General features: G+C 54.9%; 408 protein-coding genes, 8 tRNA genes, 15 pseudogenes and 2 riboswitches (2 of these 433 running past the window's edge). Of the genes and pseudogenes, 205 read left to right on the top strand and 226 right to left on the bottom strand.

Going from position 1 to position 461,373, the window contains the following annotated elements; genetic code table 11:
- The 5 genes from manX to mntP form a co-directional block, all read left to right on the top strand.
- A protein-coding gene (gene manX, locus ACUTQ5_RS06805) for a PTS mannose transporter subunit IIAB (protein ID WP_445650619.1) crosses the window boundary here: on the top strand, positions 1–472 show its end. Its footprint begins 500 nt before the window's first position; 472 of the gene's 972 nt are visible here — the last part of the coding sequence; its start codon lies off the left edge, out of view; its stop codon occupies positions 470–472.
- Between the two features lie 55 nt (positions 473–527).
- Positions 528–1,328: a PTS mannose/fructose/sorbose transporter subunit IIC gene (locus ACUTQ5_RS06800; RefSeq protein WP_445650618.1), complete on the top strand. Its 801-nt coding sequence runs from the start codon at positions 528–530 to the stop codon at positions 1,326–1,328.
- Between the two features lie 15 nt (positions 1,329–1,343).
- The gene (locus ACUTQ5_RS06795) at positions 1,344–2,186 is read left to right on the top strand and encodes a PTS mannose transporter subunit IID (protein ID WP_445650617.1); all 843 of its coding nucleotides are present in this window, start codon (positions 1,344–1,346) and stop codon (positions 2,184–2,186) included.
- Between the two features lie 136 nt (positions 2,187–2,322).
- A complete protein-coding gene (locus ACUTQ5_RS06790) occupies positions 2,323–2,781 on the top strand; it encodes a DUF986 family protein (RefSeq protein ID WP_445650616.1) in 459 nt (152 codons plus the stop codon).
- A gap of 220 nt (positions 2,782–3,001) precedes the next feature.
- Positions 3,002–3,186: riboswitch (yybP-ykoY riboswitch) on the top strand.
- Positions 3,187–3,197: 11 nt separating this feature from the next.
- Entirely contained in the window at positions 3,198–3,767 is a 570-nt protein-coding gene (gene mntP, locus ACUTQ5_RS06785; RefSeq protein ID WP_445650615.1) for a manganese efflux pump MntP, read from the top strand.
- A gap of 227 nt (positions 3,768–3,994) precedes the next feature.
- On the opposite strand, the gene rlmA is transcribed toward mntP, so the two are convergent.
- Positions 3,995–4,816 carry a 23S rRNA (guanine(745)-N(1))-methyltransferase gene (rlmA, locus tag ACUTQ5_RS06780; RefSeq protein WP_445650614.1) on the bottom strand — a complete coding sequence of 274 codons (822 nt, stop codon included), beginning with the start codon at positions 4,814–4,816 and terminating at the stop codon, positions 3,995–3,997.
- A gap of 144 nt (positions 4,817–4,960) precedes the next feature.
- Between rlmA and pgeF the strand changes: the two genes are divergently transcribed.
- The gene (pgeF, locus tag ACUTQ5_RS06775) at positions 4,961–5,677 is read left to right on the top strand and encodes a peptidoglycan editing factor PgeF (protein WP_445650613.1); all 717 of its coding nucleotides are present in this window, start codon (positions 4,961–4,963) and stop codon (positions 5,675–5,677) included.
- Positions 5,678–5,729: 52 nt separating this feature from the next.
- Here the strand turns inward: pgeF and cspE (ACUTQ5_RS06770) are convergent, their stop codons facing one another.
- From cspE (ACUTQ5_RS06770) to ACUTQ5_RS06760, 3 genes are all read right to left on the bottom strand, one after another.
- Positions 5,730–5,939 carry a transcription antiterminator/RNA stability regulator CspE gene (gene cspE / locus ACUTQ5_RS06770; protein ID WP_002221949.1) on the bottom strand — a complete coding sequence of 70 codons (210 nt, stop codon included), beginning with the start codon at positions 5,937–5,939 and terminating at the stop codon, positions 5,730–5,732.
- A gap of 41 nt (positions 5,940–5,980) precedes the next feature.
- Complete coding sequence (locus ACUTQ5_RS06765) at positions 5,981–6,097, bottom strand: DUF2627 domain-containing protein (RefSeq protein WP_071593021.1); 117 nt, start codon at positions 6,095–6,097, stop codon at positions 5,981–5,983.
- Between the two features lie 877 nt (positions 6,098–6,974).
- Positions 6,975–7,973 (bottom strand): MBL fold metallo-hydrolase, encoded by a 999-nt coding sequence (locus ACUTQ5_RS06760; RefSeq protein ID WP_445650612.1) that lies wholly within the window; start codon positions 7,971–7,973, stop codon positions 6,975–6,977.
- Positions 7,974–8,351: 378 nt separating this feature from the next.
- On the opposite strand from ACUTQ5_RS06760, the gene ACUTQ5_RS06755 reads away from it, so the two are divergent.
- A complete protein-coding gene (locus tag ACUTQ5_RS06755) occupies positions 8,352–8,642 on the top strand; it encodes a hypothetical protein (RefSeq protein ID WP_445650611.1) in 291 nt (96 codons plus the stop codon).
- A gap of 40 nt (positions 8,643–8,682) precedes the next feature.
- On the opposite strand, the gene ACUTQ5_RS06750 is transcribed toward ACUTQ5_RS06755, so the two are convergent.
- The 5 genes from ACUTQ5_RS06750 to mgrB form a co-directional block, all read right to left on the bottom strand.
- Positions 8,683–10,050, bottom strand: coding sequence for an amino acid permease (locus tag ACUTQ5_RS06750; RefSeq protein WP_426505003.1), 1,368 nt, complete (start codon positions 10,048–10,050; stop codon positions 8,683–8,685).
- A gap of 176 nt (positions 10,051–10,226) precedes the next feature.
- On the bottom strand, positions 10,227–10,463 hold the full coding sequence (locus ACUTQ5_RS06745; RefSeq protein WP_012145549.1) for a DUF4060 family protein: 237 nt from the start codon (positions 10,461–10,463) through the stop codon (positions 10,227–10,229).
- A gap of 67 nt (positions 10,464–10,530) precedes the next feature.
- Positions 10,531–10,845, bottom strand: a complete 315-nt coding sequence (locus ACUTQ5_RS06740; protein ID WP_445650610.1) for a phage protein NinX family protein — start codon at positions 10,843–10,845, stop codon at positions 10,531–10,533.
- A gap of 144 nt (positions 10,846–10,989) precedes the next feature.
- Entirely contained in the window at positions 10,990–11,262 is a 273-nt protein-coding gene (locus tag ACUTQ5_RS06735) for a YebO family protein (protein ID WP_445650609.1), read from the bottom strand.
- Positions 11,263–11,361: 99 nt separating this feature from the next.
- On the bottom strand, positions 11,362–11,505 hold the full coding sequence (mgrB, locus tag ACUTQ5_RS06730) for a PhoP/PhoQ regulator MgrB (protein ID WP_112362318.1): 144 nt from the start codon (positions 11,503–11,505) through the stop codon (positions 11,362–11,364).
- Positions 11,506–11,682: 177 nt separating this feature from the next.
- On the opposite strand from mgrB, the gene ACUTQ5_RS06725 reads away from it, so the two are divergent.
- Positions 11,683–11,916 (top strand): YobH family protein, encoded by a 234-nt coding sequence (locus ACUTQ5_RS06725; RefSeq protein WP_445650608.1) that lies wholly within the window; start codon positions 11,683–11,685, stop codon positions 11,914–11,916.
- Positions 11,917–11,955: 39 nt separating this feature from the next.
- On the opposite strand, the gene ACUTQ5_RS06720 is transcribed toward ACUTQ5_RS06725, so the two are convergent.
- Positions 11,956–12,195 (bottom strand): DUF2766 family protein, encoded by a 240-nt coding sequence (locus ACUTQ5_RS06720; protein ID WP_153860058.1) that lies wholly within the window; start codon positions 12,193–12,195, stop codon positions 11,956–11,958.
- Positions 12,196–12,396: 201 nt separating this feature from the next.
- On the opposite strand from ACUTQ5_RS06720, the gene ACUTQ5_RS06715 reads away from it, so the two are divergent.
- On the top strand, positions 12,397–12,609 hold the full coding sequence (locus tag ACUTQ5_RS06715) for a YccJ family protein (RefSeq protein WP_012145555.1): 213 nt from the start codon (positions 12,397–12,399) through the stop codon (positions 12,607–12,609).
- 457 nt (positions 12,610–13,066) lie between these two features.
- Positions 13,067–13,453: a helix-turn-helix domain-containing protein gene (locus ACUTQ5_RS06710; RefSeq protein ID WP_445650607.1), complete on the top strand. Its 387-nt coding sequence runs from the start codon at positions 13,067–13,069 to the stop codon at positions 13,451–13,453.
- 29 nt (positions 13,454–13,482) lie between these two features.
- On the opposite strand, the gene ACUTQ5_RS06705 is transcribed toward ACUTQ5_RS06710, so the two are convergent.
- The 5 genes from ACUTQ5_RS06705 to lysM all read right to left on the bottom strand — a co-directional run bounded on the left by ACUTQ5_RS06705 (position 13,483) and on the right by lysM (position 16,362).
- On the bottom strand, positions 13,483–13,836 hold the full coding sequence (locus ACUTQ5_RS06705; RefSeq protein ID WP_445650606.1) for a DUF1304 domain-containing protein: 354 nt from the start codon (positions 13,834–13,836) through the stop codon (positions 13,483–13,485).
- A 427-nt stretch (positions 13,837–14,263) separates the two neighbouring features.
- Positions 14,264–15,205, bottom strand: coding sequence for a pirin family protein (locus ACUTQ5_RS06700; protein ID WP_445650605.1), 942 nt, complete (start codon positions 15,203–15,205; stop codon positions 14,264–14,266).
- 96 nt (positions 15,206–15,301) lie between these two features.
- Positions 15,302–15,466 (bottom strand): hypothetical protein, encoded by a 165-nt coding sequence (locus tag ACUTQ5_RS06695; RefSeq protein ID WP_017893125.1) that lies wholly within the window; start codon positions 15,464–15,466, stop codon positions 15,302–15,304.
- A 23-nt stretch (positions 15,467–15,489) separates the two neighbouring features.
- Positions 15,490–15,630: a hypothetical protein gene (locus ACUTQ5_RS06690; protein WP_445650604.1), complete on the bottom strand. Its 141-nt coding sequence runs from the start codon at positions 15,628–15,630 to the stop codon at positions 15,490–15,492.
- Between the two features lie 285 nt (positions 15,631–15,915).
- On the bottom strand, positions 15,916–16,362 hold the full coding sequence (gene lysM, locus ACUTQ5_RS06685; RefSeq protein WP_135316927.1) for a peptidoglycan-binding protein LysM: 447 nt from the start codon (positions 16,360–16,362) through the stop codon (positions 15,916–15,918).
- Positions 16,363–16,588: 226 nt separating this feature from the next.
- On the opposite strand from lysM, the gene ACUTQ5_RS06680 reads away from it, so the two are divergent.
- Both ACUTQ5_RS06680 and ACUTQ5_RS06675 read left to right on the top strand, forming a co-directional pair.
- Positions 16,589–16,780, top strand: a complete 192-nt coding sequence (locus ACUTQ5_RS06680) for a YdfD/YebW family protein (RefSeq protein ID WP_012145560.1) — start codon at positions 16,589–16,591, stop codon at positions 16,778–16,780.
- 130 nt (positions 16,781–16,910) lie between these two features.
- Positions 16,911–17,135: a biofilm development regulator YmgB/AriR family protein gene (locus tag ACUTQ5_RS06675; protein WP_426505012.1), complete on the top strand. Its 225-nt coding sequence runs from the start codon at positions 16,911–16,913 to the stop codon at positions 17,133–17,135.
- A gap of 250 nt (positions 17,136–17,385) precedes the next feature.
- Here ACUTQ5_RS06675 and ompC (ACUTQ5_RS06670) read toward each other — a convergent pair whose 3' ends face one another.
- The 6 genes from ompC (ACUTQ5_RS06670) to ACUTQ5_RS06645 form a co-directional block, all read right to left on the bottom strand.
- On the bottom strand, positions 17,386–18,468 hold the full coding sequence (gene ompC, locus ACUTQ5_RS06670) for a porin OmpC (protein WP_445650603.1): 1,083 nt from the start codon (positions 18,466–18,468) through the stop codon (positions 17,386–17,388).
- Positions 18,469–19,117: 649 nt separating this feature from the next.
- On the bottom strand, positions 19,118–20,101 hold the full coding sequence (gene astE, locus ACUTQ5_RS06665) for a succinylglutamate desuccinylase (RefSeq protein WP_445650602.1): 984 nt from the start codon (positions 20,099–20,101) through the stop codon (positions 19,118–19,120).
- 11 nt (positions 20,102–20,112) lie between these two features.
- On the bottom strand, positions 20,113–21,453 hold the full coding sequence (gene astB, locus ACUTQ5_RS06660; RefSeq protein WP_261122212.1) for an N-succinylarginine dihydrolase: 1,341 nt from the start codon (positions 21,451–21,453) through the stop codon (positions 20,113–20,115).
- A gap of 83 nt (positions 21,454–21,536) precedes the next feature.
- Complete coding sequence (gene astD / locus ACUTQ5_RS06655) at positions 21,537–23,009, bottom strand: succinylglutamate-semialdehyde dehydrogenase (RefSeq protein WP_445650601.1); 1,473 nt, start codon at positions 23,007–23,009, stop codon at positions 21,537–21,539.
- Positions 23,009–24,043, bottom strand: a complete 1,035-nt coding sequence (astA, locus tag ACUTQ5_RS06650; RefSeq protein WP_445650600.1) for an arginine N-succinyltransferase — start codon at positions 24,041–24,043, stop codon at positions 23,009–23,011. The genes astD and astA overlap by 1 nt, the downstream gene beginning before the upstream one ends.
- A gap of 52 nt (positions 24,044–24,095) precedes the next feature.
- On the bottom strand, positions 24,096–25,310 hold the full coding sequence (locus tag ACUTQ5_RS06645; protein ID WP_261094571.1) for an aspartate aminotransferase family protein: 1,215 nt from the start codon (positions 25,308–25,310) through the stop codon (positions 24,096–24,098).
- A 290-nt stretch (positions 25,311–25,600) separates the two neighbouring features.
- Between ACUTQ5_RS06645 and ACUTQ5_RS06640 the strand changes: the two genes are divergently transcribed.
- The 7 genes from ACUTQ5_RS06640 (at position 25,601) to ACUTQ5_RS06610 (ending at position 32,751) form a co-directional block, all read left to right on the top strand.
- The gene (locus tag ACUTQ5_RS06640; protein ID WP_445650599.1) at positions 25,601–25,879 is read left to right on the top strand and encodes a hypothetical protein; all 279 of its coding nucleotides are present in this window, start codon (positions 25,601–25,603) and stop codon (positions 25,877–25,879) included.
- Between the two features lie 171 nt (positions 25,880–26,050).
- Positions 26,051–27,325 carry an ABC transporter substrate-binding protein gene (locus tag ACUTQ5_RS06635; protein ID WP_445650598.1) on the top strand — a complete coding sequence of 425 codons (1,275 nt, stop codon included), beginning with the start codon at positions 26,051–26,053 and terminating at the stop codon, positions 27,323–27,325.
- Positions 27,326–27,386: 61 nt separating this feature from the next.
- A complete protein-coding gene (locus tag ACUTQ5_RS06630; RefSeq protein WP_445650597.1) occupies positions 27,387–28,328 on the top strand; it encodes a carbohydrate ABC transporter permease in 942 nt (313 codons plus the stop codon).
- Positions 28,318–29,151: a carbohydrate ABC transporter permease gene (locus tag ACUTQ5_RS06625; protein ID WP_445650596.1), complete on the top strand. Its 834-nt coding sequence runs from the start codon at positions 28,318–28,320 to the stop codon at positions 29,149–29,151. Before ACUTQ5_RS06630 ends, ACUTQ5_RS06625 begins: the two co-directional genes overlap by 11 nt.
- Before the next feature lie 3 nt (positions 29,152–29,154).
- Positions 29,155–30,564 carry a leucyl aminopeptidase family protein gene (locus tag ACUTQ5_RS06620; protein ID WP_445650595.1) on the top strand — a complete coding sequence of 470 codons (1,410 nt, stop codon included), beginning with the start codon at positions 29,155–29,157 and terminating at the stop codon, positions 30,562–30,564.
- Positions 30,564–31,697 (top strand): ABC transporter ATP-binding protein, encoded by a 1,134-nt coding sequence (locus tag ACUTQ5_RS06615; protein WP_445650594.1) that lies wholly within the window; start codon positions 30,564–30,566, stop codon positions 31,695–31,697. Before ACUTQ5_RS06620 ends, ACUTQ5_RS06615 begins: the two co-directional genes overlap by 1 nt.
- Before the next feature lie 61 nt (positions 31,698–31,758).
- Positions 31,759–32,751, top strand: coding sequence for a LacI family DNA-binding transcriptional regulator (locus ACUTQ5_RS06610; protein ID WP_445650593.1), 993 nt, complete (start codon positions 31,759–31,761; stop codon positions 32,749–32,751).
- 9 nt (positions 32,752–32,760) lie between these two features.
- On the opposite strand, the gene ACUTQ5_RS06605 is transcribed toward ACUTQ5_RS06610, so the two are convergent.
- Entirely contained in the window at positions 32,761–33,687 is a 927-nt protein-coding gene (locus ACUTQ5_RS06605) for a N(4)-(beta-N-acetylglucosaminyl)-L-asparaginase (RefSeq protein ID WP_445650592.1), read from the bottom strand.
- Positions 33,688–33,929: 242 nt separating this feature from the next.
- Between ACUTQ5_RS06605 and ACUTQ5_RS06600 the strand changes: the two genes are divergently transcribed.
- Positions 33,930–34,904, top strand: coding sequence for an alpha/beta hydrolase (locus ACUTQ5_RS06600; protein WP_445650591.1), 975 nt, complete (start codon positions 33,930–33,932; stop codon positions 34,902–34,904).
- A 1-nt stretch (position 34,905) separates the two neighbouring features.
- Here the strand turns inward: ACUTQ5_RS06600 and ACUTQ5_RS06595 are convergent, their stop codons facing one another.
- The 6 genes from ACUTQ5_RS06595 to ACUTQ5_RS06570 all read right to left on the bottom strand — a co-directional run bounded on the left by ACUTQ5_RS06595 (position 34,906) and on the right by ACUTQ5_RS06570 (position 42,061).
- Positions 34,906–35,874 (bottom strand): ABC transporter ATP-binding protein, encoded by a 969-nt coding sequence (locus ACUTQ5_RS06595; RefSeq protein ID WP_445650590.1) that lies wholly within the window; start codon positions 35,872–35,874, stop codon positions 34,906–34,908.
- Entirely contained in the window at positions 35,864–36,850 is a 987-nt protein-coding gene (locus ACUTQ5_RS06590) for an ABC transporter ATP-binding protein (protein WP_445650589.1), read from the bottom strand. The genes ACUTQ5_RS06595 and ACUTQ5_RS06590 overlap by 11 nt, the downstream gene beginning before the upstream one ends.
- Complete coding sequence (gene opp4C / locus ACUTQ5_RS06585) at positions 36,847–37,797, bottom strand: oligopeptide ABC transporter permease (RefSeq protein WP_445650588.1); 951 nt, start codon at positions 37,795–37,797, stop codon at positions 36,847–36,849. The genes ACUTQ5_RS06590 and opp4C overlap by 4 nt, the downstream gene beginning before the upstream one ends.
- A 2-nt stretch (positions 37,798–37,799) precedes the next feature.
- Positions 37,800–38,756 (bottom strand): ABC transporter permease, encoded by a 957-nt coding sequence (locus ACUTQ5_RS06580; RefSeq protein ID WP_445650587.1) that lies wholly within the window; start codon positions 38,754–38,756, stop codon positions 37,800–37,802.
- A gap of 48 nt (positions 38,757–38,804) precedes the next feature.
- The gene (locus ACUTQ5_RS06575) at positions 38,805–40,460 is read right to left on the bottom strand and encodes an ABC transporter substrate-binding protein (protein WP_445650744.1); all 1,656 of its coding nucleotides are present in this window, start codon (positions 40,458–40,460) and stop codon (positions 38,805–38,807) included.
- Positions 40,461–40,642: 182 nt separating this feature from the next.
- Complete coding sequence (locus ACUTQ5_RS06570) at positions 40,643–42,061, bottom strand: aminotransferase-like domain-containing protein (protein WP_445650586.1); 1,419 nt, start codon at positions 42,059–42,061, stop codon at positions 40,643–40,645.
- A gap of 144 nt (positions 42,062–42,205) precedes the next feature.
- On the opposite strand from ACUTQ5_RS06570, the gene ACUTQ5_RS06565 reads away from it, so the two are divergent.
- From ACUTQ5_RS06565 to ACUTQ5_RS06555, 3 genes are read left to right on the top strand one after another with little or no spacing between them, the layout of a single operon-like run.
- Positions 42,206–43,606: a cytochrome ubiquinol oxidase subunit I gene (locus ACUTQ5_RS06565; RefSeq protein WP_445650585.1), complete on the top strand. Its 1,401-nt coding sequence runs from the start codon at positions 42,206–42,208 to the stop codon at positions 43,604–43,606.
- A 2-nt stretch (positions 43,607–43,608) separates the two neighbouring features.
- A complete protein-coding gene (gene cydB / locus ACUTQ5_RS06560) occupies positions 43,609–44,616 on the top strand; it encodes a cytochrome d ubiquinol oxidase subunit II (RefSeq protein WP_445650584.1) in 1,008 nt (335 codons plus the stop codon).
- A 14-nt stretch (positions 44,617–44,630) separates the two neighbouring features.
- Positions 44,631–44,780, top strand: coding sequence for a DUF2474 domain-containing protein (locus ACUTQ5_RS06555; protein ID WP_445650583.1), 150 nt, complete (start codon positions 44,631–44,633; stop codon positions 44,778–44,780).
- Positions 44,781–44,898: 118 nt separating this feature from the next.
- Here the strand turns inward: ACUTQ5_RS06555 and ACUTQ5_RS06550 are convergent, their stop codons facing one another.
- The 20 genes from ACUTQ5_RS06550 to ACUTQ5_RS06455 all read right to left on the bottom strand — a co-directional run bounded on the left by ACUTQ5_RS06550 (position 44,899) and on the right by ACUTQ5_RS06455 (position 72,207).
- Positions 44,899–45,747 carry a hypothetical protein gene (locus ACUTQ5_RS06550; RefSeq protein WP_445650582.1) on the bottom strand — a complete coding sequence of 283 codons (849 nt, stop codon included), beginning with the start codon at positions 45,745–45,747 and terminating at the stop codon, positions 44,899–44,901.
- Between the two features lie 201 nt (positions 45,748–45,948).
- Positions 45,949–46,626, bottom strand: coding sequence for a respiratory nitrate reductase subunit gamma (gene narI, locus ACUTQ5_RS06545; protein ID WP_445650581.1), 678 nt, complete (start codon positions 46,624–46,626; stop codon positions 45,949–45,951).
- A gap of 2 nt (positions 46,627–46,628) precedes the next feature.
- Complete coding sequence (narJ, locus tag ACUTQ5_RS06540; RefSeq protein WP_445650580.1) at positions 46,629–47,366, bottom strand: nitrate reductase molybdenum cofactor assembly chaperone; 738 nt, start codon at positions 47,364–47,366, stop codon at positions 46,629–46,631.
- Positions 47,363–48,907, bottom strand: a complete 1,545-nt coding sequence (gene narH, locus ACUTQ5_RS06535; protein ID WP_445650579.1) for a nitrate reductase subunit beta — start codon at positions 48,905–48,907, stop codon at positions 47,363–47,365. Before narH ends, narJ begins: the two co-directional genes overlap by 4 nt.
- Positions 48,904–52,665, bottom strand: coding sequence for a nitrate reductase subunit alpha (locus ACUTQ5_RS06530; protein WP_445650578.1), 3,762 nt, complete (start codon positions 52,663–52,665; stop codon positions 48,904–48,906). The genes narH and ACUTQ5_RS06530 overlap by 4 nt, the downstream gene beginning before the upstream one ends.
- A 314-nt stretch (positions 52,666–52,979) precedes the next feature.
- On the bottom strand, positions 52,980–54,233 hold the full coding sequence (locus tag ACUTQ5_RS06525) for a hypothetical protein (protein WP_445650577.1): 1,254 nt from the start codon (positions 54,231–54,233) through the stop codon (positions 52,980–52,982).
- 82 nt (positions 54,234–54,315) lie between these two features.
- The gene (locus tag ACUTQ5_RS06520) at positions 54,316–55,218 is read right to left on the bottom strand and encodes a glycosyltransferase family 2 protein (RefSeq protein WP_445650576.1); all 903 of its coding nucleotides are present in this window, start codon (positions 55,216–55,218) and stop codon (positions 54,316–54,318) included.
- 184 nt (positions 55,219–55,402) lie between these two features.
- Positions 55,403–56,392, bottom strand: coding sequence for a glycosyltransferase family 2 protein (locus tag ACUTQ5_RS06515; RefSeq protein WP_445650575.1), 990 nt, complete (start codon positions 56,390–56,392; stop codon positions 55,403–55,405).
- Positions 56,393–56,395: 3 nt separating this feature from the next.
- Entirely contained in the window at positions 56,396–58,273 is a 1,878-nt protein-coding gene (locus tag ACUTQ5_RS06510; protein ID WP_445650574.1) for a carbohydrate-binding protein CenC, read from the bottom strand.
- Positions 58,270–59,013 carry a glycosyltransferase family 2 protein gene (locus ACUTQ5_RS06505; RefSeq protein ID WP_135344187.1) on the bottom strand — a complete coding sequence of 248 codons (744 nt, stop codon included), beginning with the start codon at positions 59,011–59,013 and terminating at the stop codon, positions 58,270–58,272. Before ACUTQ5_RS06505 ends, ACUTQ5_RS06510 begins: the two co-directional genes overlap by 4 nt.
- A 1-nt stretch (position 59,014) precedes the next feature.
- Positions 59,015–60,076 carry a glycosyltransferase family 4 protein gene (locus ACUTQ5_RS06500; RefSeq protein WP_445650573.1) on the bottom strand — a complete coding sequence of 354 codons (1,062 nt, stop codon included), beginning with the start codon at positions 60,074–60,076 and terminating at the stop codon, positions 59,015–59,017.
- Between the two features lies 1 nt (position 60,077).
- Entirely contained in the window at positions 60,078–60,983 is a 906-nt protein-coding gene (locus ACUTQ5_RS06495; RefSeq protein ID WP_445650572.1) for a glycosyltransferase family 2 protein, read from the bottom strand.
- Positions 60,984–61,124: 141 nt separating this feature from the next.
- Positions 61,125–61,973 (bottom strand): ATP-grasp fold amidoligase family protein, encoded by an 849-nt coding sequence (locus ACUTQ5_RS06490; RefSeq protein WP_445650571.1) that lies wholly within the window; start codon positions 61,971–61,973, stop codon positions 61,125–61,127.
- Positions 61,963–63,252, bottom strand: coding sequence for a flippase (locus ACUTQ5_RS06485; protein WP_445650570.1), 1,290 nt, complete (start codon positions 63,250–63,252; stop codon positions 61,963–61,965). The genes ACUTQ5_RS06490 and ACUTQ5_RS06485 overlap by 11 nt, the downstream gene beginning before the upstream one ends.
- A 4-nt stretch (positions 63,253–63,256) precedes the next feature.
- Positions 63,257–65,440: a polysaccharide biosynthesis tyrosine autokinase gene (locus ACUTQ5_RS06480; RefSeq protein WP_445650569.1), complete on the bottom strand. Its 2,184-nt coding sequence runs from the start codon at positions 65,438–65,440 to the stop codon at positions 63,257–63,259.
- A gap of 28 nt (positions 65,441–65,468) precedes the next feature.
- Complete coding sequence (locus tag ACUTQ5_RS06475; protein WP_218216627.1) at positions 65,469–66,602, bottom strand: polysaccharide export protein; 1,134 nt, start codon at positions 66,600–66,602, stop codon at positions 65,469–65,471.
- A 45-nt stretch (positions 66,603–66,647) separates the two neighbouring features.
- On the bottom strand, positions 66,648–67,697 hold the full coding sequence (gene wecA, locus ACUTQ5_RS06470; protein ID WP_445650568.1) for a UDP-N-acetylglucosamine--undecaprenyl-phosphate N-acetylglucosaminephosphotransferase: 1,050 nt from the start codon (positions 67,695–67,697) through the stop codon (positions 66,648–66,650).
- A gap of 178 nt (positions 67,698–67,875) precedes the next feature.
- Positions 67,876–68,832 carry an NAD-dependent epimerase/dehydratase family protein gene (locus ACUTQ5_RS06465; protein WP_445650567.1) on the bottom strand — a complete coding sequence of 319 codons (957 nt, stop codon included), beginning with the start codon at positions 68,830–68,832 and terminating at the stop codon, positions 67,876–67,878.
- A gap of 181 nt (positions 68,833–69,013) precedes the next feature.
- Positions 69,014–69,913, bottom strand: coding sequence for a winged helix-turn-helix domain-containing protein (locus ACUTQ5_RS06460; protein ID WP_445650566.1), 900 nt, complete (start codon positions 69,911–69,913; stop codon positions 69,014–69,016).
- A 905-nt stretch (positions 69,914–70,818) separates the two neighbouring features.
- Positions 70,819–72,207, bottom strand: coding sequence for a NarK family nitrate/nitrite MFS transporter (locus ACUTQ5_RS06455; RefSeq protein ID WP_445650565.1), 1,389 nt, complete (start codon positions 72,205–72,207; stop codon positions 70,819–70,821).
- Between the two features lie 363 nt (positions 72,208–72,570).
- Here ACUTQ5_RS06455 and narX point away from each other — a divergent pair, with 363 nt between their 5' ends.
- The gene (gene narX / locus ACUTQ5_RS06450; protein ID WP_445650564.1) at positions 72,571–74,355 is read left to right on the top strand and encodes a nitrate/nitrite two-component system sensor histidine kinase NarX; all 1,785 of its coding nucleotides are present in this window, start codon (positions 72,571–72,573) and stop codon (positions 74,353–74,355) included.
- An 11-nt stretch (positions 74,356–74,366) separates the two neighbouring features.
- On the top strand, positions 74,367–75,017 hold the full coding sequence (narL, locus tag ACUTQ5_RS06445; RefSeq protein ID WP_445650563.1) for a two-component system response regulator NarL: 651 nt from the start codon (positions 74,367–74,369) through the stop codon (positions 75,015–75,017).
- Here the strand turns inward: narL and ACUTQ5_RS06440 are convergent.
- Positions 75,014–76,516 carry a YchO/YchP family invasin gene (locus ACUTQ5_RS06440; RefSeq protein ID WP_445650562.1) on the bottom strand — a complete coding sequence of 501 codons (1,503 nt, stop codon included), beginning with the start codon at positions 76,514–76,516 and terminating at the stop codon, positions 75,014–75,016. The two genes, narL and ACUTQ5_RS06440, sit on opposite strands and share 4 nt — an antisense overlap.
- Before the next feature lie 528 nt (positions 76,517–77,044).
- Between ACUTQ5_RS06440 and ACUTQ5_RS06435 the strand changes: the two genes are divergently transcribed.
- The gene (locus ACUTQ5_RS06435) at positions 77,045–77,707 is read left to right on the top strand and encodes a prepilin peptidase (RefSeq protein ID WP_445650561.1); all 663 of its coding nucleotides are present in this window, start codon (positions 77,045–77,047) and stop codon (positions 77,705–77,707) included.
- Here the strand turns inward: ACUTQ5_RS06435 and cobA are convergent.
- From cobA to ACUTQ5_RS06390, 9 genes are all read right to left on the bottom strand, one after another.
- Complete coding sequence (cobA, locus tag ACUTQ5_RS06430) at positions 77,699–78,535, bottom strand: uroporphyrinogen-III C-methyltransferase (RefSeq protein ID WP_445650560.1); 837 nt, start codon at positions 78,533–78,535, stop codon at positions 77,699–77,701. The two genes, ACUTQ5_RS06435 and cobA, sit on opposite strands and share 9 nt — an antisense overlap.
- Positions 78,536–78,548: 13 nt before the next feature.
- Positions 78,549–81,200 carry a nitrate reductase gene (locus ACUTQ5_RS06425; protein ID WP_445650559.1) on the bottom strand — a complete coding sequence of 884 codons (2,652 nt, stop codon included), beginning with the start codon at positions 81,198–81,200 and terminating at the stop codon, positions 78,549–78,551.
- The gene (gene nirB / locus ACUTQ5_RS06420) at positions 81,197–85,342 is read right to left on the bottom strand and encodes a nitrite reductase large subunit NirB (protein WP_445650558.1); all 4,146 of its coding nucleotides are present in this window, start codon (positions 85,340–85,342) and stop codon (positions 81,197–81,199) included. Before nirB ends, ACUTQ5_RS06425 begins: the two co-directional genes overlap by 4 nt.
- 10 nt (positions 85,343–85,352) lie before the next feature.
- A complete protein-coding gene (locus tag ACUTQ5_RS06415; protein ID WP_445650557.1) occupies positions 85,353–86,141 on the bottom strand; it encodes an ABC transporter ATP-binding protein in 789 nt (262 codons plus the stop codon).
- Positions 86,142–86,150: 9 nt separating this feature from the next.
- On the bottom strand, positions 86,151–87,047 hold the full coding sequence (ntrB, locus tag ACUTQ5_RS06410) for a nitrate ABC transporter permease (RefSeq protein WP_445650556.1): 897 nt from the start codon (positions 87,045–87,047) through the stop codon (positions 86,151–86,153).
- 8 nt (positions 87,048–87,055) lie between these two features.
- Complete coding sequence (locus ACUTQ5_RS06405; RefSeq protein ID WP_445650555.1) at positions 87,056–88,315, bottom strand: CmpA/NrtA family ABC transporter substrate-binding protein; 1,260 nt, start codon at positions 88,313–88,315, stop codon at positions 87,056–87,058.
- Between the two features lie 396 nt (positions 88,316–88,711).
- Complete coding sequence (locus tag ACUTQ5_RS06400; protein WP_445650554.1) at positions 88,712–89,992, bottom strand: nitrate- and nitrite sensing domain-containing protein; 1,281 nt, start codon at positions 89,990–89,992, stop codon at positions 88,712–88,714.
- 244 nt (positions 89,993–90,236) lie between these two features.
- On the bottom strand, positions 90,237–91,190 hold the full coding sequence (gene cbl / locus ACUTQ5_RS06395) for an HTH-type transcriptional regulator Cbl (RefSeq protein ID WP_135316988.1): 954 nt from the start codon (positions 91,188–91,190) through the stop codon (positions 90,237–90,239).
- Positions 91,191–91,649: 459 nt separating this feature from the next.
- On the bottom strand, positions 91,650–92,345 hold the full coding sequence (locus tag ACUTQ5_RS06390; RefSeq protein WP_445650553.1) for a gamma-glutamylcyclotransferase: 696 nt from the start codon (positions 92,343–92,345) through the stop codon (positions 91,650–91,652).
- 369 nt (positions 92,346–92,714) lie between these two features.
- Between ACUTQ5_RS06390 and ACUTQ5_RS06385 the strand changes: the two genes are divergently transcribed.
- Entirely contained in the window at positions 92,715–93,533 is an 819-nt protein-coding gene (locus ACUTQ5_RS06385; protein ID WP_445650552.1) for a siderophore-interacting protein, read from the top strand.
- A gap of 314 nt (positions 93,534–93,847) precedes the next feature.
- Positions 93,848–94,948, top strand: coding sequence for a sodium-potassium/proton antiporter ChaA (gene chaA / locus ACUTQ5_RS06380; RefSeq protein ID WP_445650551.1), 1,101 nt, complete (start codon positions 93,848–93,850; stop codon positions 94,946–94,948).
- Between the two features lie 57 nt (positions 94,949–95,005).
- Here chaA and lpxO read toward each other — a convergent pair whose 3' ends face one another.
- Positions 95,006–95,908: a lipid A hydroxylase LpxO gene (gene lpxO / locus ACUTQ5_RS06375; protein ID WP_445650550.1), complete on the bottom strand. Its 903-nt coding sequence runs from the start codon at positions 95,906–95,908 to the stop codon at positions 95,006–95,008.
- Positions 95,909–95,974: 66 nt separating this feature from the next.
- On the opposite strand from lpxO, the gene ACUTQ5_RS06370 reads away from it, so the two are divergent.
- Positions 95,975–96,340, top strand: coding sequence for a hypothetical protein (locus ACUTQ5_RS06370; RefSeq protein WP_445650549.1), 366 nt, complete (start codon positions 95,975–95,977; stop codon positions 96,338–96,340).
- Positions 96,341–96,363: 23 nt separating this feature from the next.
- Here ACUTQ5_RS06370 and ACUTQ5_RS06365 read toward each other — a convergent pair whose 3' ends face one another.
- From ACUTQ5_RS06365 to efeU, 8 genes are all read right to left on the bottom strand, one after another.
- On the bottom strand, positions 96,364–96,582 hold the full coding sequence (locus tag ACUTQ5_RS06365; protein WP_445650548.1) for a hypothetical protein: 219 nt from the start codon (positions 96,580–96,582) through the stop codon (positions 96,364–96,366).
- The gene (locus tag ACUTQ5_RS06360) at positions 96,560–96,910 is read right to left on the bottom strand and encodes a hypothetical protein (protein ID WP_445650547.1); all 351 of its coding nucleotides are present in this window, start codon (positions 96,908–96,910) and stop codon (positions 96,560–96,562) included. Before ACUTQ5_RS06360 ends, ACUTQ5_RS06365 begins: the two co-directional genes overlap by 23 nt.
- Before the next feature lie 33 nt (positions 96,911–96,943).
- Positions 96,944–97,204, bottom strand: coding sequence for a hypothetical protein (locus tag ACUTQ5_RS06355; protein WP_445650546.1), 261 nt, complete (start codon positions 97,202–97,204; stop codon positions 96,944–96,946).
- 856 nt (positions 97,205–98,060) lie between these two features.
- Complete coding sequence (gene phoH / locus ACUTQ5_RS06350; RefSeq protein WP_004945903.1) at positions 98,061–98,846, bottom strand: phosphate starvation-inducible protein PhoH; 786 nt, start codon at positions 98,844–98,846, stop codon at positions 98,061–98,063.
- A 683-nt stretch (positions 98,847–99,529) separates the two neighbouring features.
- Positions 99,530–101,677, bottom strand: a complete 2,148-nt coding sequence (pqqU, locus tag ACUTQ5_RS06345; protein WP_445650545.1) for a TonB-dependent receptor PqqU — start codon at positions 101,675–101,677, stop codon at positions 99,530–99,532.
- A 370-nt stretch (positions 101,678–102,047) separates the two neighbouring features.
- Entirely contained in the window at positions 102,048–103,340 is a 1,293-nt protein-coding gene (gene efeB / locus ACUTQ5_RS06340; RefSeq protein ID WP_445650743.1) for an iron uptake transporter deferrochelatase/peroxidase subunit, read from the bottom strand.
- Positions 103,341–103,351: 11 nt separating this feature from the next.
- Positions 103,352–104,488, bottom strand: coding sequence for an iron uptake system protein EfeO (efeO, locus tag ACUTQ5_RS06335; RefSeq protein WP_445650544.1), 1,137 nt, complete (start codon positions 104,486–104,488; stop codon positions 103,352–103,354).
- A gap of 18 nt (positions 104,489–104,506) precedes the next feature.
- Complete coding sequence (efeU, locus tag ACUTQ5_RS06330; RefSeq protein WP_445650543.1) at positions 104,507–105,352, bottom strand: iron uptake transporter permease EfeU; 846 nt, start codon at positions 105,350–105,352, stop codon at positions 104,507–104,509.
- Between the two features lie 202 nt (positions 105,353–105,554).
- On the opposite strand from efeU, the gene ACUTQ5_RS06325 reads away from it, so the two are divergent.
- Positions 105,555–105,701, top strand: coding sequence for a hypothetical protein (locus tag ACUTQ5_RS06325; protein ID WP_445650542.1), 147 nt, complete (start codon positions 105,555–105,557; stop codon positions 105,699–105,701).
- A gap of 30 nt (positions 105,702–105,731) precedes the next feature.
- On the opposite strand, the gene putP is transcribed toward ACUTQ5_RS06325, so the two are convergent.
- The gene (gene putP / locus ACUTQ5_RS06320; RefSeq protein ID WP_445650541.1) at positions 105,732–107,216 is read right to left on the bottom strand and encodes a sodium/proline symporter PutP; all 1,485 of its coding nucleotides are present in this window, start codon (positions 107,214–107,216) and stop codon (positions 105,732–105,734) included.
- 545 nt (positions 107,217–107,761) lie between these two features.
- On the opposite strand from putP, the gene putA reads away from it, so the two are divergent.
- Both putA and ACUTQ5_RS06310 read left to right on the top strand, forming a co-directional pair.
- Positions 107,762–111,733: a trifunctional transcriptional regulator/proline dehydrogenase/L-glutamate gamma-semialdehyde dehydrogenase gene (putA, locus tag ACUTQ5_RS06315; RefSeq protein ID WP_445650540.1), complete on the top strand. Its 3,972-nt coding sequence runs from the start codon at positions 107,762–107,764 to the stop codon at positions 111,731–111,733.
- A gap of 275 nt (positions 111,734–112,008) precedes the next feature.
- Positions 112,009–112,285, top strand: a pseudogene (locus ACUTQ5_RS06310) (type II toxin-antitoxin system HicB family antitoxin).
- A 32-nt stretch (positions 112,286–112,317) separates the two neighbouring features.
- Here ACUTQ5_RS06310 and tcyN read toward each other — a convergent pair.
- From tcyN to ACUTQ5_RS06275, 7 genes are all read right to left on the bottom strand, one after another.
- Entirely contained in the window at positions 112,318–113,073 is a 756-nt protein-coding gene (gene tcyN / locus ACUTQ5_RS06305; RefSeq protein ID WP_445650539.1) for an L-cystine ABC transporter ATP-binding protein TcyN, read from the bottom strand.
- 3 nt (positions 113,074–113,076) lie between these two features.
- Complete coding sequence (gene tcyL, locus ACUTQ5_RS06300; protein ID WP_445650538.1) at positions 113,077–113,739, bottom strand: cystine ABC transporter permease; 663 nt, start codon at positions 113,737–113,739, stop codon at positions 113,077–113,079.
- Entirely contained in the window at positions 113,739–114,539 is an 801-nt protein-coding gene (gene tcyJ, locus ACUTQ5_RS06295; RefSeq protein ID WP_153859971.1) for a cystine ABC transporter substrate-binding protein, read from the bottom strand. Before tcyJ ends, tcyL begins: the two co-directional genes overlap by 1 nt.
- 114 nt (positions 114,540–114,653) lie before the next feature.
- Entirely contained in the window at positions 114,654–115,646 is a 993-nt protein-coding gene (locus ACUTQ5_RS06290; protein ID WP_445650537.1) for a D-cysteine desulfhydrase, read from the bottom strand.
- Positions 115,647–115,773: 127 nt separating this feature from the next.
- Complete coding sequence (fliZ, locus tag ACUTQ5_RS06285; protein ID WP_445650536.1) at positions 115,774–116,283, bottom strand: flagella biosynthesis regulatory protein FliZ; 510 nt, start codon at positions 116,281–116,283, stop codon at positions 115,774–115,776.
- Positions 116,284–116,340: 57 nt separating this feature from the next.
- Complete coding sequence (locus ACUTQ5_RS06280) at positions 116,341–117,063, bottom strand: RNA polymerase sigma factor FliA (protein WP_445650535.1); 723 nt, start codon at positions 117,061–117,063, stop codon at positions 116,341–116,343.
- Positions 117,064–117,246: 183 nt separating this feature from the next.
- On the bottom strand, positions 117,247–118,329 hold the full coding sequence (locus ACUTQ5_RS06275; RefSeq protein ID WP_445650534.1) for a FliC/FljB family flagellin: 1,083 nt from the start codon (positions 118,327–118,329) through the stop codon (positions 117,247–117,249).
- A 281-nt stretch (positions 118,330–118,610) separates the two neighbouring features.
- On the opposite strand from ACUTQ5_RS06275, the gene fliD reads away from it, so the two are divergent.
- The 4 genes from fliD to ACUTQ5_RS06255 all read left to right on the top strand — a co-directional run bounded on the left by fliD (position 118,611) and on the right by ACUTQ5_RS06255 (position 122,028).
- Positions 118,611–120,008, top strand: coding sequence for a flagellar filament capping protein FliD (gene fliD / locus ACUTQ5_RS06270; RefSeq protein WP_445650533.1), 1,398 nt, complete (start codon positions 118,611–118,613; stop codon positions 120,006–120,008).
- Between the two features lie 27 nt (positions 120,009–120,035).
- A complete protein-coding gene (gene fliS, locus ACUTQ5_RS06265) occupies positions 120,036–120,446 on the top strand; it encodes a flagellar export chaperone FliS (protein WP_445650532.1) in 411 nt (136 codons plus the stop codon).
- Positions 120,446–120,814, top strand: a complete 369-nt coding sequence (fliT, locus tag ACUTQ5_RS06260) for a flagella biosynthesis regulatory protein FliT (protein ID WP_445650531.1) — start codon at positions 120,446–120,448, stop codon at positions 120,812–120,814. The genes fliS and fliT overlap by 1 nt, the downstream gene beginning before the upstream one ends.
- A 347-nt stretch (positions 120,815–121,161) precedes the next feature.
- Complete coding sequence (locus ACUTQ5_RS06255; RefSeq protein ID WP_445650530.1) at positions 121,162–122,028, top strand: helix-turn-helix transcriptional regulator; 867 nt, start codon at positions 121,162–121,164, stop codon at positions 122,026–122,028.
- A gap of 380 nt (positions 122,029–122,408) precedes the next feature.
- Here the strand turns inward: ACUTQ5_RS06255 and ACUTQ5_RS06250 are convergent, their stop codons facing one another.
- Complete coding sequence (locus tag ACUTQ5_RS06250) at positions 122,409–123,323, bottom strand: LysR family transcriptional regulator (protein ID WP_445650529.1); 915 nt, start codon at positions 123,321–123,323, stop codon at positions 122,409–122,411.
- Between the two features lie 145 nt (positions 123,324–123,468).
- On the opposite strand from ACUTQ5_RS06250, the gene ACUTQ5_RS06245 reads away from it, so the two are divergent.
- Entirely contained in the window at positions 123,469–124,068 is a 600-nt protein-coding gene (locus ACUTQ5_RS06245) for an NAD(P)H-dependent oxidoreductase (RefSeq protein WP_445650528.1), read from the top strand.
- Positions 124,069–124,113: 45 nt separating this feature from the next.
- On the opposite strand, the gene fliE is transcribed toward ACUTQ5_RS06245, so the two are convergent.
- Positions 124,114–124,428, bottom strand: coding sequence for a flagellar hook-basal body complex protein FliE (gene fliE / locus ACUTQ5_RS06240; RefSeq protein WP_445650527.1), 315 nt, complete (start codon positions 124,426–124,428; stop codon positions 124,114–124,116).
- Between the two features lie 509 nt (positions 124,429–124,937).
- Here fliE and fliF point away from each other — a divergent pair.
- The 14 genes from fliF to sra all read left to right on the top strand — a co-directional run bounded on the left by fliF (position 124,938) and on the right by sra (position 136,377).
- Positions 124,938–126,626 carry a flagellar basal-body MS-ring/collar protein FliF gene (fliF, locus tag ACUTQ5_RS06235; protein WP_445650526.1) on the top strand — a complete coding sequence of 563 codons (1,689 nt, stop codon included), beginning with the start codon at positions 124,938–124,940 and terminating at the stop codon, positions 126,624–126,626.
- Complete coding sequence (gene fliG, locus ACUTQ5_RS06230) at positions 126,623–127,615, top strand: flagellar motor switch protein FliG (protein WP_445650525.1); 993 nt, start codon at positions 126,623–126,625, stop codon at positions 127,613–127,615. Before fliF ends, fliG begins: the two co-directional genes overlap by 4 nt.
- Positions 127,608–128,312 carry a flagellar assembly protein FliH gene (fliH, locus tag ACUTQ5_RS06225; protein WP_445650524.1) on the top strand — a complete coding sequence of 235 codons (705 nt, stop codon included), beginning with the start codon at positions 127,608–127,610 and terminating at the stop codon, positions 128,310–128,312. The genes fliG and fliH overlap by 8 nt, the downstream gene beginning before the upstream one ends.
- The gene (fliI, locus tag ACUTQ5_RS06220; RefSeq protein ID WP_445650523.1) at positions 128,312–129,673 is read left to right on the top strand and encodes a flagellar protein export ATPase FliI; all 1,362 of its coding nucleotides are present in this window, start codon (positions 128,312–128,314) and stop codon (positions 129,671–129,673) included. Before fliH ends, fliI begins: the two co-directional genes overlap by 1 nt.
- A gap of 22 nt (positions 129,674–129,695) precedes the next feature.
- Positions 129,696–130,142 carry a flagellar export protein FliJ gene (gene fliJ / locus ACUTQ5_RS06215; protein WP_445650522.1) on the top strand — a complete coding sequence of 149 codons (447 nt, stop codon included), beginning with the start codon at positions 129,696–129,698 and terminating at the stop codon, positions 130,140–130,142.
- Complete coding sequence (locus ACUTQ5_RS06210; RefSeq protein ID WP_445650521.1) at positions 130,139–131,362, top strand: flagellar hook-length control protein FliK; 1,224 nt, start codon at positions 130,139–130,141, stop codon at positions 131,360–131,362. The genes fliJ and ACUTQ5_RS06210 overlap by 4 nt, the downstream gene beginning before the upstream one ends.
- Before the next feature lie 306 nt (positions 131,363–131,668).
- Positions 131,669–132,157 carry a flagellar basal body-associated protein FliL gene (fliL, locus tag ACUTQ5_RS06205; protein WP_445650520.1) on the top strand — a complete coding sequence of 163 codons (489 nt, stop codon included), beginning with the start codon at positions 131,669–131,671 and terminating at the stop codon, positions 132,155–132,157.
- Between the two features lie 5 nt (positions 132,158–132,162).
- Complete coding sequence (gene fliM / locus ACUTQ5_RS06200) at positions 132,163–133,164, top strand: flagellar motor switch protein FliM (protein ID WP_445650519.1); 1,002 nt, start codon at positions 132,163–132,165, stop codon at positions 133,162–133,164.
- Positions 133,161–133,574: a flagellar motor switch protein FliN gene (gene fliN / locus ACUTQ5_RS06195; RefSeq protein WP_135317022.1), complete on the top strand. Its 414-nt coding sequence runs from the start codon at positions 133,161–133,163 to the stop codon at positions 133,572–133,574. The genes fliM and fliN overlap by 4 nt, the downstream gene beginning before the upstream one ends.
- On the top strand, positions 133,574–133,978 hold the full coding sequence (gene fliO, locus ACUTQ5_RS06190) for a flagellar biosynthetic protein FliO (protein WP_261123102.1): 405 nt from the start codon (positions 133,574–133,576) through the stop codon (positions 133,976–133,978). Before fliN ends, fliO begins: the two co-directional genes overlap by 1 nt.
- 98 nt (positions 133,979–134,076) lie before the next feature.
- Positions 134,077–134,811, top strand: coding sequence for a flagellar type III secretion system pore protein FliP (fliP, locus tag ACUTQ5_RS06185; RefSeq protein ID WP_445650518.1), 735 nt, complete (start codon positions 134,077–134,079; stop codon positions 134,809–134,811).
- Between the two features lie 12 nt (positions 134,812–134,823).
- Positions 134,824–135,093, top strand: a complete 270-nt coding sequence (gene fliQ / locus ACUTQ5_RS06180) for a flagellar biosynthesis protein FliQ (RefSeq protein ID WP_445650517.1) — start codon at positions 134,824–134,826, stop codon at positions 135,091–135,093.
- Positions 135,094–135,095: 2 nt separating this feature from the next.
- The gene (fliR, locus tag ACUTQ5_RS06175) at positions 135,096–135,878 is read left to right on the top strand and encodes a flagellar biosynthetic protein FliR (protein WP_445650516.1); all 783 of its coding nucleotides are present in this window, start codon (positions 135,096–135,098) and stop codon (positions 135,876–135,878) included.
- Positions 135,879–136,245: 367 nt separating this feature from the next.
- Positions 136,246–136,377, top strand: coding sequence for a stationary-phase-induced ribosome-associated protein (gene sra / locus ACUTQ5_RS06170; RefSeq protein WP_445650515.1), 132 nt, complete (start codon positions 136,246–136,248; stop codon positions 136,375–136,377).
- Between the two features lie 281 nt (positions 136,378–136,658).
- On the opposite strand, the gene flgL is transcribed toward sra, so the two are convergent.
- From flgL to flgB, 11 genes are all read right to left on the bottom strand, one after another.
- Positions 136,659–137,618 (bottom strand): flagellar hook-associated protein FlgL, encoded by a 960-nt coding sequence (gene flgL, locus ACUTQ5_RS06165; RefSeq protein ID WP_445650514.1) that lies wholly within the window; start codon positions 137,616–137,618, stop codon positions 136,659–136,661.
- A 58-nt stretch (positions 137,619–137,676) separates the two neighbouring features.
- Positions 137,677–139,323 (bottom strand): flagellar hook-associated protein FlgK, encoded by a 1,647-nt coding sequence (gene flgK / locus ACUTQ5_RS06160; RefSeq protein ID WP_261094497.1) that lies wholly within the window; start codon positions 139,321–139,323, stop codon positions 137,677–137,679.
- Between the two features lie 349 nt (positions 139,324–139,672).
- Entirely contained in the window at positions 139,673–140,614 is a 942-nt protein-coding gene (gene flgJ, locus ACUTQ5_RS06155; protein ID WP_445650513.1) for a flagellar assembly peptidoglycan hydrolase FlgJ, read from the bottom strand.
- The gene (locus ACUTQ5_RS06150) at positions 140,614–141,714 is read right to left on the bottom strand and encodes a flagellar basal body P-ring protein FlgI (protein ID WP_445650512.1); all 1,101 of its coding nucleotides are present in this window, start codon (positions 141,712–141,714) and stop codon (positions 140,614–140,616) included. Before ACUTQ5_RS06150 ends, flgJ begins: the two co-directional genes overlap by 1 nt.
- 145 nt (positions 141,715–141,859) lie before the next feature.
- Positions 141,860–142,561: a flagellar basal body L-ring protein FlgH gene (gene flgH / locus ACUTQ5_RS06145; protein WP_445650742.1), complete on the bottom strand. Its 702-nt coding sequence runs from the start codon at positions 142,559–142,561 to the stop codon at positions 141,860–141,862.
- A gap of 88 nt (positions 142,562–142,649) precedes the next feature.
- Complete coding sequence (flgG, locus tag ACUTQ5_RS06140) at positions 142,650–143,432, bottom strand: flagellar basal-body rod protein FlgG (protein WP_012145687.1); 783 nt, start codon at positions 143,430–143,432, stop codon at positions 142,650–142,652.
- Between the two features lie 18 nt (positions 143,433–143,450).
- Positions 143,451–144,206, bottom strand: coding sequence for a flagellar basal body rod protein FlgF (locus ACUTQ5_RS06135; RefSeq protein ID WP_445650511.1), 756 nt, complete (start codon positions 144,204–144,206; stop codon positions 143,451–143,453).
- 12 nt (positions 144,207–144,218) lie between these two features.
- Complete coding sequence (flgE, locus tag ACUTQ5_RS06130; RefSeq protein ID WP_445650510.1) at positions 144,219–145,442, bottom strand: flagellar hook protein FlgE; 1,224 nt, start codon at positions 145,440–145,442, stop codon at positions 144,219–144,221.
- 70 nt (positions 145,443–145,512) lie between these two features.
- Complete coding sequence (flgD, locus tag ACUTQ5_RS06125) at positions 145,513–146,190, bottom strand: flagellar hook assembly protein FlgD (protein ID WP_012145690.1); 678 nt, start codon at positions 146,188–146,190, stop codon at positions 145,513–145,515.
- A gap of 12 nt (positions 146,191–146,202) precedes the next feature.
- A complete protein-coding gene (gene flgC, locus ACUTQ5_RS06120) occupies positions 146,203–146,607 on the bottom strand; it encodes a flagellar basal body rod protein FlgC (protein WP_261108965.1) in 405 nt (134 codons plus the stop codon).
- Positions 146,608–146,612: 5 nt separating this feature from the next.
- The gene (flgB, locus tag ACUTQ5_RS06115) at positions 146,613–147,026 is read right to left on the bottom strand and encodes a flagellar basal body rod protein FlgB (protein WP_445650509.1); all 414 of its coding nucleotides are present in this window, start codon (positions 147,024–147,026) and stop codon (positions 146,613–146,615) included.
- A 160-nt stretch (positions 147,027–147,186) separates the two neighbouring features.
- On the opposite strand from flgB, the gene flgA reads away from it, so the two are divergent.
- The 4 genes from flgA to ACUTQ5_RS06095 all read left to right on the top strand — a co-directional run bounded on the left by flgA (position 147,187) and on the right by ACUTQ5_RS06095 (position 149,277).
- Positions 147,187–147,840: a flagellar basal body P-ring formation chaperone FlgA gene (flgA, locus tag ACUTQ5_RS06110; RefSeq protein WP_445650508.1), complete on the top strand. Its 654-nt coding sequence runs from the start codon at positions 147,187–147,189 to the stop codon at positions 147,838–147,840.
- Between the two features lie 130 nt (positions 147,841–147,970).
- On the top strand, positions 147,971–148,297 hold the full coding sequence (gene flgM, locus ACUTQ5_RS06105; RefSeq protein ID WP_445650507.1) for a flagellar biosynthesis anti-sigma factor FlgM: 327 nt from the start codon (positions 147,971–147,973) through the stop codon (positions 148,295–148,297).
- Positions 148,298–148,343: 46 nt separating this feature from the next.
- A complete protein-coding gene (locus ACUTQ5_RS06100) occupies positions 148,344–148,778 on the top strand; it encodes a flagella synthesis protein FlgN (protein WP_445650506.1) in 435 nt (144 codons plus the stop codon).
- A 196-nt stretch (positions 148,779–148,974) separates the two neighbouring features.
- Complete coding sequence (locus tag ACUTQ5_RS06095; RefSeq protein WP_445650505.1) at positions 148,975–149,277, top strand: helix-turn-helix domain-containing protein; 303 nt, start codon at positions 148,975–148,977, stop codon at positions 149,275–149,277.
- 4 nt (positions 149,278–149,281) lie between these two features.
- Here ACUTQ5_RS06095 and ACUTQ5_RS06090 read toward each other — a convergent pair whose 3' ends face one another.
- The 15 genes and pseudogenes from ACUTQ5_RS06090 to flhD all read right to left on the bottom strand — a co-directional run bounded on the left by ACUTQ5_RS06090 (position 149,282) and on the right by flhD (position 165,173).
- On the bottom strand, positions 149,282–149,686 hold the full coding sequence (locus tag ACUTQ5_RS06090) for a flagellar protein FlhE (RefSeq protein WP_445650504.1): 405 nt from the start codon (positions 149,684–149,686) through the stop codon (positions 149,282–149,284).
- A complete protein-coding gene (gene flhA, locus ACUTQ5_RS06085) occupies positions 149,686–151,764 on the bottom strand; it encodes a flagellar biosynthesis protein FlhA (protein WP_445650503.1) in 2,079 nt (692 codons plus the stop codon). Before flhA ends, ACUTQ5_RS06090 begins: the two co-directional genes overlap by 1 nt.
- Entirely contained in the window at positions 151,757–152,908 is a 1,152-nt protein-coding gene (gene flhB / locus ACUTQ5_RS06080; RefSeq protein WP_445650502.1) for a flagellar biosynthesis protein FlhB, read from the bottom strand. The genes flhA and flhB overlap by 8 nt, the downstream gene beginning before the upstream one ends.
- 176 nt (positions 152,909–153,084) lie before the next feature.
- Positions 153,085–153,729 (bottom strand): protein phosphatase CheZ, encoded by a 645-nt coding sequence (gene cheZ, locus ACUTQ5_RS06075; RefSeq protein WP_445650501.1) that lies wholly within the window; start codon positions 153,727–153,729, stop codon positions 153,085–153,087.
- An 11-nt stretch (positions 153,730–153,740) separates the two neighbouring features.
- Positions 153,741–154,130 (bottom strand): chemotaxis response regulator CheY, encoded by a 390-nt coding sequence (cheY, locus tag ACUTQ5_RS06070; RefSeq protein WP_012145701.1) that lies wholly within the window; start codon positions 154,128–154,130, stop codon positions 153,741–153,743.
- A gap of 85 nt (positions 154,131–154,215) precedes the next feature.
- The gene (locus ACUTQ5_RS06065) at positions 154,216–155,265 is read right to left on the bottom strand and encodes a protein-glutamate methylesterase/protein-glutamine glutaminase (protein ID WP_445650500.1); all 1,050 of its coding nucleotides are present in this window, start codon (positions 155,263–155,265) and stop codon (positions 154,216–154,218) included.
- Positions 155,265–156,137: a protein-glutamate O-methyltransferase CheR gene (gene cheR / locus ACUTQ5_RS06060; protein ID WP_445650499.1), complete on the bottom strand. Its 873-nt coding sequence runs from the start codon at positions 156,135–156,137 to the stop codon at positions 155,265–155,267. Before cheR ends, ACUTQ5_RS06065 begins: the two co-directional genes overlap by 1 nt.
- Positions 156,138–156,174: 37 nt before the next feature.
- Positions 156,175–157,791, bottom strand: coding sequence for a methyl-accepting chemotaxis protein (locus ACUTQ5_RS06055; RefSeq protein WP_445650498.1), 1,617 nt, complete (start codon positions 157,789–157,791; stop codon positions 156,175–156,177).
- Positions 157,792–158,009: 218 nt separating this feature from the next.
- A pseudogene (locus ACUTQ5_RS06050) lies at positions 158,010–159,561 on the bottom strand (methyl-accepting chemotaxis protein); the annotation flags it as partial.
- Positions 159,562–159,716: 155 nt separating this feature from the next.
- The gene (gene cheW / locus ACUTQ5_RS06045) at positions 159,717–160,217 is read right to left on the bottom strand and encodes a chemotaxis protein CheW (protein WP_012145706.1); all 501 of its coding nucleotides are present in this window, start codon (positions 160,215–160,217) and stop codon (positions 159,717–159,719) included.
- A 32-nt stretch (positions 160,218–160,249) separates the two neighbouring features.
- Positions 160,250–162,223, bottom strand: coding sequence for a chemotaxis protein CheA (gene cheA, locus ACUTQ5_RS06040; protein ID WP_445650497.1), 1,974 nt, complete (start codon positions 162,221–162,223; stop codon positions 160,250–160,252).
- 4 nt (positions 162,224–162,227) lie between these two features.
- Positions 162,228–163,193, bottom strand: a complete 966-nt coding sequence (gene motB, locus ACUTQ5_RS06035) for a flagellar motor protein MotB (RefSeq protein ID WP_445650496.1) — start codon at positions 163,191–163,193, stop codon at positions 162,228–162,230.
- On the bottom strand, positions 163,190–164,080 hold the full coding sequence (gene motA, locus ACUTQ5_RS06030; RefSeq protein ID WP_445650495.1) for a flagellar motor stator protein MotA: 891 nt from the start codon (positions 164,078–164,080) through the stop codon (positions 163,190–163,192). The genes motB and motA overlap by 4 nt, the downstream gene beginning before the upstream one ends.
- Positions 164,081–164,238: 158 nt before the next feature.
- The gene (flhC, locus tag ACUTQ5_RS06025) at positions 164,239–164,820 is read right to left on the bottom strand and encodes a flagellar transcriptional regulator FlhC (RefSeq protein ID WP_445650494.1); all 582 of its coding nucleotides are present in this window, start codon (positions 164,818–164,820) and stop codon (positions 164,239–164,241) included.
- Positions 164,821–164,822: 2 nt separating this feature from the next.
- Complete coding sequence (gene flhD / locus ACUTQ5_RS06020) at positions 164,823–165,173, bottom strand: flagellar transcriptional regulator FlhD (RefSeq protein ID WP_044552100.1); 351 nt, start codon at positions 165,171–165,173, stop codon at positions 164,823–164,825.
- A 1,387-nt stretch (positions 165,174–166,560) separates the two neighbouring features.
- Between flhD and ydgT the strand changes: the two genes are divergently transcribed.
- The 28 genes and pseudogenes from ydgT (at position 166,561) to ACUTQ5_RS05880 (ending at position 199,692) form a co-directional block, all read left to right on the top strand.
- Complete coding sequence (gene ydgT, locus ACUTQ5_RS06015) at positions 166,561–166,776, top strand: transcription modulator YdgT (RefSeq protein ID WP_445650493.1); 216 nt, start codon at positions 166,561–166,563, stop codon at positions 166,774–166,776.
- Positions 166,777–166,928: 152 nt separating this feature from the next.
- Entirely contained in the window at positions 166,929–167,348 is a 420-nt protein-coding gene (gene uspC, locus ACUTQ5_RS06010; RefSeq protein WP_135317048.1) for a universal stress protein UspC, read from the top strand.
- Positions 167,349–167,424: 76 nt separating this feature from the next.
- Positions 167,425–168,459, top strand: coding sequence for an NADP-dependent oxidoreductase (locus tag ACUTQ5_RS06005; RefSeq protein ID WP_445650492.1), 1,035 nt, complete (start codon positions 167,425–167,427; stop codon positions 168,457–168,459).
- Between the two features lie 1,290 nt (positions 168,460–169,749).
- Entirely contained in the window at positions 169,750–170,250 is a 501-nt protein-coding gene (gene tagV, locus ACUTQ5_RS06000) for a type VI secretion system accessory protein TagV (protein ID WP_445650491.1), read from the top strand.
- 26 nt (positions 170,251–170,276) lie between these two features.
- Complete coding sequence (gene tssJ / locus ACUTQ5_RS05995) at positions 170,277–170,807, top strand: type VI secretion system lipoprotein TssJ (RefSeq protein WP_445650490.1); 531 nt, start codon at positions 170,277–170,279, stop codon at positions 170,805–170,807.
- A 40-nt stretch (positions 170,808–170,847) separates the two neighbouring features.
- Positions 170,848–172,194 carry a type VI secretion system baseplate subunit TssK gene (gene tssK, locus ACUTQ5_RS05990; protein WP_445650489.1) on the top strand — a complete coding sequence of 449 codons (1,347 nt, stop codon included), beginning with the start codon at positions 170,848–170,850 and terminating at the stop codon, positions 172,192–172,194.
- Positions 172,195–172,215: 21 nt separating this feature from the next.
- Entirely contained in the window at positions 172,216–173,418 is a 1,203-nt protein-coding gene (locus ACUTQ5_RS05985) for a DotU family type VI secretion system protein (protein ID WP_445650741.1), read from the top strand.
- Positions 173,418–177,056, top strand: coding sequence for a type VI secretion system membrane subunit TssM (tssM, locus tag ACUTQ5_RS05980; RefSeq protein WP_445650488.1), 3,639 nt, complete (start codon positions 173,418–173,420; stop codon positions 177,054–177,056). The genes ACUTQ5_RS05985 and tssM overlap by 1 nt, the downstream gene beginning before the upstream one ends.
- A gap of 18 nt (positions 177,057–177,074) precedes the next feature.
- Complete coding sequence (tagF, locus tag ACUTQ5_RS05975; protein WP_153860951.1) at positions 177,075–177,794, top strand: type VI secretion system-associated protein TagF; 720 nt, start codon at positions 177,075–177,077, stop codon at positions 177,792–177,794.
- 23 nt (positions 177,795–177,817) lie between these two features.
- Positions 177,818–178,843, top strand: coding sequence for a type VI secretion system protein TssA (gene tssA / locus ACUTQ5_RS05970; RefSeq protein WP_445650487.1), 1,026 nt, complete (start codon positions 177,818–177,820; stop codon positions 178,841–178,843).
- 104 nt (positions 178,844–178,947) lie between these two features.
- On the top strand, positions 178,948–179,484 hold the full coding sequence (tssB, locus tag ACUTQ5_RS05965; RefSeq protein WP_012145725.1) for a type VI secretion system contractile sheath small subunit: 537 nt from the start codon (positions 178,948–178,950) through the stop codon (positions 179,482–179,484).
- A gap of 3 nt (positions 179,485–179,487) precedes the next feature.
- A complete protein-coding gene (gene tssC / locus ACUTQ5_RS05960; protein ID WP_261282731.1) occupies positions 179,488–180,993 on the top strand; it encodes a type VI secretion system contractile sheath large subunit in 1,506 nt (501 codons plus the stop codon).
- Between the two features lie 279 nt (positions 180,994–181,272).
- On the top strand, positions 181,273–181,755 hold the full coding sequence (locus tag ACUTQ5_RS05955; protein WP_445650486.1) for an Hcp family type VI secretion system effector: 483 nt from the start codon (positions 181,273–181,275) through the stop codon (positions 181,753–181,755).
- A gap of 277 nt (positions 181,756–182,032) precedes the next feature.
- A complete protein-coding gene (tagH, locus tag ACUTQ5_RS05950; RefSeq protein WP_445650485.1) occupies positions 182,033–183,784 on the top strand; it encodes a type VI secretion system-associated FHA domain protein TagH in 1,752 nt (583 codons plus the stop codon).
- Positions 183,784–184,557, top strand: a complete 774-nt coding sequence (locus ACUTQ5_RS05945) for a PP2C family protein-serine/threonine phosphatase (RefSeq protein ID WP_445650484.1) — start codon at positions 183,784–183,786, stop codon at positions 184,555–184,557. Before tagH ends, ACUTQ5_RS05945 begins: the two co-directional genes overlap by 1 nt.
- A 30-nt stretch (positions 184,558–184,587) precedes the next feature.
- A complete protein-coding gene (locus tag ACUTQ5_RS05940) occupies positions 184,588–185,574 on the top strand; it encodes a type VI secretion system-associated protein (protein WP_445650483.1) in 987 nt (328 codons plus the stop codon).
- Between the two features lie 17 nt (positions 185,575–185,591).
- Complete coding sequence (locus ACUTQ5_RS05935; RefSeq protein ID WP_445650482.1) at positions 185,592–186,410, top strand: type VI secretion system accessory protein TagJ; 819 nt, start codon at positions 185,592–185,594, stop codon at positions 186,408–186,410.
- The gene (locus ACUTQ5_RS05930; RefSeq protein WP_445650481.1) at positions 186,410–186,985 is read left to right on the top strand and encodes a type VI secretion system baseplate subunit TssE; all 576 of its coding nucleotides are present in this window, start codon (positions 186,410–186,412) and stop codon (positions 186,983–186,985) included. The genes ACUTQ5_RS05935 and ACUTQ5_RS05930 overlap by 1 nt, the downstream gene beginning before the upstream one ends.
- Before the next feature lie 4 nt (positions 186,986–186,989).
- Positions 186,990–188,876, top strand: coding sequence for a type VI secretion system baseplate subunit TssF (gene tssF / locus ACUTQ5_RS05925; protein WP_445650480.1), 1,887 nt, complete (start codon positions 186,990–186,992; stop codon positions 188,874–188,876).
- On the top strand, positions 188,873–189,946 hold the full coding sequence (tssG, locus tag ACUTQ5_RS05920; protein ID WP_445650479.1) for a type VI secretion system baseplate subunit TssG: 1,074 nt from the start codon (positions 188,873–188,875) through the stop codon (positions 189,944–189,946). Before tssF ends, tssG begins: the two co-directional genes overlap by 4 nt.
- A gap of 52 nt (positions 189,947–189,998) precedes the next feature.
- Positions 189,999–192,662, top strand: a complete 2,664-nt coding sequence (tssH, locus tag ACUTQ5_RS05915; protein ID WP_445650478.1) for a type VI secretion system ATPase TssH — start codon at positions 189,999–190,001, stop codon at positions 192,660–192,662.
- A 48-nt stretch (positions 192,663–192,710) separates the two neighbouring features.
- On the top strand, positions 192,711–194,156 hold the full coding sequence (locus tag ACUTQ5_RS05910; RefSeq protein ID WP_445650477.1) for a serine/threonine protein kinase: 1,446 nt from the start codon (positions 192,711–192,713) through the stop codon (positions 194,154–194,156).
- An 84-nt stretch (positions 194,157–194,240) separates the two neighbouring features.
- Positions 194,241–196,178, top strand: a complete 1,938-nt coding sequence (locus ACUTQ5_RS05905; protein ID WP_445650476.1) for a type VI secretion system Vgr family protein — start codon at positions 194,241–194,243, stop codon at positions 196,176–196,178.
- Between the two features lie 13 nt (positions 196,179–196,191).
- The gene (locus ACUTQ5_RS05900) at positions 196,192–196,998 is read left to right on the top strand and encodes a DcrB-related protein (RefSeq protein WP_445650475.1); all 807 of its coding nucleotides are present in this window, start codon (positions 196,192–196,194) and stop codon (positions 196,996–196,998) included.
- A gap of 3 nt (positions 196,999–197,001) precedes the next feature.
- A pseudogene (locus ACUTQ5_RS05895) lies at positions 197,002–197,268 on the top strand (hypothetical protein); the annotation flags it as partial.
- Positions 197,269–197,287: 19 nt separating this feature from the next.
- Positions 197,288–197,668, top strand: a complete 381-nt coding sequence (locus ACUTQ5_RS05890; RefSeq protein WP_445650474.1) for an immunity protein Tsi6 family protein — start codon at positions 197,288–197,290, stop codon at positions 197,666–197,668.
- Positions 197,669–198,283: 615 nt separating this feature from the next.
- Entirely contained in the window at positions 198,284–198,766 is a 483-nt protein-coding gene (locus tag ACUTQ5_RS05885; RefSeq protein WP_012145741.1) for an Hcp family type VI secretion system effector, read from the top strand.
- 14 nt (positions 198,767–198,780) lie between these two features.
- Positions 198,781–199,692 carry a hypothetical protein gene (locus ACUTQ5_RS05880; RefSeq protein ID WP_445650473.1) on the top strand — a complete coding sequence of 304 codons (912 nt, stop codon included), beginning with the start codon at positions 198,781–198,783 and terminating at the stop codon, positions 199,690–199,692.
- A gap of 140 nt (positions 199,693–199,832) precedes the next feature.
- Here ACUTQ5_RS05880 and kynA read toward each other — a convergent pair whose 3' ends face one another.
- From kynA to ACUTQ5_RS05830, 10 genes and pseudogenes are all read right to left on the bottom strand, one after another.
- Complete coding sequence (kynA, locus tag ACUTQ5_RS05875) at positions 199,833–200,675, bottom strand: tryptophan 2,3-dioxygenase (protein ID WP_445650472.1); 843 nt, start codon at positions 200,673–200,675, stop codon at positions 199,833–199,835.
- 197 nt (positions 200,676–200,872) lie between these two features.
- Complete coding sequence (locus ACUTQ5_RS05870) at positions 200,873–201,388, bottom strand: MaoC family dehydratase (RefSeq protein WP_445650471.1); 516 nt, start codon at positions 201,386–201,388, stop codon at positions 200,873–200,875.
- The gene (locus ACUTQ5_RS05865; RefSeq protein WP_445650470.1) at positions 201,382–202,338 is read right to left on the bottom strand and encodes an ornithine cyclodeaminase family protein; all 957 of its coding nucleotides are present in this window, start codon (positions 202,336–202,338) and stop codon (positions 201,382–201,384) included. Before ACUTQ5_RS05865 ends, ACUTQ5_RS05870 begins: the two co-directional genes overlap by 7 nt.
- The gene (gene dmpG / locus ACUTQ5_RS05860) at positions 202,335–203,336 is read right to left on the bottom strand and encodes a 4-hydroxy-2-oxovalerate aldolase (RefSeq protein WP_445650469.1); all 1,002 of its coding nucleotides are present in this window, start codon (positions 203,334–203,336) and stop codon (positions 202,335–202,337) included. Before dmpG ends, ACUTQ5_RS05865 begins: the two co-directional genes overlap by 4 nt.
- Positions 203,320–204,207 carry an acetaldehyde dehydrogenase (acetylating) gene (locus ACUTQ5_RS05855; protein WP_445650468.1) on the bottom strand — a complete coding sequence of 296 codons (888 nt, stop codon included), beginning with the start codon at positions 204,205–204,207 and terminating at the stop codon, positions 203,320–203,322. Before ACUTQ5_RS05855 ends, dmpG begins: the two co-directional genes overlap by 17 nt.
- Positions 204,204–205,067, bottom strand: a complete 864-nt coding sequence (locus ACUTQ5_RS05850) for an HpcH/HpaI aldolase/citrate lyase family protein (RefSeq protein WP_445650467.1) — start codon at positions 205,065–205,067, stop codon at positions 204,204–204,206. Before ACUTQ5_RS05850 ends, ACUTQ5_RS05855 begins: the two co-directional genes overlap by 4 nt.
- Entirely contained in the window at positions 205,064–206,287 is a 1,224-nt protein-coding gene (locus ACUTQ5_RS05845) for an 8-amino-7-oxononanoate synthase family protein (RefSeq protein WP_445650466.1), read from the bottom strand. The genes ACUTQ5_RS05850 and ACUTQ5_RS05845 overlap by 4 nt, the downstream gene beginning before the upstream one ends.
- The gene (locus tag ACUTQ5_RS05840; RefSeq protein WP_445650465.1) at positions 206,287–207,141 is read right to left on the bottom strand and encodes a cupin-like domain-containing protein; all 855 of its coding nucleotides are present in this window, start codon (positions 207,139–207,141) and stop codon (positions 206,287–206,289) included. The genes ACUTQ5_RS05845 and ACUTQ5_RS05840 overlap by 1 nt, the downstream gene beginning before the upstream one ends.
- A gap of 44 nt (positions 207,142–207,185) precedes the next feature.
- Positions 207,186–208,412, bottom strand: coding sequence for an MFS transporter (locus tag ACUTQ5_RS05835; protein ID WP_445650464.1), 1,227 nt, complete (start codon positions 208,410–208,412; stop codon positions 207,186–207,188).
- A 519-nt stretch (positions 208,413–208,931) separates the two neighbouring features.
- Positions 208,932–209,108: pseudogene (locus ACUTQ5_RS05830) on the bottom strand (IclR family transcriptional regulator); the annotation flags it as partial.
- A gap of 197 nt (positions 209,109–209,305) precedes the next feature.
- Here ACUTQ5_RS05830 and ACUTQ5_RS05825 point away from each other — a divergent pair.
- The 3 genes from ACUTQ5_RS05825 (at position 209,306) to ACUTQ5_RS05815 (ending at position 211,076) form a co-directional block, all read left to right on the top strand.
- A complete protein-coding gene (locus ACUTQ5_RS05825; protein WP_445650463.1) occupies positions 209,306–209,485 on the top strand; it encodes a hypothetical protein in 180 nt (59 codons plus the stop codon).
- 218 nt (positions 209,486–209,703) lie between these two features.
- Positions 209,704–210,300: a hypothetical protein gene (locus tag ACUTQ5_RS05820; protein ID WP_445650462.1), complete on the top strand. Its 597-nt coding sequence runs from the start codon at positions 209,704–209,706 to the stop codon at positions 210,298–210,300.
- A gap of 2 nt (positions 210,301–210,302) precedes the next feature.
- Positions 210,303–211,076, top strand: a complete 774-nt coding sequence (locus ACUTQ5_RS05815) for a DUF3307 domain-containing protein (protein WP_445650461.1) — start codon at positions 210,303–210,305, stop codon at positions 211,074–211,076.
- Positions 211,077–211,103: 27 nt separating this feature from the next.
- On the opposite strand, the gene mgtA is transcribed toward ACUTQ5_RS05815, so the two are convergent.
- Both mgtA and ACUTQ5_RS05805 read right to left on the bottom strand, forming a co-directional pair.
- Positions 211,104–213,803, bottom strand: coding sequence for a magnesium-translocating P-type ATPase (gene mgtA / locus ACUTQ5_RS05810; RefSeq protein ID WP_445650460.1), 2,700 nt, complete (start codon positions 213,801–213,803; stop codon positions 211,104–211,106).
- A gap of 198 nt (positions 213,804–214,001) precedes the next feature.
- Positions 214,002–214,700, bottom strand: a complete 699-nt coding sequence (locus ACUTQ5_RS05805; RefSeq protein ID WP_445650459.1) for an MgtC family protein — start codon at positions 214,698–214,700, stop codon at positions 214,002–214,004.
- Between the two features lie 581 nt (positions 214,701–215,281).
- On the opposite strand from ACUTQ5_RS05805, the gene ACUTQ5_RS05800 reads away from it, so the two are divergent.
- Positions 215,282–217,465: a glycoside hydrolase gene (locus ACUTQ5_RS05800; RefSeq protein WP_445650458.1), complete on the top strand. Its 2,184-nt coding sequence runs from the start codon at positions 215,282–215,284 to the stop codon at positions 217,463–217,465.
- Positions 217,466–217,527: 62 nt separating this feature from the next.
- Entirely contained in the window at positions 217,528–218,916 is a 1,389-nt protein-coding gene (locus tag ACUTQ5_RS05795) for a CoA transferase (protein ID WP_445650740.1), read from the top strand.
- 2 nt (positions 218,917–218,918) lie between these two features.
- Here ACUTQ5_RS05795 and ACUTQ5_RS05790 read toward each other — a convergent pair whose 3' ends face one another.
- The gene (locus tag ACUTQ5_RS05790) at positions 218,919–219,791 is read right to left on the bottom strand and encodes a LysR substrate-binding domain-containing protein (RefSeq protein WP_445650457.1); all 873 of its coding nucleotides are present in this window, start codon (positions 219,789–219,791) and stop codon (positions 218,919–218,921) included.
- A 100-nt stretch (positions 219,792–219,891) separates the two neighbouring features.
- Between ACUTQ5_RS05790 and ACUTQ5_RS05785 the strand changes: the two genes are divergently transcribed.
- Both ACUTQ5_RS05785 and rcsA read left to right on the top strand, forming a co-directional pair.
- Positions 219,892–221,325, top strand: a complete 1,434-nt coding sequence (locus tag ACUTQ5_RS05785; protein ID WP_445650456.1) for a pyridoxal phosphate-dependent decarboxylase family protein — start codon at positions 219,892–219,894, stop codon at positions 221,323–221,325.
- 726 nt (positions 221,326–222,051) lie between these two features.
- Positions 222,052–222,681, top strand: a complete 630-nt coding sequence (rcsA, locus tag ACUTQ5_RS05780; protein WP_174353649.1) for a transcriptional regulator RcsA — start codon at positions 222,052–222,054, stop codon at positions 222,679–222,681.
- Positions 222,682–222,880: 199 nt separating this feature from the next.
- Here rcsA and dsrB read toward each other — a convergent pair whose 3' ends face one another.
- Positions 222,881–223,102 (bottom strand): protein DsrB, encoded by a 222-nt coding sequence (gene dsrB, locus ACUTQ5_RS05775; protein WP_445650455.1) that lies wholly within the window; start codon positions 223,100–223,102, stop codon positions 222,881–222,883.
- 345 nt (positions 223,103–223,447) lie between these two features.
- Positions 223,448–223,660 (bottom strand): transcription antiterminator/RNA stability regulator CspE, encoded by a 213-nt coding sequence (gene cspE, locus ACUTQ5_RS05770; RefSeq protein ID WP_004946278.1) that lies wholly within the window; start codon positions 223,658–223,660, stop codon positions 223,448–223,450.
- Positions 223,661–224,220: 560 nt separating this feature from the next.
- Between cspE (ACUTQ5_RS05770) and ACUTQ5_RS05765 the strand changes: the two genes are divergently transcribed.
- The 4 genes from ACUTQ5_RS05765 to ACUTQ5_RS05750 all read left to right on the top strand — a co-directional run bounded on the left by ACUTQ5_RS05765 (position 224,221) and on the right by ACUTQ5_RS05750 (position 226,490).
- Positions 224,221–224,604, top strand: coding sequence for a hypothetical protein (locus ACUTQ5_RS05765; RefSeq protein WP_445650454.1), 384 nt, complete (start codon positions 224,221–224,223; stop codon positions 224,602–224,604).
- Positions 224,605–224,853: 249 nt separating this feature from the next.
- Positions 224,854–224,970, top strand: coding sequence for a FeoB-associated Cys-rich membrane protein (locus tag ACUTQ5_RS05760; protein WP_169534194.1), 117 nt, complete (start codon positions 224,854–224,856; stop codon positions 224,968–224,970).
- A 144-nt stretch (positions 224,971–225,114) separates the two neighbouring features.
- Positions 225,115–225,324 carry a hypothetical protein gene (locus ACUTQ5_RS05755; RefSeq protein ID WP_012145776.1) on the top strand — a complete coding sequence of 70 codons (210 nt, stop codon included), beginning with the start codon at positions 225,115–225,117 and terminating at the stop codon, positions 225,322–225,324.
- A 158-nt stretch (positions 225,325–225,482) separates the two neighbouring features.
- A complete protein-coding gene (locus tag ACUTQ5_RS05750; RefSeq protein ID WP_445650453.1) occupies positions 225,483–226,490 on the top strand; it encodes an NAD(P)H-quinone oxidoreductase in 1,008 nt (335 codons plus the stop codon).
- 40 nt (positions 226,491–226,530) lie between these two features.
- Here ACUTQ5_RS05750 and ACUTQ5_RS05745 read toward each other — a convergent pair whose 3' ends face one another.
- Complete coding sequence (locus ACUTQ5_RS05745; protein WP_445650452.1) at positions 226,531–227,610, bottom strand: endonuclease/exonuclease/phosphatase family protein; 1,080 nt, start codon at positions 227,608–227,610, stop codon at positions 226,531–226,533.
- A gap of 109 nt (positions 227,611–227,719) precedes the next feature.
- Entirely contained in the window at positions 227,720–228,772 is a 1,053-nt protein-coding gene (locus ACUTQ5_RS05740; protein WP_445650451.1) for an SDR family oxidoreductase, read from the bottom strand.
- 115 nt (positions 228,773–228,887) lie between these two features.
- Here ACUTQ5_RS05740 and ACUTQ5_RS05735 point away from each other — a divergent pair, with 115 nt between their 5' ends.
- Positions 228,888–229,820 carry a LysR family transcriptional regulator gene (locus ACUTQ5_RS05735; RefSeq protein WP_445650450.1) on the top strand — a complete coding sequence of 311 codons (933 nt, stop codon included), beginning with the start codon at positions 228,888–228,890 and terminating at the stop codon, positions 229,818–229,820.
- 3 nt (positions 229,821–229,823) lie between these two features.
- On the opposite strand, the gene ACUTQ5_RS05730 is transcribed toward ACUTQ5_RS05735, so the two are convergent.
- The 4 genes from ACUTQ5_RS05730 to ACUTQ5_RS05715 form a co-directional block, all read right to left on the bottom strand.
- A complete protein-coding gene (locus tag ACUTQ5_RS05730; protein ID WP_445650449.1) occupies positions 229,824–230,213 on the bottom strand; it encodes a YidB family protein in 390 nt (129 codons plus the stop codon).
- Positions 230,214–230,307: 94 nt separating this feature from the next.
- Positions 230,308–230,556 (bottom strand): GlsB/YeaQ/YmgE family stress response membrane protein, encoded by a 249-nt coding sequence (locus tag ACUTQ5_RS05725; RefSeq protein WP_017893301.1) that lies wholly within the window; start codon positions 230,554–230,556, stop codon positions 230,308–230,310.
- Positions 230,557–231,052: 496 nt separating this feature from the next.
- On the bottom strand, positions 231,053–231,955 hold the full coding sequence (locus ACUTQ5_RS05720) for a LysR family transcriptional regulator (protein ID WP_445650448.1): 903 nt from the start codon (positions 231,953–231,955) through the stop codon (positions 231,053–231,055).
- Between the two features lie 53 nt (positions 231,956–232,008).
- Positions 232,009–232,782 (bottom strand): SDR family oxidoreductase, encoded by a 774-nt coding sequence (locus ACUTQ5_RS05715; protein WP_445650447.1) that lies wholly within the window; start codon positions 232,780–232,782, stop codon positions 232,009–232,011.
- Positions 232,783–233,053: 271 nt separating this feature from the next.
- Between ACUTQ5_RS05715 and ACUTQ5_RS05710 the strand changes: the two genes are divergently transcribed.
- Positions 233,054–233,470, top strand: coding sequence for a VOC family protein (locus tag ACUTQ5_RS05710; protein ID WP_445650446.1), 417 nt, complete (start codon positions 233,054–233,056; stop codon positions 233,468–233,470).
- 54 nt (positions 233,471–233,524) lie between these two features.
- Here ACUTQ5_RS05710 and ACUTQ5_RS05705 read toward each other — a convergent pair whose 3' ends face one another.
- A complete protein-coding gene (locus ACUTQ5_RS05705; protein WP_445650445.1) occupies positions 233,525–233,719 on the bottom strand; it encodes a hypothetical protein in 195 nt (64 codons plus the stop codon).
- Between the two features lie 185 nt (positions 233,720–233,904).
- Here ACUTQ5_RS05705 and ACUTQ5_RS05700 point away from each other — a divergent pair, with 185 nt between their 5' ends.
- Together ACUTQ5_RS05700 and ACUTQ5_RS05695 are read left to right on the top strand one after the other, a co-directional pair.
- Positions 233,905–235,455 (top strand): sensor domain-containing diguanylate cyclase, encoded by a 1,551-nt coding sequence (locus ACUTQ5_RS05700; RefSeq protein WP_445650444.1) that lies wholly within the window; start codon positions 233,905–233,907, stop codon positions 235,453–235,455.
- 321 nt (positions 235,456–235,776) lie between these two features.
- Positions 235,777–236,673 (top strand): Kdo hydroxylase family protein, encoded by an 897-nt coding sequence (locus ACUTQ5_RS05695; protein ID WP_445650443.1) that lies wholly within the window; start codon positions 235,777–235,779, stop codon positions 236,671–236,673.
- On the opposite strand, the gene ACUTQ5_RS05690 is transcribed toward ACUTQ5_RS05695, so the two are convergent.
- Both ACUTQ5_RS05690 and paaZ read right to left on the bottom strand, forming a co-directional pair.
- The gene (locus ACUTQ5_RS05690; protein WP_445650442.1) at positions 236,670–237,767 is read right to left on the bottom strand and encodes an AAA family ATPase; all 1,098 of its coding nucleotides are present in this window, start codon (positions 237,765–237,767) and stop codon (positions 236,670–236,672) included. The two genes, ACUTQ5_RS05695 and ACUTQ5_RS05690, sit on opposite strands and share 4 nt — an antisense overlap.
- Positions 237,768–237,827: 60 nt before the next feature.
- The gene (paaZ, locus tag ACUTQ5_RS05685; protein WP_445650441.1) at positions 237,828–239,900 is read right to left on the bottom strand and encodes a phenylacetic acid degradation bifunctional protein PaaZ; all 2,073 of its coding nucleotides are present in this window, start codon (positions 239,898–239,900) and stop codon (positions 237,828–237,830) included.
- A gap of 317 nt (positions 239,901–240,217) precedes the next feature.
- Here paaZ and paaA point away from each other — a divergent pair, with 317 nt between their 5' ends.
- The 14 genes from paaA to pdxR all read left to right on the top strand — a co-directional run bounded on the left by paaA (position 240,218) and on the right by pdxR (position 253,254).
- Positions 240,218–241,156: a 1,2-phenylacetyl-CoA epoxidase subunit PaaA gene (gene paaA, locus ACUTQ5_RS05680; protein ID WP_445650440.1), complete on the top strand. Its 939-nt coding sequence runs from the start codon at positions 240,218–240,220 to the stop codon at positions 241,154–241,156.
- Between the two features lie 12 nt (positions 241,157–241,168).
- Positions 241,169–241,456 (top strand): 1,2-phenylacetyl-CoA epoxidase subunit PaaB, encoded by a 288-nt coding sequence (paaB, locus tag ACUTQ5_RS05675; protein WP_017893307.1) that lies wholly within the window; start codon positions 241,169–241,171, stop codon positions 241,454–241,456.
- A gap of 8 nt (positions 241,457–241,464) precedes the next feature.
- Positions 241,465–242,223 (top strand): 1,2-phenylacetyl-CoA epoxidase subunit PaaC, encoded by a 759-nt coding sequence (paaC, locus tag ACUTQ5_RS05670; protein ID WP_445650439.1) that lies wholly within the window; start codon positions 241,465–241,467, stop codon positions 242,221–242,223.
- Positions 242,224–242,232: 9 nt separating this feature from the next.
- On the top strand, positions 242,233–242,730 hold the full coding sequence (gene paaD, locus ACUTQ5_RS05665; protein WP_445650438.1) for a 1,2-phenylacetyl-CoA epoxidase subunit PaaD: 498 nt from the start codon (positions 242,233–242,235) through the stop codon (positions 242,728–242,730).
- Positions 242,731–242,738: 8 nt separating this feature from the next.
- A complete protein-coding gene (gene paaE, locus ACUTQ5_RS05660; protein WP_174353668.1) occupies positions 242,739–243,797 on the top strand; it encodes a 1,2-phenylacetyl-CoA epoxidase subunit PaaE in 1,059 nt (352 codons plus the stop codon).
- Between the two features lie 9 nt (positions 243,798–243,806).
- Positions 243,807–244,580: a 2,3-dehydroadipyl-CoA hydratase PaaF gene (paaF, locus tag ACUTQ5_RS05655; protein WP_445650437.1), complete on the top strand. Its 774-nt coding sequence runs from the start codon at positions 243,807–243,809 to the stop codon at positions 244,578–244,580.
- Between the two features lie 3 nt (positions 244,581–244,583).
- Positions 244,584–245,375 (top strand): 2-(1,2-epoxy-1,2-dihydrophenyl)acetyl-CoA isomerase PaaG, encoded by a 792-nt coding sequence (gene paaG, locus ACUTQ5_RS05650; protein WP_445650436.1) that lies wholly within the window; start codon positions 244,584–244,586, stop codon positions 245,373–245,375.
- Positions 245,376–245,377: 2 nt separating this feature from the next.
- Positions 245,378–246,898, top strand: a complete 1,521-nt coding sequence (locus ACUTQ5_RS05645; protein ID WP_445650435.1) for a 3-hydroxyacyl-CoA dehydrogenase — start codon at positions 245,378–245,380, stop codon at positions 246,896–246,898.
- The gene (gene paaI / locus ACUTQ5_RS05640) at positions 246,895–247,335 is read left to right on the top strand and encodes a hydroxyphenylacetyl-CoA thioesterase PaaI (protein ID WP_099064748.1); all 441 of its coding nucleotides are present in this window, start codon (positions 246,895–246,897) and stop codon (positions 247,333–247,335) included. Before ACUTQ5_RS05645 ends, paaI begins: the two co-directional genes overlap by 4 nt.
- Positions 247,332–248,537 (top strand): 3-oxoadipyl-CoA thiolase, encoded by a 1,206-nt coding sequence (gene pcaF / locus ACUTQ5_RS05635; RefSeq protein ID WP_445650434.1) that lies wholly within the window; start codon positions 247,332–247,334, stop codon positions 248,535–248,537. Before paaI ends, pcaF begins: the two co-directional genes overlap by 4 nt.
- A gap of 17 nt (positions 248,538–248,554) precedes the next feature.
- A complete protein-coding gene (gene paaK / locus ACUTQ5_RS05630) occupies positions 248,555–249,862 on the top strand; it encodes a phenylacetate--CoA ligase PaaK (RefSeq protein WP_445650739.1) in 1,308 nt (435 codons plus the stop codon).
- A gap of 78 nt (positions 249,863–249,940) precedes the next feature.
- The gene (gene paaX, locus ACUTQ5_RS05625) at positions 249,941–250,879 is read left to right on the top strand and encodes a phenylacetic acid degradation operon negative regulatory protein PaaX (RefSeq protein ID WP_445650433.1); all 939 of its coding nucleotides are present in this window, start codon (positions 249,941–249,943) and stop codon (positions 250,877–250,879) included.
- A gap of 188 nt (positions 250,880–251,067) precedes the next feature.
- Positions 251,068–251,664 carry a phenylacetic acid degradation protein PaaY gene (gene paaY, locus ACUTQ5_RS05620; protein ID WP_445650432.1) on the top strand — a complete coding sequence of 199 codons (597 nt, stop codon included), beginning with the start codon at positions 251,068–251,070 and terminating at the stop codon, positions 251,662–251,664.
- An 81-nt stretch (positions 251,665–251,745) separates the two neighbouring features.
- Entirely contained in the window at positions 251,746–253,254 is a 1,509-nt protein-coding gene (gene pdxR, locus ACUTQ5_RS05615) for a MocR-like pyridoxine biosynthesis transcription factor PdxR (protein ID WP_445650431.1), read from the top strand.
- Positions 253,255–253,355: 101 nt separating this feature from the next.
- On the opposite strand, the gene ACUTQ5_RS05610 is transcribed toward pdxR, so the two are convergent.
- From ACUTQ5_RS05610 to ACUTQ5_RS05580, 7 genes and pseudogenes are all read right to left on the bottom strand, one after another.
- Positions 253,356–254,258 (bottom strand): DMT family transporter, encoded by a 903-nt coding sequence (locus ACUTQ5_RS05610; RefSeq protein WP_445650430.1) that lies wholly within the window; start codon positions 254,256–254,258, stop codon positions 253,356–253,358.
- A gap of 94 nt (positions 254,259–254,352) precedes the next feature.
- On the bottom strand, positions 254,353–255,753 hold the full coding sequence (locus tag ACUTQ5_RS05605) for an amino acid permease (RefSeq protein WP_445650429.1): 1,401 nt from the start codon (positions 255,751–255,753) through the stop codon (positions 254,353–254,355).
- A gap of 16 nt (positions 255,754–255,769) precedes the next feature.
- Positions 255,770–255,916, bottom strand: coding sequence for a hypothetical protein (locus ACUTQ5_RS05600; protein ID WP_445650428.1), 147 nt, complete (start codon positions 255,914–255,916; stop codon positions 255,770–255,772).
- Positions 255,894–256,064 (bottom strand): annotated as a pseudogene (locus tag ACUTQ5_RS05595) (aromatic amino acid aminotransferase); the annotation flags it as partial. The pseudogene ACUTQ5_RS05595 and the gene ACUTQ5_RS05600, both read right to left, overlap by 23 nt.
- A 55-nt stretch (positions 256,065–256,119) precedes the next feature.
- On the bottom strand, positions 256,120–256,491 hold the full coding sequence (locus ACUTQ5_RS05590; protein WP_409326509.1) for a RidA family protein: 372 nt from the start codon (positions 256,489–256,491) through the stop codon (positions 256,120–256,122).
- A 3-nt stretch (positions 256,492–256,494) separates the two neighbouring features.
- The gene (locus ACUTQ5_RS05585) at positions 256,495–257,289 is read right to left on the bottom strand and encodes an alpha/beta hydrolase (protein WP_445650427.1); all 795 of its coding nucleotides are present in this window, start codon (positions 257,287–257,289) and stop codon (positions 256,495–256,497) included.
- Positions 257,290–257,444: 155 nt separating this feature from the next.
- Positions 257,445–258,350 (bottom strand): LysR family transcriptional regulator, encoded by a 906-nt coding sequence (locus tag ACUTQ5_RS05580; protein WP_445650426.1) that lies wholly within the window; start codon positions 258,348–258,350, stop codon positions 257,445–257,447.
- A 98-nt stretch (positions 258,351–258,448) separates the two neighbouring features.
- Here ACUTQ5_RS05580 and ACUTQ5_RS05575 point away from each other — a divergent pair, with 98 nt between their 5' ends.
- Positions 258,449–259,066: a glutathione S-transferase gene (locus ACUTQ5_RS05575; protein WP_445650425.1), complete on the top strand. Its 618-nt coding sequence runs from the start codon at positions 258,449–258,451 to the stop codon at positions 259,064–259,066.
- Positions 259,067–259,071: 5 nt separating this feature from the next.
- Positions 259,072–259,986: a pyridoxamine 5'-phosphate oxidase family protein gene (locus tag ACUTQ5_RS05570; RefSeq protein WP_445650424.1), complete on the top strand. Its 915-nt coding sequence runs from the start codon at positions 259,072–259,074 to the stop codon at positions 259,984–259,986.
- Between the two features lie 86 nt (positions 259,987–260,072).
- On the opposite strand, the gene ACUTQ5_RS05565 is transcribed toward ACUTQ5_RS05570, so the two are convergent.
- On the bottom strand, positions 260,073–260,285 hold the full coding sequence (locus tag ACUTQ5_RS05565) for a glycogen synthesis protein (protein ID WP_445650423.1): 213 nt from the start codon (positions 260,283–260,285) through the stop codon (positions 260,073–260,075).
- A 216-nt stretch (positions 260,286–260,501) separates the two neighbouring features.
- On the opposite strand from ACUTQ5_RS05565, the gene gabD reads away from it, so the two are divergent.
- Positions 260,502–261,977 carry an NADP-dependent succinate-semialdehyde dehydrogenase gene (gene gabD, locus ACUTQ5_RS05560; protein WP_445650422.1) on the top strand — a complete coding sequence of 492 codons (1,476 nt, stop codon included), beginning with the start codon at positions 260,502–260,504 and terminating at the stop codon, positions 261,975–261,977.
- A gap of 186 nt (positions 261,978–262,163) precedes the next feature.
- Here the strand turns inward: gabD and ACUTQ5_RS05555 are convergent, their stop codons facing one another.
- The gene (locus ACUTQ5_RS05555; protein WP_445650421.1) at positions 262,164–264,080 is read right to left on the bottom strand and encodes a hypothetical protein; all 1,917 of its coding nucleotides are present in this window, start codon (positions 264,078–264,080) and stop codon (positions 262,164–262,166) included.
- Positions 264,081–264,717: 637 nt separating this feature from the next.
- On the opposite strand from ACUTQ5_RS05555, the gene ACUTQ5_RS05550 reads away from it, so the two are divergent.
- Complete coding sequence (locus ACUTQ5_RS05550; RefSeq protein ID WP_445650420.1) at positions 264,718–267,093, top strand: glucose/quinate/shikimate family membrane-bound PQQ-dependent dehydrogenase; 2,376 nt, start codon at positions 264,718–264,720, stop codon at positions 267,091–267,093.
- A gap of 292 nt (positions 267,094–267,385) precedes the next feature.
- Complete coding sequence (locus ACUTQ5_RS05545) at positions 267,386–267,580, top strand: hypothetical protein (protein ID WP_445650419.1); 195 nt, start codon at positions 267,386–267,388, stop codon at positions 267,578–267,580.
- Here the strand turns inward: ACUTQ5_RS05545 and ACUTQ5_RS05540 are convergent.
- Positions 267,581–268,225 (bottom strand): annotated as a pseudogene (locus ACUTQ5_RS05540) (MATE family efflux transporter); the annotation flags it as partial.
- A 104-nt stretch (positions 268,226–268,329) separates the two neighbouring features.
- Positions 268,330–268,419 (bottom strand) — tRNA-Ser (locus ACUTQ5_RS05535).
- 92 nt (positions 268,420–268,511) lie between these two features.
- Between ACUTQ5_RS05535 and mtfA the strand changes: the two genes are divergently transcribed.
- Together mtfA and ACUTQ5_RS05525 are read left to right on the top strand one after the other, a co-directional pair.
- Positions 268,512–269,300 carry a DgsA anti-repressor MtfA gene (gene mtfA, locus ACUTQ5_RS05530; protein WP_445650418.1) on the top strand — a complete coding sequence of 263 codons (789 nt, stop codon included), beginning with the start codon at positions 268,512–268,514 and terminating at the stop codon, positions 269,298–269,300.
- 102 nt (positions 269,301–269,402) lie between these two features.
- Positions 269,403–269,478: transfer RNA gene (locus ACUTQ5_RS05525), tRNA-Asn, on the top strand.
- A 49-nt stretch (positions 269,479–269,527) separates the two neighbouring features.
- On the opposite strand, the gene ACUTQ5_RS05520 is transcribed toward ACUTQ5_RS05525, so the two are convergent.
- Positions 269,528–270,568 carry a LacI family DNA-binding transcriptional regulator gene (locus ACUTQ5_RS05520; protein WP_445650738.1) on the bottom strand — a complete coding sequence of 347 codons (1,041 nt, stop codon included), beginning with the start codon at positions 270,566–270,568 and terminating at the stop codon, positions 269,528–269,530.
- Between the two features lie 219 nt (positions 270,569–270,787).
- On the opposite strand from ACUTQ5_RS05520, the gene ACUTQ5_RS05515 reads away from it, so the two are divergent.
- The 4 genes from ACUTQ5_RS05515 to ACUTQ5_RS05500 all read left to right on the top strand — a co-directional run bounded on the left by ACUTQ5_RS05515 (position 270,788) and on the right by ACUTQ5_RS05500 (position 276,020).
- Positions 270,788–271,816: an ABC transporter substrate-binding protein gene (locus tag ACUTQ5_RS05515; RefSeq protein WP_445650417.1), complete on the top strand. Its 1,029-nt coding sequence runs from the start codon at positions 270,788–270,790 to the stop codon at positions 271,814–271,816.
- A 107-nt stretch (positions 271,817–271,923) separates the two neighbouring features.
- Entirely contained in the window at positions 271,924–274,149 is a 2,226-nt protein-coding gene (locus ACUTQ5_RS05510; RefSeq protein ID WP_445650416.1) for an ABC transporter permease, read from the top strand.
- Positions 274,146–275,207 carry an ABC transporter ATP-binding protein gene (locus tag ACUTQ5_RS05505; protein WP_261094407.1) on the top strand — a complete coding sequence of 354 codons (1,062 nt, stop codon included), beginning with the start codon at positions 274,146–274,148 and terminating at the stop codon, positions 275,205–275,207. Before ACUTQ5_RS05510 ends, ACUTQ5_RS05505 begins: the two co-directional genes overlap by 4 nt.
- Positions 275,208–275,231: 24 nt before the next feature.
- Positions 275,232–276,020, top strand: coding sequence for an inositol monophosphatase family protein (locus ACUTQ5_RS05500; protein ID WP_445650415.1), 789 nt, complete (start codon positions 275,232–275,234; stop codon positions 276,018–276,020).
- A 201-nt stretch (positions 276,021–276,221) separates the two neighbouring features.
- Here the strand turns inward: ACUTQ5_RS05500 and gap are convergent, their stop codons facing one another.
- The 3 genes from gap to ACUTQ5_RS05485 all read right to left on the bottom strand — a co-directional run bounded on the left by gap (position 276,222) and on the right by ACUTQ5_RS05485 (position 279,385).
- Positions 276,222–277,232, bottom strand: a complete 1,011-nt coding sequence (gap, locus tag ACUTQ5_RS05495) for a type I glyceraldehyde-3-phosphate dehydrogenase (RefSeq protein ID WP_012145839.1) — start codon at positions 277,230–277,232, stop codon at positions 276,222–276,224.
- Between the two features lie 78 nt (positions 277,233–277,310).
- Complete coding sequence (locus tag ACUTQ5_RS05490; RefSeq protein ID WP_445650414.1) at positions 277,311–278,285, bottom strand: GlxA family transcriptional regulator; 975 nt, start codon at positions 278,283–278,285, stop codon at positions 277,311–277,313.
- Between the two features lie 77 nt (positions 278,286–278,362).
- Entirely contained in the window at positions 278,363–279,385 is a 1,023-nt protein-coding gene (locus ACUTQ5_RS05485) for an LLM class flavin-dependent oxidoreductase (protein ID WP_445650413.1), read from the bottom strand.
- 170 nt (positions 279,386–279,555) lie between these two features.
- Positions 279,556–279,658: riboswitch (TPP riboswitch) on the top strand.
- A gap of 62 nt (positions 279,659–279,720) precedes the next feature.
- Here ACUTQ5_RS05485 and ACUTQ5_RS05480 point away from each other — a divergent pair.
- The 6 genes from ACUTQ5_RS05480 to ACUTQ5_RS05455 all read left to right on the top strand — a co-directional run bounded on the left by ACUTQ5_RS05480 (position 279,721) and on the right by ACUTQ5_RS05455 (position 287,056).
- A complete protein-coding gene (locus ACUTQ5_RS05480) occupies positions 279,721–280,401 on the top strand; it encodes a TenA family protein (protein WP_445650412.1) in 681 nt (226 codons plus the stop codon).
- Complete coding sequence (locus tag ACUTQ5_RS05475) at positions 280,398–281,153, top strand: ABC transporter ATP-binding protein (protein WP_445650411.1); 756 nt, start codon at positions 280,398–280,400, stop codon at positions 281,151–281,153. The genes ACUTQ5_RS05480 and ACUTQ5_RS05475 overlap by 4 nt, the downstream gene beginning before the upstream one ends.
- On the top strand, positions 281,150–281,920 hold the full coding sequence (locus ACUTQ5_RS05470) for an ABC transporter permease (RefSeq protein ID WP_445650410.1): 771 nt from the start codon (positions 281,150–281,152) through the stop codon (positions 281,918–281,920). The genes ACUTQ5_RS05475 and ACUTQ5_RS05470 overlap by 4 nt, the downstream gene beginning before the upstream one ends.
- 13 nt (positions 281,921–281,933) lie before the next feature.
- Positions 281,934–282,869, top strand: coding sequence for an ABC transporter substrate-binding protein (locus ACUTQ5_RS05465; protein ID WP_445650409.1), 936 nt, complete (start codon positions 281,934–281,936; stop codon positions 282,867–282,869).
- 271 nt (positions 282,870–283,140) lie between these two features.
- Positions 283,141–285,444 carry a phosphatidylglycerol--membrane-oligosaccharide glycerophosphotransferase gene (gene opgB / locus ACUTQ5_RS05460; RefSeq protein WP_445650408.1) on the top strand — a complete coding sequence of 768 codons (2,304 nt, stop codon included), beginning with the start codon at positions 283,141–283,143 and terminating at the stop codon, positions 285,442–285,444.
- 151 nt (positions 285,445–285,595) lie between these two features.
- Complete coding sequence (locus ACUTQ5_RS05455) at positions 285,596–287,056, top strand: AMP nucleosidase (protein ID WP_445650407.1); 1,461 nt, start codon at positions 285,596–285,598, stop codon at positions 287,054–287,056.
- A 57-nt stretch (positions 287,057–287,113) separates the two neighbouring features.
- Here the strand turns inward: ACUTQ5_RS05455 and ACUTQ5_RS05450 are convergent.
- The 3 genes and pseudogenes from ACUTQ5_RS05450 to ACUTQ5_RS05440 form a co-directional block, all read right to left on the bottom strand.
- Positions 287,114–287,251 (bottom strand): annotated as a pseudogene (locus ACUTQ5_RS05450) (tyrosine-type recombinase/integrase); the annotation flags it as partial.
- 109 nt (positions 287,252–287,360) lie between these two features.
- Positions 287,361–288,284: a nitrogen assimilation transcriptional regulator NAC gene (nac, locus tag ACUTQ5_RS05445; RefSeq protein ID WP_445650406.1), complete on the bottom strand. Its 924-nt coding sequence runs from the start codon at positions 288,282–288,284 to the stop codon at positions 287,361–287,363.
- A gap of 140 nt (positions 288,285–288,424) precedes the next feature.
- Positions 288,425–288,613: a hypothetical protein gene (locus ACUTQ5_RS05440; RefSeq protein ID WP_445650405.1), complete on the bottom strand. Its 189-nt coding sequence runs from the start codon at positions 288,611–288,613 to the stop codon at positions 288,425–288,427.
- A 5-nt stretch (positions 288,614–288,618) separates the two neighbouring features.
- Between ACUTQ5_RS05440 and ACUTQ5_RS05435 the strand changes: the two genes are divergently transcribed.
- A tRNA-Asn gene (locus ACUTQ5_RS05435) sits at positions 288,619–288,694 on the top strand.
- Between the two features lie 66 nt (positions 288,695–288,760).
- Here ACUTQ5_RS05435 and ACUTQ5_RS05430 read toward each other — a convergent pair.
- From ACUTQ5_RS05430 to ACUTQ5_RS05415, 4 genes and pseudogenes are all read right to left on the bottom strand, one after another.
- Positions 288,761–289,093, bottom strand: coding sequence for a type II toxin-antitoxin system PemK/MazF family toxin (locus ACUTQ5_RS05430; protein WP_445650404.1), 333 nt, complete (start codon positions 289,091–289,093; stop codon positions 288,761–288,763).
- Positions 289,094–289,351, bottom strand: a complete 258-nt coding sequence (locus tag ACUTQ5_RS05425; protein ID WP_445650403.1) for an AbrB/MazE/SpoVT family DNA-binding domain-containing protein — start codon at positions 289,349–289,351, stop codon at positions 289,094–289,096.
- A gap of 109 nt (positions 289,352–289,460) precedes the next feature.
- Positions 289,461–289,664: a hypothetical protein gene (locus ACUTQ5_RS05420; protein WP_445650402.1), complete on the bottom strand. Its 204-nt coding sequence runs from the start codon at positions 289,662–289,664 to the stop codon at positions 289,461–289,463.
- Positions 289,665–289,929: 265 nt separating this feature from the next.
- Positions 289,930–290,157: pseudogene (locus tag ACUTQ5_RS05415) on the bottom strand (efflux RND transporter periplasmic adaptor subunit); the annotation flags it as partial.
- Between the two features lie 321 nt (positions 290,158–290,478).
- Here ACUTQ5_RS05415 and ACUTQ5_RS05410 point away from each other — a divergent pair.
- Positions 290,479–292,917, top strand: coding sequence for a penicillin acylase family protein (locus ACUTQ5_RS05410; RefSeq protein ID WP_445650401.1), 2,439 nt, complete (start codon positions 290,479–290,481; stop codon positions 292,915–292,917).
- 272 nt (positions 292,918–293,189) lie between these two features.
- On the opposite strand, the gene ACUTQ5_RS05405 is transcribed toward ACUTQ5_RS05410, so the two are convergent.
- From ACUTQ5_RS05405 to ACUTQ5_RS05390, 4 genes are all read right to left on the bottom strand, one after another.
- Positions 293,190–293,300 (bottom strand): hypothetical protein, encoded by a 111-nt coding sequence (locus ACUTQ5_RS05405; RefSeq protein WP_445650737.1) that lies wholly within the window; start codon positions 293,298–293,300, stop codon positions 293,190–293,192.
- Entirely contained in the window at positions 293,267–293,392 is a 126-nt protein-coding gene (locus ACUTQ5_RS05400; protein ID WP_445650400.1) for a hypothetical protein, read from the bottom strand. The genes ACUTQ5_RS05405 and ACUTQ5_RS05400 overlap by 34 nt, the downstream gene beginning before the upstream one ends.
- A gap of 153 nt (positions 293,393–293,545) precedes the next feature.
- The gene (locus tag ACUTQ5_RS05395) at positions 293,546–294,133 is read right to left on the bottom strand and encodes a nitroreductase family protein (RefSeq protein WP_445650399.1); all 588 of its coding nucleotides are present in this window, start codon (positions 294,131–294,133) and stop codon (positions 293,546–293,548) included.
- A gap of 87 nt (positions 294,134–294,220) precedes the next feature.
- A complete protein-coding gene (locus ACUTQ5_RS05390) occupies positions 294,221–295,102 on the bottom strand; it encodes a LysR substrate-binding domain-containing protein (protein ID WP_445650398.1) in 882 nt (293 codons plus the stop codon).
- Positions 295,103–295,223: 121 nt separating this feature from the next.
- On the opposite strand from ACUTQ5_RS05390, the gene ACUTQ5_RS05385 reads away from it, so the two are divergent.
- Complete coding sequence (locus tag ACUTQ5_RS05385) at positions 295,224–295,859, top strand: flavodoxin family protein (RefSeq protein ID WP_445650397.1); 636 nt, start codon at positions 295,224–295,226, stop codon at positions 295,857–295,859.
- A gap of 100 nt (positions 295,860–295,959) precedes the next feature.
- Entirely contained in the window at positions 295,960–296,163 is a 204-nt protein-coding gene (locus ACUTQ5_RS05380; RefSeq protein WP_445650736.1) for a hypothetical protein, read from the top strand.
- Positions 296,164–296,180: 17 nt separating this feature from the next.
- Here ACUTQ5_RS05380 and ACUTQ5_RS05375 read toward each other — a convergent pair whose 3' ends face one another.
- Complete coding sequence (locus ACUTQ5_RS05375) at positions 296,181–296,810, bottom strand: alanyl-tRNA editing protein (RefSeq protein ID WP_445650396.1); 630 nt, start codon at positions 296,808–296,810, stop codon at positions 296,181–296,183.
- 84 nt (positions 296,811–296,894) lie between these two features.
- Between ACUTQ5_RS05375 and ACUTQ5_RS05370 the strand changes: the two genes are divergently transcribed.
- Positions 296,895–297,830, top strand: coding sequence for a LysR family transcriptional regulator (locus ACUTQ5_RS05370; protein WP_445650395.1), 936 nt, complete (start codon positions 296,895–296,897; stop codon positions 297,828–297,830).
- Here ACUTQ5_RS05370 and alkB read toward each other — a convergent pair.
- Positions 297,813–298,460, bottom strand: a complete 648-nt coding sequence (gene alkB / locus ACUTQ5_RS05365; protein WP_445650394.1) for a DNA oxidative demethylase AlkB — start codon at positions 298,458–298,460, stop codon at positions 297,813–297,815. The genes ACUTQ5_RS05370 and alkB overlap by 18 nt on opposite strands.
- A 140-nt stretch (positions 298,461–298,600) precedes the next feature.
- On the opposite strand from alkB, the gene rarD reads away from it, so the two are divergent.
- Positions 298,601–299,494 carry an EamA family transporter RarD gene (gene rarD / locus ACUTQ5_RS05360; RefSeq protein ID WP_445650393.1) on the top strand — a complete coding sequence of 298 codons (894 nt, stop codon included), beginning with the start codon at positions 298,601–298,603 and terminating at the stop codon, positions 299,492–299,494.
- Positions 299,495–299,520: 26 nt separating this feature from the next.
- Here the strand turns inward: rarD and ACUTQ5_RS05355 are convergent, their stop codons facing one another.
- The 9 genes from ACUTQ5_RS05355 to citC all read right to left on the bottom strand — a co-directional run bounded on the left by ACUTQ5_RS05355 (position 299,521) and on the right by citC (position 308,409).
- Complete coding sequence (locus tag ACUTQ5_RS05355; RefSeq protein WP_445650392.1) at positions 299,521–300,216, bottom strand: 4'-phosphopantetheinyl transferase family protein; 696 nt, start codon at positions 300,214–300,216, stop codon at positions 299,521–299,523.
- Between the two features lie 103 nt (positions 300,217–300,319).
- A complete protein-coding gene (agp, locus tag ACUTQ5_RS05350; RefSeq protein WP_445650391.1) occupies positions 300,320–301,549 on the bottom strand; it encodes a bifunctional glucose-1-phosphatase/inositol phosphatase in 1,230 nt (409 codons plus the stop codon).
- 164 nt (positions 301,550–301,713) lie between these two features.
- Positions 301,714–303,177 carry an anion permease gene (locus ACUTQ5_RS05345; protein WP_445650390.1) on the bottom strand — a complete coding sequence of 488 codons (1,464 nt, stop codon included), beginning with the start codon at positions 303,175–303,177 and terminating at the stop codon, positions 301,714–301,716.
- A 29-nt stretch (positions 303,178–303,206) separates the two neighbouring features.
- Entirely contained in the window at positions 303,207–304,091 is an 885-nt protein-coding gene (gene citG, locus ACUTQ5_RS05340) for a triphosphoribosyl-dephospho-CoA synthase CitG (RefSeq protein WP_445650389.1), read from the bottom strand.
- Positions 304,069–304,617 carry a citrate lyase holo-[acyl-carrier protein] synthase gene (gene citX, locus ACUTQ5_RS05335; RefSeq protein ID WP_445650388.1) on the bottom strand — a complete coding sequence of 183 codons (549 nt, stop codon included), beginning with the start codon at positions 304,615–304,617 and terminating at the stop codon, positions 304,069–304,071. The genes citG and citX overlap by 23 nt, the downstream gene beginning before the upstream one ends.
- 4 nt (positions 304,618–304,621) lie before the next feature.
- Positions 304,622–306,127, bottom strand: a complete 1,506-nt coding sequence (gene citF / locus ACUTQ5_RS05330; RefSeq protein ID WP_445650387.1) for a citrate lyase subunit alpha — start codon at positions 306,125–306,127, stop codon at positions 304,622–304,624.
- On the bottom strand, positions 306,127–307,047 hold the full coding sequence (locus ACUTQ5_RS05325) for an aldolase/citrate lyase family protein (RefSeq protein ID WP_445650386.1): 921 nt from the start codon (positions 307,045–307,047) through the stop codon (positions 306,127–306,129). The genes citF and ACUTQ5_RS05325 overlap by 1 nt, the downstream gene beginning before the upstream one ends.
- Positions 307,031–307,339 (bottom strand): citrate lyase acyl carrier protein, encoded by a 309-nt coding sequence (citD, locus tag ACUTQ5_RS05320; RefSeq protein WP_445650385.1) that lies wholly within the window; start codon positions 307,337–307,339, stop codon positions 307,031–307,033. Before citD ends, ACUTQ5_RS05325 begins: the two co-directional genes overlap by 17 nt.
- A complete protein-coding gene (gene citC, locus ACUTQ5_RS05315) occupies positions 307,336–308,409 on the bottom strand; it encodes a [citrate (pro-3S)-lyase] ligase (RefSeq protein ID WP_445650384.1) in 1,074 nt (357 codons plus the stop codon). Before citC ends, citD begins: the two co-directional genes overlap by 4 nt.
- 320 nt (positions 308,410–308,729) lie before the next feature.
- Here citC and dpiA point away from each other — a divergent pair, with 320 nt between their 5' ends.
- From dpiA to ACUTQ5_RS05270, 9 genes and pseudogenes are all read left to right on the top strand, one after another.
- Entirely contained in the window at positions 308,730–309,416 is a 687-nt protein-coding gene (dpiA, locus tag ACUTQ5_RS05310; RefSeq protein WP_445650383.1) for a two-component response regulator DpiA, read from the top strand.
- A gap of 237 nt (positions 309,417–309,653) precedes the next feature.
- Positions 309,654–312,737: a beta-galactosidase gene (locus ACUTQ5_RS05305; RefSeq protein ID WP_445650382.1), complete on the top strand. Its 3,084-nt coding sequence runs from the start codon at positions 309,654–309,656 to the stop codon at positions 312,735–312,737.
- A gap of 119 nt (positions 312,738–312,856) precedes the next feature.
- Positions 312,857–312,932 (top strand) — tRNA-Asn (locus ACUTQ5_RS05300).
- 332 nt (positions 312,933–313,264) lie between these two features.
- Complete coding sequence (locus ACUTQ5_RS05295) at positions 313,265–314,155, top strand: oxidoreductase (protein WP_445650381.1); 891 nt, start codon at positions 313,265–313,267, stop codon at positions 314,153–314,155.
- A 282-nt stretch (positions 314,156–314,437) separates the two neighbouring features.
- Positions 314,438–315,415, top strand: a complete 978-nt coding sequence (locus tag ACUTQ5_RS05290; RefSeq protein WP_445650380.1) for a DUF1852 domain-containing protein — start codon at positions 314,438–314,440, stop codon at positions 315,413–315,415.
- A gap of 27 nt (positions 315,416–315,442) precedes the next feature.
- Positions 315,443–316,474 carry a methionine synthase gene (locus ACUTQ5_RS05285; protein WP_445650379.1) on the top strand — a complete coding sequence of 344 codons (1,032 nt, stop codon included), beginning with the start codon at positions 315,443–315,445 and terminating at the stop codon, positions 316,472–316,474.
- 197 nt (positions 316,475–316,671) lie between these two features.
- A pseudogene (locus ACUTQ5_RS05280) lies at positions 316,672–317,518 on the top strand (LysR substrate-binding domain-containing protein).
- Positions 317,519–317,823: 305 nt separating this feature from the next.
- A complete protein-coding gene (locus ACUTQ5_RS05275; protein ID WP_445650378.1) occupies positions 317,824–319,119 on the top strand; it encodes an MFS transporter in 1,296 nt (431 codons plus the stop codon).
- A 15-nt stretch (positions 319,120–319,134) separates the two neighbouring features.
- On the top strand, positions 319,135–319,941 hold the full coding sequence (locus tag ACUTQ5_RS05270; RefSeq protein ID WP_445650377.1) for a substrate-binding domain-containing protein: 807 nt from the start codon (positions 319,135–319,137) through the stop codon (positions 319,939–319,941).
- Here the strand turns inward: ACUTQ5_RS05270 and ACUTQ5_RS05265 are convergent.
- From ACUTQ5_RS05265 to ACUTQ5_RS05255, 3 genes are all read right to left on the bottom strand, one after another.
- Positions 319,916–320,815 (bottom strand): LysR family transcriptional regulator, encoded by a 900-nt coding sequence (locus ACUTQ5_RS05265; protein ID WP_445650376.1) that lies wholly within the window; start codon positions 320,813–320,815, stop codon positions 319,916–319,918. The genes ACUTQ5_RS05270 and ACUTQ5_RS05265 overlap by 26 nt on opposite strands.
- Positions 320,816–320,910: 95 nt before the next feature.
- Complete coding sequence (locus tag ACUTQ5_RS05260; RefSeq protein ID WP_445650375.1) at positions 320,911–321,930, bottom strand: NADP-dependent oxidoreductase; 1,020 nt, start codon at positions 321,928–321,930, stop codon at positions 320,911–320,913.
- Between the two features lie 60 nt (positions 321,931–321,990).
- The gene (locus ACUTQ5_RS05255; RefSeq protein ID WP_445650374.1) at positions 321,991–322,773 is read right to left on the bottom strand and encodes an SDR family NAD(P)-dependent oxidoreductase; all 783 of its coding nucleotides are present in this window, start codon (positions 322,771–322,773) and stop codon (positions 321,991–321,993) included.
- A gap of 185 nt (positions 322,774–322,958) precedes the next feature.
- On the opposite strand from ACUTQ5_RS05255, the gene ACUTQ5_RS05250 reads away from it, so the two are divergent.
- Entirely contained in the window at positions 322,959–323,519 is a 561-nt protein-coding gene (locus tag ACUTQ5_RS05250; RefSeq protein ID WP_445650373.1) for a TetR/AcrR family transcriptional regulator, read from the top strand.
- 433 nt (positions 323,520–323,952) lie between these two features.
- On the top strand, positions 323,953–326,151 hold the full coding sequence (gene katG, locus ACUTQ5_RS05245; RefSeq protein ID WP_445650372.1) for a catalase/peroxidase HPI: 2,199 nt from the start codon (positions 323,953–323,955) through the stop codon (positions 326,149–326,151).
- Between the two features lie 56 nt (positions 326,152–326,207).
- Here the strand turns inward: katG and ACUTQ5_RS05240 are convergent, their stop codons facing one another.
- The 4 genes from ACUTQ5_RS05240 to ACUTQ5_RS05225 all read right to left on the bottom strand — a co-directional run bounded on the left by ACUTQ5_RS05240 (position 326,208) and on the right by ACUTQ5_RS05225 (position 330,536).
- Positions 326,208–327,833 carry an MFS transporter gene (locus tag ACUTQ5_RS05240; RefSeq protein WP_445650371.1) on the bottom strand — a complete coding sequence of 542 codons (1,626 nt, stop codon included), beginning with the start codon at positions 327,831–327,833 and terminating at the stop codon, positions 326,208–326,210.
- The gene (locus tag ACUTQ5_RS05235) at positions 327,826–328,251 is read right to left on the bottom strand and encodes a DoxX family protein (protein WP_445650370.1); all 426 of its coding nucleotides are present in this window, start codon (positions 328,249–328,251) and stop codon (positions 327,826–327,828) included. The genes ACUTQ5_RS05240 and ACUTQ5_RS05235 overlap by 8 nt, the downstream gene beginning before the upstream one ends.
- 45 nt (positions 328,252–328,296) lie before the next feature.
- A complete protein-coding gene (locus tag ACUTQ5_RS05230) occupies positions 328,297–329,118 on the bottom strand; it encodes an alpha/beta fold hydrolase (protein WP_445650369.1) in 822 nt (273 codons plus the stop codon).
- 227 nt (positions 329,119–329,345) lie between these two features.
- Entirely contained in the window at positions 329,346–330,536 is a 1,191-nt protein-coding gene (locus tag ACUTQ5_RS05225) for a sugar transporter (protein WP_445650368.1), read from the bottom strand.
- A 138-nt stretch (positions 330,537–330,674) separates the two neighbouring features.
- Between ACUTQ5_RS05225 and ACUTQ5_RS05220 the strand changes: the two genes are divergently transcribed.
- The gene (locus ACUTQ5_RS05220) at positions 330,675–330,857 is read left to right on the top strand and encodes a hypothetical protein (protein ID WP_445650367.1); all 183 of its coding nucleotides are present in this window, start codon (positions 330,675–330,677) and stop codon (positions 330,855–330,857) included.
- Between the two features lie 47 nt (positions 330,858–330,904).
- Positions 330,905–331,591: an aspartyl/asparaginyl beta-hydroxylase domain-containing protein gene (locus ACUTQ5_RS05215; RefSeq protein ID WP_445650366.1), complete on the top strand. Its 687-nt coding sequence runs from the start codon at positions 330,905–330,907 to the stop codon at positions 331,589–331,591.
- Here the strand turns inward: ACUTQ5_RS05215 and ACUTQ5_RS05210 are convergent.
- The 6 genes from ACUTQ5_RS05210 to ACUTQ5_RS05185 all read right to left on the bottom strand — a co-directional run bounded on the left by ACUTQ5_RS05210 (position 331,588) and on the right by ACUTQ5_RS05185 (position 337,249).
- Entirely contained in the window at positions 331,588–332,304 is a 717-nt protein-coding gene (locus ACUTQ5_RS05210) for an ABC transporter ATP-binding protein (RefSeq protein WP_445650365.1), read from the bottom strand. The two genes, ACUTQ5_RS05215 and ACUTQ5_RS05210, sit on opposite strands and share 4 nt — an antisense overlap.
- On the bottom strand, positions 332,301–333,176 hold the full coding sequence (locus ACUTQ5_RS05205; protein WP_445650364.1) for an ABC transporter ATP-binding protein: 876 nt from the start codon (positions 333,174–333,176) through the stop codon (positions 332,301–332,303). Before ACUTQ5_RS05205 ends, ACUTQ5_RS05210 begins: the two co-directional genes overlap by 4 nt.
- Positions 333,173–334,459: a high-affinity branched-chain amino acid ABC transporter permease LivM gene (livM, locus tag ACUTQ5_RS05200; protein ID WP_445650363.1), complete on the bottom strand. Its 1,287-nt coding sequence runs from the start codon at positions 334,457–334,459 to the stop codon at positions 333,173–333,175. The genes ACUTQ5_RS05205 and livM overlap by 4 nt, the downstream gene beginning before the upstream one ends.
- 10 nt (positions 334,460–334,469) lie before the next feature.
- Positions 334,470–335,384, bottom strand: a complete 915-nt coding sequence (locus ACUTQ5_RS05195; protein ID WP_017893418.1) for an ABC transporter permease subunit — start codon at positions 335,382–335,384, stop codon at positions 334,470–334,472.
- Positions 335,385–335,614: 230 nt separating this feature from the next.
- Complete coding sequence (locus ACUTQ5_RS05190; RefSeq protein WP_445650362.1) at positions 335,615–336,733, bottom strand: branched-chain amino acid ABC transporter substrate-binding protein; 1,119 nt, start codon at positions 336,731–336,733, stop codon at positions 335,615–335,617.
- Positions 336,734–337,120: 387 nt separating this feature from the next.
- On the bottom strand, positions 337,121–337,249 hold the full coding sequence (locus ACUTQ5_RS05185; RefSeq protein ID WP_445650361.1) for a hypothetical protein: 129 nt from the start codon (positions 337,247–337,249) through the stop codon (positions 337,121–337,123).
- A gap of 90 nt (positions 337,250–337,339) precedes the next feature.
- Here ACUTQ5_RS05185 and ACUTQ5_RS05180 point away from each other — a divergent pair.
- The 3 genes from ACUTQ5_RS05180 (at position 337,340) to ACUTQ5_RS05170 (ending at position 338,866) form a co-directional block, all read left to right on the top strand.
- Positions 337,340–337,415, top strand: a tRNA-Asn gene (locus tag ACUTQ5_RS05180).
- Between the two features lie 221 nt (positions 337,416–337,636).
- Positions 337,637–338,179 (top strand): DUF3916 domain-containing protein, encoded by a 543-nt coding sequence (locus tag ACUTQ5_RS05175; RefSeq protein ID WP_445650360.1) that lies wholly within the window; start codon positions 337,637–337,639, stop codon positions 338,177–338,179.
- A gap of 198 nt (positions 338,180–338,377) precedes the next feature.
- The gene (locus ACUTQ5_RS05170) at positions 338,378–338,866 is read left to right on the top strand and encodes a GNAT family N-acetyltransferase (RefSeq protein ID WP_445650359.1); all 489 of its coding nucleotides are present in this window, start codon (positions 338,378–338,380) and stop codon (positions 338,864–338,866) included.
- Between the two features lie 139 nt (positions 338,867–339,005).
- Here the strand turns inward: ACUTQ5_RS05170 and ACUTQ5_RS05165 are convergent, their stop codons facing one another.
- From ACUTQ5_RS05165 to ACUTQ5_RS05155, 3 genes and pseudogenes are all read right to left on the bottom strand, one after another.
- Positions 339,006–339,617, bottom strand: coding sequence for a dTMP kinase (locus ACUTQ5_RS05165; RefSeq protein ID WP_445650358.1), 612 nt, complete (start codon positions 339,615–339,617; stop codon positions 339,006–339,008).
- A gap of 78 nt (positions 339,618–339,695) precedes the next feature.
- Positions 339,696–339,854: pseudogene (locus tag ACUTQ5_RS05160) on the bottom strand (glutathione transferase); the annotation flags it as partial.
- Between the two features lie 115 nt (positions 339,855–339,969).
- Positions 339,970–340,416 carry a LysR substrate-binding domain-containing protein gene (locus tag ACUTQ5_RS05155; protein WP_445650735.1) on the bottom strand — a complete coding sequence of 149 codons (447 nt, stop codon included), beginning with the start codon at positions 340,414–340,416 and terminating at the stop codon, positions 339,970–339,972.
- A gap of 11 nt (positions 340,417–340,427) precedes the next feature.
- On the opposite strand from ACUTQ5_RS05155, the pseudogene ACUTQ5_RS05150 reads away from it, so the two are divergent.
- Positions 340,428–340,637, top strand: a pseudogene (locus ACUTQ5_RS05150) (transporter substrate-binding domain-containing protein); the annotation flags it as partial.
- 51 nt (positions 340,638–340,688) lie between these two features.
- On the opposite strand, the gene tmaR reads toward ACUTQ5_RS05150, so the two are convergent.
- The 3 genes and pseudogenes from tmaR to ACUTQ5_RS05135 form a co-directional block, all read right to left on the bottom strand.
- Positions 340,689–341,006, bottom strand: coding sequence for a PTS system regulator TmaR (tmaR, locus tag ACUTQ5_RS05145; RefSeq protein WP_153859736.1), 318 nt, complete (start codon positions 341,004–341,006; stop codon positions 340,689–340,691).
- A gap of 161 nt (positions 341,007–341,167) precedes the next feature.
- Positions 341,168–341,545, bottom strand: a pseudogene (locus ACUTQ5_RS05140) (FUSC family protein); the annotation flags it as partial.
- A gap of 75 nt (positions 341,546–341,620) precedes the next feature.
- On the bottom strand, positions 341,621–342,388 hold the full coding sequence (locus ACUTQ5_RS05135; protein ID WP_445650357.1) for an N-acetylmuramoyl-L-alanine amidase: 768 nt from the start codon (positions 342,386–342,388) through the stop codon (positions 341,621–341,623).
- Positions 342,389–342,592: 204 nt separating this feature from the next.
- On the opposite strand from ACUTQ5_RS05135, the gene ACUTQ5_RS05130 reads away from it, so the two are divergent.
- Positions 342,593–343,339, top strand: coding sequence for a S24 family peptidase (locus ACUTQ5_RS05130; RefSeq protein WP_445650356.1), 747 nt, complete (start codon positions 342,593–342,595; stop codon positions 343,337–343,339).
- Positions 343,340–343,371: 32 nt separating this feature from the next.
- Here ACUTQ5_RS05130 and ACUTQ5_RS05125 read toward each other — a convergent pair whose 3' ends face one another.
- The gene (locus tag ACUTQ5_RS05125) at positions 343,372–344,481 is read right to left on the bottom strand and encodes an SDR family oxidoreductase (RefSeq protein ID WP_445650355.1); all 1,110 of its coding nucleotides are present in this window, start codon (positions 344,479–344,481) and stop codon (positions 343,372–343,374) included.
- Positions 344,482–344,739: 258 nt separating this feature from the next.
- On the opposite strand from ACUTQ5_RS05125, the gene ACUTQ5_RS05120 reads away from it, so the two are divergent.
- The 3 genes from ACUTQ5_RS05120 (at position 344,740) to sbcB (ending at position 346,744) form a co-directional block, all read left to right on the top strand.
- Positions 344,740–344,949 (top strand): hypothetical protein, encoded by a 210-nt coding sequence (locus ACUTQ5_RS05120; protein ID WP_445650354.1) that lies wholly within the window; start codon positions 344,740–344,742, stop codon positions 344,947–344,949.
- Between the two features lie 76 nt (positions 344,950–345,025).
- Positions 345,026–345,217 (top strand): DNA polymerase III subunit theta, encoded by a 192-nt coding sequence (locus ACUTQ5_RS05115; protein ID WP_012145929.1) that lies wholly within the window; start codon positions 345,026–345,028, stop codon positions 345,215–345,217.
- Positions 345,218–345,316: 99 nt separating this feature from the next.
- On the top strand, positions 345,317–346,744 hold the full coding sequence (gene sbcB, locus ACUTQ5_RS05110; protein ID WP_445650353.1) for an exodeoxyribonuclease I: 1,428 nt from the start codon (positions 345,317–345,319) through the stop codon (positions 346,742–346,744).
- 200 nt (positions 346,745–346,944) lie between these two features.
- Here sbcB and ACUTQ5_RS05105 read toward each other — a convergent pair whose 3' ends face one another.
- Positions 346,945–348,312: an APC family permease gene (locus tag ACUTQ5_RS05105; RefSeq protein WP_445650352.1), complete on the bottom strand. Its 1,368-nt coding sequence runs from the start codon at positions 348,310–348,312 to the stop codon at positions 346,945–346,947.
- A gap of 533 nt (positions 348,313–348,845) precedes the next feature.
- Complete coding sequence (locus ACUTQ5_RS05100) at positions 348,846–350,264, bottom strand: glutamine synthetase family protein (RefSeq protein WP_445650351.1); 1,419 nt, start codon at positions 350,262–350,264, stop codon at positions 348,846–348,848.
- Between the two features lie 393 nt (positions 350,265–350,657).
- On the opposite strand from ACUTQ5_RS05100, the gene puuR reads away from it, so the two are divergent.
- From puuR to ACUTQ5_RS05080, 4 genes are all read left to right on the top strand, one after another.
- On the top strand, positions 350,658–351,215 hold the full coding sequence (puuR, locus tag ACUTQ5_RS05095; RefSeq protein ID WP_445650350.1) for an HTH-type transcriptional regulator PuuR: 558 nt from the start codon (positions 350,658–350,660) through the stop codon (positions 351,213–351,215).
- A gap of 206 nt (positions 351,216–351,421) precedes the next feature.
- Positions 351,422–352,933, top strand: coding sequence for a sugar ABC transporter ATP-binding protein (locus ACUTQ5_RS05090; protein WP_445650349.1), 1,512 nt, complete (start codon positions 351,422–351,424; stop codon positions 352,931–352,933).
- Positions 352,930–353,925: an ABC transporter permease gene (locus ACUTQ5_RS05085; protein WP_445650348.1), complete on the top strand. Its 996-nt coding sequence runs from the start codon at positions 352,930–352,932 to the stop codon at positions 353,923–353,925. The genes ACUTQ5_RS05090 and ACUTQ5_RS05085 overlap by 4 nt, the downstream gene beginning before the upstream one ends.
- Before the next feature lie 254 nt (positions 353,926–354,179).
- Positions 354,180–356,168 carry a ligand-gated channel protein gene (locus ACUTQ5_RS05080; protein WP_445650347.1) on the top strand — a complete coding sequence of 663 codons (1,989 nt, stop codon included), beginning with the start codon at positions 354,180–354,182 and terminating at the stop codon, positions 356,166–356,168.
- Positions 356,169–356,217: 49 nt separating this feature from the next.
- Here the strand turns inward: ACUTQ5_RS05080 and ACUTQ5_RS05075 are convergent, their stop codons facing one another.
- Positions 356,218–357,006, bottom strand: a complete 789-nt coding sequence (locus ACUTQ5_RS05075) for an ABC transporter ATP-binding protein (RefSeq protein ID WP_445650346.1) — start codon at positions 357,004–357,006, stop codon at positions 356,218–356,220.
- Positions 357,003–358,085 (bottom strand): FecCD family ABC transporter permease, encoded by a 1,083-nt coding sequence (locus ACUTQ5_RS05070; protein ID WP_261091697.1) that lies wholly within the window; start codon positions 358,083–358,085, stop codon positions 357,003–357,005. Before ACUTQ5_RS05070 ends, ACUTQ5_RS05075 begins: the two co-directional genes overlap by 4 nt.
- A 357-nt stretch (positions 358,086–358,442) precedes the next feature.
- Between ACUTQ5_RS05070 and ACUTQ5_RS05065 the strand changes: the two genes are divergently transcribed.
- Positions 358,443–359,540: a GGDEF domain-containing protein gene (locus ACUTQ5_RS05065; protein WP_445650345.1), complete on the top strand. Its 1,098-nt coding sequence runs from the start codon at positions 358,443–358,445 to the stop codon at positions 359,538–359,540.
- A 67-nt stretch (positions 359,541–359,607) separates the two neighbouring features.
- Here the strand turns inward: ACUTQ5_RS05065 and ACUTQ5_RS05060 are convergent, their stop codons facing one another.
- The 3 genes from ACUTQ5_RS05060 to ACUTQ5_RS05050 all read right to left on the bottom strand — a co-directional run bounded on the left by ACUTQ5_RS05060 (position 359,608) and on the right by ACUTQ5_RS05050 (position 362,902).
- Complete coding sequence (locus ACUTQ5_RS05060) at positions 359,608–361,089, bottom strand: amino acid permease (protein ID WP_445650344.1); 1,482 nt, start codon at positions 361,087–361,089, stop codon at positions 359,608–359,610.
- Positions 361,090–361,286: 197 nt separating this feature from the next.
- The gene (gene yieE / locus ACUTQ5_RS05055; RefSeq protein ID WP_445650343.1) at positions 361,287–362,162 is read right to left on the bottom strand and encodes a DNA-binding transcriptional regulator YeiE; all 876 of its coding nucleotides are present in this window, start codon (positions 362,160–362,162) and stop codon (positions 361,287–361,289) included.
- A gap of 455 nt (positions 362,163–362,617) precedes the next feature.
- Positions 362,618–362,902, bottom strand: coding sequence for a hypothetical protein (locus ACUTQ5_RS05050; protein WP_445650734.1), 285 nt, complete (start codon positions 362,900–362,902; stop codon positions 362,618–362,620).
- A gap of 874 nt (positions 362,903–363,776) precedes the next feature.
- Between ACUTQ5_RS05050 and ACUTQ5_RS05045 the strand changes: the two genes are divergently transcribed.
- From ACUTQ5_RS05045 to nfo, 3 genes are all read left to right on the top strand, one after another.
- On the top strand, positions 363,777–364,616 hold the full coding sequence (locus ACUTQ5_RS05045) for a hypothetical protein (RefSeq protein ID WP_445650342.1): 840 nt from the start codon (positions 363,777–363,779) through the stop codon (positions 364,614–364,616).
- Positions 364,617–365,466: 850 nt separating this feature from the next.
- Positions 365,467–366,555 carry a YeiH family putative sulfate export transporter gene (locus tag ACUTQ5_RS05040; protein ID WP_445650341.1) on the top strand — a complete coding sequence of 363 codons (1,089 nt, stop codon included), beginning with the start codon at positions 365,467–365,469 and terminating at the stop codon, positions 366,553–366,555.
- A 117-nt stretch (positions 366,556–366,672) separates the two neighbouring features.
- Complete coding sequence (gene nfo, locus ACUTQ5_RS05035; RefSeq protein WP_445650340.1) at positions 366,673–367,512, top strand: deoxyribonuclease IV; 840 nt, start codon at positions 366,673–366,675, stop codon at positions 367,510–367,512.
- Between the two features lie 221 nt (positions 367,513–367,733).
- Here the strand turns inward: nfo and fruA are convergent, their stop codons facing one another.
- The 3 genes from fruA to fruB are packed head-to-tail and all read right to left on the bottom strand — an operon-like array spanning position 367,734 to position 371,508.
- Complete coding sequence (fruA, locus tag ACUTQ5_RS05030; RefSeq protein ID WP_445650339.1) at positions 367,734–369,425, bottom strand: PTS fructose transporter subunit IIBC; 1,692 nt, start codon at positions 369,423–369,425, stop codon at positions 367,734–367,736.
- 11 nt (positions 369,426–369,436) lie between these two features.
- Positions 369,437–370,378 carry a 1-phosphofructokinase gene (fruK, locus tag ACUTQ5_RS05025; RefSeq protein WP_135317278.1) on the bottom strand — a complete coding sequence of 314 codons (942 nt, stop codon included), beginning with the start codon at positions 370,376–370,378 and terminating at the stop codon, positions 369,437–369,439.
- A complete protein-coding gene (gene fruB / locus ACUTQ5_RS05020; protein WP_445650338.1) occupies positions 370,375–371,508 on the bottom strand; it encodes a fused PTS fructose transporter subunit IIA/HPr protein in 1,134 nt (377 codons plus the stop codon). The genes fruK and fruB overlap by 4 nt, the downstream gene beginning before the upstream one ends.
- A 247-nt stretch (positions 371,509–371,755) precedes the next feature.
- Between fruB and ACUTQ5_RS05015 the strand changes: the two genes are divergently transcribed.
- The 4 genes and pseudogenes from ACUTQ5_RS05015 to ACUTQ5_RS05000 form a co-directional block, all read left to right on the top strand.
- The gene (locus ACUTQ5_RS05015; protein WP_445650337.1) at positions 371,756–372,178 is read left to right on the top strand and encodes a nucleotide triphosphate diphosphatase NUDT15; all 423 of its coding nucleotides are present in this window, start codon (positions 371,756–371,758) and stop codon (positions 372,176–372,178) included.
- Positions 372,179–372,435: 257 nt separating this feature from the next.
- On the top strand, positions 372,436–373,611 hold the full coding sequence (locus ACUTQ5_RS05010; RefSeq protein ID WP_445650336.1) for a NapC/NirT family cytochrome c: 1,176 nt from the start codon (positions 372,436–372,438) through the stop codon (positions 373,609–373,611).
- Positions 373,608–376,088: a trimethylamine-N-oxide reductase TorA gene (gene torA, locus ACUTQ5_RS05005; RefSeq protein WP_445650335.1), complete on the top strand. Its 2,481-nt coding sequence runs from the start codon at positions 373,608–373,610 to the stop codon at positions 376,086–376,088. Before ACUTQ5_RS05010 ends, torA begins: the two co-directional genes overlap by 4 nt.
- 81 nt (positions 376,089–376,169) lie before the next feature.
- Positions 376,170–376,736: pseudogene (locus ACUTQ5_RS05000) on the top strand (MFS transporter); the annotation flags it as partial.
- Positions 376,737–376,743: 7 nt separating this feature from the next.
- Here the strand turns inward: ACUTQ5_RS05000 and ACUTQ5_RS04995 are convergent.
- Positions 376,744–376,998, bottom strand: a complete 255-nt coding sequence (locus tag ACUTQ5_RS04995; protein ID WP_261094312.1) for a YkgJ family cysteine cluster protein — start codon at positions 376,996–376,998, stop codon at positions 376,744–376,746.
- A gap of 283 nt (positions 376,999–377,281) precedes the next feature.
- On the opposite strand from ACUTQ5_RS04995, the gene mtr reads away from it, so the two are divergent.
- Together mtr and yeiP are read left to right on the top strand one after the other, a co-directional pair.
- Complete coding sequence (gene mtr / locus ACUTQ5_RS04990; protein ID WP_445650334.1) at positions 377,282–378,526, top strand: tryptophan permease; 1,245 nt, start codon at positions 377,282–377,284, stop codon at positions 378,524–378,526.
- A 128-nt stretch (positions 378,527–378,654) separates the two neighbouring features.
- Positions 378,655–379,227, top strand: coding sequence for an elongation factor P-like protein YeiP (gene yeiP / locus ACUTQ5_RS04985; RefSeq protein WP_012145953.1), 573 nt, complete (start codon positions 378,655–378,657; stop codon positions 379,225–379,227).
- 200 nt (positions 379,228–379,427) lie between these two features.
- Here the strand turns inward: yeiP and uxuA are convergent, their stop codons facing one another.
- A complete protein-coding gene (gene uxuA / locus ACUTQ5_RS04980; protein ID WP_445650333.1) occupies positions 379,428–380,618 on the bottom strand; it encodes a mannonate dehydratase in 1,191 nt (396 codons plus the stop codon).
- 337 nt (positions 380,619–380,955) lie between these two features.
- On the opposite strand from uxuA, the gene ACUTQ5_RS04975 reads away from it, so the two are divergent.
- The gene (locus tag ACUTQ5_RS04975) at positions 380,956–382,437 is read left to right on the top strand and encodes a mannitol dehydrogenase family protein (RefSeq protein WP_445650332.1); all 1,482 of its coding nucleotides are present in this window, start codon (positions 380,956–380,958) and stop codon (positions 382,435–382,437) included.
- Between the two features lie 78 nt (positions 382,438–382,515).
- Here the strand turns inward: ACUTQ5_RS04975 and ACUTQ5_RS04970 are convergent, their stop codons facing one another.
- Positions 382,516–382,824, bottom strand: a complete 309-nt coding sequence (locus tag ACUTQ5_RS04970) for a type 1 fimbrial protein (protein WP_445650331.1) — start codon at positions 382,822–382,824, stop codon at positions 382,516–382,518.
- A 295-nt stretch (positions 382,825–383,119) separates the two neighbouring features.
- Here ACUTQ5_RS04970 and ACUTQ5_RS04965 point away from each other — a divergent pair, with 295 nt between their 5' ends.
- The 8 genes from ACUTQ5_RS04965 to yejF all read left to right on the top strand — a co-directional run bounded on the left by ACUTQ5_RS04965 (position 383,120) and on the right by yejF (position 393,384).
- Positions 383,120–384,094 (top strand): CobW family GTP-binding protein, encoded by a 975-nt coding sequence (locus ACUTQ5_RS04965; protein WP_445650330.1) that lies wholly within the window; start codon positions 383,120–383,122, stop codon positions 384,092–384,094.
- A 51-nt stretch (positions 384,095–384,145) separates the two neighbouring features.
- Positions 384,146–384,850 (top strand): phosphatase PAP2 family protein, encoded by a 705-nt coding sequence (locus tag ACUTQ5_RS04960; protein ID WP_261094306.1) that lies wholly within the window; start codon positions 384,146–384,148, stop codon positions 384,848–384,850.
- Between the two features lie 414 nt (positions 384,851–385,264).
- The gene (mepS, locus tag ACUTQ5_RS04955; protein WP_445650329.1) at positions 385,265–385,840 is read left to right on the top strand and encodes a bifunctional murein DD-endopeptidase/murein LD-carboxypeptidase; all 576 of its coding nucleotides are present in this window, start codon (positions 385,265–385,267) and stop codon (positions 385,838–385,840) included.
- Positions 385,841–386,178: 338 nt separating this feature from the next.
- Positions 386,179–387,765, top strand: coding sequence for a cyclic di-GMP phosphodiesterase (locus ACUTQ5_RS04950; RefSeq protein ID WP_445650328.1), 1,587 nt, complete (start codon positions 386,179–386,181; stop codon positions 387,763–387,765).
- 89 nt (positions 387,766–387,854) lie between these two features.
- Positions 387,855–389,663, top strand: coding sequence for an extracellular solute-binding protein (locus ACUTQ5_RS04945; protein ID WP_445650327.1), 1,809 nt, complete (start codon positions 387,855–387,857; stop codon positions 389,661–389,663).
- A 10-nt stretch (positions 389,664–389,673) separates the two neighbouring features.
- The gene (locus tag ACUTQ5_RS04940) at positions 389,674–390,768 is read left to right on the top strand and encodes a microcin C ABC transporter permease YejB (RefSeq protein ID WP_445650326.1); all 1,095 of its coding nucleotides are present in this window, start codon (positions 389,674–389,676) and stop codon (positions 390,766–390,768) included.
- Positions 390,765–391,790: an ABC transporter permease gene (locus ACUTQ5_RS04935; protein ID WP_445650325.1), complete on the top strand. Its 1,026-nt coding sequence runs from the start codon at positions 390,765–390,767 to the stop codon at positions 391,788–391,790. Before ACUTQ5_RS04940 ends, ACUTQ5_RS04935 begins: the two co-directional genes overlap by 4 nt.
- Before the next feature lies 1 nt (position 391,791).
- A complete protein-coding gene (gene yejF / locus ACUTQ5_RS04930; protein WP_445650324.1) occupies positions 391,792–393,384 on the top strand; it encodes a microcin C ABC transporter ATP-binding protein YejF in 1,593 nt (530 codons plus the stop codon).
- Positions 393,385–393,393: 9 nt separating this feature from the next.
- Here the strand turns inward: yejF and ACUTQ5_RS04925 are convergent, their stop codons facing one another.
- The 3 genes from ACUTQ5_RS04925 to rsuA form a co-directional block, all read right to left on the bottom strand.
- Positions 393,394–393,738: a YejG family protein gene (locus ACUTQ5_RS04925; protein WP_135317298.1), complete on the bottom strand. Its 345-nt coding sequence runs from the start codon at positions 393,736–393,738 to the stop codon at positions 393,394–393,396.
- 606 nt (positions 393,739–394,344) lie between these two features.
- Positions 394,345–395,553, bottom strand: a complete 1,209-nt coding sequence (locus ACUTQ5_RS04920) for a Bcr/CflA family multidrug efflux MFS transporter (protein ID WP_445650323.1) — start codon at positions 395,551–395,553, stop codon at positions 394,345–394,347.
- 39 nt (positions 395,554–395,592) lie between these two features.
- Entirely contained in the window at positions 395,593–396,306 is a 714-nt protein-coding gene (rsuA, locus tag ACUTQ5_RS04915) for a 16S rRNA pseudouridine(516) synthase RsuA (RefSeq protein ID WP_445650322.1), read from the bottom strand.
- A 309-nt stretch (positions 396,307–396,615) separates the two neighbouring features.
- Between rsuA and ACUTQ5_RS04910 the strand changes: the two genes are divergently transcribed.
- Both ACUTQ5_RS04910 and rplY read left to right on the top strand, forming a co-directional pair.
- A complete protein-coding gene (locus ACUTQ5_RS04910; RefSeq protein WP_445650321.1) occupies positions 396,616–398,373 on the top strand; it encodes a DEAD/DEAH box helicase in 1,758 nt (585 codons plus the stop codon).
- Positions 398,374–398,579: 206 nt separating this feature from the next.
- The gene (gene rplY, locus ACUTQ5_RS04905) at positions 398,580–398,864 is read left to right on the top strand and encodes a 50S ribosomal protein L25 (RefSeq protein ID WP_445650320.1); all 285 of its coding nucleotides are present in this window, start codon (positions 398,580–398,582) and stop codon (positions 398,862–398,864) included.
- Positions 398,865–398,948: 84 nt separating this feature from the next.
- Here the strand turns inward: rplY and yejK are convergent, their stop codons facing one another.
- Positions 398,949–399,959 carry a nucleoid-associated protein YejK gene (gene yejK, locus ACUTQ5_RS04900; protein WP_445650319.1) on the bottom strand — a complete coding sequence of 337 codons (1,011 nt, stop codon included), beginning with the start codon at positions 399,957–399,959 and terminating at the stop codon, positions 398,949–398,951.
- Between the two features lie 280 nt (positions 399,960–400,239).
- Between yejK and ACUTQ5_RS04895 the strand changes: the two genes are divergently transcribed.
- The 7 genes from ACUTQ5_RS04895 to ACUTQ5_RS04865 all read left to right on the top strand — a co-directional run bounded on the left by ACUTQ5_RS04895 (position 400,240) and on the right by ACUTQ5_RS04865 (position 408,226).
- Positions 400,240–400,467: a YejL family protein gene (locus ACUTQ5_RS04895; protein WP_445650733.1), complete on the top strand. Its 228-nt coding sequence runs from the start codon at positions 400,240–400,242 to the stop codon at positions 400,465–400,467.
- A gap of 9 nt (positions 400,468–400,476) precedes the next feature.
- Complete coding sequence (gene yejM / locus ACUTQ5_RS04890) at positions 400,477–402,258, top strand: LPS biosynthesis-modulating metalloenzyme YejM (RefSeq protein ID WP_445650318.1); 1,782 nt, start codon at positions 400,477–400,479, stop codon at positions 402,256–402,258.
- A gap of 78 nt (positions 402,259–402,336) precedes the next feature.
- Positions 402,337–402,413: transfer RNA gene (locus ACUTQ5_RS04885), tRNA-Pro, on the top strand.
- A 206-nt stretch (positions 402,414–402,619) separates the two neighbouring features.
- The gene (locus ACUTQ5_RS04880; protein ID WP_063659504.1) at positions 402,620–403,876 is read left to right on the top strand and encodes an integrase domain-containing protein; all 1,257 of its coding nucleotides are present in this window, start codon (positions 402,620–402,622) and stop codon (positions 403,874–403,876) included.
- A 151-nt stretch (positions 403,877–404,027) separates the two neighbouring features.
- Positions 404,028–405,266 carry an ABC-three component system protein gene (locus tag ACUTQ5_RS04875; RefSeq protein ID WP_197826436.1) on the top strand — a complete coding sequence of 413 codons (1,239 nt, stop codon included), beginning with the start codon at positions 404,028–404,030 and terminating at the stop codon, positions 405,264–405,266.
- On the top strand, positions 405,256–405,942 hold the full coding sequence (locus ACUTQ5_RS04870) for an ABC-three component system middle component 1 (protein ID WP_445650317.1): 687 nt from the start codon (positions 405,256–405,258) through the stop codon (positions 405,940–405,942). The genes ACUTQ5_RS04875 and ACUTQ5_RS04870 overlap by 11 nt, the downstream gene beginning before the upstream one ends.
- Positions 405,905–408,226: a chromosome segregation protein SMC gene (locus ACUTQ5_RS04865; RefSeq protein ID WP_445650316.1), complete on the top strand. Its 2,322-nt coding sequence runs from the start codon at positions 405,905–405,907 to the stop codon at positions 408,224–408,226. The genes ACUTQ5_RS04870 and ACUTQ5_RS04865 overlap by 38 nt, the downstream gene beginning before the upstream one ends.
- A gap of 118 nt (positions 408,227–408,344) precedes the next feature.
- Here ACUTQ5_RS04865 and ACUTQ5_RS04860 read toward each other — a convergent pair whose 3' ends face one another.
- Positions 408,345–409,940, bottom strand: coding sequence for a prepilin-type N-terminal cleavage/methylation domain-containing protein (locus tag ACUTQ5_RS04860; RefSeq protein ID WP_445650732.1), 1,596 nt, complete (start codon positions 409,938–409,940; stop codon positions 408,345–408,347).
- 387 nt (positions 409,941–410,327) lie between these two features.
- Here ACUTQ5_RS04860 and ACUTQ5_RS04855 point away from each other — a divergent pair, with 387 nt between their 5' ends.
- The 3 genes from ACUTQ5_RS04855 to ACUTQ5_RS04845 all read left to right on the top strand — a co-directional run bounded on the left by ACUTQ5_RS04855 (position 410,328) and on the right by ACUTQ5_RS04845 (position 412,709).
- The gene (locus tag ACUTQ5_RS04855) at positions 410,328–411,005 is read left to right on the top strand and encodes a hypothetical protein (RefSeq protein WP_445650315.1); all 678 of its coding nucleotides are present in this window, start codon (positions 410,328–410,330) and stop codon (positions 411,003–411,005) included.
- An 86-nt stretch (positions 411,006–411,091) separates the two neighbouring features.
- Positions 411,092–411,496, top strand: coding sequence for a hypothetical protein (locus ACUTQ5_RS04850; protein ID WP_445650314.1), 405 nt, complete (start codon positions 411,092–411,094; stop codon positions 411,494–411,496).
- Between the two features lie 77 nt (positions 411,497–411,573).
- A protein-coding gene (locus ACUTQ5_RS04845; protein WP_445650313.1) for an IS3 family transposase occupies positions 411,574–412,709 on the top strand; the annotation gives its coding sequence in 2 pieces (ribosomal slippage) (positions 411,574–411,820 and positions 411,820–412,709; 1,137 coding nt in all).
- Here the strand turns inward: ACUTQ5_RS04845 and ACUTQ5_RS04840 are convergent.
- Positions 412,661–413,041, bottom strand: coding sequence for a terminase small subunit (locus ACUTQ5_RS04840; protein ID WP_445650312.1), 381 nt, complete (start codon positions 413,039–413,041; stop codon positions 412,661–412,663). The two genes, ACUTQ5_RS04845 and ACUTQ5_RS04840, sit on opposite strands and share 49 nt — an antisense overlap.
- A 409-nt stretch (positions 413,042–413,450) precedes the next feature.
- On the opposite strand from ACUTQ5_RS04840, the gene ACUTQ5_RS04835 reads away from it, so the two are divergent.
- Positions 413,451–413,738, top strand: coding sequence for a Bor family protein (locus ACUTQ5_RS04835; RefSeq protein ID WP_445650311.1), 288 nt, complete (start codon positions 413,451–413,453; stop codon positions 413,736–413,738).
- Positions 413,739–414,229: 491 nt separating this feature from the next.
- Here the strand turns inward: ACUTQ5_RS04835 and ACUTQ5_RS04830 are convergent, their stop codons facing one another.
- From ACUTQ5_RS04830 to blaSPR, 5 genes are all read right to left on the bottom strand, one after another.
- Entirely contained in the window at positions 414,230–414,436 is a 207-nt protein-coding gene (locus ACUTQ5_RS04830) for a DUF2767 family protein (protein ID WP_017893457.1), read from the bottom strand.
- Positions 414,437–414,588: 152 nt separating this feature from the next.
- Positions 414,589–414,664: transfer RNA gene (locus ACUTQ5_RS04825), tRNA-Thr, on the bottom strand.
- A 6-nt stretch (positions 414,665–414,670) separates the two neighbouring features.
- Positions 414,671–414,758, bottom strand: a tRNA-Ser gene (locus tag ACUTQ5_RS04820).
- A 156-nt stretch (positions 414,759–414,914) separates the two neighbouring features.
- Positions 414,915–415,244, bottom strand: coding sequence for an osmotically-inducible lipoprotein OsmE (gene osmE, locus ACUTQ5_RS04815; RefSeq protein WP_012145974.1), 330 nt, complete (start codon positions 415,242–415,244; stop codon positions 414,915–414,917).
- Positions 415,245–415,379: 135 nt separating this feature from the next.
- Positions 415,380–416,276: an SPR family subclass B3 metallo-beta-lactamase gene (blaSPR, locus tag ACUTQ5_RS04810; RefSeq protein ID WP_445650310.1), complete on the bottom strand. Its 897-nt coding sequence runs from the start codon at positions 416,274–416,276 to the stop codon at positions 415,380–415,382.
- A gap of 79 nt (positions 416,277–416,355) precedes the next feature.
- Here blaSPR and ACUTQ5_RS04805 point away from each other — a divergent pair, with 79 nt between their 5' ends.
- Complete coding sequence (locus ACUTQ5_RS04805) at positions 416,356–417,258, top strand: LysR family transcriptional regulator (protein WP_445650309.1); 903 nt, start codon at positions 416,356–416,358, stop codon at positions 417,256–417,258.
- A gap of 6 nt (positions 417,259–417,264) precedes the next feature.
- Here ACUTQ5_RS04805 and ACUTQ5_RS04800 read toward each other — a convergent pair whose 3' ends face one another.
- Positions 417,265–417,732, bottom strand: coding sequence for a nuclear transport factor 2 family protein (locus ACUTQ5_RS04800; RefSeq protein ID WP_261091633.1), 468 nt, complete (start codon positions 417,730–417,732; stop codon positions 417,265–417,267).
- Positions 417,733–417,847: 115 nt separating this feature from the next.
- Between ACUTQ5_RS04800 and ACUTQ5_RS04795 the strand changes: the two genes are divergently transcribed.
- Positions 417,848–418,426, top strand: coding sequence for a TetR/AcrR family transcriptional regulator (locus ACUTQ5_RS04795; protein ID WP_445650308.1), 579 nt, complete (start codon positions 417,848–417,850; stop codon positions 418,424–418,426).
- Here the strand turns inward: ACUTQ5_RS04795 and ACUTQ5_RS04790 are convergent.
- Positions 418,420–418,836, bottom strand: coding sequence for a VOC family protein (locus tag ACUTQ5_RS04790; RefSeq protein ID WP_445650307.1), 417 nt, complete (start codon positions 418,834–418,836; stop codon positions 418,420–418,422). The two genes, ACUTQ5_RS04795 and ACUTQ5_RS04790, sit on opposite strands and share 7 nt — an antisense overlap.
- Before the next feature lie 158 nt (positions 418,837–418,994).
- A complete protein-coding gene (ompC, locus tag ACUTQ5_RS04785) occupies positions 418,995–420,125 on the bottom strand; it encodes a porin OmpC (RefSeq protein WP_445650306.1) in 1,131 nt (376 codons plus the stop codon).
- 828 nt (positions 420,126–420,953) lie between these two features.
- Here ompC (ACUTQ5_RS04785) and ACUTQ5_RS04780 point away from each other — a divergent pair.
- The 3 genes from ACUTQ5_RS04780 to rcsB are packed head-to-tail and all read left to right on the top strand — an operon-like array spanning position 420,954 to position 425,475.
- On the top strand, positions 420,954–422,108 hold the full coding sequence (locus ACUTQ5_RS04780) for an MFS transporter (RefSeq protein WP_445650305.1): 1,155 nt from the start codon (positions 420,954–420,956) through the stop codon (positions 422,106–422,108).
- A gap of 21 nt (positions 422,109–422,129) precedes the next feature.
- Positions 422,130–424,832: a phosphotransferase RcsD gene (gene rcsD / locus ACUTQ5_RS04775; RefSeq protein ID WP_445650304.1), complete on the top strand. Its 2,703-nt coding sequence runs from the start codon at positions 422,130–422,132 to the stop codon at positions 424,830–424,832.
- Positions 424,825–425,475 carry a response regulator transcription factor RcsB gene (rcsB, locus tag ACUTQ5_RS04770; protein WP_004947156.1) on the top strand — a complete coding sequence of 217 codons (651 nt, stop codon included), beginning with the start codon at positions 424,825–424,827 and terminating at the stop codon, positions 425,473–425,475. The genes rcsD and rcsB overlap by 8 nt, the downstream gene beginning before the upstream one ends.
- Positions 425,476–425,525: 50 nt before the next feature.
- On the opposite strand, the gene rcsC is transcribed toward rcsB, so the two are convergent.
- On the bottom strand, positions 425,526–428,399 hold the full coding sequence (gene rcsC / locus ACUTQ5_RS04765) for a two-component system sensor histidine kinase RcsC (protein WP_445650303.1): 2,874 nt from the start codon (positions 428,397–428,399) through the stop codon (positions 425,526–425,528).
- A 160-nt stretch (positions 428,400–428,559) separates the two neighbouring features.
- Complete coding sequence (gyrA, locus tag ACUTQ5_RS04760) at positions 428,560–431,208, bottom strand: DNA topoisomerase (ATP-hydrolyzing) subunit A (RefSeq protein WP_445650302.1); 2,649 nt, start codon at positions 431,206–431,208, stop codon at positions 428,560–428,562.
- 212 nt (positions 431,209–431,420) lie between these two features.
- Here gyrA and ubiG point away from each other — a divergent pair, with 212 nt between their 5' ends.
- From ubiG to yfaE, 4 genes are all read left to right on the top strand, one after another.
- Positions 431,421–432,146: a bifunctional 2-polyprenyl-6-hydroxyphenol methylase/3-demethylubiquinol 3-O-methyltransferase UbiG gene (gene ubiG / locus ACUTQ5_RS04755; RefSeq protein WP_135317314.1), complete on the top strand. Its 726-nt coding sequence runs from the start codon at positions 431,421–431,423 to the stop codon at positions 432,144–432,146.
- A gap of 437 nt (positions 432,147–432,583) precedes the next feature.
- A complete protein-coding gene (gene nrdA, locus ACUTQ5_RS04750) occupies positions 432,584–434,872 on the top strand; it encodes a class 1a ribonucleoside-diphosphate reductase subunit alpha (RefSeq protein WP_174353843.1) in 2,289 nt (762 codons plus the stop codon).
- 70 nt (positions 434,873–434,942) lie between these two features.
- The gene (gene nrdB / locus ACUTQ5_RS04745) at positions 434,943–436,073 is read left to right on the top strand and encodes a class Ia ribonucleoside-diphosphate reductase subunit beta (protein ID WP_445650301.1); all 1,131 of its coding nucleotides are present in this window, start codon (positions 434,943–434,945) and stop codon (positions 436,071–436,073) included.
- Between the two features lie 3 nt (positions 436,074–436,076).
- On the top strand, positions 436,077–436,337 hold the full coding sequence (gene yfaE / locus ACUTQ5_RS04740) for a class I ribonucleotide reductase maintenance protein YfaE (RefSeq protein ID WP_445650300.1): 261 nt from the start codon (positions 436,077–436,079) through the stop codon (positions 436,335–436,337).
- 61 nt (positions 436,338–436,398) lie between these two features.
- On the opposite strand, the gene ACUTQ5_RS04735 is transcribed toward yfaE, so the two are convergent.
- Positions 436,399–436,551, bottom strand: a complete 153-nt coding sequence (locus ACUTQ5_RS04735; protein ID WP_135317318.1) for a Hok/Gef family protein — start codon at positions 436,549–436,551, stop codon at positions 436,399–436,401.
- Between the two features lie 227 nt (positions 436,552–436,778).
- The gene (locus ACUTQ5_RS04730; RefSeq protein ID WP_445650299.1) at positions 436,779–437,975 is read right to left on the bottom strand and encodes a nicotinamide mononucleotide deamidase-related protein YfaY; all 1,197 of its coding nucleotides are present in this window, start codon (positions 437,973–437,975) and stop codon (positions 436,779–436,781) included.
- A gap of 244 nt (positions 437,976–438,219) precedes the next feature.
- Between ACUTQ5_RS04730 and tyrP the strand changes: the two genes are divergently transcribed.
- Positions 438,220–439,428, top strand: coding sequence for a tyrosine transporter TyrP (tyrP, locus tag ACUTQ5_RS04725; protein ID WP_445650298.1), 1,209 nt, complete (start codon positions 438,220–438,222; stop codon positions 439,426–439,428).
- A 208-nt stretch (positions 439,429–439,636) separates the two neighbouring features.
- Here the strand turns inward: tyrP and ACUTQ5_RS04720 are convergent, their stop codons facing one another.
- Entirely contained in the window at positions 439,637–440,179 is a 543-nt protein-coding gene (locus tag ACUTQ5_RS04720; RefSeq protein ID WP_445650731.1) for a YfaZ family outer membrane protein, read from the bottom strand.
- A gap of 327 nt (positions 440,180–440,506) precedes the next feature.
- On the opposite strand from ACUTQ5_RS04720, the gene katA reads away from it, so the two are divergent.
- Positions 440,507–441,943, top strand: coding sequence for a catalase KatA (gene katA / locus ACUTQ5_RS04715; RefSeq protein WP_445650297.1), 1,437 nt, complete (start codon positions 440,507–440,509; stop codon positions 441,941–441,943).
- Between the two features lie 40 nt (positions 441,944–441,983).
- On the opposite strand, the gene menE is transcribed toward katA, so the two are convergent.
- The 6 genes from menE to menF all read right to left on the bottom strand — a co-directional run bounded on the left by menE (position 441,984) and on the right by menF (position 449,194).
- Positions 441,984–443,369: an o-succinylbenzoate--CoA ligase gene (gene menE, locus ACUTQ5_RS04710; RefSeq protein ID WP_445650296.1), complete on the bottom strand. Its 1,386-nt coding sequence runs from the start codon at positions 443,367–443,369 to the stop codon at positions 441,984–441,986.
- The gene (gene menC, locus ACUTQ5_RS04705) at positions 443,357–444,340 is read right to left on the bottom strand and encodes an o-succinylbenzoate synthase (protein ID WP_445650295.1); all 984 of its coding nucleotides are present in this window, start codon (positions 444,338–444,340) and stop codon (positions 443,357–443,359) included. Before menC ends, menE begins: the two co-directional genes overlap by 13 nt.
- Complete coding sequence (gene menB / locus ACUTQ5_RS04700) at positions 444,340–445,197, bottom strand: 1,4-dihydroxy-2-naphthoyl-CoA synthase (RefSeq protein ID WP_445650294.1); 858 nt, start codon at positions 445,195–445,197, stop codon at positions 444,340–444,342. The genes menC and menB overlap by 1 nt, the downstream gene beginning before the upstream one ends.
- A gap of 11 nt (positions 445,198–445,208) precedes the next feature.
- The gene (menH, locus tag ACUTQ5_RS04695; RefSeq protein ID WP_445650293.1) at positions 445,209–445,979 is read right to left on the bottom strand and encodes a 2-succinyl-6-hydroxy-2,4-cyclohexadiene-1-carboxylate synthase; all 771 of its coding nucleotides are present in this window, start codon (positions 445,977–445,979) and stop codon (positions 445,209–445,211) included.
- On the bottom strand, positions 445,976–447,649 hold the full coding sequence (gene menD / locus ACUTQ5_RS04690) for a 2-succinyl-5-enolpyruvyl-6-hydroxy-3-cyclohexene-1-carboxylic-acid synthase (RefSeq protein ID WP_445650292.1): 1,674 nt from the start codon (positions 447,647–447,649) through the stop codon (positions 445,976–445,978). The genes menH and menD overlap by 4 nt, the downstream gene beginning before the upstream one ends.
- A gap of 252 nt (positions 447,650–447,901) precedes the next feature.
- Positions 447,902–449,194 (bottom strand): isochorismate synthase MenF, encoded by a 1,293-nt coding sequence (menF, locus tag ACUTQ5_RS04685; RefSeq protein ID WP_445650291.1) that lies wholly within the window; start codon positions 449,192–449,194, stop codon positions 447,902–447,904.
- 285 nt (positions 449,195–449,479) lie between these two features.
- On the opposite strand from menF, the gene ACUTQ5_RS04680 reads away from it, so the two are divergent.
- Positions 449,480–458,122: a GH36-type glycosyl hydrolase domain-containing protein gene (locus tag ACUTQ5_RS04680; RefSeq protein WP_445650290.1), complete on the top strand. Its 8,643-nt coding sequence runs from the start codon at positions 449,480–449,482 to the stop codon at positions 458,120–458,122.
- 42 nt (positions 458,123–458,164) lie between these two features.
- Here the strand turns inward: ACUTQ5_RS04680 and elaB are convergent, their stop codons facing one another.
- Both elaB and ACUTQ5_RS04670 read right to left on the bottom strand, forming a co-directional pair.
- The gene (gene elaB, locus ACUTQ5_RS04675) at positions 458,165–458,476 is read right to left on the bottom strand and encodes a stress response protein ElaB (RefSeq protein ID WP_445650289.1); all 312 of its coding nucleotides are present in this window, start codon (positions 458,474–458,476) and stop codon (positions 458,165–458,167) included.
- Between the two features lie 85 nt (positions 458,477–458,561).
- Positions 458,562–458,945 (bottom strand): annotated as a pseudogene (locus ACUTQ5_RS04670) (zinc-binding dehydrogenase); the annotation flags it as partial.
- On the opposite strand from ACUTQ5_RS04670, the pseudogene ACUTQ5_RS04665 reads away from it, so the two are divergent.
- A pseudogene (locus ACUTQ5_RS04665) lies at positions 458,938–459,602 on the top strand (substrate-binding domain-containing protein); the annotation flags it as partial. The pseudogenes ACUTQ5_RS04670 and ACUTQ5_RS04665 overlap by 8 nt on opposite strands.
- Before the next feature lies 1 nt (position 459,603).
- Here ACUTQ5_RS04665 and ACUTQ5_RS04660 read toward each other — a convergent pair.
- Both ACUTQ5_RS04660 and ACUTQ5_RS04655 read right to left on the bottom strand, forming a co-directional pair.
- Positions 459,604–460,098 (bottom strand): DUF1097 domain-containing protein, encoded by a 495-nt coding sequence (locus ACUTQ5_RS04660; protein ID WP_261118155.1) that lies wholly within the window; start codon positions 460,096–460,098, stop codon positions 459,604–459,606.
- 260 nt (positions 460,099–460,358) lie between these two features.
- Positions 460,359–461,373 carry the 3' portion of an MFS transporter gene (locus ACUTQ5_RS04655; protein WP_445650288.1) on the bottom strand. 230 nt of this gene lie beyond the right edge of the window, so 1,015 of the gene's 1,245 nt are visible here — the last part of the coding sequence; the start codon falls outside the window, past its right edge — the gene reads right to left on this strand; the stop codon is at positions 460,359–460,361.

The raw sequence follows: 461,373 nt of genomic DNA, 5'->3' as shown, positions 1-461,373 counted from the left end.
GGCCCGTATCGATGACCGTCTGATCCACGGTCAGGTCGCGACCCGCTGGACCAAGGAAACCAACGTTAGCCGCATCATCGTGATCAGTGACGAAGTCGCCGCCGACCACGTTCGCAAAACCTTGCTGACTCAGGTTGCCCCTCCGGGCGTCACCGCACACGTGGTCGACGTGGCGAAAGCCATCCGGGTATGGAACAACCCGAAATATGCCAGCGATCGCGTGATGCTGCTGTTCACCAACCCGACCGATGTCTGGCGTTTGGTGGAAGCCGGCGTGGATATCAAGTCGGTGAATATCGGCGGTATGGCGTTCCGCCAGGGTAAAACCCAGGTGAACAATGCCGTCTCGGTTGACGAAAAAGATATCGAAGCGTTTAAGAAATTAAACGAGCGCGGTATTGAATTGGAAGTTCGTAAAGTCTCGTCCGACAGTCGGTTAAAAATGATGGACCTGATTAACAAACTCAATTAATGGCGACAGCCAATAATTATTTTACTCAGAGATCTTTGGTCATAGGAGAAGTGCAATGGAGATTACCACTCTTCAGATTGTACTGATATTTATCGTTGCCTGTATCGCCGGGATGGGTTCCGTTCTCGACGAGTTTCAGTTCCACCGTCCGCTGGTCGCCTGTACCCTGATCGGTTTAATTCTCGGTGACATGAAAACCGGTATCATCATCGGCGGTACGCTGGAGATGATCGCCCTGGGCTGGATGAACATCGGTGCGGCGGTAGCGCCAGATGCGGCATTAGCGTCAATCATTTCCACCATTCTGGTTATTGCCGGCGGACAAAGCGTCGGTGCCGGTATCGCCCTGGCCATTCCGCTGGCGGCGGCCGGGCAAGTGCTGACCATCATCGTACGTACCCTGACCGTGGCTTTCCAGCACGCGGCAGACAGCGCGGCGGAGCGAGGCAGTTTGCGGGCCATTACCTGGCTGCATATCTCTGCCCTGCTGCTGCAGGCGATGCGTATTGCCATCCCGGCGGTTATTGTCGCTATCTCGGTGGGCACCTCTGGCGTTCACGCGCTGCTTAACTCGATCCCGGAAGTCGTCACCAGCGGCCTGAACATCGCCGGCGGGATGATCGTGGTGGTAGGTTACGCCATGGTAATCAACATGATGCGTGCCGGCTACCTGATGCCATTCTTCTACCTCGGCTTCGTTACTGCCGCCTTCACCAACTTTAACCTGGTCGCCCTCGGCGTGATCGGCGTGGTGATGGCCGTGCTGTATATCCAGCTCAGCCCGAAATACAACAAGTCTCAGGTAGTCCAGGCTGGCCCGGCAAATGCCAACGACCTCGATAACGAACTCGACTAGGAATAGGTGAGAGAAATGGTTGATACAACAGCTCAAAAGAAACTCACGCCGGCCGATATTCGCGGTGTGTTTATGCGCTCGAATCTGTTCCAGGGTTCATGGAACTTCGAACGTATGCAGGCGCTGGGTTTTTGCTTCTCAATGGTGCCGGTGATCCGTCGCCTGTATCCGGAAAATAACGACGAGCGCAAGCAGGCGATCAAGCGCCATCTGGAGTTCTTTAACACCCACCCTTACGTGGCGGCGCCGGTGCTTGGCGTTACCATGGCGATGGAAGAACAACGCGCTAACGGCGCGCCTATCGACGATGCGGCCATCAACGGTATCAAAGTCGGTTTGATGGGGCCTTTGGCCGGTGTCGGCGACCCAATTTTCTGGGGTACCGTACGTCCGGTATTTGCCGCACTCGGGGCTGGTATTGCCATGAGTGGCAGCCTGCTGGGCCCGATTTTATTCTTCGTCCTGTTCAACCTGGTACGCCTGTTGACCCGCTATTACGGCGTGGCCTACGGTTATCGCAAAGGGGTGGATATCGTTAATGATATGGGCGGCGGATTCCTGCAAAAACTGACGGAAGGAGCGTCCATTCTTGGCCTGTTTGTTATGGGGGCTTTGGTCAACAAGTGGACGCACGTGAATATCCCGCTGGTGGTGTCGAAGATCACCGACCAGACCGGTCATACCACGGTGACTACGGTGCAAACCATCCTCGATCAGTTGATGCCGGGCCTGGTGCCGCTGCTGCTGACCTTCGGCTGTATGTGGTTGTTGCGCAGGAAAGTGAATGCGTTGTTGATCATCATCGGCTTCTTCGTCATCGGTATCTTCGGCTATTGGGTAGGTCTGCTGGGTCTGTAAGCGTTTTAACCGCCGGGGGCCCCCTTACTGCCGGTCAGTTAAGGCGATATTGTCCCTCTCCCCCCAGGAGAGGGAAACGCTCGCTTAAGACTGGCATCAGGGAAACCCCCGGTTTTTTTATTTGTGGAGTTGAAAGATGTCGCTGACCGATGGCGTATTACTGATTTTCACCGTGCTGATGCTGCTGTATGCGATTTACGACGAGTTCGGCATGAACCTGCTGAAGGGCAAAACCTTGCTCAAGGTGCAGTTGAAGCGCCGGAATCGGATTGATTGCCTGATTTTTGTCGGCCTGCTCGCCATTTTGCTCTACCGAAATGTCGCTACCCAAGGTGCGGTATTAACCACCTGGCTGCTTATTTCTTTAGCACTGTTCGCAATTTATATTTCTTATATCCGCTGGCCCAAGATGTTGTTTAAAGCGCAAGGTTTCTTTTATGCCAATGCCTTTATTGATTATAACCGGATTAAGGCCATGAATTTATCCGAGGATGGCATTCTGGTGATAGATCTTGAGCAGCGTCGATTATTGATTCAGGTCACTCAATTAGACGACCTTGAAAAAATTTACCACTTTTTTGTTGAAAATCAGTGAGTAATGAAAAAATCAGCCCCAACCTCTGATAGCCCTGCGCTGCATGCGGATAAATAATCATCAGCACACATGGCTACCTGATGGTTATTCACGCAATATTGTTGCACTCGCCTACATTATATTCCTTCTTATACAATTCATTAATGAAAGCTATTATCAATTTAAAAAAAATACCCATGGGGAATAAGAGTTGTTGGTAACGGAATTAATATGCTATGGTTGCGCCGTCATTGGGGAGTAGCCGGTTTCTGGGCAATAAAACACCAGAAACGCCCGTATCAACATACTCGTTTTATACATTAAAACGTGGTACGGGCAGCCAGGTCAGGTTGGCGAGACCATAGACACGTAACTCCGTCGTATGGTTGGGGGGTGGGTTACGTGTATATGGAGCCGCCCGGCCGAGGTTATTCAACATGAACTTGTCAGCTACACTCATTCTCGCTTTTGGCATGTCTATGGATGCATTCGCCGCATCGATTGGCAAAGGTGCCAGCCTGCATCAACCCCGTTTTCGCGAAGCGCTACGCACCGGACTTATCTTCGGCGTGGTAGAAGCCATTACGCCGATTATCGGTTGGGGCATCGGCCTGTTCGCCAGCCAATACATTATGGAATGGGATCACTGGGTCGCCTTCTCGCTGCTGTTTATTCTCGGTATGCGCATGATTGTCGAAGGCATCAGGAACCGGCCTGACGAAGTGGAAAAAGTGAAGCGTCACGGCTTCTGGCTATTAGTCGCCACCGCCATCGCTACCAGCCTCGACGCCATGGCTATCGGTGTCGGCCTGGCCTTCCTGCAGGTGAATATTGTCCATACCGCCATGGCCATTGGCTGCGCTACCATGATTATGGCCACTCTGGGGATGATGATTGGCCGCTTTATCGGGCCGTTGCTCGGCAAGCGCGCGGAGATCCTCGGCGGCGTGGTGTTAATCGGTATCGGCTTCAATATCCTGCTGGAGCATTTGGGCTATCTGGCCTGATAGCGCTGAACCCAAAGAAAAACCTGCCAATGGCAGGTTTCAGACTGATGACAAACCTCATTCCTGCCCAGAGCGAGTAGAGGCCGATAAATAAAAATAAGGAAAATCAATTTATTGATTTTCGGCTGCTCACCACAAAGCAGGAAAAACCACGCTTTTTCCTGCTTTGTCAGCAACCTAAAACCTGCCAATGGCAGGTTTTTTTGTTTGTGACCCGCCACTCAGTATTAATCAGGCTGGCGGCGATACAGCGCTATGACAAAATCGGTTTCACAGGAAAAAGTTTCGCAACCGCTCAGGTACTGCTGAACCCCAGGCGAAGCGCGCCAGGCGAAAGGTGTCATCTGCAGCAGGTTGGCCGCCTGCTCGCCCGGCAGCGTCATCGGGTACGCCAATGACTCAACCCGTTCGCAGTCAAAACCGGCAAACTGCTCATCCTGTTCGACATGCAGTTGCACCTGCTGATACACCTGCTCTTTCAATTGATACAGGTGACGTGGGCCAGGCGACACCGTTACCACCACCCCACCGGGTTTTACTACCCGAGCCAGTTCTTCAGCTTTGCAAGGAGCGTAAATACGCAGTATGGCGTCCAGAGCAGCATCCGCAAACGGCAGTCGATGGCTCGACGCCACGCAAAATGAGACGGCCGGGTAACGCTTGGCCGCATAGCGGATCGCCACCTTGGCGACGTCCAGGCCGTAAACGGTGATATTACGCTGCTGCGTCATCCGGGCGGCCACTTCCGCCGTGTAATAGCCTTCGCCACAGCCGATATCCAGTAACGCCCGTGCATCGCTCGCCAACGCCTGAGCCAACAGCTCTGCCACCCGCTGCTGCAAGGGTTGATAGAAACCCGCATCAAGGAACGCACGTCGCGCCTGCATCATTTCCACGCTGTCTCCCGGCTGCTTTGAGCGCTTATGCTGTACCGGCATCAGGTTGACATAGCCTTCTTTGGCGCAGTCAAACTGATGGTTAGCGTCGCAACGCCATTGCAGATGAGAAAAGTGAAGCGGCTGATGACACAGAGGGCACTGATAAGACATGGCTTGGATTCCAGAGAGATACGGCGCGGCTAGTCTAAAGAAGCCTTCTGTACGATGCAAGGCAGATGCCGCAAGCCCCTAGTCAGCGAGGAAAAAAACTGGCTACACTGACGTTAACTTTTCTGACGCAGGTAAAGACGTGATATGACCGATTTTTCCCCACTGCTCAACGCCATCCCAGCCATTCAGCACGGTTTCGGCAACAAAAGTGCACTGCTGCCCGGCCATCTGTTGGCCTACCAATCCACCCTACCGGAAAAAAAACAGGTGCATGGCACACGTATTGTTGACGTGACGCAGGCGACGCAACAGTGCGGTGAAGCCGATGGCTTTTATACCACTGAGCCCGGCATTCTGCTGAGTGTGTTAACGGCAGACTGCCTGCCGGTGATTTTCAGCCGCAACGACGGCTCTGCGATTGCTGCCGTCCATGCCGGTTGGCGTGGCCTGCTGGATGGCATACTGGAGCAATTGGCATTACGTATCAGCCGTGATGACTCAACGGCTAACTGGGTGGCTTCCATCGGCCCTGCCGCCGGCCCCTGCTGTTACGAGGTCAACGAAGAGCTGGTCACCCGCTTCAAGCAACAGCTGCCACTGCCCGCGGCCTTAATCAGCCCTCGCTATCGCCACCTGGACCTGGCCGCCATCGCCGAATCCAAACTGTGTGAACTGGGGTTTGCCGCCGTTGACCATGCCGGAAGCTGCACCATCTGCACCCCCAATACGAACCCGCAGCAGCCACAGCGTTTTAAATACACCAGCTATCGTCGCAACAGTCACCGACGCGAGCAAGATCCCTCGCATCCAGGCATTACCGGTCGGAATCAGTACGCAGGGATTATCATTACCGGCAGATAACAAAAACGAAAAAACCCGCACCAAGGCGGGTTTTTTGTACAGCTGACGCTGATTAGATTGCAGTAACGTTTACTGCAGATGGGCCTTTCTGGCCATCTTGGATTTCGAACTCAACGTTCTGGCCTTCAGCCAGGGTTTTGAAGCCGTTACCCTGGATTGCAGAGAAGTGTACGAACACGTCTTTGCTGCCGTCAGCTGGAGTGATGAAACCGAAACCTTTAGATTCGTTGAACCACTTAACTTGACCTTTGATCTTTGCCATCTTGAGTATTTCCTTTGGATTGTTTAAACCGCCCGGAGGCGTTACATAGACAAACTAGAGTCGTTACTGCTTGAGGCACTAAGATAAGGATCGGCAGAGAAGCGGTATTCAACGCTAACGTTTTTACTCAGAACTTCTTTACTGAAAATGCCACACATATACAGAACTGTACCTCGTTTTACCCAGATGCGTTATCACATACTCTGTATTCGATGGCAAGCCATTTTTAATCACTGGTGGAGCTGTCGCACATATTTGAAACGGTCGAGAGCAACATAAGCTTAAATAGGCTAAAAGATGTTGAAGCCTTAGCTATTTTCTGCTTAACAGTGTCACCCCGCTACACTCCGCACCCAGACTGAATTTTAACAATTCTTTCATCCAATTGAACAATGTATGTGGCAACATATAACCCCTGACGAACGCTTAGAACGTTAAAAATTTTGAATCTTTATGAAATTTCTTATAAAACTTTTGAATATCGATGAACGGGTACATTTGATATCGGATGATCCGACCATTGAGTCACCATCCGGACGGCCCAACGCTGGAACCGCCTCACATCTGTGACCTCACCCGCCTGTGACAACGAAATAATACTGAAGATCATTATTGCCCTCAGTGAGGGTGCGCACAATTTGTGCAGCGGAGATCTCGCGACAAAAATCAAATAACGTGCCACTTTAGGGTGCATAAGCATGCAAAATCAGAATTTACGCACTATTGCCGTGCAGTGGCCGAGAAATACATCACTGTTTACAGGGGTTAAATAACGGCAATAATCTTGAGCATAGCGGGAATCTATAGCTGAATTAAATCTTAAAATCGGTACAGGTATTTACGTCATCAATAACAATGCCATGCGGACGTATTTATTTTATCTTTTTCTACGCGTTGTCTCTATTCATGCCAACAGGCTGGATCAGACCCGAGATAAGCAAGGCCCTACACTAGCCAATGGCTACAACCCGCATCAGGACTGGCCTGCAGACGGTGGCGACAACCGCCCCCGCCATACAGGGCCAGAAATAACGCTTAAGAGTTAGCTTCAAGCGCAATGTGCTCACCAATTTTGATGGGTCGGAACCGGTGCTGCTCTATTCCCGCTGCACTCAGAGCCAGATTTAATTGCTGCGGCGGTTCATCCAATGACTCATCGGCCAACTCAAAAACGCCCCAATGGATCGGAATGACCCGCGGCGCATTTAATTGTTGATACAGCGTCACCGACTGCTGCGGATCCATATGCTGTTCCTGCATGAACCAACGTGGTGCGTAGGCGCCAATCGGTAATGCCGCCACGTCAAACGGCCCTAAACGAGCTCCAATATCGGCCAGGCGATCCGAATAGCCGCTGTCTCCGGAAAAATAGAAACGCAGCGCTGGGTGATGGATCACCCAGCCGCACCAGAGGGAACGATTGCGGTCCCACAGGGTGCGCATACTCCAGTGACGAGCCGGTGTGCAATGGAAAGTCAAATCGCCCAATTGCAAGCTATCCCACCAGTCCAACTCTTCTACCCGCTGCAGCCGGTAACGTCGGAACCAGTTTTTCAGCCCCAGGGGCACAATAAAGGTCGCGTGCGGAAAACGCCGAGCCAACTGCCGCACGGTGCGCCGATCGAGATGGTCATAGTGATTGTGGGAGATTAAAACCACGTCCACTGCCGGCAACTGTTGCACCGTCAACGGCGGCGGTGTTTTGCGCTTCGGGCCATAAAAACTCAGCGGCGATGCACGTTCAGACAATACCGGGTCGATCAGGATATATCGGCCATCCAGGCGCAGCAGCATTGAGGCGTGCCCCAGCCACCAAATGCTGTTTTCACCGCCGCCAAGGTCGGCACGCTGCCACCAGCGCTGGGTAAACTGCTGATAGCCCATTTGCGGAGGTTTGGGCAACCCCTGCTTTTTACGCTCGTTCTGCCAGCGTTTCAAATCCCCATCCTGACGCTGCGAAGGCTCCGGGTTACGAAACCCCTGCGGGGTATGGTGCGTTTTGCCGGCATCATAGTAACGATTGGTTATCTTCAAATTGCTCTCCCGACCACTGCGGACACCCAACACGGGCAGGTGGATAACATAACAAGATACTCGAGCAGCGTGCTTTGTGAACCGTGCTCACCTTAGGCTGTTTCCCTTAATTGTACGTGAGTACCGCTGGCGGTCATTTGAGCGCGCCCCAAAAACCCGGACTCCGCGTTGTCGGGCTTGAGCGTAGGCCCGGTCTTGATTACAGACTTTTGGGTCTGCGACGGCACCACATCCAATTAAGGGACACAGCCTTGAGTGACCTTTTCGGCTATTGTGTTGTCACAGTCCTTGTGAGAATGCCAGGGCCGACTAGAGCCTGTTAAGCATCTCTTAAGATCCTTGTGATTTACTTATAGGACATTCAGAAAAGGAGAAGTTATGAGCCGTTCTACATCACGCAAGTCAGGTGTTCGACTGGGCCGTATCCGCAGCGCGATGCTGGCACAGATGCAGTATTGGAAAATGTATGCCGCAATGAAACTGCGCCGGGTACGCGTACCGGTACCGCTGGTGCTATTGTTTGGTGCGCTGGTGAGTTTCTTCATGCTGAGCGTACTGATGCTAAGCGTGGTGGCTATCGATGTCATCACCACCCTGTTCCTGCTGTGCAGGAAGCTGTTGGGATTGGGTCGCGCCACCCCAGGCAATGCCTTTATGCCACGCAGCTAATGAATGGAACGGAGGCGCCAGATAGCGCCTCCGTTAAAAATTACCGCCGTACTTTAGCGCCTTTGCGGCGCGTCAGCAGAAAACCAACCCACAACAGCAAGATCCACACCGGCATCAGTAATACCGATATACGGATCCCCTCGCTGAAATACATAATCACCAGAATCAGGCTCAGGAACACCAGGCACAAATAGTTGCCGAAGGGATACCACAAGGCCTTGAAGACCGGGATCACGCCCTGGCGGTTCTTCGCCGCGCGGAATCGCAGGTGTGCCAGACAAATCATAACCCAGTTAATCACCAGGGTGGACACCACCAACGCCATCAGCAACTCAAACGCCTTACCGGGCATGACATAGTTGATCAGTACACCGACCGAAGTCACCAGCGCCGACAGCGCGATCGACAATACCGGAACGCCACGCTTATTCACCCGGGTCAATGCCTTGGGAGCATTCCCCTGTGTCGCCAGGCCGAACAGCATCCGGCTATTGGCATAGACCCCGCTATTGTACACCGACAGCGCTGCAGTCAGCACCACCACGTTAAGCAGGGTCGCCACCAGGTTGCTGTTCAGCGCATGGAATATCATCACGAACGGGCTGCCGCCTTCCACCACTTTGTGCCAAGGATAGAGTGAAAGCAGCACCGTCAACGAACCGATATAAAAAATCAGGATACGGTATACCACCTGGTTGGTGGCTTTAGGAATACTGCGACGCGGATCGGCCGCTTCGGCGGCGGTAATACCCACCATCTCCAGCCCACCGAAGGAAAACATGATCACCGCCATCGCCATCACCAACCCTTCGATGCCGTGCGGCATAAAACCGCCCTGCTCCCACAGGTTGCTGATACTGGCTTGCGGACCGCCGTTGCCGCTGGCCAATAGCCAGGCACCGAAAACAATCATGCCGACAATGGCTACCACTTTGATAATGGCAAACCAAAACTCGGTTTCGCCGTACAGCCGCACATTAACCAGGTTGATCAGATTTATCAGGACAAAGAATACTGCGGCGGAAACCCAGGTAGGGATGTCCGGCCACCAATATTGAATATAGATGCCAACTGCGGTCAGTTCGGCCATGCCGACCAAAATGAACATCGCCCAGTAGTTCCAGCCGGAAAGAAAACCGGCAAAATCACCCCAGTATTTATAGGCAAAGTGGCTGAACGAACCCGCAACCGGCTCTTCAACCACCATCTCACCCAATTGCCGCATGATCAGAAAAGCGATAAAGCCGCCGATGGCATAGCCCAGCAGCACCGAAGGGCCAGCCATTTTTATGGTCTGTGCAATGCCGAGAAACAGGCCGGTGCCAATGGCGCCACCCAGGGCGATAAGTTGTATATGTCTGTTTTTTAAACCGCGTTTTAGCGGGGTATCCTGCTGCTGACCGCCCATATTATCCTCATATGGCGTGGGATCCTGCCGCTTTTGCACAAGATTTCGCCAATCAATAAATGTATCTGCGGGCGGCTTTTTAACACTTAACCCCGTGAGCATCAAGGAATAGCGCCCCGGCAAAGATGGCCAGGGCGATATTTTAGACTGGAAATAACCCTATAGAGAGGAGGCCTTTAGCCGGACAGGCCGCACAACTTGGTCAGATTGCGCGCGCCAATCATCAGCGTTGCGACGTAGGATTGACGGCGCGTGACCACTTCGACCGCCACGCGATCGTTTTGATATTTTATCAGATAGGTTGACGGCCAGCCCTGTCGGCGCTGACCAAAGCTTTCGGCATGACGATCGATTGCCGCATGGGCAACCACCAGATGTGACAAGTTTTTATCACCTTTAATAATGCGCTTCATAAACAGGCTCCGCCAGAGACAAGTTCTGTTGTCATAAAAAGGGAAAGTCATCAGTAATTCTGGTGTTTCAACGTACCATTTCGTTAGTTTGCTGGCTCAACAGGAAACAGATCATTGCCGCGCGCAGTGGGCTGCTGCAGTCCGCCTGCCACTCGCCACACTGGGTGCTCATGCGTGCCTGCCACTGCGAGCTATCGCTTTGGGTATCGGCATTCAGACTGATTTTATTGGCACAGATAATCGGCCAGGCATCGGAGGGGTTCTTACAATAATCTTTACCTTTCACGCCGCCGTAAGGATACCACTTGTCCGGATTTTCTCCGGTGATCAGCGCAATGCTGCGGTTCACTTCGGCGTCGCTTTCTTCATACCATTTAATCATCGGCTTTATCCATCTTTCGTAGAGTTGGCGCTACATTACGACGTCAAGACGACAGATTTATGACAATGGGATGGCTTTTCATATTATCTATACTAATGTTTTCAGCACAACGCGGGTGGCAAGGCCACCCGGTAGGAAGTTTGCTTAACGCTCGGGGATAAAACCTTTGAAATCCAGCGCCGGGCTGAGATCGTCATCGTCCGTCACACTATCACCGCGCGCGCTTTGCGCCAGGCTTTTCAATAATGCGGTTTGTTGACGCTGCTGCTCGGCAATTTCCTGCAGCAGGCGGATCTGCTCATTGGCTCGCACACTGGCGCGATTCACCAGGAACCAGATCCATAATCCCACCAGCACTGCCAACACGGCGACAACCAGCGACACCAGGCTATTCGGACCAAAACCTAAATCGTACATGGACAACCCTATCTACTGCTAAAAACAGGCGGACATCTTAGCACTCCGGACGCCAGCTCGAACATCCCGATAGAAAATTGTCACGCACCGCTACGCAACTCACCAGGGAACGAAACGGGTGACGGAGCAAACTCCCAACGCAAATGTCCCCCCCGCATCGCAATAACTATCCAGCGCCAACAGATAAAAGAACAGGCAGGCAGCAAGGAAGGCAATTATCACGAGGATTTTTTTCCGCAACAAATTTAGCAATCTCACTGTTATCTTGATAATTTGTTCCGAATGTATCACAGCCAACCTAAACGAACTTTAACCTGTCGTTTAGAAGCCAGCGCCAGAACCACTTTTCAGATTGTTACCATTGCGGCCCGTTCTGCCGCGTGGCTATATCGCAATGAAGATAAATAACAAGGAGTCACAATGGGTAAGCTGATTAAATGGGCGGTTCTGCTGGCGGTAGTTTATGGCGCGTTTTTGTTCTCGGGATATGGCGTATTGGTCGGCAGCAATAAAAACGTCGGGGGGTTGGGATTGCAGTGTAAGTACATGACGGCACGTAACATGGTGATAGCTCAGTATCTGCATGGTGACAACGGCCTGATTGGCGTTGCCGACTGTCCGCTGTTCAAGAAAATCGAAACGGTGGTGGATTAATCACCACCGCTCAAACCGTCGCTCAGCGGCGGTTCCCCATCAGTTGCGGGTAAACTTCATTTCAATCAGCGCGATCGCTTTTTCAATCGCCCGCCGGGTCACGGGATCGGCACCGGCTGGGTGAGTGGTAAAATCGATGCTTTTCAACTGGCTGGCCATCTTGTCCCGCACCTCGGTGGGTGCAATTACATCGATAACATCCAGGATCTGTTTGATCACCAATTGGCAGGCTACCAGATCGGAAGCCAATTCCTGATCGTTGCTCAGCATGTCGGACATAATACCTTTCCTTCTTGATTCAGACGCCGCACACAATAGCATGCCGACTGGCGCTTTGCTGCCCCCTGGCCGTTTGCCGCTGAATTTTCAACGTTATTACGCATTGGCCGTCAAAACACCCGGTTGAATTGACCTATACTTGGGGCTTGAGCGGCGCGCATTTAGGCGTATCCCTCAGCCACACCCCAACAGGAGAAAGTTATGGCAAACCACAATGTGAAATCCTGGGCTACCGTGCGTGAGACCTCGGTTGAGATCGCCGAGGCTATTTTTGAACTGGCAAAAAATGACGAGGTTTTGGCACAAAAAATCTGGGAAGAAGGTAGCGACGAAGCGTTGCAAATGGCGTTTGCCAAAACCAGCGCCGACCAGTTGTACTGGGGCGAAGAAACCGTGGAGCGGAAAAACGTCTGATCGGCAAACGCTCACCAATAAAAAGCCCGGGTCATTGATTGCCCAGGCTTTTTCGGTAGTCTGTCAAACCCCTTTTGGGGCCATATTCTGCTCTGACTTCACGGCTCTTCACCTCCCATACCTTCCGCATTATTCATTCTCATCACCGGTGTCACCATAAAAGCGGCTACACCTACAATTACAACCAGAGTAATAATCACTGTCATTAACATGCGATCACCCCATCAACGCTGAATTGTCACGGCTGATTCTGCTTAGGCTGTTATTTTTTGCGACCTGACCCACTTCGGTAGCAGTGGCAGCGGGCAATCCCAGATTAGCCGTTTTTCGTTTCGAATGACAAGCCACCTGACGATGGTTTTTCCGAATAATTTCCCCCTGATGTCGGCGGCTTTTTTGTCCAGGGCGGCAAGTTGTGTATACTTCAGCGCTATGTAGATCTCACACAGACGCACTGATGATACAAGAACACCACCTCTCATTAGTCTGCGCCCTCAGTAAATGGGTCGAAACTCACCTTGGAAGAGTGATCCATCTCGAAGAGCTGGCCAAGTATTCCGGCTACTCTCTGTGGCACATGCAGAAGTTGTTCAAAGAAGCGACCGGGATTTCGCTGGGCAAGTACATCCGTGAACGCAGGCTGGCCGGCGCGGTATACCAGTTGCGAAGCAGTGACGCCTCTATTTTCGACATCGCCCTCGATTTCGGTTTCGGCTCACAGTCACACTTCACTTATATGTTCAGAAAGCGCTTCGATATTACGCCTTATGATTTTCGTCAGGATTTAAGCGTGGATCTGCATATCACCCCACCGCTGCACGTCATTCATCAAAAAACTGCCTGACCGACTTTCCCGCCGCCGCTAACGGCGGGTTAATGCGTCCACAGTACTGCCACCAGGCCAATCAAAGCGGGTAATGCCTGTACCCTTAGAATTTTACGACTGGCCGTCAGCCCGCCAAATATGCCCGCTACCAGCACGCAGCCGAGGAAAAATAGCTGTATTGCAGGTTCGTCTCGCCAGACGCCCCATGCCAGTCCTGCCGCCAGAAAGCCGTTATACAGCCCCTGATTGGCCGCCAACACCCGCGTTGCCGCGGCAAACTCGGCGGTAGTGGCGAACACTCGTCTGCCGGTGGGCTTCTGCCAAAGGAACATTTCCAGGATCAGGATATACAGATGAATCGCGGCGATTAGCAGCACTATTATATTAGAAATAATTATCATTTTATTTTACAGGGTTAATCAGGTATCAGGTTTAACAAGTATAACCACACTCTGAATATTTCGAATATACAGACATAAAAAAACCCGCCTGGGCGGGTTTATTGCATAATCATTCAGAGTTAGTTAAGAACAACAACCAGCATCGCTGCGATCGAGATCCAAAAAGCCGCCGTTGCAATAACAACATGGGATAATCTTGCACGATAGAGTACTTGGCTCATAATGACCTCACAGGCTTCTGACTAGCGGTGGACAACATCACTTCTTGAGATTTATCTTAATCCACTGCTCCGACCTTTTATTTGCGCCAGATCACTATTTACCAGATAAACTATATTTACACCCAAACATGTAATTTCGATCACATTAATTTAACGTTAATAGAGCGAAATGAATAAAGCCATTAGTTTGTTATAGCCTGACGATATCAAACATCGCTCCAGGGCAGGCGGGGCGCGGCCATACGCGGACCACAATAGCCAACAACATCGGGAAAACGCCTATTCCCCTGCTCCCAGTCATGCTGCGCACGGGCAATCTCCTGCTTGTTGTGCCCAACAAAATTCCACCAAATGAGAATCTCTTCGCTTAATGGAACTCCGCCGATTAATAATCCCCGACTTCCTTTCTTGGCATGTAACCCGATACGGTTAAGATTCTTACCTAAATAGGCAAACTCATTGGGTGAAAAATTTTCATCATTAAGCTCAAATGCACCAATAAGGGGCAAAAAGCCTATTTCAAAATCTTCCCGCAGGGGCAACTGCAAATAACTATCGGCCTGCCATTCCAGGTCAATGGCTATTAATGGTGAAAAAGCAATCACCGGGGAGTGATATTGTTCAAACTCCCCCACCAACAAAGTCTGTTTGACCCCATCACCTACCCAACATGGCAAATCAGGATAATGATCAAAACGCGGTGCCATATCGGCATGTTCGGCAGGCAAGGCGATCCATAACTGCGCGGCATGCAAACGCCGCTGTTCTCCCGTTGATTGCTCGGTATGCGTGATACCCTGCCCTGCGGTCATCAGATTGACCTGCCCGGGCCGTATAATCTGCTCGCTGCCCAAGCTGTCACGGTGCAGCACTTCCCCTTCAATCATCCAGGTAAAGGTCTGCAGACCAATATGCGGGTGCGGGCCAACATCCATCCCCTGCGAAGAGCCGCTGAAAACCGAGGGACCGGCATGGTCGAGAAAGCACCAAGCTCCCACGGTGCGCCGTTCACGGGTAGGCAAGGCACGATTAATCCCTATGCCGCCGACTTCGGCGTTGCGTACGGCAATACGCTGGATCTGACGGACGCCGTCAACCACGGGACAATCGCGGGAAGATGAAGAATGAGTTGGGCGGGAATTGCTCATGATAAAACGCTCCAGAACGTCACACAGGTGAGTGAACAGCTAGAAGCCAGCTTAGCATGAGCCGGCATCCAGAACGCAATCTGTGAGGCCCCGGCGCTAGGACGACTTGATATAGCAGCCCTTGATATCGACTTCATCGCGAGCATGCTTCAAATCGGAGAAGTAAGTCACACCAAAGAGTATTGATACTACTAACAACACGGAAACCAGCAGGCCGATAACGGCCAACAGCTTGGTTTCATCGTGGAGATTGTGCTCCATTTTATCCCCTGTATTGAAAGACGTCATGTCAGCCACAGCGTGACTGACAACGTAAAGATGATCAGGGAGCAGGACGCTATCGCCAGCACAATGACAGCAAATTGCGCATCTCCCAAAGTTTCACGGTAGTTTTTATCTTGTGAGGGATTACGTTGTTGTTTCACAGAATCTATCTTAACTCATCACGCGTTAACGTTTTTGTGAGGGGTGATTGATAAACGCCCGCTATTGCGGGTTTTTCAGATTCCGCGCCAATACCGCTCAGACCTCAAGAGTGGCAAGACGCTATCAATTTTCCTGCCGAGGGTCAACATTGGCCCAGAACTGAGATAGCGTAGAACCTATAACATTCGAAATTCTTATTACCAGAATAAAATAATTAACCTAACTTATACCAAATGAAATAAAAAAGCCCGACCAAAGATCGGGCTGGTAATCATTCTCCGGCGTTACTGCGGAATACGCAGAACCTGCCCTGGATAGATTTTGTCCGGGCTGGACAACATTGGCTTGTTCGCTTCGAAAATCTTGTTGTACAGATTGGCGTTGCCATACACTTCTTTCGAAACTGCGCTCAGGGTGTCGCCCTTTTTCACGGTATAGAAGCGGCTTTCTGCCGCAGCCTGTTCAACCGACACCTTGTCTTCCACACCGCTGATACCGGCCACATTACCTACGGCCACCAAGATCTTCTCTTTAAGCTCCTGGCTGACTGCGTCCCCAGTCACCACCGCTTTACCGTCAACCACCTGCACATCAACCTTGTCGATACCCGGCAAGCCGGTTTTATTGAGGTGATCCTTCAGCTTGGCGCTTTGATCTTCGGCAGTGGCATTGCCGGTCACTGTGTCCCACAGTTTTTCGCCCGCTTCTTTGACGAAGTTAAACAAACCCATATTCACTCCTTTCGATGGTTACAATGTTGCATTGACTTAAGGCTAGTTAAGCTTAGCACTGCAAGAAGGATATTCCATGGGCCCTGAGGTATTAAGCGGTTAGAGTAATCCGAAAGTGTCCTCTTTGGTTGCCGATCTGTCCGGTTGCAGCGAACCCAGGATGAAACAATCACCGACTTTACCTACAATAGGGTTATGGAAGGATCGGTGAAGGACTTGAGACGCGATGTACGCCTTGGTGATGTTTGTCTGTTATCTGGATGGTGGCTGCGCCGATATCGTGGTTGACGTTCTGCGCGATGAACGCCAGTGCCTGATCAGCATGAAAGAACAGAACCTGCGCCATGCCGGTTGTTTTCCGTTTGAAGATTTTATCGATGGTTTTTGGCTGCCTGCCAACGAATATGCCCCGATGTAAGATCTCGGACAACTTTTCCGCTATTTTCCTTTGAGGAATTTCTGAATTCACCGGAAAAGTGCCATACCGGCGATGCTTTATAGCACCAGTTTGCTAAATTGCTTCACCCGAACGATATGGAGACGGCGTCATGCCCGGATCTACCCCCTCAAACGAACATTATGAAGCCCTGTTACGCGACGTCAGCCTGGTCGTGGGCGGTGCGGTGATCCAGCTGATCAATCTCAATAAAAAAATTTCCGGCAATACTATTTTGGCCCATTTGGTTAACGAGATTGAGCATGAGACCAATCAAGAGCGCTTTGCCACATTACGCTCGGCAATTGAAGTGATGGGACAAGCACCCAAAGGATAATCGCTCAATAATAGAAAAGGCAGAGCTCACGCTCTGCCTCAGACTGATGACAAACCTCATTCCTGCCCAGAGCGAGTAGAAGCCGATAAATAAAAATCAGGAAAATCAATTCATTGATTTTCGGCTGCTCACCACAAAGCAGGAAAAACCACGCTTTTTCCTGCTTTGTCAGCAACTTAAAGGCAGAGCTCACGCTCTGCCTGTTTACCTTTTGATTCCCGACACAGGAAGAAGGTAATAGTCTTGAAACTTAGAAGCGATAGGTCAGGTTCACTGCCACGATATCGTCAGTGCTCAGTTTCAGCTTGTTATCGTCGTTCAACTGGTTGATTTTGTAGTCAACGTAGGTGTACATGTTTTTGTTGAAGTAGTAAGTCGCACCCACTTCCACGTATTTCACCAGATCGACATCACCAATCCCTTCGATATCCTTGCCTTTGGATTGCACGTAGGCCAGAGAAGGACGCAGACCGTTCTCAAATTGGTACTGAGCCACCATTTCGAAGTTCTGCGTTTTGTTGGCGAAGCCAGACACGCCGTTGCCGCTGATTGGCGTCATGTTGCGTGTTTCAGCATACATGGCAGCCAGATAAACCTGGTTGGCATCATATTTAACGGCCGTGGTCCAGGCTGTAGCGCTGTCACCTTTGCCGTAAGCCAGTTCTTTTTGCGCACTGGTGCGGTTGGAGTCAGAGAACGCTGCCGCCACGCCAATGCCAGAACCGCCGATGTCCTGATAATCCAGGGACATGCCGTAACCGTCGCCGTTCTGTTTGATCACGTCACGGCCGTCACCGTCGTTTTTACCCTGGTACTGCAACGCCAGGTTCAAGCCTTCTACCAGACCGAAGAAATCACGGTTACGGTAGGTTGCCAGACCATTGGAACGTGCGGTCATAAAGTTATCGGTGTAGCTGTAAGTATCCCCGCCGAATTCCGGCAGCATGTCGGTGTAAGCTTCTGCGTCGTACACTACGCCGTAGTTGCGGCCGTAATCGAATGAACCGTAGTCAGCAAACTTCAGACCGGCAAAACCCAGACGGGTTTTGGTGCCCGAAGTACCCTGCGCTTCGTCGTGGTTGGCCTGAACGTTGTATTCCCACTGACCGTAACCGGTCAGTTGATCATTGATTTGCGTTTCGCCTTTAAAACCCAAACGGACATAAGTCTTGTCGCCGTCTTCGGATTTATCATCGCTGAAAACATGCTTGGCCGATACACGACCATAGAGGTCGAGTTTATTGCCATCTTTATTATAAATTTCAGCCGCGTTGGCAAAGGAGGTGATTGCCCCGAGGGCAATAGCTAAGGCTAATACACTGCGTTTCATCATTTATTTTCCTAGATATTATAATTTTAATTTCTGCCCATCACGCCCAATTTATGATTTGGGCTGTGAACTTTATCATTTAGCGTTTTATGAGCGCCCCTAATAAAGGAGCCATGTGACATTAGCATCATGAATCCCAACTTCAAATAAAAAAGTTCATAAAACACCGTGGATAAAGCATGTTTATTTGTAAATAAATATTACAATTAAGTATAAATTAACCCATTGATTACCATTGAAATTTACCACATAAATTATAACCAACTTGTTGAGTTGCACTAGTTTGGTGCAATTTGGTTTCTTTTTGCATACTTTCCATGCGATTCATAAATACCATGAAAGTTAGCATGGTTATGAATAACGTTACTTATTTCACATTTTTATCTGAGTAAAGTCATTGAGCTGATTTAGGGCCGCCCCCCGATTTTAAGACGAGCTTTTACCGATTCGAATAATTAATTCGATTCAAATCACCAAAAATGCCCACATGAGAAGGAAAAAGATAAAAAGCAAAAAAGAAATCGCAGAATATAAATCAGAGGGAAAATAAGAGGAATGAGCAGCATTATATACCGAGGTTATTTAAGGTTGCAGCCAACATCGCTACAACCTAAAACATTAAAAGAATAAACCCGCCTGACAAAACGTTCGTTCAATACAGCGTGCTGCGCGGTGCCTCAACCAGCACCATACCGGCACGCAACCCAAGCGCAACCCCAGGGTTAGGAAACAATATCCACTCGCTGGCATGCTGAACCCGGTACTCTTCGCCCGGTTGCTCACACAGCAGCGTTCCCCGCTTCAGCTCGGTAAAGTTGGCAGTATCATCACTGAGATGCAGCCTGAAGTCTTCACTACGCTTGATCAGCGAACGCTCTACGCGGAATAGCCGCAAAGCATCCCCCGCTCGTTGCGGCAAAGGCTCATCACTCACCGCCGTCTGCAAAGCACGGTTAATGGCGGCAAACTGCTGCAGATCGTTCACGCCGAACGGCCGCGCCTTGCCCAGCTCCAGCGTGCAGCTGGCGGCGCTGGCATGTTCGCTGGTGAAATGGCTGAAGGTACCACCCGGTGCACTGTGGAGCACCAATGCATCCAGATCGGCGGCGTCCAGCAAGGCCAGCATCTCTACACTATAAGGCCGCGTCTGGAACGGCAGAATGCCAAAGCGCGGCAGGCGCGAATCACGGATGGCCGTATGCAAATCATAATGGAAACGTGCAGCGCTCTCATCGGCGAAAAACGCCGTGATAACCTGCTCCAGCTGCTGTGCCCGCGCGGTTTCACCGCTATGGTCAAAATCGCGATAGCGGCCGCCAAACATCCGGTTCATATCACTGTGCAGATAACGCTTTCCGGCGCGCATCGCCGCCGGGTTACCCAGCACCACCAGCAGGCGAACCGCCAGGGAGCGATCGCCGTTGAGCAGGTCTTTGACCAACTGATTCAACAACTCAATCGGGGCGGTTTCATTACCGTGGATACCTGCAGAAAGCACTACCGCCTGGCGGTAACCCTGCTTAGGAGTGATTTCCAGCAGGCCTTCCGTTAGCCAACGCCAGTGCAAATGCGCATTTTCGCCCTGTTGCTCAGCGGGAACCTGCCCCGCCAGCGTCAGGGCCAACAAATCAAACATGGTGGCTCCGTCTATTGTTGGAAAGGATAAACCGAACCCAGCCCGAGGATGGTGGTCAGGGAATCCAGCGCTTCACGCCCTTCACGCAGCAGTTGCGGATCGGCAAGGTCATTTTGCGTCAGGCGATCGCGGTAATAGCGATCGACCCATTCATTGAGCGTGACGAACAGACTATCGTTCATCATTACGCGCGGATTAACCGCCCGCAGCTCCTGCTCATTGAGCGCCACACGCAGCCGCAAACAGGCAGGCCCACCGCCGTTGCGCATGCTCTCACGCAGATCGAATACCTTGATTTCATCAATAGGCCCGCCGCTGGCCGCCATCTCGCTCAGGTAACTCCAGACGCCGCTGTGCTGGCGCGACTCTTCAGGTACCACGATCATCATCTTGCCGTTGGGCTTGGTCAGGATCTGGCTGTTAAACAGGTAGGTTGCCACCGCATCCGCCACGGAAACCCGCGTCGTCGGCACCTCAATCGCTACCAGTTCGCTGTCCAGCGTCGCCATCTTGCGGCGCACTTCATCCAGCGCCTGTTGCTGCCGATAAAAAGCCTGCTGATGATGGAACAGCACGTTCTGGTTGCTAACGGCAATCACGTCGTTATGGAACACGCCCTGATCGATCACCTCCGGATTCTGCTGCACAAACACCGTATGCTGCTCGTCCAACTGGTGCAGACGGGCAATCGCCTCCCCGGCTTCACGCGTCTGACGCGCCGGATAACGCGTTGGTGCAATTTCGCCACCAAACTCCTGACGGCCGTAAACAAACATCTGCACGCTGCGTTTAGCGTAGTCGCCACCCAACCGGTTGTGGTTAGCCGCCCCTTCGTCACCAAACAGCGCCACCTGCGGCAAAGCCTCATGGTGGGCGAAATGGCGGGGGTCGTTAAACATCGCTCGCAGTACGCCAGAGGTGGTTTCAGCCTCTATCGCGCGATGGAATTTATTGTTCAGATTGGCGGCTGTGAAATGCACCTTGCCATCAGCACTGTCCGCGGAAGGCGATACCGTGGCCGCATTGGCGGTCCACATGCAGGAAGCGGAACTGAGCGCGGACAGCAGGCGTGGGGATTGCTGCATCGCCTGCGCCAACACGCTTTCATCGCTGCCGCCAAAGCCCAGTTTACGTAACATTGGCACATGCGGGCGTTCCTGCGGCGGTAAAACCCCCTGCTGGAAACCGAGATCGGCCAACGCCTTCATCTTCAGCAAGCCTTGCTTGGCCGCCAGCTTCGGGTTCGACACGCTATTTTGGTGCTGGGTCGAAGCCTCATTACCAAACGACAATCCGGCGTAGTGATGCGTCAGGCCCACCAGACCATCAAAATTGACTTCATATCCTGACATGCTGTTCTCCTGATATTGCAGGGGCGCTGCATGCTGCGCCCCTGCAGAAACAACGCTGTGCCTTGAAAAGCGGCGGGTAAAACTTAATTAAATGACAGCCCCGGCGACAGGCTGGTCGGCAACGTCAAACTTTCGCTTTCCAGCGACGCCATTGGCCAAGCGCAATAATCCGCTGCGTAGTAGGCGCTTGGTCGATGGTTGCCGGAAGCCCCCACGCCGCCGAACGGTGCCGCACTGGAAGCACCGGTTAACGGTTTGTTCCAGTTGACGATACCGGCGCGCGCTTCCAGCAGTAGGTGATCAAAGCGCTCACGCTGCGGCGATACCAGACCGACCGACAGTCCATAACGCGTCTGGTTGGCGATACGCACGGCTTCATCAAAGTCGTTATAGCGAATGATGGTTGTCAGTGGGCCAAAGTACTCTTCGTCCGGCACGTCACGCACGCCGGTCACGTCAATAATGCCGGGGCTGAGCAATGCGCTGCCGCTTTCCAGGCGCTGCATGGTCAGCAAGGCTTTGCCGCCCAGTGACAGCAGGTGATGTTGTGCCGCCAGCATTTTTTCTGCCGCCGCTGAAGAGATCACCCCGCCCATAAACGGCTGAGGTTCAGCGTCCCAACGCCCAATACGCAACGCACTCGCCACCTGCACCAAACGCTCGATAAAGGCATCGCCCTCATTACCGCGTTTCACCAGAATGCGGCGTGAACAGGTGCAGCGCTGACCGGCGGAAATAAACGCCGACTGGATCGCCAGGTTGACCGCCGCATCGCAGTCTTCAATCTGGTCAACAATCAGCGCGTTGTTGCCACCCATTTCCAATGCCAGGATTTTTTCAGGCTGCCCCGCCAACTGACGATGCAGGTGATAACCAGTGCCGGCGCTGCCGGTAAACAGCAGACCGTCGATATCGCTGCTGGCGGCCAGTGCTTCGCCGGTTTCACGTCCGCCCTGCACCATATTGAGCACCCCGGCAGGCAAACCGGCCTGCTGCCACAGCTTCAGGGTTTCCTCGGCGGTCTGGGGGGTCAGTTCACTCGGCTTGAATACCACCGTGTTGCCCGCCAACAAGGCCGGCACAATGTGCCCATTGGGTAGATGGCCGGGGAAGTTATAAGGCCCAAACACCGCCAGCACGCCGTGTGGCCGGTGGCGCAGCACCGAAGCACCGTCCGCCATCGCGGTCTGGCTAACGCCGGTACGCGCCTGATAAGCCTGCAGGGAAATCGCCACTTTGCCGATCATCGCCTGGACTTCGGTCAGCGTTTCCCAGCGCGGTTTGCTGGTTTCACGGCTGATGGTGGCCGCCAAATGCGACTTGTGCTCTTCCAACAGCGCGGCAAAACGTTTCACCCGTTGTTCGCGTTGTTCAAACGGAGTGCGCGCCCAGGCAGGGAACGCCGCACGAGCCGCTTCGCAAGCGGCGGCTACATCGCTGCCGTCGGCGGCCTTAGCCTGCCACAGCGGCTGATTGTCGACCGGATCGGTTTTGCTGAACTCAGCGCCACGGCCCTGCTGCCAGGCGCCATTAATAAACAGTGCAGGATGTGACATTACGCTTTCTCCTGTGCAATAAGGGGGATAACCCGCACCGGGCTGCCTTGCTCAACGCCCAGCGCCGCAGCGGTGGCCGCATTGAGGTGCAGACGGTCGTCATACAATTCGGCATTGACCAACAGTGCGCGGTAATTTTGATAATGATCGTTAGCCACCAGATGAACCGGCACATCGGCGCGCATCGGCGTTTCATCCAGCACCACTTTCACCAGGCGGCTTTGCTTGACCGCGCGGATATGGTCGATTTCCGCTTCCAGCGTCGGGCCACCGTCGAAGATATCGACATAGCCCTGATAACGCAGGCCTTCCGACTCCAGTACCCGGCGTGCCGGTACCGTTTGCGGGTGCACTTCACCAATCACTTTTTGCGCGTCTTCGGCCAGGAAATCGACATACAGCGGGTGCTTTGGCATCAGTTCGGCAATAAACGCCTTCTGACCGGTGCCGCTCAGGTAGTCCGCCTTGGCGAACTCGATGGAAAAGAAATGATTGCCAACGCTCTCCCAGAATGGGGAACGGCCCTCTTCATCGGAGAAGCCACGCATTTCGGCAATCAGGCGCTCAGAGAAACGTTCACGGAAAGCGGCAATAAACAGAAAACGCACCTTTGACAGCAGCTTGCCGTTTTCGCCGTGACGGTAGTCCGGATCGAGGAACAGCGTGCACAGTTCGGAATGGCCGGTGTGATCGTTGCTGAGGAACAGCGTCGGAACCGATTTATACACATTCAACTGCTTGGAGGCATGCACCTGAGTGCCAACGCGGAAGCTATACCAGGGTTCGGTCAGGCCAACCGCCACTTCAATGGCGCAGACCCCGACCGCCTGTTGACGCTCCGTGTCTTCCAGCACAAACAGATAACACTGCTCACCACGCGGAAGTTCGCCTTGCCAGGTTTTTAACGCCCGCTCAATGCGTGCCAGCAAGGTATCTTCGTCTTGCGGCAGTGAAGTGAGACCGATGCCGGACTTACCGGCGAGCGTCAGTAAATCAGCCAAATCGCGACGCTCTATAGGGCGAATAATCATCATAATGCGAACCTCTTCTTAATCAGGCTGCGCAGGTGTTGGCGCAGCCCGTGTGTTAGCTGCAAATCCGTGCCACGGCTCGCGCGAATCGCGCCAGCCCCTCTTTCACATCCTGCTCAGGAATGATCAGCGAAGGAGTGAAACGCACCACATCCGGGCCGGCGATCAGGGCAATCACACCCTCTTCGTTGGCCAGTTGGGTGATCTGTTTCGCTTTGCCGGCATAATCCTGGGTCAACTGGCAGCCAATCAACAGGCCGCCACCGCGTATTTCAGAGAAAATCGGGTATTGCTGGTTAATCTTGTTCAGGCCATCAAGGAACCACTGGTGGCGTTGCTTAACCCCATCCAGCACCTCCGGCGTGTTGATGATTGAGAACACCGCCCCCGCTACCGCCGTCGCCAGCGGGTTGCCGCCGTAGGTGGTGCCATGGGTACCGACGCCCAGAGTTTTAGCCAGTTCGTCCGTGGTCAGCATCGCGCCGATAGGGAAGCCGCAACCCAGCGCCTTCGCCGTAGTCAGCACGTCCGGCACCACGCCGTATTGAGTATAGGCGTACAGCTCGCCGGTACGGCCCATGCCGGTTTGCACTTCATCGAAAATCAGCACCGCGTCGTGACGGTCGCACAGCTCGCGCAGCCCCTGCAGGAAGGCTGGATCGGCCGGCAACACACCGCCTTCACCCTGAATCGGCTCGACGATCACCGCGCAGGTGTGATCGCCTATCACTTCAGCGGCGGCCGCCAGATCGTTAAACGGCGTGTGGGTGATGCCGCCCGGCAATGGAGCAAAGTCTTTGGAATATTTCGGCTGGCCACCGGCAGAGACGGTAAACAGCGTGCGGCCGTGGAAGGCGTTGTTAAATGCCACAATCTGATTCTTGCTGCTGTTGCCCTGGTCCAGCGCACGTTTACGTGCCAGCTTCAGTGCCGCTTCGTTGGCTTCCGCCCCGGAGTTACAGAAAAACACCTTGTCGGCAAAGGTGGCGTCAATCAACTGTTTGGCCAAACGCAGCACTGGCTCGTTGGTGTAGCCGTTGCCCAAATGCCACAGTTTGCCCGCCTGCTCCACCAATGCTGCCGTCACCACCGGGTGAGCATGGCCCAACGCGTTGACCGCGATGCCGCCGGCAAAATCGATGTAAGACTTACCCTGTTGATCCCAGACCTGCGAACCTTCTCCCCGTACCAGAATAAAATCAGCGGGGGCGTAAACCGGAACCATCCAGTCATCGAAAGACTGGCGGGTAACTGCGATTGGCTGTTCCATAATGACCTCATAACCTCAGCAAAGACTGAATTTTGACTGTAAGGGCCGCTCCAGCCCGGATGTTCCGCAACAAAACAACAAAAACTGCGCCACAAGTTCGACTTTTCGACCGGTGATAACTCTGCCTTTCACCGCCTATTCAGAAACAAATCTGTTACATCAAACGCGTTTTTCGCTATTTATGCCGGGTATCGGCTCCTGGAACGGGGAATAAATGTTAACGAGCAGTTAAAATACATGCCGTTTGATAAAGAGTGTAGAGCAGCTATCGTGCCAAACTGGGATTTTTGGTGGATTTTTCGTTTTTTTACGCTAAAACAACGGGTTACAATGCATACTTATTCAATAAATATGCATTGGTAATGAATAATTGGAAAAATAAGGCCAAAAATCATCATTGGCCGCGAAATCCTATTCAATTACAAAAAACTTCAATAATTCTGATCGCGCTCGCAAAAATAATTTGGCCCGATCTGCGCCCGATCACACTTTCGCGCCACTTCGGTGCAAAAAACGCACCAAACACGGGCAAACCCGCGTCAGATCAGGCTCTGCGTGGCGGGGTGTGAACCATCATCGGGCGTATCTATGGGCAACTTCCGCGCCAGATCTCATATTTGTTAACTTACCGAACAAATTGTTGACAGTCTGGGAACGCGATAATAGGTTAATTTCAATGGAACACGTGTTCCATGATGAAAAAACACACACCGCATCGACTGCACAGCATCGGAGTTATCATGGCTCATTTCTGCTTGCGTACTAACCATAGGATCACCGGGGCCGCACTGGCCGTGCTGCTGGCCCAGCCCATTTCCGCCAGCGCCAACACCAGCATTACCTTCGCCAACTATTTGCCGAATGATTACATCAACAAGGTGATTAAAGACTTTGAGACGGCACATCCGGATATCCAGGTGCAGTCGATCAAATGCGGCTTCGCCGACTGCCATCAAAAGCTGACGACCGCGCTGGCCGTCGGCCAGGGCGCCGCCGATATTTTCAGCGTCAGTACCATCAAGCTGGGCAGTTTTGCCAACTCCGGTGGCCTGAACAACCTGAGCGCCCCGCCATTCAGCATCGATAGTCAGGGTTGGCAGTTTGATCCTTCGATGATCAGCCTGGCAAAGGGCAACGATGGCAACATCTATGGTGTGCCCTACGACACCGGCCCGGTGATCATGATCTACCGTAACGACATGGTGCACAAAGCCGGCGTGAAGATTGAAGACATCACCAAAAGCTGGGACAGCTTTATCGCCTTCGGTGAAAAATTGAAAAAAGAGCAAGGCGCCTACCTGCTCCCAGCCGCTACCAGCCTGATCAACCCGCTGGTGGTCGGCATGAACAGTGAACCGGGCAAGCCGGTCTACACCAAAGACGGCAAACCCAATCTTGATTCGCCGCAAATCAAACAGCTGATGACGGTGATTAAAACGCTGTATGACAAAGGGCTGGCGGCCTCGCTCGACGGTTCAACCAACTCGCAGGAATACATCAAACTGTACCGCCAGGGGAAACTGTTCGCCGATATCGACGGCCCCTGGGACGAAGGCCGCATCGAGCAGGAACTGGATCCGGACGGTGCCAAAGCCGGGCTGTGGCGCGTAACCGGCGTGCCGGGCAATATCAAGGTCAATGCCGGCGGCACCACGCTGGTGATCCCGAAACAGAGCAAAAACGCCCAGGCGGCCTGGCAGTTCATTCAATACTTTATGCAGCGTGACGTAGTGATAGACGCGGCGAAAACCGCCGGCACCTTACCTGCCCGCCTCGACGTGTATAACGCGCCCTACTTTGACACACCGAGCAGCATTCTCGGCGGTCAGCATTCGATGCGCTACTACGCCAGCCTGGTGCCGGATTTGAAACCGGTCGCCTCATCACCGGAAGACAATATCGCCAACGAAATTCTTAACGAAGCGGCGAAGAAAATTCTGGTGCAGCATCAGGACATCGACAGCACCCTGCGCGATGCCAACAAGCTGCTCGAGCGGCGGATGCGCGCTTTGTAATCATCAGATACGGCGGTCAGTCGGCCGCCGACTTTATGTTTTCCGTCGGTTCGGGGAGTCTATGCGTAAGCGATTTTTCAAAGGGCTACTGCACGATCACCGCACTGCCTACCTGCTGCTGCTGCCATTTATGCTGCTGTTCGCGGTGTTCAACGCCTTCCCGATCTTTTTCTCGGCGTTTCTGTCATTTCAGTCGTGGAACCCGGTCAAAGGCCTCAGCTCGATGAAGTTTGTCGGGCTGGACAACTTTTACTATGCCTTCACCGACGATGCCTTCTGGGTATCGCTGGTCAACACCATCAAAATTACGCTGGTGTCCGGCCTCTGCCAGCACCTGTTCGCCATCACCCTGGCCTACTCATTGCTGCACATCATCATGCGCGGCAGACGCTTTTTGAAGGCGGCGATCTTCCTGCCCTACATTACCTCTTCCGTCGCCGTCAGCCTGATTGTGTTCAACCTGTTCTCCCCGGTCGGCATGGTTAACGAACTGCTCAGCGGGTTAGCCACCCGACTGCACCTCGGTGCGCTGGCGGCTGCCTTGCCGATCAACTTCTTTGACAGTGACTGGATCCGCTTCACCATCGCCAATCAGGTGACCTGGAAGTTTACCGGCATCAATGCGGTGATCTACATGACCGGCCTGGCGTCGATCTCACCGGACCTGTACGAAGCGATAGAGCTGGACGGCGCCGGCCGCTGGCAAAAATTTCGCTATATCGCCCTGCCGCTGTTGGCACCCTTTATCTTCTTCGCCACCTTGATGACGCTGATTGGCAATATGCAATTGTTCAATGAACCGATGATCCTGACGCAAGGCACCGGCGGGGTCGACAACAGCGGCCTGACGGTATCGATGTACGTGTACAAAACCGGTTGGTCCTATCTGGACATGGGTACCGCTTCGGCGATCTCCTGGATCCTGTTCCTGTTGATTGCCGTGGTCAGCGCCCTGGTGTTCTGGGGCTTTGGCAAGCGTGGAGGATTGAACGATGACCGCTAACGGCCGCCGTTTTGACACCGGCAAGCTGGTGATTTACCTGCTGGTCTCACTGTTTGCTTCGCTGTCATTATTCCCGTTCTATTGGTCGGCCTTGCTGGCGACGCAGGATACCCGCAGCATCATGGGCATGTCGCTGCGCTTTGGCAGCCATCTGCTGGAAAACTACCAAGGGCTGGAACAGCAGGTACCTTTCACCCGCGCGCTGCTCAATACCCTGTATGTCACCGCCATGGCGACGCTGACCAGCGTGCTGGTGTCCGCCGCTGCGGGCTACGCCTTCAGCGTTTATCAGTTCAAGGGCAAAAAGGTGCTGTTCACCACCCTGATGCTGACCATGATGGTGCCCAGCGTGGTCAACCTGGTGCCCTATTTCTTCGTGATCAAAAGCGTCGGCCTGCTGGATCAGTTCGCCGCCGTCTGGCTGCCCGCCGGGGTCAACATCTTCGGCATTTTCCTGGTACGTCAGTACGTCAGTTCCTCGCTGCCCAGTGAAATTCTCGACAGTGCGCGTATGGATGGCCTGAACGAACTGCAAATATTCCTGCGTATCGGCCTGCCGCTGATGCGCCCGGCGCTGCTGACGGTGGCGATCGTAGTGGTGGTCGATACCTGGAACAACTTTATGCTGCCGCTGGTGGCGTTGCAGTCGCCGGACAAACAAATTCTTCAGTTGGTGTTGCGCAGCCTGAGCGGTGCCACTGCCACGCCGTGGAACCTGGTGATGACCGGCAGCTTCCTGGCGATCGTACCGCTGCTGATCGCCTTTATCTTCTCGTCCAAACAAATGATGGAGAGCCTCACCCGTGGGGCGGTCAAAGGGTAACTTATGCAATCAATCGATATTTACCGCGTTAACGGCGCGAGCGAGCGTCAACAAGTGATCCTGTTTGCTGCCGCAGAAGACCAACTGCCTGCCACCTTGCAAAATGCCGGTCTGCAACGGGCAGGGGTAAGCACGCTTTATCCACTGGGTGACGGCCGTTTTGCGCTCAACATCGGCACGCCGCTGACCCCTGCCGCACTGCAGGATGCCGGGGCGACGATCGCAGCCGGGCAAAAAGACTACGGGCTGCAACAACTGCGCCTGACGTTGGCCCCAGAGTTGCCGACGGATGCCGAGAACTGGCGCTGGTTACTGTTCGGCCTGCGCCTGGGCGCCTATCATTATCAACATCACACCAACGCCCGGCTTGCCGATCCCACGCTGCCACTGAACAGCCGAGACGCGGCCACCCAGGCTCTGTGTGACTGGGCTAACCTGCACGCCGAGGGCGTGATCGCCGGTCGCGAACTGATGAATAAACCGGCCAACATTCTCTACCCGGAAAGCTTTGTTGAAGCGGTAGCACAGTTACCCTTCCGCCATCTGCGCCAAGAGGTATTGGGGGATGAACAAATGGCGGCGTTGGGCTTTGGCGGCCTGCTCGGGGTTGGCCAGGGCAGCGCCCGTGCGTCGCAGTTGCTGCTCCTCGATCACCATCCGGCCAACGCCCGCCATACGCTGGCGCTGGTCGGCAAAGGCGTCACCTTCGACAGCGGCGGCATCAGCATCAAAGGCGCGGCACGCATGAGCACCATGAAGTTCGATATGGGCGGTGCCGCCGCGGTGGTGGGCGCAATGCGCATTATCGACGCGCTGCAACTGCCGATCCGCGTCATTGGCCTATGCGGGCTGGTGGAAAACATGCCCTCCTCCCGCGCCCAGCGCCCTGGTGACGTTGTCACTATGCACAACGGCAAATCGGTGGAGATCATTTCCACCGACGCCGAGGGCCGCATGGTGCTGGCGGACGTGATCAGCTATGCCCAGCAACGCTTCCAGCCGGATTATCTGCTGGATATCGCCACCCTGACCGGCGGCGCCGGCGTGGCACTGGGCAAGGAATATGCCGCCATGATGGGCAACGACCCGGCATTTCTGGCGCAGGTCACCCAGGCGGGCCAGATCAGCGCAGAACCGGTGTGGCCGATGCCGCACGGCGGCTGGTATCGCGGCGTGCTGAAGTCTGAATTTGCCGACTACCGCCACGGCGGTGAAGATCCGCACGGCAGCCCGTGCGTGGCGGCGACCTTTATCAGCGAGTTCGTACAACCGGGCCAACGCTGGGCGCATCTGGACATCGCCGCCATGTCGACCGATATGCCGCACCGCAAGCTGTATGCCAACGGCGCGTCCTCATTCGGCGTGCTGCTGCTGGCGCGGCTGAGTTCCCTGCTTGCCGAAACGGAGCACTGATGGCTTACGTAGAATTGCTTGATATCAACAAACGTTATGACAACGGCTATCAGGCCGCCAGCAACGTGAATCTGCAGGTGGAAAAAGGCGAATTTGTGGTGCTGCTCGGCCCATCGGGCTGCGGCAAGTCCACCACCCTGCGGATGATCGCCGGGCTGGAAACCCTGTCCTCCGGCGAATTGCGCATCGACGGCGAACGCATGAACGAAGTGCTGCCGAAATACCGTGATATCGCCATGGTGTTCCAGAGTTATGCGCTGTATCCGCACATGACGGTGTACGACAATATGGCGCTGTCGCTGAAAATCAAAGGCATGAGCAAAACGGAGATCGCCGGCCAGATTGCCGCCGTCGCCGAAATGCTGCACCTGAGCGAATTTCTGCAGGTCAAACCCGGTCAGCTTTCCGGTGGCCAACGCCAACGGGTGGCGCTCGGCCGGGCGATAGTCCGACGGCCGAAGGTATTCCTGTTTGATGAACCGCTGTCCAACCTCGATGCCAAACTGCGCAACCGCATGCGTCAGGAACTGTCGGCGCTGCACAAGGCTATTGGTGCCACCATTATCTACGTCACCCACGATCAGGTGGAGGCAATGACCATGGCGGACAAAGTGGTGATCATGAACCAGGGCAAAGTCCAGCAAATCGGCACGCCGCTGGATCTCTACCACCGTCCGGTTAATCGTTTTGTCGCCGAGTTTATCGGCTCACCGCAGATGAATCTGTTTGAAGTGCAGGTACAGGTTCAGGGGAGAAGGATTATGCTGCAAGGCGATTCGGGCCTGGTGCTGCCGCTGGCCGCCGCCGATTTCCCAGCGTTGACTCAGCAACAGGGAGCCTGGCTGACGCTGGGCTGTCGTCCGGAAGCCTGTCGTATCAGCGAACCTCTGGCAGAACCGCATCTGACCGGGACGCTGGTATACAGTGAAAATCTGGGGGCAGAAAGCAATCTGTTCGTGCAGGGCGACAACGGCGCGCAATACATCGTGAAACAGCATTCCCCGTTGCAGCAATCTCAAGGGCAACCGCTGGCGGTGACGCTGGATACCAGCGCGCTGCACTTTTTTGACTCACAAACCGGCGAACGGCTGGCTACGCAGGGGGAAACTGTATTACCGAGCGGTATTCTGTGAGACCCTATGTCCGCTGCGCGACCCTACCGCAGCGCCCTGTTTACCCTTGAGTATGCGCACCATGCCGATTAAAAAAGTCACCTCTCACGATGTCGCCCGCGTGGCTGGCGTTTCACGCACCGTGGTTTCCCGCGCCTTTTCCAATCAGGGCCGGGTATCGCAGAAAAACCGCGAACTGGTAATGCGTGTCGCCAGCCAATTGGGCTATGCCCCGGATGCCATCGCCCAGAGCCTGCACACCGGCAAAACCGGCTTTGTCGCGGTGGTGGTAAACCACTTTCATGACCTGTCCGACCTGGAGTTTTTCGACCGTTTAGTGGAGCAGTTGCAAAACAGCAACCGGCAGGCGGTGATGATTCGGCTGGAAGGCATCGAAGATCCGGCCGGTTACCTGAAGCAAACCATTTCCTATCACGTGGATTCTGCCGTGGTGTTCGCCGACCATATCAGCGCACGCGCCGCCAAGGATCTGTTTCGCGTCGCCACGCCGATTATGCTCAACGGCCTGGCGGCCGATGCCCTGTGCGATGCGCTCAACGCCGATGAGGCCCCCAGCCTGCAACAATTGGCGGCACTGATGGCGCAAAAGGGTCAACAACGGGTGGCAGTGCTTGGCGGGCGTAGCAGCGCCAAAGGAGAACAACTGCGCCAACAGACCTTTTTAGCCCAGGCGGCGCAGCAGCAATTGCAGATCGTGGCCCAGCTCAGCGGGGATTACAGCTATCTGAGCGGTTTCAAACTGGCGCCACAGCTGCTGGCGGCACAGCCGGCTCCACAGGCGATCTTCTGCACCGCAGATTCCATGGCGATGGGGGTGATGGATTATATTCGTTTGCATACCTCGCTGCGCATCCCGCAGGACGTCGCGGTCTACGGCTTCGACGATATCCCGATGGCCGCTTGGCCGAGCTACCAACTGACCTCGGTACGGCGGGATATCAGTGCGATGATCGCCGCCATTGTGCAACTGATCGAACTACGCAGCAGCAGCCCGAAGGCTGCGCCGCAACAGGTGACCATTCCCACCGAACTGGTGGTGCGCGCCTCCTGCTAACCCCACCTTTCAGCGGGTAGTCATCATCTCGGCATCGCGTAATTCCGGTGCTGCCATGCCGGTTTGCCACAGCCAGTATTGGATCGGGCCGGGGCAATTGAGGCTGACCACCTTGTGGTTGCCCTGCTTATCGACGGCATGGATCGTCACCCCTTCGGTATAACCGTCCTTCAGGTAGTTCAAATCCTCTATCGCTTCATACACCGCCTGATCCAGCGTCATGCCCATCTTCATGTATAACACCACGGCGCGGCTGGTACCGCAGCGGATGGTCATTTCCCCAGTGTGAGTGCAGGCACAGGCGCCATAGCGGCTGTCGGCATAGGAGCCGCTGCCAATGATCGGGCTGTCTCCCAACCTTCCCGGGTATTTCCACGCCCAGCCCGAGGTAGAAGTAGCGGCACTGAGGCTCCTCCCGCCATCCTGCGCTAAAAACACCGTGGTATCACGCACTCGCTCCGGATCGGTGGCGTTGTTCGACAGCCCGGCCAGCGGAATATTTGGCCAGTCACGACGCTGTTCGGCACTCATCGCCTGCTCCAGCTTTTCCCACCAGACGCGTTTGGAGTCGGCAATCAGATTGTCACCGGCCAGTGCGCCAATTTCGGCAGCAAAACGCGCTGCCCCGGCTCCGACCAGGATCTCGTGGTTAAGATCTTCCATCACCCGGTACGCCACCTCCACCGGATGCAAATAGCCTTGCAATGCCCCTACTGCACCAGTGCGCAAGCTGTCGCCGTCCATCACCGAAGCATCCAGTTCCATCTCACCCAACACATTGGGCCAGCCGCCATAGCCCACGGTGCGCACGCTCGGATCCAACTCCACCAGCTTGATGCCATCAACGATGGCGCGCAGGCCATTGTGCCCCTGCTGCAGCCGTTTGGCCGACAGACCGATGCCCGGATGTCCTTCAGAGTTTGCAATCACAATCATAGGGTTCTGTTTCCCGCACGGCGTTAAGCGCCCAAAAGAAGCACCGGGTTATCCGGTGATCGGCACCAATGGAACACGTGTTCCATTGGTGCTTAAAAAGTATCTTCGCCCCGTAGAAAAGTCAAACTCAGACGGCCGAAAGCGTGGCGTGGCACGCCTTTTCTCAACGTGCTGTACAACCAGCAAACGGCAGTCATTCAACTACACTGTGATCTCGACCGAAAAACGCTTGAGGAGCCATGATGTCCAAGAAAACTGTAGATCCCACCCAACCGGCCGCACAGCATGATATTCGCACCTTTCTGGATGCGTTGAATGCCGGTGGTGGCAAGCCGATGGAACAAATGAAACCGAAGGAGGCGCGCAAGGTGCTGGAGGGCGCGCAGCGTAGCGTCGAAGTGCCGCTGCGCGAGGTCGAAATCAGCGAGAAAACCCTTCATGTCGAAGGGCAGGATATCCTGCTGCACATTGTGCGGCCGGCCAAGGTCAAGGAAGCACTGCCGGTGTTTATGTTCTTCCACGGCGGCGGCTGGGTGCTGGGCGACTTCCCTACCCATGAGCGGCTGGTGCGTGATTTGGTTTACAGTTCAGGGGCGGCAGCGGTGTTCGTCAACTATACCCCGTCACCGGAGGCCCATTACCCGACCGCCATCAATCAGGCCTATGCCGCCACCGAATGGGTGGCCGAGTACGGCGACAAAATCAACGTTGACGGCTCACGGCTGGCGGTGGTCGGCAACAGCGTCGGCGGTAATATGGCGGCGGTGGTCAGCCTGATGGCCAAAGAAAAAGGCACCCCGGCGCTGCGCACGCAGATCCTGCTGTGGCCGGTAACGCACGCCAGCTTTGATACCGGCTCTTATCACCAGTTTGCCGAAGGCCACTTCCTGACCCGCAACATGATGAAGTGGTTCTGGGACAACTACACCACCGATAAAGCGCAGCGTAAGGAGATTTACGCCTCACCACTCAATGCCACGCTGGAGCAGCTAAAAGGCCTGCCGCCGGCACTGGTGCAGACCGCTGAACTGGACGTGCTGCGTGACGAGGGCGAAGCCTATGCCCGGCTGCTCAATGCCGCCGGGGTAGAGGTCACTTCCACTCGCTACAATGGATTGATCCACGATTACGGTCTGCTAAACCCCATCGCCCATGTGCCAGCGGTGCATTCCGCCATCCATCAGGCCGGACGAGCGCTCAAGCATTATCTGGCCTAGATCACTCGACGTAATGGCAGGCCACCCGATGCCCCGCGGCCACCGTACGTAATACCGGGGCCTGTTCCCGGCACTGTTCGTTGGCCTGCGGACAGCGGGTGTGAAAGCGACAACCCTGAGGCGGTTGCGCCGGGTTAGGCAATTCGCCCCGCGCCATCGCCTGCGGCTGGCGCTGCGGATCCAGACTTGGCACCGCCGCCAACAACGCCTGGGTATAGGGATGGCGCGGTTGACCAAACAGGCTGTCGCGGTCTGCGCTCTCGACAATCTGGCCGAGGTACATCACCGCCACGTCCTGACACAGGTGCTCCACTACCCCGAGATCGTGCGAAATAAACAGAAAGGTCACCCCCTGCTGCTCCTGAAGATCGGAAAACAGGTTGATGATCTGCGCCTGGATTGAGACGTCGAGCGCCGAAATAGGCTCGTCGGCGACGATAAACTCCGGCTGCAAGATCAGCGCGCGCGCAATACCGATGCGCTGCCGCTGACCACCAGAAAACTCATGCGGAAAACGGCCATAGTGCTGCGCCGACAGCCCACAGATCTCCATGGTGTCGATCACCCGATCGCGCAGCTCGTTTTTCTGCGCCAGCCCATGTTGCAACAGAGCTTCGCCAATCGCATCGCCAATGCGCATCCTCGGGTTCAGCGAACTGTAGGGATCCTGAAACACCAACTGCATCTTCGGACGCATCTCACGCAGCCGTCGTGGGCTGAGCGCATCCAGCGCCTGCCCCTTGAACAGCACCTCGCCGGCGGTTTTGTCATGCAGCCCAAGCAGCGTGCGCCCCACGGTGGTTTTCCCACTGCCGGATTCGCCCACCAGGCCGAAAATCGTGCCTTTTCGAATGCCGAAACTGACGTCATCCACCGCCCGCAGCTGCCCGGTAGTGCGGCCGAACAGGCCTTCCCGCAGCGGAAAATGCTTCTTCAAGCCTTTGACTTCCACTAACCACTCAGCCGACATCAACACGCCCTCCCGCATTCAGAAAACAGGCCGACTGGCGCCGCAATGGGCCATACAAGGGTGGAATGCCGTCGCGGCAGCGCGCACTGGCCTGAGCGCAACGATCGGCGAAGGCGCAATACTCAGGCAGTTTGGCCAAATCAGGAACCTGGCCGGGGATCGAATACAGCCTGCGCAGCCGCTCCCCGGCCACCGGCCGCGAAGCCATCAGCCCCTGAGTATAGGGATGCAGCGGGTTAGCCAGCACTTCTCGCGCTGCCCCCTGCTCCACTATCCGTCCGGCGTACATCACCACCAGTCGGTCGGCCATCTGGGCAATCACGCCAAGGTCGTGGGTGATCAGCATCATCGCCATATTATTTTTGCGGGTCTGTTCACGCAGCAGTGCCAGGATCTGCGCCTGTACGGTGACATCCAGCGCGGTGGTCGGCTCATCGGCAATCAACAGTGCCGGACGGCAGCTGATGGCCATGGCGATCATAATGCGCTGCAGCATGCCGCCGGAAAGCTGGTGCGGGTAGCTGGTCATCAACTGCTCCGCACGCGCCAGCCCGACCTCGGTAATCAGCGCCGTCGCCTCGCGCCAGGCCGCCTTCGGCGAAGCGCCGCGATGACGAGTCAGCGGTTCCACCAGCTGTTCGCCGATGGTCAGCACCGGGTTCAGGGCGCTCATCGGCTCCTGGAAAATCATCGCCAACCGATTACCGCGCAGATCGGCCATCTGCTGCGGCCGCAGCTCCAATAAATCTTGCCCATCGAAATGGATTTCGCCGCCGTCAATTTGCGCCAGCGGCTGCGGCAACAGCCCCATCAGCGCCATGGCGGTGACGCTTTTACCACAGCCGGATTCGCCGACCACCCCCAGCGTCTGTCCGGCATGCAGTTCAAAACTCAGTTGCTGCACCGCCTGCACCCGGCCCTGTTCGCCATTGAAAGTCACCGACAGTTGATTAAAAGCCAGCAGGGGTCTGCTCATGGTCTTGCTCCGTTCATTTTCGGATCGAGCGCGTCCCGCAGGCCGTCACCCAGAATATTTATCGCCATTACAGTGATAAAAATCGCCAGGCCCGGCGGCATCCACAGCCAGGGGCGACGCTGAAAATCGATCAGACTGTTGGCGGCATCCATCATGTTGCCCCACGACGGCGTCGGCGGTACCACACCCAGCCCCAGGTAGCTGAGCGCCGACTCACTGAGAATAGCGTTGGCAACGCCCATGGTCGCCACTACCACCAGGATGGGAATGGTGTTCGGCAACAGATGGCCAAACAAGCGCCGCCGGGTGGACAGCCCGAGCACTTCGGTCGCCAGCATAAAATCGCGTTCGCGCAGCGACAGGATCTGGCCGCGCACCAGCCGCGCCAGTGAAGGCCAGCCCAGCAGGCTGAGCATGATCATTACCATGTAGATACGGTAATCCGGCGAGACGTCCAGCTCAGACAGCATCACGCCCATAATGATCAGCAGCGGCAGGCTGGGGATGGTCATCAACAGATCGGCAAAGCGCATAATCAGCTTGTCCACCATACCGCCCAGATAGCCGGACAGCGCCCCCAGCAGGTATCCAAGCGTGACGGACAACAGCATCGACACCAGGCCGATGGTCAGAGAGATACGCCCCGCAAGCAGCAGGCGAGTATAAATATCGCGACCGAGAAAATCGGTGCCGAGCCAGTGTGCCGCATTAGGCGCCTGGTTGATATTCAGCGCATCACCGGCATCGTCCAGCCAGGGCGACAGCATCGGCCCGAAAATGCACAGCACCGCCAGTATCAGCAGCAACAGCATCGAGGCCATCGCCAGCCGGTGACGCCGCAGACGTTGCCAGGCCTGAGCGGTCGGGGGTGGCGACAGTTGCGCCAGCGCCGGAAGTTGCGCCTGCCGCCAGCGGCGACGGCGTCCAAAAAACAGCGTTGCCAACATCTTCACCTCAAACGAATTCGTGGGTCGGCATAGGCGTACAAAATGTCCGCCAGCAGATTGCCCAAAATGGTCAGCACCGCCAGAAACAGCGTAAAACCCATCAATACCGGATAGTCACGGGCGGCCAGCGAGTCGATGTGGATGTGCCCCGCGCCAGGCCAATTGAAGATTTTTTCGGTGATCAGCGCGCCGGAAAACAGCGCCGGTAATTCAAATCCCAGCAGTGTGATGATCGGCAGCAAGGCATTACGCAACGCGTGTTTGACGATCACCGTTTTCTCCTTCAGGCCTTTGGCGCGAGCGGTGCGGATGTAGTCCATGCGGATCACATCCAGCATGCTGGCGCGGAAATAGCGCGTCAGGGTGCCGGCCTGCAACATCACCAGCGCCAGTACCGGCAATAGCAGGTGCGCCGCCACTTCCAATACCCACGCCAGTCCAGTGGCCTCACTGCCGGTGCGCAGCATGCCGCCCGCCGGCAACCAATGCAGATCAACGGCGAACCATTTAATCAACAGCAGGCAGAGGAAAAAGGTCGGAAATGACATGGCGCCGAACACCGCCACGGTGACCAGATGATCGAACAGCGAATAGGGTTTCATCGCCGACGCCACGCCCACCGCCAGCGCAATCCCCCAGTACAACACCAGGGCGACCGAAGCCAGCAGGAATGAGTTCCAGATGTACTGGTTCAACAAGGTACTGACCGGGATTTGGTATTGCAGCGAATAGCCGAGGTTGCCTTGCAGTAACTGGCCGAGCCAGTGCCAATAGCGGATCAGCAGCGGTTGGTCCAGCCCGTACAGCCCGCGTAATTCGGCGGCGCGCTGCGGCGTCAGGTTAATGTTGCCGTCAATAAAATCGCCGGGCGTCAGCGCGAATATAAAGAAAATCAGCAGTGATGCCAGCAGCAACATCGGCAGGGTTTGTAGCAGGCGGCGCAGGATAAAATTTTTCATGGTGTTTTCCATTACCGCCGCGCGGAGGAGCGCGGCGGTACCTTGCCGTTACTGAGCCAGTTTGACGTCCGGCAGGCTGCCGGTCAGGCCATTGTAGACATCCGGTTTAAAGCCGGTGACGCGGGCGCTACTGGCACTGAGGATCTTCCGGTTACCCAGCAGGATCACCGGTGGGTCTTCCGCCAGCACCTGATACAGCCGGTGATACAGCGGTTTGCGCTGCCCGATATCCAGCGTGGCGTTAGCCTGAGTGATCAGCTGGTCTGCCTGCGGGTTGTGATAGCCGGTTTCACTCACCTGACTGATGAAATCGCGCACCCCGTCATGCGGGTCATTCAACCCACTGGTACTGAGCGACGCCAGGTCATAATTCCCGGCCTTGCGCTGTGCCAGCAACGCATTGAAATCCAATACCTGCGGCTTCAGTAGCACGCCTATCTGCCGATAGTTGTCTTTGGCGATCGGCACCAGCGCATCGTTAAGCAGTTTTTTGGTCACCAGCAGCGTCAGTTCCAGTTTCTTGCCGTCTTTCTGGCGAATACCGTCTGCACCCGGTTTCCACCCGGCCTGCTCGAGCAATTGTTTCGCTTTATTGACGTCATAGGCGTATGGATTGATACCATTCGCATCATAAGCCCAAGAAACGGGTGAGATCGGCTGGTTAGCCACCGTGCCGTATCCCTGATACACCACAGTAATCAGCTTTTGGCGGTCCAGGCCGTAGATCAGGGCCTGACGGACACGCGCATCCTGCAACACCGGCCGCTTAAAGTTGAAATCGATACGACTGTAGTCGCTTGAGCTGTACAGGTTGATATTGGCAAAGCCGAGCAGCTTCAACTGCTCAATATCATCGGGCTTGGCGGTAAAAGCGTCGTAGTCGGTTTCACCGGTTTGGAACAGCTGGAAGTTGGTGGCCGGGTTGGTCACGCGGTAAATAAAGCGCGCCACCGCAGGCTGGCCGAGATAGAAGTTCGGGTTGGCGTGGAAGCGGATCTCCTGCCCCGGAATGTATTTGTCGTAAATATAGGGGCCGTTGCCCAACGGCTTACCATTCAACGCGCGCACGCTTTCCAACTTGCCGCATTGATAATCCTTGCCGTAATAGGCTTTCGACAACACCGGCCCGCCGATCAGTTGCAGCGTGGTCGCACCCGGCTGGGTGGTGGTGATCTCAATTGTGCGCTCGTCAATCACCTTCAGCCCGCTGACGCTGGGTGCGGTGCCGTTTTTGTATTCCGCACCGCCCTGAATGTGCGCCGGGGTAATGTCGGTTTCACCGTCATAGGCCGGGTCATGCAGAAGCGTCAGCGTAAAAGCGATGTCTTCGGCTTTGATGGGCGAACCGTCGCTGTAGAGCAGGTTCGGGCGTAGCTTGATGGTATATACGCGATTATCCGGGCTGACCTGCCAGGATTCAGCCAATCGCGCCACCGGTTTACCTGCACTGTCCAAGCCAATGAGCCGGGTAAAAATCACATCGGTGACGTTCTCATCCCAGCCGTTGGTGAACAGATAAGGGTTAAAGTTGCCCTGTGGTTCAAGTATACCGGCCACTACGGTGTCTTTACGCATCTTGGCGGCGTTCGGTACCAGGCTGGCATCGGTGGCCGGTGTGATCCCTTCCGTCAACGCTTCCGCCTGCGCACCCAATGAAATGCCTATCGCACTAGCCAGCGCCAAAGGCACCAGCCGTTTTTGCAACAGTTTGTTTATATTATTTTTTTTGCTCACCCACTGCCCCTTGTCTACCCGTTGATAAAATGTGACAAAATTTATCGCAGAGTAATGGGCAGCCGGAGGGCTGTCTAACAACGAAACCGGCATTCCTTTGCCGGAAAAAGCAATATGAGTTTTTCTATTGCGATACCAACCGATCCGGGTGTTCAGCCTGCGGGTTCGAGCTGACGGATAAGTTTGGCCAAGGTTTTGATTGCCGCCTCGTGTTTGTCGCTCCAGTCAAAAGAGGCGTTCAAACGGAAGCAGTGGTTGAAATGGTTGCCGGTGGTGAACATGCGGCCCGGCGCGATACTCACTCCCAATGCCAGCGCTCGCTGGTAGAGTTCCATCGACGACAGAGCCGGATCCAGCTCCAGCCACAGGAAGTAGCCGCCGTCCGGCTGGCTGACTTTGACGGTAGGCGGGAAATGGTGGGCGATCGCCTGGCGCATCATGCTTTGGCGCTGCGCCAGCAAGCGGCGCAGACGCCGCAGGTGAGTATCATAGCCACCGTGCAGCAGATAGTCGGCAATCGCCAACTGGGTCGGCACGCTGGTCGAGACGGTGCTCATCAACTGCAGCCGTTGGATCTGCTGTGCGTAGCGCCCCGCCGCCACCCAACCGACGCGGAACCCCGGTGCCAGACATTTGGAGAACGACGAACAATGCAGGACTTGCCCACCGCTGTCCCATGCCTTAGCCGGCTGCGGCCGCTCGGCACTGAAATACAGCTCGCCGTAAACGTCGTCCTCAATCAGGGAAATCTGCCTCTCACGCAGCAAACTCACCAGCCGCTGCTTGTTGTCGTCCGACAGGCTGGCCCCCAGCGGGTTCTGGAAGTGGGTCATCAGCCAGCAGGCCTTGATCGGGTACTGCTCCAGCGCCTGCTCGAGCGCATCCAGATCTATGCCGTCCTGTGGGTGAGTGGCAATCGCCACCGCCTTCAAACGCAGCCGCTCCAGCGCCTGCAACGCACCATAAAACGCCGGTGATTCAATCGCCACGTAGTCCCCCGGCTGGGTCACCGCCTGCAGGCTGAGGCTCAATGATTCCATCGCCCCGGCGGTAATCACGATTTCGTCCGGTGCCACCTGCATACCGCTCAGCGCATAACGCTGGGCGATGTGGCGGCGCAGTGCTTCATTGCCGGGCGGCAGATTGGCCAGTGAGCTGTGCGGCGTAAACTTGCGTGCCACACTGCTCAGCGCCCGCGCCAGCTTGGATTGAGCAAATAAGGTGGCGTCGGGAAACGCCGAACCAAAGGGCACAATCTCCGGCTCCTGGCACGCCTGCAACACATCGAAAATAAAGGTGTTGATATCGACCTGCTCACTCAGCAACAGCTTTGCGCCGTGTGCCGGCTGCGGCAATGGCTGCGGACGCGCCGCCACGTAATAACCGGATTGCGGCCGTGCGACGATCCACCCCTGACTCTCCAGCAATTGATACGACTGCACCACCGTCATCAGGCTCAGTCCGGCACGTTTGCCGCTCTCGCGTAGCGACGGCAGCTTGTCCCCCGCCCGCCATACCCGGTTCTGGATCTGTTCACGAATCTGTTGTGCAAGCTGCTCGTATCTGGTCATAAGCCTTAACTGTTATATGAAAAAGTTAAATAACTGTCACTATTATAGTTAATGTACTCCGTGCTTAACTTGACGCCAAGCTTTCAATACAAAAATTACCGCCATACTGAAGAGGCCATTTTATGTACAATCCAAGGAGGCGCCATGCTGGGTCTTGATGCACTGGAACTTGCCAGAATACAGTTCGCCTTCACCGTTTCTTTCCATATCATTTTCCCTGCAATTACCATTGGCCTGGCCAGTTACCTGGCGGTGCTGGAAGGGTTGTGGCTGAAAACGCGGAATGAAACCTACCGCGATCTCTATCACTTCTGGTCAAAAATTTTCGCCGTCAACTTCGGCATGGGCGTGGTGTCCGGCCTGGTGATGGCCTATCAGTTCGGCACCAACTGGAGCTTCTTCTCCGAGTTTGCCGGCAGCATTACCGGCCCGTTACTGACCTACGAAGTACTGACCGCCTTCTTCCTGGAGGCCGGTTTCCTCGGGGTGATGCTGTTCGGCTGGAACCGTGTCGGCCCTGGCCTGCACTTCTTCGCTACCTGCATGGTGGCGCTGGGGACGCTGATTTCCACCTTCTGGATCCTGGCCTCCAACAGCTGGATGCAGACCCCACAGGGCCACGAAATCATCAACGGCCAGGTGGTGCCGGTCGACTGGCTGAAAGTGATTTTCAACCCGTCATTCCCGTACCGGCTGTTGCATATGTCCACCGCCGCCTTCCTGTCTTCTGCGTTCTTTGTCAGTGCCTCCGCCGCTTGGCATTTGCTGCGCGGGCGCGACACTCCGGCGATGCGCAAAATGCTGTCGATGGCAATGTGGATGGCGCTGATTGTCGCGCCGATACAGGCGATGATCGGCGATGCGCACGGCCTGAATACGCTGAAATATCAGCCGGCGAAAATCGCCGCCATCGAAGGACACTGGGAAAACCCGCCGGGTGAAGCCACTCCGCTGATCCTGTTTGGTTGGCCGGATATGGAACGTGAGGAAACCCGCTTCAAGCTGGGGGTACCTTACCTGGGCAGCCTGATCCTGACCCACAGCCTGACCGAGCAGGTACCAGCGCTGAAATCCTTCCCACCGGAGGATCGGCCGAACTCCACCGTGGTGTTCTGGTCGTTCCGCATTATGGTGGCGCTGGGCATGCTGATGATCCTCGCCGGGGTCTGGAGCCTGTGGCTGCGCTGGCGTGGTGGCCTGTATCAGTCCCGGCCATTCCTCTACTTTATTTTGTGGATGGGCCCTTCCGGGCTGCTGGCACTGCTGGCGGGTTGGTTCACTACCGAGATTGGGCGTCAGCCATGGGTAGTCTATGGCCTGCTGCGCACCAGGGATGCGGTCTCCGCACACGGAGACCTGCACATGAGCATCAGCCTGCTGGCGTTTATCATCGTCTACTGTTCGGTGTTCGGCGTGGGTTACTCCTACATGATGCGGCTGATCCGCAAAGGACCGCAGCAGCATGAAATACATGAAGATGACACCGAAGGCCGACCGGCACGTCCGCTGTCTGCGGTGAAAGAAACTCTGGATGACAGGAGCTGAACATGGGCATTGATCTTCCGCTGATTTGGTTTGTGATCATCGTATTCAGCACCATGATGTACGTGGTAATGGACGGCTTTGATTTGGGGATCGGCATCCTGTTCCCCTGGGTTAAGGGCAGCGGTGACCGTGATGTGATGATGAACACTGTCGCCCCGGTGTGGGACGGCAATGAAACCTGGCTGGTACTGGGGGGAGCGGCGCTATTTGGCGCCTTCCCATTGGCTTACGCGGTGATCCTCGACGCGCTGGCCATTCCACTTACCCTGATGTTGTTTGGCCTGATTTTCCGCGGCGTGGCCTTTGAATTTCGCTTTAAGGCCACGGCAGAAAAACGCCACATTTGGGACAAGGCGTTTATCTGGGGCTCCATTTTCGCCACCTTTAGCCAGGGGGTGGTGGTGGGTGCCATCATCAACGGTTTCCCGGTCAATGGCCGCAGCTATGCCGGTGGCACTCTCGACTGGTTGACCCCGTTCGCGCTGTTTTGCGGGTTGGGGCTGGTGGTGACCTATGCGTTGCTCGGCTGCACCTGGCTGGTGATGAAAACCGCCGGTGACCTGCAGGCGCGCATGTACCGGCTGGTGACGCCGTTGCTAGCGACGCTGCTGCTGGTGTTGGCGGCAGTCAGTATCTGGACGCCGTTCGCTCACCCGGAGATCGCCGGCCGCTGGTTTACGCTGCCAAATCTGTTCGTACTGCTGCCGGTGCCGGTACTGGTGCTGCTCAGCGCCTGGGGCATCCAGCGCGGGGTAACACGCGGTGCACACTATTCGCCGTTTATGCTGACCCTGCTGCTGGTGTTCCTCGGCCTGAGCGGATTGGGCATCAGCATCTGGCCACTGTTGATCCCGCCATCCATCAGCCTGTGGGACGCCGCCGCTCCGCCGCAAAGCCTTGGCTTTATGCTGGTGGGCGCGCTGTTTATCATCCCGATTATTTTGGTTTACACCTTCTGGAGTTACTACGTGTTCCGCGGCAAGGTCAGCCATGAGCATGGCTATCACTGATGAGGGAGGAGAACATGCACGATAAAACCGCAACCGCATCCACTCCCTGGTGGAAACGCGTCGTCTGGCTGGTGATCATCTGGAGCGCCAGCGTGCTGGGGTTGTTCCTGGTCGCCTCGCTGTTCCGCCTGCTGATGACCGCGGCAGGCATGAAGTCGCATTGAGCTGCCAAGCCATAGTATGCCGCCGGCGTTATTTGCCGGCGGCATCGTCAAGCGGCAATATGCCGTTTTTCAGTCACTCAAGCGTCTGAGCAGGATCATCCCAAATGCCAGACACGTTCTATTCAGGCACTGATTTGATACCGTGCAACGCCATCAACTCGTTGACCATCGATTGATGTTCCGCAACCCATTTACGCGCCGTTTTATGTTGTTCCCACTTAACATCGATTAAATGTTTCATATCAAATTGCGGTTTATCTGCCTGCGCCAATGGATACAACGTTGGACGTATAATTTCAAACATCGCCTGCCCACACGCAGCGATTGCCGCCAAGGCGACGGGATCCAATGTTGCTAATTGATCTTTATAATAAAAACGGAATGGGTAATCACTGCCGGCCGGCTGAACATGCTGCGAGTTCAATCCCAGACTGCTGAGATAAATGTGAGTCAGAGAGGGCTTACTCTCATCCTGACTGCGTGGGATCATTATTACCGGATAGCTGTCGAGAATGCCGGTCGTCGGCGAATCTTTACGGAAAATAGACTTGAAGAACGCCTGATCGACCGGAATTTTCGACGTATCCAGACCATTCTCCAAACGATCGCGATAATACTCACGCATCTGCGAGGAGAACATCACGCCATAGCACTGTTGCCCGCCGGGCTGTACTTCAACATTGAGAAAATCATAAACCGGCAACGCCTGCTCATCCGATTCCCCTGTCGTTTTGCAGAGCAGCGAGTAATAAAACACCCGCAACTTTCTGTCCTCCCCCCCGTCAGCACAGTTTCGTTTGAACAACGCATTTGCCCGATTCAAGAACCACTCGATGGTTGCAGGACCAGAATGCGCCATATCATTAATATTGTTGTAACGCAGATATTGGTTGGCGTGCCTTTGCAAATCGCTAACGCGTAAATTCGGTGTTATTTCTATCTGCCGGGTAAAAAAGATGCAGTTCATTAATGAAACCCCACAATTAAACATAAGAGTTAATTATGCATAAAATGGAAGAAATGCAATAAAACAACAAATTGATATGATTTTAATTAAAATTATTTACGTTTTAATTATTTTTGAAGAGGACGTCAAAATGCAATAGATAAAAAATAATGACATTTAACCTTTAATCGGGCCGCCACCCGCAAAGTGGCGGCCTGTCAATCAGCGGCGGTTACGCACCAGTTGGTAGCGACGGGTCAGGTATTCCACCGGTACGCTCCAGATATGCACCAGGCGGCAGAACGGGAACAGCACGAACAGCGTCATGCCCAGCACCATATGTAGTTTAAAGATAGGTGCAACCCCCACCAGATGTTCTGATGCACCAGCGTGGAAGGTCACCACCGCCTGTGCCCAGCCCACCAACTTCATCATCTCGCTGCCGTCCATATGCTGGGCGGAGAACGGAATGGTCAGCAGACCCAGACACACCTGCACCACCAACAGCGTCAGGATCATGATATCGGCAAAGCTGCTGGTCGCCCGTACCCGTGGGTTGGTCAGACGGCGTTTTAGCAACATCGCCCCACCGATCAGTGTCATCACGCCGCAGACACCACCGACGATCATCGCCAGCTTCTGCTTCACTTCAATCGACAAGAAGGGTTCATACATCCAGTGTGGCGTCAGCAGGCCGAGGAAATGCCCGCCGAAGATCCCCAGAATGCCGATGTGGAACAGGTTGGAGGCCAGCCGCATGCCCTTTTTATCCAGCATCTGGCTGGATCCGGCACGCCAGCTGTATTGGCCGTAATCGTAACGCAACCAACTGCCGATCAGGAATATCGCCCCCGCCAGATAAGGGTAAATATCGAAAAAGAACTGATTTAAAAATTGCATGATTAGCTTCCTTTGGTTCCAGTTAGCGCATCCGTCAGGTCAAGGTATTGTGGGGCCACCGCGCCGGCAAAGCGGCGTTGGTGCGCCGTCTGCTGCGCCGAGGCACAGCCCTGCTCACCCAGACTGCCCTGTGAAATAAATCGCACCTGTTCCTCTTCCCATACCGCATCCAGCGCCTGTGGAGTATCGTCTCTGGCCTCACCTGCAACCTGACTCTCCAGGCTCCCGCTTTTAACCCCACTGCCAGATAGCGCCAGCAGCAGATCAAACAGCACCGCATACGGGCTTTCCCGCTGTTGTAATCTTGCACCCAACAGCGCCAGGATCGGCGCGATGTCCTGCAGCCCCTCGACGGCCTGATCCTTGCTGCGGCTGGCGAGATACTCCAGATACAGCGGCAGGAAATCCGGCAGTTCGCGGCTGTCGATCTCCAGCCCGGCTTCGCGGTATTGCGCCATCAAATCGACCATCGCCTGGCCGCGATCGCGCGACTCGCCGTGCACATGCTCAAACAACAACAGTGAGCTGGCGCGCCCCCGATCGAACAGCTCGCAGTATTCGGCCTGCACATCCAGCAACGGGCGAGCGCAAAAACGGCGAATAAACAGGATCAGTTGCGCACTGTGGTGCAAATCCAGCTCGCTGGCCGGCTCCAGTGCTTCGACCAATGCCTGCTGATGGTCAAACAGCGCCTGCTCCGGGTAATCCAGCAGGCGGGCAATCACTTTCAGACTGATCATGAGGCATCCTCCTGACGCGGCGTTTTTTGGCTCACATCAATAGCGTCAATGCGGCGGCTGTTGAACAGGTTGAATTTACCGTCGCTGCCGTGGCAGCCGTCGCCAAAGCTAAAGCCACAGCCTTTGCTTTCCGGAAAGGCTTCACGCGCCAGTTCACGGTGGCTGGACGGGATCACAAAGCGATCTTCGTAGTTGGCGATCGCCAGATAGCGATACATCTCCTGCGCCTGCGCTTCGGTCAGCCCCACCTGTTCCAGTGCACTGGTGTCCAGCACGCCGTCAACGGTTTCTGCCCGTTTGTAATGGCGCATCGCCAGCATTCGCTTGAGCGCCAACAGCACCGGCGCGGTATCACCGGCGGTCAGCAGGTTGGCCAGGTACTGCACCGGGATCCGCAGACTTTCCACGTCCGGCAGTACGCCGCTGTGCGCCAGCTCACCGGCATCGGCGGCGGATTGAATCGGTGACAATGGCGGCACGTACCACACCATCGGTAACGTGCGATATTCCGGATGCAGAGGCAGCGCCAGCCTCCAGTCCATCGCCATTTTGTATACCGGCGACTGCTGGGCGGACTCGATCACCCCTTGTGGAATGCCGTCGGCCAACGCCTGGGCAATCACCGCCGGATCATGCGGGTCGAGGAAGATATCCAGTTGGCTCTGGTACAGATCCTTGTCATTTTCGACCGCTGCCGCCTGCTCGATGCGGTCCGCGTCATACAGCAGCACTCCCAGATAACGGATACGCCCCACGCAGGTTTCCGAACACACCGTCGGCTGGCCGGATTCAATGCGTGGATAGCAGAAGATGCACTTCTCGGACTTGCCGCTTTTCCAGTTGAAATAGATCTTTTTGTACGGGCAGCCAGTCAGGCACATGCGCCAGCCGCGGCATTTATCCTGATCGATCAGCACAATGCCGTCTTCGCCACGCTTGTAGATAGCGCCACTCGGACAGGTCGCGACACAGGCCGGGTTAAGGCAGTGTTCGCACAGGCGCGGCAGGTACATCATGAAGGTGTTTTCGAACTGGCCGTACATCTCCTTTTGCATATTGTCGAAGTTTTTGTCCTTCGAGCGCTTGGAGAATTCACCACCGAGGATCTCTTCCCAGTTCGGGCCATTTTCAATCTTCTTCATGCGCTGGCCGGTGATCAGCGAACGCGGTCGGGCGATCGGCTGTTGCTTGCCCTGCGGCGCGGTATGCAGGTTCTGGTAGTCGTAGTCGAACGGCTCGTAATAGTCGTCCAGCGCCGGAACGTCCGGGTTGGCAAAAATCTTCGACAGCAGACCGACGCGGCCGCCCATGCGCGGTTCCAGCTTGCCGTTGATTTTACGGATCCAACCGCCCTTCCATTTTTCCTGATCTTCCCAGGCGTGCGGATAACCCACGCCTGGCTTGCTTTCCACGTTATTGAACCAGGCATATTCCATGCCCTCACGGCTGGTCCAGACATTTTTACAGGTCACCGAACAGGTGTGGCAACCGATGCATTTGTCCAGGTTCAGCACCATGCCAACTTGTGAACGAATTTTCATTTTGCTTTCTCCTGCTGGCTACCCTGCGAGTCGTCGTTGCCTTCACCGTCTAACCAGTCGATGCGGTTCATCTTGCGTACCACCACAAACTCATCGCGGTTGGAGCCGACGGTGCCGTAATAGTTAAAGCCGTAGGCCAACTGCGCGTAACCGCCGATCATATGGGTCGGTTTCGGGCAGACGCGGGTCACCGAGTTATGGATGCCGCCGCGCTGGCTGGTGATTTCCGAACCGGGAATATTCACGATGCGTTCCTGCGCGTGGTACATCATGGTCATACCGGCCGGAACGCGCTGGCTAACCACCGCCCGCGCCGTCAACGCACCGTTGGCGTTAAAGGCTTCGATCCAGTCGTTGTCCTCAATCCCCAAGTCTTTGGCATCTTCTTCACTCATCCAGACGATCGGCCCACCGCGCGACAGGGTCAGCATCAGCAGGTTGTCGCTGTAAGTGGAGTGAATGCCCCATTTTTGGTGCGGCGTCAGGAAGTTCAGCGCCTTCTCTTTGTTGCCGTTCGGCTTCTGGTTCAGCAACGGCTGTGCGGCACGGGTGTCGATCGGCGGGCGGTACACCAGCAGGCTTTCGCCAAAGGCACGCATCCATTCATGATCCTGATACAGCTGCTGGCGGCCGCTGAGGGTGCGCCATGGGATCAGCTCATGCACGTTGGTATAACAGGCGTTATACGACACATGTTCATCTTCCAGGCCTGACCAGGTCGGACTGGAAATGATTTTGCGCGGCTGGGCCTGAATATCGCGGAAGCGGATTTTTTCGTCTTCCTTGTTCAGCGCCAAATGGCGGTGATCGCGGCCGGTCATCTTGCCCAGCGCGTCCCACGCCTTGACCGCTACCTGTCCGTTGGTTTCCGGTGCCAGCGTCAGGATCACCTCAGCGGCATCGATGGCGGTTTCAATCTTCGGCCGCCCCGCAGCCGGACCATCAGCCTTCACGTAGTTAAGTTTTTTCAGGAAGTCGACTTCGGTCTGGGTGTTCCAGCTAATGCCCTTGCCGCCGTTGCCCAGCTTATCCAGCAACGGCCCCAGCGAAGTGAAACGCTCGTAGGTGGCCGGATAATCACGCTCTACCACTAAGATATGCGGCGCGGTAATACCGGGGATCAGATCGCACTCGCCTTTTTTCCAGTCTTTGACGCCGTAAGGCTGCGCCAGCTCGGCGGCCGAGTCATGCTGAATAGGCAACGTCACCACGTCGGTTTCCTGCCCCAAATGCCCGACACACACCTCGGAGAAGGCTTTGGCGATGCCCTTATAAATCTCCCAGTCGCTTTTCGAATCCCAGGCTGGATCGACCGCCGCCGACAGCGGGTGAATAAACGGATGCATGTCCGAGGTATTCATGTCGTCCTTTTCGTACCAAGTGGCAGTCGGCAGCACGATGTCGGAATAAAGGCAGGTGCTGGACATGCGGAAATCGAGCGTCACCACCAGATCCAGCTTGCCCTCGCCGCCGTTATCCAGCCATTCCACTTCCTCGGGTTTGGTGCCGCCCTGCTGGCCCAGATCTTTGCCCTGAATGCCGTTTTCGGTGCCCAGCAGGTACTTGAGCATGTACTCGTGGCCCTTGCCGGATGAGCCCAGCAGGTTGGAACGCCAGACGAACAGATTACGCGGGAAGTTCTGCGGGTTGTCCGGCTGCTCGGCAGCAAAGTTCAGGCTGCCTTTTTTCAGCCCTTCGACGGTGAAGTCCAGTGGCGACTGTCCGGCGGCTTTCGCCTGCGCCGCCAAATGCAGCGGGTTGGTGCCCAATTGGGGTGCCGACGGCAGCCAGCCCATGCGCTCGGCGCGCACGTTGAGGTCAATCAGGCTACCGCTAAAGCGGGTCTTGTCCGCCAACGGCGACAGCAGCTCTTCGGTGCCCACGGTTTCATAACGCCACTGGCTGGAGTGGTTATAGAAGAACGAGGTGCCGTTCATATGGCGCGGCGGACGTTGCCAGTCGAGGCCAAACGCCAGCGGTAGCCAACCGGTTTGCGGCCGCAGTTTTTCCTGGCCGACGTAGTGCGCCCAGCCGCCGCCGCTCTGACCAACGCAGCCGCAGAAGATCAGCATATTGATCAGGCCACGATAGGTCATGTCCATGTGGTACCAGTGGTTGACACCAGCACCGACGATAATCATCGAACGGCCATGAGTTTTCTCGGCGTTGTCGGCAAACTCACGGGCGATCCGGATAATGTTATGGCGTGAGACGCCGGTGATCTGCTCGGCCCAGGCCGGGGTATAGGCTTTGACGTCGTCATAGTCGGTGGCGCAGTTGGCATCGTTCAGACCACGATCGAGGCCGTAGTTGGCCAGGGTCAAATCGTAAACGCTGGTCACTAACGCTTCGCTGCCGTCCGCCAGACGCAGGCGTTTGACCGGCAGCTTGTGCAGCAGGATCTCGTCCAGTGCCACGCTGTTGAAATGCTCGCTCTCGGTACTGCCAAAGTAAGGGAAGCCGACTTCGGCCACTTCGTCATGTGCGCCCAGCAGGCTGAGTTGCAACTCGACTTCCTGCCCGTCTTCACCGGCGCGCTGTTCCAGGTTCCATTTGCCCTGCTCGCCCCAGCGGAAGCCAATCGACCCCTGCGGCGCCACCAGCTCACCGTTGCGCTGATCGATGGCGACGGTTTTCCACTCAGGGTTGTTTTCCTGCCCCAGGCCATCCACCAGATCGGCGGCACGCAGCAGACGCCCGGCGGCGTAATAGCCTGCTTCGCGCGGTTCGAGCATCACCAGCATCGGCATATCAGTGTAGCGACGCACGTAGTCACGGAAGTAGCCCACCTCACGATCCAGATGGAACTCTTTAAGCATCACGTGGCCCATTGCCAGCGCCATGGCGCTGTCGGTGCCCTGCTTCGGATTAAGCCACTGGTCGCACAGTTTGGCGACTTCGGCATAGTCCGGCGTCACCGCCACGGTTTTGGTGCCTTTGTAGCGCACTTCGGTGAAGAAGTGGGCGTCCGGGGTACGCGTCTGCGGCACGTTAGAGCCCCAGGCGATGATATAGGAGGAGTTGTACCAGTCGGCGGACTCCGGCACGTCGGTCTGCTCGCCCCAGGTCATTGGCGAGGCCGGCGGCAAATCGCAGTACCAGTCGTAGAAGCTCAGGCAGGTGCCGCCAATCAGCGACAGATAGCGGGCACCGGCGGCGTAGGACACCATCGACATCGCCGGGATCGGTGAGAAGCCGATAATGCGATCCGGGCCGAAGGTTTTGGCGGTGTAGACGTTGGAAGCGGCTATTAGTTCGTTTACCTCCTGCCAGCTGGAGCGAACAAAGCCGCCGCGTCCGCGCGCGACCTTGTAGCTTTTGGATTTTTCGGCATCGTTGACGATCGAGCCCCAGGCATCGACCGGGTCACTGTGCAACGCCTTGGCCTCACGCCACAGCTTGATCAGGCGTTTGCGCATCAATGGGTATTTCAGTCGGTTGGCGCTGTACAGATACCAGGAGTAGCTGGCGCCACGTGGGCAACCGCGAGGTTCATGGTTGGGTAAGTCCGGGCGGGTACGCGGATAATCGGTTTGCTGGGTTTCCCAGGTCACCAGGCCGTTTTTCACATATATCTTCCAGCTACAGGAGCCGGTGCAGTTCACCCCATGGGTGGATCGCACAATCTTGTCGTGCTGCCAGCGGCTGCGGTAGCCGTCTTCCCAGTCGCGGTTGGTGTTCAGCGTCTGGCCATGTTCGCCAGAAAAGGGTTCCGCCAACTGCTTAAAATAGCGGAATCGGTCTAGAAACTTGCTCATCCGGAATTCTCCTGAAGACTTTCATTGTTATATGAAGTGACATTGCTCAATCTGCCGCCAGCCTACTGAGGCCAGAACTGGGGCAAATTGATTGCGATCAAGAGAACGAAGAGAGAATAACGGCGACAGCGACGCACCTACCCCTAAAGTGTCAGAGCAAAAAATGGCGTTAATTAATTGAAAATAGGATAGAAATTATGACTTAGATATTCGGCGGGATGTACTGCGAAGTCAGCCGGGGTATTTGGGGGTAGGATGCGGATCGCGCCCGCATCCCTGGCTGCTATGTTGATGTTAGTGGAGGCAGAAGTGCGTTAGCCTGCATCCATTTCATGACCGATCCACTCGCCGCTGTCGCGATTAATAAACCGCAGATATTGCTCATACTCCTGTTCGCCGTAGAACAGGTTCAACAACGGGGTTTTATAGAATGACTGCCACATTTGGCCCAGCATGATCGGCCGACGTGGGACATAGATGTTTTCGATCAGGTTATAGCCAGTGGCCATCAGCATAAAGCACAAGAAGAAGTAGTTAAACCTGCCGCGAATGAACGAGCCCTGATGAGCCACGTAGTAAAACAGCAGGAATACCGACGCCACGCTGGCATAGCGGCTGGCCGCCTGCAACGAACTGGAACACAGGAACACAAATACCACCAGCCAGGCTGCGGTGTTTTTGATGTCCCCCACCTGGTTACGCATCGGGTTCGCCAACATGAAGACCCCGAGAAACAGCGCTGGGAACAGCACGATCAGGAAGTTAATCATCCCATTGGCATTGCCGGAGGTCAGGTAATCGCTGGCATACATACCGGATGTATAGACGTCGGAGTAACTGTTAATGCCAGAAATCGTAATATGAGAAAGGATAAACGGCAGTGCGAACTTGGCGGTCAGCAACGCAATGGCGCTAAACACTACCGTCAGCAAACGGTTTAGCCGCATTACCCGGCTGCACAAAAACACCCCGACCAACAGCATGCTGGAAAAGTGGGTCAGCATGGCGAATAACATCAGGCCGGCGGCCAGCGGCCGATTCTGTTTATGGCAAAACAGCACCATAGCCAACGTCATCACCGCCATCGAGAAGCCAAAACGCAGCCCCATACCGATGATAAACGGGTTGATCAGAAACAGCACCGCCAGATGCAGCAAGACAAACTGCCGAGGTGAAAACGCCTTGCCGGCGTGCAGCATGACAATATTGAGCGCAGCGAGATAGCAGTAAACCGACAGGCCAACGTACAGCCCCGGAATGACGTAAAAAGGGATAGTCAGCTTTTTGAAAATATAAAAGTTGGCGTACAGTACCACGTCCACCTTGCCCTGAATAACATCACCCAGGCTGGTGGCCGAGTTAATCGCATCATAGTTGGCAAAGTGACGGTAGAGATCGGCCAATGGTGGGATTTTAATAAAGAAGAAGAAAAAACACAGCGCAATCAGCAGATAAGCCACCGTATTTTTCTTTCCCGCCCGCAGCGTACCAATGCTGTGCAGCAAGGCAAACAACGGTACCGTCAGCAGCAGCACGCCGCCAATCAGCGTAGAACGTTCAAAGCGCATAATCATCCTCTGGCTAAATAATCCCCTCTCATGTGGGAGAGGGCCGGAGAGAGGGAGATGTTTACCTGACTAATTTCGTAATTCAGAATGGCACGCCACGGAAAAACACATTGCGGATGATATTTTTCATATACACCCCTGCCATCAGCCCGCTATTAACGTAGACAATCCCCTTCAGCCCGTATAACACCCCGGCCAGACGGCTCCTGCCGTCGGCAATGATGCGCGAGTTAATGCAGGTGTGGCGCAGACGCATGATGTTGCGCGCCCGGGGCGAAATCTGCGGCATCAATCGCTTTTCAAACTGCATTTTATTGCGGTAACCCAGGATGCCTTTCGGGCTGGAGGTGATGCGTTCGCCGTCATGATCGTTGTGCACTGCCAGGCGTTCATGCAACGTGCCGATGTTCGCCCCGGCTGCCAACAGCCGGTACAGGAAGATATGGTCCTGATAGCGCGGGGTATTAAAGAATCCGCGCACCGCAATGGCCATGCTACGCCGCAGCATGATCATCGGCGTGTAGGCCACGCCGGCCAGCATAAAGTCTTCCAGCCCTGCGCAACGCGCCCGGTAATAATGCTCGGTGCTGATCTGCCCGTCCTTGAGAATATCCATGTCGCACAGGCTGACGTCGTAACTGCCCTGCTGCATAAACGCCAATTGCCGGGCGATTTTCTGCGGATGGTAGTAGTCGTCATCATCCAGAAAGGTAATGTATTCGCCACTAGAGCGCAGGATCCCGCTGTTACGCGCCTGCGCGCCGCCGCCGTTGTGGCGACGTGGGGAGTAAATGATCTGCCCCTGCTCGATATAAGCAGCCAGGCGTTCACGGGTCGCCAGGCGATGCGCATCGCCCTGCGCATTGTCATCCACCACGATAATTTCCAGCGGACGATGGGTTTGCGCCAGCACGCTCTCGATGGCGCGTACCAACAGTTCACTGCGGCCATAGGTGGGTATGATGACGCTAACGGTAGTACTCATAATTTGATTCTGCCTGTAGGGGGCGAATACACCCTGCATACTTGAAGCTGCATCTTTGTTGGCCGCCCGCACTTACCCCGGTCACGTACTACTTGTACGCTCCCGGGGATGCGTTTGGTTGCCGCCGCGATGCCACTCCAATTATCTTGGGTATAGATTTGCCCCAATTGACATAGATGCGCCGCTATCCGCGCAGGTTATACAGCCGCGCCATCAGGTAGTAAGCCAGCGGGCTGCGGTAGAACAGCCGGTTCTTGCGGCTCAGCATTTTGCGCTCCTCCGCTCGCAGGCCGGAGTAGCGACGTTTCAGCTCGCGGGTTTCGCGCAGCGCATCACGCAGCCCGAAAAAGTCCAGCCCGACCAGCAAACGCGCCTTCAGCGTGGTTACGAAGAGTACCGAGTACAGCCCGTGCCCCATCCCCTCCCGGCGTGCCGTGTCGGCACCGTCGAGTGCGTAATCCAGGTCATCCAGATCGCGTCGTTTGGGCGCACGCGTGATGCCATTGGGGTTGGCCCGGTAACCCACCAGCGGCGTGTCGCAGACCACAATACGTTCCGCCTTCAGGTACAGTTGCGGGACCAACTGAATATCTTCGAAATTGCGTCCCGCCGGGAAACGCGCCTGATCGAACAGCGTCTTGCGGTAAATACGCGCCCAGGCAAACCACATACTGCGGTTGAAGCTGTCCGCCAGCAGCGCCATGTGAGCATCACGCTGCTGCGGGGCGGCATTGCCGGGCACGATAGCCATAGTGCCGTCCGACTGGATTTTGCCGTTGTTGACCGTCGAGAAACGCTGGGCGTTGAAGGCCACGATGTCTGCCCGCGGGTTATCGGCCAGCAAGCGCCCCAAAATGCTGAAATACCCTTCCAGCAGCACATCGTCGGAGTCAAGAAAGCCAACATAGCTGCCCTGCGCATGGGCAATGCCTCTGTTACGCGCCTCGCTCAGCCCCTGATTTTGCTGACGCAGAATACTGACCTGCAGTTTGTGCTGCGGATAGCGGCACAGCACCTCTTCGGCAATGGTGATAGCGTCATCCGGGCTGCCGTCATCCACGATGATCACTTCCGCCCAGTCCGGCAGCTGTTGCAGCACTGAGCACAGGCAGGCCTCAATATAAGCCTCAACCTTATACACCGGAATAATCAGGCTCAGAGTGGTATTCATCATCGGTTATCCTCGGTTTTCTTTTTGACGTTGTACCCACACCGCCCGACTGCCCATCGACGGCAATTGGGCCTCAATCTGCCGTTGCCCCTGCACCTTCCAGCCGGTCGGCAGGTCAAAGCGCGCCGACATTGGCCGATAGTAAGGGTTGGCGATCAGCACCAGACCCTGCTCGCCGTTGATAAACAGCCTGGCCGGAATGGCAGTATTGTTGCCCTGCAACAGGGTGCTTTCGCCGGAAAGCAGGTAAGGGTTAAAGCTGACAATCTGCTGCGCCACGCTGGCCACACCGTGCCAGATAGCATCAAACTCCTGCTGGCTAAAACCGCCACGCTGACGCTTGTAGAACAAGTCGGTGTAGGAATAAAACAGGATGCCCTTCGCGCCGCCAATCAGCCCCAACCAGGCCTGATTGCGCATCTCCGCCTCCGTCGGTTGGCGCGGTTTACGCCCCGGCGCATAAGCGGCGTGATCCATAATCTGCATCACCAGCCAGGCCCCTTTGACCTGCCGCGCGACCTGGCTGGTAATGCGGCTGTACTCCAGCGTCCGCGTCAGATCGGCGTCTCTGCCGACCGGGTAAGGATCGCTGGCCAGCACATCCGAACTGTTGAAATAGGCGTTGAGCGTGCCGGTCTTGTCCAGCACCTGGAACGTCAGGTGATCCGGATCCAGGCGTTTTACCTGCAGATGCTTTTGCTCGATCTGCGGCACGTATTCCGGCCCCAGTTCATCATTGATATACCAGGCCAGCAGGTTCGGCTGGTGTTTGAACCTTTCCACATAGTTCGCCGTCAGTTGCGGATAGCTCAATTTGGTTTCCGGCGCGAACCGGGTACCGACATACATGTCCTTGAGCGAGAAAATCACCTGCAAGCCGTACTGCCGGGTTTTGCGGAAATAGTTATCGGGATCGCGACCGGTACCGTAGTTGTAATTGAGCAAGGTGTTGAAACCGGCATCGCGGATGCGCGCCAGATGCTCATCCGTCACCATCTCGCCGTACATATAAATACCGAGCGGGAAGAAACGCTCGCCCTGTTTCAGGGTATAACCCTGCGCGTCCAATGCCACTTTGGGCTGTTCGCGACCGACACTGATCGGCATTTCACTGCGCTGGCTCTGCTGGGAAGCCACGTCCGTCACCTGCTGCTGCAGGCGATACTCCCCGGCGGCAAGACCGGTAGGCAGCGGGAACTCCACCTGCTGTTGCCCGCTAATGCGATAACGGCGGCTGTCGTACTTCACGGCGGTGTTTTTGTCGTCGACCAGCGTGCTGTCCACCTGCACCTGCTGCGGCTCAACCACTTCAATCAGGCTCGATGCCGTCCCCTGGCCGCTGCGCATCTGGTATAGCTCCGGCGCGACCGGCTGCTGACAGGCATAGACATCATCAAACCAGGCGCTGCCGGTGGTCCCTCGGCGTAGATAGACGCCCAGCACCACCTTTACCGCGCGCGGCGGTACCCGAAAACCGCCCGTGACCGGTTGCCAGCCGCTGGTGCCCAGCAGGCCCTGCGGATAGCTGCCAGCCAAAAAACGCCCCTGACTGTCATAACTTTCGATAAATACCCCGGCTCCCTGATCCTCCCCCTTGCCCTTCAGGTTCTCACCGCGCACCCAGGTGCCAAAAGCCAGCTGCTGGCCCGGTTTAACCGACAGCGTCTGCAGCATGTTGTGGTAACTGGCGGGGTTGTGATTTTGATAGAACAGGCTGCTCTGGCCGCCGTGACCGCCCGCCACCACCTGTGACGAGGCCAGTGACCAGCCAGAGCCTCCCTGCTCGAACCCAGGATCCTGTACCAGGTTGTTGCTGCAGGGGGCAGCATTGACCAGACCGGAACCGAGCAGCAGGCAGGCGGTGGTTAACTTGCTGAGTTTCATTGTCTTTTCATCACCGCGTTGTACAGATAAGAGAAGAACAGGTAACAGGACTTCTGGTAGGAAAGCCCCAGATGACGGCGATAAATCTGCCATTGCCAGTCGGCCGCCTGAATTTTATTGCCGGATAGTGACTGCGCAGAGAGACGGTAAAAGGCCAGCGGCTCGGGTATGCAATACGCCAAATGGTTGCGCGCTTTTTCCAGCACCGACAGCCACATCACATAGTCCTCGTGCCCGACCTTGCTTTGGTACACCTTGCCAACCTGGCGCTGGTTGTACATCCCGGTCAGGTTACCGATCCAGTTGCTTTTCAGCATGTCCCGGTAGGCGATGATCTCCCCGGAACCTCGGTAATTTTTCACCCGCGTTGGGTCATCTTCAAAGGTGTAATAGTGTGAGCACACCACGTCATAACGGTCGGTTTTCAGGATGCCGACCTGACGCGCCAGCTTGTTGGGGTGCCAGACATCATCGCTGTCGCAAAAGGCAATATAATCGCCGCGCGCCGCTTCAATCGCGATATTGCGGGTTTCGGCCACGCCCTGGTTGGTGTTATTGCGAATGTAGGTCAGACGATCGTGAATAAAGGGTTTCACCACCTCAGCGGTCTGATCGGTGGAGGCATCGTCGATCACATACAGGTGATAATCCTGATAGGTCTGGTTCAGTACCCCGAGGATCGACTGTTTGATAAAGCCTGCGGCGTTGTAGGCCGGCATGATAACTGAAACTTTTTCCATCTTAACCTCCAGCGATAAGCTGTTGCCATTGGGGATAAATCCGCTCAGGGATGAACTGCTGCGCCCGCTCCAGCGAGTGCATAGAAAAGCGCTGCCGTAATTCACCATCGTCGATCAGCGCCAGCGTGCGTTGGCTGAAAGCCTCGATATCGCCTTCTGCCACCAGATAGCCATTCCTCGCGTCAACGATCAGCTCGGCTGGCCCGGTCAGGCAGTCAAACGCCACCAGCGGCAGACCGAAGCTCATGGCTTCAATCAACACCATCGGTAGCCCTTCGTAACGCGAAGTCATCAACAGCATTGCCGCCTGACGATAGTGGCTGGCAATATCCGCGGTCGCCGGTAGCAACTTCACCTGTTCAGTCAATCCGGCGGCGTCAATCTGCTGCTGTAGCGCGACGCGATCCGGGCCATCACCGACAATATGCAGTTGCCACCCCGCCGTTTGCCGTGCCACCCGTTGCCAGGCGGCAATCAGGCGATCAAAACCTTTCTGATGGCACAGCCGACCGACCGCCAGCGCCACCGGCTGTTGCAACTTTGGCTGCGGCGATTGCACCGGGAAAGGTGAAACGTTTTCGATCACCTGACATTTGCGTTCCGGCACCCAGCGGCTGATGGTGGCCAGATCTTTTTTCGTCAGCAGTACCGTGCGGTCGCCTAACCGATAAACCAGCACCTTCAGCCACTTCATCGGCCAGGCATATTGATGGAAGCTGACGTGTTCACTCAGCAGCAGACGGCTATGCGGACAGAGTAAACGCAGGTAGGGCACCATCAGCGCCGAGAGTTTCCCCATCGAAACGGTGACTATCACGTCATAACGGCCACGCCGCAGAAACCACGCCAACCGCCAGGGCCACAGCAGCGTTCTGCCGGGCATAAAGCGCAGCTTCACCGCAGAGTCCAGCGGGTAAAACGCCCGGTCACCGCTGATCGACACCAGATCCACCTGATGCCCCAGACGCGTAGCCAGCGCATTGGCCAGGCTGCTGGCGACCCGCTCGGTACCGCCTTTTTCGGCGATGTTCTCAATCACAATCGCTACTTTTCTTTGCTGCATGTCATCTCCGAAATCCCTCGCGGGCGCTGCGCAACAGACGCCCCCCCAACGGAAACAGCCCCAATCTGGCCAGGCAGTCGCCGTACAGTTTGATCGCCCTGAACTTGCTGCTCAGAGCCTGGCGTTCCGTACGCGATGAGTAATAGTTGAAAGCCTGCAGGTTTTCGCTGTACAGCGAGGCCAGCAGGTGTTTGCAGGCAAACCCGCTGATGTAACGGCCACTGGCGTTCAGATAGGCATCAATAAACTGTTCGCTGTCGTCGAGGTTCATCCGGCAACGATCCGTATCGACATCCCCGCAGCGGATGAACACCCCAAGCCCTTCGTCAAAGGCCACTTTGGCTCCCAGATTGGTGGCGTTGACCAAAAACCCCCAGTCCTGGTACTTGTAGAGGAACTCCGGGAATAAAAACCGTCGGTCCGCTTTTTTACGCAGGCTGATGGTGGAGGTACGAATATCACCCATGTCGAGAAATAAAAAATCTGCCCCCGCCACCCCCTCCTTGTAATCAAATCGATAGCTGCGAATATTTTTGTCACTCACCGTGGCGTAATTACCAAAAATAATGTCCAGCCGGGTGTCCTGATGGCGTTCCAGGCGACGGATAATATAGTTGGTACTAAAAGAGTCCTCCGGCTCCAGAAAGAAAACCACTTCCGCACGCGCCAGACGAAAACCGGTATTACAGGAAAAAGCCGTATTACTGCGAACTTTATTTTCATGTAATCGTGCTCGGCTGTTGGCGGCCAATAAGCCGCGCATATTATCCAGCTCTGGTTGGTCGGAAGCATTATCAACCACGATAATTTCATAATCGAACCCCAGGCAGGCATTAGTCATCCTGACTAATGTAGCGGCCAAGCTGGCTGAGTTATTAAAAACGGGCATGACAATCGATAAGTCCATTTATTACCTCAACAATATATTATCATTTGGCAAAACAGCATTATTGCCAACGGAATAGTTTGTTATCCCAGAATATCCTTGTCCGGTTATTACCCCCCGTTCTGACGCGGGTAAAATCCGCGCAGCCTACCGGTTATTCAACTACTCCTGGAAATAACCTCCCCACTCCTGTTCAATGGTTTCTGGCGTCAGCCTTTGCAGACCGGCCCCTGGGGTGAATGTCAGCTCGCCAAAATAGATACGTTGCTGCACCTGATAAAAATCGACACGTACATAAGAGAATTGCTCGGCAACCTGGTGTGCCAGTGCCAGCATCTGTTCCAGCCGGCAGGGTTTATCCATCGGCACCTCGCTGTTGGGCACGCCTAGGCGGATTTCGGTGCGGTTCCAGTCGGCGTCAAAAAAATCACGCCGGTGATCGATAAAACGCTGGTAATCAATCTGGATGAAAAAGCGCACTTCGCCGCCGCGGTTAAAGCAGTGGATCTTGATGTCATTCGGCGTCTTGCCGTCTTCCAGCAACATTTTTTCCACCATCACACGGGGGGGGATATCTTTATAGTGGCGCTCTCGGTAAACCTGATAAAAATTCTGTCGCAACCAACTGTTGGTCAGAACTCTTAATTCATTAAAGCTGGTCTGGCTTTTATCAAACACCAGTTTATTATAACCACTGCCGTGGTTGGCCTTAATAACGAATGCATCAGGCAATGCCTCATACATCTCCTCAGTCAATTCTTTTCCCTGTGCGTAAAGTTCAATCAGGTACTCTTCCCCCCACAGTTTTTTAATATACTCCCGCACCTGATACTTATCGGACAATTGCGTGTACATTGCCAGGGGATAGACTTTTCTACGCATCAGTTTTTCGCTATACCCCACCGGCCTGGCCAAATGCGGCATCTTGCGAAAAAATAATGCGTACTTTAACTGATGATATAGTGCATCGGGTATATTACGGTAAAAACCCTCCACCAGATTATTTAGCATAAAGTTCTCGCACCTTCCCTATTAGTTGAGGTAAACAACGGTAGCAGGTGACCTGCAGCCGGGTAATTTGTCCTCTTCTGAAAAAACCATTAAGTACAAAAAATGAAATAAACTCGGTGATCAGCGTTGCAACCGCCGCGCCCGCAATGCCGTAACGCGGGATCAACACCAGATTCATCAACACATTGGCCAAGGCGGCCAGCGGCATTTTTATCGCGATAAATCGGTAACCGCCAAACAGCACAATCGCCCGATAGGACACGGTGCCCATGACCGAGAACAACGAAGTCACCGAACACAACGCCAGGATAGTGGCGGTTTCACGGTAGCTGTCACCAAACATCAGCGCCACTATTGGCCCGGGAAGCAGCGAAAGCAGCAAAATCACCGGCATCGAAAGCAGCAGCACCACCAGATACAACAGCCGGATGCGAGCTTCCTTTTCGACCTGGGTGCGGGCATTCGCCACTCCCGGCATCATCGAGGTGATCAGCGCAATCGGCACGAAGATCCAGCCCTGACTTAGGGTGATGGCGGCGCTGTACAACCCGACGCTATGCTCGCCCAGATAATTACCGATCATGATCTGATCGATACGGGTGTAGATAACTATCGACAAGCCCGAAACCGCCAGCGGCAACCCCACTTTTAACAGGTAGCATCCGTAACGCCGTTGATGACGCCTGCCGATAGGCCGCAGCCCACTGCGCTCTCGGCGAAACAGCACCCAGCGCACCGCGTAAGGGATCAGGCTGCTCAACACATAAGGCACGGCAAACCACTCCAGCGGCAATTTGACATGCACCAGCGCCAGCCGAACCACGATCGACAGCAACAGCGCCAGGTTGTTGATCATCGTGTTCAACTTCGATTTAAGCAGGGCGTCGTAATAGATTTTATAAACGTCCTGCACCGAGAAATAAGCGCTGAGCAGCATTAACGCCATCATGATCTGGCTGGTACGATCCTGCGTCAGCAGCGCCCAGGCCATCAGCGGCACGGCGATCAGCGCAAACAACTGTCGACGTAGGCGCATTGAGGCCAGCATCAGCCGGATACCGCTGTGCCGTCGCCGGGCGACACGGTTAAACAACACCGCGTCGGCCCCCAGCTGTACCAGCGGTACGGCAATGGCGATCACCGACAGCAGGTAGTTAATCAGCCCGTATTGCGCCGGCCCCAGGTAGCGCGCCACGTACACCGAAACAAAAATGCCTGACAGGCTCAGCGATACCCGTTCCAACATCAACCACAGGGAGTTCATCAGCATCGCTTTCATGCGGTTACTGAACCTTTTCCTGGTAGCTGGGGTAAGCAAAGGCATAGTAATCGGCATCGGTGGCGGTTTTCTTCACTATGCCGTTGAGGATCACCCCTTTAATCGTCACGCCGTTCTGTTCGAAACGACGGATACTGGTCTCAATCTGTCTGACGGTGTTGGCCTCAAAACGCACCACCATCAGCGCCGTACCGGCATGATGACCCACAATGGCGGCGTCGGTCACCGCCAGTACCGGCGGCGTATCGATCAGTACCAGATCGTAGTTTTGCCCTGCCCAGCGCAGGAAGTCGGCAAAGCGCTGATGCATCAGCAGTTCAGACGGATTCGGTGGCACCTGACCGCGCGGCACAAAGTTCAGATTGGCGATATCGGTTTTCTTCACCGCCTGAGCAGGTGCGATCAGCCCGGACAGCATGTCTGACAGCCCGTCTTTGGCGTTGTTGTTCAGCCAGCGGTGCAAAAAGCCTTTGCGCATGTCGGCGTCGATCAACAACACCCGCTGCCCTGCCTGGGCGATCACCACCGCCAGGTTGGTGCTGGTAAAGCTTTTGCCACTGGCGGGGCTGGCACCGGAAACCATCAGAATATTGTTTTTGGCCTCCATCATGGCGAAGTGCAAACTGGTCCGCAGGCTGCGGATAGCCTCGACGGATAAATCCTCCGGTTGCTCTTGCGCCAGGATTGGCAGCTTGCCGCTGCTGCTTTTGGTCAACAACTGCTGCTGGGTGCGATTACGCTTTTGCTGCCATGGCGACAGCGGCACCGTGGCATACACGCTGATGCCGCGCTTTTCCAGCGTATCGGTGTCACTGATGCCACGGTGAAGCGCGGCACGCAACACCACCCAAGAGGCTGACAGCACGCCCCCCATCAACAGAGCGAATAAAACGATCATCATTTTTTGCGGTTGCACCGGACGCAGACCGGTTTCCGCCTCATCAATAATACGGATGTTGCCCACCGTGCCGGCCTTGCTGATGCTTAATTCCTGCTGTTTGTTCATCAGTTGCATATAGACCTGCTGATCCACCTGCACGTCGCGGGTTAAGCGCAGAATTTCCTGTTGGGTTTTCGGCAAGTTTTGTACCTGCTTGCCCAGGCGGCTCTTTTCCGCGTTCAGCGTGGCGCGTTTTTCCAACAGTGCCCGATAGGCTGGATGCACGCGGGTATACAGCTTGGAGATTTCCGCCTCTTTGAAGGTCAGCTCATTTAACTGGCCTTCAAGCTGAACCTGGGTATCCAGTACCGATTTGGCCTCAAGCGACAAATCCACCGAGTCGTTTTGCTGACGGAACTGATTAAGTTGATTTTCGGCCTTGTTCAGCGAGCTTTGAGTACGCGGCAACTGCTCGTGCAGGAAGGCAAGCATACGCTGGGCTTCCTCGGTTTTGCGATCCACGTTCTGTTGCAGGTAGTTGTCGGTGATGCTTTTTAGCACCGCCTCCGCACGCTGCGGATCCTCCCCCGCCAGGCTAAAGGTCATGATGCCGCTTTCCTTGCCACCGGGGGCGACGTCGAGCATGTTGCGCAGCTCATCCACCGCTTTCTGGCGCGGAACGTTAACTAGGGTGAAGGTTGTGCCAGGCAGGGCTTCCAGCGCGGTCACATTTAGTGCCCAACCGCCCTGCTGCAGGGCTTGCCCAACGCTGCCGCTGAACAATTTTTTGCCGTCATGGCTCAGGCTGTAGCGCTGTTGATCCTCTGCGGTCAGGGTCAGTTCCTGGCCCTGCATGACAGCCGGCACCTTCATGCCGGAGATGTTCAGCACCGGCGGCGTTTCACCGCTCAGACGGGCGATACCCTTGCCAAACAGCGGGAAGTAGTGCGGGCTGATACGCACAGTCAGACCAAGATCGTCGACGGTTTTGCCAATCACGTAGCGCGATTTCGCCAGCGAAACTTCGTCCTGAGTCGCCGAGTTCTGCCCGATGGAGCCTCCAATAGAGCTGTCCAGCGTTTCACGCAGCAGTGAATCACCCGAGAGCTGCTTTTCCACCTGCACCAGAGCCGTGGCCTGATAGATTGGCGTCGCCATCAGCGCATAAGCGCAGCCCAGAATACCGGCCACGCCGGTAACCAGCAGAATGCGCCAGCGGTTATCCCACAGTGGGCCAATCAGGCGCTCCCATTCCAGTTTGTCGTCCTGTTCAGCCATCACAATCGGCAATGCGTTGTTCTTCATCATCAGTATTCCTTAAGTCACCGTTACGGGATTACCAATTACGGACCCGCAACGTGGCCTCGCTGAGGTCGTTAAAGCTGGAAATGGTGGGTGCCAACTGGCTGATCAAACGGTTCCAGCGCGCGATCGGTGCCGCAGTGACGTACACCACGTCGTAAGGTTCCAACTGGAATTCGGTGCCCATTGCCAGCGCGGAGGCATCAGACAGGTCAAACTGGTACAGCGACGCCAGCCGCTGCGGCTGTTTGCCGCCATTCGGGCGGATCACGAACACGCCGGTGGCGTCGGCCACCGTTTGACTGATCCCTTCGGAACTGCCCAGTGCCTCGGTCAGCGTCATACCGCTGCGGTCCATTTTCAGCGTCGACTGCTTGCCAACCTCTCCCATCACAAATACTTTCAGTTCGTCGTTACGCGGCACATACAGGATGTCGCCCGGCTCCAGCAGATGGTTCTGGCTGATATCGCCGCGCTGCATCAGCGCCTGCAGGGAAATCGGCTGCTCTTTGCCCTGATGCGTCAGCACCACGTTGCGCCAGTCGGCATTATCGGTCAGCCCGCCGGCAGCGTTGATTGCGTCAAGAATGGTCAGCGGCACGTTGGTCACCGCCTGCTGCCCGGAGGTTTTCACTTCGCCGGTCACATAGACTTTCTGCGAGCGGAATGCGGCAATGCTGACGTCGACCTGTGGGCTTTCCACATAGGTCGCCAATCGTCCGGCGATCTGGTTACGCACTTCGCTAACGGTTTTACCTGCTACCTTCACCCGGCCGATGTAGGGGTAGAAGATCGAGCCATCGGCATGTACCCAGTTGCCGGTGTCGCTGGCGCTGCGGTACTGCCCTGCCGGGGTGGTCAGTTCCGGGTGGTCCCAGACGGTAACGTTAAGCACATCACCGATACCAATACGGTATTGATAGCTTTGCAGACGCTGGTCCAGCGCCAGATTTGGCCGCGCCACCGGCTCTACCCGGCGCATTTTTTGCAATAGCAGCGGCGTAACGCGATACACCTGGACCTGCTTGTTCAAATCGAAGTCTTCGTCCTGCTGAGTCACGACGTCTTTGCCATGGGTCGGCAGGTGAGAACCCGGAAAGGCAGTGCAACCGCTGAGCAAAACGCTGGACAGCACCAGTGGCATCCAATGAGGCAAATGAAGGTTCATAACGGTACCGTGAGAAAACGGGCCGCCTTTGCAGCCCGTTGGGGATTAACGATCGGCGGTAGGATTATCAGTAAAGATTCTTGCCTGGCGCGGTTCGTGCAACAGGGCAAAATAACCGAAGAAACAAAATACAAAGGCCAGCAGCATCAGGTGATCCGGTGACTGCAGCACTTCACTACAGATGCCGACACAGGCCAGAGTGACCGCCAACATGCAGCTCATCCCCAGTGCCTGACGCGCATTGAGGCCACGGCGCATCAGAATATGATGCAGATGATCGCGTCCGGCCTTGAACGGGCTCTGGCGACGCATCAAACGGCGCACCATCACGGTCACCATGTCCATCAGCGGGATGGCGATTAACCACAGTGCGGTCACTGGTCGTATTACCGCGTCCTCACCCTGGGTGGCGACAATCAACAACCACAGCACGCTGAAACCAATCACCATGCTGCCGGCATCACCCATGAAAATCTTGTTACGCGCACCGAATGCGCTGAGGTTGAACAGCAGGTAGGCCGCCAGGGCCGCTATCAGGCTCAGACACCACCAGGCCTGAGCCTCATGCCCGGCCAGCCCGAACAAAATGGCCAACGCCATAAAGGTGACACAGGACAGCGCGCCAAGCTGACCGTCGATACCGTCAACCATGTTATAGGCGTTGATCGCCCCCCAGACCGCCAACGGCGTGATTAGCAACGCCGCATAGCCCAGCAGCAACTCCTGGTGGCCCCACAGGAACCCCAATGAAGAGAGTTGCATCCCTGCCGCCAGCATCATCGCCAGCGCGATCCCTCCCTGCACAATGACGCGCGGCGCCACCGGCAGATCAAAACGGTCATCAAGCACCCCCAGCATCACTAATGCGGTGACGCACAACAGATAGGTGGTGCTGTGCGGCAACCAGTCCGGTTGCCAGAAAGTCACCAGAGCCATGATAAGGTAGATAGCAATGCCACCGACCAGCGGTACATGCCCCTGATGGCGCTTACGGGCATTGGGTTTATCCACTAACCCCACCGCCAGTGCAGCGCGGCGGGCAATAACTACCAGCATCAGCGCCAAAATAAATATCACACTCAGTTGATATAACATGGTTCCTCCAGCGAATAAGCACGCTACCGCCCTTGAGTTACAGCTCCCAATGCGCTATTAACAAAAACAATATTTATATTGTCAGGATATAAGTCAGCATGAGTTAATCCTGTTAAATACAGATTTATCCGCTTGCCAGCAGAAAGAATAAAAACCTTAGCGTTGAATAAAGGTATCTCTAGGAAAACTCGTGCTTAATCGTTTTTTCGATCGCCAAATCAAGATCGACCGGCGCCACGAAATCATTTTGCACATTGCTTTTAAATTGCGTTCTGGCGCAGAATTTTTGCACCCGCACTCGGCTAATTGGAAATTTACGGCGACTTATTTTGCTCACCACATCCAAGGCCGTTGCGCCACAGAGACCAAATAAATAGGGAATGCGAATAGTCTTATTACTTTTTCCTAATGAAGAAGAAATAACGTCGACCAGTTGATTCATGGTGAAGTCGGGCTTATCAACATAATTGCTGACCTGATAGATTGCCTGCTGATCCAACGCATGCTCCAGTCTGGCGGCAATATTTTCTACGTAAGCCATAGACTTCATATTATTACCGCTGCCGATCATCACAAAACGGCCGCTGGCGATTTGCCGGAACAGGTTATAAACGTTGCCACGATTATTTTCACCAAACACCACCGTTGGGCGGATGATGGTTAATTTGTTGCTGCCATCGGCTTTGCGCCAGGCTTCGTAAACATACTCGGCCTCCAGCTTTGATTTGCCGTAATGGTTAAAGGGTTCGAAAAGCCCTTCCTCGCCGGTTTCCTGAGTCACGAAGCCGTAAACCGCCACCGAGGAGGTAAAGATGATTTGTTTGATATTCAGCGCCGAAGCCGTCATGCAAACATTGCGCGCACCATCAACGTTAACCTGATAATACAGTGAGACAGGATCGACGTTATCCTGATGCTCGGCCGCAAGGTTAATCACGGCGTCACAACCTACCAGCGCCTGCCGCAGAGTTTCGGGCTGGGTTACATCGCCAAACTGAGAGAGTTCAGGAAAATGCTCACTCGGCTTTTTATCTACGATGGTCAGCACCAGGTCGTTACGCGCACTCAGACGCTTAACCAAACGCGTCCCAATAAAGCCGGAACCCCCGATGATAGCTACTTTACGCTTATCCATAATTTGTCACTCAATCCGGTTTCCCATTATTCCCTACCGCACCATGAGGCAGGACGCTAATTGGCGTTAGAACATGGAATCCAGACTGGACAAAACAGAACGAGCTTTCAAATAACAAATAATGAAATAAAAATATTAGCCGAATGTAAAATTATCGATAAAGGTGAAATATCATCTGGAGCTAATTTTTAACATCGTAAGCAACTTGATACTCCATGGTTTTTCCCGGAAATATAAGATTAATCTTACCCACGCCTTTTACGTCTGAAGTATCGTATTTCACTGGCTGTTTAAACTTCCCCTGCTTGGGATCAACACACTCAATGGTCGCCTGCTCCAGATTTTCACCCTGATACAGACAAAGCAAACTTTGCGGCTCCTTGGTCAAAGGATTGTTCAGCGTCAAAGTGAGTACCACGCGGGTATTGTTTTGAATATCATTGATAATTGGCGGGCGAGTTTGGTTACCCAGCACATATGAAAAATGTGAAATAACCAGCAATGACACGAATACCGACAGGTATTTCACCACGCGAATGGCAGAAAATGAGAAAAAACCCGCTGAAGCCGGAGCTTTGTTTTTTATTGCCGTATTTTTAAGCATTGCGGGCGTGACAGACGAAGAAACCGGAGCAGCAACTTCCTCCGGCCGTTCTATTTCTTCAGTAAGAACTCCATCATCTTTATTGTCACTTTCAGAAAGTTCCGCTTGAATATCTTTATTGTTATCACTTTCGATATTCCATATTTCATCGGCGACATATTCATCCTCTTCAGAAATAAAGTGAAAAACCGCCTTGTTTTCCACCTTATAACCCAGACGAGGAATGGTTCTGATAAGTGTATGCTCAGCATCACCTATTTTTTGGCGAATGGATTTAATTGTTTGATTTATCGTTGAATCTGAGCAATAAGTTCCTTTCCATATGTTTTCTATAATTTCTGTACGGCTAACCAGTTCTGGGGACCTGGCGACAAGAAGTGAAAGTATCTGATACTCCTTCCAACGTAGGCGAAACTTTTCCCTGGACGGTGTCAGAACATCTAGATTCCTAATCTTTATTCTTTTATCAAGATTCACTTTTAATTTCCTTTGCGTGCCTGTCCTGCACACTTTGTATAGAAATATGAAAAAATGTTCAAGAAATTAAATGTAAACTCAACAGGTTGCATTCATCAGATATTTATTTTTATAAAAATTTGCTGATTTCATTTTTTACATCCCTCCTCAAATGGAGGTTATGATTCTTTGAATGACATTATTTCCCTGTTGGCAACATGGTTTCTTATCATGTTTACCGGCAATAAAATACAGCCAACTCGCTGTTTTTAAATAAAAATACAGCCATGTTATAAATTTGTTATTTAAGTGAAATTGTAAAATCTCATCTTGTCAGCGAAGGATATCACCTGTTTTTCCACCTAATCCGATTGCCAGACAGCCTACAAAAAGCCTGCCAAAACAGAATGAGAGTTGTCTGATTTAATCCTTCACGGGACACCAGGTTAAAATATAGAACCAAAATACAAAGGATCATTGTTAACTTTATGGGATGATTTTTTAATAACGAAAAAACCAAAATTCATTACCACGCCATGGGTCATACACAGTGTTTTATTTTCGTAATGAATTCGACTGAAAAATGAAAAATAACCAACAGAAAAAAATCCGTCTACCTAAAGTGAAAAGCACAGTTGAGAGAGAGGCCTATACCCTATAGTTTCCAAGTTGCAGTTAGGCGGCCAACTCGCTCATCCCCAGGCGCTTACTCAAGTAAGTCCCTGGGGTGAGCGGCAAATCTGTCAGGAACAGATTTGAACGCTGCAACTTGAAAGATGACGGGTATATAAACAAAGGGAAAAATGGCGTGCGATAATAAGAATATTACCTAAAGCGAGAGGGATTTCACTGAGGGAGTAAAACTTCACCTGGCAAAGGCAGGAAATAGTTCCTCCCCTGCCGGGGAGGAACTGGGGATATGTGAACTATTTTTTACGGCCGTAGACGACCCAGGTGACCAGCACACAGACTACGTAGAACGCCAGGAAGATTTTCATCGCCTCCACCGGTGAGCCGGTCAACGCCAGGGAGGTGCCAAAGGCTTTTGGGATAAAGAAGCCGCCTGCGGCCCCGATCGCCGAGATGAAACCCAGGGCTGCCGCGGAATCGGTAACCGCTTCGCGTTGAGCGCTTTCGTCACTGCCGCCGCTGGCCTTAACCCGATCTACGGTAATTTTACGGAAGATCACGGCTATCATCTGGAAGGTGGAACCACTGCCCAATCCAGCAGTGAGGAACAGCAGCATAAAGACGCTATAAAATGCGATAAACGACCCCGTATGCCCTGGCCCCGGTAAAGTCAGGAACAGCAAGGCAGCAAACACGGCCATCAACACAAAGTTAATCAGCGTGACGCGAATACCACCGAAGCGATCGGACAGCGCCCCGCCCACCGGCCGTGCCAAAGCGCCAAGGAACGGACCGAAGAAGGCATAATGCAAAATCACCACGTCCGGGAACTGGGTTTTGGACAACATGGCAAAGCCGGCGGAAAAACCGATAAAGGAACCAAAGGTGGCGAGATACAGCAGGCTCAACACCCATAGGTGACCGCGTTTGAGTACCGGCAGTTGCTGACGCAGCGACGCTTTAGAGGCCGCCAGATCGTTCATACCGAACCAGGCTGCCAGCGTACCGACCAGCAGGAAAGGCACCCAAATCCAGGCGGCGTTCTCCAGCCATAATGAGCTGCCATCAGCCTGTACCTGGCCGGTCCCCCCAAAGGCGCCAAAGATGGCAACAGAGATGGCCAGTGGGGCCACCAACTGCATCACACTAACGCCCAGGTTGCCCAGGCCGCCATTCAGACCCAGCGCGCCGCCCTGCCTGGCCTTTGGAAAGAAGAAGCTGATATTGGCCATGCTGGAAGCAAAGTTGGCCCCGGCAAAACCACACAGTAAAGAGATAATCACAAACACGCTATAGGGCGTGGTAGCGTCCTGCACCGCAAACCCCAGCCACAGGCAGGGTACCAGCAGCAGGCCGGTGCTGATCGCCGTCCAGCGACGGCCGCCGAACATCGGGATCACAAAGGAATAAGGCACGCGCAGGATAGCGCCGGAAACGGAAGGTAATGCGGTGAGCATAAACAGCTGATCGGTGGTGAAATTAAAGCCAACCTTATTCAAATTGACCGCGACTGCGCTAAACAGCATCCAGACGCAGAAAGCCAATAGCAGGCAGGGAATGGAGATCCACAGGTTGCGGTTGGCAATGCGTTGGCCGCGTTGTTGCCAGAATGCGGTATCCTCAGGTTGCCAGTCCTGAATAACCGCGCCTGTTTGTTTTGATAATGACGTTGCAGATTGCGACATAAAAACCTCGGACACAGGATGATAACTTCGCCCACCCTAGGCGGCCCCCCCTACGGCAAAGTTGATGTAAATCAACCCGGATGCAGGTAGCCTACCGCCAGAAAAGCCCCGCCATCCCTTTATGAGTAACTCTCCGCATATATTTAAAATCTTGAAAATCAATACATTGGCGATTACACAGCGCCACTGGCAGCGGCTGACAAGGCAGACAGGAAACTAGTGAGTAATTCGTTAGAGGTATGGGGTTATCGCCGGGTATGATGAAAAATAACGCTGGATCGTTACCACACCCGCTGATTACCACCTGCGTTTGTTCCCTGGTTACCAGCCATATCTTGCTCTGCCGTCGGAGATCCAAAACCTATGAAACGCCTGTTAGCACCGCTTTCCATCGTGAACCAGGTGGCCGTCCTGATGTTGCTGCTGGGGATACTGGGCGTGGCCGGTATGAGCATTTCAGCCTGGATGTCGCAAAGCATTCAGGGCAATGCACATGCCATCAACAAAGCCGGTTCGCTGCGAATGCAAAGTTATCGCCTGCTGGCTCAGGTGCCGTTGAATGCACACAGCGAAGCGCTGATCCGCGAGCTGGATCAGGATGCCAACAGCCCCGATCTTCAGCGTTCAGTGACGCAAGAGCAACTGACCGAACAGTTTCAGGCGTTGGATAATTACTGGCAAGAAACCCTGCTGCCAAGGCTGCGGGCGGCCCGACAACCGGCGGAGGCAACCCCGCAGGTGATACATTTTGTTTCCCTGCTCGATACGCTGGTCTCGGATATCGACCACCATACCGAACGTCGGCTGCTGACGGTGATGCTGGTGCAGGCGGTGTTTATCGCGCTGACGCTGTTGCTGCTGGTCGGGACTATCTGTTACCTGCGCCGTCGTCTGCTGCATCCATGGCGTCAATTGGTGGCGATGGCGCAGTCAGCGGGTCGCGGCGATTTCAGCCGCCGTTTTGCCCAGCGTGGCCATCAGGATGAAATGGCTTCACTCGGCGGCGCGTTAAACACCATGTCCGACGAACTGGCCACCATGTACAACGGGCTGGAGCAGCGGGTGGCAGAAAAAACCGCCGATTTGCAGCAAAAGAATCAGGTGCTGAGCTTTTTGTATCACGCCAGCCGTCAGTTACACGCCAATGAGCCTTTATGCAGCCGCCTGACGCCGATCCTCAATCAGTTGCAAACCCTGACGCCACTGCGCGCCATCCAGGTTCGGCTGTACGAAAACAACAGTCAGGAACAGTTTGTCCAGTTGTGCGGCAACCAGCCGCTGCGGCCGGAATATTGCAATAACCCGGTGTGCAGCGCCTGCCTGAGCGACGACGAGCAGCAACAAGCCGATCACCCTTCGTTAAGCTGGAGCCTGAGTGACAAGCTGGGGGATTACGGGGTGATTGTCGCGCAACATGCGCCACAGCGCCCGCTGAATGACGAGCATCGACAATTGATGAGTACCTTGGTCGAACAGTTGACCAGCGTGCTGGCGATTGAACGTCAGGTGGATCATCAACAGCAGTTGATGCTGATGGAAGAGCGCGCAGCGATAGCCCGTGAGCTGCATGACTCCATCGCCCAGTCATTGTCATGCCTGAAGATGCAAACCAGTTGCCTGCAAATGCAGGGTGCCGAACTCTCACCCGCCAACCTGGCGCTGGTACAACAGATGCGCGAAGAGTTAAACATCGCCTACCGCCAGCTGCGTGAACTCTTGACCACCTTCCGCCTGCGGCTGACGGAACCGGGGCTGCTGGCCGCCTTGCAGTCGACGGTGCAGGAGTTTAGCCAACGGCTCGGCATCGCCATCCAGCTCGACTATCAGTTAACGCCGCGTACGGTGCCCGCTTATCAGGCCATCCACCTGTTGCAGATTGCCCGTGAGGCATTAAGCAACATCAACAAACATGCTCAGGCCAGCCAGGTGAGTATTCAGGTCGTCAATCAACGAGGCGAGGTCACTCTGAGCGTCTGCGATAACGGCTGCGGATTGCCGCCAGATACCGATCGCCCCGATCACTACGGCCTGATAATCATGCGCGATCGCGCCAAAAGCCTGCACGGCCACTGCGAGATTTTACCCCGCAGCACCGGCGGCACTGAAGTCCGGGTGGTATTTAAACCGGACAACCACGCCATCGACTAATGGGAGAAACCATGACCACCGAAACTGCCGCTACTATTTTACTGATTGATGACCACCCGATGCTGCGCAATGGCGTAAAACAGCTCATCGGCATGGATTCGCGCCTGCAGGTAATCGCTGAAGCAGGCAACGGCGAACAGGGTGTCTCGTTGGCCGAAGAGCATGATCCGGATCTGATCCTGCTCGATCTGAACATGCCGGGCATCAATGGTCTGGAAACGCTGGATCGCCTGCGCATGATCGCGCTCTCCGGGCGCATTGTGGTGTTTAGCGTGTCAAATCAAGAAGATGACGTAGTCAGTGCGCTAAAACGCGGTGCCGACGGCTATCTGCTGAAAGATATGGAGCCGGAAGAACTGCTGAAAGCGCTGCATCAGGCTGCCGCCGGTCAGATGGTGTTAAGCGAGGCGTTGACGCCGATCCTGGCGGCCAGCCTGCGTGAGAACCGCCCCAGTGCCGAACGCGATATCCAGCAGTTGACGCCACGTGAGCGCGACATTCTCAAGCTGATCGCCCAAGGCCTGCCGAACAAGATGATCGCCCGCAAGCTGACCATCACCGAAAGCACCGTTAAGGTGCACGTCAAACACCTGTTGAAAAAAATGAAGCTGAAATCTCGCGTTGAAGCCGCCGTCTGGGTGCTGCAGGGAAAAAACGGTTAATCACTGCCGTTCAACGGCCCGGTTTCCGCCGGAATAGTGGGCGGTTGCAGTATTTTCGCCGGTGGCAGTCCGTGATCAGCTTCAGCAGAGGCCGTCAGCGGTGGCGTCACCTGCAGTTGGATCCAGTTAGAGGTCACCAACTGCTGCTTGTCGTCTTCCAGCGTCACCGACAGGCGGTATCGGTTGGTGGCATCCGGTGAGTCGTCCCATTGCGGTACAATCAGGCTCCAGCCGTGCGGATCGTTACTGTTTTGCGACGGCGTCAGGCTTAGTGCCTGCGTATCCCCCTGCCAACTGACCCGGGTAATTTTGTTGGTGGTTTTGATTTCCAGCACCAGCGGCAAGGTTTCCCCCGGTTGCAGACGCCAGGGTGGCGTTGCCAGAAACACTTGCAGAGTTTTGCGTTGCTTAAACGCCATCACCGGCACATTTTTCCGTTCGATGTTGTCATAACGGCTGCCACGCAGCGACTTGGCCTGAGCGACATATTCCGGCGAAATCTGCTTCACCAGCGGTACGCCAAGCCGATAACTCAACGCCAGCTCGACCTGATCCTGACTGACCCCACCTTCCCCCATTTTGTGCAGCGCTTTCACCGTCACCAACGGGACCGGTGTGTAATTCACCCCCAGTTGCATGGCACGCGGGTCATTTTGCTTTTTGCCGCTGCCAAACAGATCGACGTTCTCACCCCAGTACTGTTCATAGCTGAGCGAGCCGCCAATCTGGCGGTAAAACGGCAGGTAGCCCTGAGTGGTGATGTCATACCCGCTCGCCGGACGACTGAGGAACTGGGCGTTATCCTTCTGTTGCGCCAGCGCCGACAGCGGATAGTAATAGTTAGCGGAAAAACGCAGATAATCGCCCCAGGCTTCGGCCCCCAGGCTGGCGCGGTTATGCTGACGTGCAAAATCGCTGTCGAGCACCGTGTTATACCCCAATAACCAATCACCGGCGACCCAGCGCTGGCCGAGACCAAAGTTGCCCAGCGAACCCTGGGTTTGCTGCAACAGGCCGAGTTGGCTGTAGGTCAGCAAGCCGTTAACATCATACAGCGGGCTGAACAACTGGCCGTTACTGCCGGAAAAATCCCCCTGGTCGGACATCACCAGCGACAGTTTGGCGTTACCCAGTGGTGAAAGCAGCTCCTGGGCCTGCTGTTGCAACACGCTGCTGGCTTGCCCCACGGCATAGCTCTCGGCGCGGGTGCGCACCTGTTGGCTGGAAACGTTATTCAGGTTACGTTCACCCAGCTGTTTGGCCATGGTGGCCCACTCTTTTTCACGCTCCGCGTCACTCGACGCACTGCCGCCCAGTTCCGGCAAATCGTTGGCCGGTTGCTGAGCCACAGAGTCCGGTGCGGGTGGTGATTCGGCGTAGGCGGGCAACGCGCCAACCAGCCACGCCAGCCCCACCGCTGGTAAACCGCTGGCGGGTGAGAAGAACAATTGAACGACTTTTCTCAATCGGTAACGCGCTTTATGGATAACGTCTGTCATTACACCGTCGCCGCCCCTTCATCCCGAGGGGTAGGCAGATAAACCTTTTTTTGCTGCCGTCACTCCAGACGACAGACAACCCAAACGTTGAGCAGTTTGCTACTCGATATTTCCCCCTAACGGGCACCGGACGGCCAAACTGCATCATGAACCCTAAAGTCTAGTGGGTTCCTCATCAGAAACAATCAGATAAACCTCATTCAACCAGGTGACAACGTCATACATAGCTCAATAATTTTAGCCAGTGATGTGATGGCCAGAAAAACGCTGAAACTCTTGCGGCTGAAATCGAAAATTCACTTTATTTCATCGCTGATTTTGGCGAAAAAAACCGCACATTAACATTCGAAAATAAATCAATCTATTGATTATGCTTAGTAATTCGCAATTTCAGTGTATTTCACCTGGTATTTAACAACATCTTGCGACCCCCTGCGCAATACCGATAATCGGTAAGTCATTTGCTCTGCATGAAACCCTTTTTGCCGCTATTTTGAACGCTAATTTCAGACCGGCAAGGACGCTTTTATGTTCGATAATCCTCAGCTCGATTTCTGGTTTCGTGGCCTGTTTATCCCGGCCATGTTACTGCCCGCCACCCTCGCCCCTCGGCTGATAAGCACCCTGCCGCCAGGCTTGACGCAGTACCGCATACCGAGGGTGCGCAGGGTGATGTTGATAGCCGTCAGTGCCGGGCTGGCAGCCCTGCCTTTCTCTATTCCACTGCTGCAACGGTTATTGCTGCTGCCGGTAGCAACGATATTGCTGGCGCTGGCTCTCATTGACTGGCAACACCGACTATTACCCGATCGCCTGACCCAACCGCTGCTATGGGCCGGGCTGTTAGTCAATCAGCAAGGCTATTTTGTTTCGCTGACCGAGGCGGTAACCGGGGCCAGCATCGGTTATCTTTCACTGTGGTTGCTCAATGCGGCCTATCGCCGCAGGCGGAAAACGGACGGTATCGGTCAGGGAGATTTTAAACTGTTGGCGGCACTGGGTGCCTGGACCGGCTGGGCCACCCTGCCGATGCTGGTCACCGGTGCCGCAGCGGTCGGGCTGTGCGCGACGGCGCTAACCGGTTTACTGCGCAAACCCGGCAGGCAGGATACGCTGCCATTTGGTCTTTATCTGGCGCTTGCCGGCTGGCTGGTTCTGTTGGCAAACGCTGATATCGGCCCTTCACCCTGACACCAGGCTGACCTGGAAAGTCGGTACTTTTACCGGTATCTCAGTGACAACAGCCGGCGCGCCGTACAGACTGACCACCTCGCCAATCACCAGCAGGCTGGGTGACACCGGCCGCTGACGGGCAATTAACAGCGGTAACTCGGCCAAAGTCCCAATCAATACCCGCTGCTGCGGTAGCGTGCCACGTTCAATAATTGCCAAAGGTGTCTGTGCCGCCATGCCATGCTGCACCAGTTGCGTAGCTATGGTTTCGCTTAATGTCAGCCCCATATAAAACACCAGCGTCTGACCTGCAGTGACCAAGGCGCGCCAGTCCAGGTTCACCTCGCCATTGCGGCAATGGCCGGTGACAAAACGCACCGATTGCGCGTAATCACGGTGTGTCAGTGGGATACCGCTTGCTGCCGCACAACCACTGGCAGCGGTGATACCCGGTACCACATGGCAAACCACGCCATGACGCTGCAACTCAACCATCTCCTCCCCACCGCGACCAAAAATAAAAGGGTCACCGCCCTTGAGTCGCACGACCCGATTACCGGACAGGGCTAACTCGACCAGCAGGTGATCGATCTGCTTTTGTGACAGCGTGTGGCAACCCATCGATTTTCCCACGTCAATACGCAGTGCCTCCGGCGGCAGCAGGGCCATCACCGCCGGGGAAACCAAACGATCGAACACCACCACGTCCGCCTGTCGGATCACCCGTAGCGCCTTTAACGTCAGCAGCTCAGCGTCACCCGGACCAGCCCCCACCAGCCACACTTCACCACGGCATACCGGCTGCCGCAGATCGCCGGCCAGCATCAGTTTATCTATATTGTTCATCTCACCACCTCCGCTAGGCCACCCGTTGGGCTGTATGCTGTTGAATCAGTTTTTTCAGCTCGGGCAGGCAGGAACCACAGTTAGTGCCGCATTGCAGGCTGGCACCCAATGCCTCAGTGCTGTGGCAACCCTGCTCGATTGCCACAATGATGCGATTCTCGCCTACGCCAAAACAGCTACAAATCGTGGAGCCCGCCGCTGACTGACCCGGTGCCCCCCGCCCCGCCAGCAGTGCCAGCCGTTCCGCCCCGGTGCTGGGAGCCTGCTCAAAGGCGTGGAGGATCGCCGGACGATCCAGCACCGGGGCATGTTGGCGGACATAAAACGCCAATTGCACCTCGCCCTGCCGCCAGCCAATCAGGTGCAGACCACGCTGGGCCAACTGAGCCGTTTGCAGCGTCAGCCCCTCCAGCGAGAAATGCCGCCGTAGCCAGGCTTGCCAGTCTTCAACCGGCTGCTGCCCGGCCATAATGTAGTGAGTCAAATCATCCTGCGCGACACGGCTCCAGTAGATCCCCTTGGGGGCGGCAACCTCGGCACGAATAAAAATCTCAGCCTGCCAGCTCGTGGGCCAATGACTGACCCGCACTGGCGCATGTTTGCTTTCCGGCTGGCCGGAGTCGGCATCCACCAGCGGTGGGATCAGGCTGTCGACCCGCCCCTGTGCTGTGAATTGATTGTTCCAGTGCATAGGAGCAAACAGGCTACCGCGCCGCTGTCCCGGATTGTACTGCGCGCGCGCCAGCATCCAGCCGTGGGGCGAGCTCAGTCGAACCAGACTGCTATCGGCAATGCCCAGTTTGTCCGCATCCTGCGGGTGTATTTCGCAGAAGGGTTCACTCAAATGGCGCATCAGCCGCGATGCCTTGCCGGTGCGCGTCATGGTGTGCCACTGATCGCGTATGCGACCGGTGTTCAACACCAGCGGATAACCGGCTGATACTGCATTGTGCGGCAAGCGTGGCGTCACCGGCAGCAGTCGCGCCTTGCCGTCGGCATGGAAAAAGCGCCCATCGCCAAACATTCGTCGACAACCATCAGGATGCTGTGCATTGACCGGCCACTGTACCGGTGCCATCTGCAACCATTGCTGTAGATCCCATCCCGCCAACTGACTGATATCGAACGCACGGGTGCCGTTATTTTCAAAACCTGACAGCGCCGCGTGCTCACTGAATACCTCCGAAGGATGTTGATAACCAAACGCCGCACCATACCCCATCCGCTGCGCAACCTGGCTAAGGATCCACCAGTCGGCACGGGCTTGCCCCGGTACCGGCAAAAATGCGCGCTGGCGTGAAATACAGCGTTCGGAATTGGTCACGCTGCCCTCCTTTTCTCCCCAGGCCAGTGCAGGCAGGCGGATATGCGCCAACTCAGCGGTATCGGTCATCGCCATCACTTCGGACACCACCACCAATGGGCAGTGTTTTAGCGCCTGCCTTACTGCATCGGCATCCGGCAGGGAGACCACCGGGTTAGTGCCCATAATCCACACCGCCTTTACCTGCCCGGCAGCAATCGCCTGGAATAGATCCACCGCATTCAGCCCCGGTTGTTGAGCAATGCGCGGCGACTGCCAAAAACGCCGTACCCGGTCGATATCCTCGGGGGTGAACGCCATATGTGCCGCCAGCTGATTGGCTAATCCGCCGACTTCCCGCCCGCCCATGGCATTGGGTTGACCGGTGATTGAAAACGGGCCGCTGCCCACGCGGCCAATGCGCCCCCCCGCCAGGTGCAGATTGATAATCGCATTGCATTTATCCGCACCGCTGGTCGATTGGTTAATACCCATCGAATAGAGCGTGACCCAGTTATGGGACGCGGTAAGCAGGTGGAAAAACGCCAGCACGGCACTCAGTGGCAGCTCGCAAAACTCGGCCACCCGCTGCGGGGTCCAATCCACCGCCGCAGCCAACGTAGCCTCGGTGCCGTTGGCATGCCGTTGCAAAAAGGCGGTATCCAGCTTCTGCTGTTCTGCCAGCCAGCGCAGCCCCCCGGTAAACAAAGCCGCGTCGCTGCCGGGGCGCAGCGGCAAATGCAAGTCGGCAATATCGCAGGTCGCCGTCTCACGCGGGTCAATCACCACCACCCGCATCTGCGGGCGCAGCTTACGGGCTTTCACCAGCCGTTGATAGACCACCGGATGCGCCCAGGCGGTGTTGGAACCGGTCAATATCACCAGATCCGCCTGTTCGATATCTTCATAGCTGCAGGGCACCACATCACCGCCGAATGCCCGCTTGTAGCCGACCACCGCCGACGCCATACACAGTCGGGAGTTAGTATCGATATTGGCCGCACCGATGAATCCCTTCATCAGTTTGTTTGCCACGTAATAATCTTCGGTCAGCAGTTGGCCGGAGGCATAAAACGCCACCGCCTGCGGGCCATATTGCTCAATAATCTGGCTAAAACGCTGTGCCACCTGCTCAAGCGCCTGATCCCAGCTAACCGGCAGGCCATCAACCTGCGGCTGTAACAAGCGGCCCGTCAAGCTCAGTGTTTCACCCAGCGCGCTACCTTTGACGCACAGTCGCCCCTGATTGGCCGGGTGCGCCACATCGCCGCGGACCGCCAGCTCACCATTGTTCTGCTGTTCAATGGCGACCCCACAACCCACGCCACAGTATGGGCAAGTGGTGCAATGTACGGCGTTCATGACGTCACTTCCGCCGTTTCTGGTCGTTTGGCCTGTACCGACAGTGGTGTACTGCCTACCCACACGCGGCCAGCCTCGACCCGCACCGGCCAGACGGTGACAGCACGCCCGGTATTATCCACGCAGATGCCGTCACTCAGGCGAAAACGCTGTTTGTACAACGGGGAAATCACCACGGGTTCGCCGGCTACGTCACCCAGCAGCCCGCGTGCCAGTACGTTGGCGTCGCTGTCCGGCTCCAGATTGGCCAACGCATAAACCCCCTTGTCCGGCAGATGGAATAGCGCAATCTGTCGCTGCCCCAGCCGGGCGGCAATACCGGCGTTGGCCGGGATTTCCGCCAGCGCACAGACATCCTGCCACTGTTCCTGGGCGGCCGCAGCCGGTTGCACCTCAATCATCTGCCCACGTTCCACAGCTGTCGCCGGGCGACGTTGTCCGCGCTCCGCCTGCCAGACTATGGCCTCATCCGGCTGCTCGCTGTTAACAAACGGACGGAACAGTTTGAGGCGATCCGGGCTGGCGAGCGTGGTTTGCCATTCACATTGGTAATGACTGACCACAGTTTCCATTTCGGCGTCCAATTCGCTACCGATCCCCAGGCTGTCTTGCAAGACCACTTCACGCAGGTAGTCCAGCCCGCCTTCCAGATTGTCCATCCAGGTGCTGGTGCGCTGCAGGCGATCGGCGGTACGAATGTAGAACATCAGGAAACGGTCGACCGTACGGATCAGCGTTGCGGTATCAAGATCGCTGGCAAACAAATCTGCATGGCGTGGTTTCATGCCGCCGTTGCCGCACAGGTACAGGTTCCAGCCTTTATCAGTGGCAATGACCCCGACGTCTTTGCTCTGCGCCTCTGCGCACTCTCGGGTACAGCCGGAAACCGCCATCTTGATTTTATGTGGCGACCTCACCCCCTTGTAACGATGCTCCAGTTCGATAGCCAGCGCGGTGGAATCCTGCACGCCATAGCGGCACCAACTGGAACCGACGCAAGATTTCACCGTGCGCAGTGACTTGCCGTAGGCATGCCCGGTTTCAAATCCGGCGTCGACCAATTGCTGCCAAATCTCCGGCAATTGCTCCAGCCGGGCGCCGAACAGGTCAACCCGCTGGCCACCGGTAATCTTGGTGTAGAGCTGATAGCGCTGGGCAATTTGGCCGATGGCGATCAACCCTTGCGGAGTGATTTCCCCGGCCGGTACCCGTGGGACCACCGAATAGGTGCCGTCTTTCTGGATATTGGCAAAAAAACGATCGTTGGTATCCTGCAGCGGCAGGTGCTGCGGCTTGAGCAGATATTCGTTCCAGCACGAAGCCAAAATCGACCCCGCCAGCGGTTTGCACACCTCACAGCCATACCCATGACCATGCCGGGCCAGCAACTCGTCAAAGGTGCGGATGTTGCCGACGCGGACCAGGTGATACAGCTCCTGGCGCGAATAGGCGAAATGCTCGCAAATGTCTTTCTTCACGTTCACGCCGCGCTGCTGCAATTCGTGCTCCATCAGCTGTTTGACCAAGGCCGCGCAGCCACCACAGCCGGTGCCCGCTTTGGTACAGGCTTTGACCGCCGCCAAATCGCCGCAACCTTGTTCCACCGCGGCACTGATATCGCCCTTGCTGACGTTATGACAAGAACAGATCTGCGCCGTGGCCGGCAAGGCGGAAACGCCCAGCGCTTTCGGTGCAGCCCCTGCCGTTGCGGGTAAAATCAGGCTTTCCGGCACGGCAGGTAACGGCAGGTCATTTAGCATCATCTGCTGCAGCGTACTGTATTGCGCACTGTCGCCCACCAGTACCGCCCCCAGCAATCGCTTGCCGTCCGCGTCAATCACCAATTTTTTATACACTTGCTCCGGGCCGTCGACCCAAGTGTAACTCTGGCTGCCGGGAGTGTGACCATGAGCATCACCGATCGACGCGACTTCCACACCCAACAATTTCAGTTTGGTGCTCATGTCCGCGCCACAGAACACGTTTTCGCCGCCAGCCAGCCGATCGGCCAGGATGCGTGCCATTTGGTAGCCCGGTGCCACCAGGCCGAAAATTTGCCCGTTCCACAAGGCGCACTCACCGATAGCATAAATCGCCTCATCGCTGGTGCGGCACTGGCTATCGATCACAATGCCGCCGCGTGCCCCCACTTCCAGTTCGGCAGCACGGGCAAGCTGGTCACGAGGACGAATGCCGGCAGAAAACAGGATTAAATCAGCCTCTAAGCGCTCACCATCGGCAAAGTTCATGCAGTGACGGTGTAACGAACCGTCACTAATCGCCTGAGTTTGCTTGCCAGTATGCACGCTGACGCCCAATGCCTCGATTTTGTTGCGCAGCATGGTCGCGCCACCGTCATCTAACTGTACCCCCATCAGGCGCGGCGCAAACTCCACCACATGGGTGTTAAGCCCAAGCTGGCGCAACGCGTTGGCAGCCTCCAACCCCAGCAAGCCGCCACCGACCACCACCCCGACGCGCGCGGTTTTGGCGCAGTCTGCGATTGCGGCCAGATCGTCGAGCGTGCGGTAAACCAGGCAGCCAGGGCGATCATTGCCGGGGATCGGTGGCACAAACGGATAGGAGCCGGTCGCCAGCACCAACCGGTCATAAGCCGTCTCACGGCCCTCGGCATCCATCACGCATTTACGTTGTCTGTCGATGGCGCACACCTCCTGCCCCAAGCGCAGCTCTATACCATTACGTTCGAAGAAGTCCGCCTCGACCATCGACAGCGAGTCCGCACTGCGGCCGGAGAAAAACTCGGACAGGTGTACCCGGTCATAAGCTGCCACCGACTCTTCGCCAAACACCACAATGTGGTACTGCAAATGCAGCTCGCGAGTGACCAGTTGTTCCAGGAAGTGATGACCGACCATGCCGTGACCGGCAACCAACAAGACGGGCTTGTGCATATCAGATATCCTCTCGTCAGACGCCGCAGGCGTCAGGGGTTCGCTGCTGCCAAACAGTAAGTCATCCGGGTGTTGCACCGGCAGGCCAAGCTGCTGCAGATAAAAAGGGCTGTCCTGAGCGTCGCCATACAACACCACGCCCTGTAATTTGCCGTCACGCACCAACAGGCGGCGGTAATGCTGCGCCTGCGGATCTTCGGCGTGATGAACCTCGGTGAGCCCGTTGACAACCATTTCGCCAGCGCTAAAGACCTCGACGCCACTGACTTTCAGGCGGGTATGCAACGGCGTTGGTCGGTAGCCCGCCACCGACTCCCCGCTCAGCCGTCGCGCCAACAGTTCAGCCTGCTGCCAGCAGGGAGCCACCAGGCCCAAAGTGCCCTCGCCAAACTGAGCACATTCACCGATGGCAAACACCGCCGGATCTGCCGTTTGCATCTGGTCGTCGATCACGATGCCACGCCGACAGGCCAGTCCGGCGGCCTGCGCCAGGCTAATTTCCGGCTGCACCCCGATGGCGATCACCACCAGTTCGCAGGCCACTATTTCGCCGTTACTCAGGCTAGCCGAATTCACCTGTTCGTTTCCCTGAAACCGGCTGACTTCGCAGTTCAACCGGCATTCGATACCACGCTGCAGCAGGTTATGTTGCAACATCCGCCCCGCCTGAGCGTCCAACTGGCGTTCCATCAGGTGCTCGCCCCGGTGTACCACGGTGACGCGCATGCCTCGCTGCGCCAGTGCCGCTGCCGCCTCAATCCCCAATACGCCGCCGCCCATCACCAACGCCGACCGGCCCGGACGGCAACGGCTAAGCATCGCTTCAACATCATCCAAGGTGCGAAAACCATAAACGCCGTTTAATGCCCCACCCGGCAGCGGTGGCCGCAAGGGGCGTGAACCCGTCGCCAACACCAGCAGGTCATAAGGCAACCGATGCCGGGCAGTACTCACCCACTTTTGCTGCCGATCCACCGTCAATACCGGGTCTCCGGCCAGCAGTTGCACCCCCTGCTGCCGATACCAGTCATAGTCATGCAGCAGGGTGTCGCTGAACGTTTTGTCCCCCGCCAACACCGGCGACAGCAGAATGCGGTTGTAGTTACCCCGCGGCTCTTCGCCAATCACTGTGATGGCATAGTGCGCAGGCCGCAGCCGGCAAAGGGTTTCCACCAGCCGCATACCCGCCATGCCGTTACCAATCACCACCAGTCTGGGTTTATCCATCGTCTGGCTCTCATGCCGCTTTCGCGTGCTTTTCGTAAAGGAATTTCAGCACCTGCCGACGGTAATGGTGATATTGCGGATCATCCGCCAGCGCTACCCGTGAACGTGGGCGCGGCAGCGCCACCGGCAAGATTTCACCGACGGTGGCCGACGGGCCATTGGTCATCATTAGTACCCGGTCTGACAGCAGCACCGCTTCGTCAACGTCGTGAGTGATCAGCACTATGGTCGTGTGCAGCCGCTGCTGGATTTCCATCACCGCGTCCTGCAGATGTGCACGCGTCAGCGCGTCCAGGGCGCCAAAGGGTTCATCCATCAACAGCACTTTGGGTTTCATCGCCAATGCGCGAGCTATGCCAACGCGCTGCTTCATACCACCGGAGATTTCATGCGGACGTTTTTCCAGCGCATGGCTCATATGCACCAGCGCCAGGTTGTGTTCAATCCAGTCGCGCATTTCACTGCGCGTCATCTCATGACGAAACACCTGATGCACCGCCAGCGCCACATTCTCGTAAGTCGTCAGCCACGGCAGCAGCGAATGGTTCTGAAACACCACACCGCGCTCCGGGCCAGGCCCGGTGATTTGCCGGTTGTCACACAGCAACACGCCGTCGCTGGGCAAGGTCAGCCCGGCGATCAAATTCAGCAGCGTTGATTTACCGCAGCCGGAGTGGCCGATCAGGCTGAGAGTTTCCCCAACCTGAATATCAAAGCTCACCCGCTCCAGCGCAATAAACTCCCCCTGCGGGGTGGCAAAACGCTGGCTGACGTTCTGGACCTGAATAATCGGTTTCATGACGTACTCCTAGCGGTTCGGATAACTAAAACGTTTTGCCAATAACATCAGTCCCTGTTCGAGCAACAGCCCGACCACACCGATCACGATAATGGCAATAATGATGTTTTCGACGTTGAGGTTGTTCCACTCATTCCAGATCCAAAAACCAATGCCGATACCGCCGGTCAGCATTTCCGCCGCCACAATCACCAGCCAGGCGATGCCGATAGACAGACGCACGCCAGTCAGCACGTAAGGTAGCACCGCAGGGAACAGGATTTTGCGCATCACCGTCCACTCCGACAGCTTGAGCACCCGCGCCACGTTGAGGTAATCCTGCGGAATACGCGTGACACCCTCGGCGGTGTTGAGAATCATCGGCCAGATGGAGCAGATGAAAATGGTCCAGGTTGAAGCCGGCTCCGCCCGCTGGAACAGCAGCAGGCCAATCGGCAACCAGGCCAGCGGACTGACCGGGCGCAGCAGTGAAATGATCGGGTTGAGCATGTTGGCCAGAAACGCAAAACGCCCCAGCAGAAAACCGGCCGGAATACCGACCAGGGCCGCTAGCCCAAAACCGGTCGCCACACGCTGCAGCGAAGCCAGTACGTTCCAGCCAATGCCCTGATCGTTCGGCCCGGTGGAATAGAATGGGTCGGCAAACAGCACCAGTGCCGCCTGCCAGGTGGCCCAAGGCGTCGGGAACCCCTTGCTGTTAAGCGCCGCAACCTGCCAGACCACAAGGGTCAACACCAATCCGAATACCGCGGGAACGCCCCGGCGGAAAGCCTGTTGTAACAGCAACCCCCTGCGGGTTTTACGAGGCAGCGGTGACTTGACCTGGCGCTTTAGCGGCACAATTTCCGCACTGATTTCTGCACGGGATGACGCAGGAATATCGATTCGTTCAGCAAGATTTTTCATTGGTCGCCTCAACGCTTTAAAGTGAAACTGTTGGCGTATTCCGCCGGATTGCTACCGTCCCAGCGCTTGCCGTCTAACAACGTGCTGGTACGCATATCCCCGGTGGGCAGGTTCACCCCACCCACCGCGCTGGCTGCCTGCTTATAGTTTTCTATGCGATTGATTTTCTTCGCTACGGCCAGATAGTCCGGTTCGGCATTCAACAGGCCCCAGCGGCGATGCTGGGTCAGGAACCACATGCCGTCAGACAGATAGGGATAGCTCACCTCGCCATCGTGGAAAAAACGCATCGCATGCGCGTCCTGCCACGACTTGCCCAGCCCATTCTGGTATTGGCCAAGCATGCGACCGGTAATGATCTCCGGTTTGGTATTGATGTAGGCGCGCCCCGCCACCACCTGAGCAGTTTCCTGTCGGTTGGCGTCCGAACTGTCGATCCAGCGTGCGGCGTCAAGTACCGCAGCGGTCAGCGCACGAGCGCTATTGGGGTTGGCCGTCACCCAGTCGCCGGTGGTGCCCAGCACCTTTTCCGGGTGATCAGGCCAAATCTCCTGGCTGGTCACGGCGGTAAAGCCAATGTCCTCGGCAATTGCGCGTTGGTTCCACGGCTCACCCACACAAAAGCCGCTCATGTTGCCGATTTTCATGTTCATCACCATCTGCGGCGGCGGTACCACCACATTACGCACGTCGTCAAACGGGTGAATTCCGGCGTTGGCCAGCCAGTAATACAACCACATGGCGTGGGTGCCGGTCGGGAAGGTTTGGGCGAAGGTATAGGTGCCTTTGGCGCTGGCATCGACGGTTTTTTTCAAGCTGGCCGCATCGCTGACGCCGGCCTGCTTTAACTGGTTGGAGAGCGTGATCGCCTGGCCGTTGTTGTTGAGCGTCATCAACACCGCCATATCCTGCTGTGGCCCGGCGACGCCTAGCTGCAGGCCATACACCATGCCGTACAGCACGTGCGCCGCATCCAGTTCACCGGACAAAAGTTTGTCGCGCACCGCCGCCCAACTGGCCTCCTTGCTGGGGATAATTTTGATGCCGTACTTCAGATCGAACTGTTTAACTGCCGCCATCACCACCGAAGCGCAGTCGGTAAGTGGAATAAAGCCCACGCGGATCTCTTTTTTCTCCGGGGCGTCAGAGCCTGCCGCCCAGGCGGCGTTCATCAGGCCAGGCAACATCATGCTGCCGCCCAGTGCCGCGCTACCGGCCAAAAATCGGCGGCGCGTCAGGTTAAACCCGGAGGGTTTGGTGTGCGTCATCGGCAAGTCCTTCAATCAGGCGATAAAATAAAAAAGGCGTCCCATCAGCACATTCCACCGTTGGGGTGAACATGCTGAAAGGACGCCTTTATCCATAATCTTGTTGGCAACCCGACCGCCATTGGCCGGGTTACGTTTTAGTAATGCAGCTTACGTGCCAATAATGCACACCCGTCATACTTGAAGCAGCCTCTGTGTTGGCTGCACGCCTTGATGCAACTCCAATTATTTAGGGTTTTAATATCGGATGCTGACAGAGAAACGGCATGCCACATCCGAGATGATAGATGCACCCTATACTGCTCTCGCGTGATTCGGGGCTAACCTCTACACCTTATAGGTAGCGTTTTGCACAATTAAAAGGCAGTAACTGCACTGATGGTGTGCATATACTCCTTAGGGAGCATTCCCGCTAGGCGGCAGAATATCCGCCACCGCCAGCATGGCGTTGGCGATATCAATCAGCCGTTGGTTCTGGTTCATCGCCATCTTCAGCAACAGTCGATGGGCCGCCTCCTCGGTTAAGCCGCGATGCTGAATCAACAGAGCCTTAGCGCGTTCTATCTGCTTGCGTTCACTCAAGGTCGCGCGCGCCGTTGCCAGTTCTTCCGACAGCGCATGCAGTCGTTGTGACTGCTGCTGAATCAATTCCAGCATCGAGCGCCCCAGACGCGGATGGAGGCCGTCCCCCTCCAGTGGCGATGCATCCCTCAAGGGTGCAGCCACAAAAACCGCGTAACTTTCTCGCATCGGCTGTGGCGCGTAATCTGCACCGTCTGCAGCCAGTGCGCGCTGAGCCTGCGTCAGATTGTGGCGGCAACTGACCATCAGCGCCTCCTCGAGCCGGTCCTCAATCTGTTTCATCAAATCGATACGAGCACTGGTGATCTCAAACCAGCGCAGACTGGTGTCAGCTTTATTACTCAGTTGAAATTGGGTACAGGCGATACGGCGCAGACGCTCAAACTCACGGTCATCTTGTTGCTGCATACGCCGCCACTGGGCCAACGATGGCTCATCGGCAAACTCGTTGAAGGTAGTAAAACAGCGTTCTTGTCCTTCGATGAGCACCAGTAGCTGCTGATGCGCCGACTCATCGAAATGCATGGAGGCAAAACCGGCCGCACCGATTGCCCGTTCCTGCCCGGCCAGTTCCTTGCCCTGCATAAAACTGAACATGGCGATCAACGCACGTGCCGTGGTGGGTTCCGCACAGGCATCCGCCGCTTCAAACACCAGCGCCAGCAGGCTATGAATAACTTCATTAAAGGTGCCCATGGCGTCAGGCTGTAGAATTTGGCGTTGCTGCACCTGGCAACGCAGCACGGGCAAGCCGGCAAGCTTATGCAACGCGCATGCAATGCGGCTGAACAGGCGGCTAGCGCTGGCCAGAGGTGCGGTGCTGTCATCCAACTGCATCAGTTGGCGCTGCACCGCCAGCTCGGCCTGCTCAACTTCCTGCGCCCTTCCGGCCAGGCGTTCACCGAACAGTGCCCCCTGTGAACACAGGTAAATATTGACGGTACCGCGTTCCCGTTGGAGTACGTGGATCAGTTGGCAAACCCGGCCGACCAACTGCCCCATTTGCAACAATTGTTGTAGCACGGTGATCTCACAGCGCTTGGAGGCCAGCAAAAATTCACTGGCGCTGGGCGGGAAGGCGTGATTACGGCTCATAACAGGATCCCCGATTCGCTAAATAAACCGATCCTGCAAAAGCCGTGCCGTAGCGGGCTATTTACTCACGCGATCCAGAGACAGCATGCTGTTGGCGATATCCACTTTGGCGTCTTTGATGTTATCGCGCAGCGCCACCAGCGTTTGCCCCTGCAATGCCACCACGTAAGGTGAACGGGTCTGTAATTCACGCTGTAAGCTGGCATAGTGGGCGGCGCGTTTTGCCCCGTCACCTTCCCTCCGATTAAATCTGGTAATCGATCACCGTATCGAGCTGTGAGGAAAATACTTTGTCTTTGATTTCGGTTAGCGACAGCGTCGGGTTACACAGCTGGATAAATCGCCAGGCATAGTTACGTTGTAACTGACTGCGTTTCAAGCCTAACCAAACGGTATTAGGTTCGAACAGATGCTCGGCGTTAAGGCTGACCAACCCATGGTCGCGTTCCTTCTCGTATGACATATCCGCCAGAACGCCAACCCCCAAACCTAGTTCAACATAAGTTTTAATCACATCTGAATCCTGTGCGCTCAAGGCAATATCCGGCGTTAACCCAGCGGCTTTGAACGCGCTATCCAGCCGTGAACGACCAGTTATGCCCTGTCGGTAGGTAATCAGCGGCAAGGTGCTGAGCATTTCCAGCGTCACCTGCGGCTGGCGGGTCAGTTCATGCCCCTCCGGCACCAGAATGGTGTGATGCCAGCGGTAATAAGGAAACGCCGCCAGAGACTCATCACTCATTAGCCGCTCACTGGCAATACCGATATCGGCTTCGCCGGAAGCCAGCATGCCGACGATTTCCTCGGGACTGCCCTGATTCAACACCACTCTCACTCGTGGATACAGCGCCCGGAACTCTTTAATCACCCCCGGCAGGCTATAGCGCGCCTGGGTATGGGTAGTGGCGATATGCAACTGGCCAGAATCGTTACTGCTGAAGACGTCCGCCAAACGGCGGATGTTATTAGCATCATTCAGGATGCGCTCCGCCACCACCAGCAGCTCTTTGCCCGGCTCGGTCATGCCTAATAAACGCTTGCCGCGGCGAATAAATATCTCAATGCCCAGCTCTTCTTCCAGTTCCCGAATATGACGGCTGACCCCTGATTGTGAGGTAAATAAAGTGTTGGCCACCTCAGTCAGGTTGTAGTTACAGCGCGCCGATTCCCGAATAATTTTTAATTGTTGAAAGTTCATCCACTCCCCCGGTCGAACAATTATTGTTAACACAGTGATACGGAGTCTGCCGTGAGGGGACAAATAAGAAATAACCTTTAGTTATGCATTTTGATGCTAAGTGAATTTTTCAGCGCTGTGAGTTAGCATTTTTTCTAGTCTGTAAATAACCAATTTCTTTAAAAGCAAAGAGATAAATATCCATCTTAAAATTGTGGCTTAAATGCTTATGCAGAATAAAGTTATTAAATATAGGTATTAGATATATGAAACGCAAAAGGCTCAACATGTTGAGCCTCAGACTGATGATAAACCTCATTCCTGCCCAGAGCGAGTAGAGGCCGATAAACAAAAATCAGGAAAATCAATTTATTGATTTTTGGCTGCTCACCACAAAGCAGGAAAAACCACGCTTTTTCCTGCTTTGTCAGCAACCTAAAGGCTCAACATGTTGAGCCTTTTAAAAACGGGGTGTAGGGATTAGGCCGTCGCCTCTCCAGCAACAGGGCCGGAGGTATTCTGTTGCAACCACTGCTGCACATAGCTGACCAAATCGCCAATGCCGTCGTCCTTCATGCCATGGTTTTTCAGCTCGGTATCGAGTGAGAACAGATACTGGGCGTTGGTGCCCAATGGCCCGCTGGCGCTGGCGATCAACGGGGCAATCACCTGGTGGCTAGTATCTTCTTCAAACAGCGGGTGCTGCGGGTTCATCACAAACACCAACGCGGTCACCACCTGGCCATCGGACAGGGTGAGGTCACACCAGGTCGGCAAATAACAGCCGGTCAGCATTTCACGTTTCCACAGCAGTTCCAGCTCTTCGCGCAGCTTGGCCTCCGGCAGGCGAAATGCCAGACCGGTGGTATCGCCCCCCTCTTTCAGCGCCAACATACGCCCCGGCTGATGCAAGGTGCCACGTCCGGCAGTCAACCGCAAACAGAAGGCACGGTGCCAACCTTGCAGCGTGGCCGGTCGCACCTCTTCGGGTTCAAACACCGGGTTCCACATCAATGAACCGTAGCCGAAAACCCACACCGGGCTGTTACCCGGTCGGCGGGATAAAGTACAATCCAGTGAGGCCGCACGCTGCTCTGATGTCAGTAACAGCGACTCCTCAATGGTACCGAATGCTGTTTTGCAATCCGCATTTTGCAGAAAATCTCGCGTTAACACCTTAACAACCTCCCGGGAATAAGATTGCTCATACTCCCTAACCACTGTTCATCTTTATTATTGAGTGCGGAATTTTATTAATTCTATAACCCTTTCCGCGATAATAATGACCTTATTCTTTTCTCATGGAGCAATCAAGTTTCACACGTGGTTTAAAGTGAAAAAGTATTTGTACTCGGCAGCAATAATATCGAAAGGTAAAATGCCGCACCTAAGCATAACGAGATAATGCCGCTCAATTAGGTTATCCCGTCGTAAAAATGCCTGCTTTTGCACGTAGCTGCCGTTGTCATCACCGCCACCAGCAAACAATTCTCATTATCAAATGGCATGATATACTCAGCGCCAAACGAACATAAGGAGAACCCCGTGACTACCGAAGCCCCACGCTCACGCGCACCCTACCTGATTGCAGTCAGTGCCATTCGCGATATTACCCCGCACCTGCGCCGTATCACCTTCACCGCGCCGGACCTGCGCTATTACCCGGCCAACGCCGCCGCCGCACACATTAAGATTTTTCTACCGCTTGCAGGCCAGACACAACCGGATCTGCCGACGCTGACCGAAAACGGCCCGCGCTGGGCAGTTGACGCGGTACGCCCCATTGTTCGCACCTATTCCATCCGTGCAGTGCGTCCAGAGCTGGCGGAGGTCGACATTGAATTTGCCATTCATGACCACAGTGGGCCGGCGGTTGATTTTGCACGCGCGGCAAAAGCAGGCGATAAAATTGGCATCAGTAACCCCGGTGGCCCGAAACCCATGCTGCCAGAGGCCGATTTCTACTGCCTGGCCGGTGATCCTGCTTCTTTACCCGCGCTGGCGGCTTTGCTGGAAAGGCTACCGGCACACAGCGAAGGCAATGCCTTTATCCGCGTAGATAGCGCAGCCGACGTGATCGAGCTGAAAAAACCTGCTGGCCTTGAGTTGAGCTGGATCATTGGCGGCACCGAGAAAACCGCTGAGTTGATTACCCAGTTTTGCGCCTTGCCGCAGCCGCAAGCCGAGACCCAATACTGGCTGGCCGGTGAAGATCGTCTGGTGGTTGAACTGCGCCGCTTCCTGCGCCGCGATCGTCAATGTGAGCGTAATCGGCTTTATGCCGTACCTTACTGGCGTGAGGGGTTAAACGAAGAGGGTTATCATAATAAACGGCATGAAATTATGGACAATATTGATGACTGATGTGGATTTTTTCCTTTATTAACGGTGTCATACATGCAAAAAATGCAATTTATGTGACGTTAATGAATTAAATCAACCTCACCGCGTAAAAGTAAGTAAAGAAAACCGCATCCCGTGCGGTTTTTTTGTTAATCTAGTCACAGTTTGCAAACATTTGCGTTCGCAACTAAAACAACATCACATCATTCCCCGGCACGTACCACCAGGTGTATCCTATTATTATTAAATATAATTACATTCTGGATGCGCAGAGTTGCCTTTAACGGCAGTCAGCGATGACGGGACCACGCTGTTTGAGAAGGAGTACCACCAAAATGAAGTCGCAAAACGATCCTGGCCGATCCAAATCCCGCCACACTGAGTATTCCCTGCTGTTCCCCATCGCCGCCCTGGTGGTGCTAAATCTGTGGGGCAGTACCACCAACTTTCCGCTGATCGTCGGTATTAACCTCATTGCCTTGATCGGTATTCTCAGCAGTGCTTTCAGCGTAGTACGCCACGCCGACGTTTTGGCTCACCGCCTGGGTGAACCCTATGGCTCACTGATCCTCAGCCTGTCGGTGGTGATCCTGGAAGTCAGCCTGATTTCAGCGCTGATGGCGACCGGCGACGCGGCCCCGGCGTTAATGCGCGATACGCTTTATTCCATCATCATGATCGTTACCGCCGGGTTGGTGGGTGTCGCGTTGCTGCTCGGTGGGCGCAAGTTCGCCACCCAGTACGTCAACCTTGGCGGTATCAAACAGTACCTGATGGCCATTTTTCCGCTGGCGATAATCGTTCTGGTATTCCCGAGCGCATTGCCGGGCGGTAACTTCAGCACCGGTCAGGCATTGTTGGTCGCGGTGATTTCTGCCGCCATGTACGGCGTGTTCCTGGTGATCCAAACCAAAACCCACCAGAGTCTGTTCGTATACGAGCATGAAGATGACGACGGCGACCCGCACCACGGCAAGCCTTCCTCACACAGCAGCGCCTGGCATGCGGCCTGGCTGATCGTGCATCTGGTTGCCGTTATCGCGGTGACCAAGTTTAACGCCAACCCACTGGAAGGTTTGCTGACCAAAGTGAATGCCCCGGCGCAATTCACTGGCTTCCTGGTTGCCCTGTTGATCCTGTCGCCTGAAGGTCTGGGGGCACTGCGAGCAGTATTGAATAATCAGGTACAGCGCGCCATGAACCTGTTCTTCGGCTCGGTATTGGCGACCATTTCCCTGACGGTGCCGGCGGTAACCATCATCGCTACCCTCACCGGCCAGACACTGATCTTCGGCCTGCAAACCCCGCATATCGTGGTGATGCTGACGGTGTTGCTGTTGTGCCAGTTGTCGTTCTCCACCGGCCGCACCAACGTGTTAAACGGTACCGCGCACCTGGCGCTGTTTGCCGCTTACATGATGACCATCTTTTCCTGAATGACCGAGGGGCGCACGCTGCGCCCCTCTTCTTATACCGCCTTGCACCGCCAGGATTTATACCGCGAAGAAAATGCCCGCAGCAATACCACCAAACAAAATCCATTTAATGATGTAATACCCGGTACGGTTCCACGCCTTCAGCCGTTTCCCCACTTTGCGTACCGCATAAATGTACTTGAACAGCTTGTTGACGCCACCGGTGCGATCGCCCTCTTCATTGGGTGCGGTAGCCGCGCTCATCAGGTTACGCCCCAACCAGTGGTTGATGCCCTGCGCCCAGCGGAAACGCATTGGCCTTTCGATATCACAAAACAGAATCAGCCGATTTTTCCCACTTTGGTTTTCGGCAAAATGCAGATAGGTTTCGTCAAACATCACCCCCTCACCATCGCGCCAGCTGTAACGCTCACCGTCCACTTCGATAAAGCAGCGGTCGTCATTCGGGGTAATCAGCCCCAGGTGATAACGCAGCGAACCAGCGTAAGGATCCCGGTGACGCGGCAGACGGCTGCCATCCGGCAGTTCGGCAAACATCGCCGCCTTGACCGAAGGCAAGCTGCGTAACAAAGCCGTGGTCTGCGGACACAGGCTCATCGCCGACGGGTGGCTGTCTTCATACCATTTTAAATAAAAGCGCTTCCAGCCGGTTTTGAAAAACGAATTGAATCCGGCGTCGTTAAATTGATCCGAGGCTTTGATCTGCTGAATTGCCATCAGCTGCTGCCCTTCATCACGAATGGTTTGCCAATTCTCCCGCAGCACCTGCAGCTCAGCGAATTGCTCCGGCTGCAAATAAGCGGTGGTCGGCACGCGTGAGAATAAATACATAAAAACGTTCAACGGCGCGGTGAAGGTCGAATGATCGGAAAGCTGCCGCCAGAAGGTGTAACGCACCCTGCCACGGTAATGGACATACACAACGCACAAAATAAATAGCAATAAAATAATATATTTCATGATTGAACCGTCTTGAAGATCCCAATGCCCAGTACGCCAACCCGACATACTCCCAGGTATTCCCTTTTGGCGGATGAACCCCTGCGCCCGTCTGGAACCTCACTAATCATTAACGCTAACTCAACGAAAATCCATACAAAAAACCACAATATTTTACACAAAAGCGAGTTGGCTGATTTTTGCCGGGCTGATTATCGCGACCGGACTGACAACCTATCTTTATCGCCAACCGGTGTTGTCTGCAGGAACCGCCAGCATGCTGATGCTGGCCCTGCTCTGCGCCTCGGTGAGTGGCCGGATGCTGTTTTACTCTGGCGTGATGAGCCAGTATCCGTGGTTTTGATCGCGGAAAGAATTATTGATCTGATGGCTGAATTGACATACGGTTATCAGGTTAAAAAACTGAGTCTCTGCCACGGAGACGAAAGATAAATCGGCCGCTTGGCTAGCGGCTTTTATCTGTCATTTTTCTTTTGAGATTTACTATCAGGAGTGAAAAATGCTACCAGCGTACCTAGGATAAGAATGCTAATAGGTGCCACGTACTTCCAAAAACTGTCATCAATAAACATCACCCAAGCCAGCACGGCCAGACCGCCAGTCAGCACAGGGACGAGCGTATGAATGAGGCTAAAGAAAAGGGATTTCACCTTAGTCCATACGTTCAATTTCATTTATCACCTGTTCGAATCGCTTATCACCCGCACGATGCAGGCGACTTAACTGAATATACTTCGCTAAAGGCCCTTCGAAAACAAAGTACAACATATCAAAATCTTGTTTTCTCAGCTTCCAGTAAAGTTCCGGATTTCCATTGAGCAATTTGCGTGAGGCTTCTGCCGCCCTTGCAATCATCCCTTGAACAACAAGGCCGCCGGCAATGGTACCAATAGAAATCCGGGTCATGCGAGAGATAACCACAGATATCACGGCGTCAGTAACCACTTTTTTTGTAATGTAACCGACAACAAAAAATTGAGTGGCCTGTCGAGAAGCAAGCATGCTGCCGCCAGTCGCGATGTTCTCATAGATTTTTTAAACGATTGGATTGGGAAGTTTACCGAAGCAATCATTAATAATGATCGTTGCGATATCCCAGGTTGTACGCGGATTACTAACCAGTTTGCGCAGCGCGCGACCAAAGCGGGCATCATCTGCAAAATTGCGACTTTGGTAGTAACGGCCATCGGCACTCAGATTCAGATCTTGAAGGGTTCTTTCCAGCCCCGACCATGCATCTCCGGGTATTGAGATAACACCGTCAAATATTGCCCTACCTACACCATAAACATCCATAACTATCCTGATGTTCCTCCATCCTAGAAGGGGTCAATAATAAAGCTTTTGGCAGAAAATCCAACCCTTGGCCTTACCATTTGATGGGCGATAAGCCGGAAAATGTTGGGTCGGTGGATAATAAGACTAAGGCTTGCAATCAGCTAACGCCACCACTACAGCGCATCACTGAGATGAATGACTGGTTAGATTTAACATAGTCAGATAAATTCTCAACTAATATACTTCATCATTGAGTCCCTTCCAGTCATCAAGAGGAGGAGATGAAAATACTTTTCCGTCAAAACTTACCATTGCCTCACGTGTCAACGCTTTCAATCAAATTCATCACCGCCGTGACATACGCAGGCGTTGCTATCTGCATATCTAGATCAGGTTCTCGCTGAACCTCCCCACAGTTATTAACAAGACTCCGAGGTGCTTTATAAAGTCAAAGGATTAACGTCAATGTCCTTGCGAAGGACGCGTCATTCTGTTGACCGGGTTTCGTGGACATGACCTGCGCCAGGGTGTGGGGCATACATACCACAACTTTTTGCACCTCTTCGACATAAGCGTGACGCTCATCAGCAACCTTGCGCGCAACTCGAACAGTCTGCACCGTTTGCGCCCCCCTACCCAGCCATGTAAGCGGTATTTCTTTGCCGATAGCGGCTTTTGGGGCATTCCATGAATGGACACCGACGAACGGTTCGCCGGAAGTTGTAGCAAATAGGGTCGCCGGTGAGGGGCTAGATGGTTTTCTGGTGATTGTAGTTGTCTGTAGTGTAACTTAACCTTCTGTTTTATATAGACAGCACTGATATTCAAGACAAGAAAAAGGCCGCCGAGGCGGCCTTGAATTAGCGGGCAGGTTTTAACTGTAGGCGTTGAGCGTACGCTGGCATAGGGCGGAGCGGACGCAGTCTTGTTTATCAAAGCGGATGATGCCGATCATTTCATCCTCCTCGAAACGTTCCATCGCATCGCTGAGGCCAGACTTCACGCCGCGTGGCAAGTCGCATTGGGTGACGTCACCATTAACGATTACCGTTACGTTCTCTCCCAAACGGGTCAGGAACATCTTCATCTGGCTGGCGGTCACGTTCTGGGCTTCATCCAGGATAACGACCGCATTTTCGAAGGTACGCCCGCGCATGTAGGCGAAAGGCGCGATCTCTACCTTGCCGATTTCCGGACGCAGGCAGTATTGCATAAAGGACGATCCTAAACGGCGCACCAGAATGTCATACACCGGGCGGAAATAAGGGGCGAACTTCTCAGAAATATCCCCGGGTAAGAAACCGAGGTCTTCATCCGCCTGCAGAACCGGACGAGTAACGATAATCCGATCCACTTCTTTATGTATAAGGGCTTCTGCCGCTTTCGCAGCGCTGATGAAAGTTTTGCCGCAGCCGGCTTCACCGGTGGCAAAAATCAACTGCTTCTTATCTATGGCGATTAAGTAATGACCCTGAGCTTCGGTTCGTGCCTCTATGGGAGAGCTATCGCGCTTGTCACGTGCCATGCCGATAGACTCAACACCACCCATTTGTACCAGCGAGGTTACGGACTCTTCTTCAAGCTGGCGATGACTACGAGCGTCACGACGAATAACGCGTTTCGCTTCACGACGTGCTTTGATCACTGCTTTTTGTCTCATAGTGGCACCTTACAGTTTGTTTCACCTACCGCAACGGCCAGGCCGCGCGATTATGTTTCACACACAGATTAGGTTTCGGCTTCCTTTCGAGCCAACAACAGCCAATTGAAAAAGTGAATATACGGCGGGCGTGACGGCACGCCGATGTTTCACGGGATAACGCGATTGCGTAATTAAAACCTGAGTAAAAAGTGACAAGAATTTGGAATGACAAGAGTGCGGAGTAGTCAGGAAAAGAGAGTCGGAGGCAATGCCCTCGTTACAACGAGAAATCAGGGAAGGTCTGTCATTTGTTCTTTCTAGCCCAACCAAGGACTTTACCATTAGCGATCCCCGCAGTGTTATTTACAGCTTCGAGCTGTGCACCTTGTGAAAACTACCGCCAGATGATTACAGTATAATGACATTCACCCCTGCCGCGTTACTAAAATGTAAAAAAATTTAATACTTTTTGTTTTCATGTAGCGCAATAACTCTATATTACGCCGATTACGTCATTCAATAAAATTTTTAATATCCATAATATCAAATATTTATCATTAAATAGTATCGATGACATTTTGGTTTCCCGATTAAATTTCAACCCCCCAGAATCTGTCAATCCCCCGAAATTTATAAATAAAAAAGGCGGGAATGCTCCCGCCCTGATGCTGAGTGATTATGTCGCCGGGCGATCCCTACCGTTACTCAAAGGTATAAGAAACGCTCAATCCGCCGCCCCAGTTTCGGCCCGGAGCCGGTTCGTAGTAACGGCCATTGCCTTCATTAACGATCACCGAACCCACATATTGTCGGTCAAACAGATTATCTACCCGACCGAAAACGTTAAGCATCCAATTGCCCAGCGGATAGCGATAGCCCGTATTCAAGCCGACGGTGGTATAAGCCGGAGCCTGCTCCGTGTTGGCCTCGTTAACCGCGATATCGCTCATATAGCGCACCTCTGCACCGGCATACCAACCTTCCGGCGGTGACCAGGCTAGCGAAGCATAGCCCATATTACGTGCAATGCCCGGCATGCGGTTGCCGTTGGGTACCATATTGGCCGCCGAACACTGGCTGTCGCCGCACACATCATCGCGATAGCGTGCATCCAGCAGCGTCCAGGCCAGCTGTACCCGCCAGTCATAAGCGAATTGCTGATCCAGCGCCAACTCCAGGCCACGCCTGCGGGTTTGCCCAGTGTTTTTGTAGCTGGTGCGGCCGTTGCTGCTTTCATCCACCACGATTTCGTTGCGGGTGTCGGTCTGGAAAACGGCAGCGGTCAGCAGGCCATTGCCAATGCGGGTTTTACTGCCCAACTCCACCGTGTCGCTGGTTGAGGGATTTAGCCCGAAGTTCAGCCCGGCCTGATCGCCTGAACGGTAAGACAGTTCGTTAATGGTCGGCGTCTCAAACCCGCGACCGGCGGAAAGATACAGATTCCAGCCGCTCATCACCGCATAGTTGAGGGAACCGGCAGGCAGCCACTGATGGTAACTGGCGCTACCGCTGTCATCGCCATTGGCACCGGTGACGTAGTGATCGTTAGAGTCGAAATTGACGGTGCTGTAACGCATGCCGACATCCAGCGTCAGTTGTTGTGTCAACTGCCATGAGGTTTGCAGGTAAGGATCCACATTCCACATCAGGTTGCGTTCGTTGCGGCGCAACGCTCCCTCGGTACCCAGCTCGGTGACACCGTTGACTTGGGTAAAGTTTTCATACCCTTTGCGCTGCTCGGTCATGGTTTCATAATCCAGCCCGCCGGTCAGGGTGTATGGCACACCCAGCTCGCCACGGTGCGTCCAGCGGGTATCGATCCCCTGATAATGGCGCGTCAGGTCAATCACCCCGCCCGGATGCTGCGCGCTGCGCTGTTGCACCGCGGCCGGGATCGACTGGTACTGGGTGGTTTCACGCTCACCGGCATACATCATGATGCTGAGATCGTCATCAACACCCATCTCGCGCTGGTAGTGCAACCCGGCCTGAGTTTGTGACGTGGTTTTGCGCGTATTGTACTGTTCGGCTCGCGGTGCCTGGCGCGGATTATCGTGCCATTCGGCGGAGGTCAGGCCGCCCGGATCATTGGCGTTGATATCAACACTGTTAAACAGCAGCGTGAGCGTACTGACATCGTCGATGCGAACACCCAGCTTGGCATTACCAAGATTTTTCCGCGCGCCACTGTGGTCACGGAACCCCTGAGTGGTGAAACGAGTACCGGAAATGGTGTAGTTAACATCACCGGCGTGGGTACCGTCACCAGTCGCCCCGGTGGCCTTGACGCCATAGCGCCAGGTACCGTAGCTACCGAAATACGAACTGGCCTCAATGCGGGGCGGCTGTTGGCCGGTTTCGGTTTCCACATTCACCATACCGCCGGAGGCATTCCCGTAGAGCGCGGAAAATGGGCCGCGCAACACTTCCACCTTCTCGACCGAGTTAAGGTCAATGTTCGAGGTCTGCCCCTGCCCATCGGGCATGGTGGCCGGAATACCATCGACATAAATACGCACGCCGCGCACACCATACATTGAGCGCGCACCGAAACCCCGCACCGAGAGCTGCAAATCCTGCGCATAGTTTTGGCGGTTCTGAATTTGTAAACCGGGCACGCTGCCCAGATTTTCCGACAGGTTAATCTGCGGCCGTGCCTCACGGATTTGATCGCCCGTGACCACGCTGACGGCTGCCGGGGTTGAGAGTTCAGAAAGACCGCTGCGCTTGGCGGTGACCACCATGGTCTGTTCGCTATCCTTGTCCTGCGCAAAGCTGGCAGAAACAGGCAGTAGGGCTGGAATAAACAGCGCTGAAACTGCCAACCGGTTTTTATGAGTACTTTTCATCAGGAAAATGCCGTTAAAGGGATCGAAGGGTGTGAACCATTTGGAACATTATGGCCAGCATGTTAATGCTTTTAACAAAAAATGAAAATAGTTAGCCTAATTAAAGCCCGGCCCCGCAATTGCTCAAGGTCACTATTGATTTTAATTAGCTGTGGTTTGTCGTGGATGGCTGAAAATTCAGGCGGGGATCCCCCGCCTCAGACTGATGACAAACCTCATTCCTGCCCAGAGCGAATAGAGGCCGATAAATAAAAATCAGGAAAATCAATTTATTGATTTTCGGCTGCTCACCACCAAGCAGGAAAAACCACGCTTTTTCCTGCTTGGTCAGCAACCTAAGGCGGAGATCCCCCGCCTTTTTAGAAGTGGCTTAGGCTTTCAACAGACCGCTGCCCAGGTAATCATTGGCGTCTTTTACCCCCGGTAGCACAAAGAAATAGCCGCCGCCGATCGGTTTGACGTACTCTTCCAGCGCTTCACCGTTAAGGCGTTTTTGCACCGTCAGGAAGCCTTTCTCCAGATCGGCCTGATAACAAACAAACAGCAGCCCCATCTCCAGTTGGCCGGAATTGGACACACCAAGTGAATAGCTGTAACCACGGCGCAGCAACAAATTACTCTGGGTTTGCGGGGTGCGCGGGTTTGCCAGGCGGATATGCGCATCCATCGGGATCATCTTCCCCTCGGGATCTTGCGCGTAGTCCGGCTCGTCGTGCTCATGCTTCATGCCAAGTGGCGCACCGCTGTGCTTGTCGCGGCCAAAGATGGTTTGCTGTTCCTGCAACGGCGTACGGTCCCAGAACTCGACGTGGAAACGGATAATCCGCAGCGCCTGATAGCTGCCGCCTACCGCCCATGCCGGTTCACCGGCATTGTCTGCTGTCCACACCACCTGATCCATCAAGGGTTTATCGCTGGTTTTCGGGTTGGCGGTGCCGTCTTTAAAGCCCAGCAAGTTGATCGGCGTTTCTTTGCCTTTGCTACGCGCGGCGTGGGCAGAAATAAACCCTTCCCGCTTCCAGCGCACGCTGAGCAGATCCGGCGAATGCTTGATAATGTCGCGCAGCGCGTGGATTACCGTTTCATTGGTATTGGCGCAAATCTGCAACACCAAATCACCGTGGCACAGGCTGGCATCCAGCGAGTCGTTAGGGAAGCGCGTCATTTTCTGCAGCCGCAGAGGTTTTTGCGCCTGCAGCCCGAAACGTTCGTCAAACAGCGAGCTGCCGACCGAGACAGTAACCGTCAGGTTGTCCGGATAAATCTCCGGCCCCATGATACCCGAATCGAGCGGTGGCAGCTTGGGATCCACCTCCGGTGCCCTGCCACCCGTAGTCAGGAAAGCAATACGGGTGGTCAGCAGCCGGAACAAACGCTCCAAATCCTGCTTGTTACTCGCCAGCACGTCGAACGCCACCAGCATCATCGCGGCCTGCTGCGACGTGAGGATCCCGGCCTGATGCACGCCATAGAAGGGCTGCTTCTGCCAACGTTCATCCTGCGGTACTGCCAGCGGATCGGCGGCTTTATCAGCCGCCTGGGTCAAACGGCTGCCCCCCAGCGCCAGCACGCCTAGCCCCAACCCCTGCAGCAAGCGACGGCGCGACGGTGACGCCGCACCCTGTGGATACGGCCCGTTTTCCGGGCCGATCTTGTTACTCATCATGCTTTGCCTCAATCCAGACCCAGAACGCCACGCAATTGTGACAAGTCTTCCGCCAGGGTAGTGATCGGCCCTTTCATGGCATTGCGATCGGCATCGGTCAGCTTCTCGTAAGACTCATAGCCATCTTTGGTTTTGTACTTCGCCAAAATGGTATCAACGGTTTTAAAGTTGGCGTCGATCTTGTCCAGCAACGGTTTGTTGGCCTTGACCAACAATGGGCGCAGCAGGTTAACGATTTTCTGCGCACCGTCGACGTTAGCCTGGAAGTCCCACAGGTCGGTACGGCTGTAACGGTCTTCTTCACCGCTGATTTTGCTCGCCGCCACTTCTTCAATCAAACCGGCCGCCCCGCCCACCACTTTGCTTGGTGGGAAGGTCAAATCGGTGACGCGTTTTTGCAGCTCGAGGGTGTCGTTGTACAGTTGATCGGCGTATTTGCTCATGTCTTTGGTGGTGTTATCGGCAAACAGCGCTTTTTCCAGGCGGTGGAAACCGGTGAAATTCGGATCTTCCGCTTTCTTCTCGTAATCATCTTCACGGGCGTCGATACTGCCGTCCAGGTCGGAGAACAGTTCGGCGATCGGTTCAATGCGCTCGTAGTGCTGGCGTGTCGGCGCATAGAGTTTACGCGCCTGTTCCACGTTGCCGGCTTTGATAGCGTCGGTGAACAGCTTGGTCTGCTTGACCAAACCTTCCACTTCTTTGGTCACGTAAACCTTGTATTCAGCTATCGGCCCGACCAAATCCATCGCATTCGGTTTGCCGTCGGTGGCGGCGCCTGCGGCAGCGGTCACGATCAGCTTGCCCTTCGGATTGCTGAGCAGTCCGCAGGTCATGTCGTATTCGCCCGCTTCCAGGTTGGCGGTCATCTTCTGGGTGAAGCCCGGCGCGATATTCTCACGCTCTTCCACCACCATCACCCCTTTGAGGATTTCCCATTCGACGTTTTTCTGGCTGGTGTTGTGCACCACAAACTGGGTTTTACCGGCCGCTACCGTCAACTGCATCGGCTCACACTGTTTGTCGTTAACGGTAATTTTCACCTGCGGCACGTCCGCCGCCTGAGCGTTGATGCTTAGCGCGAACGCCGGCAGAGCCAGTAATGCTGCATGCAACGCCTTGCGGCGGAATAATGGAGTAGACATACAAATTCCCTATTAAAATTAATGATTGATTTTACGTTGCGCCGAAACTGCTGCCAGTTCCGCTCGCTGCGGCAGGAAAAAGAAAATCAGTGTAGGGATCAGATACAGGAAATAGACCGCCACTTCGCTTGCCGTTGGCGCTTCCTGATAGCCGAAGATACCTTCGAGCAGGGTGCCAAACAGCGAATGGGTCGACAGATGGTTGCTGAAGTCGAACGCGATATCCTGGAAGTGATTCCACAACCCGGCTTCATGGAAAGCGCGGATCGCCCCTGCAGCCAGACCGGCGGCCACGAACAGGATAAACAGGCTGGTCCACTTGAAGAACTTGGCCAGGTGCAACTTTACACCGCCCCAGTAAATAGCCATGCCCAGCACGATGGCCGCCACCAGGCCGAGTACCGCACCGATAGGCGCCGCAATGCCAACGTCTTGCTGGAAGGCTGCCAGCAGGAAAAACACCGACTCCAGCCCTTCTCGGGCCACGGCAAAAAACACCATCGCCACCAGCGCCCAGCCCTGACCTTTACCGGAGTTAAGCGCGTTATCGATAGCGCCTTCCAGATGCACCTTGACCGATTTGGACACTTTGCGCATCCAGAACACCATATAGGTGAGGATCAGCACCGCCACCACAGCAACAATGCCTTCAAACAGCTCTTGCTGCTTTTGCGGGAATTCGCCGGTGGTTTCATTGATGAAAATACCGAGCGCCAGGCACAGGGCAGCGGCAACTATCACCCCTATCCATACCACGCCTAGCCATTGACCGCGCTGCGTGCGTTTGAGGTAACTGGCAATCAGGCTGACGATCAACGCCGCCTCCAGCCCCTCACGGAACATGATAAGGAAGGGAACAAACATAGTTAATAACCCCTAAAAAGGCATCTGCTGCGAAGCGTCCGCACGCCAGAAATGGCGGCAACGCTAATGTAAAGAAAAGTAAAACACAACGATAGTGATTATCATTCTGGCTGGGAGAAATACAAGAGCCGCAAGGGTGATTTTTTCTAATCAAATGTCGCCAGGTGTTTCAGGCAGATGACAGAAAACGACGGAATAGAAAATGACAAAGCAGGAAAAAGCGTGGTTTTTCCTGCTTGGTGGTGAGCAGCCGAAAATCAATAAATTGATTTTCCTGATTTTTATTTATCGGCCTCTACTCGCTCTGGGCAGGAATGAAGTTTGTCATCAGTCTGAAAGGGCGTATTAAGCGCCCTTTCAGACTCGCGGTGCGAGAGGATTAAACGGTTTTGAACTCGGCTTCTGCCTGATCAAAACGTTCAGTGATGGTTGCCGAAGGCTGACGGCCCATCAGGCTCACCACCACGATGGCGATACAAGCGAACAGGAAGCCTGGGATAATTTCATACAGATCCAACCAGGCAAACTGTTTCCAGACGATCACCGTTACCGCCCCCACCAACATACCGGCCAATGCACCGTTACGCGTCATGCGTGACCACATTACCGAGATCAACACCACCGGACCAAAGGCTGCCCCGAAGCCGGCCCAGGCGTAGCTCACCAGACCCAGTACGCGGTTTTCAGGGTTTGCCGCCAGCGCGATGGCAATCAGCGCCACCAGCAACACCATGAAGCGCCCGACCCACACCAGCTCACGCTGGCTGGCGCCCTTACGCAGGAAAGCTTTGTACAGGTCTTCGGTAATCGCGCTTGAACACACCAACAGTTGGCAACTCAGGGTACTCATTACCGCAGCCAAGATGGCCGACAGCAGAATGCCCGCAACCCAAGGGTTGAACAGGATCATCGCCAATTCGATAAACACGCGCTCACCGTTCTGCGATACATTACCCGCCAATTCCGGGTTGTTGGCGAAGTAGGCAATGCCGAAGAAACCAACGGCAATAGTGCCGGCCAGACACAGGATCATCCAGGCCATGCTGATACGGCGTGCGCTGCGAATGGTGCGGTGAGAGTCCGCCGCCATAAAGCGCGCCAGAATATGTGGCTGACCGAAATAACCCAGCCCCCAACCCAGCAGCGAGAGGATCGCTACAAAGTTCAGGCCTTTGAACATATCGATATTAGCCGGGTTCTTGGTCTCAATCACCATCATCGAGGTATCAATGCCGCCAACCGCGAAAATAACAATCACCGGCGTCAGGATCAGCGCGAAAATCATCAGGCTGGCCTGCACGGTATCGGTCCAACTCACCGCCAGGAACCCACCGATAAAGGTATAAAGGATAGTAGCAGCAGCACCGGCCCACAGCGCCGTTTCGTAGCTCATGCCAAAGGTGCTTTCGAATAGACGCGCACCGGCGACGATGCCGGAAGCACAATAGATAGTGAAGAACACCAGAATGACAATGGCGGAGATCACCCGCAGCAGCTTGCTGTTGTCTTCAAAACGGCTGGTGAAATAATCCGGTAACGTCAGGGCGTTATTGTTGGCTTCGGTATGAACACGCAGCCGCCCCGCCACCAGTTTCCAGTTAAGGTAAGCGCCGATGGTCAGGCCTATCGCAATCCAGCTTTCGGAAATGCCGGACAGGAAGATAGCGCCCGGCAGGCCCATCAACAGCCAGCCGCTCATGTCTGATGCGCCGGCAGAAAGCGCGGTCACTACGCTACCCAGGCTACGACCGCCCAGAATGTAGTCGTCAAAGTTATTGGTTGCCCGATAGGCAAGTAAGCCGATTAACACCATCCCGAAGATATACACCAGGAAGGTCACCAGCATCGGTGTGCTCATTGTCATGAAATTCTCCACTCTCATTATTATTTCGCGCTGTATTGCGATAGCTACTGCTTGCCAATCCGCCGGAACGTGGCGAAATTGCGGGCTCCCGCAGGTGAAAATAGTTTCCCCCCGCAATTTTCTGACTGCTGGCTATCCTAGTTGACCTGTTGATTATCCAACAAGACATTTAACAACAAAGTTACACAAAGTTTACCCTGCGTCACATTTAACCACCTGCAAGGTTACACCCCGCATTCAAAAACAGAGTTGCACCTCATACTAACTCAACGTTACCCCTGATATTGCTGGGGTTAACGCGTGCGGACGGCCGATCCTCAACGCCCCCCCCCACAGACAGAGCAAGAACCATGCCGATTATTGATGTTAAAAAATCGATGGAACTCACACTTCGTTCATCCGCCTGATTTAACACGGTTGCACAAAGTTGCAACATGCTGGATATTGTCAGCATTCATCACAGCACACAACGCACGAACCTATCCCAGCAGCCTATCTGGCCCGCCGATTGTATATAGGTTCTTAAACACAGGAGTTGGATTGGCATGGGCACTACCACCATGGGCGTAAAGCTCGACGAGGCAACTCGCGATCGCATCAAAAGCGCAGCACAGCGTATCGATCGCACGCCGCACTGGCTGATCAAGCAGGCCATTTTTAATTATCTCGAACGTCTCGAGAACGGTTCCGACATTCCTGAAATCCCGGCCATTGCCGCTGCTGGCCAGGCCGAAGCGGACGACATTATGCCGCAACTGCAGGAAGAGTCCCACCAGCCATTCCTTGAATTTGCTGAACAAATTCTGCCGCAGTCGGTCAACCGCGCGGCGATCACCGCAGCCTATCGCCGTCCTGAGACCGAAGCGGTGCCGATGTTGCTCGAACAGGCGCGATTACCAGCCGATCTTGCCAAAGCCACCCATAAGATGGCTTACGATATTGCCGAGAAGCTGCGTAACCAAAAGAGTGCAAACGGCCGCGCCGGTATGGTGCAAGGCCTGCTGCAGGAGTTCTCCCTTTCCTCACAGGAAGGCGTGGCACTGATGTGCCTGGCGGAAGCCCTGCTGCGTATTCCAGACAAACCAACCCGTGATGCGCTGATCCGCGATAAAATCAGCAACGGCAACTGGCATTCTCACCTTGGCCGTAGCCCGTCGCTGTTCGTTAACGCCGCCACCTGGGGCCTGCTATTTACCGGCAAACTGGTCGCGACCCATAACGAAGCCAACCTGTCACGCTCACTGAACCGTATTATCGGCAAGAGCGGTGAACCGCTGATCCGTAAAGGCGTGGACATGGCGATGCGCCTGATGGGCGAACAGTTCGTGACCGGCGAAACCATCGCCGAAGCGCTGGCCAACGCACGCAAGCTGGAAGACAAAGGCTTCCGCTACTCCTACGACATGCTGGGTGAAGCCGCACTGACCGAAGCCGACGCACAGGCCTACCTGGTGTCCTACCAGCAGGCGATTCACGCCATCGGCAAGGCTTCTAACGGCCGCGGTATCTATGAAGGACCGGGCATTTCGATCAAGCTTTCCGCCCTGCACCCGCGCTACAGCCGTGCGCAGTACGAACGCGTCATGGAAGAGCTTTACCCTCGCCTGCTGTCATTAACCTTGCAAGCGCGCCAATATGATATCGGCATCAATATCGACGCCGAAGAAGCCGACCGTCTGGAAATCTCACTCGACCTGCTGGAGAAGCTGTGCTTTGAACCACAGTTGGCCGGCTGGAACGGTATCGGCTTCGTGATCCAGGCCTATCAAAAGCGCTGCCCGTTCGCCATCGACGCCGTGATCGACATGGCGCAGCGCAGCCGTCGTCGCCTGATGATCCGTCTGGTGAAAGGTGCCTACTGGGACAGCGAGATCAAACGCGCCCAAATGGACGGGCTGGAAGGCTATCCGGTTTACACCCGCAAGGTTTACACCGACGTTTCCTACCTGGCCTGCGCCCGCAAACTGCTGGCGGTACCAAACCTGATTTATCCGCAGTTTGCTACCCATAACGCCCACACCCTGAGCGCGATTTACCACATGGCGGGCAACAACTACTACCCAGGCCAGTATGAGTTCCAGTGTCTGCACGGCATGGGTGAACCGCTGTATGAGCAGGTGGTGGGGAAAGTGGCCGAGGGTAAGCTGAACCGCCCTTGCCGCATCTATGCTCCAGTCGGTACCCATGAAACGCTGCTGGCATACCTGGTGCGTCGCCTGCTGGAAAACGGCGCCAACACTTCATTCGTTAACCGCATCGCCGACGCGACTCTGCCGCTCGAGGAACTGGTTGCCGATCCGGTCAGCGCAGTTGAAGCCATGGCTGCCACCGAAGGGCAAATTGGCCTGCCGCACCCACGCATCCCGCTGCCGCGTGAGCTGTATGGCGAGAAACGAACCAACTCCAGCGGCCTGGACCTGTCCAACGAACAGCGTTTGGCATCACTGTCCAGCGCATTGCTGACCAGCGCCACACAGCCATGGCGCGCCGAACCGATTATCGATGCCGAACTGGATCAGGGCGTGGAACAGCCGGTAATTAACCCTGCCGAACCGGGCGATATCGTCGGTTACGTGCGTGAAGCCACCGAAGGTGAAGTCAGCCGGGCGCTCGACGCCGCTGCCGCTGCCGGTCCAATCTGGTTTGCCACTCCGCCGTCCGAGCGCGCCGCCATTCTTGAGCGCGCCGCCGAATTGATGGAAGGCCAACTGCAAAGCCTGCTGGGGATCCTGGTACGCGAAGCGGGTAAAACCTTTAACAACGCCATTGCCGAAGTGCGTGAAGCGGTCGATTTCCTGCATTACTACGCCGGTCAGGTACGCGATGACTTCGCCAATGACAGCCACCGCCCACTGGGCCCGGTGGTTTGTATCAGCCCGTGGAACTTCCCGCTGGCGATCTTTACCGGCCAGATTGCCGCTGCGCTGGCAGCAGGCAACAGCGTGCTGGCCAAACCGGCCGAGCAAACCCCGCTGATCGCCACACAGGCGGTGCGTATTCTGCTGGAAGCCGGCATCCCGCAAGGCGTGCTGCAACTGCTGCCGGGCCAGGGTGAAAGCGTCGGCTCAGTGCTGGTCAATGATGCCCGCGTGCGTGGCGTGATGTTTACCGGCTCTACCGACGTTGCCGGTATTCTGCAACGCAATATCGCCGGTCGTCTGGATCCGCAGGGTCGCCCAACGCCGCTGATCGCCGAAACCGGCGGACTGAACGCGATGATCGTCGACTCTTCCGCCCTGACCGAACAGGTGGTGACTGACGTGGTCGCCTCCGCCTTCGACAGTGCTGGCCAGCGTTGTTCTGCCCTGCGTATCCTGTGCATTCAGGAAGACGTGGCGGACCATACGCTGCAAATGCTGCGCGGCGCGATGGCCGAGTGCCGCATGGGTAACCCGGAGCGCCTGTCTACCGATATTGGCCCGGTGATCGACGCCGATGCCAAAACCGGTATCGAACGCCATATTCAGGCAATGCGCGCCAAGGGCCGCAAGGTCTATCAGGCGGCGAAAGGTAATGCGCAGGATGAAAAAGAGTGGTCACGCGGCACCTTTATCAAGCCAACGCTGATCGAGCTGGACAGCTTCGACGAGCTGCAAAAAGAGATCTTCGGCCCGGTACTGCATGTGGTGCGCTTCCAGCGCTCCAATATGGAAGCGCTGGTCGATCAGATCAACGCCGCCGGTTATGGCCTGACGCTGGGTATCCACACTCGTATCGACGAGACCATCGCCCGCGTCACCGAACGCGCCAAGGTCGGTAACCTGTACGTTAACCGCAACATGGTCGGTGCCGTGGTCGGCGTGCAGCCGTTTGGTGGCGAAGGCCTGTCCGGCACCGGCCCGAAAGCCGGTGGCCCACTGTACCTGTACCGCTTACTGGCCAACCGTCCGGATGACGCAGTGTTGCGTACTCTGAACCGTCAGGACGGCGAGCGCCCGCTGGAAGCTACTGCACGCCCACAACTGCTCAAAGCCCATCAGGCTCTGGAGCAATGGGCCGTTGCCGAAAAACAATCTGAGTTAGTGACGCTGGCACAACGCTACGCCGAACTGGGCCAGGGCGGCACCCTGCGCCCTCTGCCAGGCCCAACCGGTGAGCGCAATACCTATGCCCTGCTGCCGCGTGAGCGAGTACTGTGCCTGGCCGATAACGAAGCCGATGCTCTGGCGCAACTGGCTGCAGTACTGGCGGTTGGCAGCAGCGTGCTGTGGCCGGAAGTCGAGCTGCAACGCGCCTTATATCGCCGCCTGCCAGCTGTGGTTCAGGCCAGCATCAGTTTCAGCAAGGACTGGCAGCAGGACAAGGTGGAGTTTGACGCTGCCATTTACCACGGCGACGCCGATCAGTTGCGTAGCCTGTGCGAGCAAATTGCCCAGCGCAGTGGCGCGATCGTTTCGGTGCAGGGCTTTGCCCACGGCGAGACCAATATCCTGTTGGAACGTCTGCTGATCGAACGCTCGCTGAGCGTCAACACCGCCGCCGCCGGCGGTAACGCCAGCCTGATGACCATTGGTTAACCTCTGACAGCGGGTTACCGAAAAAGGTAACCCGCCATGTGAGGCTTCACACAAACCCTGCACAAGTGCAGGGTTTCCGACTGATGACAAACCTCATTCCTGCCTAGTGCGAGTAGAGGCCGATAAACAAAAATCAGGAAAATCAATTTATTGATTTTCGGCTGCTCACCACAAAGCAGGAAAAACCACGCTTTTTCCTGCTTTGTCAGCACCCTAAAACCCTGCACAAGTGCAGGTTTTTTTTTGACTCGTGCCAAGCGTTAGCAGAAGAAACTATGTTCTACCCCTCTTAATACACTCAGATCCAGATGGCAGCGCCAGCGACTTCTTTCCCGACGTACCGGGCTGCTATTTACCCTGGTCGGCGGACAATGGCTGCTGGTTGATATCAATATGGATAAATTTGATGGACGGGCTGAACGCATTAATATCACGCTGCCGCACCGCCTGTTGAATCGCATTGATTCTCTGGTTCAACAGCATCCGGCTTACAGTAGCCGCAGTGCCTTTCTCGCCACGGCTGCACGCAATGAGTTATTAAAATCCATTTAGTGACCGGATCAGGGGGCCAGGCCCCCTGGCGGTTACGACTGATTCAGGAATTTATCGAGGAATTGTTGGGTGCGCTGGTGTTGCGGATTAGCGAACAGCGCTTTCGCCGGGCCCTGCTCGACGATACGGCCGTGGTCCATAAAAATGGCGCGGTCGGCCACATCACGGGCAAAGCTCATTTCGTGCGTCACGATCACCATGGTGCGCTTTTCTTCCGCCAGCGAACGGATGGTATTGAGCACCTCGCCTACCAGTTCCGGATCCAGCGCAGAAGTGGGCTCATCAAACAGGATCACTTCCGGTTGCATCGCCAGCGCGCGGGCAATCGCTACCCGTTGCTGTTGGCCGCCGGAAAGGCGACGTGGATAGGCGGACTCTTTACCGTTCAAACCCACTTTAGCCAACAATGCCTGCGCCCGCTGTTCAGCACTGACTTTTGACTCACCTTTTACGATAACCGGGCCTTCAATAATGTTCTCCAGTACCGAACGGTGTGGGAACAGATTGAAGCTCTGGAACACGAACCCGACTTGCTGGCGTAACGCCCGCACCAAATTTTTCTGTTTGCTCAGCGATTTGGCGCTGTCGATCTGAATATCACCGACGCGAATGGTACCTGAATCCGGCACTTCCAGCAGGTTGATGCAGCGCAGCAAGGTGGTTTTACCCGAACCGCTGGGCCCGATAATCGCCACCACTTCGCCCGTCCTAACCTCCAGATCAATCCCATGCAGCACCGTTTGACCTTTGAACTGCTTGATCAGCTGTTTTACTTCGATGGCACTCATGCGTTACTCCTGATCCTGGCGGTTGACGTGGGCTTCCAGACGATTTTGCAGCGCAGAAAGCAGAGTCGCCATCACCCAGTAAATCAGCGAGGCCGCCAGATACATGGTGAACACTTCCAGGGTGCGCGAGGTAATCAACTGTGCCTGACGGAATAGTTCCGGTACCTGAATGGTCGCCGCCAGCGAGGTGTCTTTCACCAGGCCGATAAAGCTGTTACCCAACGGAGGCAATGCGGTACGCGCCGCCTGCGGCAAGATAACCCGGCGCAGCGTTTGCCAACGGGTCATACCGATGCTGGCTGCGGCTTCCCACTGCCCTTTTTCGATCGACGAAATCGCCGCACGCAGGGTTTCGGAGGTATAAGCCGCGGTATTGAGCGACAGGCCAATCAGCGCCGCCGGGAAGGGATCAAACTCGATACCGAACTGCGGCAGGCCGTAGTAAATCATGAACAGCTGGGCAATCAACGGCGTGCCACGGAACAGCGACACGTAGAAACGCGACAGCCATGACAGCGGCCATAACGACGAAAGGCGCATCAGCGCCAGCAGAAAACCGAGCAATAAACCGAGCGCCATGCCCCCCAGACTGAGCTGGAGAGTGAGTAGCGCGCCCCTCAATAAAAATGGCGCTGAATCCAGCGCCAGTTGAATACTTTCGTGCATTATTTAGTTACGTCCGCGCCAAACCATTTGTCAGAGATCTTCGCCAGCGTGCCGTCTTTTTGCATGTCGGCAATCGCCTGATTAATCGCGGCCAGCAGTTCCGGGTTGTTTTTACGTACCGCAACGCCAGACTCCTGGCGAGAGAACGCCGGGCCTGCTACCGCCAGCGTATCGCCGGTTTTTTTCACCAGATCCAGTGCGGCCAAACGGTCAACCAGAATGGCATTGATACGACCTACGCGCAGATCCTGGTATTTGGTCGGGTCATCATCATAGGTGCGCACGTCCACGCCCTGCACATTGTCACGCAACCACTGTTCATAGTTGGTGCCCAGGCCGACACCAACCTTCTTGCCTTTCAGATCGTCCGGCTTGGTGATGGTGCCTTCATTGCCCTTCTTCACCAGCGCCTGAATACCGGAGACGGTATAAGGCGTGGAGAAATCATATTTCTTCTGGCGCTCTGGCGAAATGGTCACCTGGTTGATCACCACATCGATACGCTTTGAATCCAGCGAGGCCAGCATGCCATCCCACTTGGTCGGGTTCAGCTTGGCTTTTACGCCAAGATGCTGCGCCAACGCATTGGCGAAATCCACTTCAAAGCCGGTCAGTTTGCCGTCTTCCCCCTGGAAGCTGAACGGCGGGTAAGTGCCCTCCAGCCCTACGACCAGGGTCCCGTGATGTTTCACCTGCTCCAGCAGGTTATCGGCGGCATAGGTTTGCGTGCTCAAACCGGCGGTCAGCGCCACGCCCATCACACCCAGCAGCAATTGACGACGAACTTTAGAAAACATCATAAACACCCCATCTGTTGTTTATCTTTTGTGATATCAGCACTTTAACAGCCACAACATCTGAACATAGGAATATAACATTATAAATATAGTTCAAAATGGAATAACCAAGCGCACTCACACCTGTGGATGGTAGGCAAATAACGCCGGAGCACCACCGGTGTGGATGAACAGAATCGGGCCGTCATCACGGAAACGCTGCTGGACTACGCCGTCTATCAGTCCAGCCATTGCCTTGCCGCTATACACCGGATCCAGTAACACCCCTTCCTGCTGTGCCAGCAACTGTATCGCCGCCAGCCCTTCTTCATTTGGCATGCCGTACTGCGGTGCGAAGTAATCATCCCACAGTGTGATGGGGGCCAGTTCGTCGATATCCAAACTGCTGGCCAGCGCTTTTTGGATCAGTTCCACCTTGGGCAATTGGTCGATGACTTTGCGTGAAACGGTCACACCGACAAGTTCAGTCTCCGGCAGCAATTGCTGCAGACCAACCGCCAACCCGGCATGGGTACCGGCACTGCCCGACGCCACCACTACCGAGCTGAAAGCGACCTTACTGCGCCGACTCTGCTCGGCAATTTCCAGCGCACACTGTACGTAACCCAATGCACCCAGCGCATTAGAGCCACCTACCGGCACCACATAAGGTCGAAAGCCTTGTGCTTCGAGGCGCGTAGCCAGATCGGCCAACTGCTGCTGCGGATCGTGCAGCGCTTCGCACATTTCCACCTGCGCGTTGAACAGCCCGAGCAATAAGCGGTTGCCGTTGGTCAGATAATTTTCTTCCTGGGTGTCAATCGGATTTTCCAGCAACGCCACGCAGTGCAGGCCCAACTTGGCCGCCACCGCCGCCGTTTGGCGCACATGGTTGGATTGAATAGCACCGGCGGTAACCAGCGTATCGGCTCCCTGACGCAGCGCATCGGCGGCAAAAAACTCAAGCTTTCTCAGTTTGTTACCACCCATCGCCATCGGCGTGACATCATCACGTTTGATGTAAATTTCACGGCCAAGGTAGTCTGAGAGGCGAGACAGCTTTTCGAGCGGTGTGGCAGAGCCGACTAAATCGAGACGCGGGAACTGCGCCAATTTTTGTTGCAGATTCACAACTTCCCCCGGGGAATAAGGTATCAATAGCCAAAGGATAGATTTAGCAGATGTGAACTTAATAATCACTCTTTATTAGTGATGGGAGAGCGGTGGAAACCCCGGCCGCCGTGCCGGGGAGGCAAGATCAGTAGCTTTTCTGCCAGGCAAGATATTGGTCGTATTTACGCAGGGCAATGCGGTAATTGTTGTGTGCCGCAGAAGGCAAGTCTTCAATGATACGTTGATGGTTAGCGTTGCTGGCAAACTTGTCGGCCGGGTAGTTGCGTTCCACCAGCATTTCGTCCAGTCGACGCAGGCGCACCACGTACTCGCGAATGGTACTGTGGCTCATTTCAGTCTGTTCAAACAGATACTGCTTGAAGGCCATGATGTCGAAATAGCTCGGATGGCTGTTGCAGGAAATTTCACTGCAGAAACGGCACAGTGCGGTCAGCTCATTTTGCACGTTCAACCAGACGTGATCGTCAATCGGCTGATCCATCCGCGCAATGGCGTCTTTATTGATGATCTTGCCACGAAACACCAACGCCATGCGATCCAACAATTTGCCGCACTGGGAGCAATGAGTCTGGCTGTGTTTGTAATCTTTTAAATAACGGCTCAGTGGCCGTTTTTTCAACAATATTGCTGGCATTAGGCAGTCCGGTTTTCGCAAGGGTGGCAAGGTTGAAGGTTCAGAGTTGAATGCATGTCAGTTCTCGCTCGCCAAACGGGCGCGCAGGCGCTTGATCGCCTGACTGTGCAGTTGACTGACACGCGACTCCCCCACGTCCAGCACGGCACCGATCTCCTTCAGGTTCAACTCTTCCTGGTAATACAGCGTCAGCACCATTTTCTCGCGTTCCGGCAACGCCTCGATGGCGTCGATCACCCGTTGGCGCAGATTACCCTCCAGCAGATGATGTAACGGATTGGCCTCTTCGTGCCCTTCCAGCAGCGGTTCCGCGCTTTCACCATGCTCTTCCCGCCATTCGTCGTAGGAGAAAAGTTGGCTGTTATTGGTGTCCAACAGAATTTGACGGTACTCATCCAGTGACAGGTTCAGCGCCTGTGCAACTTCCACTTCGCTGGCCGGGCGGCCGAGTTGCTGTTCCAATTGCCGCATGACCTGCGCCACTTCACGCGCGTGGCGACGCACACTGCGCGGCACCCAGTCGCGGCTGCGCAGCTCATCAAGCATGGCACCACGGATACGTTGTACCGCGTAGGTAGTAAAGGCTGTGCCCTGCATGGCGTCATAACGCTCCACGGCGTTCAACAGGCCGATTCCTCCGGCCTGTAGCAGATCGTCGAGCTCCACACTGGCGGGCAGCCTGACCTGCAGGCGCAACGCCTCGTGGCGCACTAATGGAACGTAGCGTAGCCAGAGAGAATTTTTGTCCATCACGCCTTCGGCGGTATACAAATCGCTCACTATGTCTAAAACCTGCGGATAAGAGAGTCAGAGCTATTATCCGTAGGGGGCAAAATGCCAATCGACTGAACAGTCGTACAAAACAGGCCTTATTTGCGCCATGCACTCTCCCGGCGGAAAGCGGCCATAAAAAAACCCCGCCGAGGCGGGGTTTTTTGCGACAGGTTAATCGAGGAGAGTCGATTAACGCAGCAGGGACAACACGTTCTGAGTAGACTGGTTAGCCTGTGCCAGAACAGAGGTGCCAGCCTGTTGCAGGATGTTGGCACGGCTCATGTTGGACACTTCGGTCGCGTAGTCAGCATCCTGAATACGAGACTGGGAAGCAGACAGGTTGTTCACAGTGCTGTTCAGGTTGTTGATAACAGAATCGAAACGGTTCTGTACCGCACCCAGAGAAGAACGCAGACCGTCAACCTGAGACAGTGCTTTGTCCAGGGTAGCCAATGGATCTTCGATATCTTTTTTCTCAATTGCAGCACCTGCTGTCACTGCACCATCATCAGCAATAGTAGCTTCGCTGACGGTTTTTTCACCAGTGGTTGCATCAACTTTCTGGATATAGTAACCGGCTTTACCATCTTTATCAGTACCCGTTACCAGCGTCTCACCGGCGCCCATTTTACTTTTATCGAAAACGATGTCTTTACCATCATTAGCACCAGCGGCTGATTCGGCAGTTTTACCAATTACTGCACCGTTAGCGACTGCACCACCAAGACGAACACCCGTTCTTTTGCTTACGTCGAAATCATCTAAGTTCAGGGTACTAGAGTTAATTTGGCTCAGATTAATATCAATCGTTTCACCATCGTTAGCACCTACCTGGATGGTCAGGTTCTGATCTTTACTCAACACCTTCACGCCGTTGAAGTCAGTTTGGTCAGAAATACGGTTAATTTCAGACAGGCGCTGGGTGATTTCGTCCTGGATAGATTTCAGATCACTTTCTGAGTTAGAACCGTTCTGAGACTGTACGGTCAGACGACGGACGTTCTGCAGGTTGTCGTTCACTTCGTTCAGTGCGCCTTCAGTGGTCTGCGCCAGAGAGATACCGTCGTTGGCGTTACGGGAAGCCTGAGTCAGGCCTTTGATGTTAGCGGTGAAACGGTTAGAGATTGCCTGACCCGCGGCGTCATCCTTGGCGCTGTTGATACGCAGGCCAGAAGACAGACGCTCAATCGCAGTACCCAGAGAAGACTGTGATTTGTTCAGGTTGTTCTGCGCCATCAGAGACAGGCTGTTGGTGTTAATTACTTGTGCCATTGTATGCTTTCCTTACGAATCAGTTGCGAGCTTCGCAATGTGGTTAAAAGGTTCGGGCTACTTTGCCCACGGCGTCAACCACCGTCCCATCAGGTATCGGCCCTCCCCCTGCAACCTTTAGAAATTTTTTGTTTTTTTTTCGCCTGGCGGCAATGGCAGAAATAACGGGCTTTTTCCTTCTTCTATTGCGTCATCAGTTTTTTATTTTTTCGGTAAACTTTTTCTCCACTGCGCCGATAAACGCATAAAGCGAATAAAGTCATAATCAAGGAGAATTACCAATGGCATCGATCAGCTCATTAGGCATCGGCTCAGGACTCGACCTCAACGGCTTGCTGGACAAACTGACCAAAGCGGAACAGCAGCGGCTGACCCCTTATACCACCCAGCAGACCAGCTATAACGCCCAACTGACGGCTTACGGTACCCTGAAGGGGTCGTTGGAAAAATTCGATAACTTGAGTAAAGAGCTGGCAAAACCGGCGTTTTTCAACAACACCACCACCAGCAAGCACGACCAGTTCACCATCACCACTACCGACAAGGCCGTGGCGGGTAACTACATTGTTAAGGTGAATGCGCTGGCTCAGCCGCAAACGCTGACCACCCAAACTCCGATTGCCAATCAGACCGCACAGTTGGGCACTCCCGGCAGCAGTGACCGCTCAATCACTATCACCGCCGGTAATCCGCAAAAAGACGTGAAGATCCCACTGAGCGATGAACAAACTTCGCTGGTGGAAATGCGTGATGCGATTAACAACGCCAAGGCCGGCGTCAACGCCACCATCATGCGCGTAGGGGATGACGACTACCAGTTAGCACTCAGCTCCAGCACCACCGGGGAGAAAAGTACCATCTCGGTGCAGGTCAATAATGACGATAAGTTGGGGGCAATCCTCAACTACGACAACACAACCAAAAGCGGTTCGATGAAGCAAACCGTGGCCGGCCAGGATGCCCAGATCGAGGTCAACGGCACGCCGATCAAACGCAGCACCAACTCTATTGTTGATGCGTTGCAGGGCGTGACTATTGACCTGAAAGCCGTCACCAAAGCCGACACACCACAAAACCTGGTGATCAGCACCGATAAAGCCGGTACTGCCGATAAGATCAAAGAGTGGGTAGATAACTATAACTCGCTGCTGGACACCTTTAACTCGCTAAGCAAATTTACCCCGGTCAAAAGCGGTGAAGCGCAGAATGCCAAAAACGGCGCACTGTTGGGGGATAACACCCTGCGTGGCATTCAGTCGTCGATTAAAAGCGCGCTCAGCGCCGCACAGGACAACCCGGAATTGAAGGGACTGGGCAACCTGGGCATCTCGACTAACACCAAAACCGGAAAACTGGAAATCGACAGCACCAAGTTGAACAAAGCCATCGATGAAAAACCGGCACAGGTTGCTAACTTCTTCGCCGGCAACGGTAAGGATACCGGTATGGCGACCGAGATCCATAACGAGATCCAGAACTATATCAAGGCCGGCGGCATCATCGAGAACTCGACCAAAAGCATCAATACCAACCTCGACCGCCTGAATAGCCAGATCACCACCGTGACCGCCAGTATTCAAAACACCATAGATCGCTATAAACAACAATTCGTTCAACTGGATACCATGATGTCCAAGTTGAGCAGTACAGGTAATTATTTAACCCAACAGTTCAAATAAGAACTTTTTAACCAGGTAATAAATCACATGTATAACCGAAGCGGAACTCAAGCCTACGCCCAGGTCAGTCTGGAAAGCGGCGTAATGAGCGCCAGCCCGCATCAGTTAATCGTGATGCTTTTCGACGGGGCGCTTAGCGCCCTGTTACGCGCACGCATTCTGATGAAACAGGGCGATATCGCTGGCAAGGGACTGGCGCTGTCAAAGGCCATCAACATTATCGATAACGGCCTGAAAAGTGGTCTCGACCACCAACAGGGCGGCGAAATGGCCGATAATCTGGCGGCGCTATATGACTATATGAAGAGGCGTCTGATGCAGGCCAATCTGCATAATGACGAGGCGGCGATCACCGAAGTGGTCAAGCTGCTGGAAAATATTGCCGACGCCTGGCGCCAGATTGGCCCCAATTACCACCCTTCTCAGGACGCCGTATAATGGAACGTCAACAGCAATTGCTCGCCGCGTATCAAAAAATATACAACCTGAGCAGCCAGATGATCGCCCTGGCGCAAACTGAAAAATGGGAAGAGTTGATCGAACTGGAACTGGCCTATGTAACTGCAGTGGAAAGCACTGCCGCCTTTACCGGTCAGGTCGGGCCGTCAATGGCATTACAGGAGTTGCTGCGCAATAAATTGCAGCAGATCCTGGACAACGAAACCGAGCTTAAACGCCTGCTGCAACAACGCATGGACCAATTAAAAGAATTGATTGGCCAGTCAACGCGTCAGAACGTGGTCAACAGCACCTATGGTCAGTTTCACGACCGCGCACTGCTGTTAGGAGAGCCGCAAATCAGATGAACTCATAACAATAAAGGAAAATGCAGAATAAATAGCACTATGCACTATTATTCTCCGGTTAAGTCAGGATATTAATCCATGGCATTTGAATTATATACACCTGTAATATTTTTCACCCCGGCCTGGTAGGGCACGAATGTATTCGCCCGGTTAGCACGAGCGCGGCATGTAATGCCCCTACGAGACGGATAAACATTAGGCCGACACGGACGTTTTCTGTTCATCAGGAAATTGATTTTTGATAGATAAAACACGTCGTTGTGCTTCACAACGCATGGAAAAATGTTGCTCCAACGCCGATCAAAGCGTAAAGATATTCTCAGATACTGGCTGCGAAATGAATATCGATGGAACGTACAATTAATCTTTGCCCTGGAATTGGTGCTTCGGCGCATATCATTCAACATACTGAATTATTATTCCCTTCAGTCTATTTTGAACAACCCCATCTGTATTTGGTACAGCAAGGCCACAAACGCGTACGTTGGCAACAGCGTGAATTGGTGGCTCATAGCGGGGAATTGTTGATTATCGACGGAGGGCAAACCGTAGATATTGTTAATGAGCCCTCAGAGAAAGGGGTGTTCAGCTGTCAGTTGTTGATCTGCGATCCATTGCTGCTCGCCGCACCACCGGCCCAGGTTGAAACCCAGCCCACTGCTGTATTTGACGCGGTGTTGGCATTACGTAATCTACCCTGCGCGCTAATACACAGTTTTGAAGCCACCAGCCTGGCGCTGGCACTGAGACATCGTTTCCCTGCGGTCATCATCCGCCACAAAATGCTGGAAATTCTGCTGTGGCTGAAGCAATTCAATATCAGCTTCATTCATAACGAGGCCAGAAATTTAACCCAGCAGGTGCGCCGCTGTCTGGCAACCGATCCACATAATATCTGGACGGCGGCCGAGGTAGCGAACACCCTGTCGATGAGTGAAGTGATGCTTCGCCGAAAGCTGTCGGCAGAAAATAATTCGTTACGGAGTCTGATGATCGACGTACGCATGAGCAGCGCACTGGCATTGCTGCAATCCACCGATTGGCCCATCTCCGCCATCGCCCAACACGTCGGTTATGAAAGTTCCTCACGCTTTGCAGAACGTTTTCGCAAACGGTTTGGCTTTGCCCCCACCGCCATTCGCGGCCACCAGCGGGCAATGGAGGCCGGCGCAATTCGCCCCGATCATTTCAGCATGATGGAAGCACGGGAATGACAGCCACGGGCATAAGTTAAATCCTTGAACAACGGGAGCGTCGTTTATGCAGTGCGGGTTAGCGGAAAACAGCCAGGTGGGATAGCATTGGCAAGGCCACAAAAGTGGCCCGGGTTTTTTAGCTTTGCTTAATTAAAACGATTATTAATACGACCAAAACGGCCAGAATTAAAATACTCAACAGCCGCCATCTTTGTTCACTTTTGCTGCTCATTATCTTTCCCGGTAATCAAAACTGCCTTAATCCGGAAATTATAACGCCGTGACAAGCACCGCAATGTGAGTTAAACCGGGGTTTCTGCCCTGTTACTCCAGCGATTGGTAATCGCTATGCCGAGAGTAATACGCCAATCCAGTGTTCAACCCCCCGTCATCGCAACCTAAGGCCCTACCTGCGCCAATCTTGCTGGCAGTTGCGCCAACAATTGATCTACTGCCAACCGGACTTTTAAGGGTTGATAAGCGGCGTAGGGCCAGACTGCATTTATCGGGAAATCTACGCCGTGGCAGTCACGCATTAGCGCAACCAACCGACCGTCGGCAAGCGGCTCGCGAACCAGCCAATAAGGCAACCAAACTACGCCGGCACCGCTGACGGCGGCATTGGCAATAGCCTGCATATCGTCCATCATTATTCTTGCCTGGGGCCTGATTTCCTGCAGGTGACCACTGGCGTCTCTGAGTTGCCATTTCTGCAAGATACCGGCCCGCAAATACCCCACTGCCTGATGCTGACCAAGTTCAACTGGCGATTGCGGCTCGCCATAGTGTTGTAAATAGGCCGGAGACGCGCAAAAAGCCATGCCGTGCTGGCCAAGCTGCCGGACAACCAGACTGCTGCTGTCCGGCAAGGCACCTATGCGAATAGCCATGTCGAAACCCTCATCAATCAGGTCTACCCTTCGATCGCTAAATGACAGTTCAAGTGTCAATTGCGGATGCTGTTGCGCCAAATCTGTCAGCAAGGGGGCAATGCACAAATGACCGAACAGCACCGGCATAGACACCCGTAGCCGCCCACTGGCCTGCACTTTACCGCTGTCCAACAAATCTTCCACACTGTTGATGGTTGCCAATGCTTGCCGGCAGTGCTCGTAGAACAAAACCCCCTCATCCGTCAGGCTTTGGCTGCGGGTAGTACGCAGAAACAGCATCACCCCAAGCCGTTGCTCCAGGCGGGAAATGATTTTACTGATGGCGGAACGCGTCAGATGCAGCTTTTCTGCGGCGCTGGCAAAGCTGCCGGCTTCCGCCACGGCAACAAATACCGGTATCCCATTGAGTTCGGTTCTCACCTTATCGCGTCCATTTTGGCACCAATGATGTGAAACACTATCACCACTGGTGAATATTAAGCAATGCTAGCATAGGGTCTCTCGAATGCACCGGCGGAAAAGTTGACGCCTGGGCATTTACCCAAACCACTCTCAGGAAAAAATCATGAACAATATTCTGGTACTCAAATCCAGTATCATGGGCGACCAATCTCACACCAATGGGCTTATCGACAGCCTGTTGAGCGAACGTAGTGCCAGGGGGATGAAAGACAACGTCGTGGTACGCGATTTGGTGGCGCTTAACCTGCCAGTGCTGGACGCTGAGTTATTCAGCGCTCTACGCGGCGGTGAAATATCGAGCCAGCGGATCAAGGACGGAGTCGCGCTTTCCGACCAATTAATTGCCGAACTCAAAGCCAGCGATCTGGTGATAATTGGCGCACCTATGTACAACCATAACGTGCCGACACATCTAAAGAACTGGTTTGATTTGGTAGCACGTGCGCGCGTGACATTTAATTACACCGCGACTTATCCGGTCGGTCTGGTGGAGGGTGTGCAAGCTCTGGTGATCAGTTCTCGCGGTGGTGTACATGTCGGGCAAGATACCGATGTGGTCACGCCCTACCTGCGCTCCATTTTAAGTTTGATGGGTATCAGTGAAGTGCAGTTCGTTTATGCCGAAGGTCTCGATATGAAACCGCATGGACGCGACAGCGGCCTGGTAGCAGCTCGTAAGCAAATCGTTGAACTGCTCTCCTGAAACAAACACTCGATAGATCCTGGCCTCAATCTCGGGGCCAATCCATCACACCGCCATATTCATTACCTCTTGATAAGCGGAAACCAGCTTATTACGCACCTGTACGCCCATCTGCAGCGAGATCGATGACTTTTGCAGATCGACCATCACATCATTCAGGCTGATACCCGGCACACCTATCTCAAAATTCTGCGCCTGCTTGCGTGCGGTCTGCTGGGTATCGCTGATCTTGCCGATCGCCGCTTTCAGCTCACTGGCAAAACTGACACCTGGCGCAGCAGCCTCTTGCCCCATCGATCCGGCCTGAATCGCAGTGGCTTGTAGCTGCTGCAATACCCCTTCAATACCCTGAATTGCCATTGTGACCTCAATAAAAACGCGGCTGCCGGCCATGATGGCGGCAGGCACTACTTTGATGCTGCACACCCTAACACAGTGTTTTTATCCTAAAGCGGCTAATTAACTGCAAAAAACCCGGCTTATCGGGCCATCGAAATAGTGAGTAAGGGGAAATAATGGCTTGCCCAGAAATGGGAGCGCCGCTATACCCGTCGTCTTTCAAGTTGCAGCGTTGTTATCTGCTTTACAAGACCCATCCGTGGGTCTTGCCCCGTCGGGGCCGCTGCGAGCAGCGTTCAAATCTGTTCCTGACAGATTTGTCGCTCACCCCAGTGACTTACTCGAGTAAGCGCCTGGAGATGAGCGAGCTGGCCGCCTAGCTGCAACTTGAAAGGCATAGGGTGTATTTATATGTGTATCAGGGAGTCTGTTTTGTCACACAACGCTAACCACATCGTTCATCAGCCTGGCAGGGAGCTACGCCGTGGCCCGAACCGGATCCTGAGCGTCATTGAAGGACACTGGCTAAAATGAGTGCTTCAATCTCCGCCACCGAAAGCCGCGATAATGGCCTGCAAGCCATGTGGGACCGTCTGCGCGCCAACCCGAAAATCCCACTGCTGATCGCCGGTTCCGCCGCTATCGCCATTGTGGTTGCGCTGCTGTTATGGGCAAAAAGTCCTGATTACCGGGTGCTATACAGCAACATTAACGATCGCGACGGCGGTGCCATCGTCACCCAGCTGACGCGAATGAATATCCCCTACCGCTTCGCCGAGAACGGCGCGGCGCTGCTGATCCCGGCAGACAAAGTGCACGAAACCCGCCTGCGTCTGGCGCAGTTGGGCCTGCCGAAAGGCGGTGCCGTTGGCTTCGAACTGCTGGATCAGGAAAAATTCGGCATCAGCCAGTTCAGTGAGCAAATCAACTACCAGCGTGCTCTGGAAGGCGAATTGTCGCGCACCATCGAATCACTGGGGCCGGTACAAAACGCCCGGGTGCATCTGGCTCTGCCAAAACCCTCGCTGTTCGTGCGCGAGCAAAAATCCCCTTCCGCCTCGGTGACCCTGACGCTGCAACCCGGCCGCGCGTTGGATGACGGCCAGATCAACGCCATCGTTTATATGGTCTCGAGCAGCGTCGCCGGCCTGCCGCCGGGCAACGTGACCGTGGTCGATCAATCCGGTCGCCTGCTGACCCAGTCTGACGGTGCCGGGCGCGATCTGAACGCCGCACAGCTCAAGTACGCCAACGAAGTGGAAAGCCGCTACCAGCGCCGTATCGAAGCGATTTTGGCACCAATGGTCGGTAACGGTAATGCGCGCGCTCAGGTCACCGCGCAGATTGATTTTACCACCCGCGAACAAACCGACGAAGAATACCAACCGAACCAACTGCCGAATAAGGCCGCCGTCCGCTCCAAACAGATGAGTCAAAGCGATCAAATTGGCGGGCCACTGGTCGGCGGCGTACCGGGTGCCTTGTCCAATCAGCCTACCGCACCGGCTACCGCGCCAATTGAAACCGCCAAACCGGCGGCCACCGGCAATAACGCCGCCACCCAGCCCAATGCCGCGACCACCCGCAGCGCAGCCTCGGGGCCGCAGAATTCTCGCCGGGATGAAACCACCAACTACGAAGTCGATCGCACCATTCGCCATACTCAGCAAAAAGCCGGGACGGTACAGCGGTTGTCGGTGGCGGTGGTGGTTAACTATCGCGGTACTGATAAAGACGGCAAACCGCTGCCGATGAGTAAAGAGCAGTTGGCGCAGATCGAATCGCTGGTGCGCGAGTCCATGGGCTTCTCCAGCACCCGCGGCGACACGCTCAACGTGGTCAACACGCCGTTTACCGATAACGAAGTCACCGGTGGTGAGTTGCCGTTCTGGCAAAGCCAGGCGTTTATCGACCGTCTGTTCGACGCCGGTCGCTATCTGCTGGTCCTGCTGGTCGGCTGGTTGCTATGGCGCAAACTGGTACGTCCGCAGTTGCAAAACCGTCAGGCCGTACAAAAATCCGCTATCGCCGCCGCCAATGCGCCTATGGCCAAACCGGCAGAGAGCAATAAACAGAGTAATGAGGAGCTGGCGCAGCACCGTAAATCACAACAGCGCGTCAGTGCAGAAGTCCAGAGCCAGCGGATCCGCGATCTGGCTGATAAAGACCCACGCGTGGTCGCTCTGGTAATCCGCCAATGGATGAGCAACGAATTATGAGTCTGACCGGAACCGAAAAAAGCGCCATCCTGCTAATGACCTTGGGTGAAGATCGCGCCGCCGAGGTGTTCAAACACCTCTCCTCGCGTGAAGTCCAGCAGTTGAGCGGCACCATGGCCAGCATGAGCCAGGTATCGCACAAACAACTCAATGAAATACTGCGCGAATTTGAAGATGACGCCGAACAATATGCGGCACTGAGCGTCAACGCCAGTGACTACCTGCGTTCGGTGCTGGTTAAAGCGCTGGGCGAAGAGCGTGCCTCCAGCCTGTTGGAGGATATTCTCGAATCCCGCGAGACCACCACCGGCATGGAAACGCTCAACTTTATGGAACCGATGAGCGCCGCCGATCTGATCCGCGACGAACATCCGCAAATCATCGCCACCATTCTGGTTCACTTGAAGCGTGGCCAGGCGGCGGATATTTTGGCGCTGTTCGACGAACGCTTGCGCAACGACGTGATGCTGCGTATCGCCACCTTCGGCGGCGTGCAACCGGCAGCGCTGGCGGAACTGACCGAAGTGCTGAACAACTTGCTTGACGGCCAGAATCTCAAACGCAGCAAAATGGGCGGGGTTCGCACCGCAGCCGAGATTATCAACCTGATGAAAAATCAGCAGGAAGAAGCGGTTATCGACGCCATGCGCGAATACGACGGCGAGCTGGCACAGAAGATCATCGACGAAATGTTCCTGTTCGAAAACCTGGTGGAAGTCGACGACCGCAGCATCCAGCGCCTGTTGCAGGAAGTGGAAGGCGAATCCTTGCTGGTGGCGCTCAAAGGGGCGGAACAGCCGCTGCGCGAGAAGTTCCTCAAGAATATGTCGCAACGCGCCGCCGATATTCTGCGCGACGACCTGGCCAACCGTGGCCCGGTACGCATGTCGCAGGTCGAGAACGAACAGAAAGCCATCCTGCTGGTCGTCCGTCGTTTGGCGGAGAGCGGCGAAATGATTATCGGCGGTGGCGAGGACACCTATGTCTGATCGCATTAACACCCTGCCCTGGCAACCCTGGTCGCTTAACGATCTGACCGAGCCGAAAGCGGTGGTGGAGCCACTGCCGCTGCCGCCAGTGGAGTCTTTCGGCTCCCCCCTGGACGACACTGTAGTTCAGGAACAGCAATTGGCCCAATTGCGCCTGCAGGCAGAGCAGCAAGGCCAGCAGTTGGGCTATGCCGACGGCCAGCAAAAGGGCTACGAAGCCGGGTTCCAGGCCGGCATGGAAGAAGGCCGCCAACAGGGCTTGCTGGAGGCGCAACAGCAACAGCAACCGCTGACCGCCCACTGGCAACAACTGGTGACTGAATTCCAGCATACTCTGGACGCACTGGACAGCGTGATCGCCTCGCGCCTGATGCAGTTGGCGTTGACCGCCGCCAAACAGGTGCTCGGTCAACCGCCAGTGTGTGACGGCACCGCCCTGCTGGCGCAGATACAGCAGTTGATTCAGCAAGAGCCGATGTTCAGCGGCAAGCCCCAGTTACGTGTGCATCCTGATGATTATCAGCGTATAGAACAACAACTGGGCGCGACGCTCAGCCTGCATGGCTGGCGGCTGCTGGCAGATGGCCAACTGCACCCTGGCGGTTGCAAAGTCAGCGCCGATGAAGGCGACCTCGACGCCAGCCTGGCGACCCGCTGGCACGAACTCTGCCGCCTGGCGGCTCCGGGAGAAGTGTAATGACGCTTCGACTCGGCCGCTGGCTAACTTCGCTGGACACGTTGGAAAAACGCATCGCACACACCCCGACGGTTCGTCGTTACGGCCGCCTGACGCGCGCAACCGGGCTGGTACTGGAAGCCACCGGGCTGCAACTGCCGATCGGCGCTACCTGCCTGATCGAACGTCACGACGGGGGTGAAGTTCAGGAAGTCGAGAGCGAAGTGGTCGGTTTTAACGGCCAGCGACTGTTCCTGATGCCGCTGGAAGAAGTGGAAGGCATTGTGCCCGGCGCACGGGTTTATGCCCGCGTCTCGCCGGAAGGGCAAAGTGCCGGTAAACAGCTGCCGCTCGGCCCGGCCTTGCTTGGTCGGGTGCTGGACGGCAGTGCCAAGCCGCTGGACGGCCTGCCCGCACCGGAAACCGGCTATCGTGCGCCGCTGATCACCGCCCCGTTCAATCCGTTACAGCGTACGCCTATCGAACAGGTACTGGATGTCGGTGTCCGCACCATTAATGGTCTGTTAACCGTCGGTCGCGGCCAGCGCATGGGGCTGTTCGCCGGTTCCGGCGTCGGTAAAAGCGTGCTGCTGGGTATGATGGCGCGTTATACCCAGGCCGACGTTATTGTCGTCGGGCTGATCGGCGAACGCGGCCGCGAGGTCAAGGACTTTATCGAAAACATCCTCGGCCCCGAGGGGCGGGCACGTTCAGTGGTGATTGCCGCGCCGGCTGACGTCTCGCCGCTGCTGCGCATGCAGGGGGCAGCCTATGCCACGCGTATCGCCGAGGACTTCCGCGATCGCGGTCAGCACGTACTGCTGATTATGGATTCGCTGACCCGCTATGCCATGGCGCAGCGTGAAATTGCCCTGGCCATCGGCGAGCCACCGGCCACCAAAGGCTATCCGCCGTCAGTGTTCGCCAAATTGCCTGCGCTGGTGGAACGTGCGGGCAACGGCATCAGCGGTGGCGGTTCAATTACCGCCTTCTATACCGTACTGACCGAAGGCGATGACCAGCAGGATCCGATTGCCGACTCGGCGCGCGCCATCCTCGATGGTCACGTGGTGCTGTCGCGACGACTGGCGGAGGCCGGTCACTACCCGGCAATCGACATTGAAGCCTCAATCAGCCGTGCCATGACCTCGCTGATCAATGAGGAACACTACCGCCGGGTGCGTAACTTCAAACAGATGCTGGCCAGCTATCAACGCAACCGCGATTTGATCAGCGTCGGTGCCTACGTCTCAGGCAGCGATCCTTTGCTGGACAAGGCGATGGCGCTGTACCCGCAGATGGAAGCTTATCTGCAACAGGGCATTTTTGAACGCAGCGGTTATGACGACGCCTGCCAACAGTTACAGCAGTTGATCGTTTAACGTCACCAAAGGCGAAAACCCGATGAAACCACAGTCCCCCCTGATTACCCTGCGCGATTTGGCGCAGGACGCAGTAGAACAGGCGACGCAGCAATTGGGCCAGGTGCGCAAGGCACAGCAGGCAGCAGAGCAGCAGCTTTCCATGCTGCTCAATTATCAGGATGAGTACCGCCAAAAGCTGAATAACCAACTGATCGGCGGCATGGAATCGTCCAACTGGCAGAACTACCAGCAGTTTATCGGCACGCTGGAGCAGGCCATCACCCAGCATCGCCAGCAACTGACGCAGTGGGTGCAAAAGGTCGAGAGCGCGGTGAAACACTGGCAGGACAAACAGCAACGGCTGAATGCCTTCGAAACCCTGCATACCCGCGCCCAAAGTGCGGAACTGCAGTTGGAGAATAAACGGGATCAAAAACTGATGGATGAGTTTGCTCAACGCAGTGCACAAAGGAATATCCACCCATGAACCTCAACCTATTGCCAGGTCTGTCGACCCCAGGCGACAGCGGATTACTACCAGACGCACAGTTACCGCTGGATGAGTCCTCCCTTTCGTCCGCCTTTGCTCAACTGCTCGGTGCACGTGTACTGCCGGCCGATAAGGCTGCAGGCAAGCTGTCGCCGATGGCGCTGAGCGCAGACGAGGACACCACGCCGCTGAGCCGCAACCAGCTAACCCAGCTACTGGCCACCTTCGGCGAACGTGATGGGCTTTTGGCGCCCTCGCTATTAACCAGCGGTCAGCAGGCGGCCGTAGCGCCAGGTGAAGAGTCGCTGAAAGATCAAACTGCGGAAAATACCGCCCTGCGCCCCGCCGGCGAAATCGACGCGGCCACCTTACAGGCGCTGTTCGCCATGCTACCGATCGCCGTAACGCCGGTGATACCGGCCACCGCTGCGGGCGTCGGGGAACTGAGCGTTGAAGGTGAACCCGGTACGACACAACCTACGGCTGTGCTGAGCGCCACGCTGGGCCGCCCCTCGGACGCCTCCGGCAGCCCGATAACGGACACACAGAAAACCCCGACGACCCTGAGCAAAGATCCTCTCAGTATGGATAGCCGCGCCGATGCACCACAACAGACTGCGGCCACCCAGGATAAGCCGGATGCAGCTGCATTGAAATTCAGCGCCGATACGCCGGCACCGGTCAATCACCTGATGGCACCGCCAGTCTCCAGCCCAACGGTGGCAGCAGCTCCAGCCTCTTCGCTGGTCACCGCCCCGCCCACGCCGCAGCTAAATGCTCAGCTTGGCAGCCCCGAGTGGCAACAGGCGTTGAACCAACAGGTGCTGATGTTCCATCGCAACGGCCAGCAAAGCGCAGAACTGCGCCTGCATCCGCAGGAACTGGGGGCATTGCAGATCACCCTCAAGCTCGATGACAGCCAGGCACAGTTGCACATTGCCTCCGCCCACGGTCAGGTACGTGCCGCCGTGGAAGCCGCCATGCCACAGTTGCGTCATGCGCTGGCAGAGAGCGGCATCAACCTGGGACAGAGCAGCGTCGGCAGTGAGTCCATGCCGCAGGGGCAACAGGCGCAACAACAAAACGCCGGGCAACAGGGCCAACCAAGTTATCGCGATAACCACGCCGGCAGCGAACCGGCCGTAGAAGCCCTCAGTGCTCCACAGGCATTGCAGGCGATGGCTCGGGCCGTCAGCGGCGTTGATATTTTCGCCTGACTGACCACAAACGCCCAAGCTGGCACGCTTTTCCCCGCCTATTCTGGCTATTGCACGCCGGAATAGACGGGATAATACCGCTACCCGTCATACTTGAAGCTGCATCATTGTTGGTTGCGTTTGCGCGCCCCAGTCACATAGTTACCTATGCTCCTGGGGACTTACAAACTGGCCGCCGCGATGCAACTCCAATTATTTAGGGCAAATTATGTCATGCATGCGGTTTTTACACGCGACACATCGTCGCGAGACCTTAGGTTGCAACTTGAAAGACGACGGGTATAACAACAGGAATTTGGCTTAGCAATGTCTCAGAACTCCCTTCCAACAGCCTCAAAAAATAAACGTCCGTTACTGGCTTACCTGCTGGTGTTGATTACCCTGCTCGCCTGCGGCGCAGCCGGCTACAGCTGGTGGCAGCTCAAACAGCACCAGAGCGACGCACAGCCCGCAGTCAAACCACAACCTCCGGCCGCACCGGTGTTTATGCCGCTGGACACCTTTACCGTCAATCTGATGACGCCGGATAACAACCCCGATCGCGTGTTGTATATCGGCCTGACATTACGCTTGCCGGACGAGAACACCCGCCGCCAACTTAACGATTTCCTGCCGGAGGTGCGTAGTCGTCTGCTGATGCTGCTGTCCCGTCAGGAAGCGGGTAAGTTGAGCAGTGAACAAGGGAAACAGCAATTGGTGGCGCAGATTAAGGACGTACTTAGCCCGCCGCTGGTTAAAGGACAACCGAAGCAGGTGGTCAGCGATGTGCTGTTCACCGCCTTCATACTGCGGTAATCACTATGGGCGACAGCATTCTTTCACAAGCAGAGATCGACGCCTTGCTTAACGGCGACAACGCGGGAGATGAACCCGTCGCGGTCACCAGCAATGAGAGCGAGGTCAAGCCGTACGATCCGACCACCCAGCGTCGCGTGGTGCGTGAGCGCCTGCACGCACTGGAAATCATCAACGAACGTTTTGCCCGGCAGTTCCGCATGGGGTTATTCAACCTGCTGCGTCGCAGCCCGGACATTACCGTCGGCCCGATCAAAATTCAGCCGTACCACGAATTTGCCCGCAACCTGCCGGTGCCCACCAACCTCAACCTGGTGCACCTGAACCCGCTGCGCGGTACCGCGCTGTTCGTGTTCGCGCCGAGCCTGGTGTTTATCGCGGTCGATAACCTGTTCGGTGGCGACGGCCGCTTTCCGACCAAAGTGGAAGGCCGCGAATTCACCCCCACCGAACAGCGGGTGATCAAGCGCATGCTGCGTCTGGCGCTGGATGCTTACGGCGACGCCTGGAGCGCGATTTACAAGATCAACGTGGAATACGTGCGCGCCGAAATGCAGGTGAAATTCACCAATATCACTACCTCGCCAAACGACATTGTGGTTACCACTCCGTTCCAGGTGGAGATCGGTGCGCTGAGCGGTGAATTCAACATCTGTATTCCGTTCGCGATGATCGAGCCGCTGCGCGAACTGCTGACCAACCCACCGCTGGAAAACTCACGGCAGGAAGACAGCCACTGGCGCGAAACGCTGGTGAAACAGGTGCAGCATTCCGAACTGGAGCTGATTGCCAACTTCGTCGATATCCCGATGCGGCTGTCAAAAATCCTGAAACTGCAGCCGGGTGACGTATTACCGATTGATAAACCGGATCGCCTGATCGCCCACGTGGACGGCGTACCGGTACTGACCAGCCAATACGGCACGTTAAACGGGCAGTACGCCCTGCGTGTTGAACATTTGATTAACCCTATTTTGAATGCTCTGAGTGAGGAACAGCCCAAATGAGTGATCCTAAGCAACCGTCTGGCGAAGGAAAGGAATCCGTGGACGATCTGTGGGCTGATGCGTTTAACGAACAGCTTGCAACCGACAAAACCTCTGCCAGCGACGCGGTATTCAAATCGCTGGAACCACAGGAGGCCGGCGGTAGCCTGCAGGACATCGATCTGATCCTGGATATCCCGGTCAAGCTGACCGTCGAACTGGGCCGCACCAAAATGACCATCAAGGAGCTGCTGCGCCTGTCGCAGGGTTCGGTCGTGGCGTTGGACGGGTTGGCGGGTGAACCCCTGGATATCATGATCAACGGTTATCTGATTGCCCAGGGCGAAGTGGTGGTGGTGGCCGACAAGTTCGGCGTACGCATCACCGATATTATTACCCCATCCGAACGTATGCGCCGCCTGAGCCGCTAATGAACCCAAACGCCACCGCGCCCGCTCAGGGCACTTTACAACCCGCCACCCCGGCACTGCCGGCCGGTTCGGTGCTGACACAGGTCAGTACCGCACTCGGCGGGATCCTGCTGCTGATCCTGCTGGCTGGCTGGCTGTTTCGCCGATTGGGGTTCGCCCCACAGGCACGTAACAGCAAACTGTTAAACCTGCGGGCCAGCTGCCAGGTCGGTCAGCGTGAGCGCGTGGTGGTGGTCGAGGTGGACAACACCTTGCTGGTGCTGGGCGTCACCGCCCAGCAAATCACCCCGCTGCATACCATGCCTGCCCCTGCGCAAGATGACAGCGCGACCGACAGCGCAGCGCCGGCTGATTTTCGCCAACTGATGCAAAAAGTTTTGAAACGTCCGGAAAAATCGGCATGACTCACACTCAACAATCAGCATCCCCGACGATGACTCCTCTCCGCGCGGATTGGCAGAAAACCGCCGCCTTCCCCCTCTCCTGTTGGGAGAGGGCCGGGGTGAGGGGAAAACACCTCCTGGCCGCTGCCCTGCTGCTAATCAGCCCGGCGGCTTTCGCACAATTGCCTGGGCTTATCAGCCAGCCGTTGGCAGGCGGCGGCCAAAGCTGGTCGCTGCCGGTGCAAACTCTGGTGCTGCTGACCTCGCTCAGTTTCCTGCCCGCGATGCTGCTGATGATGACCAGTTTCACCCGTATCATCATCGTGCTCGGGCTACTGCGCAACGCGCTGGGTACCCCTTCCGCACCACCGAATCAGGTGATGCTGGGTCTGGCGCTGTTCCTGACCTTTTTCATCATGTCGCCGGTATTCGACAAGGTCTATCAGGACGCCTACCTACCGTTCAGTCAGGACAAAATCAGCCTGGACGTGGCCATGGATAAGGGCTCGCAGCCGCTGCGCGAATTTATGCTGCGCCAGACGCGTGAAACCGATTTGGCCCTGTACGCCAAGCTCGCCAACCTGCCACCACTGGCCGGGCCGGAAGCGGTGCCGATGCGGATTCTGCTGCCGGCTTACGTCACCAGTGAGCTGAAAACCGCGTTCCAAATCGGCTTCACGGTGTTTATTCCGTTCCTGATTATCGATCTGGTGGTGGCCAGCGTGCTGATGGCGTTGGGGATGATGATGGTGCCCCCGGCAACTATCTCGCTGCCGTTCAAACTGATGTTGTTTGTGTTGGTGGATGGCTGGCAGTTGCTGCTGGGTTCGCTGGCACAAAGTTTTTATTCATAACCGGAGCCGCCAATGACCCCTGAATCCGTAATGGCGCTGGGCACCGAAGCGATGAAAGTGGCCCTGGCGCTGGCGGCCCCTATGCTGCTCGCCGCGTTGGTCAGCGGTCTGGTGGTCAGCCTGCTGCAGGCCGCCACCCAGATCAACGAAATGACATTGTCGTTTATCCCCAAAATTCTGGCGGTGGTCACCACCATCGTGATTGCCGGCCCCTGGATGCTCAACCTGCTGCTGGACTATATGCGTACGCTGTTCACCAACCTGCCGAATCTGATTGGTTAACCATGCTCACATTTGACAGCGCGCAGTTCGGCGTCTGGCTTAGCCAATATTTCTGGCCGCTTTTGCGCATTCTGGCGTTGATCAGCACTGCGCCGGTGTTCAGCGAAAAGCAAATCAGCAAGAAGGTAAAGATTGGCCTGGGCGGACTTGTCGTGATCCTGATCGCCCCTGGGTTGCCCATTAGCACCGTCCCTATCTTCTCCGCCGCCGGGCTATGGTTGGCCGCACAGCAGATCCTGATCGGGGTGGCGCTCGGCCTGACCATGCAGTTCGCCTTCGCGGCAATCCGCCTGGCCGGCGAAGTGATCGGCATGCAGATGGGCCTGTCGTTCGCCACCTTCTTTGACCCCAGCGGCGGGCCGAACACCCCGCTGCTGGCGCGGCTGCTCAACCTGCTGGCAATGTTGTTGTTCCTCAGTTTTAACGGCCACCTGTGGCTGATTTCGCTGCTGGTCGACAGCTTCCATACTCTGCCCATCCAGGCCGAACCGCTCAACGGCAACGGTTTTCTGGCACTGACTCAGGCCGGTTCGCTGATTTTCATCAATGGTCTGATGCTGGCACTGCCACTGATTTGCCTGTTGCTGACGCTGAACATGGCGCTCGGCCTGCTTAACCGCATGACGCCGCAACTGTCGGTATTTGTCATCGGCTTCCCGGTCACTATGACCATCGGCATTATGACCATTGGCATGATGATGCCGATGCTGGCACCGTTTTGTGAGCACCTGTTCGGTGAGTTCTTCGACAGGCTGGCCGATGTCATCGGCAGCATGACCCCCTAGCGTTACCCTCATACAAGCGGCTTAACGGCCGCACCTCGCCGGACAAACTGGCAGTAAAACCCCTTTCTCGCTATAAAAATTTGAAAAAACCAAATTAACACGATTTGGCTTCGATTATTTTTATAGCCTTGAATAATAAAATACCCCCCTTAGAATGGCCTTGTTAAATAAAAATCCATCAGTAAAAACAGCCGTCGAAGAATAAAAAAAAGGGGTGAATTTAAATATTAAATAACGCACAGGGAAGTTAAATAAAAACTCTGACATCCATCATCCGCAGGGATAAAAATACTTTTCCACCGGGGTCAGCCGGCGGGACAGGCATGTTTATTCTCCGCGGTTTACCTCTACCCTCAGGAGCACAGAAATGAAAGCAAAAACCAACCGAAGAGCACGCAGAGCCTTAGGCATGGCGCACTGGGCAACCAACCGTATTAAAATTTCATTATCCACTTCGCCGAACGGTGAAAAATGGATCCTGGTGAAAAAGAAAAAATAACATTACGCTATAAATATAGCCTCTGGTGTTATTCCTCTCCCCGCCTGAATATTTAAACGTTTCCCGACGTTAAATAAGGCGAAAAAAAAGCACGTCACTCAAACCTTCGTGGGGGAAAGAGTGACGTGCAAAAAGTGCGCCCGGTTTCAAGAATGCTCTATAGAGATAGCGCCTTCTAAGCACACCCAAAGAGGCTTGCTTATCCCCAGGGGCTTACTTAAGTAAGTGACTGGGGTAAGCAAGTGCAGGTAACAACGCGGCAGCTGGAAAGACGAAGGGGATCAGCGGTTCATCTGGAACAGCGACATCCCCTGCATATCACCGAAGGTTTTGTACGACGCCTGCAAGGCCGCCTGCTGCATAAAGTAGCTCGATATCGACTCGACCAGATCGGCATCCACTAGCTCACTCATCTGCGTTTGGTTGATCATGTTGCGTTCTTTGCCAATGCTGTCCAGCGTATCCATTTCCTTCAGTTGGTTACCCAGTTCGGCACGTACGCTGAGCACATTGTTGTAGGAGTTGTCCAGGCCACGGTTGGCCTTGGCCAGCGCATCGTTCACCTGCTGTTTGGTGGCGTCGTCCGCGTCCTTCAAGGGGGTTTTCAACGCCTTCAGCGCGATATCAATGCTTTCAAACACGTTAGAAACCGGTGCACTACCGTCCGGCTCCGGCTTCGGGTTACTGGTCAATGACATGAACACCGTATCGCCGGTATGGCCAATGGTCATGGTGCGGTTGGCATCCACTTTCTGCTCGACGGCCTTGTTACCGCCGGCGTAGCTGACTGAACCGCCGTTATCGACAAACGGTGGCTTGTCATTGACGAAGCCGCCAAACATGTAGCGACCGTTGCCGTCAGTGCTGTTGGCCTGGTTGAGCAATTGATCTTTCAGCCCCTGCAGTTGGGTAGCCAGCGAATCACGGTCGTTATCGCTTTCGGTACCACCGGCACTGACGACCAGCGCCTTCATATCGCCGATGGTAACGGTTGCCCCGCGCAGTACTGTCTCTTCCATCGACACACTTTGGCGGGCAAAGGTTCGCGCCAGCGCATACTGGGTGTTTTCCGACTGGGACTGAGCCAGCATCACCGCCTGTGATGCCGCCAGCGGATCGTCGGACGGATTGCTGACCTTTTTACCGGTGGAAAGCTGCTCTGCCGCCTTCATAAACAGTGATTGGTTGCCGGTAATACCGGACATGTTCTGTTGGTACATCATGCTGGTGCTCATGCGCATGGTGCAGGCTCCTCAAAATCGGTGACCGGAGCCAATGCGGCCCCGGTTAAAAAGGAAATCAACGGATATTCAGCAGCGCATCAAACATCGAGCTGGCGGTCTGGATCACCTGCGCATTAGCCATGTAATACTGCTGGAAACGCAGCAGTTCACCGTACTCTTCATCCAGGTTAACGCCTGAAACCGACTGCTGTTGGATAGTCAACTGCTTGACGATATTGTTCTGTGAGGTCACCGAAACCTTGGCCGATGCCGTCTGGTTACCCACGCTGCTAACCATGCTGGCGTAGGCACCGCTGAAGGTGGCCTTGCCGTCGACCAGTTTCTTGGTTTGCAGATCGAGAAGCTTTTTGGCGTTTTCGTTATCACCACGACCGCTGTCATCCTTACCGGCAGCGGCAATGTTTGATGAGTTGGTAATGGCGACCTTCAGGCTGCCCGCTACGTCGCTGACCGGTTTCACGGTGAAGCTGTCATTCTTTTGCGCGTTACCTTCGATGCCAACCTTCAGGCCGTCAAAACTTAACGTCGCTTTGCCATCGGCATCGGTACCCGCGGTGGCGTTAACCTTCACGTTGTCCGGCAGGCGGCTCACCTGCCAGTTGCTACCGTCAAACTCTACCCGGTAATCATTGGCTTTCACCTTACCAGTATCGGTGTAGGACACCGACAGCGCCGCATCGCCGGTATTGCGGCTGTTATCCACCACGCGTCCGCCGCCAAAGTTGAAGAAGTCGGTCCCGGCGTCGCCGTTGAGATCGAACCCGGCGCGGTGTTGTTGGTTAAAGCTGTCCGCCATCACCAATGCCAGTTGCCCCAGCTGATTGCGTGTGGCATCCAGTGATTCACTGCGGAATTTCAGTACGCCGCTAACGCTGCCACTGGTGATTTGCCCTTCTGGCACTTCGCTGACGCCGTTGCCGCGGTTATAACCCAGGGTCAGGCGGGCAGGATCGCCGCTGGAGGGGATGGCTTCAACCTGGTAGGCGTTGTTGCCCTGCACCAGAGTCAGACCGTTGGCGAAAGAGACCGTATAAGCATCGCCGTCCTGCTGGGTTACCTGCACCCCCACCACCTGGTTTAGCTCGGTGACCAACTGGTCGCGCTGATCCAGTAAGGCATTCGGCTCACCTCCACTGCCGCGCAGGCGGGTGATTTCATCATTGAGTTTGGCAATCTGCTGACTGTAGCTGTTGATCTGCGTCGCGCTATCGCTGAGCTGCTGATTAACGCCGCTGTCCATATCGCGCAGATATTTATCGGTGTTATTGAACTGATTGACCAGACCATTGGCTTTGCCCAGCACCGTCTGACGCGCTGCGTCATCACCGGCGTTGCTGACCAGATTCTCCAGGTTACTGAAGAAGTCCTGCATGTTGGTCGACAAGGTGTTGGTCTTACTGGCCAGCAGGTTGTCGATCTGCGAAATTTTCTCGAAATAGGCGTTCTGCGCCCCGGCCTGGCTCTGCGCGCCGCGCAGCTGATTGGTAATAAACTGATTGTATTCGCGGTTGACACTGGTGACGGTAACGCCATTGCCAATAAAGCCGTTCATGGTGCTCATGCCGCCATTCTGCGCCAAAATCGCCGTCTGGCGGTTATAGCCCGCCACGTTGTAATTGGAGATGTTGTTACTGACGGTGCTGAGCGCCACCTGAGCCGCATTCAGCCCGCTCATCGCGGTATTGATTAAGCTATTGGACATAGAAGTTCCTTTTGCTGCGGCGCCGCTGGCCCACAGAAGTCAATTAATCTGCTGAACCCATTCGCCCAGCCTGTGTTGGTTATCGGCAAAAAGCGGGGAAACTTGATAGCAAATTGCTAGCCCTATTCATGATTTATGACATTCGCAAATCCCCAAAATAATTGGCGTTGCAGCACGGCGGCCAGCAAGGGAGTCCCCGGAAGCTTGGTCTGCCAAGTGACCGGGGTGACAAATCTGCCGGGAGCTGATTTGAACGCTGCCTGCAGCGGCCCCGTAAGGGGTAAGGCCCACGGATGGGCCGAATAACGACGTGCAGCCAACACAGCTGCAGCGTCAAGAATGAGGGGATTTAGAACAGATCCTTCAGGTCATGGGTATAGGCTTTGACCACCTGCTCGCCGCTGTTTTTCATCTGCTGGATCACGCTGACCAACTTGTTGGCGTATTGCGGATCGGTTGCGTAACCGGCCTTCTGCAACGCATGTGCCGCCTGTTCGGGGCTGCGCGCATTGGCCACTTCGGCGTAGCGAGGGTTATTGGTCAACAGCTTGACGTAGTCGGCAATCGCTTCAACGTAAGAGCCGTAGACCCGGAACTTCGCCTTGATCTTCTTCGCGGCCCCCTGCTCAAACTCGGTGGTGGTGACCTCGGTAACCGGCCCGCTCCAACTGCTGCCTGCCTTGATGCCAAACAGGTTGTAGCTCGGCGAACCGTTGGCGGTCGGGATCTCGCGCTGGCCCCAGCCCGACTCCAGCGCGGCCTGCGCCACAATCAACTGATGCGGAATGCCGCTCTGCTGGCTGGCAACGCGCGCCGGAACGGACAGCCGGGCGACAAAGTTGCCGTTATTGAGCGACAGTGCCGACGCCGCAGGCGCTTTTGGCACTGCACGACGAATCATTTGCTCCAGCGCCTGATTCGGCAGCGTTTGCAGTACCTCGTTGTCCAGCGCCATTGGCGATATGCCCGCCGCCTCACTCGGCACCGCATTGGCGTTGCTCATTTGCCTGACCATCATGTCGGCCATCCCCAACCCCTTCTGCGACATCTGCTGGGCAATCTGCTGGTCATACATTGAGGTATAGAGCCGCGACTGATCGCTGCTCAGCACCCCGTCCTTGGGTAGCGCGGCACGCATACTTTTCAGCATCATCTGCACGAACATGCCTTCAACCTGTTGCGCCACCTGTTTGAGATTGCCCTGCGGATCGCTCGCCGCGTCACGCTTAAGCCCGTTTAGCGCCTGCGCATCATAAGCGGCACCCGACATCGCCATCAGATCGCCAGCCATCAGATGATTTCCAGTTTGGCGCGCAGACAGCCGGCGCTTTGCATTGCCTGCAGGATCGACATCAGATCGATCGGCGTAGCCCCCAAGGCATTCAGCGCGCGGATCACGTTGTTCAGATTGGCGCTGGCATTAACCTTCTGCAGCGAACCGCCCTGCTGCTGCACCGAAATTTGGGTATTTGGCGTCACCGCGGTCTGCCCGCCACCAAACGGCGTCGTCGGTTGGCTGACGGTATTTTGCCGATCGACCACCACCGACAGATTGCCCTGCGCCACCGCGCAAGAATCCAGGATCACGTCGCGGTTCATCACCACCGACCCGGTACGCGAGTTGATGATGACTTTGGCATCCATCGCCCCGACGCTGACGTTAATGTTCTGGATCTCCGCCAGGAAACGCACCTGTGAACTGTTGCCCTGCGGCACCAGTACCTGAATAGTGCGGGCGTCCAACGGTGAGGCGGTGCCGCCACCGCGCTGGCGGTTGATGGCATCGCTGATCTGCTGAGCCAAGGTGAAATCTTCATCGTTCAGTTGCAGATTAATCACGCCACCGGCACCGAAGGTGGTTGGCAGTTCGCGTTCAATGGTAGCCCCGTTACTGATGCGGCCACCGGCCAGTTGGTTGACCTGTACGCTACTGCCTCCAGCCGAGGCACCGGCCCCCCCCACCAGCACGTTGCCCTGTGCCAGTGCGTAAACCTGGTTATCAACGCCTTTCAGCGGCGTCATCAGCAAGGTGCCGCCACGCAGGCTTTTGGCGTTGCCCATTGAGGACACCACCACGTCAATATTTTGCCCGGTGCGTGAAAACGGCGGCAGCTTGGCGGTGACCATGACCGCAGCTACGTTTTTCAGCTGCATATTGGTACCTGGCGGCACCGTGATACCCAGTTGCGACAGCATATTGCTCAGGCTCTGGGTGGTGAACGGCGTCTGCATGGTTTGGTCACCGGAACCATCCAGCCCCACCACCAGCCCGTAACCGATCAGTGCGTTATCACGCACGCCTTGCACCGTGACCAGATCGCGAATGCGCTCCGCCGCGGCCGGCAGGCTCAGCGCACTAATCACCAGCGCCATTAGAAATTTCTTTAACATTGGAACCTCATTCGCCTTACCCACAAGGCGTTATTGTCGCAGGCAGTTTGGGGGCGGGCGGCGCACAGGGAATGGAGCGTACACGCAGTACGTGACTGCCCCGAGCACTGCCCAACCTCAAAATGGCAAGTAAAATAGCCTGTACTCAAAACGGTGAGACATTTAAGAAGAAGCGCTGTAACCAACCCATGGTCTGCGCCTCGTTGATATAACCGTTGCCGACGTATTCAATGCGCGCATCTGCCACCTGAGTGGAAGTGACCGAGTTACTGCCGCTGATGGTGCGGGGATTCACCACCCCGGAGAAACGAATGAACTCGGTACCCTGATTGATGGCGATCTGTTTTTCGCCCACCACGTGCAGGTTACCGTTAACCAGCACCTGATTGACCGTGACGGTAATGGTGCCGTTAAAGGTATTGTTGGCATTGGCTCCGCCCTTGCCGCCGAAGGTGCTGTCGCCGGACATCTCCATATCGGCACGCGCATTGCCCAACAGGCCATCGAGATAGCGCGGCGCAGTGGCAACGCCAAACTTACTGGCGCCGTTGCGGCTGGCATTGGCGGAAGAACTTTTGCTGGCGCTGACGTTTTCCTGCAGCGCGATGGTCAGGGTGTCACCCACGTTACGCGGGCGGCGGTCTTCAAACAGAGGCTGATAGCCGTAGTTCATCGGTTGTACCGTCTGAAAAATCGAGCCGTTGGGCACCGGTGCGCCCGCCGGAGCCGGTTGCGCCGTGGTCGTGCCGTCCACCAGAGGTTTATGCGGAATATATGCGCAGCCGCCCAGCATCAGCATCACCATCGCCGTCAACCAGCGTTTGCCTTGCGGCGGCACGTTTGCCATCAGAGTTGTGGTTACCACGGGTATCGCCTTTGTTTCACAAAATCTTGAGGTTTGTTAGCTGTCTGACGGGCGCAACCGCGCCCGTCAATTACAGTTGCGTCAGTTTTTGCAGCATCTGATCGGAAGTCGATACCGCTTTGCTGTTGATCTCATAAGCACGTTGGGTCTGGATCATATTGACCAGCTCTTCCGCCACGTTGACGTTGGAGGTTTCCACATAGCCCTGATACAGCAGACCGGCCCCGTTTAACCCTGGCGTACTCTCGTTCGGCGCGCCTGAGCTCTCGGTCTCCTGATACAGATTCTCGCCCATGCTTTCCAGGCCGCTGTCGTTGATAAAGGTGGTCAGCGTCAGCTGGCCCACCTGCTGGGCCGCAGTCTGGCCCTGCTGGGTAACGCTGACAATGCCGTCGCGACCTACCGTGATGCTCAGAGCATTGGCCGGAATGATGATCGCCGGCTGCACCTGGAAGCCGCTGGCCGTTACCAGTTGGCCGTTCTGATCTCTCTGGAACGAGCCGTCGCGGGTGTAAGCCAGGGTGCCGTCCGGCATCATCACCTGGAAAAAGCCTTGCCCCTTGATGGCGATGTCTTTGCTGTTATTGGTCTGCGACAGATTGCCCTGGCTGTGCAAGCGCTCAGTGGCCACCGGACGCACACCGGTACCAATCTGCAAACCGGATGGCAGCGTAGTCTGCTCGGAGGACTGCGCCCCCGGTTGGCGCATGGTCTGATACAGCAGATCTTCAAATACTGCACGTTGGCGTTTGAATCCGTTGGTGCTGACGTTGGCCAGGTTGTTGGCAATCACGTCCATGTTGGTCTGCTGCGCATCCAGACCGGTTTTGGCAATCCATAAAGATGGGATCATGGGTTATTTCCTTGCGGCTTAACTCATTGATAATAACGAGTTGGCGCGTTGTTCATTTTCATCCACGCTGTGGATGACCTTCATCTGCATTTCGAAACGGCGGGCGTTGGCGATCATGTCGACCATGGTTTCCATCGGCTTGACATTGCTGCCTTCCAGCACGCCCGGCATGACTCGCACCAAAGGATCGTTCGGTAACTGATTACCACGCTGTTGCTGGGTTTCCGGCGTCAGACGGAACAGACCGTCATCACCGCGCATCACTTCGCGCGCGTCGGCCTTGACCAGTTTCAGCCGACCAATCTGTGCGAGGGTATTTGGCGGATCGCCCGCATTCAGTGCCGAGATGGTACCGTCGGCGGCAATGGTGATCTCTGCCGACGGCGGCACCTCAATCGGCCCGCCATCACCCATTACCGGCATGCCCTGCACCGTCAGTTGCCCGGTGGAAGAAATCTGAAGATTACCGTTGCGGGTGTAGGCTTCACCGCCATCCGGCAGGCTAACCGCCAGAAAACCGTCCTGCTGCAACGCCACGTCCAGCGGACGCGCGGTATAGTTCAGCGCCCCCTGGCTCATGTCGGCACCCGGCGTTGACGCGGTAACCAGCGTGCGCGTCGGCAGACTTGGCCCGTCTACCGGCACCGCACGCAGTGCCGAAAGCTGAGCACGGAAACCCGGCGTCGAGGCATTAGCCAGGTTGTTGGCAGTCACCGATTGCTGCTCCAGCGTCTGCCGCGCCGCGCCCATCGCGGTATAAATCGCGTGATCCATAAATCTATCCTATTAGCGCAGGCTGACCAGCGTTTGCAGGATAGAGTCCTGCGTTTTGATGGTCTGGGCGTTCGACTGGTAGTTACGCTGGGCGACGATCATATTCACCAACTCCTGGCTCAGATCGACGTTGGAGGCTTCCAGCGCGCCGCTGGTCAGTTTGCCGAAGCCACCGCCGCCCGCAATACCCACACGCGGCTGACCCGATGCACCGGTTTCCTGCCAGACGTTATCGCCCTGTGAGGACAGGCCTTCCGGGTTGGAGAAGTTGGCCATCACAATCTGTCCCAGCACCTGAGTCTGCTGATTGGAATAGATGCCCACCACCGTACCGTCGTTGTTAATCTGGAAATTGGTGTACTCACCGGCACCATAGCCGTCTTGCGACACCTTGCTGACCGAATCGGCGCTGACGCTCTGCTGCATGCTCTTGGCAAAACTCAGACTAAGGTTCTGCGCCGGAGCACCGTCTTTGGCGGACATCGGGATCAACATGCTGAACTCGGCGGCGGTGCCTTGTTTACTGGTAGTACCGGTCAGGTTGCCGCTGGTATCGAAGGTCATGGTGCCGGCATCGACAGGTGCTGCGGAGCCATCCTGGGTATACACCTGCCACTTGTTCTCGTCAGTCTTCACGAAGTAGGCATTGATGTTATGGGCATTACCCAACGAGTCGTAGGCCGTGATGGTGTTGACGTAGTTATAAGAATCCTGCTTGGTCGGATCGAAGGTCTTGTTGTCCGGTACCTTATGGGTCGATTTCAGGTTGGTTACCATGGTGCCGGAGGTAGACGCCTTGGCGTTCATCATGCCTTCAGGAATGCTCAATGGCACCGGGTTGGCGCCCTGCTGAATGGTCGGCGGCGTGCCGGCAGCCGGATAACCGGTTAACTGCAGGCCCTGCATGTTGGTCAGGTTGCGGTTTTCATCCAGTTTGAACTGGCCGTTACGGCTGTAGAAAACGCCGCCGTCCTGGTCCTGCATGCGGAAAAAACCGTTGCCGGAAATTGCCACGTCCAGCGCACGGCTGGTCCCGGTGGTGGTGCCACCCTTAAAGTTCTGGGTGATGCCCGCAACCTTGACGCCCAACCCTACCTGCGAATCGGCAAACATGTCGGCAAAGGAAACGGTGCCTGATTTAAAACCGGAAGTGGCGGAGTTAGCGATGTTGTTACCGATCACATCCAGATTGGTTGCTGCTGCGTTCAAGCCGCTTACTGCCTGAGAAAAGGCCATGTCATTCTCCGAATAATATTTAGGCTATCGTCCGATAACGCCCTGTGAATGAGTGAAATAAAAAACCGAATTAAAGAATTTGGCGGACTTCTTCCAGCGTGGTGCTCCCCGCCAGGCCCAGATCCAGCTTCGCGCCGTTCGCGTCACGGATGACGCCGTTGACCATGCCAAAATGCAGGCTGCGCGCCACCAACTGCTCACCGTTACCCTTGGCGTTGATGGTGAAGCTATAGGCTCCGTCGGGTGCAGCGGTGCCGTCCGTCATCGAACCGTCCCAGCTAAACGAATGCACACCGGCGGTCAAACCACCGAGTTCGATAGTGCGTACCGCTTTGCCGGTGGCGTCGGTAATGGTGGCGGTCACCGAGTCGGCCGCACGCTCCAGTTCCAGACCAAACGGCGTGGTGCTGACCTTGCCGTCTTTGCTGCCGGCCAGGATATTGCTGCCGGGGACCATCACGCCGTGACCGATCAATGCGCTGGCCTGCAGTGACTGATTGCTGTTGATCTGGCCGGAAATCGAGCCCAGCGTGGTGTTGAGTTTCTCGATGCCCTGAACGGTGTTGATCTGCGCCAATTGACTGGTCAGCTCATTGTTCTGCATCGGGTTGGTCGGATCCTGATTCTTCAACTGCGCCACCAGCAGCGTCAGGAAGCTGTTGTTCAGATCCTGGCTGGTGTTATTTTTGGCGTTAGCGCCGATGACGCTGTTATCCAGCGATTCAGTGGTGGTTGCGGCAATGGCCATGGCAAGCTCCGGTTATTGACCCAGCGTCAGGGTTTTCATCATCATCGACTTGGTGGTGTTGAGCACCTCGACGTTGGCCTGATAGCTGCGGGAGGCGGAAATGGTATTGACCATTTCCCCCACCACATCCACGTTCGGCATACGCACGTAGCCTTTGCCGTCTGCCAGCGGGTTGCCCGGTTGGTAAACCAGGCGCTCCGGTGCGGGATCGTCTACCACCTGCGCTACACGTACACCGCCGGTTGGCTGCCCGGCCGCGGCGGCAACTTCAAACACCACCTGTTTGGCACGATAGGGCTGGCCATCTGGGCCGGTGACGCTGTCGGCGTTGGCCATGTTGCTGGCGCTGACGTTCAGGCGTTGCGACTGGGCTGACAGCGCCGAGCCGGAGATATCAAAAATATTCAGTAGCGACATGCGCCTTATCCTTGTTGTAACACTGACATCATCCCTTTGATCTGACCGTTGAGCAGCGTCAGATCGGTCTGATATTTCAGGCTGTTATCGGCGAAGTTGGTACGTTCGCGATCCATATCCACCGTATTACCGTCCATGGACGGTTGATCCGGCACGCGGAACAGCAAGTCGAGCTGTGGCGGCTGCATGTTCTGCGCTGGAATGTGGCGTGCGGACGTCATGTTCAGCGCAATGCCACTGCCGCTGGCGCGCCCCTGTTCCATCACCTTGTTCAATTGGCTGGCGAAATCGATGTCCCGCGCCTGATAGCCTGGGGTGTCTGCGTTGGCGATGTTGGCGGCCAGGATTTCCTGCCGCTGGGCGCGCAGATTCAGCGCCTCTTGACCAAAGCGCAGAGCAGCGTCCAGTTTGTCGATCATGCTCCCTCCGCGAGGTTAGAATTTGGAGCCGACAGCATAAACGCCCCTTGCGCCAGCCTATCGTGGGAATAAGAGCAAAATGCGTCGCTATTTATCTGCTTAGCTTGAACGCAGTCCGGGTACACTTACGCGTATCCTGATGGTTGTGGTGGAAGCGAAGATGAAAGGTAAAATGCTGCTGTTGGCAGCGCTGCTGTGCAGCCTGAACGCGCGGGCCGAGGATCTGGCGGCGCAGATTGAAAACTTCGTCACCAGCCAATTCAGCGGCAGTCCGGTACAGGTTAAAGTGCTGGTGCGCACGCCTGCAGCCCTGTGGCCACCGTGCGAGTTTCCACAGTTGTCTCTCGCCTCCAATGCCCGCCGTTGGGGCAACATCAGTATTTCGGCGCGCTGTGGTCAGGAACGGCGTTTCATCCAGACGCAGGTTCAGGTGATCGGCAAATACCTGGTGTCGGCTCGCTCGATCAATGCCGGCAGTAAGCTGACGACGGCGGATATCAAATTGAAAAGTGGCCGGCTCGACACTCTGCCACCCCGTACGCTGTCTGAAGCCGGCAAGGCTCTGGGTGCCGTCAGCCTGCGCAATATCAGCCCCGGCCAGCCGCTGACCCTGGCCATGCTGCGCCGCGCCTGGGTGGTCAAGGCCGGTCAGGCAGTGCAGGTGACTGCGCAGGGGGACGGATTTAACATCAGCGGATCGGGCAAGGCGATGAACAACGCCGCCACAGAAGATAGCGTCCGCGTGCGCATGGCCTCCGGGCAAATTGTTAACGGTATTGTCGGTGACGACGGTGCGATTCGCATCACCTTATAAAACAGTAAAGGTTTCTGAAAACCTGCCGATAAGAAAAACATAAGCGAGTTTGCCGTATTTTACTGGCCACCAGGGCCACAAAAAGTATCAGCCATTGCCTGTCAAGTGACGGCATTGATGGAGATTGACCATGAGTATCGATCGCACCCAGCGGCTGCAACCCGTTTCCACGGTGCAACCGCGTGAGACACCGGCGGAGAATCAACTTCAGCCACGTAAAGCCGCCCAGACGGAAAGTGCCGTCAGCGGTACCCAGGTAAAATTGAGCGACGCGCAAGCGCGCCTGATGCAACCGGGGACACAGGATATTGATATGAACCGGGTGGACGCCATTAAACAGGCGATCCGCAACGGCGAGCTGAAAATGGATGTCGGTAAAATTGCCGATGCACTGCTGCAGGATGCGCAAGCCGATGCCCAGTGGATGTCGAACGGCAACCCCTCGCCAAAGGTTTGACCGCCAGGTTAAACATCTGGAACTCTTTGAAAGGTGATTTATCGTAATGGAAAATCTGGCGCAACTGATTGATAAGCTGCTGGAAACCCTGCAATCGCTGGATACGGTGCTGACGGAAGAACATCATTTGCTGTGCTCCGGCCAATTGCCGGGCGTGGCATTGCAACGTACTACCGACGCCAAGAGCCAACTGCTGGCTACGGTAAACTATCTGGAACAACAGCGGTTACAGTTGGAAAGTGCGTTGGGGCAACAGGCCCCCTATTCCGCTCACCCACGTCTGGCAGACGCCTGGCAACGGGTGCAGGCGCTCAGCCAATTGCTGCGGGAAAAAAACCAGCATAACGGCCTGCTGCTCAATCAGCAGATCGACCACAACGCCCAGGCTCTGGCGATCCTGAGCAAGCAAAACAAATCGCTGTACGGCCCGGATGGCCAGTCGCGTAACGCCAGCCTGCTAGGCCGAAAAATCGGCGTTTAGATCAACAAAACCTCACCCGGTCACGTCACTGTTTCGCCGGGTGCCTCTCCTCCATTGCGAGACAACCCGCACTTCAATTTCCCCTTTATCCTGCCGGCTGATTTTGTTTTCGTAACACTTCACATACCTGGTATTTCCATCTGTCCTCCCCCATCCCGTTCTCCCACCCTGTACAAGAGGTTGAGGAGACTGACCTATGAGCAAGATCCTTGCTGAAATCCACCAGGAAGTGCAGGAGCTGTATCAGGCCGGATTTATCGATGCTGGCACCATGCGCACCTTCGACATGCTGTGCTTACGCCCGGTCAAAAAATATACGCCAGCGGACATCCGCGCCCTGCGCGAGCGTGAAAACGTCAGCCAGCCGGTGTTTGCCTTGCATCTGAACGTCAGTAAAAAGGCGGTGCAAAAATGGGAACGTGGCGAAGCCGTTCCCAACTCCGCCGCAATGAAGCTACTTTCGCTGGTCGACCGCAACGGTCTGGCGATCCTCGCCTAGACCGTTACTGATAATTGACAATCACCTGATTGCTGATCACCCGCAGCGGCGGGTTCAGGCTGCCGCGCGCCTGCACGTAATAGACAAAACGCAGCTCGGCGTTCGCCGGTTCTCCCTGCAACCCGGTGCTGCTGCCGCTGCCACCGCTCAGCGCAATACAACGGGTCAAAGTACAAAGCTGCGCCTGCATACCGGCCGGTTCGGCGGCCAGCAACCGGTAACGCCAACTGACGCTGGTAATACGCGCATTGGCATTCGGTAACTCGTTGGGTGCACGCAGCCCCGGTGATTCTCCCCGCTCTCCGCCCCGTTCCAGCGTGGCACCTACGCTGTCGGCTACCCAGGAACCAGACGCCGCCTGCAAGCTCAACGGAGCCAACAGGCAGATTACCGCCATACTGTATTTCATTATGCGGCCCCAATGGTCGAGGTCATGCGGATTTGGCGGTCGTCGTTGATTTCCAGATTCGACAGCACCACCAGTTGCGGCAGGCTACGGCGCAGGAAGCGTGCCAGCAAGGCCCGCAGCGCATGGTTCACCAGCAACACCGGCGGCGCACTGAGCATTTCCTGACGCTGCAACGCCTGTTTGGCCTGATCCAGAAGACGGTCCGCCAACCCCGGTTCCAGACCGCCACCGCCCTGCAACGCCTGCAATAACAGACGCTCAAGTTGGGTGTCCAGCCCAATAACCTGAATTTCACCGTTGCCTGGGAACCACTGCTGGGTGATGGCGCGTCCCAACGCGACCCGCACCACAGTCGTCAGTTCATAGGGGTCAGTTTGCGTCGGTGCGTGCTCCGCCAGAGTTTCAATAATGGTGCGCATATCGCGGATCGAAACCCGTTCAGTCAGTAGGTTCTGCAGCACCTTGTGCAGTGTGGTCAGCGTCACCACGCCCGGCACGAAATCTTCGATCAGTTTCGGCATATCCTGCGCTACGCGATCCAACAGCTGCTGCGTTTCCTGTCGACCAAACAGCTCGCTGGCGAATTGACCAATCAGATGATTCAGGTGGGTTGCTACCACGGTACTGGCTTCTACCACGGTAAAGCCCTGGATTTGCGCCTGCTCACGCAGCGCGCTGTCGATCCATACCGCTTCCAGCCCAAATGCCGGGTCGGTGGTTTTATCCCCCGCCAATTCACCTACCGCGTTGCCGGGGTTAATTGCCAGCCAACGTCCAGGCTGCGCTTCGCCGCTGCCGATCTCTACCCCTTTCATCAGGATACGGTAACTGGCAGGCGGTAATTCCAGGTTGTCGCGAATGTGTACCACCGGCGGCAGGTAACCCATCTCCTGCGCGAACTTTTTACGGATCCCCCGGATGCGGCCGAGCAGTTCGCCGTTCTGCTGGAAATCCACCATCGGGATCAATCGGTAACCGACTTCCATCCCCAGCGGATCTTCCAACTGTACGTCGGACCAACTGGCTTCAACGGCCTGCGGGTTGTCCTGGGCTATCGGCGTTTCCTGCTCTTTGGGGGCTTGCTGATCGCGCCCACGCAGCCACCAGGCCAATCCCAACAAAGCGGCGGTGAACAGCAGGAAGACCAGGTTCGGCATCCCTGGCACCATGCCAAGCAGGCCGAGTACTGCAGCACTGAGCAACATGACGCGCGGATTATTGAACAGTTGGCCGACCATTTGTTCGCCAACGTCCTGATCGGTTGCCACGCGGGTCACGATAACGCCGGCCGCGGTCGAAATAACCAATGCCGGGATCTGCGCCACCAAACCGTCACCGATAGTCAGCAAGGTATAGGTTTCCGCCGCCGCGCTCATTTCCATCCCGTGTTGGATCACCCCGACCAGCAGACCACCGACCACGTTTAGTATCATGATCATCAGGCCGGCGACCGCGTCGCCACGAACGAACTTACTGGCACCGTCCATCGAGCCGTAGAAGTCGGCCTCCTGCGTGACTTCAGAACGGCGTTTTTTCGCTTCTTCTTCACCGATCAAGCCGGCGTTGAGATCGGCATCTATCGCCATCTGCTTGCCCGGCATGCCGTCCAGCACAAAACGCGCACCTACTTCGGCGATACGTCCGGCACCCTTGGTGATCACCATAAAGTTGATCAGCACCAGAATGATAAACACCACAATACCGATGGCGAAGTTCCCGCCCACCAGGAAATGGCCGAAGGCTTCCACCACACGCCCGGCCGCGGCGGAACCGGTATGCCCTTCCATCAGGATGATGCGCGTCGAGGCTACGTTGAGCGACAGGCGCAGTAAGGTCGAGAACAGCAAGATGGTGGGGAATGCGGCAAATTCCAGCGTACGCTGGGTAAACATCGCGACCAGCAGCACCATGATCGACAAGGCAATATTGAAGGTGAACAACAGATCGAGGATAAATGCCGGTAACGGCAGTACCATCATCGACAGGATCATCAGAATCAGTATCGGGCCGGCCAATACCTGCCACTGCGTATCTTTAAAACTGCCCGGCAAACGAAGCAAGGCGGCCAAATTAGCCATTAGTGTCACTTTCTCCAGCAAAATCCAGTGCTTCCGGCACCGGTAAACGTTCAGGTTTTTTCGGGATCAGCCCCCCTTCGCGCCGCCAGCGTCTTAGCTGGTAAACCCAGGCCAGAACTTCGGCCACGGCGGCATACAGGGTGGCGGGAATATGTTGTCCAATCTCGCTGTGTCGATACAGCGCACGCGCCAGCGGTGGCGCCTCCAACATCGGGATGCGGTGTTCCATACCCAGTTCGCGGATTCGCAGCGCAATTTCACCGGCCCCCTTGGCCAGCACTTTCGGCGCGCTCATTTTTTTGTCGTTGTACTGCAGTGCGACGGCGTAATGGGTTGGGTTGGTGACGATAACATCGGCCTTCGGCACGTCGGCCATCATGCGCCGCCGGGCTATGGCACGCTGCTGTTGGCGAATACGCCCTTTAACGTGCGGATCGCCTTCCTGGTCCTTGAACTCGTCGCGGATGTCCTGTTTGGTCATCTTCAGCTTTTTGAAGTGGCTCCACAGCTGATAAAACACGTCAAACGCCACCATCGGCGTTAGCGCCAACACCACCAGCAAACCGCAAAAGATGATCATCTGCAGCGCATTCGCAAGCGCGTCGAGCGGCTGTTGCGTCACCAGATGCAGCATCGCCGCCCAGTTGTGCCACAGATATAAACCGGTGACCCAGCCCACCAGCGTCGCCTTCAGGATGCCTTTAAGCAGTTCCGCCAGTACCTGGCTGGAAAAGATCCGTTTCAGACCGGACAGCGGATTCATACGCTTTAAATCGAACTTGAGCGATTTGCCGCTGAGCAGCAGGCCACCGAGCAGCATCGGCGCGGTGATGGCCACCAGCGTCAGCCCCGCCATCACCGGCAACAGCGCCCATACCGCCTGGCGTAACAGCATCCCCAGCTGGCGCAGCATCTGTTTATCATTGCTGACCATGCTGTGATCGAAATTCAGGCCCTGCGTCAGCATCATCGCCAACTGTTGCGACATATTGCCGCCAGCTACCCAGATGATCGATAAGCCCGTCACCAACATCAACACCGACGTCAACTCGCGCGAACGCGGGATCTGGCCATCTTCGCGCGCCTTTTCCACCCGGTGGGGTGTGGGGGCCTCGCTCTTTTCCAGATCGCTGTCTTCAGCCACGGATGCGCTTCCTGTGCCGGGAGAGAATAAAATTGCCGCCAGCATGCCAAAAAATCACGGATGTCATTGATGGAACAGCGGGGAAAAAGGCGGGTTATTTGCTGGATGAGTGAATGGTGAAACGTTAAGACCCTTTCTGATACCTGGGACGCAGCAAAGCCGCGCCCCAGAGAACATCAGAAACCGAGGCTGTCGAGCAGGTCGTCCACCTGCGCCTGGTCGGCGATCACACCGGCACCGTTCTGGTCGAGCTGCGGACCATTGAGCAGGCTGTCGTTCGGCTTTTTCTCTTTCGCTGGCTGTTCAGGAATATTTTCCATCAGCACCATCAGCAACTGCTTTTCAATCTCCTGCACCACGTCCATCATGCGTTTGATCACCTGACCGGTCAGATCCTGGAAGTCCTGCGCCATCATGATTTCCAGCAACTGGGCATTGGTGAATGCCGTATGCTCCGGCACCTGCTCCAGATATTGACGGGTGTCGGTGACCAGTTCGCGCGCATCGTCCAGTTCGATCGGATCGGCGAACCAGTCGTCCCAGCGGCCTTTTAACGCCTTGGCCTCTGATTCCAGCGACGCCTGACGCGGCTGCGCGGCTTCCACACAGTTCAACGCCCGTTCCGCTGCCTGCGCCGTCATGGTGACCACGTAATCCAAACGATCGCGTGCATCCGGGATTGCCTCTGCCGCCTGGGCGATCGCCTGATCAAGCCCCAGTTCGCGCATGCTGTCGCGCAACATGCGCGTCAGTTGGCCAATGCGGGAGATAATTTCTCCCGCGGTTGCCGCATCGCTGGCAGGCATTGGAATGTCTCTCATCGCCTCTCTCCTTACATGCCCAGTTTTTCAAAGATCTTGTTGAGTTTTTCTTCCAGCGTTGCCGCCGTAAAAGGTTTCACCACGTAACCGCTGGCACCGGCCTGCGCCGCCGCGATAATGTTTTCTTTTTTGGCTTCCGCCGTGACCATCAATACCGGCATGCTCGCCAACGCACCGTCGGCACGAATGGTTTGCAACAGCTCCAGGCCGTCCATGTTCGGCATGTTCCAGTCGGAGACCACAAAGTCGAAATCACCGGCACGAAGTTTGTTCAGTGCGTCCGCGCCGTCCTCGGCCTCTTCAACGTTGTTGAATCCCAACTCTTTCAGCAAGTTTCTGACGATGCGACGCATAGTGGAAAAGTCATCGACCACCAGAAACTTGAGGCTCTTGTCTGCCATTTTTATTCCCAACCTTTAAATTATTCAAAACAACGGCCACCTCACGGCAGCCATTAGCGATAGCCCTGTAAAAAAGGGCATTAAATCAAATACGTAATGCCTGACCACCGGCAATTTGCGCCAGCATGCGTTGGCTCATGCGATCCAACTCCACCACTTCGTTGACGCCACCGGTAGCAATCGCCTCGCGCGGCATACCGAATACCACGCAACTGGCTTCGTTCTGCGCCAAGGTATAAGCACCGGCGCGATGCATTTCCAGCATGCCCATTGCGCCGTCATTGCCCATGCCGGTCAGGATCACGCCCACGGCATTGCGTCCGGCGTACTGCGCGACCGAGCGGAACAGCACGTCCACCGAAGGCCGGTGACGGTTGACCGGCGGGCCATCGTGCAGTTTCACCTGGTAATTCGCCCCGCTGCGTGACAATTCCAGATGGCGATCGCCCGGTGCGATATAGGCATGGCCCGGCAGCACCCGCTCGCCGTCTTCGGCCTCTTTCACCGTGATCAGGCACAGCTTGTTCAGTCGTTCGGCAAACGAACGGGTAAAGCCCGGCGGCATATGCTGGGTGATCAATAACGCAGGGCTGGTCGCCGGTAGCGGCTGCAATACCTGGCGGATCGCTTCGGTACCGCCGGTAGAAGCGCCGATGGCGATCAGCTTTTCACTGCTCAACAGCGGTGTATGACTGAGGATCGCCGGGGCTGGGCTAGTGGAACGCTGCGGTAGCCGCGCCTTGGCCGCCGTACGGATTTTCTCGGCAATCAGTTCGCTGTAAGCCAGCATGCCCTCACGAATACCCAACTGCGGTTTGGTTACGAAATCCACCGCACCCAGCTCCAGCGCACGCAGCGTAATTTCTGACCCCTTGCCCGTCAGTGATGACACCATCACCACCGGCATCGGCCGCAGACGCATCAGTTTCTCAAGGAAGTCGAGGCCATCCATGCGCGGCATTTCGACGTCCAGCGTCAGCACCTGGGGGTTAAATTTTTTGATCAGATCGCGTGCGACCAGCGGATCCGGCGCGCTCGCCACCATTTCCATATCGGGGTGACTGTTGACAATCTCGGTCATCAACTGCCGCATCAGGGCCGAGTCGTCCACGCACAATACTCTGATTTTATTCATTACTTCTCCTTGGTCAGGCCATACACGGTCTGCCCACGCAAGTAGAAATCCCGGCTGATCTGGCTGAAGTTCTCTGAGTGGCCGGCAAACATCAGCCCCCCAGGTTTAAGCAAGGGCACGAAGCGACGCAGAATGCGCTCCTGTGTCGCCTTGTCGAAATAGATCATCACGTTGCGGCAGAAAATGGCGTCAAATTGCCCCGGCAGTGCCCATTCGGGTGCCAATAGATTGAGCGACTGAAAATTCACCCGCCCCGCCAGTTCCGGTCGCACCCGAACCAACCCCTGATGCGGCCCGGTGCCGCGTAGGAAATAACGCTGCATCTGTGTCGGCGTCAGGGTACGCAAGTCTTCCTGGCGATAAACCCCCGCTTCGGCCTTTTCCAGGACCTGGGTATCGATGTCGCTGGCCCATACCTGGCAACCAGTGGCACGTTGCCCCAGCACTTCACTGAGCGTGATGGCGATCGAGTAAGGTTCTTCACCGGTCGATGCCGCAGTGCTCCACACGCAATAACCGTTAGGCCGCGATCGCGCATGCTCCGCCAGGATCGGGAAGTGATGCGCTTCGCGGAAAAAAGCCGTCAGGTTGGTGGTCAGCGCATTGATAAACGCCTGCCATTCAGCGCTGTTCGGATCGCTTTCCAATAGCGCCAGATAGTCGCCAAAATCGTTCAGGCCCAACAGTCGCAGACGTCGTACCAAACGGTTGTAAACCATCTCGCGTTTGTGCTCTGCCAGCACGATACCGGCGCGCTGGTAAATAAGCTGGCTGATACGGCGGAAATGTACATCCAGCAACGGCAGGCGCTGTGCCATCTGCGTCAATAAGGTCGCTGGGTCCCGGTTAGGGGCTGAGAGTGCCGGCTTCATACCATCTCACTCAAAAAAAACGGGCTGCTTATACGGTTTAACAATCTGGGGCTTCCTTTTCCACGGGTGAAAGTGCGTTTTGAGCGTTGGCCGGGGCGGTGAAGTTATCGTCCACGAGGCGGAATACCGCTACCGCGTCGGCCAGGGTAATTGCCTGTTCCTCCAGCGCGACGGCCGCCGAGGCCGCTTCCTCCACCAATGCGGCGTTTTGTTGTGTGACCTGATCCATCTGGGTTACCGCCTGCGTCACCTGTTCAATACCGCGGCTCTGCTCATCAGAGGCCGAGGCGATCTCCCCCATAATGTCGTTAACCCGGGTGACCGAACGCACGATGTCCTGCATGGTGGCACCGGAGTTTTCCACCAGCACCGACCCTTGCTTGACACGGCTGACCGATTCGTCGATCAGCCCTTTGATTTCTTTCGCCGCCTGTGCGCTGCGCTGTGCCAGGTTGCGTACTTCACCGGCCACCACCGCAAAACCTCTGCCCTGCTCACCGGCGCGCGCCGCTTCTACCGCTGCATTCAGCGCCAGAATATTGGTCTGGAAAGCAATGCCGTCGATCACGCTGGTAATGGCGCCAATCTTCTGCGAACTGTTGGCGATGTCATGCATGGTAGTGACCACGTCGCCCGCCAGCTCGCCGCCTTTGGCCGCCGTGGTGGAAGCATCACGCGCTAGTTGTGAAGCCTGGCGTGCGTTATCGGCGTTCTGTTTCACCGTGGCAGTCAGTTGCTCCATGCTGGCAGCGGTTTCCTCCAGCGAGGCGGCCTGTTGCTCGGTACGGGAAGAGAGATCGTTATTGCCCTCGGAAATGTCCTGCAGGCCGATCAGGATCGACTCCGCCCCGTCGCGCACCGCACCCACGGTGCCGATCAGCGACTGCTGCATGCGCTGCAGACTGGCGAACAATTGGCCGATTTCGTTACGGCCGTACACCTGGATCGGCGTCGCCAGATCGCCGGCGGCAATGCGGTCAAAATGACTGCGCATGATATCCAGCGGTCTTACCAACATGTTACGCAACCACCACAAGACGCTACCGGTGACCACAATCAGCATCAGTACCGTACCGGCCACCAGCCAGCCGGACAGGGTAAAGGAGCGCTGATTCGCCGCATTGGCTTCGCTGACATTGGCGCTCACCAGTTGCAGGTACTGGACAAAATCGGCTTCAAACTGGTCCTGGGTTTTCTGCGTCGGCTGGTCCATAAACGCCTGCAGGTTATCGTTCTCCAGGAAGCCAATCAGCTCACGCAAGGTGTTGCGCAGCCGGTCATAGCTGGCCTTGGTGGTTACCGTCAGCTGTTGTTCCTGTTCGCTGTTACGCGGTATCGCCAGGAACTGGTTGAAATAGAGATCGGCTTTTTGCAGCGAACTACGCGCGTTGCCCATCAGCGCATTGACTTGATCCTGCGGCAGCTTGAGCGCCGCACGGGTTCCGGCGCGGTTGAGCGTATTGCGAGCCTGTAACAGCGATACCCAGCTCAGGCTGAGGGCATCGCGCTGCTGGCTGCCGAGGGTGATCAGATTCAGGTTGTGGTTATCGGAACGAAAAGCGGTGTACGACAAGCCGCTGGTGGCCAACTGCATAACACAAAAAGTCATCAACAACAGAAACAGACTGGTAGAGACGCGGATTCGGTTAAACACTGTGAACCTCCTTGCAGCCGGCCGGTGGCCAGCTCAGATTTCTGGCAAAGCAGACGGGGATTCGGCCTCCTCCCGAACAGCAAGGAGGCCCAATACCGGTTAGAACGTTTCCCAGTTATCCTGCGGATCGCTGGCGTTAATTTTTTTATGATTGAGTTCCGGAGTGACTGTTGCCTTGCTGCTGGCGGACATTTTGAATTCGTCCTGGCCTGCCGCTTTTAAGCGGAACACCGCCACCGACTGGGTCAGCATGCTGGCCTGCTCTTCCAGCGCGGCGGCCGCAGAGGCGGACTCTTCCACCAACGAGGCGTTCTGCTGGGTGACGCGGTCCATTTCCGCCACCGCCTGGCCGACCTGATCGATACCACGGCTTTGTTCGTCGGACGCCGAGGCGATCTCACCCATGATGTCGGTAACGCGGGTGACGGCATTGACGATATCGCCCATGGTTTCACCGGCACTTTCTACCAGTACCGAGCCCATATCGACGCGATTGACGGAATCTTCGATCAATCCTTTGATTTCCTTCGCCGCCTGGGCACTACGCTGTGCCAGATTGCGCACTTCGCCAGCGACCACCGCAAAACCACGCCCCTGTTCACCGGCGCGTGCCGCTTCTACCGCCGCGTTCAATGCCAGGATGTTGGTCTGGAAGGCAATACCGTCGATCACGCCGGTAATGTCGGCAATTTTCTGCGAACTGCCGGCGATGTCATGCATGGTTTGCACCACATTGGCCACCACCTTGCCGCCTTTTTGTGCGGTTTCGGAGGCGCTCAACGCCAGTTGGCTGGCCTGACGGGCATTTTCGGCGTTCTGTTTCACCGTGGCGGTCAGTTGCTCCATGCTGGCAGCGGTTTCCTCCAGTGAGGCGGCCTGCTGTTCGGTACGTGAAGAGAGATCGTTGTTGCCGGCGGCAATTTCAGATGCACCGCTATAAATAGCGTCGGCCCCCTGACGCACGCCGCTAACGGTGTCGATCAGTTCGTTTTGCATATGCTTGAGGCTGGCGGCCAGTACGCCCATTTCATTGCGGCTGGTCACGGCGATCGACTGAGTCAAATCGCCGGCGGCAATCATTTTGATGTGTTCAATCATGCGGTTCAGCGGACGTACCAGAATGTGGTGAATGCCACTCCACACCAATACAATCACCGCCAGCACCACCAACAGCACCACCGCCAGCGTCCAGATTGCGAAGCTGAACGAGTTGTTGCTGTCTTCCACCGCGCTTTGGTAAAGCTTGTCGTTTTGCGCCAGGTAGGTGGTGTAGATGTCTTCGAACGCGTTCTGATAGCTTTGCGTCGGCTGGTCAAAGAAGGCGTTGATCTTTCCTTCGCCCAGCAGTTGAACCAACTCGGACAACGCGCCGTGCAAAATACCGTATTGCTGTTTGAGTTTTTCGGCAGACTGCGCGTCCTGGCGAGGATTTAGAGGGATTTTGTCATAAGCGGCATAATGTTGTTCCGCCACCAGCAGGTTGTTCTTGGCCCCAGCCAACAGTTCAGTAACGCTGGCGCCGCTGCCAATATTATTGCTATCCATCATGTGGCGGATACCGGCACGGTTCAGCGTGTTGCGCGCCTGCAGCAGGTTGACCCAGCTTTCGTTCAGCTCGGACTGTTGCTGACGAATGCTCTGCAATACGGTGACGTTTTCTTTGTCATTCTTCAGTGAGGAAAAGAAGAGCCCGCCTGAAACCAGCTGCAAGGCGCCAAATAACACCAGCACCAGTAACAGGCTGGTGACCACCTTCATACGATTAAACATTTTTTCCCTTGATAGACGCCCGCGCGGACAGGCCCTGATTACGTTGATTGACAGAGTTATCGGCGCGGTGGGGAAGAACTTTATGTGGGGAGGTAACTATTTTTATGTAGGTTTCAGGGCGCAGCATGCAGCGCCCCTACAGAGGGTTCGACAGATCAGGCGCTTTTTGCCACGCTGTCGACCAGGGACATCTCTTCGCTGCTCAGCAGCTTTTCGATATCCACCAGGATCAACATACGGTCACCCAGCGAACCCAAGCCGGTCAGGTATTCGGTCGCCAGTGTCACGGCAAACTCCGGTGCCGGACGGATCTGCTCGGTGGTCAGCGACAGCACGTCGGATACACCGTCAACCACGATACCCACCACCCGTTGACCAAAGTTCAGCACGATCACCACGGTGTTTTCATCGTAAGACACATCCTGCTGAGCAAACTTCACCCGCAGGTCGATAATCGGCACAATCACGCCGCGCAGGTTGGTGACGCCCTTGATAAAGGCCGGCGTATTGGCGATGCGGGTCACCTGATCGTATCCACGGATCTCCTGCACCTTGAGGATATCAATGCCATATTCCTCATTGCCCAAGGTAAAAATCAGGAATTCTTGCCCTACCGTTTCGCCAGCCAGTTTGCTGACGGTTGCCAGTCCTGCCATGTCATTCACCCTTCAAATCAATAGATTAATTATTATGCGGCCACGCCGGTCTGACGCTGTTCACGGTTCAGCGTTTGCAGCGCCGAGACATCGACAATCAGCGCCACGCTGCCATCACCGAGAATAGTGGCGGCGGAAATACCCGGCACTTTGCGATAGTTGCTTTCCAAATTCTTTACCACTACCTGATGCTGACCGACCAATTGATCGACCAGCAACGCATAGCGACGACCGGCACTTTGCAGGATCACCACAATGCCCTGGGTGGCATCGGTTTTGGCGCCGGCCACTTCGAACACCCGGAACAGCTCCACCAGCGGCAGATATTCACCGCGCACCTGCAACACCCGCTCGCCACCGGCCAATGGATGCAGATCTTCGGCCTGCGGCTGCAAGGATTCCATCACCGCGTTGAGCGGCAGGATAAACACTTCGTCGTTCACCTTGACCGACATACCGTCTAGGATCGCCAGCGTCAACGGCAGCAAAATGCGGATCGCGGTACCCTTGCCTGCCTGCGAATGGATTTCTACATGCCCACCCATCTCCTGAATATTTCGCTTCACCACGTCCATGCCGACGCCGCGACCGGACACATCGGTGACCTGTTCGGCAGTGGAGAATCCCGGCGCAAAGATCAACATGCCGACGTCTTCATCGCTCATGCTGTCACTGACGGCCAGCCCCTGCGAGGCCGCCTTGGCGAGAATTTTCTCACGGTTCAGACCGGCGCCGTCGTCGGTCACCTCGATGCAGATATTGCCGCCCTGATGTTCCGCCGACAGGATCAGATTACCCACCGCCGATTTCCCGGCAGCGACACGCGTATCGGGATCTTCAATGCCGTGATCCAGACTGTTGCGCACCAGGTGGGTCAAGGGGTCGATAATCCGTTCGATCAGGCTTTTATCCAGTTCGGTAGAACTGCCCTGCAGTTGCAACTCCACCTGTTTATTCAATTTGCCGGCCAGATCGCGCACCAACCGCGGGAAGCGGCTGAACACGTACTCCATCGGCATCATGCGGATCGACATCACCGACTCTTGCAGGTCGCGCGCGTTGCGTTCCAACTGGCTCATGCTGTTGAGCAGGTCACCATGATTCACCGGGTCCAGGCTGTCCGAACGCTGCGCCAGCATCGATTGGGTGATCACCAGTTCACCGACCAGGTTGATCAATTGGTCCACCTTCTCTACCGCTACGCGGATGCTGGTGGATTCACTGGCTTTGGCCCGTGGTTTGGCAGCTTCGACAGCCGCAGGGGCCGGTTTGACCACCGGCGCTACCGCGGCGGCAGGCGCTGACGGTGCGGGTGCGACTGGAGCGACTTCGGCCTGCGGCGGTGTGGCGAAGCTGATTTGCTCCGGCTCCAGCACAAAACAGAGTACCGCGCTGATGTCATCTTCGCTGGCGGAGGTCAGCAGCGTCACTTCCAGGCTGTTTTCGGTCTGCTGCGGGTTTTTCACCTCACCCAGATTCCCCAGCTCTTCGAGCATCAGCGGGACTTCGCTGGGCTTGAGGCCACTTAGGCAAATTCGCATCCCGCCTTCAATAGCCGCAGGGACCGCGACGGCATGTTCCGTGGCCGGATGCGCTGCGGGGGCATCCTGTTGCTGCGCGTCCAACGCCAGCTGCCGCAACGCCTGGCAGATGTATTCAAAGCTGTCGGCGTCAGGTTTTTGCGACGTTTTATAGGCGTCCAGTTGCTCCTGCATAATGTCTTTGGTTTCCAGAAACAGGTTGATAATCTCAGTGCTCAGGCTCATTTCCTGACGCCGCGCACCATCGAGCAGGTTCTCCAGCAAATGGGTGGTTTCCTGCAGTACCGTAAAACCAAAGGTAGCCGCACCACCTTTGATGGAATGCGCTGCGCGGAAAATGGCGTTCAGCGGCTCAATGTCCGGCGCCAGCGGATCCAACTCCAGCAGGTGTTGCTCCATATCGGCCAGCAACTCGTCTGCTTCATCAAAAAAGGTCTGATAAAACGCACTAATATCCATGCTCACGGGATCACCTCTGCTGTGAGTCGCTGTTAGTCGGTACAGGGTCAGCCGCCGGCTGCTCCGGTGCAATGAGGGTGGCCGGAGCCGTCGCCGCTGGGACCAGCGACTTTAGCTCGGCCGGCTGAGCGACATCCATCGCATTGCTTTCGCCATTTTCGTGTTCAATGCCCTGCTGGGTTTGCTTGTTCAGCACCAGCACGGTGATGCGGCGGTTGATGGCATCATCGGCACCGTGTTGTTTCAGACTCATGGTGGCAGCCATGCCCACCACCCGCAGCACCTTCCCTTCCGACAGTCCACCGGCGATCAGCTCACGCCGTGAAGCATTGGCGCGATCGGCCGAAAGCTCCCAGTTGCTGTAACCCCGCTCACCCGTGGCATAAGGAATGTCGTCGGTGTGGCCGGACAGGCTAATTTTATTCGGCAGATCATTGAGGATCGGGGCAATCGCCCGCAGGATGTCACGCATATAACTTTCAACCTGCGCACTGCCGGTTTTGAACATTGGGCGATTCTGGCTATCGATGATCTGAATGCGCAGACCTTCATCCATCATGTTGATCAGCAGATGCGGGCGCAGCGCTTTCAACCGCGGATCGGACTCAATCAGCTCATCGAGCTTTTCCCGCAGCTTGTTCAACCGCAGTTCCTCGTCGCGTTTCTCCAGCGTATCAATCTGCCTTTTCACCAGTCCGTCCTGCTGAGTCGGGTCATCGCCACCGCCGGGGATCGGGCTGCTTTCAGAGCTGCTCTTGTCGCCGCTGGTCAGTGCCACTTTTAACGGTGTGCGAAAATATTCGGCAATTTGCGTGAGCTCCTGCGGGCTGGCGATAGCCAGCAGCCACATCACCAGGAAAAACGCCATCATCGCCGTCATAAAATCGGCGTAAGCAATCTTCCAGGAGCCGCCGTGATGGCCGGCCTGGTGCGACTTGCGTTTTCTGACCAAAACAACCGGGTGATTCTGCTTCATGCCTGTTCTTCTTCCGTCGCCTGCTGTGCCGGCGCTTTCACACTGCGCACATGTTCTTCCAGTTCGACGAAGGACGGACGCTCGGTGGTGTACAAGGTTTTACGGCCGAATTCGACGGCAATCTGCGGTGCGTAACCATTGAGGCTGGACAGTAAAGTGACCTTGATGCACTGCATCATTTTGACGTTTTCTGCACTTTTCTGACGCAGCAGGGTGGCCAACGGCGAGATAAAACCGTAGGCCAGTAAAATACCGAGGAAAGTGCCGACCATGGCGTTGGCGATCAGTGCCCCCAGCTCGGCTGCCGGGCGATCGGCCGAGGCCAGCGCATGTACTACCCCCATCACCGCCGCCACAATACCGAAGGCCGGCAACGAGTCACCGACCATCGCCAGGCTGCCTGCCGGGACTTCGCTTTCCTGCTCAAAGGTTTCGATCTCTTCGTCCATCAACGCTTCGATCTCAAACGCATTCATGTTGCCGCTCACCATCAGCCGTAAATAATCGGTAATAAACTCTACGAGGGTGTTATCGGCAAGAATGCGCGGATAATTAGAGAAAATTTCACTTTCTTGCGGATTATCAATATCGAATTCGAGGGACAGCATGCCCTGCTGACGAGATTTAGCCAGCAGCAGGAAGAGCAGCGCCATCAGGTCCATGTATAAATCTTTACTGTATTTCGAACGACGCATCAGCTTGGGGATGGCACGCAGCGTGGATTTTATCGCCTTACCATTGTTGCCGACGATAAAAGCGCCGATACCCGCGCCGCCGATAATCAAAAATTCTGCCGGCTGATAAAGCGCGCCCAGATGGCCCCCCACAATCAGGTAGCCCCCAAAGACCGTACCCAATACCACGAGATAACCCAAAATAACTAGCACACGCATTCCTTAAATTAACAATGTGGATGGAAGGTGGGATAAGCGCGTGTTTGAGACGCACCGACGCAGCAGTCTGGGCTGCGTCGATGGGTTCGGTATGCCGAACCTTGCGTGTCACAAATCGATTTAAGTCTGGATAAACCGGCGCTGTCGCCGGCTCAAATCACGCGTTTAACCTGCTCGTCCAGCAATTGAGGAATAATATCGGCCAGTTGCGGAGAAAGTTTACGTCTTTTTACTGCGCGGGATGGGGGCTGGCATAAACTGCATACAAAACTGTTCAACGGCTGGTGCGCGTGGGTGATGAAAGTGCCGCCGCAGCAGTTGCAGGCAGAGAGCTGCAGCATGCTGCTATCGACGAAACGCACCAGCGTCCACGCGCGGGTCAGCGCCAATAACGGTGCCTCTCCCGGTTGGTGTGGACACTGTTCCAAATACAAACGATAGGCTTTAATCACCGCCTCAACGCCAGTGCAGTGCCCACTCTTCATCAGGAAGCTGTAAGCGTTATAAAACATCGATGAATGGATGTTCTGTTCCCAGGTCATAAACCAGTCGGTCGAGAACGGCAACATCCCTTTCGGCGGCGGACTGCCCCGCAATTCTTTATACAGTTTGATCAAACGCCCGCGGCTGAGCTGAGTTTCGCTTTCCAGCATCTGCAAACGGGCACCCAGCGTAATCAGCTCCATTGCCAGCTGAATATCCTTGGCTTCCTGAACAATACTTTTCTCTGTCATCTTCAAGCTCTTTTCTTCGTTGCACTACCGTCTTTAGCCGATAGTTCTTGCAGTAAGTGGCTTGATAGCAAAATGCCGGTATGGATTTGCTGCAGATCGTCCACGCGCGATTCTTTCGTCAGGCGCTCGATCGTCTGGTGATCGTTAAAACGGAAATGGCAGACCAGTTGGTTGGTCTCAGCCAGTTTAACCATTTGTGGCAACGTAAGTTGAGCAAGCGCATCAGCCATGGTCTCGTCGATCCCCAGACGGAACATTGCCGATGCTTTTTCATCATTAATCAGACGCTGTGCTAAAAGTAAATATGACAAATTGATGTCATAAATATGCTTAAGTAATTCAGACGTACCCATATTCCCCATCCCGACAGACTATGTTTAAAAACATACGCTGGGTGATAATTTTTATCGCCCGTGACCTGGGTTTGTTCCCTACGTTGGCAAATGAATCCCTGAATAACGACCGTTATAAATTTATCAACATCACTAATTTCGAACCGTCATTCAGTATTTGATACGTGCGTAAACCTACGTGTATGGATGTACAGCATTTTGCTTCAGCAGCGTGTAATCACTGTGAAACTATTTTTACAAAGTTAATAAGATTATTCCTAATGCAGCGCAACTCTACCCCCGAACCGTTAGCACACACAATGTAAGTGATAGGCAATTTTAAACACAATGTGACATACATCACAAATATAAAAAATAATTAAGCCAAATATCTCAATCTCCGCCTATTTTTTAACCTTGAGATTGACTAAAAAACAACCGCAAGTAAAAAAACGTCTTAAAAGCAATGCATACAAGCCAAAAAATCATCTTTTTTAGATCAATTCGAACAAAAGCATTACCAAACTAAAATAACAGAACAAAAATCTGCTCGTAGTCGATAAAGACAGTATAAATAACCATTAAATAAGTCATGAACTATCCACCTTGAAAAGTAACGTGTGTAAACTATATGGTTATGAGGTTTCGGATTTGACTTAAAATCGGCGTCGTTGGTTGTTTTAATTTTCATCTATTGTTCTTATTTGGTTAACAATAACTCGCTTAAATTGTGAACAATAAAATAGACGTAACTATATATTTCCAGGCTGAGAAAATGAAAGCGGCAGGTTTCGATATTTTTTCGTAAAAATTATCTTAGAACGTTTTATCGGCAATATTGATTTAAAACTTAATTGTTTTTTATCAAAATTAAAAATGACTAAAGCTTGGCTTATATTTATCAATCAATAGAGGTCACTATCACTCTTATAAATCATAATGCAGTTTCGTTTTATTTTATACCCGCGTTTCATCTAGGCCCTGTGGATTTGAAGTGACCACCAGACGGCCAGTCCATCCGTTTTGCCCTGGGTCGGGTATACCGCATGCAACATAATCGCTTACGTAAAGGCAAGATCCCAAGGCTTGATTTCGGGATCTTGGGCCTCCACGCCGCAGCAGGCAGTGGTCAGGGAAAATCCCCAGCTTCGAGCCACCTGGATTGATCGGCCCTGAAAATTTCCCTATTTTGCATGCCGAATGACAGCCAGGCATTGCCGACAATCCACGGGCATATTATTATTCGCCATGCAGGGCCACCTTGCACTCAGCCATTTATTACCGTATTGAAATTTATTTATTTGAAATTAATTTTTCAGGTCACACATCACACTCTTTTGCTACTGGCATGATGACAGGGTGATGTTTCTTCGTCCGACTACAACTATTAACAGGTTATATTTTAATCATGACTGATACCCTGGATTACCTGATGACATTCCGGAAATGCACCAGCCTGGACAGCGTAGAGAAAGTGTACGACAAGCTTAACTACTCCCTTGATAATGATATTGAAATCAGCAACATGTATCGTGCTGCCGATCATCGTCGGGCAGAGCTGGTTGCCGGGAAACTGTTCGATTTGGGCAAGATACCCAAAACGCTGTGGGCGCAGGTGCTATAATTTTCTTTAATTACACGCGCGTGCCTGTTTATCATTTATTGCTAAATAACGGCAATGCCCCATGATTTATTGACGCGCGTGATACAAAACACATTTATTAGTTTCGCCAGGCTCTACTCTTTTACCTTAACGACAGGAAACAGGAGCGGAAGATGGGATATCAAAACGTTTTGGTTACCGTCGCCGTGGCGGCAGACAGCCATCGCCTGGTTGAAAAAGCCGTCTCCATCGTGCGCCCCTACAACGGCAAAATTACCCTGCTGAGCATGATCGCCAATCCAGAAATGTACAATAACTTCGCCGGGCCGATGTTGGGCGATCTGCGTGCCTTAATGGAGGAAGAAACGCTGCTGTTTATGGAAGAATTACGGCTGCGGGCCGATTATCCAATAGCCGATACGTTGATCGTCCACGGCGAGTTGGGGGATAGCCTTAACTACGCCAGCCGTCAGCAACCTTTTGATCTGGTGGTTTGCGGCAATCATAGCGACAGCATGATGAACAAGGTTTCCTGCTCTGCAGCACGCTTTATCAATACCAGCCATATCGACGTACTGATCATTCCTCTTTAACGCTGAGCACATTCGGTTATTTGCTCTGGTTAATGATTGACTAGACTTGGGATCCTATCCTCATAAGGAATGTCTGATGTCCCAGTCTATGCAACACAACCGCCGTTTTTTACTTGCCTCACGCCCGCATGGTGAGCCTACCGCAGACAATTTCCGCCTGGAAAAAGTAGCGACACCGCAACCTGCTGCAGGCCAGTTGCTGTTACGCACTGTCTATCTGTCACTGGATCCCTACATGCGCGGCCGGATGAGCGATGCCCCTTCTTACGCGCCACCTGTAGAGATCGGTGACGTGATGGTTGGCGGCACGGTATCGCGTGTTGTTGCGTCACAGCATCCTGACTTCAAACCCGGTGACTGGGTGTTGGGCTACGACGGTTGGCAGGATTATGCTTTATCTGACGGCAGCGGCTTGCGTAATCTTGGCCCGGATCAGAAACACCCTTCCCGCCTGCTCGGCGTCTTGGGCATGCCGGGCTTCACCGCCTATATGGGTCTGTTGGATATTGGTCAGCCAAAACCCGGTGAAACCCTGGTGGTAGCCGCCGCCAGTGGCGCTGTCGGTTCCGTCGTCGGGCAGGTCGCCAAACTGAAAGGTTGTCGCGTGGTCGGTGTGGCCGGCGGTAAAGAAAAATGCCGCTATGCCGTAGAAGAGCTGGGCTTCGACGCCTGTGTCGATCACCGGGCCCCTGATTTCGCCCAGCAACTGGCTGCCGCCTGCCCGCAAGGTATCGACATTTACTACGAGAACGTCGGCGGTGCAGTGTTTGATGCGGTGATCCCGCTGCTCAATACCCAGGCACGAATTCCGGTATGCGGCATTATCGCCCACTACAACGCCACCGCATTGCCTGCCGGCCCGGATCGCCTGCCGATGATGCAGGGGTTGATCCTGCGTAAACGCATCCGCATGCAGGGCTTCATTATTTTTGATGACTATGCAGAAGGCTTTGGCGAATTCCTGCAGCAGATGGGCGAGTGGGTCGAGCAAGGAAAAATCAAATTCCGTGAAGATCTGGTCGACGGACTGGAGAATGCTCCACAGGCGTTCATCGGCCTATTACAAGGCAAGAACTTCGGCAAGCTGGTGATCCGCGTCGGCGACGAGTAACACTAAAATCGGCAAGGGTCGAACATAGCTTCGACCCGATTTAATCCATTGATTAGGCTCGCGGGCGCAGCATGCGACGCCCCTACCATGAAACACTGAACACTTTACCAACAGGTTAAACGCGACCCTGCGCTCGCGTGGTTATACGGTACCCTCGGTCAACTCAATCTTCCCCCTTTTCACCGTTATTCATCCATTCTGCTGCGCTAACAGCCATGCCAATCCCCTTGTGCAGGTGGCTTTGCACCCAGACAAATAGGAATACTCCTAAATTACATTCTCGCCATTTATATATTTAATCATCTTAATCCTTCAAATGGTAAGTACATAAAACAGCCTGTCACTTTGTTTTTGTTAAAAAAAGGTTGTTATTTAAGTGAATTGGCTAAAGTGTTACAAAATTATTTCATGGTATTACCAATGATCCATAAAATTAAAAAGAAAAAACAATCAATTCGCAACACTATGTTTTATATGAATTAAATAAAAAAAGCTGAGTAAGCTAACGAATTAAGCATTGATCCGGAAGGTTATTTTGCAAATTTTCAGGGCTATTGTAGACTGCAGATTCTCTGAATATATGTAAAGTTTGTTAATTTTTTCGTCAGGCCATGTCTCAAATCGTGACAGATACGCTATCGGGATCGCGCGTCAATTCTCGTGCGGTAGCTATGCCTAAAGCCATTAAAAGCACGAAATTATCTTATCATTGCCTGGTTATTCTCATCCGTTTAACAATGGTTTAAACATCTTCTGATACGAGAATTTCGCTGGCGCTTTTGAGTCTTGAAAACCTGACCACCACCGCGACAAAACCACGACGTACAAGCAGCCACCAGCATCAAGATTGTGAAGTAACCTGATATCTATTAAACCGGAAAACGGGATTGTTTTTGAGCGATGCAGTCAGCTGTTCGCTGATATTTACAGGAAGCCTGACACACACAATGAAACTCATAAAAATATTGCGTCCAAGCGTACCTTATCGTTTTTGCCACCGGCAGGAACAACATCACCCGGATGTCTCCATTTTGGTGCTAACCGATATGGGAGTTTCCCCGCGTCTGCGCCCAGAGGCTGAAATACGGCTCCTCGCCGGTGAGGAGCTACGGCTTAATAGTGGCCCCCTCATCTCGTCATTCTCAAAGCCAAACTCCATCTGCAAAACTCCACGACTGCGTTGAGCACGCCCCCCCCAGTCGGTCAGAGATATTGCTGTTTGTCCCCTGAAATAGACGTTTTTATTACACAGCCCTTCATTTCTGCTCATAAAAAGATCAAGAGGAAATTGTGAAAACACGGATTACTCTAACGCTGCTAGCCGCCCTGACGCTCGCCGGTTGTTCCACCCCGCCACCACCGCCGCCGGCTCTTGATATCAACGCCCTGATCAGCAGCGAAGTGGATGGCGTCAAGCTTCAGCACCGCGCAGCCATCCAGGCCCCGCAACAGTTCAAACCCATCGGCAAGGAATACCGCAGCCTGTACGCGGCCAGCATCATGAGTAGCCCGGGTTACAACGGCAGCGCCATCGGCAGTCTGGACAATGCCGCCGTTTTCTATGTGCTGGGGGAAGTAGAAAATCATTGGCTGGCGATCACAGAAGCCAAGGGTGGAAACCTGATGGGCTACATCCAGACCAACGCCGGCGTGCCGGTTTCACGTTACAAATCAACACTGCGTAAAGATTTACCACGTCGTAATCGCGCGACCCGGCAGGACTGCGTGAAAGTCGGCGGTGACAGCAAAGCCTGTAAAGACAGCGGCTCTGCTACCTGGATCCTCCAGTAGTTTCTCCCTGGTTGACGAGACTCACCATGATAACAACACCCAACACCTCCGGCTGGTGCGGGATAGTGTTCCTGCTAATGGGCGCATTGCTGCTCAACGGCTGCATGTCCTCTGCCAAGAGCGTGCCTTCGCGTTATAGCCTGGTCTTCGAGGCCGACAGCCAGGTGAACGCCGCGGCTGGCCAACGGCCGGCACCGATAAAAATTCGTGTACTGTTGCTACGTTCCGATGCCGAATTTATGGACGCCGACTTCTTCAGCCTGCAGAGCGATGCCAAAAGCGTGCTTGGCAACAGCCTGCTGGACAGCGACCAGTTCTTCCTGACGCCAGGCCAGAGAGGAAAAAAACTCGGTGGCCAAAGCACACTGGAAACCCGCTATATCGGCATCATCGCCGAATACCAGAACCTCGATGGCAAAGCATGGCGCATTTCACTGCCGCTGCCGGAACCGACCGAAACCAATTTCTACAAGGTGTGGCAATTCTCGCCGGATGAGCTGGAAGCCCGCATTGTGGCAGGCATTAATGGCCTGCACTCAGTGAAAGATCCCGACTGACCCGCCGCCAGGCCCAAGCGAAGTAACCATAGGTGTGACCATGAAAGATGCTCATAAGGTCGTCTGGACTGAAGGGATGTTTTTACGTCCTCATCATTTCCAGCAGGCGGAAAACTATCTCGAAAGCTACATGCGTAATTGGGGCCAGGCCCACCAGGGCTATTTTTGGGGCTTCCTCCATCTGGATTTGGATCAAACCCTGCTGCGTCAGGGCAAAATTGCGCTTAACGCCGCCAGCGGCATCATGCCGGACGGCACGCCCTTTCGTTTCTCCGGCGCCCAACAGGCACCGGCTCCGCTGAATATCGCCGAAAACAAGACCGGCGAAAACGTGGTTCTGGCGTTGCCGACCTACCGCGCGGGCCGTGAAGACGTGATTTTTCAGGAAGCACCGGACGCGCTGGCGCGTTATCTGGCCTATGAAAACGAAGTCGACGACCTGAACGCTGTTTCGGTCGGCAGTGCGGCATTGCAGTTTGGTCAGTTGCGTCTGCGTCTGATGCTGGAAAGCGAACTCAATGCCGAATGGACGGCCCTTGGCGTAACCCGTGTGCTGGAAAAACGCGGTGATGCCAGTCTGCGTCTCGATCAGACGCAAATTCCACCGATGCTGAACTGTCAGGGAAGCCCGGTGCTGAAAACCTTTATCAACGATCTGCAAGGCCTGCTGCAACAGCGCAGCCAGCAGATGAGTCAGCGTCTGCTGCAACCGGGGCGTGGCGGCAGTTCCGAGATGGTCGATTTCATGCTGCTGCAACTGATTAATCGCCATCTCGGCCAGGTGAGCCACGCTTACCATCTCGATCACCTGCACCCAGAACGCCTGTTCGCCGACTGGCTACAGTTCGCCACCGAGCTGGCCAGCTTTTCGGCACAGCGCACACCGGAAGCCCGGCTGCCGGTGTATGACCATGACAACCTGGCGTTGTGCTTCGGCAAGTTGATGCTGTTGCTACGCCAGGGGCTGTCGGTGGTGCTGGAAGACAACGCCATTCAGCTGACGCTGGTCGAACGCTCGCATGGTCTGAACATTGCCACCGTACAAGACACCAAAATGATGCGCGACTTCGGCTTCGTGCTGGCGGTACGTGCCGATGTCGCCGCCGAAGTGCTGCTGACTCACTTCCCGGCGCAAATGAAGATTGCCCCGGTAACGCGTATTCGCGATCTGGTGCAGTTGCAACTGCCAGGCATCGGGCTGCGTACCATGCCGGCAGCACCACGCCAGATCCCCTATCACGCGGGTTATACCTATTTTGAATTGGAAAAAGGCAGTGACCTGTGGAAGCAGATGGAAAAATCCAGCGCCTTCGCTCTGCACCTGGCCGGCGACTTCCCGGGGCTGGATATGGAATTCTGGGCGATTCGCAGCCATACGGACCGGTAACCTATGACTCAGGAAAATAACATGACGCCGGCAGGCAACCCGTTGGTAGAAGCCGCGAACCCTTTGCTGAACGCCATTTCGCAAATCCGCCAATCCGCCACCCACGCCAATCCGGCGCAGCTGCGCCAGCAACTGATCGATAAAATTCGCCACTTCGAACTCCAGGGTCAACGCGCCAATCTGCCATATGAAGTGATTATTGGCGCACGTTATTGCCTGTGCACCGCGCTGGACGAAGCCGCCGCGCTGACGCCCTGGGGCAGCAGCAGCGTCTGGTCCGGCAGCGGGCTGTTGGTCACTTTTCACAACGAAACCTGGGGTGGAGAGAAGTTCTTCCAACTGCTGGCCAAGCTGTCACAAAGCCCACGCGAACACATCCAACTGCTGGAACTGATTAACTTCTGCCTGCTGATGGGGTTCGAAGGCCGCTATCGAGTGATGGAGAATGGCCGCTCGCAGTTGGAAACCATGAAGCAACGCCTGCTGCAACTGATCCGCTCGGTACGCGGCGGTTACGCTCCCCCCCTGTCCCCCAACGCACTGGATCTGCCGGTACAGCAAAAATTGTGGCGTCCTCTGGTGCCATTATGGGCCTGCGTAGCACTGACCGGTTTTCTGGCGTCATTGCTGTTTATCGCCCTCAACTGGCGGCTAGGCGATGGCACCAGCCCGGTGCTGGCAGCCATTTATCAGACCAACCTGCCACAGGTTGCCATCAGCAATCCGGCACCGGCGGCTCCGCCGACGCTGAGCCTGAAAAGCTTCCTGCGCAAAGAAATTGCCGAAGGTCTGGTAGTGGTGCGTGACGAAGCGCAACAGAGCGTGGTGATCCTGAAAGGGGATGGCCTGTTCGACTCCGCCGCGACGACGGTACGCGGCAACTATATCCCGGTCATTGATCGCATTGCCGCAGCGATGAACGGCGTCAGCGGCAAGATCCTGGTCACCGGCTACAGCGATAATCTGCCGATCCGCAGCGCGCGCTTCGCTTCCAACTGGGAGTTGTCACTGGCACGCGCCGACGCGGTCAGCGCCCAACTGCAGAAACATCTCGACAACCCGCAACGGGTGAAGGCGGAAGGCCGCGGTGAAAGCAACCCGGTCGCACCGAACAATAGCAAAGTGAACCGCGCGCTGAATCGCCGGGTAGAAATTACGCTGTTGGTTGCGCCAGAAAATACCCAGGCGGAAATCAACGGCTTGCCGCAAGGAAACGGAAAGTAATGCTCAGTACGTTATTCTCCATCATCACCAGCCGCCTGTTATGGGGCTTTGCCGGCATTACCGCGCTGGCGTTCATCATCTGGATGATCGGCCCGTTAGTGGCGATCGGCGATTATCGGCCGCTGGAGCCGGAACTTAACCGCCAGTTAACCATCGGCGCTATCTATCTGATCTGGTTCCTGTGTCGCATTATTCCACGCATCTACAGTGCCTGGCTCAACCGCCGCCTGCTAAGTAACCTGCGTGCCGCCGAAGAAGTTCCGGCTGAAAATGGTAAGCCGTTAGCCAAACAGGATGAGCAGTTGGCCCAGCGCTTTGATGAGGCGGCGCAATTGTTGAAGAAAGCCCGTTTCGCACCGGGTCAGGGGGACAGCAAACACCGCTGGATGACCCACTTCAGCAGCCAGTACCTCTACCAGTTACCCTGGTATGTGATCATCGGTGCGCCAGGAGCCGGTAAAACCACCGCGCTGGTCAACTCCGGCCTGCATTTCCCGCTGGCGGACCGCTTCGGCAAGTCTGCCCTGCGCGGGGTGGGCGGTACCCGCAACTGTGACTGGTGGTTCACCAATGACGCCGTACTGCTGGATACCGCCGGTCGTTATACCACTCAGGAAAGCCAGCGCGAAGAAGACGCCGACGAGTGGAAAAGCTTCGTCGGACTGCTGAAAAAATATCGTACCCGTCAGCCGATCAACGGCGTGATGGTGACCATCAGCATCGCCGATCTGTTGAGCGACAGCAGCGAAGCCCGCGCCGCGCAGGCCAGCTCGTTGCGTAAACGCCTGATTGAGCTGCATGAACAGTTGGGGATCCATTTCCCGGTTTATGTCTTGGTGACCAAGACCGACCTGCTTAACGGCTTTATGGCCTATTTCAACGGCTTTGATAAGGCGCAGCGCGAACAAATTTGGGGGTTCACCTTCCCCTATGAGACATCGCGTCAGCCAGATTTCAATCTGAATGTCACCTTCGAACAACAGTATGGCTTGCTTCAGCAGCGGTTGGATGCCGCGCTGCCTGAGACCTTGCTGGTTGAACATGATGGCCGTCAGCGTGCTGAAAGCTATCTGTTCCCACAGGAGTTTGCGGCCCTGCGTCCTTTGCTTGGCCAGTATCTGGAACAGGTGTTTGCCACCTCCAGTTTTGAAACCCGCTTCACCCCGCGCGGTATTTACTTTACCAGCGGTACCCAGGAAGGTCTGCCGTTCGACCGGGTGATGGGCGAACTGAACCGTTACCTGCAATTGCCGACGGCGAGCAGCCAACCACACGCCAACCCGGCCTGGAACCATGTGGACTCGGCCGCGCCAATCCCGGCGGGCAAGGGCCAAAGCTTCTTCCTGAAAGACACGCTGGAATCGGTGATTTTCCAGGAATCCGGGTTGGCGAGTAGCAACCGCTGGTGGGAATACCGTAACCGCGCTGTGCATTGGGCGGGTTATATCCTGCTGGCGGCTTGCCTGGCGATCCTGGCGATTTTCTGGTTCACCAGCTACAGCAACAACAAGGCTTATCTGGCTGAAGTGGCCGCCAAGGTGCCCGGCGTAGAACGTCAGGGGCTGGGTCTGACGCAGTTGGGCAACGGCGATATGCTTTCGCTGCTGCCGTTCCTCAACAGCGTGCTGCATTTGCCGGACAGTCAGAATTTCTCGCTGGAAGATCCCCCATTCACCTATCGCATGGGGCTGTATCGTGGCGAGCAGGTCAGTGATGCCAGCGACTCGCTGTATCAAAAAGCACTGAAGGAATTGCTGCTGCCGCAGGTGGCACAGCAGATCGCCACTACGCTGCGCAACGACAACCATGGCGATGCCGATTTCAGCTACGAAGCGCTGAAGGCCTACCAGATGCTGTATCTCCCGAAACAGTACGACGGCAAATTCCTGCGCGCCTGGGTCATGCTCAACCTGCAACGCAACCTGCCGCAGGGCAGTACCCAGAAACAGCTACAGCAGATTGAATGGCACCTGAGCCAACTGCTCGACGGGCAGATCCAGGCTTCGCCTTACGCCAAAGATGAACCTATGGTGGAACAGGCGCAGGCCGCGCTAAACCGGGCGCCCCTGTCACAGCGGGTGTACGGCCGTCTGAAACGTCTGCTACTAAAGCAAACCGAGATTAAACCGGTCAGCCTGGTTGACCTGGCCGGCCCACAAACCGAACTGGCGTTTTCGCGCAAAAGTGGCAAACCGGTGACCGACGGGGTACCGGGCCTGTTTACCTCTCGAGGCTACTGGAAAACCTTCAACGACAATATTGATCCGGTGACCGATACCCTGCGTCAGGAAGATGTTTGGGTGCTGAACAGCAAAACGCCGGATCAGAAAAACGCCGATTTGATCAAGACCATTCGCCAACTGTACATGCAGGACTTTATCAGCGCCTGGGATGAACTGCTGGGTGATATTCAGTTGGCCAATATCGGAAACCTGAGCCAGCGTATCAGCAGCGCACGTTTGTTGTCCGGCAACCCTTCGCCGATGCGTAACCTGCTGGTTAACGCCAGCAAGAATGTCACCCTGCGCGACGAGAAAAGTAGTGCTGACTCCCGTTCACTGCTGGATAAAACCGAAGACCGGCTGAGCCAGAGCGCTAACCACCAACTGGAAGCGCTATTCACCAATCGACCAGCCAACGCCGACGGCGATGTCTCAGCCCAGCCGGAACAACTGGTGATGGCGCATTTCGCCGCATTACTCGAGCTAGCGCAAAGTCAGGGTGAAGGCAACAAGGCGATCCCGTTCGACAGCGTGCTGAAACAGGTTGATGAGCTGTACAGCTACCTGACCGCAGTTCAGGGCGCGGCCAACAGCGGCATGTCGGCACCGCCCAGCGATATCATTCCACGCTTGCAGGCCGAATCGGGCCGTTTGCCGGTGCCGTTCAAACAGATGCTGCTGTCGCTGGCGATTGGTGCCAGCAGCGACACCCAACGCAAAGAGATGGAAAACGTCAAGAAACGCATCAGCGTCGAAGTCGGCAGCTTCTGCCGTCAGGCGATTGCCGGGCGTTATCCTCTGGTCGCCAGGGCGCGTCAGGAAGTCACGCCGGACGATTTGGCACGCATGTTTGCGCCCAACAGCGGGCTGATGGACAGCTTCTTCCGTGACAATTTGCAGGGCAAGGTCGACACCACCCGTGCCAACTGGCGTTTCACTCCCGGCGTAGACGGCAAAACGCTGCCCGGTGGCGAAGGTATCCTGCGTTCATTTCAGCAGGCGCAACGCATTCGTGACGCCTTCTTTGCCAACGGCACCGCAACGCCGTCTTACCGCGTGACCGTTCGACCGGTACGGATGGATAACGACATCCTCAACCTGACGCTGGATATCGACGGGCAACTGTTCAAATACAGCCACGGGCCGCAGGTGCCTCTGGTGATCAGTTGGCCAGGTACCCGTAATACCAATCAGGTGCACCTGCAGCTGGCGCTGGCCAACGGCTCTACGGCCAGCCTGGTCACCAGCGGCCCCTGGGCGCTGAACCGTTTGGTGGATATGGCGCAGACTTCTGCCGGCAGCAGCAGCCTCGGCCGCCAGGCAACCTTTAACCTGGATGGCCACCGCGTAACGCTGGAGTTCACTCCCAACAGTATCCGCAATCCGTTCCAGTTACCGGCATTCTCCTGCCCGTAGCCCCGAAAGGACAAGATGATGAGCAATGACCTGAGCCCGACCACAAGCATTGGCTGGTATGGCAAGATCCCTTCCGCCGGTGACTTCCTGCAGCGTCGCCTGCCGGATATGGTGGTGAACAATTGGGCCCACTGGTTCCATAACGGCCTGGTGAATCTGCAGCGTAATCCACCGGGCCCGAACGGAAATCCTTTCAGCAATGCGCCCGTATGGAACTTCGTCATTCCGGCCACGCTCGGCAGTCAGTATGTTCAGATGGGCTGCCTGCTGCCCGCTCGTGATCGGGTAGGTCGTCATTACCCGATCTGCGCCCTGCGCCTGTTCTGCCAGCAAGACTGGCGCACTCAGCAGTTGAACATGGCGGCGGAATGGTACAACCAGCTCGGCCACCGGCTGCTCAATGGCGTGCGCAATGGTTTTTCCGCCGAGCAACTCGACCGTTCGCTGCTGGAGATCCCTGCGCTGCCGACCCCACCGGCGGAGGCCGATTCCGAGATCCTGTCGATTATCGGCTTCCAGCATCCGGACGTGCCCGGCCTGGGCTGGCAACAGGCGGCCGACTGTTTCGACCCGGCGCAATACACCAGTTTCTGGTGGACCAATCAGGCTGATGGACATCCGCTCTATACCCATGTGCACAGCGGTAACCTTACCGTGCAACTGTTCTCTCTGCTGTTTGAGCCCAATGGCTGGGCGCGCCCCGGTCGTGGCGGTCAATATCCGCAGATGTTTGATTAACCTCGCCTGTTAAAGGAAATTTTATGGCTATCGATACCCTGTTAGCCCCGGTTGACGCAGAAAATCCCTGCGGTGAAAACCTGGAATATGACACCGACTTTCTGGCGATGGCGCAGGCTGCGACCGGCAAGAGCGAGCAGCAGTTCGGCAGCACCATCATTCCGGCAGAAGCGCCGGACTGGGTGCAGGTGGAACGACTCGCGACCACGCTGCTGACACGCACCAAAGATTTACGGGTAATGCTGTGCCTGACCCGCGCCTGGACACAGCTGCGCGGGTTGCAAGGCTACGCCGACGGCCTGATGCTGATCCACCAGGCGCTGGAGCGCTACTGGGACACACTGCTGCCGTTGCTGGAGTTCGACGGCGAAACTGACCCACTGTTTCGCATCAACGCACTGGCCGATCTCGGCGACAAAGCCGCGCTGACCACCAGCGTGCGCGCGGCGCCGTTGCTGAAAGGGGCAACCGGTGAAATCTCGTTACGCGACGCCGGGGCCCTGCTCGACGGCAGTAAGCTCGAGTGCCCTACCTTTCCTGGTGGCCGTGCGCGCCTGCAGGATGAATTGTCTCAGCCGGAGCGCCCGGAAGCGCAATTGGTGATACGCATCGCCGAAACCCTCGGAGCCATCCGTACTACGGTCACTCGCCATTTGGGTGAAAGTGCCCTGCCGGAAATGCACAACCTGACAAAAATTTTCGCCCTGGTCGCTCAGTTCGGCCAGGACAGCGCCCCGGTCAGCGAGCCAGCCGAACAGCCAGATGATATCGCCGCCCCCCCGGCGAGCGCTGCCACAACGACCCCGGCCGCCACGCTCAACTGGCGCAGTGCGCAAATTCAGTCACGCGACGACGCCCAACTGATGCTGGACAAGGTAAAACACTATTTTCGTCTTCATGAGCCCAGCCATCCAGCGCCGCTGATGATCGATCGGGTACAGCGGCTGATTGCACTGGACTTTATGCAAATAATCCGTGATTTGGCACCCGATGGTCTTAACCAACTGGAGACCATTCTAGGTCGCCCCGATAACGAGGAGAACAACTAGCCGCCGACCCCTTTGTTCTCTTAACGATACTCATAACCGCATTTGAACCTGACTCTCCAAGCCGGAAGAGGCGCGTTCCCAATCGCCATTAGATGGAGTAAATCATGCCAAACTCGAAATCCCGTAGCGGGCAGAAATTTATCGCCCGCAACCGCGCACCGCGCGTACAGATTGAATACGATGTCGAAATTTATGGCGCAGAGCGCAAAATCCAGTTGCCGTTCGTGATGGGCGTGATGGCAGACCTGGTGGGGAAATCGGTTGATCCACAGGCGAGCGTTGATGAGCGCAAGTTCCTGGAGATCGACATCGACAACTTCGATGAGCGCATGAAATCGCTGAAACCGCGCGTTGCCTATCAGGTCGACAACACCCTGACCGGTGAAGGTAAGTTGAATATCGATCTGACGTTTGAAAGCATGGAAGACTTCTCCCCTGCTGCAATTGCCCGCAAGGTCGACGCGCTGGACAACCTGCTGGACGCCCGCACCCAGCTTTCCAACCTGTTGTCTTATATGGACGGTAAAAACGGCGCTGAAGAGCTGATCTCCAAGATCTTGCAAAACCCCGCTTTACTGCAATCCCTGACCGATGCGCCGAAACCGGCCGCCACGGACGACAACAATCAGCGTGAGGACTAATCGATGAGCAACTCGCCTCAGCAACAAAAAGCGCTGCAGACCAGCGAAGCTTTCTCCAACGATGAATTCAGCGCGCTGCTGAACAAAGAGTTTCGTCCCAAAACCGACCAGGCCAAGGAAGCGGTGGAAAATGCAGTAAAAACCCTGGCGCAGCAGGCGCTGGAAAACACCGTGACTGTCTCCTCTGACGCCTACCGCACCATTCAGGCGCTGATCGCCGAAATCGACGAAAAGCTGTCGCAACAGGTTAACCAGATTATCCACCACGCTGAATTCCAGAAACTGGAAGGCGCCTGGCACGGTCTGCACTATCTGGTTAACAACTCCGAAACCGACGAAATGCTGAAAATCCGCTTTATGAGCATTTCCAAGCAGGAGCTGGGCCGCACGCTGAAGCGCCATAAGGGCGTGGGTTGGGACCAGAGCCCCATCTTCAAGAAAGTGTACGAGGAAGAGTACGGCCAATTCGGTGGCGAACCCTTCGGTTGCCTGGTGGGCGATTACTACTTCGACCACAGCCCGCAGGACGTTGAGTTGCTGGGCGAGATGGCGAAAATCAGCGCCGCCTCCCACTGCCCGTTCATCGCCGGTACCGCACCGAGCGTGATGCAGATGGAGTCCTGGCAGGAGCTGTCCAACCCACGCGATTTGACCAAGATCTTCCAAAATACCGAATACGCCGCCTGGCGCAGCCTGCGTGAATCGGAAGATGCCCGCTATCTGGGCCTGGTAATGCCGCGATTCCTGGCACGCCTGCCGTATGGCATCCGTACCAATCCGGTTGACGAGTTCGACTTCGAGGAAGAAACCGACGGCGCGAACCACGGTAACTACACCTGGACCAACGCCGCCTACGCCATGGCCGCCAACATCAACCGCTCGTTCAAAGAGTTCGGCTGGTGTACCGCGATCCGTGGGGTGGAGTCTGGCGGTGCGGTGGAGAACCTGCCGTGCCACACCTTCCCGAGCGACGACGGTGGTGTGGATATGAAGTGCCCGACCGAGATCGCCATCAGCGACCGTCGCGAGGCCGAGCTGGCCAAGAACGGCTTCATGCCGTTGGTGCACCGCAAAAACTCCGACTTTGCCGCCTTTATCGGCGCCCAGTCGTTGCAAAAGCCGGCGGAATACTACGACGCCGATGCGTCTGCCAATGCCCAGCTCTCTGCCCGCCTGCCTTATCTGTTCGCCTGCTGCCGCTTCGCGCATTACCTGAAGTGCATCGTCCGCGACAAGATCGGTTCTTTCCGCGAGCGCGACGATATGGAGCGCTGGTTAAACGACTGGATCATGAACTACGTGGATGGCGACCCGGCCAACTCCTCACAGGAAACCAAGTCGCGCAAACCGCTGGCCGCTGCGGAAGTACAGGTGGAAGAGATCGAAGACAACCCAGGCTACTACAGCGCCAAGTTCTTCCTGCGCCCGCACTATCAATTGGAAGGCTTGACCGTCTCCCTGCGTCTGGTATCGAAACTGCCTTCACTGAAGCAGAACGACGCCTCCTGATGTGCTGAAAGTCAGGCAGTGGGTCTGGTGACATCATTGCCGGTAATCCCCGTGATAGTTGTCACCAGGATAACCCTCAGTAATCAGCATTGGGCCATTGTCTTTTTTAATGATGACTCGGTAATTAATACCGACAACATTCGGTATTTAATGAGGTGCATGGCACAAGGATATTAAATGGTAGTGCATCACCAAAATTTCAACTCCTGCTGCTATTACCTGAATTTTTCAACGCAACGTTAATACTACTGTTAACCCTTAATAAAGAGTGAAAATACTATGGCTATTGATATGTTTCTGAAAGTTGAAGGTGCCAGCGGTGAATCTAAAGATTCAAATCACAAAGGCTGGACCGACATTACTTCTTTCTCCTGGGGCGCTTCTCAACCAGGCAACATGAGTGTGGGTGGTGGTGGCGGTGCCGGTAAGGTTTGCTTTAACGATCTGCATGTCAACGCGCTGGTCGACAAATCAACCCCGGCACTGCTGAAACACTGCTCCAGCGGTAAACACCTGACCAAGATTGAACTGTCAGTCTGTAAAGCCGGTGGCAGCCAGGTTGAATACGTCAAAATCACTCTGGACGACGTGCTGGTCACTTCCGTGCAGTATACCGGTGCCGGCGGTGAAGACACCGTGGGCGTAACCTACTCCTTCCAGGCATCAAAAGTGAAACAGCAATACTGGGAGCAGAGCGATAAAGGTGGTAAAGGCGCAGAAAGCAGCGCAGGTTGGAATATCAAGGAAAATCGCGAAGCTTAATCTTTCCATAAAGATGCCCCTTGATTATGGGGCATCTCCTTGCATAGGACGTAATGATGAATCACTCCTCTTTCCAACAATTCTGGCAATATTTCAAGCAAACACCGGGGCAAAGATGACAGCTGACTTTTATAACTGACCTCCGTTCTCAATTAACCCTTAAATATTTGCAAAAAACCCAGCATAAACTTGCTTACCAAAATAACCGCCGATTTTGGTAAGCCAGACACCGAAATAATAATTAACTGCAATATATCCTAATCAGCAGGAATGCCTTATGCGATTTTCTATTGTTAAGAATAAAAGTGGCCAGGTTCCGCCACAGAGCAGCTGCGACTTTTTACCGCCCGGCGGCACCATTGGCCGTAGCGTGGACAACAACCTGGTACTGCCGGACGAAGAGCGCGCCATCTCCCGGTTGCAGGCGATCGTACATATTTCTGCTGATGGCGAATGTCGCGTAACCAACCGTGGTAACGTCACCCGCGTGTTGCTGAACGATATCCCGCTGGAGCGTGGCCGTCAGGTGGAGCTGCAGGATGGTGACATTCTCGGCATCGACGATTACCAGATCCAGGTCACCTCCTTACAGCAAGCGGCTGCACCGCAGACTCAGCCGGCAGTGAAAAGCGCCGACACGGTGCCGGCCCCCTCATCACCGGCCGCCAAAGAAAAATCGGCAGCCCCCATCCCGAATGAGATCTGGGACAGCCTGGTAGAAGAGTTCACGCCAACCGCGACGGAGACTTCGCCCCCGGCGCCGGTTATCAATCATGACAGCCATCCGCTGCTGGAAACGGCGGAGCGCGAGATGAACCCGGCCGATCCGCTGGCACAATTGGCGGGTGACGTTGAACTGCGTCAACTACAGTCGCAGCAAACCGATCCGGCAATGTTGTTCAACACCGACATCACCTTCGAACGCGATCCTATTTTGGCCGATACCACCCCGAGTGCGCTGTTGGCCGAACAGCGCCCGACGACCAGTCAAGCTGCGTCGGTCAAACCCGCTGAGCTGGAAAAAAATGAACAGGAACTCGATCCGTTGGCGCTGTTTGGCGGTTCTTCGGCCCCTACATCACCGGACGCGTTGAACAGCAACGATCCTCTCGGGCTGCTGATGGGCAGTGCTGTCCCTCTGGCACAGCCAGAGCCTCCGACTGCGGTGCCACCACCAGCGCCCCCCTTACAGCAACCGGTGATGCCCCCCCCGGTGGAAGCACCACAACCCAAAGTCGCGCCGCAGCCGGTCGCTCAGCCGGAGCCCATGCCGCAACCAGAGCCACAGCTTTCTCCTTCAAACCTGCCGCCCCCAACGCAACCGCGTCCACGCCCGGCCAACCGCTTGGGTATCGATCCGATTGCCTATCAGACAGCGCGAGCCCAAAACGGTAGCGCACCGGCGGGGGAGCGCTTGGAAGGCCCACTGTTGGCCGCATTACTACAGGGGGTGGGTCTGGATGACTTGCAGCCACAGCCGCATTTTGATGAGCAGCAACTCCGTCAGGCCGGTCGACTGCTGAGCCTGTTTTCTCAGGGGACCGTCGCCCTGCTCTCTTCACGCTCAATCCTTAAGCGCGGCGTGAAGGCCGAGATGACCATGATCCTCGACGAGGCCAATAACCCGTTCAAACTGCTGCCCTCGGGAAAAACGGTATTAATGCAGATGTTCGGCAGCAAGATGCCGGGGTTTATGCCGCCGGAACAGGCGGTACGCGACGCACTGATCGACCTGCAGGCGCACCAGTTAGGCATGATCGCCGGTATTCGCGCCATCATCGCCGCCATGTTGCAGTCGTTTAATCCGGATCGTCTTGAAGAAGAGGCGCGCCAGGAAGGCGCGGCACCTCGTTTATCCCTGCCGGCCAGCCGTAAGGCGGCGCTGTGGGATTACTTCGTGAAAAGCTATCAACAAACCTCCGGCGAAATCGAAGACGACTTTCACACCCTGTTCGGCGAAGCCTTCCTTCACGCCTATGACGTTGAAGTGAATCAATATAAAGACTCACAGACCCAACCGGACGCGTAATGAATATCACTATAGCCTCTACCTCCAATCAGGGCGGCCGCGCCTCTAATCAGGATCAGACCGGTGAAGTGGTCGGTAACCGCGCCGCCTGTTTCGTGGTCTGTGACGGCATCGCCGGCTTTCCCGGTGGGGACATTGCCGCCAAACTGGCACACGACACCATCCTGCAAAACTTCGACGGTGAAAAACATCTGAATGCCCAGAGTATTCGCCAACACATTGCCAGTGCCAATGCCGCCATCCACCAGCAGCAGCGGCAGTCGGACGAATACGGCAAGATGGGCACCACGCTGGTCAGTCTGTTTATCGATCGCGATTACCAACTGGCTTACTGGGCGCACGCCGGTGACAGCCGTTTGTACCTGTTCCGGCGCGGCTATCTGCATTCGGTGACCACCGACCACAGCCTGATCCAGCAAATGCAGGACGCCGGCTACCAAACCAGCGGCATCAACAGCAACCTGCTGTATTTCGCCCTGGGTCTGAATGAAGAACGCGACGCCACCTATAGCGACGTGTTGCAACTGGAAGACGGCGACGTTTTCCTGCTGTGTACCGACGGTTTTTGGCACAGCTTTACCCAGTCTGAACTGGAACAATCGCTGCATATGGTCAACTCCCCCAGCGAATGGATTGCCCTGATGGAGCAGGCATGGAAGAAAAATAATAACAGCGATAACTACAGCGCTATCGCCGTCTGGATTGGCTCACCGCAGGAAACCACTCTGCTGCATTCTCTGGCGGATGCGGAGCGGTTTCTGTCCCGCGACTGAGTCAGGTACAAATTCACAGCAAGGTTACCTATGAAATACTGGATGCCCGGATTTATCGCCCTGGTGGCGATACCGGCCGCGCAGGCGGCGAATTATCGCTTGGTCTACTCCCCCAGCCAGAAGCTGGAAGTGTTTATAGACGATGTCAAAAACAGCCAACCGGCAAGCTGGTGCGGCAAAACCATCCCACTGCGCATCGTTTCGGCACAAAGCAAAGATCCCGCAGTCCTGGACGACTTCCTGCCACGCGTTGGCAACCTGTTAGCAAAGCAGTGTGCCAAAGCCAGCCAACTCCCCTGGATCCTGACCGACAAACGCGGTGAAAAACTGGCGTCCGGCGAAGCCAGCAAGGCACGGGGCTGGAAGCCGGTACACAAACAGCAGGCCGTCGAACCGGCTGCCCCCCCAGCACCGGTGATCCCCGCAGCCGTGGCAGTCACCTCGCCGCAGGCAGATAGCGCACCGGTACCAAAGTTTGACCTGCCACAGGGCTGCCATTTCCGCACCTACTGGCGCGAAGAAGCCAACGGCAGCGCGCTGTTTATCCCGAGTGGCGACGCCCTGCGTTGTGGTGACGATGGCTGGTTAAACGGCAGCAGCAGCGTAACGCTACAGCAAGATGGCAAAACCGCCTCGCCGGCATTGTCGTTCTATCAAGGCTATCCGCTGGTGAAGATCAACGTTGGCGAGCGCCCCTTGAACGTTGTCAGCGCCAATGTGCAGCGGCTGGTACTCGGTGCCAACCCGCAGGCACCAGGCAGTTTCGCGCTGTTACCTTTTGCCCCGCAGCTTCACGCCTGGTCATTTAACGGTGAAGTGATTGTCGAAATGCCGCGTGAAGAAGCCGCAGACACCGCCAAAGTCAAACATCGTATTGAGCAGGCCCAGCGCGCCTGGCAACCACTGCTTACCAATCCGGCCACACCGCTGAACTTCAAGCTGGTGGAAAAGCTGGCCGACGATCGTCTTGACCCTGCCAGTGGCAGCTACTTGTCGGTAAACAACGCCACTCACTGATTATTAAGGGAAGCTCTGTGAAATCATTAACAAACATGTTGCAAGGCGGCTCGGTCAGCGCCGCTATCGGCGCAGTGGAAAATGAGATCAAAGCGCGACCGGCGGATGCCGATCTGCGTGCCGCGCTGGTGCAATTACTGTGTCTAAGCGGCAACTGGCAGCGCGCCAATGCGCAGTTGAAATCCTGGCAGGCATTGAAGCCCATCGCCCAGCCCACCACGTTGCTGTTAATGCAGTCGGTCAACGCGGAACTGCAGCGTCAGGCGGTGTTCGCCGGTGAGGCAGCCCCCGCATTGCTGCAACAAAACCAGCCCTGGTTGCAACCCATGATCCAGGCGTTGCGTCACGATGCTTTGGGCGAAGCCGAACAGGCACAGGCATTGCGCGACCAGGCTCTGGAAGCGGCACCGGCCAGTGCCGGGCAACTGACCCTGGCTGAACAGCCACAGTCCGTGGCGTTTGATTGGTTGACCGACGGTGATGGTCGTCTCGGCCCGGTTTGTGAACTGGCATTGAACGGCACTTATTACTGGCTGCCGTTCGCCGACATCGCGGAAATTCAGTTCCAGGCCCCGCAAAGTGCCGTTGATCTGGTGTGGAGCCACGCACTGGTGCGACTGAACGACGGTCGCGAGCAGGTCTGCCAACTGCCCGCCCGCTATCCCCTGATCGCAGGCAGTGATGATGCGCTGTTGCTCGGCAAACGTACCGAATGGCAAGCGCTTGGCGAAGGTCCGCACTACACCGGACAGGGCCTGAAAACCTGGCTGAGCGAGAATGATGAGTTCCCGCTACACAGCCTGCGCCACCTGAGTTTTAACGCGAGCGCCTATTGATGAACAGCAAGCGGCCAACCCAACATGATGATGGTGACCTGCGCCGTCAGGGCTATCGCTCCCGTCAGGACAGCGAACGCCTGACGTCACGCGACAAAATGCAGCCGGTGCTGCTCGACATGCTGACCGACGACGAACCGCAGAAAAAAAATGAAGCTCAGGTACGCAACCTGGTCTCACACAGCGAACTGCGCCGCCGAGTGCTGCGCGACCTGCAGTGGCTGTTTAACTGCGTGAACAGCGAGTCCAGTCTCGATTTGGGCGATTTTCCGCAGGTACGGCGTTCAACCCTCAACTACGGCATCGCCTCGCTGGCCGGCAAACGCATGTCGGACATCGAGTGGCAGGATATTCAGCTGGCGCTGACTGAATCCATCCTCAATTTCGAACCGCGCATCCTGCCCGAAGGGCTGCAGGTGCGCTGCATTTCGGACACCGGCTCGCTGGAGCTGCACAACGTCTTGTCGATCGAAATCAAGGGACGCCTGTGGTGCGTGCCCTATCCGCTGGAGTTTCTGTTCCGTACCGACGTGGACCTGGAGAACGGCCACTTCGATCTGAAAGACATAGGGTAAGCCGATGGACAGTAAACTTTTAGACTATTACAACCGCGAGTTGGCCTATCTGCGTGAGATGGGCGCAGAGTTCGCCGAGCAGTATCCCAAAGTGGCGGGTCGCCTTGGCATGCGCGGTATCGACGTCGCGGATCCTTATATCGAGCGTTTGATGGAAGGCTTCGCCTTTCTCACCTCGCGCGTACAACTGAAGATGGACGCGGAGTTTCCGCGTTTCTCCCAGCGTCTGCTGGAGATTATCTACCCCAACTATCTGTCGCCAACACCATCAATGGCGATTGCCGAGCTGCAACCCGACAGCAACAAGGGCGATATCAGCAACGGCTTTGTGGTGCCACGCGGCACCATGATGGACAGTCAGTCGCTGAAAAAGAGTGGTATCACCTGCAGCTATACCACCGCGCACGACGTCACGCTGCAACCGGTGCGGCTGAAAAGCGTCGAACTGGGCGGCATTCCGGCCGATATTCCGTTGGCCAGCCTGGGGTTGCAACAAAGTGGCTGCGTCAGCGCGCTGCGCATCCGGCTGGAGTGCTATGACAGCGTCACACTCAACAACCTGCAGTTGGACCAGTTGATGTTTTATCTCTCCGGCCCGGACTTGCAGGCACAGCAACTACTGGAACTGCTGATGCAACACAGCGTCGGGCTGATTTGCCAGACGGTGGAAGCACAACCGCAACGGCGGGTACTGGCACTGGACGGCTTGCGGCAGGAAGGCTTTGCCGCCGATCAGGCGCTGCTGCCGAACGATCTGCGCAATTTTGAAGGCTATCGCCTGCTGCAGGAATATTTTGCCTTCCCCGCACGCTTCCAGTTCTTCAGCGTCAATGGCATACGCCCGCTGTTGCAAAGCGTACGCGAAGGAAAAAAAGCGCTGCGGCAGTTTGAGATCCTGGTGCTGCTTGACCGCCAGGATGCGGCGCTGGAACGGGTAATCGACGTCGCCCATTTGGCGTTGCACTGCACGCCGGTGATCAATCTGTTCCCGAAAGTCGCCGAACGCATCACCGTCAGCGAAAAAAACCATGAATACCATCTGGTGGTCGATAATATTCGTCCACTTGATTATGAAGTGTTCTCTGTTCAGCGGCTCGGCGGCAGCGCCAGCGAAAAACGCTATGAGCAGGAATTCCGGCCGTTTTACAGCACCCTGAGCGCGGATGACGGCAACTACGGCGCCTACTTTTCACTGCGGCGCGAGCAGCGCACGTTGTCCGAACACGCCCGCCGTTACGGCACCCGCACCGGCTATGTCGGCTCGGAGGTATTCGTCTCGCTGGTGGATGAACGGCAGTCGCCCTGGCACAGCGACCTGAAATACCTCACTGCCGACGTACTGTGTACCAGCCGCGATCTGCCATTGATGCTGTTGCAGCAGGATCAGGGCAACTTCGTGATGCCGGACTCGATCCCGATCAAACAGGTGTCGCTGAAAAAAGGCCCGACGCCGCCGCGTCCGGCGCTGGCCGAAGGCATGATCACCTGGCGGCTGATCAGCCAGCTGCAATTGAACTACCTCAGCATGATGGACGGCGACCCGGAACAGGGGGCTGCCAGCCTGCGTCAGTTGCTCGGCCTGTACGGCAACCAGAGCGAGCCGGCGATCACCAAGCAAATCCAGGGCGTACGCCACTGTAACCTGCGCCCGGTATACCGCCGGGTCCCCGAGCCGGGGCCGATCGTGTTTGCCCGCGGTATCGCCATCGAGCTAACCGTCGATGAACAGTCGTTCTCTGGCAGCAGCCCCTACCTGCTGGGGAGCGTACTGGAGCGTTTGTTCTCCCGGCTGGTAGCGATGAACACCTTTACCGAAATGACGCTTTCCAGCCAGCAACGCGGTGAGATCGCTCACTGGCAGGCGCGCATGGGCAAAAGGACGCTGATTTGAACGCCCTCCACACCGAGGCGGAACTGACGGCACCGCCACAGATCAATGCCTTGCACCGCCTGCCGGAGGATTTCTGGCTGCGGCTGGTCAATGCGCCTTACAAGCACGATTTATTTCAGCTGTTGCGCCGCCTGGACGCCCAGGGTGGGCAGGCCTACCTGTTGGGGCGTGCCCCCCTGCCGCGCCATGAAATGCTGCGGCTGGGGCAAGAACCTTCACTGTCGTTCGCCCCGTCGACGCTGGCACAGGTCAGCCCACGGCCGCAAAGCCCGCTACACGACGTTTCGATTTTCAGCTTTGGTCTGTTTGGCCCCAACGGGCCGCTGCCGCTGCACCTGACCGAATATGTGCGTGAACGGGTCTATCACCACCAGGACACCACCCTGCTGGCCTTTGCCAACCTGTTTCACCACCGGCTGACGCTGCTGTTTTACCGTGCCTGGGCAGATGCACAACCCACGGTATCGCTGGATCGTCAGGATAACCGGCGTTTCGACCAATACCTTTCCAGCCTGATTGGCATCGGCCAGCCAGCGCAGCAGCAGCGCGACAGCATCAATGCCCATGCCAAGCATTTTATGGCCGGTCATCTGATTCGTCACAGCCGTGACCCGGAAGGTCTGAGCAAAATCTTGCAGCAGTACTTCAAGGTGCCAGTGCGCATCGTGGAAAACGTCCCACACTGGCTGCGGGTAGAACCACGTGAACAGGCGCGCCTCAAAGCAGGTCGCGGTGCTCCCCGGCTCGGTGAGTCTTCGTTCCTTGGGATTGCAGTGCGCGATATTCAGCACAAATTCCGCATCGAACTGGGGCCAATGTCGCAACAAAACTATGAACGCTTCCTGCCCGGAGCCGAACTGTGCCGGCAGTTGCGCGACTGGGTGCGCCAATATCTGGGCATCGAGTTTGTCTGGGAAGTGCGGCTGATCCTGGCGAAGGATCAACTCAGCGGCACCCAACTCGGCGGTGCCCAGCGCCTGGGATTAAGCAGTTGGCTGGAAGATGCCCGTCACCAACGCGACCTTGACGATCTGATCTTCAGCCCCGAACCGCTGGAAAACCCGTTCTGACTATTATTTTGGCCGGAGCCACACAGCGCTCCGTCACGACCTGAGGAAAACCATGTCTGAAATCAGCCGCTCGGTATTATTTGGCAAACTCGATAGCCTGTTATTCACCTCTCTGGAAAGTGCGACGGCGTTTTGCAAGCTGCGCGGTAACCCCTACGTTGAGCTGGCGCACTGGCTGCACCAACTGATGCAGGCACCGGAGGCTGACCTGCAACAGGTGATCCGCCACTTTGCACTGGATGAGGGGCAACTGGCCCGCGACATCGTCGAGGCACTCGATCGCCTGCCTCGCGGTGCCAGCGCAATTTCCGATCTGTCCGAACATATCGACAGCGCGGTGGAGCGGGCCTGGGTTTACGGCTCGCTGAAATTCGGTGCTGCGCAGATCCGTGGTGGCCATCTGCTGCTCGGCATCCTGAAAACCTACAGCCTGCGCCACCTGCTGAAAGCCATCTCCCCCCAGTTTGATCGCCTCAACGCCGATCTGCTGATGGAGCAATTTGCCACCATCACCGCCCACTCGGCGGAAAACAGCCTGATGCCGAGCGCCCAGTCAGACACCACGCCGACGCCAGCGCAGACTGGCGGCAGCGTGTTGGCGCAATATGCTCAGGACCTGACGGCCAAGGCGCGCAACGGCGAGATTGACCCGGTGACCGGGCGTGACGAAGAAATCCGCCAGATTGTCGATATTTTAATGCGTCGCCGCCAGAACAACCCACTACTGACCGGGGAGGCCGGGGTCGGCAAAACCGCCGTGGTCGAAGGCCTGGCGCTGCGTATCGTGGCCGGTGACGTGCCGCCACAGCTGCGCGACGTCCAGCTGTATCTGCTGGATATTGGCATGCTGCAGGCCGGGGCCGGGGTGAAGGGCGAGTTCGAAAAGCGCCTGCAGACGGTGATTGACGAAGTTCAATCCAGCCCCACCCCGATCATTTTGTTTATCGATGAAATCCATACGCTGATTGGCGCCGGTGGCGCACAAGGCACCGGTGACGCAGCCAACCTGTTGAAACCGGCGCTGGCACGCGGCCAATTACGCACCGTCGGGGCCACTACCTGGTCGGAATACAAGAAATACATTGAGAAAGATCCGGCGCTGACCCGCCGTTTCCAGGTGGTGCAGGTACATGAACCGAGCGAAGACAAAGCGCTGCTGATGCTGCGCAGCACCGTCAGTCCGCTGGAACAGCACCACCGCGTGCTGCTGCTCGATGAGGCGGTGGACGCCGCCGTGCGCCTGTCGCATCGCTACATCCCGGCACGCCAGTTGCCGGACAAAGCCGTGGCGCTGCTGGACACCGCCTGCGCCCGCGTGGCGGTCAGCCAACATGCCGAGCCGGCCCAGGTGGAAGACTGCCGCCACCGCATTGAAGCACTGCAGATTGAATTGGATATCGCCCGGCGAGAAGCCAAGGTCGGCATCGGCAATCCGCAGCGCCCACAGGATATTGAAGCTCAGTTGACGCTGTTGCAGCAACAACTGGAGCAGCTCACTGCCCGCTGGCAGGATGAGTTGGCGCTGATCCAACAGATTATCGACCTGCGCGCCCGGTTGCATCGGGAAGATATTGAGGCTGAGCCGACTGATGAGTCAACCGAGGAACCACAGCCCGAGCCCTCTGCCGATGAACTGCGCGCGCAATTGGCGCAGTTGCAGCAACAGCTTGGTGACCTGCAGGGCGAGGCCCCGCTGATTTTCGCCGCCGTCGATGCCAACGTGGTGGCCGCTGTGGTGTCCGACTGGACCGGCATCCCGCTGGGTCGCATGGTGAAAAACGAGATCGACGCGGTACTGCAATTGGCGGATACGCTGAACCAACGGGTTATCGGTCAACGGCATGCACTGGATCTGATCGCCCGCCGGGTACGCACCTCCCGCGCACGGCTGGACGATCCAAACAAGCCGGTCGGGGTTTTCCTGTTGGCAGGCCCTTCCGGCGTCGGGAAAACCGAAACCGCGCTGGCGCTGGCGGAAACGCTGTACGGCGGCGAGCAGAACGTGATTACCATCAACATGAGCGAGTTCCAGGAGTCGCATACCGTTTCTACCCTGAAAGGCGCCCCTCCCGGCTATGTGGGTTACGGCGAGGGCGGTGTATTGACCGAAGCGGTGCGCCGTCGCCCTTACAGCGTGGTGCTGCTGGACGAAATAGAAAAAGCCCATCCGGACGTGCATGAGATTTTCTTCCAGGTGTTCGACAAAGGCTGGATGGAAGACGGCGAAGGCCGCCACATCGATTTCCGCAACACCATCATTATTCTGACCTCTAACGTCGGTACCGATTTGATCGCCGGATTGTGCAGCGATGCGGACCTGATGCCGGAGCCGGAGGCACTGAGCGGTGCCCTGCGCGAACCGCTGCTGTCGGTATTCCCGGCGGCGCTGCTCGGCCGCTTGCTGGTCGTGCCTTACTACCCGCTGACCGACGCCACGCTGGGCAATATCGTGCGCCTGCAACTGGGCCGAGTGCAGCGCAGACTGGCGGAGAACCACGATATCGTCTGTACCTTCGACGATGCGGTGATCGAACAAATCGTCAGCCGCTGCACCGAGGTGGAGTCCGGCGGCCGCATGGTCGACGCTATTTTAACCAACACCCTGCTGCCGCAGATCAGCCACACCTTACTGACCGGCGGCGCCAACGATCAGCGCTATCGCCAACTGCATATCGCGCTGCAGCAAAACGAATTTATTTGTCAATTTCAGGCATAACGCCGCGGCCGCCGGTCTGGCGGCGATTGTTCACAGAGAGTCATCATTATGTCGGGAACCGGGGTAAGCAAACCGAATTCAAACAGCCTGCCAAACGGCTATAGATTTAATGAATTCGAGATCAAGGAAGCTATCGGCGAAGGCGGTTTCGGCATCGTCTACCGCGCGTACGATCATCAACTGGAACGCACCATTGCCATCAAAGAGTACATGCCGACCTCGCTGGCCATGCGTAATGACGATCTGAGCGTCGGGCTACGCGGCGAGCGTTTCAGCAAAACCTTCCAGGCCGGGTTAAACAGCTTTATTCAGGAAGCCCGCCTGTTGGCGCGTTTCTCTCACCCAGGGTTGCTGCACGTACTGCGCTTTTGGGAAGAGAACGGTACCGCCTACATGGGCACCCAGTTTTACAGCGGTACCACCCTGAAGAACCTGCAAGCGCAGCAACCGGAGAAAATCGACGAGGCCTGGATCCGCAGACTGTTGCCACCGCTGTTCAGCGCCATCAACACCATCCATCAGGAAGGTTACCTGCACCGCGATATTTCGCTGGATAACATTCAGATCCAGGAAAACCAGCTACCGGTGCTGCTGGACTTCGGCTCAGCGCGCAAAGAGATCGGCAACCTGTCCGACGAAACAGAAATCATGCTCAAACCGGGCTTCGCGCCGATTGAGCAATACACCGAGAACAGCGACGGTGAGCAAGGCCCCTGGACCGACATTTACGCTCTGGGTGCCGTGCTGCATACGCTGATCGTCGGTTCACCGCCGCCGGTCAGCGTGGTGCGCAGCATCGAGGACAGCTACCAACCGCTGACCGAGCGTCGCCCGGCGGGCTATTCACTGGAACTGCTGCGCACTATCGACCATGCGCTGGCGTTGAAACCGGAAGACCGGCCACAAACCATCGACGAAATGGCCGAACTGCTGCATCTGCCGATTGCCGATGAAAACGAAATCATCAGCACCCCAGCCGCCGCACCGGAAAATCTGCTGGTAGCCACCAATCCGGCCGCCGGTGCCGCAGCGGCAGGCACCGTGACCGCGCACGGCATGAAGCTGACACGCCCGATGATGGCAGGTGCAGGCGTGGCGGCTTTGCTGGTGATCGGCGTCATCGCCTGGCTAAGCGGGGCCGACAGTACCCCAGCCCCAATAGCGGCCAATACGCCAGAAAGTGCAGCGGTGGATAAACCCGTAACGCAGCCACCAAGCGCACCACAGACGGCGGCCGAACAGCCGCCTGCAGCCCAGACCACTCCGGCACCACCGCCGGTGGCACTGGTGTATTTCAAACTGCAACCCGGTGAGCAGGTCAGCCTGGACGGCAAACCCCAGCAGGTGACCCCAGGCGACAACGGCTTTGCCCGCCTGAATTTGGCACCGGGCAGCTATCAGCTGGAAATCCGCCATAACGATCAATTACGCCGTCAGCAGCTCAGCATCGAGAACGCCGGCACCTGGCTGGTCAACCCGGTTGCAGCAGGCTAAACCCCGCTTATCCGGCCCGTCACCGCGGGCCTTCACCGTATTTTCATGAGATTGACGCATGCGTCATTCACAGAGGACGTTCTCATGTTGGATCGTATTATTGCGCATACGCCACTGGGCCAGGAGTCATTGCTGTTTCGTTCGCTGGAGGGGACTGAAGCCCTTTCCACACCCTTCGATTTCGCCATCGAACTGCTGAGCAAAAACGCCCGCCTCGACCGCAAGGCGCTGTTGGGTCAACCCCTGACGCTGGAGATCCCGACCCAGGGTTTTCTTGGCCCACCCCGCTACCTGAACGGCAAGATCACGTCGATCGCCGTCAGCAGCGAAGAGATCGGCGGTACTCGCTATGCAGTGTATAACCTGCACGTGCAGCCGGATCTGTGGCCGATGACCAAGGACCGTAACTTCCGCATCTTCCAGGAACAGACGGTGCCACAGATCGTCAAAACTCTGCTGACCGAACATAATGTGCAACTGGAAGACCAGCTCACGGGCGACTACCGTCTGTGGGGCTACTGCGTGCAATACAACGAGAGCAGCTTCAACTTCGTCAGCAGGCTGATGGAACTGGAAGGGATCTATTACTATTTCAAACATGAGATGGGTAAGCACACTCTGGTATTGGGCGATGCGCCCCACCATCATCAGCCCTATCCCGGCTACGAGATGATCCCTTACCATCTGACGCCGTCTGGCGGCAGTACCAGTGAAGAAGGCATCAGCCAGTGGACCCTGTCCGATCACGTCACGCCGGGTATTTACAGCCTCGACGATTACGACTTCCGCAAACCCAATGCCTGGCTGTTCCAGGCCCGTCAGAACCCTGCCTCACCGACACCGGGCCAGATTGACGTTTACGACTGGCCGGGACGCTATACCGAGCATCAGCAGGGGGAATTCTACGCCCGTATCCGTCAGGAAGCCTGGCAGGCCGAGCATCAGCAGATTGAAGGCACCGCGACCGCATTGGGCATTGCCCCCGGCAGCACTTTCACGCTGTATAACGCCCCGCATATCGACGACAACCGGGAATACCTGACGCTGCAGGCTAAATATCAGCTGAGGGAAAACCGCTACGCCAGCGGCGACGATCAGCACAGCGAACACCGTATCGATTTCACCGTGCTGCCGGCGGATATCCCCTGGCACCCGGCGCAACGGGCAAGTTGGCCGAAAACTCACGGTCCGCAGACGGCAAAAGTGGTCGGCCCGGCCGGTGAGTCGATCTGGACCGACAAATACGGCCGCATCAAGGTGAAATTCCACTGGGATCGCTTCGGGCCCAAAGACGACGGCAGCTCCTGCTGGGTGCGCGTGTCCAGCGCCTGGGCCGGCCAGGGTTACGGCGGGGTACAGATCCCGCGCGTCAACGACGAAGTGGTGGTGGACTTTATCAATGGCGATCCGGACCGCCCGATCGTGACCGGCCGCGTGTATAACGACGCCAGCATGCCGCCCTGGGCGCTGCCGGCCGCCGCGACCCAAATGGGCTTTATGAGCCGCACCAAGGATGGCACCGCCGACAACGCCAACGCCCTGCGCTTTGAGGATAAAGCCGGTTCGGAACAGGTGTGGATCCAGGCGGAACGCAACATGGACACCCAGGTAAAGAACGATGAAAGCCATAGCATCGATAAGAACCATACTCATTTCGTTGGTGCTAATGAGGAACAGCGGGTTATCGAAGACCAGACTATTGCAGTTAAAGGCCACTCAACCATGCTGACTGAGCATACGCGTACAGATAATGTTGTCGGCGCATTAGTTATTGGTTCTGGTACATCGATTCGTCTTGAATGTGGCAAAAGTGTGTTGGAACTGACCAAAGATGGCGACATTAATATTACCGGTGTTAATTTTAATATTACCGTTGACCAATCTGGCGAAATTAACACATCCAGCGGTAAGCTAAATCTCAACCCTTCGAGTGGCCAGAAGAAAACCGATGCGCCAGGCGACAAACATCAAAAAACAATACAAAGTCAAATAGACAGTTTTTTCTCGCAGGAAGAAAAGTAATACAGGATATTGAATGAGTCATTATTTAACGCAAGAAGCCAGCTTCGAACTGCCCGACGCATTTAAAGACCGGACAATGAACATTTTCACACTCAGCGAAAACAACGCCAGTGAATTTACCTTTGTTGTTTCACGTGCTAATGCAACCGTAGAGGATACGCTGCAAAAAGTTGCTGCGCGGTTGACTCAGGATCTTCAGACCACTGTTCAAGGGGTCGAGTTGATATCCTCATCTCATGGGGATATCAATCACCAGCCATCCATAGAGCTTTTTTACCGATTCAAGTCTGCAGAAGCACTAATCTGGCAAAAGCAGAATATCGTTCTGCTGAAAGATGAGCTACAAGGCAGAAAAATAGTTTGTTTTATTGGCACCTGTCAAAATAGCTTCAATGATTACTATGACAGACAGTATAAAGGGATTATTGCCAGTATTGTTTTCAATGAAAAAGAGGATGACACTCATGTTCCCGTCATGCTTGCGACCGACTCCATTGGCAATTTTTTTGTATTTGACACCGACAGTAAAGAACTTTCCGTATTCACGGCTATCAGCGAACTTTATCAACATATCGACCTGAAAAGGGCATTAAACGGCAGCTACCTGTTTTACCACTCACTGGGTGAGCCGTTGCATATTGCCCCTGTAGTTACCAACAGTTCCGCTGAGTTTACTCGTTATGCACTGTGGACATCCTCTCTCGAGAGCAACCAGCATCTTTCATCGATACTGTTGCTTTGCCGCTCTGTTAATGGGCCACAAGAACTAAACAATCCCGGGCAAATTGCGGAGTATCTTCGGACCGCCAGGGAGTCCTAGCCCATGAGTGAACTTGGTGCAGCACGAGAGCTGGATGAAATAGCCCATACGGCCTCCCAGGGCTGGATGATCGCCGGGTTGATTGGTGGCGCGATTGTCGGTGCCGCACTCATCGCCGTTACTGGTGGCACGGCTGCGGTCGCTGTCGCCGCCGTAGTGGCAGGCGCTTCTGCCGGAGGCGGGCTTGGTGAAGTGCTGGGCAGCATGTCCTGGGCACCTCGCCATGTTACCGGGGTACTTGCCGATGGCTCGCCGAATGTCTACATCAATGATACGTGGGTTCTAAAAAATGATTAATGACACGGCTATTGATTACATAAATAGAGCATTGGCTTTAGCGAGGGTTCGTCATGCTGAAATTTTAGCTGCCAAAAACAATGGCGGTTTAGAACCTATGTATAACTCTATAGTTCAACAGCTAATTTACTTGAAAAACGTTGTAACGGGACAAGAAAAGGACAAAAGTAAACTTAAAGAATTCACAATGGGTTTATATGCGGCAAAAGAATTTGAAGCATCCGATCCTGTGTTTGCCGATCGAATTTTTAGCGCATCTTTCATAGCGCACCAAATAAGAAAGGGATTGAAAATAAAACTACCACATGAAGTGGAATCTGATTACTACGAAAGGCAGAAAAAACTAAGGAATGAACACCCTAATGATTTTTAGGGTTAATATTAGCCAGTAACTGATAACACAAATAATGCATAAAGCAACCATTAACTATTTAAACGAGGCTTTGTTGATTCTCAAGTAAAGACAGACCAAAATTGAGAATGGAATATGCCCCTTTAAAGCCCAATTTGCCTACATCTGGAGAAGAGCAGAATAGCAAACCAGAATGGCTCAATACACCTCCCTGATTAATTCCAGATTTAGGTAGGTTGGTTATTTAGAAAAGCAAGATCATATAAATACACAATTAATATAACCAAGTGAACACTCCATCCTTTTCTTAATATCCAAACACATCATAAAAATAGATAACCACCCTATCTCATCAATAACTGTTTGATAAAAATCGCTCATTAATTTATTCATAAATTTAAAAACCTGTGATAGTGCGACTTCTCTGCGCTGCACAACCAAGCTCACCCTAAAAACCAAAGGAGAGATACCCACCTATAGCCGTTGCAATCACCATTAATATTTAGTTCAAACTTAATTCCGGGTATGTTGGCAATATGCTGCCAACTGCCCAGAAGCACCACCTCACTTATTGGCCTTGATGGATATAAATCCGCTTCGCCAATGCAAATTAATCAATTTCATATAGGTATCAAAATGGCAATTGACTCATTTCTGAAGGTTGACGGGGTTACTGGTGAATCTAATGATTCTAATCACAAAAATTGGACTGATATTCTGTCATTCAACTGGGGGGCGACCCAGTCAGGCAATATGGCCGTAGGCGGTGGCGGCGGGACAGGGAAAGTAAATTTCAAGGATTTGGAGGTGCAGGCACTTATCGATAAATCTACACCGGCCATTCTGAAGTTTTGCTCCAGCGGTAAACATGTAACCAAAGTTGAACTTTCTATCTGCAAGGCCGGGGGGACCCAGGTCGAATATACCAGGATCGTGCTGGAAGATGTCCTGGTCAGTATGGCGGACTTTACCGGTGTTGGGCACACCGACAATATCCTGGTTAAATATCGCTTCCAGGCTTCCAAGGTCAACCTGCATTACTGGGAGCAAAGCGCCAGCGGAACCAAAGGTGCAGAAACCAAAGCCGGTTGGGATATTAAACAGAATAAAGAGATTTAAACGAGGGCAGCACTATGGCAGACCCAACGCTGGCGATAGACAATCTGCTCAACGACCTCTCGGTATACAATGCTGACGAGCTGCGGATAATTATCGCCTTTGTTAATGAGCTGGATAATACAGCGCTCAACCAGTATGAGAATGACTCCGAACGGGCAATCATGTCCAGTTTCGAACGATTGCGCCAGAGCAGTGATGCTCAGCGCAATGGTGGAGAAGATAACACCAACGAGATGGAAATGGGGCTATTAAATCATGGCAACAATACCACTCTGCAAGAAAACTCTGGTTTCTTCCAAAAATATAAAACCTCGTTGCGGGGTTATGGAGGCAACGTCTATAACGACAGGCAAAAGAGTAACTATGATTATGCCGCCAAGGCAATAGGTGCCGTCGGTGCATTATCGGGCGCGGGGGCTACCTATGCAGCGATCGCCGCCGCTCAGGCAGCAGACACGCTGATGACCAATATCTATATCCGGTATGCCATGACGACGATCGGCGCGACCGGCATCGTCAGTGCCGGCCTGTTAATGCTCAGAAACACCTTGTCCGAGCGTCAGCAGACGGATAATAAAGACTTGCTGGAAGCCACCAAAAGAACGGCCAAGGCGAGGATCAAGCTGATTGAGTTCGTTAACGAAACGCGGATAAAAATCATCAAGGATGAAGAAAAATGCCGCAGTAATGCCGAGCTCTATATGGGCCGGCGTTATACGGACCAGGCCAGGGGCAGAGCGGATCCGAATCTGGATCGCATCGAAACTCTGTTATTTACCACCCTGAACGAACGATCCGCGCCGTTACAAGCCAAAATCCTGTTAACCAGCGAGCAGCAGTATGTCTCGGTAATCAGCGATAGCGGCACGACGGATATTTCAAAGGCGCATATGAAGTTAATGTATGAAATCGCCAGTACCTTCTAGCAGATAATATAGGGAACTGAACCCGGTATTCGCCGGGTTCAGCCCCTTTTCTCTCCCTGACGCCTCAGCATTTCCCTTCCCTGCACCGCAAACTCAGCCTTTTTTCACCGTTTGGTAAATATCCAGGTCAAAGATACCGTTCAGGCACCGATCTCGGTTCGCACATCCAGCAGTTCCGGGAAAAAGGTCAATTCCAGCGCCTTTTTCAGGAAGTTGACGCCGCTGGAACCGCCGGTGCCAGTTTTAAAGCCTATAATCCGCTCCACCGTTTTCATATGGCGGAAACGCCACAGGTGGAAGTTCTCCTCGATATCCACCAGCTTCTCGGCCATTTCATAGGCTTCCCAATACTTTTGCGGGTGGTCGTAGATCTCTTTAAACGCCGGTAGCAGGTTCGGGTTACGCTGGTAAGGCTGGGTCCAGTCACGTTCAATGCACTCCTGCGGAATGGGCAGGCCATAGCGTGACAGATAGAGCAGGTATTCATCGTACAAACTCGGTGCCTCGAGGATCGCCTTCAGCGCGGCGTGTTTATCTGCATCGTTGCTGAACACTGCCAGCATGGCGGCATTCTTGTTGCCCAGCAAAAACTCAATCGAGCGATACTGATGGGATTGGAAGCCCGATGAGTTGCCCAGCACGTCACGGAACTCAACGTATTCCGACGGTGTCAGGGTTTCCAGCACCGCCCATTGCTCAAACAGTATACGTTGGATCTGCTTGACCCGGGCCAGGATTTTGAAGCAGTGGCTGAGTTTGTCCTGCTGTACCAGCATCCGCGCCGCCTGCAGCTCATGTAGCATTAACTTCATCCACAGTTCAGAGGTCTGGTGCTGCACCACAAACAGCATCTCATCATGATGCTGCGGGTTGGACAACGGATGTTGGCAGTCCAGCAGTTGGTCCAGGCACAGATAGTCACCGTAGCTCATGCGTTTGGAAAAGTCGGTGACAATCGCGCTTTCTAATTCCCGTTTGTTCATCTGTTCTCTCCGCTGCGCTCACGACCGGAAGCGGTGTGTAGCGTGCTGCAAACAGAAAACATAGTACAGAACCCCCAGCCCTGAAGGACTATCAAGCAGAGTTGCCACGCAGATCTCAGGCTGGGTAACAACGCTTTCATTCAATGGTTTTTTCTGCTCATCCCCGCTGCGGTGCTCAACGGGAATGAGCCAGGCATTTATTCCTGCGCGGATGAAGATTTGGCGGCAATATAATCCCGCCGCATAACCATAAACGACCGCTCAAAAGTAATCACCGTCTCACCGGTGGATTTGATACCCAGGGTTTCTACCGTGACAATGCCTTTATTCGGCTGGGATTTTGAAGGACGTTTTGCCAGGATTTTACTGGTGGCATACAGCGTATCGCCGACAAAAAGCGGATCTTTCAAACGCACTTTTTCCCACCCCAGATTAGCCACGGCTCGGGCAGACAAAGCTTGCACGGTCATGCCGCTAACCAACGCCAGGGTAATGCTGCTGTTCACCAATACGCGGCCATATTCAACCTGAGCGCCGTAGGCCTGATCGAAATGCAACGGGTGCTGGTTCATGGTCAGCAAGGTTAGCCAGGTGTTGTCGGCTTCGGAAAGCGTGCGCCCCGGCCAGTGTTTGATGGTCATGCCGGGCTCGAAGTCCTCGTAGTCGCCACCGTGTTCTTCAACGTACTCATTTTCGCCAACTCGTCTTAGCATGGTTTCTTCTCTGTGGATGGATAGAGTGCGATCGCGGCGGCCGTGTCTTCAATCGCCAGCCCCACACTGCGAAACAAGGTTGTCTGCCCTTCACCCGCTGCAGACTCGCCAAGAATGACGGCGCCAAGTTCATTAAGATCTTCAGGCTGGAGGTAACCCTGCGTAAGGGCGCCTCGAACCTCTCCTGCGTCCTCCCTGGCAGCAGCGGCGGTTTCCACCACCACAAACGCCGTTTTCAGCAAGGCCGGATCAACCTCAATAGCCTCTTCATGGGTGCCGCCGATAATATTCAGATGCGCCCCCGGCGTTACCCAACCGGCCTCAATCAAGGGTTTGGAAGATGAGGTTGAGGTGGTGGTGCAGATGATATCCGCCCCCCGCACGGCTTCGAACACGCTCTGGCAAATGGCAATCTCTGCCGTCGTCACCGTTCGCGCCCACTGCACGAACAGATCGGTCCGGGCTGGCGTACGGGAAAAAATTCGCACCTTGTGGATCGGGCGTACGGCAAGCATTGCCAGCAGCACTGCCCGGGCCTGTACCCCAGCGCCCAGAATGGCCAGGTTCCCGGCATCGGCATTAGCACACAGATCGGTTGCCAAACCGGCCACTGCGCCGGTGCGTACTGCCGTTAGGCTTGCACCATCAAGTAATGCCAGCATCTGACCGGTATTGATGTCGGTCAGCACCACCACGCCGTGGATCAGCGGCAGCCCTTGGGCGGAGTTACCCGGCGTGAGCGTGGTGATTTTGACGCTGGCGACACCGCGTTTCAGCCAGCTGGCCGGGCTGACCAGCATCTCTGAACGGCCATGATCCAGTAAGGTGCGCGGCGGCGATTGTTCTTTACCGCTGCGTAAATCCTGGAACACGTCACTTAGGGTCGTCATCACCTGTCGCAGACGATCACCTCCTGCCATTTCAGCGGCGTCGATGATTGGCAGGGTCATGAAGCGGCCCTCTTCAGCTCGGCGACGACCTCAACAATCAGGTCTTCCTGCCCGGCAATAATTTGTCGCCGTCCCAGTTCGAAGAAAACATCGCGCGCATCCACTCCAGCGTTGCAGGCATGGTTTAGCACCGGGTTTTTGAAACCGGAAAAAACGCCGGCCAGACCGCTGACGATGCCCAGAGAGTCGATCATTGGCGGAACCACCATTAACTCTCTGGCGGCGAGATCGGCGGCATCAAGAAAATGATAGAGATCGATGCCGGTGTTGAAACCCAGACGCTCCAATACCGGGATCAGCACTTCCAGTTGGGTATTGCCCGCCCCGGCACCGAACCCACGAGCGCAGCCGTCAATAATACCGGCGCCTGCCTGAACGGCGGCCAGTGAATTCGCCACCGCCATACCCAGGTTGTTATGTGCGTGGAAAATCAGCGGTACCTCTACCTGCATGCGCATGGCAGTAATACGTGCGGTGACATCCTGCGGCAAGAGACTGCCGGCCGAATCCATAATGCCGACCGCCTGCGCGCCGTAACCCACCAATAACTCGGCCTGGTCAGCCAACTCGGCCGGGGTGGCCATATGGCTCATCATCAGCACCGCATGAGCCTCCGCGCCCTGCTCCCGCAGCCAGCCCAGATGGCGTTCGGCCAGCGTAGCCTCGGTACAATGGGTACCAATGCGCACTACATCCGTGCCGTAAGCCAGAGCTTTGGACAAGTCGGCGATGGTGCCCCAACCGGGCAACATGAATACCCCCATCTTGCTGTTTTGCAAAGACTCGCGCACGGTGGTCAGCATCTCTTCGTCACTCAATGCCGCACGCCCCACCTGATAGGAGGAAGCTCCCAGCCCGTTACCGTGGCCGACTTCAACTATCGCAACGCCGGTTTTGTCTGCCGCAGTGGCGTAGTTTCGCAACTGTACCGCGGTGAGTTGGTGCTTGACCGCATGCTGGCCATCGCGCAGGGTTGAATCGTTAATGAGAATAGTCATTGGCCACCTCCGCTTTATTTCGATAGTACGCATACTGTTCGGCGACCAGAATGGCAGCGGAATTAATCAGGTCCAGGTTGCCTGCATATACAGGCATGACCTTGCTGCTGGCAGTCACCTCCAGCGAGATTGACGCTCGCCCTTCGTTCACTTTGAGTGCCGTTAACCTATAGCCCGCCGAAAACTCCCGCACCGCCGCCGCCGCCGCAGTGACCACCGGGGTTATCTGTTCTGCCGTCACGCCGGGGATATCAGCAAAAATAGTGACTCTGAACATGGCTGGCGGCGTTGCCGGACTGATATTTAGGATCGCCTTGGTATTTGCCACGCCAGTGAAAGCGCTCAGCGCAATCTGGGTGGTTTCTACGTATTCATCGATGTTGACTCGTGTCGCTCGCCCCAAAATATTGCTGGCTACGGTCGCCACCACCTCGATGTCGTTCATTTGGAAATGTCGGCTCAGGGCATGCAGGATGGGGATCGATGCCTGCCCACCGCAACTAATCAAACTGACATTGCGATCGGTCAGGGCTTCGGTACCGGTGACCGTGGGGACGATCATTTTCCCCAGGTGGCTGGGGGTCAGGTCAATCAGCAACGTCCCCAGCGGGCGTAGCAGCTCCCAGTGTTTGACATGTGACATGGCATTGGTGGCATCGAACACCACATCGAATGGCTTGGGGGCAGCCAAAATGGCGTCGATACCGCCAGCGCTGATCGGGCAGCCCAACTGAGTGGCGACAGCCAAACCGGCTGAATCCTTGTTGCGCCCTGCCACCAGCCCACAATGCAGCCAGGATGAGCGATATATTTTATTGACCAGATCCATACCTATGGCGCCGGTCCCTATTACGGCAACGGAGAGCGTCATGAGTTGCTCCTGTTAAAACGCGCAGCCCAGGCCTGGCCTAATCCCAGGGTGGTATGGGCCATGCGGGCGAAAGGTGGCCCCACCATATGACCATCCAGCAAGGCAATGCCCCCTTGCGCAGCCTTGACCGCCTCGGTGATGCGGCGCGCCGCCAATAACGCGCCCTCGTTAGGCCGTAACGCTGAATTGATAGGCTCAAGTTCACTGGGGTGAACGGTAGCTTTGCCATGGAAGCCCAGATCCCTGATGTTCTGGATTTCGTTAGCCAGCACCTCTGGTTCAGAAAGACGATAGTTGGCGGTATCAATGCAACCAATGCCGTGTCTGGCACTGGCCAGAACCATCGCCTGACGTGCCGCCAGCATCCCCGACCAGGTGATGGGCACGCCCAGCGTGGCCGCCAGATCCGCAGAGCCAAAAATCAGGCCATCAGCTACGGCCGCGACGGCATCGAGATCGGTAATGGCTTCAACGGTCTCTATCGTCAGATAAATCTCCGGATATTTGCCCGCAGAAGCAAAAGTCTCACGCAGAAAAACCACCTCTGCTGGTGACCTGACCATCGACATGACGATAAACCCCGGCGCGGTGTCGCCGCCACAAAGCATCACCAGGTCATGCAGCGCATCAACCGTACCCAGCGCGTTGATGCGCACGGCAATATTCGCCGACGGAGGGGCATTATCAAGCGCGGTGCGGCAGATGATCCGCCCTTGTGCCTTCGACGGGCCGGGAACCGAGTCTTCCAGATCGATCAGGTGGACATCGGCGTCATAAGTCAGCGCCTTGACGACCCGGTTGAGTGACAAGGCAGGCGTATACAGAATGCTGCGCGGAATGGCGCGTGTGTTAACCGTCATTGGGGAGCCCTTACTTCAGCCAGTATTTTGCACAAACGGCGAATTTGATCTTCTGTTTGCCCGGCACGCATCATGACCCGCAGACCGGCAGTGCCTTTGGCGACGATCGGGAAGAATACCGGTGAGACATAAAAACCGGCTTCAATCACCTGGCGCCCTTCGCTGATCACCGTCTCATCGCTCATCGGCACCAATCGGATCGGGTAAGTATTGCCGCTCTGCTCGGTCGGGATTAGGGAGTCGAACAGCGCGATGTTGTCGTACAATTTCTTTTGCAGCATCGGTAGCTCTGCCGTGCGGTGAATTTCAGCAGAGGCCAGACTGGCACCGATGGCCGCGGTGTTCAGATTTTGCGAATAGTTAAGCCCGCCGCCAAAGCGCTCGACCAGGCGCAACATCGGTTGTGAATAGCCGTTGAGCAGTATTGCTGCCCCACTGGTGCCGAAAGCCTTGTTGAGCGTGACCACCATAACGGTGTTCTCATTCAGAGCCGGGCTGTGTGAGCGAACGTAACCGATCCCACGTTCGCCATAGGCGGAAATAGAATGTGAATCATCGTAGAACACCATCAGGCCGTATTTGTCCTGCAGTTCGGCCAACTCTTTAACCGGCGCATAGCCGCCCAGGCTATCGCTGCCGTCAACCACGTAGCAAACCCGCTGGTATTTCTTGCAGCAGTCCTTGATGAACTCCAGATCGTGGTAATTGCTGGTGACAACCTCGGTTTCATCGGCACAGGCGGGTTTTGCCGCCGCCAACGACACATGAGCATGTTTATCGAAGATCATTAACGGCCGAACACCGTTACCCAAATGCCCCGAGGCGATCAGCGGCAACAGTCCCCCACTGATGCTGCTGGCCGACACGCCGCTGAGAACATCGGCCTGGAACAGTTCACCGAGCGATGCCTCCAGCTCTTTCAACACCGGAAGCTGGACCCGGCTACGGGCGATACAGTGATCCAGCACGCCGTAGCGACGTACCGCGTCGATAGCCCCTTCTATCACCCTGGGATGGGAGTCCAGATTCAGGTAAGAACAGCAGCTAAAATTGACAAATTGATGACCACCCGGGGTGGACAGCAGATCGTTTTCGAGTCCGGCGACGATCCCTGCGAGTCCGTTTTGTTCTGACATATCCCAGAAGGGATTACCAATACCGATAGCTTTGTCGTTGTTGCGATATTGGTTGGTTGGCATGATCTTCTTGCGGCTGGTCATCAAATTCCTTCCTTCTTGGCAGGTTCGGGTTGATAGTTATAAATGCCTTTGAATTTACGGTAGGCGGCCGTGTAGAGTGCGGAATACAAAACATAAGGCCTGCGCAGGATTTTCAGATCCCACAACCAAAAGTTAACGTTGATATTCAGGTCGTCTAACGATTCGGCCTGATGCCACCAGCCCAGTGGCAAATACAGCATTTCACCGGGCTCCAGAATAAAATCGCGGCGCTGCGGGGATTTCGCTGCCAGCCGTGGAAAACGCTGTGGGTCAATATTGTTAAAATCGAAGGCCTGCGATTTGTCGCCAAATCCCTTTAGGATAGATCGCGGGTAATAATCGCGTCGGCCGGGCGGATAAAGGATGAATCGTTTTCTTCCCTGCAGGGCGATATTAAAGTTTTCGAGTTCATCGAAGTGACTTTGGGTAAATACACCGTGGTAACTTATCCATAAATTGGCCGCATTCAGACCACGACGAGAAGCCAGTAGCGAAAATGCATCGAAACCGAGAAGAGTATTGATGTCTTCTGGCCGGTGCATAATATTGGAAACCACTCGGTACCAGGTGCTGTTGTCTCGTCGGTATTCTTCATTTTCCAAAAAGCCACGGAGTTGAATTTTCGTGGTCTGCCATCGCTCGGTATTTTCCTTATTACTCGCCTCCCGGAATAATGTGACATTGTCATCACCTAACCGTTGAGCAATAAGGTCATTAGCGCTATTGCTGGTATCAAGCGGTAAATCAGTAATAATCACAGGAACGTCGGCTCGGAAAATAGCCTCCACTCCCATAGCGACAAATTCATTAAAGCTAATACGTGGAACGGGAATACCCGTGGTTAACTGGTTCACGATGGCCGTTTTCCTGTCTCGGTAATAAGAGTGAAATAACTCGCTTAAATAGGGCTTGGCATTGATTTCTTACTGAGTAGTGATTGGCTGAACAGACTGGCTAATAAGGCGAGCATGCCGGCGGCCAGAGCGATCCAGGCGACCTGGGCAGCCCCTGTTTGATCTGAAAGTTGCCCGCCGACCGAGACGCCGAAGGAAAAACCCAGCCACCCGGCGCTTGAAAGCCAGGAAAAACCTTCGGATAAACAGCCTTTCGGCGTTAACGATTCCAGCAGGTTACTGCAGGTGATTAGCAACGGTGCCACCGACAAACCGGCGATAAACGCAGACAACCCCATAACCAGCGGGGAACTGGTGAGAACCAGGGGAACAGTACCTGCGCAAAGCGTAGCGGAAGTGAGCAACAGCAGCCGGGGCTGCGGTATAGACCAGTTCATCGCACCATAGCACAGCCCCCCGACCAGGCTGCCCCCGGCGCAAATAGACAACAGCACGCCGGCGAGAGTGGGATTACCCACCTCTTTGGCAAAGGCGATCATCATCACATCAATCGAGCCAAGGAAGATTCCCACCGCCGCATAGGAGACCATCAGACTACGCACCCAGACCATGCTAATAGCTCTGCGGTTTTTTTCGTCGACCTTCTGCACAATCACCGGCTCTGAACGCCGATGCAGCACCAGCGCCATCGACCCACTGAAAGTGAAGATGGCACATAAAACCAACCCTGCAGCGGGGTGCAATACCGTGGCTAACACAATGGCGACCAATGGGCCCAACAAGAAAATAATCTCGTCGAGGACGGTTTCTAAAGCGTAGGCAGTTCGCAGAGCCTCATCGGTGACCATCGCCGCCCAACGGGTACGAATAAAACCATCAACCGGTACTGATGAACAGCCAATAGCAATAGCAGCGGCCATAATTAGCCATAAATGGGCATCAAGAAACACCAGTGCAATCAGTAAAGCTATGGCGATAACATGACAGCAACTGGTAACAATAAGCACTTTTCGCTGGCTGAATCGGTCAGCAAAGCCACCCAGTATCGGGCTGGCCAAAGCCTGGGTAATCATTAAGGCTCCGGCGACGGTACCTGCAATCCACAGCGAATTGGTCGTGGCAGAAAGCAGCATAATGCAACTGATAGATCGCATCGCTACTGGAAAGCGCAACAATAGCCCAAATAACGAAAGCGCTGCATGTCCGGGGCCGGACAGTAATCGGGTATAGGAGCCAAAACTGAATTTAGACTCAACGGCATTTGTTTCCATAAGGACTCTCGTTAAAAATATCGCTTATACCCAGGTAATTAAATATATTCGTAAGAATACATCCACCCACCTATTAGATTAAGTGCACGCAATAGAGATAATAATTTAATTATTTACACGTAATGATCTGAGGGAGTTAATGCACGCCCCGAGATTAAATTTCGCCATACTAAATATACTCCCCAAATTTTATAAATTTATTTAATACGATGGGCATTAAGAATTAGCAACGCTAATGAATATTAGCAAGAGCATTTTTGCATCACATTGATGCGTTATTGCATTATCTAGATAATATAACCAGTTAGCGACAAAACAATGACCGAATATAATTTTTATTTCGTTAAAATCACCATTTTCAGCAAAATTTGTTGGCACTCTGGCGCATCAGGATGCCAGCAAAAGAAACTGTGACGTGATCGACAACTTTCTTATCTAATAAAGTCAAGTTTTGTCGCTGTGGTTTACTTATGATGAAGGGATACGCTGGCAGTCTGTCGTCAACATGGCCGGGGAAACTCATCGACAAGACTTGAGCTGGTCCATGATTGCCGTGCGTTGCAGCTGTGGCAGCACCCGCTCACGTAACTCTGCCGCCGAAATTGGCGAAGCATTGCCCCCCACGTTCATCGCCGCCACCGCGCTGCCATTGCGGGAATGCATCGGCACTGCGATAGAGCACGGGCCAATTTCCAACTATATTGCCTGCCCGGATCTCTTCAACCGCAGCGTTGTCGAGTTCCTGTCTGAGAAGATTTGATGCGCTGAAAGGTATGACGAAACGTCAGGTTAAGTTTTAGCTATCGAATCCATACGTCAAAGCGTCTGTTCATTATGTGCTCTTTGGTTACAATCCTTAGCACTGTAATCCACCGTTTCGAGGGCTAACCACTATGTACAACTTCTCACGTTATCAGGCAAAAGAACTGGCGCTGGCTTATATGAGCGGCAAAAAACACGACCTGTCCCCGCAGGAGTTTCTGCAGCAACTGAAAAACAGCGAGAAATCCTTCGACTATCTGTTGAAGCACGGCAGCGAACAGCCGCGTGAAGTGTTGGTACAAAACTTCTGAAAACCCGTTCATAACCGCTATATCCCCCGCTTCGCCGGTGGCGAGCCCCCTGGCCCGTGTATTCCCGGCTGAACCACTCAGCCCACTCAGCCGAACCTCAATTTTTCGTATTGAGAGACGAATAACCTTTATATTCGTATTTAGATGCGAATTATTGACATATTCGTATTTAGATGCGAAATTCACCCCTAACTCCCCGCTTCAGAGCAGACAAACACATGACAGCCCAAGTCAGCGTGATCACCGGCGATCTGGTCAATTCCCGGCAGTCAGACACCACTCACTACCTTAGTGGCTTAAATGCCCTGCTTAGCCAGTTGCAACAGGCTAAGCTAATTGAGCAGTTCGAGATGTTCCGTGGCGATGCCTTTCAGGCTGTGAGCGAACCGCAGTCTGGTTTGCTGCTGGCGGTATATATCCGCATCGCGCTCAAAGCCATGGACGCTCAACGCTGGGATGCCCGCATTGCTGTCGGCCTGGGGACAAAGCAAGCTCAGAGCGCCGGCTATGGCAGCGCCTTTGTGAATTCGGGTCAGGCGCTGGACGGCCTGATGAAAAATTGCCGACTGGCTCTGAAAAATGATAACGATCAGACCAATGCCATTGTCAACGATCTGTTGCCAATGTTAGATCATGTGGTTAGCCGCCTTTCGCAAACCGAAGCGCGGATAGCCCAGGCGCGTATCTTCGCCACCAGTAACCAGGAAGTGGCAGAGAAACTGCAAAAGGCCGCCTCTACGGTCTCTGCAACGCTCAAACGCGCAGCCTACGAGGAAATCATGCGATTTATTCACGCGATTAACAGGATCACCTGAATATGGATTTAAGCTACCTGCCCCTGCTGATCTGGTTGCTGATAGCCCATTTGCTTGCCGACTTCCCACTGCAACCGCGTAGTTGGGTTGAGGATAAAATACGTCATCGGGCAGGCTCTCGCTTCCTTCTGCTGCATGCCCTGCTGCACGGCGTGCTGGCCGCCTGGGTCGTGGCCGGTTTTGCTCTGTTGCATGGCGGGATCTCTTCTGCTCAAGTGCTGTTCGCCCTGTTGGTTATTGCCATTAGTCACTGGCTGACCGACCTGCTGAAAGTCACCCTGTTAACCCGCCTCAGCCAGGCACGCGGTTTTCTGCTCGATCAGGGCCTGCACCTGACGGTGATTGTTTTGCTGTGGCTATTGCTGACACCGGATGCCCTCGCCCTGATAAGCGTGCTGGCTAACGCCGCGGCTCGCTGGCAATCCGGTCTGGTGCTGCTGGCTTATTTATTGATTTATATGCCGATGGGCATTCTGATGGGGCAATTGCTGGCGCGCTGGACGCCACAGATGCCGCCGTCAGCCAAAGCGGATAACGATTCACTGTTACGCGCAGGCAAACAAATCGGTTATCTGGAAAGGACGCTGATCCTGACTTTTGTGCTGATAGGGCAGATCCCGGCGATCGGTTTTTTGCTGGCGGCCAAGTCAATCTTTCGCTTTGGTGATTTACGCCAAAGTGATGACAAAATGCGTACCGAGTATGTGCTGCTCGGTACGCTGTTTTCCTTTACCCTGACCATCATGCTGGGTTTATTGGTGAAGAAACTGCTTTAGGGGCGCAGTAGGCTGCGCCCGCAATAATTACAACCACTCTCCGAAACGGCGAATATAGAACCGCTTCATTAGTTGAGCGACAACGCAGTAGCTGATCAAGGTACCGGCCAGCCACGGGAAGTATTCCCAGGGCAGCGGCTGCAGCCCAACCAGGGCGCCAAGCGGTGAGAACGGCAGATAAATCCCCAACGCCATCACCAATATTGTGGTCAGCAGAACCGGCAATGCTGCCGTGCTCTGAATAAACGGAATTTTCTGGGTACGCAGCATATGCACCACCAACGTTTGCGACAGTAAACCCTCAATAAACCACCCGGACTGGAACAGGGCCTGATGCTCCACGCTGTTGGCAGCGAAGACAAACCACATCAGCGCATAGGTAGTGATATCGAAGATCGACGAGGTCGGCCCAATCCACAGCATAAAGCGGCCAATGTTTTTCGCATCCCACTTGCGTGGTTTACGCAGGAACTCCTTGTCCATCTTGTCCCACGGCAGCGACAGCTGAGAAATATCGTACATCAGGTTCTGGATCAGCAGGTGGATCGCCAGCATCGGCAAGAACGGAATAAATGCGCTGGCCACCAGCACGGAGAACACGTTGCCGAAGTTGGAACTGGCGGTCATGTTCAGGTACTTGATGATATTGCCGAAGGTCTCACGCCCCTTGATCACCCCCTCTTCCAGCACCATCAGGTTTTTTTCCAGCAAAATGATGTCTGCCGACTCCTTGGCAATATCCGTACCGGTATCTACTGAAATACCTACGTCCGCATCGCGCAGCGCCGGGGCATCATTAATGCCGTCCCCGAGGAAACCAACGGTATGACCATTCGCCTGCAGCATTTTCAACACCCGCGATTTTTGCAGCGGTGTCAGTTTGGTAAATACCGTGCGCTGCTCCACTTCGCGCGCCAATGTGGCATCGTCCATCTCGGCAATTTGCGGACCGGAAAGCGGTTCGCCAGGCTCCAGGCCAACATCGCGGCAAATCTTGCAGGTGATCACCGGGTTATCACCGGTCAAGACTTTCACCGCCACACCGTTTTCCTGCAGTGCAGCAATCGCTTCTTGCGCGCTCTCTTTCGGTGGGTCGAGGAAGGTCAGGACACCCTGGATCACCATATCGCGCTCATCTGTCACGCTTAGCGGCAAGGCATTTTTCTGTTCCCCCAATTCTCGGGTTGCCAGCACCAGTACGCGGAATCCATCCTCGTTATACTGGGCGGCCAACGCCTGCAGTGCCTCACGACGCGCCGGATCCAGCGGTAAAATCTGCTGCCCTTCACGTACGTGGGTAGCGATTTCCAGCATTTCCTCCACGGCCCCTTTACAGATCAGCCGCTGTTGCTGGTTTTCATCCGCCACGACGATCGACAGGCGACGACGCACAAAATCGAACGGCAACTCATCAACCTTGCTGAAACGCCCCAATACTTCAATGCCAGGTTTGCCACGCCCAAAGCGGATCACCGCCTGATCCATCAGGTTTTTCATCCCGCTCTGGTGGAAGCTGTTCAGCCAGGCCAGGTACAACACTTCATTGTCTCTGACGCCGCTGACGTCCAGGTGGTGTTCGAGGATGATGCGATCCTGGGTCAAGGTGCCGGTTTTATCGGTGCAGAGTACGTCCATCGCGCCAAAGTTCTGGATGGCATTCAAACGCTTGACCACCACTTTGCGCCGTGACATGGCAATGGCGCCCTTCGCCAGATTGGAACTGACGATCATCGGCAGCATCTCTGGCGTCAGCCCGACCGCCACAGCCAAAGCAAACAGCGCCGCTTCGCTCCAGTCGCCTTTGGTGAAGCCATTGATCAACAAGACGATCGGCACCATCACCAACATAAAGCGGATCAGCAGCCAACTGACGCTGTTCACCCCGCGATCAAACGCGGTTTGGGAACGGGAACCGACTATCGACTTTGCCAAGGAACCAAAATAGGTGCGCCCACCGGTCGCAACCACCACCGCCGTGGCGGTACCGCTGGCAACGTTGGTGCCCATCAGGCAGATGTTCGACAGTTCCAGCAGCGCATGTTCACTGGAAACTTCATCCTCGCTCGATTTTTGACTGACGTTGCCCATCGCGTCGTATTTCTCGATCGGGATCGCTTCCCCAGTCAGGATCGCCTGGCTGATAAACAGATCGCGTGAAGCCAGCAGACGCACGTCCGCCGGTATCATATCGCCGGCAGAGAGCTTAATAATATCGCCCGGCACCAGTTCGCGGATCGGTATTTCCAGCGTCAACGCCTGTGCGCTGTAACTGCTGCGACGCAGTACCGTGGCGGTAGTACGCACCATCGACTTTAGCGTCTCCGCCGCCTTGTTGGTGCGGTACTCTTGCCAAAAACGCAGTAACCCGCTGAGTGAAACCATCACCAGTATGATGATCACGCCAGTAAGATCGGTTTCTTCACCGCGCCGGGCCGGCAGCCAGTAATCGGTAAAGAAACTGATCGCGGCCAGCACCATCAGCACATAGATAAACGGGTTGTTAAACGCGGCGAATAACTGCACCAGCGCATGGGGCGCCTTCTCATGAGCCACCTGATTAACGCCATACTGCTCCAGGCGTTCGACTGCATCGTCCTGGGTCAAGCCATTGCGATTACATTTTAAATTGGCCAGCGTCTGATCAACGCTGTTTTTCGCCTCTTGGGCGATGGCGTAAGGCGTCGTTTTTTTATCACGACGGCGTACGTTTTCATTAATATAGGTCATGACGCAATTCTCTTATTTTACTCTGCGCACAGGGTTACCCCGCCCGATTAATGGGTGAATAAACACAGAGTGGAATTTATTTAATTGACGTAATTAACACGGTTTATTTCCACGCCAAAAACGCTGAATAATCAAATTTTCGGGGTCACCGTCCATGACGCCTCCTTATCACTGAATACAGTGAATATTAATCAATAACTAAACGGGCAATTCAGAAGCAATGCGCCAGCGCACGGCACTCACACTTTTTTCCAAACTGACACGGCAAACTATTCCCTCAATTTCTTTTTGCTCCGAGGCATTCGCGGTTATTTCCGCACAAACTTCAAGTTGACCAGGAATGGAAATATCAGCGCTGCGCAGGGATTGTAATCTTAATGCCACGCCATTGAGCGCCTGCAATATCAAGGTACGTACCAGTATTTCATCCTGCTCGCCGCAGGTGATCTGAATGCGGTAACACACTTCCAGATCGATCGCCTGCTGCTGGGGTTGCAGGTTGATGCGCTGTGCCGCTTCACGCAGCAGAATATTCGCACTCAGGATCACCAGCGTTGCCAGTACCGCATCCCAATACTGCCCAAGACCGCACAGCACACCAATCGCCGCAGAACACCACAGAGTGGCGGCGGTATTCAGCCCGCGGATGTTCAGCCCTTCACGCATGATCACCCCGGCCCCCAAAAAGCCGATGCCGGAAACAATTTGTGCGGCAACTCGCCCGGCGCTGGAAGGATCGGTAGACATGGAGCTGAGAATAAATACCGCGGCTCCGGTGGCCACTAATGCATTAGTGCGCAGACCGGCCATACGTTGGCGCCATTGCCGCTCAGCGCCAATAACCGCGCCCAGGCTCATCGCCAGTAATAAATTTAAAACAAAAGGAGTCATAGCCATGACTTTCCCCTTAAATAACTGCAGGAGATAAAATCATGTGCTTTTTAGCACACGCGAAATCGCGCCGATAATAAATCAGCGGTTGAGCGTGTTAATGCCTGGAGGGAAAAGGCTGTGGCTGAAAGTGGCCATAATAGCGTCCAAATCAATTCACCCGATGCCATTGGCAATAGGGACGATAATAAAATTCGGGTTTGCACAGCTCGGAATAAATTGAGAGGGGTGCTGCCCGCCGTTTTCGGCAAGCAACAAATCAGAAGAGGATCGGTCAGCTTGCCTTGTTTATATCACTGCAACTAAAACTGTCCACTTGTGTTTCCTCACTGAAATTTTGGCTGAGTATAGTGACCTGGGGTAATGATGTAAAGGCCAAATTATTAAACAAAAACTAAACTCAATAATTTTGTATATTCGACCCATCACACGATTATATACCCTATCGCTTTCAAGTTGCAGCGGGCGCAGATAACAACGCTGCCACTTGAAAGATGACGGGTATAGATTATTGACGTTGGGCCGCCCGTTAATTCCCGATAAACTGAAAGTTCAGCAGGACAATCATCAGCAAGGACAACTATTCGATGAACATGCTTCGCCTCTCTATCAGCCTCGCCCTGCTTGCTGGTTTCCCCGCCCAGGCCCTGCTCTTGCAACAGGGTGATACCCGGTATGAAATCGATCCGGCCACGCTGCAGATCACCGCAGGCGAGATCCTGGTCAACCAGGCGCTGGCCGGGCAAACCGTGACCAGCCTGCAAAGCACGCCTGCCCAGGCAAGTTGGCAATGGCCCAACAGCGCCATGCAGCTCACTGCCAGGCTGGAAGGCAGCGATTTGCGCCTGAGCTTCAGCAGCAGTCGTGCGCAAACGCTGAATTGGTACACCCTGCCGTCACAGACCACCACTGTACTGTTACCGATTGGCGAAGGCAGCCGTATCCCGCTGGATAATGCCGTTTGGCAGCGCTACCTGCTAAAAGAGATGACGCCGCTGGATACCAACTGGGATCTGAAGCTGCCGCTGTGGAGCCAACAACAGCAAGGCAAGGTGTATAGCTGGTTACTGCTTACCCCATTCAGTAATCAGGTCAGCTTCGCCAGTGCCAAAAACCGGCTCACCATGCACAGCAGCCACCAGTTCAATCGTTTTAATCAACAACAGGCATTCGAGGTGTTACTGCATGTGGGGGATTCCCCACTGTCCGGTGCTCGCCGTTACCGCGAGTATCTACAGCAAAGCGGGCAGTTCAGCAGCCTGCGCGATAAAATCCGTATCGCGCCGGAGGGAGAGAAACTGATAGGTGCCACCCATATTTATCTATGGGGCGACAAACTGTTGGCACCGGCCGACGTGAAGAATTGGCCGGGTTTGCTTGCCTGGCTGGCATCGCCCACCGGTGAAACGCTGTGGCAGAAAATGGACGCCGAAAGCCAGAAAACCGTGCACAAACTGGCAGGAAAAAAGCCAGAAGCCTGGCAGCAACAACCCCTGGTTGATGCCCTTAATCAAGCGTTGGTGGTACTAACGCCACTGAAGGCCACGCCGGATGACGGGGATTTTCTACAGGCACAGCGTCAACAAGCCGTTGACATCCGGGCATGGGCACAACGACAGCTTGGGGCCTACCTGGCACCGGCGGATAGCTGGGGACAGGGGCTGGCGAAACCGCTGGTCGAGGCGTTGCACCAGGCCGGCCTGCCCCGTTTGTGGCTGGGTACCGATAACTGGACCGCCGAATTCCTGCATCCGCAGGCGGTGGAAAGTGCCAAAAAATCGGGTTACCTGATTGCCAGTTATGACTCTTACGACACCGCGATCCCTCGCGGAGTCAATGACAGTTGGCTAACCGCCCAACTGCCGACGGCGCTACGTGAAGAATGCGCCATAGTCCGGGCCGACGGCAGTAAAAAACCCGGCTTCGGCAAGCAGGGTTATTATCTGAATCCGGGCTGCGTGCTGCCTTACTCTCAGCAACGCATGCGCGAACTGGTGCAATTGGCCGGGCTAAACAGCCTGTTTTTGGACGTTGACGGTACCGGGATGGTTTCCGACGACTATCAGCCCGATCACCCGACCGGTGCAGCGCAAATGGCGCAGGCCCGCAATACGCGGCTGGCCTGGTTCAGCAATACCCTTAAGCTGCCCCTCGGTTCCGAGGATGGCAACGCGGTGACGGCACGCCACATCATGTTTGCCCACGGCATGGAAACCTGGGGATTTGGCTGGGGGGACAAACAGATGAATCAGGACAAGTCCTCGCCTTATTACCTGGGGGCCTGGTGGCCCAATGCCCAGCCGGCCTTTTTCTTCAGCCCGGCCAAGGTAAAAGAGCCTTATCGCACGGTGGAATTTGATCCGCGCTATCGCCTGCCGATGTATCAGGCGGTATTTCACGATGCGGTGATCAGCAGCCACCACTGGAATTACGACAACCTGAAGTTCAGCGATGTCCAAACCACCCGCAGCCTGCTGAGCCTATTGTACAACACCGCGCCGATGTTCCATCTCAGCCGCGCGACCTTGCAGACACGCCTGCCACAAATCAAACAGGCCGATGCGGCCTTCCGTCCGCTGCATCTGGCACTGTGGGATAAGGCACTGACCGACTTCCAATGGCTTGATCAAGCCGGTTGGGTGCAGCAGACCACCTTCAGCGACGGTTCAACCCTGACGGCCAACTTTGGCCAACAAGCGTTCGACGGCATTGCCGCCCATAATCTGCGCGCCAAACTGGCGGACGGTCGCACCCTGAACATCACGCCATAGCAAGTCCGGTCGGGGTGAACCAGGCTAGGCACAGTCCCCCAACCGGCAACCTGGAGTTGATGATGGATACCCTTACTCAAACACTGCTCGCAGAAATCGGGCAAAGTTTCGGCCAAAGCGACAACACGCCAGCAATTCCGCTGACGGTCAGCGGCCAAGGCAGCCTGAACAGCGTATTCCCGGTCAGCGAGCTGGCAACCGCCAGCCTGGGAGCCGCCGGGCTGGCCTGCGCCCAACTGCTGCAACAAAATCAGGGCGATGAACCGCAGGTGTTGGTCGATCGCCGCCTGGCATCGCTGTGGTTCGGCTGGACCTTACGGCCGCTAGGCTGGTCATTGCCGGCCGCCTGGGACGCGCTGGCGGGCGACTATGCCACCAGTGATGGTTGGATCCGCCTGCATACCAATGCCCCTCATCACCGCAAAGCCGTAGAACAAGTGCTGGGCCCGCATCTGGATAAAAACGCACTGGCACAAAAGGTGCTGACGTGGAAAAAAGGTGAACTGGAGCTGGCAGTGATCGAAGCCGGCGGCTGCGCGGCTGAAATGCGCTCGGTCGAGGCGTGGCGGCAACATATTCAGGGCAAGAGCGTTGCGCAGGAACCGCTTTGCCATCAACAACAACAAGCGGAAGCTTCGCCCCCCGGCTGGGCGCTGCCTGCCGCCAGACCGCTGCACGGCGTGCGGGTGCTCGATTTGACGCGGATTATCGCCGGGCCGGTCGCCACCCGTTTTCTTGCCGGTCTGGGGGCCGACGTATTACGCATCGATCCCTACGGTTGGGATGAGCCCGGCGTCGAACATGAAGTGATCCTCGGCAAGCGCTGCGCACGGCTGAACCTGAAAAACCCGCACGATCGCCACACCTTCGAGCATCTACTGAAAAACGCCGACGTTCTGGTTCATGGCTATCGCGCCGGGGCGCTGGAAAAGCTGGGTTATGGTGCAGAACAACGCCGCACACTGTCACCGGGATTGATCGACGTTTGCCTCAACGCCTATGGCTGGAGTGGCCCGTGGCGAGGACGGCGCGGTTTCGACAGTCTGGTGCAAATGAGCTGCGGGCTGGCAGAATCCGGTATGCAATGGAAAAACGCCGCCATACCTGTCCCCCTGCCGGTACAGGCTCTGGATCACGCAACCGGCTACCTGATGGCGACGGCGGTGCTGCACGGCATGCGTCAACGCCTGCGACAGGGTACCGGCTACAGTGTCCGGCTATCCCTGGCACGGACGGCACAACTGCTGCTTGAACATCCTTACCCACAGCAATATCCATTGACGCCACTGACGGCGGCCAGCGCGGCGGATGAAAACCCGGAAACCGAGCTGACCCATTGGGGCGCGGCACAACGCCTTATCGCGCCATTACGGTTAAACGGCACAGCATTGCTCTGGGCATTGCCCGCAACAACCCTTGGCAGTTCGCAGCCGCAATGGCTACGCCGCTAAACTCAGGCCAAATGCCGCTGCAACCATTGCAATAAGACTTCGACCGCCGGCGTCAATCCGGCACTCTGCGGCCAAACCAGATAAAAGTCTATCTGATCAAAATGTCGTGCCGGTGCCAGTGCGGTCAACCGGCCCTCTGCCAGCGCATCACTCACCAGCAGTTTTTTCACCAGCGCGATACCAAACCCTTGCTCAGCCGCGCGGATCAACAATCCTGCATCATTGAATAATACCAAGGGGCGACCGGACTCCACCTGCTGATGCGCAGTGAACCAGCTACGCCACGGCGTAACATCATGTTCCAGCAGCGGTATGCCTGGCGCACCACGGTCAAAGGCTGCCTGCCACTGCTCGGCCAGCGCCGGGGTCGCCACCGGCACCACCTCTCCGGAGGCAATCCACTGTGCCTGCATCTCTGGCCATTGACCATTGCCGAGGCGAATAGCCGCATCAAACCCTATACGCACCAGATCCTGCACTGCCAGCGAGGCATCGATATCCAGCGCAATGTCGGCACAGGCGGCATGAAAAGATGGCAGACGCGGCATTAACCAGTAATGCGCGAAAGAGGGTAGCACGCTGATACGCAGAGCCTGACTTTGCGCAATCTTCCTGACCCGACTGACGCCCTGCTGCAATGCCTGTAGCGCCGGTTCGGCAACGGCCAACAGCTCACGCCCGGCACTATTCAGGCGTAGCCCGCGCCCCTGCCGTTCAAACAGCGGGCAACCGATCGCCCGTTCGAGCTGTTGGATCTGCTGGCTAACTGCACCATGGGTAAGATGAACTTGCAGGGCGGTAGCGCGCAAATTCTCTAACCGAGCGGCAATCACAAAGGTCGGCAGAATGTGCAGTGGGATCGCGTCATTTAGCATTGGTTAGCCAGACTATCCAAAAAGGCTATTTTTCATCGATTTTCGCCACAAAGCAAATGTTCTAGGCTGTCACTCATGCCCTTTACATCTGGAGTCAGTAATGCACCCACGTTTACAGCTGGACCTTGAGCAATTTCCACAGATACTCGACCGTACCCGGCAGTTGGCCGAAGGCTTCCTGACGGGCCTGCAACAGCGCCCGGTTTGCCCTCCTCTGGCCGCTCAACAGCTACAACCGGGGGACAATTTACTGGCAAACGGCGGCGATGGCGCACTGGCGGCACTGGACGATTTCTGGCTGCGTTATGCCGAGGGCCTTTCTGCCAGCGCCGGACCGCGTTATTTTGGCTTTGTTACCGGCGGCTCGACCCCTGCTGCATTGGCCGCAGACTGGCTGGTTAGCACTATCGACCAAAACAGTCTGCTGAGTGACGATACCGTGGCCGCGGCAATTGAACTGGCGACCCTTGTGCAGCTAAAAGACTTGTTGGGTCTGCCAGAGACATTCAACGGCAGTTTTGTTAGCGGGGCAACCATGGCCAACTTTGTCGGCATGGCCATCGGCCGCCAGTGGCTGGGGCAGCAGCGTGGCATCAATGTCGCGGAACAGGGGTTGGCAGCCTTGGGAGCCATACAGGTTTTGTCAGCAAATGCGCACTCCAGCAGCGAAAAAGCACTCAGCATGCTCGGCATCGGTCGCGACGCATTGAGAATTATCGACAGCCTGCCGAACTCTGAAGCTATCGACCCGGCCGAGCTGGAACGGCATCTGGCCGCCAGCGTCGGCATACCGACAATAGTGCTGGCCAGCGCCGGAACGGTGAATACCGTGACCTTCGACGACCTGCAGCAGCTGTTGGCGCTGCGCGAGCGCTACCCGTTCTGGTTACACGTTGATGCGGCCTTTGGCGGCGTGGCAGCCTGTTCACCGCACTATGCGCCACGCTTAGCCGGTTGGGAGCAGGCTGACTCGATTACCGTCGATGCGCATAAATGGTTGAATGTGCCCTACGACAGCGCGATCCAATTCAGCCGTCATCTGGCATTACAAATGCAGGTTTTCCAGAACCATTCGGCTTATCTGGAAGCGCCGACGCTGCGGCCAGACAACTACCTGCACCTGACTCCGGAAAACTCGCGGCGTTTTCGCGCTCTGCCGTTGTGGATGGCGCTGAAAGCATATGGCCGCAGCGGTATGCAAGATATGGTTGAGCGCAATGTTCGACTGGCACAGTTGCTGGGGGCAGAGCTGACGGCCAGCGCGGGTTTCCACCTGCTGGCGCCAGTCAATTTGAACGTGGTGTGTTTTGCGCTCAAAAATGCCCCAGGCGATGCTACTGCTGCACGCGATCGCTTTATAGCCCGCCTCGATCGGCACGGCGTAGTGCGCTGCACCCCGACCCGTTATAACGGACAACCGGGGATCCGTGCAGCATTGGTCAATTGGATGACCGAGGAAAACGATATCCATCTGGCGTTGGAATCGATGCGTCACTGTCTGGCAGAGTCTGGTTGCTCGGGCAGGTCAAAGTAACGCCACTCTATTGATTGCTGCCGGTGATTATTCTACGGCAGCAGTAAGCCCACGGCCGAGCAATGGATATTGGTGCCCTTGGGTGCTGCCCAAATAGTTCAGTAAAACCAATTAATCACTCGCTGACATTTATCACATTTGTCATAACAGCACGAATAATCACATCAACTCTTTGTTATAACGCCAATTTTTGTAACAAAAAGACCAATCAATGTTAACTCTGTGTGACTATTGGTTGTCGCAAGTGATAAGGAGTGGAAGAATTATCATTATCAAAAAACAACAAAACCAATATAACCTTATGATAATATTATTAAAAATAAAATCATTAAAACCTTACAGCATTAGCACTGATGAATAAATAAACTAAGGAATGTTAAAAAAACAACACATGAATTTTTTTTAAGATTTTTCCTAGCAATCTAAAATTTCGTTTCGTGACATGATGGGCAGATTCAATGATAAAAATACCAACGAGCACGCGGATCAAGCACCAGTTGGCGTTACTGCCCCACAATCCTTGTGCCAGCAGATTATTCTGACTTAAGCTAAACTTATAGGTTCATGATGTTAATTAGTTTAGAAAGAAAATATCGTTGAGTACTACCGTATTTATTGATAGAACATTCCTAGATGTGACTCTTTTTGTTCTTTTTTGCCTTTTTGGCTTCAGGTTTTTTCTTTTTTTTTTACCGCGGTAAAACGGATTTAAGTGGGGGGTGAGATATGCCAACGATCATTATGGATTCATGCAGCTATACCAGATTGGGTTTGACAGACTACTTGACAACGCACGGAGTAAAAAAACGCCAGATTAATGCTATTGGTGATATCGACGATCTACATGAAAAATGCAGCAAGTTGAAGCCTAGCCTGGTGTTTATTAACGAAGACTGTTTTATACACGAAGCGAACGCGACGGAACGTATAAAAGGGGTGATTTCACTGCATCCTGACACCTTATTCTTCATCTTTATGGCCATCACCAACGTACATTTTGACGATTATTTATATGTTCGTAAAAATGTCATCATCTCGTCAAAATCGATCAAGCCAGAGACTATGAATCAACTACTTAGTCACTACCTGGAAAGAAAAACTCCTCGCACTGAAAAAACTTCATTTGATCAGACACCGGTTACGCTCAGCCAAACTGAATCAAACATGCTGCGCATGTGGATGTCGGGCCAGGGTACCATCCAGATATCCGACCAGATGCAAATTAAAGCCAAAACTGTCTCTTCCCACAAGGGAAATATCAAAAGAAAAATTAAAACGCACAACAAACAGATTATTTACCATGTTGTTCGTTTGACCGACACGCTAACCAGTGGGATATTTGTCAATAGCCGCTAGGTTAAAAGCTTTGTTGTGTACTCTGCCAAACGTTGGTTTTAAATGTTGTTCAGAACAGAGTACTGGAAACCACGCATTTAAATAACCTAAATACCTGCTCGCGACGAAAATCTCGGCCGCGGCGGGTATTCCCGCAGCAAAAAGCAGATTATTCCTAGCTCTGTAAAATAATCACCCACCGTAAACCTTGCAAATTAAATTAACAAATTGGACTATTTGGAGCCTGAGAAGCGCCCTGTCGCAGTTCAACAAAGGTGCCGTCACGGCTGTCTATCTCGTTAAAGAACCAGACACCCGCAGGATAGTCAGGCAAAGAGACCAGATACATAACCCCCTCGTTAAACTCTTCTACCGCCAGAATCACTCCCTCACGCCGTTGCTCACCATCAGTTTTTACCGTTACCAGATCGTTGGTTTTCATGCTCTACCCCATTATTTATCACTGATGTCAGTGTATTACAAAATGAGGTGAGAAAAATACCGTACACTGCGCTAAATCCGCAGCCCACCTGCGTAGTGCCTTTCTACAAGCGTAGCAGGCCATTCGGGCTGTGGCCTTTTCACTTTCTTAACGTTTTGTCCGCAGAATCCTAAACGCGCAACAGGTAGTCTGTTCCCTGGTGCTTCCCCCCAGAGAAGTACCTGCAAATGAAGAAGTAACAAGGAACTTTTGCCCGCAGACTTGCGGGCTTTTTTTTGCCTTAGGCAAATAGCAGGCACAAAAAAACCCGCCTTAGCGGGTTTTTATTAATCAGCGAGAGGCCGATTAGATAGCGGTAACGTTAGCCGCTGACGGACCTTTAGCACCGTTCTCGATAGAGAACTGTACGTTCTGGCCTTCAGCCAGGGTCTTGAAGCCTTGATCCTGGATAGCAGAGAAGTGTACGAACACATCTTTGCTGCCGTCTGCTGGAGTGATGAAACCGAAACCTTTAGACTCGTTGAACCACTTCACTTGACCTTTGATCATGTTAGACATGTTTAATTCCTACAATATTAAATTTACGCCACCATGGGCAAGAAATAGCCGGTCATCAGTTACTTATGGAGGCACTAGAAAGGAAATTCGTCAGTGAAGAGCTATCTAGGATAACGCTTTAAATTTGAACTACTTTACTCAAAATGTCGTGCATAAATAGGTCTGTACCACAGGCCGAGAAGCATTAACTCATGATGAGGCTTTAATAGCAACTCTTTTTATAAGCACCTCATTAGAAACGAGGCTAAACGCACAGGATTTCACCCGACCTGCTTAATTCTTCGTCATTTGTGACTGTGTTTCCCGGCTAGCGGGGGTAAGGCACGGCCACAATATTTACAAAATATCGCCTCTGTCTCATGGCCACCTCTTTGACATTGCTCACAATTACGCCTTTCACGGTTACGCTGCAGCTCCTGTGACATACAGGCCGTCAGAATGCCGGTCGGCACCGCGATGAAGGGTTTATGGGGTAGTGATTAATTACCGGCTACAAATGATAGTAATTCTCGTCTGGCTGTTTTATAGTTACGCAGCGTAACTATAAAGGGAGATTGACCATGCTGAGATGGCATACGCTGGCAGCGTCCTGCTGCACCGTTCTGTTGATGCTGAGCGCTCCGGCCCAGGCGCTGGACCTGTCCTACACCGCACCGGACCCCAGTATCAAACCGGCACCCGTACCGCAAACTGCCCTTGGCCCAGAAAAAAAATCGGCCAAACCACCGGTGGTGTGGTCGGAAACCGAAGACAAAACCGGTTTTCGCGTTGATATGGAATGTGATCATCCCGGCTGCAGTCGCCCGCGCGCCAAACCGTATTCGTCACTTAAATACGGTCCGAATAACGGCCCGGTGAAAAAAACCGATCGCCGCCGCCAGTCGGATCCTTACTCCACCGATCAGGAACCTGATTACAATGTGAGCATGGGTTATCAATGGTAATGCGGCTTTAAGAGTTATCCCTATATCGGCCGCAGCAGAGTGTTCATACAATGACACTCTGTTCACCACTCCTCCTGGTGCTGAACACAACAAGCTGTGTTGCAATATTTTATGCGCCTCCCTATAGGCGCTTTTTTTATGTATAAATATCAACCACCTGCCGACTTCCAGAATGCTCCCATTGCTGCGTAACGTGATAGCTGTCACAAATAGCCACTCCTTAGCCATGCTTTATCGGAGGGTTGTCAGATGGCGACTGAATATTTATCCTTGCTGGCCGTATTAGCCGGCATCGCAGGGTTCGCGCTGTATAAGCACTTTAAATCTCAGAAGAAAAGTACCCTGCTGCGTCCACACGATCGTTAATGCAAGCGTACAGGGGTATGGCATTAACACCCTGCCCCTGGCCACAGAACTGCACTCTGTCATTTTTTTATCACAAAATTGTCACAATATGGCCATATCATGGTTGGCGATTATCCGCACTGGCTTAATACCAAGGATTTCGTTATGACCACCATTAGAGCAACCAACCACCAGGAAGCCGAAAAGCTGATCCGCTACGGCACGGCAAAAAAAATCGAACTGGCCTATGACATCGACAGCGACGACTTTTTCCAGCTCGCCAGCCTGTGGTGTGATCGAGGCGCCAAAATCTCCAAAGGGAAAGAACATTTTATCGTCTCGCTAAAAGGTTTTCGCATCCCGCCCAATGACTAATCCCATGCCGCCCCTGCGGCGGCGCCCCACCTTTCCCCTTGCGGCCGCCCTATGATCCACATTCTCCCTTCGGCATTTCTGTAAGATAAAACATGAATTACAGCAGGCGGTTACCTACACTGGTTACTGCGCCTGAACGCCAACTGAGGAGAATCACCATGTCAGCCAACCCAGTGCTGCCCAGCACCATGAAAGTCGTCGAAATCAGCCAGCCTGGCGAACCAGAGGTACTGATTAGCAGCCAAAGGCCGCTGCCTACCTTGCAACAGGGTGAAATTCTGGTGAAAGTCGCGGCCGCCGGCGTTAACCGCCCTGATGTGATGCAACGTCGCGGCCAATACGCTCCGCCTGCTGGCGCATCGGATATTCCTGGCCTGGAGATCGCCGGTACCGTTGTCGCTACCGGCGTTGGGGCACAAAATTACGCCATCGGTGACGCAGTTTGCGCCCTGATTGCCGGCGGCGGCTACGCAGAATACTGCAAAGTACATGAAAGCAATGCGCTGCCGGTCCCCGCGGGCTTTAGCCTGATTGAAGCGGCGGCGATCCCGGAAACCTTCTTTACGGTTTGGGTCAACGTGTTCCAACGCGGGCGTCTTAAGGCCGGTGAAACCGTGTTGATCCACGGCGGCACCTCCGGTATCGGCACTGTCGCCACCCTGCTGGCGAAAGCCTTTTGTGCCAAGGTGATCACCACCGTCGGCTCCGAAGAAAAACGCCAGGCCAGTCTGGCATTGGGTGCCGATGTGGCGATTAACTATCGCAGCGAAGATTTTGTTGAGCAGACCCAGCGCACCACTAACGGCAAGGGAGCCGACGTTATTGTCGATTTGATTGCCGGTGACTACGTGGCGAAGAACTATCAGGCGGCGGCGATGGACGGCCGCATTGTGCAAATCGGCACCCAGAACGGCGTGGTGAAGGAGTTGAACCTGATGCCGCTGCTGATCAAGCGCCTGACCCATACCGGCTCGACCTTGCGTGCACGCAGCGTGGAAGACAAAGCGCAAATTGCCGCTGATTTACGCCAAAAGGTGTGGCCACTGCTGGAGCGCGGTGCATTAAAACCGCAGATATTCAAAACCTTCCCGCTGGATCAGGCTGCCGAAGCCCATGCGCTGATGGAGTCCAGTCAGCATATCGGTAAAATCATGCTGACTATCTAGCTCACACGCCCCCCGCAGTAGTGGTTGCGGGGGGACGTTTTCAACTGCCTGGGGTGTGTACGTCCTCCGGCATGGAGCCGGTATTGGCTAACTTCTCTTGCGCCAGCGCTTCGTCTTCACTGCCTTTCTCCAGGCTTTCCTGCTGTGCCCCCTGCTTCGGCGAGTACACCAGTTCCACCATAATCGGGAAATGATCCGAGCCGACGCGGGTTAAGCGGCGCAGTGAGCCAAGCACAAAATGATCGCTATGAAACACATGGTCCAGTGGCCAACGCAGCAACGGATAACCGGCGTGGAAAGTGCTGAACATGCCACGCCCACGGCGCGGATCCAACAGGCCGCTGACTTTCAGAAACAGCCGCGTGGTGGTCGACCAGGCCACATCGTTCAAATCGCCGGTCACAATCACCGGAAACTCCGATTTGGCCGCACTTTTTCCCACCATTACCAGCTCGGCATCGCGATCTTCCGACTCTTCATTCTCGGTTGGGCTCGGCGGCATCGGGTGTACACAGTGCAGGCGCACCTGCGGTCCTTGCGGTAAATGCACCATCATATGCATTGATGGGATCTGCTCATCCACCAGATATTGTATTTGCGCATCGCTGAGTTTCAGCCGCGAATAGACATGCATGCCGTACAGGTTATCCAGCGGGCATTTCAAGCTGTGAGGATAATCCTGTTCCAGCACCGACAACTGCTGCTCCCACCAGGCGTCGGTTTCTACCGCCACCAGCACGTCCGGCCTTTCGGTCGCCACCAACGCCAGCAGTTTCTCCGCCTGGCGATTGGGCGTTAATACGTTGGACACTAAAATGCGGATACGCGGTTTCTTCTGGTAGCCGGTAAAATCCAGCACCTGGGGTTTGCTCAGCCGGGTATAAGGGTAAATCCACGCGGCCTGATAAGCCACGCAGGCCAGGTTCACGGCCATCATGCCCCACACCCAGGGTGACAGCGGTACAAACAGCAGGTTAAGCAATAACACCAGCAGCGAGAGCGCCAGTATTTGCAGGCGGGGAAAATCCCACACCCGGATCCACCAGGCTGCATGCTTTGAAAGTGGCACAATAGTCACCAGCACCAGCAAAAGCGTCAGTATGGCAGTTATCCCTGTCACGGTTAATTCCTCATCATTGATCCGGGCCTGTCGGGGTGACGGCCTCCTGACTGCCGCTTGGTGCGGCAGCCAAAGATTGCCATAAAAAACGCCCGTCCCGCCAGCCGACTTAAGGAATTATCTTGCGACGGCGAAATTCGTCAAACAGCGAGAACAGCATCGCTTCGGTTTCGACAAATTGATGGAAGCCAAAACGACGTGCCTTACTGCCATCGGCAAACATGTCGTAATCCCACGAGAAAACAAAATCGGCAAAACGCCAACTCGCCACCGCACGGTAATCCATCTCGACCAAATCATGCCGTTGCGCCAACGTCTGCCACAGCTCACGTTTATCCGCCATCACCGACTCCAGCGGCATCGGCAACGGCGGCGCCACTTCCAGATCAAAATAGCCGGCAATTTTCGGCCACAGCTCGCTCCAGCGGAACAGGTCACCGTTATTGATGTTAAATGCCTGATTAGCCGCCGCCGGCTCCGTCGCCGCCCACAAGGTAGCCCGCGCCAGTAACCCGGCATCGGTCATTTCCAGCAGGCTGTGGTAAGCCCCAGGTTTGCCGGGAAAGCGCAGTGGCAGCCCCAGCGCCTTGCTGATCGAGGCATAAACGGCCAGGGTCAGCGCCAGATTCATCGGGTTGCCAAGCGAGAAGCCGCCAACGACGCTGGGGCGAATGGCGCTCCAGTGCCAGTTTTTCCCCTGCTGACGCTGTTCAAGATAGCTTTGTTGCTCCAGGTTGAACTCCGGCGGCATGTGCCCGGCATCACTCTCGCGTGCCGGGGTTTTGAATGGCCCCAAATGGGCACCATACACTTTATAGCCTTGCATCAGGCTAATGTGCTCCAGCCCGTGCGCCACCGGTTCCAGCGCCTCCACCACATTGCTTAACATCGCCAGGTTTGGCGCCACCAGCCCCGCCCAGTCCGGTGCATCCTGATAGGCAGCGTAGAAAATGTGGCTGACCTGGGTCAGCGGTCGCAAGACATCAGCCGTTGCCTGTGCATCCAACAGATCGACCGCCAGATAACGCACCTGCGGCCGATCAACGCCGCCGCGCCGCGACAGACCAATCACCTGCCAACCTTGTTGTTCCAGCTCTTCAATCAGCTTGCCGCCAATAACGCCGTTAGCGCCGACCACCAACGCCAGTTTTTCGTTTTGCATGTTATGTCTCCGCTTCAGTATCTATTGAGACTTTCACTGTGATTGATTAGTTAAGCTTGCGGTAGATGGGGTTTATGACTATCACTTATAAGTAAAATCTATAGATGGAGGGCCGATGGACAAGCTAAACGCCATGCAGACTTTTGTTCGGGTAGCCGAATTGGGCAGCCTATCGGCCGCCGCTCGCGATCTGGGCCTGACACAACCGGCGGTCAGCCAACAGATTGCCGGCCTGGAGCAACAGTTGCGCGCACAACTGCTGTTTCGCAGCACCCGCGCCGTTACGCTGACCGATGCCGGCGCAGGCTATTATCGGCAAATCAAACCGATTCTGGCGGCGGTGGGTGAAGCGGAAGAAGTGTTACATGGCCAAAACCTGCGGCTGCAAGGGGCGTTACGCATCCATGCACCAACAGGTTTCGGCCAACAACACCTGACGCCGCTGGCGATCGCCTTTCAGCAACAACATCCGCAACTGAACATCGAGCTGCTACTGGACGATCGTCGCGCGGATGTGATCGGTGAAGGCATTGATGTCGCGATCCGCTTTGGCGAACTGAGTTCACCTGGCACGGTGGCGCGACGGCTGGGAGAGTTACAACGTATTCTGGTGGCCTCGCCGGCCTACCTGGCGGCACAGGGTGAACCGCAAACCCTGGCAGAGCTGGCAACCCATCCACACATCCGCTATAGCGGTCTGAGCGACGCAGACACGCTGACGTTAATCGGCCCACATGGCCCTGAGATGGTGGAGCTGCGTCCGGTATTTCGCGCTAACAATACATTTTCACTGCTGGCGGCGATTGAGTCGGGGCTGGGTATTGGCGGCGCACAGCGACCGTTGATCGGTCGGCAATTGGCGAGTGGCACACTGGTGCCCATTTTGCCGGCCTGGCGTTATCCACCGATGGCGCTGCATGCGGTTTATCCCGCTGCGCGCTTTATTCCCGGTAAGGTGCGGGCCTGGGTGGAGTATTTGCTGACGGCATTGAGGAACATTGAAGGCATGACGTTAAACTATGCCCCCGACCAGAGGCCGGGGGCATAACCATTATTTGAACAGTTTACCGACCATATCGCCCAGTTCATTACTGTCCTGCTGCACTTCGCCATTTGGCGATGCGGCGTCAGCGACCGTTGGCAGGAACTGCGCAATAGTGGCGGATGCCTGAGCCGGATCGACGCCCAGCTTTTCGGCCAGTTGGTTGATGGCGTCGCTGCCCAGTGCCTGCTGCACGTTATCGCCGTTGATCTGCTGGTTTTCACCGTTGCCCAGCCATGAACCGACCACATCGCCGAATTGCCCCTGACGGAGCTTGTCCAGGATAGCCTGCAGACCACCCTGTTGCTCAACCCATTGCATAATGGCGACGTAATCGATGCCTTTACCACCGTTGGCACCGCCGAGAATGTTACCCAATACGCTATCAAAAAGACCCATGGTAATCCCCTTCCAGCCGTCGGCTCAGGCCGCTCGACCCTTGTGATTTAACGAAAAAAGGGCCGCCGCAGCGACCCCATTGATCAGCATCTGATTAGTTTCTGATCTTTCTGTAGACAAAAAGCACCACCAGGGCACCGATAACTGCGACAACAAAGCTGCCCAGATTAAAGCCATCAACGCGCCCCATACCGAAGAAGGTACTGATATAGCCGCCGACAACTGCACCGATAATCCCCAGAATGACGGTCACGATAAAGCCACCACCGTCTTTGCCCGGCATGATCCATTTAGCCAAGATACCGGCGATTAACCCAAAAATGATCCAGGAAATAATGCCCATTTTTACTCTCCCTATTACCTTTTGCCTTAAGAAACCCTATCACCAGACCCACTACGGCGCCTGCTCGGTACTTTTACACCTGTCCCTTCCCTTAACGGTAGAACGATACAGGGTAAACCTCGATAAACACGCGTCTTCACACAACTACTATAGTCAAATATCAGCAGTTTACCCATTTCCGTCCGTCTGAATTTGTCTGTGCAAAAATTAGCCGCATTCATCTCGCTGTCATTTGTACAGGCTATAACGACAGGCGAGGCTTCGCGCCGGAGACCGAGCATGACCAACACGCCGTTTCTGCTGATACTGGCCGCAATTTATGCCCTGGCGGCAGCCTGGAATGGCTCAGTCGCCCTGCTGTTGATGTAATGTTACACATCCTTTGTCACTTTTTTGGCAGTTTTAATTGTGTCTTGTTTTTACAGAAATTTAATTACCTGAAAGCCAAGAAGAAATAGGGGTTCACCTGGATAAAAATCCCATTAGCCAGCAGGCCTCAGGTCTCGCAAAACGGCTTGATTAACTGGCTGAACCATTCGGCAAATGCGGTTAAACGCGCCGAACGTTGACGACGATGGGGATAAAGCAAGGCAATGCCCATTGCCGGTGGCCGGGCCTGCGGCAAAACCTCACACAAGCTCCCGTCCTCCAGGTAGTGCTGAACATCAAAGCGCGGTATCTGAATCATCCCCAACCCTGCCAGACAGCACCCAATATAATTTTCCGCATTGTTTACCGTGACCCGGCTACGCAAGATTTTTTCCATGTGCTGATCGCCCCGCTGCCAAACCCAGGTATCTGCCCCGGCCAAAGTCGGCTGCGCATAGCCCACCACCCAGTGATCCTCCAGCTGGGCAGGTTGCTCCGGGATCCCGTAGCGCTGCAAATAATCCGGGCTGGCACAGTTGATCATACTCAGGCGACCCAGCGGCTGACTGACCAGACTGCTGTCGTTGAGGCTACCGACACGCACCACGCAATCGATCCCTTCCTGGATCAGATCAACTGAACGGTCGCTGGCGCTGAGAAACAATTGAATTTCGGGATACTGCAAAAAAAAGTCAGGCAGCGCCGGCACGATCATTCTCCGGGCGATACGGCTGGGAACATCAACCGTCAAACGCCCCCCGATTAGGCCGTTTTGCCGATGAAACAGACTTTCCAATGCCTGCACGTCAAACAGCAGGCTGCGTGCCTTTTCGAGCAACAGTTCACCGTCGCTGGTCAGTTGTACCCGGCGAGTAGTGCGATGAAACAGGCGGGCGCCCATTTCATGTTCCAATTGCTGGATCGCGGCCGAAACCGTGGTTTTTGGCATCAGCAGGATCTGCGAAGCCCGGATAAAACTGCCCACTTCGGCCACCTGGATAAAGACCCGCAATCTCCCTATTTTATCCACCGGCAGTGCATCCTGTTAAACAAGCTGCGGCACCGGCCGCAGCAAAATTGATATTAACGGGTAGTATAGCCACCGTTGGCAAACAGCGTCTGCCCGGTGATCCACCAGCCGTCGGTGACCAGAAATTTGACGATCGGCGCGATGTCCTCAATGTCGGTCAGGCCGGTTTTCGAGAACTTGCTCAGCGCCGCGGCGCTGCGGTGATATTCCACCGCCTCTTTGCTTTCCTGCCCGTAGAAGAACGGCGTATCCATCGGGCCAGGGCCGATGGCATTCACGCTGATGCCCCGCTCGCCAAACTCTTTGGAGGCGGCGCGGGTAAAGTGCTCCACCGGTGCCTTGCTGCCCGGATAGACGGCATAAAACGGCGTATAAGCCGCCAGCAGCGAACTGACGATGGACACAATGCGACCGTTGTCGGCCAAATGCTTGCCTGCCTGCTGGATAAAGAAGAAAGCCGCTTTGGAATTGATGTCAAAACTGCTGTCGTAATCCGCTTCGGTCACCTCGGCAATCGGTTTTTTGATCACCAGGCCGGCAGTATTGACGGCAATATCCACTTTGCCGAATGCCTTGATTGCCTGCTCAAACAGCTGCGCCACGTTGCCAGGCTTGGTCAGATCGCCCTGCACCGTTATCGCCTGGGCGCCCGCCGCGTTAACCGCCTTCAGCGTTTCCTCCGCTGCCGCCCTGGTCGCATCGCTGTTGTAATGCACCACTATCGCTGCTGCCCCACTGGCCGCCAGATCGCGCGCCACCAAGCCACCCAGGTTCTTCCCACCGCCAGCGATCAACACCACTTTTCCATTCAAAGATTGCTTGCTCATTACAGTGACTCCGTTAGTGAAGGTTGTAACGAGTATAGGAACTGTGACCGCTCAGATAATCTGTCCAAACCGGGATGAACCATCCTGGTTTTTTGGTCAATACTTCCAGGTGGGCGAAAAATGCCCACAGCGTGATCGGCAGCCAAGCATTCAGCGGAAATCGCACTACACTTGTAAGTTTCCAACAGCAATAGTCGCAATTAGAAACTATTGTTTCCCGCCCGCCGTAGGCCACTAAACGCCCAGACGGGTCATAACAGAGGTCAATGTCATGGTGATTCAACCCTACTTATTCTTTAGCGGAAACTGTGAACAGGCAGTGAACTTCTACGTGCAGCAGTTGGGTGCCACGCTTGAAATGATGATGCGTTACAAAGAGATGCCCGAAGAAGCCAAACAGGGCAACCCTCAAGACGTCAATCCGGAGTCCATCATGCATGCCCGGTTGCTGATAGGCGACACCGCGCTGATGGCCTCGGATGGCTGCCCGCAGGATGGTGCCGACGCATCACACAAGGGATTTGCCCTGTCACTCAACCCAAGTACCGTTGATCAAGGGCGCGAACTGTTTGAAAAACTGTCGCAAGGAGGCCAGGTCACCATGCCTTATCAGTCCACCTTCTGGGCCAAAGGTTTTGGTATGCTGACCGACCAGTTTGGCGTCAATTGGATGATTAACGTTGAATAGTTCGTCATCCCGCTCGGTGTCCGCCTCTGATCGCGGGCACCCTGGCATCAACTATCAGTTGTAGTGATACCAGTCATAGGCCGCCATGGCGAACAGCACGAACAGCGCCGCCAGCAGCACCAATCCCAAACGCCAGTACGGTGACTTACGCTGCCGCCAGGCAAACAGGATCATTAACGCCAGCACTCCCAGCGTCACCGGGTAATAAACCACCAGCGTCAGCAAAGTAATAATGATGTAGTCAGACATGCGAGCGATCCCTGTATTCTCTCCGTAGGTTTAATGCGGAGGGTATAATCGGAGCCAATATATTCTTCCTCTGCCCTCAACAACTTATTCATTTTCACCGTTTAATGTGTAGTGGTCCAGGTGATTAACGAATAATATGCAGGATTGTTCTTACCTCGATTTAAAGATTGTACAGCAAGGGTGACATGACACAGCAGCAACTGCAGGATGCCGAACGGCCTCGCAACGGTAAAAACTCCCCGTTATTATTTCAGGCCGGCGTGTTTGTCGTCATCGTTGCCGTTACGCTGATCCTGTTTAACGCCTGGCAAATTTGGAATGCCCATCAGCGCGACTTGCAAAGTGCCGAGTATGAATCGGCCAATTTGGCCCGTGCGCTGGCGCAGCATGCCGATGACACCGTTATGCAGACCGACAGCACGTTGTCCGAACTGAGTGAACGCATTCAGGTTGACGGGCTGGCTAGCCCACAACTGTTACGATTGCAAAAAGTGATGCAAACCCAGGTGGGTAACCTGCCGCAGCTGCACGGGCTGTTTGTTTACGATGCACAAGGCAATTGGATCGTCACTTCATCGGGCCGCTTGGTACAAAACGCCAACAATGCCGACCGGGAATATTTTAAATATCACCTCGAGCACAACAGTAATGCAGTTTATATCGGCAAGGTGGTGCGCAGCCGCTCTACCGGCGATTTGATCATTCCGGTGTCACGCCGCATCAACCACCCGGACGGCAGCTTTGCCGGAGTCGTGCTGGCCACATTGTATATCAACTATTTCCGCCAGTTTTACGATACCTTTGCGCTAAACAGCGATGCTTCACTCAATCTGTTATTGGCCGACGGTATCATCCTCTACCGTCGCCCTTATTCCCTGGCGGCCATCGGCAAGAATATTTCCGAGGGCGTGCTGTTCCGGGAAATATTGCCACACTCCGAATTCGGCAATGCCACCATTACCTCGCGCTACGACAAGGTAGAACGGATTTACGGCTATTCACGGGTTAACCGCTATCCGCTGGTGATTGCTGTCGGGTTGTCGAAAAAAGATGTGCTGGCTGGTTGGCGCAACGACTCCGGCCTGTTTGCTCTGGGTGGCGCCACCCTGCTTGCCATCCTGTTGGCCATGGGGACGGTGTTGATGCGTCAGATTAACCACAGCGTGCGCACCGAAGCCGAGCTGATGCGCACTCGCGATCAGCTCACCAGTATCAACCAAACCCTGGAAGAACTGGCCTTGCTGGACGGACTGACCGGGCTGGCCAACCGCCGCCAGTTTGATTTCGCCTTAAAGAATGAGCAGATGCGCGCCTCACGCAACTACCGCAGCGTGGCGCTGTTGATGTTGGATATCGATTATTTCAAGCAGTATAACGACATCTATGGCCATGTCGCCGGCGACCAGTGTCTGCAACAGATCGGACAAATGCTCAAGGGAATGGCCAGCCGCAGCAACGACATCATGGCCCGCTACGGCGGCGAAGAAATGGCCATCATATTGCCGGACACCGACGCCCAGGGTGCACTGGTATTCGCCGAACGCGTCATCGAAGCGGTGCGGGCGCTAAAAATACCTCATGATGGCAACCCGCATGGCATCATCACCATCAGCATAGGGATCTACGCCAAGGTGCCGCATATGTATAACGACACGCCGATGAGCTTTATCAATCAGGCTGACAGCGCACTTTACCAAGCGAAAGCCCAGGGCAAAAACCGCATTTACTCCGCTTGACCCAATGAGCCGCCTTTAGCAAAAGGCGGCTCCAGATAAAAAGACCAGGCCAAATAATAGAATTATCATGCCTGCTCGATGCTTTTGATTAATTTCCAATAACAAACCCATTAATTCCGCTTACGTCTATTTTTGCCCTTTCGTGCGATTAGCATATCGTTTAATTTCTGTTTAGTGTTTGGTGAGTTTTAATAATGCTACCATTATTAAATCCAGCTTATTATCCACGAATTCAATTCGGGAATAATTCCCGCTGGTTATAAATTCCATTCAAATATAAAAAATTAAAATATCCCTACATTGCAAGGAGATAGGATGCTTATGGATAGCCTTATGCCGGAACAGGCATTGATGACATTGCCACAACGACAGTGGGACAGTGCTACTCTGCCAGTTTCCCACACTGCCGCCCTGGCGCTGGAACAAGGAAAAGTATTGTTTTTGCCCGAATTAAAATTTCCATTGTTAACCGATGAAATAACGTTATTGGATCCCGCACTGGTGGATATAAAACGTAAAAACATCAGCTATTGGCCAGAAAGTCAAAAATTATCTGGCGTAACGATAACGGCGCAACGACCACAGGTACAGGCACTGCTGCACCGTTATTATCAGGCCTGCCGACAGTTAATCGCCGGTTTACTGCCTCATTATCAGCAAACCTTGCATTCACCGGTTAACAGCCTGCGCCTGCACCCGGTTTCGTCCTGGCGTGCGACCAACTCATGGCGTAAGGACGACAGCCGTTTGCACGTTGACGCCTTCCCATCACGCCCCAATCAGGGTGAGCGCATCCTGCGTATTTTTACCAACATCAATCCGCATGGTGAGCATCGCCAATGGCGCGTCGGTGAACCTTTCCCCCAATTGGCACGACGTTTTATACCGCGCCTACCGCGCTATTCACCCTTGAGCAGTTGGCTGCAGCATAAGGTCGGCATCACCAAACGCCGCCGCAGCCATTACGACCACCTGATGCTGCACCTGCACGATGCAATGAAAGCCGACCAATACTACCAGCAGCAAGGCCCACAGCTGGCACTCGACCTGCCGCCGGGCAGCAGTTGGATCTGTTTTTCCGATCAGACGCCGCACGCAGCGATGGCCGGCCAGTTTATGTTGGAACAAACCTTCCTGCTGCCGGTCAGCGCGATGAAAAACCCACGGCAGTCGCCGCTAAAAATGCTGGAAACGCTGTTGCGCAAACCCTTGATTTAATCCGCGGTTAGCAGCAGGGTTTCCCCCTGTTGCTGCGCCAGTTGATAATGTGTGACCAGGCTGTGGCGGCCAATCAGTTCGGCCAATTGTGGTGAATGGCTGGTGATCCACAGTTGGCTGTATCGACTGGCTTCGGCGATCAGCATTGCCAGTGCCGGCAGCAACTGCGGGTGCAGGCTGTTTTCCGGTTCGTTAAAGGCCATAAATGCCGGGGGGCGCGGGCTAAGCATCGCCACGGCCAGGCAGAGAAAACGCAGCGTACCGTCCGAAAGCTCGGCACTGTCCAAAGGCCGTAAAATCCCGGCCCGATGCATCAATAGCTGAAAACGCCCCTGCGGTGCCTGTATTTCAAACTGACTGTCCGGAAAGGCCTGCCCCAGGATCTCATGCAGCAACTCCCCGTTGCCTATCTCGCAAACGGTTTCAAAAGCGGCGGCCAGATTACTGCCGTCATGCGCCAGTACCGGCGCGCGGATGCCCACCTGCGGTGCGCGCAGTGGTGAACCGGGCCAAACGGCAAACTCATGATAAAAGCGCCACTGGCGCAGGTTTTCCCGCACCTGCGACACCTCGGGATACAGGTGGGGGTCGGCAAGCTGACCAAACACCGATTCCTCCGCATGTAAACTGGCGGGATAAGTCGTGCGTTCTCCCTGAATATTCGTCAGGAATGCGCTTTGATTGCGCCGCTCCAGCACCCTCGTCGACGGGCGACGGCCATGGCCAGCTACCCACAGCGACTCCTCTTTGACCAGCGGATCGAGTTGAAACAGGCTGTCGGTAGGATCGGGGAACCCCAGCTGCAACTGATAATCAAAGTCCTCAAGGGTGGCAGACAGCAACATCCGTTTCGGATCGCCCCGCCGATCGCCCGGGCGCAATCCTCCGGCCCACATCGCCTTCTGAATGCCGCCCTCCTCGGCCAGCGCCGTAGACAGGCGCCCACATGCCGCCTCGTGGATCAGCCGTACCGCTTTATACAGGTTGGATTTACCGCAGCCGTTCGGGCCGCTGATCACATTCAGGCGGCCCAGTTGCAGTTTCAGGTTGCGGATAGAACGGAAACCACTTAGCTGGAGTTGTTGGATCGTCATAGGCACAATTTTTAGTCAAAGGGATAGCGTATCTTAACATAGCTGCCATCCCCGCCGTCTTTAGCTTGCCGCCTCAAAATCCCCTTTCTGGCGTGCTACCAGCGTCAGAATGCTGTACAACGCCACCGCCTGCTGATGCTGATTAAGCACCTGTACATCCCATACCACCACGCCATGCGGACGATCTTCCGCGGTTTTCTGCGGCTTGCGGATTTTCTTCTTGCAGGTCAGCCGCACCTGGATAGTATCGCCAATTTTCACCGGCTCGATAAAACGCAGGTTTTCCATGCCGTAGTTGGCAATCACCGGCCCCACACCTGGGTCGACAAACAGACCGGCAGCAGCAGAAACCACAAAGTAGCCATGCGCGACCCGTTCGCCAAACAGGGATTCGGCGGCACCGATCTTGTCCATATGAGCATAAAAATGGTCACCGCTCAGGCAGGCAAAGTTAACGATGTCTGCTTCGGTCAGGGTACGCCGTGCGGTGAGCAGGCTTTCACCCAGCCGCAGTTGTTCAAAGTATTTACGGAACGGATGAACCGGATCCTCAATCACCGTCGCCCCGCGTACCCACTCACGGCCAATTGCCGCCATCATCGCCGGGCTGCCCTGGATCGCCGTGCGTTGCATATAATGTTTCACCGCCCGTAATCCGCCCAGTTCCTCGCCGCCCCCCGCTCGCCCTGGCCCACCATGCACCAACATCGGTAACGGGGAACCGTGGCCAGTGGACTCTACTGCCGCCTGTTGATCCAAAATCAGCATACGGCCATGGGCGCAGGCCGTCGCACGGATAAACCGCGTTGCCAGAGTTTCATCGGCGGTCACCAGCGATCCCGCCAGGCTGCCCTGGCCCATTAACGCCAGTTCGATCGCCTGTTCGGTGTGCTGGTAAGGCATCAACGTCGCCACCGGGCCAAAGGCTTCGGTACCGTGCACCGCCTGATGGGTAAAGGGATCGGCGCAGTACAACAGGGTAGCCGGGTAAAATGCACCGTTATTTGCATTTTCTCCCATCACAGTCAGTTTATCCGCCACGGCACCGCACAAAGGTTCACAGCCGTTATGCAGCAGAAAATCGACCTTTTGCTGTACGTCATTGCGTTGTTCGTAGCTGACCAGCGCCCCCATGCGCACCTGCTCCAGTTTAGGGTCACCCACCGTGATACCGGCCAGGCGCTGCAACAGCGCCTGCTGTACTTCTGCCACCCACTTTGCCGGCACGATAATCCGCCGGATAGCGGTACATTTTTGCCCAGCCTTGGCAGTCATCTCGCGGCACACTTCTTTGATAAACAGCGCAAACTCCGGCATTTGCGGCGTCACATCTTCCCCCAACACACAGCAGTTGAGCGAATCGGCCTCCATGGTGAAGGCAATGGATTTTTCCAGCAGGCGCGGATGGGCCCGCAGTTGCTGACCGGTCTGCGCCGAGCCGGTAAAGGTCACCGCATCCTGATAATCGAGATGTTCAAACATATCGCCGATACCGCCGCACACCAGCTGCAGCGCGCCCTCCGGCACCAAGCCGCTGTCGATAATCAATTTGACCATCGCCTGTGTTAACTGCGCGGTGGCGGTTGCCGGTTTGATGATCGCCGGCATCCCCGCCAGCCAGGTCGGTGCCAGCTTTTCCAGCATCCCCCAGCAGGGGAAGTTAAAGGCGTTGATATGCAGAGCCACACCAGGACGCGAAGTCAGCACATGGCGGGCGGCGAACTGCGACTGTTTGGACAGCGGGATCAGTTCGTCTTCCGGCCACAGGGTATCGTCCGGCAATTCACGCCCCGCCAGACCGGCATAGGCGAACAGCGTGGCGATACCGCCTTCAATATCCACCCAGCCGTCACTGCGGGTCGCGCCGGTCTGGTACGAAATTTCATACAGCGCTTCTTTATGAGCCAACAGGTGCTTGGCCACCGCTTTCATCATCTGTGCGCGCTGCTGGAAAGTCATCTGCGCCAGCGCCTTGCCACCCCGGCTGCGTGCATACTCCAGGCTGGCGGCCAGCGGCAGCCCGTCGGAACAAACCTGATACAGAGGTTCGCCGGTAACGGCGTGATGGATTTCGCGGGCGGTGCCCTGGCCGAACACCCAGCCGCCAGAAAGGTAACTGTGTAACTGCTGCATTTGCTCCTCCGTAATTCATAAATTTACACAACAATAATTAATTACGTATCAGGTATTGTCCAACTTTCTCCTGAATAAATTTAACAAAAGAAAAACATCACGACCTTTAATCTCGAAAAACAGGCTATTTTTCGCTGCCAGTAACTTTAAAATAAACATAAATAACAATAATTTATAAAACACACCTGTGATTATTATCGCAAAACCACATAAATGTCGTTTGATCTTTTTGTTATCAGTTTGTAGCCTTATGGTTACTTAACATGATTCAATTTTTTATATTAAAAATTAAAAATACGAATCAACAAGAGGCAAAAATGACAACTAACGCGCAATATCAACAACACTTCGACGACAAGATTGCGGCGGATACCTCTATTGAGGCCAAAGACTGGATGCCGGATGCCTACCGCCAAAACCTGATCCGTCAGATTGGCCAACACGCTCATTCCGAAGTGGTGGGTATGTTGCCGGAGGCCAACTGGCTGACGCGAGCGCCGACGCTGCGCCGCAAGGCGGTGTTACTGGCCAAGGTGCAAGACGAAGCCGGTCACGGTCTGTATCTGTACAGCGCCGCCGAAACCCTGGGCTGCTCACGCCAGGACATCTACCAGAAAATGCTCGACGGCAAGATGAAATACTCTTCGATCTTCAACTACCCGACGCTCAACTGGGCGGATATCGGGGTGATCGGCTGGCTGGTCGACGGCGCGGCTATCGTCAATCAGGTAGCCCTGTGCCGCGCTTCTTATGGCCCCTACGCACGGGCGATGGTGAAAATTTGCAAAGAAGAGAGCTTCCACCAGCGCCAGGGTTATGAGGCGGTGATGGCGATGGCTAACGGCAGCGAACAGCAAAAAGCCATGCTGCAGGACGCGATTAATCGCTTCTGGTGGCCGGTGCTGATGATGTTCGGCCCAAGCGACACCGATTCACCCCACAGCGCGCAAAGCATGGCCTGGAAGATCAAACGCCACAGCAACGACGAGCTGCGGCAGAAGTTTGTCGACAATACCGTACCGCAACTGGAAGCCCTGGGGATGAACGCCCCGGATGCCGATTTGGCCTGGGATGAAGCCAGCGGCCACTATCGCTTCGGCGAAATCGACTGGAGTGAACTGCACGAGGTGATTAAAGGCCGCGGGCAATGCAACCACGAACGGCTGCAGGCCAAACGCCGCGCCTGGGACGAAGGAGCCTGGGTGCGTGAAGGCGCCCTGGCCCACGCGGCCAAAAACACCTCAACCGCCGCATAAAAGGAACCGATGATGACACACGTTGAATGGCCGCTGTATGAAGTGTTTATCCGCAGCAAACAAGGGCTGGCGCACCGTCACGTCGGCAGTCTGCACGCTGCCGATGACCAGATGGCGCTGGAAAATGCTCGCGACGCCTATACCCGCCGCAACGAAGGCTGCTCAATCTGGGTGGTGCAGTCCAGCCATCTGATCGCCTCGCAGCCGGAAGATCGTGAAGCCTTCTTCGATCCGTCCGATGACAAGATCTACCGTCATCCGACGTTTTACACCATTCCCGACGGCATCAAGAACATGTAGAGGCGGCCATGACTCTTAACGATCCTCTAATCACCTATGCCCTGCGTCAGGGCGATACGCCACTGATCCTCGCCCAGCGGCTGTGTGCCTGGTGCGGCCACGCGCCGGAACTGGAAATTGACCTGGCGCTGGCGAACATCGGCCTTGATCTGCTCGGCCAGGCGCGCAACTTCCTCGGCTACGCCGCTGAACTGACCGGGCCGCATTGCAGCGAAGACCGTCTGGCCTTTGGCCGTGACGAACGCGAGTTTCACAACCTGCTGCTGGCGGAACAACCCAACGGCGGTTTCAACGACACCCTGGTGCGCCAGTTCCTGATTGACGCCTACCACGTGCAACTGCATCAGGCATTGAGCAACAGCCGCGACGCGCAGTTGGCCGCCATCGCCGCCAAGTCACTGAAAGAAGCCCATTACCACCTGCGTTTCAGCCGTGGCTGGATGATTCGCCTGGGTGACGGCAGCCCGCTCAGCCGGCAAAAAATTCAGCATTCACTGGATAGTCTGTGGCGCTTTACCGCCGAGCTGTTCCACGCCGATGAGCTGGAACTGCAACTGGCACAACAGGGCATCGCCGCCGATCCACGCCAATTTGAAGCCCCCTGGCTGGCGCTGGTGAGTGACACGCTGCAACAGGCCGGCCTGCAGTTACCGAGCGAACAGGCTTTCCGCCACGGTGGCAAACAGGGACGACACAGCGAGCACCTCGGCCCGTTATTGGCGGAGATGCAGTTTCTGCAACGCGCCTATCCCAACGCGAACTGGTAGGGGGCCGTCATGAACATTACCCGGCTGCAAGCCGCTGAAATTCCGCAAATCTGGCACTGCCTGCAACAGATCAGCGATCCGGAACTGCCGGTGCTGTCGATTACCGATCTGGGCATGGTGCGCGACGTAGCAGCAGACGGTTGCGGCTGGCGTATTACCTTCACGCCGACCTATTCCGGCTGTCCCGCCACCGAGTTCTTGCTCGCAGCGATCGAACAGCAGTTGGCCGCGGCCGGCTTCAGCCCGGTAAAAGTGGATATCCGTCTTAGTCCGGCCTGGACCACCGACTGGATGAATGCGGCTGCGCGTGAGCGACTGCGGGAATATGGCGTCGCGCCGCCACAGGGCCATACCTGCGACAAACCCCAGGCACACGGCCCGGTGCCCTGCCCGCGATGCGGCAGCACCCACAGCGAGAAAATCAGCGAATTCGGCTCCACCGCCTGTAAGGCGCTGTACCGTTGTTGCGATTGCCGTGAACCCTTCGACTACTTCAAATGCATTTAGGAAAAACCATGACGGTCTTCCATCGCCTGAACGTCGCCGCCATCGAGCGCGAAACGCCGGACGCCGTAGCTATCACTCTGCGGGTGCCCGAAGAACTGAAAAGTCACTATTGCTATACGCCCGGCCAGCACCTGACGTTGAAGGCGCTGGTCGACGGTGAAGAGCTGCGCCGTTGCTACTCCATTTGCAGCTCGCCGCAGGAAGGGTTACTGCAGATCGGCGTGAAAGCCATTCATCAGGGCCGCTTCTCCTCGTTCGTTAACCGCATGCTGAAAGTCGGCGACGCACTGGAAGTGATGGTGCCGCAAGGACGATTCGGCTATCAGCCACAGGCGGAGAACAGCGGTAACTATCTGGCGATTGCCGCCGGTTCCGGCATTACGCCGATGCTGTCGATCATCAAGGCCACGCTGCAACTCGAGCCAAACAGCAGTTTCACGCTGATTTACGGCAACCGCAGCAGCCGTTCGGTGATGTTCAAAGAAGCGCTGTCCGATTTGAAGAACCGCTATCCCCAGCGCTTTCAGCCGCTGTACTTGTTCAGCCAGGAAAATCTTGATAGCCCACTGCTCAGCGGCCGTATCGACCGTGAACATCTGCTGGCGATCGGCGGTGCATTACTCAATTACCGCGACTATGACCACGCCTTTATCTGCGGGCCTGAAAGCATGATGGACGATGCCCAGAGCGTACTCGAACAGGCGGGCGTGCCTGCCGGGCACATTCACAGCGAACGTTTTAACACCAGCGGTATGGTGGCCCGGCCGGTCAATGACGCCAACCGCAACGCCACCCGGGTTGAGATTTTGCTCGATGGCCGCCGGTTGAATATCGAGGTGGGCGCTCAGGATGACAGCATTCTGGATGCGGCACTGCGCCAGGGTGCCGACCTGCCCTACGCCTGCAAAGGCGGGGTATGCGCTACCTGTAAGTGCCAGCTAAAGGCCGGTCAGGTGGATATGGCGGTCAATTACAGCCTGGAGCCGGATCAACTGGCGGCGGGTTACGTATTAAGTTGCCAGTCGTGGCCGCGCGGCGACGGTGTGGTACTGGACTTTGACGTATAGGAGCCGCCAATGGAAACCCCTTTTGTCCTGCGACAGCAACACCAGCGGGTGGTGACACTGACACTGCATCGCCCTGAGGCGCGCAACGCCCTGAACACTCCGTGTCTGGAGCAGTTGGTTTATTTACTGGAACAGGCCGATGCAGATGCCGGCGTTGGCGCAGTGGTGATTACCGGCGCGCCCCGCTTCTTTGCCGCCGGTGCCGACCTGCACGAGCTGCAAAAACAGGACTTGCCCGCCACGTTGACGGATCGCCGTCCGCTGTTGTGGCAGCGCCTGGCCCAGTTCAGCAAACCGCTGCTGGCGGCGGTCAACGGCTATGCGCTGGGTGCCGGTTGTGAACTGGCATTGGCCTGCGACATCGTTATCTGCGGCGAAAGCGCCCGTTTTGGCCTGCCGGAAATCACTCTTGGCCTGATGCCGGGAGCCGGAGGCACTCAGCGTTTGATCCGCTGCGTCGGCAAGTCCCGCGCCAACCAGATGGTGCTGACCGGTGAAGCCATCAACGCCAGCTGCGCACTGCAAAGTAGCCTGGTCAGCGAAGTCTGTGTCGATGCGCTGACGCTGGAGCGCACGCAACAGGTGGCCGAACGCATCAGCCTACAGGCGCCGCTGGCATTACGCGCCGCCAAGCAGGCATTGAAACAGGCTGAAGAAACCGGTCTGAGCCAGGGGCTGGCCATCGAACGCCAGCAGTTTGTCACCCTGGCCGCCACCGACGATCGCCGTGAAGGCATCAAAGCCTTCTTCGAAAAACGTACGCCAAACTATCAGGGGCGCTGATTTATGGATAACGCATTGATTCTCACCCATCTGGAAGCCGGGGTGCTGACCCTGACCCTTAACCGGCCCGATCGGCTCAACAGTTTTAACGATGAAATGCACCGCCAGCTAGCTGAAGCGCTGACCCTCGCCGAGCGCGACGAAACTGTACGCTGCCTGTTGATTACCGGTGCCGGACGTGGTTTTTGCGCCGGGCAGGACTTGAACGATCGCAACGTCAGCGTTGAGCAACAGGCGCCGGATCTCGGCCTGTCGGTGGAACGTTTCTACAACCCGCTGATCCGCCGTCTCACCGCCTTGCCAAAACCGGTAGTATGCGCCGTCAACGGCGTGGCGGCGGGTGCCGGGGCCGCTTTGGCACTGGCTTGCGATATCGTCATCGCCGCCGACAATGCCAATTTTATCCAGTCCTTCTGCCGTCTGGGACTGGTACCGGACTCCGGTGGCAGTTGGTTCCTGCCGCGTCTGACAGGCCACGCCCGTGCCATGGGGATGGCGATGCTGGGGGACAAAGTCAGCGCACAGCAGGCGCTGGCATGGGGCATGATCTGGCAGGTGGTTGCTGCAGATGAGCTGGCCACCACCAGCCAAACGCTGGCGCAACATCTGGCTACTCAGCCGACCTATGGGCTGGGACTGATTAAAAAAGCGCTCTACCGTTCGGCCAACAACACCCTCGACCAGCAGCTGGATTTGGAACGCGATCTGCAACGTCTGGGCGGTCGCAGCGACGACTACCGCGAGGGCGTCAGCGCCTTCTTCGCCAAACGCGCGCCAAATTTCAGCGGGAAATAACCATGAACCAGCCGAACTTAAACCTCAGGGTGGCGGTGATTGGTGCCGGGACCATGGGCATCGGTATCGCTCAGGTGACCGCCGCCGCCGGGCATCAGGTGCAGCTGTTTGATATTGTCGCCGATGCTGCCCGGCAGGCACTCGATGCACTCGCCCAGCGGCTGCATCAGCGTGTTGCGGCCGGCAAGGCCGACGCCACCACCACCGAAGCCCTGCTGGCGCGCATTCAGCCGGCAGAGTCGCTTAATTCGCTGGCCGACAGCGGTCTGGTGATAGAAGCGGTGGCGGAAAAGCTGGCAATCAAACAAAGCCTGTTCCGTGAGCTGGAAACCCTGTGCTCCCCCGCCACGCTGTTTGCCAGCAACACCTCCTCGCTGTCGATTACCGCGATCGCCGGTGCGCTGCAACATCCACAGCGTCTGGCCGGGCTGCACTTCTTCAACCCAGCCCCGTTGATGAAACTGGTGGAGATCGTCAGCGGACTGGACACCAGTGCCGAAACCGTCGCCACACTGCAAAGACTAACCCGGCAATGGGGTAAGCAAAGCGTGCTGTGCCGCTCCACACCGGGCTTTATCGTTAACCGCGTGGCACGGCCGTTTTATGCCGAGACCCTGCGCGCACTGGAGGAACAGGTTGCCGACGCCGCCACGCTGGATGCGGTGATGCGCGACGCGGGTGGCTTCGCCATGGGGCCACTGCAACTGACCGATATGATTGGTCAGGATATCAATTACGCCGTGACCGAATCGGTATTTCAGGCTTTCTTCCAGGATCCTCGTTTTACCCCCTCGCTGGTACAACAGGAACTGGTGGCGGCCGGGCGCTTGGGCCGCAAAAGCGGCCGTGGTTTTTATCGCTATGGCGATCATCAACTGCCGGCGGCTGAAGTTCTGCCGGAATCCACGGCGGAATTGCCGCGCAGCATCAAGCTGCATGGCGATGCCGCGGGCATGGCGTTACTGAGCGAATTACTGAGTGGAAATGCGCAGTCGATCAAACAACCTGGCCAGACCAGCGCCTACGCCCGGATTGATGAAGTTACACTTATGTTAACGAATGGTAAAACAGCCAGCCAGGTGGCCAATGAAACCGCAACTCCCGTGGTGCTGTTTGATCTCTCAGCCGACTACTCGCAGGCCCCCACCGTCGCTATCAGCTGCGCGGCGCAAAACGAGGCCCGGCACAACGCCACCATCGTGCGTTTGCTGCAATCTCTCGGCAAGAAGGTGATCGTTTTGCCGGACTATCCCGGTCTGTTGGTGATGCGCACCCTCGCCATGTTGGCCAATGAGGCGCTTGACGTGGTCAACAAGGGCGTCGCCAGTGCCGGGGATACCGACCACGCCATGCGCTTTGGCGTCAACTACCCACGCGGCCCGCTGGAATGGGGGGCGGCCCTGGGTTGGCGACAAATCCTGACCACGCTGGAAAACCTGCAAAGCCACTACGGCGAGCCACGTTACCGCCCGATGCCGCTGCTGCGTCATTACGCATCCCTCTCTTCAGGAGCCCAACCATGAACGCCAATACGCCACATGCACTGGCGCAACGCTGCGCTGAACAGATGTTTCAACAGGATACCTGTGCTCAGGCAATGGGCATGCGGGTGGATGCGGTTGATGCCGGTTTTGCCCGCGTCAGCATGACCGTCGGCCCGCAGATGCTCAACGGACATCAGACCTGCCATGGCGGCCAACTGTTCAGCCTGGCGGACACCGCCTTCGCCTATGCCTGCAACAGTCAGGGGCTGGCAGCGGTGGCCTCTGGCTGCAATATCGAGTTTATTCGCCCGGCACTGGCCGGCGACCGCCTGACCGCCAGCGCCGAGGTACGCCATCAGGGCAAAACCACCGGGCTGTACGACGTGGAGATAGTCAACCAGCTGGGTAAAACCGTCGCCTGGTTTCGCGGGCGGGCACATCGCCTCGGCCATGCCATTTTAGGGGAACAACCATGAGTCAGGCGTTTATCTGCGATGGCGTTCGCACACCGATTGGCCGCTACGGCGGCGCATTGGCCAACCTACGTGCCGATGATTTGGCCGCGCTGCCGCTGCGTGCCCTGTTGGCTCGCCACGCTCAGGTGGACTGGTCACTGGTGGATGACGTGATCCTCGGCTGCGCCAATCAGGCCGGGGAAGACAACCGCAATCTGGCCCGTATGGCGGCTTTGCTGGCAGGCCTGCCGGTGAACGTTTCCGGCACTACTGTCAACCGCCTGTGCGGTTCGGGGCTGGACGCACTGGCGATGGCGGCACGCAGCATCAAGGCTGGTGAAGCCGGGCTGGTGCTGGCCGGCGGCGCAGAATCCATGACCCGCGCACCGCTGGTGATGGGCAAAGCCGATAGCGCTTTCAGCCGTCAGGCACAACTGTATGACACCACGCTGGGCTGGCGCTTTATCAATCCACTGATGCAGGCACAGTACGGCACCGACTCGATGCCGGAAACCGCCGAAAACGTGGCGGAAAAATTCAACATCAGCCGCGCCGATCAGGACGCCTTCGCGCTGCGCAGCCAGCAACGCGCCGCCCGGGCGCAAGAACTTGGCTTACTGGCGCAGGAAATAGTGCCGGTCAGCCTCAGCGGTAAAAAAGGCGCGGTGACGTTGTTCAGTCAGGACGAACACCCGCGCGCAGACACCCGACTGGAACAATTGCAGGCGCTGAAAACGCCGTTCCGCCAACCTGGAACCGTGACCGCCGGTAACGCCTCTGGCCTAAACGACGGTGCAGCGGCGCTGATTGTCGCCTCCGAGACGATGGCCGCCAGCCAGGGGTTGACACCACGAGCACGCATCGTCGCCACCGCCACCTGCGGCGTCGAACCCGGCTTGATGGGGATCGGCCCACTGCCGGCCACCCGCAAGGTACTGGAATTGGCCGGGCTAAGCCTGGCGCAAATGGACGTTGTCGAACTGAATGAGGCCTTTGCTGCCCAGGCGTTGGCGGTACTGCGCCAGCTTGGCCTGCCGGACGACGCCCCTCAGGTGAATCCCAACGGTGGCGCTATTGCCCTTGGCCACCCGCTGGGAATGAGCGGTGCACGTCTGGCGCTGGCCGCCTTGTTTGAACTGGAACGGCGTTCCGGCCGCTATGCGCTTTGCACCATGTGCATCGGCGTCGGCCAAGGCATCGCCATGATCATTGAGCGAGTTTAACCCCGAGGCTAATAATGATGACTACCAATCCACCGCCACTCGACGCCATTGAGTTCGCCTCGCGTGATGAAATTGAAGCGCTGCAGCTGGAACGGCTGAAATGGACACTGCACCACGCCTATAACAATGTGCCGATGTATAAACGCAAGTTCGATCAGGCGGGTGTGCACCCCGATGATCTTAAACAGTTGAGCGATCTGGCGCGTTTCCCCTACACCACCAAACAGGACTTACGCGACAATTACCCATTCGATACCTTCGCCGTACCAATGGAACAGGTGGTGCGTATTCACGCCTCGTCGGGCACGACCGGCCGACCTACCGTGGTCGGCTATACCCAGCGGGACATCGATAACTGGGCCGATATCGTCGCCCGCAGCCTGCGCGCCGCCGGGGCTACGGCCAAAGACAAGGTGCACGTGGCCTATGGTTATGGCCTGTTCACCGGAGGGCTGGGCGCTCACTACGGCGCGGAGCGGCTGGGGGCCACGGTGATCCCGATGTCCGGCGGCCAAACCGAAAGGCAGGCGCAGCTGATACTGGATTTCAAACCCGACGTGATCATGGTGACGCCATCCTACTGTTTAACGCTGATCGACGAACTGGAACGCAAAATGGGCGGCGATGCCCGTGGCTGCTCATTACGTCTCGGGGTGTTTGGCGCAGAGCCATGGACCGAAGCGCTGCGGCATGAAATTGAAAGCCGCATGGGCATCAAGGCGCTGGATATTTACGGTCTGTCCGAAGTGATGGGGCCAGGGGTGGCGATGGAGTGCGCCGAAAGCGGCGGTGGCCCGACTATCTGGGAAGATCACTTCCTGCCTGAGATCATCTGCCCGGAAACCGGTATTGCCCTGCCGGATGGGGAGCACGGCGAGCTGGTGTTTACCACCCTGACCAAAGAGGCGCTGCCGGTGATCCGCTACCGTACCCGCGATCTCACCCACCTGCTGCCGGGCGATGCACGCCAGATGCGCCGGATGGGAAAAATCACCGGGCGCTCCGACGACATGCTGATCATCCGTGGCGTCAATGTGTTCCCGTCGCAGGTGGAAGAACAAATTATGCAGTTCGAACAGCTGTCGCCACATTATCAGCTGCAGGTCAGCCGCAGTGGGCACCTGGATACATTAGCGGTACGCGTAGAATTAAAAGAGGCCGCGCTCGGCCTCAGCCATCAGCAGCGCTGTGAGATTTGCCACCAGCTTCGTCACCATATCAAATCGATTATCGGCGTCAGCACCGACGTCAGCATTGCCAACTGCGGCGATATCCCGCGTTCGGAAGGCAAGGCCCAGCGGGTGGTCGACCTGCGCCCCCGTTGATTCTCTTCGCGTCACGGATGACGCCTCAAGAATTTGTGGTAATGTTGTGTCTCATCGTCAGCTAACCCATGGGAAAATATGGAACATAAACTGGATGAGTTTATCCGCCATGCTATAGACGCCCAGCCGATCAGCGGCACGTCACTGATTATCTCCCTGTACGGTGATGCGCTGAGTCATCGCGGTGGCGAAGTGTGGCTCGGCAGCCTGAGCGCACTGCTGGAGGCGATGGGTTTCGGTGACCGCTTTGTGCGCACCTCGGTATTTCGCCTGCAAAAAGAGGGCTGGCTGGAGGTCGAAAAAATCGGTCGCCGCAGCTTCTATCGGGTGACCGAACAGGGTATGCGCCAGTTCCGCCACGCCGAGTCGAAAATCTACCTCAGCGAGCCACCGGCCTGGGACGGGAAATGGGATCTGCTGTTGCTGGAAAGCGCGGAGAAAAGCGAACGGGCACGGCTGAAAAAAGAGCTGGGCTGGCTGGGTTTTGGCCAGATAGCCAATAACCTGATGGCGGCCCCTACCCATGTACAAACCGACGTCACCGCCCTGCTTGGCGAGCTTAATGCCAGCGAGCAAGTGATCTATTTTCGTGCCGACTACCCCTATAACCGCTCCGAACAAACCCTGCAGCAGCTGGTGGCCAACTGCTGGGCGCTGGGCGAGGTCGCCGCCGATTATCATGAGTTTATCGTCTCTTTCCGCCCACTAATGGCGCTGCTGCGCGAAACCGACGATGCCCTGCTGACACCCCAGCGCTGCTTCCAGATTAAGCTATTATTGATCCACTTCTTCCGCCGCGTGGTGCTCAAAGATCCGCTGCTGCCGGACGCCCTGTTACCCGTTCAGTGGGAGGGACAGATCGCCCGCAACCTGTGTATCAATATTTATCAACGGGTGGACCGCGCCGCGACCGAGTATGTCAGCGCGCTGGCGGAAACTACCATCGGCGCTCTGCCCGCCCCGGCGGCCGGCTATTACCGGCGCTTTGGCGGCCTGCCGCGCGATCCTTCACTGTAGGTCGTGTCCCACAATAGGACGTGGCACCGTCGCAGACCCGAAGGGCTGGGGCCATTTGAACGCGCACCTGTGTTACGAGCCGCTTATTTGGCCCACCAAACCTCACGACCCGCGCCTTGCTGCGCGCTCAAATGACCGCCAGCGTCGCTCACGTACTATTATGGGAAACAACCTTAGGAGTTTTTGCTATGCCCGTGTATCAGATTGATGGCCTGACCCCAGTAGTAGACCCCAGCAGTTATGTGCACCCGACGGCGGTATTGATTGGCGATGTGATCGTCGGCAAACAGGTGTATATCGGCCCCAATGCCAGCCTGCGCGGCGACTTTGGCCGTCTGGTGATTGGTGACGGCGCCAATATCCAGGACAACTGCGTGATGCACGGCTTTCCGCAGCAGGACACCGTGGTGGAACAGGACGGTCATATCGGCCACGGCGCGATATTGCACGGCTGCCGCATCCGCCGTAACGCCATGGTCGGCATGAATGCGGTGATCATGGACGGCGCGGAGATCGGTGAGAACAGCATCGTCGGTGCCATGGCGTTCGTTAAGGCCGCCGCGGTGATTGAAGCCAACAAGCTGGTGGTCGGTAGCCCGGCACGGGTATTGCGCGACCTGACCGAACAGGAACTGGCGTGGAAAGTGGTCGGCACGCGTGAATACCATGATTTGGTACTGCGCTGTAAATCTTCTCTGCAAGAAGTCGCCCCACTGAGCGAAATCGAACCGGGCCGTCAGCGCTTAAGTTTTGGCGACCACCTGATACCAAAAAGTCAGCTTTAAGCATCACAAAATACGCTATTTCGGTAAAAAGTGGTTTACAGTGATTACCCTGTTTAACTCTTTTTACCTGGACCGGAATCGATGCCAAGAACGGCCAAAACGGTTGAAGTCCCCGCCATCGGCGAGCTTGATCGTCAAGCGGGGCAGCTTAGCCTGCAGCTTGCTCAGGCGTTGCGGGCCGCTATCAACAGAGACGAACTTAAACCTGGCGAACTGCTCCCCTCCACCCGCGTGCTGGCAGGTGCGTTGCAGTTGGCCAGAGGCACGGTGCTGGCAGCCTTCGAACAGCTGACGGCCGAGGGCTTTCTCGAAGCGCAACCCGGTTCAGGTACCCGCGTCGCCCTGTCACTTCATCGCCAGCCCCCGGCACCACTCAATCCGGCTGATATTTGTGACATCCCCCTTTCCAGCCAGGCGCAGGCATTGGCGCGATTTGCCGGTCAGTTACGGCCGCTGCCGCCGATTCCCTTCACCGTCTCGGTGCCCATCAATGATACCGCGCCCGATGACGTCTGGCGTCGTCTCGGCAACCGCATCCGCGCCCGTGGGCCAGGCGCTCCGGCAGGCTACGGCGAACCACTGGGGGCACTGCCGTTGCGCAAGGCGGTCTGTGAATACGTCCGCAAATCCCGTTCGGTACTCTGTACGCCGGAACAGGTGATTATCACCTCCGGCACTCAACAAGGGCTGTATCTGGCGACGCAAATTCTGCTGGACACCGGTGACACCGCCTGGGTGGAGGATCCGGCCTATCACGGCATTACCGCCATCTTTAACAGCGTCTTCAGAGACCGGCGAATGGTCAGAGTGCCGGTGGATGCCGAAGGAATAGACGTGGTGGCAGGCAGTAAAATCGCGCCGCAGGCCAAAGCTGTTTTTGTCACGCCTTCTCACCAATACCCGCTGTGCATGCCAATGAGCATGACGCGTCGGCTCGAGCTACTGGCGTGGGCCAAAAAGCACCGGGCCTGGATTGTCGAGGATGATTACGACAGTGAAATGCGCTATTCAGGCCATCCGTTTCCGTCATTGCAGGGGTTAGCCCCGGCGAGAGTGGTCTACCTAGGCACCTTCAGCAAGATCCTTTTCCCTTCGTTGCGGCTGGGTTACGCCATCGTACCCAGGCCGCTGGTGGATGCCTTTTGCGGCGCACGCGTACTGATGGACCGCCACCCGCCCAGCGCCGATCAGCACGTGCTGGCCAGCTTTATGGCGCAGGGGCATCTGGCTCGTCATATCCGCCGTATGCGCGGCGTGTATGCGGAAAAACGGCGGGTATTAACCGCAGCCATCAATGCCCATGTTTCTGCCGAGCTGGCGACGCTGCACCCCAGCGATCAGGGCATGCATATGGTGTTGTGGTTGAAGGCGGGGCTGGACGACCAAATGGTCGCTCGCCATGCCGCCGAGGCTGGAGTAGCGGTAAGTGCGCTTTCGCCAATGTATGGCGTCGGCAGCGGGAAAAGCGGCTTGATACTCGGACTGGGCGGCTACGATGATCTGCAAATCCACCGCGCCGCCCAACGACTGAATCAGGTGCTGATGACGTTAGCCGATGCAGCAATCCCCTCTCCTTTGGGAGAGGGTTAGGGTGAGGGTGAGGGGAAATATGCAAAACCGAGACTTAAGCCCCTCACCCCGTCCCTATCCCCTGGAGAGGGGACTCACTTGAGCAATATCCTATGCCCGATTCAGCGCGAAAACCGCTTCGCGCCGTACACGCAAACCAATACCCCGGCCATCACCGCAATCATCGAAGGCTGGATGGTTTCATGCAGCACCCACGCGGCCAACGCCAGACCAAAGAAGGGTTGCAGTAGTTGTAACTGACCTACGGCGGCAATGCCGCCCAGCGCCAAACCGCGATACCAAAAGATAAAACCAATCCACATGCTGAACAGCGAAATATAGCCCAGAGAAAGCCACGCCCCTACGCTGACCTGCGGCCAACTCGCCGGTGCAGCCCAAACGGCAACCCCGGCCGTCAGCGGTAAAGCCACCACCAACGCCCAGGAGATCACCTGCCAGCCACCGAGCTTACGCGTCAGCATCGCGCCTTCCGCGTAGCCCAGACCGCAAAGCAGTATCGCCGCCACCATCAGCAGGTCACCCACCCAGGAAGCGCCCGCCCCCTGACTTAGCGCAAAGGCCCCCACCAGTAGACTGCCCAACACCGAGAACAGCCAGAAAGCGATTTTCGGACGTTCTCCTCCGCGCAGTACGCCAAAACAGGCGGTAGCCAGTGGCAATAGCCCGATATACACCAACGCATGCGCCGAGGTGGTGTGCTGCAAGGCCAACGCCGTCAGCAACGGGAAACCGATCACGACCCCGATCGCGACCATCACCAGCGGCACAAAATCCTGCCGCTGCGGCCAACATTGACGCATTAGCCCCAACGCGCCAAGCGCCAGTATGGCTGCCAGTACCGCCCGCATCGCGGTCAGGAAAAGCGGCTCAAATTCTTGCACCGCCAGACGCGTGGCGGGCAAAGAACCGCTAAAAATCAACATCCCCAGAAAGCCGTTAACCCACCCCTGTGCCGAATTATCGCTTCGGCCGACAACCTGAAATTTTTCTGTCTCACTGCTCATGGCAACACCACTCTATACCGGCGAAAGATCCCTTATTCTCCGGTTAAAGTGGTTTATTGCCAGAGCCAGATAACGACATTATCAGCAAACCACTTTACTCTAACTCCGACGTTTCCATCACTGCGGGCAGCCGCTGATGGCGGCTATAGAAGAAGTAGATGGCCACCAGCAGCAGGGTGAACGGGATACCGAACCACAGCGTCATCTTGAAAAACTCGGTGAACGCCGTCGAGATCAACAGTGCGGTCATCAGTCCGGCACCGGCCAGCGTGGTGTAGGGAAAACCCCACATGCGGAATTTCAGGTGGGTTTGGCGATGCTGACGGCGGAAAAACAGGTGAGTGACAAAAATCATCAGCCAGGTAAAGCAAGCGCCGTACACCGAAATAGACATCATGGCGGCAAAGGCTTTCTCCGGATAAACCAAGCTCAGTACGATCGACACCACAATGCCAATACACGACATCACCAATGCGCTCACCGGAATACCGCGTTTGCTGACCTGGCCCAGCACAGCCGGGGCTTGCCCGGCGCGCGACAGCGAGAACATCATACGGGTGGTGATATACAACTGGCTGTTCATCGCCGACAGCGCAGCCACCAGCACAATAAAATTGAAGATACCGGCGGCGGCGGGCAAGTGGATGACGTTCATCGCCATCAGGAACGGGCTTTCACCGGTTCCGGACTGCCGCCAGGGAACGATCGCCAGCATCAGCGCAATCGACAGCATATAGAAAATAAACAACCGCAAGATGGTGCCCTTGAAGGCAGTCTTCACCGCAATCACCGGGTTTTTGGCTTCACCAGCGGCCACTGCGATCATCTCAATACTCAGATAGCTGAAAATCGACACAATCACCGCGAACCACATGCCCTTGACGCCAAACGGGAAGAACCCACCATTGGCAGTAAAGTTGTGAATACCGTAGGCCGGGTTAGCGGAAAACACCAAAATGCCGATGCCAATGGCGATAAAGGCCGCGATGGCCACCACCTTGATGGTCGACAGCGCATACTCCACCTGGCCGAAGGACTTGACGCCAATCACATTGATGACAATTACCGCCGCAGAAAACAGCAGCACCCAGGGCCAGATCGGCGTGGTCGGGAACCAGAACTGCATATACATACCGATAGCGGTGACCTCGGTACCCACCGCCAAGACCACGCAGGACCAGTAGGAATAACGCACCAGAAAACCGAACAGCGGACTGATATAAAACTCGGCATAGTCACCGAAAGAGCCCGGCGTTGGGTGTTCAGAGGTCATTTCCGCCAGGCATCCCATCAGCAGCAACGCCACCACGCCACCGATAAAATAGCTCAGCAGGACGCTGGGGCCGGCCATCTGAATGGCATAGGCACTGCCGAGAAACAGCCCAGTACCGATCGCCCCCCCTATCGCCAGCATGGTCATCTGCCCGGCGGTGAGCTGTTTCTTCAAACCGCCCTGCCGCCGCGCAATTTCTTCAAAACCTTTCATCTGTTTCATGGCATTCCTACCTTATTCACGCAGTACGGGTGACATCCAGGATGGTGGCAGTAACGTTGGCGACCAAAAATTCCAGGCCGATTTTCAATGCTTCACGCAGCGCGAAACAACCCTCGTCCAGACCGTCACCAAACCCCTGATAGGCAATATCGAACAGCGGCAACAACCGTTTGCATCAGCGGGATCCGTCCTTGCTGATCGTAATAAAGATCGATACCCAGATTCACTTTCTGTGTATTTTCATCCTGTAAATAAGCTTCCATCAACGACATAATAGGATCGGCCGCCGAACGGCCAATGTGATTATACATAACGGTTCCTTAATTCATTATTTAATGAATTTTCGGCGGGGTGTGGTTATATATTTCAGGCGGTAGCAGTGACGGTTATTTCTATTTTCATTCCCGGCACCACCAGCTTGTCAACAATTACCGTTGAGCGATTGGGGTAAGGATAATTAAAATATTGCTTATAAATTTCATCGAGTAATTTAACGTCGCTCACATCGGTGAGATAAACAATAACCTGCAGAACATTATCGCTGTGGCTTTCTGCCGCCTTTAACGTCCGGGCCAGATTATCAAAGGTCAGGGTAATCTGTTTTTCCGGCTCGCCAGTTTCAATGCTGCCGTCCGGCCTGACCGGGCCATGGGCGGTGAACAGCATGCCACCGCCTTTGGTCGCCCAGGAAAAGGGTTGGCCAATCTCCGGTAAGCCGGTATCGATAATGGTACGCATGGTTTATTTCCCCGTAGTGGTTAACTGGCAGATCAACGCCCCATCCCTGGCAAACAGTGAATCCAGCACGTTGTAATGGTTGGCACCGTCGACCGCAACCAGGCGGGCGGGCAGCTGTTTTTCTTGTAGCGCAGCATAGTAATGCCGTGACTGGTCAATCAGTTCCGGCAGTTCAGCAGCGCCGTAAAATAGCGTCATCGGTTTAATGCGTTCAGGTATATTGCGCGCCGGACTTAACTGCGCAATTTGCTGCTGGGTCAACTGCAATTGTCGGTTAACGTAGGTGGTTAACAGGGGTTCCAGCTCGAAAATACCGCTGATCGGTAACACCACGTCGACCATAGGATGATGCTGCCAGAAACTGGCCAGATGCCCTCCGGCGGAATGGCCACACAAGTAAACCGGCGCGAGTTTATTGGGTGCCAGGCGTTGTTGAATCGCGTTTAGCGCCGCACCGGTTTGCCGACAAATATCGTCAAGCGAGGCCTGTGGTGCCAGCGTATATTCCAGCAGCACCACGTCAAAACCCAATGCCAATGGCACGGTGGCAATAAAGGCAAAGTCATCCCGGGAACAAAATTGCCAATATCCTCCGTGAATAAATATTAATGTCCCCTGATGCGTCTCGTCAGAATATAACCAGTCAAAAACTTCCCTGGGTGAACCCCCATAGGCAATATTACGTTCGCTGCGGACTTGCTGATAAACCGCCTGACTGCGAGTTTGGAATGAGTTCAGAATTTCATCCTCATTGTCCACCGTCGAACCGTTATCGTAACTGCCTGCCAAAATTTTCATATATTAAACTTCGTTTATTATTTAAGATATGCGTTAACTATTAGCACTGGGAATAATATTGTCAAGAAGGGGACAACAGCAATGCGTGCAGGGTAATATAAATCTTTTCTGCGGCTCAACAAGTTTTACCAGTGAAACTTATTGAGCCTTAATCGCTATTTTAACGGCGGCTGAATTTGCGCCAACTGACTTAATTCCTGCCAGGCATAATCCCAGAAGGTACGCACTTTTAGCGGCATGCGTTGGCTATGTTGCGCCACCAGTTGCACCGGCATCGGCAAGGGTTCAAACGCCGGCAGCAGGCGCACCAGTGTCCCCGCCGCCAGGTCGTCTGCCACCTGATACGACAGCAACCGGGCGATGCCCTTGCCTGCTCGCGCCGCCAGCAACTGGGTTTCAACGTCATTGAGCAACAAGCGCGGCGTCAGCCTTACCCTGTCACCGTTTTCCTGTGGACCAAACCGCCATTCGCGCAGCGACGCCCGCTGGGTGCCGACGATGGTGTCATGGTCGACCAACTGCGCCGGTTCCAATGGCTCGCCACGTAGCGCCAGATAGGCCGGACTGGCGACCGCCACTCGGGATACCTGCCCCAACCGACGCGCCACGCGGGAAGAGTCCTGCAAATGGCCGATGCGTACCGCCACGTCCAGCCCTTCGTCGATCAAATCCAGGTTGCGATCGTTGAGCACCATTTCAATTTGCATCTGCGGATAAAGCTCGAGAAACGCCATCACCACCGGTGCCACGTGCTTACGCCCGAACTGCACCGGCGAGGTAATACGCAGCAGGCCGCTGAGCTGGCTATCCGCCGTATCCAGTACCGCCGCCTGGTATTCATGCAGCAGTAAATGCGCCCGCTCCGCCAGCCGCAGTCCGACCTCGGTCGGGGCCAGCCGCCGGGTCGTACGTTCAAGCAACCGGGCGCCAAAACGCTGCTCCAGCGAGGCGATGGCCCGGGTCACCGCCGGGGCGGAACGTCGCAGTTTGCGACCGGCGGCAGCCAGGCTGCCATGCTGGATCACCGCTACAAAAATCGCCAGTTCGTCCAACCGATCCATAGACTGTTCCATAAAGTGAAATTATCAATTTCCAGATTGCCGGATTTCTCTCACCGACTGCAAGAGTATGCTGATTAAAATCCTTCAGGAGTGTGATTATGCAAAAGCTAAAACTTTACGGTACCCCGCTTTCCGGCCACGTCCACCGCGTGGAGTTGCTGTTGCGGATACTCGAACTACCGTATGAATTTATCCCAGCCCCCGCAGCGGTGCGCCAAAGCGAAGCCTTTCTGCGCCTGAACCCTTTCGGCCAGATCCCGCTACTGGTGGATGGCGAGCTGGCGCTGGCCGACAGCAACGCCATTTTGGTGTACCTGGCCAAGCGCTATGCGCCGGATAGCCATTGGTTACCCGAAGAACCCGTGGCGGCGGCCCAGGTACAGCAATGGTTGTCTAAAGCTGCGGGAGAAGTCCGCTATGGGCCGGCTTCCGCTCGTTTGATCGCCCAATTCGGCGTGCCAGAAGATTATCAGGTCGCGCAGGCCATCAGTGCGCGCTTCCTTCCACAAATGGAGCAGCATCTGACCGACCATCAGTTTCTGGCGACGGAACAGGCCACCATTGGCGATCTGGCCTGTTACAGCTATGTGGCGGTAGCGCCGGAAGGTGGCATTTCGCTGGCCCCGTACCCGGCAATTCAACGCTGGGTAGCGCGTATTGCCGCATTGCCGGGCTTCTTTGCCATGCCGTCACTGCCGTACCCCGTCGAGAGGTAAATCCGATGATCCCGCAGATGTTCCACCCCGATGAACTACGTGCCCAGACCCTGGCCGGATTTAACCAGGTGGGCGGCGGTATTTTCCCCAGCATGCCAGACCAGCACCGCAAGTTTTTCGAAGCGCTGCCTTACTTGTTTGTTGCCACTCTGGACGAGCAAGGTTGGCCGGTAGCTACGTTGTTTAGCGGCCCACCCGGTTTTTTGCGCACGCCGGACAGCACCCACCTGCGTATCAGTACCTCACGCCGCAACGACGATCCGGCGCAGGCAGCATTACAATCCGGCCAGCCGGTGGGAGCGCTGGGGCTGGATTTTAGCAACCGACGCCGTAACCGCGCCAACGGTGTGATCGGACGTACCGACAAAAACCGCATTGAGATCGAAGTCAGGCAAAGCTTTGGCAACTGTCCGCAGTATATCCAGCGGCGCGAGCTGTATCCGGCACCCGCCAACCCTGCGCCAATCGAACATCTCACTACGTTGGATGCGGCGGCCCAGGCGTTGATTCGCAGCGCGGATACCTGTTTCGTGGCCAGTGCCGCCCATATCCAGCAGGTGCAAGGTGGCGTGGATATTTCGCACCGGGGCGGAAAACCGGGATTTATCTATCTGGAGGGAAGCACCCTGTGGATGCCGGATTTTCGTGGCAATCGCTATATGAATACCCTGGGTAACCTGTTGGCGCAACCGCGGGCAGCGCTGCTGTTTATCGATTTTGAACGCGGGGATGTTTTACATTTGCAGGGGGAAACGCAGATCCTCTGGCAAGCAGAGATCGGCCAGGAGGTGGTAGGGGCGGAACGCTACTGGCGTTTCGATATACAGCGCGCATGGCGTTTTTCACAGGCGCTGCCGTGGCGGGGGCGTAATCTTGAGTTCTCCCCGGCAACGCTCAATACCGGGGTGTGGACGGAATAAAAAACCCTGCGTTGGCGGGGGTATTCCCACATCTGTTCTGCCTGTCTCACCTCACCCTCTCCCAAAGGAGAGGGGACGCCAGGAGTTTATACGCTATGTTCCACCGTTGACGCGGTTTGATAAAGCTGGCGGAAATAGCTCAGGCGTTCAAAGAACAACCGGCTTTGCGACTCCGACATATTACCGGCCACTTTGCCGGCGTCGAGCTCTCGCCCCTGCCACTCCATCAACGCAATGCTGGAAGCCAAAAAATCCATTTCTCCGCCGCCATAAAGATGTCTGTCCACTGATTTCATCATTTGCACACTCCTTTTAATCACATCGAAAAGGGTCATATGCCTGCTGGTTTCAGTATCGTCCCGACGGCGGATGTTTTTTGTACAGAAGGTGCTCATGGCGGCAAATTGATTAGTTGCCACGGAGCGGGCAAATAGAGGCGGAAAAGTTTGCTAGGGTAAAGGGGTGCCGTTTGGGGTAGGTCACCCTGTGTTGAATTCTGATAAGGAAGAAAACCGATGAGCAATCACTTCTCTGCCACCCTCAAAGATCCTGCGCTGTTCCGCGAGGCCAACTATATCGACGGGCAATGGCTGCCGATCAAAGGCGACCAGAGCATCAAGATCCACAATCCCGCCACCGGCGAACTGGTCGGTCAGGTGCCGGCGTTGGGGGCCAAAGAGACCGCGCAGGCGATCGCCGCCGCGAAAAAGGCCCAGCCGGCCTGGCGCGCATTGACCGCCAAAGAACGGGCCGGCAAACTGCGCCGCCTGTTCGAGTTGATGATGGAAAATCAGGACGATCTGGCGCTGATCATGACCGCAGAACAGGGCAAGCCGCTGGCGGAAAGCCGGGGTGAGATTGCCTACGCGGCGTCCTTTATCGAGTGGTTTGCCGAAGAAGGCAAACGCGTCTACGGTGACACCATTCCTCAGCCCCAGGCCGGCCGCCGCATTATCGTGCAGAAAGAACCGATTGGTGTATTTGCTGCTATTACGCCGTGGAATTTCCCGGCGGCGATGATCACCCGTAAAGCTGGCCCCGGCTGGGCTGCGGGCTGTACCGGGGTGATCCGCCCCGCAAGCCAAACCCCCTTCTCTGCACTGGCCATCGCCGTGCTGGCCGAGCGAGCAGGCTTACCGGCCGGAGTTTGCAACGTCATTACCGGCCCGAGCCAGGCCATAGGGGCGGAGCTGACCGCCAACCCGGACGTACGCAAGCTCTCCTTCACCGGCAGCACCGAGGTGGGTGCGCAACTGCTGGCGCAGTGTGCTCCGACCATCAAAAAGACCAGTATGGAACTGGGCGGCAACGCGCCGTTTATCGTGTTTGACGATGCCGATCTGGACGCCGCTGTGACAGGCGCCGTGGCTTCCAAATACCGCAATGCCGGCCAGACCTGCGTGTGTACCAACCGTTTTCTGGTGCAGGACGGCATCTACGATGCCTTCGCCGAAAAGCTCAAAACGGCGGTAGAGAAGCTGAAGGTCGGCAACGGCCTGGACGACGGTGTAACTATCGGCCCGTTGATTAACCCGGCCGCCGTGGAAAAAGTCAGCGAGCATATCGCCGACGCGGTGCGGTTGGGTGCCAAGGTTCTGCTGGGTGGCAATCCTCATGCGCTGGGCAATAACTTCTTTACGCCGACCATCCTGACCAATGTGCCACGACAGGCAAAAATCTTCCATGAAGAGACCTTTGGCCCGGTAGCGCCGTTAATCCGTTTCAATAGCGAAGCCGAAGCCATTGAGCTGGCCAATGACACGCCGTTTGGCCTGGCCTCGTACTTCTACAGCCGGGATATCGGTCGGTTCATGCGCGTCGCCGAAGCGCTGGAATACGGCATCGTCGGCATTAATGAAGGGCTGATTTCTACCGAAGTCGCCCCTTTCGGCGGGGTTAAAAACTCTGGGCTGGGCCGTGAGGGGTCAAAATACGGTATCGAGGATTATCTTGAGATTAAGTACCTGTGCCTCGGCGGGCTGGGGAGCTAACCACCTGATGTCTTTATATGGCCCGCACGACGCGGGCCAAAGATTATCATGAGGTCAACAATGGAATTCTCCGCCGCTAACAGTTTGTGAGCAACAGGACTGACATAAACTAAAAAGTCCTACAGCATCGCACGCAGGGCAAGGGTGAATGAAACAATTATTGATATGCAGCGATTGGGGAACAGATCAGCTGTAGTTCTGTGGCGTTAGAAAACCAATGTCCTGACCATCAAGAGCAACATGGATCCGCGTCCCATCCCAGGCTAATGCCAGCTCTGCAGCGGTTGCCTGCCCACTTCCCGTTTTCAGCGTAAACCCGCCCTGAGCCACCGCAGTAGTGGCCTTGCTGTAGTTACCGCCAACCGGTTTACTAATACGTACATCCGAAGATAACGGTGTATCAATATACCACGGTAAACCGGTGTACTGGCCTAAAGTCAGATGCACATCCGGCCCGCGCAATGCCGGTAACACACTGTTTTTCCCTTTTATACTCCAGTTTCCGGCCACACTTTGCCCCGCGCCCAGCAACTTCACAGGCGAATCAATCGCCTCACTGCTCTGTTCTATAGTCAAATTGCGCGGGACTTTGATAGTAGTGGCCGTAGTTACCAGGCAAACGGCCTTCGTCTCTTTAATAATCAATTCGTCAATATCACAATCGGCTGCCAGTAGAACAATTGGCAGCACACCCTCAGGTAATCCGTGAGCAAAGCTCAAGCGTCGAATAGAGCAAGGTTCCAAAATTCGACAAATCGCAGAACCGGCAGTATAAGCAGCTGAATATTCACGTACGTTAATCTCGTCGATCACCAACTGTGGCATTCGGATATAAATACTGTCCGCACTATCGACTTTTCCGATATCCAGGCGACCAATGCGGCAACGGCTCTGCTGGCCTGACGCGGTTAACGCGAAGCTATGGAAACAGGAGCGCAGAGAAACACCATCGATTAAGTTGTCTTCAGAACCGTCATGCAGTTCAACGCCACTGAGGCAGGCACCGGCAGTCACATTACGGACAACCTGTCCTTTCCCTGAAACATAAACCGCGCAAGCACGGTTATTGATCGCGCTACTGGTTGGGTTGTTTAAAAAATAGCAATCTCCCGCTTGAATGTTAATACAGGTATTATTGCTACCAGATAAAATGGCTATCCCGCTCCCCCACTGACCGCACTGAATATTCGAGATATAATTATTACTTCCCATATCTTTATCTTGCGCAACACTTAACACTGCACCGGAAAGATAGCCAGCCTCAGGCTTGTCCGAAGGAATACCCGCCCCCTGCATGCGAATATTGGTCACATTGTTATTATTTCCCTTAACCAAAAATCCATCGCCGAGGCAATAACCACAAATAACGTCGGAGATCACATTACTGTCATTATAGGTGGCGAAGAAATCATCACGGCATTCATCCACAATAATGTCGTGTGCCATCGACCGCCCCTGGAGGCTGAATCCGTCGTTAAAACCACTCAGTTGCATATGGTGGAAATAGCTACCGTCAGCGCCAGAATAACCAACATGACTTTTTACCGAATTGTAAACACTGTCGCGGTTGGCTACTCCCATCAGCTTCCCGCCAAACATTTCAACGCCGTGAAGAAAGTCATAGGCTTCTGCAGTCGACGTTTCATTGGCGAACATCGGTTTCACATGGCCCGCTTTGGCTTTGATCGTGGCACCATTTAAATTGATGGTTTTACGTGACGTCCTGCCATCTTTGATTCTGACCGTATCAGACGTCAAATAAGTGGCACCTGCCCGGCAAATCACGGCGTAAGGGGAAAGAAAACATGTAGTAAGAGGTAGAGTATCGTCGGCAAGATTATCACCACGCGCCCCATACATCGCGGGAGTAACGGTACCCGAGACGTCCAAAACTCGTACCCAGACCCAATTACCCGTTGATTTGATGTACATCCCCCCGTCATCAGTCAGCGTTGACGATTGCACCGCACTGAATAAACCGCCACCGTCCGGTAACGTCACCGGAGCATTCCAATTGGAATAATAGGAGGTCACCTCAATCAGTTCTCCGACAGCAGCCGGTACGAGGGTGCGCAACGTAGATATATCAGGACAGTTGTTCATGGCATTTACCTTATTGGATTAATGACCGACAGTCGGCTTATCCAAGGTAAATGAGAACCAACCCGCAGGTCATGAATTGGCTGTTGTGCCATCGCTGGCCAATCCTTCGCAAACCCCACTGGCACCCGGCAAGCCATATTGCCTGGAAAGTCGGGCATCATCGTTGCGCAACCATTATTTTTGGTACTGCGCGTCGCTGACCTGCTCCAACCACTTCACCGGGTAATTCCTAACGGGTGACGGGTGTTGAAGAATAGCTATGCGTTAAATCTGCTTGAGCTTATGAGTCAGATTCATAAAGCCAACAAAAAACTGCCGAAACAGCACAAGGTATGCAACGAAAGAATAACAATTAGAGTAACCTAGCCGCGCTTCAGGCGAAGCGGTTGCCAGCCTCTCAATGAACCGGCAAAACACTACGCCGAATGCAGTGCTTTTTTACTTTCGTCCCCCATGACAGAGTTTTTCAACAAGCCAAAACCAGCCCCACCATTTTAACTGCCACTGCCTTTTAGCCTTGGCGCTGGAGAGGGTTTGCCGAACGCACGGGATGGATTTTTAGGGAGAAACCGCGTGTTTTTTTGGATATGGCTTAATCTCTAAATCGGGGACTTTTCATTTTGGTAAGGATAATACTATGCAAAATAAAGCATCATTGTCGCCGCTCATCATCATCACGGCGCTATTTGCCGCGCTGAGCGGACTCTATCTGCTAGGAGGCGGCATCTGGCTGGCCAAACTCGGCGGTTCGCTGTACTACATCATTGCCGGCCTGGTGTTGCTGGTTACCGCCTGGCTGTTGGCTCGCCGCCGCGCCACTGCCCTGCTGCTGTATGCCGTATTTTTACTTGGCACCACCATTTGGGCACTGTGGGAGGTCGGCCCGGACTTCTGGGCACTGACGCCGCGTCTGGACGTCACCTTCTTCTTCGGCCTGTGGCTGGTACTGCCGTTTATCTATCACAAGCTGATTGCCAGCGGCAAGTTGGCCTACAGCGCACTGAGTATCGCGCTGGTGTTCACCGTCGCAGTACTGGCCTATGCGGTGTTTAACGATCCACAAGAGATCAACGGCACCCTTGAACCGGCCCAGGTGAAAGTTGCCCCTCAGGTATCAGACGCCGATTGGCCGGCCTATGGCCGTACTCAGGAAGGCACACGTTATTCCCCACTGAGCCAGATCAACGACAAGAACGTCGGTCAGCTCAAGGAAGCCTGGACCTTCCAGACTGGCGATCTGAAAACCGCCAACGATCCAGGGGAAATAACCAACGAAGTGACCCCGATTAAAATCCGCGACACGCTCTATCTGTGTACCCCACACCAGAAGCTGTTCGCGCTGGATGCGGCCACCGGTAAGCAAAAGTGGCAATTTGATCCTCAGTTGAAGTTCAACCCAACCTTCCAGCACATCACCTGCCGTGGCGTCTCTTATCATGAGACCCCTGCCGCCGCAGGCAACGCCACCGACGCCTCTCCGGCACAGTGCGCACGCCGCATTATCCTGCCGGTGAATGATGGCCGCCTGTTTGCTTTGGATGCCGAGACCGGCCAGCCTTGCGCCGATTTTGCCAATAACGGCGAACTCAATTTGCAAAGCAATATGCCGTATGCCACTCCGGGCCATTATGAGCCGACCTCACCGCCGGTGATCACCGATAAGGTGATTGTCATTGCCGGTGCGGTGACCGATAACTACTCCAATCGCGAACCTTCGGGCGTGATCCGCGGTTTTGACGTCAACAGCGGTAAACTGCTGTGGGCGTTTGATCCAGGTGCAGATGACCCTAACGCCATCCCGGCGGATGAACACCACTTCACACCGAACTCGCCAAACTCCTGGGCGCCTTCAGCCTATGATGCCAAGCTGGATATCGTTTACCTGCCAATGGGGGTGACCACTCCGGATATCTGGGGCGGCGATCGCACGCCGAACATGGAGCGCTACGCCAGCGGCCTGCTGGCATTGAACGCTTCTACCGGTAAGCTGGTGTGGTTCTATCAAACGGTGCACCACGACCTGTGGGACATGGACGTACCGGCCCAGCCAACGCTGGCGGATATCACCGACAAGAGCGGCAACAAGGTGCCGGTGATTTATGTGCCGACCAAGACCGGCAACATCTTCGTTCTTAACCGCACCAACGGTGAGCTGGTAGTTCCTGCACCGGAAAAACCGGTTCCGCAAGGCCCGGCCAAGGGCGACCGCCTGTCACCGACTCAGCCTTTCTCTGAGCTGACTTTCCGCCCTGAGAAAAAACTGACCGGCGCGGATATGTGGGGCGCCACCATTTATGACCAACTGGTCTGCCGTGTGATGTTCCACAGCCTGCGTTATGAGGGTACCTTCACCCCACCTTCCGAACAGGGCACTTTGGTATTCCCAGGTAACCTCGGTATGTTCGAATGGGGTGGCCTGTCTGTCGATACTGACCGTCAGGTGGCCATCGCCAACCCTATCGCACTGCCGTTTGTATCAAAACTGATCCCACGCGGCCCAGGCAACCCAATCGAGCCGCCGGTCGGCGATAAAGGCGGCAGCGGTACCGAGTCCGGCGTCCAGCCGCAGTACGGTGTGCCGTTCGGCGTGACCCTGAATCCGTTCCTGTCACCACTTGGCCTGCCGTGCAAACAGCCTGCCTGGGGTTACATTTCTGCGGTGGATCTGAAGACCAACGATATCGTGTGGAAAAAACGCATTGGTACCGTGCGCGACAGCTCTCCGCTGCCGCTGCCGTTCAAAATGGGTATGCCGATGTTGGGCGGACCGGTCTCAACCGCCGGGAATGTGTTCTTCATTGGCGCAACGGCGGACAACTATCTGCGTGCCTTCAGCGTGACCAACGGTGAAAAACTGTGGGAAGCGCGGTTACCGGCCGGTGGCCAGGCGACGCCAATGACCTATGAGGTCAACGGCAAGCAGTACGTGGTCATTTCTGCCGGCGGCCATGGTTCCTTTGGCACCAAGCTGGGCGACTATATCGTTGCTTACGCACTGCCAGATGAAAAATAATCGTCGAGTATAGCCCTATCACAGAGCACGTCATCTGGCGTGCTCTTTCACGATAAGCACCCCGCAAAACCTTTTCCGCAATAAATTTCACTTCATGCATTGATAATAGTTATCATTCTCAATATTATAACTGCGTTGGCCCCGGCAGTGGCCGACCATCATCTCGACATTAACAGGCAGTAGACTGGCGGCCGCCTTCGGGCGGCCCTCTTTGGAGACATATGACTGAACACCGCAGCAGACAAAAAATCGCTATCGTCCCCTGCATCCATAAAGGCATGGAGGAATTTGCATGAGCCAACAACCTCTGACCGCCATGCTGATGCTGGTTTATGTGCTGCTGATGGTGCCGGCGCTGTTTGCTCTCGACAACCGCCTGAGCACTACCCGCTGGGGCCAGTGCCGCCTGCTGCGCAAAACGCTGCAAACCGGGTTTATCATTGCCCTGACATTATTGTTCTTTAGCCTCATGACGTTACTGTATTGATTAATTCACCGCCGCCGGCAGTACGCCCTCCTGTTTTACCACCGCGACCTTGCCGCTCAGGGCAAAGGCCGAGATCAGGGTAAACAGCAAGGCAATACAGCCGAGGATCAGATACGAGGTTTTGAAGCCGTAGTTGATGTACATCAGGCCCGCCGCATAGGACATGCCGATGGCCGATAATACCCAGGAAGCGGCCCAGATTGGCATAAAGGCGGCGTTGAGCCAGATAAGCACCTTCACCACCTCCTTCACATCGTCCTGTTGGCTATAAAACGAGGCGAATACCCCTGCCAGCGGCGCGGTACCCCAGGCAATGACCGTTAACCCAAGGGTCGCCAGCCAGAATATGTGGCGCAACTGCCGTTCTGCCTGGGCTATCTGCCCTTTCCCCAGGCGCTTTCCGACAATAACGGTCGACGCAGATCCCAGGGCATTGCCCGGCAGGTTAATCAGTGAGGCAATTGAGAAAGCGATAAAATTGCCGGCGATAACGTTGGTGCCCATACCGGCGACAAACATTTGCGTCAGTAATTTACCGCCGTTGAACAGCACCGACTCAATGCTGGCGGGAATGCCGATCCCCAAAACTTCCCACAAAATCGTCAGTTTTAACGGACAAAAATAACTCTTCAGCGTGATATGCAGTACAAAACTTTTGGCAGGGCATGAGTCAGGCAGAGTCTATCACTCTGCGAAATACTATGTGTGACGGGGATCGTTGAAAGAATTTTATCTAAGTGATTGAATAATGGCGGAGAGAGGGGGATTTGAACCCCCGGTAGAGTTGCCCCTACTCCAGTTTTCGAGACTGGTCCGTTCAGCCGCTCCGGCATCTCTCCTTCAAGTGCTTGCTATCATGCCTCTTTTTGCGGCATTTTTACAGAGTTAGCCCCCAGCCGAATGTTCAAGTGACGACTTTACGAGCAACCTGATGATTAAATGGCCGTGGAAAACGCATCAACCGCAGGCGGAAACGCTTGCCCAGTGGCAGGACGCACTGGCAATTCCCCTGCTCTCTCCGCTGGATGAGCGGGAACAACAACGGCTGATCGCCGTTGCCGGGCAGATCTTGCAGCAAAAAAGCATCGTCCCGTTGCAAGGGCTGGAGCTAACCTCGCAAATGCAGGCGCGTATTGCCCTGTTGTTCGCCTTGCCGGTGCTGGAACTGGGTGCCGAGTGCCTCGACGGTTTTAATGAGATCCTGCTCTACCCTACGCCGTTTGTGGTGGAGGATGAATGGCAGGACGACTTTGGCCTGGTACACTCCGGGCCGGTGGTGCAATCCGGCCAAAGCTGGGAACAGGGGCCGATCGTACTCAACTGGCAGGACGTGCAGGACTCTTTTGATCTCTCTGGTTTTAACCTGGTGATCCACGAGGCGGTACACAAGCTGGACATGCGCAACGGCGGCAGGGCCACCGGCATACCGCCGATCCCGCTACGCGATATCGCCGCCTGGGAACATGACCTGCACGCCGCGATGGAGAGCCTGCAGGACGAGATCGACATGGTAGGCGAAGAGGCCGCCAGTATGGACGCCTACGCTGCCACCGATCCGGCCGAGTGTTTCGCGGTCCTGTCGGAGTACTTTTTCAGCGCGCCCGAACTGCTGGCCAACCGTTTTCCGGTGATGTACCAGCATTTTAGTCGCTTCTATAAGCAGGATCCGCTTGCACGTTTACAGCGGCTTCAGGCCGAAAACGGCGCACAATGCCCATAATCCAGCCCGCATTGCTCAGATGCTGAGCAGTCGCACAGAATAGGCGAATTTAGCGTTGACACATTCTGGGTGGCTGGATATGATGCGCCCCGTTCAGACAATTCCTCTGTAGTTCAGTCGGTAGAACGGCGGACTGTTAATCCGTATGTCACTGGTTCGAGTCCAGTCAGAGGAGCCAAATTCGAAAGACCCGCTTAAGGAGACTTAGGCGGGTCTTTTGCCGTTGGTCATGCCCCGCGAATGGTACCGCGCCAGACAAAATCGGCATGGTACAGCCGGGTTTCACCCGGCATCTCCTGCCCCAGTGCCGGCATCATGCTCTCTTCTTTCTTTTCTTCGGCCACCAGCCACGCAACCGAATCCTGAGCAAATATCGCCACCGGCTGGGTAAAAGTGGTGAGATGGTAAGAAGACCAGGCCGCCTGCGGAATATCGTCGTAGCCCGCAACGCAAAGATCTTCTGGAATACGCAGCCCAAAGCGATGGCGCGCCTCATCCATAAAGCCACAGGCCAATAAATCCGTAACGCAAAACACCGCATCAGGCCGCTCGCGCCGGGTCAACAAGCGGTGCGCCAGGATCTGCCCGCTCTCATAGGAGGTGGTACCGAAGCGCTCGACGCTCACCGGCAACCCCGCCGCTTCCGCTGCCTGCAGAAAACCCCGTTCACGCGCCATCAGGCTGGGCGTACCGGCCAACGAGTTGGCAAAGGCGATGCGCTGGCAGCCCGCGCGGGCAAACGCCATTACCACCCTGCCCGCCGCTTCTTCGTTATCCAGCCGGATACTGAGTGAGCCGGGCAAGGTGTCATCACGGTTAATCAGCACCAGCCGCTGGCCATGCCTGTGACACAGACGGGCAATGGCGCTGTCGGGCATGCCGGATAGCACAAAGGAGGCATCCGCCCGAAAGTTTATCGCCTGTTGCAGCGCCTGGGAGACGCTGTCATCGGAGCGATCGGTGTTAATCAACATGGCTATTTTGCCCGCATCCTGCAAATGTTGAGTCAGCAAACGCACCAGGCTGGCTCGGTAAGGGGTCGCCAACTCTGAAACAATCAGGCAAACAATGCCGCTGCGGTTACGTACCAATCCCCGAGCCAAATGATTAACGTGATATCCCAGTTCTTCAGCCGCCCGCATCACCTTCTCGCGGGTCGCCGCCGACACGCTGGCACCAGACGTATAAGTCCGCGAGACCGCCGATCGGGAAACCCCAGCCAATTCCGCCACGTCTTTCGCACTGATCATCGCCTTGTCCGCCGCCATCGTCATATCCATCCATTTTCTGCTCTACGAAAAGTTTGCCGCACTTTGCAAAGCTGTGCAAATTTTTATCGGTTAAAATTTTTCATTTTTGTGACGAGAAGGTTGAATTGTTTCATTCCACGATTGACAGCACAATTTTTATCCTCTAGTTATTTGCACACACGTGCAAAAAGAATAGGCGACAACGTATCGCCACCCTACACAACCAAGGAGAACACCATGCATCGCGTTACTCTGATAGCGGTCCTCGCCGCTGGCTCTGCACTTTCTGCTTCACCTGCTTTCGCCACTGGGAAATTGAACATGATCTGCTCCGCCGATGTGGTGGTCTGCGAACAGATGACCAACCTGTTCGAAAAACAGCATCCGGATATCAAAGTCAGTATGGTGCGCCTCTCCGCCGGAGAAGCCTACGCACGTATTCGTACCGAAGCACGCAACCCACGCACCGATATTTGGTGGGCAGGCACTGGCGATCCGCATATGCAGGCCGCGGACGAAGGGTTAACCCAGCCTTATAAATCCCCGTTGCTTGATCAACAGCACGACTGGGCGCGTAAACAGGCGGAAAGCGCCGGTTACCGCACCGTGGGTGTTTATGCCGGGGCGCTCGGTTGGGGTTATAACACCAAGCTGTTGGCGGAGAAAAAACTCAAGATGCCCGCCTGCTGGAGTGACCTACTGGACCCGGTCTACAAAAGCGAGATTCAGATGGCTAACCCAAACTCCTCCGGCACTGCTTACAACACCCTCGCCACGCTGGTGCAGATCATGGGCGAAGAGCCGGCCTTCGACTACCTGAAAAAGCTCAACGCCAATATCTCGCAGTACACCAAATCCGGCTCGGCGCCGGTGAAGGCAGCGGCACGCGGCGAAACCACCGTCGGTATCGTGTTTATGCATGATGCCGTCGCGATGCAGGTCGATGGCTTCCCGATCAAAGCCGTTGCCCCGTGCGAAGGCACCGGTTTTGAAATTGGCTCGATGTCGATCGTCAAAGGCGCACGCAACCTCAATGAGGCCAAGGTGTGGTACGACTGGGCGCTCAGCGCTGATGCGCAATCGCACATGAAAGACGCCAAATCCTTCCAGTTGCCGTCGAATCGCAACGCGGCGATTTCCGAATATGCGCCACGCTTTGAGAACATCAAACTGATCGATTACGACTTTAAAACCTACGGCGCGACAGAAAAACGCAAGGCACTGCTCAGCCGCTGGGATAAAGAGATCGGCGCCAGCGCCCAATAATTCACGTCCCTTTCCTCCCTAATGTGACGCGCTCTGCGACAAACCGGGCGAGGTAACTCTCGCCCATGCAAAGTGCGGTGACGGAAATATGAACTCTCGAGGTTACGATGAATGCTCAAAACCGCCGCCTGGACGGGGCCCTCGTGCTGGGCGCACTGGCCGTATTGCTACTGCCCTGGTACAGCCAGGAAGCCGGGTTCTTCGGCTTTGGCTGGCTGAGTACGCTGTGGTGGGATCAGGCCAGTGCGCCCGCGCTGTGGCAAATACTGACCTTTCAACGCCCCTGGCTGCTGATTGCCCTGCTGATGCTGCTGGTTTGCGCGCCGACACGCCTGCTGGCGGTGGGCCGCCTGCGCTCGCAACTGTTGATGTGCGCCAGCGTCGTCGGCATCCTGTTTTTACTGTTTGAAGGCCACGCCATCGGCTACAGCGGCTGGAACTGGCAGTGGAGCGAACAGCTGTTTGGCACGCTCAGCGACGGCCAACCTGCCTTTGGCGCCGGTGCCATTTTGCTGATCACCACCTTTTTACTGCTGTTCTCTTTCGCGTTGGCCGAGCGCGGCGTATTGAAGGGGGATGCCTTTGTGGTGGCAGCCATTGTGCTGCTGGTCGCATTGGTGACCACCTTCGTGCTTTATCCGGTACTGAGCATGTTTGTCTCCTCGGTACAGGACGCGGACGGTTCGTTTAAACCCGATGGCCTGATCGCCAATATGCAGGATCCGGCCATCTGGAGCCTGGGTTGCCTGAAAGGCGGCAGTTGCGGTACCGCCTGGCGCACCCTGACCCTGGCGTTGATGACCGCCAGCGGTTCCACGCTGCTCGGCCTGGCTTTTGCCTTGGCCGCCACCCGCACGCCACTGCCATTTAAAAAAGGGCTGCGCCTGCTGACCGTGCTGCCGATCATCACGCCGCCGTTTGTGATCGGCCTGGCGCTGATGCTACTGTTTGGCCGCGCCGGCGTGGTTACCGAACTGCTCGCCAGCCTGTTTGGCATCGAGCCAGGCCGCTGGCTGTATGGCCTGACCGGCATCTGGATAGCGCAGGTGCTCTCCTTCACCCCGATAGCCTTCCTGGTGCTGATTGGCGTGGTCGAAGGAGTCAGCCCCTCGCTGGAAGAAGCCTCACAGACGCTACGCGCCAACCGTTGGCGCACCTTCCGCTATGTTTCACTGCCGCTGATGGCCCCCGGCCTGGCCAATGCCTTCCTGATCAGCTTTATCGAAAGCATGGCGGACTTCGGCAATCCGATGGTGCTGGGGGGCAGCCACGGCGTGCTGTCGACCGAGATCTTCTTCTCGGTGGTGGGCGCGCAAAACGATCCAAGCCGTGCCGCCGTACTGGCGATCATCCTGCTGTGCTTCACCCTTAGCGCCTTTATTTTGCAGCGTCTGTGGCTGGCGGGGAAAAACTTCGCCACCGTCACCGGCAAAGGGGATTCCGGCACCCACTGCGGGCTGCCACGCGGCTTGCGCTATGGCGTGTACGCGTTAGTAATCCCCTGGGGTCTGTTCACGCTAGTGGTCTACGGCATGATCCTGATCGGCGGTTTTGTCCAGTCCTGGGGGCTGGATAACAGCCTGACGTTGAGTCATTACGCCCGCGCCTTCGGTTTCCAGTGGAACAGCGGCCAGATAGTCTGGACCGGCGTCGCCTGGAACTCGTTCTGGACCACGCTGGAGATCGCCCTGATCGCCGCGCCGCTGACCGCCATTGTTGGCCTGCTCACCGCCTGGCTGATCGTGCGGCAGAAGTTTGCCGGGCGCCAGACCTTCGAGTTTATGTTGATGCTCAGCTTTGCCATTCCCGGCACGGTGATCGGCGTCAGTTACATCATGGCGTATAACCTGCCGCCGCTAGAGATCACCGGCACCGCACTGATCCTGGTGGCCTGTTTCGTGTTCCGTAATATGCCGGTCGGCGTTCGCGGGGGCATCGCCGCCATGAGCCAACTGGATCGCAGCCTGGATGAAGCCTCGCTGACGCTACGCGCCAGCAGTTTCCGCACCCTGCGTAAAGTGATCCTACCGCTGCTGAAACCTGCTATCAGCGCCGCACTGGTTTATGCCTTTGTGCGGGCCATTACCTCGATCAGCGCGGTGATTTTCCTGGTCAGCGCCCAGTACAACATGGCCACCTCCTACATCGTCGGGCTGGTCGAAAACGGGGAATACGGCGTGGCTATCGCTTACTCCTCGGTGCTTATCGTGGTGATGCTTGCGGTGATCCTCAGCTTCCAGTTGCTGGTGGGCGAACGTCGTCTGCGCCGCGCAATAACTGCTACCCCGCCGGTGACGCCACCCGCGGCCTTACCTCAGGAGAATGCCTTATGACTGCCATTCGCTCCGGTTCGGTGGTGTTTGAGAACGTCACCAAACAGTTTGCCGACTTCACCGCCCTGCCCGGCCTTTCGCTCACCGTCGAACCCGGCACGCTGGTGACGCTGCTCGGCCCTTCGGGCTGTGGCAAAACCACCACCCTGCGCCTGCTGGCCGGCCTGGAACACCCCACTTCAGGGCGTATTCTGATCGGCGGTAAAGACGTCACGCATCTGCCGGCCAATGAGCGCGACGTCGCCATGGTGTTCCAATCCTACGCGCTGTTCCCGCACATGAGTGCGCTGGACAACGTAATGTACGGCCTGCTCGCCAGCGGCCTGCCGCGTAAAGAAGCGCAGGATCGGGCGCGTGAGGGCTTAAAACTGGTCGGCCTGGAAAACATGGGCCAACGCCTGCCCGCCGAACTCTCTGGCGGCCAGCAGCAGCGCATTGCCGTGTCGCGTGCGCTGGTTTTGGAACCCCAGGTGCTGCTGCTCGACGAGCCACTGTCCAATCTTGACGAACGGCTGCGCCGCAGGGTACGTACCGAGATCCGCGACTTGCAGCAGCGCCTTGGCTTTACCGCCGTGTATGTCACGCACGATCAGGAAGAGGCTTTGGCGGTCTCCGATAAGATTATCGTCATGAAAGAAGGGCATATTGCCCAACAGGGGGCGCCACAGGAGCTCTATCACTCGCCAGCGTCGGTATTTATCGCCGACTTTATGGGCGAAGCCAACATTCTACCTTGTGACATTGAGCGGGTGGATGACGGCGAAGCGCTGATCACCCTCGGCAGCCGTCAATATCGGGTGCCGGGCGCTAAAGCCCGCCCCGGTGCCGCACAGCTTTCGGTACGGCCACAGTTTATTACCCTGCAGCCAGAGCAAACCGGGGCATTAAACGGCGAAGTGACCCACAGCGCCTGGCTGGGCGACCATATCGAGTATGAAGTGAAAACCGACCTCGGCGCGCTGTTTATTGTCGATGTGCAGATGGAACGCCAACTGACGCCGACCACCCGCGTGGCCATTGATTTCAAATCTCAGGGACTGGCGCTGATTGCCCAGTGAGCCTCAAAATATTAAGGATCTAAAATGAATGAGCTGATTTCCCAACGCCTGACGCTAGCCGAACAGGCTGCGCGAGCGGCCGGCGACAAAGCGCTGGACTACTTCAATCGCCGCGAAAGCCTGGTGATTGAAACCAAACGCGATGCGCAGGACGTGGTATCGATAGCCGATCGCGAAGTTGAATTACTGATCCGCGAGAAAATCGCCCAGCAGTTCCCGAACGACGGTTTTTTGGGGGAGGAGTTTGGCCTGCAGCCGGGTGACTCTGGCTACACCTGGGTGGTAGATCCGATCGACGGCACCAGCCCTTTCGTTAACGGTATGCCGAACTGGTGTGTGTCGATTGCGGTTATTCATCAGGGTGAGCCGGTGATCGGGGTGATCGTCGCCCCTTGTCAGCAAGAGTGCTTTGTTGCGGCACGCGGTGCAGGTGCCACGCTTAATGGCAAACCGCTGCGGGTGGATCCACAGCGCACCATGCAAAACCACGTCACCGGTTTTGGTGCCAACAGCTATGTCACGCCCGAGCGCGTTGGCGAAATAGCCGCCGCGATCACCGCGGTGGGCGGCAATTTCTTCCGTAACGGTTCCGGTGCCATGATGCTGGCCTGGGTTGCCGCAGGAAGACTGGTGGGTTATTACGAGCCTTATATGCACGCCTGGGATTGTCTGGCGGGTTACTGCCTGGTCAATGAAGCCGGTGGCTGGACCCATACATTTAATACCGACGGGGAACATCTGCTGCGCGGCGGGCCGGTGCTGGCGGTCGCGCCAGGGGCCAAACAAGATTTAATGCAGATCGCGCAACTGTAATTTGGCTGGGTTCAGCATAGGGGCGCAGCATGCAGCGCCCCTGAAACTGCTGACAAAGTCCATTGCGGTTAAAAGCTCTGATCTGAGGGCTAATAAAAACAAAGGATTATATCTTCTGATTTACCCCAAACATCCGAAAACCACGTTTTTCGGGTGTTTGTCATCAATCTGAGGGGCGCAGCATGCAGCGCCCCTACTCTTCTACAAACCGCGTTTTTCCATCAAAACCGCCAGATCGACCAGACGGTTAGAGAACCCCCACTCGTTGTCGTACCAGGCGAGGATCTTGACCAAATTACCGCCAATCACCAGCGTGGAAAGTCCATCAATTACCGACGAACGCGGGTCGCCTCTATAATCACTGGACACCAAAGGCTCATCGCTGTAGCCAAGAATATCCTTGAGAGGGCCGGATTCGGCAGCCTGGCGGAAAGCCGCGTTGATCTCTTCGGCCGTCACTTCACGTTTCAGCGTGACCGTTAAGTCCACGATAGACACTACCGGTACCGGCACCCGCAGCGAGTAACCGGTCAGGCGACCGTCCAGCTCTGGGATCACCTTGCCGAGCGCTTTGGCGGCGCCGCTGGAATAAGGCACAATCGACTCCGCTGCGGCACGGGCACCGCGCAGGTCTTTTTCCGGTTGGTCATGCAGCGCCTGGCTATTGGTGTAGGCATGGGTGGTATTCATCAAACCGTATTCAATACCGAATGCCTGATGCAATACCTGGGCGGCAGGGGCCAGGCCGTTAGTGGTACAGCTGCCGTTGCTGACCACAAAATGTTTGGCCGGATCGTATTGCTGATGGTTAACACCCAGCACCAGCGTAATATCATCGTCCTTGCCCGGTGCCGAGATAATGACTCGCTTTGCACCGCCTTGGGTGATGTGCACTTCGGCCTTGGCTTTGTCGGTGAAGAAGCCCGTCGCCTCAATCACCACCTCAACCCCCACGCTGCTCCATGGGATAGCAGCCGGATCTCTTTCGGAGAAAACATGAATCGGCCGACCATCGAGCAGCAACTGGTTCTCACCGGCTTCGACGCTGGCTGCCAGAGTGCCTGAAAGCGAATCGTATTTCAGCAGGTGCGCCAGGGTTTTGCTGTCGGTCAAATCATTGATTGCCACCACCTGAAAATCACTGCGCCCTAACGCCGCACGCAACACGTTCCTGCCGATCCTGCCGAATCCATTAATGCCCACTTTGACCATGATCTACTCCTTCATTATTGGCTCTGTCACCAATTTAAACCGGGAGAGAAATGACGAAAAGGACGTTAATAGATCAATTTAGGCCAATGTGCGGGAATGAAAACGCTCGCGGTACTCGGTAGGTGAGAGCTGCAAATGCCGCTCAAAAACGCGCCGCAGATTGAGGCCATTACCAAACCCACAGTTGATGGCGATTTGCTCAATACCTTCCGCACTCTGCTCCAGGCGTTGCCGGGCCAGATATAAACGCCCTTCTTCGACAAATTTGGCAGGAGAGAGCCCGGTCTCACGCGTGAACACCCGGGTAAAATTTCGCGGACTCATGGCGACCCGTTCCGCCAATTTCTCTACGGAAAGATCTTCCGCCAGGTTTTCCAGGATCCACGACTGGAGATCGCGGATTGGGCCAGGGGTTTTAGCCTGATTTAAAGGGTAACGGCTGAACTGCGCCTGGCCGCCGGGCCGACGAAGGAACATCACCAGATCTTGCGCCACTTCGCGCGCCTGAACAAAACCATAGTCGTCTTCCACCAGCGCCAGAGTGAGATCGAAGCCGGAACTGACCCCGCCGGAAGTCCAGACAGAGCCATCCTGCACGTACAACGGCCCATTTTCGACCTGCACTTTTGGGAAACGCGTCTGCAAGGTTTCCAGCAAGCGCCAATGGGTGGTCGCCCGGCGTCCATCCAGTAAACCGGCTTCGGCCAGCAGCAACGCCCCACCGCACACCGACGCAATACGTCGCGCCTGGGGTGCGGCACGCCGCAGCCAGTCGACAACGTAGGCACTTTCTTCTTCGGTCGCGCCTTTTCCGGTCACTATGATGGTGTCGCGTTCCTGCTCAGGGTCGAGATCCGAGAGACGATGGTCGGCCAGCAGATTCAAACCGGACGAACCATGGACTACCCGGTGAGATTGCGTGGTGGCCAGCGACATCCGGTAGAGCGGAGCATCGTTGGGCCTCAAGCGATTGGCTTGCATCAGAATGTCGGCGATGCCTGCCGACTCAAATAACATGCCCCCTTCGGGGACGATAATCAGAAAGTTATGCATGTCCTTAAAATACAAAATGAGCAAAATAAGTCAATCCCGCCTCCATAGAGGCTGGCAGGCTTTGGGTTAGCAACCTATCAGCGCCAGTCCAGCGCCGGTGCAATATGCTTGAGGATCGACTCAATCACATGGGCGTTATAGTCCACACCCAACTGGTTTGGCACGGTCAATAGCAAGGTGTCCGCTTCGGCAATGGCTTCGTCCTGCGCCAGCTGTTTGATCAACAGTTCCGGCTCGGCGGCATAACTGCGGCCGAATATCGCCCGGGTCTGATCGCCGATGTAGCCCACCTGATCGCCCTCCTGCCCGCTGTTGCCAAAATAGTTGCGATCCCGCTGATCCATCAGCGCAAAGATGCTGCGGCTGACCGACACCCGCGGCTCTCGTTTATGCCCTGCCAGCTTCCAGGCCTCGCGGTAAGCGCGGATCTGTTTGGCCTGCTGCACATGGAACGGCTCGCCGGTTTCGTCGTTTTTCAGCGTCGAACTTTGCAGGTTCATCCCCAGTTTCGCGGCCCAAACTGCCGTGGCGTCTGAGCTGGCCCCCCACCAGATGCGATCCCGCAGGCCGGCGGAGAAAGGTTCAACGCGCAGTAGGCCGGGAGGATTAGGGAACATCGGTTGCGGGCTGGGTTCGGCAAAGCCTTCGCCACGCAGCGCGTCCAGCAGCACTTCGGTATGTCGACGGGCCATATCGGCTTCGGTCTCGCCGTCGGCAGGCGTGTAGCCAAAGTATCGCCAGCCATCAATCACCTGCTCGGGAGAACCGCGACTGATGCCAAGCTGCAAACGTCCACCTGAAATCAGGTCGGCGGCTCCGGCATCTTCAACCATATACAGCGGGTTTTCATAGCGCATGTCGATCACACCGGTACCAATCTCAATACGCTGGGTTTTGGCACCGATGGCAGCCAACAGCGGGAATGGCGAGCCAAGCTGGCGGGCAAAGTGATGCACGCGGAAATAGGCTCCATCCGCCCCCAGTTCTTCTGCCGCGACGGCAAGATCGATCGATTGCAGCAACGCATCGCTGGCCGAGCGGGTGCCCGACTGTGACGAAGGCGTCCAGTGGCCAAAAGAGAGAAATCCAATTTTCTTCATGGGTAGTGTCCTTAGGTTCAATTATGACCGGATTACAGTGACAAATATGCCCCCTGTCAGGCCAGAAAAATTGTCTTCGACCGCACTAAACGAACCGTTTTTGGCAGAGAAATCCCTCCGGACTTCCCCCCGCCCAAGCATTGTAATCAAAAAGTAAATATCGTATAACAGGCTCCTCCGAGGGGTGTCCTGTAATGGGCTGAGATGGCGCAAGCCGAACCCTTTGAACCTGATCTGGGTCATGCCAGCGAAGGGACGGGTCGGCAATCACGCTATCAGTCATTGCCTGTTCATACCTCAGCGCGCCCGGATCTCCACTTACTTTTGGAGGTCCCATGTTTACTCCCCAATTCAACGACGGTCTTTACGGACAACTGCGCCTGCACGCCGGTAGCCACTGGCAGGACTATGTCGCTCACCCCTTTATTCAGCAACTGGCCGCCGGTACGCTGCCCGAACCTGCTTTCCGCCGCTATCTGACCCAGGACTATCTGTTCCTGATCCACTTTGCCCGCGCCTACGCCCTGCTGGTCAGCAAACTGCGCACCCTGCCGGAGATGCGCACGGCCACCGCTTCGCTCAATGCAATCGTGGCCGAGCTGCCTTTGCATCTGGCCTATTGCGCCGACTGGGGCCTCAGCGAGCCGCAGATTGCCGCCGAGCCAGAAGCCGCGGAAACCCTCAATTACACCCGCTATGTGCTCGATATCGGCCATTCCGGGGATGCGCTCGACCTGCTGGCGGCGCTGTTGCCCTGCGTCGCTGGCTATGCCGAGATTGGCCTGCGACTGCTGAACGATCCTGCCACGATGATGGCAGGCAACCCCTACGCTTCGTGGATCCGCAACTATGGCGATCCGGGCTACCTGGCCGGGGTGCAGGCCGCACTCGATCTGCTGGAAAACGTCGGCCGCCAGCGCGGTGCAGAAAGCCGCCTGGGTGAACTGTCAGCGATTTTCACCACCGCCACACGGCTGGAATCCGCCTTCTGGCAAATGGGGCTGAATGCCCAATGAGTATAGTCAACGCACAGCACCATGGCGTGCGGCCGGGTATTCAGGTGCGGGATTTAACCCTGCGCTTTGGCCAACAGGTGATTTTCGACCGACTTAGTTTCGATATCGCAGGCGGCAACTTTGTTGCCCTGCTCGGTGCCAGCGGTGCGGGCAAAACCAGCCTGTTGAAGATTATTGCCGGGCTGGTAAAACCCACCTCCGGCTCGGTTGCCGGCAGCGATGGCCTGCCGATTGCCGGGCGCATCGCTTATATGGGGCAAAAGGATTTTCTCTACCCGTGGCTGACCATTGACCAAAACATCAGTCTCGGCGCGCGGCTGCGCGGTGAAAAGGTCGACCGGTCCTGGGCCGAGCACCTGCGGGAACGCGTGGGGCTGAGTGGTTATGGCAATGCCTTGCCTGCTGCGCTGTCCGGTGGCATGCGCCAGCGTGCCGCCATCGCCCGAACCCTGTATGAACGCCAGCCGATTGTGCTGATGGATGAGCCTTTCTCGGCGCTGGATACCATCACCCGCGCCATGATCCAGCAACTGGCCGCCGAACTGCTGGCGCAGCACACCGTATTGCTGATTACCCACGACCCAATGGAAGCCTGCCGTCTCAGCCATCATCTGCTGGTACTGTCCCGCTATCCCGCCGGTATTGACGATAGCCATGTTATCGAAGGGTTTCCGCCGCGCGCACCGGACGATCCTCAACTGCTGAAAAGCCAGAGCGAGCTGTTGTTGCAGCTGGTGAGGGCCGCCGGATGAAACCCCAGATTGAAAGCCGTCTATCGCGGATGCGTCGCAGCCTGACGGTGTTTGCCGGTCTGCTATTGCTGTGGGGACTGGTCACGCTGGGCGATATTCCGGCCTTTCTGCTGCCTTCCCCCTCTTCAGTAGCGCAGGCGCTGTGGAACGACCGGGCTTATCTCGGTTACCACACGCTGATCACCGCCGCTGAAATTGCCTGCGGCCTGCTGGCCGGGGTATTGCTCGGCACCGTACTGGCGCTGTGCATGATTTATTCCCCGCGGCTGCAACGCTGGCTAATGCCGCTGGTGCTGACCAGCCAGGCAATCCCGGTGTTTGCACTGGCCCCGCTGTTGGTGCTGTGGTTCGGTTTTGGCATCAGCGCCAAGGTGGTGATGGCCGTGTTGGTGATCTTCTTCCCGGTCACCTCAGCCTTCTTCGACGGACTGCGTCGGGTCAATAACGATTATCTCGATTTGGCCCGCACCCTGCGCGCTTCTCCCTGGGCGCAACTGCGGCACGTGCGGCTGATGGCGGCGCTGCCGGCCTTGGGTTCCGGGCTGCGCATGGCCGCCGCCGTCGCCCCGATCGGCGCGATCATCGGTGAATGGGTCGGCTCGGCGGAAGGGCTGGGGTACGTAATGCTGAACGCCAACGCGCGCATGCAGACCGACGTCTGTTTTGCCGCGCTGTTTATTCTGGTGCTGATGACCGTCCTGCTTTGGCTAACGGTGGACGCGCTGCTGCTGCGCCTGATTGACTGGGCGCCGGAAAATGACTGTTAACAAGGGATCGACAATGATTAAAAACACCCTGTGCGGACTGATGCTCTGCACTACGCTGGCCGGGCAAGCCACCGCCGCAGAAAAACTGACGCTGGTGCTTGACTGGTATATCAACCCCGATCACGCGCCGATTATGGTGGCCGAGCAGATCGGCGCCTTCAAGGCAGAAGGCCTGGACGTCAAGATTGTACCGCCTTCCGATCCGGCGCTACCACCACGGTTGGTGGCGGCAAAACAGGCCGATCTGGCCATCACCTATCAGCCGCAGTTGCATTTCTTTGCCGATCAGGGCCTGCCGCTGATGCGCGTGGGTACCCTGATTGATTCACCGCTCAATACTGTGATCACGCTGGATAAAAGCATCACCAGCCCGGCGGGGCTGAAGGGCAAGAAAATCGGTTACTCGGTCAGTGGTATCGAGCAGGCCACGCTGGCAACCATGTTCAAGCATGAACACCTCAACCCTGATGACGGTAAGTTGCTCAACGTTAATTTCCAGCTGACCAGCGCCCTGCTGGCAGGTCAGGTTGATGCAGTGATTGGCGGATACCGTAATATCGAGGCGCTGGAGCTAAAGTTGCAAGGCAAGGATCCGGTGGTGTTTAACGTGGAAGACTACGGCGTTCCGGTGTACGACGAACTGATTATCGTCGCCAATCGCGACGCGGTAGGTGAGCCGAAAATCAAAAAATTCCTCACGGCGCTGAAAAAAGGCAATGATTACCTACAGGCTCACCCACAGGAAAGCTGGCTGGCATTCGCCAAGGCACACCCGGAACTGAATACCGCGTTGAACAAACAGGCCTGGCAAGCCAGCCTGCCGCTGTTCGCCCGCGATCCGGCCAGGCTGGATAAAACGCGCTATCAGGCCTATGAACAGTTCCTGTTCGACAATAAGCTGATTAAGAAAATCACCCCGGTAGAGCAGTATGCGGTGGAGCTGAATTAAGGGAGCGCATTATTGGTCTGCTTCCCCTCCCCCTGACCCTCTCCCCAAGGAGAGGGCATATTTCGCGTACTGCTGCTCACAGACGTGATTGGTGTCACAGTAATGTCACAAAAAAACACCAATCGCACTCCGCCGCTGCTGGGCAGTACAAACACGCATTGACCCTGATGCTTTCAATGCGCTATACCCTTCCTCTTTCGCGCTGTGCGCGGATCAACGACGTTTGTCAGAGCAGCTAAGTTTTTCTTTTTAATCAGACAGGGTACGGTGGATGGTTTCAGCATTAATTTCGTTTGCACTTTTTTTAGCCTCAATTCTCATCTACCGGACCCGGGCCGCCGCCAACCGCTGGTGGCTTGCCGCCCTGCTGACGCTGCTGGGCAGCTATCTGATCCTTAACGTGGTGCTGATCGCCAGTAACTACTTTACCGGCGATGGTATTACCGATGCGGTACTCTACACCCTGACCAGCAGCCTGAAAGGCGCCGGCGTCGGTAAATACCTGCTGCCGTTTATCGGCCTGTTGGCGGTGCTGGCGCTAATCTTCGCCGTGCTGACCTGGAGCCTGGTGCGGCGCAAGGCAAAAAGCAGCAGCAGGGTTTATAGTGTGATCGCCGTGCTGCTGGCGCTGTTTTCCGTTGGCACCACCCCGGCCTTTCAGGATATCTCCTTGCTGGTCAGAAGTCAGATTAGCGGTGATACCGCCGATTTTGATACCTATTACAAAGCGCCAAAAAAGAGCGTTCAGGGTAAAGCGCCGAACCTGGTGTATATCTATGCCGAAAGCCTGGAAAGAACCTACCTGGATGCGGATCTCTTCCCCGGCCTGACCGACGAGCTGAACCAACACCGCGCAAACAGTATCGATTTCAGCAACACCCAACAGTTGCCCGGCACCGGCTATACCATCGCCGGTATGGTGTCCTCACAGTGCGGTATCCCGCTGTTTGCGCCGTTTGACGGCAATGCCTCCAGCGCCGTATCCACCTTTTATCCGGAAAACGTCTGCCTGGGCGACGTGCTGAAATCCGCCGGCTACGACAACTACTTTTATCAGGGGGCCGAACTGGCCTTCGCTGGCAAAGATACCTTCCTGAAATCGCATGGCTTTGACCATGCTTACGGCTTTAAAGAATTGCGTGGGCAGGTCAGCGACCCGAGCTACAAAAATGACTGGGGCTGGTACGACGATACCGTGCTGGATCTGGTGTTCGACAAGTTTGTCGAGTTGTCCAAACAGAATAAAAAGTTTTCGCTGTTTGCGCTGACCGTCGACACCCATCACCCGGACGGTTTTATCTCCGCCAGTTGCAGCAAAAAGTCGTTCAGTTGGCAGAACAAAGAAAACCGCTCGCTAAGCGCGGTGGCCTGCAGCCAGCAACACATCGCGGCGCTGATCGACAAAATCAAAGCGTCCGAGTACTTCAAAAACACCGTTATCGTGGTGTCTTCGGACCATCTGGCGATGAATAACACCGCCTATGACATTCTGACCAAACAAAAACGCCGCAACCTGTTCTTTATTATCGACGGCACTCACCCGCAGACCGCGCTGCATAACGAGAAACGCAGCACGCTGGACAACGGTGCCACGGTGCTGGACGTGATGGGCGGCGATAACTACATTGGCCTTGGCCGCAGCAGCCTGTCCAGCCCAACGCTGGCCACCGTGTTCCTGAATATCGATGAGAAAATCAACGGCTGGAAACCGGCGGTGGTGAAGCAATGGGGCTTCCCGAACAGCATCAGCAACTTTAATCTGGATAATCAGGGTAGCCGTTTTAGCTTCTCGGGTATCACCTTTAAGGTGCCGTTTATCCTGAAGGTGACGGACAACAAAATTGAGCCGATGTTTAACGTTTATCTGTCCACACCGCTGAAAAAACAGCTCGCCGGTTTGGGGGCAGGAGAAAAATTCGTCTGGGTCGACAAGTGCTATGAAATTGGCCGGGTGTGGGCGCCTGAACTGGCGCTGAGCACCGAAACCTGCGTGGCCTCAGGCAATCTGGCCGCCCCACCGCAGATTGTGCAGGCCAAAGGGGGCAACTACCGTGGCAAGGTCAACTTTAGCGGCCCAGAGGCGGACAGCGTGGCCGCTTATCAAAATGCCGTCGAGCGGCTGAAAGTGGATGATGCCGCTGTTAAATATCACGCGGATGCCATCGCCTTTATGCTACCGGGCATGCCGGAGCAGGTTAAGGCGATCACCGGTGTTGCCGCCATCGAGGATTGGGGCCGCTGGTCGGACGCCAATCTGGCCCCGACGGTAAGCATCGACTACGTCGACCCACTGCCTTCGGCCTTTGATCTGGTGCTACGCGCACGCGCCTACGGCAAAAACATCGGCGAACCGATTTCGGTACGCGTCGGTGATCAGGAGCAGTTTGTGACGCTCAGCGAACAGGACACCACCGTGACGTTGCGTTTTGATAACCCTGGCGGCGCGCAGAACATCAGCATCACCCCTCCGGCACCGACCGAGCCGCAGGAAGGGGCCAGCGGCGGCTTTACGCCGAAAAAACTGGGTATTGGCCTGGTCTCGCTGAAGGTCGAACAGGCTTCGCCTTCCTCCTGATAACCACATCGCCGCAGCAGGCATCCTGTTGCGGCGTTTTCTTTTTCTTCAACAAAGCTTTTGCGCTCATCTTCGGCTAACCTGTTGCTGTGAATTGATTTCGGCATCCGCCTGCCTCCCGCCGCGTAATCGGGAGAACCAAGGAGAAAGTATGAGCAGTCAGCAATCCGGCACCGGCCTTACCCCCACGCAGGCGATCGATAAACTGGAAGCGCTGTATGACGCCTCGGTTGAAGCGCTGCGTCAGGCCGTGGGCGACTTTATCAGTCATGGCGGCCAGCCCGACATGCAAGCTCGCACCAGCGGGCTGTTTGTTTATCCGGAACTACGCGTCAGCTGGGACGGCACCTCGCCCGGGCAGACCAAAACTCGCGCCTACGGCCGTTTCACTCATACCGGCTGTTACACCACCACCATTACCCGCCCGCAGCTGTTTCGCCACTATCTGACCGAACAATTGACTCTGCTGGCGAATGAGTACAATGCGCATATCGAAGTGCGGCCGTCACAACAGGAAATTCCTTTCCCCTACGTGATCGATGGCTCCAACCTGATGCTGGATCGTTCGATGAGTGCCAGTCTGGCACAACATTTCCCTACCACCGAATTGGCGCAAATTGGTGACGAAACCGCTGACGGTCTGTTCAACGCCACCAGCACCTTCCCGCTTTCGCATTTTGACGCACTGCGGGCCGATTTTTCACTGGCGCGGCTGCGGCATTACACCGGCACCCCGGTAGAACATTTTCAACCCTTCGTGCTGTTCACCAACTACACCCGCTACGTGGATGAGTTTGTGCGCTGGGCCTGTGCCGAGATAGCCGATCCGGCCAGCCCCTATATTGCACTGTCCAGTGCCGGTGGCATCTATATCACGCCGGAAACCACCGCGCCGGATCAGGCAGTGTCTGACTTGGCCTGGAAGAACCACCAGATGCCGGCCTACCATCTGATTTCTCGCACCGGCCAGGGCATCACCTTGATCAATATCGGCGTCGGCCCGTCCAACGCCAAGACCATCTGCGACCATCTGGCGGTGTTGCGCCCCAGTGCCTGGCTGATGATCGGCCACTGCGGCGGCCTGCGCGAAAGTCAGTCGATTGGCGACTACGTGCTGGCCCACGCCTACCTGCGTGACGATCATGTGCTGGATTCGGTGCTGCCGCCGGACATCCCAATCCCCAGCATTGCCGAAGTGCAGCGCGCGCTGTACGACGCCACCAAAATGGTCAGTGGCATGCCAGGTGAAGAGGTCAAACAACGCCTGCGTACCGGGACCGTGGTCACCACCGACGATCGCAACTGGGAACTGCGCTATTCCGCCTCGGCGCTGCGCTTTAACCTCAGCCGCGCAGTGGCGGTAGATATGGAAAGCGCTACCATCGCCGCTCAGGGTTACCGGTTCCGGGTGCCTTACGGCACATTGCTGTGCGTGTCCGACAAACCGCTGCACGGCGAAATTAAACTGCCTGGGCAGGCCAACCGCTTCTATGAAGGCGCGATCTCGGAACACCTGCAGATAGGCATTTGCGCTATCGACCTGCTGCGCGCAGAAGGCGATCGCCTGCATTCCCGCAAACTGCGCACCTTTAACGAGCCGCCGTTCCGCTAGCGGCAAGCCCCGCCGCACCCTCGGTCATTTCTTGGCCGCTCGCGGTGGGAGCAAGCCTTATCGTTGCGAATTGCTGGCGGTGTAGATCACCGTATGGTTGATATTACGGTGGCCCAAATAATCCTGTATCAGGCGCGTATCCGCCCCCAAATCAGCCAGTGCAAACCCGCAGGCGTGGCGTAGAATATGCAGGTGGGTGGTCAACTCCTCTGCTGTCAAATGACGAGACGGATTTACCCACCGCCACCCAGCCGGACAGCCGTTACCAACTCAACTCAACTCAGCTAATCGAATCCGACCTGATTTATTGCACCAACGCCAGCACGCGTTTTTCCTGACTGCGGCTGGCGGCAATTGACAGCAGGATCTCTTTCACCACCAGCGCCGGGGCCGACAGAGATTGCTGGCCGGAAATGCACAGCGAAAGCGGCACGTTCAATGAAGGTACATTGATACGCGCCATCCATGCCTTGGCCGGACCAATCATCGCGCGCGCCACCGACTCGGGCAAAATGGTGGCCCCCAACCCACTGGCGATGGCCGCACTCAAGGTGCCAGGTGATTCAATTTCGCCAATCACGTTGGCCGTTAATTTGCGTATCGCCATGGCTTCGTCCACCTGACTGCGCACCACGTCCCCTTCACGCGGCAGAAATAAATTCAGCCGCGCAACGTCCAGCAGCTCAACGCTGTTGCCGGGATTTGGCACCGCACGCGTCGCCACCAGATAGAGATCTTCGTGCATTAACGCCGTGGCCTGCAAACCTGCGGGCATTTTAGCGCCGTAGATCACCGCCATATCCAGATTCTGGTTGGCGACCTGGCCGGCCAGCGCCGAGCCGATATTCTCATTCAGACTGAGCAAAATGCCCGGATGCTGCTCGCGCACTGCCTGCAACAGCGGCAACGCCAATTGTGATGCCAGGCTGCCCGGCGCCAGCCCGACGGAGACCTGTCCGCTCATCGCCTGCCCGGCACTATTGACCGCACTCTGCGCCTGTTCGCACTGGCGCAAAATGGTCTGGGCATGAGCATAAAGAATATTACCGGCCTCGGTAGGCTGTACGCCGCGTTTGGTGCGGATCAGCAACTGCTGTTTCAGTTCCCCTTCCAGCGTCGCCAATTGTTGGCTGAGTGCCGGTTGGGCGATATGCAGCACTTCTGCCGCTTGGGTCAGGCTGCCGATGTCGACGATTTTCACGAAATACTTAAGACGTCTGAAATTCATACTGCCTCCGTCATGCCACTTGGCTGGGTTGAGGCAAACCACAGCAATATCCGGGCCAGACAGGCGCGATAAGAGAAAGCGGAAACTAATCGACGGAAAAATAAGAAAAAATGATATTGGTTTTGGTAATGACGCTCCCCTCAGCGGCGGAGCCCCCCAAAGCCTGCACCAACATAAAGCATGATGGCAAAGCCTGAACCACTGCGCAGCAGTGCAGCAATAAAAGCCATAAAAAGCAGCAGGTTGAATAATCTTGCAGCAAACGAAACATCAAGGCGTTTTCTGACTTTACAAGCCTGGACCACCTCGTTATTATTCGCCCCGTTCAAACGATTCCTCTGTAGTTCAGTCGGTAGAACGGCGGACTGTTAATCCGTATGTCACTGGTTCGAGTCCAGTCAGAGGAGCCAAATTTAGAAAAGCCTGCTTTCGAGCGGGCTTTTTGCTTTTATGGATTTATCAATCACATCCAGACATCAGCTCAGAATGGCTTCCAGGCGGGCCAGCACTTCATTTACGACAGCGTCGGGTATACGTTCCAGTCGCCTACCGCTCCGGGCTCCCATATCAATGGTTCTGGGCTGGTCGCAGCGAATAACACCCGTTGTTTTTGTTCCCGAGTCGTCCAGTGAGACGGCAAAACCCGCTGTGCGGGCGAGGCTTCCACCGCTGGTGACGGGAACAACAACGGGTAGCCGGGTCAACTTGTTAAACGATGCCTTCGATACGATAAGTACCGGACGTTTTCCACTTTGCTCATGACCGGCGATCGGATCCAGTGAAACGAGCCAGATTTCCCCTCTGTCCATTTACAGGATCTCCTTGCCCATCGCGGGGGCATCAATCCATTCCCGATCCTCTTCGCTCATGTCGTCGTGCGGTTCGCACTGCGCCAACAGTTCCTCAAGCGAATAATGGGGCCGTTTCTGGGGTTCAATAATCAGGCAGCCATTATCAATGGTCATACCCACTTCGCTGTCCGTCGACAGCGCCAGTGTTTTCAACACCGCGGGAGGGACCGCCAGCATGACGGATCCGCCGACCTTTTTCAGGCGAGTTGTATACATAGAGCACCTCCGAATATTATATTTTAATATAACATCAACAGCAGACGATGCACAATTATTCATCAGATTCATTGTGGTTTCCTTAGCGTAATAATACGTGAAGAAAGCCTTAATCCATTCGTGCAAGCAGGAGCTTAGTTCGTTGCAAGAAGGCTGATAATAGAAAACTGTTTTTGCGGTTCAAAGGATTATGACGGATCGGATACACGAAATGCGGCGCAGCTTCCGCAATGGTGGCAAAGACGGTGAAATCCGTGGCGACATTAAAAGAAACAGCAAGTAATGGATGTATATGAGTAGGAATCGTAGCCATAATGGCAGCCTCCTGTAACGGGTTTAAAACCCACCACCAGAGCTTCCAATCTCATGGTGATGGACTGAAGGGGTTGGAACTACCGGCGTTACAGGCAATCGGCGCACCTTAGGGGGCACGGCTCCTTAATTTCTCAGTCGATACTGGAAAAACCACAGACCATTTCCCAATGACAACGATCTGTGGTGAGACTAAGTGACAAAAACGCGGTTCATTCGTTCTCGCCAGAAACAGACCTAGCCGAAGGCAAGCTTTTCACTCTGCGGCTGATTATCAGGCCGTATCCTGTCGCATTTTGTGCCACATTCGCCTGTGCCTGTGCAGCACTGAGTTCCGCTTTGGCCGTATCGGCTGCGGCCTTTATCTGACCGTAGGCCGATGCCGACACGGCACCCGTAGTGACCAGACTGCGCTAACGCGCCTCGTCATCAGCAGCTTGTCTTGTACGGGCCCTTGCAGCCGCGACGGCCTGTTGCTGAGCCTGTGCCTGCAGCCACCTCAGTAACTATGTTTAATTCATGATTTACTCTTCAAGATAAAAAACAAAACAAAGTATCCCTTCTACTCTAAATCACCCCCGCCCATCACAACCCCCCGACATACATCAGCAAATTAATAATTATATTAATGACCCACTCCATAAATAGAGCATTCATTGAACAGTGACTTTGGACACACAAAACAACATTAAAGTTAAAATTATGTATCACTTTGTTAGTTTTATGTAGCAAGCTAACTGAACTCTCACGGCAGGCTCGCCCCCCTGAGCTAACAAACCACCGCCGCGATCACCACGAGTTAACGAGGAAACTGCATGAAATTGTTATTTCAACCGCGTTCTGCTTTGTTACTGGCCCTCGGGTTGGGCTGCAATCTGGTTATGGCCCAAACTTTTGCCGCCGATGTGACGATCAAACGAGACACCTACGGCACCCCTCACATTTACGCCAAAGACGTTTACGGACTGTTTTATGGCTATGGTTATGCCATCGCTCAGGACCGTCTATACCAGTTGGAAATGTCCCGGCGCAGTACCGAGGGGCGTGTCGCCGAAGTGTTGGGTAAAGACTATCTGCCGTTTGATATAGGCATTCGCCAGCAGTATTTCCCTGCCAGAATCAAAGCTCAACTGGCCGCGTTACCCCAGAGCGATCGCGATATTCTCGATGGTTATGCCCAGGGCATTAATGCATGGCTGAAGAAAATCGATGCCAATCCGCAGCAATTAATGCCAAAACAGTTTATTGACCATGATTTTAAACCGGCCCCCTGGACCGACTTCGATGTGGCCATGGTATTCATCGGCTCCATGGTCAACCGATTCGGAGACTACAACACCGAGTTGGAAAACCAGCAATTGCTCGCCGGGCTGATAAAAAAGGATGGCGAGACGCAAGGCAAAGCAATATTTAACCTGTTGCTTTCTCAAGACAACCCCGGCTCACCTACCACCGTCCCCAAGGGTGAATGGCAACCTTCGGTACGCAATGGCGCCTACGTTTCTGCCCCGTCGGCTGTATCCACCCTGAACCATGCCGCTCTCCCGACAGAGGCAACGACCAACGAACAAACGCCTCGCTGGAAACCACCGAAGGAAAAAGCCTTCAGTAACATCATCGTCCTGGGCTCCCGTAAATCTAAAGGTGCCAAGAGCATTCTGCTAAATGGGCCTCAGTTTGGTTTCTATCAGCCTGCTTATACCTATTCTGTTGGGCTACATGGCGCGGGTTATGACGCGGTGGGAAACAGTCCATTTGGCTATCCGATGGTGGAGTTCGGCTACAACCGCGATATCAGTTGGGGAAGTACCTGGGGGGCCGGCGATAATGTCGATATATACCAATTGAAATTGAACCCTAAAAACCCTGAAGAGTATTTCTATCAGGGAAAATATCGCCCACTGGAAAAACGCGTTGAGACCATCGCGGTGAAGGACGGCGAAACCCGGCATTTGACGGTGTACCGAAGCGTGCAAGGTGCCGTCATCGACTACAATCCCAAACAGGGTCTGGCCTATGCCAAACGTCGTGGCTGGGAAGGCGAGGAAGTCGCCACTTTACTGGCCTGGAATAAGGTCGGCAAAGCGAAAAACCATCAACAATGGCTCGATCAGGTCCAGCATTCCGCCATCAACGTCAACTGGTACTACGCCGATAATAAAGGCAACATCGGTTATGCCCTGGGCGGGCGTTATCCAATACGCCTTAAAGGGCACGATAACCGGCTGCCTATGCCGGGCGATGGCAGCTCCGAATGGCAAGGTTTCATGCCATTTGCCACCAATCCTCAGGTCTACAATCCCAAAACGGGTTATATCGCCAACTGGAACAACCGCCCGGCGGAAGGCTTCCCCAACCCGGATGAATGGTGGTACTCCTGGAATACCGCCGACCGTATCCAGTCGTTATTCACCCGCATTGATAGTCAGCCGCGTTTTACCCCCACACAGTTATGGGATTTGCTGATGGATGCGGCATTCGAAGATCCTAACGCGCGCTTTTTTGTGCCCCGCCTGGTCAAGGTCGCCGGCAAAAGTGATAACCCGCAACTGCGCGAAGCTGCCGCCATCCTCGGCAAGTGGGACTATGAGGAACGGGATCTGAATAACGACGGTTATTACGATACCCCGGCGACACCGATCTTCCGCGCCTGGCTGCAACATATGCTGACTCTGTCGCTGGGCGGAATATTACCTGCGGAACAGGCTTCGTGGTTCCTTGATCCCGGCTACATGACACCGGGAGAGAGCACCTCGGGCAGCCAAAATATTTCGGTGGGTACCAAAATTCTTTATCAGGGCATGACCGCCGGCAGCAAGACCTCGGGCTTTGATATCTTCAAAGGCAGGGATGTCGATAGCCTGATGATGGAAGCACTGCAGCTCGCCATTAACGATCTGAAAAAATCGCAAGGCGATAAGATGACTGCGTGGCATACCAAGGTGTCAAACACCACTTATCAAACCAAAAACTTCCTGAACGTTCCGCAGGCTGGCTCAGACGAACACATACAGAATCCTCTTGCCATGAACCGTGGCACCGAAAATAACATGGTGGCATTTACCCATCAGGGAGTCACCGGTGTAGAGGTGACACCTCCTGGCCAGTCCGGTTTTATCGCTCCAGACGGGAAACGCTCGAAGCACTTTGACGATCAATTGTCATTGTTCGGTGATTTGAAAAACAAACGTACATGGCTCAGCGACAGGGATGTCCAGGCCAATTCGGTCTCACAGGAAACCATCAGTTATTAAAGCCCGATAGTGTTTGAAGCCCGGTTCATGGTTGAACTGGGCTGTCGTCAGCCTTCCGACTGAGTATGCTGGAAGGTGCCCGTTACATTAGTCTGCGAGGCATCCCGCCTTTTCATATTTTTCTCCGGTTTTTCCCCCACATTGCTTGGCTGCCCTACCGGTGCAGGAGAAAAACCTGGGGATTTTGCCGGAGCTACGCAATGTCGCCGCCTTATCCTGAAGCTTGCATTTGCCCCAGAGCGGAATAAGGTCTGAGCCCGTCAGGCCTGGTTTTACTGCTCGCGGTTATATCCGGCGCAGAAAAATTTTTCAGCCAGACGATTAGCGCCACCAGAAAAGAACTCGCTCATCACTTCCCCATTGAGACTGCACGCCCGACACAGTAACCCAGCTTCGAATGCGGCCCGGTTCTCATCTTCCAGGCGTTCAGCGCGACCAAACCGGCCATCAGCCCCTTGCCGAAGTGATTATTCATAACATCCCCTCTTTTAATAATCGATATATAAAACATTATATAACGATCGTTATGCTCATGGACATACTCACAAAGTTTTACCCCTCATACCTGACGTATAAAAAAGCCCACAGAGGGAAACTCTGTGGGCTGGAAACCATCAAGCCAGGATAATTACAGGGTAAAGTTCAGCCCTTCCACCACCGTTTTTTCCAGCGGCAAGCGCCCTGAAGGGATCTCTTTTTGCTGCAGAAACTCCGGCAGCAGGGATTTATCACCCGCTTTGCCGATCGCCACCATGCCATGCACCTGGTAGTTGTCCGGCAGTTTCAACGCAGCCTTGATTTTATCGTGGTGAACGCCGCCCATGCAGTGGGTCAGCCAACCTTTCAGATGCGCCTGCAGCGCCAGGTTGGCCCAGGCAGCCCCGGCATCAAAGGCATGGCTCGGGTTACTGACTTCCTTCTCACCGTTCAAACTGGTGGTTTTGGAGATAACCACCACCAGCGCTGAAGCATGCTGCGCCCAACCGCGATTGAACTCAACCAGGAAATCCAGATAGCTGTCCCAACTGGCCGAACCCTGCTTGCTGTAGGCAAAACGCCACGGCTGAATGTTATAGGCCGAAGGTGACCAGCGCGCTGCTTCAAAGAAGCTCAGCAGGGTCTCATCGTCGATTGCATCATTTGCCAGCGCGCGCGGCGACCAACGTTCAATAAACTGTGCATCAATGGGGTAATCAGAAACTCTTGGCTGGCTCATGGACATCTCTCTCATGGGAAGGGAATAACAACGTTATCTGATATTCCCATGCCCCACGCCAGAAGAATTTCTATTTTGTGCTGTGGCTCAGCGCAAGATTTCCAGTTGCAGCCAGGCCAGAAACGCCCGTACCGGCGGATGCCGTTCGCGCCCAGGCACGCACAGCGCGGTATATGCTGCACCCGGTACGCAAATTTCCGGCCTATAGGATGCCAGCAACCCGTTACGCACCAGGTCCGACACCATCACCGAACTGGCCAGCACCAGCCCCTGCCCGGCCACCGCTGCCTGCAAAGCATAATGCTCTTCGTCATAAGCCCGCAACGCGCTATGCCGTTGCCACCAGTCGACACCCGCAGCCTGGCACCACTGGCGCCAGCCGGTTTCATAAAGGGTGGAGTCATGCCAGTGAACGGTGATCAGCGTAGGCGCTTGTTGCTCCGTTGCACACAAATTCGGCGCGCCGTAGACGCCAAAGCTCTCTTCCAGCCGAGCGGCCTGATGCAACTTCGGGTAGTCAGTACTGCTGTAGCGAATAGCAATGTCCACGCTGGCGTCCTGCTGTAGATCAATCACTTCACCGCAGGCCTCCAGGCGTACCAGATAGTGCGGGTAGGCCTGATAAAAGCGCCCCAGGCGCGGGACTAGCCACAACGCGGCGAAAGAATGGGTGACGGAGACACACAGTGAACCGGTACTGGGTACCGGGCGTAGCGCATCCAGCGTGGTTGCCACATCGAGCAAAGCGGTGTGTACCCCAGCGAACAAACGCTCACCCTTATGGGTTAATCGCACACCGCGCGGCACCCGATCGAACAAGGCAAAGCCCAACTGCTGCTCAAGCGCCTTGATCTGATGCGACACCGCCGTCGGGGTGACCGCCAGCTCCAGTGCAGCCTGTTTAAAACTGCGCAGGCGGGCAGCGGATTCAAAGGTACGCAATGCAGTAACCGGAAGCGTGGCAAACATGATCAACCCCCATAAAGATGAATTTAACTCATCCTGAAAGAATAACCGTCATTTGTCACTGACTCTTTGAGCACCGTAAATTGGCAATCGTATATCCATGGTCAATAAAACGGAGAGTGACATGAATTCATCTCAGCACCCCAAGCGCCTTATCGTCCTGGTCGGCAGCCCACGGCGTGACGGCAACAGCGCAGCATTGGCGCAGGCCGTGATGGCAGGAGCCGCCGAGGCGGGTACCGAAGCCAGCATGCATTTTTTGGATGATTACATTAGCGGTTTTCTGGTGGACGGACGCCATGCCGCGCCCCCTGCAGACCGCTATGGCGAACTGTTTCTGGAGCACTTCTTGCCCGCGGATGCGGCGGTATTTTGCACCCCGCTATACTGGTACGGCATGTCGGCGCAAACCAAAGCTTTTTTCGATCGCTCTTTCAGCTATTACTCCAACGCCTACCCTGATGCCGAACAGGTACATCAGCGTATGAGTGGCAAACGCATCGGGCTGACGGTAGCCTCGGAGGAAACCTACCCCGGCGGAGCTATGGGGATCGTGCATCAAATTCAGGAATTCAGCCGTTACTCGCATTGCGAGTTCGTCGGGATGGTTCAGGGGACGGGCAACAATCGGGGTGAAGTCAGCCGTGATCCACGTAATCCGCTACAGGCCGCCCGCGATCTGGGCCGTGAAATTTTCACGCGTCATTATTCTGACTACCGGATGGATACGCCGCGCAGCACACAGGTTTGGCGAGATTGACTCTGCAAATGGGGTGGCTCGCTGCCCCTTTATCAAGGTTGCGCAAGCATATGTAGCAAACTATTGCCGACCATTGGCCCATCGGGACCAACATCATATGATGCAGATGCCAGACCGGCGCGCCAATTACCTCAAAGCGAAACAAGATGTCGAAACAGTGGAAAATAACATTGAAAATAAGTTTTACGGCTTCCATGCGCTGGAAGCGCAAGCGGTCAATATCGGCACCTGTGCGGCCCTGCCGCAGGCCGGATGCCAATGTGCTTTCTACACCATGCTGCGACAGGCCGGGCCGACGAAATAACCGGCCTGGATCAAACCTCAGCCCAGTTCATACTGCACAATCAACTGCCCTTTTTTCATCTTTAACCCAGTAATCTTTACCGCACCCAGCTCGCCCAGCGAATGGACATGGGTACCACCGCAGCCATAGGCGGGCAATTCGCCGAACCCTACCTGGCGCAGGCCGTCAACCGTCAGTTGTTTGCGTGGGAAATCTGCCGCAATCAGCCGCGCCAACTCCGCATGCAGGAAATCTTCATCCAGGGTTTGAGGTTCAGCGCCCGGCACGAAGGTAATGCGTCCTTCACCCGGCCAGTGGTGCGCCTTTACCGGCTGCCAGCCGCGCGTTTCACCCAACCAGCCAATCAGATGCCCGGCAGAATGCCAACGGGTGTGCAAGCGGCGCAGTTCGCCATCCACTTGCACGCTCACCGGCCCTTCTGGCAGCGGCTCAGCGGTAAAGTGCAGCACTTTTTCGCCCTGCTGCGCCACGCGCAGCACCGGGACAGTACCGAGCAGGCCGCCGTCGGCCGGTTGCCCGCCGCCCTGCGGGTGAAACACCGTGGCGTTCAGTTCTATCGCGTATCCTCCTTCTTCAACCGGGGTACAGGCCAGCACCTGTGCCTCGCCCTGTAAGTCATCGCTGTAATAATAAAGCCGTTCGGTCATGATTTTTCTCCTGGTTAGTGGCTCCATTATATTCATGCCATAATCAAAGCATAATTCATCAAAGATACAATGGACCTTTGCGCTGTGAGCACAAATCTCTCTCATGCACTGCTGGCCGAAATGGCCGTTTTTGTTCAGGTCGTGGAGAGCGGCAGTTTTTCCGCCGCTGCCCGTCGACTGGGCACTTCCCCTTCTGCTGCCAGCCGTAGCGTGGCCAAACTCGAACAGGCGTTGGCGCTGCAACTGCTGCACCGCACCACGCGTAAGCTACGCCTGAGTGAACAAGGTGAAGAGGTGTTTCTGCGCTGTCGCAGCATGTTAGACGCGGCGAACTCGGTCATGGCGTTCAGCGGCTGCGGGGCAGTGGAACCTGAAGGACTGGTCAGCGTCAGCGTCCCCAAGGCGGTGGGTCGCTTTGTGTTACACCCGCACATACCGGCGTTTTTACGCCGTTACCCCAAGGTAGACGTTCGCCTGCGGCTGGAAGATCGTTATATGGACCTGATTGACGATAGGGTCGATCTGGCGCTGCGTATTACCGAACGCCCTTCTCCCGGCTTGATCGGCCGCCAATTGATGACTATCGAACACCTGCTGTGCGCCACCCCCGGGTATCTGGCGCAACACGGCACGCCGCAGTACCCGCAGGATTTGGCGCAGCACAGCTGTATCTATCTGGGGGAAACGCCCAGCGACGCCCGCTGGAAATTCCGACGAGACGGTAAATCGGTGACGGTAAACGTACACGGGCGTTATGCCGCCAATCATACCGGCGTGCGGCTGGATGCGGTGAAACAACACATTGGCATTGGCAGCCTGCCATACTTTACAGCCAGACAGGCGCTGGACAGCGGTGAAGTAGTGCAAGTGCTGCCGGAATGGGACTTTCTCAGTAGCTACCACGGCGGCCTGTGGTTGCTGTATGGCCCCAACCAGCACTTGCCGCCCAAGCTGCGGGTGTTTATCGACTATCTGGTTGCCTGTTTGGCAAAAGAGCCTCAGTTAAAGCGCCTTACGTAGCGTGATGTTAATGCGGTGTGGCCCCACCAGCGAATGATAACCCTCTTTGATCGGCATAATACCGTGAAAACACAGCCGTGACGGGCCGCCCCACACCACCACGTCGCCGTGTGCCAAGGGGATGCGCTGGGCGCGATCGCTGCGCTGCATACCACCAAACTGAAATACCGCCGGTAGCCCCAGTGACACTGACACGATCGGTGAACCAAAATCATGCTCGTCCTTATCCTGATGCAGCGATAGCTTGCTGCCCGGATCGTAGCGGTTCATCAGGCAGGAATCCGGCACGAAAGGAGCAAAACCCGCCTGTTGCGCCGCCTCATCCGCCAGCGCCATCAGAATAGCCGGGATCGGCGGCCAGCGTTTTCCGCTGCGCGAGTCGCGTTCGGAATAACGGTAACCCCGGCTGTCACTACTCCAGCCGTTGCCGCACCAGCTCATTGCCACCGACATCACGTGACCGCCCGGCGTGGTCATATGCCGCCACGGCACCTGGGCGATCACGCCATTCACTGCCGCCAGCAGCTCCGGGCCGTGATCGCGCACAAAGCCGTGCATCACCACCGCACCAGGGGCGATCTGCTCCCGCCACGGCGGCGGCACCGAGTCTTCAAAAAGATCGACGGTCATCGCATAATACCTGTATTAATACACAGTATTTATTTTAACCCGCCACTGCCGATTGTCCAGTGTGATACGCGGCATTGTTGTCAGCACCAAACTTCACTAGAGTGGACGGCAATAAAATCAATAACTTTTCAGGACAGTCTGTGATTAAAGGAATAGCGCTTTCCGTTATCGCCTCGATATTGTTCGGCGTGATGTATTACTACACTTCCACTCTTACGCCGCTCGACGGCGAGCAGGTGTTTGGCTGGCGCACTCTACTGACGGTGCCGTTTTTGACCCTGTTTATGCTGTATTCCGCCGACTGGCGCAAAGTCTGTGAAACGCTGCACTGGATAAAACAACGGCCGCGCCGCCTGCTGTTTCTGCCGTTGAGTTCGGCGCTGTTGGGGGTTCAGCTGTGGTTGTTCCTGTGGGCGCCGCTGCACGGCAAAGCGTTGGAAGTGTCACTGGGCTATTTCCTGCTGCCGCTTACCATGGTGCTGGCGGGGCGATTGATCTTCCGAGATCGGCTTTCACTGCTGCAAAAACTGGCGGTCAGCTGCGCGATTATCGGCGTTGGTAATGAGCTGTATCAGGTAGGCGGCGTCTCCTGGGCCACGCTGGTGGTGGCGCTGGGTTACCCGGTTTACTTTATTTTGCGTCGACGCTTCGGCACCGATAATCTCGGCGGACTATGGTGTGAACTGACATTAATGATACCCGTGGCCGCCTGGTTCGCCTTCGGTGGTGATGGGCCGCTGGCCGCGCTGAGCATCAGCCCGGCTCTCTATTGGCAAGTTCCGCTATTGGGAGTGCTCAGCGCCGCTGCGCTGGTGTGCTATATCCTGGCCAGTCGTCTGCTGCCATTCAGCCTGTTTGGCCTGTTGAGCTATGTGGAACCGGTACTGTTGGCGATAGTGGCGCTGTTACTCGGCGAAAGCATCGGCCGGGACGAATGGCTGACCTATATTCCGATCTGGCTGGCGGTGCTGTTGCTGGTATCGGAAGGTGCGCGCCATCTGTTGCGTCGGCGGCGGGTTTTGTTAGGGAAGTGACAGTGTCATTTATTTATTATATTGATTTATAAAAAGATAAATGTTGTGACATCGTCACCTTGCTGCCAGTAGCGGCCGTTAAAACGGCGTCCGGCGTAGCAATGCGGCGTGAGTTGTTTTAGCAGTTCCAAGGCAAAGGTCTGTTGCTGTGGATCAATCGCCACGACACGCGCGTCGAGAAAATCAAAATAGCTGCGCACCTGCGGATACAAGGCTTTGAACAGACTTTCTTTGGCGGAGAATACCAGCGTCAACAACTGGTTAAATGCCTGTGGTTGAGCACGCAATTGATCACACTCCGCCTCGCTGACAATAGCGCCCCACAGTTCCTCGGCCCGTGCGCTGGGGATTAACGTTTCAACGTCCAGCCCCACGCCACCCAGCCCGTTCTCCCGATGCACGGCACAGAGCGCGGTATCCGCATTATGGCTAATCGCCCCTGCAATACCCTGCGGCCATTGCGGCGCACGGTCTTCCCCGCGTAACAAAGTGAAATCCGCAAACCCCAGCGGCGCCAGCAACTCCCGCGCCAGGTAGCGCCCGGCCAGATACTCCGCCCGCCGCTTTGACACCGCCCGAGCCAAATGTTCAGGCAGTGTCATGCCGATTTCGTCGAAACAGCTGTCCTGATAATCGGCCAAAGAAAAACGGCAACGGGCAATCTGCCCTGAGTAGTCATCCAGGTTCAGCCATTCAATAGTAGGAATAAAGGAAGAGAACACTTGTCGTCCATGTTGGATTTGTAAGCGGTAATTTTAGACGCCGTATCCATGGACAACAATGATTATTCCTCTCCCACGCAATCGAGGGAGAGGGATGACAAGATTACAGAATGCCTTTCATGGTCTTTTCGAAGTCGCTCCAGGCGCAGTAGCCCTGTTTATCGACTGGACAGCCCTTCAGCGCCAGCGTCACGCGCTGTGGCGGGGTTTTCAACGTCAACGGACTGGCATTACGCAACTGATCGGTGGATTGATAGACGTACTCAATCTTCAGCAGGTCGTGAGCGTTTTTCTTGTCGTGCCAGCGCTGGAACACCAGCTTGCCGCCAATCGGCGTTTTCTCGTATTGATGCGGCAGTAGGTATGGTTGGAATTCCATCGCCGACAGCAAGGACGCAATATTGGAATCATGTCCCACCAGCACCGTCACTTTGGGTGAGTCTGGCTTGCGCTCGCCGATCAATACGCCGTTGATGTAGGTCAGCAGTGGCTTGGCCACGTTCTGCGCCACTACCGGCGAGGTAAACAGCGAGTCTTGATAGCCGTCTTTCAACTGCGCCAACTGTTTCCATTGCTGCGGCGTGGTGATTTTCCCCCAGGCCACGTCTTTCATCGGGAAACCTTCGTAATATTGCAGCATAAAGGCGTCCACCAGCGAGTTCCCCACCCGCAGCGGGCCGGCGACACCCGGTTCTTTGCCCGGCACCGCGCTCATTTTGCTGGCCTCTTTGGTAAGGTCACAGTGCTTGTCGGTTTTACAACTGCTGGAATCTTTGTAATCGATGATTTTTTCCAACTGTTTATAGGCCACATCCAGTTTCAGCGAGGCCAGCTCCTGGTTCATCGCCCCCAGTGCCTGCTGATTAAAGGCGTCGCTGTTGTCGGTGATAATTGGGTTGAAGGTCGGATCCATCTCCCCCATTTTGTCCTGATGATGCACGCTGATGTCACAGCCGGGGAAAGCGCCGTTGGTAAAGAACTGCGCGGTGGCCACCGTGCGCTGCAGGCTGTTGGCATAAACATAAACGCTGCCGGCCGTCGGGCAACCCTCCTGTGGAAGAACCCCGGTCTGTTTCAGCCAGGCGTTAAAATAGTGGCCCATATACACTTCCAGCACCCCGCCCTTGGTGGTCAGCAGGCCACCCGGCGTGTCCCAGGCCGGCCAGGTTTTGGGGGTGGACTGTGCCAGCACGCTGCCGTTATTGGCCAGCGGCGCACGCAAGTTATGGCGACTCATCACCAGTACCTGATCTAATTGATAGTCGTTGGTTTCCGCCAGGGCAGTCCCGGTGATTAATAACGGCAAACACAGCAATAAGGCTTTTCTTTTCATCCGCAGAGACTCCAGGAATATGATTATTTTTAATGTGTTAGCTTTGGCGTGGTTATGATGGCGTGGTTATGATGGCGAGGTTAACGAGGAAAGTGTGTGATGGGTATCACAAGGAGAGGTCTGCCCAGCGACCATCCGCAGATGGCCGCCGTTAACCCAAGAACTTACAGCCACAAACGCATGATTGGCCAGCCGATCAACAGCAACGCGGCGATATACACCACGCCGAGAATACCGCCCATCCGCCAGTAATCTTTCGACTTCACGTAGCCGCAGCCGTAGATGATCACCCCCGGCCCAGTGGCGTAAGGCGTCAACACGCCCATGATACCGATCGACAGCACCAGCAGCATCGAGAGTTCTTCCATCGGCACCCCTGGCAACCCTTTACCCACCGCCAGGATCACCGGCAGCATGGTGGCGGTGTGCGCCGACAGGCTGGCAAACAGGTAGTGGGCAAAGTAGAACACCAGCACCAGCGCCATCACCGTCATATTCGGCGAGTAACCGTCCAGATGGGTGCTCATGGTCTGGGCGAACCAGTCGATAAAGCCGGAACGGGTCAGACCATTAGCCATCACCACCAGCGTCGCCAGATTAACCAGCGTGTTCCAGGCGCTGGAATATTGGGTGATCGCCTTCCACGACACCACGTTCATCGCCAGCATCAATGAGACCGCCAACAGGCAAACCGTAGTGGCGTTCACCACCTTGCCGCCAAACACCCATAGACAAAGGCTGAGCAGCACCAGGCTAATCAGTTTGTATTCCTTGCCCGTCAGCTTGCCCATCTCCCCCAGCGCGGTATTGGCCCAGGTCGCCACTTCGCTGCTGTGGGTCACGCCCGGTTTGTACAGGTAATAGGAGATCAACGGCGCGATAATCAACAGCAGCAGACCGACCGGCAGAAAGGCCAGGAACCACTGCATCCAACTGATATGCACCCCGGCGATTTTACTGACGAATTCGATCCCCAGCACGTTAGGCGCGGCACCGGTGACGAACATCGAGGAACTGATACTGGTACCGACCACCATCATCCACATCAGGTAACCACCGATACGGCGCGAGGACGGGTCGTTGGGGAACGAGTCAAACAGCGGCGGCAGGTTTTTCACCACCGGAAATACAGTACCGCCGGTACGCGCGGTATTTGAAGGGGTAAATGGCGCCAGCAGGATATCGATGATCACCACCGCATAACCCAGCGTCAGGGTCCGCTTGCCCATAAACTTCACCAGGAACAGGGCGATACGCCGCCCCAGCCCGGTAGCTTCGTAGCCGAGCGCGAAGATAAAGGCACCGAATACCAGCCACACGGTGGTGCTGGAGAACCCCGCCAGCCCCCACTTCAAAGCTTCTTTACCGGCCTTAAAGCCCGGCTCCGCCAGTTCCTGTGCGCCAAAAAGTACCCAGTTGGCACTCAGCACGCTGAGGGTTACGGCGATAAAGCTGATCGCCGTCGCCGGGATCGGCTCCAGGATCATGCCGACAATCATCGCCACAAAGATGGCGAAATAGCGCCAGGCCTGCGGCGGCATGCCGTCGGGCGTGGGTATCCACAGTAGGATCACCAACACCAGCAACGGTGCCAGCGCTTTCCAGATTTTTTCCTTGGTTTCGGACATAAAATTCTCCTGAAGACGGGTTATTGTTTTTAGTTGGGTAATTGCGCCAGCAGCCAGGTGACGATTAACAGGTCGGCGCTACCGCCTGGGCTAAGATTGCGCGTGATGCATTCGGCGTCGAACTGCCGAAGGCGATCCATACCCCATTCGCCCTGCACCCCGCCCTGGGACAACAACTCTGCGGCGCGTTGCTGCAACCAGTGCAATCCTTTGATGCCGCCGCGCGAAGCGACGTTAGTGTCGTCGTTGTGCGCCATCAACCACAGCAGGCTGTCCATCAGCGCCGTCTGCTCATCACAACCGGCGATCAGCCGTTGTCGATACAGCGGCAGCGCACCGTTAATCACCAGTGCGAAACCGGACTCAGCCTCACCGCGAGCGCCGCTCAGGCCATATTCGGCGAACAGTCGCTGCCCGGCAGTCTGCAACGCGTTGTGTTGATACAGTTCCCGCGCCACCAGCCCGTGACACATGCTTGCCACCTCGGCGCACAAGGTTTTGGCGTCAATGGGTTGTTGTTGCTGGTAACGACGGCCGAAGGCAGTACACAGCAGGCCGAGAGAAAACACGCTGCCTTTGTGGGTGTTGATGCCGCCGGTGGCCTGGAACATGTGGTTTTCGCAGGCCAGCCCCAGCGGTCGCAACCGCAATAGCTGTTCGGCTGCCGGACGGAAGGCATCGTCACGCCCCTGGCGGACAAAACGTGGCAACCAGATGCCGATGGCGCGGGCGCTACGGTAAAAATGACCGAGGTTCATATCCCGATGAGCCCCGTTGTTGTGGCGATCCACCAGTCCCGGTTTTGGGGTGAGATTCACTTCCACCAGCAGCGAGCGGTAGGCAGCATGGGCAAAGTCACCGACTACTGTTTGCGGGGCAAACTTGACGGGTTCAGCGGGGAGTGAGTGCATCATTGAGCATCCTTTCCATTTCCTGCAGTAGCTGTTCACTGCTGTGCTGCCGTTGGCGGGCGCAGAGTTTGGCCGGTTGGCTGCACAGCAGACAGCGACGTTCCGCCAACCCCAGATCGCGGCGCGACAAAATGCGTCCATGAGAGTCCAGCACGTCGATATCCCACAGTCGGCCAATCGGCTGCTGCACTTCCAACTCGATGGCGCAGTCTTTCACCCGCTGGGCGTCGGCCTGCAGCGCCACAAAACCCTCGCAGCCGGTCGACAGCGCCAGCGTTTCTACCTGCAGGCAGTACCAACCCTGTTCGCCCCACATTTGCTGCAGCGCCTGCCAGCCCAGGTTGAAGATATTGCGCGTCAGCGCGCTGTCTTTTACCGCGCCGGGCACCACCAGCGTCAGCACCAGCAAGGTGGACTGATGCTGCGCCAGCCATGCCTGCTGGCGTGCCTGACGGCATTCACGGCTGGTGAGCAATTCCGGCAGGCTGACTGCGCGGTTGGCGGCCAGTTCGGGAAGGACGCTAGCCATAGGATTACTCCGCCACCTGATGCACCACGTCGATCACCGCCCCATCGCGATAGCGCACTACCGCCACCACCTTGTCGGTAAAGACGATCGGTGCCGGTTCACCGGTCAGCAGCAGCGCCCGCTGACGCAGCCAGTCGATGCTGACCACCGGCAAACCAGCCTCTTGCAGCCTTTGCGCCAGCTCCGGCCGCGCAGGGTTAACGGCAATACCATGATCGGTAACCAGAATGTCGATGCTGGAGCCAGGCGTGACACAGGTGGTGACCTGCTCGACCAGCGTTGGGATGCGCCCACGCACCAGCGGCGCCACGATGATCGCCAGCCGCGCCGCCGCTGCAGTATCGCAGTGACCACCGGAAGCTCCGCGCAGCAGGCCGTCAGAGCCGGTCAGCACGTTTACGTTAAAACCGGTGTCGATTTCCAACGCGCTCAAGACCACCACGTCAAGCCTGTCGACCGAAGCGCCCTTCGAACTGAAGTTGGCGTACTGATTGGCGCTGATTTCTATGTGATTGGGGTTACGCGCCAGTGACATCGCCGCCGCACGGTCAAAGCTCTGCACGTCCAGCAAGCGGGCGATCAGCCCTTTTTCATGCAAATCCACCATGGTTGAGGTGATGCCGCCCAGCGCAAAACCGGCGCGAATGCCGCGCGCGCGCATTTTGTCCTCCAGAAAACGCGTCACCGCCAGTGAAGCGCCACCGGTGCCGGTTTGCAGCGAGAAGCCTTCGGTAAAGTAGCCGGAACCGGCGATCACTTCGGCGGCCCGGCGTGCAATCAGCAGTTCACGCGGGTTGGAGGTCATACGCGTGGCATCGGCACCAATCTTGTCGGCGTCGCCCACTCGCTCCAGTTGAACAATCAGATCCACCCGATCCTGCGCCAGACTGGCCGGATGATGCGGATAAGGCACAATCGCCTCGGTCAACACCACCACGGTGCCTGCCGCATCGGCATCCACTCTGGCATAACCCAGTGAGCCGCAGCAGGCTTCGCCGCTGTAGCCATTGGCATTACCGAACTCATCGCAGGCAGGTACCCCGAGGAAAGCAACGTCGATGCTCAATTCACCGGACTCGATCAGATTGACCCGACCACCGTGGGAGTGGATTTGCACCGGTTCGGCCAACAGCCCACGTGAGATGGCGTCCGCCAGTGGTCCGCGCATGCCGGAGGTATAAATACGACTCACCACCCCGTTGCGGATATGGCCGACCAGCGGCGCATGGCATTCGCTGAGCGAGCTGGAAGCCAGCGTCAGGTTGCGGAACCCCATCGCCGCCAGCGTTTCCATCACCTGATTCAGCGCCAGATCGCCACCGCGAAACGCATGGTGGAAAGAAATGGTCATGCCGTCCTGCAACCCGCTGCGGCGCACCGCCTGTTCCAGCGTGTCACAGCGTTTGATATCACGGGGTTTGCTCGCCTGCTGGTTAGCCTTGGAGGACGCCTGATAGCAGCGCAAATCCGCCAGGTTCTTCAGGGTCATCAGTCGTTGTTGGCGTTTCATTATGCTTCCTCTCCATGCTGAACCGAGGCTTCGCGGATACCGGAAAGCGCCGCACGCTGCAGCACCAGCCGTGCGCGTTCAATCACCGGGCTGTCGACCATCTTGCCGTTGAGCGACACCACGCCGCGCCCCTCCTGCTCCGCCGCCGCCGCGGCATCCACCACCCGTTGAGCGTGAGCCACCTCTTTGGCGGTGGGTGCATACAAGTTGTGCAACAGTTCAATCTGCCGGGGATTAATCAGGGATTTGCCGTCGAAACCGAGCTGTTTGATCAGCGCCGCTTCCTGCAGGAACCCGGCTTCGTTATTGGCGTCGGAATAGACCGTGTCGAACGCCTGAATGCCCGCCGCCCGCGCCGCCTGCAGCAACGAACAGCGTGCAAACAACAGTTCTATGCCTTCCGGGGAACGCTCGGTACGCAGGTTGCGCACGTAGTCTTCCGCCCCCAGCGCAATACCGATCAGCCGTGGTGAGGCATGGGCAATAGCCACCGCTTGGGTAATACCCGCCGCCGACTCAATCGCCGCCAGCAGGCCGGTGCTACCGACCGGGCGCCCGCAGTCGGCTTCGATGACGGCAATCTCACGGGCCATATCCACCACGTCCTGCGCGCTGTCGGTTTTCGGCAGGCGCACAATGTCCGCCCCACCACGGACTACCGCCTGTAAATCTGCCAGGCCATAAGCGGAATCCAGCGCGTTAACCCGCACAATGGTTTCCACTTCCTGATACAGCGGATGTTGCAACGCGTGATACACCAGACGCCGCGCCGCATCTTTCTCACGCAGGATCACCGAGTCTTCCAGATCGAACATCAGCGCATCGGCCTGATAAATAAAGGCGTTGCTCACCATCGCCGCATTGGCACCGGGCACGAACAGCATGCTGCGGCGCAGACGATGTTTATTCAGCGCTTTCATTAGGCGCTCCCCACGGCAGTTGGCCATTGTCGCTGGCACGCATCAGCGCGGTTTCCAGCCGGGCCCGCAGTACGCAGTCGAGCGCCCCTTTGTCGTCCACCATCACCTGCACCGGCTCCACCTGGTAGTGCTCCAGCACCTGCAACAGCGTCTGACGGATGGCTTCGCCAAACTGTTTTTCCACGCTGCTGGCGATCAGCAGATCGTGTTCCGGCCCCTCGGCGGGGGCGATGCGCACCATGACATCGCTGGATTCCAGCGTGCCGGCCATTGCTTCTCGGATAATTTTCATCTTTCACCTGATTGTGCGGATTCAAAGGGGGTAGCCGCCGGTTTGGTCCGGCGCTGCGTTTGCAAATCTTGCAGGTAATACAGGGTGTCCGGTGGCACCAGCGGCGCGGCGGAGTGAAAATCACCCGCGGCCAACAGCTTGCGAACCCAGGAGGCGGAGATCGCCGTGCCCTGATATTGCAAACGCTCAATTTCTACCAGCGCGACTGGCGGGCTGGATAACGTCGGGGTTTCCAGCCAATAACGCATATCACGGTTGTACTTCGCGGTGACCGCGCAGAACGGCTCGTTGCCGACAAAACGGTGGGTGATGCCCAGTGCTGGGGCCAGATACTGACGAAAGATCTTCAGATCGATTTCGGTGTAGCAGTCATCGGCAATACCCTGATCTTTAATGAAGTAACAAGGGAAAGTGGCGCGGGAAATGACGTATTGCGAGCCTTCATGCACCCTCAGGTTGGCAATGTCTGCCGTACCCGCCAGCACCAGCCGCCGCCGGTCTTCATAGCTGAAACGCGAGGTGTTTTCCTTGACCAAAAACAGGTGCAGCCAGTCGCACTTTTCTGCCGCCTGGCGCACCAGATATTGGTGACCACGGGTAAAGGGATTGGCATTCATCACAATGCTGCCAATGCGCTGGCCCGGCTGCCGCTGGCTCGCCAGTTGGGCGGCATAGCGCTTCAGGCGGCACGGGCTGTTTTCCATCAGCACCACGATGCCCGGCACCTGGGCTATCGGATAAAAACCACACTGGCGGAACAGCGGTTCATTTTGGATTTTGGTGTAGATAAATAGCTGGGTGTGGTGGCGTTCATAAGCCAGATTCACCAGTTCGGTCGCCAGTTGCAGTGCCAGGCCTTCGCCACGCATTTGTGGGCTGATGGCAACGCATTTGATAATATTGTCCGCAATACCGCCGCAGGCGACCAATTTATCGTTCTGTGTAACGGTAATAAATATTTCAACCGTAGTATCAATATTCAGATCGTTACTCCGCAGGAAGGCATTAATCTGCGCAATACTTTTATGATCTGATCTTTTCACTCGGTCAAATATGGCATCGCCCAACATATCACGCTCTCTGGTTTAACTAACAAACAACAAAAAAAACATAAAACAAACATCAATTAACATTTCATGGGGGATTAACACTTTAAAAACCATGAATATAAAAACGAAAGACCATTGCTAAAACTTAATGAAACAATAGTAATAAGAAAAAAATAGCCAATTATTGACCTGTTTCACAAACACCTTTCGGTTAATAAGTTATTTAATGTTCTTTATTTACTTAATTATTTTTATGGCGTTTATTACTAAGATATTCTTTATTAGATAGTGCAATTTACTTACATTTATTTAGCATATTCATTGCAACAGGAAGCGGTCCTATGGAATGGTTGAACATACTGATCGTCGAAGATGAGACGCCGCTGGCGGAGATGCATGCGGAATTTATCCGGCAGAACGGCGGTTGCCGGCAAATCTGGCTGGCCGGCACCTTGGCACAGGCGCGCATGATGACTGACCGCTTCAAACCGGATCTGATCCTGCTGGATAACTTTCTGCCCGACGGCCAGGGCATTGAGCTACTGCGTGAATTGACCTTGAGTGGCTATGCCGGTGGCGTCGTGTTTATCACCGCCGCCAGCGATATGGACACCGTGGCCGAAGCGCTGCGTTACGGGGTGTTCGACTACCTGATCAAACCGCTGGCTTATAATCGTCTGGCCCACACGCTGCTGCGCTTTAGCCAGCGGCGCCAGGCGCTGAAAGACAAAGCGCAACTTAGCCAGCAGCGCATCGACCAGATGTTCAATACCTATGCACGCAGTGAACAGCAGGCAGCGCTACCTGCGGGCATTGATGAACTGACGCTGGTAAAAATCCGCGCCCTGTTCGAGCACGCTTCCACCAGCCACACTGCTGAAAGCGTTGCGCAAAAGATGGGGTTAAGCCGCACCACCACACGCCGTTATCTGGAGTTTTGCACCGCCGCCCAGCAACTGCGTGCAGAAATAATTTACGGCAAAGTGGGCCGTCCGCAGCGGATTTATCGCCCCAACCTGCCAGAATAAGCGGTTATTTGATCGGCCCTGCAAGGTTGCATGTATACCCTATAGCTTTCAAGTTGCAGCTAGGCGCCCAGCTCGCTCATCCCCAGGCGCTTACTCGAGTAAGTAACTGGGGTGAGCAAGTGCAGGTAACAACGCTGCGGCTTGAAAGATGACGGGTATAACCGCTTTACTTTTTGGGGACTCATCAGCATCTTATTCGGCATGAAGCCCTATAATCTGCCGACAGGACGATCGCCGATGAGTAGCCTGCCCCATCCTTCCCTGAAAGACCTCCTCGCCCGCCGGGACTGGCAAAATCCGACCTGTACCCACTATCAACGACTGGCCGCACATCCGCCTTTCTCAAGCTGGCGCAGCCTGAATGCCGCACGTGATGATGAGAGCAGCGGGAGTCGGCAAATCTTGAACGGCGACTGGCAGTTCAGCTATTTCGACAAGCCGCAGGCGGTGCCCGACAGTTGGTTGCAACAGGACCTGGCCGACGCTGATACCCTCGCAGTGCCGTCCAACTGGCAACTTGCCGGTTATGACGCGCCAATCTACACCAACGTCCGCTACCCGATCCCGGTCGATCCGCCGCGGGTGCCGGAGCATAACCCGACCGGTTGCTATTCGCGGCAGTTTACCGTCGACCCTGCCTGGCTGGCTGAAGGTCAGACGCGCATTATTTTTGACGGCGTCAACTCGGCGTTTTATCTGTGGTGCAACGGTCACTGGGTCGGTTATTCACAGGACAGCCGTCTGCCCGCTGAGTTTGATCTCAGTCCCTGGTTGCAGCCCGGTGAAAACCGACTGGCGGTGATGGTGCTGCGCTGGTGCGATGGCAGCTATCTGGAAGATCAGGATATGTGGCGTATGAGCGGTATTTTCCGCGATGTCAGCCTGCTGCATAAACCCGCCGCGCACCTGAGCGATATTCGTATCACCACCCCGCTGTATGACAGTTTCCGCCGTGGCGAACTGGTGGCGGAAGTGCACGTCAAGCAGCCCGCGCAGCACCGGGTACGGTTGCAGCTATGGCGCGGTAGCCAGTTGCTGGGGGAAAAAAACCAGGCATTCGGCAGTGCGATTATCGACGAACGCGGTGCCTATGAGGATCGCACTACCCTGCGCCTGCCAGTGGAACACCCGGCCCTGTGGAGCGCGGAAATGCCCACGCTGTACCGCGCCACCGTCACACTGCTGTCGCCGGAAGGGGAAATTATTGAGGTGGAGGCCTATGACGTCGGCTTCCGTCAGGTGGAAATCAGCAATGGACTACTGAAGCTTAACGGCCAGCCGTTGTTGATCCGCGGGACCAACCGTCACGAACATCATCCGCAGCACGGTCAGGTCATGGACGAGGCCACTATGCGCCATGACATCCTGCTGATGAAGCAACACAACTTCAACGCCGTGCGCTGCTCACACTACCCGAACCATCCATTGTGGTACCGGTTATGCGACCGCTACGGGCTGTATGTGGTGGATGAAGCCAATATTGAAACCCACGGCATGCAGCCGATGAACCGGTTGTCTGACGATCCGCTGTGGTTGCCGGCAATGAGCGAACGTGTAACACGCATGGTGCAGCGTGACCGCAACCACCCTTGCATTATTATCTGGTCGCTGGGCAACGAGTCCGGTCACGGCTGCAACCACGACGCGTTGTATCGCTGGGTGAAAAGTCAGGATCCTACCCGCCCGGTTCAGTACGAAGGCGGGGGTGCCAACAGCGCCGCCACCGATATTATCTGCCCGATGTATGCGCGGGTGGATCAGGATCAGCCATTCCCCGCCGTGCCCAAGTGGTCAATCAAAAAGTGGATCGGCCTGCCGGATGAACATCGCCCGCTGATCCTGTGCGAATACGCTCATGCTATGGGTAACAGCTTCGGGGGTTTTGACCGCTACTGGCAGGCATTTCGTCAGTATCCGCGTCTGCAGGGTGGCTTCGTCTGGGACTGGGTCGATCAGGCACTGACCCGCCGTGACGAAAACGGCAACCCATACTGGGCTTACGGTGGCGACTTTGGCGACACGCCGAACGATCGGCAATTCTGCCTTAACGGTCTGGTATTCCCCGACCGCACGCCCCACCCTGCACTGTTTGAAGCACAACGCGCACAACAATTTTTCCAGTTTGCCTTCGACGCCGAGACGCTGACGTTGACCGTCAACAGCGAGTATCTGTTCCGCCAAACCGACAATGAGCGGCTGAACTGGCGGCTGGAGCTCGATGGCACAGAGCGCGCCAGCGGCAGCTTCGATCTCAACCTGCCGCCGCAGGGCAGCGCCAGCTTCCCACTGCTAGAACGCTTGCCGATGCTCCATCAACCCGGCGAACTGTGGCTGAATGTCGAAATGGTGCAACCGCAGGCTACCGACTGGTCCGAGGCCAACCATCGCTGCGCATGGGACCAATGGTTGGTGCCACGCACGCTGCATTTTGCACCAGCGACAGCGGCCGGTTCAGCACCACAGCTGAGCCAAAATGAGCAAACGATCGACATCACCCATGGCCATCAACGCTGGCAGTTTACGCGCCACGACGGCTGCCTGAGCCAATGGTGGCAACATGAGCGCCCTCAACTGCTGACATCACTGCGCGATAACTTTATCCGTGCGCCGCTGGATAACGACATCGGCATCAGCGAAGTCGAGCGCATCGATCCCAACGCCTGGATAGAACGCTGGAAGCTGGCAGGCATGTACCGGCTGGAAGAGCGCTGCACGCTGTTGCAGGCCGACTTGCTTGGTGATGGCGTGCGGGTGGTGAGTGAACACCTGTTCGGAGCCGATGGGCAAACGCTGTTACGCAGCCGCAAACAGTGGCTGTTCGACAGCCAGGGCGCAGCCAGCATCAGCGTTGACGTCGATATCGCCGCCAGTCTACCGCCACTGGCACGTATTGGCCTGAACTGCCAACTGAAAGAAATTCATCCACAGGCGCAATGGTTGGGGCTTGGCCCGCATGAGAACTACCCGGACCGCCGCCTCGCCGCGCAATTCGGGCGCTGGCAACTGCCGCTGGAAGAGTTGCACACGCCGTATATATTCCCTGGCGAGAACGGCCTGCGCTGCGAGACCCGCAGCCTGCAGTACGGTGACTGGCACATTGACGGACGGTTCCACTTCTCGCTCAGCCGCTACGGCCTGCGCCAGCTGATGGAATGCAGCCACCAGCACCTGCTGCAACCGGAGGCCGGCACCTGGCTCAGCCTGGACGGCTTCCATATGGGGGTGGGCGGTGACGACTCCTGGAGCCCGAGCGTTAATCAGGACTACCTGCTCAGTCGCAGCCATTACCATTATCAACTGCGTCTAAAACGCGCAGAATAGAGCTAAATCTGCCAAAAGCTCAACGGGTTGCGCATTCTGTAAGCAAACAGTCACAGAATGCGTAATCCGCCTTTGACATGCTGCCAACACCCCGTTATGATTCCGGCCGTTCAAACGATTCCTCTGTAGTTCAGTCGGTAGAACGGCGGACTGTTAATCCGTATGTCACTGGTTCGAGTCCAGTCAGAGGAGCCATATTAGAGAAGCCCGCTTAAGGAAACTTAAGCGGGCTTTTTGCTTTTCTGAATATCGCACATGCCAGGCAAAAGCATGCTCATCTCCTGGCCCTAAGCGATTTTTCCCCCCTATTCTCAATACATCCCAAAGCAACGATTCTGTGAGGCTCTCCTGTGGACTACCAGAGGCGTTCAGTGCCGTCTCGGTGCGACACGAAATCAGCTTGCGGTTTGCCACATTCCTGGGTTATCTGTTTCCCGGTGAAATACACACGTTGAGCAAATTCTGGCGCGTACGGTGGGTGCTACCGGCACGCTGTTGATGGATTGATGACAACAGGAGGACTTGAAATGCCTAACCCCCCTACTATTGCTCTGATTGGTCCCGGCGCGATTGGTTCCACTATCGCTGCTGCACTGCATGAAGTTGGCCGCACGCCACTGCTTTGCGGGCGCACCGCGCACCCCCAATTAATGCTGCGTCACGATGAAGGTGAAGTGGTGGTTCCTGGTCCGGTATTGAGCAGGCCGCCGACCGATACCCAACCCTTTGATCTGGTCTTTGTGGCGGTGAAAACGACCCAGGTGGCAGAGAGCGTCAATTGGCTTGCCGCGTTGTGCGATGAAAACACGGTCGTGTGTGCACTGCAAAACGGCGTCGAACAGAAAACCCTGTTGGAACCCTATGTTAACGGAGCAACGGTACTGCCTTCGGTCGTATGGTTCCCGGCGCAGCGCGAGTCGGATTCGTCTGTCCGCCTGCGGGCTAAACCGCGCTTGACACTCCCGGATGTGCCACAGGTAAAAAGGGTCGTTGATGCGCTCAGCGGTACCCGCTGCAGCGTCGAACTGTCATCCGATTTCCTCTCGATCGCCTGGCGCAAACTCTTGCAGAATGCGGTCGCGGGCCTGATGGTTCTTGCAAACCGCCGTGCGGGAATGTTCTCACGCGGGGATATCACGAAACTGGCACTGGCTTATCTGCATGAATGTCTGGCTGTCGCACGTGCCGAAGGTGCGGTACTTAGCGATAACGTTCCCCAGGAGATCGTTGACGGTTTTCATCGTGTGCCTGCGGACTTGGGTACCTCCATTCTCGCCGATCGCCAGGCCAATCGCCCGCTGGAATGGGAAATACGCAATGGCGTCGTGCAGCGTTATGGCCATTCACAAGGTATTCCTACCCCTATTAGCGACATCCTGGTTCCTTTACTGGCGGCAGGAAGCGAGGGGCCGGGTTGAGGTGGTAAACACCAAAGGCGTTTGTAGGGGGCGTTTCTCCAAGCTTTTTGCCCCGTCACTGCCCCCACTAACGACATCTCCCCCGCCGCTCCCCAGATCATGAATATGCCTCATGTGGTAATGAAATTAAGTCGCTTTCACTCATTCCGTGGCTCTGGCATAAAAGATGCAATGTTAACTTACTGACAACATGAAGACTGACGAACGAGAAAGCCAGTGGTTTCTGGAAAATCAAAAAGTTGGATTCAGGTTTCATGCCAGAACTCAGGGTGCAAGATCACGATGAACAAAGATTTTACATTTACCATCAAGAGCAGTAGTTTCGATGAAAATTATAACCCTTCCGAAAATACGCGCATCACTACCAACTTTGCCAATTTGGCCAGAGGCAAGAACCGTCAGGAAAACCTGCGCAACACTCTGGTGATGATTGACAATCGTTTCAATAACCTGGCGCATTGGGATAACCCCAAAGGCGATCGTTATGCTGTCGAACTTGAAATCATTTCTGTTGAGATGAATATTAAAGACAATAACAATAGCTTCCCCGTCATTGAGATATTAAAAACCAACATTTTTGATAAAAAAACCAATAAACGCACTGAGGGTATTGTAGGCAATAACTTTTCTTCTTACGTGCGAGATTATGACTTTAGCGTATTACTGTTGGAACACAACAATAACCAATCCGGCTTTAGCATTCCAGATGACTTTGGTAACTTGCATGGGAATATATTTAAATATTTCGTCAACTCAGATGAGTACAAAGATAATTTTACAAAGTCGCCGGTAATCTGCCTGAGCGTTTCAAGTAAAGACACCTATTATCGGACAGGGAATGATCACCCTGTATTAGGCATTGAATACCAGCAGAATGATTCTTCTTTGACTGAAAAATACTTCAGCAAAATGGGCTTGCAGGTTCGCTATTTCATGCCAAAAAATAGCGTTGCGCCTTTGGCCTTTTATTTTTCTGGTGATTTACTCGGTGATTACACCGATCTTGAACTTATCAGTACCATCAGCACGATGGAGACGTTCCAAAAGATTTACCGCCCTGAGATTTACAATGCAAACTCTGCAGCCGGACAATACTATCAGCCGGCCCTGAATCACCAGGATCATTCATTAACAAAAATTGTTTATGACCGTGAAGAGCGTAGCCAGTTGGCTATTGAGCAGGGGAAATTTACTGAAGAACACTTTATCAAACCCTATAAGACTATTTTTGAGCAATGGTCTGCTCACTGCGCGCTTTGATTAACCCAAAATAAAAGGTCATCCATTATGAAAATATTATTACCTACTTCGACTGCTGGTAGCTTACCCAAGCCGTCCTGGCTTGCACAACCTGAGACACTTTGGTCACCCTGGAAATTGCAGGATGAGGAACTGATTGAGGGTAAACAAGATGCTCTGCGCTTGTCCCTGGAAGATCAACAACGCGCAGGCATTGATATTGTCAGTGATGGCGAGCAAACGCGCCAACACTTTGTCACGACCTTTATTGAGCACCTGAGCGGCGTTGATTTTGAAAAACGGCAGACGGTTAGAATTCGTAACCGCTATGATGCCAGTGTGCCGACAGTCGTCGGTGCAGTCACCCGTCAAAAGCCGGTTTTTGTTGAAGACGCCCGATTTTTACGTCAACTGACCAAGCAGCCGATTAAATGGGCCCTGCCAGGCCCGATGACGATGATAGATACGCTTTATGATAACCACTATAAAAGCCGTGAAAAACTGGCCTGGGAATTCGCAAAAATTCTCAACCAGGAAGCCCGGGAGTTAGAGGCGGCCGGGGTCGATATTATCCAGTTTGATGAGCCGGCATTTAATGTTTTCTTTGATGAAGTGAATGATTGGGGCATCGCCGCTTTAGAAAGAGCCATCGAAGGGCTTAAATGTGAAACGGCCGTGCATATCTGCTATGGATATGGCATCAAAGCCAATACCGATTGGAAAAAGACGTTGGGGTCAGAATGGCGGCAATATGAAGAAGCTTTCCCCAAACTGCAGACATCCAATATCGATATAATCTCACTAGAATGTCATAACTCGCATGTTCCAATGGACCTGCTTGAACTGATTCGCGGTAAAAAAGTGATGGTAGGTGCCATTGACGTGGCCACCAACACCATAGAAACCCCCGAAGAAGTCGCCAATACTTTACGCAAGGCACTGCAGTTTGTGGACGCCGACAAACTCTATCCTTCAACCAACTGCGGTATGGCCCCGTTGTCTCGTCGGGTCGCCACGGGCAAGCTCAATGCGTTAAGCGCAGGCGCTGAGATCATCCGCAGAGAGCTCACCGCTCAATAACCTCGCCAAATTAGAAAAGCAGGCTTCCCCGGAAGTCTGCTTTTTGCATTTTAACCCGGCGTTAGTACTCAGGCTCCGCTGGTTTCTCTCAGAGAACTGACAACCTCACGCGCCTCGGCGAACAGTTTCTGGTAGTGGGCCTCGCCGTCGGTAACCCCCTCCTCCACGCCAATCGTGTTATTGAGAGAAATTCACTAATACGGCCGAACTTTTCAGACTTTGCTTCGTTTATTGCCGTCGCTCGCTACAAAAGTTTTCGCGAAGCGGGCGATGAACTGGGGCTATCCCCCTCCGCCATGAGTCACTCTACAAGCCGTTGGAACAGCGATTAAAGGTCCGTTTATTTAATCGCACCACTCGCAGCGTGGCGCAGACTGAAGCGGGGTTAACCCTTTTTGAACGGCTGCGCCCGGTATTTGATGAAATCAATACCATACTCGACGAGATGAATTGTTTCCGCGATGCCCCGATGGGTACCCTCAAAATCAATACTTCACGCCTGGCCTCACGTCTCTTTCTGCTGCCGCTAATAGCCGGGTTTAGCCGCAAATATCCGGACATCAAAGTGGAGATCACCACCGAGGACAAGCTGGTGGACATTGTCCGACAGGAATTCGATGCCGGGATCCGCCTGAATACCTTAAAGATCACCCTGCACCGAAACATCCGTGCGAGCTGATTCATCACCAAAGCGTCGTTTTTCGCTTCCAGAGCGGCCGCCCCTACCTCTGGGAATTTGAAAACCCTTCAGGGAAACTTGAAGTAGCTCCAGTGGGTAATATCATGCTCGACGATATGGATTCAGCGCTCGAGGCGGTTCTGTGCGGAGCCGGGCTGGGCTATCTCTATTACGAACAGGTGAAAGAACATCTGCAAAGCGGCAAGCTCGTCAAGGTTCTTGACGACTGGCTCCCCGAACGCCCCTCCCTGCAACTTTATTATCCCAATCGCCAATATATGTCCGGCCCATTACGCGCATTTATTAATTACATGAAACAGACGCAGAAAACGGCTGAAAATAGTCATCAGGAGAACCAAAAATGATCGCGGCAGTGAGTTTGCCAACCCATGAACTCCTTCCTGTATCTCCCTTTAAGCATTTTTCTGTCCTTTCCCCTGTATGAGGCTTGTCACAAAATGCGCATGAAGTTTTAGCGTCCAGCGAACAACTCAGCACAGGGGAATCATTGTTAATGACCCGTTACGGCTTATCGCATTAAATTGTTAACGTTGATTCATGCGGCAAACGCATCAGTTGATGAGTTTATTGCGCTTATTTACTTTATTGACCTGATCCAGTCTGCAGCAACAGGCGCAGTAAAAGCGCCGATGACAAACTGGAGATTAAGATGCATTCCTCTAACGCCCCCATGACCCACAGGGCCAGAATCAGCGCGATACTGCGAGTTACCTCCGGCAACTTTCTGGAGCAGTTTGATTTTTTCCTGTTCGGGTTCTATGCCACCTACATTGCCCATACCTTTTTTCCGGCCAGCAGTGAATTTGCCTCACTGATGATGACCTTCGCGGTCTTTGGCGCGGGCTTTTTGATGCGCCCTATCGGTGCAATCGTGTTGGGTGCGTACATTGATAAAGTCGGCAGACGTAAAGGGCTGATTGTGACTCTGTCGATCATGGCGGCCGGGACCTTCCTGATTGTGCTTATCCCGTCTTATCAAACGATCGGGATCTGGGCGCCGTTGCTGGTGCTTGGCGGCCGTTTATTGCAAGGTTTCTCAGCCGGTGCTGAACTGGGTGGCGTATCCGTTTACCTGGCCGAAATTGCCACCCCAGGCCGTAAAGGCTTTTACACCAGTTGGCAGTCTGGCAGCCAGCAAGTGGCCATTATGGTGGCCGCGGCGATGGGTTTTGCCCTGAATGCCGTTATGGAAGAAAGCGCCATTCGCGAATGGGGCTGGCGTCTGCCTTTCCTGTTCGGCTGCCTGATTGTCCCTTTCATCTTTTTACTGCGCCGTAAACTGGAAGAAACCCAGGAGTTTAACGCCCGTCGCAACCACCTGGCGATGCGCGAGGTGTTTAAAACCCTCTTGGCGAACTGGCAGGTGGTTATTGCCGGCATGCTGATGGTCGCTATGACCACCACCGCATTTTATTTGATCACCGTCTATGCACCGACGTTCGGTAAAAAAGTCCTGATGCTGAGCGCCTCTGACAGCCTGCTGGTGACCTTGCTGGTAGCAATATCCAACTTCCTTTGGCTACCGGTAGGGGGCGCTCTGTCAGACCATTTTGGTCGTAAACCTGTCCTGATCACCATGGCCCTGCTGGCACTGGTCACTGCGTATCCGGCTCTTAGCCTGCTGGCCGAAGCCCCCAGCTTCTCCATGATGCTCACGGTGCTGTTATGGCTCTCCTTTATCTATGGCCTCTACAACGGTGCCATGATCCCGGCGTTAACCGAGATCATGCCGACGGAGGTGCGGGTTGCCGGTTTCTCACTGGCCTACAGCCTGGCGACCGCTGTGTTTGGCGGATTTACACCGGTCATTTCTACCGCACTGATTGAGTACACCGGCGACAAGGCATCCCCCGGCTACTGGATGAGTTTTGCTGCGTTATGCGCATTGCTGGCGACCTTCTATCTGTACCGTCGCAGCACATTAACTTTACAAACAGCAGGTTAAATCAGGGATTACGCTATGCAAAAAATCTACCGTTCACTCCTCGCCACCTTGGTGATTTTCTCTGCCAGTACAGGAGTGCAAGCTAAAGAAGTGACCGTCATGATTTCAGGGGGCTTTAAAGCCGCACTGGAAAAACTGGCCCCACAGTTCGAAGCAACGAGTGGCGACAAAATCATTTTGGTCTCCGGCCCCTCGATGGGGAATACGCCCCAGGCGATACCGGCACGCCTGGCTCGCGGCGAAAATGCCGACGTGGTGATTATGGTGGGCGATGCACTGAAAAAGCTGGAAAAGGATAACTGGATACAGCCGGGTTCGCGCGTTGAACTGGCCGATTCGCCGATTGGCATGGTGGTCAAACAAGGTGACCCTAAACCCAATATCAAAAATGATGCAGAGCTGCGCAATACCCTGCTGCAGGCTAAATCCATTGCCTATTCTGACAGTGCCAGCGGCAGATATGTCAGCAGCCAGCTTTTCCAAAAACTGGGTCTTGAAGACCAGTTGAAGGAGAAAGCGCATAAGGTTGAACGCATTCCAGTGGCATCGGAAGTGGCGAAAGGAAAATATGCGGTAGGTTTCCAGCAGGTCAGTGAACTGCTCCCTGTCCCGGGTGTCACCTTTATTGGCGAACTGCCTGACAATGTCCAGTACATTACCCGTTTTGCCGGTGCGGTCACCGCCAAAGCCGAACACCCTCAGGAAGGCAAAGCGCTACTGGATTTCCTGTCTTCCCCGCAGGCGCAAAAAACCATTCACGCCACCGGGATGAGGGCCGTGAAGGCTGAACAACCGGCTAGGCAGAGTGATACTGTTCAGTGATCAGTTTTTCCAACTCAGCGGCAAGGTAGGATTGCATACGTCCGCTGCGCCTGATCAGGCCGACGGTGCGCTTTACAACCGGGTCTGTCAGTGGCAGGTGAGTCAGCACCGAATGATCTGCTCCCGGCATCGACATAGCGGGTACGGCGGCAATGCCGATACCCGCCTCAACCATGCCCAGCATGGTCGTCACATGGCGCGTTTCGCAGAGGCTGGCACGCTCAGGGATGATGTGTGCCAGCATCTGATCGAGCAAATTGCGGTTGCCGGAGGTCTTATCCAGCCCCACATAATCCTGCTGATAAAACTCGCGCCAGGTCAGGCTTTTTTTACCGGCCAGAGGGTGATCGCGCCTGCAGGCAGCCACGTAAACATCCCCAATCAACGGCAGAAATTCGATATTGGGTTGCAGGTTTCTCGCAAAACAGATGCCGAAGTCGGCCTGGCCGCTGGTCACCACTTCGATGACATTGCCGGCACTGCTATCGATAAGCTTAACGCGTACGCGTGGATAGCGAGCCTGGAAGCGGCGAATCACGTCGGGCATAAAGTAATAAGCCGCTGAAGGCACCGTGGCGACGGTGACCAGACCCGTTCTGTCCTGACTGACCTTATCGATATCGGCTAATACCAACTCAACGTTCATCAAGAGTTGATCTGAACGCTCGGCAAAGGTCTGTCCATACAGGGTTAGCGTGACGCGCCTGGTGGTTCTGTCGAACAGCTTAATCCCCAGAGCGGATTCCAGCTTCTCTATCCTGCGGCTCAATGCTGACTGCGAAAGGCAGATGGACTCCGCGGCAAGCCGAAAATTACCGTATTCAACCAACGCGCGGAAGGCGTAGAGATCGTTGAGGTCAAAATTCACGGGCATAGTGGCAGGCAATCCTTTCAGCAGCGGCAAGGGTTTAAAGGAAAGATAATAGCCACTTATCCGACAACGGCAACACGGCAGCATAGAATAAGGAATTAATCCTGCATCTTGATAACCACTTTTCCCTTCGCATGCCCCTGGGCAAGGTAGCCAAGAGCCTCCTTTGTTTGAGCAAAGGGGAATACCTTGTCGATCACGGGTTTGATTTGTTCGGTTTCGACCAGTTTTCCTATTTGACTGAGTTGAACACCTTCAGGCCGAACGAATAGAAAGGTATAGGTTAAGCCCCGTTTTTTTGAAAGACGCATAATATTGCGGCTCATAAGCCTGAAGATAAAAGTCAGAAAGAAATTTAACCCTCTAGCCCGCGCAAACCTGACATCTAGCGGCCCGATGAGAGAAACAATCTTGCCTCCAGGCTTTAGGATCTGGGTGGATTTTTCAATCGTATCTCCCCTGATGGTGCCAAGAACCACATCATAGCCAACCAATACCTTTTCGAACGCTTCTTTTTTATAGTCAACGATTTCGTCAGCCCCCAGGCTCCTCACCCATTCGATATTGCCCGTACTGGTTGTCGTCCCCACGGTTGCGCCCAGTTGCTTCGCCAGTTGGATGGCAAAGGAGCCTATTCCCCCAGAACCCGCCGGGATGAAAACCTTCTGACCAGGCCGCAGCCGGACTCGCTCTGTCAGTGCTTGCCAGGACGTGAGGCTTACCATAGGGAGCGAAGCCGCCTGCACAAAATCCAGGTTTGCCGGTTTTATAGCTGCAGCGCTCTCAGGCACCACCGCAAATTCGGCAAGAGACCCCGTTCCCGTATCGAAGAGGCTGGCGAAGATTTCATCACCAGGGGAAAAACGAGTCACGCGACTTCCCACGGCAATAACAACCCCAGACAGATCGCTACCCAAGGTTGCAGGAAGCTTAAAATGCAGAACCGGCTTAAATATTCCGGTTGGGATCATATTGTCGATTGGATTTAGACCCGCAGCGTAAACTTTAACCAAGACTTCATTAGCCTTGAGCGAAGGATAATCTACGTCATCAAACCCTAATTCAGGAGATTTACCGTAACGCTTAAACGTGAAGACTTTCATCGTCTTATTATTCATTTGTTTTTCCCCTGCCGTGCAGGCAGCTGAACGATTGTTCTGGGCAAGCCCCTTTTTTGTCTAAAGAGTTTTATATCGCTCTGCGGCTTCATCTTGTTTGATGTCCGATAGCAGAATCTGACGCACAGCATCGAGGTTGTCCCAGCGTGCGGCGTTCTGCAAAGGTGGGATGGTAACGAGTTCACGCCGATCAAACCCAACCAGGGCCGCATCAACCAATTCGCCCACTGCCATCATTTGGGGCAAAGTGTTGGTGTCGATACCTGCACGTTGCCAAATATCCGTGTAAGTCCCGGCAGGGAGCACCGCCTGAACATAAATGCCCTTCTGCGACAGCTCAATATTCATGCCCTGAGACAGGAACAGAACAAAGGCTTTGGTTGCGCCATAAACCGACATTGCAAATTCAGGGGCGAGCCCGACGACGGAACTGATGTTGACGATAGCGCCCTCGCCGGCCAGCACAAACCGTTGCGTCACTGCACTGGCCAGTCGGGTTAAAGCCGTCACATTAAGCGCGATAAGCTGCTCAATTGAATCAGACGTCTGCTCTGTAAAGCTGCCCGACTGCGCGATACCCGCGTTATTGATAAGAATGCCTATCCGCGTGTCATCACGTAAACGAGCTTCAACAGCCGCTAAATCATCAGCTTGCGTGAGGTCAGCAGGCAGAACGTCGACGGCAATACCGCTTTCTTGCCTCAACCGCTCGGCAAGGCTATCAAGTTTTGTCTTGTCGCGAGCCACCAGAACCAGGTCATGGCCCCGGCGTGCGAACCGTTCAGCGTATACGGCACCAATACCTGTAGAAGCACCGGTAATCAGAACTGTTGATTTGGTCATGAATAACCCTTATTTATCAATGAATAAATAAAATTCGCAAACTGCGATGTCTGTATAACCCTGATAGTGGTGGCTAACGGGACAGATTTAATGATGATGATCGTAATCTAAAAAGTCAATCATTTTGATTACGATCATCATCAATGTATACTTGCGGCATGCGTTTCAGAAGATGAGGCAGAGCAATGAGAGTTTCTAAAGAACAGGTGCGGGCAAACCGAATACGTATTGTTGAAACAGCTTCAGAATTGTTTCGTGAGCGGGGTTATGACGGCGTGGGTGTAGCAGAACTGATGTCAGCGGCAGGTTTAACCCACGGCGGGTTCTATAAGCACTTCGGTTCCAAGGCCGATTTAATGTCGGAGGCGATGTGCTGTGGTTTTATGCAATCCGCAGAAAGTACGGCGGATATGAGCCGGGAAGAATTTGTTGAAAACTATCTCTCCCGCCAGCATCGCGATGATATGGGCAAGGGTTGTGTGATGTCGGCACTAGGCACCGATACGGCCCGCCAATCTGAATCGATTAAGGCGACGTTTGCAACTGGCATTGAACGTCAGTTGGCCCTTTTAGCCAATGAAAATGGCGAAGGTGACATAACCCGTGCCGACCTGATCGATACCATCGCACATGTTGTTGGTGCTCTGGTGCTGTCCCGTGCCTGCCCTGATGACTCCGCGCTGGCCGATGAGATTTTGGACGTTTGCCGCTCCCGAATTCTCAATCAGGAAGCGCATGAGGATTGAGTTTCCGATTGCAGACGACGAAGATATTGCCTCCTTCACCTCACAAGATGCCATCGTCAAAAATGGCATCGACCATTACGAACACAACGCCACGCTACATTATATTCATCGCTATTCGATAAACCCGACCGGCCTTACTACCAGAAAATTTCTATCAATCAATAAAAATTCAATAGTCACAAGCTATTAAAACATTCAACCATTCCTATTTTATCTATCTTCATCCACTGACTAAGCTTAGAACTGAGTATCAATGCGAGCCCTATCAGCGGTTGGCAAAGCCTCATTTCTTATTATTTAATAATCAGCTAATTAGAAGAACCATTAGCGCAACAACCGACGCGGGCAGTTATCCGCGATGTCAAGTTAACGGCTCCCCAGCTACCGGCAGACAAGGCCTGGTGAGCGAACCTACAGAAGCAGAGAGCGCATCATGACAACTGAAAGCAAATGCCCATTTTCGGGTGGCGGCAAACCGAACACGCCACGCCGTGGCCCTTCGAATCAGGACTGGTGGCCCAACCAACTTAACCTGAAGCCACTGCACCGGCACTCCTCCCTTTCCGACCCGATGGACCCTGACTTCGATTATGCCAAAGCCTTTAACAGTCTGGATCTGGCCGCCGTTAAACAAGACCTGCACGCCCTTATGACCGACTCGCAGGACTGGTGGCCGGCAGACTTCGGCCACTATGGCGGCCTGTTCATCCGTATGGCCTGGCACAGCGCCGGCACTTATCGCATCGGCGATGGCCGTGGCGGCGCGGGAGAAGGCCAGCAACGTTTTGCACCGCTCAACAGTTGGCCCGATAACGTCAGCCTCGATAAGGCCCGTCGCCTGTTGTGGCCAATCAAACAAAAATACGGCCGCAAAATTTCCTGGGCTGACCTGATTATCCTTACCGGTAACGTCGCGCTCGAATCCATGGGCTTTAAAACCTTCGGCTATGCGGGCGGTCGCGCCGATACCTGGGAGCCGGATGACGTCTATTGGGGATCGGAAAAAATCTGGTTGGAGCTGAGCGGCGGTCAGAACAGCCGCTATTCGGGCGATCGTGATTTGGAAGATCCGCTGGCAGCGGTGCAAATGGGCCTGATTTACGTTAACCCTGAAGGCCCGGACGGTAACCCGGATCCGGTCGCTGCCGCCCGTGACATTCGCGAGACCTTTGCACGAATGGCGATGAATGATGAAGAAACCGTGGCGCTGATCGCCGGCGGCCATACCTTCGGCAAGACCCATGGCGCAGGCCCGGCCTCGCATGTGGGTGACGATCCGGAAAGCGCAGGCCTTGAGCTGCAGGGCCTCGGCTGGCAGAGCAGCTTCGGCACCGGTAAAGGTAAGGATGCCATCACCAGCGGCCTGGAAGTGACCTGGACCACCACGCCGACCCAGTGGAACCACGACTTCTTCAAACACCTGTTCGAATACGAGTGGGAACTGACGCAGAGCCCGGCCGGCGCACACCAGTGGGTGGCCAAAGACGTTGGCGAGACCATTCCCGATGCGTTCGACCCGGCGAAGAAACAGCGCCCAACCATGTTAACCACCGACCTGTCGCTGCGCTTCGATCCGGCATACGAGCAGATTTCGCGTCGCTTCTATGAGCATCCTGACCAGTTCGCCGATGCTTTTGCCCGTGCCTGGTATAAACTGACCCACCGCGATATGGGGCCACGCGCCCGCTATCTCGGCCCGGAAGTGCCGGCCGAAGAGCTGATTTGGCAAGATCCGATCCCGGCTGTCGATCATCAGTTGATTAACAATCAGGATATCGCCGATCTCAAAACCAGCATCCTGGCTTCCGGCCTGCCGATCTCGGTACTGGTCTCCACCGCCTGGGCTTCCGCCTCCACCTTCCGCGGTTCCGACAAGCGTGGCGGAGCCAACGGTGCGCGCATTCGTCTGGCACCGCAGAAGGACTGGGCAATCAACCAACCGGTGCAACTGGCGCAAACACTGGCCAAGCTGGAAGAAATCCAGCAGGCGTTCAATAATGCCCAGTCGGGCAACAAGCGCGTCTCGCTGGCGGATTTGATCGTGCTGGCCGGTGCCGCAGCTGTCGAACAGGCAGCAGTCAACGCCGGTCATCCGGTAAGCGTGCCCTTTACGCCGGGCCGTATGGATGCCACGCAGGAACAGACCGACGTCGACTCCTTCGCAACGATGGAACCGGTTGCCGATGGTTTCCGTAACTACCTGAAACGCCAGTTCAACATTCCGGCCGAAACCCTGCTGGTCGACAAAGCGCAGCTGCTGACGCTGACCGCTCCGGAAATGACAGTACTGGTGGGTGGGCTGAGGGTGTTAAACGCCAACGTCGGCCAGAGCCAGCATGGCGTGCTGACCCAACGGCCACAGGCGCTGAGCAACGACTTCTTCGTCAATCTGCTTGATATGGGCACCACCTGGAAAGCGGTTGGCGATGACGGCGTATTCGAAGGGCGCGACAGCCAAACCGATGCGCTTAAGTGGACGGCGACCCGCGCCGATCTGATCTTCGGTTCACATTCTCAACTGCGCGCGCTGGCGGAAGTCTATGGCAGTTCGGACGCTCAGGCGAGTTTTGTCTACGACTTTGTCGCCGCCTGGAATAAGGTGATGAACCTCGATCGTTTTGACCGGGCATAGGTTCAAACCGCAGTAAAGCCGCCCGCCCAGGGAAACCTGGGCGGGTTTTTTTATGTTTATTCTCCTGTCGTTTGCCGCTCCAGGTGCCGTAGTTCAAGTGACAGGAAATGGTGCACCAATGGTTTTTCCGGGCCGATATGGAACTGCAGCGCCTCCTGCTGTAAGTCCGCATCGGCATGCGAAACCCGCTGATGCTGGCGCAAATGCTCGGCCCAGGACTCCACCATAAACCACTCCATCACACACTGTGGATCGGCGGTATGTTCGGTCAGCCCCCAGGCGTAGGCACCGTCACGACGACGCACCCGTGACAGACGTTGCAGCGTGCGCAGAAATTGCGGGCGATCTTCCAGCCGGACACGGTATTCCACCTGGATCATCACCGGTCCACGATCGTTCTCAACCGGGGTGTTGAGCAAGGGTTCCGGCCAGTGATTGGAGGGTTGCAGGTCGGCCTCGCCTTCCGGCAGGCGAATGCGATGAAACAGCAGCGAAATCACCAGCAAGCCGATACCGCCCGCCAACAGCGTGGCAGCCACGCCGATCTCCTGAGCAATCAGCCCCCACAGCAGACTACCGGCAGCCATCGCGCCATTAAACACCATCAGGTAAATCGCCAGCCCGCGTCCGCGCACCCAGTTTGGCAGAACGCCTTGTGCTGCACCGTTCAGTGAGGTCAGCGCGATAATCCAACCGGACCCCAGCGCCAGCAGCAGTAACACCGCCAGCCACTGCGGCGGTGCAATCGACAGCAAAGCCATCACCACGGCGGTGATCACTGCCGCCAATAACACCAGACCATCGGCGTTCAGCCGCTGACGTAATCTTGGCAACAGCACTGCACCGCCGATCGCTCCCGCTCCCACTGCGCCTAGCAGAATGCCATAGAAACCGGCGGTACCGCCCAGCATCTGACGCGCGACGAGCGGCAATAGCGCCCAGACCGAACTGGAGAACACAAAGAACACCGCCGCCCGCAGCAGCACCACATGCAGCTCACGGCTGGCGCGGGCATAGCGAATACCGGCACGGAAAGCGCCAAAGAAATGCTCGGAAAGCCCGTTATCCTCCACCTTCGGCCTGCGCCACCACAGCAGGGCGGTAACCACGAACACATAACTCAGTACGTCGGCACCGTAGACCGCACCGGCACCGAAGCTGGCCAACAGCAGCCCTCCCGCCGCCGGGCCGATGGCACGGGCGATGTTTATCCCAAGCGAGTTCAGCGCCACCGCATTTCTGAGATCGGCTCGCGGTACCAGCTCGGGCACGATAGATTGCCAGGTCGGCCCCATCAGTGCCCCGCCGATACCGCCGATAAAGGTCAGAGCCAACAAATACTCGACGGTCAACGCGCCGTTTTGCGACAGCAGCAGCAAGGTGCCGCTGACGCAGGCCAGTAAGATTTGGACAAAAATAAGAAAGCGACGACGGTCAAGAATATCGGACAGCACTCCCGCCGGGATCGCCAGCAGGAATACCGGCAGCGTGGCGGCGGTCTGCATCAGCGCCACCGCCGACGGATTGGAGGACAAATCCGTAACCAGCCAGGAACTGGCGACGTCGCGCATAAAACTGCCAACGTTGCCCAGCACCGTGGCTCCCCACAACACCGCGAATACCGGGATCTTCAGCGGCGCGAAACCACCGGGTGCTGCTTTGTCCTGTGCTGATTCAGCCATCTTTATGCTCCTTGAGATCGTAAAGCGCCACCAGCAGCAACGCCCCCGCCAGTCCGATATGTTCAAAAAATCCGTTCATGCCAATAAAACGCTCCGGCGGGCTCATGTCCCAAAAACGGTTGGCCATTAGCGTGGCAGCCAGAGTGAATCCGGCCAGCGCCAATGCGCCGAGCCAGCGGTAAAAACCGGTCAGGATCAACGCCGAAGCCCCCAGTTCCAGCACCACCACCAGCCCGGCAAACAACGCCGCTGGCTGTAGACCAAAATGGGTCATTTCTGCCATGGCACCGTTAAAATCCAGTGCCTTGACCAAACCGCCCTGGATATAAGCGGCGCAAATCGCCAGCAACATCAGCCAACGAAGCAAAGGAGTATCAACAGCATGTCTGACTCGAGAAATAAAAGCGGCAGTGCTCATAGTCGGCTCCGGTTCACAGGCAAAACCCCCATCCGGGTGATGGGGTCAAGACTGGATAAACGCCAGTAAATCGGCATTGAACCGGTCGGGGTCGGTTTGTGCCAGCCCATGCGAAGCCCCCGGATAGACCTTCAATTCAGCCTGCCTGATAAGCTTAGCAGCTTTCAAAGCCGATGCAGCAATCGGCACAATCTGGTCGTCATCGCCATGCACCAGCAGCGTCGGTTTATCAATCGCCAGCAGGTCGGCGGTGTAGTCGACTTCGGAAAACTCACGCACGCAGTCGTACAACCCCTTCACCCCGCCCTGCATGCCCATCAGCCAGAAGCTATCCATCAGCCCGGCATTAGCCTTGGCCCCCTTGCGGTTGAAGCCGTAAAAAGGCACCGCCAGATCCTTGAAGAACTGAGAGCGGTTTTCTGCCGTTCCGCTGCGAATGCCGTCGAAAGCCGACATCGGCAAGCCCTCTGGGTTGGTCGGGTTCTGGAGCATCAGCGGCGGCACCGCGCCCACCAGTACCACCTTCGCCACCCGCGTGCTGCCGTGACGGCCAATATAGCGCGCCACTTCACCACCACCGGTTGAATGCCCCACCAGGATCAGATCCCGCAGATCCAACGCTTCGATCAACTCCGCCAGGTCGTCCGCATAGCGGTCCATGCTGTTGCCGTCCCAGGTTTGGTCGGAGCGGCCATGACTGCGGCGATCGTGCGCAATAACGCGGTAACCGCTTTGGCCGAAGAACAGCATTTGGTTATCCCAGGCGTCGGCGGATAGTGGCCAACCGTGAGAAAACAGGATGGGTTGCCCGCGGCCCCAATCTTTATAGAAAATGCGCGTGCCATCTTGGGTGGTCAGGATGCCCATAGGTTATCTCCCGGTGGTGGTAAGGGTAGGTCTTCCGGGTTAACAGTAAGGCAGGAGAGGAAACGGTGATAACGGAATTATTTTCGGATGATCGCGAGTTTTTTTGCTGAAGATCCCGGCGTTGTCTCAATGCACAACGCCGGGTGGCTAGGTCAGGATAGAGAGAATTTAAGCCGTGGGGAGAGGCCTGATAGTGAGCCGGCGGCCCACTATCAGAGCGCGGGAAGTTAGCGGATCTGGTGGTGTTGCAGGCGTTCGCTACGGTAAAAGTTCAGCAGACACCAGCCAAGGGCGATCAACGCCAGCGGGGCCGCGACAAAACCGATGTTGCCCATGCCCAGATACTGGCTGACCTGATTACCCAGCAGTGCGCCAGCACCGATGCCGAAGTTATACAGCCCAGAATAGATTGACATCGCCACATCGGTAGCGTCCGGAGCAAGGTTCAATACCCTGGCCTGCATCGACAGGCCAATTGCCATGATCGCCATGCCCCATACCGCGAACAACACCGTCAGGTGGTTTTCATCGCCGGAGGCCGGTAACAGCAGCAGCAGGCTCAGCATCAATAAGCCGATGGCGCCGATGAAAAAGCCCGACGGGAAGCGTTCGCTGAAGCGGCTGAACAACAGACTGCCGACGATCCCGGCGGCACCGAACAGCAACAGCATCAAGGTAGTGAAGTTTTCCGACAACCCGGCTACGGTCTGAATAAAGGGTTCGATATAGCTGTACGCGGTAAAATTCGCCGTCACCACAATGATGGTCAGCATATACAGGCTGACCAACGCCGGGCGCTTAAACAACATTGGCACGCTGGCCAGGGAGCCGGAATGCTCGCTTTTCAGCACCGGCAGCAAACGCCACAGCAGCACCAGCGCCAGCGTGGCGCAGACGGCGATACCAATAAAGGTCATGCGCCAGCCGAGAATTTGACCCACGATACGGCCCAGCGGCAAACCGAGCACCATCGCCAGCGCGGTTCCCCCGGCCAGCAGGCCCAATGCCTGTGCCTTTTTACCCGCCGGTGCGACCCGGATCGCCAATGAGGCGGTGATCGACCAGAATACCGCATGGGCCAGCGCCACACCGGCACGGGAAATCACCAGCGTGGTGAAGTTCCATGCCACGGCGGTCAGCACATGGCTGGCGATAAACAGGATAAATACCCCGATCAGCAGTTTGCGTCGCTCAATCCGGCTGGTCAGCAGCATACACACCAGCGAACTGGCGGCGACGATCCAGGCATAAATAGTGATGATCAATCCCACCTGCTCGGTCTGCATCGAGAAGCTTTGGGCGATATCACTCAGCAACCCGACCGGAATAAATTCGGTGGTATTGAAGATAAAGGCCGAGACGGCAAGTATGACCACGCGCAACCAGGCAGTTGAGCGAGAGACCTGAGTGTGTTCCATGTTAAACGGGATCCGGACGGGTGCGGGAAGTAGCCATATTTTAACCAATCGGCTGGATAAATGCGATATGCGTCACACTTTTATTAAGGTACTTTTTTCGCCAGCCTTTTGCCATCCACGGCCTGCGCACCGATTGCCGTGGTGGGATTTGATGATATTGAACTGGCCGCCTCCCCCAGTTACCAGTTGACCACTTATCGCCAGCCGATGCAGTCGTTGATTGCCGATGGCATTCATTGCCTGACGCAGGCTTTCGAGCCGGACGGCCAACGTTTGTATAACGGTGAATTAATCACCCGGCAGTCGCATATTAAACAATAATAATATCAACGGACGGCGAGAGCTTTGGTCACGTTAATTGAGGTCATATGTCAGCTATCTATGATTGGTCAGTGTTGGTATTCCGCCGCATTTACGATCGCCGCATCAGCAGTGCGCCGGTGCTCGACAGTACCCAACTGTTCCCCGACGCCCAGCGTTTTACCGCCCAGTGGCCGCAGATCCGTGATGAGGCATTGACTCTGGCGCAAGATCTGCACAATATTCCGCGATTTCACGAGATAATGAGCGAACAGGCGTCGATCTCTGCCAATGACGCACGTGACTGGCGCATGTTTATCATGCAGGCCTACGGCCAGCCGATAACCCGCAATCTCGCCCGCTGCCCATTATTGGCCAGCCTGATCGCTTCCTCCCCCGATGTGCTTTCCGCCTCGCTGTCTTTCCTGGCCCCCGGTAAACAGGTGCCGGCGCACCGTGGCCCGTTCCGTGGCATTCTGCGCGGTTATCTGGTGCTGGCAATGCCCAAGGGTGCCGATGGTCTGCCCGCCGCCGTGTTGAAAGTCGACGGGCAAGAATACCGGCTCAATGATGGGGAATTTATGCTGTGGGACGATACCTTCGAACACGAGGTGTGGAACGACAGCGATCAGGTGCGCACCGTGTTGCTGCTGGATATCCGCCGCCGCGATTTACCCACCGGGCTGCGGATGTTGTCCAACGGCATTATTGCATTGGTACGGTTGAACGTACGCTGGATCCAGCGCCAGTTCTAGGCCCCCCCCAGATAGGCTTTCCTTACCTCCTGATCGTTCAACAGCTCCGCACCGCTGCCGGTCAGGCGAATCTGGCCGTTGACCAGCACATAGCCGCGATCGGACAGTTTGAGCGCGTGGTTGGCATTCTGCTCCACCAGAAACAACGTCATACCGCCACGGGTCAGCTCCCGTAAAATACTGAAGATCTGTTTGACGATGATCGGCGCCAACCCGAGGCTCGGCTCGTCCAGTAACAACAGTTTTGGCCTGCTCATCAGCGCCCGGGCGATCGCCAGCATCTGCTGTTCACCGCCGGACATGGTCATCGCCCGCTGGTTACGCCGTTCCTTCAGGCGTGGGAACAAATCAAACATGCGCAGTAAATCCTCCGCTACATAGCGGTTGCCGACGGTAATGGTACCCATCAACAAGTTTTCCTCCACGCTCATATCCGGGAAAATACGCCGCCCCTCGGGAGCCTGAGCGATACCGCTGCTGGCAACATAATGGGTGGAACGGTGGCTGATATCTTCGCCACGAAACAGGATCTGCCCGCCGCTGATGCGCGGCTGGCCGAAGATGGACATCAGCAGCGTCGACTTACCCGCGCCGTTGGCGCCAATCAGCGCCACCGTCTCCCCTTCATTCACCTGTAGCGAGACCTGCTGCAACGCCTGTATAGGGCCATAAAACACGTCTACGTTGCGAAACTCCAACATCACATTGCTCATCCCGCCAGTTCCTCTTCGTCCGCGCCAAGGTAAGCGGCGATTACCCTATCGTTATGCTGAATTTCTTTCGGCGTGCCTTCGGCTATCACATCACCGTGATCGAGCACAATCACCCGATCGGAGATCTCCATCACCATGCCCATATCGTGTTCAATCAACAACACCGTGATACCGTGGTGCTGACGCAGAAAACGGATAATGCGGCTCAGCGTCGCCGTCTCCACCGGGTTTAGCCCGGCTGCGGGTTCGTCGAGACAGATCATCTCCGGCGTGGTGCACATTGCCCGGGCAATCTCCAGCCGCCGCTGCTGACCGTAGGACATCTCCCCCGCCAGCCGGTTGGCGCAATCCACCAGTTCCACCACTTCCAGCCAGTAAAAGGCGCGATCCAGCGCCTGGCTTTCTGCCCGACGATAACCCGGCGTATTGAGCACGCCAGCGATCAGATTACGGTTGCTCAGCATGTGCTGCGCCACCAGCAGGTTCTCCACCACCGACATTTCACGGAATAAACGGATGTTCTGGAAGGTACGCGCCAGCCCGGCGCGATTGACCAGGTGGGTGCCGCCAAACATTTTGTAGTAAACGCGCGAGCCGAACCGCTTTGGATTCACCCAATCGCCGGCATGGAATTTCTGCCCCAGCACCTGGATCACGTCGGTCGGGCGCTTATAGGTATTGAGCAGGATCGCTCCGCCGGTGGCACGGTAAAAACCGGTCAGACAGTTGAATACCGTGGTTTTCCCGGCACCGTTGGGGCCGATCAGCGCGGTGATGGAGCCACGCTCCACCGCCAGATTGACGTCATTGAGCGCCTTGATGCCGCCAAAATGCATCATCAGATGCTCAACCTTCAGGATAGCGTCGCTCATGGCTCTACCCCCTTGCGCGGAGCAAAGCTGGAACGGCTGATGCGCACCAGCCCACGGGGCCGCCAAATCATCATCGCCACCATCAACACGCCGAACAGCAGCACCCGGTACTCGGCGAAGCTGCGCAACAGCTCAGGTGCCACCGTGAGTACAAACGCCGCCAGCACCACACCGATGGTCGACCCCATACCGCCCAGTACCACGATCGCCAGGATCAACGCCGACTCAAAGAAGGTGAATGAGGTGGGGTTGACGAAGCCCTGATAGGTGGCGAAAAACACCCCGGCCAGCCCGGCGGTGGAGGCGCCCATCATAAAGGCCGACAGCTTCACCAGAACGTGGTTCAGCCCGAGGGAGCGACAGGCAATTTCATCCTCGCGCAGTGCCTCCCAGGCCCGACCAATCGGCATGCGCGTCAGCCGGTGCTTGATGTACAGCACCAGCAGCACCACCAGGAACAGCACCGCATAGATAAAGATAAATTTCAGGTTGGGGTTATAGGCGATACCAAGGAATTCGTGGATCGGCACGCCGCCGTCCTTCGCCCGCCTGCCAAATTCCAGGCCAAAAATCGTCGGCGCAGGCACCGAGACGCCGTTGGGGCCACCGGTCAGCGACATCCAGTTATTGAGCACCAGACGAATAATTTCCCCGAACCCCAGCGTGACGATCGCCAGATAGTCGCCGTGCATGCGCAGCACCGGGAACCCCAGCAGCGCACCGGCCAGCGCCGCCATCAGCGCCCCCAGCGGCAGCATCGCCCAGAACCCCAGCCCGAGATACTGGTAACCCAGCGCCAGGCCATAAGCGCCAATGGCATAAAACGCCACGTAACCGAGATCAAGCAGCCCGGCCAGCCCGACAACGATGTTCAACCCCAGCCCGAGCAGCACGTAAATCAGCCCCAGGATCGCCACCGTCAGCAGATATTTGGTGGCGACAAACGGGAACAACAGCGCGATCACGGCCATTAACGGAACTCCCCAACGCAGGCTGGTTTTTGCCCCTATCGCCCGGACATATACCCCGTCATTACCGCCGTCAAAACGCGTCAACAGCTTGCGCCCCGGCGCGGTTTGCAGAAACAGGCTCAGCAACAGCCGCCCGGCCATCACCGCGGCGATAATCCACGCCAGGCGGCGCGGTTCAAAGTTAAAACTGTATCCGTTGAGAACAATACCGACGATAGGCCCGAAGACGATCAAAGCGATCAGCCCGGCCAGCACCGCATCCAGCAAGCTGCGTTTAACGTTCAGCCCTGGGTGAACCCTAGATTGCGACATAGTTTTCCCCTCAAACCTTAGCGACCATTGGCCGACCGAGCAGGCCCTGAGGGCGGAAAATCAGGATCACCACCAGCAAACCGAAGGAAAACACGTCTTTGTAATCGGAGTTCACCATGCCGGCAAACTGCGCCTCCGCGACGCCCAGCAGCAGGCCACCAAGCATCGCGCCGGGTAACGAACCAATGCCCCCCAGCACCGCAGCGGTAAAGGCCTTGATGCCGATAATAAAGCCGACGTAGAAATCAAAGGTGCCATAGTTCATGGTGATCAACACCCCCGCCAGCCCGGCCATGGCGGCACCAATCACGAACACCAGGGAGATCACCCGGTCGGTGTTGATGCCCAGAATAGACGCCATCTTGCGATCCTGCTGGGTGGCGCGGCAGATACGCCCCAGACGGGTGTGCTGAATGATGTAAGTGAGGATGGCCATGCCCAGCAATGAGGCGACCAGGATAAACACCTTGGTGTAGGTGATTTGGATCACCCCACCGTCAAAGTTGAGGCGGAACACGCCGTCCAGCAGCGTTGGGATCCCTTGCTGGCGCGGTCCTTGGCTGATTTGCGCGTAGTTTTGCAAAATGAGCGACATGCCGATAGCGGAGATCAGCGGTGCCAGACGAGTGGAATTGCGCAAGGGTTTGTAGGCGATGCGCTCGATCACCCAGCCATACACCCCGGTGACGACGATGGTAAACACCAACGTGCCGAGGATCAGCAGCGGGAAGGATTGCAGGCCGAAGAACGACAGTAACGCCAACCCAATGGCGCACAGGTAGGCGGAAATCATGTATACCTCGCCGTGGGCGAAGTTAATCATGCCGATAATGCCGTAAACCATGGTGTAGCCGATGGCGATCAGGCCGTAAACCGCGCCGAGCGTCAGGCCGTTGATCAACTGTTGCAGAAAGAAAACATCCATAATGAGCAGTCTCGCCTGGTGGGACCGCAAGCTAGTGCAGACGCGGCCCAAGGGAAGTATCGGCGCGGACCCGCCGAACACGCGGATCCGCTTATGGGTTAATCCTCAATGGATTTCAAGTTACAGCCAGGCGGCAAGTACGCGAATCCCCAGGAACTTAGATACGCTAAGTGACTGGGGTGACCGTATGCAGCCAACAACGCTGTGGCTTGAAAGACGCCGAGGATGGATTAGAGTTGGTGATATTTGCCTTTATCGTCCCACTGATAGACCACGTAATCCGATACCTTCAGGTCGCCTTTCTTGTCCCAGGCCTTTTTGCCCATCACGGTATCCACATCATGCGATTTCAGCCATTCGCTGGCCTTGGCGCTGTCTTTACCGCCGGTAGCGCTAAAGGCTGCGGCGATCGCCTGAATCGAAGCGTAGGAGTAGAGGGTGTAGCCTTCCGGCTCAAAACCGCTGGCGCGGAACTTGGCGATCACCGTTTTACCCTCCGGAATTTGGCGCGGATCGTTACCGAAAGTCATCAGCACGCCGTTGGTGTACTGTGGCCCACCGGCAGCGGTCACCAGTTCTTCGGTCACGATGCAGTCACCGGAGAAGAACTTGGCGGTCACGCCCTGCTCACGCATTTGGCGGACCAATGGCCCGGCCTCTGGATGGCAGCCACCGAAATAAACCACGTCGGGTTTGACCGAGGCGAGCTTGGTCACCAGCGCGTTGAAGTCTTTTTCACCGCGAGACAGCCCTTCATACAGCACTTCCTTCACGCCGCGCTTGTTCATCTCAGCCCTGGCGGCATCTGCCAGCCCCTGCCCGTAGGTGTCTTTGTCGTGGATCACCGCGATGCGTTTGGCTTTCAGGGTATTGAGCATGTAGTTGGTGGCAATCACCCCTTGCTGATCATCGCGGCCGCACATGCGGAACATGTTGGTCATGTTGCGTTCGGTAATTTGCGGGTTGGTGGATCCGGGGGTGATGGCGATAATCCCGGCTTCGTCATACACCTCGGAGGCCGGCATGGTGGAGGAGGAGCAGAAGTGCCCTACTACCGCCGCGACCTTGTCCTGATCCACTAATCGGTTGGCGACCGCGACCGCCTGTTTGGGTTCACAGGCGTCATCCCCCTGCACCAGTTTGATTTTTTCCCCTTTAATCCCACCGGCGGCGTTGATATCCGCTGCCGCCTGTGAGGCACCACGCCAATACTGATCGCCATAGGTCGCATTCGGCCCGGAGAATGGCCCGGCGACGCCAATAACGATATCCGCCTGAGCATAAAAAGCAGAACCTAAACAACCGATAAGCAGAGCAGCGAGCGGACTTTTAATAAGTTTCGATGACATTGTTGTATTCCTCAGCACTGTTTTTAGACCCCAAATAATTGGAGCTGTATCAAGGCGGCAAGAACATCCATCCCCAGGATGCTTACTCATGTCAGTGTCTGGGGTGGGTGTTCGCAGCCAACACCGATACGGCTTCAAGTATGACGGGTATAGCGAAACGCCCAGGGGCGTGGACCAGTCACTTTATGTGTAGACGGGGAAAATAATTTGCGCGAGAGCGCAGTCGCATTACCCGAATTTAGCTAAGCAAAAATCCAGCCATTGTGACGGCCAATACATATTTTCTGTTCATTCATCCTACATATCAGAGGCAAAACGCGGAGATTCACTACCGTCAGGAGGCACTGTGGGGGGATCAGGTGGCAAACTCACCGCAAAATTTTTCTGCTACTCGTCAGGTGCCTGTCCCCCTGCGCACCAGAAACGTGCAATGGCCGGTGCAACGTCGACGAAAACGATTTTGTGGTGATAAACCGCGTGGATAAACAGGATGAGTGCCGAAAAACAACGCAACATGCTCATTCCATCAGCAAACGCACTTTTCTGGCAGTTTAGTGCTTTGACAAAGCCGCAGCACCCCGCTATTATTCGCCCCGTTCACACGATTCCTCTGTAGTTCAGTCGGTAGAACGGCGGACTGTTAATCCGTATGTCACTGGTTCGAGTCCAGTCAGAGGAGCCATATTAGAGAAGCCCGCTCAGGGAAACCTGAGCGGGCTTTTTGCTTTTGGGATTTTGATGGTTAGGAGCCTGGGTGGACATGTCAGCGTTCCAATCTGTGCCGATTGCAAAATGACAACAATGGCATTACTGGTAATATTTAAACTATCAATTAGGGACAGCACATTTCTAAATTATGATTTTATTCAGGACTGTTTGAACAGATAGGGAAGCTTAAATTATATGAGTAGACGTCTAAACAGAGATTACCGTACTAAAATAAGAAACATCCCCCGCCGCTTAAAAGCGCTTAACCGTTGGGCGGAAACCTTCCATGATCCAATCCTTGCAGTTTTTCCAGAAGGCCAGCGCTACTGGAACTACAAAATTCCTGTAGATGTCAATCTTGTTGAAGGAAGACACAGTGTCCAGAAAACCAAGGCAGCCTGCGCACAAGCGTTAATTGACGCATGTTCTAATTTAATACTTGCAACAGCCGACTCGAGTTACAACCCGCGAATTACTTCTGTTATCTGCCTCCCGGATATGTTTACCAGCGAAGTCTGTCTTTACCATTCTGAAGAGTATTATCAGGGGTTCATATGCGAAAACACTTCTGAAAATGGAGCTTCATCAGTCATTAAGGGGCGTAGCCTTGCTGAAGACTGGGGATTAACTCTGCCAGAGAATATACAGGAGCTGGGGATCTCGCTTGAATACTATGGCGGTGACGATCCTGATGAATGGTTTACAGGAGAACGTTGGTACTATGGCCAAGTGTTATAGAAGAGGGTTTAATATCCGTTTCGCATAGTGCCGGTCTCACAGTGAAACGATGTCAGCGGAGAGCAGACTTCGGCGTCAGCAAAATTACGTTAAGTTGACAAAGCTATATGATACAATTTTATCATGCTGAACCGACGGCTAATTCGGTAGAGTAGTACTAAGTATGTGTTACGTTGCTATTAAGAATGGGACAGTAAATTGAAAACAAAACAGTCAAAAATCCCCAAATCAATTTATAGGCCCATGCATGGCGACGAGTTTGACCTCTGGGTGGACCTCTCTTCAAATGACTATATTGAAGACCTGATGGCAAATCATCGGTACAGCCGTAAAAAAGCCCAGATAGAGGCGTCGAAATCATTTAAAACAGCCTTGCCAGCGGGCATCAATACTCAAAATAACCATTTTAGAACTTATGAACATGAAAGTCAGGCTGCGGGATATCTGTGGTTCAGCCTGGAAGATAACTCAGCCTTTTTGTCAGATATAATGCTTCTCCCAGAATTTCAGGGTAAGGGGATGGGCAGGGATTTTATCCGTGCGTTCCTGAATGAACTTACTCAACAGGGTGCGTATGAAGTGGAGCTCAGAGTTTCACCGGACAATCAAAGGGCTTTAAAATTATATAAAGAGTTTGGTTTTCGGATAACTGGTTTTGATATGAGTCTTTTGCTGAGGCCCGACTGAACAGCAATCCGTTAATCATAATGTTCGGGGACAATCGCGGGTAATATCAACTATCGATGGGCAGTCTACCCACCGTATACCTTCACATCATCAATGTCCGCTTCTGGCACAAAACTGCCCGTGGCAAGAACGTGGGGCATCATTCAAGCACTCTGTAGATCTCGGAAATCACCTGCATCGTTGCGTCTTCAATCATTCCTTCATTACGGCATAAAACCCAGCCGTGATTGGCAATTTCTCGCTCGAACGCCTTGGTGCAAGCGACATGCTCTTCCAGCTTATAAATCACCGTGCTACTTAGCCCACGTGGACGGGCTGCGGCCCTCGCCCATGAAATCTCAGGCGCAGTAACAACCCCGACATGCAGATCTGGCGTTCGCACCTTTCGTTCAATGTTAAGCTGTAAAATCTCTGCAAATGGAACCATCCGGCGAAACGCGGCATCCGACGGATACCAGCGATCCATCAGGATAATGCTGTCCGGTGGCTGTTTAGTCAGCACATGCTGGGAAATCCAGGCACGGCTATCAGCAAAGCGCCTACAAACCTCCAATTCCAAATCCAGGGTGGGATTTCTGGCGAGCTGGTTAACGAGGGCCATTGTTTCCCCCCTGTAGGGATCGCTTTTTCTCTCGCAAAGTCGGATCACCTTCTTGTTGTCTGCCCTTAGTTCTCTCGTAATGGCCTCCAACAGTGTGGTTTTACCGGCGCCTTTGGGCCCATCCAGAGACACAAACAGCTGACGACTCATTCTTGAAATGACGATTGATATAGGTTTTTTGTATAGCTTGCATCTGGCAAAAGCATCTTACTTCCTTCGTTTGAACATTCAAAAAAACTCCATTCCTTCGTATGGCTGAGTTCGGCAAGCACGGAGGCGACTCTCAAGGTCTCCATCATGAATCTCAAGCCTGTGGCCATCGGGGTCTAAAAAATAGACTGACTTTCCCTCGCTCTTGTTAGTTTTCCATTCTGTAACACCAGACGACCTCTGACCTGCTCCCAGTAAACTAACATAGCACGATGTAAGCAACTTCCGCTTCTGGCACAAAACCGACGCTCAGGATGCCAGAATAGCCCCCAGAAACCCCGTCCCCTCCCCCCTAAATCAACAACCGAACCCGATCGTAAATCAGTCGGTCCTCGAGCCGAGCGGAGCGGGTATGCTGGCGCAGGGTGCGGATCAGATTATCAATCAACGCATGGGCGGCGGTGCTGAGGATGCTGTTGCGCCGGGTGACGATGTTCAGCCGCGCCAGGTCACAGCCTTCCTGTAACGCCAGCGGTTGCAGGCGTCCGGCAAACTGCGGTAAACCTATCAGCGGTAACGGGCAGCAGGTACACATGTCTGCCGACTCCACCATGGCCTGCAGCATGCCGAGGGAATGCGCATGAATAATGCGGTTCGGATCGAGTTGAGCGCAGTGTCGGCTGAACAGCTGCTGGATTAGATCGTCATAATTTTCTGGGGTGTAATTCAGCGCCCAGTCCTGCTCCAGCAACTGGTGGACTGAGCTGCTTTGGGCCAATGGATGGCCATGCCGCACCATCACCGCCGCTTCATAATCCAGCAAAGGATTTTGCCTTTACCGGCGTGGAACTGAGCGACAGCAAATATTTTGGTATTGGCGATGGCATTGGCGTGCGTAAAGAGGACCGCGCATTACTTGATGCCTTTAACGCGGCGCTGAAAGCCATTATCGCCAACGGCACCTATAAGAAGGTGAACGATAAATACTTTGATTTTGATATGTACGGTAAAGGGGAATAACTGAAGGGCAGATTAAAAGGGCCTGGCGAACGCCTGGCCCGATAAAAACGGTTACTTCACTTCGCCCATAGCCTTCAGCTTTTTGGACAGTTCGCGACGTTCTTTAGACAGATCGGCATTTTTGATGATGTAGTCATCAACGCGATCTTCATAGTCGCTGCGCATGTTGGCAATGATGCCCTGAACATCTTCAATGCTCATGCCCGGCTTGATGTACTCACTCAGGTTATCGAGCAGCAGCACGCGCTTTTGGTTATCGCGGACTTTCTTCTCGTTGTCGATAATTTCGCGTTGCAGCTTATTTTTACGTCGGAACATACGCACAAACTCCAGAACGTCCTGGAAACTCGGCTTATTTGCATTATCCATCTTCATACCCTTGCTTTAGTAATACACAGATTCATTGGCTTACGGCCACAATGAGACCAAGATACAGGTTTGTGGCGCTCAGACACAACACTCATCGCCCTATCTTACTCACTTTAGCGCCGCGACAAAAACCCGAAGCGCCTGCTTCATGATCTGGCCCCCTATTCACACTCACCGGCGGTACACACTTTGAGCAAGTCACCCAGTTCTTCCAACTGCTGCGTCAGTTCCATGCTCAGCCAGACGTAGCCGTTACGCATGGTCTCCGCCAGCGCTTCCAATGAGCGTAGCGTCAACAGTTGCGCGCTGCGCAGGGTTTAGGCATTCAGCATAATAAAATGGGTTTCGCGCGAGGCCCAGTAGGCGTCGGCCAACAGCTCCAGGGTGCACACCAGATTGCGGCTCAGCGTCTGCACCGCTTCGAATACCGCTTTGGGGATATGGGTTTCTTTACAGCAGGGGACAATCAGGCCGCGTAATTTGACCACCTGATTCAGCAAGTCTTTTAACTGCGGCTCCCGTCGTGGCCGTTCAATCATGAAAGCTATAGGGCATAGCGGAGGAAGGCAGGCAGAGAAAAGGCGGATAAGGCGTCCCCTATCCGCAGTCAGACGTTAAGCAGCATATTTATCCACCAGCGCACGCAAAATGGCAGCAGTTTCCACATCCATCACTCCGTCATACTGTCGTTGACGGAAATGCAGCTGGAAGGCCCGTACCAGTTGACGATAGCCTTTGGCATCGGTCGCCGCCGAGGTGTCGTAACCGTATTTGGCGAACAGCGCCAGCAGATCAGGCTGCGCTGGCAGGCCCTGGCATTGATATTCATTTTGGTGATGATGCTTCACCGCTTCGTCATACCAGGCCCCTACGCCAGCCAAATACAGCTGGTGCCATGGAAACTGTGGGCCAGGGTCACTTTTGCGGCCCGGAGCAATATCGGAATGCGCCACCACGTTGACCGGCGTGATGTCCGGATAGCGCTGCAGAATATTCTGCGCCAGTTGACTGACCGCCGCAATCTGCTGTGGGTTAAACGGCGGGAAGCTAATGTCTTCGCCATCGCCGCGGGCCAGATTGACGATCTCGATGCCAATGGACGTATCGTTGAGATTATTGCGATTACCCCACTGACTGGCACCGGCATGCCAGGCACGTTCCACTTCATCGACCAGGTTGAAAATGCGCACGCCGCTGAAACCGGCCGCCTGATAGCTTTGATCTTCCGGATCCGGCACCAGATAATGGGCGCTGACCGACTTGCCAGTCAGTGACTGCACCGAATCGGCAAAGTTTTGCGCCGTGTAATGCAGCACCAGAAAACGCACCCGGTGGCCAAAGCTGGCTACCGAACGGTAGCTGTTGTAATCCATACTGAACATAATAGATTCCTTATTGATTAAACTCGCGTGCCATTGTCATTGCAGGATCCGTCCCGCTCAAGCGGTCGCAACATACAGCGACCCTACAATGCCTTCGTGAAACTTGTCCACCCGCCAATGTTTAGCTAATTGCTAAACTTAAAGCAAGAAAAATTTAGTGAAAGCAATATTTACCTTTTTGCTAAAGAGTGCGATCATCCAACGATGGAAACCAAAGAAATAAGACGCAATAATTTGCGCGAGCTGATGGCCAGCTATGCAAGGCAAGGTATCAACCAGAGCGAATTTGCGCTGCTGGTAGAGTCTTCTTCACCAACGCTGAGCCAAATCAGCGGTGAAAAGTCTTCCCGCAACCTGGGTGATAACCTCGCCAGACGGATTGAGGCCAAACTGAGCCTGCCCAAGGGCTGGTTTGACGTTTTCCATGAAAAACAGCTGGTGCGGCCGTTTGATAACGTAGCGGCAGAGTCGGATTTTCAACCCGCCCGCCTCAAGCCGGTGGTATGGGAAGATACCGAACAAGACAAGGAAGAGTTTGTGGAAATTCCCCTGCTGGATATTAATTTCTCGGCTGGCGACGGCTGTTATGAAATCGTCGATCGCGAAGAATTTTCGCTGATCTTCCGTCGCTACTATCTGCACAAGATGGGGGTGGCGGTGAATGCCGCACGCATCATCCGCATTTCCGGCTCCAGTATGGAACCGCGCTTGCAAGACGGTGATGTGGTAGGCATTAATACCGATGACACACGTATTCGCGAAGGCAAGACCTACGCTATCCGTCACGGTAATCTGCTGCGGGTAAAAGTGTTGATCGAACAACCCGACGGCGGCGTCACTATTCGCTCCCTGAACCGGGAAGAATACCAGGACGAACACCTGAGTTACCCGCAGCGCAAAGACCAACTGGTGGTGCTAGGCCGCGTTTTCTGGTCGTCTTCGTCCTGGTAATGAGCCGGGCACCGTAGGTCGGCGCCTTGCTGTTATTTAAAATCGACCACCATCTGCTGCTGGATCGATAATCCGCGAGTCGACTGTACGCAACAGTCGATGTAGTCGGTAAAGCGCGGTGGTTTCGGCATGCCCAGCTTAAGAATTTTATCGTTACTGAACCGCACGTTAAGCATGGCGAAGGATCCATACAGGCGCATCGCCTTCAGCATCAGTCGTTCGTTACAAGGCCCGAAAATATCCTTCAGTTGCTTACGCATCTTCAGCAGCGCTTCGTAACTGACCTGCGCGTAATGATCGCCAAGCGGCGGCTTTTCCAGCGCGGCGGCAATGGCACGATCGATATCCGCAAAGCTGACGCTGCTCTCTTCACCGGCCGAGATATGGTAAACATCATTATCCAACGTTTCGCTGTTCATCAGCATCACCAGCGCATCGGCACAGTAGTCGACCGGAATAACGTCGATGTTGTCCTGCAGTGAACACATAAACTTCCGCAGCATCAGCGCCATGCTGAACACCCAAAAAATACTGCTGGAAGGCTGACAACCCAGGCGAGTATGCCCCACCACGATCGAAGGGCGGGCAATCACCAGCGGCAGCTGCGGGCAGCGTTGACGCATTAGCTGTTCAATGGTCGATTTGGAGCGAGTGTATTCCACCAAATGCTCGGCGGTTTCTTCAAATTCGCCGCTTTCTGCCACCAGAGAACCCGGTTCCGGCGCACAGGACATGGCGGTACCTACGTGCAGGAAACGTTTTAATCCAGACACCTGCGCCATTCTCTCGGCAAAGGCCAGTGTCCCTTCGACATTCACCTTCCAAATAAGAGGGTTGTTGCCAAAAGAGGCTACTGCGGCACAATTAATAACGTGCGTTACATTGTTAATTCGTGAGTCCGCCAAAAAGTCAGCAGGCTCACTTAAATCGCCCAACAATATATTTTCTATCGTGATTTTCGAGAATAAACTTCCATCGACATTAAATTTTTCCATATTCTGACGAATACGTTCCAGCCCCTGCGGTGCATTTTCAGCTCTCACTAACAGAAGATAGTTAATCGACTGATTTTCTTTCAGTAATTTCTCAAGCACTGCACCACCGAGAAAGCCGGTAGCACCGGTTAACAGCAGAGTTTTCATAATAGGTGTCCACATTGGTATTGAATGCTGCTGATTGTAGGGGGAGACAATTAAACAGATATTAAATAAAACTCAGTGGCACTTATTTATCTTTTCTTAATATTATCTTAAGGAATATTTTGAAACATCGTGAAGGGGTTTGGTAACAACATTAATAGGAAAGATCTTAGGATAAACGATTCCGTTGACATAGTATTGATATTAACTCTGATTTAATTTCCTGGTGAATGTTATTACCTTTTCTCTTCAGGAGTATTTATGAGCTATAACCAAAAAGTCTGGTTGGGCATCCTGGTCCTGTGCGGCGTTTTCTGGCTGGCGGTGATCGGCGGTATTTTCTTGGCCCATCAAGCCTATGAACGTGCAGAGCTTCAGAATCAGCAGGATTTTACGGTCAGATACTCGCAACATGTTCAGGGTGCAGCGACCCCAGGCCACAGCCTCCAGGCACAGTCGCACACCTCTTGAGGTTCCCCCCTGAATGGGGTAGGGACAAGCGCGGCGAAGGATCCTATGATGCCCATTGATTCACAGGGAGAATAATATGGGTCGAAAGCTGGATAGCTTACCGCAAGCAGAACGTGAAAAAATTGAAGTCGATTTACTGGCCCTCAGCGTGATTTATAACGAACGCTATGGCATTACCGTCAATGACGCCAGCAACGCCGAACAACAGGTGCCCGACTATTTACGCCCCTACTTTCATTTACGCCTGAACTACTACCGCGGTGCGTAATACAGCGCATTTCGGTGATTAACACTAACGACCGCTTGGCATCGTTCATCTCGCCGTTACAATAGGGGCATATTCCCTACGCACGCGAGAGATGCGATTTTGAGCAGCAAGGCACCGGCCACATTCTATTTTCACGACTACGAGACCTTCGGTATAAGCCCATCGATGGACCGCCCCGCGCAGTTTGCCGGTGTGCGTACCGATATGGATTTCAATATCATCGAAGAGCCGCTGGTCATCTACTGCACCCCGGCCGATGACTACCTGCCCGATCCCGAAGCGGTGATGATCACGGGTATTACTCCGCAACTGGCACTGGCCAAAGGCGTTAACGAAGCCGAGTTCACACGGCAAATTCATCAGGCATTCAGCGTGCCCGGCACCTGTATTTTGGGTTACAACAATATCCGCTTTGATGACGAAGTCAGTCGCAATATTTTCTACCGCAACTTCTACGATCCCTATGCCTACAGTTGGCAGAATGGCAACTCACGCTGGGATCTGCTCGACGTTATGCGTGCCTGTTATGCACTGCGCCCGGACGGCATCGTCTGGCCGGAGAACGAAGATGGCTTCCCCAGCTTCCGTCTGGAGCACCTGACCCGCGCCAACGGCGTTGAACATGAACATGCCCACGACGCCATGTCGGACGTTTACGCCACCATCGCCATGGCCAAACTGGTCAAGCAGGCGCAGCCTCGGCTGTTTGATTTCCTGTTGCAGCACCGCAACAAACATAAGCTGAACGCGCTGATCGATATCGCAGAAATGACACCGTTGGTCCACGTTTCCGGCATGTTCGGTGCAGCACGTGGCAACACCAGTTGGGTATCGCCACTGGCCTGGCACCCCGACAACAAGAACGCGGTGATCATGTGCGATTTGGCCGGTGATATGACGCCATTGCTGACGCTGAACGCCGACGAGCTGCGTGAACGGCTGTATACCCGCCGTGAGGATCTGGCCCCTGGTCAAGCGCCGGTGCCGATCAAACTGGTCCATATCAACAAATGTCCGGTGCTGGCACCGGCGAAAACCCTGTTGCCGGAAAACGCCGAGCGGCTGGGTATCGATCGTCAGGCCTGCCTGCAAAACCTGCAACTGTTACGCCAGCATCCGCAAGTGCGCGAAAAAGTGGTGGCACTGTTCGCCGATGCCGAGCCTTTCAAGGGTTCTGATGATGTCGATGCACGGCTGTACGACGGTTTCTTCAGCGATGCCGACAAGGCAACGATGAAAATTATCCAGCAAACCAAGCCGCAGAACCTGCCGGCGCTGGATTTGACCTTCAGTGATAGCCGTCTGAAAGAGCTGCTGTTCCGCTTCCGCGCCCGCAACTACCCCAATACGCTCGATGATGCCGAGCAACGCCGCTGGTTGCAGCATCGTCAGGAGATGTTGAGCGCCGAACGAGTACAGAGCTACGTACTGCAACTGGAGTCGCTGTATAACCTGCATGAAGGCGATCAAGAGAAGACAGCGCTGTTGAAAGCGCTGTTTGACTACGGCAAAGAGCTGGTCGGCTGACAAAAACAACAAAGGGCGCCGAAGCGCCCTAAAACTGCTGACAAAGTTCCTGGTGACTAAAGTAATAGGTTTATTACTAATAAAAACAAAGAATTCTGTCTTACGATTTACCCCAAACCCCCGAAAACCACGTTTTTCGGGGGTTTGTCATCAATCAAGGGCGCCGAGGCGCCCTTTTTAATGCACAAAGCGGTGAAAGCTTAGGCTACGTCTTCGCTAGCCTGTGGTACCGGCAGGCGGAAGCTGCGCGTGACAAAGGCCAGGTAAATCAGACCAATTGCCGCCCACACCAGGCCCAGCGTCATTGAGCTGGTCTCCAGATTCAGCCACAGTGCACCTACGGTCAGCGCACCCATAATTGGCAGGATCAGGTAGTTAAAGGTGTCTTTAACGGTACGGTTCAGCTTGTCGCGGATATAGAACTGCGAGATCACCGACAGGTTCACAAAGGTGAACGCCACCAGCGCACCGAAGTTAATCAGCGCCGTTGCGGTAACCAGATCAAACGAAACCGCAGACAACGCAATCACGCCGACCAGCAGCACGTTCAGTGCCGGAGTACGCCATTTCGGGTGTACATAACCGAAGAAACGCTCCGGGAAGACGCCATCACGACCCATTACATACATCAGACGCGAAACACCGGCGTGCGATGCCATGCCTGAAGCCAGCACGGTCACGCAGGAGAACACCAGGATCACCGACTGGAAGAACTTGCCGGCCACGTACAGCATGATTTCCGGCTGGGACGCATCGGGATCTTTAAAGCGTGAAATGTCCGGGAAGTACAGCTGCACAAAGTAGGACACCACGATAAAGATGATACCGCCGATCAACGCCGTCAGGAAAATGGCTTTCGGGATCACGTTCTCCGCGTCTTTGGTTTCTTCCGACAGCGAACTGATGCCGTCAAAACCGAGGAACGAGAAGCACAGAATGGTCGCACCGGTAATCATCGGCACCACGTGCGCCCCCTCAGACCAGAACGGACGGCTGCTGATCAGTGTACCGGCACCTTCACCATGTGAAATACCGTTCACGACCAGGAACAGGAACACGATCATGATCGCCACCTGCACCACCACGATAATGGAGTTCAGGTTCGCCACCAGCTTGATGCCGCGCAGGTTGAACAGCGTCATCAGCGCAACCAGTGCCGCCACGAAAATCCACGAAGGCACGCCCGGGAAAATGGCTTCCAGGTAAATTTTGGCCAACAGGATATTGATCATCGGCATGAACAGGTAGTCCAGCAGTGATGACCAGCCCACCATAAAGCCGACGTGCGGGTTGATGGCTTTCTGGGCATAAGTATAGGCAGAACCGGCGGACGGGAATTTCCGTACCAGTTTGCCGTAGCTCAGCGCGGTAAACAGCACCGCCAGCAGAGCAAAGGCGTACGCAGTGGCGACGTGACCATCGGTCAGGCCGGATACGATGCCAAAGGTATCGAAGATGGTCATTGGCTGCAGGTAAGCCAGCCCCATCATCACTACCGGAACTAAAGTCAGGGTTTTACGCAGCTGTGCGCGTTCAGCCGGAGCGGCATTGATGATGTTATCGGACATGACGCAGCCCCCCCTTACCTTCGGTCTTGCGGAGCGTAGACACGCCAAGACTTAAGGTTGCGGGGAAACTTCGCAACTTGCGACTGAATTCAAAAAGAAGGGGATTGGAAGCTGGATAACGAGTCAAGGCGGCCTTGGCTGCTCCATAATCGCTGCGACCGCAGCGGAAACCGGCGGGCACCGGTGCTAAAGTGAAAAATTGCCCCATCTTTCTTATCCTCATGAGTCACGACCATAAAGTTTTATTTGATCGCGCACGAAACTATTTATCTATCCGGATCGGTGTCCGGCCTCGCTTGGTGTATGAAACGCACAGTTTGTAAAACACAAATGCAAAAAAAATAACCGACGCGTTAAAACGTCGGCTATCTGCATTTGGGATATTTTGCACCAGAACCCCTCCTGATGACAAGATCAGGAAGGTCTGTTACACAAATTCTTTTTGCAATCGTTCGGAAAACCACCCTTACAGGTGAATTAATCCGCTATCGTTTTATCACCTATCAAGTTAATGACGCACATTTTACGCCGCTTCAGGCATTTTTCAACATCCAGTCGATCTCGGTTTCCGTCACCAAGCGCTCAAACTGCATCAGTTCGTCCAGCTTGCAGGCGTGGTAAACGTGGGCAAAACGTTCACCCAGATACTGCGTTAGTTCATGCTGGTGCTCAAACTCGTACAGGGCATCGCTTTGACGGATCGGGAACGGCAACCCTTCCTGCTCCAGCCCGTTGCCGGTCACCGGCTCAGGCAACGGCAGTTCGTTATCCAGACCGTAAAGAATGCCTGACAGTATCGCCGCCACCACCAGATAAGGGTTGGCATCGGCACCCGCAACGCGGTATTCCACCCGATGATTTTCCGGTTCGCCGCAAGGAATGCGCAGTGCAACGGTGCGGTTGTTGTGTCCCCAGGAAGCCTGAGTCGGTACATACATGCCTGGCTGGAAACGGCGGAAAGCATTCACATTGGGTGCCAGCAGCGCCATCGAGGCCGGCATTAAGGTGATCATCCCGGCCAGCGCGCGATGCAGCAAGGGGGAATCTTCGCCGTCCGCTTGCGCGAACAGGTTGTTGCCGTTGCCGTCCAGCATGCTGATATGCACGTGCATGCCGCTACCGGCGTATTCTTCATAGGGTTTGGCCATAAAGGTGGCGTGCAAATGATGATTTTCCGCCACCATGCGTACCAGGCGCTTTAACCCCAGAGCATGGTCACAGGCCAGCAAGACGTTATCGGTATGCTGCAGATTCACCTCGAACTGGCCTGGGGACGCCTCCGCCACCGCACCGTCCGCCGGCAAGCCTTGCATCTGCGCCAGCGTGTCGATGTCGTTGAGCACCTCAGCAAAATGATTCAGGTTATCCAGCGAGTAAACCTGGCTCTGCATGTTGCGCTCCTGGGTACCGGGCGCGCAGGGAGGCTGTAAATACCCCTCGGAGTCTCGCTGCCTGTCAATGAGATAGAACTCCAACTCTACCGCTACCACCGGGAACATGCCGCGCTGGCGCAACGCCTGCCACACTCGATTCAGGACATTACGGGGTTCAACGTCAAAGGGAGTGCCATCTTCATCCAGCATGGTCAGTAATACCTGGCCAATATTATCCGGGTCCGCCGCTGAGGGAGTCAGTGAACCGGGTACCGGCATGCAAACACGGTCCGGTTCCCCCAGCTCCTGGCCCAGGCCCGCCTCTTCCACCACATTGCCCAAAATATCCATAGCGAATACCGAGGCGGGGAAGTAACAGCCTTTTTCCAATTTTTTCAGTCCGGAGACAGGGATGCGTTTACCGCGGAAGGAACCATTCAGGTCAGTGAGAAGGATATCGATATACTGCGTTGAGGGGTGGCGTTCCAAATAATGAGCAACCTCACGTTGGAACGCGCTACTTCGCCTCTCTTCATTATGCTGTGCAAAATTTTCAACTGCTGCGATATTGGTTTGCATACATCACCCGCCATTATGCTCTGAGAACGCGTTCGCGTTCACCTGCCGATAGGTTCAACACATGGTCTGATTTCTCTGTAGACTGCGCCAGAACTGGCGCTCAAAATAACATCCATAATATGAAACATAGCCTTAACACAAATGGTTTGCAAATGTTACAATCCTGTTTGATTATTCGCCACCGACTGCTAAATTGATAAAATATTGACCGAAAAGGTGTTAACTGCCTTTTTATGTATAGAATTTCGTCCACCAGAACGGGGGGATCATGGGCAATATATTTTCCAAATTGGTCGCAATTACCGATATCATGCCGTGTCGAACTCACTCAGACAGGCACCTGACATTGTTATTCATTTCTGCCTGTTGTCCCTACCAGAAGGAAGTACCGCTATGAGCGAAGTCAGCTTGGCGCCAGGTAAGCGCCTGTCACAGATCCGTCTGCAATTGGGTTTGTCGCAGCGCCGGGTCGCCGAACTGTCCGGGTTAACCCACAGCGCAATCAGCACCATCGAGCAGGACAAGGTCAGCCCGGCTATCAGTACGCTGCAAAAGTTGCTGAAGGTCTATGGGCTGTCTCTGTCTGCATTCTTTGCCGAACCAGAAGCCGCCAATGAACCCAAAGTGGTGATCGAAGCCGAAGATCTGATCGAAATCGGCAGTCAGGGTGTCTCGATGAAACTGGTGCACAACGGTAACCCAACCCGCAATCTGGCAATGATGCTGGAAACCTACCAGCCCGGCACCACCACCGGCGAAAAAATCAAGCACCAGGGCGAGGAGATCGGTACCCTGCTGGAAGGCGAGATTATACTGACCATCAACGGTCAGACTCACTGCCTGAGCGCCGGCCAGAGTTATGCCATCAACACTGGCATTCCCCACAGTTTCAGCAATACCTCGGCGCGCGTCTGCCGCATCGTCAGCGCTCACACCCCGACGACCTTCTGACAAACCGGACAAGGGGATGGCGCTGGCAGCTATTCCCTTTTCGCGGTATCCCGTTCAGTTTTGCCCTCTCCTCTGAACGGGCCCCTCATCAGCAAAAGATTATTTTCATCCTGATTATGCCATTTAGTTTGTTGAGAAAAACATAATCTGTGTTACAAAAGACTTAATTTAGCCATCTAAACACCTAAACGTCTTTTAATCACACTATGCCAACCACTACGCCCTCACGCTTAGAGATGCGCAATATCTCGATCGCTTTTGCCGGCTTCAACGCACTGCAAAACGTCGACTTCACCCTGCAGGGCGGCTCTACCCATGCACTGGTCGGCGCTAACGGCGCAGGCAAATCCACGCTGATGGCGATCCTCTCCGGCGCGCACCATCATTACCGTGGCGAGATCTTTATCGATGGGCAACAAGTGGATATTCATTCGCCGCTGCAGGCTCGTCAGCACGGGATCCATGTGGTGCAGCAGGAAGTCGATGTGGCGTTGATCCCCACGCTGTCGGTGGCGGAAAATATCATGCTCGACTGGCTGAACGAGCCGGGGCATTTGCTGAACTGGGCGCAATTGTACCGCCAGGCGGCGCAGCTACTGGCCCAGTTGGATCTAACCATTAACCTGAGCCAACGTTTGGCCGAGTGCTCGCTGGCAGAAAAACAGCAAGTGCTGTTGGCACGTGCGTTATCCCACCGCTGCCGTTTCCTGGTGCTCGATGAACCTACCGCCCCGCTCGATCGCGCCGAAAGCGAACGTCTGTTCCGCGTGGTGCGCCGCCTTAAGTCCGAAGGCATCGGCGTGGTGTTTATTTCACACCGTATTCATGAACTGAGCGAAATTTGCGACCGGCTGACGGTGCTGCGCGATGGTCGCCACGTCAGCGAAGACGCCATGCAGGGGCTGAGCGGTGAGCAAATCGTCGAGAAAATGCTCGGCCATCAGTTGAATGATATCTTTCCGCCGCCACGCCCGCCGCACGGTTCCCGCCCGCTGCTACAAGTGGAGGGCCTGAGCGATCGTCACAAACTGCGCGACGTCAGTCTGCGGCTGTATCAGGGGGAAATCCTCGGCATTGCCGGGCTGGCCGGGGCGGGCAAAACCGAACTGTGCAAAGCGCTGTTCGGCGCCACGCCGGCACGGGTTGCACAAGGCGAACTGCTGGGTAAAACCTGGGCCCCGCGAGCACCACACCTCAGCGTTGAACAAGGGCTGGCACTGGTGCCGGAAGAGCGTCGTAAAGAAGGCATTTTTATTGATGAAACCATCCCGATGAACCTGAGCGTCAGCGCCGACGACAGTTTTTCACGCTGGGGCCTGTTTAGTCGTCGTCAGGAACTGCGCTGGGCGCGGGACATTATGCAGCGCCTGAATATTCGCGCCTCCGGTCCACAGCAGCGGCTGGCCCGGCTTTCTGGCGGCAACCAGCAAAAAGTGGCCATTGGCAAATGGCTGCGCGGTGACGCCAGGGTCCTGATTTTCGATGAGCCGACCAAGGGGGTGGATATCAAGGCCAAACAGGAACTGTTCACCCTGATCGACGGCCTGGCGCGCGACGGCAAAGGCATTATCTATGCTTCCGGCGAGTTTTCGGAGCTGGTCGGTTTGTGCGATCGCATCTGCGTACTGTGGGATGGCCGGGTAGTGGCGGAACTTAATGCCGCCGATATTGATGAAGAAACCCTATTACTGTATTCCACCGGAGGAACCCCAGCGTGAGTAAAGAATTATCCCTGCAGAATGCGCAACCCTGGCGCCATCAGCTGTTTGAGTTTCTCTATAAATGGGGGATGTTACTCACGGTTGTCGCGCTGATCGCCCTGTTCGGACTGGCATCGGACAACTTTCTCGATCCCAACAACATCATCAATATCTTACGCTCGATCGCCATCGTCACGGTAATAGCCATCGGGGTCTCCATCTCACTTTCGGTCGGCGGCTTTGACCTTTCCGTCGGTTCTACCGCGTCACTGGCTAACGCCCTGGTGGTTTCGCTGTTCGTCTGGTATGGCTTTGGAACTACCGGCGCGATTGTGCTGACGTTGCTGATTTGCACGCTGGTCGGTCTGTTCAACGCTTTCCTGATCGTGGTGCTGAAAATTCCCGATATGCTGGCGACCCTGGCCAGCCTGTTTGTGATCCAGGGCGTGGCGATGACCTACAGCTACGGCGGCTCCATCACCCAAAATATGCTGCTGCCGAACGGCGACATGGCGGAAGGTCTGATCCCTGATATCTTCTCATCTCTGGGCCAGGTACCGGTGATCGTGCTGATTATGCTGGCGGTCACCATTGTCGTGCAGTTGTTCCTGTCATTGACCAAGCATGGCCGCCGCATGTACGCCATCGGCGGTAATCCGGAAGCAGCACGCCTGTCGGGGATTCGCACCGTACGTTACAGGGTTGCGGCTTATGTCATTTCTGCCCTGCTGGCCTCGCTTGGCGGCATACTACTGGCGTCACGTATTGGTTCCTCGCAGGTCAACGCCGGTGGCAGTTATCTGATGGATGCGGTCGCCGCCGCCTACATTGGTTTTTCACTGGCTGGCTCAGGCAAGCCCAATGCGCTCGGCACGCTGGTCGGTGCGGTGATCCTCGGTGTGCTGCAAAACGGCCTGGTGATGCTCTCCGTCCCTTACTACGCCATGGACATTATCAAAGGCCTGGTGTTGGCCCTGGCGCTGGCGATCACCTACATCCAGAAACGCTGACTCCCCCGGTGCGCGTCCTGCTGCGCCGGTTTTCCATTTAATTCATGCGGTTATCCTCCCATTCTCTTTTTTAATCATACGAATGATACGAATTATCATTTGTGTTTACATTTTGTTTAAAATCCTTACAATGGCCTGACGAAATATTGCCGAAACGATGAACCTCGCAATGACGAGGCTCCGTTTCCACCTATTATTCAAAACGTTAAACCGACATTTTGTCGATTTACATCAGACCAGGAAAGGTTTGCCTCATGGAAAAGCCACGTTATAACCAGCTCACCGCACTGATTATTGCAGCACTCGGCAGCGCCAGTGCGTTCGCCGCACCACAGAATGACGCACAGGACACCATGGTGGTTACTGCCTCGGGTTTCCAGCAAAAAATCCAGGACTCCGCCGCTTCTATCTCGGTAATCCCACGGCAGCAGATTGAAGACAAAGCCTACCGCGATATCACCGATGCATTGAAAGACGTGCCGGGCGTGGTAGTCACCGGCGGGGCCAGCAGCAGCGATATCAGCATCCGCGGCATGTCCTCCAAATACACCCTGATTCTGGTCGACGGCAAACGCGTAGACACCCGTGGCACCCGCCCGAACAGCGATAACTCAGGCATCGAACAGGGCTGGCTGCCGCCGCTGGAAGCCATTGAGCGCATTGAAGTGGTGCGTGGGCCTATGTCTTCTCTGTATGGTTCTGACGCCATGGGCGGCGTGATCAACGTGATCACCCGCAAGACTTCCAGAACGGAATGGAAAGGCTCACTGCACGGTGACGCCACCTTCCAGGAACGCAGCGACTCCGGCGATATTTTCCAGACCAACGCCTACGCCTCCGGCCCGCTAATTGACGGCCTGCTGGGCCTGCGGGTCAACGGCCTGCTGTCGCGCCGTGCCGAGGATAAAATCGTCAACGGCTTCAATGAACAGCGCATGCGCAGCGGCACCGCGGTGTTTACCCTGACACCGGATGATAAAAACGAATTCGACTTTGAAGTTGGCCGCTCGCTGCAGGACCGTAACAGCACGCCGGGGATGTCGGTGGTTACTGAGCGTTGCAGCAAAGGAAAATGTACCCCGAGCAAAGTCAGCGAAAGCAAGTATACCCGCACCAACTATGCCCTGACGCATAACGGTTATTACGACTTCGGTAATACCACCAGCTACATCCAGCGTGAAGAAACCAATAACCCGGGCCGTAACATGAAGATGTATAACACCATCTTCAACACCCAGAACCAGTTTGAACTGGGCGCCCATATGCTGAACCTGGGCGGCCAGTATCGTTACGAAAAGCTGGGCGACAGCGGCAACAAGCTTAAGGCGGCTCAAGGCTTGAACCAGCTAACTCGCTGGAGTTGGGCGCTGTTTGCCGAAGACGAATGGGCGATGACCAATGACTTCAGCCTGACCAGCGGTATCCGTATGGATCAGGACCAGAACTACGGCAACCACTGGACACCGCGCATGTACGGCGTCTGGCACCTGACCGAACAATTTACCCTGAAAGGCGGCGTTTCCGCCGGCTACCGTTCGCCGGATCTACGCCAATCCTCTGCCAGTTGGGGCCAGACTACCGGCGGTGGCGTACGTAAAGGGATTATCGTCGGCAACCCGGACCTGCAGCCAGAGAAAAGCCTGAGCGAAGAAATCGCCGTTATGTGGGATAACCAGCAAGGCCTGAACGCCGGCGTGACGGTGTTCAACACCGATTTCAAAGACAAGATCACCGAAGTCAGACGCTGTGAAGATACCCCGGACTGTACCATTGGCGGTGAACCCTATGACTTTATCAGCGATCGCACCAACGTGGATAAAGCCAATATGCGCGGCGTAGAAACCACCTTTGGCTGGCAGATCAACAAGGACTGGAAGTGGAATACCAACTACACCTATACCTCATCCGAACAGAAAAGTGGGGAATTCCAGGGCCAGGCGCTGAACCAGATGCCAAAACATATGATTAACAGCGTGCTGGATTGGCAAGCAACTCACGACGTCAGCCTGTGGTCACGCGTTAACTTCCGCAGCAAAACATCGGAGTACCTCAGCCGCACTTCAATGGCCAAGAGCACCCCGTCTTACACCTTTGTCGACGCCGGTCTGAGCTATAAGGCCAACAAGAACCTGCAGGTCACCGGCGGGGTTTACAACATCCTCGACAAAACCGTGGATTACGACAACTACAACACCACGCTCGATGGCCGCCGTTACACCGTCGGCATGACCTACAACTTCTGATTCGATAAAAAGGCCCCGAATTCGGGGCCTCACCATTTCTAAAAACAATTCAAACTACCGGCTGGTTCACCAACCCGTCGATCAATACCTGCGGAGAACCTTGCGAACAGCGCTCAATACGCCCGCGAACGCCATAAACCCTCGCCAAACTCTGCGGCGTGATCACCTGTTCCGGCGCCCCGTCGGCAATCAACTCACCGTCCTGCAGCATCAACACATGATCGCCATGGCGCAGGGCTATATTGATGTCATGCACCACCACCACAGTGATGATATTGCGTTTACGCGTCTCTTTGCGCACCAAATCCATCACGTGGAACTGGTAGTTGAGATCGAGCGCGCTCAGCGGTTCATCCAGCAACAGCAGCGAAGGCTGACGGATCAGCGATTGCGCCAGGCCAACCAGCTGTTTCTGGCCGCCGGAAAGCTGGTCGAGGTAGCTCAGCGCCAAATGTGCGATACCAAGCTGCTCCAGCAACGCCATAACTTCCGACTCGCTACTGGCGTTGCTGCGCCCGCCCGAGGCGCGTTGCGCCACGATGATTGACTCCAGCACATGCAAATGCACCCCGGCGGGCAACGATTGCGGCAAATACACCACTTTCTCGGCCCGGCGGGCAAAAGGCATCTGCATCAGATCGATGTCATCGAGCCACAGTTTCCCCTGCGCCGGGTTCAGCCCGGCCAGCGCGCGCAGCAGCGTCGACTTGCCGCTGCCGTTCGGCCCCAGCAGAACGGTGATTTGGCCACGTGGCAACATTGGCACCGCCAGATCGCTTATCACCTGACGCTTCGGATAACCGGCGGAAAAATGCTCGATACGCAATCCCTGACTCATACATTCCCCCGATGACGCAGAATAATACTCAGGAAGAACGGCACCCCCACCAGCGAGGTGACGATGCCGACCGGAATGATGATCCCCGGGATCAGGTTTTTCGAGGCCACTGAGGCCATCGACAGCACCAGTGCGCCAATCAACGCACTGGCCGGCAGATAGAAACGATGATCTTCACCGAAAATCATGCGGGCGATATGTGGTGCTACCAGGCCGATAAAACCAATAGGGCCAACAAATGCCACTGCCAATGCGGAGAGAATACTGATACGCAGCAAGGTGGTCAGGCGCAGGCGGCGCACGTCGATGCCGAAGCTCACCGCTCGATCTTCACCCAGACGCAGCGCGGTCAACTTCCACGAACTCATCATCGACAACGGCAGCAGTACGACAAATACCCCAAGCAGGATGCCCAGTTTGTCCCAGGAGGCACGCGCCAGGCTACCCATGGTCCAGAACACCAGCCCCTGCAACGTGTCTTCGCTGGCAATAAACTGCATCATGGAGACCAGCGCGTTAAAGGTAAACACCAGCGCAATCCCAAACAGCACCACCCCAGAGGTAGCAACTCGCGTCCAGCGTGTAATACCGTCCAGCATCAGTGCAGCAAACAAGGCGAAAATAAACGCATTAGCGGAAATAAACCACTGGTCAGGAATGCCCGGTACGCCAATCCCCAGCACAATGGCCAGTGCCGCGCCGAAAGCGGCAGCAGAAGAAACCCCGAGGGTAAAGGGGCTGGCAAGCGGATTATTCAGGATGGTCTGCATTTCTGCCCCGGCCAGGCCAAGCGCAAAACCCACCACCACGGCCATCAAGGCATAGGGCAGACGGATATCCCAGACAATCACCCGCGTACCGGCATCTGCCACCGCAGGGTCAATCAAGGTTTGCCACAGGGTGGACAGCGAAAGCCCGGATGGCCCCAGGGTAAAATCCAGCAGCAGCGAACCCAAAATCGCCAATGCCAACACCCCCATCATCAATAAACGGTGGCGGAGAATATGGTGATAACGCCCCATAACGTTGACGTCGGGTTGCCCCTTGGCGTCAGACAGAGGATCGGTGGATACGCTCATTATTTCGGATACCTGTTACGACGATGGCCCCGGCAGGGTGCCAGACGGCCGCCTTGAAGCGGATAAGCAGCCGATAACAATAAAGCAAACGATAATACTTATCAATCATACCAATAGCTATTACCTGCCATGTTAATATGTAACGCTTTATTTTATAAAGCGATTAACCACATAGGCCTGACAAATTTCCAATGCCGCACAGGGTTAATAATTCCGAAAGTTTGGCCGCCCCGCGCCCGACTATGACAAATTGCAACGAAACCACATAGAATCCAAAGCCAGACCGGCAAAGGGCGTGCCAACCCCCCATGCCAGATATTTAGGGCCCGTTAGCGGGCCTTTGCTAAAGAGGTCGCAATGCGAAGTCGCTCCCCAATGTTAACGCCTAAAAAACCCGCGCTACTGCATTGGCTGGTACAAAGTCCACATCAGGCTGATAACGCCCAATTTCAGCGCCAAATGCGGCATACTCTGGTGCCATCCCCCGCCACTCCCTGGCTGAATGCCGCCGGGGTGGCGCTGCTGCTGCTGGCGTATGGCTGGCTGAGCAACCTGGCGATCGCAGCTGCTCTGCTGACGTTGCTGATACTGCTGAGCGCCGGGCGCTGGGGGTTGGTGCGCGCCACTCCTCCTCTCAGGCCAACAGCCATGCTGGTGACGGTGCTGCTGTGGTGTTCACTGGTGGGCGCAACTGCACTGCTGGCGATGCTTTCAGGCCGTATGCTACTGATCCTGTCCACCGGCTTATTGATTACCGCGCTGGCCTTCTGGCTGATGCAACGTCATGCCGCCGCCCCGCGCTTTGCCCTGCTGGAAGTAATGCTGCTGACGCTGCCCTACCTGTTGGCCGCACCGTTATCCCGCGTGCAAAATCTGTTTTTACTGGCAGACATCATCCCGCTGTGGCTGCTGCTGGCTTATGGACTGATCGCGTTTTACCATCGTCAGGTGGCGCAACAGGTCACTTTAACCACAGAAAAGCAACAAGCGGCCCATCAAGACCATTTAACCGGTTTTCTTAACCGCGCGGGCGGGGAAGCGGTAATGCAGGATATTTGCCGCCCTTCCCCAACGCAGCATCCCCTGTCACACCTGTTTATTATTGAATTTACGCCACTGGCGGCGCTCTACCAGAGCCACGGGGTACTGATCGGCGATGACGTGTTACGTACCATCGGCGAACGCCTGAAAATGCTGGTGCGCCCGAGCGATTTTGTCTGCCGCTATAGCGGTGGCCAGTTTCTGATCCTGGTGCACGGCCTGCCTTACGGTTCCGAAGGCGAATTTTTGGCGCGTATCATTCCACCGTTGGAGGTGCCTTACGACTTTGGCGCTTTCGGTGAGGTGACGTTGCGGCTCAATAGCGGAGTACTGGCGTTAACCCAGGATTATAAAACGGTTGAAAGCCTGATGACGGCGGCGCAGCAAGCGCTGGGGATAAAAGGAAAGGAATAAACCCGTTGTTTCAAGCTGCAGCCAAAGGGTCAGCTGCAGCTTGAAATTTAACGGCTATAGACAGGGATTACTTCACGTCCATTTTCGGGAATTCCATTTCGCTGTACTTCACGACACGGGTGCCGCGCGTCAGCTTGTAGCCGAACCAGATAATCAGGAACAGCGGAAGACCGATATAAGTTGCGGTCACGCCGTACCAGTCGATGCGGTCTTGCAGGAACGCCTGATAGTTCTGCCCCAGCGTAATAATCAGACAAAGGACAAAAGCAAAGATCGGGCCCAGCGGGAAGAAACCGGAACGGTAGGGCAAATCGTTCAGCTCACGTCCCTGAATCATATAGCCGCGACGGAAACGGTAATGACTGATGGCAATCCCCAACCAAGCGATAAAGCCGGTCATCCCCGAGGTGTTCAACAGCCATAGATAAACCGACTGGTTGCCGAACATCGAGCTCAGGAAGCACAGACCCGCCACCACGGTAGTGGCGTACAGCGCGTTGCGTGGCACTCCACCTTTCGACAATTTGGCGAAGATACGCGGCGCTTTGCCTTCCGATGCCAGAGTAAACAGCATACGGGTAGAGGCGTACATCCCGGAGTTACCGGCAGACAACACCGCCGTCAGGATCACCGCATTCATCACCGCCGCCGCCGACAGCAAACCAGCATGCTGGAATACCAGCGTGAACGGGCTGACGCTGATGTCTTTCACATCGTTACGCAGCAAGCTCGGATCGGTATACGGAATGATCAGGCTGATAATCAGAATGGCAAAGATATAGAACAGCAGGATACGCCAGAAGACCTGACGTACCGCGCGCGGGATGTTTTTGCCCGGATTTTCCGACTCACCGGCCGCGATGCCGATAAGCTCGGTACCCTGGAACGAGAAGCCGACTATCATCGCCACGCCGATCATCGCCGAGAACCCTCCGGCAAACGGCGCATCGCCAATAGTCCAGTTCTGCCAGCCCGCGTGCTCGCCCCCATTGAGGATGCCGAAGATCATCAGCACGCCGATACCGATAAAGATAATCACGGTGGTCACTTTGATCAGCGAGAACCAGTATTCCGCTTCACCGAAGCCTTTGACCGAAATGTAGTTCAACAGGAACATCAGGCAGAGGAACAGTGCGCTCCAGATCCAGCCGGGCGTATCCGGGAACCAATAGGTCATCACCAGTTGCGAAGCCACCAGGTCAACGGCGATGGTCACCGCCCAGTTGTACCAGTAGTTCCAGCCCAGCGCGAAGCCGAAGCCTTCTTCTACGTATTTGGCACCGTAGGTGGAGAAAGAGCCGGACACCGGCATAAAGGCTGCCAACTCGCCCAGGCTGGTCATCAGGAAGTACACCATCAGTCCGATCAGCGCGTAAGACAGCAGTGCCCCACCTGGACCTGCCTGAGAAACCGTAGCGCCAGAGGCCACAAACAGACCGGTGCCGATAGAGCCACCAATAGCAATCATGGTTAAGTGCCGAGCTTTCAGCTCGCGGCGCAATCCGGGTGCTGCTTGCCCCGATGTTGTTTTTATATCCTGCTGAGCCATTCTTACCCTATCTGCTGGTCAAAAAAAATGAGGGCGGATTGTAACAAATACCCGCCGGCGAACTAGTAACATTGCACTGATATAAGATAGCTTCATAATTCAGGGCTAATTATTAGCGACAGGCCAGAATACCTTACTTACTGTCATTAATGTGACAAGGCGCAGCTTTTTATGCTTTGTTTCTTGTTTCGGAGACGTTATTGAGGCTGAAACCCGCAGTAACCGAGAAAACGCTGCAGCGCGTTGGAGATATGCTTTTGCCGGTGATGGATCAGATAAAGGGTGCGTATCAACGGCGGCAACGGGATATTCAGCTCCACCAGCACGCCGCTGGCCAACTGTTCGCCAATCACCCGCCGCGACAGACAGCTGATCCCCATACCGTGGCGAACCGCATGTTTGATCGCTTCCGAATTGCCCAGCTCCATCACCAGTTGGAAGTGCGGCAAGTGCGCCAGCAGCAGATGATGTAGCACCTCGCGCGTACCCGACCCGCCTTCACGCAGGATCCAGGGGGCCGTAGCCAGCATTTCCAGGGTCAGCGGTTGCCCGGCCAACGGGTTGTCCGGCGCGGCAAATACCACCAACTCATCTTCCAGCCACGGTAGAGTGATCAGTTCCGGCATATGGCAAGGGCCTTCAATCAGCCCAAGATCGACGCGGAAATCCGCCACCGCGCCGATCACCTCCTGGCTGTTGCCGACGTTCAGTTCCAACGGCGAAGCAGGGAAATCATGCCGATAATGGGCGATCATCTCCGGCAGCATATAGTTACCGATGGTACTGCTGGCACTGATGCGCAACGCACCGCCGTCATGGCGGAACAGTTGTTCAATCTCCCCCGCCTGCTCCAGCAGCGCCAGCGCCTTCGGGTACAGCAACCTGCCATGTTCATTAATGACCAGACGCTTGCCCACGCGATCGAACAACTGCACGCCCAATTGCCCTTCCAGATCGGCCAGCGCTGCGCTGACCGCCGACTGTGATAACGCCAGAACTACCGAAGCCTGGGTGGTCGAACCGCTCTTAAGTACTTCGGCAAACACTTCCAATTGACGTAAGGTGATATGCATAGCGTCTCGGTTTTAATCAAAGGTGACATCGAAAAAAGTCACTGAAATTAATGCAAAATCTGCGCTGCTGACCGGCAACAACGCACAGGGTGAATAATATTAATGGTACCACGTTTGCAGAAATCGGCATGAAAGCCGCCCACGCTGATATTCGCCAGGTTCGGTTATCGCATTTAAATCGGTGCCTGCTGGCAGAGTTTTATCGGACACAGGAACCGCACCGGTATCCTTCGCAGTGATCGCATCCTTGGTCGCCAATTTCCCCAACCCTAGGTTTTTCTGCGATGCTTCCTGTGCATTTTTCCTGCGTCAGCGATTTCTGAGTGGTTGTTTTTGATTGCCAGATAATCCGACACCACCGGGGCAGCCGTAACTTTCACGACCCGATTGGCGCTTACCCCCGACACACTCCCCGTAACGCTGATCGTGGCCGTCCCCTCACCCGCGTCCATGAGTCAACCATCTGTCGTCAGACTCGCGACAACACTGTCTGTCGAAGCATAGCTTAGCGTTTCCGTAGCATTCGCTGGCGTCTTCGTCACAACCAGCTCGTAGGTGTCACCTGCAACCTGATCGGGAATAGCCGCCAGCGCAATTGACGTGAGCAGAATATCCACTCTAACCGTCACGCGAACGCTTAAGCCGGAACTGACGCTGGCGATGATGTCCGTAGTGCCTGGCCCAGTCCCATGAAACAGCCCGTTGCCATCAATGGTACCCACGGCCGTATTCGTGCTTATCCACGTTACCGGGAAGTGGGAGCCAAATCAGCGGGTAAGACCTGAGCGGCAAATTGTTGTGTCTTCCCAGCCCCAATACTCAGTGATGATGGCGTGACGATAATTTTCGTCGGCGTAGGGTCCGGTTTTATATTGTCTGCCCGAGCCGTTTTAACGATATACATTAACGCTACGTTAACGGGATGTGGCGCATTCATATCTGTTGAATCGTCATATTTTACGGGGTTACCACTTCCCAATGATTGGCCTGCCTGACCGTTTGGGATCTGGCTGAAATGCGGAAACTGTTCTGGACATCAAAACTCTCTAGCACCATAAGATTGCCCGTGCCAATTTTAGCCGCGAACTGGCATCGTAAAATCGTCTCCGCGTTCCCCGCTATCTGCATTTGCATGCCCTATCAAATGATAGTGGTTCATGTCTACTGGAAGCTGAACGCTAAGTATCCCTCGTCCTGGTTCAGGATCTTCGCCACTCCCATGAGCCCAGCCGCGAACAAACCGCCCTCGCAAGTCAGGCACATTACCCGATGGGAAATGACCGAGCGTACGGCAGTTCACTATAGACGTAGGCAGAAGATGAGGAGCAGCAAACAGGCCTCGTTTACCATATTTAATTGTGTTGTTAATTTATTTTCAAGGTAATCATTCGTTTTCCAATGATTATTTTTAACTTGACGAATATCTATACGCACATTGTTTTTTACGTTTTGATTTATTTCACATTTCCACCATTTCCTCTTCTGTTATGAAAATACATCTTGCGTGAAAATCAGTTGGCCGCGCCGCTTATTAAGGTACCTACTTGATTTTTTTTGTGTGTCGGCTAGATTGAAATCGTACGTATTCGTACAACTTAAAAATTAGAGGTTAACATGAGCATTAATAGTAATAGCATATCCGAGTTTCTGAATTCCGAATTAGAAGTAACTGACAGCATTTGCACTGAATTTATCAATATCAGAGACGTTGGCACCAACCGTGTCGAAATGGATTCAGATATTTTAGATAACAGTGATAAAAGTAGTGTAGATAGAGACATGACGGTTTCCAAGCATACGCATAAAATATCTAGCTCCATTACTGTTAGCTCAGGAACAGAGTTCTCTTTTGGTCAAGAAATATCTATTGAAGCATCAGGTAAAGTGGGGCTTCCCTTGGTTACCAAAGGAGAGGTAAAAACGACAGCCAAGCTCGTTGCAGGACAGAAGTTTAGTAGCTCTCGCTCTGTGGTAAAGACTGAGGAAAAAACGATTGAATATGGTGGTGGAGTACAGAGGGTTAAAGCTGGTAAAATTTTGAAGGTCTCATTCGTTTATGAAGAATCACAAATCACGGGAACAGCAAAAATAAAAAGACCTATAAAAATTTGTTATTTAGAGCGCCTTAAGAAGGTTGCTGTAAACTATTGGGATGGGGAAAGTGCGGTAGATAAAGAATACTTAATTTTCAATAACACATATGATATCTTTGATTTAATTAGACGTAAAAAAAATGGATTATCAACAGCTAATCTTTTCCTTGAGTACCGCAGTGATAAATACACACTACCAACCTACTCGATATATCCACTTATTGAATTCGATGATGTAAATAAAATTGTATATTTAAAGGAAGAAGAGGCAGACTTTAAAATATCCATAGGGAGAAAGATTGTCCAGACTATCTCTGATGGAGAGACCGGTGAGGCCTATTACAGGCTAGAATTTGCATGAAACATACGTGAAATAATTTTCAATTATAAGCCTTAAGCTATTTAAATGTCCGAAATAAAAATAACTTCCTTACCCCCATTGCTATGCTTTCTAAATTGGCGATGGGGGTTTGAGGGCCAACCGTACGAAAACGTACGCTAAGAGTGAGGTGGTTGTTTGAAAAAACGTTTAGTAAACAGCGCTGTCCGTTAAATGCCATTTATCGATTAAAAAGACATCATTTCGAGGGCGCCGGGCTAGTCATTCGGCGAATAAATTTTCAATAAACTATGAACGTTCATTCCTGAATCAGGCTTGGTTAAGATTTCCCCCCCCCCGATAAGTTGTCTGGTTAGACTAATGGATGATTCATTTCCAGCATCAACTACAGCTTCGACAATCAACCCATTTTCGGAATGCGGAAGCATCTCGTTGATTGTGGCAGGGCCTTGAATACTTCGTAGATGGTGGCTGGGCGTTCTTCCAGCGCCTCAAAGAGGACCGCGGCGGCTACTGGCTCGGGCGAACATATAACGATGCGTTCATATTCGGACTTGGACGACCAACGTCGCTATTTGAAGGTATCCAATTCATCCTGGCCACGAGGTCAGTTGAGCGAAAAGCAGGTAAGTTTGACGACGATTTCACCCTCACTTAGAAGGAGGTCACACATTGCAGTTAATGCCTGACGATAATTGACAATCTAACCCATAGACCATCGCGATCAGCCTTTCCTTCAACCTTCAGCCGTCCGCGTCCCAAGTAGTCCCAATACCACTTATACAGATAGGTTATAACCATATAATCAATTTCTCTTTTATACGGTCAGAACGTAGTCTGTGCTCAAGAATTTGAATAAAAGGGCTGACTTATGGCGACCAATACCACAGATAATTTCCCCACTCGGCAATTTGCCCTGTTCGGTTTACCTCACCTGATACCAGGACTGCTGTTGACTGCGGCTATCACCGCGTTAGCCGTCTGGATCGGTGATATTCCATGGGTGGCCGGACTGGGGCTGGGAGCGCTGACGCTGGCGATTCTACTCGGCATTGTGGTGGGCAATACGCTGTATCCCTGGTTACAACCGAGCTCTCACAGCGGCGTTCAGTTCGCCAAACAGCGCCTGCTGCGGTTGGGTATCATCCTTTACGGCTTTCGTCTGACGTTTCAGCAGATTGCCGACGTAGGTACTACCGGTATCATCATAGATGCGTTAACGCTCACCACCACTTTCCTGCTCGCCTGCTGGTTGGGCAAAAAAGTGTTTGGCCTCGACACTCATACCACCATGCTGATCGGTGCCGGCAGCAGTATCTGCGGCGCGGCTGCGGTAATGGCTACCGAACCGGTACTGAAAGCCGATGCCAATAAGGTGGCTGTCGCCGTGAGCACCGTGGTGGTGTTCGGCACGCTAGCTATCTTTGCCTATCCGTGGCTGTACCATCTGAACGAACAATTTCAGTGGCTGCCGTTTAATCAGGAAAGTTTCGGCATCTTCACCGGTTCGACTATCCACGAAGTGGCGCAGGTCGTCGCCGCCGGGCATGCCATCGGCCCGGATGCTGAAAACGCTGCGGTGATCTCCAAAATGATCCGTGTGATGATGCTGGCCCCCTTCCTGGTAGTGCTCTCAGGGTTTATCAGCCGCAGTCGTAGCACTGACAACGGCGGTGAGAAAGCAGAAAAATCTGCCATCACCATTCCCTGGTTTGCCGTGTTGTTTATCGCCGTCGCCGGGCTGAACTCTTTCAACCTGATCCCGGCTACGCTGGTAAAACACTTGATTACTGCGGATACCTGGATGCTGGCGATGGCCATGGCAGCTCTGGGATTGACCACCCACATCAGCGCCGTGCGCCAGGCGGGGGTAAAACCGATTCTGCTGGCCACCCTGCTGTTCATCTGGCTGATTGTCGGCGGCAGTGCGATTAATCTGCTGGTGCAACATTTCCTCTGATTCGCCCCGTAGTGCTCCCACGACCTCAGGCCCGCCATCGCGGGCCTGAACTTTTTCAGCCATTCAATCCTTCCGCTATCAATGCCATAATGACGCCGATTACACAGGAGAATGAAAATGAAGTTTGTCGGTGCACATGTCAGCGCGTCAGGCGGCGTGGATCAAGCGGTTATCCGCGCGCACGAATTAGAGGCGACCGCATTCGCCCTGTTCACTAAAAATCAGCGTCAATGGAAGGCCGCTCCGCTGCCTGCCGATGTGATTGATAAATTCAAGAGCGCCTGCGCGCAATACGGTTACGGCCCAGGTCAGATCCTGCCGCACGACAGCTACCTGATTAATCTCGGCCACCCGGTGACCGAGGCGCTGGAAAAATCCCGCGAAGCCTTCCTTGATGAAATGCAACGCTGCGAACAACTGGGGCTGACGCTGCTGAACTTCCACCCTGGCAGCCATCTGATGCAAATTGAGGAAGACAAATGCCTGGCACGCATCGCTGAATCCATCAACCTGGTGCTGGATAAAACCAGCGGTGTGACGGCAGTGATCGAAAATACCGCCGGTCAGGGCAGTAACCTGGGCTTTAAGTTCGAACATTTGGCGGCGATCATCGACGGCGTGGAAGACAAAAGCCGCGTCGGCGTCTGCATCGACACCTGTCACGCCTTTGCCGCCGGTTACGATTTGCGTACCGAGGAAACCTGCGAAAAGACTTTTAAGGAACTCGGTGAGGTGGTGGGCTTCAACTATTTGCGAGGTATGCACCTGAACGACGCCAAGAGCGAGTTCGGCAGCCGCGTCGACCGCCACCACAGCCTGGGTGAGGGCAACATCGGTAAAACGGTGTTCAGCTACATCATGCGCGACTCGCGCTTCGACAATATCCCGCTGATCCTGGAAACGGTGAACCCGGATATCTGGGCGGAAGAGATCGCCTGGCTGAAAGCCCAACAGTAATTGATGCAATAAAAAACCGGAGCCTGGACTCCGGTTTCAGACTGATGACAAACCTCATTCCTGCCCAGAGCGAAGTAGAGGCCGATAAATAAAAATCAGGAAAATCAATTTATTGATTTTCGGCTGCTCACCACAAAGCAGGAAAAACCACGCTTTTTCCTGCTTTGTCAGCAACCTAAAACCGGAGCCTGGACTCCGGTTTTTTATTACCAACGCTAATCTTAAGCCACGCTAACCGCCGGGACGTCAGCACGTTTCAGCAGCGCGTAAGACACACCCGCCAAGAGCGTACCGGCAATAATCGCCACCAGATACAGCAGTACCGGAGTGATAGCGCCAGGGATCAGCAGCACGAACAGACCGCCGTGCGGCGCCATCAGTTTGGCACCAAACGCCATGGACAGCGCACCGGTCAGCGCGCCACCAGCGATGCAGCATGGCAGCACGCGCATCGGGTCACGGGCGGCAAACGGGATCGCCCCTTCGGAGATAAAGCACAGGCCCAACACCAGCGCCGCTTTCCCGCCTTCCTGTTGTGACTTGTCGAACTTGCGACGCGCCAGCAGCGTTGCCAACCCCATCGCCAGTGGTGGCACCATACCGGCAGCCATAATCGCCGCCATCGGTGCATACACCGAAGAACTCAACAATGCCACGCCAAAGGCATAGGCCGCCTTGTTGACTGGCCCCCCCATATCGGTACACATCATGGCACCAAGTATCGCGCCCAGCAGCACCGCATTCGCGGTACCCAGCGACTGCAGCCAGTGGGTCAGACCTTCCATGATTTTCGCCACCGGCGTACCGACGATGAAGATCATGATCAGGCCAACGATCAGGCTGGCAACCAGCGGAATAATCAGGATCGGTTTCAGCGCTTCCATACTCTGCGGCAAACGCAGTTTGGTGCTGATAAATTTGGCGACATACCCCGCCAGGAAACCGGCAATGATACCGCCGAGGAAACCGGCTCCGGTGCTCACGGCCAGCATGCCGCCAATCAACCCTGGCGTCAGACCCGGACGGTCAGCAATAGAGAACGCGATAAAACCAGCCAGCACCGGCACCATCAGTGCAAAGGCCGAACCCCCACCGATCTGCATCAATGCAGCCGCCAGCGTGCCTTTGACTTCGAACGCCTTGATACCGAATACGAATGACAGTGCAATACACAGACCGCCCGCCACTACCATCGGCAGCATATAAGACACACCGGTCAACAGGTGACGATAAGGCCCGGCACTCTCTTTCTTCTTGCCGTCTGCGGCCGGAGCACCGCTTTTTTGCGGCTGGAAAATCTCGGCTTCGGCCTGCGCCTTGTCCAGTTCCTGCGCGGTTTTCTTGAGCGCCAGCCCGGTAGAGGTGCGATACATCGGCTTGCCGGCAAATTTCTCCAGCTCCACTTCAATATCGGCCGCTACGATCACCAGATCCGCCGCCGCTACTTCTTCAGGCGTAATGGCATTGCCAGCACCGACAGAACCGCGGGTTTCAACCTTTACCCACCAGCCGCGTTTTTTGGCTTCGCTCTCAATCGCCTCTGCCGCCATAAAGGTATGCGCCACACCCGTTGGACAAGCGGTGATCGCCACAATGCGTTTTTGACCGGCTGGCTTGACCGTCGCGACAGTTGCCGCCGCCGGTGCCTGCCAGTTTTTTGCCTCAGCGATAGCCTGCGTCAGGAAGGCTTCAGGTTCACGCACCGCGTGCTCCACATCGCCCACATAAACCCGCTTGCCATTCAGCTTGGCGTCAGCAGGCGCAGATTGCCCCGCCACTACCACCAGCTCAGCCTCATCCGGGGACTCTACCAGCGTCAGGCCGGCTTTCGCCGCAGCAGCGCCGAGCATGCGTTTCGCCAGGTGACCACGCGCCTGCCCCAGCGAACTGTCTATCATCAGCAGTGTTTTCATTCTGCCTCCCGCTATTGATTAAAAGGTTTCAGGTCGACACGCGCCATCATCGCGGCCAACTGTGGACGGTCGGTCACGCCAACGTTGCTCTGGCTGACGGCCAGCGCAGCTACGGCGGTAGCCAAACGCAAAGTATGTTCACTGGATTCGCGCATCAGCAGGCCATAAATCAGGCCGCCGACCATCGAGTCGCCGGCACCGACGGTACTGACCACTTCGCAGGCCGGTGGCTTGGCGATCCAGGCGCCGGAAGCATTGACCCACAGCGCCCCTTCAGCACCGAGAGAAATCACCACGTGAGCAATGCCCTGATCGCGCAGCGCATGTGCGGCCTCAACCACGTCAGCCAGTTGTGGCAATGGACGACCGGCCCAGATTTCCAGCTCGCGACGGTTGGGTTTCACCAACCATGGCGCGGCTTTCAAGCCGGCAACCAAGGCTTCACGGCTGCTGTCGAAAATGATACACGGGCACTGAGCGCGCAGGCGGACCATCCAGTCTGTAAAGGCATCGGGATCAACCCCGGCCGGAAGACTGCCGCTCACGGCCACCATATCGAACTGACCGAGCCAGCTCAGGGAGTCGGTCACGAAACGTTCCCAATCCTGACCGCTCACCTCAAAGCCGGAGAAGTTGAAATCTGTCACTTCACCGTCTTTTTCCGTCAGCTTGACGTTAATGCGGGTGCGGCCCGGTACCACCTGGAAACGGTTGGCAATGCCCAGATCGCTGAACAGCAGCTGGAAGCCATCCTGGTTATCTTTGCCCAGGAAACCGCCTACCGTCACATCAATGCCCAAATCTTTCAGCACCTTGGCGACGTTAATGCCTTTTCCAGCAGCATGCAGACCGGCGGTTTTGACCAGATTAACTTCACCGCGCTCGATCTCCGGGCAGAAGCCCACCAGATCGTAAGCCGGATTCAGGGTAATTGTTGCTACTCTTCTGCTCATGCTGCGCCCTCGCCCAGTCCTTCGTTAATGGCCTCACCGATCGCCTTCAGCGCCGATTCAGCATCTTCACCCTTGGCGGTAAAGCGCAGGTGATGTCCTTTCTTCACGCCCAACGCCACGACCTTCATCAGGCTGCGTCCGTTGGCCGGTTTGCCACTGCCATCCAGGTTGGTGACGGTAATTTCGCTCTCGAACTTCTTGATTACGTTGACCAGAGCCGTACCCGGGCGGGCATGCAGGCCGTGTTCGTTGCGAATGACGTACTCAGCACTCAGGGTGGTGTTTTCTTCTTCGACTTCGCTGGTCAACAAGGCCAGCACGGTAACAGCATCGGCGTTCAGCAAGCGTTCAGCTTTATTTGCCAGCAGCAGGTCACTCAGGTAGTTCAGCACCGCCAGCGGTTGCTGGTCAGCTACCGACAACGTCAGCAGCAGCGCGACTTTTTCGCCGTCTTCGTCAAACGCCTGGACAGGGCGGCTCAGGGTAGCCGCGCTGGTCAGATTGCCTTCGGTGCTGTCGCTCAGCCAAATGCCCTGCCCCAGATTCAGTGGCTTGCGGGTAATGACATCGCTGACAAACTGGGCGTTGACCGCGCCGATTTTCTGCAAACGACCGGCATTCAGCGCCTGCAGCGTCATCAGGCTGTCGGCGGCCACATCGAGCGCAATCAGCGAAGCGTCAAATTTGAACTCTGCCGTCAGCTTTTCGCCCATCAGCAGGCTGCGCAGCTCTTCTGCCGAGGTGGTTTTCACCAACTGTTCGGCTACGCTGTCATCGCTCAGCACGTGGGTCAGCTGGCGCAACAGCGCCAGGTGTTCGTCGGAACGGGCGGCGATACCGATAACCACAAAGGCAGTTTGGCCTTCGCCCCACTCAATGCCCTGCGGGAACTGAAATACCTGCACACCGGTGTTCAGCACCAGATCGCGGGTGTCGGTGGTGCCATGCGGAATGGCAATGCCGTTACCCAAGTAAGTGGAAGTTTGCAGCTCGCGCTGCAACATGCCGTCCACATAGGCGGCGCTGACGCAGCCAGCTTCGGTCAGTGCGGCGGCAACCTGTTGGATGGCTTCCTGCTTGCTGCCGGCAGCCGCGCCCAGGTGAATATCTTGCGGTGACAACTGGAACATGATTCTCCTCTCCTGCTGAATTGAATCGTTTCAGCTTCATTGGGAAAAAGGAGCGTTATCGGTACGGAATCATCGCGCCCATAACGCTGAAACGTTTCAAGGAGTGTGTGAGCTGTACCGGCCGAAAGCAAGTTTTCTCAAAATTGATGTGATAGATTTTTGACCTTACGCACACTTCTCCAGAAGGGTTATCCGTTGCGGCACTAAAATGACATACTGTGCTGAAACTTGGCTGACGGAGAACAGCATGACCGTAGTAGCGGGCGTAGGGGTAATCATCGTAAATGAACAAGGGGAAATATTGCTGGGGAAACGCTGCGGTCAGCACGCTCCTTTCTGGTCGATTCCCGGCGGGCATCTGGATGCCGGTGAAACCTTTGAACAGTGCGCTCAGCGTGAGATTGCCGAAGAAACCGGGCTGATGATCACCCCGCCCAGTTTTATCGGTGTCAGCAATAATCTGCAAACCTGGCGCGCCGAAGGGAAACATACAATATCCGTCTGTTTGCTGACGCAGCATCCCGGTGGCATCCCAGCACTCAAAGAACCGGAAAAATGTGCCGAATGGCGTTGGTGCTCTCCGAACCAGTTACCGGAACCCCACTTCGAAGCCAGCCGTAACGCCATTCTTCTTTGGCAAACAGGCCAAGCCTACCAGCCGACGAAATAGCCTTTTCTTTCAGTATTTTTCTGCCCTGTCCATGATCTCGATCATGGGCTGATAGAGACACATCAAAAATTCGTTATATAACCAAAAATATAACGTTGTAAAATCCCTCAAATGACCATTTTTCTGCTAAAAAATAACCCTATAGTATTAGGTGACATTGCTAATGTTACCTATAATTCCTCAGGTATGTCGGCGCTCGGCCGGCACTTTTTTGGCACGATTTTCCTTGGTATTTCATAATTATAAACGGGTTCAATATGACTAATAAATTCACTAGCTTGATAAAAAAGCACCGCTGGGGATGGCTGTGGCTTTTGCTGCTGGGGATTATCCTCGGGGCAGCATTATTAGCGGGTACCGCCACCATATTCCACAAAACCAGCGACACCGCTTTCTGCGTGTCCTGTCATACCATGCAACAGCCGCTGGCCGAATATCAGGGCAGCGTCCATTTCCAGAATCCCAAGGGGATTCGCGCTGAATGCGCCGACTGCCACGTCCCACACGAACCGCTTGATTACCTGTGGACCAAGATCCGCGCGGTAACAGATATTTATGACGAGATGGTGGGCACTATCGATACGCCAGAAAAATATGAGGCGCATAAGCTGGCCATGGCCCAGTCGGTATGGAAGATGTTGAAAGAAAACGACTCCGCCACTTGCCGTTCATGCCACAGCTTTGACGCCATGGACATCACAGCGCAACGGCCTGAAGCGCGTATTCAGCATCCGGTGGCTATCAAGCAGGGTGAAACCTGTATCGATTGCCATAAAGGTGTAGCGCACATTCTGCCGGACATGAGCGGTGCCGCCCAGGCAGGTGCAGCCGAACTGGCGAAGGCCGCAGCTGAAACCTCGCCGACTGCCACCACGCTGTACACCATTGCCACCGAGCCTTTCTTCCTGAAACCGGACGACAGCCACAACGCTGGCAACCTGATGCCATCCACCGAAGTTCAGGTGGTGAAACAGGAAGGCGACAAGGTGCTGGCCAACGTCTCCGGCTGGCAACAGGACGGCGTAAGTGAAGTGTTCTACGCCGCACAGGGCAAGCGTATCCTCAGCGTTCTGCTGGGTGAAGACGCTCGCAAACGGCTGAAAACCGGCACCACCATGACCGATGCTGAAACCAGCCTGGTGTGGCACCAGGTTTCTTTGCAGGTCTGGCTGCCGCGTAAACAACTGATCGACGATCAGCAAAAAATCTGGCGCTACACCGCGGATATGATGTCGGCCAACTGCACCGGCTGTCACGGCCTGACCGCCCTCGATCGCTTCAACGCCAACCAGTGGATCGGCGTTATTAAAGGCATGGCTCCACGCACCTCGCTGACGCAGGAACAACTGCGCGTTCTGACACAATACGTGCAGAAACACGCCAGTGACATGACGCCTGCCAAACCTGCCAGCTTTAAGGGAGAAGCGAAATGAGCAAATATCAACAACAAGCGTTAAAAATGAGCCGCCGCCGCTTCCTGACCGGCGCTACCGCGTTGGCCGCCGCCCCGTTGCTGGCGTGCCTGTGGCCCAAGTCGGCGTTGGCACAGGCCATCAGCCAGGCACTGCCGCAATTTGTGGTGCTGCGTCAGGCGCAAAAAGGCATTCTGACCGGCGCTCACTGGGGCGCTTTTGAAGCCATAGTACAGGACGGAAAAATGGTCGGCGTGCAGCCGGTCAAGGACGATCCTTACCCGAACGAACTGATCACCATGGCGCCCTATCAGGTGCATGCTGAAAACCGCATCAAATATCCAATGGTGCGTAAAAGCTGGCTGGAAGGTGGCCCCGGCAGCCATACCGAACTGCGCGGCCGCGACGAATGGGTGCGCGTCAGCTGGGACCAGGCGATTGAACTGGTTTGTGGCGAGATCACCCGTCTGCAAAAAGATCGTGGCCCGCAGTCAATCTATGCCGGTTCCTATGGCTGGAAGAGCGTCGGCATGCTGCACAACAGCCGCACGCTGTTGCAACGCCTGATGAACCTGACCGGTGGCTTCCTCGGTTATGCCGGTGACTATTCCACCGGTGCCGCACAGGTGATCATGTCACACGTGGTCGGCTCCATGGAGGTTTACGAACAGCAAACTGCCTGGCCGAACGTGATTGAAAACAGCCAACTGGTGGTGTTGTGGGGCTGTAACCCGATGATCACACTGAAAAACAGTTGGAACGTGCCGGACCATTACGGCCAGACTGGCTTTGAGGCGCTGAAGAAGAAAGGCACCCGCGTGATCAGCATCGACCCGGTGCATAACGACAGCGCCAAATTTATCGATGCGCAGTGGATTGCCCCGCGCCCTTATACCGATGGCGCCATGTTGATCGGTATCGCCCACACGCTGTTGACCGAGAAGTTGCATAACCCGGACTTCCTGAAAACCTACACCGCCGGCTTCGACAAGTTCCAGGCTTATCTGCTGGGCGAAACCGATGGCACGCCGAAAACGGCCGAATGGGCCGCCGATGTTTGCGGTGTCGATGCCAACGTATTGCGCCAACTGGCACGCGACATGGCGAAAAACCGCACCATGATCATGGGCGGTTGGGGCATTCAACGTCAGCATCATGGCGAACAGCAGCACTGGCTGTTGGTCACCGTGGCGGCGATGCTCGGCCAAATCGGTCTGCCGGGCGGGGGCTTCGGCTTCAGCTATCACTACTCTTCCGGCGGCAGCCCGACGGCGAAAGGCGGCATCATTTCCGGTATTTCAGCCGGTAACGCGCCGAAGAATTCACCGGCACCGATCCCGGTGGCACGCATCGCCGAATGCCTGAGCAATCCGGGCAAGACCATTAATTTCAACGGCACTCAGGTCACCTACCCCGAGGTGAAAATGGTGTATGTGGCCGGTGGCAACACCTTCCACCAGCACCAGGACACCAACAATCTGGTCAAGGCCTGGCAACGGCCAGACACCATCGTGGTGAATGAACCATACTGGACCGCCACCGCCAAACACGCCGATATCGTGCTGCCGGCCACCACCAGTTATGAACGTAACGATCTGGAAATGGGCGGCGACTACTCGCAGCTGTATGTGTTCCCGATGCATCAGTGCGTGGAGCCGCAGCATGAGTCGCGCAGCGATTTCGATATCTTCGCGGCCATGGCGGCCAAGCTGGGTGTACAGGATGCCTTTACCGAAGGCAAAGATGAGACTCAGTGGCTCAAAGGCATGTACGACGACATGAAAACCCAGGCACGCGCCGCCCGGGTGGCCCTGCCGCCGTTCGACATGTTCTGGGCATCCAATAACTATGTGCGTTTCCCGGTGCCCAAAGCCAATACCCAATGGGTACGTTTCGCCGACTATCGCGAAAACCCGCTGCTCAATCCGTTGGGGACGCCATCCGGTAAAATCGAGATCTATTCCGACGCCATTGCCAAAATGGAGTATCAGGATTGCCCGGGCATCCCGACCTGGATGCCGCCGCATGAATGGTATCGTGGGCCGGAAGCGGTGAAGTATCCGCTGTCGCTGAACACCGCGCACCCGCTCAACCGTCTGCACTCGCAGCTCGACAATACGCCTCTACGTAAAAAGTACGCGGTAGCGGACCGGGAAGCGATTGTGATCCATCCGCAGGACGCCAAGTCACGCGGCATCGCCAGCGGTGATCTGGTACGTGCTTTTAACGATCGCGGCCAGATCCTGGTGGGAGCGGTAGTCAGTGAAGACGTGCGCCCTGGCGTGGTTCGCATCAGCGAAGGGGCCTGGTTCGATCCAGCCGATCCTTCACAACCAGGCTCGCTGTGCAAAAACGGTAACGTGAACTGCCTGACCTTCGACGTCGGCTCTTCCAGCCTGGCACAGGGGAACTGTGGGCAGATGGCCCAGTTGCAGATCGAGAAGTATCAGGGTGAGGTGCTGAAAAACACCGCGCACGACGTGCCGGCTGGCGCGTAAAGTTTAATCGAGTATTACCAGGGCGATGGTGACATCGCCCTTTTTTATGCCCTTATACCGGAAAAAACTTTTACTATTAAGTTGACCAGTTTCGGCTCCAGCGCTAACCCGCAGATGTTCTGCCCTGGCGCGCGAACACGCCGAACGCACCGGGCGCGAAGCCGTGATGTTCAGTTCGATCCTGCGGGCGCAGGTTTCCCTCGCCTAGGTAATCGGGCTACCAATCGCCTTTGCACTGGCCCTGGGTTTCAGTTTTAAAGTGATGTATCTGGCCGCCGCAGCAGCGTTCATCCTGTATGGCGTGCTGGTGTGGAAAATGCGGCCCTCGAAGCGCAAAACGCCGGTAGCCACCAGCACTACGCTGGAGGCCCCACGACAATACCGTCGCGATACGCTGCTGCTGTTTATGGCCTGCACCTTTATGTGGACCGCCAACAGCATGTACCTGATCAATATGCCGCTGTATATGGTGCATGAGCTGCAGTTGCCGCCCCCCTGTTTACCAATACCACTCGCGTGGGTTGGATTTTAACCAGTTCCATTGCTGGCATGGTGGCGGAAGTCTGGAATTATCACGCGGTGTTTTATTCCGCGCTGGCGATGGTGGTCGGCCTAGTGCTGTGCTTGTGGAAGCTGAAAGACGCGTAAAGCAGGCTTAGGGGGCCGTATCCACTTCCAGCTTGGCCAAATAGATTAGCGCCTGGTCACGGTGGTCGTGACACATTTCGCGGCTGGCCTGCAGGCTGCCACAAACTTTGGGCCGCAGCGGCGAGTGAAACAGGCCACAGCGCAGTTGCTCGCTCAGATGTATGCAGCGGGTATTGGCGGGCTTGCCGTTGGGCATGCCGGGGATCGGGCTGGATATTGAAGGCGCTATACAACAGGCGCCACAGTCGGCACGGCAGTCCATCAGCGAGTCTCTCGGTGGGCTGGCAGAATTGAAGCGCGACAATATCAGTAGCGCTCATCCGCCGCCAGCAGAATCCGGGTTAGCCGCACAATCTTTACATCGCCCTTTTTTGACCATTGATGGGTTCCACTCATACCGGGCTAAAACACGCTTCAAATCACACCGATCACCTAGATTAATGCATGAAACAAGCATATTGACGGCTTTACATGCGCCGACCGCACATGTACCATTGAGCTAGTACAAAAGAACTTACGGTCAATAAGACCACTCAGGAGCAAAAATGTCCGCGGACACCATCCAGAAGCTTTCCCGCCCTTCGGTCCTTGGCGGCGCGATGATCATTGCAGGCACCGCCGTCGGCGCTGGCATGTTCTCCATTCCTATTGTGACTTCTGGCGTGTGGTTCAGCGGCTCGGTCGCGCTGCTGATTTATACTTGGGCCTGCATGCTGATCTCTGGCCTGATGATCCTCGAGGCTGCGTTGCACTACCCGAGCGGTGCCAGCTTCAATACCATCGTCAAGGATCTGCTGGGCAAAAGCTGGAACGCCATTAACGGCATTTCCATCGCCTTTGTGTTGTACATCCTGACTTATGCCTATATTTCCGCCGGTGGCTCAATTATCGCCCACACGCTGGAAGGCATTGTCGGCGTCGGGCAGACCACCGCCGGGCTGGTGTTTGCCATTGTGGTGGCGTTTATCGTCTGGTTGTCCACCCGCGCGGTCGATCGCCTGAGCACCATCCTGATCGGCGGTATGGTGATCACCTTTGTGATGTCGGTGGGCGATATGTTCACTCATGTGCAACCGGCAGTGCTGTTTAACCGCGGCGACAGCCAGGCCAGCTACCTGCCTTACGCCCTTGCGGCGCTGCCTTATCTGCTGACCTCGTTCGGCTATCACGGCAATGTGCCCGGACTAGTGAAGTATTATCACAAGGATAGCGGTGCCGTGGTGCGTAGCCTGGTGTATGGCACGCTGCTGGCGCTGGCGATCTATATCCTGTGGCAATATGTGATCCAGGGCAACATCGCCCGCGACGCCTTCCGACAGGTGATTGCCGAAGGCGGCAATATCGGCAGCCTACTGAAACAGATGGGCAACGTCTCCAGCAGCCAGACCGTGGGTCAACTGCTTAATGCCTTCTCTTATATGGCACTGGCCAGTTCATTCCTTGGGGTCTCGCTTGGCCTGTTCGATTATCTGGCGGACTTCTTCAAATTCAGTGATGACACTGCCGGACGCAGTAAAACCGCGTTGGTGACCTTTGCACCGCCGACCATCGCCGCCCTGCTGTTCCCGAACGGCTTCCTGTACGCCATCGGCTTCGCCGGGCTGGCAGCCACCATTTGGGCGGTGATCATACCGGCCATGATGGCGCGCGCAAGTCGTCGTCGCTTTGCCCAGGCACAATATCGCGCTCCCGGCGGACGGGGAATGATCCTGTTTATCATTTTGTTCGGGGTGATCAACGCCGTTGCACACGTGCTGGCCTTACTGGGTCTGTTGCCGGTCTTCAAGTAATACCGCAGGGGATGGCGTTCGCCATCCCTTTTTCCACCACTGTTTTTGTTTGATCTGCTTGCCTGAAATCATCGGCGCGAGTAACTTGTCGCAACTTACCAAAAACTCTTTATTGCAGGTTATTTTATATGGCAAAGGCTAACGAAATTAAGCGTGGCATGGCGATCAGCTACAACGGCAAACTGCTGCTGGTGAGAGACATTGATGTACAGAGCCCAAGCGCACGCGGTGCCAGTACCTTATACAAAATGCGTTTCTCGGACGTCCGTACCGGGCTGAAGGTAGAAGAGCGTTTCAAGGGTGACGATATTCTGGACACCATTAGCCTGTCCCGCCGTAAAGTGAACTTCTCTTACATCGACGGCGAAGAATACGTGTTTATGGATGACGAGGATTACACCCCTTACATCTTCAAGAAAGACCAGATCGAAGACGAACTGCTGTTCATTCCTGAAGCCGGCCTGCCGGGTATGCAGGTGCTGACGCTGGAAGGCCAGGTATTGGCGCTGGAACTGCCGCAGACCGTGGATATGGAAATTGTCGATACCGCACCGGGCATCAAAGGTGCCTCCGCCAGTGCCCGCAACAAACCGGCCACCATGGCGACCGGCCTGACCATTCAGGTACCGGAATATCTCAGCGCCGGTGACAAAATCCGCATTCATATTGCCGAACGCCGCTATATGAGTCGCGCCGACTAGTTGAAATTCAGGGGCCGATTATGGCCCCTTAGGTTGCTGACAAAGCAGGAAAAAGCGTGGTTTTTCCTGCTTTGTGGTGAGCAGCCGAAAATCAATAAATTGATTTTCCTGATTTTTATTTATCGGCCTCTACTCGCTCTGGGCAGGAATGAGGTTTGTCATCAGTCTGAGGGGCCGATTATGGCCCCTGTGTTTTATCGCTACGGCAATTCAGGGAAGAAACGGCGTTTGAGCGCCAACTCGACACCGCGCAGTTCCGCCAGCCCTTTCAAACGACCAATTGCCGAATAACCCGGATTGGTTTTTTTCTTCAAGTCATCCAGCATCTGATGCCCATGATCGGGACGCATCGGGATCGGCCGGGTATCACCCGCCTGATGACGACGCTGCTCCTCGCTGAGGATCGCCTCAATCACCGCCACCATGTCAACGTCGCCTTGCAGGTGCGCGCCCTCATGGAAACTTTTCGGGTTATCTTCACGGCAGGTTGCGCGCAGATGGGTGAAATGGATGCGATCGCCGAAGGTTTCAATCATCCGCACCAGATCGTTATCCTCACGCACTCCATAAGAGCCGGTACACATGGTGAAACCGTTATACAGGCTGTCGACCGTCTGCTTGAACCACTGCATATCTTCAATGGTCGAGACAATGCGTGGCAAGCCCAGGATCGGCCGCGGTGGATCGTCCGGGTGTACCGCCAGCCGCACGCCGACCTCTTCTGCTACCGGCACAATGGCACGCAGAAACACCGCCATATTCTCACGCAGCTGCGCCTTGTCGATGGAGTCATACTCGGCCAGACGGGCGCGGAACTGATCTAGCGTATACCCCTCTTCAGCTCCCGGCAGCCCGGCGATGATATTACCGGTCAATTTGGCGATATCCGCCTCGCTCATGGCAGCAAAGCGCGCGGCGGCCTGCTGTTGCTCTTCCTGCGTGTAATCCTGCTCTGCCCCCACGCGTTGCAGAATATGCAAATCAAAAGCCGCAAAGGCAATTTGATCAAAGCGTAATGCTTTTGACCCGTCGGGCAGCAAATACTCCAGATCGGTACGTGTCCAGTCCAGGATCGGCATAAAGTTGTAGCACACGGTGTCGATACCGCAGGCCGCCAGGTTACGCAACGATTGCTGGTAATTGGCGATGTGCTGTTGGTAGTTACCGCTGTGAGTTTTGATCTCTTCATGTACCGGGATGCTTTCCACCACCGACCACACCAATCCTTTCTCCGCCAACAACGCCTGACGAGCCTTGATCTCTTCGATCGGCCACACCTCGCCATTCGGGATATGGTGCAAGGCGGTGACTACGCCGGTGGCACCGGCCTGGCGCACATCGTCAAGAGAGACAGGATCGTTCGGCCCATACCAACGCCATGTTTGTTCCATTATTTATCCTTGTAAAAATCGCCCAGTATTGTGGTGGTAATCAAGATGGCACCGTTTTGATAATCTTGTTATACCAAATTTAAATAGATATCAGTTATCTTTCACCTTACTCTTTCGCACCTGACTGTCAAAAGCGAAACCCTGATTGGTTGATCCACTTCACGGTTCTGGCTTATTTTGGGCTGAGCAATGTTATTACCTCCCTTACAGCCTTACACTGGCGGCAGAGAACTCATGCGAAAAAGGTAAGCGCCGCGCCGTTTTCCCTTCGCAAAACTGGTCTGATAACTTTTCAAAAGTTCCCGGCCAGAACCTTTCACCCAGCTTGGAGCCATGCATGAAGACTATCGCCAACTCACCGCTTCCCGACGCCGTCCAGCAACCGCGCTATGACCGCAGCACATTACAAAGTCGCATGGTGCACATTGGATTCGGGGCCTTTCACCGCGCCCATCAGGCACTGCTGACCGACCGGGTATTGAACCGTCAGGGAGGAGACTGGGGGATTTGTGAGATCAGCCTGTTCGGTGGCGATACTCTGTTCCAGACGCTGCGTCAGCAAAACCACCTTTATACCGTGCTGGAAAAAGGCGCTGCGGGAAATCAGGCGATAATCATCGGTGCAATACATGAAAGCGTACACCGCAAGCTGGAAGGGATAGGTGCAGTGCTGGAAAAACTGGCGGAGCCGCAGGTCGCCATCGTCTCAATGACCATCACCGAAAAAGGCTACTGCATCGAACCCGGCAGCGGGAAACTGGATCTGCAACACCAGGGGATCCGCGCCGATCTTGCCAACTCCCGTCAACCCATCACGGTGCCCGGCATTCTGGTAGAAGCCCTGCGCCTGCGCATGGAACGCGGTCTGCCCGCCTTTACCCTGCTCTCTTGCGATAATATTCCCGAAAACGGCCATGTGCTGCGCAACGCCATCATCGGCCTGGCGCAGGCACGTGACGACGCCCTGGCAGAGTGGATTGCCCACCAGGTCAGCTTCCCCAGTACCATGGTCGACCGCATTGTTCCAGCCGCGACGCCGGAAACGCTCGATGAAGTGGCTACCGCACTGGGCGGCGTACGTGATGAATGCGCCATCGCTTGCGAACCGTTTATCCAATGGGTGGTGGAGGATAACTTTGTCGCAGGCCGTCCAGCCTGGGAACTGGCCGGTGCACAATTGGTAAAGGATGTACTGCCTTTTGAACAAATGAAGCTGCGCATGCTGAACGGCAGTCATTCCTTCCTGGCCTACCTGGGTTATCTGGGGGGTTATCAGTATATAAACGACTGTATGGCCGACGAGGCTTATCGCCGAGCGGCACACCACTTGATGCTGGCCGAGCAGGCACCGACGCTCAGCGTCAGCGGTATCGACCTGGCCGCCTATGCCGCGCAGTTGATTGAACGCTACAGCAATCCGGCGCTGCAACATCGCACCTGGCAAATCGCCATGGATGGCACACAAAAATTGCCGCAGCGGATGCTGGATTCGGTTCGTTGGCATTTGCAGCATGGCGGCAGCTATGCCGGTTTGGCGCTGGGCGTGGCGGCATGGATGCGTTATGTCGGCGGTATGGATGATGCCGGTCAGCCGATTGATATCCGCGATCCGCTACTGACAACGCTGCAACAAAGGGTAGCTACAACGCCGGACGATGAACAACGTGTGAAAACCCTGTTAGGCATGAAAGCCGTTTTTGGTGAACAATTGCCGGCTAATGAGGAGTTTGTGACTGCTGTTACCCGCGCCTATTTGTCCCTGCGTGACCACGGGGCGCGACAAACGGTGCAGAACTGGGTGTCGACTCAGTTGGCTTAATACCCGGTTAAACCAGAGCCTGACTTGAAAGGCGACGGAGAAAATGGCCATGCCGGCAGTCCGGCATGGCCGAACGACTTAGCGGTAAACTACCGTCATTATTGCAAGTTTTTTCTGCTGATCTACCCACTTCATCTCGATCGAACCTAAATTCATTGGCAGTTCTTTGCGTGTAGCATCAAATTTTGACAGCGTCTGTTGGTCTTGATAGTACCGCCCATTACGGTAACATTCCGTCTTGGCCGTTGAATCAGCAATGTTCACCGTGCAGGGGTTTTCCACAATAGAGCCAACAAAACGAATAACCCCGCCAGTGGTTCCTGCATAGCTTGCTGCCGTCCATGAAAACAACATTCCTGCGATCAAAAATAACCGGAAGACATTCATGGCAACCTCATTTTTTGTTAAACCAATTTAACCATAGAGGACCTTCTTAAGAATAATCGTAAGGTTAGAGTGGTTATTTGAGAGCTAATCGGTCAATTAACAAAGAAAAAACAAGCAACTAACGATCATTGTTAGTGGCTAATTCGTGGTTTTTGCTAAGAATTTTCCGAAAACTTATCGTGGATTTAGCCGGTTAAATATCGCATCTTAAACTGCCAAATTTGTGAGCTGGCGCAGGTTGAATAGCGCCGCTTAATTATCGTTCAACAAATATTATTAACATCAGGAATCATTCATGACCAAAACTAACCTGATCACCGGTTTCCTCGGCAGCGGGAAAACCACCACCATTCGTCACTTACTGGCAAACAAACCGGAACATGAGCGTTGGGCAGTGCTGGTGAACGAGTTTGGTGAAATTGGTATCGATGGCGCGTTGCTGGCAGACAGCGGCGCGGTGTTAAAGGAGATCCCAGGCGGTTGCATGTGTTGTGTGAACGGCTTGCCGATGCAGATCGGGCTGAATATGCTGCTGCAACAGAGTAAACCCGACCGACTGTTGATCGAACCCACCGGCCTGGGTCACCCAAAACAGATCCTGTCATTGCTGACACAGGACAGCTATGCCGGCTGGATCGATCTACAGGCCACCCTGTGCCTGTTGGATGCACGCCAGCTCAGCGAACCGCGCTATCGAGAAAACGAAAATTTCCGCGATCAGCTGGCGGCGGCCGACGTTATTCTGGCCAGTAAAAGCGACACCTATCAGCCGCAGGATCTGCTGGCCCTGCAGCAATGGGCTGAGCAGGCCCCCCTGCAGCGGCCGCTTTATCACATTCAACAGGGCCAGGCGGATGTCACCTTGCTGGACCTGCCCCGCACGAATCGCACAGAATTACCGAATGCTCAGCAGCATCATAGCCACATTAAAACACCTGGCCTGGCCGCATTGCGGTTGCCAGAAACCTCACGCTGGCGGCGCGCGCTCAATCAAGGGCAGGGATTTACCAGCTGTGGCTGGATCTTTGACGCCGACACGGTGTTCGATACCGTTGGTATTATGGAATGGATACGGTTGGCACCGGTTGAACGCGCCAAAGGCGTAGTACGCATTGCTGAAGGTACGCTGTTGATCAACCGCCAGGGGCAGGATCTCAACATTGAAACGCGCCCTGTCGCACCACTGGACAGCCGAATTGAACTGATTCACAGCGATAACGCAGACTGGAACGCGCTGCAATCCAAGCTGTTTGACATTCGTTTAAGTTGACATATTTACCTTTAGCACCCTTTTAATTTTAGGCTTACAACAGGTTATGCCATGACTCGCCGCAATTTACCCTTCATCATCTTCTTCAATTTACTGGGCATTGCGCTGTTTCTGTCCTGGTACCTGCCGGTTAACCACGGTTATTGGTTTACTCTGGATTCATCGATTTTCTTCTTTTTTAATCGTCATCTGGCTACTGACCCCGCGTTTCTACATCTGGTAGCCATTACCAATAACCGTGCATTTGACGTGATTTCGCTGGTTGCCATGGGGCTGCTGTACCTGTGCTTTTATCTGCAACAGGATGCTGCTGGCCGTCGTCGTTTGCTGGTAACCGGCGTTATCATGCTGCTGACCGGCGTGGTGCTGAACCAGCTTGGACACCTGCTTCCGGTCAAGCATCCCAGCCCATCGCTGAGCTTTGAGAATGTTAACCGAGTCAGTGAACTGACCGGCATTCCGACCAAAGATGCCTCCAGCGACAGCTTTCCTGGCGATCACGGCATGATGCTGATGATTTTCTCCTGTTTTATGCTGCGCTACTTTAACCGTCGCGCGTTTGCCGTCGCGCTGCTGATTACGGTGGTGTTTTCATTGCCGCGGGTGATGATTGGCGCCCACTGGTTTACGGATATCGCCGTAGGTTCGCTGTCGGTGGTGCTGGTCGGTGCCAGTTGGTGCCTGATGACCCCACTCAGTGATGTGCTGATCCTGCGTCTGAACCGTATGCTGCCCGGCAAGCACCGTCCCGCATAGTCATAACTGTGGGTTATGACCGACAGGAGGCCGTTGGCCTCCTGATAAATTCCTCACCGCTTGCTGTTGATTTCCACATCACCGTGTTAACACTTCTGTCACCTAATTTCACGCAAAACCAACACAACGGACTATCAGCGTTTTTTATATGAAGATTTACATTATGTTACATCACAAATTCATATATAAAAGGTTGGAAAAAAGCTCGCAATCCCCAATCCGTTACGGTAATCTCAGATGCGTTTATGCCTTGTTTAACTCGACTCAGCATCAAATCCACTAAAAATGTGCGTTCCAGCACATTTTCAGCGGTATCTGATTGTCGATAAAACAGGTGCAGATTAATCTCGTTCCGTTTGGCATTTTTCAGGTAGCGACTGACGTCGTTAAGGACTTCAAGGGAAAACAATAACAATGGTCAAATCTCAACCGTTTCTGAGATATTTTTTGCGGGTAGTACCTGCAATTGCCGCAGCGGTAATGCTCTCCGCATGTAGCTCGACACACACTTCGAACTTGAATAACGCACAAACTGAGATGCGTGCAGTTAATGACAAAAATGGTCTTTTACTGCAAGCCTCTCAGGATGAATTCGAAGCAATGGTTCGTAACGTTGACGTTAAGTCAAAAATTATGGATCAGTATGCAGACTGGAAAGGCGTTCGCTACCGTTTAGGCGGTGAAACCAAGCGCGGCATCGATTGCTCGGCGTTTGTGCAGCGCACCTTCCGTGAACAGTTTGGCATGGACTTACCTCGTTCTACCTACGAACAGGAAGATCTTGGCAAGAAAATCTTGCGCACCAAACTGCGTCCTGGCGATCTGGTGCTGTTCCGCGCCGGCTCTACCGGACGCCACGTCGGCATCTATTTGGGTAACGATCAATTCGTTCATGCCTCTACCAGCAGCGGCGTGATGATATCGAAACTGAGCGATAACTACTGGAATAAACGTTATCGCGAAGCCCGCCGGGTGCTAACCAGCAGCTGACAGTGCAACCTTGATTGTCCTGAAGACCAAACTGAACGATAGAACGCTGCCTCCGGGCAGCGTTTTTTGCGCCGCCCCCTCCTGCCTCCCCATTATAAACTCGCGGTGTTTTCAATATTGCCACTTTATATTTCGCAAGATTATTGGAGTAAACTGCGCCGACGATGAAAAAATAACCTATTATCGTCAAATGGGAAAACAGCGATAATGCCGGATTTAAACTATTATCAGCCATTAGATAAACGATGAATAATGACGACAACACCGCCATTGCGATATATTAGCCAGTCACTCTCTAACAAAAACAAATTGATACGCCGGGTTCAGGGGGCAGGTTTATGGGCTTGAAAAGGGCATTTGCGCGCCACGTCTCGCACAGACGACGTAGCCTGGCTAAAAGTGGCATCGTGGCCCTGGTATTTTTTATTGTGTTTATGGCAATTACCCTTTCCCTGATTAGCCACCAGCGCACACAATATCAACGTGCGGTAGAGCAGCGGACGCAGAAATTTACCCTCGATATCTTTAATAGTCTGACGGCAGTCATGCAACGGTTGATGCCGTTGACCGAACGTTCCTGCGCAACCAGCCAGCCCGAAATTACCGACCAGGCGGCATTTCACTCCGGCGTGCGCACCTTTATGCTGGTAAAAAACGGCTTTGCCTATTGTTCTTCCGCTACCGGCAACATGATGCTGGCACTAAAGAATATTTACCCGGGAATTAATCAACAGCAGCCACTGGATCTCAAACTGCAGCAAGGCACCCCACTGGTGCCCGGAAAACCGGCAGTCGCGGTGTGGTTGCGTAAACCGGGCAAAGAAGACAGTGGCATATTGGCCACCCTGGATATTGGTCTGATGCCCCAACAGATGTTCGGCGCCAATACCGATCAGACCCAGGGAGTCGCCATTATTCTTGGCGATCGCGCCCTGACCAGCTTTAGTCCGAATCTGATGCCGATCGACCAATTGCCGGATGAAAAGGCCGACCGCATTTCCATCGCCGGCACCCCGATTATCATTATGTTTTATAACAAAAAACTGACACCCAACGATATCCGCCTAACCCTGCTGGGTAGTCTGGTGCTGTCCTTAATGATCGGCGTGCTGTGTTACTACATGCTGTTGCTGCGCCAAAGCCCGGAACGCGCACTGATGTGCGGTATCAAACGCAACGAGTTCTTTGTCGAGTATCAACCGGTATTTCATACCAAAACCGGTACCATCGGCGGGCTGGAAGCGCTGATCCGCTGGCAACACCCGATTGAAGGACGTATTCCTCCGGATCTGTTTATTCCCTATGCCGAATGCGAAGGCTTGATCGTACCGCTGACGCGCCACCTGTTCCGTCTGATTGCCAAAGATGCCCCCAGGCTGGCAACGGTCTTGCCACAGGGTGCCAAACTCGGCCTGAATATCTCCCCTTCCCATCTTAGCGCGCCGTCCTTCCATCACGACGTGTACGAACTGCTGGCACAGTTGCCGGGCAACTACTTCACGTTGGTGTTTGAAATTACCGAGCGCGGGATGGTAGAAGAAGATAGTGCACCAGCTGAGTTCGACTGGTTGCATCAGCAAGGCATTGAAATTGCCATCGATGATTTCGGCACCGGACACAGCGCACTGATCTATCTGGAACGCTTTAGCATGGACTATCTGAAAATCGACCGCGGCTTCGTCAACTCCATCGGCCAGGATACGGTCACCGCCCCGGTACTGGATGCCGTCATTTCACTGGCCAAGAAGCTGAAAATGCAAACCGTGGCAGAAGGGGTGGAAACCGCCGAGCAGTTGCACTTCTTGCAAGAACAGGACGTTAACTTTATGCAGGGGTATTATTTCAGCAAGCCCCTGAGCATCGATAATTTTGTCGCCTTCTGCAACGCCCATACCGTCATGGACTATCAGGCGCTAAAGGACTGATATTTTAACTTCTTTACTCTGCGGCGCGGCAGTAAATGCTATGCTGGCCCAGATTTAATCGACTTATACAGCAGGAGCTTACCGTCAAGATGTCCGTGCGCGTTTTTGCTGCCCTGGTGCTCTCGGCACTGAGTTTTGGCCTGCAGGCCGAAACCCTCAATGAAAGTTACGCTTTCGCCCAACTCGGTGAGCCGAAATACGCCACCGATTTCAGCCATTATGACTACGTCAACCCTGCGGCCCCCAAGGGCGGCGACGTGCGGCTGGCCGCTATTGGCACCTTTGACAACTTTAACCGCTATGCGCAACGTGGCGTTCCCGGCGAGCGTACCGATGCGCTGTACGATACCCTGTTCACCACCTCAGACGATGAAATCGGCAGCTACTATCCACTGATTGCCGAATCTGCCCGCTTCCCGGCCGATATGCGCTGGGTAGAAGTGGATATTAACGCTCGCGCCCGCTTCCACGATGGCACGCCCATCACCGCCGCAGACGTGGCCTTTACCTTTACCAAGTTTATGACCGAAGGCGTACCGCAGTTTCGCGTGGTGTATAAGGGCATATCGGTCAAGGCCATCTCACGCCTGACGGTGCGCATTGAATTTCCACAACCGGATAAAGACAAGTTGCTCGGACTGTTCAGCCTGCCCATTTTGCCGCAGAGCTTCTGGAAAGATCACAAGCTGAACGAGCCGCTGAGCGCCCCGCCGCTGAGCAGTGGTCCCTATAAGATCGCCAGTTATCGACTCGGCCAATACATTACCTTTCAACGGGTACGCGACTATTGGGCCGCCAACCTGCCGGTCAACCGCGGCCGCTTTAACTTCGACAGCATCCGCTACGACTACTATCTGGACGACAAAGTCGCACTGGAGGCCTTCAAGGCCGGTGCCTATGACTTCCGCATCGAAGGTTCGCCAAAAAGTTGGGCGACTCAGTACCAGGGCGGCAATTTCACCCGCAATTACATCATCAAACAGGATGAAACCAATCAGTCGGCGCAAAACACCCGCTGGATGGCCTTCAATATGCGGCGCCCTCTGTTCGCCGATCCTCGGGTGCGCGAAGCGCTCACGCTGGCTTTCGATTTCGACTGGATGAATAAGGCGCTGTATTACAACGCCTACCAACGAACCAATAGCTATTTCCAGAACACCCCCTACGCGGCCAGCGGCTACCCGGATGCGGCCGAACTGGCGCTGCTGGGCCCACTTAAGGGCAAGGTACCGGCGGAGGTATTCACCAGTATCTACCAGCCACCGTCCTCTGACGGCAGCGGTAACGATCGGCAAAACCTGCTGAAAGCGACTCAGTTGCTGAAACAGGCCGGCTGGGAAGTCAAAAATCAAAAGTTGGTAAATAGTAAAACCGGCCAGCCATTCAGCTTTGAACTGATGTTGTTGAGCGGCAGCAATTTCCAGTATGTCTTGCCGTTTCAGCACAACCTGAAACGGCTGGGCATTGATATGCAGATCCGTGAAATCGACATATCCCAATTCACCAAGCGCATGCGCGACGGCGATTTCGATATGATGCCGACGGTTTATATGGCAATGCCTTTCCCTGGCTCAAGCCTTGAGACGCTCTGGGACTCCAGATACATTAATTCCAGCTGGAATACTCCCGGCGTCACCGATCCAGCAGTCGATAGCCTGGTCAGGCAGATCGCCGCGCATCAGGGAGACGAAAAAGCCTTGCTGCCGCTGGGCCGCGCGCTGGATCGGGTATTGACCTGGAACCGGTATATGTTGCCTATGTGGTATTCCAACCACGACCGCTATGCCTACTGGGACAAATTCTCTACGCCGTCGATTCGTCCGGCCTACGTTATTGGTTTCGATAACTGGTGGTTTGACGTCAACAAAGCGGCGCGTTTGCCGGCTCAACAACAATAAGGGGTTTGCGATGGCGGCTTATTTGATTCGCAGACTGTTGCTGATTATCCCCACCCTGTGGGCGATCATCACCATTAACTTTTTTATCGTGCAGATCGCTCCCGGTGGCCCAGTCGACCAGGCGATTGCCACTATCGAAATGGGCCAGGGCAGCGGCTTCGGCGGTGGCGGCGCAGGTGAAGGCCTGGGGCACGCACGTATTGGTGTCGGCAGTGCGACAGATAGCCAGTACCGTGGCTCACGCGGGCTGGATCCTGAGGTGATCGCCGAGATCACCAAACGCTACGGCTTCGACAAACCGCTGCATGAGCGCTATTTCACCATGTTGTGGAACTACATGCGTCTCGACTTCGGTGACAGCCTGTTCCGTGGCGCATCGGTGATGCAACTGGTAGGTCATAGTCTGCCGGTATCAGTCACGCTGGGGCTATGGAGCACGCTGATTATCTACCTGGTGTCGATCCCGCTGGGGATCCGTAAAGCCGTGCATAACGGCAGCGCCTTCGATACCTGGAGCAGCACTCTGATTATCATCGGCTATGCCATTCCGGCCTTCCTGTTCGCGATTTTGATGATCGTGCTGTTCGCCGGTGGCAGCTACCTGGACTGGTTCCCGTTGCGCGGTCTGGTTTCCAGCAATTTCGATACCCTGCCATGGTATGGCAAAATCACCGATTACCTGTGGCATATCACGCTGCCGGTGCTGGCGACGGTGATTGGTGGCTTCGCCACCCTGACCATGCTGACCAAAAACTCCTTCCTCGATGAGATCCGCAAACAATATGTGGTCACCGCACGTGCCAAAGGGCTGGACGAAAACAAGATCCTTTACCGCCACGTGTTCCGCAACGCCATGCTGCTGGTGATCGCTGGCTTCCCAGCGACCTTTGTCAGCATGTTTTTCACCGGCTCATTGCTGATCGAGGTGATGTTCTCGCTCAACGGGCTGGGGTTGCTGGGCTATGACGCCACCCTGCAGCGCGATTACCCGGTGATGTTCGGCACGCTGTATATCTTCACCCTGATTGGCCTGCTGTTGAATATCCTTAGCGATATCACCTATACCCTGGTCGATCCACGCATTGATTTCGAGGCCCGCCAATGAGTCGCTTAAGCCCGATCAATCAGGCACGTTGGGCACGTTTTTGCAGCAACCGCCGTGGCTATTGGTCACTGTGGATTTTTCTGGTGCTGTTTATCCTCAGCCTGGGGGCCAACCTGATCGCCAACGACCGGCCGCTGCTGGTGCGTTACCAGGGTAACCTGTACCTGCCGTTTATTATCGACTACAGCGAGACCACCTTCGGCGGTGAGCTCAATACCGCCACCGACTATCAGGATCCGTTCGTCAAAAAACAGATCGACAGCCACGGCTGGGTAGTTTGGCCACCGATTCGCTTCAGTTACGACACCATCAACTTTGCCACCGAGGTACCCTTCCCTTCGGCCCCCTCGCGCCAAAACCTGTTGGGTACTGACAGTAACGGCAGCGACGTGCTGGCCCGCGTGCTGTATGGCTTTCGTATTTCGCTGCTGTTCGGGCTGACACTGACGCTGTTTTCCAGCGTGATTGGCGTCTGTGTCGGTGCCATACAGGGCTACTATGGCGGACGTGTGGATTTATGGGGTCAGCGCTTTATTGAAGTGTGGTCTGGCATGCCGACGCTGTTTTTAATTATTCTGCTGTCGAGTATCGTACAACCCAATTTCTGGTGGCTGCTCGGCATCACCATTTTGTTTGGCTGGATGAGCCTAGTGGGCGTGGTGCGCGCCGAGTTCCTGCGCACCCGTAACTACGACTACATTCGCGCCGCGCGCGCCATGGGGGTGCAGGACCGGGTCATTATGTACCGGCATATGCTGCCCAATGCGATGGTGGCGATGCTGACCTTTTTGCCGTTTATCCTGTGCGGCTCCATCACCACCCTGACCTCACTCGATTTCCTGGGCTTTGGCCTGCCGATCGGTTCTCCGTCGCTCGGGGAACTGTTGCTGCAGGGTAAAAACAACCTGCAGGCACCGTGGCTCGGCATCACCGCGTTCCTGGTGTTGGCCGTGTTGCTGTCTTTACTCATTTTTATTGGCGAAGCGGTACGCGACGCTTTTGACCCCAGCAAGGCGCATTGATATGGCTAGCACTCCTTTGCTTTCAATTCAGGATCTCGGCGTCGCTTTCCGCCAGGGTGACCAACTCAATCAGGCGGTCAACGGCATTTCGCTACAGATAGAAAAGGCAGAAACGCTGGCACTGGTCGGGGAGTCCGGCTCGGGCAAAAGCGTCACCGCGCTGTCGGTGCTGCGCCTGCTGCCTTCGCCACCAGTGGTCTATACCGGCGGTGATATCCAGTTCAACGGCCATTCGTTGCTGCACGCCCCGGAGGCCGAACTACGCAAGGTGCGCGGCAACCAGATTTCGATGATTTTCCAGGAGCCGATGGTGTCGCTCAATCCCTTGCATACCATCGAGAAACAGCTGGCGGAAGTGCTGGCGCTGCATCGCGGTATGCGACGTGATGTCGCACGCAGTGAGATTATTCAATGTCTGGATCGGGTTGGCATTCGCAACGCCAAAGGCCGTTTGAAAGACTATCCACACCAACTCTCCGGCGGCGAACGCCAGCGGGTGATGATCGCCATGGCGGTGTTAACCCAGCCTAAGCTGCTGATTGCCGATGAGCCAACCACTGCGCTCGATGTGACCATTCAGGCGCAAATTCTGTTGTTGCTGAAAGAGTTGAAGCAAGAAATGGGCATGGGACTGCTGTTTATCACCCATAACCTGAATATTGTGCGCCGTCTGGCGGACAACGTAGCGGTCATGCGCCAGGGTCAATGCGTTGAGCAAAACAACCGAGCCCGCCTGTTTAGCCAGCCACAGCACCCCTATACCCAACAATTACTGGCGGCAGAGAACCTGGGCGATCCGCTGGCGCTGCCGGCGGATGCCACCCCGTTACTGAAAGTGGAAAACCTCCAGGTCAGTTTTCCAATCAAGCGCGGTTTACTGCGCCGCACCCTGGGTCAGCATTATGCGCTGAAAGATTTGAGCTTTGAGCTAAAGGCCGGGGAAAGCGTCGGGTTGGTGGGCGAGTCCGGCTCAGGTAAGAGCACCACCGGGTTGGCGTTACTACGTTTGCTTAGCGCCAAAGGCTCGATGTGGTTTAAAGGCCAGCCGTTGCACCAGTTCAGCATGAAGCAAATGCTGCCGTACCGCAGCCAGATGCAGATTGTGTTCCAGGATCCTTTCTCCGCGCTGAATCCCCGGCTCAATGTGCTGCAAATCATCGCCGAGGGGCTGGAGGTCCACCAGAAACTGAGCGCTGAGCAGCGAGAGCAGCGGGTAATTGAAGTCTTGCAGGAGGTGGGGCTGGATCCCGCCCTGCGCCACCGTTACCCCACTGAGTTTTCCGGCGGTCAGCGCCAACGCATCGCCATCGCACGTGCGCTGATTTTACAACCGCAGTTGCTGATCCTCGATGAACCTACTTCGTCACTGGATAAATCGGTACAGGCACAAATCCTGACGCTGCTTAAATCACTGCAACAACGCCACCGGCTGGCCTATCTGTTTATCAGCCATGATTTGCAGGTGGTGCGTTCACTGTGTCATCAGGTGATTGTGCTGCGACAGGGGGAAGTGGTTGAACAAGGTGACTGCCAGACGATCTTTAACTCACCGGCCGCCGCTTATACGCAGCAGTTGTTACAGCTGGCGGATTAGCGACGGGATTCAGAAAGGATATTGAGCGCTCATCGGCTCGGCAATAGCAGCACCCACGTTTTTAAGCCGACACATGGTGGCGCTTTCATCGCAGCGATGCACAAACAGGCAAGGTTCCCCTTCCCACTCTACGATCGCGCAGTCGACCTGGATCTCCTGCAATGAAAGATTAAGCTGTTGCATCACCTGCCAGGCGTCAGCACCCTCATGGCTGAGCAGTTTCAGACCAATCAGGTTGTTATCTTCGTCTATTCCGCTGAGCGGAATCGGTTCAACCTTGACACCGGTAAAACCTGATAGCCAACGATAACTTTGCGGCAAGCGATGCACTACCGAAAGTTGGATACTTTCCACATGAAATCCCTAGTTTGAAAAATGAAACACTTTTTACCTGACAGGGTAACTAAGTTATAGCCGTTGACACCCGACTCTGCCCTTATGAATGTTATTTAAATGTAAAAAACACCACAAATGGTTAACTCGTTCCCTGCGCTCGCTGATGTCCTGCAGTTTTAATGACGCCCTACGGGGGCATTTCACGGCATTTTGCGACTCAGCTCGCATTTTTGCGTTATATGTAACCCTTTCCCGCCGCGATCTCAACTCTTTTTTCTTGCAATACGGTTACTTATTGCTCGGCATAATTTTACATTGAGGAAACATTTAGCCTCACACCACAACGGTGACTAACAAGCTAACTCATTGACTATAAATGGCCTTAAAACAAATTACTCACCGGTATTAGTCCAGGAAAATAACGGATATGCCGGTTATCTGCCTGAGCAGACAGAGCATTTTTTTAACAAAAAGAATACAGATAGAGCACAGGGGGATTTAATTAGCGCACTTATGTTTAGCAACAAAGTCTTCATTGCCATTGGATTTCAGAGCAGGCTTGGGCCGAAGGGGATATTTCACCCAGGCCCAACATTACGCTGAGCCTGGGTCAGGAAGAAAAGACTAGGGGGTATCAGACGAGGATTTTTGTCGTGGCCGACTGGCATACAAATAGAACAACACCGCAACAATGCTACACAGCGCCATTGAGGAAACCATCGGCCAGGCACTCTTGCCGGGCGCCATTGCCAGTATCGCCCCCACCAACGCACCGATGCTGAAGCGCAAGGTACCTGCCAGAGAGGATGCCGTACCTGCCATATGCGGGAAATCGTCCAGGATCACCGCCATGGCGTTTGAGGAAATCATGGCGATACAGCCCAGATAAACCGCCACGCCCAACACCAACGCCCAGAACCCCAGGCCAATACCGCTCACTGCCAGTAACCACAGCCCCATCGCCAACTGCACAAACAGCCCCAAACGGAACATTTTGATCGCACCCAACCGCCGTACATTACGACTGTTAACCAGCGTGGTCAGGAACAGGAAAACAATATTCAGCGCAAAATAGTAACCAAAGTGCTGCGGTGAAACATGATTCAGTTCGATATACACGAACGGCCCGGCGCTGAGGAACGAGAACATACCGGCGAAGGAGAAGGCGCTGGCCAGCATATAGCTCAGCACGCGCTTATGGCGGAACAAGGAGGCGAAGTTACCCAGCGTGGTACGCAGATGGAATTTTTGCCGCCGCTCTTTCGGCAGCGTCTCTTTAATAAAAAACGCCACCAGCAATGAACCGATCAGCGCCGCGGCGCCCATGGTCCAGAAAATCGCATGCCAACTGAACCACAGCAGCAGCGCGCCACCAATCATCGGTGCCAGCAAGGGGGCAATGGTCATCACCAGGATGACAAACGACATCATGCGCGAGAACTCGTCCTTGGTGAACATATCGCGCATCAGAGCGTTAATCACTACGCTGGCCGCCGCCGCCGACAGCCCATGCAGGAAACGCAGATTGATCAATTGATCAATCGACTGAGCCATCGCACAGGCACCACCGGCAATCGCGAAGATCAGCGTTCCCCACAGGATCACCGGCTTGCGGCCAATACTGTCCGACATCGGTCCGTAGAACAACTGCCCCAGGGCAAAGCCGAGCATATAGGCGCTGAGCGTCATCTGCACGCTGCCCGACTCGACGCCGAACTGTTTGGCAATCACCGGCATACTGGGCAGGTACATGTCGATAGCCAGCGGCATCAGCATGGAAAGCAGGCCCAGAATAAAAATCAAACCGAGGTGAGATGACCGGTTCTGTAACACGTTCGACGACTCCTTCATCAGCCGTAGTCTTGTAATGAATTAATCTTGCAGATGCGGGGCACCGACGCTGGCGATTTCTTCTTCCGTCAGCGGACGGTATTCGCCCTCTGCCAGATCCTCATCCATCACGATGGCACCAATACGTTCGCGATGCAGTTCGAGAACCCGGTTGCCGACCGCCGCGAACATGCGTTTCACCTGGTGATAACGCCCTTCGCTGATGGTCAGGCGCACCAGCTTGTCTTCAATTTTTTCCAGTTGCGCAGGTCGGGTCAGATCTTTTTCGTTATGCAATTGCACACCTTCGGCAAATTGCTGCACGGTATCTTCCGCCAGCGGATGCTCCAGTGTCACCAGATAGGTTTTCTCACAGTGATGCTTGGGTGAGGTGATGCGGTGCGACCATTGGCCGTCGTCGGTCATCAGCACCAGGCCGGTGGTATCGATATCCAGGCGACCGGCGGCGTGCAGCTTGTAGGCCACCGGCTCATCGAGGAAATACAGCACCGTAGGATGATCGGGATCATCCGTGGAGCAAACGTAACCCTGCGGTTTGTTAAGCATAAAATAGCGCGGGCCGTTTTGGCGTTGCAGTGGGTTGCCGTCAAACGTCACCTCCTGCTCCGGAGTCAGTTTCAGAGCCCCGCTCTTCACCACTTCACCGTCTACGGTGACGCGTTTTGCCCGAAGTTCACGCGCTACCAGCGCACGGCTAACACCTAACTGCTGAGATAAAAACTTGTCCAGTCGCATTGAATCTGCTTTGCCTGTCGTTGTTATGATCGCATTGATCGTATTGCTAAAATATGACACCCACCGTTGCACCAGGTGCAACAGGGCAGGTTCGAAGAGGGGGAAACAGCGATTACTGTTACGCAAGTATAGCGGTGGAAACGGCCCCCTGACAGAGGTAATTTTCACGCTTCTCGCACCATCGGCGCTCAGAAGGCATAATAATAGAAATTTTTTAGCCATCAGGGGAGTAAAATGTCACGGTTTTTGTGGGCTCAGATGTTACAAAACCTGTTCCCTGTGGCCCTTCTCAACCCACGGCGTTAATTTATGGCCTTTACTCTACGCCCCTACCAACTGGAAGCGGTCGAAGCCACTATCAAACATTTTCGTCAGCACCCACAACCGGCGCTGATCGTGCTGCCGACCGGGGCCGGTAAAAGCCTGGTGATCGCCGAGCTGGCGAAGCGCGCGCGTGGCCGGGTATTGGTGCTGGCCCATGTGAAAGAACTGGTGGCACAGAACCACGCCAAATACCGCGCCTACGGGCTGGAAGCCGATATCTTTGCCGCCGGGCTGCAGCAAAAAGACAGCGCCGGCAAGGTGGTATTCGGCAGCGTACAATCTGTGGCGCGTAACCTGCCCCTGTTTGACGGTGCATTTTCGCTGTTGATTATCGACGAATGCCATCGCATCAGCGACGATGACGATAGCCAGTACCAGCAGATTATTCAGCATCTGCAAAAAACCAATCCACAGCTGCGGCTGCTGGGCCTGACCGCCACGCCCTACCGACTGGGCAAAGGCTGGATTTATCAGTATCACTATCACGGTTTTACCCGTGGCGATGCCAACAGTCTGTTCCGCGACTGCATTTATGAACTGCCGCTGCGCTACATGATCAAAAACGGCTTTCTGGTGCCACCGGAAAGGCTGGATATGCCGATTGTTCAGTATGACTTCAGCCGCCTGGAGGCCAGAAGCAACGGTCTGTTCAGTGAGGTCGATCTGAACCGTGAGCTGAAACAGCAAAACCGCATTACGCCGCACATCATCAGCCAGATCGTTGAATATGCTGAAACGCGTAAGGGAGTGATGATTTTCGCCTCCACCGTTGAGCATGCGCGAGAGATCCACGGCCTGCTGCCGCCCGGAGAAGCCGCGCTGGTCAGCGCCGAAACGCCGGCCAGCGAGCGTGATGCGCTGATTGAGGCTTTCAAAAAACAGCAATTGCGCTACTTGGTCAACGTGGCGGTACTGACCACCGGCTTTGATGCGCCGCATGTCGATCTGATCGCCATTCTGCGCCCAACCGAATCCGTCAGCCTGTATCAGCAAATCGTCGGACGTGGGCTGCGGTTGGCCCCCGGCAAGGAAGATTGCCTGATCCTCGACTACGCCGGTAACCCGCACGACCTGTTTACCCCAGAGGTCGGGGTCAGCAAGCCACACAGCGACAGTCAGCCGGTACAGGTATTCTGCCCCGGCTGCGGCTTTGCCAACCTGTTTTGGGGCAAGTGCACCGAGAATGGCGATATCATTGAACACTACGGTCGCCGCTGCCAGGGCTGGCTGGAGGATGATGAAGGCCATCGCGAGCAGTGCGATTACCGCTTCCGTTTCAAGATTTGTCCGCATTGCGGCGCTGAGAATGACATTGCCGCCCGCCGCTGCCACCAGTGTCAGGAGGTGTTGGTCGATCCTGACGATATGCTGAAAGCAGCGCTGAAGTTGAAAGATGCTTTGGTATTGCGCTGTGGCGGCATGGAACTGCAAAGCGGCCGTGATGAAAAAGGCGAGTGGCTGAAAGCTACCTATTACGACGAAGACAGCGCCAGCACCAGTGAGCGTTTCCGGCTACAGACCCCAGCACAGCGCAAAGCCTTCGAAATGCTGTTCCTGCGCCCACATCAACGTGCTCCAGGGGTACCTTTTGCCTGGCAAACCGCTGCCGACGTGCTGGCCCAGCAAGCGGCCTTACGCCATCCGGATTTTGTGGTGGCACGCAAACGTGGGCAGTTCTGGCAGATACGGGAAAAAGTGTTCGATTATCAAGGCCGCTTCCGCCGTGCCAACGAACTGTCTTGATCCTGACAGCCGGCAAATCAGGCAGGTTTCCATTGCCCTGCGGACAGCTTTCCGTTAAACTGCCGCCCGCTTTGCCTGGGTTCGCCCGGTGCTAAAGCAGGTTATATCCTACGAATTTCAAGCTGTGACTTGAAAGGCGACGGGTAAATCGAACTTGCTACTGGGTCGCCTGTAGCAGGGTAAATTTTCTTTTTAGAGAAAAAACAATGTTCACTATCAATGTAGAAGTACGTAAAGACCAGGGTAAGGGTGCGAGCCGCCGCCTGCGTGTTGCCAACAAATTCCCAGCTATCGTTTACGGTGGCGAAGAAGCTCCAGTTTCCATCGAACTGGACCATGATTCTGTTAAGAACATGGAAACCAAACCAGAATTCTACAGCGAAGCAGTAACTCTGGTTATCGACGGTAAAGAAACCAAAGTGAAAGTTCAGGCTGTACAGCGTCACCCGTTCAAGCCGAAACTGGCTCACATCGACTTCCGTCGCGTTTAATCGCAACGAAATCGAACCTTTCGGGACGCCGAAGTAGAAAACGCCGCAATTGCGGCGTTTTTTATTGTTTACGATCAGGTGAAATTACTTATTGCCGTTGTTCAAACGACGTTGTAACTGGTCGCGCAGGTTTGGCGGAGTTCCTCTGATGGTTAGCGTATCGGTAGCCGCATCCCAGAAAATTCGCTCCCCCAGCAGCATCGCATCAAAATTCATGCTGATGCCACCGCCGCTGCCGGCAAATTTGGTCAACTGACGCAGCGTGCCACGATCGGCCGGGAAGCTGTCTTCCAGTTGATAACCCTGCTCGCTGGAAAACTGCAGAAAATCTTTCTCGCCCACGGGCGCGAGCTCTTTCGACAACTCCTGCAGTTCAATTTCCTCGCCGGCCTGCAGCTGTTCGTTGCAATAGCTGTAAACCTGCTGGCGTACCGACTGGCGCTCATTCTTGTCCAGTTGGGCATCGGCGCAGTAATCGTCAACCGCCTGCAGCAAGCCCCGGTTTTGCGCCTTGGTATCCAGCCCTTCGGCCGCCGCCAGGAAGTCCATAAAGAAATCGGAAACCTTGCGGCCCACTCGCCCTTTTAGGAAAGTCAGGTAACGGGTCGACTCCGGATTGGTTTCCCACTCAGTCAGGTCGATACGCGCCACGATATCGGCGTGGTTGATATCCAGATAATGGGTGGTATTGATATCCAGCTCTTCGTTAACGCGCGAACTGTTGCGGCTATTGAGCACCGCAATCAGCAAATACTCCACCGCCAGGTAGCGGTACTGACCAAACAGCACCACGCCGCCTTCAGCAAAGGGATACTTGGCCAGCTCATCGCGCAGGCGACCGGTCGCCGCACGGCTGAAGGCCAAAAAGTCCTTATCTTCCTTACGGCAGGTACGCAACGCTTCAGCCAGCTCACTGCCTTCATTGAACAGGCCGTAAGCCTTACTCTTGGCACTATAGACACGATGCAGCTCTTCCATCATCTCTTCCACCGCAGCATTGGTGGGCAGTAGTGAATCGCGCAGCACCACGTCCAAGGTTTGCTCATCGCGTTTGACCAACTGGTGCAGAGCGATCTGGTCGATATCCAGACTCATGGTAAATCCTCCTGTTCTTTGAGCGCGTATTCAATCACTGAAGGCCCCAGCCTGCAACTTTAAAGCTGTGCTTACATCACCAGAAATCTATAAATTTCCAGCGCCCATACAATAGGTAAATAGCTGGCAGAACCGATGGATTTCAGGCAACGTGCCGGGAGCCGCAAGTGCAACCCGCTACGCTGCGGTTTGAAAGAGAAAGGGAATCGATAAAAGAGCGGAAAATCACTGTCCTATACGGTAAGATATGGGACTTTGTCAGGCTTTGAGCGCAATTTTTATGCCACAATCATCCCGTTACAGTGACGAACACGTTGAACAGCTGCTCTCCGAGCTGGTTAATGTTCTGGAAAAACACCATACTCCCACCGATCTTTCTTTGATGGTGCTGGGCAACATGGTAACTAATCTGATCAATACCAGTGTGACTCCCGCGCAGCGGAAAACATTGGCAAAATCGTTTGCAGAAGCTCTGCAAGCTTCTATTCGTGAAGATAAAGCGCATTAATAATTAATTATGGTGACAAACCGTCAGCGTTATCGCGAAAAAGTCTCCCAGATGATTAGCTGGGGGCACTGGTTCGCCTTATTCAATATCCTGCTTGCACTCGGGCTGGGTAGCCGCTACCTGTTTGTCACCGACTGGCCCTCTTCCCTGCTGGGTCGGGTTTATGCGCTGGTCAGCCTGTTGGGGCATTTCAGCTTTATCGTTTTCGCCGGCTACCTGCTGGTGATATTCCCGCTCACCTTTGTAGTGATGTCACAGCGGCTGTTGCGATTCATTTCCGCCGCCCTGGCTACCGCCGGGTTAACGCTATTGCTGGTAGACAGTGAAGTGTTCACGCATTTCCACCTTCACCTTAACCCGGTGGTGTGGGAACTGGTGATTAACCCGGATCAAAGCGAGCTGGCGCGCGACTGGCAGCTGATGTTTATTTGCGTGCCGGTTATCTTCCTGGTGGAGATGCTGTTTGGCACCTGGAGCTGGCAAAAGCTGCGCAGTCTGAACCGTCAAAGGTTCGGTAAGCCGCTGGCTGCAATGTTTATCAGTGCCTTTTTCGCCTCGCACCTGATTTATATCTGGGCCGACGCCAACTTCTACCGCCCGATCACCATGCAGCGCGCCAACCTGCCGTTGTCATACCCGATGACGGCGCGCAAATTCCTTGAAAAACACGGCCTGCTCGATTCTCAGGAATATGAACGCCGTCTGGTGCAGCAAGGGAATCCGGAAGCCGTTGCGGTGGAATATCCGCTGAACGATCTTAGCTACAGCGATAAAGGCAGCGGCTATAACCTGCTGATGATCGTGGTGGACGGCGTTCGCGAGCAGGATATGAAACAGGATATGCCTGCCCTGACCCGTTTCGCGCAGGAAAATGTTCGCTTCAGCGATCACTACAGTTCCGGTAATCATGCGGATACCGGCCTGTTTGGCCTGTTCTACGGCATTTCACCTACCTATCTGGACAGCGTTCTCGCCGCGCGTAAACCTTCTGCTCTGGTCAGTGCTCTCAGCGCCCAGGGTTATCAGTTTGGTTTGTTCTCGTCTGATGGCTTTAACGCCAGCCTGTATCGCCAGGCGCTGTTGACCGACTTCACGCTGCCGGCAGCAAAACAGCAAAATGATGCGGCGACCACGCAACAATGGCAACGCTGGCTGGCTGACCAAAACAGTAACGGTCCATGGTTCTCCTATATCAATTACCGTGGTGCTGAGCCTGCGGCCAATGAGAAAACACCCACCCCGGCCGATTTTATTCAGCGCTACCGCGCAGGTGCGCAGGATGTGGATGCGCAAATTGCTCAGGTGCTTGGTACGTTGAAAGAACGTGGTGTTCTGGATAAAACCGTAGTGGTGATAACCGCGGAGCACGGCGTTGAATTTAATGACACCGGCAAAGGTTACTGGGGTGCGGGTACCAGTTTCAACCAGCAACAGTTGCAGGTACCGCTGGTTATCCACTGGCCGGGCACTCCGGCGCAGACCATCAGTAAGCTGACTGGCCATAACGACGTGATGCGTACGCTGATGCAACGTCTGCTGCACGTGAAAACCAACCCTAATGATTATTCGCAGGGTGAAGACCTGTTTACCGCCCAGCGCAGGAATAACTGGGTCGCTACCGGCGATAACAGCCTGTTAGTGATCACCACTCCTACGCAAACCCTGGTGTTGGATAGCGGCGGTAACTACCGTGCGTACGATAAGAACGACAAAGAGATCAAAGACGAGAAGCCACAGCTGGCCCTGCTGTTGCAGGTGTTGACCGATGTGAAACGCTTTATCGCCAACTAACTGCTTAAAATACAATCAGTCAGCTGGGGGGGCTCTTGATTTGAAATTGGGAACGGGTAGTATTATTTGTCATAGCGTCGGCATGTAGCGCAGCTTGGTAGCGCACCGTCATGGGGTGTCGGGGGTCGGAGGTTCGAATCCTCTCATGCCGACCAAATTATCCCCAACGTTTTGTCTACTGAAGTCCAGACAAGACTATAAAAAACAGAATTAACAGTGGGTTGCGTAGACCTGCTGTTTTTCTGTTGTCTAGTAAAGTCCACGCTGATACAGTGAAATCCAACATTTTTAGGCATATCTTTAGGCATACAATCCATCGTATCGTCTGAGCCATATGCCTAACCAGTGATTGGAGAATAATATGGCGCGTCAGACAAAGCCCCTTAACAACACCGAAGTCAAAAATGCCAAAGCGACTGAACGTGCCACTATCCTGTATGACGGGGATGGCCTAGAGCTACTGGTTAAGCCCGGAGGCTCAAAACTCTGGCGATTCCGCTATTACAAACCTTTCACTCGCAAACGCGCAATGATTAGCTTTGGTGCTTACCCTGCTGTATCTCTATCTGAGGCTCGTCAACTTCGTGAAGATGCCCGTCTTCTATTGAGCAAAGATATTGATCCGCAGGAGCATAAAAAAACCGAGCAGTTGCGGCAAAAAAGTGCCACAGAAAGTACCTTTGAAAAGGTTGCAGGAGACTGGTTTAAAACCAAAGAATCAGCGGGGCTGGCAACTCATACGTTAAACGATATCTGGCGTTCTATGAGTAAATATGTATTCCCACATATTGGCTCTATGCCCATTGCTAACATCACGGCTCAGCAGTTCATCGGAGCATTAGAGCCAACACACGCTGCCGGAAGACTCGAAACGGTTAAACGTCTAAGCCAGCGTATCAATGAAGTTATGGATTACGCCCTTAATTCTGGGCTGGTATCTGTAAACCCAGCAGCACGAATCGGGCGAACATTCCATAAACCAAAGGTAAAGCACCGCCCTGCCCTACCTCCAGAGCAACTCCCCCTTTTAATGAAAACTCTGGCATTTGCCAGTATCGGACGACAAACTCGCTGTCTTATCGAATGGCAATTACTAACGATGATCCGACCTGCCGAAGCGTCAACGACTCGCTGGGATGAGATCGACTTTGCCGCAAAACAATGGCGTATCCCTGCTGGTCGCATGAAGATGAAACGTGAGCATATCGTTCCACTTTCTGAGCAAGCTTTGGCTATTCTGGAAGTGATGAAGCCCATCAGTAAGCACAGAGATTATGTTTTCCCCGGCTACCGGAATCCACTTGAACCTATGAATAGTCAGACAGCAAACATGGCGCTTAAACGGATGGGCTTCAAAGATCTGTTGGTGGCTCATGGAATGAGAGCGATTGCCTCAACAGTGCTTAACGAGAAAGGTTTTCCACCAGACGTGATTGAAGCTGCTTTAGCTCATATCGATACTAACGAAGTCAGGAGAGCCTATAACAGATCACAGTATCTGGAACAGCGTAGAGAGATGATGATCTGGTGGGGTGAGTATGTAGAAGCAGCATCCTTTGGAAACTCATCAATCAGTGTTATTGGCAAGTTAACCTCAACAGAAGGATATACCGATTAAAATCTTTAGCTGCTCTCATAATTGAGCTTTCTCACAGTTATGAGCAAGATAGTGAACATTTTGCATTTCATTCGCACTAAAAATGATTAGTATGTCTATGTAAGAATTCTGATTTATAGCTATGTTCAGTAAAATTTTCATAGGATAAAAAATGTCTAACATAGAGGAAACACTGCCAGGAAGTGCGATCAGTTCTTGGGGGGGCTTTGTTTACCAAGGGAAAGTAGCTCTTTATCACTGCCTGAAACTATTAACGGCAAAATCATTTCAACAGAGAATAATTGATAATTTTGAGTTGCAATTAGATAGCACAGATGACTTTGCTATTTATTGTGATGGCAAGGTGATCTCAACTCATCAAGTGAAAGCAAAGCTATCGCAATATCGTTCTGAATATGTCAAAGCTATTTATAAAGCAGCATGTATAGCTACTGACTGTGATGAAAATACAATCAGATATTTTCATGTAGCTAAAGAACTTGATAATTTTGAAAATTATACAAGTAATGATGGAAAAATAGTTGAGTTTTACAGTTATGGCGATGATAAATACTGTTTACTATCAAAAATAAATGAATTGATTGATGAGCAAATTGAATTATTTTTAGATACCAATAATTTGATTAAAACAAAAAATTTAATTATTGAAAAATCCACTTTACTCTCAGAGCTTATAACTAATAAAGTAATTGTAATTCATAACTTAGTTCACAATGGACAAAAACAAGACTACGCAGCATATCATAATAGAATAGCAAGTAGCATTTTTTGGGAATTACTAACATCTCCCCCACTTAATCGGACAGACGAAATATATCAAGCATTATTAACCAAAGAAAAAATAACAAATATTATTGAAACTGAGTTCTATAATGATTTGGACGCTTTTAGCGAGAAGCAAATTGAATCGATATCAAACGTTTTCAGATTTATTTATAGCTTGAATTATAACTCTGCCATACAATTGCATACCTCTTTACAGCCTCACAGACAAAACAATGTTATAAATGAAGATGATGTCCGGGATTATCTTGATGTAGTATCAGCAATATCCCACATACCAAAACTAATGGGCTTGCCTCATTATTCTAAAAAAATAAATAAATACCTCCCAACAGCTTTGACAATTAGAGATGGAAGAAGACGAAATACTTCATTCCAGGAAGAGTTGAAAAATCACATAAGGGATAATGCTACACTTGCATCATTGCTTTATGAATATAATAATATAATAGCCTATAAAGTATCAGATGATACTATAATTTCAGCAACCTCAGAAAAAATCACAAAAATTAACGACTCTAAAGAGAACAATAACCATATTGTTAGGGAATTTAATTTAAGGGTTATATCTACTGATAAAGCAGAGGCGGAACTAAATGCTAAATAACTTTATAAAACAGGCTATTGAAGATCACCAATTTATAGAAGTTAAAAGTACGCTAGAAAATATTTCTTTTTTTAAAAAGGAGAAAGATGCATTACGTCGATATATAATAACCTACAGAACTGATAAACTTGAAGATACGAGTTTCATTAATGAGTTAATTATTAACAACACCCCAACTGAACTTTTAGAAGCTCCAGCTTTTGCAAAAAACACTGATCTTATAATAGTTTTTCAACTCGACAAACTTTCAAATTACAAGCTATATGAAAAAAGTATATTTGATATAGAAGAAAATGCTTATCATTTCAAAAAGTATGTATTGTATTATTCAAATGAAGAGAATCAATTAATTTCCGGGAAGAACTTCAATAATCTTAGAGCAGTTCTCTCAGATCATGAAGAATTCTCCACATATAAAGCAGATCCATCTCGACCCAGCCTGTATAACATGGCAGCTAGAATTTTCATTAAACTACCTTTTTTAGAAATGCCTGATATAAAAAAGGATATTGTTCCAATTGATCTCCAAATCAACACGCTGGTAGATTCATTAAATTTATCTGAGATATATACTAAGATCAGCACAGCAAATAAACAAAGTGATGTAAATTCAGACATGCTAATTGAGGAATTAATAAATGAAGAACTGGAAGCTATCAAAGCTGAGAATAAATAACTTCAAGGCTTTTGATAAAGTCGAATTCGATTTTGAGAGTTCTTCTTTGTTGACACTTGAAGGCCCTAATGGATATGGCAAAACAAGCGTATATGATGCTTTAGAATTGTTGTTTACAGGAAAAATAAAAAGAATTGTACAACTATGTGAAACAATAATGCCAGGAGGCATTAAAAATTATAGTGATAATCTTTTCTGGAACAAAACAAATGGAGAAGATGATATCGAAATCAGTGTCGAGATGTCGAATGATAATAATGAGAAACTTTACTTTTCACGCAGAGCACATGCAAAAGATTTAAAAATAATACAGAATAATAAAGCAGATAATTTTAGCATATTTAAACTCTATAAATTAGGTTTATTAGACTCTTACGAAAACAGCACCTTAATTACACAAAACGAACTTGATAAAATATTAGGCGAAAAATTCACTGATAACTACAACTTTCTTAACTATCTTGAACAAGGACAGAGTTCATTTATTTTTGCTAACAGTATTAGGCAGCGAAAAAATGCTATCAGTGGTTTGATGAACGTTAGTGAACTAACTGAAAACATAAATTTATGTGGACGAGTTCAAAGTGCATTGACGAGGAAATCAACCGGTCTGAATTTCATTCAAAAGAGGGATTCAATCACATCTCAAATTCAAGCGATAGGTGTACCAGGAACAAATGACAATAATCCTGTGCAGTATGAAAAAATATCAACTCATCTGACTACGCCATCATGGGATGTTGAGAACCCTTCAATTTTTTCTGATATTGAAACAACAGAAAAAAATGAGAATAAAATTTCATTACTTAAAAACCTAATTACTAACAAAGAACAGCTTCGCGTAATTATTGATAATGCCAGAATAGAAAATTTCATAAGCAAAAATGAAAAACTATTAACCGAGGTAATTAAAGTAGGACATCATATTGAAGCCTACCCGGAACTGGCTCAAAAGAATAAGATTAACAATGGGATCAATTTATCTTTAAGCATTTTGCGCAAGAAAGAAGATTCCATAAGTCAGGATGATATTGATAAAATTAAAGATAATACAAATATAGATATTATCGATTTCAAAAGACGCTTACAACTTAGAGATAATTACAAAAAAGAAATAGGTGAGAAAAATGCTATTCTTGTAGAGATTAGCCAAGCAAGAAAGAAATTAATAGAAGAACATCAAAAGGAAACTTCTCTATCAGAAAAACATTGTCTACTTTGTGGGCATGACTGGATAACAAAAGATCTGCTATTAGACGCAATCGATATTAAAAGTAAATCTTTAGAAAGTTTATTAGATAATGTAGGGAAACAGCTACAAGCCGAACTCGATGAAATAAAGCAATCTAAGGATGCTGAGATTCAGCGTTTGGTAGAAGCACAAACTCAGCTTAAATTTGAAAAAAAAATATTTGACAGTTTACAAAAGTCAGAAAGCATATTCGAAAAAATAAAAAAAATAAATGAAAGACTTTCACAAATCGGAATATCTTACCCGCAGACCTTTACAGATTCACCAGAAGAAATAGAATCAAGGAAACAATCATTAGTATTGTTGATACGTCAACAAAAGAAAAATGAGCTGATTTCACTTCCTGAAGGATGGGAATCAGTCTTGAATGAATCATTCGCTACACCAGATGATCTTTTCAACATAGACTTAGAACAGATCAATCGAAAAGATAAATATTTCTTATACAAAAAGATTGAAGCGAATAATCTTAGACTTAAAGCTTTAAAAAAAGAGCTTAACGATTTGTTAGATATGGATAAAGCCTTAACAAATGCTAAACAGAAAATTACCACATTAAAGGAACAACTCACTATACTAAACAAAGATTATTCTAAAAAAACCATCGCTGATATAGAGTTAACATTCCATATTTATAGCGGTAGACTTATCCAAAACTACCAACGTGGCTTAGGACTATTTATAGATGAAGGGAATGGAGATAGACTGAGGTTCTGCACAGCAGAAAAATCAGAACATGACGCAACCATGTCAATGAGTTCTGGACAGCTATCGGCATTAAGCTTGGCCTTTTTCCTATCACTTAATAAAGTGTATGCGAAGTCCCCGCTTGTTCTGATAGATGATCCAGCTCAATCTCTTGACGAGATAAATATAGCTTCTTTAAGCGACTTGCTACGCTGTGAGTTAAGTAATAGGCAGTTGATACTCTCATCACATGAAGATAACATTTCTTCATATCTCAGGTTTAGATTTATGCGTGCAGGCTTGTCGCAAAAACCTTTCAATATGCAATCACATACCGGTAAATAAGATGATATCAGCTAAGACATCCCCATGCTTAGCTGATAATTTTATTACTCTCCTGCCTAGCAATGATGCTATCTTCATATTTCAATATCAGATTATCAGCGAGTATATAAGCTTATTTTTACCATTTTCTCATACATATTGCATATACATACAAATTATCACCTGGATCTTTGTCCATTCCTGATACCATCCAGCCACTTAAATCGTCAATTGGCTTGGACGCATCCATACCAGGAGCAACAACTTGATTATATGAATTTGTAAAACCAACTTTTCCACCATATGAAGTTCCACCACCGCCAATCACAACCTCATTAGTATTACATTTTGCTGTAATCCAGTCTGCATTTGTCGCATTGTTAGTGACCAATCTTATGTTTGAACCTATAGACAGCCATTTACCATCAACACAATATATTGGCATTCCTGATGAAGCATGTCCCTGTAGCCCATTAGGAGAACATGTATCACCTATCGCAGCCCAACCATTAACCTGTAAAAATTCGCCAACTGTAGTTCTTCCACTGGATTCCAGTGTTTCACCTTTAATATTTCCAGAAGCGGTGATATTGGAAGAGGAGTAAATGGTTCCTGTATTGGTCATGTACGCAGCCCAGTTTTTGCTGACACCTGTACTACCAGACTTCATTACACCAACAGTTCCATTGGCTATAACATCAACTGTTCTTACCCCTCCAGCAAAACCCGATGGTATATCACTTGGATTAAGTCCATTGGTTCCTATTTTTCCAGCAATCAACTGATTCCCACCAACCTCCATTTGTCCATTTGTTTTAAAAACAGTTGTTGTCTGACGGTCAGCAACAGGTATTGTTGGTGAATAGATGCTTAAAGGCTTAGATGAACCAAGTTTTATTTCATAATCACTATCTATCGAATCGCCACCAATACTAATTAAATCACCGTATCCGTTTCGTGCATGTATCCATGAACCAGCGTCTACTTCACCACCAAAGGTACCTTTTCCAGAAGCTGTGATATTAGCTGCACCATAGATATTTTTAGTACCCATATTCAAATCACCCGTCATAGGAAGCGTTCCATCACGACGAAGGAAAGCTGAATAGGAATTGGAGCCATAGCCAGCAATATATGCCAGTAATCCTTGTTTGTTTATATTAGAAAATTCTGTCTGTGTTGCTGACCAGGAACCTTTGTAACCATCTACTTTAGTGGAGGATGTTCTGGTCATACCGCTGTCTATCCCCGCAGTCTGCATCGCTTTACCCAATAAATCATATCTGATACTGCCACTTCTTGATAAAGGTGTGTCGGTAGAAACTAATGCTGATATATTCCAGTAGGGGGCACTCCCTTTTCTTGATATGATAATTTTATAACCAGAACCATAAATATTTTTACCATTGAAAACAGGGGGAAGCATCCCTTCATTCACTAACGTCTGTGTAGTAATTTCACACGTAGAAGTTGTAGTAGTACAGGTTCTTGGCCCCATATCCTGGGGGGTTCCCGTTGAATTCTCCAGTTTAGATAATACATCATAATGGTTAACGATATAATTATTTACGCCCGTTCCTACATTTCTTATTTGTTCTCCAATAGAAGCAGCTTGTTTCTCTTCAAAATCACGATTCATGCTTTGAAAAGATATAAAGCTTATTGCAGCTATTACCGCCAATGTAAGTATTAGCTCAACAAGTGTAAATCCTTGACAATTCCTTTTAAGAAAAATACCATTTCTGGCTTCTGGCTTCTGGCTTCTGGCTTCTGGCTTCTGGCTTCTGGCTTCTGGCTTCTGGCTTCTGGCTTCTGGCTTCTGGCTTCTGGCTTCTGGCTTCTGGCTTCTGGCTTCTCAGCAACATATATTCACCTTTAAATTAATCAATTGTTATTTATAATTAAATTAATATATTGCTATACATTGTCAATTCACAGAGTAAACCAGTTATCCTTTAAATAATAAATAAGCAAGGGCTAACTCTGCGAAGCGTAGCTTCTCAAGTTGCCTTGCTTTTTCTTCCTTTCAGTTGAAAAAGATAAAAGCCTTTACTGATACCCAAATAACATTATAAAATATATAGTAATCTTATACGAAGCTCCTCTTAAAATGGATGTAAAAATGAATATGTTCGAATCTTTCATTACTTATATTAAAGATAGCAAAAATATAAAGCCGATAATAATTAGCTTATTAACAATACTACCCTTAACTGCTTTATGTACTTATGTAATCATAGATAATATTATAATTAAAGAAAAAGTCTCTCGGATAAACGAATTGACCTACGACAAAAATTATCTTACTAATCAATTATCTACACTCCAAGCACGATTAGAAAAACAAGTTAATAATGAGGAGTCAAGACTTGAGAAGCGATCCACTGCTATCAAAGCGTTATATGATGGAGTCATCGCTGAAAATAACATTAAACTCAGGGAGTTAAATAATAAGCGCGATGAATTAGCACTCCAGTTAGCCAAGTGTAATAGTAGTGAGGAATTAGAATTATATAAGATCAATAAAGAAAGCGTCATACAACTCAAGCAAGAGTTGATCTCTGTGCAAAAGAATATAAATAATCTTTACTTGGTTCACTCCCAATTAAGTTCAGAGTATGGCTATTCGCTTAAAGAATGTGAGAAACGTGGGGAAAGTTTTCACAGTAATATATGTGAACACTCATCAAGTTCAAAAGCGAAGCTTGACTCATTAGTTGAACAAATTAAGTCCCAAGAACAAAGAAGACAATTTATACATAACGAAATATTGTTACTTCAGGGAGAGAGAAAGCAATAACATAGGCTTTTTAAAAGGTTCATAGTTGACTTTTACTCAAAATGATTTACCTAATATGAGTAAGTATAATATGAAAAGGAGTTCATATGAGCACAAATAATACTTTTAATAAAATCAATGAAAGCTGGCATTACCGTAATGGAAGCGTTAGCGAAACGAAGCTCTCGCACGATCAGCTTCGTTCACATTGCGTCAGTGTCAGACTTAATAATGAAGAGCTTACTCTTCTGAATGCGAAACGTGGCCGTCATCGTAAAGGCGAATGGCTTCGTATGGCGTTTCTGCATAACCTCCCCTCAGTTATTCCATCGATCAATCTCGAAACATGGAAAACCCTTGGTGAGATTTCACATAAGTTAAACAGGCTTGTCGCTCATCTGGATAGCAAGAGCAATGATAGTTCTCTCTCACAAACTGAACTCTTTGCAGTGAAGCGTCAGATCTCAGAGCTTCGTTTGAACCTGATCACTGGACTGACCCCACCCCGGTAGACGATCCTGCCCTATAGTTGGACTGACCCCACCCCGGTAGACGATCCTGCCCTATAGTTTGAGCATAGGAGGAGCGTATGGGCACACCACGATTTACCCCTGAATTTAAGGAAGAAGCCGTCCGTCAAATAACGGAACGCGGTTATTCCGTCGCTGAAATTTCTGACCGGCTGGGCGTTTCCACACACAGTCTTTATAAGTGGTTACGGGCGATTAAACCCTATAACAGCGAACAGCATGCCCGGGATTTACTGGAAGCCAAAAGCGAGATCCTGAAACTACGGGCGCAGCTAAAACGCACCGAAGAAGAACGGGATATCCTGAAAAAGGCCGCGCGGTACTTTGCAAGGGAGCCCGACTGAAGTACCGCTTTATCAATGAGCACCGCACTGTATGGGGTGTGATGACGATGTGTCGGGTACTGAATGTCGCCCGGGCCGGATTCTACGCGTGGCTGCATAACCCGGTCTCGGCGCGTGATAAAGATAACCAGCGTCTGCTGGCGCTTATCCGTGACTCATATTCACTGAGTGGAGGCGTATACGGTTACCGGCGGGTTCATGGCGATCTGAACGAAATCGGGGAAACCTGCGGTAAAAACCGGGTGGGCCGTATTATGCAACTGAACCGGATCAAAGCCGTGCGCGGCTATAAAGCGCCGCGTCGTATCGCTGGGCGACCTTCAGTGATTGCCCCTAATCGCGTGCAGCGGCAGTTTACTGTTGTCCGGGCCAATCAGGTCTGGGTCACCGATATTACTTATATCCGCACCTGGCAGGGCTGGTTGTATCTGGCGGTGGTTATCGATCTCTTCGCCCGTAATGTGGTCGGCTGGTCGATGAAACCCACACTCTCACGCGAACTGGCGCTGGATGCGCTGATGATGGCGGTCTGGCGACGTAAACCCGACGGCGAGGTCATCGTGCACTCAGACCAGGGCAGCCAGTACGGCAGTGATGACTGGCAGCGCTTCTGTCGGGCCAATAACCTGGCCCCGAGCATGAGCCGTCGTGGCAACTGCTGGGATAATGCGGTGGCCGAATCGTTCTTCAGTTCGCTGAAAAAAGAACGCATCAGGAAGAGAATATACAAAACCCGGGATCTGGCCCGGGCCGATATATTCGATTACATTGAAGTGTTCTACAACCGGGCCCGGCGCCACAGTCATCTCGGCGGCGTCAGTCCGGAGGCCTTCGAACAGGCCTCGTCGTGAGGACAGGATATGTCTACTGTCGTGGGGTCAGTCCAAATACCGTCAAGAATGCCGACCATCTCCCCTGCCACTTTTGACAGGACAAACATGCAGAAGCCGGTTTCCACTACCTCGGCGGAGACTTTGGCGTTCTTTCGTTCCTGACCATCAGCCGGAGCACAGGTTAAACGGTGGCGTTCATAGTCGATCGTACCGGGTTGCAAGGCCTCTTCCCCACCCTTGCCGCCATTACCATCGCCAGCAACTACCGGCATCCCCTGCGATTGCCAAGTGGTGATCGTGCGCGTTGATGCTTCAAAAAGATCCGCCAACTGTGCCTTGGTAACGTTCACTTATCCCCCGCGAACCCCTATTTTTAACAATTATTTAACCGGGAAGTGATTTCCCAAATATTGAGAGGAGCCAGGCTGGATCGTTTCCCACTCTGGCGATTTATGAATATATTTAAAACAATGAGTTAGGTGTTAAGTGAGAAGGAAGTAGGATCCGCGGCCAAAAAACTCATAAATAGCGGTTTCCCGTGGGTTCGCACCCCGTAACGACCCAACCTCCAGAAAGGAACCACTAATGAAAATGACAATCATTTGTATTGTTAATATTAAAAGCCATCAACCTGCCAATGCGCTGGGTGCGCGATAGGTGCAGGGAGATAGTGGTTTTAATTATAATGATGTCCACTTGTAAATTTCTGTAAAAATGGCATTATTAACGCGCTTTTAATTACTTACAAAAGGGATATTTATGAAGAAGTTGCTTGCCACTATAGTTCTCGCAATGGCTGTCACTGGCTGCGCCCAACAAACATTTTCTGTAAAAAATGACGTAGCGGCCGCCCCAAAACAGACGACTACCCATCACTTCTTTGTGTCCGGCATTGGTCAGAAGAAAACTATTGATGCTGCTGCGGTCTGTGGCGGAGCGGATAAAGTTGTCCGCACAGAAGTACAGCAAACCTTCGTTAATGGACTGCTTGGCCTTGTGACCTTTGGTATCTATACCCCGCGCGAAGCTCGCGTATATTGCTCATAATCTTTCTCTATGACATTAAGCCCGTTCAATACGGGCTTTTCAATTTCTACGCCAGCTAGCCAGATTGTTGTACTATTTTCTTGTGCAATAATTTTCATGACAATCTCCCGCCAGATACCCACCACTGCTTCAGTGTAGTGGCGCACTGAATTTGGCCACCTGAACAGAGGTGATATCCTCTCATGCCGACCAAAATCCTTAGGGAAACCAACCCTTTGTGGTTGGTTTTTTTATACCTTAAACCCGGCATTCACCCGTAATTGAGTTTTTCCCCTGCGGGCAAACGTCTGAACTTTGCGGAATAACACCCAATATTGACCCCAAAGAGCCTGTACATCCAGATAGGGTTAAAATAACCAAAAGAAACAATGCCCTTTTCATCCAACACTCCTTATCTTTTCGCTATCTGGTTATAGCTCATTCATGACTCACTGTCTTTCAACAAACTGTCAGTTTTCGTGAAAACGCCGGCGAGCCAGGGCTTTTAGCGCTTAACGCTCCAACCACTCAACGGCCAGTATGCGTGCCTCATCCAGACTGACATCCCTGCCCTCTCTGGTGATTGCCGTTTTCAACACATCAATAATATCGGCCTTTTCCGTGGCGCGTTCTTCATTAATTAACACCAAAACCGCATCACCTATCACTGTGCATATGCCGATATACAAAGCTTTTGAATCTTCGAAGCCGCTGCCCATAACTACCTCCAGTTGCAATTTATGCAGATTAACATCTTGCGCCTGACAATGCCCTCTCTGGGCCAGGTCGGCGCGGGCGGAAAACGAAAAACCCCAGCGATCATTAAGATTGCTGGGGTTCGTAGACGGGATTAAGCGCCTGTACAACTGTATGGTGCCGGCTACCGGAATCGAACTGGTGACCTACTGATTACAAGTCAGTTGCTCTACCTACTGAGCTAAGCCGGCTAAATTTGGCGGAAGGACAGAGATTCGAACTCTGGGAGCTGTTACACTCGACGGTTTTCAAGACCGTTGCCTTAAACCACTCGGCCATCCTTCCAATGGGCGCAGATATTAGCGCTACCGTTATGAAATGTCTATCGTTTCATGCAAAAAAAAGCAGGAAAAAGTGCGTTTGGTTAAACTTCATGCCACTGGCGGTTAAAAAATGAAAAAACCCGCCGAAGCGGGGTCGGATTGCTCAGCATAACAGCCGTTATTTCGGCTGTGAGTCATAGTCTGAACAGGTCTGATAACCTTTGTTCATCACATGACCTGTATCGCTGTAGCTGACGAAATAGGTTTGTACTTTTCCGTCACGTGGCGCCACCGCGTAGGTGTCGCAGGTTCCCTGTGCATGAACCAGAGTAGCTGTAGTTGACGGTGGCCCGGCAATTGCACGAACCTGCTGTTTGGTCATCCCTACTTTAACATCACTGACCACAGGTTCCTGAACATAACTGGCGGCCCGGTCATAAGCCGTACAACCGGCAAGAAGGGTGAAAGTCGCTGCAGTGCAAATGGCTAAAACCAGCTTATTCGTCATGGTTTGTCCTCTTGGAGTACGTTTATTGTCCTCTAAGTCTAGAAGAGAGAAGGCTTTTCTACAAATTTCGCTTTGTCGATAGGTGCGCTTCCCGCCAATATCCTCACCAGTTCACGATGGGCAGACCAACGTAATTCACATTTTACTTTGTTGCTGTTTTAACTGTGCCTCAAATGTCTGTTGTGACTGTTGTACATATTGCTGCAACCCCTGACGATCGACAAACGCGTCCAGATCACCGGCCTGCAGGCGTTTCATTTTATTATCCAGATCGAAGCGCGTCCCCTTGTTGGCGATAAAAATATCCGCCTGCTGCAGAGCCAACCGAGCAAAACTGCCACGGATATCCTGCACCAGACTGGGGTAGTTTTTATTGTCGATCAGATAGTAGTCCGGCGTTGCCAGACTGTCGGCATAGACCAGTCGGTAGCTTTGCCCACCCTGATGTAGCGTGGTCAGCCATGAGGTGGCCCCCGGCAAATGGCCTGGCGTCATCAATGCCGTTAACTTCAGGCCGCCCAAGGTAATGCTGTCCCCCTCCTCGACGATAATATCGACCTTCACCGGCGGGAAGCTCAGCGCATCTCCCAGAGCAAAATCCTGTTTGCCACCAAGCGCCAACTGTTGGGCATTGGCAGCGCTGGCGACAACTTTTGCCCCGCTCCAGGCTTGCAGACGCGCAATGCCCCCCGCCTGATCGAGACGTGCGTGGCTATTGAGGATATAGCGCAGATCCTTGATGTTAAAACCCAAAGCCTCTATGTGCGCTCTTATCGCCGGCGCGCTGGCGTCCAGCGCGGCGTCAATCAGAATCAGTCCTTTCGGCGTGCTCAGCAGCACGGACGATAGGTTGCGGGTGCCCACGTAATAAACATGCGGGAACATCTGAAATGGCGCGACCGGCTGCGCCCACTGTTCAAAAAGCGAATAGGGCGGCGCACTGGACAACGGCTGTGCCGGATTAAGCTGCGCCTGAGCGCCGAAACACAGAGCAACCGTCATAGCCGTCAGATAACCAAGGTTTTTTTTCATGATCCAATTCTATGGAGGTAAACGGGGCTGAAGTATACTCAACCCAATATTGAAACGTACTCAATTAAGAAAACCATTAATGAACATCCTGCAAATGGACATGAACCTGCTGAAAGTGCTTTACCTGTTGACCAGCACCGGCTCCAGCCAGAAAACGGCGGACAAGTTGGGCATCAGTACTTCGGCCGTCAGCCATGCATTGGCCCGTCTGCGTGAAGTACTGAATGAGCCTTTATTTCGCCGGGAGGGGCATCGCCAAGTGCCGACGCTGTTTGCCCTGTCGCTTAAAGAGAAGCTAACGCCATTGTTCTCTTCACTGGACAGTGAACTGTTCGGCCATATGCAGGACGTACCACGACATTTCAACCTGGTTGCACCACCGGCACTACATCCGATATTGCTGCCGCTGCTGGCACAGAAAAGCACACTCGCCAATGTGGATATCCGTTGTCAGAACTTTGAGCGGCGCTCATGGCGGAACGATCTACTGGAAGGCAGCATCGATATGGTGATCGCAGTGGGCGATCATCAACAGCGTACCAGCGCACTGCGTTATGTTCTGATTGGCAGCACTCGCCTGGTCGCAGTATTTGGGGCCCCCTTGCAGCAGATGTTGCAGCACAAGAGCGGTCTGGCCTTCAGCGAACTGGCAAACTATGCGCACTATTACTGTCACCCTTGGCCACAGGCGGAAAATGAGCTGGATCGTCAGTTGGAACGCCAGGGTTTACAACGCAGGATCCAGCTCAGTTGTGTCGATTATGCCCAGTTGCCACCAGTGTTGCGGGCGGCCCCGCTGATGGCGGTGGTTCCGCAGCCCTGGTTCAGTGCACAACCCGATAAACGAGGGTTATTCACCCTGCCCATCCTGGACAACCTGGCAATTGGGCATCTGTTTTCGCACTATCGGCAGGGAGAAGTTGAGTGGAAAAAGCGTCTTATTTCCGCGCTTCATGCGGAACTGCGGCCATATTATCAGTAACGACAATCAGAAGCCGAATTCACTCAACGCCGCAATATCGTCTGGGCGGCGGCCAAGAGGCCAGTGGAATTTCCTATCTTGTTCGCGGATCGGCATATCGTTGATGCAGGCGTGCCTGTTTATCATTAGACCGTTCGGGTTAAACTCCCAATTCTCGTTGCCAAAACTACGGTACCAGTTGCCCGAGTCATCACGCCATTCATAGGCAAAACGCACCGCGATACGCGCCCCATCAAACGCCCATAACTCCTTAATCAACCGATACTCCAGCTCTTTCGCCCATTTACGCTGCAAGAAAGCGCAAACGGCCTCGCGGCCATCAACAAACTCCGCCCGGTTACGCCAGTGGGTATCAACGGAATAGACCTGCGAGACTCGTTCAGGATCGCGGCTGTTCCAGGCATCTTCCGCCAGGCGGACCTTCTCTATCGCCGACTCACGGGTAAACGGTGGGAGTGGGGGTTTAATGCTCATAGCTCACCTCTGCTGGGTTGCAATCAAGTAGACAGATTTGTCTACACAATTAAGCTAGCGCATGTAGACAGAGTTGTCTACAATCATTCCGGTCGATATTTCAGGAGATGTTTTGATGACTGTTGCCCCCAGCACTCTGCCGCCACGGCAGCGCATCTTGCAGACAGCACATGATTTGTTTTACCGCGATGGCATCCGCGCAACCGGCATCGATCGCATCATCAGCGAGTCAGGCGTAGCCAAGGTCACGTTTTATCGTCATTTCCCCAGTAAAAATGAGCTGATTGAGGCGTTTCTGGCCTACCGCCACGAGCGGTGGCTGAGCTGGTTCAACCGCTCTCTAGAGCAACAGGTCGCACGGTCAGGGGATGTGATGCTCGCTTTGGTGCCCTGCCTTGAAGAGTGGTTCAGCAGTCCACATTTCCGCGGCTGTGCTTTTATCAATACGGCGGTGGAGCTGGCGGATATGTTACCGGAGAGCCTAAAAATCGCGTGCCGGCATAAGAATCAGATGGCCGAACTCATTGCCAGCCACCTGCCCACAAGCCCTGAGCGGGAACAGCGAGCGGAAATGCTGTCTATGCTGATCGACGGAGCCATCGTCAAGGTGCAAATTGAGCAGCAAGCCCATAATTCGCTGCTGCTACTGAGTGAAATGCTAAAAACTTTGGCTGCCGCCTGGAAGCATCAGTAATTAGCCCAAATCCCCGGTGTTACCAGCTCGAGTAAATGATGATCGGGGTCGCGGAAATAAATACTCTCGCCACCGTGTTCCCAATTCATGCGCCCTTCTATCTCTATGCCATGTGCCGCCAGATGTTGTTCCCAATGCGGCAGCTGTTCTTTGGCGACTGCCAGCCCAATATGCAGCGGCCCGCTGCCGTCATGCGGGGGGATATAGCCTTCCGGATACCGTGCCCCTTTGACCGAGTCGCCTTCAATAAACAGCAGCAATACGCTTTGTTGGCCCACGTCATAGGCGCGAAAACGCTCGTTGGCCACCATCGGTGACAGCTTTAATACCTGCTGATAAAAAACCGCAGCCCGCTCGATATCCTTGACGTACAGTACCGTTTCAATCACCCGATCTATCTTGAGTTCCATATTAACCTCCTGATTTCTCTCTACGGCGAAAGTGTAGGTAACCCCCTGTACATCAGAATGGCAATCCGTGCCGCGAAAATGCCAATTTGTGCCAAAGCGCAGGCATAAAAAACGCGGCCCGAAGGCCGCGTAATCACATTCACACTCTGTTGCTTAGCTTAGAACTGGTAAACCAGGCCCAAGGCAACCACGTTGTCGGTGTTGATACCGGCAGACTTGGTGAAGTCGTTGTCGTCCAACAGGTTGATTTTGTAGTCAACGTAGGTGGACATGTTTTTGTTGAAGAAGTAGGTCGCACCCAGATCCACAAATTTGACCAGATCTTCGTCGCCGTAATCCTTGCCGTTAGCGGCCAGACCCAGGTTTTTACCTTTGGTTTGGTTATAACCAACGAATGGACGCAGACCGAAGTCAAACTGGTAGTGTGCGTAAGCTTCGATACTTTGCGCCTTGTTGGCATAACCGTAAGCATCGCTGCTGGTAGAACCAAAGCGTGCGGCATTGTAAGACTGGGTGAACATCACGGCCAGGTAAGCGTCGTTGGCGTCATATTTCAGACCGCCAGAATAACCTTCAGCACGATCGCCACGGCCCATGATGTCGCTGTATACGCCACTGCCATTTTGCTCGCTGGTACGTTTGGAGCTAAAGAAGGCACCTGCAGCGCTGATGCCATAGCCGATGTCGTAGTTCACCGACATGCCGTAGCCGTCGCCGTTTTGATTGAGAACTTCACGGCCGTTGTTAGACTCTTCGCCGTTGCCGTTTTTACCCTGGTACTGCAGAGCAAAGTTCAGGCCGTCGACCAGACCAAAGAAGTCGGTGTTACGGTAAGTTGCCAAACCGCTGGAACGTTGGAACATGAATTGGTCGGCACCGTAAGTGGAGCCATCGAACTCTGGCTGCAAGTCGGTATAAGCGGCAACGTCATACAGCACGCCGGTGTTACGGCCGTAGTCAAATGAACCGTAATCGCCAAACTTCAGGCCAGCAAAGCCGTAACGGGTAAAGTTCTTGTTGTCTTGGCTTTCAGCGCGGTTGAGGTTTGCCTGATATTCCCATTGACCATAACCGGTCAACTGGTCGCTGATTTGTGTTTCGCCACGCAGGCCGAAACGCATATAAGACATGTCGCCATCGGAGCCATTGTTGTCAGAGAAATAGTGAAGACCATTGATCTTGCCGTACAGATCCAGTTTATTGCCGTCTTTATTGTAGATTTCCGCCGCGCCTGCTGTGCCTGCAACCAGCAGTGCGGGTACTATCAGAGAGAGTACTCGAAGTTTCATCGTTATTATCCTCATTAATTATGTCGAGCTATGGCCACTGCCCTTTTGAGCATTATTAGCACGACTGTGCATTACCATTCTGGTAACAAGGGTTATATTAATCCAGAAAGAAAATGATACCAAGTATCCGATAGTGTTTCAGCATGATTAATAAAGGTTTCAAAATGTAAATTTGCGCGAACTCCCACAAAACATTACAGACATGAAAAATAAAGCACATAATGACAAAAAATACATTTATAGATATAAAATCATATATTTATACAAAACCTTAAGAAAAAAAAGACCGGTATACAAAAGACATTATCAATAAGCACATTGTGCCAAAATATTCTAAGAACGCTGACGTTATAATAACCCCGCTATCATCATTATTTTCATTATTACCTTCATTATCTGTAAGATAATTTTTGTACACTTCGACCGGCTTATGGCCGGTTTTTTTATTGTCTGAAACCCTCACCACAATTCACCATAATGCGCACTTTTTGCCAAAAAATAATCACGCAAAGATATTATCCCCACAATTAAATTTCGCACAAATTGCTAATTTATTAACCTAAATCAGGCTACAGGTTAATCGCTTTAATTAGGAAAGCGTTTTAATGCTAAAGTGTCTGCAATCTGAGCTGGCATTCTGTTCGATACAGCAATATTGGCCCCCTCTCTTTTGCTAGTCTGGGAAAATATCCAGCCCCCTTGCTCAGGTCATTACCTTGTGACCAGAACCGCGGGCGAGCGCAAATCCTTTCGACCCGGATCGCGGATTGTGATAAAAACACTCCATAACTTTCAGCCCGCATTTCCACAATAGATCCTGATGCCCACATGACTTCCACCTTGTGTAATGAACAGCAGAAACCTGGCGTCCCGGCACAGGTCGCAACACGTTTGGCTTTTTTTGTCGCCGGCTTCGGCATGGCCGCCTGGGCTCCCTTGGTCCCCTTCGCCAAAGCGCGTATCGGCATAGACGACGGCTCCTTGGGTTTGCTTCTGCTGTGCATTGGCGCAGGTTCGATGTTGGCTATGCCACTTACCGGCTTCCTGACCGGCAGGTTGGGCTGTCGCCCGGTGATCCTGCTTGCCGGGCTTGCACTGTGTATTGATTTGCCCCTGTTGGTCCTGATGGACACCACCACCGGTATGGCACTGGCCCTACTGTTGTTTGGTGCAGCAATCGGCATGATCGATGTGGCGATGAACATACAGGCGGTAGTGGTCGAGCGCGCCAGCGGCAAAGCAATGATGTCCGGTTTTCACGGTTTCTTCAGCGTTGGCGGCATTGCCGGCGCCGGCGGTATTAGTGTGATGCTGTGGCTGGGGCTGTCGCCTTTACTGGCAACATGGGTCGCCGTATTGACCATTGCCGCATTGCTGATACTGGCCAGTCGCAATTTGTTGCGTGAAAGCGGCGGTGACGAAGGTGGCCCCATGTTTGTGCTGCCACGCGGTTGGGTGATGTTCATTGGCATCCTGTGCTTCATCATGTTCCTGGCAGAAGGCTCGATGCTCGACTGGAGCGCCCTGTTTCTCACCACCCTGCGAGGCGTTGACCACAGCCAGGCCGGGTTGGGCTATGCGCTGTTCTCCATCACCATGACTCTTGGCCGACTAAACGGCGATCGGGTGGTGAATACGCTGGGCAGATATAAGGTGTTGCTGCTGGGCAGCCTGTGCGCGGCCATTGGCCTGAGTCTGGCCATTATCTTCAACAACGCCATGGTTTCACTGATTGGTTTTATGCTGGTGGGCCTCGGTGCTTCCAACGTGGTACCGATCCTGTTCAGTGCTGCCGGGAACCAGCAGGATATGCCGGCCAATCTGGCCATCGCCTCAGTGACCACCGTAGGCTACGCCGGCATCCTCGCCGGACCGGCGCTGATTGGATTTATCGCTCAGTTCTCCAGCCTTACGGTGGCTTTTGCCTGCGTTGCAGTTTTACTCCTGGTGGTCACCGCCAGCGCCCGGGCGATAACCCGTTGATTCAGGAATGCGCAATCAACTATGCAAAATAAACAACTGACCATCAGCTCAAGCAATATTACCCGCTGCTTCCTGCTATTTTCCGTACTGCTGACGATTGCCATCGGCCTGTACGGCTACAACTATACCAACGCCTGGCTGGCGGAAAAAAAATACGCCCTGAACAGCATCGCCAACGGCCTGCAAAAGCGCATCGACAACTACCGTTACGTCACCTATCAGATTTACGACAAGTTCGGTAATGCGCCTTCATTGAATGTCGATCCCAGCTTGCAGGAAACCCGACTGCGCCCGGACGTTTACTACCTGGAGAAACCGCATAAAAAAACCGACGCGGTTATTTTTGGCAGTCATGAAGAAGGCACCCTGGCGATGATCGCCAATATTTCAGACTATCTGGATGCCCGCTGGGGGGCCAAGACTGAAAATTACGCCATGTATTACCTTAACGGTCAGGATAACAGCCTGAGCCTAATCACCACTCAGCCGTTAAAAGAACTGGCCTCACGCTTCAAAGAAAGCTATCTGACGACCTCGGCAGAGGACCGCCGGGCTGAAATGCTGCAACAGGCCAATATGCTCGATGAGCGTGAAAGCTTCTCTGCCTTGCGCAAACAGCGCTTCCAGAACACCTATTCGTTCTCTATCCGCACTACTTTTAACCAACCGGGGCATTTGGCCACGGTGATCGCCTTCGATCTGCCGATTAACGACATCATCCCCATTAATATGGCACGGTCCAACTTTATGCTGCTGCCTGATGATAGCAGCATGGACGACGGTACCTTGCCGATCGATAGCGCGACCAGCTCTGGCATTTCGATGAGCGGCAATTGGGTGGAGTTCAGCGCTTCCCTGCCTAATGCATCACTGAAAGTGGTTTACCGTGTTTCTGCTATCAGCCTGGCGATTGACCTGCTGCGGAATAATATCTGGCTGATCGCCATCAATCTGTTGCTATTGGCGTTGTCATTGGTGGGCATTTACTTTATCCGTCGCCAATATATCCGCCCGAGCGAAAACATGGCGGTTGAGCTGGAAGCCGAGCGGGCACTGAATCAGGAAATCATCGCCAGCCTGCCTTCAGGCCTGCTGGTGTACAACTTCGCCAGCAATACGGTCATCGCCAGTAACAAGATCGCCCAGCACCTGCTGCCACACCTCAGCCTGCAAAAAATCGCCCATATGGCCGAACAGCATCACGGCGTGATTCAGGCGACGGTAAACAACGAAGTGTATGAAATCCGCATCTTCCGCAGCCAGCTGTCGCCGGAAACTTACCTGTTCCTGCTTAACGATCAGGACAAGGAAGTGATGGTCAATAAACGTTTGCAGCAGGCACAACGCGAGTACGACAAGAACGTGCAGGCACGCAAACTGATGTTGCATAATCTGGGCATTGAGCTGAATCAACCGGTCCAGCAAATGCACGATTTGGTCGATCGCCTGCGCACGCAAGCAGATGAAGAACAACAGCAAGCGCTGCAAAAGCAACTGGCGGTTCAATCGTCAACGGTGCTGGGGCTGATTGAAAATATCACCCTGCTCACGCGGTTGGAAACCCAGGACTGGCAGCCTTCGCGTCATCCCTTCAGCCCATCGGCCCTGATAGATGAATTGCTGCAGGAAGCCCTGCCGTCCATCAATCAAAAAGGCCTGTCGCTGTTCAACCATTTCCATCTTGACGTTGAACAGCAATATATCGGCGATGCCAACGCACTGCGCAAGGTGATCTCGCTGCTGGTGCATTACGCCATTATCACTACCACCTGCGGCAAGATTTCGCTGGTGATCGATCATGAGCCCGATCACCCCGATCGCCTGGTATTCCATATCAATGACACCGGTTCGGGCATTTCCAACGAAGAAATCAGCAACCTGAATTACCCGTTCCTCAGCCAAACGCTGGTGGACCGCTTTGATCATGGCTCCGGTCTCACCTTCTTCCTGTGTAATCAACTGTGCAAAAAGCTTAACGGCCAGTTGGATATCCGCAGCAAGATAGATATCGGCACTCGCTACACCATCCGCGTCCCTATGGAGATGGAGAAAAAAGAGACGGAGGCGCAGGAAAAACTGCTCGACGGTGTAACCGCCTTGCTGGACATTACTTCTGAGGAAATACGGAGCATTGTCACCCGCCTGCTGCACGCCTATGGCGCGAGTTGCATCGTTGCTGACGAGCGTCAGATTAATCGCGACTACGACGTATTGTTGACCGATAACCCGCAAAGAGCAGATGATTACACCCTGCTGCTGACCAGTGATGAGGCCGGATGGCAACGGCTTGAAAAACGGTATATTCGGGTGAACTATAACCTGAGTGGTGCCATGATCGACGCCGTATTGATGCTGATTGAGCAGCAAATGGCCGCATTGGAACAGCAGGAAAGTGCATTATCACTGACCGCAGATGACATCCAACTCTATGAAAAACAATTGAAATCAAGTGATTACTATGGCCTATTTATTGATACAGTACCCGACGATGTCAAAAAACTGTATACTGAGGCGGGCAGCAGTGATTTCAATGCTCTGTCACAGACAGCACACCGCCTGAAAGGCGTGTTTGCCATGTTAAATCTGCTTCCCGGCAAGCAACTGTGTGAATCGTTAGAACAGCACATCGCAGACGGTGATGCGCTCAAGATCGAGAATAACATCAGTCAGATTGATTTTTTCGTCAGTAGACTGCTGCAGCAAGGTAGCCAACAACATGAATAACCTGAACGTAATTATTGCTGATGACCATCCTATCGTACTGTTTGGCATCCGGAAGTCACTTGAGCAAATTGAATGGGTAAATGTCGTTGGGGAGTTTGAAGACTCAACAGCACTGATCAACAATCTGTCCAAACTGGATGCAAACGTCCTGATCACCGACCTTTCGATGCCAGGCGATAAGTATGGCGACGGCATTACGCTGATCAAATACATCAAACGCCATTATCCGCAGTTGTCGATCATCGTTCTGACCATGAACAACAACCCGGCCATTCTTAGCGCCGTGTTGGATCTGGATATCGAAGGCATCGTGTTGAAACAGGGGGCGCCGACCGACCTGCCGAAAGCGCTGGCCGCACTGCAGAAAGGCAAGAAATTCACGCCGGAAAGCGTCTCCAAACTGTTGGAGAGGATCAGCGCCAGTGGTTACGGTGACAAGCGTCTGTCACCAAAAGAGAGCGAAGTATTGCGCCTGTTCGCCGAAGGTTTCCTGGTGACCGAAATCGCCAAGAAGCTCAATCGCAGCATCAAAACCATCAGCAGCCAGAAGAAATCGGCGATGATGAAGTTGGGTGTTGAGAACGATATTGCGCTGCTCAACTACCTCTCGTCCGTCAGCATGGCACCGCTGGACAAAGAGTAAAATCCCGGTAGTTAACAGAGGGCGTGGCATTATGCCGCGCCCTTTTGCTTTCAGGCGTCCTCAGATTCAGCGCGCATGCGGCGAACCTGTTGGCTGTAATACCCTAATGTCTGTTCCAGCGTTTCCAGGGTCACCGGCTTAGACAGGCAGTTATCCATCCCGGCCTCAATACAGCGCTGTTTTTCTTCCGCCAGGGCATTTGCCGTCACGCCGATGACCGGAGCGGTAAAGTGCATATGGCGCAGGCGTTGGGTCAAACGGTAGCCATCCATATTAGGCATGTTGACGTCGGTCAGCACGATGTCGACGGTATTGCGATTCAACACGTCGAGCGCATCAACCCCATCATTGGCCGTCACTACCTGATAACCCAGCGAGCCAAGCTGGTCGGACAGCAACCGACGGTTAATCGGGTGGTCATCCACCACCAGCAAATGAATATCCCCATTGTCTACCCTGTTGGCCTTGGCCGGCAACGGCAATTGCATCAGAGTATTGCCACTTTCATCACGGGTACCAAACAAGCGGTTGAGCAGCGCCAGGGTTTCACGCGGCGTCGAGGTACTGTGCATCCAATAGCCCGGTCGGGTTTCCTGAGACGGGCCGATATGCTCAATAGAGAACTGGATCTGCGCCAGCAGCGGTGTATTGATCATCAACGGGTGATCGCTGAGCATCACATCCCCTGCCGCAGTATCCTGCCCCTGATGACGCAGTACCGTCGCGCCATAGCCGCCAAGAACCTCCATCAGATAACTTTCCAACCGCTGGTTACGGATAGCCAACCACAGAGTTTTACCTTGCCAGGTATCACTGGGCTGCGGGATCGGGAACTGGGCGTTAAACAGCGGAATGCGGATAGTGAACAGGCTGCCTAATCCCGGCTCAGACTCAACGGCAATATCGCCATCCATCATATTGATCAGCTTTTCGCAAATCGCCAACCCCAGCCCGGTGCCCTGGAAATGGCGTTGCACGCCACTGCCCACCTGGAAGAACGGATCAAACAGGCGGGTAATTTCTTTCTCCGGGATGCCGACCCCAGTATCACGAACGCTAAACTCCAGATAGCTGCCGCGCGTACACACCTGCAGAATGATGCAGCCGGTATCGGTAAACTTAATCGCGTTGTTCAACAAATTGGACAGTACCTGCTGCAACCGTACCGGATCGCCGGAAATGCGCTCCGGTACGTTCTGTTCGATAAAACAGTACAACCCCAGTCGCTTCTTCACCACCAGCGGCAAATAGTTGCCGGCGATATGGGTGATCACCTCCAGGCAGGAGAACTCTCGCGGTTCAATCTTCAGTTGCTCGGATTCGATTTTGGAGAAATCCAGTATATCGCTGATGATCTTCAACAACAGCCCGGACGAGTTATTCATCGCATTGACCAATCGGTCAACGCCTTGGGGTAGCGCCTTGGTTTGCAACAAATCGAGGTTACCGATGATGCCGTACAGCGGGGTACGCAATTCGTGGCTGACGGTCGCCAGGAACATCGATTTGGATTGGCTGGCCTGCTCCGCCGCTGCCGCCATCTCCTGCAGCGACTCTTCCATTTTCACGCGGGCGCTGACATCCACCAGCACACAGATCGCCACATCCTCGTTGCGGTAACGGGAATGAACAAAGCTGATTTGCAGGTTATTGTTATTACTGGTCATCACATCGACAAAATTCACCTGCTGTTCGCAGATGATGCGCGTAATGCGGTCACGATCTTCGTGAGTCAGCAGGTTGATGTAGTTATGCGCCAATTCATTACTCAGAATGTTGGTGCCGTCGCTGATACGCAAAATACAAATCCCCACCGGCGCCGAGGCGACAATCTTGCGGTTGAACTGTTCATGTTCCTCCAGCCGGAAGGCGTTGTCTTCTGCCGGCAGGAACATTTTGCGCTCAAACAGCCAGGCCAGGCTGAATAACACAATGGCGGACAATATATTCAGCAGCACCGCATTGAGGATCAGCATCCTGAAGCGCTCAACCACCGTCTTCACCGGCACAGAATAAACAATACTGAGCGACGACGGCGGCAGCGCTTTTTTCATGATCAGGTCGCGGTAATTATCAACATAACCAAAGTAAGCCGGCTCGTCCGGATAGCTGTTGGGTGCTTGTACATCTCGCTCATCATCCGCCAGCCGCAGTATCGGTTGGTTATTCTCATCCAGCAGGGTTACGCCGGTTGGCAAGCTGCCTGCGGTGACAAAGTCCTCAAGGCGAATGGTTTGCTCAATACCCAGCAACGCCTCCAGCTTGTTACCAATATAAATAGGCGTCAGTACATACAGATAACCGACATCCGGCCGCTGCTGGCTTGGGCTGATCCAGTACAGATTATTGTCTTTGTCCTGGTTCTTGGCATTACGGTATTTAAGGATGCGCTCATGCAGAGTTTTCAGCGCGTCGGCTCGATTGGCCACGCCGCTGCTGCTGCCGCCAAACTCCGCCATGCACAGCGTATCGCCGTCGATGAAAAACACCCGGTTGAGATCGTAGGCCGCGACGAAGTTCTCTTTCCAATACTGGATCAACCCGCTCAGAGAATTGAGCGAGCTGCGGTAGGTGGTATTCAGTGAGCAACTAGACTCTGGATACAGCGGCACAAACTCCAGCGGACTATTTTTGCCGGGAAAGATGCCGCTAAACATGTCCATGCTACTAACTGAACCGTTGAGACGGTTTTCCGACATGTATTTGATATCACGAATGATATCAGCCGAATGACGGATATAGCCTTGAGCCTGATCGAAGTTCAGATTGTAGTCCTGCCGAATGTCAGACTCTTTCTGATGCAGGATATTCAGGATATAGAAGGTGGTGAGCAACGCCCCCAACGACCACAACATGATCGCCAGCACCCGGAACAAATAGCGGGATATCTTTAACGTGGTGCGAAAAGAAGCTAAATATTTCAATCGGATACCATACGAATGTCAGTGGCGACCAGCGCGTTCATGTCAGAACCGGGAGCTCTGGCTTGGATCCGGCAATTAAACCATAGAACTGAAAAAGGGCCTAGCATCGCTGCCAGGCCCTTGTTACCTCAGTGCCATAGGGGCTGCCAGCCCCTATGGCTTAGGCGTTGTCTTCTTCTGCGTCATCTGGCGCTTCAGAATCATCACCTTCGTCCAGCGGTGCAGCGTCTTCTTCTGCAACTTCCGCACCCGGTTCGAGGCTGTCCAGCTCTTCGTCTTCCACCGGCTCGGCTACACGCTGCAGACCGACGACGTTCTCGTCTTCCGCAGTACGGATCAGCGTAACACCCTGGGTATTACGACCCACCACGCTAACTTCCGATACGCGGGTACGCACCAGCGTGCCGGCATCTGTAATCATCATGATCTGATCGGTGGTATCCACCTGAACCGCACCAACCACCTGACCATTACGCTCACTCACCTTAATGGAGATAACCCCTTGGGTAGCGCGTGACTTGGTCGGATACTCGGTGACTGCGGTACGTTTACCGTAGCCGTTCTGAGTGACGGTCAGAATGTCGCCTTCACCGCGTGGCACAATCAGGGAAATAACGCTATCGCCTTCGCCCAGATTAATACCACGTACCCCGGTGGCAGTACGACCCATAGAACGCACCTGCGTTTCCGGGAAGCGAACCACTTTACCATTGGCAGAGAACAGCATGACTTCATTGCTACCGTCAGTCAGGTCAACACCAATCAACTCGTCACCCTCGTTGAGGTTAACGGCGATGATGCCGGCGCTGCGTGGGCGGCTGAAATCGGTCAATGCGGTTTTCTTCACGGTGCCGCTGGCGGTGGCCATAAACACGTGACGCCCTTCTTCATACTCGCGTACCGGCAGAATGGCGGTAATACGCTCATTGGCTTCCAGCGGCAGCAGGTTGACGATTGGGCGACCGCGCGCACCACGGCTGGCTTCTGGCAGTTGGTACACCTTCATCCAGTACAGGCGGCCACGGCTGGAGAAGCACAGGATCGTATCGTGGGTGTTGGCCACCAACAGACGATCGATAAAGTCTTCTTCTTTAATACGTGCCGCTGACTTGCCTTTACCGCCACGGCGTTGCGCTTCATAGTCGCTCAACGGCTGATACTTCACATAACCCTGGTGCGACAGCGTAACGACCACGTCTTCCTGGTTGATCAGGTCTTCGATATTAATATCTGACGTGTTGGCGGTGATCTCGGTGCGGCGGCCGTCGTTGTACTGCTCTTTGATTGCCACCAGCTCTTCGCGGATCACTTCCATCAGACGGTCCGGGTTTTCCAGAATAAAGATCAGCGCGGCAATCGCCGTCAGCAGCTCTTTATATTCGTCCAACAGTTTTTCATGCTCCAGGCCGGTCAGTTTCTGCAGACGCAGATCCAGGATCGCCTGAGCCTGCTGCTCGGTCAGATAGTATTTACCGTCACGGATACCGAACTCCGGCTCCAGCCACTCAGGGCGAGCGGCGTCGTCACCGGCGCGCTCCAGCATGGCAGCCACATTACCCAGATCCCAGGCTTGAGCCACCAACGCGGCTTTCGCTTCCGCAGGGGTTGGCGCACGGCGGATCATCTCGATAATCGGATCGATGTTCGCCAGTGCGATAGCCAGAGCTTCCAGGATATGGGCGCGATCGCGGGCTTTACGGAGTTCGAAGATGGTACGGCGAGTCACCACTTCACGACGGTGACGAACAAACGCCTGCAGAATGTCTTTCAGGTTCAGCAGTTTTGGCTGGCCTTGATGCAATGCCACCATGTTGATGCCGAAAGTGACCTGCAGTTGAGTCAACGAATACAGGTTGTTCAACACCACTTCGCCGACCGCGTCGCGTTTGATTTCAACTACGATGCGCATGCCGTCTTTGTCGGATTCGTCACGCAGAGCGCTGATGCCTTCCACGCGTTTTTCTTTGACCAGCTCGGCGATCTTCTCGATCAGACGCGCCTTGTTCACCTGATACGGGATCTCGTGAACAATGATGGTTTCGCGACCAGTTTTAGCATCGGCTTCTACTTCAGCGCGTGCGCGTAAGTAGATTTTGCCGCGCCCGGTGCGGTAAGCCTCTTCAATGCCGCGACGGCCGTTGATGATCGCCGCAGTCGGGAAGTCCGGCCCCGGGATGTGTTCCATCAGGCCTTCGATGCTGATGTTTTCATCATCGATATAGGCCAGGCAGCCGTTGATAACCTCTGACAGGTTATGCGGCGGAATGTTGGTGGCCATACCCACAGCGATGCCCGACGAGCCGTTTACGAGCAGGTTCGGGATCTTGGTTGGCATGACGGCTGGGATCTGCTCGGTGCCATCGTAGTTAGGCACGAAGTCGACGGTTTCTTTTTCCAGATCCGCCAGCAGTTCGTGAGCAATTTTGGACATGCGCACTTCGGTATAACGCATCGCCGCAGCGGAGTCGCCATCGACAGAACCGAAGTTACCCTGACCGTCCACCAGCATATAGCGCAGTGAAAACGGTTGAGCCATACGCACAATGGTGTCGTAAACCGCGCTGTCACCGTGTGGGTGATATTTACCGATTACGTCCCCAACGACACGGGCCGATTTCTTGTATGGTTTATTCCAGTCGTTACCCAATACACTCATCGCGAACAAAACGCGACGGTGCACCGGCTTCAGTCCATCACGAACATCTGGCAGCGCACGTCCGACAATTACGGACATCGCGTAGTCCAGATACGAGTTTTTCAACTCGTCTTCGATGTTTACCGGTGTGATTTCTCTGGCAAGGTCGCTCATGGAGCTGCTATCCCTCTACTAATGATTCATCTGCCCGCTGCCATAGTGGCAAAGGTGTAAAACTATATCACAAAGCACGCTTTACGGGAAAATAACCGCCGCTGTTTAACTTAAATTGTGCATATATGTGCAGTAAAAATGCATCAGCACAGACGGTGCTGCGCCGGAACATGTATAATCCGCGCAACGAGAACCAGGAGCCAAATACGCCCATGAATGCAGAATCATCCAGCCAAGCGCAAAATGTAGACCATCATGAAATCGCCAAGTTCGAGGCCGTAGCCTCACGCTGGTGGGATTTGGAAGGTGAATTCAAGCCGCTGCACCGTATCAACCCGCTGCGTCTGAACTACATCCTGCAGCGTGCCGGCGGCATTTTTGACAAAACCGTACTCGACGTTGGCTGCGGCGGCGGCATTTTGGCGGAAAGCATGGCGCGCGAAGGCGCACAGGTCACCGGGCTGGACATGGGGGCCGAACCGCTGCAGGTTGCCCGGCTGCACGCACTGGAAACCGGCGTGAATGTGACTTACATCCAGGAAACGGTAGAAAGCCATGCGCAGGCCAACCCGCAACGCTATGACGTAGTAACCTGCATGGAAATGCTGGAGCACGTTCCCGATCCGGCCTCGGTGGTACGCGCCTGCGCTCACCTGGTCAAACCGGGTGGGCACGTGTTTTTCTCCACCATTAACCGCAACACCAAAGCCTGGCTGATGGCGGTAGTCGGTGCGGAATATATTCTGAAGATGGTGCCACAGGGTACCCATGACCATAAGAAATTCATCCGCCCTTCTGAGCTGATCGGTTGGGTTGATGGCACGCCACTGCGCGAAAAGCATATGATTGGCCTGCATTACAACCCAATCACCGACCATTTCAAGCTTGGTCGCAACGTCGATGTGAACTATATGGTACATACCCAGCACGAAGGTTAAGCCTGCCAAACCGCGCCGGGACTGGCTTGCCAGTTCCGGTACGCCGATAACATTAAGATAAATACCCAATTTTTCCGCTTTCGATCAAAATCGCCGTTGTAAACAGTTTTTAAGAATATTAAATCAGATCAATATGCCGATTTTTTCTAACGTTTAATAAAGCGGCAAACGATCACGTTTTTCTGATTCTAGGGAAATTCTTATCCCGCTTATTGACAAGCTTGTCGCGCCAGTCACAGCGCGCACTGCGAAAGACAAGTCACATTTCACCCCCAAGTTATCCACAAATTAGGCCACTTTTGTTCACTTGCAAACGCCCTGTTTTCTCACTATCTTGTTACCTCACCGACATACAACCCCTATATATAGTGTTTACATACTGAGCAGAGCTACTACACTTCTGCTTAGGGGCATCATACGGACAGGTAAAACACCACATGAACCAAAGTCTGCTTGTAACTAAACGCGATGGCCGTAAAGAGCGCATCAACCTCGACAAAATCCACCGCGTCATCGATTGGGCCGCGGAAGGGTTAAACAACGTCTCGGTTTCTCAAGTAGAGTTGCGTTCCCATATTCAGTTTTATGACGGCATCAAAACTGCTGATATTCATGAAACCATCATCAAAGCTGCAGCCGATCTGATCTCGCGCGACGCGCCGGACTATCAGTATCTGGCAGCACGCCTGGCCATTTTCCACCTGCGTAAAAAAGCTTACGACCAATTCGAGCCACCGAAGTTGCTCGCTCACGTAACGCGCATGGTAGAAATGGGCAAGTACGATAAGCATCTGCTGGAAGACTACAGCTCTGAAGAGTTCGAGCAGATGGACTCCTTTATCGATCACTGGCGTGACATGAACTTCTCCTACGCGGCCGTTAAACAGCTGGAAGGGAAGTATCTGGTACAGAACCGCGTTAGCGGCGAGATCTACGAGAGCGCTCAGTTCCTGTATATCCTGGTTGCCGCGTGCCTGTTCTCCAACTACCCACGTGATACCCGTCTGGACTACGTTAAACGTTTCTACGATGCGATCTCCACCTTCAAGATTTCTCTGCCTACACCAATCATGTCCGGCGTGCGCACCCCAACCCGCCAGTTCAGCTCTTGCGTGCTGATCGAGTGCGGCGACAGCCTGGATTCCATCAACGCCACCTCCAGCGCCATTGTGAAATACGTTTCGCAACGCGCCGGCATCGGCATCAACGCCGGCCGCATCCGTGCGCTGGGCAGCCCGATCCGTGGCGGTGAAGCCTTCCATACCGGTTGTATCCCGTTCTACAAACATTTCCAAACCGCGGTGAAGTCCTGTTCCCAGGGCGGCGTGCGTGGCGGTGCGGCCACTCTGTTCTACCCAATGTGGCATCTGGAAGTTGAAAGTCTGCTGGTGCTGAAAAACAACCGCGGCGTTGAAGGCAACCGCGTGCGCCACATGGACTACGGCGTGCAATTGAACCGCCTGATGTACCAGCGCCTGATCAAGGGCCAGGACATCACCCTGTTCAGCCCGTCTGACGTCCCGGGCCTGTATGACGCATTCTTCGCCGATCAGGACGAATTCGAACGTCTGTACACCAAGTACGAACAAGACGACAGCATTCGCCAGAAGCGTGTAAAAGCGGTTGAGCTATTCTCACTGATGATGCAAGAACGCGCCTCTACCGGCCGTATCTACATCCAGAACGTTGACCATTGCAACACCCACAGCCCGTTTGATCCGCAGATCGCACCGGTACGCCAGTCCAACCTGTGCCTGGAAATCGCCCTGCCGACCAAGCCACTCGATGACGTCAACGACGAAAACGGTGAAATCGCCCTGTGTACGCTGTCCGCCTTCAACCTCGGCGCCATCGAAAGCCTGGACGATCTGGAAGAGCTGGCTACCCTGGCGGTACGTGCGCTGGATGCCCTGCTGGATTACCAGGACTACCCAATCAAAGCCGCTCATCGTGGCGCCATGGGCCGCCGCACCCTGGGTATCGGCGTAATCAACTACGCTTATTACCTGGCGAAGAACGGCGTGCGCTACTCCGATGGCAGCGCCAATGCCCTGACCCACAAGACTTTCGAAGCCATTCAGTATTACCTGCTGAAAGCCTCGAACCGTCTGGCTCAGGAACAGGGCGCCTGCCCGTGGTTCAATGAAACCACTTATTCACAGGGCATCCTGCCGATTGACACCTACAAGAAAGATCTGGATGTCATCTGCCAGGAACCTCTGCACTACGACTGGGAAACCCTGCGTAAAGAGATCAAGGAAACCGGTCTGCGCAACTCGACCCTGTCGGCGCTGATGCCTTCGGAAACCTCTTCGCAGATTTCCAATGCTACCAACGGCATTGAGCCGCCGCGCGGGCATATCAGTATTAAAGCGTCGAAAGACGGCATTCTGCGCCAGGTGGTGCCAGAGTATGAGCGTCTGAAAAACGATTACGAACTACTGTGGGAAATGCCGAACAACGACGGCTACCTACAACTGGTCGGTCTGATGCAGAAATTTATCGACCAGTCGATCTCTGCCAACACCAACTATGACCCAACCCGTTTCCCGGGCGGCAAGGTGCCAATGAAGCAGCTGTTGAAAGACCTGCTGACTACCTACAAGTTTGGTGTCAAGACACTGTACTATCAGAACACCCGCGACGGTGCCGATGATATTCAGGAAGATTTGCTGCCGGCAAAGGGCGGCGATGATGACTGCGAAAGCGGCGCCTGCAAGATCTAAAGTTTGACACAGCGGGCCGGAACTCTTCCGGCCCCTTCTAATTCAGCACGGCACTAATGGATTCAGGCTTATGGCTTACACCACATTTTCTCAAAATAAAAACAACCAGTTGCTGGAACCGATGTTCTTCGGTCAGTCGGTTAACGTTGCACGTTTCGATCAGCAAAAACATGAAATCTTCGAAAAACTGATTGAGAAGCAACTGTCCTTCTTCTGGCGTCCGGAAGAAGTTGATGTTTCCCGCGACCGTATCGACTACCAGGCGCTGCCGGAACATGAAAAACACATTTTCATCAGCAACCTGAAATATCAGACGCTGCTCGATTCGATCCAGGGCCGCAGCCCGAACGTCGCCCTGTTGCCGCTGATCTCGATCCCGGAGCTGGAAACCTGGATAGAAACCTGGTCCTTCTCTGAGACCATCCACTCGCGTTCTTACACCCATATTATCCGTAACATCGTTAACGATCCGGCGCTGGTGTTTGACGACATCGTCACCAACGAAGAGATCCTCAAGCGCGCGAAAGACATCTCCGGCTACTACGACGAGCTGATCGAGATGACCGGCTACTATCATCTGCTGGGTGAAGGCACCCATCAGGTCAACGGCAAGACAGTGACCGTTACCCTGCGTGCCCTGAAGAAACAGCTCTATCTGTGCCTGATGAGCGTTAACGCACTGGAAGCAATCCGCTTCTACGTCAGTTTTGCCTGTTCATTTGCCTTCGCGGAACGTGAACTGATGGAAGGCAATGCAAAAATCATCAAGCTGATTGCCCGTGACGAAGCGCTGCACCTGACCGGCACCCAGCATATGCTGAACCTGATGCGTTCCGGCGAAGATGACCCTGAGATGGCGGAAATCGCCGTTGAGTGTCAGCAGCAGTGCTATGACCTGTTTGTACTGGCAGCCGAGCAGGAAAAAGAGTGGGCGGAATACCTGTTCCGTGACGGCTCGATGATCGGCCTGAACAAAGACATTCTGTGCCAGTATGTGGAATACATCACCAATATCCGCATGCAGGCAGTGGGTCTCGGCCTGCCGTTCGCCACCCGCTCTAACCCGATCCCATGGATCAACGCCTGGTTAGTGTCAGACAACGTTCAGGTAGCACCGCAAGAAGTAGAAGTCAGCTCCTACCTGGTCGGCCAGATCGATTCGGAAGTACACGCCGACGACCTGAGCGACTTCGAACTCTAAGCGATGGCATCATCAATCGTCACGTTGCGTGCCTCCGGCACGCAGCTATCCTGCCCGAAAAGTGAAAGCTGCCTGCTCGACGTACTGGAACTGCACGACGTGCAGGTAGAATACCAATGTCGCTCCGGCTATTGCGGCGCCTGTCGCCTGAAATTGATAAAAGGCGAAGTGACCTATCACCAGCAGCCGCTGGCGTTTATCAACGACGGCGAGATCCTGCCCTGCTGCTGCATGCCACTGACCGATATCGAACTGGAACTGTAAAAAGTTGGGTGCCTGAAACCGCGCCTAGAGACCAGAAGGCGGGGTTTCCCCCGCCCTATGATTACCGCTTCACATCACAAGCTAACCTGATCAAAATAGTGATACTTTCCTGATAGATTGCCAGCTCACACAGTGAACCTCTTATCATCCAGATAAATACCAAAATCGTAATACATACAACAGTTAACGAGTGAAACACATGCTTTAACCGCATGCTTGCCTCCTTGCTGTGAAGGGGCTACCATAACGGTGTCTAGGCGTTAGGGCAGCCCCATTCTGATTGATAGTCAGTTTGGGGCTTTCATCTATCCGCCTTGCCACACAATGCCCAAGACGAATAGTCTCAAGCACCCGCAGCGATCGTAGCAGCCTCTCCTCAACACGATAACCCCTTATAACATTATGATTAATAAGGGATATATCACTGCCATCAAGCATTCTCTACTCGATAATTTCGACGTTCTCCAGCCAGCCGTTTTTCCCACACACGGGTCCACCGTTCAGCCAACGCCGCAGCATATCCAATGCCAGCATTGCCACCGACTCCTGCCGCAGACGCAAGCCATGGCGCGCCGCCCGGTAGCGTACCGTCTGGCCGATCCCCCCCTTCGGCGTGTGCAACGCAACGCTCACCTGGTTGCCATTCATGGCACTGACCGCCAGTGCCAGTTGCGCCCCGGTCAGTTCCGCCAGTGAACGCGCACGGGCCAGTGTGGTTTCCAGCGTTTCCACACAATGCGACGGCAGCAACTCGCCACCGGCCAGCGGTGCGCCTTCGGTCTGCAACTGCAGATTGATCAATCCGGCGCTGAACTGTTCGCTCAGCGCCAGCTTCAACCCCAACTGGTTCAAGCGTTGCGTCAGCACTGCCGGCAAGCCGATAGTCCCCTCAAACAAGGTGTTGTCACCCGCCACCTGGCGTACCCGTTCCCAGGCCTGCTCCATCGCCGCACGCTGGCTGACCGGGCCGGTCAGCTTCAGCTCAATGATCGGGCTGGAGGATCGGTAACCGAGCACCACTTCCGGCGGCAGCGGCATGCCATCGAGTTCGGCGGCCAGATCGCTTTCGGAGGTACCAAAGGTGGTTAAACGCAAACACAGCGGCGCTGCCGGCAAGGTAAAGCGCTCGCGCAGGCGCGGGACAATTTGCTGTTCGACCATCACTTTGAATTCAGAAGGGACACCGGGGGTGAAGAACATCGTGCACCGGTTCAGCTTCAACGCAAAACCACAGGCGGTACCCACCGGGTTATCGAGCATCTCGGCGTTTGCCGGGATCTGCGCCTGTTTACGGTTGGAAGCCGCCATCGGTCGACCACGTTCGGCAAAATAAGCCTCCATACGCGCCAACCATTGGGCATGTTCCACCAGTTCAACACCACAAGCGCTAGCCGCCGCCAGTGCGCTGAGATCGTCACTGGTCGGCCCCAGACCGCCGTTAACGATCAGCACATCGGCGATGTGGCTACGTTCCAGTAATGTTTCGATCAAAGAGGAGAGGCTGTCCCCCACCGTTTCGCGACCGCTCATCGGCATACCCTGCTGGAACAGATAGTCTGCCAGCCAGGCGGCATTGGTATCTATAATTTGGCCGTGCAGCACCTCATCACCAGTGCTAAGCATCTCCACCCTTAACATTGATCTCTCCCACATTTTCTGATCATTCCACTATAGAAGCCTGTAAATAAGTTTTCACTACGCATTGCCGGTTAATTTCTGTTGAGGGCACTTTTTTGCGATATCACGTGGATCACTAGCGCGTAAACATAAGATTACATATGCCGTAACGCCTGTTTGACACAAAATAATCAATCATCTATCCTGCCGCACTTAGAATGATTTACCTATAATTTTCCAAAATCTTTGGCTGGTAGAGAAAAACGTGAAGAATCGCACGCTTGGCAGTGTTTTTATCGTGGCAGGAACCACCATTGGCGCAGGGATGTTGGCGATGCCACTGGCGGCGGCCGGTGTTGGCTTTGGCGTCACGCTGGGTCTGTTGGTCGGCCTGTGGCTGTTGATGTGTTATACCGCGCTGCTGCTGGTCGAGGTTTATCAGCATGAACAGGCGGATACCGGCCTCGGTACTCTTGCAAAGCGCTATCTTGGCGGCGGCGGGCAATGGCTGACCAGTTTTAGCATGATGTTCCTGATGTATGCCCTGACTGCGGCCTATATCAGCGGTGCCGGTGAATTACTGGCGGCCAGCATCAGCCAATGGACCTCGCAGGATTTCCCTACCACCCTCGGCGTGCTGCTGTTTACTCTGGTGGCGGGCGGCGTCGTCTGCATCGGCACCCATTCGGTCGACTTATTTAACCGCATCCTGTTCAGCGCCAAAGTGGTCTTCCTGATTGTGATGCTGGGCCTGATGTTGCCAAATATCCATCAAACCAACCTGATGACCCTGCCGCTGGAGCAAGGGCTGGCGCTGTCGGCCATTCCGGTGATTTTCACTTCGTTCGGCTTCCACGGCAGCGTGCCCAGCATTGTTAACTACATGGGCGGGAATATCCGCAAACTGCGCTGGGTGTTCATTATCGGCAGCGCCATTCCGCTGGTGGCCTATATCTTCTGGCAGTTGGCGACGCTCGGCAGCATCAGCTCCACCACTTTCGTCGGCATTTTGGCGCAGCAAGCCGGCCTGAACGGTCTGCTGCAGGCGGTACGCGACGTCGTGGCGTCCCCCCATGTCGAACTGGCAGTGCACCTGTTTGCCGATCTGGCGTTAGCTACCTCGTTCCTTGGGGTTGCACTCGGGCTGTTTGATTTTCTGGCCGACCTGTTTAAACGCCAGGACAACGTGCGTGGTCGTCTGCAGACCGGCGCCATCACTTTCTTGCCACCGTTGGCTTTCGCCCTGTTCTATCCGCGTGGCTTTGTATTGGCTCTGGGGTTTGCCGCCATTGCACTGGCGGTGCTGGCGTTGTTGCTGCCGTCATTGCTGGTGTGGAAAACACGTCAGCAGCATCGGGCAAAATACCGCGTCTGGGGTGGCACACCAGCACTGGCGCTGGTATTTGTTTGCGGAATAACGGTGATTGCCATTCAGTTGGGCATTGCCAGCGGCATTCTGCCGGCGGTAGGGTAATAGATAGAACCATTAAATAAAGGGGCCGCTTGGCCCCTCAGACTGATGACAAACCTCATTCCTGCCCAGAGCGAGTAGAGGCCGATAAATAAAAATCAGGAAAATCAATTTATTGATTTTCGGCTGCTCACCATAAAGCAGGAAAAACCACGCTTTTTCCTGCTTTGTCAGCAACCTAAGGGGCCGCTTGGCCCCTTTATTGTTGGTATCAGAAGCTCAGACCGACACCAATATACGGGCCATCGACCAAGGTGTTGTCACGACGTCCGTCCTTCCCTTCCATCTTCATGTAGCGATAACCCACATCCACGCTGAGCGGGCGGAAAACATTCCAACGCAGGCCACCGCTGGCCTCGTTATACGCCTTCACGCCGCTGGTCAGCGAATCCGGGGCAAAATAGCCTTCGCCATGCAGGCTGAAGTAACGGTTGATAGCCCAGTCCAGGCCGCCACCCAACGCCAATGCGCCGCCGTCACTGCCATCTTTCGGGCTTAGATACAACGCCTTCCCACCCACAGTGGCGGTCAACGGCCCCAGCGGCACACCGAAACTCAGCCCCAGGCTACCGACGTTGCCGTCATGATCGCTGCGCGCCCAGTTGCCGGTTATTCCCAAGCCAGAATTGCCGGTATCCTGGCCGAAACCAAGGTTGGTGTAATGCTGTCCGGCCTCGCCCGACAGGCTGAGTGCACTCGCTGCACCGGTCACAAACAACATACTTGCTGCGCAGGCGACCAAAGTTTTTTTCATCATCTATCCCTCTTGCTACTTCATCCATTACGAATGATATGAATTAACCCGTAATAATACCGTCACAAGTCTATACCAAAGCGCAGCCGGTCTTTAAGTGATAAATCCTTAATTAATCAAAGAAATGTAAATTTCTGAAAGCAAAAACCCCATTCCCTGAGGTAATGACAGCGATAACTCAGACCTATTTGCCGCAGGCGTCCAATAGGTCTACAACTAGTAATGGCATTGACCCAAGTCAAGGTGACAACGCCCTGCTAGATTATGATGATGAACACTTAATTCGCCCGAGTCTTCACTCGATTGCAATACGCTAAGGAGCAAGTGATGAGCAAGAAAGGATTAACTACCGCCGCCGGTGCCCCGGTTGTCGATAATAATAACGTGATCACCGCAGGCAAACGCGGCCCGATGCTGCTGCAGGACGTCTGGTTCTTGGAAAAACTGGCTCACTTTGACCGTGAAGTGATCCCCGAGCGTCGTATGCACGCCAAGGGCTCCGGCGCCTACGGCACTTTCACCGTTACCCATGATATTACCCAGTACACCCGCGCAAAAATCTTTTCTGAAATCGGCAAGCAAACCGATATGTTCACCCGTTTCTCCACCGTAGCCGGTGAACGTGGGGCTGCCGACGCCGAGCGGGACATTCGTGGTTTCGCCATGAAGTTTTATACCGAGGAAGGCAATTGGGATCTGGTGGGCAACGATACGCCGGTATTCTATCTGCGCGATCCGTTGAAATTCCCCGATCTCAACCACGTAGTCAAACGCGATCCGCGCACCAACCTGCGTAACACAACCTACAAATGGGACTTCTTCTCGCTGTTACCGGAAAGCCTGCATCAGCTGACCATCGACTTCAGCGACCGGGGTATTCCTAAATCCTATCGCCATATGCACGGCTTCGGCAGCCACACCTTCAGCTTTATCAATGCCAACAACGAGCGCTTCTGGGTGAAGTTCCACCTCCGCAGCGAGCAGGGTATTGAAAACCTGATGGATGATGAAGCGGAAGCGATTATCGCCAAAGACCGTGAGAGCTCACAGCGCGATCTGTACGAAGCCATCGAACGGGGGGACTACCCACGCTGGAAACTGCAAATTCAGATCATGCCAGAACACGAAGCCTCTCAGACCCCCTATAACCCGTTCGATCTGACCAAGGTATGGCCGCATGGTGACTATCCGCTGATCGACGTTGGCTTCTTCGAACTGAACCGCAACCCGGAAAACTACTTCTCGGAAGTGGAACAGGTGGCGGTGAACCCAGCCAACGTGGTGCCTGGCATCAGCTTCTCGCCAGACAAAATGCTACAGGGGCGCCTGTTCTCGTACGGGGATGCGCACCGTTACCGTCTGGGGGTCAACCACCATCAGATCCCGGTTAACAGCCCAAAATGCCCGTTCCACAACTATCACCGTGACGGTGCAATGCGCGTGGATGGCAACAGCGGCAACGGAGTAACCTACGAGCCGAACAGCTTCGGTATGTTCCAAGAGCAACCGGACTTCAGCGAACCCCCGTTGAGCATTGAGGGCGCTGCCGACCACTGGAATCACCGTGAAGACGATGATTACTACAGCCAGCCACGCGCGTTGTTCAACCTGCTGAGTGCCGAAGAGCACCAACGCATGTTCACCCGCATCGCCGGTGAACTGTCGCAGGTACCGGAGCAAATCCAACGTCGTCAGGTTGAATTGTTTACCAAAGTGCACCCGAATTACGGTGCCGGCGTAGCCAAGGCGTTAGGTCTGAAATAAACTCCGCTTCAACGCTCAGGCCGCCTGAAGGCGGCCTTTTTTATTGAGCCGAAAGCTGTTCCGCCGCCCATTGCTGCACCTGACGGCGCGAGATCTTGATACCCCCGGCCTTCAACTCTTTCGGCATCGCCAACAGCGCCATTGGCCGCTGGAAATTCACCAGCCGCTCCTGCGACCAGGCCAGCAGTTCCTCCAGCGAGAGAGGCTCCTCACTGTCGATCACCGCCACCGGCCGTTGGCCAAACTCGGCATCATCGACCGGCACCACCACCACTTGTGAAATCTGCGGATGGGCCGACAATACGCGCTCAATATCCTCTGGTTGAACACCTTCACCACCGCTGAAAAACAGGTTGTCCAACCGGCCGATAATTCGCAGCTCGCCCTGCTCCATGACGCCACGATCGCGGGTATGGAACCAGCCCTGATCATCGACGATCGGCGACAAGCGTCCCTGCAGCCAGTATCCCAGCGCCAGACTCCGCCCGCGGATCCACACCTCTTCATTCACCAATTGAATTTCCCGACCTGCCAGCGGTAGCCCAACGCCTGGTCGTGCATCGGCACGCTTGGCACATACCGTGGAAGCCAGTTCCGTCAGGCCATAGCCACACCAACAGCGGATACCCACAGCCTCTGCCTGTTTGGTCAGTTCTACCGGGATCATCGCGCCCCCCAGCAGCACTTTTTTCAGCGTCAGAGCCGCCAGCGGTTGTGCCAGCAAGCGCCAGAGCTGGGTCGGCACCAAGGATGCATGAGTACAGCCCACCAGAGCATCGGCCAACGGATGCATCTCACGTACCATCAGCGCGGCCCCGGCAAGCAGCCAACGCCAGACAATGCCTTGTCCGGAAACGTGAAACAAAGGTAATGACAGCAACCAGCGATCCTGCGCCTGGAAATCCATCAACTGCAGTACGCCTTCGGCACTGGCCAAATGACCGGCGTAACTGTGCGCGACCGCTTTCGGCCTGCCGCTGGAGCCGGAGGTCAGGGTCAGGGTCGCCAACCGCTGAGGGTCCCAGAGCGGCGGATTCAGCCAGCGGGATTCGGTAGTCGGGGGATTTAAACGGATGATCCTGGCCGGCAAAGCCGGTAGTTGATCCGGGCTGAAGGCAAAATCGATATCCAGCTCGGGCAACAGCGTCGCCAACAGAGAAACGGGTAACGCCGGATTCAGCGGCAGCAGCCGCGCACCGCACTGCAACAGCGCCAGATAGGCCAACAACAGTGGGTAACTGTTCTTGCCGCACAGCGCAACGCCACAGCCCGGCTCAACCCCCTGGTGCTGAAAATCCGCCGCCAGTTTGTCCACCTGACGCCGTAACACCAGCCAACTCAACGGCTGATGGCCGACAATCAGTGCCGCCGTCTGTGGCCGTCGCTGCGCCCAATGTCGCCACGGCCAGTCATTTAACTGCGCCATAAACACGCCAGCGCTTGCTGATTCAGTAACGGCAGCTTGCTACCCGGCCAGCGCCGCAGCAATTGAGCCTGCATCAAGCTCAGCGTATCGAGCCCAGGCACGGTGGTCGGCGTCAGCCAGTGCGCAATGCGCGCCAACTGCGTCAGCCCCAGGCTGGATTCAATGCTGGAGCTGATCACCGCCGTCAACCCCACCGCATGAGCCTGCTCCACCAACGAGCGGCAACGGGTCAGGCTGCCGACCAGCGTCGGCTTAATCACTATCGCGGCCACGCCCGGTTCCGCCTGCACCACAAAATCCGCTTCACGCACGCTTTCGTCCCAGGCGATGGCAATGCCCGTCGCCTGAGCGAAATCCCGCGATTCATCACGGGTTTTGCAAGGTTCTTCCAGGAAAGCAATGCGCTCGCGCAGCGCCGGGTTGACATATTTGGCAAACCCGTCAGCTTTGGCGCGCGTCCAACTGCGGTTGGCGTCCAGCCGCAGCCTGAGATCCGGCAGAGCCTCCAACAACACGTTGACTATCATGCCGTCACGCACCGCTTCATACAACCCAACCTTCACCTTGGCGACCTTCTCACCCGGCAAAGCGGTCAATACCTCGAACAGCTCATCTGGGTCACCGGTGCACAGCGGGGCTTTTCGGTAATCAGCCTGCTGCGGCAGCCGCTGTTCCAACTCCGCCAATGCGCAGCTGGTACCAAACGCCACTGAAGGCAACGGGCTTTCGGGCACTAATCCCCCACCTTGCCAACTCTGCAGCCAGCTCAGCGCCGCCTGCTCGGCCTGCACCAGCGTTTCCTGGCTAAACTCCGGCAGCGGCGCGATCTCGCCCCAGCCTTCTTGCTCACCCTGCTGCAGATGGATCAGCAAGCCATCACGAGTTTTTAACCTCTGATTACGCAGCACCACACCAGCGTCCATAGGCAGGCTGTAACGGTAAAGGGCCGCGTTACGGGGGCTTGTATTCATTACGGATTACGCTTGAATTTGCTGAAGTCTGGCTGGCGCTTTTCGTTAAACGCGTTGCGCCCTTCCTGACCTTCGTCGGTCATGTAAAACAGCATGGTGGCATTACCCGCCAATTCCTGCAGGCCGGCCTGACCGTCGCAGTCAGCGTTCAGGGCCGCTTTCAGGCAGCGCAGCGCCATCGGGCTGTTCTGCAGCATTTCGCGGCACCAGCGCACGGTTTCTTTCTCCAGATCGGCCAAAGGCACCACGATATTGACCAGACCCATGTCCAAAGCCGCAGCGGCATCATACTGACGACACAGGAACCAGATTTCGCGCGCCTTCTTCTGACCGACGATGCGCGCCATGTAGGAAGCGCCCCAACCGCCGTCAAACGAGCCGACTTTCGGCCCGGTCTGGCCGAAAATGGCGTTGTCCGCCGCAATGGTCAGGTCACACATCATATGCAGCACGTGGCCGCCACCGATTGAATAGCCGGCCACCATCGCCACTATCGGCTTCGGACAGGTACGGATCTGGCGCTGGAAGTCGAGCACGTTCAGGTGATGTACGCCGCTGTCATCCTGATAGCCGCCGTAGTCGCCGCGGACTTTCTGATCGCCGCCGGAGCAGAAGGCTTTGTCACCGGTGCCGGTGAGGATAATAGTGCCAATGCCGTCGTCGTAACGGGCATTGGACAGCGCTTCAATCATCTCTTTTACCGTGTGCGGGCGGAAGGCGTTACGTACCTGTGGACGGTTGATGGTGATTTTAGCGATGCCGTCGCTGGACTTGTGGTACAGGATATCCTCGAAATCACCGGAGCAATCCTGCCATTCGATGGCGGCATACAATTGTTCTTCATTTGGATAGAGCATATTCGGTTCCTTTAACCAGGGTTATCGAGAAAATTGCGCAGCTCGACGGCGAAGTCCTGCGGATTGGCCAGGTGCGAGTTATGCCCGGCCTGCGGCACGATGCGTAACGGCAGCCCGGCGTCGCGCGCCAGCTGTTGAAATTTGTGATCGTCAGCGCCACATAGCACCACCAGCGGCACCGCCAGTTGTTGCAGTTGCGGGGCAAGATAAGGCTGTCTGCCCAGCGAAGTGGCTTCCAGCATGTCCGCCACGGCCGCGCCGCTGTTGTCAGAACGGGCGTCGATCAGCGCATCGCGGTGTACCACGCTGAGATTGGCGAACACCGGTTGTTGATACCAGTCGGCCAGCACCTCGGCGAGAGGTTCACTGCGAAAACGCTCGGCCCAGGCCACATCATGCGCCAGCCGCTGTTCGCGCAGTGCTGCGTCGGCCAGCCCCGGATTGCCGCCTTCAATAATCACTCCCTGCAGGCCCCGGTTTTCACCGTAGCAGGCGTGATACATGGCAATGCGCCCGCCGAGCGAATAACCCACCAGCCAATAGCGCTCGATATTGTGCATCTGCAATGTCGCGCTGATCTGCGCACTGATATCGTCAAAGTGGGTACAGCTGACCGCAACCGAATCACCGTGACCGGGCAGGTCAATTGCCAACGACGGCCATTCAGGGCAGCGAGTAGCGATCACTCGCCATTCATTATTATTACCCAGCAAACCGTGTAACCAGATTAGCCACGGCCGATCGGCCTCACCCTGCTGCAATACTTTTGTTGCCAGCATCATTGCTCCGCCATCTGTTGCACCAGATGCTGCAGCGTTTGTGCGCCATCACTCGGCGGCACCTGCAGCTCAATCAACGTGGCGCCACTGTGGCGCCAGCCCTGTTCCACCGCCTGCAACAGCTGCCCCCAATTTTCCGGGCAAGCGTAAGCCAGCTTGAACATCGCTGCCGCATGGCTGAACTCCACGTCCTGCGGCATGCAGTAGAACCGTTGCCGATCTTCTTCCGGCGTTGGTAACAGTGAAAAAATCTGACCGCCGTTGTTATTAACCACAATCAGCACCGTCGGCGCTGAACATTGGCGTAGCAACGCCAGCGCATTCAGGTCATACAGTGCGGATAAATCCCCCACCACCGCCAATGTCGGTTTGGCTGTCGCCCGCTGTACGCCTGCGGCAGTGGAAATCAGACCGTCGATGCCGCTGGCACCGCGGTTGCTGAATACCGGATAACCGGTCGGCAAGCGGGTCAACGCATCAATCAGCCGTACGATCAGGCTATTACCGAGGAACAGTTGGCCGTTTTCCGGCAGCAGTTCCGGCAGGCGATGCGCCAACTGCGCCTCACCAAAACGGTTAACCAAATGGCCGGAGACGGCATCCAGTGCGTTGCCCGCCAGCGTCGTCAACTCATCGGCCCACGGGGTACGCGGCTGTGCCGGGTGCAGTTCAAGCCACTGAGCCACGCTGGCACGAACGCGACGTCCACGATGTTGCGCCGGATCGAGCCGTCCCGGTAATTCATCGATTAGCCAATACTCTTGCGGCTGGCACTGCTCTTGCCACTGCAGTAGGCGCTTGCCGGTCAGGCTGCTGCCGAACTGCACCACCAACTGCGCATCATCCAGCAGCTTTTGCGCCTGCGGCTGAGCCAGCCATAAATCGGCGCAGGGCAACGGCTGTCCGGTCTGAGACAGCACGTCGCCAATCAGCGGCCAACCGAGCAGTTCGGCCCATTGGGCCAGTTGCTCGCCCTCTTGCGCGCTCATGCGCCCCGCTACTATCACGCCGCGCTTTTGCCGCCAGAAGAACCAGTCCGGTTGTTTGAGCACCTGGTGTGGATCCATTTCACGCAGCCAAGGGTGGCTGCCTTGCCACCAGTCGCCGAGCGTCGCCGACCAGTCGGCATACTGTTGCTCATCACCGCCGTACAAGGGTTCGGCAAACGGACAGTTAATATGCAATGCCCCATGCTGCAGGCGCGCCATTGCGCTGTCGACGGTTGATACCAGCCAACTGGCGGGGATATCCGTCGTCGGCCGCGGCAGATCAATACTCAACGTCGGGTGACTGGCATACAGGCCATTTTGGCGGATCGCCTGATTGGCACCGCAGTCGATCAGTTCTGGCGGACGGTCGGCGGTCAGAAACACCAGCCGTTCACCGGTCAGCCCGGCTTCGATCAAAGAAGGGTAAAGGTTGGCGGCGGCGGTGCCGGAAGTGACGATCACCGCCACCGGCTCGCGCGACGCCTTCGCCAGGCCTAGTGCCAAATGGCCCAGCCCGCGTTCATCAAAATGGGTATGGCAGATAAAAGACTTGTTAGCCGCCGCAGCCAGCGTCAGCGGCGTAGAACGCGATCCCGGAGCGATACAGACATGCCGTACTCCATGGCGAGCCAGCGCTTCCAACAGCAACGCCGCCCACCGGCGATTAAAAACACTTGTCGACATAATTCGCTCACAAGTCGGTTAACTGAATCCGCCTCTCGCACCCGCCTGGCAGCGGCACGCCGAGAGTGATGTTCTGCATTATATGAGTAGTTATCTTTACGATTTTTGCGCCAGCGCAAAAACGCCGTATATCCCGGTGACTTTATGGTAGACAATTAATTGATTTAGAACAAAAAATAAACATAAAAATCACAAGCAGTTTACACCCGCCGCTTCATTCACTCAATAAATCCGGAGCATATGCAGGGAAATTCAACGCAATGGTTCTGGCAGCAATAAAGTCAGCAGCCCGGCGGCCTTGTTTTCGATTTCCTGCCACTCTGCCGCCGCGTCAGAACCGGCCACAATGCCGGCTCCGGCATACAGGCGTAATTCCTGGTCGTCAATTTGCGCGCAGCGCAGCGCTACACAAAACTCAGTGCGAGAGGAGGACAGATAGCCGGCAGACCCGGCGTACCAGCCACGGGGGAAAGGCTCATGTTGCAGGATAAACTCACGCGCCGCCTGACGCGGCAATCCGGCCACCGCCGCCGTAGGCTGCAACCGTTGCAGGCAATCGGCATCGTCGTTATCGTTGAGCCGGCCTTCAATGCGCCGCCGCAAATGCTGCACCTTACGCAAGCGCACCACTTCGGGCGGCAACACATCCACCGCATCGGCACCACCTTGCAGACGCTGGCAGATATCATCCACCACCAGCAGATTCTCATGCTGATTCTTGCCGTCCTGCAGTAGCCATTGCGCCAGCGCCTGGGCTTGCTGTCGGTCGGGATGATTGGCGACGGTGCCCGCCAGCGCTTCGGTCAGCAGACGATGGTCATTTCGCAGATACAGTCTTTCCGGACTGGAACCGAGGAAGGCGCTGTGCGCATCAAAGCGCAGCATATAGTGATAGCAGCGATGATTGACCCGGCGGCTGGCATCCATCATCGCCGGTGCCGACAGTGGGCCATCCAGAGCCAGTAAGGTACTGCGCGCCAGCACTACTTTTTCCATCTGCCGCCCGTTGATGGCCTCTAAGGCCTCACACAGCATGGCCTCCCACCCGGCGCGATCCGGTTGATGTTGTATCCGACTCACCTGCGCCTTTAATGGCGCGATCGGCTGGGCCATCGACAGTTGTTCTAGCCAGCGGCCGGCCAACGCCGCATCGTCGCGCAACGAACTCTCGGAAAACAGATTCAGCGTTAATTGTGTCTCACCGTCGCGGCTGAGGATTTCCAGACGCGGCAAAAATAAATATGCCGCGCCGTCAAAAGCATTCAGCCCCCATACCCGCGCGCCCTGATGTGCCCTGAGAAAGGTCAGCGCCTGCTGTGGCCGAGTAAACCGCCGCAGCGCACCGCACACGGCGACCTCTTCATGCCCATCGCGGTGATGCCAGTAAAACTGTGGGAATGCCGGTTGCACCGCCAGCCATTCCAGCAAGTTGGCGGCTAACGATGCCGGAACGGGAAGTGAAACCTGGCGGAAACCACCCTCAGAGGGCAAAGGTTGCTCAAGCTGCCGGCGTAACCGCCTCAGCAATGGCGAAAGTTGTTCCACGACCACCTCAATAACCAAGCTTAATGTAGGGAATTATACGGCAAATCAAAGCACAGCGGCGGAAAAATAGCGTCACTAATCAACACCCCGGCGAAAAATAGTTTATTAAATCTAAACAATTAGTTCAAAAAACGCCAGGTACAGCATTGTGCGGCTATACTGAAAAGGCATGTTCCTGCCTGCTAAAAACCCACGCCAGATCTGCCCGGCGCAAAAAACAGGATATTCACGATCTCCCAGCGGTTACACCGGCTGCCCTTTGGGTCAGATGTAAGGAGCCTTTTTTTGAAAGAAATATTAATCAATTGGTTAAAAAAGAAACGCAAAACAACCAAAGTAAATTCGTTGCCTGTCCGGCGTGCCAAAGGTGAGCCGGAACCGACAGTTGACACCATCAAGGCCGAGCTGTTTTCTGTCGACCAAATGGAGCGTTATGGCCACCGCCTGGCACGTTCACACAAGCTGGCGACACGCAAAACTCCCTACTATTTGCTGAAGCGGCTGGACGATAACGAACGCGTTCTGGCGGAAAGTTGCCATCAGCTCAGCAACGGCAAGAAAGCCAGCATGACGCCGGCCGGCGAATGGCTGCTGGACAACTACTATCTGATCGAAGAACAAATCCGCGTTGTACGCCATCATCTGCCTAAAACCTTCGGTCGTGGTCTGCCCCAACTGGGCACGCCACATAACTGTCCGCGCATCTATGACATTGCCGCCGAAGCCATAGCCCACGGAGATGGCCGCTGGGACGCCGAAAGCCTTACGCGCTATATCGCCGCCTATCAAAAAGAAGCCAATTTGACGCTGGGCGAGCTTTGGGCACTGCCCGGCATGCTACGCCTGGCGTTGATTGAAAACCTGCGACGCGTCAGCATTGAGGTGGCTCAAGCCCAACAGGAGCGTAACCTGGCCGACAGCTGGGTGACTAAAATGCTGGAGGCAGCGGAGAACGATCCGGCCAACCTGATCGTGGTGATTGCCGATATGGCGCGCTCCAATCCCCCACGCACCAGCGCCTTTGTCGCGGAACTGGTTCGTCGCCTGCATGGCCACGGCACCATGCTGGCGCTGCCGCTCACCTGGGTCGAGCAACGTCTGGCAGAGGTCAGTCTGACGTCGGATGAATTGATCTACCGTTTTAACCAACAGCTCGCCGTCAGCCAATTGTCGGTCAGCAACAGCATTTCCGGCCTGCGCCAGCTCAGCGAAATGGACTGGGCCGAGTTTGTCGAAACCATGAGCCAGGTAGAGCAAACCCTGCGTCAGGATCCGGCCGGCGTTTACCCGTTGATGCACTTCCACACCCGCGACAATTATCGCCACGTGATTGAGATGCTAGCGCGGCACTGCCCGCACAATGAGGTGCAGGTCGCCCAGCAGGTACTGAATATGGTGCGCGTGGCGGCAGAAATTCCGTCCAGCGATCCCCGCTGCAACCACATCGGTTACTACCTGATTGACGATGGCCGCCCGGAGCTGGAGCAGCAGCTTGACGTACGTCTGGGCCGAATTACCCGGCTGCGCCATGCGTTAAGTCAGGCTCCCCTGCTCTCCTGGCTCGGCAGCCTGAGCCTGATTACTACCGCCTGCTGTGCAGAACTGCTGCGCCACGCTTACAGCACCGGCATCAGTTGGGGACTGGCGCTGTTGTTTTTCCCCATGGCGATCGTCATCAGTCAATTCGTACTCAACCTGCTCAGCGAGGTCACAACCCGCAGCCGCACACCGCAGCCGTTGCCCAGGCTCGACTTCTCCTGCGGTATTCCCGCCGAATTCCGTACTCTGGTGGCAATACCGACGTTAATCGACAGCAAAAGTGGCATTGATAAGTTAATCAATGCCCTTGAGGTTTGTTATCTGGGCAACGCGATGAAACACCTGCACTTTGCCCTGCTTACCGACTTTATCGATGCCCCCCAGCAGCAGCATGCCGATGACGTTGCCCTGCTCGATTATGCCAGCCAACGGATGATGGCATTGAACGCACGCTACCCCTGCGAAGGCCCAAGCCACTTTTTCCTGTTTCACCGCAACCGCGAATGGAACGAAAAACAGGACGTGTGGATGGGGCTGGAGCGTAAACGCGGCAAACTGAACGCGCTGAACGACTGGCTGCGCAACCGCGGCAACGCCTTCTGTACCCAGATTGGCGACGGGCTGGAGGTGCTGAAAAACGTCAAATACGTCATTACCCTGGACAGCGATACCGTCCTGCCGCGGGAAAGCGCTCACCAGTTAATCGCCGCCATGGCGCATCCGCTCAATCAGCCGCAGTATGACGCCCGTCTGCAGCGGGTGGTGGAAGGCTACGCCATCCTGCAACCGCGCATGGCCGAAGAGATCCCAAGCTATGGGCAAGGTCGCTATGCCGCACTGTGCAGCAGCACGCCGGGTAATGACCCCTATACCCTGATGGCGTCGGATATCTATCAGGATTTATTTGGCGAAGGCTCGTTTATTGGCAAGGGCATCTACGACGTGGATGTGTTCTCGCACAGCATGAAGGGCACCTGCCCGGCAAACCTGGTACTGAGCCACGACCTGCTCGAAGGTTGCTACGCCCGCTCAGGCCTGTTGAGTGACGTCCTGTTGTACGAACAGTATCCCTGTAACTATCTGGTGGATGTCGCACGCCGTACCCGCTGGATCCGTGGGGACTGGCAACTGCTCAACTGGCTGCTGCCACGGGTGAAAACCGCCGACGGCACCCGCACCGCCAATCCACTGAGTACCCTGTCGCGCTGGAAACTGTTCGATAACCTGCGCCGCAGCCTGACGGCATCCAGCCTGTTACTGTTGCTGTTTTGCGGTTTCGTCTGGCTGCCGAATACCCGCTATTGGCTGGCGGTGTTCGCCATTATTCTGCTGCTCCCCACCCTGCTGGCACTGCTGCAAGATATTGTGCGTAAACCACCGCGCAGACCCTTTCTGCAGCACCTGCGGCTGGCGCTGAACGGCTCGCTGCACCGCTTGGCACAGGTTGGGCTGCGGCTGGCGACGTTACCGCATGAAACGCTGTACAGCCTAAAAGCGATTATGGTCACCCTCTGGCGGCTACTGGTCACTAAACGCAATCTGCAAGAGTGGGCCAGCTACGATCAATCCAAAGCCCGTCAACAGGTCACGCTGCAAAACTTCTACCGCGCCATGTGGATTAACCCAGTGACGGGCCTGACGTTACTGTTTTTCACCGTTCTGCATAACCCGATGGCACTGGTTATAACGCTGCCCCTTGCCGCCCTGTGGATCCTGGCTCCCTTGCTGCTGTACTACCTCAGCCACGAACCGCAGCGCAGTCAAACCGCAATTAATGACGAACAGCGGCGCTTCCTGCGTCATACCAGCCGCCAGACCTGGGACTTCTTCAATACCTTCGTCAACCAGCAGGAGAACTGGCTGCCACCGGATAACTATCAGGAGGTACCAGAACCGGTGGTGGCGCACCGGACGTCACCAACCAATATCGGGCTGTCGCTATTGGCCAACCTCACCGCCTATGACTTCGGCTATCTGACGCTCAGTGAAGCGCTGCGGCGCATCGAGTTGACGCTCAATACTCTGGACCGCATGGAACATTATCGCGGCCATTTATACAACTGGTATGACACCCGCACGCTGGAGCCGCTGACTCCGCGTTATATCTCCAGCGTCGACAGCGGCAACCTGGCCGGCCATCTGCTGACGCTCAGCGCCGGCCTGCCGGCTTTGGCCCAAAAACCGGTCATTGACCCGCAACGGATACTGGCCGGGCTGGGCGACAGCCTGCAATTGCTGGAGCAACACTGGGGTGACGCCGCACCGAAAAACCTGCCTAAACTGCGCAACCATTGGGAGCAGGCGCGCCACTGCCATCCCGTCGCGCTGCTGGCAGAGCTGAATGCCATGCGCAATTACAGCAATGGACTGCAGGAACCGGCGCTGAATCACGATGAGGAAACCCGGCGTTGGGCCGGTGCGCTGCATCAACAGCTCAACGAACTTTGTAGCGAATGGGCACAGTGGTTTGGCTGGCTGAGCGATGGACAGTCAGAGCTGGAGCAGGTGCCCAGTCTGCACTGGTTGACTAATCCACCGGTTTCATTGGCCCTGTCGGCCGATCAACAGGGCAAGCTTGACACAGCGACTGCACTGGCACAGGAACGACTGACCCAGTTGCACAGTCTGCAGCAACGGCTGGAAAAAATGGCGCAAATGGACTTCCACTTCCTGTACGACGAATCGACCCACTTGCTGACCGTCGGCTTTAACTGCGATCAAAACCGCATGGACGAAAGTAAGTACGATTTGCTGGCCTCAGAAATCCGCCTGACCAACTATGTCGCCATAGCGACCAACCAGGTTCCCCAACGCAGTTGGTTTGCGCTTGGCCGCCTGTTCACCCTGATCGACCATAAAGCAGCACTGATGTCGTGGAGCGGGTCGATGTTTGAATACCTGATGCCACAGTTGGTGATGCCCGCCTACCCTGACTCGCTGCTGGTACAAATGTGCCGGGCAGCGGTGGAACGACAGATTGCCTGGGGCAAGGAGCGCGGCGTGCCCTGGGGCATCTCCGAATCCGGCTATTTTGGCTTCGATGCCGATCAAAACTATCAATACCACGCCTTTGGCGTGCCAGGACTAGGCCTGAGGCGCGGGTTGGGTGACGATATGGTGGTCGCCCCTTACGCTACGGTGATGGCGCTGATTGTTGACCCGGAAGCTGCCTGCAATAACCTGGTCACGCTGGAGCAAAATGGCGCCAAAGGCCGTTACGGTTTCTACGAAGCGCTGGATTACACCACCGCTCGCCTCAGCCGTGGCCAGCTGTACGTGATTATCCGTTCTTATATGGCGCATCATCAGGGCATGAGCTTCCTGGCCCTGTCGCACCTGCTGTTGGATGCGCCGATGGTCTCGCGCTTTGCCGACTATCCGGCGTTCCAGTCGGCACGTTTGCTACTGCAGGAACGGGTGCCGGATGCGGTTGAGCTGTACAGCGCCCGCCGCCACTTCGAAACGCACGAAGGCACCATCACCCCGGCCAGCTTCGCCGCACGCGAATTTAACCGGGTGGACACGCCGATCCCGGAAGTGCAGCTACTGTCCAACGTCAATTATCACCTGATGTTGACCCAGGCCGGCGGCAGCTACAGCCGCTGGCAAAACCTGGCGCTGACCCGCTGGCGCGAAGATGCAACCTGTGATAATTGGGGGGCATTCTGCTACCTGCGCGATCCGCAAACTGGCGAGGTATGGAGTAATACCTGGCAACCGATAGGAGGGGCTGCCAAGGGCTACAGCGCCGTGTTCAATGATGCCGGCGCCGAATTCCAGCGCCAGCAGGGGGCGCTGTCGGTGAAAACACAGATCGTGGTCTCACCGGAAGATGATATCGAGCTGCGTAGGATGACGTTGCTCAATCGCGGTAAACAACCGCGTACCATCGAAATCACCAGCTATGCCGAAGTGGTGCTGGCACCGGCGGGTAACGATCTGGCTCATCCGGCGTTCAGCAATCTGTTTGTACAAACCGAACTGCTACCGGATCAGGACGCCATTTTATGCCACCGCCGCCCGCGTGAACCCAAGGAAAAATGCCCGTGGTTACTGCATATGATGACGGTACAGGGACGTTCCAGCCAAACGTCGTTTGAAACCGATCGCGCCAGGTTTATCGGTCGTGGCCGCACCCCGGCCAACCCACAGGCGCTGTATCAAAACACGCCGCTGAGCAACAGCGCCGGGCCGGTCATTGATCCTATCATCGCTATTCGCCAACGCGTGGTGCTGGAGCCAAATGTCCCGCTGACACTGGATATCTTCTACGGTGTCAGTGAGGACCGCGCCAGCGGCCTGGCGATGCTGGAAAAATACCGCGACCGTCATCTGGCGGATCGCGTGTTTGAACTGGCCTGGTCACACAGCCAGGTAGTACTGCGTCAACTGAACGCCAATGAGGAAGATGCCAACCTGTTCAACCGTCTGGCCAGCGCGGTAGTGTTCCCGGCACAGGAAATGCGCGCCGCCAGTAACGAGATCGTCCAGAACCGTCGTGGCCAGTCAGGGTTGTGGGGACACTCGATCTCCGGCGATCTGCCAATTGTGTTGCTGACCGTCACCGACGGCGAAAATATCGAGCTGGTTCAACAGTTGATCCAGGCACACAATTACTGGCGCCTGAAAGGCCTGCAGGTCGATTTGGTGATCCTTAACGAAGATGTCGGCGGCTACCGCCAGGAACTGCAGAACCAGATAATGGGCCTGATCGCCGCCGGCATGGAATCCACCCAAACCGACAAGCCCGGCGGTATCTTCGTACGCACCAGCGAGCATATGTCGCCGGAAGATCACCGGCTGCTGCTCAGCGTGGCACGAATTTATCTCGACGATCGGCGCGGCGGACTAACCGAACAGCTCAACCAACGCCTGCAACTGCCGCAGGTTCTGCAACAACCGCTGTCGCCGGTCACCGCCTCGTCGAAACTGGCAACGGTAGATAATCTGCCGCGTAACCTGCATTCGCCGCAGTTGCCCGCCATCGACGCCCTGCAGTTCTATAACGGCCTAGGCGGCTTCTCGGAAGATGGCCGTGAATACGTCATTGCGATGAACGAAAGCAAAATCACCCCGGCCCCCTGGTCAAACGTGATGGCCAACCCGATGTTCGGCTCGGTAATTTCGGAAAGCGGACAGGCATACACCTGGTATGAAAACGCCCACGAATACCGACTGACTCCGTGGGATAACGATCCTGTCTGTGACCGCAGCGGGGAAGCCTTTTATTTACGTGACGAAGAGAATGGTCACTTCTGGTCACCGACACCGCTGCCTGCCCGTGGCCGCGGCCACTATCTGACCCGTCACGGTTTCGGTTATAGCGTGTTCGATCACCGCGAAAATGGCATCGACAGCCAGTTCAAGGTGCTGGTGGCCAAAGAGGCACCGGTAAAACTGTTCCTGCTGACGCTGACCAATACTTCCGGACGCACACGCAAGCTGTCGGCCACCGGCTATGTGGAATTTATCCTCGGCGATCTGCGGCAGAAATCGGCCATGCACATCGTCACCCAGGCGGCTACCCTCGATATCGGCTGCGGCATCCTGGCCACCAACCACTACGGTAGCAGCGGATCGGAACGAACGGCTTTCTTCGGCGTAACCGGTGTGCACTGTTCTGTCAGTGGCGATCGGCGTGAATTCATTGGCCGCAACGGAACCTTAACCAATCCGGCGGTGCTGAAGCTGCGACGGCTGTCCGGCAAGACCGGCGCGGGCATGGATCCTTGCGGTGCAGTTCAGTCAGCCATCAGCCTGATCGACGGCGATCAGCGCAGCTTTGTCTTCGCTCTGGGCCTTGGACAAAACGCCGATGAAGCCGAAACGTTGCTGCAAAAATACCTGCGGGAAGACAGCCTGCAGGATGAACTGCAGCAGGTCGCGGCACACTGGGACGCTATTCTCAACAAGGTGCAAATAACCACGCCACAGCCGGCCGTCAACCTGCTGGCCAACGGCTGGTTGCTGTACCAGACCCTCTCGTGCCGCATTCAGGCACGCAGCGGTTACTATCAATCCGGCGGGGCCTTTGGCTTCCGCGATCAATTGCAGGATACGCTGGCGCTGACCCATGCCGCCCCCGAACGCCTGCGGGAACAGATCCTGCTGTGCGCCTCACGCCAGTTTATCGAAGGCGACGTACAGCACTGGTGGCATCCGCCGCAGGGCAATGGCGTGCGCACGCGCTGTTCGGATGACTATCTGTGGTTGCCGCTGGCGATTTGTCACTACCTGGACGCCACTGACGATGAAGCCATTCTGGAAGAACTGGTGGGCTATCTGGAGGCACGCAAACTGGCACCGGGCGAGGAGTCCTCTTACGAACAACCGGCGCCAAGCGCGATACAGGAGACTCTGTACCAGCATGGCGTGCGGGCGTTGAAACACGGGCTGACCTTTGGTGAACATGGCCTGCCGCTGATGGGAGCCGGTGACTGGAACGACGGCATGAATATGGTCGGCCTGGAGGGCCGCGGTGAGAGCGTGTGGCTGGGGTTCTTCCTGTTCCATATTCTGCAGCGCTACGGCGAACTGGCGCAGCGTCGCAACGATACCGGGCTGGCCGCACAGTGCCGTCAACAGGCCGCCACCTTGCGCGAAAACCTGCGCAATCACGCCTGGGATGGCGAGTGGTACCGCCGGGGTTATTTCGACAGTGGGGAACCACTGGGTTCCCATGAATCGACAGAGTGCCGCATCGATGCCATCGCCCAAAGTTGGTCGGTGCTGTCCGGCGCCGGTGATGAGCCACGCAGCCTGCAGGCGATGCAATCGCTGGATAAACATCTGGTCGACGACCAGGCCGGGTTGATCAAACTGCTGACGCCGCCGTTTGACGGCAACGGCCCGAATCCGGGCTATATCCGTGGCTATCTGCCCGGCGTGCGCGAGAACGGCGGCCAGTATACCCACGGCGCGGTTTGGGCAGTGATGGCCTTTGCCGAGATGGGTAATATTGAACGTGCCTGGGAGTTGATGGCGTTGATCAACCCGATCAACCACAGCCTGGACAGCACCGCCGCCGAACGCTACAAGGTCGAGCCTTACGTGGTTACCGCCGATATTTACGCGGTGGCACCCCATGTTGGCCGTGGCGGCTGGAGTTGGTATACCGGCTCCGCCGGCTGGATGTATCGGCTGATCGTCGAGTCACTGCTGGGGTTGAAACGCCATGGCAGCAGACTGACCGTAAACACCCGTCTGCCGGCGGACTGGCCGCAGGTGACACTGAATTATCGGGAAGGCGGCAGCGAGTATCAACTAACCGTCCGTCAGGGTCAGGGAGTGGCCCAGGTGGCTATCGACGGTGAAATACAGCCGGAGGCGGTGATAACGCTGGTAGACGATGGAAAAACCCATCAGGTGGAGGTGACGCTGGGTCAATAAACATCGGGGCGCGGCAGTGGCCGCGCCCAACTTCCAGGGAGCTTATTTACGTGACAGCAGCAAGCCCATCACCAGACCGACCGTCGCACCAATACCGACGCTGTGCCATGGGTTTTCACGCACGTAACCGTCGGTGCGGCACACCGCGCCCTTGGCTCGCGCATAGTAGGACTCGGTAGTATCAGCCAGTCGCGACTTGACCTCACTCAATGCCTCTTCGGCATGTGACTTGATGTCGAGATAGGCCTGATCGGCGCGATCGCCGGAGTACTTCAACACTTCTTCCAGCGTGTCGCTCAGCATTCTCAGATCGTCATCGAGCGTGGTTTGATCCCTATCCGTATTTCTCGCCATGTTAAGTTCTCCGTGTTTAAAAATGATACGGTCCTTAACTATAGACAAGGATCGCCGCTCTTCGCCATCAGACTATTGGCTAAAATCAGAACACCAGTTGCACTTTGGCCGCCTGACTCTTGTCACCGGCAAAGGCCAACGCCTGCGCCAGTTGCTGGTTATCAAACTCGGCAGAAAGCAGCGGCAGTGGATTGACTGTCCCTTCCGCCAACCAGGCCACCGCCAAATCAAATTCTTCAACAAAACGGAACGAGCCCAGTAAGTTCAACTCTTTGGCGATCAGCAACATCAACGGGAAATCCGGGAAACTGCCACCCATCCCGACCTGCACGACAGTGCCCCTGGCACGGGTGACTTCCAGACAGCGCTGCAACGACGACGGATGGCCGGAGACTTCAAAAACGATATCAAAGTACCCCTTTTCCTGCTGATAGAAACTAAAGTCGTCATTACCGGCATGCAGACAACGGGAGCACATTATCCAACTGCTGGCCTACCCGATCGCCGGGTTGATCCTCACCGATTCCGAGCACACCCTGCGGGCGGAAAAATACCTGGCGGCAGCTAAAATCCCGGTGGCGCAGGTGATGGATCTTGAAGGGCCCGAGGGGCGGATCGCCGTGGGGTTTGATAACTATCAGGCGGGTTTTGACATGACCGAAGCGCTGCTCGCCAGCGGTAAACGCCAGGTGGTTTACTTTGGCGCCATGTCCGACGCACGCGACACCAAACGTTTCCAGGGCTATTGTCGGGCGATGGAAAATCAGGGACTGACACCACGGCAAATCACGTCTCGTCGGTCTCGGTCGGCTCCGACATGCTGGCGATGGCCCGCCAGCTCTACCCCGACCTGGACGGTATCTTGTGTACCAATGACGATCTGGCGGTTGGCGTGCTGCAGGCGTGTCTGCGGCTCGGCTTGAAGGTGCCACAGGACATTGCCCTGTCAGGTTTTCACGGTCTGGATATTGGCAAGGCCACCACGCCGGGCATCGCCAGCGTGATCACCCCAAGGTTTGATATGGGCAAAGTCGCCACAGAGATTTTACTCAAACGGATTAAAGGGGTGCCGTGCATCGAGCGCGTTGACCTGCACTACCGCATTTCACTCGGCGGCACCATTTAAATCAGCGGTTAACATGCTCGGTAACAGCACCCGTTTGTTTGGGTTTCTCATTGCGTGCCGCCAGCCAAAGACCGCTGTTTTTCATCGCGTAGCCGAACACCAATCCCACCACCAGGGACAGGGTCACCAGCGGCCAGTCGCCACCACCGGCAAAGGTGGCACAGGCGCCAATAAAGGTACCGGGCACAAACCCCAGCCACTGCTGTTTTGCCTGAATGCACATCAGGAAAGCCACGGCACCAGTCAGCAGGTAACCGAGGATGCTCAAGCCAGGGGCCAACTCGCTGCCGTGAATAATCACCATTGCCCAAAATACCCCGCTGCCGCAGGTCAACAAGCTTATCAACAACCCTTTCAACCCACCCTGCGGGCAAGCAAAATAGGCCGTACAGCCGAGGAAACCGGCCCAGCTAATCAAGCCCAGGCTGACGGCTACCCAACCCCAAACGCCGGAGAGGATCCCGGTTGTCACAGCAATGGCAAAGATAACGTTCATAAACCGACCCGCAGCAGAGAAAGCGCGCAGTTTACTCGAAAACAGGCATTTTTATGTGATAAACCTCACATAAAATATGTAATGAGAAAAGTGAGAATTACATTAATGTGGAATTTGTCACAAAAAAAACCAGCGTGGCAAGCACGCTGGAAATGACACACAACAACACCAGGGAAATCGGCTCGCTACATTGCGCAGCGAGAACATATTTATTTCAACGTTCAGTCAGCAAAACTTCAGCTTAAAAGAACAACAATATTTCAGCGCGGGAAGCCCACACGGGTCACCATAAAGCTCAAAATCAGGCACACCACGGCACTGACCATAAATAACAGGTTGACCGCCAGATGCAGGCTGGCATGGTCGATCACTACCCCCAACAGGATAGGTACCCAGTTGGCGATATAAGCAATAACATAAAATAGCGAAATCAGTCTCGCATGGCTGGCCTTTGGCGAAATCAGATTCACTAACGTAGCGCTACCGACAAAAATTGCCCCGTAGGCGTAACCTGCAATCACCATACCGGCACTGGCCAGAGCCAACGAGTGAATTTGAATCGCTTCGGCGAACACCACCACCGACAACGCCTGTGCCAGACAGCCAAACATCAGCGAATGGCGCGCATTAACGCGACGACTCAGGATTTGGCTGATACCGGCGATCACCAGGTAAACCGCAATCACGTAACCATAAATACCACGGCTATGCATGCCCAACAGCTTTTCCGACACGCTGGGGCCAATCGCCAAAATGCTGGCAGCCACCGCCCAACAGATAAACAAGGCACCAGCACACAGGAAGAACTTGCCACCGGTCGCACGCAGTCCTTCAGCCAATGAACTTTTTTCCGCTACGCTATCAGCCGCCGTCGCCCCACTTAACGGCGCGACCACAACATCAACCGGCCATTTCAGCATAACGCCCAGCGCGGCCGCTGCCGCCACCGCCATAATGATAATGAACGGCAGCGAAGTGGTATGGAACCCGGTTTGCAGCGCCACACCGCTGAAAATCGGCCCCAACGCCAGACCGGTGGTAAATGACAGCGTGGCAATCAGCGCCGCATTTTTACCGCCGTCTTTCGGCCCAAAACGTACCAGCGCAATATTGGCCGCTCCGGTTAATGCCCCGGTGCCGATCCCGGCCAGCAAACGCGCCATAAACATCATCAGAAACGAATCGGCCATCGAGAACAGCAAAGCCCCGGCCAGCACCACCAGCAACGCTGGCACAATCATGCTGCGCAGGTCTTTGACCTTGCCGGCCATGTTG

This window comes from Serratia sp. NA_112.1 (assembly GCF_052691715.1).
This window is presented reverse-complemented; position numbering and strand designations above follow the sequence as displayed.

What these genes read in the sequence shown, in the direction of transcription:
- ACUTQ5_RS06800 (WP_445650618.1), top strand. Translation starts at nt 528, where the DNA reads ATGGAGATTACCACTCTTCAGATTGTACTGATATTTATCGTTGCCTGT.
- ACUTQ5_RS06795 (WP_445650617.1), top strand. Translation starts at nt 1,344, where the DNA reads ATGGTTGATACAACAGCTCAAAAGAAACTCACGCCGGCCGATATTCGC.
- ACUTQ5_RS06790 (WP_445650616.1), top strand. Translation starts at nt 2,323, where the DNA reads ATGTCGCTGACCGATGGCGTATTACTGATTTTCACCGTGCTGATGCTG.
- mntP (WP_445650615.1), top strand. Translation starts at nt 3,198, where the DNA reads ATGAACTTGTCAGCTACACTCATTCTCGCTTTTGGCATGTCTATGGAT.
- rlmA (WP_445650614.1), bottom strand. Translation starts at nt 4,816, where the DNA reads ATGTCTTATCAGTGCCCTCTGTGTCATCAGCCGCTTCACTTTTCTCAT.
- pgeF (WP_445650613.1), top strand. Translation starts at nt 4,961, where the DNA reads ATGACCGATTTTTCCCCACTGCTCAACGCCATCCCAGCCATTCAGCAC.
- cspE (WP_002221949.1), bottom strand. Translation starts at nt 5,939, where the DNA reads ATGGCAAAGATCAAAGGTCAAGTTAAGTGGTTCAACGAATCTAAAGGT.
- ACUTQ5_RS06765 (WP_071593021.1), bottom strand. Translation starts at nt 6,097, where the DNA reads ATGTGTGGCATTTTCAGTAAAGAAGTTCTGAGTAAAAACGTTAGCGTT.
- ACUTQ5_RS06755 (WP_445650611.1), top strand. Translation starts at nt 8,352, where the DNA reads ATGAGCCGTTCTACATCACGCAAGTCAGGTGTTCGACTGGGCCGTATC.
- ACUTQ5_RS06750 (WP_426505003.1), bottom strand. Translation starts at nt 10,050, where the DNA reads ATGGGCGGTCAGCAGCAGGATACCCCGCTAAAACGCGGTTTAAAAAAC.
- ACUTQ5_RS06745 (WP_012145549.1), bottom strand. Translation starts at nt 10,463, where the DNA reads ATGAAGCGCATTATTAAAGGTGATAAAAACTTGTCACATCTGGTGGTT.
- ACUTQ5_RS06740 (WP_445650610.1), bottom strand. Translation starts at nt 10,845, where the DNA reads ATGATTAAATGGTATGAAGAAAGCGACGCCGAAGTGAACCGCAGCATT.
- ACUTQ5_RS06735 (WP_445650609.1), bottom strand. Translation starts at nt 11,262, where the DNA reads ATGTACGATTTAGGTTTTGGTCCGAATAGCCTGGTGTCGCTGGTTGTC.
- ACUTQ5_RS06725 (WP_445650608.1), top strand. Translation starts at nt 11,683, where the DNA reads ATGGGTAAGCTGATTAAATGGGCGGTTCTGCTGGCGGTAGTTTATGGC.
- ACUTQ5_RS06720 (WP_153860058.1), bottom strand. Translation starts at nt 12,195, where the DNA reads ATGTCCGACATGCTGAGCAACGATCAGGAATTGGCTTCCGATCTGGTA.
- ACUTQ5_RS06715 (WP_012145555.1), top strand. Translation starts at nt 12,397, where the DNA reads ATGGCAAACCACAATGTGAAATCCTGGGCTACCGTGCGTGAGACCTCG.
- ACUTQ5_RS06710 (WP_445650607.1), top strand. Translation starts at nt 13,067, where the DNA reads ATGATACAAGAACACCACCTCTCATTAGTCTGCGCCCTCAGTAAATGG.
- ACUTQ5_RS06705 (WP_445650606.1), bottom strand. Translation starts at nt 13,836, where the DNA reads ATGATAATTATTTCTAATATAATAGTGCTGCTAATCGCCGCGATTCAT.
- ACUTQ5_RS06700 (WP_445650605.1), bottom strand. Translation starts at nt 15,205, where the DNA reads ATGAGCAATTCCCGCCCAACTCATTCTTCATCTTCCCGCGATTGTCCC.
- ACUTQ5_RS06695 (WP_017893125.1), bottom strand. Translation starts at nt 15,466, where the DNA reads ATGGAGCACAATCTCCACGATGAAACCAAGCTGTTGGCCGTTATCGGC.
- lysM (WP_135316927.1), bottom strand. Translation starts at nt 16,362, where the DNA reads ATGGGTTTGTTTAACTTCGTCAAAGAAGCGGGCGAAAAACTGTGGGAC.
- ACUTQ5_RS06680 (WP_012145560.1), top strand. Translation starts at nt 16,589, where the DNA reads ATGTACGCCTTGGTGATGTTTGTCTGTTATCTGGATGGTGGCTGCGCC.
- ACUTQ5_RS06675 (WP_426505012.1), top strand. Translation starts at nt 16,911, where the DNA reads ATGCCCGGATCTACCCCCTCAAACGAACATTATGAAGCCCTGTTACGC.
- ompC (WP_445650603.1), bottom strand. Translation starts at nt 18,468, where the DNA reads ATGATGAAACGCAGTGTATTAGCCTTAGCTATTGCCCTCGGGGCAATC.
- astE (WP_445650602.1), bottom strand. Translation starts at nt 20,101, where the DNA reads ATGTTTGATTTGTTGGCCCTGACGCTGGCGGGGCAGGTTCCCGCTGAG.
- astB (WP_261122212.1), bottom strand. Translation starts at nt 21,453, where the DNA reads ATGTCAGGATATGAAGTCAATTTTGATGGTCTGGTGGGCCTGACGCAT.
- astD (WP_445650601.1), bottom strand. Translation starts at nt 23,009, where the DNA reads ATGTCACATCCTGCACTGTTTATTAATGGCGCCTGGCAGCAGGGCCGT.
- astA (WP_445650600.1), bottom strand. Translation starts at nt 24,043, where the DNA reads ATGATGATTATTCGCCCTATAGAGCGTCGCGATTTGGCTGATTTACTG.
- ACUTQ5_RS06645 (WP_261094571.1), bottom strand. Translation starts at nt 25,310, where the DNA reads ATGGAACAGCCAATCGCAGTTACCCGCCAGTCTTTCGATGACTGGATG.
- ACUTQ5_RS06635 (WP_445650598.1), top strand. Translation starts at nt 26,051, where the DNA reads ATGGCTCATTTCTGCTTGCGTACTAACCATAGGATCACCGGGGCCGCA.
- ACUTQ5_RS06630 (WP_445650597.1), top strand. Translation starts at nt 27,387, where the DNA reads ATGCGTAAGCGATTTTTCAAAGGGCTACTGCACGATCACCGCACTGCC.
- ACUTQ5_RS06625 (WP_445650596.1), top strand. Translation starts at nt 28,318, where the DNA reads ATGACCGCTAACGGCCGCCGTTTTGACACCGGCAAGCTGGTGATTTAC.
- ACUTQ5_RS06620 (WP_445650595.1), top strand. Translation starts at nt 29,155, where the DNA reads ATGCAATCAATCGATATTTACCGCGTTAACGGCGCGAGCGAGCGTCAA.
- ACUTQ5_RS06615 (WP_445650594.1), top strand. Translation starts at nt 30,564, where the DNA reads ATGGCTTACGTAGAATTGCTTGATATCAACAAACGTTATGACAACGGC.
- ACUTQ5_RS06610 (WP_445650593.1), top strand. Translation starts at nt 31,759, where the DNA reads ATGCCGATTAAAAAAGTCACCTCTCACGATGTCGCCCGCGTGGCTGGC.
- ACUTQ5_RS06605 (WP_445650592.1), bottom strand. Translation starts at nt 33,687, where the DNA reads ATGATTGTGATTGCAAACTCTGAAGGACATCCGGGCATCGGTCTGTCG.
- ACUTQ5_RS06600 (WP_445650591.1), top strand. Translation starts at nt 33,930, where the DNA reads ATGTCCAAGAAAACTGTAGATCCCACCCAACCGGCCGCACAGCATGAT.
- ACUTQ5_RS06595 (WP_445650590.1), bottom strand. Translation starts at nt 35,874, where the DNA reads ATGTCGGCTGAGTGGTTAGTGGAAGTCAAAGGCTTGAAGAAGCATTTT.
- ACUTQ5_RS06590 (WP_445650589.1), bottom strand. Translation starts at nt 36,850, where the DNA reads ATGAGCAGACCCCTGCTGGCTTTTAATCAACTGTCGGTGACTTTCAAT.
- opp4C (WP_445650588.1), bottom strand. Translation starts at nt 37,797, where the DNA reads ATGTTGGCAACGCTGTTTTTTGGACGCCGTCGCCGCTGGCGGCAGGCG.
- ACUTQ5_RS06580 (WP_445650587.1), bottom strand. Translation starts at nt 38,756, where the DNA reads ATGAAAAATTTTATCCTGCGCCGCCTGCTACAAACCCTGCCGATGTTG.
- ACUTQ5_RS06570 (WP_445650586.1), bottom strand. Translation starts at nt 42,061, where the DNA reads ATGACCAGATACGAGCAGCTTGCACAACAGATTCGTGAACAGATCCAG.
- ACUTQ5_RS06565 (WP_445650585.1), top strand. Translation starts at nt 42,206, where the DNA reads ATGCTGGGTCTTGATGCACTGGAACTTGCCAGAATACAGTTCGCCTTC.
- cydB (WP_445650584.1), top strand. Translation starts at nt 43,609, where the DNA reads ATGGGCATTGATCTTCCGCTGATTTGGTTTGTGATCATCGTATTCAGC.
- ACUTQ5_RS06555 (WP_445650583.1), top strand. Translation starts at nt 44,631, where the DNA reads ATGCACGATAAAACCGCAACCGCATCCACTCCCTGGTGGAAACGCGTC.
- ACUTQ5_RS06550 (WP_445650582.1), bottom strand. Translation starts at nt 45,747, where the DNA reads ATGAACTGCATCTTTTTTACCCGGCAGATAGAAATAACACCGAATTTA.
- narI (WP_445650581.1), bottom strand. Translation starts at nt 46,626, where the DNA reads ATGCAATTTTTAAATCAGTTCTTTTTCGATATTTACCCTTATCTGGCG.
- narJ (WP_445650580.1), bottom strand. Translation starts at nt 47,366, where the DNA reads ATGATCAGTCTGAAAGTGATTGCCCGCCTGCTGGATTACCCGGAGCAG.
- narH (WP_445650579.1), bottom strand. Translation starts at nt 48,907, where the DNA reads ATGAAAATTCGTTCACAAGTTGGCATGGTGCTGAACCTGGACAAATGC.
- ACUTQ5_RS06530 (WP_445650578.1), bottom strand. Translation starts at nt 52,665, where the DNA reads ATGAGCAAGTTTCTAGACCGATTCCGCTATTTTAAGCAGTTGGCGGAA.
- ACUTQ5_RS06525 (WP_445650577.1), bottom strand. Translation starts at nt 54,233, where the DNA reads ATGCGCTTTGAACGTTCTACGCTGATTGGCGGCGTGCTGCTGCTGACG.
- ACUTQ5_RS06520 (WP_445650576.1), bottom strand. Translation starts at nt 55,218, where the DNA reads ATGAGTACTACCGTTAGCGTCATCATACCCACCTATGGCCGCAGTGAA.
- ACUTQ5_RS06515 (WP_445650575.1), bottom strand. Translation starts at nt 56,392, where the DNA reads ATGATGAATACCACTCTGAGCCTGATTATTCCGGTGTATAAGGTTGAG.
- ACUTQ5_RS06510 (WP_445650574.1), bottom strand. Translation starts at nt 58,273, where the DNA reads ATGAAACTCAGCAAGTTAACCACCGCCTGCCTGCTGCTCGGTTCCGGT.
- ACUTQ5_RS06505 (WP_135344187.1), bottom strand. Translation starts at nt 59,013, where the DNA reads ATGGAAAAAGTTTCAGTTATCATGCCGGCCTACAACGCCGCAGGCTTT.
- ACUTQ5_RS06500 (WP_445650573.1), bottom strand. Translation starts at nt 60,076, where the DNA reads ATGCAGCAAAGAAAAGTAGCGATTGTGATTGAGAACATCGCCGAAAAA.
- ACUTQ5_RS06495 (WP_445650572.1), bottom strand. Translation starts at nt 60,983, where the DNA reads ATGGACTTATCGATTGTCATGCCCGTTTTTAATAACTCAGCCAGCTTG.
- ACUTQ5_RS06490 (WP_445650571.1), bottom strand. Translation starts at nt 61,973, where the DNA reads ATGCTAAATAATCTGGTGGAGGGTTTTTACCGTAATATACCCGATGCA.
- ACUTQ5_RS06485 (WP_445650570.1), bottom strand. Translation starts at nt 63,252, where the DNA reads ATGAAAGCGATGCTGATGAACTCCCTGTGGTTGATGTTGGAACGGGTA.
- ACUTQ5_RS06480 (WP_445650569.1), bottom strand. Translation starts at nt 65,440, where the DNA reads ATGATGAAGAACAACGCATTGCCGATTGTGATGGCTGAACAGGACGAC.
- ACUTQ5_RS06475 (WP_218216627.1), bottom strand. Translation starts at nt 66,602, where the DNA reads ATGAACCTTCATTTGCCTCATTGGATGCCACTGGTGCTGTCCAGCGTT.
- wecA (WP_445650568.1), bottom strand. Translation starts at nt 67,697, where the DNA reads ATGTTATATCAACTGAGTGTGATATTTATTTTGGCGCTGATGCTGGTA.
- ACUTQ5_RS06465 (WP_445650567.1), bottom strand. Translation starts at nt 68,832, where the DNA reads ATGGATAAGCGTAAAGTAGCTATCATCGGGGGTTCCGGCTTTATTGGG.
- ACUTQ5_RS06455 (WP_445650565.1), bottom strand. Translation starts at nt 72,207, where the DNA reads ATGTCGCAATCTGCAACGTCATTATCAAAACAAACAGGCGCGGTTATT.
- narX (WP_445650564.1), top strand. Translation starts at nt 72,571, where the DNA reads ATGAAACGCCTGTTAGCACCGCTTTCCATCGTGAACCAGGTGGCCGTC.
- narL (WP_445650563.1), top strand. Translation starts at nt 74,367, where the DNA reads ATGACCACCGAAACTGCCGCTACTATTTTACTGATTGATGACCACCCG.
- ACUTQ5_RS06440 (WP_445650562.1), bottom strand. Translation starts at nt 76,516, where the DNA reads ATGACAGACGTTATCCATAAAGCGCGTTACCGATTGAGAAAAGTCGTT.
- ACUTQ5_RS06435 (WP_445650561.1), top strand. Translation starts at nt 77,045, where the DNA reads ATGTTCGATAATCCTCAGCTCGATTTCTGGTTTCGTGGCCTGTTTATC.
- cobA (WP_445650560.1), bottom strand. Translation starts at nt 78,535, where the DNA reads ATGAACAATATAGATAAACTGATGCTGGCCGGCGATCTGCGGCAGCCG.
- ACUTQ5_RS06425 (WP_445650559.1), bottom strand. Translation starts at nt 81,200, where the DNA reads ATGAACGCCGTACATTGCACCACTTGCCCATACTGTGGCGTGGGTTGT.
- nirB (WP_445650558.1), bottom strand. Translation starts at nt 85,342, where the DNA reads ATGGATAAACCCAGACTGGTGGTGATTGGTAACGGCATGGCGGGTATG.
- ACUTQ5_RS06415 (WP_445650557.1), bottom strand. Translation starts at nt 86,141, where the DNA reads ATGAAACCGATTATTCAGGTCCAGAACGTCAGCCAGCGTTTTGCCACC.
- ntrB (WP_445650556.1), bottom strand. Translation starts at nt 87,047, where the DNA reads ATGAAAAATCTTGCTGAACGAATCGATATTCCTGCGTCATCCCGTGCA.
- ACUTQ5_RS06405 (WP_445650555.1), bottom strand. Translation starts at nt 88,315, where the DNA reads ATGACGCACACCAAACCCTCCGGGTTTAACCTGACGCGCCGCCGATTT.
- ACUTQ5_RS06400 (WP_445650554.1), bottom strand. Translation starts at nt 89,992, where the DNA reads ATGAGCCGTAATCACGCCTTCCCGCCCAGCGCCAGTGAATTTTTGCTG.
- cbl (WP_135316988.1), bottom strand. Translation starts at nt 91,190, where the DNA reads ATGAACTTTCAACAATTAAAAATTATTCGGGAATCGGCGCGCTGTAAC.
- chaA (WP_445650551.1), top strand. Translation starts at nt 93,848, where the DNA reads ATGAAGTCGCAAAACGATCCTGGCCGATCCAAATCCCGCCACACTGAG.
- lpxO (WP_445650550.1), bottom strand. Translation starts at nt 95,908, where the DNA reads ATGAAATATATTATTTTATTGCTATTTATTTTGTGCGTTGTGTATGTC.
- ACUTQ5_RS06365 (WP_445650548.1), bottom strand. Translation starts at nt 96,582, where the DNA reads ATGAAATTGAACGTATGGACTAAGGTGAAATCCCTTTTCTTTAGCCTC.
- ACUTQ5_RS06360 (WP_445650547.1), bottom strand. Translation starts at nt 96,910, where the DNA reads ATGCTTGCTTCTCGACAGGCCACTCAATTTTTTGTTGTCGGTTACATT.
- ACUTQ5_RS06355 (WP_445650546.1), bottom strand. Translation starts at nt 97,204, where the DNA reads ATGGATGTTTATGGTGTAGGTAGGGCAATATTTGACGGTGTTATCTCA.
- phoH (WP_004945903.1), bottom strand. Translation starts at nt 98,846, where the DNA reads ATGAGACAAAAAGCAGTGATCAAAGCACGTCGTGAAGCGAAACGCGTT.
- pqqU (WP_445650545.1), bottom strand. Translation starts at nt 101,677, where the DNA reads ATGAAAAGTACTCATAAAAACCGGTTGGCAGTTTCAGCGCTGTTTATT.
- efeB (WP_445650743.1), bottom strand. Translation starts at nt 103,340, where the DNA reads ATGAGTAACAAGATCGGCCCGGAAAACGGGCCGTATCCACAGGGTGCG.
- efeO (WP_445650544.1), bottom strand. Translation starts at nt 104,488, where the DNA reads ATGTCTACTCCATTATTCCGCCGCAAGGCGTTGCATGCAGCATTACTG.
- efeU (WP_445650543.1), bottom strand. Translation starts at nt 105,352, where the DNA reads ATGTTTGTTCCCTTCCTTATCATGTTCCGTGAGGGGCTGGAGGCGGCG.
- ACUTQ5_RS06325 (WP_445650542.1), top strand. Translation starts at nt 105,555, where the DNA reads ATGACAAAGCAGGAAAAAGCGTGGTTTTTCCTGCTTGGTGGTGAGCAG.
- putP (WP_445650541.1), bottom strand. Translation starts at nt 107,216, where the DNA reads ATGACAATGAGCACACCGATGCTGGTGACCTTCCTGGTGTATATCTTC.
- putA (WP_445650540.1), top strand. Translation starts at nt 107,762, where the DNA reads ATGGGCACTACCACCATGGGCGTAAAGCTCGACGAGGCAACTCGCGAT.
- tcyN (WP_445650539.1), bottom strand. Translation starts at nt 113,073, where the DNA reads ATGAGTGCCATCGAAGTAAAACAGCTGATCAAGCAGTTCAAAGGTCAA.
- tcyL (WP_445650538.1), bottom strand. Translation starts at nt 113,739, where the DNA reads ATGCACGAAAGTATTCAACTGGCGCTGGATTCAGCGCCATTTTTATTG.
- tcyJ (WP_153859971.1), bottom strand. Translation starts at nt 114,539, where the DNA reads ATGATGTTTTCTAAAGTTCGTCGTCAATTGCTGCTGGGTGTGATGGGC.
- fliZ (WP_445650536.1), bottom strand. Translation starts at nt 116,283, where the DNA reads ATGCCAGCAATATTGTTGAAAAAACGGCCACTGAGCCGTTATTTAAAA.
- ACUTQ5_RS06275 (WP_445650534.1), bottom strand. Translation starts at nt 118,329, where the DNA reads ATGGCACAAGTAATTAACACCAACAGCCTGTCTCTGATGGCGCAGAAC.
- fliD (WP_445650533.1), top strand. Translation starts at nt 118,611, where the DNA reads ATGGCATCGATCAGCTCATTAGGCATCGGCTCAGGACTCGACCTCAAC.
- fliS (WP_445650532.1), top strand. Translation starts at nt 120,036, where the DNA reads ATGTATAACCGAAGCGGAACTCAAGCCTACGCCCAGGTCAGTCTGGAA.
- fliT (WP_445650531.1), top strand. Translation starts at nt 120,446, where the DNA reads ATGGAACGTCAACAGCAATTGCTCGCCGCGTATCAAAAAATATACAAC.
- ACUTQ5_RS06255 (WP_445650530.1), top strand. Translation starts at nt 121,162, where the DNA reads ATGGAACGTACAATTAATCTTTGCCCTGGAATTGGTGCTTCGGCGCAT.
- ACUTQ5_RS06245 (WP_445650528.1), top strand. Translation starts at nt 123,469, where the DNA reads ATGAACAATATTCTGGTACTCAAATCCAGTATCATGGGCGACCAATCT.
- fliE (WP_445650527.1), bottom strand. Translation starts at nt 124,428, where the DNA reads ATGGCAATTCAGGGTATTGAAGGGGTATTGCAGCAGCTACAAGCCACT.
- fliF (WP_445650526.1), top strand. Translation starts at nt 124,938, where the DNA reads ATGAGTGCTTCAATCTCCGCCACCGAAAGCCGCGATAATGGCCTGCAA.
- fliG (WP_445650525.1), top strand. Translation starts at nt 126,623, where the DNA reads ATGAGTCTGACCGGAACCGAAAAAAGCGCCATCCTGCTAATGACCTTG.
- fliH (WP_445650524.1), top strand. Translation starts at nt 127,608, where the DNA reads ATGTCTGATCGCATTAACACCCTGCCCTGGCAACCCTGGTCGCTTAAC.
- fliI (WP_445650523.1), top strand. Translation starts at nt 128,312, where the DNA reads ATGACGCTTCGACTCGGCCGCTGGCTAACTTCGCTGGACACGTTGGAA.
- fliJ (WP_445650522.1), top strand. Translation starts at nt 129,696, where the DNA reads ATGAAACCACAGTCCCCCCTGATTACCCTGCGCGATTTGGCGCAGGAC.
- ACUTQ5_RS06210 (WP_445650521.1), top strand. Translation starts at nt 130,139, where the DNA reads ATGAACCTCAACCTATTGCCAGGTCTGTCGACCCCAGGCGACAGCGGA.
- fliL (WP_445650520.1), top strand. Translation starts at nt 131,669, where the DNA reads ATGTCTCAGAACTCCCTTCCAACAGCCTCAAAAAATAAACGTCCGTTA.
- fliM (WP_445650519.1), top strand. Translation starts at nt 132,163, where the DNA reads ATGGGCGACAGCATTCTTTCACAAGCAGAGATCGACGCCTTGCTTAAC.
- fliN (WP_135317022.1), top strand. Translation starts at nt 133,161, where the DNA reads ATGAGTGATCCTAAGCAACCGTCTGGCGAAGGAAAGGAATCCGTGGAC.
- fliO (WP_261123102.1), top strand. Translation starts at nt 133,574, where the DNA reads ATGAACCCAAACGCCACCGCGCCCGCTCAGGGCACTTTACAACCCGCC.
- fliQ (WP_445650517.1), top strand. Translation starts at nt 134,824, where the DNA reads ATGACCCCTGAATCCGTAATGGCGCTGGGCACCGAAGCGATGAAAGTG.
- fliR (WP_445650516.1), top strand. Translation starts at nt 135,096, where the DNA reads ATGCTCACATTTGACAGCGCGCAGTTCGGCGTCTGGCTTAGCCAATAT.
- sra (WP_445650515.1), top strand. Translation starts at nt 136,246, where the DNA reads ATGAAAGCAAAAACCAACCGAAGAGCACGCAGAGCCTTAGGCATGGCG.
- flgL (WP_445650514.1), bottom strand. Translation starts at nt 137,618, where the DNA reads ATGCGCATGAGCACCAGCATGATGTACCAACAGAACATGTCCGGTATT.
- flgK (WP_261094497.1), bottom strand. Translation starts at nt 139,323, where the DNA reads ATGTCCAATAGCTTAATCAATACCGCGATGAGCGGGCTGAATGCGGCT.
- flgJ (WP_445650513.1), bottom strand. Translation starts at nt 140,614, where the DNA reads ATGGCTGGCGATCTGATGGCGATGTCGGGTGCCGCTTATGATGCGCAG.
- ACUTQ5_RS06150 (WP_445650512.1), bottom strand. Translation starts at nt 141,714, where the DNA reads ATGTTAAAGAAATTTCTAATGGCGCTGGTGATTAGTGCGCTGAGCCTG.
- flgH (WP_445650742.1), bottom strand. Translation starts at nt 142,561, where the DNA reads ATGGCAAACGTGCCGCCGCAAGGCAAACGCTGGTTGACGGCGATGGTG.
- flgG (WP_012145687.1), bottom strand. Translation starts at nt 143,432, where the DNA reads ATGATCCCATCTTTATGGATTGCCAAAACCGGTCTGGATGCGCAGCAG.
- ACUTQ5_RS06135 (WP_445650511.1), bottom strand. Translation starts at nt 144,206, where the DNA reads ATGGATCACGCGATTTATACCGCGATGGGCGCGGCGCGGCAGACGCTG.
- flgE (WP_445650510.1), bottom strand. Translation starts at nt 145,442, where the DNA reads ATGGCCTTTTCTCAGGCAGTAAGCGGCTTGAACGCAGCAGCAACCAAT.
- flgD (WP_012145690.1), bottom strand. Translation starts at nt 146,190, where the DNA reads ATGGCCATTGCCGCAACCACCACTGAATCGCTGGATAACAGCGTCATC.
- flgC (WP_261108965.1), bottom strand. Translation starts at nt 146,607, where the DNA reads ATGTCGCTACTGAATATTTTTGATATCTCCGGCTCGGCGCTGTCAGCC.
- flgB (WP_445650509.1), bottom strand. Translation starts at nt 147,026, where the DNA reads ATGATCGACAAACTGGACGCTGCTCTGCGCTTTGGTCAAGAGGCGCTG.
- flgA (WP_445650508.1), top strand. Translation starts at nt 147,187, where the DNA reads ATGAAAGGTAAAATGCTGCTGTTGGCAGCGCTGCTGTGCAGCCTGAAC.
- flgM (WP_445650507.1), top strand. Translation starts at nt 147,971, where the DNA reads ATGAGTATCGATCGCACCCAGCGGCTGCAACCCGTTTCCACGGTGCAA.
- ACUTQ5_RS06100 (WP_445650506.1), top strand. Translation starts at nt 148,344, where the DNA reads ATGGAAAATCTGGCGCAACTGATTGATAAGCTGCTGGAAACCCTGCAA.
- ACUTQ5_RS06095 (WP_445650505.1), top strand. Translation starts at nt 148,975, where the DNA reads ATGAGCAAGATCCTTGCTGAAATCCACCAGGAAGTGCAGGAGCTGTAT.
- ACUTQ5_RS06090 (WP_445650504.1), bottom strand. Translation starts at nt 149,686, where the DNA reads ATGAAATACAGTATGGCGGTAATCTGCCTGTTGGCTCCGTTGAGCTTG.
- flhA (WP_445650503.1), bottom strand. Translation starts at nt 151,764, where the DNA reads ATGGCTAATTTGGCCGCCTTGCTTCGTTTGCCGGGCAGTTTTAAAGAT.
- cheZ (WP_445650501.1), bottom strand. Translation starts at nt 153,729, where the DNA reads ATGAGAGACATTCCAATGCCTGCCAGCGATGCGGCAACCGCGGGAGAA.
- cheY (WP_012145701.1), bottom strand. Translation starts at nt 154,130, where the DNA reads ATGGCAGACAAGAGCCTCAAGTTTCTGGTGGTCGATGACTTTTCCACT.
- ACUTQ5_RS06065 (WP_445650500.1), bottom strand. Translation starts at nt 155,265, where the DNA reads ATGAATAAAATCAGAGTATTGTGCGTGGACGACTCGGCCCTGATGCGG.
- cheR (WP_445650499.1), bottom strand. Translation starts at nt 156,137, where the DNA reads ATGAAGCCGGCACTCTCAGCCCCTAACCGGGACCCAGCGACCTTATTG.
- cheW (WP_012145706.1), bottom strand. Translation starts at nt 160,217, where the DNA reads ATGGCAGGACTGGCAACCGTCAGCAAACTGGCTGGCGAAACGGTAGGG.
- motB (WP_445650496.1), bottom strand. Translation starts at nt 163,193, where the DNA reads ATGAAGCAGAATCACCCGGTTGTTTTGGTCAGAAAACGCAAGTCGCAC.
- flhC (WP_445650494.1), bottom strand. Translation starts at nt 164,820, where the DNA reads ATGACAGAGAAAAGTATTGTTCAGGAAGCCAAGGATATTCAGCTGGCA.
- flhD (WP_044552100.1), bottom strand. Translation starts at nt 165,173, where the DNA reads ATGGGTACGTCTGAATTACTTAAGCATATTTATGACATCAATTTGTCA.
- ydgT (WP_445650493.1), top strand. Translation starts at nt 166,561, where the DNA reads ATGACTGATACCCTGGATTACCTGATGACATTCCGGAAATGCACCAGC.
- uspC (WP_135317048.1), top strand. Translation starts at nt 166,929, where the DNA reads ATGGGATATCAAAACGTTTTGGTTACCGTCGCCGTGGCGGCAGACAGC.
- ACUTQ5_RS06005 (WP_445650492.1), top strand. Translation starts at nt 167,425, where the DNA reads ATGTCCCAGTCTATGCAACACAACCGCCGTTTTTTACTTGCCTCACGC.
- tssJ (WP_445650490.1), top strand. Translation starts at nt 170,277, where the DNA reads ATGATAACAACACCCAACACCTCCGGCTGGTGCGGGATAGTGTTCCTG.
- tssK (WP_445650489.1), top strand. Translation starts at nt 170,848, where the DNA reads ATGAAAGATGCTCATAAGGTCGTCTGGACTGAAGGGATGTTTTTACGT.
- ACUTQ5_RS05985 (WP_445650741.1), top strand. Translation starts at nt 172,216, where the DNA reads ATGACGCCGGCAGGCAACCCGTTGGTAGAAGCCGCGAACCCTTTGCTG.
- tssM (WP_445650488.1), top strand. Translation starts at nt 173,418, where the DNA reads ATGCTCAGTACGTTATTCTCCATCATCACCAGCCGCCTGTTATGGGGC.
- tagF (WP_153860951.1), top strand. Translation starts at nt 177,075, where the DNA reads ATGAGCAATGACCTGAGCCCGACCACAAGCATTGGCTGGTATGGCAAG.
- tssA (WP_445650487.1), top strand. Translation starts at nt 177,818, where the DNA reads ATGGCTATCGATACCCTGTTAGCCCCGGTTGACGCAGAAAATCCCTGC.
- tssB (WP_012145725.1), top strand. Translation starts at nt 178,948, where the DNA reads ATGCCAAACTCGAAATCCCGTAGCGGGCAGAAATTTATCGCCCGCAAC.
- tssC (WP_261282731.1), top strand. Translation starts at nt 179,488, where the DNA reads ATGAGCAACTCGCCTCAGCAACAAAAAGCGCTGCAGACCAGCGAAGCT.
- ACUTQ5_RS05955 (WP_445650486.1), top strand. Translation starts at nt 181,273, where the DNA reads ATGGCTATTGATATGTTTCTGAAAGTTGAAGGTGCCAGCGGTGAATCT.
- tagH (WP_445650485.1), top strand. Translation starts at nt 182,033, where the DNA reads ATGCGATTTTCTATTGTTAAGAATAAAAGTGGCCAGGTTCCGCCACAG.
- ACUTQ5_RS05945 (WP_445650484.1), top strand. Translation starts at nt 183,784, where the DNA reads ATGAATATCACTATAGCCTCTACCTCCAATCAGGGCGGCCGCGCCTCT.
- ACUTQ5_RS05940 (WP_445650483.1), top strand. Translation starts at nt 184,588, where the DNA reads ATGAAATACTGGATGCCCGGATTTATCGCCCTGGTGGCGATACCGGCC.
- ACUTQ5_RS05930 (WP_445650481.1), top strand. Translation starts at nt 186,410, where the DNA reads ATGAACAGCAAGCGGCCAACCCAACATGATGATGGTGACCTGCGCCGT.
- tssF (WP_445650480.1), top strand. Translation starts at nt 186,990, where the DNA reads ATGGACAGTAAACTTTTAGACTATTACAACCGCGAGTTGGCCTATCTG.
- tssH (WP_445650478.1), top strand. Translation starts at nt 189,999, where the DNA reads ATGTCTGAAATCAGCCGCTCGGTATTATTTGGCAAACTCGATAGCCTG.
- ACUTQ5_RS05910 (WP_445650477.1), top strand. Translation starts at nt 192,711, where the DNA reads ATGTCGGGAACCGGGGTAAGCAAACCGAATTCAAACAGCCTGCCAAAC.
- ACUTQ5_RS05905 (WP_445650476.1), top strand. Translation starts at nt 194,241, where the DNA reads ATGTTGGATCGTATTATTGCGCATACGCCACTGGGCCAGGAGTCATTG.
- ACUTQ5_RS05900 (WP_445650475.1), top strand. Translation starts at nt 196,192, where the DNA reads ATGAGTCATTATTTAACGCAAGAAGCCAGCTTCGAACTGCCCGACGCA.
- ACUTQ5_RS05890 (WP_445650474.1), top strand. Translation starts at nt 197,288, where the DNA reads ATGATTAATGACACGGCTATTGATTACATAAATAGAGCATTGGCTTTA.
- ACUTQ5_RS05885 (WP_012145741.1), top strand. Translation starts at nt 198,284, where the DNA reads ATGGCAATTGACTCATTTCTGAAGGTTGACGGGGTTACTGGTGAATCT.
- ACUTQ5_RS05880 (WP_445650473.1), top strand. Translation starts at nt 198,781, where the DNA reads ATGGCAGACCCAACGCTGGCGATAGACAATCTGCTCAACGACCTCTCG.
- kynA (WP_445650472.1), bottom strand. Translation starts at nt 200,675, where the DNA reads ATGAACAAACGGGAATTAGAAAGCGCGATTGTCACCGACTTTTCCAAA.
- ACUTQ5_RS05870 (WP_445650471.1), bottom strand. Translation starts at nt 201,388, where the DNA reads ATGCTAAGACGAGTTGGCGAAAATGAGTACGTTGAAGAACACGGTGGC.
- ACUTQ5_RS05865 (WP_445650470.1), bottom strand. Translation starts at nt 202,338, where the DNA reads ATGACCCTGCCAATCATCGACGCCGCTGAAATGGCAGGAGGTGATCGT.
- dmpG (WP_445650469.1), bottom strand. Translation starts at nt 203,336, where the DNA reads ATGACTATTCTCATTAACGATTCAACCCTGCGCGATGGCCAGCATGCG.
- ACUTQ5_RS05855 (WP_445650468.1), bottom strand. Translation starts at nt 204,207, where the DNA reads ATGACGCTCTCCGTTGCCGTAATAGGGACCGGCGCCATAGGTATGGAT.
- ACUTQ5_RS05850 (WP_445650467.1), bottom strand. Translation starts at nt 205,067, where the DNA reads ATGACGGTTAACACACGCGCCATTCCGCGCAGCATTCTGTATACGCCT.
- ACUTQ5_RS05845 (WP_445650466.1), bottom strand. Translation starts at nt 206,287, where the DNA reads ATGACCAGCCGCAAGAAGATCATGCCAACCAACCAATATCGCAACAAC.
- ACUTQ5_RS05835 (WP_445650464.1), bottom strand. Translation starts at nt 208,412, where the DNA reads ATGGAAACAAATGCCGTTGAGTCTAAATTCAGTTTTGGCTCCTATACC.
- ACUTQ5_RS05825 (WP_445650463.1), top strand. Translation starts at nt 209,306, where the DNA reads ATGTACAACTTCTCACGTTATCAGGCAAAAGAACTGGCGCTGGCTTAT.
- ACUTQ5_RS05820 (WP_445650462.1), top strand. Translation starts at nt 209,704, where the DNA reads ATGACAGCCCAAGTCAGCGTGATCACCGGCGATCTGGTCAATTCCCGG.
- ACUTQ5_RS05815 (WP_445650461.1), top strand. Translation starts at nt 210,303, where the DNA reads ATGGATTTAAGCTACCTGCCCCTGCTGATCTGGTTGCTGATAGCCCAT.
- mgtA (WP_445650460.1), bottom strand. Translation starts at nt 213,803, where the DNA reads ATGACCTATATTAATGAAAACGTACGCCGTCGTGATAAAAAAACGACG.
- ACUTQ5_RS05805 (WP_445650459.1), bottom strand. Translation starts at nt 214,700, where the DNA reads ATGGCTATGACTCCTTTTGTTTTAAATTTATTACTGGCGATGAGCCTG.
- ACUTQ5_RS05800 (WP_445650458.1), top strand. Translation starts at nt 215,282, where the DNA reads ATGAACATGCTTCGCCTCTCTATCAGCCTCGCCCTGCTTGCTGGTTTC.
- ACUTQ5_RS05795 (WP_445650740.1), top strand. Translation starts at nt 217,528, where the DNA reads ATGGATACCCTTACTCAAACACTGCTCGCAGAAATCGGGCAAAGTTTC.
- ACUTQ5_RS05790 (WP_445650457.1), bottom strand. Translation starts at nt 219,791, where the DNA reads ATGCTAAATGACGCGATCCCACTGCACATTCTGCCGACCTTTGTGATT.
- ACUTQ5_RS05785 (WP_445650456.1), top strand. Translation starts at nt 219,892, where the DNA reads ATGCACCCACGTTTACAGCTGGACCTTGAGCAATTTCCACAGATACTC.
- rcsA (WP_174353649.1), top strand. Translation starts at nt 222,052, where the DNA reads ATGCCAACGATCATTATGGATTCATGCAGCTATACCAGATTGGGTTTG.
- dsrB (WP_445650455.1), bottom strand. Translation starts at nt 223,102, where the DNA reads ATGAAAACCAACGATCTGGTAACGGTAAAAACTGATGGTGAGCAACGG.
- cspE (WP_004946278.1), bottom strand. Translation starts at nt 223,660, where the DNA reads ATGTCTAACATGATCAAAGGTCAAGTGAAGTGGTTCAACGAGTCTAAA.
- ACUTQ5_RS05765 (WP_445650454.1), top strand. Translation starts at nt 224,221, where the DNA reads ATGCTGAGATGGCATACGCTGGCAGCGTCCTGCTGCACCGTTCTGTTG.
- ACUTQ5_RS05760 (WP_169534194.1), top strand. Translation starts at nt 224,854, where the DNA reads ATGGCGACTGAATATTTATCCTTGCTGGCCGTATTAGCCGGCATCGCA.
- ACUTQ5_RS05755 (WP_012145776.1), top strand. Translation starts at nt 225,115, where the DNA reads ATGACCACCATTAGAGCAACCAACCACCAGGAAGCCGAAAAGCTGATC.
- ACUTQ5_RS05750 (WP_445650453.1), top strand. Translation starts at nt 225,483, where the DNA reads ATGTCAGCCAACCCAGTGCTGCCCAGCACCATGAAAGTCGTCGAAATC.
- ACUTQ5_RS05740 (WP_445650451.1), bottom strand. Translation starts at nt 228,772, where the DNA reads ATGCAAAACGAAAAACTGGCGTTGGTGGTCGGCGCTAACGGCGTTATT.
- ACUTQ5_RS05735 (WP_445650450.1), top strand. Translation starts at nt 228,888, where the DNA reads ATGGACAAGCTAAACGCCATGCAGACTTTTGTTCGGGTAGCCGAATTG.
- ACUTQ5_RS05730 (WP_445650449.1), bottom strand. Translation starts at nt 230,213, where the DNA reads ATGGGTCTTTTTGATAGCGTATTGGGTAACATTCTCGGCGGTGCCAAC.
- ACUTQ5_RS05725 (WP_017893301.1), bottom strand. Translation starts at nt 230,556, where the DNA reads ATGGGCATTATTTCCTGGATCATTTTTGGGTTAATCGCCGGTATCTTG.
- ACUTQ5_RS05715 (WP_445650447.1), bottom strand. Translation starts at nt 232,782, where the DNA reads ATGAGCAAGCAATCTTTGAATGGAAAAGTGGTGTTGATCGCTGGCGGT.
- ACUTQ5_RS05710 (WP_445650446.1), top strand. Translation starts at nt 233,054, where the DNA reads ATGGTGATTCAACCCTACTTATTCTTTAGCGGAAACTGTGAACAGGCA.
- ACUTQ5_RS05705 (WP_445650445.1), bottom strand. Translation starts at nt 233,719, where the DNA reads ATGTCTGACTACATCATTATTACTTTGCTGACGCTGGTGGTTTATTAC.
- ACUTQ5_RS05700 (WP_445650444.1), top strand. Translation starts at nt 233,905, where the DNA reads ATGACACAGCAGCAACTGCAGGATGCCGAACGGCCTCGCAACGGTAAA.
- ACUTQ5_RS05695 (WP_445650443.1), top strand. Translation starts at nt 235,777, where the DNA reads ATGGATAGCCTTATGCCGGAACAGGCATTGATGACATTGCCACAACGA.
- ACUTQ5_RS05690 (WP_445650442.1), bottom strand. Translation starts at nt 237,767, where the DNA reads ATGACGATCCAACAACTCCAGCTAAGTGGTTTCCGTTCTATCCGCAAC.
- paaZ (WP_445650441.1), bottom strand. Translation starts at nt 239,900, where the DNA reads ATGCAGCAGTTACACAGTTACCTTTCTGGCGGCTGGGTGTTCGGCCAG.
- paaA (WP_445650440.1), top strand. Translation starts at nt 240,218, where the DNA reads ATGACAACTAACGCGCAATATCAACAACACTTCGACGACAAGATTGCG.
- paaB (WP_017893307.1), top strand. Translation starts at nt 241,169, where the DNA reads ATGACACACGTTGAATGGCCGCTGTATGAAGTGTTTATCCGCAGCAAA.
- paaC (WP_445650439.1), top strand. Translation starts at nt 241,465, where the DNA reads ATGACTCTTAACGATCCTCTAATCACCTATGCCCTGCGTCAGGGCGAT.
- paaD (WP_445650438.1), top strand. Translation starts at nt 242,233, where the DNA reads ATGAACATTACCCGGCTGCAAGCCGCTGAAATTCCGCAAATCTGGCAC.
- paaE (WP_174353668.1), top strand. Translation starts at nt 242,739, where the DNA reads ATGACGGTCTTCCATCGCCTGAACGTCGCCGCCATCGAGCGCGAAACG.
- paaF (WP_445650437.1), top strand. Translation starts at nt 243,807, where the DNA reads ATGGAAACCCCTTTTGTCCTGCGACAGCAACACCAGCGGGTGGTGACA.
- paaG (WP_445650436.1), top strand. Translation starts at nt 244,584, where the DNA reads ATGGATAACGCATTGATTCTCACCCATCTGGAAGCCGGGGTGCTGACC.
- ACUTQ5_RS05645 (WP_445650435.1), top strand. Translation starts at nt 245,378, where the DNA reads ATGAACCAGCCGAACTTAAACCTCAGGGTGGCGGTGATTGGTGCCGGG.
- paaI (WP_099064748.1), top strand. Translation starts at nt 246,895, where the DNA reads ATGAACGCCAATACGCCACATGCACTGGCGCAACGCTGCGCTGAACAG.
- pcaF (WP_445650434.1), top strand. Translation starts at nt 247,332, where the DNA reads ATGAGTCAGGCGTTTATCTGCGATGGCGTTCGCACACCGATTGGCCGC.
- paaK (WP_445650739.1), top strand. Translation starts at nt 248,555, where the DNA reads ATGACTACCAATCCACCGCCACTCGACGCCATTGAGTTCGCCTCGCGT.
- paaX (WP_445650433.1), top strand. Translation starts at nt 249,941, where the DNA reads ATGGAACATAAACTGGATGAGTTTATCCGCCATGCTATAGACGCCCAG.
- paaY (WP_445650432.1), top strand. Translation starts at nt 251,068, where the DNA reads ATGCCCGTGTATCAGATTGATGGCCTGACCCCAGTAGTAGACCCCAGC.
- pdxR (WP_445650431.1), top strand. Translation starts at nt 251,746, where the DNA reads ATGCCAAGAACGGCCAAAACGGTTGAAGTCCCCGCCATCGGCGAGCTT.
- ACUTQ5_RS05610 (WP_445650430.1), bottom strand. Translation starts at nt 254,258, where the DNA reads ATGAGCAGTGAGACAGAAAAATTTCAGGTTGTCGGCCGAAGCGATAAT.
- ACUTQ5_RS05605 (WP_445650429.1), bottom strand. Translation starts at nt 255,753, where the DNA reads ATGAAACAGATGAAAGGTTTTGAAGAAATTGCGCGGCGGCAGGGCGGT.
- ACUTQ5_RS05590 (WP_409326509.1), bottom strand. Translation starts at nt 256,491, where the DNA reads ATGCGTACCATTATCGATACCGGCTTACCGGAGATTGGCCAACCCTTT.
- ACUTQ5_RS05585 (WP_445650427.1), bottom strand. Translation starts at nt 257,289, where the DNA reads ATGAAAATTTTGGCAGGCAGTTACGATAACGGTTCGACGGTGGACAAT.
- ACUTQ5_RS05580 (WP_445650426.1), bottom strand. Translation starts at nt 258,350, where the DNA reads ATGGATCGGTTGGACGAACTGGCGATTTTTGTAGCGGTGATCCAGCAT.
- ACUTQ5_RS05575 (WP_445650425.1), top strand. Translation starts at nt 258,449, where the DNA reads ATGCAAAAGCTAAAACTTTACGGTACCCCGCTTTCCGGCCACGTCCAC.
- ACUTQ5_RS05570 (WP_445650424.1), top strand. Translation starts at nt 259,072, where the DNA reads ATGATCCCGCAGATGTTCCACCCCGATGAACTACGTGCCCAGACCCTG.
- ACUTQ5_RS05565 (WP_445650423.1), bottom strand. Translation starts at nt 260,285, where the DNA reads ATGATGAAATCAGTGGACAGACATCTTTATGGCGGCGGAGAAATGGAT.
- gabD (WP_445650422.1), top strand. Translation starts at nt 260,502, where the DNA reads ATGAGCAATCACTTCTCTGCCACCCTCAAAGATCCTGCGCTGTTCCGC.
- ACUTQ5_RS05555 (WP_445650421.1), bottom strand. Translation starts at nt 264,080, where the DNA reads ATGAACAACTGTCCTGATATATCTACGTTGCGCACCCTCGTACCGGCT.
- ACUTQ5_RS05550 (WP_445650420.1), top strand. Translation starts at nt 264,718, where the DNA reads ATGCAAAATAAAGCATCATTGTCGCCGCTCATCATCATCACGGCGCTA.
- ACUTQ5_RS05545 (WP_445650419.1), top strand. Translation starts at nt 267,386, where the DNA reads ATGAGCCAACAACCTCTGACCGCCATGCTGATGCTGGTTTATGTGCTG.
- mtfA (WP_445650418.1), top strand. Translation starts at nt 268,512, where the DNA reads ATGATTAAATGGCCGTGGAAAACGCATCAACCGCAGGCGGAAACGCTT.
- ACUTQ5_RS05520 (WP_445650738.1), bottom strand. Translation starts at nt 270,568, where the DNA reads ATGGCGGCGGACAAGGCGATGATCAGTGCGAAAGACGTGGCGGAATTG.
- ACUTQ5_RS05515 (WP_445650417.1), top strand. Translation starts at nt 270,788, where the DNA reads ATGCATCGCGTTACTCTGATAGCGGTCCTCGCCGCTGGCTCTGCACTT.
- ACUTQ5_RS05510 (WP_445650416.1), top strand. Translation starts at nt 271,924, where the DNA reads ATGAATGCTCAAAACCGCCGCCTGGACGGGGCCCTCGTGCTGGGCGCA.
- ACUTQ5_RS05505 (WP_261094407.1), top strand. Translation starts at nt 274,146, where the DNA reads ATGACTGCCATTCGCTCCGGTTCGGTGGTGTTTGAGAACGTCACCAAA.
- ACUTQ5_RS05500 (WP_445650415.1), top strand. Translation starts at nt 275,232, where the DNA reads ATGAATGAGCTGATTTCCCAACGCCTGACGCTAGCCGAACAGGCTGCG.
- gap (WP_012145839.1), bottom strand. Translation starts at nt 277,232, where the DNA reads ATGGTCAAAGTGGGCATTAATGGATTCGGCAGGATCGGCAGGAACGTG.
- ACUTQ5_RS05490 (WP_445650414.1), bottom strand. Translation starts at nt 278,285, where the DNA reads ATGCATAACTTTCTGATTATCGTCCCCGAAGGGGGCATGTTATTTGAG.
- ACUTQ5_RS05485 (WP_445650413.1), bottom strand. Translation starts at nt 279,385, where the DNA reads ATGAAGAAAATTGGATTTCTCTCTTTTGGCCACTGGACGCCTTCGTCA.
- ACUTQ5_RS05480 (WP_445650412.1), top strand. Translation starts at nt 279,721, where the DNA reads ATGTTTACTCCCCAATTCAACGACGGTCTTTACGGACAACTGCGCCTG.
- ACUTQ5_RS05475 (WP_445650411.1), top strand. Translation starts at nt 280,398, where the DNA reads ATGAGTATAGTCAACGCACAGCACCATGGCGTGCGGCCGGGTATTCAG.
- ACUTQ5_RS05470 (WP_445650410.1), top strand. Translation starts at nt 281,150, where the DNA reads ATGAAACCCCAGATTGAAAGCCGTCTATCGCGGATGCGTCGCAGCCTG.
- ACUTQ5_RS05465 (WP_445650409.1), top strand. Translation starts at nt 281,934, where the DNA reads ATGATTAAAAACACCCTGTGCGGACTGATGCTCTGCACTACGCTGGCC.
- opgB (WP_445650408.1), top strand. Translation starts at nt 283,141, where the DNA reads ATGGTTTCAGCATTAATTTCGTTTGCACTTTTTTTAGCCTCAATTCTC.
- ACUTQ5_RS05455 (WP_445650407.1), top strand. Translation starts at nt 285,596, where the DNA reads ATGAGCAGTCAGCAATCCGGCACCGGCCTTACCCCCACGCAGGCGATC.
- nac (WP_445650406.1), bottom strand. Translation starts at nt 288,284, where the DNA reads ATGAATTTCAGACGTCTTAAGTATTTCGTGAAAATCGTCGACATCGGC.
- ACUTQ5_RS05430 (WP_445650404.1), bottom strand. Translation starts at nt 289,093, where the DNA reads ATGGACAGAGGGGAAATCTGGCTCGTTTCACTGGATCCGATCGCCGGT.
- ACUTQ5_RS05425 (WP_445650403.1), bottom strand. Translation starts at nt 289,351, where the DNA reads ATGTATACAACTCGCCTGAAAAAGGTCGGCGGATCCGTCATGCTGGCG.
- ACUTQ5_RS05420 (WP_445650402.1), bottom strand. Translation starts at nt 289,664, where the DNA reads ATGGCTACGATTCCTACTCATATACATCCATTACTTGCTGTTTCTTTT.
- ACUTQ5_RS05410 (WP_445650401.1), top strand. Translation starts at nt 290,479, where the DNA reads ATGAAATTGTTATTTCAACCGCGTTCTGCTTTGTTACTGGCCCTCGGG.
- ACUTQ5_RS05400 (WP_445650400.1), bottom strand. Translation starts at nt 293,392, where the DNA reads ATGAATAATCACTTCGGCAAGGGGCTGATGGCCGGTTTGGTCGCGCTG.
- ACUTQ5_RS05395 (WP_445650399.1), bottom strand. Translation starts at nt 294,133, where the DNA reads ATGAGCCAGCCAAGAGTTTCTGATTACCCCATTGATGCACAGTTTATT.
- ACUTQ5_RS05390 (WP_445650398.1), bottom strand. Translation starts at nt 295,102, where the DNA reads ATGTTTGCCACGCTTCCGGTTACTGCATTGCGTACCTTTGAATCCGCT.
- ACUTQ5_RS05385 (WP_445650397.1), top strand. Translation starts at nt 295,224, where the DNA reads ATGAATTCATCTCAGCACCCCAAGCGCCTTATCGTCCTGGTCGGCAGC.
- ACUTQ5_RS05380 (WP_445650736.1), top strand. Translation starts at nt 295,960, where the DNA reads ATGCAGATGCCAGACCGGCGCGCCAATTACCTCAAAGCGAAACAAGAT.
- ACUTQ5_RS05375 (WP_445650396.1), bottom strand. Translation starts at nt 296,810, where the DNA reads ATGACCGAACGGCTTTATTATTACAGCGATGACTTACAGGGCGAGGCA.
- alkB (WP_445650394.1), bottom strand. Translation starts at nt 298,460, where the DNA reads ATGACCGTCGATCTTTTTGAAGACTCGGTGCCGCCGCCGTGGCGGGAG.
- agp (WP_445650391.1), bottom strand. Translation starts at nt 301,549, where the DNA reads ATGAAAAGAAAAGCCTTATTGCTGTGTTTGCCGTTATTAATCACCGGG.
- ACUTQ5_RS05345 (WP_445650390.1), bottom strand. Translation starts at nt 303,177, where the DNA reads ATGTCCGAAACCAAGGAAAAAATCTGGAAAGCGCTGGCACCGTTGCTG.
- citG (WP_445650389.1), bottom strand. Translation starts at nt 304,091, where the DNA reads ATGATGCACTCACTCCCCGCTGAACCCGTCAAGTTTGCCCCGCAAACA.
- citX (WP_445650388.1), bottom strand. Translation starts at nt 304,617, where the DNA reads ATGGCTAGCGTCCTTCCCGAACTGGCCGCCAACCGCGCAGTCAGCCTG.
- citF (WP_445650387.1), bottom strand. Translation starts at nt 306,127, where the DNA reads ATGAAACGCCAACAACGACTGATGACCCTGAAGAACCTGGCGGATTTG.
- ACUTQ5_RS05325 (WP_445650386.1), bottom strand. Translation starts at nt 307,047, where the DNA reads ATGAAAGCGCTGAATAAACATCGTCTGCGCCGCAGCATGCTGTTCGTG.
- citD (WP_445650385.1), bottom strand. Translation starts at nt 307,339, where the DNA reads ATGAAAATTATCCGAGAAGCAATGGCCGGCACGCTGGAATCCAGCGAT.
- citC (WP_445650384.1), bottom strand. Translation starts at nt 308,409, where the DNA reads ATGTTGGGCGATGCCATATTTGACCGAGTGAAAAGATCAGATCATAAA.
- dpiA (WP_445650383.1), top strand. Translation starts at nt 308,730, where the DNA reads ATGGAATGGTTGAACATACTGATCGTCGAAGATGAGACGCCGCTGGCG.
- ACUTQ5_RS05305 (WP_445650382.1), top strand. Translation starts at nt 309,654, where the DNA reads ATGAGTAGCCTGCCCCATCCTTCCCTGAAAGACCTCCTCGCCCGCCGG.
- ACUTQ5_RS05295 (WP_445650381.1), top strand. Translation starts at nt 313,265, where the DNA reads ATGCCTAACCCCCCTACTATTGCTCTGATTGGTCCCGGCGCGATTGGT.
- ACUTQ5_RS05290 (WP_445650380.1), top strand. Translation starts at nt 314,438, where the DNA reads ATGAACAAAGATTTTACATTTACCATCAAGAGCAGTAGTTTCGATGAA.
- ACUTQ5_RS05285 (WP_445650379.1), top strand. Translation starts at nt 315,443, where the DNA reads ATGAAAATATTATTACCTACTTCGACTGCTGGTAGCTTACCCAAGCCG.
- ACUTQ5_RS05275 (WP_445650378.1), top strand. Translation starts at nt 317,824, where the DNA reads ATGCATTCCTCTAACGCCCCCATGACCCACAGGGCCAGAATCAGCGCG.
- ACUTQ5_RS05270 (WP_445650377.1), top strand. Translation starts at nt 319,135, where the DNA reads ATGCAAAAAATCTACCGTTCACTCCTCGCCACCTTGGTGATTTTCTCT.
- ACUTQ5_RS05265 (WP_445650376.1), bottom strand. Translation starts at nt 320,815, where the DNA reads ATGCCCGTGAATTTTGACCTCAACGATCTCTACGCCTTCCGCGCGTTG.
- ACUTQ5_RS05260 (WP_445650375.1), bottom strand. Translation starts at nt 321,930, where the DNA reads ATGAATAATAAGACGATGAAAGTCTTCACGTTTAAGCGTTACGGTAAA.
- ACUTQ5_RS05255 (WP_445650374.1), bottom strand. Translation starts at nt 322,773, where the DNA reads ATGACCAAATCAACAGTTCTGATTACCGGTGCTTCTACAGGTATTGGT.
- ACUTQ5_RS05250 (WP_445650373.1), top strand. Translation starts at nt 322,959, where the DNA reads ATGAGAGTTTCTAAAGAACAGGTGCGGGCAAACCGAATACGTATTGTT.
- katG (WP_445650372.1), top strand. Translation starts at nt 323,953, where the DNA reads ATGACAACTGAAAGCAAATGCCCATTTTCGGGTGGCGGCAAACCGAAC.
- ACUTQ5_RS05240 (WP_445650371.1), bottom strand. Translation starts at nt 327,833, where the DNA reads ATGGCTGAATCAGCACAGGACAAAGCAGCACCCGGTGGTTTCGCGCCG.
- ACUTQ5_RS05235 (WP_445650370.1), bottom strand. Translation starts at nt 328,251, where the DNA reads ATGAGCACTGCCGCTTTTATTTCTCGAGTCAGACATGCTGTTGATACT.
- ACUTQ5_RS05230 (WP_445650369.1), bottom strand. Translation starts at nt 329,118, where the DNA reads ATGGGCATCCTGACCACCCAAGATGGCACGCGCATTTTCTATAAAGAT.
- ACUTQ5_RS05225 (WP_445650368.1), bottom strand. Translation starts at nt 330,536, where the DNA reads ATGGAACACACTCAGGTCTCTCGCTCAACTGCCTGGTTGCGCGTGGTC.
- ACUTQ5_RS05215 (WP_445650366.1), top strand. Translation starts at nt 330,905, where the DNA reads ATGTCAGCTATCTATGATTGGTCAGTGTTGGTATTCCGCCGCATTTAC.
- ACUTQ5_RS05210 (WP_445650365.1), bottom strand. Translation starts at nt 332,304, where the DNA reads ATGAGCAATGTGATGTTGGAGTTTCGCAACGTAGACGTGTTTTATGGC.
- ACUTQ5_RS05205 (WP_445650364.1), bottom strand. Translation starts at nt 333,176, where the DNA reads ATGAGCGACGCTATCCTGAAGGTTGAGCATCTGATGATGCATTTTGGC.
- livM (WP_445650363.1), bottom strand. Translation starts at nt 334,459, where the DNA reads ATGTCGCAATCTAGGGTTCACCCAGGGCTGAACGTTAAACGCAGCTTG.
- ACUTQ5_RS05195 (WP_017893418.1), bottom strand. Translation starts at nt 335,384, where the DNA reads ATGGATGTTTTCTTTCTGCAACAGTTGATCAACGGCCTGACGCTCGGC.
- ACUTQ5_RS05190 (WP_445650362.1), bottom strand. Translation starts at nt 336,733, where the DNA reads ATGTCATCGAAACTTATTAAAAGTCCGCTCGCTGCTCTGCTTATCGGT.
- ACUTQ5_RS05185 (WP_445650361.1), bottom strand. Translation starts at nt 337,249, where the DNA reads ATGTTGCGTTGTTTTTCGGCACTCATCCTGTTTATCCACGCGGTTTAT.
- ACUTQ5_RS05175 (WP_445650360.1), top strand. Translation starts at nt 337,637, where the DNA reads ATGAGTAGACGTCTAAACAGAGATTACCGTACTAAAATAAGAAACATC.
- ACUTQ5_RS05165 (WP_445650358.1), bottom strand. Translation starts at nt 339,617, where the DNA reads ATGAGTCGTCAGCTGTTTGTGTCTCTGGATGGGCCCAAAGGCGCCGGT.
- ACUTQ5_RS05155 (WP_445650735.1), bottom strand. Translation starts at nt 340,416, where the DNA reads ATGGTGCGGCATGGCCATCCATTGGCCCAAAGCAGCTCAGTCCACCAG.
- tmaR (WP_153859736.1), bottom strand. Translation starts at nt 341,006, where the DNA reads ATGGATAATGCAAATAAGCCGAGTTTCCAGGACGTTCTGGAGTTTGTG.
- ACUTQ5_RS05135 (WP_445650357.1), bottom strand. Translation starts at nt 342,388, where the DNA reads ATGTTCAGTATGGATTACAACAGCTACCGTTCGGTAGCCAGCTTTGGC.
- ACUTQ5_RS05130 (WP_445650356.1), top strand. Translation starts at nt 342,593, where the DNA reads ATGGAAACCAAAGAAATAAGACGCAATAATTTGCGCGAGCTGATGGCC.
- ACUTQ5_RS05125 (WP_445650355.1), bottom strand. Translation starts at nt 344,481, where the DNA reads ATGAAAACTCTGCTGTTAACCGGTGCTACCGGCTTTCTCGGTGGTGCA.
- ACUTQ5_RS05120 (WP_445650354.1), top strand. Translation starts at nt 344,740, where the DNA reads ATGAGCTATAACCAAAAAGTCTGGTTGGGCATCCTGGTCCTGTGCGGC.
- ACUTQ5_RS05115 (WP_012145929.1), top strand. Translation starts at nt 345,026, where the DNA reads ATGGGTCGAAAGCTGGATAGCTTACCGCAAGCAGAACGTGAAAAAATT.
- ACUTQ5_RS05105 (WP_445650352.1), bottom strand. Translation starts at nt 348,312, where the DNA reads ATGTCCGATAACATCATCAATGCCGCTCCGGCTGAACGCGCACAGCTG.
- ACUTQ5_RS05100 (WP_445650351.1), bottom strand. Translation starts at nt 350,264, where the DNA reads ATGCAAACCAATATCGCAGCAGTTGAAAATTTTGCACAGCATAATGAA.
- puuR (WP_445650350.1), top strand. Translation starts at nt 350,658, where the DNA reads ATGAGCGAAGTCAGCTTGGCGCCAGGTAAGCGCCTGTCACAGATCCGT.
- ACUTQ5_RS05090 (WP_445650349.1), top strand. Translation starts at nt 351,422, where the DNA reads ATGCCAACCACTACGCCCTCACGCTTAGAGATGCGCAATATCTCGATC.
- ACUTQ5_RS05080 (WP_445650347.1), top strand. Translation starts at nt 354,180, where the DNA reads ATGGAAAAGCCACGTTATAACCAGCTCACCGCACTGATTATTGCAGCA.
- ACUTQ5_RS05075 (WP_445650346.1), bottom strand. Translation starts at nt 357,006, where the DNA reads ATGAGTCAGGGATTGCGTATCGAGCATTTTTCCGCCGGTTATCCGAAG.
- ACUTQ5_RS05070 (WP_261091697.1), bottom strand. Translation starts at nt 358,085, where the DNA reads ATGAGCGTATCCACCGATCCTCTGTCTGACGCCAAGGGGCAACCCGAC.
- ACUTQ5_RS05065 (WP_445650345.1), top strand. Translation starts at nt 358,443, where the DNA reads ATGCGAAGTCGCTCCCCAATGTTAACGCCTAAAAAACCCGCGCTACTG.
- ACUTQ5_RS05060 (WP_445650344.1), bottom strand. Translation starts at nt 361,089, where the DNA reads ATGGCTCAGCAGGATATAAAAACAACATCGGGGCAAGCAGCACCCGGA.
- yieE (WP_445650343.1), bottom strand. Translation starts at nt 362,162, where the DNA reads ATGCATATCACCTTACGTCAATTGGAAGTGTTTGCCGAAGTACTTAAG.
- ACUTQ5_RS05045 (WP_445650342.1), top strand. Translation starts at nt 363,777, where the DNA reads ATGAGCATTAATAGTAATAGCATATCCGAGTTTCTGAATTCCGAATTA.
- ACUTQ5_RS05040 (WP_445650341.1), top strand. Translation starts at nt 365,467, where the DNA reads ATGGCGACCAATACCACAGATAATTTCCCCACTCGGCAATTTGCCCTG.
- nfo (WP_445650340.1), top strand. Translation starts at nt 366,673, where the DNA reads ATGAAGTTTGTCGGTGCACATGTCAGCGCGTCAGGCGGCGTGGATCAA.
- fruA (WP_445650339.1), bottom strand. Translation starts at nt 369,425, where the DNA reads ATGAAAACACTGCTGATGATAGACAGTTCGCTGGGGCAGGCGCGTGGT.
- fruK (WP_135317278.1), bottom strand. Translation starts at nt 370,378, where the DNA reads ATGAGCAGAAGAGTAGCAACAATTACCCTGAATCCGGCTTACGATCTG.
- fruB (WP_445650338.1), bottom strand. Translation starts at nt 371,508, where the DNA reads ATGTTCCAGTTGTCACCGCAAGATATTCACCTGGGCGCGGCTGCCGGC.
- ACUTQ5_RS05015 (WP_445650337.1), top strand. Translation starts at nt 371,756, where the DNA reads ATGACCGTAGTAGCGGGCGTAGGGGTAATCATCGTAAATGAACAAGGG.
- ACUTQ5_RS05010 (WP_445650336.1), top strand. Translation starts at nt 372,436, where the DNA reads ATGACTAATAAATTCACTAGCTTGATAAAAAAGCACCGCTGGGGATGG.
- torA (WP_445650335.1), top strand. Translation starts at nt 373,608, where the DNA reads ATGAGCAAATATCAACAACAAGCGTTAAAAATGAGCCGCCGCCGCTTC.
- ACUTQ5_RS04995 (WP_261094312.1), bottom strand. Translation starts at nt 376,998, where the DNA reads ATGGACTGCCGTGCCGACTGTGGCGCCTGTTGTATAGCGCCTTCAATA.
- mtr (WP_445650334.1), top strand. Translation starts at nt 377,282, where the DNA reads ATGTCCGCGGACACCATCCAGAAGCTTTCCCGCCCTTCGGTCCTTGGC.
- yeiP (WP_012145953.1), top strand. Translation starts at nt 378,655, where the DNA reads ATGGCAAAGGCTAACGAAATTAAGCGTGGCATGGCGATCAGCTACAAC.
- uxuA (WP_445650333.1), bottom strand. Translation starts at nt 380,618, where the DNA reads ATGGAACAAACATGGCGTTGGTATGGGCCGAACGATCCTGTCTCTCTT.
- ACUTQ5_RS04975 (WP_445650332.1), top strand. Translation starts at nt 380,956, where the DNA reads ATGAAGACTATCGCCAACTCACCGCTTCCCGACGCCGTCCAGCAACCG.
- ACUTQ5_RS04970 (WP_445650331.1), bottom strand. Translation starts at nt 382,824, where the DNA reads ATGAATGTCTTCCGGTTATTTTTGATCGCAGGAATGTTGTTTTCATGG.
- ACUTQ5_RS04965 (WP_445650330.1), top strand. Translation starts at nt 383,120, where the DNA reads ATGACCAAAACTAACCTGATCACCGGTTTCCTCGGCAGCGGGAAAACC.
- ACUTQ5_RS04960 (WP_261094306.1), top strand. Translation starts at nt 384,146, where the DNA reads ATGACTCGCCGCAATTTACCCTTCATCATCTTCTTCAATTTACTGGGC.
- mepS (WP_445650329.1), top strand. Translation starts at nt 385,265, where the DNA reads ATGGTCAAATCTCAACCGTTTCTGAGATATTTTTTGCGGGTAGTACCT.
- ACUTQ5_RS04950 (WP_445650328.1), top strand. Translation starts at nt 386,179, where the DNA reads ATGGGCTTGAAAAGGGCATTTGCGCGCCACGTCTCGCACAGACGACGT.
- ACUTQ5_RS04945 (WP_445650327.1), top strand. Translation starts at nt 387,855, where the DNA reads ATGTCCGTGCGCGTTTTTGCTGCCCTGGTGCTCTCGGCACTGAGTTTT.
- ACUTQ5_RS04940 (WP_445650326.1), top strand. Translation starts at nt 389,674, where the DNA reads ATGGCGGCTTATTTGATTCGCAGACTGTTGCTGATTATCCCCACCCTG.
- ACUTQ5_RS04935 (WP_445650325.1), top strand. Translation starts at nt 390,765, where the DNA reads ATGAGTCGCTTAAGCCCGATCAATCAGGCACGTTGGGCACGTTTTTGC.
- yejF (WP_445650324.1), top strand. Translation starts at nt 391,792, where the DNA reads ATGGCTAGCACTCCTTTGCTTTCAATTCAGGATCTCGGCGTCGCTTTC.
- rsuA (WP_445650322.1), bottom strand. Translation starts at nt 396,306, where the DNA reads ATGCGACTGGACAAGTTTTTATCTCAGCAGTTAGGTGTTAGCCGTGCG.
- ACUTQ5_RS04910 (WP_445650321.1), top strand. Translation starts at nt 396,616, where the DNA reads ATGGCCTTTACTCTACGCCCCTACCAACTGGAAGCGGTCGAAGCCACT.
- rplY (WP_445650320.1), top strand. Translation starts at nt 398,580, where the DNA reads ATGTTCACTATCAATGTAGAAGTACGTAAAGACCAGGGTAAGGGTGCG.
- yejK (WP_445650319.1), bottom strand. Translation starts at nt 399,959, where the DNA reads ATGAGTCTGGATATCGACCAGATCGCTCTGCACCAGTTGGTCAAACGC.
- ACUTQ5_RS04895 (WP_445650733.1), top strand. Translation starts at nt 400,240, where the DNA reads ATGCCACAATCATCCCGTTACAGTGACGAACACGTTGAACAGCTGCTC.
- yejM (WP_445650318.1), top strand. Translation starts at nt 400,477, where the DNA reads ATGGTGACAAACCGTCAGCGTTATCGCGAAAAAGTCTCCCAGATGATT.
- ACUTQ5_RS04880 (WP_063659504.1), top strand. Translation starts at nt 402,620, where the DNA reads ATGGCGCGTCAGACAAAGCCCCTTAACAACACCGAAGTCAAAAATGCC.
- ACUTQ5_RS04875 (WP_197826436.1), top strand. Translation starts at nt 404,028, where the DNA reads ATGTCTAACATAGAGGAAACACTGCCAGGAAGTGCGATCAGTTCTTGG.
- ACUTQ5_RS04870 (WP_445650317.1), top strand. Translation starts at nt 405,256, where the DNA reads ATGCTAAATAACTTTATAAAACAGGCTATTGAAGATCACCAATTTATA.
- ACUTQ5_RS04865 (WP_445650316.1), top strand. Translation starts at nt 405,905, where the DNA reads ATGAAGAACTGGAAGCTATCAAAGCTGAGAATAAATAACTTCAAGGCT.
- ACUTQ5_RS04855 (WP_445650315.1), top strand. Translation starts at nt 410,328, where the DNA reads ATGAATATGTTCGAATCTTTCATTACTTATATTAAAGATAGCAAAAAT.
- ACUTQ5_RS04850 (WP_445650314.1), top strand. Translation starts at nt 411,092, where the DNA reads ATGAGCACAAATAATACTTTTAATAAAATCAATGAAAGCTGGCATTAC.
- ACUTQ5_RS04835 (WP_445650311.1), top strand. Translation starts at nt 413,451, where the DNA reads ATGAAGAAGTTGCTTGCCACTATAGTTCTCGCAATGGCTGTCACTGGC.
- ACUTQ5_RS04830 (WP_017893457.1), bottom strand. Translation starts at nt 414,436, where the DNA reads ATGGGCAGCGGCTTCGAAGATTCAAAAGCTTTGTATATCGGCATATGC.
- osmE (WP_012145974.1), bottom strand. Translation starts at nt 415,244, where the DNA reads ATGACGAATAAGCTGGTTTTAGCCATTTGCACTGCAGCGACTTTCACC.
- blaSPR (WP_445650310.1), bottom strand. Translation starts at nt 416,276, where the DNA reads ATGAAAAAAAACCTTGGTTATCTGACGGCTATGACGGTTGCTCTGTGT.
- ACUTQ5_RS04805 (WP_445650309.1), top strand. Translation starts at nt 416,356, where the DNA reads ATGAACATCCTGCAAATGGACATGAACCTGCTGAAAGTGCTTTACCTG.
- ACUTQ5_RS04800 (WP_261091633.1), bottom strand. Translation starts at nt 417,732, where the DNA reads ATGAGCATTAAACCCCCACTCCCACCGTTTACCCGTGAGTCGGCGATA.
- ACUTQ5_RS04795 (WP_445650308.1), top strand. Translation starts at nt 417,848, where the DNA reads ATGACTGTTGCCCCCAGCACTCTGCCGCCACGGCAGCGCATCTTGCAG.
- ACUTQ5_RS04790 (WP_445650307.1), bottom strand. Translation starts at nt 418,836, where the DNA reads ATGGAACTCAAGATAGATCGGGTGATTGAAACGGTACTGTACGTCAAG.
- ompC (WP_445650306.1), bottom strand. Translation starts at nt 420,125, where the DNA reads ATGAAACTTCGAGTACTCTCTCTGATAGTACCCGCACTGCTGGTTGCA.
- ACUTQ5_RS04780 (WP_445650305.1), top strand. Translation starts at nt 420,954, where the DNA reads ATGACTTCCACCTTGTGTAATGAACAGCAGAAACCTGGCGTCCCGGCA.
- rcsD (WP_445650304.1), top strand. Translation starts at nt 422,130, where the DNA reads ATGCAAAATAAACAACTGACCATCAGCTCAAGCAATATTACCCGCTGC.
- rcsB (WP_004947156.1), top strand. Translation starts at nt 424,825, where the DNA reads ATGAATAACCTGAACGTAATTATTGCTGATGACCATCCTATCGTACTG.
- gyrA (WP_445650302.1), bottom strand. Translation starts at nt 431,208, where the DNA reads ATGAGCGACCTTGCCAGAGAAATCACACCGGTAAACATCGAAGACGAG.
- ubiG (WP_135317314.1), top strand. Translation starts at nt 431,421, where the DNA reads ATGAATGCAGAATCATCCAGCCAAGCGCAAAATGTAGACCATCATGAA.
- nrdA (WP_174353843.1), top strand. Translation starts at nt 432,584, where the DNA reads ATGAACCAAAGTCTGCTTGTAACTAAACGCGATGGCCGTAAAGAGCGC.
- nrdB (WP_445650301.1), top strand. Translation starts at nt 434,943, where the DNA reads ATGGCTTACACCACATTTTCTCAAAATAAAAACAACCAGTTGCTGGAA.
- yfaE (WP_445650300.1), top strand. Translation starts at nt 436,077, where the DNA reads ATGGCATCATCAATCGTCACGTTGCGTGCCTCCGGCACGCAGCTATCC.
- ACUTQ5_RS04735 (WP_135317318.1), bottom strand. Translation starts at nt 436,551, where the DNA reads ATGCGGTTAAAGCATGTGTTTCACTCGTTAACTGTTGTATGTATTACG.
- ACUTQ5_RS04730 (WP_445650299.1), bottom strand. Translation starts at nt 437,975, where the DNA reads ATGTTAAGGGTGGAGATGCTTAGCACTGGTGATGAGGTGCTGCACGGC.
- ACUTQ5_RS04720 (WP_445650731.1), bottom strand. Translation starts at nt 440,179, where the DNA reads ATGAAAAAAACTTTGGTCGCCTGCGCAGCAAGTATGTTGTTTGTGACC.
- katA (WP_445650297.1), top strand. Translation starts at nt 440,507, where the DNA reads ATGAGCAAGAAAGGATTAACTACCGCCGCCGGTGCCCCGGTTGTCGAT.
- menE (WP_445650296.1), bottom strand. Translation starts at nt 443,369, where the DNA reads ATGGCGCAGTTAAATGACTGGCCGTGGCGACATTGGGCGCAGCGACGG.
- menC (WP_445650295.1), bottom strand. Translation starts at nt 444,340, where the DNA reads ATGAATACAAGCCCCCGTAACGCGGCCCTTTACCGTTACAGCCTGCCT.
- menB (WP_445650294.1), bottom strand. Translation starts at nt 445,197, where the DNA reads ATGCTCTATCCAAATGAAGAACAATTGTATGCCGCCATCGAATGGCAG.
- menH (WP_445650293.1), bottom strand. Translation starts at nt 445,979, where the DNA reads ATGATGCTGGCAACAAAAGTATTGCAGCAGGGTGAGGCCGATCGGCCG.
- menD (WP_445650292.1), bottom strand. Translation starts at nt 447,649, where the DNA reads ATGTCGACAAGTGTTTTTAATCGCCGGTGGGCGGCGTTGCTGTTGGAA.
- elaB (WP_445650289.1), bottom strand. Translation starts at nt 458,476, where the DNA reads ATGGCGAGAAATACGGATAGGGATCAAACCACGCTCGATGACGATCTG.
- ACUTQ5_RS04660 (WP_261118155.1), bottom strand. Translation starts at nt 460,098, where the DNA reads ATGAACGTTATCTTTGCCATTGCTGTGACAACCGGGATCCTCTCCGGC.